The 461,373-nt window shown below is 70.2% G+C and carries 401 protein-coding genes and 5 pseudogenes (2 of these 406 cut by a window edge); 188 read left to right on the top strand and 218 right to left on the bottom strand.

The window, feature by feature from the left end; genetic code table 11:
• From ACSP50_RS17420 to ACSP50_RS17405, 4 genes are all read left to right on the top strand, one after another.
• A protein-coding gene (locus ACSP50_RS17420) for a hypothetical protein (RefSeq protein WP_014690554.1) crosses the window boundary here: on the top strand, positions 1-303 show its 3' portion. The gene continues 21 nt to the left of window position 1, outside the view; only the last 303 of its 324 coding nucleotides appear in the window; its start codon lies beyond the left edge, outside the window; it ends in the stop codon at positions 301-303.
• The gene (locus ACSP50_RS17415; RefSeq protein ID WP_014690553.1) at positions 304-1,680 is read left to right on the top strand and encodes an FAD-binding oxidoreductase; all 1,377 of its coding nucleotides are present in this window, start codon (positions 304-306) and stop codon (positions 1,678-1,680) included. It abuts the gene before it with no gap.
• A gap of 242 nt (positions 1,681-1,922) precedes the next feature.
• Positions 1,923-2,318 (top strand): hypothetical protein, encoded by a 396-nt coding sequence (locus ACSP50_RS17410; RefSeq protein ID WP_014690552.1) that lies wholly within the window; start codon positions 1,923-1,925, stop codon positions 2,316-2,318.
• Positions 2,319-2,550: 232 nt separating this feature from the next.
• The gene (locus ACSP50_RS17405) at positions 2,551-3,015 is read left to right on the top strand and encodes a DUF4262 domain-containing protein (protein WP_014690551.1); all 465 of its coding nucleotides are present in this window, start codon (positions 2,551-2,553) and stop codon (positions 3,013-3,015) included.
• A 22-nt stretch (positions 3,016-3,037) separates the two neighbouring features.
• On the opposite strand, the gene ACSP50_RS17400 is transcribed toward ACSP50_RS17405, so the two are convergent.
• Both ACSP50_RS17400 and ACSP50_RS17395 read right to left on the bottom strand, forming a co-directional pair.
• Entirely contained in the window at positions 3,038-4,000 is a 963-nt protein-coding gene (locus ACSP50_RS17400) for an NAD(P)/FAD-dependent oxidoreductase (RefSeq protein ID WP_014690550.1), read from the bottom strand.
• A 321-nt stretch (positions 4,001-4,321) separates the two neighbouring features.
• A complete protein-coding gene (locus tag ACSP50_RS17395) occupies positions 4,322-4,666 on the bottom strand; it encodes an STAS domain-containing protein (RefSeq protein WP_014690549.1) in 345 nt (114 codons plus the stop codon).
• A 131-nt stretch (positions 4,667-4,797) separates the two neighbouring features.
• Between ACSP50_RS17395 and ACSP50_RS17390 the strand changes: the two are divergent.
• Positions 4,798-5,934 (top strand): annotated as a pseudogene (locus ACSP50_RS17390) (GGDEF domain-containing protein); the annotation flags it as partial.
• Positions 5,891-6,211: a GGDEF domain-containing protein gene (locus tag ACSP50_RS45055; RefSeq protein WP_369793956.1), complete on the top strand. Its 321-nt coding sequence runs from the start codon at positions 5,891-5,893 to the stop codon at positions 6,209-6,211. The pseudogene ACSP50_RS17390 and the gene ACSP50_RS45055, both read left to right, overlap by 44 nt.
• Before the next feature lie 12 nt (positions 6,212-6,223).
• On the opposite strand, the gene ACSP50_RS17385 is transcribed toward ACSP50_RS45055, so the two are convergent.
• Complete coding sequence (locus tag ACSP50_RS17385) at positions 6,224-6,859, bottom strand: response regulator transcription factor (protein WP_043514464.1); 636 nt, start codon at positions 6,857-6,859, stop codon at positions 6,224-6,226.
• Positions 6,856-8,100, bottom strand: coding sequence for a sensor histidine kinase (locus ACSP50_RS17380; protein ID WP_014690546.1), 1,245 nt, complete (start codon positions 8,098-8,100; stop codon positions 6,856-6,858). The genes ACSP50_RS17385 and ACSP50_RS17380 overlap by 4 nt, the downstream gene beginning before the upstream one ends.
• An 84-nt stretch (positions 8,101-8,184) precedes the next feature.
• Between ACSP50_RS17380 and ACSP50_RS17375 the strand changes: the two genes are divergently transcribed.
• The 4 genes and pseudogenes from ACSP50_RS17375 to ACSP50_RS17360 all read left to right on the top strand — a co-directional run bounded on the left by ACSP50_RS17375 (position 8,185) and on the right by ACSP50_RS17360 (position 13,255).
• Positions 8,185-8,919 (top strand): ABC transporter ATP-binding protein, encoded by a 735-nt coding sequence (locus ACSP50_RS17375; RefSeq protein WP_014690545.1) that lies wholly within the window; start codon positions 8,185-8,187, stop codon positions 8,917-8,919.
• 2 nt (positions 8,920-8,921) lie between these two features.
• Positions 8,922-11,288: an ABC transporter permease gene (locus ACSP50_RS17370; RefSeq protein ID WP_014690544.1), complete on the top strand. Its 2,367-nt coding sequence runs from the start codon at positions 8,922-8,924 to the stop codon at positions 11,286-11,288.
• Between the two features lie 44 nt (positions 11,289-11,332).
• Positions 11,333-12,181 (top strand): annotated as a pseudogene (locus ACSP50_RS17365) (ADP-ribosylglycohydrolase family protein); the annotation flags it as partial.
• 480 nt (positions 12,182-12,661) lie between these two features.
• Positions 12,662-13,255 carry a dihydrofolate reductase family protein gene (locus tag ACSP50_RS17360; RefSeq protein WP_014690542.1) on the top strand — a complete coding sequence of 198 codons (594 nt, stop codon included), beginning with the start codon at positions 12,662-12,664 and terminating at the stop codon, positions 13,253-13,255.
• Here the strand turns inward: ACSP50_RS17360 and ACSP50_RS17355 are convergent.
• Positions 13,237-13,926 carry a hypothetical protein gene (locus tag ACSP50_RS17355; protein WP_052311605.1) on the bottom strand — a complete coding sequence of 230 codons (690 nt, stop codon included), beginning with the start codon at positions 13,924-13,926 and terminating at the stop codon, positions 13,237-13,239. The two genes, ACSP50_RS17360 and ACSP50_RS17355, sit on opposite strands and share 19 nt — an antisense overlap.
• A 75-nt stretch (positions 13,927-14,001) precedes the next feature.
• On the opposite strand from ACSP50_RS17355, the gene ACSP50_RS17350 reads away from it, so the two are divergent.
• A complete protein-coding gene (locus ACSP50_RS17350) occupies positions 14,002-14,613 on the top strand; it encodes a TetR/AcrR family transcriptional regulator (RefSeq protein WP_014690540.1) in 612 nt (203 codons plus the stop codon).
• A gap of 19 nt (positions 14,614-14,632) precedes the next feature.
• On the opposite strand, the gene ACSP50_RS17345 is transcribed toward ACSP50_RS17350, so the two are convergent.
• Together ACSP50_RS17345 and ACSP50_RS17340 are read right to left on the bottom strand one after the other, a co-directional pair.
• A complete protein-coding gene (locus ACSP50_RS17345) occupies positions 14,633-14,854 on the bottom strand; it encodes a hypothetical protein (RefSeq protein ID WP_014690539.1) in 222 nt (73 codons plus the stop codon).
• 30 nt (positions 14,855-14,884) lie between these two features.
• A complete protein-coding gene (locus ACSP50_RS17340; protein WP_014690538.1) occupies positions 14,885-15,892 on the bottom strand; it encodes an MFS transporter in 1,008 nt (335 codons plus the stop codon).
• A gap of 1,195 nt (positions 15,893-17,087) precedes the next feature.
• Here ACSP50_RS17340 and ACSP50_RS17335 point away from each other — a divergent pair.
• Positions 17,088-17,369: pseudogene (locus ACSP50_RS17335) on the top strand (IS21 family transposase); the annotation flags it as partial.
• Positions 17,370-17,410: 41 nt separating this feature from the next.
• Here ACSP50_RS17335 and ACSP50_RS17330 read toward each other — a convergent pair.
• The 3 genes from ACSP50_RS17330 to ACSP50_RS17320 are packed head-to-tail and all read right to left on the bottom strand — an operon-like array spanning position 17,411 to position 19,916.
• Positions 17,411-18,055, bottom strand: coding sequence for a response regulator transcription factor (locus ACSP50_RS17330; RefSeq protein ID WP_014690535.1), 645 nt, complete (start codon positions 18,053-18,055; stop codon positions 17,411-17,413).
• Positions 18,007-19,191 (bottom strand): sensor histidine kinase, encoded by a 1,185-nt coding sequence (locus tag ACSP50_RS17325; protein ID WP_172898767.1) that lies wholly within the window; start codon positions 19,189-19,191, stop codon positions 18,007-18,009. The genes ACSP50_RS17330 and ACSP50_RS17325 overlap by 49 nt, the downstream gene beginning before the upstream one ends.
• A gap of 26 nt (positions 19,192-19,217) precedes the next feature.
• A complete protein-coding gene (locus tag ACSP50_RS17320; protein ID WP_014690533.1) occupies positions 19,218-19,916 on the bottom strand; it encodes a CPBP family intramembrane glutamic endopeptidase in 699 nt (232 codons plus the stop codon).
• A 351-nt stretch (positions 19,917-20,267) separates the two neighbouring features.
• Between ACSP50_RS17320 and ACSP50_RS17315 the strand changes: the two genes are divergently transcribed.
• Both ACSP50_RS17315 and ACSP50_RS17310 read left to right on the top strand, forming a co-directional pair.
• Positions 20,268-20,624: a YciI family protein gene (locus tag ACSP50_RS17315; protein ID WP_014690532.1), complete on the top strand. Its 357-nt coding sequence runs from the start codon at positions 20,268-20,270 to the stop codon at positions 20,622-20,624.
• A gap of 92 nt (positions 20,625-20,716) precedes the next feature.
• The gene (locus ACSP50_RS17310; protein WP_014690531.1) at positions 20,717-21,937 is read left to right on the top strand and encodes an RNA polymerase sigma factor; all 1,221 of its coding nucleotides are present in this window, start codon (positions 20,717-20,719) and stop codon (positions 21,935-21,937) included.
• A 36-nt stretch (positions 21,938-21,973) separates the two neighbouring features.
• Here ACSP50_RS17310 and ACSP50_RS17305 read toward each other — a convergent pair whose 3' ends face one another.
• Positions 21,974-24,268, bottom strand: coding sequence for a bifunctional diguanylate cyclase/phosphodiesterase (locus tag ACSP50_RS17305; RefSeq protein ID WP_155123531.1), 2,295 nt, complete (start codon positions 24,266-24,268; stop codon positions 21,974-21,976).
• Between the two features lie 728 nt (positions 24,269-24,996).
• Here ACSP50_RS17305 and ACSP50_RS17295 point away from each other — a divergent pair.
• Complete coding sequence (locus ACSP50_RS17295; protein ID WP_014690529.1) at positions 24,997-27,270, top strand: bifunctional diguanylate cyclase/phosphodiesterase; 2,274 nt, start codon at positions 24,997-24,999, stop codon at positions 27,268-27,270.
• Here ACSP50_RS17295 and ACSP50_RS17290 read toward each other — a convergent pair.
• Complete coding sequence (locus tag ACSP50_RS17290) at positions 27,267-27,500, bottom strand: hypothetical protein (RefSeq protein ID WP_052311604.1); 234 nt, start codon at positions 27,498-27,500, stop codon at positions 27,267-27,269. The genes ACSP50_RS17295 and ACSP50_RS17290 overlap by 4 nt on opposite strands.
• A gap of 267 nt (positions 27,501-27,767) precedes the next feature.
• Here ACSP50_RS17290 and ACSP50_RS17285 point away from each other — a divergent pair, with 267 nt between their 5' ends.
• Positions 27,768-30,536 (top strand): RICIN domain-containing protein, encoded by a 2,769-nt coding sequence (locus ACSP50_RS17285; protein WP_197688151.1) that lies wholly within the window; start codon positions 27,768-27,770, stop codon positions 30,534-30,536.
• A gap of 183 nt (positions 30,537-30,719) precedes the next feature.
• On the opposite strand, the gene ACSP50_RS17280 is transcribed toward ACSP50_RS17285, so the two are convergent.
• Positions 30,720-35,903: an AAA family ATPase gene (locus ACSP50_RS17280; RefSeq protein WP_231956956.1), complete on the bottom strand. Its 5,184-nt coding sequence runs from the start codon at positions 35,901-35,903 to the stop codon at positions 30,720-30,722.
• Here ACSP50_RS17280 and ACSP50_RS44000 point away from each other — a divergent pair.
• Entirely contained in the window at positions 35,880-36,233 is a 354-nt protein-coding gene (locus tag ACSP50_RS44000; RefSeq protein ID WP_231956955.1) for a hypothetical protein, read from the top strand. The two genes, ACSP50_RS17280 and ACSP50_RS44000, sit on opposite strands and share 24 nt — an antisense overlap.
• 713 nt (positions 36,234-36,946) lie before the next feature.
• Here the strand turns inward: ACSP50_RS44000 and ACSP50_RS17275 are convergent.
• Both ACSP50_RS17275 and ACSP50_RS17270 read right to left on the bottom strand, forming a co-directional pair.
• Entirely contained in the window at positions 36,947-37,558 is a 612-nt protein-coding gene (locus ACSP50_RS17275) for a TetR family transcriptional regulator (RefSeq protein WP_014690526.1), read from the bottom strand.
• Positions 37,559-37,567: 9 nt separating this feature from the next.
• Positions 37,568-38,026, bottom strand: a complete 459-nt coding sequence (locus ACSP50_RS17270; protein ID WP_014690525.1) for a response regulator — start codon at positions 38,024-38,026, stop codon at positions 37,568-37,570.
• 113 nt (positions 38,027-38,139) lie between these two features.
• On the opposite strand from ACSP50_RS17270, the gene ACSP50_RS17265 reads away from it, so the two are divergent.
• From ACSP50_RS17265 to ACSP50_RS17250, 4 genes are all read left to right on the top strand, one after another.
• Entirely contained in the window at positions 38,140-40,437 is a 2,298-nt protein-coding gene (locus tag ACSP50_RS17265) for a bifunctional diguanylate cyclase/phosphodiesterase (protein ID WP_099344103.1), read from the top strand.
• Between the two features lie 200 nt (positions 40,438-40,637).
• Complete coding sequence (locus ACSP50_RS17260) at positions 40,638-41,132, top strand: nitroreductase/quinone reductase family protein (protein ID WP_014690523.1); 495 nt, start codon at positions 40,638-40,640, stop codon at positions 41,130-41,132.
• Positions 41,129-41,992 carry an NmrA family NAD(P)-binding protein gene (locus tag ACSP50_RS17255; protein ID WP_014690522.1) on the top strand — a complete coding sequence of 288 codons (864 nt, stop codon included), beginning with the start codon at positions 41,129-41,131 and terminating at the stop codon, positions 41,990-41,992. The genes ACSP50_RS17260 and ACSP50_RS17255 overlap by 4 nt, the downstream gene beginning before the upstream one ends.
• Positions 41,993-42,012: 20 nt before the next feature.
• Positions 42,013-42,561, top strand: coding sequence for a TetR/AcrR family transcriptional regulator (locus ACSP50_RS17250; protein WP_014690521.1), 549 nt, complete (start codon positions 42,013-42,015; stop codon positions 42,559-42,561).
• A 435-nt stretch (positions 42,562-42,996) separates the two neighbouring features.
• On the opposite strand, the gene ACSP50_RS17245 is transcribed toward ACSP50_RS17250, so the two are convergent.
• The 17 genes from ACSP50_RS17245 to ACSP50_RS17170 form a co-directional block, all read right to left on the bottom strand.
• Positions 42,997-43,404 carry a DUF6301 family protein gene (locus ACSP50_RS17245; protein ID WP_014690520.1) on the bottom strand — a complete coding sequence of 136 codons (408 nt, stop codon included), beginning with the start codon at positions 43,402-43,404 and terminating at the stop codon, positions 42,997-42,999.
• 162 nt (positions 43,405-43,566) lie between these two features.
• Entirely contained in the window at positions 43,567-44,013 is a 447-nt protein-coding gene (locus tag ACSP50_RS17240; RefSeq protein ID WP_014690519.1) for a hypothetical protein, read from the bottom strand.
• 25 nt (positions 44,014-44,038) lie between these two features.
• Complete coding sequence (locus ACSP50_RS43995; RefSeq protein WP_231956954.1) at positions 44,039-44,464, bottom strand: DUF6301 family protein; 426 nt, start codon at positions 44,462-44,464, stop codon at positions 44,039-44,041.
• Positions 44,461-44,946, bottom strand: coding sequence for a DUF6301 family protein (locus ACSP50_RS17230; RefSeq protein WP_014690517.1), 486 nt, complete (start codon positions 44,944-44,946; stop codon positions 44,461-44,463). The genes ACSP50_RS43995 and ACSP50_RS17230 overlap by 4 nt, the downstream gene beginning before the upstream one ends.
• Before the next feature lie 171 nt (positions 44,947-45,117).
• A complete protein-coding gene (locus tag ACSP50_RS41965) occupies positions 45,118-45,294 on the bottom strand; it encodes a hypothetical protein (protein ID WP_014690516.1) in 177 nt (58 codons plus the stop codon).
• Positions 45,295-45,741: 447 nt separating this feature from the next.
• Entirely contained in the window at positions 45,742-46,203 is a 462-nt protein-coding gene (locus ACSP50_RS17225) for a hypothetical protein (RefSeq protein ID WP_014690515.1), read from the bottom strand.
• On the bottom strand, positions 46,200-46,607 hold the full coding sequence (locus ACSP50_RS17220; RefSeq protein WP_014690514.1) for a DUF6301 family protein: 408 nt from the start codon (positions 46,605-46,607) through the stop codon (positions 46,200-46,202). Before ACSP50_RS17220 ends, ACSP50_RS17225 begins: the two co-directional genes overlap by 4 nt.
• A gap of 53 nt (positions 46,608-46,660) precedes the next feature.
• Positions 46,661-47,829 (bottom strand): IS3 family transposase gene (locus tag ACSP50_RS17215; RefSeq protein WP_085945573.1). Its coding sequence is split into 2 segments (ribosomal slippage): positions 46,661-47,542 and positions 47,545-47,829, totalling 1,167 coding nucleotides; the frame shifts between segments, so codons are not numbered across the junction.
• Positions 47,830-48,109: 280 nt separating this feature from the next.
• Complete coding sequence (locus tag ACSP50_RS17210; RefSeq protein ID WP_043511604.1) at positions 48,110-48,715, bottom strand: DUF6461 domain-containing protein; 606 nt, start codon at positions 48,713-48,715, stop codon at positions 48,110-48,112.
• Positions 48,630-48,971 carry a helix-turn-helix domain-containing protein gene (locus ACSP50_RS45050; RefSeq protein WP_080127879.1) on the bottom strand — a complete coding sequence of 114 codons (342 nt, stop codon included), beginning with the start codon at positions 48,969-48,971 and terminating at the stop codon, positions 48,630-48,632. Before ACSP50_RS45050 ends, ACSP50_RS17210 begins: the two co-directional genes overlap by 86 nt.
• A gap of 135 nt (positions 48,972-49,106) precedes the next feature.
• The gene (locus tag ACSP50_RS17200) at positions 49,107-49,568 is read right to left on the bottom strand and encodes a hypothetical protein (protein ID WP_014690510.1); all 462 of its coding nucleotides are present in this window, start codon (positions 49,566-49,568) and stop codon (positions 49,107-49,109) included.
• Positions 49,565-50,050, bottom strand: a complete 486-nt coding sequence (locus ACSP50_RS17195; RefSeq protein ID WP_014690509.1) for a DUF6301 family protein — start codon at positions 50,048-50,050, stop codon at positions 49,565-49,567. Before ACSP50_RS17195 ends, ACSP50_RS17200 begins: the two co-directional genes overlap by 4 nt.
• A 46-nt stretch (positions 50,051-50,096) precedes the next feature.
• Entirely contained in the window at positions 50,097-54,527 is a 4,431-nt protein-coding gene (locus ACSP50_RS17190; RefSeq protein ID WP_014690508.1) for a hypothetical protein, read from the bottom strand.
• Between the two features lie 22 nt (positions 54,528-54,549).
• Positions 54,550-54,897 carry a hypothetical protein gene (locus ACSP50_RS17185; RefSeq protein WP_014690507.1) on the bottom strand — a complete coding sequence of 116 codons (348 nt, stop codon included), beginning with the start codon at positions 54,895-54,897 and terminating at the stop codon, positions 54,550-54,552.
• Positions 54,898-54,966: 69 nt separating this feature from the next.
• A complete protein-coding gene (locus ACSP50_RS17180; RefSeq protein WP_014690506.1) occupies positions 54,967-56,112 on the bottom strand; it encodes an SseB family protein in 1,146 nt (381 codons plus the stop codon).
• Between the two features lie 10 nt (positions 56,113-56,122).
• Positions 56,123-57,142 carry an SMI1/KNR4 family protein gene (locus tag ACSP50_RS17175; RefSeq protein ID WP_014690505.1) on the bottom strand — a complete coding sequence of 340 codons (1,020 nt, stop codon included), beginning with the start codon at positions 57,140-57,142 and terminating at the stop codon, positions 56,123-56,125.
• 31 nt (positions 57,143-57,173) lie between these two features.
• Positions 57,174-57,587 (bottom strand): YbaB/EbfC family nucleoid-associated protein, encoded by a 414-nt coding sequence (locus ACSP50_RS17170; protein WP_014690504.1) that lies wholly within the window; start codon positions 57,585-57,587, stop codon positions 57,174-57,176.
• Between the two features lie 319 nt (positions 57,588-57,906).
• On the opposite strand from ACSP50_RS17170, the gene ACSP50_RS43990 reads away from it, so the two are divergent.
• Complete coding sequence (locus ACSP50_RS43990; RefSeq protein ID WP_080127878.1) at positions 57,907-58,011, top strand: hypothetical protein; 105 nt, start codon at positions 57,907-57,909, stop codon at positions 58,009-58,011.
• Positions 58,012-58,390: 379 nt separating this feature from the next.
• Here the strand turns inward: ACSP50_RS43990 and ACSP50_RS17160 are convergent, their stop codons facing one another.
• The 4 genes from ACSP50_RS17160 to ACSP50_RS17145 form a co-directional block, all read right to left on the bottom strand.
• Positions 58,391-59,866: an aminotransferase class I/II-fold pyridoxal phosphate-dependent enzyme gene (locus tag ACSP50_RS17160; RefSeq protein WP_085945572.1), complete on the bottom strand. Its 1,476-nt coding sequence runs from the start codon at positions 59,864-59,866 to the stop codon at positions 58,391-58,393.
• A gap of 176 nt (positions 59,867-60,042) precedes the next feature.
• A complete protein-coding gene (locus ACSP50_RS17155) occupies positions 60,043-60,705 on the bottom strand; it encodes a hemerythrin domain-containing protein (RefSeq protein WP_014690502.1) in 663 nt (220 codons plus the stop codon).
• 61 nt (positions 60,706-60,766) lie between these two features.
• Entirely contained in the window at positions 60,767-63,562 is a 2,796-nt protein-coding gene (locus tag ACSP50_RS17150) for a response regulator (protein WP_157432782.1), read from the bottom strand.
• A gap of 157 nt (positions 63,563-63,719) precedes the next feature.
• Complete coding sequence (locus tag ACSP50_RS17145; protein ID WP_172898766.1) at positions 63,720-65,852, bottom strand: ATP-binding protein; 2,133 nt, start codon at positions 65,850-65,852, stop codon at positions 63,720-63,722.
• A gap of 397 nt (positions 65,853-66,249) precedes the next feature.
• Between ACSP50_RS17145 and ACSP50_RS17140 the strand changes: the two genes are divergently transcribed.
• From ACSP50_RS17140 to ACSP50_RS43035, 5 genes are all read left to right on the top strand, one after another.
• Positions 66,250-66,693, top strand: coding sequence for an NADAR family protein (locus ACSP50_RS17140; RefSeq protein WP_014690499.1), 444 nt, complete (start codon positions 66,250-66,252; stop codon positions 66,691-66,693).
• Between the two features lie 61 nt (positions 66,694-66,754).
• Positions 66,755-67,258 (top strand): putative immunity protein, encoded by a 504-nt coding sequence (locus ACSP50_RS17135; RefSeq protein WP_231956953.1) that lies wholly within the window; start codon positions 66,755-66,757, stop codon positions 67,256-67,258.
• Positions 67,255-67,746 carry a putative immunity protein gene (locus ACSP50_RS17130; RefSeq protein ID WP_014690497.1) on the top strand — a complete coding sequence of 164 codons (492 nt, stop codon included), beginning with the start codon at positions 67,255-67,257 and terminating at the stop codon, positions 67,744-67,746. Before ACSP50_RS17135 ends, ACSP50_RS17130 begins: the two co-directional genes overlap by 4 nt.
• Before the next feature lie 69 nt (positions 67,747-67,815).
• Positions 67,816-69,600, top strand: a complete 1,785-nt coding sequence (locus ACSP50_RS17125) for a methyl-accepting chemotaxis protein (RefSeq protein ID WP_014690496.1) — start codon at positions 67,816-67,818, stop codon at positions 69,598-69,600.
• 73 nt (positions 69,601-69,673) lie between these two features.
• Positions 69,674-70,135, top strand: coding sequence for a hypothetical protein (locus tag ACSP50_RS43035; RefSeq protein ID WP_014690495.1), 462 nt, complete (start codon positions 69,674-69,676; stop codon positions 70,133-70,135).
• A 145-nt stretch (positions 70,136-70,280) separates the two neighbouring features.
• Here the strand turns inward: ACSP50_RS43035 and ACSP50_RS41950 are convergent, their stop codons facing one another.
• Positions 70,281-71,621: an RIP homotypic interaction motif-containing protein gene (locus tag ACSP50_RS41950; protein ID WP_014690494.1), complete on the bottom strand. Its 1,341-nt coding sequence runs from the start codon at positions 71,619-71,621 to the stop codon at positions 70,281-70,283.
• On the bottom strand, positions 71,611-72,444 hold the full coding sequence (locus ACSP50_RS17110) for a hypothetical protein (RefSeq protein ID WP_014690493.1): 834 nt from the start codon (positions 72,442-72,444) through the stop codon (positions 71,611-71,613). Before ACSP50_RS17110 ends, ACSP50_RS41950 begins: the two co-directional genes overlap by 11 nt.
• Before the next feature lie 113 nt (positions 72,445-72,557).
• Between ACSP50_RS17110 and ACSP50_RS17105 the strand changes: the two genes are divergently transcribed.
• Both ACSP50_RS17105 and ACSP50_RS17100 read left to right on the top strand, forming a co-directional pair.
• The gene (locus ACSP50_RS17105) at positions 72,558-72,983 is read left to right on the top strand and encodes an SRPBCC family protein (RefSeq protein WP_014690492.1); all 426 of its coding nucleotides are present in this window, start codon (positions 72,558-72,560) and stop codon (positions 72,981-72,983) included.
• A gap of 137 nt (positions 72,984-73,120) precedes the next feature.
• A complete protein-coding gene (locus tag ACSP50_RS17100; RefSeq protein ID WP_052311603.1) occupies positions 73,121-73,840 on the top strand; it encodes an ATP-binding protein in 720 nt (239 codons plus the stop codon).
• On the opposite strand, the gene ACSP50_RS17095 is transcribed toward ACSP50_RS17100, so the two are convergent.
• A complete protein-coding gene (locus tag ACSP50_RS17095) occupies positions 73,826-75,238 on the bottom strand; it encodes a methionine--tRNA ligase (protein ID WP_014690490.1) in 1,413 nt (470 codons plus the stop codon). The two genes, ACSP50_RS17100 and ACSP50_RS17095, sit on opposite strands and share 15 nt — an antisense overlap.
• A 190-nt stretch (positions 75,239-75,428) precedes the next feature.
• A complete protein-coding gene (locus tag ACSP50_RS41945) occupies positions 75,429-75,620 on the bottom strand; it encodes a hypothetical protein (RefSeq protein WP_014690489.1) in 192 nt (63 codons plus the stop codon).
• A 105-nt stretch (positions 75,621-75,725) separates the two neighbouring features.
• On the opposite strand from ACSP50_RS41945, the gene ACSP50_RS17090 reads away from it, so the two are divergent.
• Positions 75,726-76,817, top strand: coding sequence for a caspase family protein (locus tag ACSP50_RS17090; protein ID WP_014690488.1), 1,092 nt, complete (start codon positions 75,726-75,728; stop codon positions 76,815-76,817).
• A 92-nt stretch (positions 76,818-76,909) separates the two neighbouring features.
• Positions 76,910-80,227: an FxSxx-COOH system tetratricopeptide repeat protein gene (gene fxsT / locus ACSP50_RS17085; protein WP_155123527.1), complete on the top strand. Its 3,318-nt coding sequence runs from the start codon at positions 76,910-76,912 to the stop codon at positions 80,225-80,227.
• 27 nt (positions 80,228-80,254) lie between these two features.
• Here fxsT and ACSP50_RS17080 read toward each other — a convergent pair whose 3' ends face one another.
• The gene (locus ACSP50_RS17080; protein ID WP_014690486.1) at positions 80,255-83,371 is read right to left on the bottom strand and encodes an EAL domain-containing protein; all 3,117 of its coding nucleotides are present in this window, start codon (positions 83,369-83,371) and stop codon (positions 80,255-80,257) included.
• 139 nt (positions 83,372-83,510) lie between these two features.
• On the opposite strand from ACSP50_RS17080, the gene ACSP50_RS17075 reads away from it, so the two are divergent.
• Positions 83,511-84,350, top strand: coding sequence for an MEDS domain-containing protein (locus ACSP50_RS17075; protein WP_014690485.1), 840 nt, complete (start codon positions 83,511-83,513; stop codon positions 84,348-84,350).
• Positions 84,347-85,303, top strand: a complete 957-nt coding sequence (locus ACSP50_RS17070; protein ID WP_014690484.1) for an anti-sigma factor RsbA family regulatory protein — start codon at positions 84,347-84,349, stop codon at positions 85,301-85,303. The genes ACSP50_RS17075 and ACSP50_RS17070 overlap by 4 nt, the downstream gene beginning before the upstream one ends.
• Positions 85,304-85,327: 24 nt before the next feature.
• Here ACSP50_RS17070 and ACSP50_RS17065 read toward each other — a convergent pair whose 3' ends face one another.
• The 8 genes from ACSP50_RS17065 to ACSP50_RS17030 form a co-directional block, all read right to left on the bottom strand.
• The gene (locus ACSP50_RS17065; protein WP_043511591.1) at positions 85,328-93,589 is read right to left on the bottom strand and encodes a DUF11 domain-containing protein; all 8,262 of its coding nucleotides are present in this window, start codon (positions 93,587-93,589) and stop codon (positions 85,328-85,330) included.
• Between the two features lie 278 nt (positions 93,590-93,867).
• Complete coding sequence (locus ACSP50_RS17060) at positions 93,868-94,728, bottom strand: DNA processing protein DprA (protein ID WP_014690482.1); 861 nt, start codon at positions 94,726-94,728, stop codon at positions 93,868-93,870.
• Positions 94,729-94,746: 18 nt separating this feature from the next.
• The gene (locus ACSP50_RS17055) at positions 94,747-95,259 is read right to left on the bottom strand and encodes a hypothetical protein (RefSeq protein ID WP_014690481.1); all 513 of its coding nucleotides are present in this window, start codon (positions 95,257-95,259) and stop codon (positions 94,747-94,749) included.
• A gap of 83 nt (positions 95,260-95,342) precedes the next feature.
• Positions 95,343-96,293 (bottom strand): DUF4192 domain-containing protein, encoded by a 951-nt coding sequence (locus ACSP50_RS17050; RefSeq protein ID WP_014690480.1) that lies wholly within the window; start codon positions 96,291-96,293, stop codon positions 95,343-95,345.
• A 98-nt stretch (positions 96,294-96,391) separates the two neighbouring features.
• Positions 96,392-97,012 carry a GGDEF domain-containing protein gene (locus ACSP50_RS17045; protein WP_014690479.1) on the bottom strand — a complete coding sequence of 207 codons (621 nt, stop codon included), beginning with the start codon at positions 97,010-97,012 and terminating at the stop codon, positions 96,392-96,394.
• A complete protein-coding gene (locus tag ACSP50_RS17040; RefSeq protein ID WP_014690478.1) occupies positions 97,009-97,680 on the bottom strand; it encodes a hypothetical protein in 672 nt (223 codons plus the stop codon). Before ACSP50_RS17040 ends, ACSP50_RS17045 begins: the two co-directional genes overlap by 4 nt.
• Positions 97,681-97,912: 232 nt before the next feature.
• On the bottom strand, positions 97,913-99,574 hold the full coding sequence (locus tag ACSP50_RS17035) for a hypothetical protein (RefSeq protein WP_014690477.1): 1,662 nt from the start codon (positions 99,572-99,574) through the stop codon (positions 97,913-97,915).
• Positions 99,571-101,301, bottom strand: coding sequence for an Hsp70 family protein (locus ACSP50_RS17030; RefSeq protein WP_172898764.1), 1,731 nt, complete (start codon positions 101,299-101,301; stop codon positions 99,571-99,573). Before ACSP50_RS17030 ends, ACSP50_RS17035 begins: the two co-directional genes overlap by 4 nt.
• A 268-nt stretch (positions 101,302-101,569) precedes the next feature.
• Here ACSP50_RS17030 and ACSP50_RS17025 point away from each other — a divergent pair, with 268 nt between their 5' ends.
• Positions 101,570-103,924: a LysM peptidoglycan-binding domain-containing protein gene (locus tag ACSP50_RS17025; RefSeq protein WP_014690475.1), complete on the top strand. Its 2,355-nt coding sequence runs from the start codon at positions 101,570-101,572 to the stop codon at positions 103,922-103,924.
• Positions 103,925-104,806: 882 nt separating this feature from the next.
• On the top strand, positions 104,807-105,430 hold the full coding sequence (locus tag ACSP50_RS17020; protein ID WP_080127873.1) for a hypothetical protein: 624 nt from the start codon (positions 104,807-104,809) through the stop codon (positions 105,428-105,430).
• A 67-nt stretch (positions 105,431-105,497) separates the two neighbouring features.
• Here the strand turns inward: ACSP50_RS17020 and ACSP50_RS17015 are convergent, their stop codons facing one another.
• From ACSP50_RS17015 to ACSP50_RS16950, 16 genes are all read right to left on the bottom strand, one after another.
• Positions 105,498-106,517, bottom strand: coding sequence for a hypothetical protein (locus ACSP50_RS17015; RefSeq protein ID WP_014690473.1), 1,020 nt, complete (start codon positions 106,515-106,517; stop codon positions 105,498-105,500).
• Positions 106,518-106,594: 77 nt separating this feature from the next.
• Entirely contained in the window at positions 106,595-106,762 is a 168-nt protein-coding gene (locus tag ACSP50_RS41940; protein ID WP_014690472.1) for a hypothetical protein, read from the bottom strand.
• A 664-nt stretch (positions 106,763-107,426) separates the two neighbouring features.
• Positions 107,427-107,552 carry a hypothetical protein gene (locus tag ACSP50_RS44605; protein ID WP_255344733.1) on the bottom strand — a complete coding sequence of 42 codons (126 nt, stop codon included), beginning with the start codon at positions 107,550-107,552 and terminating at the stop codon, positions 107,427-107,429.
• Positions 107,543-108,016 (bottom strand): hypothetical protein, encoded by a 474-nt coding sequence (locus ACSP50_RS17010; RefSeq protein WP_014690471.1) that lies wholly within the window; start codon positions 108,014-108,016, stop codon positions 107,543-107,545. Before ACSP50_RS17010 ends, ACSP50_RS44605 begins: the two co-directional genes overlap by 10 nt.
• A complete protein-coding gene (locus ACSP50_RS17005) occupies positions 108,016-108,243 on the bottom strand; it encodes a hypothetical protein (RefSeq protein ID WP_014690470.1) in 228 nt (75 codons plus the stop codon). The genes ACSP50_RS17010 and ACSP50_RS17005 overlap by 1 nt, the downstream gene beginning before the upstream one ends.
• Before the next feature lie 206 nt (positions 108,244-108,449).
• Complete coding sequence (locus tag ACSP50_RS17000; RefSeq protein ID WP_014690469.1) at positions 108,450-109,433, bottom strand: TIGR01777 family oxidoreductase; 984 nt, start codon at positions 109,431-109,433, stop codon at positions 108,450-108,452.
• A 67-nt stretch (positions 109,434-109,500) separates the two neighbouring features.
• Complete coding sequence (locus ACSP50_RS16995; RefSeq protein WP_014690468.1) at positions 109,501-109,785, bottom strand: transposase; 285 nt, start codon at positions 109,783-109,785, stop codon at positions 109,501-109,503.
• 48 nt (positions 109,786-109,833) lie between these two features.
• A complete protein-coding gene (locus ACSP50_RS16990; protein ID WP_052311602.1) occupies positions 109,834-110,673 on the bottom strand; it encodes a replication-relaxation family protein in 840 nt (279 codons plus the stop codon).
• Between the two features lie 180 nt (positions 110,674-110,853).
• On the bottom strand, positions 110,854-113,100 hold the full coding sequence (locus ACSP50_RS16985) for a helicase HerA domain-containing protein (protein ID WP_014690466.1): 2,247 nt from the start codon (positions 113,098-113,100) through the stop codon (positions 110,854-110,856).
• Positions 113,097-114,833 carry a VirB4 family type IV secretion system protein gene (locus ACSP50_RS16980; RefSeq protein WP_014690465.1) on the bottom strand — a complete coding sequence of 579 codons (1,737 nt, stop codon included), beginning with the start codon at positions 114,831-114,833 and terminating at the stop codon, positions 113,097-113,099. The genes ACSP50_RS16985 and ACSP50_RS16980 overlap by 4 nt, the downstream gene beginning before the upstream one ends.
• Entirely contained in the window at positions 114,830-115,681 is an 852-nt protein-coding gene (locus ACSP50_RS16975) for a PrgI family protein (protein ID WP_014690464.1), read from the bottom strand. The genes ACSP50_RS16980 and ACSP50_RS16975 overlap by 4 nt, the downstream gene beginning before the upstream one ends.
• Positions 115,678-116,640, bottom strand: coding sequence for a conjugal transfer protein TrbL family protein (locus ACSP50_RS16970; protein WP_014690463.1), 963 nt, complete (start codon positions 116,638-116,640; stop codon positions 115,678-115,680). The genes ACSP50_RS16975 and ACSP50_RS16970 overlap by 4 nt, the downstream gene beginning before the upstream one ends.
• Positions 116,640-116,888 carry a pilin gene (locus tag ACSP50_RS16965; protein WP_014690462.1) on the bottom strand — a complete coding sequence of 83 codons (249 nt, stop codon included), beginning with the start codon at positions 116,886-116,888 and terminating at the stop codon, positions 116,640-116,642. The genes ACSP50_RS16970 and ACSP50_RS16965 overlap by 1 nt, the downstream gene beginning before the upstream one ends.
• A 189-nt stretch (positions 116,889-117,077) precedes the next feature.
• Positions 117,078-117,854, bottom strand: a complete 777-nt coding sequence (locus ACSP50_RS16960) for a hypothetical protein (protein ID WP_014690461.1) — start codon at positions 117,852-117,854, stop codon at positions 117,078-117,080.
• 96 nt (positions 117,855-117,950) lie between these two features.
• Positions 117,951-118,379 (bottom strand): AlpA family transcriptional regulator, encoded by a 429-nt coding sequence (locus tag ACSP50_RS45045; RefSeq protein ID WP_014690460.1) that lies wholly within the window; start codon positions 118,377-118,379, stop codon positions 117,951-117,953.
• Positions 118,380-118,382: 3 nt separating this feature from the next.
• Complete coding sequence (locus tag ACSP50_RS16950) at positions 118,383-118,658, bottom strand: hypothetical protein (RefSeq protein ID WP_014690459.1); 276 nt, start codon at positions 118,656-118,658, stop codon at positions 118,383-118,385.
• A 530-nt stretch (positions 118,659-119,188) separates the two neighbouring features.
• On the opposite strand from ACSP50_RS16950, the gene ACSP50_RS43980 reads away from it, so the two are divergent.
• The 4 genes from ACSP50_RS43980 to ACSP50_RS16930 all read left to right on the top strand — a co-directional run bounded on the left by ACSP50_RS43980 (position 119,189) and on the right by ACSP50_RS16930 (position 121,658).
• Positions 119,189-119,500: a helix-turn-helix transcriptional regulator gene (locus ACSP50_RS43980; RefSeq protein WP_231956952.1), complete on the top strand. Its 312-nt coding sequence runs from the start codon at positions 119,189-119,191 to the stop codon at positions 119,498-119,500.
• The gene (locus tag ACSP50_RS43975) at positions 119,497-119,892 is read left to right on the top strand and encodes a Scr1 family TA system antitoxin-like transcriptional regulator (RefSeq protein ID WP_014690457.1); all 396 of its coding nucleotides are present in this window, start codon (positions 119,497-119,499) and stop codon (positions 119,890-119,892) included. Before ACSP50_RS43980 ends, ACSP50_RS43975 begins: the two co-directional genes overlap by 4 nt.
• Before the next feature lie 42 nt (positions 119,893-119,934).
• Entirely contained in the window at positions 119,935-120,135 is a 201-nt protein-coding gene (locus tag ACSP50_RS16935) for a DUF397 domain-containing protein (protein WP_014690456.1), read from the top strand.
• Positions 120,136-120,314: 179 nt separating this feature from the next.
• On the top strand, positions 120,315-121,658 hold the full coding sequence (locus ACSP50_RS16930; RefSeq protein ID WP_014690455.1) for a hypothetical protein: 1,344 nt from the start codon (positions 120,315-120,317) through the stop codon (positions 121,656-121,658).
• Here ACSP50_RS16930 and ACSP50_RS16925 read toward each other — a convergent pair.
• A complete protein-coding gene (locus ACSP50_RS16925; protein ID WP_231956951.1) occupies positions 121,635-122,336 on the bottom strand; it encodes an HAD family hydrolase in 702 nt (233 codons plus the stop codon). The genes ACSP50_RS16930 and ACSP50_RS16925 overlap by 24 nt on opposite strands.
• Before the next feature lie 305 nt (positions 122,337-122,641).
• On the opposite strand from ACSP50_RS16925, the gene ACSP50_RS16920 reads away from it, so the two are divergent.
• On the top strand, positions 122,642-124,018 hold the full coding sequence (locus tag ACSP50_RS16920) for a helix-turn-helix domain-containing protein (protein ID WP_369793955.1): 1,377 nt from the start codon (positions 122,642-122,644) through the stop codon (positions 124,016-124,018).
• A 306-nt stretch (positions 124,019-124,324) separates the two neighbouring features.
• Here ACSP50_RS16920 and ACSP50_RS16915 read toward each other — a convergent pair whose 3' ends face one another.
• On the bottom strand, positions 124,325-124,957 hold the full coding sequence (locus ACSP50_RS16915; RefSeq protein ID WP_014690453.1) for an NADPH-dependent F420 reductase: 633 nt from the start codon (positions 124,955-124,957) through the stop codon (positions 124,325-124,327).
• Between the two features lie 108 nt (positions 124,958-125,065).
• Between ACSP50_RS16915 and ACSP50_RS16910 the strand changes: the two genes are divergently transcribed.
• The 4 genes from ACSP50_RS16910 to ACSP50_RS16895 all read left to right on the top strand — a co-directional run bounded on the left by ACSP50_RS16910 (position 125,066) and on the right by ACSP50_RS16895 (position 130,273).
• The gene (locus ACSP50_RS16910) at positions 125,066-125,554 is read left to right on the top strand and encodes a MarR family winged helix-turn-helix transcriptional regulator (protein ID WP_014690452.1); all 489 of its coding nucleotides are present in this window, start codon (positions 125,066-125,068) and stop codon (positions 125,552-125,554) included.
• 270 nt (positions 125,555-125,824) lie between these two features.
• The gene (locus ACSP50_RS16905; protein ID WP_014690451.1) at positions 125,825-126,823 is read left to right on the top strand and encodes an alpha/beta fold hydrolase; all 999 of its coding nucleotides are present in this window, start codon (positions 125,825-125,827) and stop codon (positions 126,821-126,823) included.
• Positions 126,810-129,779 carry a tetratricopeptide repeat protein gene (locus ACSP50_RS16900; protein ID WP_155123524.1) on the top strand — a complete coding sequence of 990 codons (2,970 nt, stop codon included), beginning with the start codon at positions 126,810-126,812 and terminating at the stop codon, positions 129,777-129,779. Before ACSP50_RS16905 ends, ACSP50_RS16900 begins: the two co-directional genes overlap by 14 nt.
• An 83-nt stretch (positions 129,780-129,862) precedes the next feature.
• Positions 129,863-130,273 carry a hypothetical protein gene (locus tag ACSP50_RS16895; RefSeq protein WP_014690449.1) on the top strand — a complete coding sequence of 137 codons (411 nt, stop codon included), beginning with the start codon at positions 129,863-129,865 and terminating at the stop codon, positions 130,271-130,273.
• 177 nt (positions 130,274-130,450) lie between these two features.
• Here the strand turns inward: ACSP50_RS16895 and ACSP50_RS16890 are convergent, their stop codons facing one another.
• Positions 130,451-131,509, bottom strand: a complete 1,059-nt coding sequence (locus ACSP50_RS16890) for an aromatic acid exporter family protein (protein WP_014690448.1) — start codon at positions 131,507-131,509, stop codon at positions 130,451-130,453.
• 569 nt (positions 131,510-132,078) lie between these two features.
• Here ACSP50_RS16890 and ACSP50_RS16885 point away from each other — a divergent pair.
• Positions 132,079-132,438: a ribonuclease domain-containing protein gene (locus tag ACSP50_RS16885; protein ID WP_231956950.1), complete on the top strand. Its 360-nt coding sequence runs from the start codon at positions 132,079-132,081 to the stop codon at positions 132,436-132,438.
• 150 nt (positions 132,439-132,588) lie between these two features.
• Here ACSP50_RS16885 and ACSP50_RS16880 read toward each other — a convergent pair whose 3' ends face one another.
• The gene (locus ACSP50_RS16880; RefSeq protein WP_014690446.1) at positions 132,589-133,653 is read right to left on the bottom strand and encodes a sodium:calcium antiporter; all 1,065 of its coding nucleotides are present in this window, start codon (positions 133,651-133,653) and stop codon (positions 132,589-132,591) included.
• Positions 133,650-134,198, bottom strand: coding sequence for a MarR family winged helix-turn-helix transcriptional regulator (locus tag ACSP50_RS16875; RefSeq protein WP_014690445.1), 549 nt, complete (start codon positions 134,196-134,198; stop codon positions 133,650-133,652). Before ACSP50_RS16875 ends, ACSP50_RS16880 begins: the two co-directional genes overlap by 4 nt.
• A 248-nt stretch (positions 134,199-134,446) precedes the next feature.
• Between ACSP50_RS16875 and ACSP50_RS16870 the strand changes: the two genes are divergently transcribed.
• Both ACSP50_RS16870 and ACSP50_RS16865 read left to right on the top strand, forming a co-directional pair.
• Entirely contained in the window at positions 134,447-134,791 is a 345-nt protein-coding gene (locus tag ACSP50_RS16870; RefSeq protein ID WP_231956949.1) for a response regulator, read from the top strand.
• On the top strand, positions 134,788-136,245 hold the full coding sequence (locus ACSP50_RS16865) for an ATPase domain-containing protein (RefSeq protein ID WP_099344099.1): 1,458 nt from the start codon (positions 134,788-134,790) through the stop codon (positions 136,243-136,245). Before ACSP50_RS16870 ends, ACSP50_RS16865 begins: the two co-directional genes overlap by 4 nt.
• 126 nt (positions 136,246-136,371) lie before the next feature.
• Here ACSP50_RS16865 and ACSP50_RS16860 read toward each other — a convergent pair whose 3' ends face one another.
• The 3 genes from ACSP50_RS16860 to ACSP50_RS16850 all read right to left on the bottom strand — a co-directional run bounded on the left by ACSP50_RS16860 (position 136,372) and on the right by ACSP50_RS16850 (position 139,543).
• Complete coding sequence (locus tag ACSP50_RS16860) at positions 136,372-137,049, bottom strand: class F sortase (protein WP_014690442.1); 678 nt, start codon at positions 137,047-137,049, stop codon at positions 136,372-136,374.
• A 2-nt stretch (positions 137,050-137,051) separates the two neighbouring features.
• Positions 137,052-137,831 (bottom strand): hypothetical protein, encoded by a 780-nt coding sequence (locus ACSP50_RS16855; RefSeq protein WP_014690441.1) that lies wholly within the window; start codon positions 137,829-137,831, stop codon positions 137,052-137,054.
• An 83-nt stretch (positions 137,832-137,914) separates the two neighbouring features.
• Positions 137,915-139,543, bottom strand: a complete 1,629-nt coding sequence (locus tag ACSP50_RS16850) for a serine/threonine-protein kinase (RefSeq protein ID WP_014690440.1) — start codon at positions 139,541-139,543, stop codon at positions 137,915-137,917.
• Positions 139,544-139,769: 226 nt separating this feature from the next.
• Here ACSP50_RS16850 and ACSP50_RS16845 point away from each other — a divergent pair, with 226 nt between their 5' ends.
• Positions 139,770-140,462 carry a hypothetical protein gene (locus ACSP50_RS16845; protein ID WP_014690439.1) on the top strand — a complete coding sequence of 231 codons (693 nt, stop codon included), beginning with the start codon at positions 139,770-139,772 and terminating at the stop codon, positions 140,460-140,462.
• 59 nt (positions 140,463-140,521) lie between these two features.
• On the opposite strand, the gene ACSP50_RS16840 is transcribed toward ACSP50_RS16845, so the two are convergent.
• Both ACSP50_RS16840 and ACSP50_RS16835 read right to left on the bottom strand, forming a co-directional pair.
• Positions 140,522-142,024, bottom strand: a complete 1,503-nt coding sequence (locus ACSP50_RS16840) for a molybdopterin-dependent oxidoreductase (protein ID WP_014690438.1) — start codon at positions 142,022-142,024, stop codon at positions 140,522-140,524.
• A complete protein-coding gene (locus ACSP50_RS16835) occupies positions 142,024-142,668 on the bottom strand; it encodes a fasciclin domain-containing protein (protein WP_014690437.1) in 645 nt (214 codons plus the stop codon). The genes ACSP50_RS16840 and ACSP50_RS16835 overlap by 1 nt, the downstream gene beginning before the upstream one ends.
• 260 nt (positions 142,669-142,928) lie before the next feature.
• Between ACSP50_RS16835 and ACSP50_RS16830 the strand changes: the two genes are divergently transcribed.
• On the top strand, positions 142,929-143,348 hold the full coding sequence (locus ACSP50_RS16830; protein ID WP_155123523.1) for a hypothetical protein: 420 nt from the start codon (positions 142,929-142,931) through the stop codon (positions 143,346-143,348).
• Positions 143,349-143,634: 286 nt separating this feature from the next.
• Here ACSP50_RS16830 and ACSP50_RS16825 read toward each other — a convergent pair whose 3' ends face one another.
• Positions 143,635-145,728 (bottom strand): ATP-binding protein, encoded by a 2,094-nt coding sequence (locus ACSP50_RS16825; protein WP_014690435.1) that lies wholly within the window; start codon positions 145,726-145,728, stop codon positions 143,635-143,637.
• 119 nt (positions 145,729-145,847) lie between these two features.
• Between ACSP50_RS16825 and ACSP50_RS16820 the strand changes: the two genes are divergently transcribed.
• Entirely contained in the window at positions 145,848-147,308 is a 1,461-nt protein-coding gene (locus ACSP50_RS16820) for an ATP-binding protein (RefSeq protein ID WP_155123522.1), read from the top strand.
• A gap of 230 nt (positions 147,309-147,538) precedes the next feature.
• On the opposite strand, the gene ACSP50_RS16815 is transcribed toward ACSP50_RS16820, so the two are convergent.
• Entirely contained in the window at positions 147,539-148,918 is a 1,380-nt protein-coding gene (locus tag ACSP50_RS16815; protein WP_043511572.1) for a M20/M25/M40 family metallo-hydrolase, read from the bottom strand.
• 332 nt (positions 148,919-149,250) lie between these two features.
• Positions 149,251-149,418, bottom strand: coding sequence for a hypothetical protein (locus ACSP50_RS16810; protein ID WP_014690431.1), 168 nt, complete (start codon positions 149,416-149,418; stop codon positions 149,251-149,253).
• 377 nt (positions 149,419-149,795) lie between these two features.
• Here ACSP50_RS16810 and ACSP50_RS16805 point away from each other — a divergent pair, with 377 nt between their 5' ends.
• On the top strand, positions 149,796-150,137 hold the full coding sequence (locus ACSP50_RS16805; protein WP_014690430.1) for a hypothetical protein: 342 nt from the start codon (positions 149,796-149,798) through the stop codon (positions 150,135-150,137).
• 80 nt (positions 150,138-150,217) lie between these two features.
• Here ACSP50_RS16805 and ACSP50_RS16800 read toward each other — a convergent pair whose 3' ends face one another.
• Complete coding sequence (locus ACSP50_RS16800) at positions 150,218-151,213, bottom strand: hypothetical protein (RefSeq protein ID WP_155123521.1); 996 nt, start codon at positions 151,211-151,213, stop codon at positions 150,218-150,220.
• A gap of 602 nt (positions 151,214-151,815) precedes the next feature.
• On the opposite strand from ACSP50_RS16800, the gene ACSP50_RS16795 reads away from it, so the two are divergent.
• A complete protein-coding gene (locus ACSP50_RS16795) occupies positions 151,816-153,732 on the top strand; it encodes a bifunctional diguanylate cyclase/phosphodiesterase (protein ID WP_172898762.1) in 1,917 nt (638 codons plus the stop codon).
• 27 nt (positions 153,733-153,759) lie between these two features.
• On the opposite strand, the gene ACSP50_RS16790 is transcribed toward ACSP50_RS16795, so the two are convergent.
• The 3 genes from ACSP50_RS16790 to ACSP50_RS16780 form a co-directional block, all read right to left on the bottom strand.
• Complete coding sequence (locus tag ACSP50_RS16790) at positions 153,760-154,296, bottom strand: YsnF/AvaK domain-containing protein (RefSeq protein WP_014690427.1); 537 nt, start codon at positions 154,294-154,296, stop codon at positions 153,760-153,762.
• A 151-nt stretch (positions 154,297-154,447) separates the two neighbouring features.
• Positions 154,448-155,221 (bottom strand): DUF2382 domain-containing protein, encoded by a 774-nt coding sequence (locus tag ACSP50_RS16785; RefSeq protein WP_014690426.1) that lies wholly within the window; start codon positions 155,219-155,221, stop codon positions 154,448-154,450.
• A gap of 191 nt (positions 155,222-155,412) precedes the next feature.
• On the bottom strand, positions 155,413-156,174 hold the full coding sequence (locus tag ACSP50_RS16780) for a TetR/AcrR family transcriptional regulator (RefSeq protein WP_014690425.1): 762 nt from the start codon (positions 156,172-156,174) through the stop codon (positions 155,413-155,415).
• A gap of 254 nt (positions 156,175-156,428) precedes the next feature.
• Here ACSP50_RS16780 and ACSP50_RS16775 point away from each other — a divergent pair, with 254 nt between their 5' ends.
• The 7 genes from ACSP50_RS16775 (at position 156,429) to ACSP50_RS16745 (ending at position 161,462) form a co-directional block, all read left to right on the top strand.
• Positions 156,429-157,478 carry a YihY/virulence factor BrkB family protein gene (locus ACSP50_RS16775; RefSeq protein WP_014690424.1) on the top strand — a complete coding sequence of 350 codons (1,050 nt, stop codon included), beginning with the start codon at positions 156,429-156,431 and terminating at the stop codon, positions 157,476-157,478.
• Between the two features lie 81 nt (positions 157,479-157,559).
• Positions 157,560-157,979 (top strand): phage holin family protein, encoded by a 420-nt coding sequence (locus ACSP50_RS16770; protein WP_014690423.1) that lies wholly within the window; start codon positions 157,560-157,562, stop codon positions 157,977-157,979.
• The gene (locus ACSP50_RS16765; protein WP_014690422.1) at positions 157,976-158,335 is read left to right on the top strand and encodes a DUF3618 domain-containing protein; all 360 of its coding nucleotides are present in this window, start codon (positions 157,976-157,978) and stop codon (positions 158,333-158,335) included. Before ACSP50_RS16770 ends, ACSP50_RS16765 begins: the two co-directional genes overlap by 4 nt.
• Positions 158,332-158,604: a DUF4235 domain-containing protein gene (locus ACSP50_RS16760; RefSeq protein WP_014690421.1), complete on the top strand. Its 273-nt coding sequence runs from the start codon at positions 158,332-158,334 to the stop codon at positions 158,602-158,604. The genes ACSP50_RS16765 and ACSP50_RS16760 overlap by 4 nt, the downstream gene beginning before the upstream one ends.
• A 52-nt stretch (positions 158,605-158,656) precedes the next feature.
• The gene (locus ACSP50_RS16755; RefSeq protein WP_014690420.1) at positions 158,657-158,977 is read left to right on the top strand and encodes a hypothetical protein; all 321 of its coding nucleotides are present in this window, start codon (positions 158,657-158,659) and stop codon (positions 158,975-158,977) included.
• A 411-nt stretch (positions 158,978-159,388) separates the two neighbouring features.
• Entirely contained in the window at positions 159,389-160,933 is a 1,545-nt protein-coding gene (locus tag ACSP50_RS44810; protein ID WP_014690419.1) for a methyl-accepting chemotaxis protein, read from the top strand.
• Positions 160,934-161,123: 190 nt separating this feature from the next.
• Positions 161,124-161,462, top strand: coding sequence for an STAS domain-containing protein (locus ACSP50_RS16745; RefSeq protein ID WP_052311599.1), 339 nt, complete (start codon positions 161,124-161,126; stop codon positions 161,460-161,462).
• Positions 161,463-161,782: 320 nt separating this feature from the next.
• Here the strand turns inward: ACSP50_RS16745 and ACSP50_RS16740 are convergent, their stop codons facing one another.
• From ACSP50_RS16740 to ACSP50_RS16730, 3 genes are all read right to left on the bottom strand, one after another.
• Positions 161,783-162,331, bottom strand: a complete 549-nt coding sequence (locus tag ACSP50_RS16740; protein WP_014690417.1) for a hypothetical protein — start codon at positions 162,329-162,331, stop codon at positions 161,783-161,785.
• The gene (locus ACSP50_RS16735; RefSeq protein ID WP_014690416.1) at positions 162,328-163,116 is read right to left on the bottom strand and encodes an SDR family oxidoreductase; all 789 of its coding nucleotides are present in this window, start codon (positions 163,114-163,116) and stop codon (positions 162,328-162,330) included. The genes ACSP50_RS16740 and ACSP50_RS16735 overlap by 4 nt, the downstream gene beginning before the upstream one ends.
• Positions 163,117-163,356: 240 nt before the next feature.
• Entirely contained in the window at positions 163,357-164,898 is a 1,542-nt protein-coding gene (locus ACSP50_RS16730) for an ATP-binding protein (RefSeq protein ID WP_014690415.1), read from the bottom strand.
• A gap of 147 nt (positions 164,899-165,045) precedes the next feature.
• On the opposite strand from ACSP50_RS16730, the gene ACSP50_RS16725 reads away from it, so the two are divergent.
• The 4 genes from ACSP50_RS16725 to ACSP50_RS16710 all read left to right on the top strand — a co-directional run bounded on the left by ACSP50_RS16725 (position 165,046) and on the right by ACSP50_RS16710 (position 168,803).
• A complete protein-coding gene (locus tag ACSP50_RS16725) occupies positions 165,046-165,474 on the top strand; it encodes a glycosyltransferase family 2 protein (protein ID WP_014690414.1) in 429 nt (142 codons plus the stop codon).
• A 65-nt stretch (positions 165,475-165,539) separates the two neighbouring features.
• Positions 165,540-167,180, top strand: coding sequence for an IS21 family transposase (istA, locus tag ACSP50_RS16720; protein ID WP_014690413.1), 1,641 nt, complete (start codon positions 165,540-165,542; stop codon positions 167,178-167,180).
• Positions 167,177-167,968, top strand: coding sequence for an IS21-like element helper ATPase IstB (istB, locus tag ACSP50_RS16715; protein WP_014690412.1), 792 nt, complete (start codon positions 167,177-167,179; stop codon positions 167,966-167,968). The genes istA and istB overlap by 4 nt, the downstream gene beginning before the upstream one ends.
• Positions 167,969-168,143: 175 nt before the next feature.
• Complete coding sequence (locus ACSP50_RS16710) at positions 168,144-168,803, top strand: glycosyltransferase family 2 protein (RefSeq protein WP_014690411.1); 660 nt, start codon at positions 168,144-168,146, stop codon at positions 168,801-168,803.
• 15 nt (positions 168,804-168,818) lie between these two features.
• On the opposite strand, the gene ACSP50_RS16705 is transcribed toward ACSP50_RS16710, so the two are convergent.
• Positions 168,819-170,714 carry a glycosyltransferase gene (locus ACSP50_RS16705; RefSeq protein ID WP_197688150.1) on the bottom strand — a complete coding sequence of 632 codons (1,896 nt, stop codon included), beginning with the start codon at positions 170,712-170,714 and terminating at the stop codon, positions 168,819-168,821.
• A 79-nt stretch (positions 170,715-170,793) separates the two neighbouring features.
• Between ACSP50_RS16705 and ACSP50_RS16700 the strand changes: the two genes are divergently transcribed.
• The 8 genes from ACSP50_RS16700 (at position 170,794) to ACSP50_RS16670 (ending at position 179,873) form a co-directional block, all read left to right on the top strand.
• Positions 170,794-171,093 (top strand): hypothetical protein, encoded by a 300-nt coding sequence (locus ACSP50_RS16700; protein ID WP_080127864.1) that lies wholly within the window; start codon positions 170,794-170,796, stop codon positions 171,091-171,093.
• Between the two features lie 52 nt (positions 171,094-171,145).
• Entirely contained in the window at positions 171,146-172,639 is a 1,494-nt protein-coding gene (locus ACSP50_RS16695; protein ID WP_052311598.1) for a GGDEF domain-containing protein, read from the top strand.
• A 363-nt stretch (positions 172,640-173,002) separates the two neighbouring features.
• Positions 173,003-174,313 (top strand): diguanylate cyclase domain-containing protein, encoded by a 1,311-nt coding sequence (locus ACSP50_RS16690; protein ID WP_014690408.1) that lies wholly within the window; start codon positions 173,003-173,005, stop codon positions 174,311-174,313.
• Positions 174,314-174,513: 200 nt separating this feature from the next.
• Positions 174,514-176,244 carry an Ig domain-containing protein gene (locus ACSP50_RS16685; RefSeq protein ID WP_014690407.1) on the top strand — a complete coding sequence of 577 codons (1,731 nt, stop codon included), beginning with the start codon at positions 174,514-174,516 and terminating at the stop codon, positions 176,242-176,244.
• On the top strand, positions 176,241-176,897 hold the full coding sequence (locus ACSP50_RS16680) for a type II secretion system protein J (RefSeq protein ID WP_014690406.1): 657 nt from the start codon (positions 176,241-176,243) through the stop codon (positions 176,895-176,897). Before ACSP50_RS16685 ends, ACSP50_RS16680 begins: the two co-directional genes overlap by 4 nt.
• A complete protein-coding gene (locus tag ACSP50_RS16675; protein ID WP_014690405.1) occupies positions 176,894-178,384 on the top strand; it encodes a ricin-type beta-trefoil lectin domain protein in 1,491 nt (496 codons plus the stop codon). Before ACSP50_RS16680 ends, ACSP50_RS16675 begins: the two co-directional genes overlap by 4 nt.
• Positions 178,385-178,475: 91 nt before the next feature.
• Positions 178,476-178,676 (top strand): hypothetical protein, encoded by a 201-nt coding sequence (locus ACSP50_RS41930; protein WP_155123520.1) that lies wholly within the window; start codon positions 178,476-178,478, stop codon positions 178,674-178,676.
• Between the two features lie 498 nt (positions 178,677-179,174).
• Positions 179,175-179,873: an LPXTG cell wall anchor domain-containing protein gene (locus tag ACSP50_RS16670; RefSeq protein ID WP_080127862.1), complete on the top strand. Its 699-nt coding sequence runs from the start codon at positions 179,175-179,177 to the stop codon at positions 179,871-179,873.
• Positions 179,874-180,177: 304 nt separating this feature from the next.
• Here the strand turns inward: ACSP50_RS16670 and ACSP50_RS16665 are convergent, their stop codons facing one another.
• From ACSP50_RS16665 to ACSP50_RS16650, 4 genes are all read right to left on the bottom strand, one after another.
• Positions 180,178-180,813, bottom strand: coding sequence for a DUF305 domain-containing protein (locus tag ACSP50_RS16665; RefSeq protein ID WP_014690403.1), 636 nt, complete (start codon positions 180,811-180,813; stop codon positions 180,178-180,180).
• A gap of 130 nt (positions 180,814-180,943) precedes the next feature.
• Complete coding sequence (locus ACSP50_RS16660) at positions 180,944-181,615, bottom strand: DUF305 domain-containing protein (protein WP_014690402.1); 672 nt, start codon at positions 181,613-181,615, stop codon at positions 180,944-180,946.
• A gap of 89 nt (positions 181,616-181,704) precedes the next feature.
• On the bottom strand, positions 181,705-182,154 hold the full coding sequence (locus tag ACSP50_RS16655) for a DUF6153 family protein (protein ID WP_155123519.1): 450 nt from the start codon (positions 182,152-182,154) through the stop codon (positions 181,705-181,707).
• Between the two features lie 287 nt (positions 182,155-182,441).
• Positions 182,442-182,663 (bottom strand): hypothetical protein, encoded by a 222-nt coding sequence (locus ACSP50_RS16650; protein WP_014690400.1) that lies wholly within the window; start codon positions 182,661-182,663, stop codon positions 182,442-182,444.
• Positions 182,664-182,681: 18 nt separating this feature from the next.
• Here ACSP50_RS16650 and ACSP50_RS16645 point away from each other — a divergent pair, with 18 nt between their 5' ends.
• The 3 genes from ACSP50_RS16645 to ACSP50_RS16635 all read left to right on the top strand — a co-directional run bounded on the left by ACSP50_RS16645 (position 182,682) and on the right by ACSP50_RS16635 (position 184,259).
• Positions 182,682-183,080 (top strand): hypothetical protein, encoded by a 399-nt coding sequence (locus ACSP50_RS16645; RefSeq protein ID WP_043511556.1) that lies wholly within the window; start codon positions 182,682-182,684, stop codon positions 183,078-183,080.
• Between the two features lie 111 nt (positions 183,081-183,191).
• A complete protein-coding gene (locus tag ACSP50_RS16640) occupies positions 183,192-183,389 on the top strand; it encodes a hypothetical protein (RefSeq protein ID WP_043511553.1) in 198 nt (65 codons plus the stop codon).
• A gap of 420 nt (positions 183,390-183,809) precedes the next feature.
• Entirely contained in the window at positions 183,810-184,259 is a 450-nt protein-coding gene (locus ACSP50_RS16635) for a PleD family two-component system response regulator (RefSeq protein ID WP_014690397.1), read from the top strand.
• 77 nt (positions 184,260-184,336) lie between these two features.
• Here the strand turns inward: ACSP50_RS16635 and ACSP50_RS16630 are convergent, their stop codons facing one another.
• Positions 184,337-185,116 (bottom strand): response regulator, encoded by a 780-nt coding sequence (locus tag ACSP50_RS16630; protein WP_014690396.1) that lies wholly within the window; start codon positions 185,114-185,116, stop codon positions 184,337-184,339.
• Between the two features lie 95 nt (positions 185,117-185,211).
• Here ACSP50_RS16630 and ACSP50_RS16625 point away from each other — a divergent pair, with 95 nt between their 5' ends.
• Positions 185,212-186,798 (top strand): GGDEF domain-containing protein, encoded by a 1,587-nt coding sequence (locus ACSP50_RS16625; protein ID WP_014690395.1) that lies wholly within the window; start codon positions 185,212-185,214, stop codon positions 186,796-186,798.
• A gap of 40 nt (positions 186,799-186,838) precedes the next feature.
• Here ACSP50_RS16625 and ACSP50_RS16620 read toward each other — a convergent pair whose 3' ends face one another.
• On the bottom strand, positions 186,839-188,866 hold the full coding sequence (locus ACSP50_RS16620) for an ATP-binding protein (protein WP_052311597.1): 2,028 nt from the start codon (positions 188,864-188,866) through the stop codon (positions 186,839-186,841).
• A gap of 399 nt (positions 188,867-189,265) precedes the next feature.
• Here ACSP50_RS16620 and ACSP50_RS16615 point away from each other — a divergent pair, with 399 nt between their 5' ends.
• Positions 189,266-189,691, top strand: a complete 426-nt coding sequence (locus ACSP50_RS16615) for a PH domain-containing protein (protein WP_043511550.1) — start codon at positions 189,266-189,268, stop codon at positions 189,689-189,691.
• A gap of 262 nt (positions 189,692-189,953) precedes the next feature.
• Positions 189,954-190,421 carry a response regulator gene (locus tag ACSP50_RS16610; protein WP_014690392.1) on the top strand — a complete coding sequence of 156 codons (468 nt, stop codon included), beginning with the start codon at positions 189,954-189,956 and terminating at the stop codon, positions 190,419-190,421.
• A 78-nt stretch (positions 190,422-190,499) separates the two neighbouring features.
• Here ACSP50_RS16610 and ACSP50_RS16605 read toward each other — a convergent pair whose 3' ends face one another.
• The 3 genes from ACSP50_RS16605 to ACSP50_RS16595 form a co-directional block, all read right to left on the bottom strand.
• Entirely contained in the window at positions 190,500-190,934 is a 435-nt protein-coding gene (locus ACSP50_RS16605) for an ATP-binding protein (protein WP_014690391.1), read from the bottom strand.
• A gap of 177 nt (positions 190,935-191,111) precedes the next feature.
• On the bottom strand, positions 191,112-195,629 hold the full coding sequence (locus ACSP50_RS16600; protein ID WP_014690390.1) for an Hsp70 family protein: 4,518 nt from the start codon (positions 195,627-195,629) through the stop codon (positions 191,112-191,114).
• Positions 195,626-196,027 (bottom strand): hypothetical protein, encoded by a 402-nt coding sequence (locus tag ACSP50_RS16595; protein WP_014690389.1) that lies wholly within the window; start codon positions 196,025-196,027, stop codon positions 195,626-195,628. The genes ACSP50_RS16600 and ACSP50_RS16595 overlap by 4 nt, the downstream gene beginning before the upstream one ends.
• 442 nt (positions 196,028-196,469) lie before the next feature.
• Here ACSP50_RS16595 and ACSP50_RS16590 point away from each other — a divergent pair, with 442 nt between their 5' ends.
• A complete protein-coding gene (locus ACSP50_RS16590; protein WP_231956948.1) occupies positions 196,470-198,413 on the top strand; it encodes an ATP-binding protein in 1,944 nt (647 codons plus the stop codon).
• A gap of 82 nt (positions 198,414-198,495) precedes the next feature.
• On the opposite strand, the gene ACSP50_RS16585 is transcribed toward ACSP50_RS16590, so the two are convergent.
• On the bottom strand, positions 198,496-198,960 hold the full coding sequence (locus ACSP50_RS16585) for a hypothetical protein (RefSeq protein ID WP_231956947.1): 465 nt from the start codon (positions 198,958-198,960) through the stop codon (positions 198,496-198,498).
• Positions 198,961-199,338: 378 nt separating this feature from the next.
• Here ACSP50_RS16585 and ACSP50_RS16580 point away from each other — a divergent pair, with 378 nt between their 5' ends.
• The 5 genes from ACSP50_RS16580 (at position 199,339) to ACSP50_RS16560 (ending at position 206,907) form a co-directional block, all read left to right on the top strand.
• Positions 199,339-199,977 (top strand): DUF4360 domain-containing protein, encoded by a 639-nt coding sequence (locus ACSP50_RS16580; RefSeq protein WP_014690386.1) that lies wholly within the window; start codon positions 199,339-199,341, stop codon positions 199,975-199,977.
• Positions 199,978-200,273: 296 nt separating this feature from the next.
• Complete coding sequence (locus ACSP50_RS16575; protein ID WP_231957035.1) at positions 200,274-202,169, top strand: amino acid transporter; 1,896 nt, start codon at positions 200,274-200,276, stop codon at positions 202,167-202,169.
• 94 nt (positions 202,170-202,263) lie between these two features.
• Positions 202,264-203,706, top strand: a complete 1,443-nt coding sequence (locus tag ACSP50_RS16570; protein ID WP_014690384.1) for a trehalose-6-phosphate synthase — start codon at positions 202,264-202,266, stop codon at positions 203,704-203,706.
• 120 nt (positions 203,707-203,826) lie between these two features.
• Positions 203,827-204,501, top strand: coding sequence for a DUF4232 domain-containing protein (locus ACSP50_RS16565; protein WP_231956946.1), 675 nt, complete (start codon positions 203,827-203,829; stop codon positions 204,499-204,501).
• A 222-nt stretch (positions 204,502-204,723) separates the two neighbouring features.
• Positions 204,724-206,907, top strand: coding sequence for a bifunctional diguanylate cyclase/phosphodiesterase (locus ACSP50_RS16560; RefSeq protein WP_014690382.1), 2,184 nt, complete (start codon positions 204,724-204,726; stop codon positions 206,905-206,907).
• Between the two features lie 64 nt (positions 206,908-206,971).
• Here ACSP50_RS16560 and ACSP50_RS16555 read toward each other — a convergent pair whose 3' ends face one another.
• Together ACSP50_RS16555 and ACSP50_RS16550 are read right to left on the bottom strand one after the other, a co-directional pair.
• Positions 206,972-207,535: a hypothetical protein gene (locus ACSP50_RS16555; protein WP_197688149.1), complete on the bottom strand. Its 564-nt coding sequence runs from the start codon at positions 207,533-207,535 to the stop codon at positions 206,972-206,974.
• A complete protein-coding gene (locus tag ACSP50_RS16550; protein WP_014690380.1) occupies positions 207,535-209,799 on the bottom strand; it encodes a glycoside hydrolase domain-containing protein in 2,265 nt (754 codons plus the stop codon). Before ACSP50_RS16550 ends, ACSP50_RS16555 begins: the two co-directional genes overlap by 1 nt.
• 131 nt (positions 209,800-209,930) lie before the next feature.
• On the opposite strand from ACSP50_RS16550, the gene ACSP50_RS16545 reads away from it, so the two are divergent.
• From ACSP50_RS16545 to ACSP50_RS16530, 4 genes are all read left to right on the top strand, one after another.
• A complete protein-coding gene (locus ACSP50_RS16545) occupies positions 209,931-210,407 on the top strand; it encodes a hypothetical protein (protein WP_080127858.1) in 477 nt (158 codons plus the stop codon).
• 187 nt (positions 210,408-210,594) lie between these two features.
• Positions 210,595-211,635 (top strand): hypothetical protein, encoded by a 1,041-nt coding sequence (locus tag ACSP50_RS16540; protein ID WP_014690378.1) that lies wholly within the window; start codon positions 210,595-210,597, stop codon positions 211,633-211,635.
• Positions 211,636-211,861: 226 nt separating this feature from the next.
• The gene (locus ACSP50_RS16535; RefSeq protein ID WP_014690377.1) at positions 211,862-217,051 is read left to right on the top strand and encodes a diguanylate cyclase; all 5,190 of its coding nucleotides are present in this window, start codon (positions 211,862-211,864) and stop codon (positions 217,049-217,051) included.
• Between the two features lie 151 nt (positions 217,052-217,202).
• On the top strand, positions 217,203-218,711 hold the full coding sequence (locus ACSP50_RS16530; protein WP_014690376.1) for a diguanylate cyclase: 1,509 nt from the start codon (positions 217,203-217,205) through the stop codon (positions 218,709-218,711).
• A gap of 108 nt (positions 218,712-218,819) precedes the next feature.
• Here ACSP50_RS16530 and ACSP50_RS16525 read toward each other — a convergent pair whose 3' ends face one another.
• From ACSP50_RS16525 to ACSP50_RS16515, 3 genes are read right to left on the bottom strand one after another with little or no spacing between them, the layout of a single operon-like run.
• Positions 218,820-220,082, bottom strand: a complete 1,263-nt coding sequence (locus tag ACSP50_RS16525) for an RNA polymerase sigma factor (protein WP_014690375.1) — start codon at positions 220,080-220,082, stop codon at positions 218,820-218,822.
• Positions 220,079-220,441, bottom strand: coding sequence for a YciI family protein (locus ACSP50_RS16520; protein ID WP_014690374.1), 363 nt, complete (start codon positions 220,439-220,441; stop codon positions 220,079-220,081). Before ACSP50_RS16520 ends, ACSP50_RS16525 begins: the two co-directional genes overlap by 4 nt.
• 28 nt (positions 220,442-220,469) lie before the next feature.
• Positions 220,470-220,844 carry a DoxX family protein gene (locus tag ACSP50_RS16515; protein ID WP_099343790.1) on the bottom strand — a complete coding sequence of 125 codons (375 nt, stop codon included), beginning with the start codon at positions 220,842-220,844 and terminating at the stop codon, positions 220,470-220,472.
• A gap of 191 nt (positions 220,845-221,035) precedes the next feature.
• On the opposite strand from ACSP50_RS16515, the gene ACSP50_RS16510 reads away from it, so the two are divergent.
• From ACSP50_RS16510 to ACSP50_RS16490, 6 genes are all read left to right on the top strand, one after another.
• Positions 221,036-221,251, top strand: coding sequence for a hypothetical protein (locus tag ACSP50_RS16510; protein WP_014690372.1), 216 nt, complete (start codon positions 221,036-221,038; stop codon positions 221,249-221,251).
• Positions 221,248-221,748, top strand: a complete 501-nt coding sequence (locus ACSP50_RS16505; protein ID WP_014690371.1) for a Clp protease N-terminal domain-containing protein — start codon at positions 221,248-221,250, stop codon at positions 221,746-221,748. Before ACSP50_RS16510 ends, ACSP50_RS16505 begins: the two co-directional genes overlap by 4 nt.
• A 125-nt stretch (positions 221,749-221,873) precedes the next feature.
• Positions 221,874-222,254 (top strand): VOC family protein, encoded by a 381-nt coding sequence (locus ACSP50_RS16500; RefSeq protein WP_014690370.1) that lies wholly within the window; start codon positions 221,874-221,876, stop codon positions 222,252-222,254.
• A gap of 122 nt (positions 222,255-222,376) precedes the next feature.
• Positions 222,377-222,616: a hypothetical protein gene (locus tag ACSP50_RS41925; protein ID WP_155123518.1), complete on the top strand. Its 240-nt coding sequence runs from the start codon at positions 222,377-222,379 to the stop codon at positions 222,614-222,616.
• Positions 222,617-222,689: 73 nt separating this feature from the next.
• Complete coding sequence (locus ACSP50_RS16495; protein ID WP_014690368.1) at positions 222,690-223,172, top strand: hypothetical protein; 483 nt, start codon at positions 222,690-222,692, stop codon at positions 223,170-223,172.
• Between the two features lie 38 nt (positions 223,173-223,210).
• Complete coding sequence (locus ACSP50_RS16490) at positions 223,211-224,545, top strand: hypothetical protein (RefSeq protein ID WP_014690367.1); 1,335 nt, start codon at positions 223,211-223,213, stop codon at positions 224,543-224,545.
• Between the two features lie 334 nt (positions 224,546-224,879).
• Here the strand turns inward: ACSP50_RS16490 and ACSP50_RS16485 are convergent, their stop codons facing one another.
• The 8 genes from ACSP50_RS16485 to ACSP50_RS16450 all read right to left on the bottom strand — a co-directional run bounded on the left by ACSP50_RS16485 (position 224,880) and on the right by ACSP50_RS16450 (position 235,452).
• Complete coding sequence (locus ACSP50_RS16485) at positions 224,880-225,539, bottom strand: hypothetical protein (protein WP_043511534.1); 660 nt, start codon at positions 225,537-225,539, stop codon at positions 224,880-224,882.
• Between the two features lie 103 nt (positions 225,540-225,642).
• Positions 225,643-227,898 (bottom strand): bifunctional diguanylate cyclase/phosphodiesterase, encoded by a 2,256-nt coding sequence (locus ACSP50_RS16480; RefSeq protein WP_014690365.1) that lies wholly within the window; start codon positions 227,896-227,898, stop codon positions 225,643-225,645.
• Positions 227,879-229,345: a diguanylate cyclase gene (locus ACSP50_RS16475; RefSeq protein ID WP_014690364.1), complete on the bottom strand. Its 1,467-nt coding sequence runs from the start codon at positions 229,343-229,345 to the stop codon at positions 227,879-227,881. Before ACSP50_RS16475 ends, ACSP50_RS16480 begins: the two co-directional genes overlap by 20 nt.
• 103 nt (positions 229,346-229,448) lie before the next feature.
• On the bottom strand, positions 229,449-230,354 hold the full coding sequence (locus ACSP50_RS16470) for a transporter substrate-binding domain-containing protein (protein ID WP_014690363.1): 906 nt from the start codon (positions 230,352-230,354) through the stop codon (positions 229,449-229,451).
• Positions 230,344-232,683, bottom strand: a complete 2,340-nt coding sequence (locus ACSP50_RS16465) for a PAS domain-containing sensor histidine kinase (RefSeq protein ID WP_014690362.1) — start codon at positions 232,681-232,683, stop codon at positions 230,344-230,346. The genes ACSP50_RS16470 and ACSP50_RS16465 overlap by 11 nt, the downstream gene beginning before the upstream one ends.
• A 79-nt stretch (positions 232,684-232,762) precedes the next feature.
• Entirely contained in the window at positions 232,763-234,325 is a 1,563-nt protein-coding gene (locus ACSP50_RS16460; protein WP_014690361.1) for a CocE/NonD family hydrolase, read from the bottom strand.
• 104 nt (positions 234,326-234,429) lie between these two features.
• The gene (locus ACSP50_RS16455) at positions 234,430-234,954 is read right to left on the bottom strand and encodes a GNAT family N-acetyltransferase (RefSeq protein WP_014690360.1); all 525 of its coding nucleotides are present in this window, start codon (positions 234,952-234,954) and stop codon (positions 234,430-234,432) included.
• A gap of 147 nt (positions 234,955-235,101) precedes the next feature.
• Positions 235,102-235,452, bottom strand: coding sequence for a hypothetical protein (locus ACSP50_RS16450; protein ID WP_080127855.1), 351 nt, complete (start codon positions 235,450-235,452; stop codon positions 235,102-235,104).
• Between the two features lie 67 nt (positions 235,453-235,519).
• On the opposite strand from ACSP50_RS16450, the gene ACSP50_RS16445 reads away from it, so the two are divergent.
• The 4 genes from ACSP50_RS16445 to ACSP50_RS16430 all read left to right on the top strand — a co-directional run bounded on the left by ACSP50_RS16445 (position 235,520) and on the right by ACSP50_RS16430 (position 238,832).
• Positions 235,520-236,365 carry an SDR family oxidoreductase gene (locus tag ACSP50_RS16445; RefSeq protein WP_043514347.1) on the top strand — a complete coding sequence of 282 codons (846 nt, stop codon included), beginning with the start codon at positions 235,520-235,522 and terminating at the stop codon, positions 236,363-236,365.
• A gap of 40 nt (positions 236,366-236,405) precedes the next feature.
• Positions 236,406-237,653, top strand: a complete 1,248-nt coding sequence (locus ACSP50_RS16440; protein WP_014690357.1) for a lactate racemase domain-containing protein — start codon at positions 236,406-236,408, stop codon at positions 237,651-237,653.
• Positions 237,650-238,480 carry an asparagine synthase-related protein gene (locus ACSP50_RS16435; protein ID WP_014690356.1) on the top strand — a complete coding sequence of 277 codons (831 nt, stop codon included), beginning with the start codon at positions 237,650-237,652 and terminating at the stop codon, positions 238,478-238,480. Before ACSP50_RS16440 ends, ACSP50_RS16435 begins: the two co-directional genes overlap by 4 nt.
• Before the next feature lie 64 nt (positions 238,481-238,544).
• A complete protein-coding gene (locus ACSP50_RS16430; RefSeq protein ID WP_014690355.1) occupies positions 238,545-238,832 on the top strand; it encodes a hypothetical protein in 288 nt (95 codons plus the stop codon).
• Between the two features lie 77 nt (positions 238,833-238,909).
• Here the strand turns inward: ACSP50_RS16430 and ACSP50_RS16425 are convergent, their stop codons facing one another.
• Positions 238,910-239,692: a DUF2785 domain-containing protein gene (locus ACSP50_RS16425; protein ID WP_014690354.1), complete on the bottom strand. Its 783-nt coding sequence runs from the start codon at positions 239,690-239,692 to the stop codon at positions 238,910-238,912.
• Positions 239,693-239,752: 60 nt separating this feature from the next.
• The gene (locus ACSP50_RS16420) at positions 239,753-240,022 is read right to left on the bottom strand and encodes a hypothetical protein (protein ID WP_014690353.1); all 270 of its coding nucleotides are present in this window, start codon (positions 240,020-240,022) and stop codon (positions 239,753-239,755) included.
• A 55-nt stretch (positions 240,023-240,077) separates the two neighbouring features.
• Between ACSP50_RS16420 and ACSP50_RS16415 the strand changes: the two genes are divergently transcribed.
• Positions 240,078-240,446, top strand: coding sequence for a BlaI/MecI/CopY family transcriptional regulator (locus tag ACSP50_RS16415; RefSeq protein ID WP_043511532.1), 369 nt, complete (start codon positions 240,078-240,080; stop codon positions 240,444-240,446).
• Positions 240,443-241,333 carry a M48 family metalloprotease gene (locus ACSP50_RS16410; RefSeq protein ID WP_014690351.1) on the top strand — a complete coding sequence of 297 codons (891 nt, stop codon included), beginning with the start codon at positions 240,443-240,445 and terminating at the stop codon, positions 241,331-241,333. Before ACSP50_RS16415 ends, ACSP50_RS16410 begins: the two co-directional genes overlap by 4 nt.
• A 16-nt stretch (positions 241,334-241,349) precedes the next feature.
• Here the strand turns inward: ACSP50_RS16410 and ACSP50_RS16405 are convergent, their stop codons facing one another.
• Both ACSP50_RS16405 and ACSP50_RS16400 read right to left on the bottom strand, forming a co-directional pair.
• Positions 241,350-242,180 carry an alkaline phosphatase family protein gene (locus ACSP50_RS16405; RefSeq protein WP_014690350.1) on the bottom strand — a complete coding sequence of 277 codons (831 nt, stop codon included), beginning with the start codon at positions 242,178-242,180 and terminating at the stop codon, positions 241,350-241,352.
• An 84-nt stretch (positions 242,181-242,264) separates the two neighbouring features.
• On the bottom strand, positions 242,265-242,999 hold the full coding sequence (locus ACSP50_RS16400; protein WP_014690349.1) for an ABC transporter permease: 735 nt from the start codon (positions 242,997-242,999) through the stop codon (positions 242,265-242,267).
• A 146-nt stretch (positions 243,000-243,145) separates the two neighbouring features.
• Here ACSP50_RS16400 and ACSP50_RS16395 point away from each other — a divergent pair, with 146 nt between their 5' ends.
• Positions 243,146-244,420, top strand: coding sequence for a hypothetical protein (locus ACSP50_RS16395; protein WP_014690348.1), 1,275 nt, complete (start codon positions 243,146-243,148; stop codon positions 244,418-244,420).
• A 155-nt stretch (positions 244,421-244,575) separates the two neighbouring features.
• Positions 244,576-246,390, top strand: a complete 1,815-nt coding sequence (locus ACSP50_RS16390; RefSeq protein WP_014690347.1) for a SpoIIE family protein phosphatase — start codon at positions 244,576-244,578, stop codon at positions 246,388-246,390.
• Positions 246,391-246,454: 64 nt separating this feature from the next.
• Here ACSP50_RS16390 and ACSP50_RS16385 read toward each other — a convergent pair whose 3' ends face one another.
• From ACSP50_RS16385 to ACSP50_RS16375, 3 genes are all read right to left on the bottom strand, one after another.
• On the bottom strand, positions 246,455-246,835 hold the full coding sequence (locus tag ACSP50_RS16385) for a response regulator (protein WP_014690346.1): 381 nt from the start codon (positions 246,833-246,835) through the stop codon (positions 246,455-246,457).
• A 117-nt stretch (positions 246,836-246,952) separates the two neighbouring features.
• Positions 246,953-248,917 carry a PAS domain-containing sensor histidine kinase gene (locus ACSP50_RS16380; RefSeq protein ID WP_014690345.1) on the bottom strand — a complete coding sequence of 655 codons (1,965 nt, stop codon included), beginning with the start codon at positions 248,915-248,917 and terminating at the stop codon, positions 246,953-246,955.
• 88 nt (positions 248,918-249,005) lie between these two features.
• Positions 249,006-251,240, bottom strand: a complete 2,235-nt coding sequence (locus ACSP50_RS16375) for a bifunctional diguanylate cyclase/phosphodiesterase (RefSeq protein WP_155123517.1) — start codon at positions 251,238-251,240, stop codon at positions 249,006-249,008.
• 225 nt (positions 251,241-251,465) lie between these two features.
• Between ACSP50_RS16375 and ACSP50_RS16370 the strand changes: the two genes are divergently transcribed.
• Together ACSP50_RS16370 and ACSP50_RS16365 are read left to right on the top strand one after the other, a co-directional pair.
• Complete coding sequence (locus ACSP50_RS16370; RefSeq protein WP_014690343.1) at positions 251,466-255,722, top strand: response regulator; 4,257 nt, start codon at positions 251,466-251,468, stop codon at positions 255,720-255,722.
• Positions 255,723-255,792: 70 nt separating this feature from the next.
• The gene (locus ACSP50_RS16365; protein ID WP_014690342.1) at positions 255,793-256,494 is read left to right on the top strand and encodes a hypothetical protein; all 702 of its coding nucleotides are present in this window, start codon (positions 255,793-255,795) and stop codon (positions 256,492-256,494) included.
• 27 nt (positions 256,495-256,521) lie between these two features.
• Here the strand turns inward: ACSP50_RS16365 and ACSP50_RS16360 are convergent, their stop codons facing one another.
• From ACSP50_RS16360 to ACSP50_RS16350, 4 genes are all read right to left on the bottom strand, one after another.
• The gene (locus ACSP50_RS16360) at positions 256,522-258,414 is read right to left on the bottom strand and encodes a sensor domain-containing diguanylate cyclase (protein WP_014690341.1); all 1,893 of its coding nucleotides are present in this window, start codon (positions 258,412-258,414) and stop codon (positions 256,522-256,524) included.
• Between the two features lie 273 nt (positions 258,415-258,687).
• Positions 258,688-259,257 (bottom strand): hypothetical protein, encoded by a 570-nt coding sequence (locus ACSP50_RS41920; protein ID WP_155123516.1) that lies wholly within the window; start codon positions 259,255-259,257, stop codon positions 258,688-258,690.
• Positions 259,236-269,828, bottom strand: coding sequence for a LamG-like jellyroll fold domain-containing protein (locus ACSP50_RS16355; RefSeq protein ID WP_052311592.1), 10,593 nt, complete (start codon positions 269,826-269,828; stop codon positions 259,236-259,238). Before ACSP50_RS16355 ends, ACSP50_RS41920 begins: the two co-directional genes overlap by 22 nt.
• A 518-nt stretch (positions 269,829-270,346) precedes the next feature.
• On the bottom strand, positions 270,347-270,859 hold the full coding sequence (locus ACSP50_RS16350; RefSeq protein ID WP_155123515.1) for a hypothetical protein: 513 nt from the start codon (positions 270,857-270,859) through the stop codon (positions 270,347-270,349).
• A gap of 203 nt (positions 270,860-271,062) precedes the next feature.
• On the opposite strand from ACSP50_RS16350, the gene ACSP50_RS16345 reads away from it, so the two are divergent.
• Positions 271,063-271,836 (top strand): trypsin-like serine protease, encoded by a 774-nt coding sequence (locus ACSP50_RS16345; protein ID WP_043511529.1) that lies wholly within the window; start codon positions 271,063-271,065, stop codon positions 271,834-271,836.
• A 47-nt stretch (positions 271,837-271,883) separates the two neighbouring features.
• On the opposite strand, the gene ACSP50_RS16340 is transcribed toward ACSP50_RS16345, so the two are convergent.
• Positions 271,884-275,462: an immunoglobulin-like domain-containing protein gene (locus ACSP50_RS16340; RefSeq protein ID WP_014690336.1), complete on the bottom strand. Its 3,579-nt coding sequence runs from the start codon at positions 275,460-275,462 to the stop codon at positions 271,884-271,886.
• 279 nt (positions 275,463-275,741) lie between these two features.
• On the opposite strand from ACSP50_RS16340, the gene ACSP50_RS16335 reads away from it, so the two are divergent.
• Positions 275,742-276,551, top strand: a complete 810-nt coding sequence (locus tag ACSP50_RS16335; RefSeq protein WP_014690335.1) for a DUF6209 family protein — start codon at positions 275,742-275,744, stop codon at positions 276,549-276,551.
• 60 nt (positions 276,552-276,611) lie between these two features.
• On the top strand, positions 276,612-276,974 hold the full coding sequence (locus ACSP50_RS16330) for a hypothetical protein (RefSeq protein WP_155123514.1): 363 nt from the start codon (positions 276,612-276,614) through the stop codon (positions 276,972-276,974).
• A 27-nt stretch (positions 276,975-277,001) separates the two neighbouring features.
• Here ACSP50_RS16330 and ACSP50_RS16325 read toward each other — a convergent pair whose 3' ends face one another.
• From ACSP50_RS16325 to ACSP50_RS43030, 11 genes and pseudogenes are all read right to left on the bottom strand, one after another.
• Positions 277,002-278,357 carry a M1 family metallopeptidase gene (locus ACSP50_RS16325; protein WP_014690333.1) on the bottom strand — a complete coding sequence of 452 codons (1,356 nt, stop codon included), beginning with the start codon at positions 278,355-278,357 and terminating at the stop codon, positions 277,002-277,004.
• Positions 278,354-282,259, bottom strand: a complete 3,906-nt coding sequence (locus tag ACSP50_RS16320; RefSeq protein WP_014690332.1) for a Pls/PosA family non-ribosomal peptide synthetase — start codon at positions 282,257-282,259, stop codon at positions 278,354-278,356. The genes ACSP50_RS16325 and ACSP50_RS16320 overlap by 4 nt, the downstream gene beginning before the upstream one ends.
• Before the next feature lie 137 nt (positions 282,260-282,396).
• A pseudogene (locus tag ACSP50_RS16315) lies at positions 282,397-282,978 on the bottom strand (transposase).
• Between the two features lie 748 nt (positions 282,979-283,726).
• The gene (locus tag ACSP50_RS16310) at positions 283,727-284,743 is read right to left on the bottom strand and encodes a hypothetical protein (protein ID WP_014690330.1); all 1,017 of its coding nucleotides are present in this window, start codon (positions 284,741-284,743) and stop codon (positions 283,727-283,729) included.
• A gap of 743 nt (positions 284,744-285,486) precedes the next feature.
• The gene (locus tag ACSP50_RS16305; protein ID WP_014690329.1) at positions 285,487-287,505 is read right to left on the bottom strand and encodes an ATP-binding protein; all 2,019 of its coding nucleotides are present in this window, start codon (positions 287,503-287,505) and stop codon (positions 285,487-285,489) included.
• A 55-nt stretch (positions 287,506-287,560) separates the two neighbouring features.
• Complete coding sequence (locus ACSP50_RS16300) at positions 287,561-288,397, bottom strand: class I SAM-dependent methyltransferase (protein ID WP_014690328.1); 837 nt, start codon at positions 288,395-288,397, stop codon at positions 287,561-287,563.
• The gene (locus tag ACSP50_RS16295; protein WP_014690327.1) at positions 288,397-288,747 is read right to left on the bottom strand and encodes a glyoxalase/bleomycin resistance/extradiol dioxygenase family protein; all 351 of its coding nucleotides are present in this window, start codon (positions 288,745-288,747) and stop codon (positions 288,397-288,399) included. The genes ACSP50_RS16300 and ACSP50_RS16295 overlap by 1 nt, the downstream gene beginning before the upstream one ends.
• A complete protein-coding gene (locus tag ACSP50_RS16290) occupies positions 288,747-288,905 on the bottom strand; it encodes a ribbon-helix-helix protein, CopG family (RefSeq protein WP_014690326.1) in 159 nt (52 codons plus the stop codon). The genes ACSP50_RS16295 and ACSP50_RS16290 overlap by 1 nt, the downstream gene beginning before the upstream one ends.
• Positions 288,906-288,930: 25 nt before the next feature.
• Positions 288,931-290,103, bottom strand: coding sequence for an MFS transporter (locus tag ACSP50_RS16285; RefSeq protein ID WP_155123513.1), 1,173 nt, complete (start codon positions 290,101-290,103; stop codon positions 288,931-288,933).
• 29 nt (positions 290,104-290,132) lie between these two features.
• Positions 290,133-290,906: an alpha/beta fold hydrolase gene (locus tag ACSP50_RS16280; protein WP_043511525.1), complete on the bottom strand. Its 774-nt coding sequence runs from the start codon at positions 290,904-290,906 to the stop codon at positions 290,133-290,135.
• A 42-nt stretch (positions 290,907-290,948) separates the two neighbouring features.
• On the bottom strand, positions 290,949-291,314 hold the full coding sequence (locus ACSP50_RS43030) for a nuclear transport factor 2 family protein (protein ID WP_014690323.1): 366 nt from the start codon (positions 291,312-291,314) through the stop codon (positions 290,949-290,951).
• Between the two features lie 97 nt (positions 291,315-291,411).
• Between ACSP50_RS43030 and ACSP50_RS16270 the strand changes: the two genes are divergently transcribed.
• Complete coding sequence (locus tag ACSP50_RS16270) at positions 291,412-292,251, top strand: AraC family transcriptional regulator (RefSeq protein ID WP_014690322.1); 840 nt, start codon at positions 291,412-291,414, stop codon at positions 292,249-292,251.
• An 11-nt stretch (positions 292,252-292,262) separates the two neighbouring features.
• Positions 292,263-292,754 (top strand): GNAT family N-acetyltransferase, encoded by a 492-nt coding sequence (locus ACSP50_RS16265; RefSeq protein WP_014690321.1) that lies wholly within the window; start codon positions 292,263-292,265, stop codon positions 292,752-292,754.
• Here the strand turns inward: ACSP50_RS16265 and ACSP50_RS41910 are convergent.
• The 3 genes from ACSP50_RS41910 to ACSP50_RS16255 form a co-directional block, all read right to left on the bottom strand.
• Positions 292,749-292,898, bottom strand: a complete 150-nt coding sequence (locus ACSP50_RS41910; protein WP_014690320.1) for a hypothetical protein — start codon at positions 292,896-292,898, stop codon at positions 292,749-292,751. The two genes, ACSP50_RS16265 and ACSP50_RS41910, sit on opposite strands and share 6 nt — an antisense overlap.
• A gap of 41 nt (positions 292,899-292,939) precedes the next feature.
• Positions 292,940-294,211: a GAF domain-containing protein gene (locus ACSP50_RS16260; RefSeq protein ID WP_014690319.1), complete on the bottom strand. Its 1,272-nt coding sequence runs from the start codon at positions 294,209-294,211 to the stop codon at positions 292,940-292,942.
• A 107-nt stretch (positions 294,212-294,318) separates the two neighbouring features.
• Positions 294,319-294,744 carry an Hsp20/alpha crystallin family protein gene (locus tag ACSP50_RS16255; protein ID WP_014690318.1) on the bottom strand — a complete coding sequence of 142 codons (426 nt, stop codon included), beginning with the start codon at positions 294,742-294,744 and terminating at the stop codon, positions 294,319-294,321.
• Between the two features lie 190 nt (positions 294,745-294,934).
• Here ACSP50_RS16255 and ACSP50_RS16250 point away from each other — a divergent pair, with 190 nt between their 5' ends.
• Positions 294,935-295,228: a hypothetical protein gene (locus tag ACSP50_RS16250; RefSeq protein WP_014690317.1), complete on the top strand. Its 294-nt coding sequence runs from the start codon at positions 294,935-294,937 to the stop codon at positions 295,226-295,228.
• 67 nt (positions 295,229-295,295) lie between these two features.
• On the opposite strand, the gene ACSP50_RS16245 is transcribed toward ACSP50_RS16250, so the two are convergent.
• The 3 genes from ACSP50_RS16245 to ACSP50_RS16235 are packed head-to-tail and all read right to left on the bottom strand — an operon-like array spanning position 295,296 to position 297,846.
• Positions 295,296-296,588, bottom strand: coding sequence for an MFS transporter (locus ACSP50_RS16245; RefSeq protein WP_014690316.1), 1,293 nt, complete (start codon positions 296,586-296,588; stop codon positions 295,296-295,298).
• Positions 296,585-297,127 (bottom strand): GNAT family N-acetyltransferase, encoded by a 543-nt coding sequence (locus ACSP50_RS16240; RefSeq protein ID WP_014690315.1) that lies wholly within the window; start codon positions 297,125-297,127, stop codon positions 296,585-296,587. The genes ACSP50_RS16245 and ACSP50_RS16240 overlap by 4 nt, the downstream gene beginning before the upstream one ends.
• Before the next feature lie 38 nt (positions 297,128-297,165).
• Positions 297,166-297,846, bottom strand: a complete 681-nt coding sequence (locus tag ACSP50_RS16235) for a hypothetical protein (protein WP_014690314.1) — start codon at positions 297,844-297,846, stop codon at positions 297,166-297,168.
• A 150-nt stretch (positions 297,847-297,996) separates the two neighbouring features.
• Between ACSP50_RS16235 and ACSP50_RS41905 the strand changes: the two genes are divergently transcribed.
• The gene (locus tag ACSP50_RS41905) at positions 297,997-298,152 is read left to right on the top strand and encodes a hypothetical protein (RefSeq protein WP_014690313.1); all 156 of its coding nucleotides are present in this window, start codon (positions 297,997-297,999) and stop codon (positions 298,150-298,152) included.
• A 64-nt stretch (positions 298,153-298,216) separates the two neighbouring features.
• On the opposite strand, the gene ACSP50_RS16230 is transcribed toward ACSP50_RS41905, so the two are convergent.
• Genes ACSP50_RS16230 through ACSP50_RS41900 form a run of 3 tightly spaced genes read right to left on the bottom strand, consistent with a single transcriptional unit; the run spans position 298,217 to position 299,585 of the window.
• On the bottom strand, positions 298,217-298,846 hold the full coding sequence (locus tag ACSP50_RS16230; protein WP_014690312.1) for a hypothetical protein: 630 nt from the start codon (positions 298,844-298,846) through the stop codon (positions 298,217-298,219).
• 3 nt (positions 298,847-298,849) lie between these two features.
• Positions 298,850-299,398 carry an RNA polymerase sigma factor gene (locus ACSP50_RS16225; protein ID WP_014690311.1) on the bottom strand — a complete coding sequence of 183 codons (549 nt, stop codon included), beginning with the start codon at positions 299,396-299,398 and terminating at the stop codon, positions 298,850-298,852.
• Between the two features lie 10 nt (positions 299,399-299,408).
• Entirely contained in the window at positions 299,409-299,585 is a 177-nt protein-coding gene (locus ACSP50_RS41900; protein ID WP_014690310.1) for a hypothetical protein, read from the bottom strand.
• 111 nt (positions 299,586-299,696) lie between these two features.
• Here ACSP50_RS41900 and ACSP50_RS16220 point away from each other — a divergent pair, with 111 nt between their 5' ends.
• The 4 genes from ACSP50_RS16220 to ACSP50_RS16205 all read left to right on the top strand — a co-directional run bounded on the left by ACSP50_RS16220 (position 299,697) and on the right by ACSP50_RS16205 (position 303,823).
• On the top strand, positions 299,697-301,004 hold the full coding sequence (locus tag ACSP50_RS16220) for a multidrug effflux MFS transporter (protein ID WP_014690309.1): 1,308 nt from the start codon (positions 299,697-299,699) through the stop codon (positions 301,002-301,004).
• A 28-nt stretch (positions 301,005-301,032) separates the two neighbouring features.
• Positions 301,033-301,371 carry a hypothetical protein gene (locus ACSP50_RS16215; RefSeq protein WP_155123512.1) on the top strand — a complete coding sequence of 113 codons (339 nt, stop codon included), beginning with the start codon at positions 301,033-301,035 and terminating at the stop codon, positions 301,369-301,371.
• Between the two features lie 306 nt (positions 301,372-301,677).
• Entirely contained in the window at positions 301,678-302,556 is an 879-nt protein-coding gene (locus ACSP50_RS16210) for an S-4TM family putative pore-forming effector (RefSeq protein WP_080127850.1), read from the top strand.
• Between the two features lie 37 nt (positions 302,557-302,593).
• The gene (locus ACSP50_RS16205; protein ID WP_014690306.1) at positions 302,594-303,823 is read left to right on the top strand and encodes a sensor histidine kinase; all 1,230 of its coding nucleotides are present in this window, start codon (positions 302,594-302,596) and stop codon (positions 303,821-303,823) included.
• Here ACSP50_RS16205 and ACSP50_RS16200 read toward each other — a convergent pair.
• On the bottom strand, positions 303,705-304,007 hold the full coding sequence (locus tag ACSP50_RS16200) for a hypothetical protein (RefSeq protein WP_014690305.1): 303 nt from the start codon (positions 304,005-304,007) through the stop codon (positions 303,705-303,707). The genes ACSP50_RS16205 and ACSP50_RS16200 overlap by 119 nt on opposite strands.
• A 489-nt stretch (positions 304,008-304,496) precedes the next feature.
• Here ACSP50_RS16200 and ACSP50_RS16195 point away from each other — a divergent pair, with 489 nt between their 5' ends.
• The 3 genes from ACSP50_RS16195 to ACSP50_RS16185 all read left to right on the top strand — a co-directional run bounded on the left by ACSP50_RS16195 (position 304,497) and on the right by ACSP50_RS16185 (position 307,973).
• Positions 304,497-305,066, top strand: a complete 570-nt coding sequence (locus ACSP50_RS16195; protein ID WP_043514314.1) for a recombinase family protein — start codon at positions 304,497-304,499, stop codon at positions 305,064-305,066.
• Entirely contained in the window at positions 305,063-306,847 is a 1,785-nt protein-coding gene (locus ACSP50_RS16190; protein ID WP_014690303.1) for a GAF domain-containing SpoIIE family protein phosphatase, read from the top strand. The genes ACSP50_RS16195 and ACSP50_RS16190 overlap by 4 nt, the downstream gene beginning before the upstream one ends.
• Positions 306,848-307,286: 439 nt before the next feature.
• Positions 307,287-307,973, top strand: a complete 687-nt coding sequence (locus ACSP50_RS16185; protein WP_231956945.1) for a DUF4386 domain-containing protein — start codon at positions 307,287-307,289, stop codon at positions 307,971-307,973.
• Positions 307,974-308,029: 56 nt separating this feature from the next.
• Here ACSP50_RS16185 and ACSP50_RS16180 read toward each other — a convergent pair whose 3' ends face one another.
• On the bottom strand, positions 308,030-308,797 hold the full coding sequence (locus tag ACSP50_RS16180; protein WP_014690301.1) for a hypothetical protein: 768 nt from the start codon (positions 308,795-308,797) through the stop codon (positions 308,030-308,032).
• A gap of 235 nt (positions 308,798-309,032) precedes the next feature.
• Between ACSP50_RS16180 and ACSP50_RS16175 the strand changes: the two genes are divergently transcribed.
• Positions 309,033-310,025, top strand: coding sequence for a hypothetical protein (locus ACSP50_RS16175; protein ID WP_014690300.1), 993 nt, complete (start codon positions 309,033-309,035; stop codon positions 310,023-310,025).
• A gap of 43 nt (positions 310,026-310,068) precedes the next feature.
• On the opposite strand, the gene ACSP50_RS16170 is transcribed toward ACSP50_RS16175, so the two are convergent.
• The gene (locus ACSP50_RS16170) at positions 310,069-310,740 is read right to left on the bottom strand and encodes a TetR family transcriptional regulator (protein ID WP_043511520.1); all 672 of its coding nucleotides are present in this window, start codon (positions 310,738-310,740) and stop codon (positions 310,069-310,071) included.
• Between the two features lie 63 nt (positions 310,741-310,803).
• On the opposite strand from ACSP50_RS16170, the gene ACSP50_RS16165 reads away from it, so the two are divergent.
• Positions 310,804-311,247 (top strand): isoprenylcysteine carboxylmethyltransferase family protein, encoded by a 444-nt coding sequence (locus tag ACSP50_RS16165; RefSeq protein ID WP_014690298.1) that lies wholly within the window; start codon positions 310,804-310,806, stop codon positions 311,245-311,247.
• On the opposite strand, the gene pepN is transcribed toward ACSP50_RS16165, so the two are convergent.
• The gene (pepN, locus tag ACSP50_RS16160; RefSeq protein ID WP_014690297.1) at positions 311,186-313,615 is read right to left on the bottom strand and encodes an aminopeptidase N; all 2,430 of its coding nucleotides are present in this window, start codon (positions 313,613-313,615) and stop codon (positions 311,186-311,188) included. The two genes, ACSP50_RS16165 and pepN, sit on opposite strands and share 62 nt — an antisense overlap.
• A 24-nt stretch (positions 313,616-313,639) precedes the next feature.
• Positions 313,640-314,314 (bottom strand): response regulator transcription factor, encoded by a 675-nt coding sequence (locus tag ACSP50_RS16155; RefSeq protein WP_014690296.1) that lies wholly within the window; start codon positions 314,312-314,314, stop codon positions 313,640-313,642.
• A 74-nt stretch (positions 314,315-314,388) separates the two neighbouring features.
• Between ACSP50_RS16155 and ACSP50_RS16150 the strand changes: the two genes are divergently transcribed.
• Positions 314,389-315,738 (top strand): cell wall metabolism sensor histidine kinase WalK, encoded by a 1,350-nt coding sequence (locus tag ACSP50_RS16150; RefSeq protein WP_014690295.1) that lies wholly within the window; start codon positions 314,389-314,391, stop codon positions 315,736-315,738.
• A 160-nt stretch (positions 315,739-315,898) separates the two neighbouring features.
• Positions 315,899-316,762 carry a chemotaxis protein CheB gene (locus ACSP50_RS16145; RefSeq protein WP_014690294.1) on the top strand — a complete coding sequence of 288 codons (864 nt, stop codon included), beginning with the start codon at positions 315,899-315,901 and terminating at the stop codon, positions 316,760-316,762.
• A 22-nt stretch (positions 316,763-316,784) separates the two neighbouring features.
• Here ACSP50_RS16145 and ACSP50_RS16140 read toward each other — a convergent pair whose 3' ends face one another.
• The 3 genes from ACSP50_RS16140 to ACSP50_RS43025 all read right to left on the bottom strand — a co-directional run bounded on the left by ACSP50_RS16140 (position 316,785) and on the right by ACSP50_RS43025 (position 319,598).
• Entirely contained in the window at positions 316,785-317,738 is a 954-nt protein-coding gene (locus ACSP50_RS16140; protein WP_014690293.1) for an AraC family transcriptional regulator, read from the bottom strand.
• 94 nt (positions 317,739-317,832) lie between these two features.
• Entirely contained in the window at positions 317,833-318,549 is a 717-nt protein-coding gene (locus ACSP50_RS16135; RefSeq protein WP_014690292.1) for a M12 family metallopeptidase, read from the bottom strand.
• Entirely contained in the window at positions 318,546-319,598 is a 1,053-nt protein-coding gene (locus tag ACSP50_RS43025) for a serine protease (RefSeq protein WP_157432781.1), read from the bottom strand. The genes ACSP50_RS16135 and ACSP50_RS43025 overlap by 4 nt, the downstream gene beginning before the upstream one ends.
• Before the next feature lie 144 nt (positions 319,599-319,742).
• On the opposite strand from ACSP50_RS43025, the gene ACSP50_RS43020 reads away from it, so the two are divergent.
• The 6 genes from ACSP50_RS43020 to ACSP50_RS16105 all read left to right on the top strand — a co-directional run bounded on the left by ACSP50_RS43020 (position 319,743) and on the right by ACSP50_RS16105 (position 329,050).
• Positions 319,743-321,209: an effector-associated domain EAD1-containing protein gene (locus ACSP50_RS43020; RefSeq protein ID WP_157432780.1), complete on the top strand. Its 1,467-nt coding sequence runs from the start codon at positions 319,743-319,745 to the stop codon at positions 321,207-321,209.
• A 185-nt stretch (positions 321,210-321,394) separates the two neighbouring features.
• Entirely contained in the window at positions 321,395-322,207 is an 813-nt protein-coding gene (locus tag ACSP50_RS16125; protein WP_014690289.1) for a MoxR family ATPase, read from the top strand.
• Positions 322,207-324,954, top strand: coding sequence for a tetratricopeptide repeat protein (locus ACSP50_RS43960; protein ID WP_014690288.1), 2,748 nt, complete (start codon positions 322,207-322,209; stop codon positions 324,952-324,954). The genes ACSP50_RS16125 and ACSP50_RS43960 overlap by 1 nt, the downstream gene beginning before the upstream one ends.
• Positions 324,955-324,959: 5 nt before the next feature.
• Positions 324,960-327,191 (top strand): CHAT domain-containing protein, encoded by a 2,232-nt coding sequence (locus ACSP50_RS16115; RefSeq protein ID WP_014690287.1) that lies wholly within the window; start codon positions 324,960-324,962, stop codon positions 327,189-327,191.
• Between the two features lie 101 nt (positions 327,192-327,292).
• On the top strand, positions 327,293-328,483 hold the full coding sequence (locus ACSP50_RS16110) for an acyltransferase (protein WP_014690286.1): 1,191 nt from the start codon (positions 327,293-327,295) through the stop codon (positions 328,481-328,483).
• A gap of 3 nt (positions 328,484-328,486) precedes the next feature.
• On the top strand, positions 328,487-329,050 hold the full coding sequence (locus ACSP50_RS16105; protein ID WP_014690285.1) for an antibiotic biosynthesis monooxygenase: 564 nt from the start codon (positions 328,487-328,489) through the stop codon (positions 329,048-329,050).
• Positions 329,051-329,293: 243 nt separating this feature from the next.
• Here ACSP50_RS16105 and ACSP50_RS16100 read toward each other — a convergent pair whose 3' ends face one another.
• Positions 329,294-330,154 (bottom strand): tetratricopeptide repeat protein, encoded by an 861-nt coding sequence (locus ACSP50_RS16100; protein WP_014690284.1) that lies wholly within the window; start codon positions 330,152-330,154, stop codon positions 329,294-329,296.
• Between the two features lie 752 nt (positions 330,155-330,906).
• Here ACSP50_RS16100 and ACSP50_RS16095 point away from each other — a divergent pair.
• The 3 genes from ACSP50_RS16095 (at position 330,907) to ACSP50_RS16085 (ending at position 334,133) form a co-directional block, all read left to right on the top strand.
• The gene (locus ACSP50_RS16095; protein WP_231956944.1) at positions 330,907-332,118 is read left to right on the top strand and encodes an SGNH/GDSL hydrolase family protein; all 1,212 of its coding nucleotides are present in this window, start codon (positions 330,907-330,909) and stop codon (positions 332,116-332,118) included.
• Between the two features lie 365 nt (positions 332,119-332,483).
• Positions 332,484-332,891 (top strand): hypothetical protein, encoded by a 408-nt coding sequence (locus ACSP50_RS16090; RefSeq protein ID WP_014690282.1) that lies wholly within the window; start codon positions 332,484-332,486, stop codon positions 332,889-332,891.
• A gap of 507 nt (positions 332,892-333,398) precedes the next feature.
• Positions 333,399-334,133, top strand: a complete 735-nt coding sequence (locus ACSP50_RS16085; RefSeq protein WP_014690281.1) for a hypothetical protein — start codon at positions 333,399-333,401, stop codon at positions 334,131-334,133.
• A gap of 191 nt (positions 334,134-334,324) precedes the next feature.
• On the opposite strand, the gene ACSP50_RS16080 is transcribed toward ACSP50_RS16085, so the two are convergent.
• The 3 genes from ACSP50_RS16080 to ACSP50_RS16070 all read right to left on the bottom strand — a co-directional run bounded on the left by ACSP50_RS16080 (position 334,325) and on the right by ACSP50_RS16070 (position 337,624).
• Positions 334,325-335,167, bottom strand: a complete 843-nt coding sequence (locus ACSP50_RS16080; RefSeq protein ID WP_014690280.1) for a hypothetical protein — start codon at positions 335,165-335,167, stop codon at positions 334,325-334,327.
• Between the two features lie 94 nt (positions 335,168-335,261).
• On the bottom strand, positions 335,262-335,891 hold the full coding sequence (locus ACSP50_RS16075) for a hypothetical protein (RefSeq protein ID WP_014690279.1): 630 nt from the start codon (positions 335,889-335,891) through the stop codon (positions 335,262-335,264).
• Positions 335,888-337,624: a phosphatidylglycerol lysyltransferase domain-containing protein gene (locus ACSP50_RS16070; RefSeq protein WP_014690278.1), complete on the bottom strand. Its 1,737-nt coding sequence runs from the start codon at positions 337,622-337,624 to the stop codon at positions 335,888-335,890. The genes ACSP50_RS16075 and ACSP50_RS16070 overlap by 4 nt, the downstream gene beginning before the upstream one ends.
• A gap of 142 nt (positions 337,625-337,766) precedes the next feature.
• On the opposite strand from ACSP50_RS16070, the gene ACSP50_RS16065 reads away from it, so the two are divergent.
• The 3 genes from ACSP50_RS16065 to ACSP50_RS16055 all read left to right on the top strand — a co-directional run bounded on the left by ACSP50_RS16065 (position 337,767) and on the right by ACSP50_RS16055 (position 341,533).
• On the top strand, positions 337,767-338,756 hold the full coding sequence (locus tag ACSP50_RS16065; protein ID WP_014690277.1) for a hypothetical protein: 990 nt from the start codon (positions 337,767-337,769) through the stop codon (positions 338,754-338,756).
• Positions 338,746-339,849 (top strand): esterase family protein, encoded by a 1,104-nt coding sequence (locus ACSP50_RS16060; RefSeq protein ID WP_014690276.1) that lies wholly within the window; start codon positions 338,746-338,748, stop codon positions 339,847-339,849. The genes ACSP50_RS16065 and ACSP50_RS16060 overlap by 11 nt, the downstream gene beginning before the upstream one ends.
• Positions 339,850-339,997: 148 nt before the next feature.
• Positions 339,998-341,533, top strand: a complete 1,536-nt coding sequence (locus tag ACSP50_RS16055) for a serine/threonine-protein kinase (RefSeq protein WP_014690275.1) — start codon at positions 339,998-340,000, stop codon at positions 341,531-341,533.
• 3 nt (positions 341,534-341,536) lie between these two features.
• Here the strand turns inward: ACSP50_RS16055 and ACSP50_RS16050 are convergent, their stop codons facing one another.
• A complete protein-coding gene (locus ACSP50_RS16050; protein ID WP_014690274.1) occupies positions 341,537-342,220 on the bottom strand; it encodes a hypothetical protein in 684 nt (227 codons plus the stop codon).
• 117 nt (positions 342,221-342,337) lie between these two features.
• On the opposite strand from ACSP50_RS16050, the gene ACSP50_RS16045 reads away from it, so the two are divergent.
• A complete protein-coding gene (locus ACSP50_RS16045) occupies positions 342,338-342,811 on the top strand; it encodes an NUDIX domain-containing protein (RefSeq protein WP_014690273.1) in 474 nt (157 codons plus the stop codon).
• A gap of 88 nt (positions 342,812-342,899) precedes the next feature.
• Positions 342,900-343,259 carry a lipid asymmetry maintenance protein MlaB gene (locus tag ACSP50_RS16040; protein WP_014690272.1) on the top strand — a complete coding sequence of 120 codons (360 nt, stop codon included), beginning with the start codon at positions 342,900-342,902 and terminating at the stop codon, positions 343,257-343,259.
• On the opposite strand, the gene ACSP50_RS16035 is transcribed toward ACSP50_RS16040, so the two are convergent.
• Positions 343,195-345,480 carry a bifunctional diguanylate cyclase/phosphodiesterase gene (locus ACSP50_RS16035; protein ID WP_014690271.1) on the bottom strand — a complete coding sequence of 762 codons (2,286 nt, stop codon included), beginning with the start codon at positions 345,478-345,480 and terminating at the stop codon, positions 343,195-343,197. The two genes, ACSP50_RS16040 and ACSP50_RS16035, sit on opposite strands and share 65 nt — an antisense overlap.
• Before the next feature lie 219 nt (positions 345,481-345,699).
• Here ACSP50_RS16035 and ACSP50_RS16030 point away from each other — a divergent pair, with 219 nt between their 5' ends.
• Positions 345,700-346,944, top strand: a complete 1,245-nt coding sequence (locus ACSP50_RS16030; protein WP_014690270.1) for a PQQ-binding-like beta-propeller repeat protein — start codon at positions 345,700-345,702, stop codon at positions 346,942-346,944.
• Positions 346,945-346,993: 49 nt separating this feature from the next.
• Here ACSP50_RS16030 and ACSP50_RS16025 read toward each other — a convergent pair whose 3' ends face one another.
• Positions 346,994-348,790: a CocE/NonD family hydrolase gene (locus tag ACSP50_RS16025; protein WP_014690269.1), complete on the bottom strand. Its 1,797-nt coding sequence runs from the start codon at positions 348,788-348,790 to the stop codon at positions 346,994-346,996.
• 387 nt (positions 348,791-349,177) lie between these two features.
• On the opposite strand from ACSP50_RS16025, the gene ACSP50_RS16020 reads away from it, so the two are divergent.
• Positions 349,178-349,552, top strand: coding sequence for a hypothetical protein (locus ACSP50_RS16020; RefSeq protein WP_014690268.1), 375 nt, complete (start codon positions 349,178-349,180; stop codon positions 349,550-349,552).
• 51 nt (positions 349,553-349,603) lie between these two features.
• Here the strand turns inward: ACSP50_RS16020 and ACSP50_RS16015 are convergent, their stop codons facing one another.
• The 6 genes from ACSP50_RS16015 to ACSP50_RS15990 form a co-directional block, all read right to left on the bottom strand.
• The gene (locus ACSP50_RS16015; RefSeq protein ID WP_014690267.1) at positions 349,604-350,533 is read right to left on the bottom strand and encodes a M20/M25/M40 family metallo-hydrolase; all 930 of its coding nucleotides are present in this window, start codon (positions 350,531-350,533) and stop codon (positions 349,604-349,606) included.
• Positions 350,534-350,885: 352 nt separating this feature from the next.
• Positions 350,886-351,476: a hypothetical protein gene (locus tag ACSP50_RS16010; protein WP_052311587.1), complete on the bottom strand. Its 591-nt coding sequence runs from the start codon at positions 351,474-351,476 to the stop codon at positions 350,886-350,888.
• A 62-nt stretch (positions 351,477-351,538) separates the two neighbouring features.
• Complete coding sequence (locus tag ACSP50_RS16005; RefSeq protein WP_014690265.1) at positions 351,539-351,751, bottom strand: hypothetical protein; 213 nt, start codon at positions 351,749-351,751, stop codon at positions 351,539-351,541.
• 133 nt (positions 351,752-351,884) lie between these two features.
• A complete protein-coding gene (locus ACSP50_RS16000; RefSeq protein WP_014690264.1) occupies positions 351,885-352,670 on the bottom strand; it encodes an SAM-dependent methyltransferase in 786 nt (261 codons plus the stop codon).
• Positions 352,671-352,750: 80 nt separating this feature from the next.
• On the bottom strand, positions 352,751-353,818 hold the full coding sequence (locus ACSP50_RS15995; RefSeq protein WP_014690263.1) for an amidohydrolase family protein: 1,068 nt from the start codon (positions 353,816-353,818) through the stop codon (positions 352,751-352,753).
• A gap of 110 nt (positions 353,819-353,928) precedes the next feature.
• Complete coding sequence (locus ACSP50_RS15990) at positions 353,929-355,002, bottom strand: TIGR00374 family protein (protein ID WP_014690262.1); 1,074 nt, start codon at positions 355,000-355,002, stop codon at positions 353,929-353,931.
• 180 nt (positions 355,003-355,182) lie between these two features.
• Here ACSP50_RS15990 and ACSP50_RS15985 point away from each other — a divergent pair, with 180 nt between their 5' ends.
• Positions 355,183-355,821, top strand: coding sequence for a DedA family protein (locus ACSP50_RS15985; RefSeq protein WP_014690261.1), 639 nt, complete (start codon positions 355,183-355,185; stop codon positions 355,819-355,821).
• On the opposite strand, the gene pdxY is transcribed toward ACSP50_RS15985, so the two are convergent.
• The 4 genes from pdxY to ACSP50_RS15970 all read right to left on the bottom strand — a co-directional run bounded on the left by pdxY (position 355,806) and on the right by ACSP50_RS15970 (position 358,850).
• Positions 355,806-356,657 carry a pyridoxal kinase PdxY gene (pdxY, locus tag ACSP50_RS15980; RefSeq protein WP_014690260.1) on the bottom strand — a complete coding sequence of 284 codons (852 nt, stop codon included), beginning with the start codon at positions 356,655-356,657 and terminating at the stop codon, positions 355,806-355,808. The two genes, ACSP50_RS15985 and pdxY, sit on opposite strands and share 16 nt — an antisense overlap.
• Positions 356,658-356,677: 20 nt before the next feature.
• The gene (locus ACSP50_RS41890) at positions 356,678-356,848 is read right to left on the bottom strand and encodes a hypothetical protein (RefSeq protein WP_014690259.1); all 171 of its coding nucleotides are present in this window, start codon (positions 356,846-356,848) and stop codon (positions 356,678-356,680) included.
• 9 nt (positions 356,849-356,857) lie between these two features.
• Positions 356,858-358,015, bottom strand: coding sequence for a Platelet-activating factor acetylhydrolase (locus ACSP50_RS15975; protein ID WP_014690258.1), 1,158 nt, complete (start codon positions 358,013-358,015; stop codon positions 356,858-356,860).
• A gap of 298 nt (positions 358,016-358,313) precedes the next feature.
• Positions 358,314-358,850 (bottom strand): hypothetical protein, encoded by a 537-nt coding sequence (locus ACSP50_RS15970; RefSeq protein ID WP_155123510.1) that lies wholly within the window; start codon positions 358,848-358,850, stop codon positions 358,314-358,316.
• 18 nt (positions 358,851-358,868) lie between these two features.
• Between ACSP50_RS15970 and ACSP50_RS15965 the strand changes: the two genes are divergently transcribed.
• Both ACSP50_RS15965 and ACSP50_RS15960 read left to right on the top strand, forming a co-directional pair.
• Positions 358,869-359,555 carry an HAD family hydrolase gene (locus ACSP50_RS15965; protein WP_014690256.1) on the top strand — a complete coding sequence of 229 codons (687 nt, stop codon included), beginning with the start codon at positions 358,869-358,871 and terminating at the stop codon, positions 359,553-359,555.
• A 256-nt stretch (positions 359,556-359,811) separates the two neighbouring features.
• Positions 359,812-361,092, top strand: a complete 1,281-nt coding sequence (locus ACSP50_RS15960; protein ID WP_014690255.1) for an EAL domain-containing protein — start codon at positions 359,812-359,814, stop codon at positions 361,090-361,092.
• A 135-nt stretch (positions 361,093-361,227) separates the two neighbouring features.
• Here ACSP50_RS15960 and ACSP50_RS15955 read toward each other — a convergent pair whose 3' ends face one another.
• Entirely contained in the window at positions 361,228-361,398 is a 171-nt protein-coding gene (locus ACSP50_RS15955) for a hypothetical protein (RefSeq protein WP_014690254.1), read from the bottom strand.
• Between the two features lie 184 nt (positions 361,399-361,582).
• Here ACSP50_RS15955 and ACSP50_RS15950 point away from each other — a divergent pair, with 184 nt between their 5' ends.
• Positions 361,583-362,545 (top strand): undecaprenyl-diphosphate phosphatase, encoded by a 963-nt coding sequence (locus ACSP50_RS15950; RefSeq protein ID WP_043511513.1) that lies wholly within the window; start codon positions 361,583-361,585, stop codon positions 362,543-362,545.
• A gap of 31 nt (positions 362,546-362,576) precedes the next feature.
• Here ACSP50_RS15950 and ACSP50_RS15945 read toward each other — a convergent pair whose 3' ends face one another.
• The 3 genes from ACSP50_RS15945 to ACSP50_RS15935 form a co-directional block, all read right to left on the bottom strand.
• Entirely contained in the window at positions 362,577-363,116 is a 540-nt protein-coding gene (locus ACSP50_RS15945; RefSeq protein ID WP_014690252.1) for a hypothetical protein, read from the bottom strand.
• A 197-nt stretch (positions 363,117-363,313) separates the two neighbouring features.
• On the bottom strand, positions 363,314-364,072 hold the full coding sequence (locus ACSP50_RS15940) for a hypothetical protein (RefSeq protein WP_014690251.1): 759 nt from the start codon (positions 364,070-364,072) through the stop codon (positions 363,314-363,316).
• Positions 364,069-364,377, bottom strand: a complete 309-nt coding sequence (locus ACSP50_RS15935) for a PadR family transcriptional regulator (protein WP_014690250.1) — start codon at positions 364,375-364,377, stop codon at positions 364,069-364,071. The genes ACSP50_RS15940 and ACSP50_RS15935 overlap by 4 nt, the downstream gene beginning before the upstream one ends.
• Positions 364,378-364,419: 42 nt before the next feature.
• On the opposite strand from ACSP50_RS15935, the gene ACSP50_RS15930 reads away from it, so the two are divergent.
• The 9 genes from ACSP50_RS15930 (at position 364,420) to ACSP50_RS15895 (ending at position 371,701) form a co-directional block, all read left to right on the top strand.
• Positions 364,420-365,295: an ABC transporter ATP-binding protein gene (locus ACSP50_RS15930; protein WP_014690249.1), complete on the top strand. Its 876-nt coding sequence runs from the start codon at positions 364,420-364,422 to the stop codon at positions 365,293-365,295.
• Positions 365,292-365,987 carry an ABC transporter permease gene (locus ACSP50_RS41885; RefSeq protein WP_014690248.1) on the top strand — a complete coding sequence of 232 codons (696 nt, stop codon included), beginning with the start codon at positions 365,292-365,294 and terminating at the stop codon, positions 365,985-365,987. The genes ACSP50_RS15930 and ACSP50_RS41885 overlap by 4 nt, the downstream gene beginning before the upstream one ends.
• Positions 365,987-366,886: a hypothetical protein gene (locus ACSP50_RS15925; RefSeq protein WP_014690247.1), complete on the top strand. Its 900-nt coding sequence runs from the start codon at positions 365,987-365,989 to the stop codon at positions 366,884-366,886. Before ACSP50_RS41885 ends, ACSP50_RS15925 begins: the two co-directional genes overlap by 1 nt.
• A 176-nt stretch (positions 366,887-367,062) precedes the next feature.
• Positions 367,063-367,428, top strand: coding sequence for a BlaI/MecI/CopY family transcriptional regulator (locus ACSP50_RS15920; protein WP_231956943.1), 366 nt, complete (start codon positions 367,063-367,065; stop codon positions 367,426-367,428).
• Positions 367,429-367,540: 112 nt separating this feature from the next.
• A complete protein-coding gene (locus ACSP50_RS15915) occupies positions 367,541-367,942 on the top strand; it encodes a TIGR03618 family F420-dependent PPOX class oxidoreductase (protein ID WP_014690245.1) in 402 nt (133 codons plus the stop codon).
• Between the two features lie 260 nt (positions 367,943-368,202).
• The gene (locus ACSP50_RS15910; RefSeq protein ID WP_043511506.1) at positions 368,203-368,721 is read left to right on the top strand and encodes a hypothetical protein; all 519 of its coding nucleotides are present in this window, start codon (positions 368,203-368,205) and stop codon (positions 368,719-368,721) included.
• 39 nt (positions 368,722-368,760) lie between these two features.
• On the top strand, positions 368,761-369,315 hold the full coding sequence (locus tag ACSP50_RS15905; RefSeq protein ID WP_014690243.1) for a hypothetical protein: 555 nt from the start codon (positions 368,761-368,763) through the stop codon (positions 369,313-369,315).
• Positions 369,316-369,540: 225 nt separating this feature from the next.
• Positions 369,541-370,704 (top strand): MAB_1171c family putative transporter, encoded by a 1,164-nt coding sequence (locus tag ACSP50_RS15900; RefSeq protein WP_014690242.1) that lies wholly within the window; start codon positions 369,541-369,543, stop codon positions 370,702-370,704.
• Between the two features lie 7 nt (positions 370,705-370,711).
• On the top strand, positions 370,712-371,701 hold the full coding sequence (locus tag ACSP50_RS15895) for an aldo/keto reductase (RefSeq protein ID WP_014690241.1): 990 nt from the start codon (positions 370,712-370,714) through the stop codon (positions 371,699-371,701).
• Positions 371,702-371,780: 79 nt separating this feature from the next.
• On the opposite strand, the gene ACSP50_RS15890 is transcribed toward ACSP50_RS15895, so the two are convergent.
• Positions 371,781-373,190: a cell wall metabolism sensor histidine kinase WalK gene (locus ACSP50_RS15890; RefSeq protein WP_014690240.1), complete on the bottom strand. Its 1,410-nt coding sequence runs from the start codon at positions 373,188-373,190 to the stop codon at positions 371,781-371,783.
• A 45-nt stretch (positions 373,191-373,235) separates the two neighbouring features.
• Here ACSP50_RS15890 and ACSP50_RS15885 point away from each other — a divergent pair, with 45 nt between their 5' ends.
• The 4 genes and pseudogenes from ACSP50_RS15885 (at position 373,236) to ACSP50_RS15875 (ending at position 374,959) form a co-directional block, all read left to right on the top strand.
• Positions 373,236-373,919 (top strand): response regulator transcription factor, encoded by a 684-nt coding sequence (locus tag ACSP50_RS15885; RefSeq protein ID WP_014690239.1) that lies wholly within the window; start codon positions 373,236-373,238, stop codon positions 373,917-373,919.
• Between the two features lie 121 nt (positions 373,920-374,040).
• Positions 374,041-374,253, top strand: a pseudogene (locus tag ACSP50_RS45040) (polysaccharide deacetylase family protein); the annotation flags it as partial.
• 47 nt (positions 374,254-374,300) lie between these two features.
• The gene (locus ACSP50_RS43950; protein WP_014690238.1) at positions 374,301-374,495 is read left to right on the top strand and encodes a hypothetical protein; all 195 of its coding nucleotides are present in this window, start codon (positions 374,301-374,303) and stop codon (positions 374,493-374,495) included.
• Positions 374,496-374,524: 29 nt separating this feature from the next.
• On the top strand, positions 374,525-374,959 hold the full coding sequence (locus ACSP50_RS15875) for an ATP-binding protein (RefSeq protein ID WP_063714060.1): 435 nt from the start codon (positions 374,525-374,527) through the stop codon (positions 374,957-374,959).
• On the opposite strand, the gene ACSP50_RS15870 is transcribed toward ACSP50_RS15875, so the two are convergent.
• Positions 374,909-376,303 carry a phosphatase PAP2 family protein gene (locus ACSP50_RS15870; RefSeq protein WP_014690236.1) on the bottom strand — a complete coding sequence of 465 codons (1,395 nt, stop codon included), beginning with the start codon at positions 376,301-376,303 and terminating at the stop codon, positions 374,909-374,911. The genes ACSP50_RS15875 and ACSP50_RS15870 overlap by 51 nt on opposite strands.
• Before the next feature lie 178 nt (positions 376,304-376,481).
• Between ACSP50_RS15870 and lysX the strand changes: the two genes are divergently transcribed.
• The gene (gene lysX / locus ACSP50_RS15865) at positions 376,482-379,745 is read left to right on the top strand and encodes a bifunctional lysylphosphatidylglycerol synthetase/lysine--tRNA ligase LysX (RefSeq protein ID WP_014690235.1); all 3,264 of its coding nucleotides are present in this window, start codon (positions 376,482-376,484) and stop codon (positions 379,743-379,745) included.
• Positions 379,746-379,831: 86 nt separating this feature from the next.
• Here the strand turns inward: lysX and ACSP50_RS15860 are convergent, their stop codons facing one another.
• Positions 379,832-381,031 (bottom strand): FAD-dependent monooxygenase, encoded by a 1,200-nt coding sequence (locus tag ACSP50_RS15860; protein WP_014690234.1) that lies wholly within the window; start codon positions 381,029-381,031, stop codon positions 379,832-379,834.
• Between the two features lie 48 nt (positions 381,032-381,079).
• On the opposite strand from ACSP50_RS15860, the gene ACSP50_RS15855 reads away from it, so the two are divergent.
• Complete coding sequence (locus tag ACSP50_RS15855) at positions 381,080-381,403, top strand: hypothetical protein (protein ID WP_014690233.1); 324 nt, start codon at positions 381,080-381,082, stop codon at positions 381,401-381,403.
• A 155-nt stretch (positions 381,404-381,558) separates the two neighbouring features.
• Positions 381,559-382,635 (top strand): calcium/proton exchanger, encoded by a 1,077-nt coding sequence (gene cax, locus ACSP50_RS15850; RefSeq protein ID WP_043511499.1) that lies wholly within the window; start codon positions 381,559-381,561, stop codon positions 382,633-382,635.
• Here the strand turns inward: cax and ACSP50_RS15845 are convergent.
• Entirely contained in the window at positions 382,632-383,132 is a 501-nt protein-coding gene (locus ACSP50_RS15845; RefSeq protein ID WP_014690231.1) for a glyoxalase/bleomycin resistance/extradiol dioxygenase family protein, read from the bottom strand. The genes cax and ACSP50_RS15845 overlap by 4 nt on opposite strands.
• Before the next feature lie 125 nt (positions 383,133-383,257).
• Between ACSP50_RS15845 and ACSP50_RS15840 the strand changes: the two genes are divergently transcribed.
• Positions 383,258-383,962: a helix-turn-helix domain-containing protein gene (locus tag ACSP50_RS15840; RefSeq protein ID WP_043514262.1), complete on the top strand. Its 705-nt coding sequence runs from the start codon at positions 383,258-383,260 to the stop codon at positions 383,960-383,962.
• A gap of 62 nt (positions 383,963-384,024) precedes the next feature.
• Here the strand turns inward: ACSP50_RS15840 and ACSP50_RS44805 are convergent, their stop codons facing one another.
• Positions 384,025-385,470, bottom strand: a complete 1,446-nt coding sequence (locus tag ACSP50_RS44805) for a GGDEF domain-containing protein (RefSeq protein ID WP_052311584.1) — start codon at positions 385,468-385,470, stop codon at positions 384,025-384,027.
• 219 nt (positions 385,471-385,689) lie between these two features.
• Between ACSP50_RS44805 and ACSP50_RS15830 the strand changes: the two genes are divergently transcribed.
• Positions 385,690-386,889, top strand: coding sequence for a hypothetical protein (locus ACSP50_RS15830; protein WP_014690228.1), 1,200 nt, complete (start codon positions 385,690-385,692; stop codon positions 386,887-386,889).
• A 36-nt stretch (positions 386,890-386,925) separates the two neighbouring features.
• Here the strand turns inward: ACSP50_RS15830 and ACSP50_RS15825 are convergent, their stop codons facing one another.
• The 5 genes from ACSP50_RS15825 to ACSP50_RS15805 form a co-directional block, all read right to left on the bottom strand.
• A complete protein-coding gene (locus ACSP50_RS15825) occupies positions 386,926-387,129 on the bottom strand; it encodes a hypothetical protein (RefSeq protein ID WP_014690227.1) in 204 nt (67 codons plus the stop codon).
• 41 nt (positions 387,130-387,170) lie between these two features.
• Positions 387,171-388,385 (bottom strand): RNA polymerase sigma factor, encoded by a 1,215-nt coding sequence (locus ACSP50_RS15820; RefSeq protein ID WP_014690226.1) that lies wholly within the window; start codon positions 388,383-388,385, stop codon positions 387,171-387,173.
• Complete coding sequence (locus ACSP50_RS15815; RefSeq protein WP_014690225.1) at positions 388,382-388,714, bottom strand: YciI family protein; 333 nt, start codon at positions 388,712-388,714, stop codon at positions 388,382-388,384. Before ACSP50_RS15815 ends, ACSP50_RS15820 begins: the two co-directional genes overlap by 4 nt.
• 86 nt (positions 388,715-388,800) lie before the next feature.
• Positions 388,801-389,379 (bottom strand): NADPH-dependent FMN reductase, encoded by a 579-nt coding sequence (locus tag ACSP50_RS15810; protein WP_014690224.1) that lies wholly within the window; start codon positions 389,377-389,379, stop codon positions 388,801-388,803.
• A 93-nt stretch (positions 389,380-389,472) separates the two neighbouring features.
• Positions 389,473-389,994, bottom strand: a complete 522-nt coding sequence (locus ACSP50_RS15805) for a PadR family transcriptional regulator (protein WP_014690223.1) — start codon at positions 389,992-389,994, stop codon at positions 389,473-389,475.
• A gap of 56 nt (positions 389,995-390,050) precedes the next feature.
• On the opposite strand from ACSP50_RS15805, the gene ACSP50_RS15800 reads away from it, so the two are divergent.
• The 3 genes from ACSP50_RS15800 (at position 390,051) to ACSP50_RS15790 (ending at position 392,410) form a co-directional block, all read left to right on the top strand.
• Positions 390,051-390,782, top strand: a complete 732-nt coding sequence (locus ACSP50_RS15800; RefSeq protein WP_014690222.1) for a sulfite exporter TauE/SafE family protein — start codon at positions 390,051-390,053, stop codon at positions 390,780-390,782.
• A gap of 54 nt (positions 390,783-390,836) precedes the next feature.
• Positions 390,837-391,292 (top strand): GtrA family protein, encoded by a 456-nt coding sequence (locus ACSP50_RS15795; protein WP_014690221.1) that lies wholly within the window; start codon positions 390,837-390,839, stop codon positions 391,290-391,292.
• Between the two features lie 650 nt (positions 391,293-391,942).
• On the top strand, positions 391,943-392,410 hold the full coding sequence (locus ACSP50_RS15790) for a hypothetical protein (RefSeq protein ID WP_043511496.1): 468 nt from the start codon (positions 391,943-391,945) through the stop codon (positions 392,408-392,410).
• 106 nt (positions 392,411-392,516) lie between these two features.
• Here the strand turns inward: ACSP50_RS15790 and ACSP50_RS15785 are convergent, their stop codons facing one another.
• The gene (locus ACSP50_RS15785) at positions 392,517-394,478 is read right to left on the bottom strand and encodes a glycosyltransferase family 2 protein (RefSeq protein WP_014690219.1); all 1,962 of its coding nucleotides are present in this window, start codon (positions 394,476-394,478) and stop codon (positions 392,517-392,519) included.
• Between the two features lie 400 nt (positions 394,479-394,878).
• Here ACSP50_RS15785 and ACSP50_RS15780 point away from each other — a divergent pair, with 400 nt between their 5' ends.
• Positions 394,879-395,784, top strand: coding sequence for a glycoside hydrolase family 6 protein (locus tag ACSP50_RS15780; RefSeq protein ID WP_014690218.1), 906 nt, complete (start codon positions 394,879-394,881; stop codon positions 395,782-395,784).
• 56 nt (positions 395,785-395,840) lie between these two features.
• Here ACSP50_RS15780 and ACSP50_RS15775 read toward each other — a convergent pair whose 3' ends face one another.
• The 3 genes from ACSP50_RS15775 to ACSP50_RS15765 form a co-directional block, all read right to left on the bottom strand.
• On the bottom strand, positions 395,841-397,781 hold the full coding sequence (locus ACSP50_RS15775) for a galactose oxidase early set domain-containing protein (protein ID WP_099343784.1): 1,941 nt from the start codon (positions 397,779-397,781) through the stop codon (positions 395,841-395,843).
• Positions 397,782-398,227: 446 nt separating this feature from the next.
• The gene (locus tag ACSP50_RS15770) at positions 398,228-398,551 is read right to left on the bottom strand and encodes an STAS domain-containing protein (RefSeq protein ID WP_014690216.1); all 324 of its coding nucleotides are present in this window, start codon (positions 398,549-398,551) and stop codon (positions 398,228-398,230) included.
• On the bottom strand, positions 398,548-399,105 hold the full coding sequence (locus tag ACSP50_RS15765; protein ID WP_014690215.1) for an ATP-binding protein: 558 nt from the start codon (positions 399,103-399,105) through the stop codon (positions 398,548-398,550). The genes ACSP50_RS15770 and ACSP50_RS15765 overlap by 4 nt, the downstream gene beginning before the upstream one ends.
• A gap of 226 nt (positions 399,106-399,331) precedes the next feature.
• Here ACSP50_RS15765 and ACSP50_RS15760 point away from each other — a divergent pair, with 226 nt between their 5' ends.
• Positions 399,332-399,787 carry a DUF6232 family protein gene (locus tag ACSP50_RS15760; protein ID WP_014690214.1) on the top strand — a complete coding sequence of 152 codons (456 nt, stop codon included), beginning with the start codon at positions 399,332-399,334 and terminating at the stop codon, positions 399,785-399,787.
• A 15-nt stretch (positions 399,788-399,802) separates the two neighbouring features.
• On the opposite strand, the gene ACSP50_RS15755 is transcribed toward ACSP50_RS15760, so the two are convergent.
• The 4 genes from ACSP50_RS15755 to ACSP50_RS15740 form a co-directional block, all read right to left on the bottom strand.
• Positions 399,803-400,390 (bottom strand): hypothetical protein, encoded by a 588-nt coding sequence (locus tag ACSP50_RS15755; protein WP_014690213.1) that lies wholly within the window; start codon positions 400,388-400,390, stop codon positions 399,803-399,805.
• 133 nt (positions 400,391-400,523) lie between these two features.
• Entirely contained in the window at positions 400,524-402,452 is a 1,929-nt protein-coding gene (locus tag ACSP50_RS15750; RefSeq protein ID WP_014690212.1) for a LamG-like jellyroll fold domain-containing protein, read from the bottom strand.
• A gap of 7 nt (positions 402,453-402,459) precedes the next feature.
• Positions 402,460-403,068 (bottom strand): 3-oxoacid CoA-transferase subunit B, encoded by a 609-nt coding sequence (locus ACSP50_RS15745; protein ID WP_043514246.1) that lies wholly within the window; start codon positions 403,066-403,068, stop codon positions 402,460-402,462.
• Between the two features lie 20 nt (positions 403,069-403,088).
• Entirely contained in the window at positions 403,089-403,856 is a 768-nt protein-coding gene (locus tag ACSP50_RS15740) for a CoA transferase subunit A (protein ID WP_014690210.1), read from the bottom strand.
• Positions 403,857-403,939: 83 nt separating this feature from the next.
• Between ACSP50_RS15740 and ACSP50_RS15735 the strand changes: the two genes are divergently transcribed.
• Positions 403,940-404,695 (top strand): IclR family transcriptional regulator, encoded by a 756-nt coding sequence (locus tag ACSP50_RS15735; protein ID WP_231956942.1) that lies wholly within the window; start codon positions 403,940-403,942, stop codon positions 404,693-404,695.
• Positions 404,696-404,742: 47 nt separating this feature from the next.
• Here ACSP50_RS15735 and ACSP50_RS44600 read toward each other — a convergent pair whose 3' ends face one another.
• Together ACSP50_RS44600 and ACSP50_RS15730 are read right to left on the bottom strand one after the other, a co-directional pair.
• On the bottom strand, positions 404,743-404,871 hold the full coding sequence (locus tag ACSP50_RS44600) for a hypothetical protein (protein ID WP_014690208.1): 129 nt from the start codon (positions 404,869-404,871) through the stop codon (positions 404,743-404,745).
• A 28-nt stretch (positions 404,872-404,899) separates the two neighbouring features.
• Complete coding sequence (locus ACSP50_RS15730; RefSeq protein WP_014690207.1) at positions 404,900-405,679, bottom strand: dienelactone hydrolase family protein; 780 nt, start codon at positions 405,677-405,679, stop codon at positions 404,900-404,902.
• 59 nt (positions 405,680-405,738) lie between these two features.
• On the opposite strand from ACSP50_RS15730, the gene ACSP50_RS15725 reads away from it, so the two are divergent.
• From ACSP50_RS15725 to ACSP50_RS15715, 3 genes are all read left to right on the top strand, one after another.
• A complete protein-coding gene (locus ACSP50_RS15725; protein ID WP_231956941.1) occupies positions 405,739-406,923 on the top strand; it encodes an EAL domain-containing protein in 1,185 nt (394 codons plus the stop codon).
• 161 nt (positions 406,924-407,084) lie between these two features.
• Positions 407,085-407,666 carry a DUF4190 domain-containing protein gene (locus ACSP50_RS15720; protein WP_014690205.1) on the top strand — a complete coding sequence of 194 codons (582 nt, stop codon included), beginning with the start codon at positions 407,085-407,087 and terminating at the stop codon, positions 407,664-407,666.
• A 112-nt stretch (positions 407,667-407,778) separates the two neighbouring features.
• Positions 407,779-408,144: an RIP homotypic interaction motif-containing protein gene (locus ACSP50_RS15715; RefSeq protein WP_014690204.1), complete on the top strand. Its 366-nt coding sequence runs from the start codon at positions 407,779-407,781 to the stop codon at positions 408,142-408,144.
• Here ACSP50_RS15715 and ACSP50_RS15710 read toward each other — a convergent pair.
• Positions 408,117-408,872: a CPBP family intramembrane glutamic endopeptidase gene (locus tag ACSP50_RS15710; protein ID WP_014690203.1), complete on the bottom strand. Its 756-nt coding sequence runs from the start codon at positions 408,870-408,872 to the stop codon at positions 408,117-408,119. The genes ACSP50_RS15715 and ACSP50_RS15710 overlap by 28 nt on opposite strands.
• Positions 408,873-409,032: 160 nt before the next feature.
• Here ACSP50_RS15710 and ACSP50_RS15705 point away from each other — a divergent pair, with 160 nt between their 5' ends.
• The 3 genes from ACSP50_RS15705 to ACSP50_RS15695 all read left to right on the top strand — a co-directional run bounded on the left by ACSP50_RS15705 (position 409,033) and on the right by ACSP50_RS15695 (position 414,413).
• A complete protein-coding gene (locus ACSP50_RS15705) occupies positions 409,033-410,922 on the top strand; it encodes a CHAT domain-containing protein (protein ID WP_014690202.1) in 1,890 nt (629 codons plus the stop codon).
• Positions 410,919-411,431, top strand: a complete 513-nt coding sequence (locus tag ACSP50_RS15700) for a trypco2 family protein (RefSeq protein WP_014690201.1) — start codon at positions 410,919-410,921, stop codon at positions 411,429-411,431. Before ACSP50_RS15705 ends, ACSP50_RS15700 begins: the two co-directional genes overlap by 4 nt.
• Before the next feature lie 333 nt (positions 411,432-411,764).
• Positions 411,765-414,413, top strand: coding sequence for a hypothetical protein (locus ACSP50_RS15695; RefSeq protein WP_043511493.1), 2,649 nt, complete (start codon positions 411,765-411,767; stop codon positions 414,411-414,413).
• 69 nt (positions 414,414-414,482) lie between these two features.
• On the opposite strand, the gene ACSP50_RS15690 is transcribed toward ACSP50_RS15695, so the two are convergent.
• The 8 genes from ACSP50_RS15690 to ACSP50_RS15655 form a co-directional block, all read right to left on the bottom strand.
• Entirely contained in the window at positions 414,483-415,211 is a 729-nt protein-coding gene (locus tag ACSP50_RS15690; RefSeq protein ID WP_197688144.1) for a hypothetical protein, read from the bottom strand.
• A gap of 125 nt (positions 415,212-415,336) precedes the next feature.
• Positions 415,337-416,422 (bottom strand): glycosyltransferase family 4 protein, encoded by a 1,086-nt coding sequence (locus tag ACSP50_RS15685; protein ID WP_014690198.1) that lies wholly within the window; start codon positions 416,420-416,422, stop codon positions 415,337-415,339.
• A complete protein-coding gene (locus ACSP50_RS15680) occupies positions 416,422-416,706 on the bottom strand; it encodes a hypothetical protein (RefSeq protein WP_197688143.1) in 285 nt (94 codons plus the stop codon). The genes ACSP50_RS15685 and ACSP50_RS15680 overlap by 1 nt, the downstream gene beginning before the upstream one ends.
• A 50-nt stretch (positions 416,707-416,756) precedes the next feature.
• Positions 416,757-417,479 (bottom strand): hypothetical protein, encoded by a 723-nt coding sequence (locus ACSP50_RS15675; protein ID WP_014690196.1) that lies wholly within the window; start codon positions 417,477-417,479, stop codon positions 416,757-416,759.
• Between the two features lie 12 nt (positions 417,480-417,491).
• Entirely contained in the window at positions 417,492-418,712 is a 1,221-nt protein-coding gene (locus ACSP50_RS15670) for a glycosyltransferase (protein WP_014690195.1), read from the bottom strand.
• Positions 418,705-419,589, bottom strand: a complete 885-nt coding sequence (locus ACSP50_RS15665; protein WP_197688142.1) for an NAD(P)-dependent oxidoreductase — start codon at positions 419,587-419,589, stop codon at positions 418,705-418,707. The genes ACSP50_RS15670 and ACSP50_RS15665 overlap by 8 nt, the downstream gene beginning before the upstream one ends.
• A gap of 162 nt (positions 419,590-419,751) precedes the next feature.
• Positions 419,752-421,083 carry a CaiB/BaiF CoA-transferase family protein gene (locus ACSP50_RS15660; RefSeq protein ID WP_231956940.1) on the bottom strand — a complete coding sequence of 444 codons (1,332 nt, stop codon included), beginning with the start codon at positions 421,081-421,083 and terminating at the stop codon, positions 419,752-419,754.
• 434 nt (positions 421,084-421,517) lie between these two features.
• Entirely contained in the window at positions 421,518-422,651 is a 1,134-nt protein-coding gene (locus tag ACSP50_RS15655) for a serine hydrolase (protein WP_014690192.1), read from the bottom strand.
• 156 nt (positions 422,652-422,807) lie between these two features.
• Here ACSP50_RS15655 and ACSP50_RS43395 point away from each other — a divergent pair, with 156 nt between their 5' ends.
• The 7 genes from ACSP50_RS43395 (at position 422,808) to ACSP50_RS15615 (ending at position 430,465) form a co-directional block, all read left to right on the top strand.
• Positions 422,808-424,022 (top strand): sensor domain-containing protein, encoded by a 1,215-nt coding sequence (locus tag ACSP50_RS43395; protein ID WP_014690191.1) that lies wholly within the window; start codon positions 422,808-422,810, stop codon positions 424,020-424,022.
• Positions 424,010-424,681: a response regulator transcription factor gene (locus ACSP50_RS15640; protein ID WP_014690190.1), complete on the top strand. Its 672-nt coding sequence runs from the start codon at positions 424,010-424,012 to the stop codon at positions 424,679-424,681. The genes ACSP50_RS43395 and ACSP50_RS15640 overlap by 13 nt, the downstream gene beginning before the upstream one ends.
• A 289-nt stretch (positions 424,682-424,970) precedes the next feature.
• Positions 424,971-425,594, top strand: coding sequence for a hypothetical protein (locus ACSP50_RS15635; protein ID WP_043514237.1), 624 nt, complete (start codon positions 424,971-424,973; stop codon positions 425,592-425,594).
• A gap of 381 nt (positions 425,595-425,975) precedes the next feature.
• A complete protein-coding gene (locus ACSP50_RS15630; RefSeq protein ID WP_014690188.1) occupies positions 425,976-427,040 on the top strand; it encodes a VWA domain-containing protein in 1,065 nt (354 codons plus the stop codon).
• Between the two features lie 285 nt (positions 427,041-427,325).
• Positions 427,326-427,979: a TetR/AcrR family transcriptional regulator gene (locus tag ACSP50_RS15625; protein WP_014690187.1), complete on the top strand. Its 654-nt coding sequence runs from the start codon at positions 427,326-427,328 to the stop codon at positions 427,977-427,979.
• 115 nt (positions 427,980-428,094) lie between these two features.
• Positions 428,095-429,456, top strand: coding sequence for an NAD(P)/FAD-dependent oxidoreductase (locus tag ACSP50_RS15620; RefSeq protein ID WP_014690186.1), 1,362 nt, complete (start codon positions 428,095-428,097; stop codon positions 429,454-429,456).
• Between the two features lie 28 nt (positions 429,457-429,484).
• Entirely contained in the window at positions 429,485-430,465 is a 981-nt protein-coding gene (locus ACSP50_RS15615) for a sodium:calcium antiporter (RefSeq protein ID WP_014690185.1), read from the top strand.
• A 121-nt stretch (positions 430,466-430,586) separates the two neighbouring features.
• On the opposite strand, the gene ACSP50_RS15610 is transcribed toward ACSP50_RS15615, so the two are convergent.
• The 5 genes from ACSP50_RS15610 to ACSP50_RS15590 all read right to left on the bottom strand — a co-directional run bounded on the left by ACSP50_RS15610 (position 430,587) and on the right by ACSP50_RS15590 (position 435,245).
• Positions 430,587-431,510, bottom strand: a complete 924-nt coding sequence (locus ACSP50_RS15610) for a hypothetical protein (RefSeq protein WP_014690184.1) — start codon at positions 431,508-431,510, stop codon at positions 430,587-430,589.
• 176 nt (positions 431,511-431,686) lie between these two features.
• The gene (locus ACSP50_RS15605) at positions 431,687-432,475 is read right to left on the bottom strand and encodes an ABC transporter permease (RefSeq protein WP_014690183.1); all 789 of its coding nucleotides are present in this window, start codon (positions 432,473-432,475) and stop codon (positions 431,687-431,689) included.
• Between the two features lie 2 nt (positions 432,476-432,477).
• On the bottom strand, positions 432,478-433,266 hold the full coding sequence (locus ACSP50_RS15600; RefSeq protein WP_014690182.1) for an ABC-2 family transporter protein: 789 nt from the start codon (positions 433,264-433,266) through the stop codon (positions 432,478-432,480).
• A complete protein-coding gene (locus tag ACSP50_RS15595) occupies positions 433,263-434,282 on the bottom strand; it encodes an ATP-binding cassette domain-containing protein (RefSeq protein ID WP_014690181.1) in 1,020 nt (339 codons plus the stop codon). Before ACSP50_RS15595 ends, ACSP50_RS15600 begins: the two co-directional genes overlap by 4 nt.
• A gap of 114 nt (positions 434,283-434,396) precedes the next feature.
• Positions 434,397-435,245, bottom strand: coding sequence for an NAD(P)-dependent oxidoreductase (locus ACSP50_RS15590; protein ID WP_014690180.1), 849 nt, complete (start codon positions 435,243-435,245; stop codon positions 434,397-434,399).
• A 293-nt stretch (positions 435,246-435,538) separates the two neighbouring features.
• Here ACSP50_RS15590 and ACSP50_RS15585 point away from each other — a divergent pair, with 293 nt between their 5' ends.
• Positions 435,539-436,384, top strand: a complete 846-nt coding sequence (locus ACSP50_RS15585; RefSeq protein WP_014690179.1) for a cutinase family protein — start codon at positions 435,539-435,541, stop codon at positions 436,382-436,384.
• 32 nt (positions 436,385-436,416) lie between these two features.
• Here the strand turns inward: ACSP50_RS15585 and ACSP50_RS15580 are convergent, their stop codons facing one another.
• On the bottom strand, positions 436,417-437,334 hold the full coding sequence (locus ACSP50_RS15580) for a DMT family transporter (protein WP_014690178.1): 918 nt from the start codon (positions 437,332-437,334) through the stop codon (positions 436,417-436,419).
• A gap of 72 nt (positions 437,335-437,406) precedes the next feature.
• Here ACSP50_RS15580 and ACSP50_RS15575 point away from each other — a divergent pair, with 72 nt between their 5' ends.
• Positions 437,407-438,321, top strand: coding sequence for a LysR family transcriptional regulator (locus tag ACSP50_RS15575; protein WP_014690177.1), 915 nt, complete (start codon positions 437,407-437,409; stop codon positions 438,319-438,321).
• Here ACSP50_RS15575 and ACSP50_RS15570 read toward each other — a convergent pair.
• The gene (locus ACSP50_RS15570; RefSeq protein WP_014690176.1) at positions 438,242-439,117 is read right to left on the bottom strand and encodes a trypsin-like serine protease; all 876 of its coding nucleotides are present in this window, start codon (positions 439,115-439,117) and stop codon (positions 438,242-438,244) included. The two genes, ACSP50_RS15575 and ACSP50_RS15570, sit on opposite strands and share 80 nt — an antisense overlap.
• A gap of 112 nt (positions 439,118-439,229) precedes the next feature.
• Between ACSP50_RS15570 and ACSP50_RS15565 the strand changes: the two genes are divergently transcribed.
• Positions 439,230-439,889: a response regulator transcription factor gene (locus ACSP50_RS15565; protein WP_014690175.1), complete on the top strand. Its 660-nt coding sequence runs from the start codon at positions 439,230-439,232 to the stop codon at positions 439,887-439,889.
• On the top strand, positions 439,886-440,956 hold the full coding sequence (locus ACSP50_RS15560) for an ATP-binding protein (protein ID WP_014690174.1): 1,071 nt from the start codon (positions 439,886-439,888) through the stop codon (positions 440,954-440,956). The genes ACSP50_RS15565 and ACSP50_RS15560 overlap by 4 nt, the downstream gene beginning before the upstream one ends.
• Positions 440,957-440,980: 24 nt before the next feature.
• Here the strand turns inward: ACSP50_RS15560 and ACSP50_RS15555 are convergent, their stop codons facing one another.
• On the bottom strand, positions 440,981-441,700 hold the full coding sequence (locus ACSP50_RS15555; RefSeq protein ID WP_014690173.1) for an alpha/beta fold hydrolase: 720 nt from the start codon (positions 441,698-441,700) through the stop codon (positions 440,981-440,983).
• Positions 441,701-441,787: 87 nt separating this feature from the next.
• Here ACSP50_RS15555 and ACSP50_RS15550 point away from each other — a divergent pair, with 87 nt between their 5' ends.
• Both ACSP50_RS15550 and ACSP50_RS15545 read left to right on the top strand, forming a co-directional pair.
• Positions 441,788-442,195, top strand: a complete 408-nt coding sequence (locus tag ACSP50_RS15550; RefSeq protein ID WP_014690172.1) for a MarR family winged helix-turn-helix transcriptional regulator — start codon at positions 441,788-441,790, stop codon at positions 442,193-442,195.
• 626 nt (positions 442,196-442,821) lie between these two features.
• Positions 442,822-443,652 (top strand): membrane protein, encoded by an 831-nt coding sequence (locus ACSP50_RS15545; RefSeq protein WP_014690170.1) that lies wholly within the window; start codon positions 442,822-442,824, stop codon positions 443,650-443,652.
• Between the two features lie 454 nt (positions 443,653-444,106).
• On the opposite strand, the gene ACSP50_RS15535 is transcribed toward ACSP50_RS15545, so the two are convergent.
• From ACSP50_RS15535 to ACSP50_RS15515, 5 genes are all read right to left on the bottom strand, one after another.
• A complete protein-coding gene (locus tag ACSP50_RS15535) occupies positions 444,107-444,430 on the bottom strand; it encodes an STAS domain-containing protein (RefSeq protein ID WP_014690169.1) in 324 nt (107 codons plus the stop codon).
• A 585-nt stretch (positions 444,431-445,015) separates the two neighbouring features.
• Entirely contained in the window at positions 445,016-445,849 is an 834-nt protein-coding gene (locus tag ACSP50_RS15530) for a carbohydrate ABC transporter permease (protein WP_014690168.1), read from the bottom strand.
• A complete protein-coding gene (locus ACSP50_RS15525; RefSeq protein ID WP_014690167.1) occupies positions 445,846-446,751 on the bottom strand; it encodes a carbohydrate ABC transporter permease in 906 nt (301 codons plus the stop codon). Before ACSP50_RS15525 ends, ACSP50_RS15530 begins: the two co-directional genes overlap by 4 nt.
• 1 nt (position 446,752) lies before the next feature.
• Positions 446,753-448,159, bottom strand: coding sequence for an N-acetylglucosamine/diacetylchitobiose ABC transporter substrate-binding protein (ngcE, locus tag ACSP50_RS15520; protein ID WP_014690166.1), 1,407 nt, complete (start codon positions 448,157-448,159; stop codon positions 446,753-446,755).
• A gap of 23 nt (positions 448,160-448,182) precedes the next feature.
• Positions 448,183-449,415 carry a serine hydrolase gene (locus ACSP50_RS15515; protein WP_014690165.1) on the bottom strand — a complete coding sequence of 411 codons (1,233 nt, stop codon included), beginning with the start codon at positions 449,413-449,415 and terminating at the stop codon, positions 448,183-448,185.
• A 173-nt stretch (positions 449,416-449,588) separates the two neighbouring features.
• On the opposite strand from ACSP50_RS15515, the gene ACSP50_RS15510 reads away from it, so the two are divergent.
• From ACSP50_RS15510 to ACSP50_RS15500, 3 genes are all read left to right on the top strand, one after another.
• Positions 449,589-450,848 (top strand): exo-beta-N-acetylmuramidase NamZ domain-containing protein, encoded by a 1,260-nt coding sequence (locus ACSP50_RS15510; RefSeq protein ID WP_231956939.1) that lies wholly within the window; start codon positions 449,589-449,591, stop codon positions 450,846-450,848.
• A 63-nt stretch (positions 450,849-450,911) separates the two neighbouring features.
• Entirely contained in the window at positions 450,912-451,808 is an 897-nt protein-coding gene (locus tag ACSP50_RS15505; protein WP_014690163.1) for a MurR/RpiR family transcriptional regulator, read from the top strand.
• On the top strand, positions 451,808-452,713 hold the full coding sequence (locus tag ACSP50_RS15500) for an N-acetylmuramic acid 6-phosphate etherase (protein WP_014690162.1): 906 nt from the start codon (positions 451,808-451,810) through the stop codon (positions 452,711-452,713). The genes ACSP50_RS15505 and ACSP50_RS15500 overlap by 1 nt, the downstream gene beginning before the upstream one ends.
• A 386-nt stretch (positions 452,714-453,099) precedes the next feature.
• Here the strand turns inward: ACSP50_RS15500 and ACSP50_RS15495 are convergent, their stop codons facing one another.
• The 6 genes from ACSP50_RS15495 to ACSP50_RS15465 all read right to left on the bottom strand — a co-directional run bounded on the left by ACSP50_RS15495 (position 453,100) and on the right by ACSP50_RS15465 (position 460,944).
• The gene (locus tag ACSP50_RS15495; protein ID WP_014690161.1) at positions 453,100-454,209 is read right to left on the bottom strand and encodes a PqqD family protein; all 1,110 of its coding nucleotides are present in this window, start codon (positions 454,207-454,209) and stop codon (positions 453,100-453,102) included.
• A gap of 468 nt (positions 454,210-454,677) precedes the next feature.
• Positions 454,678-455,403: a nitroreductase family protein gene (locus tag ACSP50_RS15485; RefSeq protein WP_014690160.1), complete on the bottom strand. Its 726-nt coding sequence runs from the start codon at positions 455,401-455,403 to the stop codon at positions 454,678-454,680.
• On the bottom strand, positions 455,400-456,986 hold the full coding sequence (locus ACSP50_RS15480) for a nitroreductase (protein WP_014690159.1): 1,587 nt from the start codon (positions 456,984-456,986) through the stop codon (positions 455,400-455,402). Before ACSP50_RS15480 ends, ACSP50_RS15485 begins: the two co-directional genes overlap by 4 nt.
• Positions 456,983-457,612: a TOMM precursor leader peptide-binding protein gene (locus ACSP50_RS15475; RefSeq protein ID WP_014690158.1), complete on the bottom strand. Its 630-nt coding sequence runs from the start codon at positions 457,610-457,612 to the stop codon at positions 456,983-456,985. The genes ACSP50_RS15480 and ACSP50_RS15475 overlap by 4 nt, the downstream gene beginning before the upstream one ends.
• Positions 457,613-457,682: 70 nt before the next feature.
• The gene (locus ACSP50_RS15470) at positions 457,683-459,002 is read right to left on the bottom strand and encodes a YcaO-like family protein (RefSeq protein ID WP_014690157.1); all 1,320 of its coding nucleotides are present in this window, start codon (positions 459,000-459,002) and stop codon (positions 457,683-457,685) included.
• A 187-nt stretch (positions 459,003-459,189) separates the two neighbouring features.
• Positions 459,190-460,944, bottom strand: a complete 1,755-nt coding sequence (locus ACSP50_RS15465; RefSeq protein ID WP_014690156.1) for a glycosyltransferase family 39 protein — start codon at positions 460,942-460,944, stop codon at positions 459,190-459,192.
• Positions 460,945-461,190: 246 nt separating this feature from the next.
• Between ACSP50_RS15465 and ACSP50_RS15460 the strand changes: the two genes are divergently transcribed.
• Positions 461,191-461,373: the 5' portion of a hypothetical protein gene (locus ACSP50_RS15460; RefSeq protein WP_014690155.1), read on the top strand. It continues 12 nt past the right edge of the window; only the first 183 of its 195 coding nucleotides appear in the window; its start codon is at positions 461,191-461,193; the stop codon falls past the right edge of the window.

The following is a 461,373-nucleotide window of genomic DNA, read 5'->3' as shown; positions in this document are numbered from 1 at the left end:
CGGTTCCGTAAGCCGGGCGACGCCGACGGCACCGTCGCCACCTATCACCAACAGGGCGACGTGGTCTGGGCCGACTTCTCCGGCGGTGAGGTGCGCCGCGGCTCGATCACCGGCATCCGGCAGAGCGACGGAACGCTGCACCTGGGCTACACCATGGTGCTGAACAGCGGCGAGGTGATCTGCGGACGCGCGCTGAACACGCCGATCGCCACCGGCGACGGCCCGCTGCGGCTGCGCGAGAACTGGGAACGGTACGGCCCCCACGCCGCCACCGGCGTCTCGTACCTCGAAGAGGTGGGGTGAGTGCCCACCGTCAGCGCCGCCGCTTGGCGCGCCCTGGAAACCGGCGTCCGCGGTCGGGTCCTGCGTCCGGATCAGTCCGGGTTCCGGGAGTCCAGCACGCCGTTCAACACCCGGCATGCGGCCACCGTGCCGGCCGCGGTGGTCCGCGCGGCCGACGTCGCCGATCTTCGGCTGGTGCTGGCCTGGGCCCGCGACACCGCCCTGCCGGTCGTCGCCCGCGGCGGCGGCCACAGCTACGGCGGTTACTCGACCGGTAGCGGGCTCGTCATCGACCTCAGCGCGCTGGACGAGGTGACGGTGGACGCCTCCACCGGCCGCGTGACGATCCAGGGCGGCGTACGTACCGCCGGAGTGTACGCCGCTCTCGAACCGCACGGCATCGCCTTCCCGCTCGGCAACGGCGCATCGGTGGGCGTCACCGGGCTCGCGCTCGGCGGCGGCACAGCCGCGACCTCGCGCGCGTTCGGGCTCACCGCCGACACGATGGTGAGCACCACCCTGCTGACCGCCGACGGTCGGCTGCTGACCTGCGACGCCACCCAGAATGCCGACCTGTACTGGGCCTGCCGCGGGGGTGGCGGCGGGAACTTCGGCATCAACGTGTCGACCACCTTCCAGGCCGCCCAGGTCTCCGACGTCTCCACCTTCCTGCTGCTGTGGGAACGCGCCGCGGCTGAGAAGGTGCTGGAGGTCATGCAGGAGGTGCAGCGGCGTGCGCCGCGGGAGTTCTCGGCCCGGCTGGGTGTCGCCGCGACCGCCGGATCCGACCCGGTGGTGTCCGCGATCGGGTTGCACCTCGGCCCGGCGGGCGAGCTTCGCGAACTGCTCGACCCGGTCCTGGCGGTGGCCCGCCCGGTCCGGGCGGACATCGCCGACCGGACGTTCTGGCAGGCGCAGAGCTACCTGCTGCACGACACGTCGGCCGAGGCGTTCGCGGTGAAGACGTCCTTCGTCCGGGACCCGCTGCCCGCCGACGCGATCGAGGTGCTGCTTTCCGCCGTGGACCGCTGGCCGACCAGCACCAACCCGGACGGCGGCGGCGTCGCACTGTTCGCCTACGGCGGCGCCGTCAACGACGTCGCGCCGGTCGATACCGCGTACGTGCACCGCGAGGGTCTGTTCCTGCTCAGCATGGACACGTCCTGGACCGACGGGGACGATCCGGCCACGGTCGGCGCCGGCCTGCGGTGGCTCGCCGGCCTGCGCGAGGCGATGACACCGTACGTCACCGGCGGCGCCTACCAGAATTTCATCGACCCGGACCTGCCGGACTGGCGCACCGCGTACTACGGGGTCAACTACCCCCGGCTCGTGGAGATCAAGAATCAGGTCGACCCGGACCGGGTGTTCAGCTTCCCGCAGGCCATCGGCACTTGACGGGGGTTGACACCTCACCCGCCGGGAGGCGCTCGGGCAAGTCAGTGGGGTTGAACCAGGTCCAAGCGGGACGGCGCCCCCAGCTGAAGTCAGGAAGTGGATCTTCTCCCGTATTGGTGCCACAGTCGCCGGCCGGCCTGAGAGAACCCGACTGGATCAAGGAGTGTGTTCACCGCAGCACCTGCGGGACAACCACCGCGTGTGCCAGCACCCTCGTTCTCTGGTTCTCGGAAGGAACTCGCATGCGCACCCGGATTTCGATTCTCGCCGTCGCTGGAGCCACCATGGTGAGCCTGGTCGGATTCGCTGGTGCGGCAAGCGCCGCACCGGCTGCCGCGACCACCGCGAAACCGGCGAAGGCCTGCTCCACGGCCACCGCCGCGGCTCTGCAGGCGGCCGCGAAGATGCCGGCCGGCTGGAAGATCAAGAAGAGCAGCATCAACTGCTGGAACAACACCCTTGCCAAGGCCGAGTTCACCGCGCCCACCGTCGAGCAGCAGGGCGACGGCATGACGGTCTTCAAGTACCGGACCGGCACCAAGAAGTGGGTCAAGATCACCGAGGGCAGCAGCATCGACTGCGCCGACCTCGGTATCAAGAAGCACGCCGCCCACCCTTCCTGGTGCATCCCCGCCTGAACGACGGGCCCGGCCGGGCTGAACCCGCCTGAGGTGGCTCCTGATCAGACCCTCACCCACTGGGCCGCGCCCGGGCGATGCGGCACTTCACCGTCATCGTCCGGGCCGGTCCTGGTCTGCGGCGGGCTGGTCGATCCGACGGCCGGGTGTAGGCCCGGCGTTGCCGGGTATGGGTGTCTGTCCGGAAGGGCACACAGTCGGCTGCCCGGACAGAACGGGCGGAAGGCGAACCATGGCGGCTGAACTACGGGCAGACGAAATCGCCGAGATCGGCAAGGCGATCGCGCGTTCAGGTCTGTACCTTCAGTTCGTCCCCCAGCCGACAGCGCTGGAGACGTGCTGGTACACGGTCGGCTTGACCCGGTACGGGCATCCTGAGCTGATTCTGTTCGGGTTGCCGCCGGACATCTCCCGGCCCGCCCTACAGGCCGTTGCCGAGGAGATCATCGCCGGCCGGCGCGTGCTCACGGCAGGTCAGCGTGCCGGCGACATTCTCGAGGGCCACCAGGTCGAGCTCGTCGCGGTGACCGAGCCGGATCGCCACCTGCCCGTTGCCGCGCAGTTCTACGAGGCCACGGGTGCCGTCGTGGAGGCGCTGCAGATCGTCTGGCCGGATCGCCACCACCGCTGGCCGTGGCAACCCGGCACCCGCGTGGACGACATGCCGGTACTCGGCCGGCCGACCTCAGCAGGTTGACCAGGTGTCGCGGTCTGCCGCGTCAGGACAGGTGGTCGGGTTCACGCCGCGCGGCGTGGACCGCGCGTGCGGTGTCTTCTTCCACGAGGTCGGTGTTGATGTGCGCGGCGGCCGTCGCTCCCGCGGCCGCCGCGGTCCCCACCTGGGCAGCCGTGTCCGAGACGTTGCCCGCCAGCCACACGCCGGCGACCGCGCTGTGGCCGGTGGCATCCACCCGGAAGCACTCGCCGGTGCCGGACTCCTCCTCGCACGGCACCAGGCCCAACGGCCGCAGGAACCGCGCCGCCACGACCAGGCGGGGTGACACCACCAGGACGGCCCGGTCGACGACGGTGCCGTCACTCATCCGCACCCCGGCGAGCCGGTCGTCGGCCACCTCCAACGCCGACACCTTCCCCGCCTGGACCCGGACCCCGCGGGCGTTGAGCCGCTCCGCGTCCTGCGCGGTGGGTGTCGGACCGGTGTGGGTGAACAGCACGACGTCGTCGCTCCACTGCCGAAACAGCAGCGCCTCCTCGACCGCCGAGACCTCCTCGGTCGCCAGCACCCCGACGGGCATCCCGCTGATCTCCCAGCCGTGGCAGTACGGGCAGTGGATGACGTCGCGTCCCCACCGCTCCCGCAGGCCCGCGACCTCCGGCAGCTCATCCACGAGTCCCGTGGCGACGAGGACCCGACGCGCCGCAGCCCGGCGGCCGTCGGTGAGCCGGACGTCGAACCCTCCGGCGGCCGCGGTGACCGCGTCGACCTCGCCGCGGACGACCTCGCCACCGTACGCCCGGACCTCCTTGCGGCCGCGGTCGAGCAACTCGGCCGGCGCGATGCCGTCCAACCCCAACAGGCCATGCACACGGTGGGCGGCCGCGTTGCGTGGCGCCCCGGCATCGACGACCACGACCGACCGTCGTGCCCGGGCCAACGTCAGGGCACCGCTGAGCCCGGCAGCGCCGCCGCCGATCACGATGACGTCGTAGTCACTGCGCATGCGATCCCCTTGTCCGACTGTCTGCCACTCGCCACCCGGACGGTGAACGCGTGCTGTCCGCCAGGGATCCGGTGCGGAGCCGCACTTGCCGTTCCCGGTCCAGGGATGGCGGCATACCCTGCGCCTTTGGCGGGAAACGCCCGAAGTCCAGTCCGGGCGGCAACCGGTTCCCCTCAGCTCGGGAAACCGGCGGTCATGATCGTCGCGTTCCGGCGCAAGGCCTGCGCGGCTCCTGCCTGCCGGTGCGCCGAGCGGGCGTCATCGTAGGAAGCGGGCGCGGCTCGCTGCCGAGGCGGGGTGCTCGGCCTGCCGGCTGACCGGTCAGCCGGCGGCCGGGTCGGTGGCGAACAGGAAGGACAGGCCGCTGATGTCCAGGACGCGGCGGACGACGCCGCGGGCGTTGGCCAGCCGGAACCGGGTCGCGTCGTGCCGGACGGCCTCGAATCCGGCCAGCAGGGCGCCGATCGCCTCCGAGTCGAGCATCGTCACCCGGTCCAGGTCGACCAGGATCCGGGTGCCGTCCCCGGCGGCGGCGGTCAGCTCGTCGATGAGGGCGGGACGGGCGGCCAGGTCGAATTCGCCGTCGAGCCGCACCCGTACGGTGGTCACGCCGTCCGCGGCGCGGTAGGGGCGGCCGCGGACGATGGTGTAGTAGTCGTCCGTCACGATAGTTGTCTACCAGCAAATAATTGCGGCGGCATCTCGGGGTACCGCAACTGCGCAACCGTCCTGCACCCGGACGTGTCCCGGCGGGGCACCGCGGCCGTGGTGACCTGGGTGCCGTGGCCAGTCGTCTGATGCGGTTGCACGTGGTGATCGCGGTCGTCGCCGTCGGCGGGTTCCTCGCCGTGCCGGACGGCAGCACCCTGCAGCTGGTGTGGCAGGTGACGGCCGGCTGGCTGGCCGCGGTGATGATGGTCATCGGGATCCGGCGGCGCCGCGTCACCCCGGCGGCCCCGTGGTGGCTGTTCGCCATCGGGGTGGCCGGCAACGCCAGCGGCATCCTGGTCGAGTACATCCTCACCCACACCCAGGTCGACCCGGGCTTCCCGTCCTGGGCGGACGCCGCCTACCTGTCGCTGTACCCGGCCGCGGCCGCCGGTCTGCTGCTGATGATCCGCCGGCGCAATGTGCAGCGCGACTGGGCCACCGCCGTCGACGCCACCACGCTGACCACCGGCATCGGCCTGCTCGCCTGGATCTTCATGATCAAGCCGGCGGCCGAGGACCCGACGATCGGACTGCTGGGGCACATCGTCAGCGTGGCGTATCCGCTGGGTGACATCGTGCTGCTGGCCATGACCGTACGACTGCTGCTCAGCGGTAGCGGTCAGAACGTGTCCTTCCGCCTGGTGTCGGCCGCCCTGATCTGCTTCCTGGCCGGCGACGGCACCTGGGCGGTGATCAACCAGCTGGCGTGGGAGCCGGGTCCGGTCCCGCACCGCCTGCTGGCCGACGTGTTCCTCGTCGGATTCCTGCTGTTCGGCGCCGCCGCGGTGCACACCGACGCCCGCTCGCTGAGCCGCCGCGTCGCCCCGCGGCCGGCCCGGATCAGCCGGTCGTTGCTGGCCACGCTGACCGCGACCTCGCTGATCGCGCCCGTGCTGCTGATCGTTCAGACGCTGCGCCACCAGGTCAGCGACGCGCTGTCGATCGCGGTCGGCTGCATCGCGCTGTTCCTGCTGGTCGTCACCCGGATGACCCAGCTGCTGCGGCAGCTCGACGCGCAGACCGAGAAGGCCCGCGAACTCGCCGTCACCGACGAGCTGACCGGGCTGCCCAACCGGCGTGCCTGGAACACCGAACTGCCCCGCGGCATCGAACGGACCCGGCGGGCCGGCACCCCGCTCACCGTCGCCGTGGTCGACGTCGACCACTTCAAGCGCTTCAATGACGCGTACGGTCATCCGGCCGGTGACCGCCTGCTCAAGGAAGCCGCCGCCGCGTGGCAGGAGCAGCTGCGCACCGTCGACCACCTGGCCCGCTACGGGCGGCGAGGAGTTCGTGGTGATGCTGCCCGACGCCACCGCCGGGCAGGCGCACGCCATCCTGGACCGGATGCGCGCCGCCACTCCCCTGGGTCAGACCTTCTCGGCCGGCCTGGCCGAGTGGGACGGCACCGAGACCTCGGACGAGCTGACCGCCCGCGCGGACGCCGCGCTCTACGAGGCGAAGCACGCCGGCCGCAACCGGATCGCCGTCGCCGCCTGAGCGCGCCTCGCCTCAGCCCCGCAGGTAGGCCAGGACGGCCAGCACCCGGCGGTGTCCCTCGGTGGCGACCGGCAGGTCGAGTTTGGTGAAGATGCTGCCGATGTGCTTGTTCACCGCGGCGTCGGTGATGGTCAACGTCGCCCCGATGAAGGTGTTCGCGTGGCCCTGCGCCATCAGGGCCAGGACCTCCTGCTCGCGGGGGCTGAGCCGGTCGAGCGGGTCCTGCCGGCGCCGGATGAGCTGGCGGACCACGTCCGGGTCGACGACGGTCCTGCCGGCCGCCACCTGCTCCACCGCGGTCATGAAGTCGGCGACCGCGCCGATCCGGTCCTTGAGCAGGTATCCCACCCCGGCGCCGTCGCCGGAGTCGAGCAGTTTGGCGGCGTACGACTGCTCCACGTATTGACTGAGCACCAGCACCGGCAGGCCCGGACACTCCCCGCGGAGCGCCACCGCGGCGCGCAGGCCGTCGTCGGCGTGCCGCGGCGGCATCCGCACGTCGGTGATCAGCAGGTCGGGCCGGTCCGCCCGCACCGCGTCCACCAGCGCACCGGCGTCGGCGACCGCCGCGACGGTCTCGTGACCGAACCGGCCCAGGATGCCGATCAGGCCCTCGCGGAGCAGAGGCGAGTCTTCGGCGACGACTATCCGAAGGGGCACGGGATCTCCACGTGGATCAGGGTCGGCCCGCCGGGCGGGCTGGAGATCCGCATCCGGCCGTCCAGGACGCCCAGCCGGTCGGCGAGACCGGTCATGCCGGTGCCGGCGGCCGGATCGACGCCGCCGGCGCCGTTGTCGGTGATCTGCAGGGTGAGCACGTCGGCATGGTGGCGCCCGGTGATCCGCGCGGTGGTCGCGCCGCTGTGCCGGGCGATGTTGGTCATCGCCTCGGTGACCACGTAGTAGGCGGCCAGCTCGACGGCGTGCGGCAGCCGGGCGGGCAGCCGCACGTCGACGTCCACCGGGATGGTGAACCGGCTGGTGTTCTCCTCGATTGCGGCGACCAGGCCGTTGTCGGTGAGCACCTGCGGGTTGAGGCCGCGCACCAGGTCGCGCAGCTCGGCGAGAGCGGTGGTCAGCTGCTCCTGCGCCTCGCCGATCCGGCGGTGCAGCGCGGAGTCCGGCTCGGTGTCCAGCCGCAGCAGCCCGAGCTGCATGCTGAGCGACACGAGCCGCTGCTGGGCGCCGTCGTGCAGGTCGCGTTCGATGCGGACCCGTTCGGCCTCGAAGGCGCCGAGCAGCCGGGCCCGGGACCGGCGCACCTCGGTCAGCTGCTCCCCCAGTTCCCGGTCGCGGGGCGACAGGATGGTGCGGGTGAGCGCGGCGCGCGCGCCGGCCCACGACGTGACGGTGTAGGGCCACGCCGACAGCAGCAGCACACCGGCGATCGCCCACGGCCACACCGCCGGGTCCTCGACCGCGGCCTCGACGCAGATCCACGGCACGGCGAAGGCGAACGCCAGCACCACCAGGTCCAGCCAGCACAGCGCGGTGGCCGACAGGAGGGTGAAGGCCAGCTCGCGCCACGTCGCCGGCTCGGCCAGCCGGGTGCGCAGCCAGGCCCGCGGGCCCGGTGCGGCCGGCGTCTGGTGCGGGTCGCCGGTGCGGTCCGCGTCGACCAGCCGCAACCGCCGGCGTTCCAGGCGGGCCACCGGGAGGCCGGACAGGGCGGCCGCGAGCAGGAACACCGGTCCGATCAGGACGATCAGGCCGGCCACGCCGGCCGCGATCAGGGCGGCCAGGATTGCGCAGGTCAGCGCGCCGGTCAGGACACCCGAGACCAGGTAGGCGAGGGCGCGCCACGGCCAGGCGGAACGCAGGAAACCGAGCGGGCTCTGGGCCATCGCCTGCCACGCTGTCCGGTTTCGCACCCCACGACCGTAGGGCATCGCGGCGGCGCCGCGCAGTAGAGCGGACTCTACCTTCGGGACTACAGCAGCGGTCAATGTGCCGGCCCCGGCCGGCGGGATCTGATGACCGCCATGACGACCTCCCTGACCAGCGTCCGCAAGGTGTACGGACACGGCGACCGGGCCGTGACCGCCCTCGACGACGTCTCCCTGCACTTCCCCCGGGGCAGCTTCACCGCCGTGATGGGTCCCTCCGGCTCCGGCAAGTCCACCCTGCTGCACTGCGCGGCCGGGCTCGACCGGCCCACCTCCGGGCAGATCCTGATCGCGGGCCGGGACATCGGCGCGCTCGACGAGAACGACCGCACCCGGTTGCGCCGCGACCGGATCGGCTTCGTCTTCCAGGCGTTCAACCTGGTCACCTCGCTGACCGCCGCGCAGAACGTCGAGTTGCCGCTGCGGTTCGCCGGCCGGCGGCCCGGCCCCGACGCGGTGCACGCGGCGCTGGCCCGGGTCGGGCTCGCCGACCGCGCCGGGCACCGGCCGCGCCAGCTCTCCGGTGGGCAGCAGCAGCGGGTCGCCCTGGCCCGCGCGCTGATCACCGGCCCGGAGGTGCTGTTCGCCGACGAACCGACCGGCGCCCTGGACACGGTCACCTCCGGCGAGGTGCTGGCGCTGCTGCGGCAACTGGTCGACGACGAGCGGCAGACCACGATCATGGTGACCCACGATCCGGTGGCCGCCGCGTACGCCGATGTCGTGGTGTTCCTCAAAGACGGCCGGATCGCGGACCGCATGACGCCGCGCCGGGACGCTCCCGAGCTGATCGCGGCCCGCATGACCCGGCTGGAGGGCTGACCGTGCTCGCCCTCGCCAACCTCCGCGAACACCGGCGCTCGTTCGTCGCCGCCCTCCTCGCCGTGGCCCTCGGGGTCGGTCTGATCGGCGTCACGCTGCTCGTCTACGACTCGGCGCGCCCGCGGGTGCCGTCCCGCTTCGCGGCGGCCCCGGTGCTGGTCGTCCCGCATCGGGCCGCCGACGAGAGCGGTCACCTCCGGGATCTGATCCCGTGGAGCGAGGCGGACGCCGCCGCGCTCGCCCACCGGCTCCGCGACGGCGCGGTGATCGACCGGTCGTTCTACGCCCAGGCGTTCCTCGACGGGCGGCCGGTGGCCGGCGACGCGGCCCGCGACGCCGGGCACGGCTGGGCGAGCACCCGGCTGGCGCCGTACCGGCTGGTGGCCGGCGCGGCGCCGCAAACCCCCGGCGAGGTGGCGGTGGACGCATCGCTGGGCGTCCGGCCCGGTGACCGCCTCCAGGTCGACCTGGCCTCCGGGCCGCGGCGGCTGACCGTGTCCGGCACCGTCGACGGGCCGGGCTTCTACTTCACCGACGAGGCTGCCGCGCGGCTCGCCCCCGGCGTCCGGGCGATCGCCCTGCTGCGGCACGACCCGGGCACGGCCCGCAGCGCGGTCGGTGCCGCCGGCACGGTCCTCACCGGGGACGCCCGGGCCGCGCTGGAGCCGCAGTTCGTGGCGCACAAGCGCTTCCTCGGCACCCAGCTGATCACGGCGATGGCCGCCCTGGGTCTGTTCGTCACGGTGTTCGTGGTCGCCGCCACCCTGGCGCTCGCCACCACCCAGCGGCGCCGGGAGATCGGGCTGCTGCGCGCGGTCGGCGCCCGGCCGGGACAGATCCGCCGGATGATCCTCGGCGAGGCGGCCGGGATCGGCCTGGCCGGCTCGATGGCCGGCGCGGCGCTCGCGGTGGCCGCCGCGCCGCTGATGAAGGCGATCCTGACCGGCCTGGACGTGACCGCCCCCGGCTTCACCATCCGGGTGTCCACCTGGCCGCTGGCCGCCGCCACCCTGATCGGCGTCGGGGTGGCCGTGGCCGGGTCCTGGGCGGCGAGCCGGCAGGCCGCGAGCGTGACACCGTTGGCGGCGTTGCTGGACGCCCCGGCCGCAAAGCGCGCGATGACGCCGGCCCGCGGCCTGGCCGGTGCCGGCGCGCTGAGCCTGGGTGCGCTGCTCGCGGTGCTGACCGCGGTCTCCGGCGCGGACGACCGGATCAACACGGCGATCGGCGCGGCCATGTGCTTGATCGTGGCGGCGGCGCTGCTGGCCCCGGTCCTGATCGGCCCGGTCGTCCGGGTCGTCACCGCGCCGCTGGTCCGCAGACGGGCGTCGGCCGGCCCGCTGCTGATCCGTGCCGAGCTGCTCGACGCCGCCGGCCGGGCGGCCTCGACCGCGGCGCCGATCATCGCGGCGGTCGGCTTCGCGGTGCTGATCAGCGGCATGGTGCAGACGATGCGGACGGCGTACCCGGCCGGCGAGACCAGGAAGCTGGCCGGTCAGGTGCTGATCGCCCCGGACGGCACACCGGGCCTCGACGACCAGGTGGTGGCGGAGCACCCGGTCGGCAAGGCGGCGCTGCCCACCCGCGTCTTCCTGGACCGCCCGGGCCGGGGGCCGACCGTGATCGACGCTCTGGGCTCCCGGGACCCGCGCTGGGACCGGCCGGGCGAGGCGGTGCTGGGGGTGAGCACCGCCCGGATGTTCGGTGTCGCCGCCGGACGCAACGTCACCGTCCGCTTCGTCGACGGCCTGAGCGAGACCGTCCGGATCTCCCAGGTCCTCCCGGACGATCCGGCCCGCGGCGCCTTCGTGCTGTCCCGGGCGCTGGTCCGCCGGCACGACCCGGCCGCACTCACCGACACCGTCTTCATCCCGCAGGCGGACGCCCCGCGGACGGTGGCCGCCGGCGCCGCACTGCACGACGCGCAGAGCTACGCCCTCGCCGACTACGACACCGACGCCCGCCTCACCGCCGGCCTCGCGACGATGCTGATCGTGGTGGCGGTCGGCTACAGCGGCCTGGCGGTGGCCAACAGCATGGCGATGGCCGCGTACGGCCGCCGCGACGACTTCGCGGTGATGCGGTCGGCCGGCGGCACGGTCCGGCAGCTGATCGGCTTCGTGGCCGGCGAGACCGCGCTGGTCGCCGCCATCGGCATCACTCTGGGCGTGCTGGTCACGCTGCCGCCGCTGGCCGGCATGGCCTCCGGCCTGTCCCAGGTCACCGGCACGGACGTCACGATCCACCTCGACGCCGGCACGGTCACCGCGGCGATCCTCGGCTCGCTCGTGACGGCCGTCGGCGCCGCCGTCGTGGTCACCTGGCGGGTTCTGCGGCCGGATCCGGGTGGCACCGCCGGTCCGCGGTGAACGATCATCACCTGGTGGCGAATCGACAGGCGGCGGTGGCGGCGATGCGGGGGCTGGCGCTCGGTGACGCGTTCGGCGAGACCTGGCTGATGGAGCCGGCCGCAACCCTGGCGGACGCGCTGCTCGCGCGGCACGTCAAGGACGGGCCGTGGCTGTGGACCGATGACACCGCCATGGCCCTGTCACTGCTGCGGGTCCTGGACCGGTACGGCCGCGTCGACCAGGACGCGCTGGCGGTGGCGTTCGCCGAGTCGTACGCCGCGGACCCGTACCGCGCCTACGGCCCCGCCATGCACGACGTGCTGCTGGCCATCGGCCGCGGGGTGCCGTGGGCCGAGGCGACCCGGCGCAAGTTCGACGGCATGGGCTCGTGGGGCAACGGCGCGGCGATGCGGGTGGCGCCGCTCGGTGCGTGGTTCGCCGACGACCTCGACACGGTGGTGGCCGAGGCGACCCGCTCGGCGGTGGTGACCCACGCCCATCCCGAGGCGGTTGCGGGAGCGGTGGCCGTCGCGGTTGCGGCGGCATGCAGCGTACGGGGGGTGCCTCCCGCCGAGCTCATCGCGGCGGTCACCGACCGGGTGCCGGACAGCGAGGTCGCCGCCCGCCTGCGCCGCGCCGCCCGGATCGCGCCGAGCGCCGACCCCCGCCACGTCGCCGGGATGCTCGGCTGCGGTCGGGAGATCTCGGCGGTCGACACGGTCCCGTTCGCCGTCTGGTGCGCCGCCACCCATCTCGACGATCTCACCGAGGCCCTGTGGGCCACCGCCCTCCCCGGCGGCGACATCGACACCACGTGCGCCATCGTGGGCGGCATCCTCGGCGGCCGCACCGGCCTGACCGGCGTTCCCCCGGCCTGGCTGGCCGCGTGCGAGGCATTACCGCCGTTCGTCGACGAGATCGGCGACGCACACCGCGCTTCGATCGGCCGGGTACACACACCCTCTCGGATGTCCGGGCTGCCCGAACTGACCGGCGTCCGGAAGGTGTGGTTCAGCGGTTGGTACGACGGACCGGTCACCGGCATCGCGGAACACGACGGCCACGAGTACTGGTTCGTCATGGTCGTCAACGACGGCGGCGGGGCCTGGGACTTCGAACCCCGCGTCTACCTGCTGCACCGCCTGCCCGAGGAGCAGTTGGCCGAAGCCTGGCAGGCACATCGGAGCTTCACGGCGGCCGGCCTGCCCGGATGCCTGCACTCGCCGCCGTGCCCGGTCAATCCCGCCGAAGCGCCGACCCGGGAGGCGCTCTGGGAGCGCTGGCCGCCGGAGCAGGAAGACCACTACGCGGACGCGCCCGCCATCGGGTGGTTCCGGGATGCGGCAGGCTGATGGTGTAGTCGTGGGTGGAGCGGACGAGGGAGTGGGCCCGTGGCGCGCGTGATCATGCAGGCGGTCGTGTCGGTGGACGGGTTCATCGCGTATCCGGACGACTCGGTGGGGCCGCTGTTCGACTGGTACGGCAACGGGGACGTGACCGTGCACGCGAACGAGCAGTGGGCGTTCCGGGTGAGCCGGGCGTCCGCCGACCATGTGCGGCCGTTCTGGGGTGACGTGAAGTGCACGGTGATCGGCCGCCACCTGTTCGACACCACCGACGGCTGGGCGGGAGTGCCGGCCGCCGGGGACCAGGTGATCGTGGTGACCCATCGGCCGCTGCCGGCGGAGTGGCTCGCCCGGTTCCCGGACGCTCCCTTTCGTACCGCCGGATCGGTCGAGGCCGGAATCGGCCTCGCGAAGGAGGTGGCGGGTGACGGCCTGGTCTGTGTGACCGCCGGGGATGTGGGCGGGCAGGCGTTCACGGCGGGCCTGGTGGACGAGGTGGCGATGGATGTGGTGCCGGTGGTCTTCGGCGCGGGGAAGCGATTCTTCGGTGCGCACACCGGCACCGTCCTGCTCGGGGATCCGGACGCCGTGGTGCGGGGCGACCGGGTCCTGCACCTGCACTACACGGTGCGGCGCTGATCCGTCGCCAGAGTGGCGGGCTCGGGGTCGACGCGGCGCTCGGTGAACAGGGCGGCGAGCACGGCGCCGGCGACGAAGCCCTCGACGATCATCAGGCCGTGCGCGTTGTCCTGCACGAACCAGGTCGCCAGCCCGACGAGCGGCGCGGCGACCGCGAGCAGGCCGTCCTTGACCCGCCGGGTGCGCAGCGCCCGGATCGCGAGCGCGCCGGCCAGGGTGGCCGCGACCAGGTAGGTCACGCCGGAGCTGCCCGCCCAGTTGCGCGGCTCGTTGCTGACCTGCGCGTCGCCGACGAACACGTCCAGCCAGTGCGGGATCAGGGCGGCGGCCAGGAACAGTCCGGCCGCGGCGAGCCGCCCCCAGTACCACTCGGCGTAGGCGGCGATACCGGCGATCGTCAGGACGTTCCACAGATCGCCGGTGAAGCCGCCGTTCTGCATGAGCACCGAGGTCAGCGGCCGCCACCAGCCGCTGCGGGACGGGTCGCTGTCCAGCGCGGCCATGGCGCCGGGCCAGGTGGCCTGCAGGATCAGGCCGCCGATGATCAGCGCGGTGAGGGCGACGGCGACCACCGGGAAGCGCCGCCGCGGGGCGAGTCGCTGGGCGGCCTTGAACGCCAGGATCAGCACGGCCGCCGTGACCATGTTGTAGAGCACCACGTCCATCGTCATCCCCCTGGTTTTGAACGGTGTTTGAATCGACCGTAGCAGTTTCAAACACCGTTTGAAAGTGGGTATGCTCGACCCGTGAAGCTGACCAGGGAGCGCATCGTCGAGGCCGGCATGCTCACGTTCGCCGAGCACGGATACGCCGGGCTGTCGATGCGGCAGGTCGCGGAGCGGCTCGACGTGCACGCCGGGTCGCTCTACTACCACGTGCGCAACAAGGAGGCGCTGCTCGTCCTGCTCGCCGACCGGCTCGCCAGCCGGGCCTTCGAGGCCGGGGAGAAGGCGTTGGCCGAGCTGCCGGAGTCGGCGGGCTGGGCCGACCGCGTCGAGGCACAGGCGGGCGCGTTGCGCCAGACGCTGCGTGCGCACGCCGGTGGGCCGTTGCTGCTGGCAGGCAGCCCGGCCATGCTCAGCGCCCAGGCCCTCGCGCTGATGGAGCGGCTGCTGGCCACCCTGCGCGACGGCGGGGTGCCCGAGGCCGACCGCACGGTGCTGGCCGACGTGGTGCTGAGCTACGTCACCGGCTTCGTGCTGCAGGAGCAGGCGGAGCCGGAGACCGCGCCGCCCGGGGACGTCGACCATGCTGCGCTGACGGCCCGGTTCCCGCTGCTGTTCGCCGCGCCCCCGGGAAGCTCCGACGAGATGTTCCACCGCGGCATCCGCCAGATCTGCGCACGAGCCGGCAGCTGAAAGTCATACCCGAACCGCTTCACGATCTTCGACGAAGGTCATGACCGGACGCCGGCACTGTCGACCGATGCCCGGCCGGCGACTCACTGGGAAGCGCGCGAAGCACGACGACGATCGCGATCAGGAACGACACCGCGTACGCGGTCAGAGCGAGCCTCGGCCGGGCGGGTAGATCGAGGAACACCCCCAGCCAGTTGCCGAGGATCGAGGCCGCCGCGACGAAGCTGAACGACCAACTCATGATCCGTACGAACCTCTTGCCTTTGAAGGCCTACTGACGCAGCGTCACCGTCAACACCGCACGCGCGCGGGATACGACGCCGAGCGCCAGGACGAACGCCAAGCCGATCACCCAGAGGCGGTGTCTCTCGACCACACCCGCGAAAACGGCCATGGCAGACGAGACCACAGCGGCGAAGGAGTAGGTGACCAGCAACGCGGTCCTCGGCGCGAGAGTGCGGCGGAGGACCGGAGCGACATACGGTCCGATGGTCGCGCCCACACCGAAGGCAAGCAGGACCGCAGCGAGCGCGGTGCCCGCCGGCCACGGCGTGAACGAGGCCACCCACAGGTAGACGAAGACACCCGCCATGGTGGCCCCGACCTTGAGCACGAACTCCATCGCCGGTGACGTCGGACCGGTCCGCAGCAGATCGGAGAGAAATTCTCGCAGCTTCATTCGTCCGCCGACCGCGCTGCACTCACTTACGTCCTGGTCGTAGATCGCTCCGACCATCAACGTACGGGAGCTGACGAGCCGGAAGGAAAAACCGATGAAGGAGAAGAGCGCATTCGCCGCCACCAGCCATACGATCGATCGACCGGTCAGCCAACTGCCCAGTGGCATTCCGACCGCCAGCCCTACGAAACCCAGCACCGAGTAGATGTTCGTGTTGAAGGCAAGCGCCTCTTTCTCATCCAGTTGCGCTATCTGCTGACCGTACAACTCCTCTACGACATCCATAATGGCCGGAAAGACGGCCACGACCAGCAGATACCCACCCAACAAGGTCGATCTTCCGCCGGGAGACACCACGAGCAGGATGAGGGCGATGACGGATACCACGGCTTCAGCCAGATCAGATGCGACCAGGGTTCTGGCCGGGCTGTGAGGCGCGGTCAATCTGGCGATCAGCGGGGCAGCGAAACTGATGCCGGCGCTCCCGGTCGCGAGGACGGCCAGCCATGCCAACGGCAGGACGCTCTCCGCCACCGCTCCGCTCGAGCCACCATCGACGACCCGTGACCCGATGATCGACGTGGCCAGCCCGAGCGTCATCCATCGGCGCGCCCTGGCCACCGTGGCTACGGATACTGAAATCTCATACTCCTGCGAGGGGCACAAGTTCGGCCTCTCTGCCGGGCCCTGAAGGGCTCGGCAATCCGCAGGATACACAAAAACGTGGTCCAGACATCATCTAGGCTGAACGATGGAATGTCACCCTAGTTTCGTCGCCCCCCGATTGTACGACTATAGAGTAGGTCCCGAATATCAAGGTCAATGACTGCGCCATTGACGGTGACCCGCCCGACTCCCACCGATCCAGCTTCCGCCCGAGGTATTGACGATAGCTCCACGCCGAGGAACCCATATCGAAAATCTCCCATTTGCCTGATTCTCGAACGAATTTTTCATTCTCAACGGAAAGTGGCTCCTCGAAGTATTCAGTCCAAGGGCCTTGAGTGATGGTGAGCGCCTCCCCGCTGGAGCCCGCCTGTATCAGGTAGCTTCCGGACTTCTCGAAAGACACCTCCAAGGGCCCATTCGGGGCATAGAGGTCCGCGCCGTACACATAATAGGATCGCCGGATGCCGGTGAGGCGCTCACCGATAGGCAGCTCACTTGGTGAAGATGACAGGGGCACGATCCCACCGCCCATTCCCTGTTTCGGCGTGGAGCGTAGTGACGGATGCACCGTCTGCCGGGCGTCCCCACGCTACGCCGAGCGGAAAACTTGACACAACTGTGCAGAACTCGGCGGCCAAGGATCTCTAGATGCTCGGGCGGGTCTGGCAGCGCCCGTACCAGTCGCAGCAAACTGCTGCGACTGGTGATCATCCCCAGCACCGCGGCGAGCCGTGCGCTGCCCGGCCCGCGAGCGCCAGACCGATCGCCGCGAGCGTTCGCCGCAGGCCATGGCGGCCTCGTCAGCACGCCCAATGCAGAGGGCCCGTTCGAGTGGGAAACTCGAACGGGCCCTCTGGTTCATCATTTCTTCCTGCGGCGCATCAGGCGGGTGCCGGCGTTATCTCCAGCCGTTCTACGAGTTGCTCCTACCAGCATCAACCAGCTCAGCCAGTAGCAGGTTGAATGACTCCCTAGATCGGCCCACGTATTCACGGAACACGTCATCAGACGGTATCAGTCTGTCGGCCCATCCCAGGGCCGAGATTAGGGTGTTTAAATCGTGCCGGGTCAGCTTGAGGTGGAAGAACTCCTCATCGCGCGCGATTTGCATGCTGTCTCCCCTCTTCGCACCGAGTATCTGCCGGGTGAGCTCGCGCAGTGTGACCTTTGGTTTCCGCCGGTCGACGTGCCGTTGGGGTTCGGGCAGGTCGGCAGGCCACCAGTGCTGGTGACGGTCATCGGCTATTCGCGCTGGCTGACAGCGATGATGATCCCGACCCGGCAGGCCCCCGACCTGCTTGCCGGGCATTGGTGGCTGCTGACCGGCCTGGGTGCGGTCCCGAAAGCGCTGGTCTGGGACAACGAGGCGGCGGTCGGCTCGTGGCGGGCCGGCAGGCCGCAGCTGACCGCGACCGCACGTCCCGAGCCGGTCTCGGCCGGTATCGGCGCTCAGCGCTTCAGGTAGGCCAGGACCGCCAGTACCCGCCGGTTGACGTCGTCGGAGGGTACGAGATCGAGGCGGGCGAAGATGCTTGCGGTGTGCTTCGCGACGGCGCTCTCGGTGATGTGCAGACCGGCGGCGATCGCGGCGTTGGAGCGGCCCTCGGCCATCAGTTCGAGGACGTCGCGCTCGCGCGGAGTGAGGCTGCCGATCCGGCCGCGTGCCTCGCCGCGAGCCAGGAGCTTGACCACCACGTGCTGGTCGAGCACGGTGCCGCCGGCGGCGACCCGGCGGACCGCGTCGAGGAACTGCTCGGCGTTGGTGACGCGGTCCTTGAGCAGGTAGCCGATGCCACCGGCGCCGTCGGCCAGCAGTTCGTGGGCGTACAGCTGCTCGACGTACTGGGACAGCACGAGCACCGGCAGACCCGGCAGCTCGCGGCGGGCCTCGAGAGCGACCCGCAGGCCTTCGTCGGTGAAGGACGGCGGCAGGCGTACGTCAACGATGGCGACGTCGGGTTTCTCGGTCAGCAGCGCGTGCCGCAGCGAAGGGGCGTTGTCGACCGCGGCGACCACCTCGAAACCGTGCTCCCTGAGCGTACGGCTCAGTCCGTCACGGAGGAGGAAGAGGTCTTCGGCGAGGACGACGCGCACGGAATCTCCATGGTCACCTGGGTGGGGCCGCCCGGCGGGCTGGCGATGGCGAGGGTGCCGTCGAACCTATCGAGCCGGCGCCGCACGCCGCGCAGCCCGGTGCCGTTCGCCGGATCGGCGCCGCCCGCGCCGTCGTCGGTCACCGTGAGGTGCAGCGCGTCGCCGTCGTGGGTGATGCTGATCCGGACGGTACGGGCTCGGGCGTGTTTGCCGGCGTTGGCGAGTAGTTCGGCGACGGCGAAGTAGGCGGCCGACTCGACCGGTGCCGGCAGCCGACCCGGGAGCTCGGCGGCGACCTCGACGTCGAGGAAGCTGTCGAGCGCGAGGGCACGGACGGCGTCACCGAGTCCCCGGTCGGCGAGGACCGGCGGGTTGATGCCGCGGACCAGATCGCGCAGTTCGGTCAGCGCCCGGTCGGAGGTCGTGCGAGCCTCGACCAGCAGCCGGCGCGCTTGCGGCAGGTCGGTGTCGAGCAGCCGGGCGACCTGATCGAGGGTCATGCCCATGGCTACGATCCGGGCCTGAGCACCGTCGTGCAGATCACGTTCGATGCGGTGCAGCTCGGTGGCCTGCGCGTCCAGGGCCTCGGCGCGCGTGTCGGCCAGCTGCGCGATCCGCCGCGCGAGGGCGGCGTTGCGCGGTTCGGCGAGCATCCGTCGGGTCCAGCGGGCGTGCCGGTCCAGGACGACCGTCGCGCTGGTCAGGGCGATCGCGACGAAGCCGGCGCCGAGCATCAGTGCGGCCAGCATGGTCGCAACACTGTCGACCGGGATGAACGCGTACCAGTTGCCGGGGCCGAGCGAACGCCAGAGGAACGGCTGCACGAGGACGCCGAAGATCCCGTACCAGAAGAAGGCGATCGGGACGGCGAGCAGCAGGCCGCCGGTCAGCGGGTCGACCATCGCCCAGGTCAGGTCGCGCCAGAACGCCTCGGTGCCGAGGATGGCGACCGCGCGGGAGGGCAGCGGGCCGGGCCGGTCGGTCACCCCGGCCCAGCCGCGGGCGACGTCGGACACCCGGCGTAGCAGCACCGCGGCCGGCGTGACCGCCAGGAATCCGACGCCGACCGGCAGCGCCAGCACCGCGAGCATCGTCAGGGACCCGGTGAGCCACCCCACGATTGTGAACCAGCTCATGAGCTGGCATCGCCAGAGCCCCCTGATCATCGGCGAGATGCCGTCCCCACGAGCGCCGCCACCGCGGCGGACGCTCCGAAAAGGGCGATGGGCAGTACGGCGCCGGACTCCTCGTTCATGAACAGCAGCATGCCTAGATTGATCAACGTGTGGAAGCCCGCGGCCAGCAGTAGCCGGTACGACCGGGCCCGTTCCAGCGCCAGGCCCATCACCACGGACAGCGCGATCGTGGCGAGCAGGAAGAGGCCTCCGTACCAGGGGCCCTCGGCGAACACGGGGACGTGCCAGAGACCCCACAGCAGGCCGACCAGCACGGACGCGGTGAGCGGGCCGAACCGCGTACGCAACAGCGGTTGCAGCAGGCAGCGCCAGCCGATCTCCTCGCCGCACGCACCGATCAGCTGGGCGACCGCGATGAGCAGGAACGGATGCTCGGGCCGGGTGAAACCGACGCCTCCGGTGATCACGCCATGGGCCCCGACCGCGCCGGCGACGATCAGTACAGCGGTGCTCAACAGCACCGGACCTGTCCGCGCTTCGCCGGAGCCGGCGCCGTGGAGCAGTGCTCTCGTGCGGGCCGGCCACACCCCGGCCAGCACCGCGACGGCAACGGCCGGCCCGAACTGGGTCAGCTGGATGACCTCTTCGGGAATGCCGGTGAAAGGTTGCACGGCGCCGAAGACCCCGGCCGCTACCGTGGCGACGGCAAAGAAGACGGTGGCCATCGGCCATACCCGCGAACGACGAACTACCTCGGTCCGAACCACGATGCGCCTCACTTGACAGGGAAACAGGAACACCCACGACGATCCGTTTCCGTGCCGCGTGTGCCATTGCACCTGGGACCCCGACCGGGGTGTATCCAGGTACAGGTAGCTGGACGCGGTGGGCGATCACGGGCTCGGCCGACCTCCTTCAGCACGCGAAGCGGACTCCGACATGCACGGCGGCGGCAGGCGCCGGAAAAATCTTGAAGAAGATCCCGGCCCGGCTGTCGATTCGGCGGCAGAGTGTTCGTCGTCGCTGATGACGGAGCCGGACAGGCCGGCCCGCGAACCGGTGCAGGGAGCAGCTCCATGGCCAAGTACGCCATCCTCATCTACGAAGACCCGGCCTTCTACGCGAACATGTCGCCCGAGGCATGGGGCACGGTGGTCGACGCGCACAGCACGTTCGTCAAACAGGTCGCCGAGCTCGGTGGGTCCATGGCGGGCGGCGAGGCGCTCGCGCCCACGACGACGGCCACCACGATCAAGGGTGCCGGCACGGTGACGGACGGCCCGTTCGTCGAGACCAAGGAGGCCTTCGGCGGCTTCTACGTCGTCGAGGCGCGCGACCTCGACCACGCCGTCGAGATCGCCAGGCTGTGCCCGGCTCCCGGCGGCGGTGTCGAGGTCCGCCCGGTCGTGGACCCGACGACGAGCCCGTTCTGATCGCTGCCGACGACGAGCCGACCGCGTCCGCCCTGCAGGCGGACGCGGTCGCTGCCGCGCTGGCGCAGGCCCACCGATCCGAGTGGGCCTTCGTGCTGTCCGCCACGGTGCGCGTCACGGGCGACCTGGACGTGGCGGAGGAATGCGCGCAGGAGGCGTACGTCAGCGCGCTGCGCGCCTGGACCCGGGACGGCGTCCCGGAGCGGCCCGGCGCGTGGCTGACCACGGCAGCGCGGAACCAGGCGCTGGACCGGTTGCGTCGCGAGGTCACCCTCCGGCGCAAGCTCCCGCTGCTCGTGGAGCCGGCGACCGTCGATCCGCACGACCCGGCCGACCCGAACTCGCCCGACGCCGCGGTACCGGACGACCGGCTCCGGCTGGTGTTCACCTGCTGCCACCCCACCCTCGCCCCCGAGGCCCGCGTCGCCCTCACCCTGCGCCTGGTCTGCGGCGTTCCCACGCCCGACGTCGCCCGGGCCTTCCTGGTGTCCGAGCCGACGATGGCGGCCCGGATCACCCGGGCCAAGAAGAAGATCTCCGAAGCGCGGATCCCCTACCGCGTTCCGGGCCGGGCGGAGCTGCCCGAGCGCCTGGACAGCGTGCTCACCGCCGTCCACCTGCTCTTCAGCACCGGCCACACGGCCGGCGAGGGGGACGCGCTCGTCCGTGCGGAGCTCTGCGACCGGGCCCTGCACCTCGCGCGCACCCTCGCCGCGCTGCTGCCCGAGCAGGCCGAGACCCGCGGCCTGCTGGGCCTGCTGCTCCTGACCGACGCGCGCCGGGCCACCCGGACCGACGAGCAGGGCCGGCTGCTCCTGCTCGCCGACCAGGACCGGACGCGCTGGGATCAGCGCGCGATTCTGCAGGGGCTCACGGTGACGGCCGGGGCACTGGCGTCCGGACCACCGGGACGGTTCACCCTGCAGGCGGCGATCGCCGGCGTGCACGCGGTGGCGCCGTCCCTGGAGCAGACCGACTGGCCGCGCGTCGTGCACCTCTACGACCTGCTGCTGGCGGTGTGGAACACCCCGGTGGTCGCGCTCAACCGGGCCGCCGCTGTGGCGTTCGCGGACGGCCCGGCCGCCGCCCTGCCGCTGCTCGACGAGCTCTCGACCGAGCCCCGGCTCGCCGACTACCCCTACCTTCCCGCCACCCGCGCCGACCTGCTGCGCCGCCTCGGCGACGCCGCCGGCGCGGCTCAGGCGTACCGGCGCGCGATGGAGCTCACGGCGAACGCCGCGGAGCGCGCCTTCCTGGAGCAGCGCCTGGCCGAGGTCAGCCGGGCCGCCGGCGCCGAGCCCGCGCCCGGCTGAGGACGGCGGGCCCGCGATGCCGGATGTTCCCCGGTTTCAGCCGACGGCGACCGCGGCAGGGATCGGCTCTGAGCCCGCTGCGGCCGCGGCAGCCGACGCACGGGAGGTGATCCAAGCGATCAACTGGTCGGCCGGTACCGGGCGCGAGTACAGGTAGCCCTGGGCCTGGTCGCAGCCGAAACGTTGGAGTTGCTCGGCGCCGGCGAGATCTTCGACGCCTTCGGCGACCATGCGCAGGCCGAGGCTGTGGGCGAGGATGACGGTGGACGAGACCAGTGCTGCGGCGCGGTCGTCGCTGGTGGCGGGCATGATGAAGGAGCGATCCAGCTTCAGATCGTCGACCGGCAGGTCCCGCAGGTAGGCCAGGGAGCTGAACCCGGTGCCGAAGTCGTCGATGGCGATGCGCACACCGGCAGCCCGCAGCTGGGTGAGGACCGCGGCGGCGCGTTCCCGGTCGCCCATGATCGCGTCTTCGGTGATTTCCAACTGCAGCGCGGCGGGAGCCAGGTCGTACTGACGCAGCAGGTCGGTCATGCGGGCGGCCAGCTGCGCGTCCATCAGCGCCGACGGCGGAAGGTTGACCGCCACGCTCAGCGGATGGCCGGCGGCATGCCAGTGCGCGGCTTGACGCAGGGCGAGGTGCAGGACGGTCGTCGTGAGTTCGTGCATCAGGCCGGCGTCCTCGGCCAGGCCCAGGAACGCATCCGGGTATAGCAGCCCCTGGTGCGGGTGCTGCCAGCGCACCAGCGCTTCGACGCTGTGCACCTGACCGTCGTGCAGATCGATCTTGGGCTGGTAGTGCAGCACCAGCTGACCGGTGCGCAGGCCCTCGCGTAGTTCCTGCTGCAGCCGCAGCCGGTCGGCGCTGGCCTCGTCATTGTTCGGCTGCCACAGCTGGTTGCCGTACCGGCCGCTCTTGGCCCGGTACATGGCGATGTCGGCGCGGCGCAGCAGCATGGCGACGTCCCTGCCATGGTGCGGGGCCAGGGCGAGGCCGATGCTGGCGTGCGCGTGCACCGTGATGCCGTCCAGTTCGAAGCCGGCGCTCAACGCCTCGTGCACCCGGTCGGCGATGCTCAGGGCCGCGTCGGCGTCACCGGCGTCGGCGAGGACCACGAACTCGTCACCGCCCAGGCGCGCCAGCAGGTCCCCCGCCCGTATCTGGGCGGCAAGCCGCCGCGCGACCTGCTGCAACAGCTGGTCACCGACGTGGTGCCCGAGGCTGTCGTTGACTTCCTTGAACCGGTTGAGGTCGATCAGCAGCAGCGTGAAGGGGCTGCCCTGGGCCAGGCGGCGGCCGGCGTGGTCGTAGAAGGCACGCCGGTTCGCCAAGCCGGTCAGGTCGTCGCTGCGAGCCTCGCGCGTGAGCTGCGCCATACGTCGCAGCTGCCGGTAAGCCACGTGCGTACGGCCTGCCGAGGTCAGCACGGTCGCGGTCGCCAGCAGCAGGATGACGCGCGATAGGGAGGCGGTGCTGCCGGCCACCAGCACGGCCAACGCCACACCGCTGGACAGCCCGGGCACCAGCAGACTGGGCGAATACGGCTGCTCCCCGGAATCGATGCCGGCGCCGGAGCGTTCCCGGCCGCAGCGCACGGTCCAGGTGGCCAGGGTGGCCAGCCCCAGCGCCCACAGGCCGTCCATCGGAGTACCCACCGTGTAGCCGCCGGCGGCTACCCGCAGCGTGTAGCTGATGTCCGCGGCCGCGAACAGCGCCAGCCCGGCGATCAGCGGTAGCCACCGGCGCGGGAACCGGGCCCCGTGCAGGCACATCAGACCCAGCAGCACCGCCACCAGCGTCATGTCCGCGGCGGGATAGGCGGCGGCCACGATCATCTGCAACGGGCTGCCGCTGATGCCGGAGAACACCGGGGCCAGCAGGACGGCGAGGCCTGTCGCCCCGCCGAGGGCGGCGACGGCGGCGTCCCACCACACCTGGCCGCTACGCCGCGACAACGCACGACGCGCCACGGTGACCAGCGCGGCCAGGACCGCCGGATAGAACAGCAGAAATCCGGCATCACTCCAAGCGGGGGTCACCACCGTGACGTGCCGGGCAGCGGCCATGGCCAGCAGGGCGTTACCGATCGCGTAGCTGGTGCAGCCGACCGCCATGAACACCAGTTCCAGCCGCCGGCCACCTGCGGTCAGGACAGCCGCCCAGCACACCAGCGCCGGCGCGGCGATCGCGGCGATGTTGAGCCACACGTCCACCGCCACCACGAAACCCGGAGGCTGCAGAACCAGACCCACCGTGTACGCCGCGGCGATCACCCACATCACCGCACCGACCAGGCCCGTCAGCGAGGGAGACAACCGTCGTGTCGACAACCTGCATTCTCCCGCCTGCTCGCCCCACGTCCGGTCACCGATGTCTTCCCATGTATCGGTCACCGGACCGGGGATGTGACCATAACGGGGAGGCTCGCCCCTTCGACGAGGTTCTTGCTCCCTCGTCGCGGGCAGGCGGTGTTCCCGGTTGCCCGTCACGATCTGTCCTCCTGCCAGGTACTGCGGCCGGGCGTGCGGCGGGCGTAGCAGCGCTCAGGCCGGGAAATCTGATTGCTGATCACAGATCAGAGCGCGCCTTACTGCATGCATTCTTGTACCGGTCGTCGCGACCTCCTCGAACAGCTCCACGCACCCGTCCCGGTACAACCTCGCTGCGGGCGACGGCGCGGTCAGCGGCCAGCTCCGCACCGACCTCGCCGAGCCCTGATGGCCCTTCTCGATGGTTCTGCGGTCAGGAAGGAACTCGAGCCCTGGAAGGCTGTTCATCGGTAAGCAGCATTGCCGACCACCACTGACATATCGATGGATGTCAGGTGTGAGAAGCATGGGCCATACCGCGCGCCGCACCGGCTGAGGCCGCCATGGGCGCTGGCCGGAGGCCAGGTCAGCATGCCGGCGTAGGTGCCGGCGTCTGCACACGGTGCCGGACGGGCGCTCGGACGCGAAGGTGTGACGTAGCGCTGAACAGTCGGACTTAATCGCGGCGGGTTGCTTCCGATACGTCCTTGGTGAGATCGGGACGCCGCGCCAGTGGGACGGTCAGCCCGGTGCCGGCACCCGCAGCCGATGAGGTTTTCCGCGGTGGGACCGGGCTGCGACGGCGGCTGTGGTGGCTCACCATTGCCCTCGGGATCGCAGCGATCGGCGGCTACTTCCTGCTTCCCGGCGGCGGCTTCGCGCAAGCCGTGGCGTACAACGCCATGGGTCTGCTGTCCGGACTGGCGATGCTTGCGGGGGTGTGGCTGCACCGGCCGTCGCGGCGGGCGCTGTGGATCTTCTTCGCGGCCGGACAGTTGATGAACGTCGCCGGCGACGTCATCTGGAACATCTACGAGTACGGGCTGCACCAGGAACCGTTCCCGTCCGTCGCTGACATCTTCTACCTGGGCAGCTATCCCCTGTTGGGGGCAGGGCTGGTGCGACTGGTGCGCCAGCACCACGGCCGCCGGCCGCGGCACCTTCTCGACGCGGCCATCGTGGCGACCGGGACCGGGCTGGTGTTCTGGGTGTTCGTGCTGCACCCCGCGGCCGCCGCCGCGGCGAACACCCCGCTGGAACGCATGATCAACACTGCCTATCCGGCTGTTGACGTCATGCTGCTGGCCATCCTGGCCGGTCTGTTCACGCTGCCCGGTGCCCGCACCGCCAGCACGTGGTTACTCGCCGGAGCGGCCCTGGCGCTGCTGGTCGCCGACGTCGGCTACTCGGTGCTGACCGCTCATCTCAGCTTCGACGACGGCAACCCGCTCGACGCGGCATGGCTGCTGTCCTACGTGCTGTGGGGAGCCGCGGCGCTGCACCCTTCCATGTCCGCACGGCCGGCCGCCATAGCGCACGGCGTGGGGACCGGGCTCGGCCGGGGGCGCCAGGCGTTGCTCGCCGTGTGCTCCCTGCTGGCACCCGGCCTGCTGTTCGTGCCCGGCGTCGCCGCCCGCCCCGCGGACTGGATGGTGGCGGCCGCCGGCACGGTGGCATTGTTCCTGCTCGTCTCGGCACGCATGTCGGGATTCGTGAACCGGGTGCAGAAACAAGCCGGCCAGTTGGAGAAGCTGGCCCTACACGATGAGCTCACCGGCCTGGCCAACCGCCGCCGGTTCCAGGCACAACTGAGCGCGGCCCTGGGCAACGGTCCGTGCTGCATCGCCCTGCTCGACCTGACCGGCTTCAAGAAGATCAACGACCAGTTCGGTCACCGGGTGGGCGACCTGCTGCTCGCCGAGGTGGCCGGCCGGCTCACCGCGGCCGCCGACCATCCGGCCTCGGTGGCACGGATGGGCGGCGACGAGTTCACCCTGCTGCTGCCGGCCGCCTCGCGGGAGAGCGCCACCGAGGTCGCCGAGCACGTCCGCCGCCTGCTCGCGCAGCCGATCCGGGTGGCCGGACACGAGCTGCTGATCAGCGCGAACATCGGGCTCACGGAAACGGACAGCCTCGGCGACCCGGTGGAGGCGCTGCGCCGCGCGGACGTGGCCATGTACGCGGCCAAGGAACTCGGTGAGCCGTACCGCTGGTACGACCTCGGACTCGACCGGCGCGCGGGCGAGGACGCACGTGTCGGGGCCGAACTGCGTACCGCGCTGGATGCCGGCCAGCTGCGGCTGGTCTACCAGCCGATCGTCGAACTGCCCACTGGCCGGCAGATCGCCGTCGAGGCACTCGTTCGCTGGCACCACCCCGACCGCGGAGTGATCAGCCCGGCGGAGTTCATCCCCGTCGCCGAACGCAACGGGACCATCGTGGAAATGGGTGCCTGGATCCTGCGCACGGCGTGCCTGCGGATGGCCCGCTGGCATGCCGAGCACGGTCCGGCCGCGCCGCGGCATGTGAGTGTCAACGTGTCCGCTCGGCAGCTGGCCCGCCCCGGCCTGGCCGAAGTCGTGGCGTCCGCGCTGGCCGACAGCGGGCTGCCCGCCTCCTGCCTGACGGTCGAGGTCACCGAGACCGCCGTCTTCGAGACCGACCGTGCCATCCAGACGCTGCACCAACTGGACGCGATGGGGGTACGGATCGCCCTGGACGACTTCGGGACCGGGCATTCGTCGCTCGCCTTGCTGCGCACCGTGCCGGCGCACGCACTCAAGGTCGACAAGTCGTTCGTCGACGAGGTGACCGTCGGCGGCCGAACCTCGGTGATTGCGGCGGCCCTGATCCAGGTGGCCGACGCGCTCGGCATGACCGCTGTGGCCGAAGGCGTCGAAACCGCCGAGCAGGCCGCAGAACTGCACCGGCTCGGCTACCGGCTGGCACAGGGCTATCACTTCGGTCGTCCCGCCGAGCAGCCGCTGCCAGCCGAGCTGCCACTCATCGCCGAAGCCGCCTAGTGAGGTTCCTCGGTCTGCGGCTGGAATGACCGAGCCCGCGCCCGCTCCGCCGCTGCATACGCGCCATCGCGGCTCGGCACGTCATCCGAGGCCCAACCGGGCACCAGCATCAGATCGCCGGTATCACCGCCGGCCAGCTTCCACTCGTGCGCGAAGTTGTGCCGCCACCGATGCGCGTGAACAGTCGCCACACCGGCGAGCGCACCGCGGCGCCGCAGCATGATCTTCACACCGTTGGCGGCAATCGGTGTTTCGCCTCGCTCGGGCACCCGCAGCGCCGGCGGGTCCGCGGCACGGCGCCGGGCCAGTAGTTCCCGGCGCTGCCGGGCGCAGTAAGAGTCACCCGTCAAGCGCACTGGTCGCAGTCTTTACAGAGAGATATTGAAGTTTTACGATCAGGCAACGCAAGTGAACGAACATTTTCCCGCACATTCGCACGCAGGGGGTCACCCGTGGATCGTCGAACGCTCCTGACTTCCGTCGCGGCCGTAGCGGCCGTGACACCGTTCGTGGGTGGCGGTGCGGCGCGTGCGGCCGCGCCCGGCTATGTGACCAACCGGGCCCCGTTGCAGCCCGAGGCGTTCATCAAGCTCAAACCCGGCTCGACCAAGGCGGCCGGGTGGCTGGCGACCCAGCTGAATTACCAGCTGAACGGCCTCAACGGACGGATGACCGAGGTCTCGCATTTCCTTCAGTACGACAACACCGGATGGGTCCACCCGGACCTTGCCGGCTGGGAGGAGCTGCCCTACTGGCTCAAGGGATACTCCAGCCTCGGCTACGTCACGGGTGACGCGAACACGCAGAGTGTGACCGCGAAGTGGGTGAACGGCATCCTGGCGACGCAGGCCGGTGACGGCTATTTCGGCCCGACAGCGCAGCGCACGAGCCTCAACGGTGGCCCGGACTTCTGGCCGCACATGCCGATGCTGCACGCGCTGCGCACCTTTGCCGAATTCACCGGTGATTTCCGGATCGTCCCAGCGTTCACCCGATTCTTCCACTTCATGAACGCTCAGCCGGTGAGTGCCTTCAACCAGAGCTGGGGTGCCCAGCGCTGGGCGGACACGCTCGAGGTCGTCTACTGGACCTACAACCAGACAGGCGACAGCTTCCTGCTCGACCTGGCCCGCAAGATCCACGGCAACTCGGCGAACTACATCGACAACCTGCCGACGCTGCACAACGTGAACCTGGCGCAAGGCTTCCGCGAGCCGGCCGTCTACTCGGTACTCAGTGGGGACCCCTCGCACCGGGCGGCCAGCTACAACGACTACAACATGATCATGAATTCGTACGGGCAGTTCGCGGGCGGCGGGTTCGCCGGTGACGAGAACGCTCGCCCCGGCTTCGGCGACCCGCGGCAGGGGTTCGAGACGTGCGGAATCGTGGAGTTCATGGCCAGCCACGAGATCCTGACCCGGATCACCGGCGACCCGATCTGGGGTGACCGCACGGAGAACCTGGCTTTCAACTCACTGCCGGCAGCGCTCGACCCGCAGCAGACGGGCATCCACTACGTCACCAGCGCAAACAGCATCGCCCTGCTGGACCGGCCGGGTCACGCCGGCCAGTTCCAGAACGGGTTCGCGATGCAGGCGTACATGCTGGGCATCGACAACTACCGCTGCTGCCCGCACAACTACGGCATGGGCTGGCCGTACTACGTCGAGGAGATGTGGGTGGCCACCCCCGACGGCGGGCTGGCCGCGACACTGCACGGGCCCGCGACGGTGACGGCGAAGGTCGGCGACGGCACCACCGTTTCGATCAAGGCGGACACGGTCTACCCATTCGGGGAAACGATCACTTACACGGTGACGACGCCGAAGGCGCTGGCGTTCCCGGTCTACCTGCGCGTGCCCGGATGGTGCACAAGCCCGAGTCTCACGGTGAACGGCGCCGCGCAGACTGTGGCGGGCGGGCCCGCGTACGCAAAAATTGCCAGAACCTGGGCAAACGGTGACCGGATCGTCCTCAAACTACCGATGCAGGCGAAAACCCGCACCTGGACGGCGAATCATCGGTCGGTGTCGGTGGACTTCGGCGCGCTGACCTTTTCGCTGGCGATCACCGAGAGCTGGACCCGGGTGGGCGGCTCGGCGGCGTGGCCCACGAGCGAGGTGCGGCCCGGTTCGGCGTGGAACTACGGGCTCGACGGCGCCACCCAGTTCTCCGTGACGACCGGTCTAGGGAACGTCAACGACCCGTTCACCGCGGCGAACGCGCCAATCAGGATCACGACCCCGGCCCGGAGGATCACCGGCTGGAAGGCGGACGCGGACACCATCGTCACGACGCTGCAGGACAGCCCAACGCCCTCGACCGAGGCGATCGAGCAGATCACCCTCATTCCGATGGGCGCGGCCCGCCTGCGCATCACCTCGTTTCCGACGATCGGGGCCGGCACGCCGTGGCAGAGCGCCGGCGTCGCGTTCCGCATCCAGAACCAGAACAGCGGCAAGGTGCTCGGCGTCGACTCGATGTCGACCACGAACAGCGCACGGGTCGTGCAGTTCGGTGACAACGGCACAGCCGATCACCTGTGGCGTTTCCTCGACAACGGCGACGGCTGGGTGAAAATCCAGAACGTCAACTCGGGCAAGCTGCTCGCCGTCGACGTGATGTCCACCGCGGATTCCGCTCAAGTCGTGCAGTTCGACGACAACGGCACGGCCGACCACCTGTGGCAGGTGCTCGACAACGCGACCGGCTACGTCCGGATCAAGAACAAGAACTCAGGCAAGGTGCTCGGCGTATCGGGCATGTCGACGGCCGACTCGGCGAACGTGGTGCAGTTCTCGGACAATGGCACCACCGACCACAACTGGCGCCTGATCCCGGACGGCACCGTGAAGCTCCAGGTGACCCACACCAGCGACGTGCTCGCCATCAACAACATGTCCACCGCGAACGGCGCCCAGCTGCAGCAGTACCCGGCGGTCGGCTCCGCCGACCACATCTGGAGGTTCGAGGACGCTGGAGGCGGTCACTTCAAGATCCTCAGCAACATGGACGGCAAATGCGTCGACATCTCCGGCCAGTCCACGGCTGACGGCGCCAAGGCCGTGCAGTGGGATTACCTCGGCGGCACCAACCAGCAGTGGCGGCTCGTCTGGACCGCGCCCAACGTCTTCGCGCTGGTGGCCCGTCACAGCGGTAAGGTCCTCGAGGTACAGGGCCAGTCGACCGCCAACAGCGCCGACGTCGGCCAATGGCCCGACCTTGGCCTCGCCAACCAGCGCTGGCGCATCATCCCCGCCTGATTCCTCTCGAGGGGTCGGTCGTTGATCAACAGGCCAGTCCTGCTGAGAGCGTTGATCCGCCAATCCCACTGGCAGATTCGTTCTGTGATTCGGCTATGTCACCTACTGCGTCGGCGATCGCGTCTGCGCAGGTCAGCGACAAACCTTGGCGATCGAGACGTTCGGCAACCACCTGGCGTCCGGTCAAGTGGGAGTCGAAACCAGGTCCAGTAGCGTGGTGGCGGGGATCGGGAGCGTCAGTTCGAAGATCGAGCCGTGGCCGGGCGCGGGCCGGTAGTTGACGTCGCCGCCGTTGGCCCGGGCGAGTTCGCGGACGATGTAGAGCCCCAGGCCGGTGCCGGAAACCGTGCCGGCGGTCCGGTGAGCGCGGGTGAAACGCTCGAAGAGGTGTGTACGGAATTCCGGCGGGACGCCGGGGCCGTCGTCATGCACTGCGACGGTGACGCTTTGGCCGCTGTCGGAGGGCGCCGCGACGATCGCGGTGGCACCACCGCCGTACTTGGCGGCGTTGCTGATCAGGTTGGTCAGGATGTGGTCGAAGTGACCGGGTTGCATGGCGGCGACCAGATCCGGTGGACAGGTGACGGGTAGGCCGGCGGTGGCGGTGGCGCTCAATGCCGCGTCGATGTGCTCGGCCACCCGGATCGGTTGGGGCAGCGCGGTCAGCCGACCCGCGTCGATGCTGACCAGGGCCAGCACTTCATGAACGATCGACTCCAGCCGGTGGACGCTGCGTCGGATCCGCTCCAGGAGGTCGGTGACCGGCTCAGTCAGTTCGTCGTCGCTCAGGCCCAGGTCGACGTAGCCGAGAATCATCGCGAGCGGGTTGTTGATCTCATGGCCCAGCATGCCGATGAGGTCGGCCTTGAGCTGGTTGGCCGCCTCCAGCTCACGGTGGCGCTCGGCTAGCTGCCGGTGGGCCTCGTCGCGGGCGGCCTCGGCCGCCCGGCGGGCGCTGATGTCCTGGAAGATGCTGATCAGGTGACCCGGGCGACCGTCGGCGTCACGTACCGCGGACACGGTGACGTGCGTGGGCAGTTGGGTGCCGTCGGCGCGCAGTAGGGAAAGCTCGTGGCTGATCAACGACTGCCGGTCGGCGATGAGCGCGCTCAGCTGGCACCGATGCTCGTCGCGGGCCGGCACCGGGACCAGGTCGGTCAGCTTTCGGCCGGTCAGCCGCTCGGACGGCATGCCGATCATCGTCCGGAACGCCGGGTTGACCTCCTTGATCCGGTCGTCGGGGCCGTGGATGACCTGGCCGACCGCCGCGTGCTCGAACTGTGAGCGCAAGCGCTGTTCGCTGTCGGCCAGCCGGCGGTTGGTGGCGGCGAGATCGGCGGTGCGGGCGGCAACGGTGGTCTCCAGCGAGTCGTGAACGATGGCGCTGTCCAGCGAGACTGCTAGGTGCCCGGCGATGAGCCGCACGGTTTCCAGGCGGTCGGTGGAGAAGACCGCGGGCTGCTGGCGGTTCTCCAGCACCAGGACGGCGTGCGCGACGTTGTGGCTTGGTACCGGAACCACCAGCAGCGAGCAGATGTCCAGGCCAGCGAGGTACGGGTCGCGGGCGAAGCGGTCGTCCCGGCAGGCGTCCGGGACCAGCAGCGGCTCGTGGGTGCGCAACACGTAACGGATGGCGGACAGTGGGAGCCTGTGGTCCGTGTGGATGTCCGGCGGGGTCGCGGCTTGCGGGTCTCTGACCTGGGTTGCCCCGGTGATGGCGTCCGCGCCGGCACCGGTGATGGTCGAGGCGTACCACTGGCCGGTCTCCGGATTCTCCAGTACGAGATGCGCGTCGGTCGCACCGGTGATGGCGCTGAGCACCTCGCCGACCCTCGCTTGCAGGCCGGCCACGGTGCTCTGCGAGCCGAGGGCCTGTGCGGCGCGCAGGACCGCCATGAGGTCGATCCCCGGGAATTCGGCGATGCCTGGGCCGCTGCCGGTGCCCGGCGCGGGAGTGGCCCGCAGGAACGGGTGGGCCGCCTCCATCGCGGTGACCTTGCCGTCGGCGCCCCAGGCCCGGTAGGCGTCGCGGGCTTCGAAGAGTAGCTGTCTGCCGATGTGACGCAAGCCCTGGGCGAGGTGGAACAGACCGGCCCGCTCGGCCAGCAGCGCGCGGTGCCAGGGCCGCCCGGAGACTTCGCTGAGTCCGGCGTCGAATTCGCGGGTCGCGGTGGCGGCGTCGTCGTACGCCCAGGCCCGCTCGGCGTCAATCAGGTGCCGCAGCGGCCGGAAGTTGCGGGGGCAGTCGTCGGCACGCCGGGCCAGCCAGTTTCGGACGCTGTCGAGTTCGGCGGTGAGCGCCGGGTCGTGCTGCCCGGCGCGGATCCGGGCGGTGAGGCTGAGCGCGCGGGTCAGCCGGGCCAGCATGGAGACGTAGTAGCCGCGCATCGGCAAGACGTCGGCCATCGCCGCGGCGGAGTGCTCGTCGAGCGCCGCGGAGTCGTCGAACAGCAGGGCGGTGAGGGCGCGATTGGCGTGGTACGTCGCTCGTGGCGTGCCGAGCGAGCCGATCGCCGATCGGTATCCCGCCTCGTCGAAGTCGGCGTCGGCGAACGATCCGGGGCCCGCGGTCCGGCCCTGTAGGGCGCGAATCAGCTGCTGGTAGCCGGTGAGGATGAAGGTCGGCAGGCGGCCGCCGGTCCGCTCGGCGAAGGTCAGGTACGGGGTCAGCTCGTCCTCGGCGGCTTGTAGGGTTTCACTGCCGTCCAGCAGCGCCGCCACCAGCCGGTTCGCTAGCATGCTGGCGACCTGCACTTCGCCGGCGGCCACCAGTTCGTCGCCGGCCTGGCGGGCCACATCGAGGATGTCCTCGAGCGGCTGGAACCAGTGTGCTGCCTCGCAGAGCAGAATGTAGCGGGCGATGGCGGTCTCCACCTGGTAGCCGTGCCGCTGCCCGACCTCGACGATGTGCTGGGTCAGCCGGTACCCGGTGCGGTAGTCGTCGCGCAGGCCGATGGTCACACAGGTCACGGCGCTCAACGACCCGACCAGCGAGGCGCATACGCCGTACTGTTCCCACAACTCGTGCGCCTTGAGGATGAGCCAGTCGTACAGCATCGGGGAATCGCTCTGCCGAGTCGGGGAAAGCAACCGGTTGATCAGCCGACCGGCCGCCACGATCCGCGGATCGGTCGTCTCCACTTCGGCGTCGGCTCGCGGACCGGCGCCGAGCTGAGCGGACCATCGGTACAGCCGTTCCAGACCCGCATCGATCGAACAGCTCAGGTCACCGGGCGGGACGATCTCCAGCCGGCGCAACACGGCCAGGCCCAGCTCGATGGCCTCCGTGATGCTGCCCCGCTGAGTGAGACTGTTGATCTGATTGACCGCGGCGCGGGCCAGGGTCAGCAGATCCGGAGAGCGGCCCACCAGGTCGTGGTAGACGTCATCGGCGTCGCTCAGGCGGCCGAGACAGTACAGCGCGGCATGCCGGTCCACGGCGATGACGTCGCGCAAGCACTGGTCGCCCTGCCGGTTGGCGGTGAGCGACTCGGCGCAGCCGAACAGTTGCTCGGCGGCCGTGAAGTTGGTCAGCCCGGCGCAATGCCGCCCGGCCTCGTGCAGCAACCGCGCGGCCACCGCCCGCTCCCGCGGTGTGGTGATCCGGTCCGTCGCGGCGAGATACTGCTCGGCTGCCTCGCGTCGGCAGTCCTCCCGGCCCGCCAACTGCCGGGCCATGTCAAGCTGCAGGTCGGCACGCTCGGCGGCCGACATGCCGTCCCGGGCCGCCTGCATGATGAGGTCATGCCGGAAGCGGACCGTCCCGGCCGGGTCCATGGTGATCATCCGGTCCGCGGTGGCCGCCGCGAGGTGCCGCGCCAGTGTGCTCTCCGGCATCTGGAGGGCGGCTCCCAACAGCGTTGGGCGAGCGTTGCCGCCAAGGCAGGCCAGCGCGCCCAGCACCCGGCGGGTGGGCTCGGGTTGCTGGCCGATACGTGTCGCGAGAAGGTCGGGGACCTGGTACCGCGCGATGAACCCGCGGACCTCGGCCGGATCCCAGCGCCATCCGGTCGCCCCGAGCGTGAGTAGGCCCTCGGCGCGCAGGGCGTTGAGCATCTCCACCGTGGCGTACGGGTTGCCCCTGGTGCCCGCGCTGACGAGCTCGGCCAGGTCGAGGGCGGTGGCCGGCGTCATCCGCAGGACGGCGCCGACGAGGTCGGCGAGACTGTGCGGCGCGAGCCCGCCTAACCGCAACGTTGGGGATGTCAGACCCTGCGCGGCCCAGCGTGTCATCAGGGGGGTCAGGGGGTGACCGGCGTCCATCTGCTGATCGCGGTAGGTGCCCACGACGAGCAGCCCGGGGATCGGTCCGGCCGAGATGATGGCGTCCAGGACCCGCATCTGGGAGCTGCTGGCCCACTGCAGATCGTCGATCGCCAGCACTATCGGGCGCCGTCCGGCGACCACCCGCAGCAGCCCGATGATCCCGGCGCTGATCCGGCTCGAGGCGGTGCCCGGATCGTAGGAGAATGTCTCCGCCGGTGGCCCGAGCAACGGGGCCAGCTCGGGCACGGCCGTGACGACGGTCGCGGTGTTCGGGCCCAGCGTCGCGGTCAGCAGTTTTCGGTCGGCGGCCATCGCGGGCTCCGGTTCGGCCAGCAGGAGGCCGGCGACGGCGGCCAGGGCGCGGCCGATACCGCCGGTGCCGGTGCCGGCCCGGAACTGGTCGTACTTGCCGGCGGCGAACCAGCCGCCCCGGGCTGTCACCCTCGGCCGCAGCCCCGCCACCAGGCTGGTCTTACCGACCCCGGGCGGCCCGGCGACCAGTACAGCGGGGCCGCCGCCGGACAGCACTCGCTCCAGCGCCGTGTCCAGCCGGCGCATATCGTCGTCCCGGCCGACCAGCTGTGCCGGGCCGGACAGCACCGCCGGGAAGTCACGTTCGCCCAGCAGCCATCCGGTGTCCGGGTCGGCGGTCAAACGCCGCAAGTCGTGGCCGAGGGCCTCCGCGCTCTGATACCGACGGTCCGGGTTCTTCTCCAGCAGCCGCATGATGATCGCGCCGAGCTGCCGGGGAATCCGCGGATCACGGTCGCCGGGGAAGGCCGGTGTCCGAGTCAGGATGTCGCGCACCGATTCGAGCGGCTCGTCGCCGGGAAACGGCGGGATACCCGTGGCCAGGGCATACAGGGTGGCGCCGAAGCTGTACAGGTCGCTGCGCCGGTCGACCGGCAGGCGCAGCCGGCCGGTCTGCTCCGGGGGCAGGAAACCCAGGGTGCCGAGCGGTTCTTCGGGCGGCGGCACACCGGCTGCTCCGTCGTCGAGCAGGACGGCCAGATCGAAATCAACCAAGACGGGACGGCCCAGGTCCGGGATCACCAGGTTGGCCGGGGTGATGTCGCGGTGCAGCACACCGGCCTGATGCACAGCGGCGACGGTGTCAGCGAGCTGGCACGCGACCTCGACCAGGCGGTGCACCGGCAGCTGGACACCGGGCGCGGCGGGAACGCCGTCAACCTGCAGCATGAGGACCTGTCGTCCCTGCCGGGCCGCCAGCTTCGGAACCCCGGCAACACCGTCGAGGTGACACAGCACGCGGCGCTCGTGCTCGATTCGCCGAACCGCCCCCGGCCCCGAGGCGCGCTTACAGATCAGCGGGTCGGTGCCATCGGCCGCGCTCTGGAGCAAGACGTGCGTCCGGTCGCTGCTGTACAGCAGCTCCTCTGCCATAATCGGATGATCTCACCCATGGGATGATCATTAACATTATTGAGGGCTTTCATCCTGCGTAGCGACTCACTTCGACGTGGTGCATGTGGAATGGCCCGCACGATGACAGCCGCGCGACGCGGGCAGTAACGCAGCTAGTGCCTCGTCTTTGAACGTTGGCCGTGTAATCCGTCGGTCTGAAGCTGCTCAGGGCAGGCTGTCCCTCTCGCTGTTTGTGGGAAGTGATGCCGGGTGGGCCGACGCCCGGAAGTGTTCGTGCAGGCGCTGTCGATGGCTGAGGACCAGCGGCTGCAGAAGATCGAGCGGACCCCGAAGAATCCGGTCAATGACAAAGACCGCTCTGCGGGAACCCGGTCAACGCATCACGCGGCGGGACCTGCCCACTGCGACGAAATGACCTCCCCACGTCGTCCCGTGCTCGCGGCTCTCGGCAGATCCGCGCACCGTCGCCTTCACCTCCTGCGCGATTTTGGTTACACGCCTTTTTCCCTGCGTGCAACTTCGGCGCAGGCGGTAATTCTGCGTGTCCCGGTACCGATGGTGTGAGCGGAAGCAGAATTGTCGGAGGGGATGTGAACGATGATGAACAATATATTTTCTCATTTGATCGGGCTGGCACCCCACGCCGAGTTGGCACCACGATGAAGATGACGGTTGCCAGCGATGGCGACGTTGGTCGTTGCCATCGCCGCGGCTTACGGGGGCTGCCACCATCTATCGGTCGGCGTGACCGCGGGTGGTCAGTGTTCGCAGCCGGGGTCGGCCGGCGGTAGGTCGGCGTCGTTACCCAGGACGGCGAGTAAACGGTAGATGCAGGAGATCACCTCGGCGAGCTGCTCGGGCGGGGTATCCGGATCCCAGTGCTCCATCGCGAGCCGGGAAACAGTGCCCACAAGCGCAGCCAGCAACTGCGGATACACCGCCTCCGGAGGCAGCCCGGTGCAAGTGCAGGCCCAGCGGACCACCTCGGCGTCGAAGATCTCGATCGCGGTGACCCAGCGTTGGCGCAGCGCCGGGTTAGCCCGCACCAGCCGCATCCGGCTGGCGAAGTCGGCCGGATCGGCCATCAGGAATTGGATGTGTACCGCGCACAGGCTGTTGAGCAGCGGTTCATCCGCCGGCCGTGCGGCCAGCAGAGCGGCGAGCGTGTCGAGCCGGGACGGGTCCGGATCGACCAGCGCCGCCTCCTTGGAGTCGAAGTAGTTGAAGAAGGTCCGCCGCGACACCAGCACCTCGGTGGCGATGTCTTCAACGCAGACCTGGTCGAAGCCTCGTTCGGAGAACAGTCTGCGGGCTGCATCCTGCAGCGAGCGGCGGGTTTGCCGCTTGTTGTGCTCTCGGCGCCCGGTCACCCCGGCGGCCTAACTGCGTCGGCTGGCCGCGCGGGCCAGCGTTCTTCCGACTGCGGCGAGTAGTTCCACGGCGGTGAACGGCTTCTGCAGGAGGCCGGTCCCCGCGCGGAGGTCGTACCGACGGCGTGGCTCGTCGTCGCGGTAACCGGACGTGTACACCATTTGGAGGTCGAGATGACGGGCACGCCATTGATCGGCGATCGGCGGGTCGGATCGGGAACGCAGCATGATGTCGCTGAGAAGAATCGCGGAGCCGGCCCTGTCAACGTCCCCTGCGGCGCTCCCGTCGAGCGGAGCGGTGTGGTACCTATTGTCGTATTGGATCCGAACCACCGGCTCCCGGATCCGCGCGGTGGCGGCGAATGCCGGGCCGATCTCCAACATGCCGACCACCGGCAGGCGCCCCGGAACGCACGCCGCGGGAATGCCGTCGAGAGCGACGACCGCCAGTTGCCGGGAATTGGTCATCCCAGGCCTTTCGATGAGGCCGGAGTACTGCGGTTGTTCGATAACGGCCAGACTAGACCTTGCTCCACCATGCCGGTCCCGCTTCCGGGGAAGCCGATGCGATGGGGCTCGCGATGACGCGTGAGATTCGTGATCGGGCCGGTGCCGGACTGGTGGCGGTGGCGGTTCTCGGGGTGCTCACAGCGGCGGCTTCGCTGCCGTGGGGCGCCCGCGGGTGGCTCGCCGGCAGCATCGGCGGCGCGGTGGTGGCGGTCGCCGCGACCGTCTCCTGTCTGCGCCTGCGAACGGTGCCGGGAATACCGTCCTCTGTACGACGTTTCTGGCAGCTGTGGGCGGCGTCGGCCGCCCTGTTGTTCGCCGCTACCCTAGGCGCCGCAGTGGGCATCGTCCGCGGAGACGCCGGCATGCAGGTGTACGAGGCCGTTCCTGCGCTGCTCAGCGTGGTTGTCGCGGTCCTGGCGTTCCGATACACCCGGCTGGGTCGCCGCACCGCGGTCGACCGGATCCGGCTGATCCTGGACGGGGCGGCGATCGCCGTTGCCGGCGCCCTATTGTTCGGCCACGTGGTCATCGGCCTGGCACCGCCGGACACTCCGCTGCTGAGCCGCTGGACGGTGGGTGCCGTCGGGGTGGGTTGCCTGCTCGCGCTGGTCGTGTTCGGCCGGGCGGCGGCCAGCCCAGGTGGCCGGGTCGATCCGGGTGCGCTCGGCATCCTGGCCGGCGCCCCGCTGATCGCCCTGGTCACGGCCGTGTCGTATCTAAGTGGCAGCGAAACCTCGCTGATGCTGCTGTCGATGCTGGGATATCCGCTGGTGGCGCTTGCGATCGGCGGAGCTGCGCACCGTCAGGCCGTGGTCCTGGCCCGGGCCGGTGCCGGCCGCGCCGGCCGCCGGCCGCGGGGCTCACTCCTGAGCCCGGTCCCGTTCCTGGCGGTGGCCGGCACGGTCTTCCTGGTCGTCGCCGTCTCGTCGCGCGACCTCGACCCGCGGGGACGCGCGGTGCTGACCGGCGTCGTGCTGATTGCCGCGCTCGTGCTCGCCCGGCAGTTGCTCAATTTGCGCGAGAACGGCGAGGCGCTACGCGACATCCGTCGGCAGCAGGCCGAACTGGAGCAGATGGCGGTCAACGACCCGCTGACCGGCCTGGTGAATCGCAGCGGATTCAACCTCGCCTTGGCTCGCCGGCTCCGCGACCGGCAGCCGGTGACAGCCCTGGTGATGGACGTTGACGACTTCACGAGAGTGAACGACACACTCGGGCCCGCGGCCGGTGACGTGCTGCTGGGCCAGATCGCCGAGCGACTGCGGAAGGCGTGCGCTGCCGGAGAGATCGCAGCCCGGCTCGCCGGCGACGAGTTTGCGGTGCTGCTGCCCTCCGCCGACCGGTCCGCCGCTGACCTGGCAGCCGCCCGGTTCCAGGAGCTCGTACGCCGCCCGGTTAGCCTCGGTGGCCAGCATCTTCTGCTGCACGCGAGTATCGGCGTGGCCATCGCGGTGCCCGGGGAGACGGCCGACGAGGTGCTGCGTAACGCCGGCATCGCAATGTCCGCCGCCAAGGATGTCGGGCAGGCCTCCTACGTGCGGTTCGAGCCGGGCATGCGGCACAACCTCACCAATCACGCGCGGATCGCCGGCGAGCTACACGACGCCATCTACCGCGGTGAGCTGCGACTGCTGTATCAGCCGGTGTTCGATCTGGAGACCGGGCGCCTACACGGCGCCGAGGCGCTGGTCCGCTGGCAGCATCCGGCTCGCGGGTTCATCTCACCGGGCGAGTTCGTCCCGGTGGCCGAGCGTTCCGGGTTGATCGTCCCGCTCGGCGCATGGGTACTGCGCGAGTCGTGCGAGCAACTGGCCCGTTGGCGGCGCCGATACGGTGACGCCGCGATCACCGCCATCAACGTCAACGTGGCTGTGCGGCAACTGCGCGAGACCACCTTCGTCGCGGAGGTCGCCGCCATCCTCGCCGCCACCGGCCTGGAGCCGAACAACCTCGTCCTGGAGGTCACCGAGTCGTCGGTGGCCGATGGCTGGCGGGTACGGGAGACGTTGCAGTCCCTGCATGACATGGGCATCCGGCTGGCCCTGGACGACTTCGGCACCGGCCACTCATCGCTCAGCCTGCTACGCGCCTTCCCGGTGGACGTGCTGAAACTGGACAAGTCGTTCGTCGACGGCATCGCCGACGGCGCAGACCGTGGCCGTCTCGCGGTCGCCGCGGCGGTCGCCCAACTCGCCGAACACCTGCAGCTGAAAGCAGTCGCCGAGGGCATCGAGACGCAGGCCCAACAGGACCGTCTGCGAGACATCGGCTACCGCTACGGTCAGGGATTCCACCTGGCCCGGCCTCTGCCGGCCGACGAGTGCGCAGCGATAATGGCCGGTGAAACGGTGCCTGCCGCGCGGCAATAGACATCACGCGGCAGGCTGAGGTGACCATCAGTGCGATTCATTGTGGGCAGCCGACAGCGTGGTCAAGGACTATGACGCTGTTCGCAACGGGCTCACCCCGCCCTGGAACAGCGCACGGGCAAGGCAGAAGTCGGCAGGCTTAAAACGATCGGCAACAGTCGACGAACTTTCGCTACGCAACCGTAGCGTAAGCTGGTCTCATGAACGCCCTGCCCCGACCGGCGGTCGAACGCGTCCAGCCGCCGAAAGCCCCCTATCGGATGGTCAACCGTGCGATGCGGTGGCTGCTCAGCTCGCCGGGCCGCGCTCGGCGGATCGGGCAACATCTGCTTCTTCTCCACGTCACGGGGCGCCGGACCGGGCGGCGATTCACTCTGCCGGTGGCCTATCGTGACGCCGGCGACGGGCGGCTCCTCGTGTTGACCAACTCGATCTGGCGCGTCAACCTGCGCGATCGCGGCGACGTGTCGGTCACCCTGTTCGGGTCATTGCACCCGGCGAAGGCGCAGCTCGTCGAGGATCCGGACCTCGTCGCCGCGGTGTACCGCGAGCTGATCGAGGCGGTCGGCCACGACAGGGCAGGCCGCCGCATGGGAATCCGGATCAACGTGGACCGCACGCCTACTCTCGCCGAATTGGCCGAGGCGGCACGTCGCGACGGCTTGGCCGTCATCTACCTCGACGTCGCCCGATGACCCCGCCGATCCTGGTCACCGGCGCCACCGGCAACGTCGGCGGCGCCGCCGCGCGCTCGCTGCTCGCAGCCGGATTGCCGGTGCGAGTCGCGGGCACCGACCTGCGCCGACTCCAGGCCCGCTTCCCCGACGTCGAGTCCGCTCGCCTGGACCTCCATCAGCCGGACACTTTCCCGGCGGCGGTCAGCGGCACCAGCGGGCTCATCCTCGTCCGGCCGCCGGCTATCGCCCGCGTCACCCCGACCCTGAACGCGCTCGTGGACACCGTCGCCCGGCACGCACCCGGCCACGTGGTGTTCGTCTCGGTCACCGGTGCCGACACCAACCGCGTGGTGCCCCACCACCGTGTCGAAAAGCATCTGCGCGCCACACCGTTGCCGTACACGATCCTGCGACCCGGCTTCTTCGCCCAGAACCTGGCCGACGCCTACCGCGCCGACATCCGCGACCACGATCGGATCTACCTGCCCGCCGCCCAGGGCCGCGTGGCCTTCGTCGACACGCGAGACATCGGCGACGTCGCCGCAACGATCTTCGCCGACACCACCGCTCACGAATCCGCGGCCTACACGCTGACCGGCTCCGAAGCGCTCACCTTCCACGCGGTCGCCGGCCTGCTCACCGAAGCCCTGGGCCGGCCGGTCAGCTACCAGCCCGCCAGCGTCGGCGGATACCTACGACACCTGCGCCGGCAGCGGCTCCCGCTCCCCCAATGCCTGGTCCAGACCGTCCTGCACACCGGCCTGCGACACGGGCAGGCCGAACAGGTCGATCCCACCCTTGCCAGGCTGCTGCAACGCGCACCCCGCAGCATGGCACAGTACGTTCGTGACCATCGCGAGGTGTGGAAGCAGCGTTGAGCCGGTCAACTGATCCTCGTGTGCTGCGCAGCCGCGCCACCGTGCTGACCAGCGCGCTGGCCCTGCTCGCCGAACGAGGCATCGCCGGCACCACCATCGAAGCGATCGCCGAGCACTCCGGGGTCGCCAAAACCACCATCTACCGCCAGTGGGACAGCCAGGCCGCTCTCATCCTGGACGCTTTCGACAGCGTCCTGGCCCTACCGGAGGACCCTGCCACCGGAGATCTGCGCAGCGATCTCCTGCAGCTGCTCACCGGCTTCGCCGACGCACTGCGCACCAGCCCGGCAACCGGCCTGATGTTCGCGCTCATCGACGCCGCGGAGCGCGATCCCGCCTTCGCCGCCCTGCACCGGAGACAGGCCGAGACCCGGCATCGACTCATCCTGGACGTCATCACCCGCGGCATCGAGAAGGGCGAACTTCCCGCCGACGCCGATCCCGACGAACTACTGGACCTTCTCGCCGGTCCCGTCTTCCACCGTCGCGCGGTATCGGGAGGAAGACTCGATGCCGCGTTCGCCGAACGGGTAGTGGACTGCGTCATCGCCGCTTATCGGACCACCTGAGCTGACGTGGCTCGGCCCGTGGCTCGGCCCGTCAAAAGGGACGAGCCAAGCCACGTCGGCGCCCCGGTCGTCACGGACGTATGCCGACTGCGGTCAAGTGTGCTCCAGGCCGTAGGCGGCGGGGCGGCGCATGACTTCGCCGGGCCAGCGCATCAGCCGTGAGTCGCCGCGGCCGCCGGTTACGGCTCGTGGGGTGCGGCGGGAGGGCCGGGTGGCGCCGGTGGCCCAGGGCTGGTGGCGTTGCGGCTGATCCGTTTGAGGGAGGCCAGCCAGTCGGCGCAGGCACCTTCGGTGCCGCCGCAGGCGGGCGGTTGGTCTTTGCGGGCCGGGATGCCGAGCTTCGGCATCGGCACGCCGGCGCCGCCCGCGACCTTGAAGGCCTGGTACCGATGCTACGCGCCAGAGCATCACGAAACACCGGCCAATCTAGGACGGTCACTCCCACTCGCCACCCGTCAGCTCGCTCGGGGTCAGTTGCAGGCTGACGGAATCAGATCTCGTCAGCAGTCCGAACATCGTCGCCGGCCGCTGCCACCACAGCTGCGGCTCCTCGCCGTACAACGTGCGATCCGGACGCCCGAACGCGCCGGTCAGAGTCGCTGCCGCGGCCGCGAAGACATCCTGCAGGAACGCGTCGGCCTCGGCGCCTCGTCCGGCCACCCGCTCGGTGAGGTTGAGCAGGATCTGCTGCACCAGGGTCTGCTCGTCCAAGCCGACGAAGCCGCTGCTGGGACCCAGCCCCCAACCGGAGTCGATCAACGCGCCCAGGTCCGGGTATTCCGGGTCGAAGTCAGACATCGACCAGCTGAGGCTGTCCATGACGTCGGTCAGGGGTGATGTCATCAGCCATGGCTCGGTCGTCAGCAGTGTCCGTGCCGCGTGTAGCACCCCGGCCTCATCGAGGGCTCGCCAGTCAGCCACTGTGGCCTGCCAGGCCGGGCTCCGTAGCGGCAGATCCCGCTCTCGTCGATGGCCAAGCCGTGCGCCGGCTTGGCGTAGACGCCGTCAGTCCCACAGGTCGGAGCATGACGGGATTCCCAGGTGAGGCATTGGTAGATTCGAGCCACTCGGGCTGACGAATGCCTTGTAGGCGAGCGAAGCCGGCGACGGGATCTCGAAAACCTCCCGCAGCGCGACCACCGACATGTCGGCGACCCGGCGATACTCGGCAGACGGCGCCGGCCACGACAGGTTCAGACCATGGTTGCGGCTCGGATCGAACGAGGGCGCCGGCCAGCCGATACGTTCCAGGGCGGCGGTCTGCTCCTCAGTGAGGTTGGGCCGGTCCAGCGGATCCCAGCCGCTGGCCACTTCAGCGAGGCTTCGGCTGAACATGAACTGCACGAAGCACTCGGTGCGCTCCTGATCGCCGACCAAGAGCGCGCCGCCGTCCGGCAGGGTGGCGATGCTGCCGGCCAGCCCGTCGCGAAACGCCGTCCAGCTCACTTCCACGGCCCGGTCATCAACTCGTTGGGGGTCAGCTGGATGCCCACCGCGTCGCCCTAGTGATCAGACCGAATGCGGTGTTCTGTCGGCGCCACCACAGCTGCGGCTCCTCGCCGGGCAGTGGGTCGGTCGGCCGGCCGAACTTACCGGTCAGAGCGGCGGCTGCCGCCGTGAAGGCGTCCTGCTTGAACGCCTCGATCGCCGACTCGTCCCCGGCGGCCTGCGGCAGCCAGCCGAGCTTCTCCAACGCGGCCGCCTCCTGCTCGGTGAGGTTCGGCCGGTCCTGCGGGTCCATGCCGCTAGCCACCTCGGCGACCACATGGTCGTAGTCGAGCATGAACTGCACAAAGCACTCCGTACGCTCCTCGTCGCCGACGATCAGCGCACCGCTGTTGGGCAGGGACGCGATGCTACGCACTAGGCCGTCCCGGAACGTCTGCCAGTCGAGACCGGTCACGACCACTCACCCACCATCCGTTCGGCGGGGGTCAGTTGCAGGCTGACGCCGTCGTGTTCGGTGATCAGACCGAACCACGTCGTGTCCTGTTGCCACCACAGCTGTGGTTCTTCGCCGGGCCGGGGTCGGTCCGGTTTCCCGAAAGCACTGGTCAGTGCGGAGGCTGCGATGGCGAAGGCGTCCAGCTTGTATTCGTCGGCTGCCATGCCGCCCCCGGCCACTTCCTCGGTCACGCTCACCAGGATGGATGTCACCTTGCTGCTGGCGTCAGTCTTGAAGAAGGCGCTTCTGGAACCGAAGCCGTATCCGGTGTCCAGGAACGCGCTCCTGTTCGACCGTTCGGGGTCGAAACGGGTCACCGTCCAGCCGGCCTTGGCCGCCACCTCCTGGACCGAAGCGGATAGCAGTAGCGGTTCCAACGACAGCAGCGTCTGTGCCACCCGCAACACCGTGGCTTCGTCAACCTCCCGCCACTGAACCATTCCTGCCTCCGTCATGCCGCCTGAGCTACCCTACCGACTCGTTGACCGTGCCCGGGGAGCGTCGATGTTGCCAGAGGCGAAGGCATTGCCCGGGTCGACGCCGTCGAACATGAACCGGTATACCTTGGCGTCCGGGACACCGCTCGCCTCCGCATGGCCTTGGCTGACCAGCTAGCACTCGACCTTGATGACACCGGTGCGGATCTGCTCGGCGATCACCGGATTCTCCCGGAGAAACGTCTGGAACTTCGGGTCGAGTCGCATGGTCAGCTCCAGGTAGGGTGCGCTGCCCTGCTGTAGGCGGTCGCGGCCGCCGGTGCCGGCGATGCCACCCTTGGCCTCGACCACGACCAGCGTGGGCAGTCCCCGACGGTCGTGACCCAGGCCCCAGATGTCAAGTTCGCCAGGCTTCGGGTCGACGTGGACGTCACAGGTCAGGTGCTTGGGTGGATGTGGAGTGCGTCGCAGGCGAACTCCCGTCCGGCGATCATGCCGATCCGGTTCGAAGCCAGCGTGCGCAGGTAGTAAGTCTCGGACCACGTCGTGGCTGACTGCTCCAGCGCTTCAATGTGCGGCCACAACTCAGGGTGGTGGTCAGCCGCCTTCTCCAGGCGCCTGCTTGTCTTGTCGAGGTTGTCGGCGTTCGTGTCTTTCGTGGTGACAGGCTCCAGCGTCTCCTCAGGCAGCCGGGAATGGCGGCATCGGCTCCGTTGATACGGACGGTGCAGGACTAGCGTTCCCGGGGCCGGCGTCGACCAAGCGGTAGGTGAACCGCTATGTGCGATGCCGACCGGCTCATTGTGTCCCTGGCGGTTGGTCTTTGCGGGCGGGGATGCCGAGCTTCGGCATCGGCACGCCGGCGCCGCCCGCGACCTTGAAGGCCTTGTACCGAAGGTTGGCGGGCGACGGGATCTCGAAGACGTCGCGGAGGGCGGCCACCGACATGTCGGCCACCCGGCGGCACTCGGCTGAACGGGTCGGCCAGGCCAGCTTCACTCCATGGTTGACCACAGTATTGTCCGGGGGCAGCCAGCCAATCTGTTCCACTGTCGCCGTCTCCTCCTCGGTGAGGAAAGGACGGTCCCACCGATCCAGGCCACTGGCCACCTCGGCGGTGACGGTGTTCCGGTCGAGCAGGAACTGGACGTAGCACACCGTCCGTTCTGCGTCGCTGACTATCAACGCAGCACCGTTGGGCAGGGTCGCGATGCTACGCGCCAGAGCATCGCGAAACGCCGGCCAGTCCAGGTCGGTCACTCCCACTCACCGTCCATCAGCTCGTTCGGCGACAACTGCAGGCTGACTGTATCGGTCCTGGTGAGTAGCCCGAACATCGTGGGGGGGCGCTGCCACCACAGATGCGGCTGCTCGCCGTATATGGTGCGGGTCGGACGCCCGAACTCGCCCGTCAGGGCTGCCGCCGCGTCGGCGAAGACATCCTGCAAGAACGCATCAACCTCCCAGCGATCCTCGGCCACCCGCTCGGTGAGGTTGAGCAAGATGTGCTGCACCCGGCTCTGTTTGTCAAGATCGACGAAGCCGCTTCTCGGGCCCAATCCCCGGCTGTCGTCGATGAACGCGCCTAGGGTCGGACGATCCGGATTGAAACTCGACACCGTCCAGCCGAACCTGGCCGCCATGTCCGTGAGGGAGGTTGTCATCAGCCACGGCTCGGCAGACAAGGGTCTGCTGCACCGATAGGTGACAGTTCTAGTCACGCGGCCTGACTGGCCGGTGGGGTCATGATGGTCTCGTACTCGATAGGGGTCAACCGGGACAGGGATCGTTGGCGTCGCCGGCGGTGGTAGGTCCGTTCGATCCAGGTCACGATCGCGATCCGCAGCTGCTCGCGGGTGGCCCAGGTCCGCCGGTTGAGGACGTTGTTCTGCAGCAGGCCGAAGAACGATTCCATGGCGGCGTTGTCGCCGGCGGCGCCGACGCGGCCCATCGAGCCGACCATCTGATGCCGGGCCAGCGCGCGTTGCAGCTTCCGGGAGCGAAATTGCGACCCGCGGTCGGTGTGCAATACACAGCCGGCCAGGTCACCGCGTCGAGCGGCGGCGTTGTCCAGCGCGGCCACGGCCAGGCGCGACTTCATCCGCGCGTCGATCGAGTAGCCGACGATCCGGTTGGACCACACGTCTTTGATCGCGCACAGGTAGAGCTTGCCTTCACCGGTGCGGTGTTCGGTGATGTCGGCCAGCCACAACCGGTTCGGGCCGTCCGCGGTGAAGTCGCGTCTCACGAGGTCGTCATGCACCGGCGGACCCACCTTGCGGCTTTTGCCACGGCGGCGTTTCTTGCCGAACGCGCTCCACCAGCCGTTACCAGAGCAGATCCGCCACGCCGTCCGATCGGCCATCGGTTGCCCGGCGGCGCGGGCCTCGTCGGCCAGGAATCGGTAGCCGAACTCTGGGTCGTCGCGGTGGGCGTCGATGAGCGCGTTCGCCCGGTACGCCTGCGTGAGCACGGTCGGCGTGACTGGACGGGCCAGCCACCGGTAGTAGGGCTGTCGAGCGATGTTCAGCACCCGGCACGTCACCGCCACGGGGATCCCGTCGGCGGCCAGCTCGCTCACGAGCGGGTAGAGCCTTTTCCCGGCAGATTCGCCTGCGACAAGTACGCCGCAGCCCGGCGCAGCACCTCGTTCTCCTGCTCCAGCAACTTGTTCCGGCGTCGCAGTTCCCGCAGCTCCGACGACTCGCTGCGGGTCACACCCGGCTTCGCGCCGTCCTCGACGTCGGCCTGTCGCAGCCACTTGAACAACGTCATTGGGTGGACCCCGAAGTCCTTCGCGATCTGCTCGACCGTCACACCGTCGTCGCGGTTACGGGCAACCCGCACGACATCGTCCCGGAATTCACGAGGGTAGGGCTTGGGCACAGCAACATCCTTCCAGCTCGCCGTCACGGCAAGCCATCTCAGATATCACCTATCGGTGCAGCAGACCCCAACAGCCTCTGCGCCGTCTGCAGTATCCCGGCTTCGTCGAGTGCCTGCCAGTCAGCCACTGTCCCGTACCTCCGTTGTCGTCGCCGGTCTGCACCTTAGCGCCTGATCAGGACGTCGCTGGTGGGTCGATATCGCGAGGGCAGAAGGCGTTTTCAGGGTTATCCGGATCGCCATAGATAAACCGGGCATACTTTGGCGTGCGGCACTTGGATCAAACCTCGTTGTCGGCGTCGAGCCAGCTCATATCGACAGACTGCTCGGCACTCAGCAGCGGACCCTCCACAATCCCGGCTTCCAGCACGATGCCGAACACCTCACTGACCAACCTCAACATCGCGGTCAGAGCATCCAGCTCATCGTCTGGCCGATCGGGATCAAGGCCGACTGTTCGCATGGCGTCCAGGAGCCGGTCAGGATCACTACCACTGCGCGATTGCGGCATCAACGGATCGAGCGAGCACACCATCTGGCCACCCACGGCATACCGAAAGACCGACACGGCACTGCCCGTGCGAAGCACCTGAACAACCCGCGAGCCACGCGACAGCGCTACAACGACGTCCTCCTGGCTACCGCTTCTGCCGAACAACTCGAAAGCAAAGCGCCAGCCGCCCACCTCACCGACGCGGATCACTGGCAACTCATACCCGAACTCTTCACCGCATTCATCCAGGGAAAGAACCTCGGCCTCACCTGGGTCAGCGCCGAACGCCCGCAGCACCCCACCCTCGTCACCGCCTTCCACAAAAGTCAGGCTCAAACCCAGCGACGAGTACCTGTTGCTCCAAATCCATCGATCGTCGAACGAGGCACGCATACCGACCAATATAGAAACATGCTCCACTGGCCGTTTCGCTTCCAGCACCCGTCCGGGCTGGTTGCCATGTCGGACCGCAAGACCGGCTGGACATCACACCTAGCCCCTCGATGCCTTCGGCATTGAACCGGTAGATCCATGAACGCACCGTTCGCGCGTGACATCCGACCTGCCCGGCGATCTGCGGCTCCGCCGACAGCAGAGTCCGCGCCGCCCCTACTATCGCCGCCTCGTCGAGGGCTCGCCATTGCGCCATTCGCCGGCGCCCCCAGATTCATTGCTATACGTCGATGCTTTTCGGTCGAAGAACGCCTGGGCAGTGTCCATGGCGCCACTACGCTGGAGACGCTTTCCGCCCGTATATCGGCCCCGTCAAGGACCGTCGCGGGGCTCAGGAACGCCAGTCGGGCCGGTACGGGACTCCGAGGCGGGGCATTTGCAAGGGCTCGCCTGTTGCGCTGACAACGAACGCTTTGTAGACCAGCGAGTCCGGTGAAGGGATCCCGAAGACGACGCGCAGGGCGGTCACGGACATGTCAGCGATCCGCCGGTACTCCGCCGAAGGCGCCGGCCAGGCGATCTTCACCCCGTGGTTGCAATGCTCCTGCAGCTCCGGGGGCGGCAACCAGCCGAGCTTCTCCAACGCGGCCGCCTCCTGCTCGGTGAGGTTCGGCCGGTCCCACGGGTCCATGCCGCTGGCCACCTCGGCGACGACATGGTCGTAGTCGAGCATGAACTGCACGAAGCACTCCGTACGCTCCTCGTCGCCGACGATCAGCGCACCACTGTTGGGCAGAGACGCGATGCTGCGCGCCAGGTCGTCCCGAAAGGTCTCCCAATCAAGGGCGGTCATTCCCACTTACCCACCATTCGTTCGGCAGGAGTCAGTTGCAAGCCTACGGCGTCGCGTTTGGTGACCAAGCCGAGCCACGTCGTGTCCCGCTGCCACCACAGCCGCGGTCGCTCACCCGGCTGGGGGCGGTCCGGCTGGCCGAGGGCACTGGTCAGTGCAGACGCCGCGAGCGCGAACGCGTCCAGCTTGTACTCGTCGGCCGCCGAGCCGCCGCCCGTCACATCTTCGGTAACGTTCGCTGAGATCGATGTGACCTTGGCGTCGGCGTCGGTGTTGAAGAAGGCGCTGCTGGAGCCCAGACCACACCCGGTGTCAAGGGATGCGCCTCCACTCGGCCACTCGGGGTCGAAACGGGTCACCACCCAGCCCGCTTTGGCCGCCACCTGCTGGATCGAAGCGGTCAACAGCAATGGCTCTAGTGACAGCAGCGTTTGCGTCAACCGCAACACCGTCGCTTCGTCGACTTCTTGCCACTGGACCATTTACCTACCTCCGTCATTTGCCGCCGGAACTACCCTAACGGCCCTTTCAGCGGCGGGGAGCTTCGATGTTGCCAGGGTCGAAGATGTTGCCAGGGTCGACGCCGTCGAACATGAACCGGGATACTTTGGCGTCGGGTACGACACCGTTTGCCTCCTCATGACCTTGGCTGACCAGGTAGTACTCCACCTTGATGACACCGGTGCGAAGCTGGCCGGCGATCGCCGGGTTGTCCCGGAGGAACGCCTGGAACTTCGGGTCTAGTCGCATGATCAGTTCCAGGTAGGGTCCGCTGCCTTGCTGCAGACGGAGGCGACCGCCGGTACCGGCGCCGCCGCCTTTAGCCTCGACCACGACCAGCGTCGGCCGTCCGTGTTCATCCCGACCCAGGCCCCAGATGTCGAGTTCGCCGGCCTTCGGGTCGGCCTGGACGTCGCCGGTCAGGTGCTCGGGGCGGATGCGGAAGGTGTCGCAGGCGAACTCCCGTCCGGCGATCATGCCAATCCGGTTCGAAGCCAGCGTGCGCCTGTAGTAGGTCTTGGACCACGTCGTGGCTGACTGCTCCAGTGCGTCGATGTGCGGCCGCAACTCCGGATGCTCGGGGGCCACCTTTTCCTTCAGATACTGGATGGTTTCCTCAAGATTGTCGGCGTTAACGTCTTTTGTGGTGACCGGCTCCAGCAACTCCGCAGGCACCCGGGAATGTGACCGAACCGCGTCGAGGATCGCGTTCACCGAGTCTAGTTTCATCGTGCGGTCCGCACTGGCGGTGTTGAGTTCAACGGTCAGCTCCCGATAGACGGCGCTGTCCTTGACGATCAGGTCGGCATTTGCCGCGTCGTGGGGGTGGTCCGGCAGCCGTTGTTTGCTGTTGACGACGTCCCATCCTTGCGGCTTGCGGAACGGGTCGTTGGAAGCAAACCCGGGCCGTCCGTCGTGTCCGTAGTTCTGCAGCTTTCCGTTCTCGGCGCGGAAGGTGTCCACCGGGTCGCCCTCGACGTGCAGCCGAATCTTCTGCAGCGTCTGCTGGTGAGCCTCCATCTGCAGAATCTTTCCGTCCTGCAAAGTCCTCGGCCGGATCTCGATGCCAAGTCGCTGCGCAAGGTCGTCAGGGATGGCCCGCAGATCATCCTCGGCGAATCTTCGCCTCTCTGGTGCTGCCGGGAGATCCTCCGGTGCGCCTTGGAGCAGGTCACTAAGCCGTCCGGCCGCAGCGTCGTTGAAGTGGTGTGCCGACGGGTTGTCAAGCATCTCGGTGACAGCTCCCCGGCGCGCAACGGCACCCAGTTCGTCGCCACGTAACCCGAGGTGGTCGACGAGTTCGCCGAGCCGGTCGCGCGCGCCTGCTTCTCCGTTTAGCGAGCGTTCGTGCCAGTCGAGCATTTCGGCGATCCGGCCGTGGTCATCCGGGCTCAATTTGCGCGCGCCGGTGTCCTTGGGAATGAGCATCTTCTTGGGCGACATCGTCTCGCCAGCCATCTGCAGGCGCTCCGCTTGCAGGATTTCGGCGAGTTCATGGCTGGTCACGGTGGAGATGTGCTCGGGTCTGGCTCCAGAGTTGGCCCGCACCTGCCAGATGTTGTCTCCACCGCGCGTGGAGGTGCCGACGTCCTTGCGATCCATCGACTCAGCCCCGAAGTTGAGCTTGATTTCGTGGCCCTCACCAGTACGGATGACGTCGGGGGCACCGTCCTCGGGGCGGCTGAACTGGACGTTCTTGAACAGCCGGTCGAGGACCTCCGGTACCGCTTCGCGCATTTCCCGGCTCACCGACACGGTGTCCGCCGGTCGGCCGAAGCCGTGATACTCGCCGCCGATGACGTGCTCGGAGTGGATGGGATCCAGCTGCGGGAGCCGGCGTGGCAGCTCGGGCAGCATGCCACGCAGTTTGTCGATGTGCAGCAGCCGGCCGGTCAGGCTGGGCGGACGGGAGGTGCGCAGTTCGCCGAGCCGGGCGGCGATGTCGTCGGGCGAGGCCGGGCGCCGGACCGGCTGGCCGTCCTTGAACGCGGGGTCGGTGAAATGCTGTTCCACCATCTGCTTGAACCGCTGGCCGGTGCCGTCCAGCCGGTCGGCTGGGGTGCCCAGGACCCGTTGCACCGTCTCCGGCCGTAGCCGCGCGGTGCCGTCCTGCTCCGGCTTGAACCGGCGGAACAGCGCACGGTCCATCGCCGCTTGGTCAGCGGCCCGGTTCTCCGACCAGCGCTGAATTCGCTGCGCGTAGTCCTGCCAGCGCCTGCCGTCCGGCTCCGACGCCCGCCGACGGGGATCATCGTGGCCGTAGTCTCGCCGCGACGACCGGTTTCCCTGATCACGGGCCTCGTTGCGAGGCGGGGTGCGGCCCGGATCATCGTCACGCGTCGGCCGTTCCGGACGGCCGCCTTCCGTGTTCGTGCCGGTGATGTCCCCGCGCGGATCCTGGGCCCGAGACGACGAGGCCGGCTCGCCCCCTTGCCGTTCCGGTCCAGTCGATGACCGTGTCGGGCTTTCTGACCGGGGACTGGTCGTCGTATCGCCGGGTGAGATGTCAGCGGGCCGATGAGCGGGCAGGTCGGTTCGGCCGAGTTCCCCGGTACGCGGCACCGCCATTTCCGGTGCGCCCGGCAGTGCCGGCTCGCCACTGGAGAATGCGGTCTCTGGGACTGCGGATCGGGCCGCGGCTGGTTCGGGAATGCGGGGGCCGCCGATCTCGGCGTGCCGCCCATACGCCGGCACCCCGGCATCGGCTGGCCTGCCGTCACCGGTGCCCTCGGACCGCGCTCCATGGACGGCCGGCGCGTCACGTCCGGCCCCCGCCGTTCCTTCAAGGCTGTCGCCGTGCACCTCTCGGGTGTGACCGTTGGCCGCATCACCCGGCCGCTGCACCTCCCGGCCCGGGTCAGCTCCGCCGTCAGAGCCATCCGCTGCGCGCTCCGGTACGGCCCGATCCGAACCTGCAGACATGTCGCCGCGGCCGGTGTCGCTGTCGTTGGCCGCCTCGGGGAACCGGTCCGGGTGGCCGGTCTCCTGGCGGCCTCCCCCATCGGGTTCGACCACGCGCTGGTCGCCGCGATCCGCCGTGCCGCTCTGGCCGCCAGAAGTCTGCTCTGGCTTGCCACTCGCCTGCGGAGACTCGTCCCGCGCCGTGTCACCGGAGCCGGACCGCTGCTCACCGGTGCCTGCTTCGGCCCGCTGCGGACCGCCGCCCGCCTCCGCCTGCTTCCCGCCGCCGGTCGACTCGCTGCGCTGGCCCGGCTCGGTGCCCGCACGATCGCCTGATTCGCCGCGCGACTGCTGGTCGGCGCCCGGACTGCTGGTGGAGCGTTCTAACCCGGTACCGGCCGACGTCTGCTCGCTGCCTCCGGCGCCGTGATCGGCTGCGGGCCGTGTTCCGGCCTGGACGCCGGTGTCGCCGGCCGACCCCACGCCCGGCTCGGCGCCCGGCGTGCCGATTTCGCCGAACGCGTTGTTCTCGCCGAGGCGTAGCCGCAGGTCGGCGCCGGCGTCTCGGATTCCGCCGCGCATCCCTTTGGCCCCGAGCACCCCGCCGAACAGACCGGCGGTCGCGACGCCGTCGAGGGGGTTGAAGCTGTCCCGGTCGACGTACAGGCCGTGTTCCTTGGCCCAGTCGGTGCCACCGAGCGCGTCGAACAGGTCGTCGCGGTACAGGCGCAGGTAGTTGTCGCCGAGCTGGCCGAGGGCCATCGCGCCGGCCTCGGTGAGCGGGTTGTGGCCGCCCATCGCGAGGGGGCCGCCGAGGAACCCGGCGAAGAACGAGTCGGTGACCTCACCGGCGAACTCGTACCCGTCGAAATGCGACAGCGGGTCATGGCCCTCAGCCTGCTGGATGCCCATGATCCCGAGCTTGGTGCCGGCAGTGAACGCCGCGAACTGCAGCCCACGCCAGGCACCGGCTTTCAAAGCGGCGGTCAGGGCGCCCTTGAAGCCCTGCTTGATGAGTTTGTCGACGAGTTCCTTGAGCGCGGTTTTGATCGCTTGGCGGCAGGTGGCGATCGCGAGGCCCTCACCGATGGCCGACAATCCCACCGTCTCGATGATCGTCATGATCACCTCGAAGGTGGCCATCGCCAGCATGGCCAGGTTGACGACGTCCATCATCTTCGCGGCCTCGACGCTGAGCGCCGCACCGGACACCATCTGCTGCATCTGCCCGAACGCATCGGCGTCCGCGTTCACCTGCTCCAGATACTTCTGCAGCCGCTCGTGCGTCTTGGTGGCCGCGCCGTCGCCCAGCCAGGTGCGGGTCAGGTCACCCAGCAGCGCCTGCACCTCGTGCGAGTGCTGGCGGTGCAGGTCCGCGGCCCGGCCGTAGGCGTCGGCCAGGTCGTACAACTCAAGCTCCCGGCCCTCGGGAATGTCGACCAGCATCTCCAGGACCGGGCCCAGGATCGGCACCCACTGCTCACACTCGCGGAAGAAATCCAGGAACTCGTCCAGGACCGTGTCGATGACCGACCCGACGCCGTTACCGCCCGCCATCAGAACCCGCCGATCGGCCGGATCACACCGCGCCCGCGATGTCGGCGCCGCCGGCCAGATCCGCCGACTCGACGGTCTGCATCGCGGTCACCACCGTGCCACCCAACTCATCGAGCAGGTCACCCGCGGCGAGCAGCCGATCCTGCATGGCCAGCGCGAGCGAGCCGGCGCCTTCCACCGGCTTGTGGTACTGCTCAGCGAACGCCTTACCCGCCTGATCATTGCCCCACGGCTGACCCTGGTCGAGGCCTTGGATGTCACCGAGGATCTGCCGCGCCTGCTCCTTGAAATCCTGCGCCTGCGCCCGCAACCGGGCACCGATCTGCGCGACCGCTTCCGTGCCCTCCGGCAACTCCAGATACGAACTCATCGACGCAAACCCTCCCCCAGCCCGGTTCTCATTGTGACCGTCCCCCGCCACCAACGCCCAGGACACCTGTCACAACGTCTCACCCCGCAACACACTCATGATCGACGGCCGCCACCACGACAACTCCGCGTCATAGGTCGCCACCACCAGCTCATGCCCCGCCACCAGCCGCACCAACTGCGCCCCATACGGCAGCACCAGCCCGACGACCTGACGCGTGGCAGCACCACCGGCGTCGTCCTCGTGCCAACGCACCAGATAGCCGTCAAGGATCCCGGCGGCACCCGCCGGTGCCACCGACCCGGTCACCAGGCCGCCACCCGCGGCCAGCCATTCCAACGCCCGACTCGAATCAACCAGAGCCTGGACCCGGCGCATCCGCGGCCCAGCCACCGGGACATCCACGGCACCCTTGTGCGTGGGTACGGTCCGGCGCAGCACCAGCTCCTGCGCCCAGCGCCACAGATCCGGTACCTGGGCCCCGGTGAACTCCGCGACCATCGGCGACCCCGGGTTGACCACCATCCGATAGGCGGCGCCGGGCCAGGCACGCACCACCGACAGCAGCGGCACCTCGACAACCGCGGGCCTGTCCGCCGGATCCGGTAACCGCTGCCGTGAGGTGAACACCGCGATGGTGGCCGCACCGTCAACCCGCTCCACCAGCCACGGAAAGCCCGGCTTCCCGAGATCATCCGCACCGGCCGGACCGGCCAGCGGCAGCAACACGTCCGCGGTGACCAGCAGATCGAGATAGACCTCGGCATCACCGGCGCGCTGCGCGGCACGCATCGCCCGCTCCCGCTCACCACCCGGCGCGAACGGAGGCTCGGCAGCCACCTCCTCGCCCAGCAGACGCACCTGCTCCGCGTCCAGGTAGGCGCCGATCGGGGTGTGCGGGCTGACGGCGAGTCCCCACGCCGGGTTCGGCCACGACCCGACCAGCTCGGCGAACGTCGTGCGCCGCCAGCCGACGCCCACCGCCGGAATCGCCTCCTGCAAGGCTTCCACCGAGGTGTAGACCAGCAGAAACGTCCGGCCACCCCGCTCACGGGTCAGCAGCCGCTGCCCGCTCGCACCGTCATCGGGGAAGCCCGGCAAAAACAGGTCAGCATGCAGCAGTACGTCGGCGAAACTGTCCGCGTCGTCATCCGCCCACGCTCGCGCCAGCCGCCGCTCAGCACTGTTCGCCGCTGCCCACGCTGCCCCGCCCACACCCCGCAACCTACAACATCAGATCATCGACAGATATCGAACGCTGCTGCGGGACGGCCTGCCACTCGGCACGCATCCGTTCAGGAAGCGCCGCACCGGCAAGCTCCGGCCGCACCTCACGGACCAGCCCGCCGACCACCAGATCCTCGACCACCTCCAGCAGCACCGCAGCCGGCCGCCGCAACCCCGCCCAGAACTCGTCGAAGTCCCCGGCGCAGCGCCGCAACAACCGCCCGCAGATCTCCGCTGGCCCCAGACTGTCGTCATCACGCGGATCGTCGTCGTCTAAGAACCACACACTGCCCGCATCCGGACCAGCCACCCGTATCGCGAGGATCCCGCCCTGCACAAACCCGACCGGCAGGACTTCGCCCGTGAACCGGTCCCCCAGCCACCGCGGCGCATACCCCAGATCCTGCAGCATGTCGTCGCGGCCCAAACCGAACAGCGGCTGATCGACCACCATCCCCGCGACCGCCGACACTGCCGGCTCGGCCGGGCCCACACCATTACCCGCCGCCAGAAAACGCCGATACGCCGGCGGCAGGCCGTACCCGAGCAACGCCTCCACCTCGGCCACGATCGGTTCAGGAACCGGCTCGACCACCACGCGCCCCACCGGCGCCATGCCGGTCCGCACGCCGAACCCCGGCCGGCCCACAGGCAGGGTGCGGGCGCCACCACCATGCCGGAACGCGCCGTGCAACTCGACCGGCACCAACGCGACCCGACGCGCCTGATCATCGAACGTCGGCATCCTGGCCCAGCACCAGCCGGCAGGTGTCGGCGTCGCCCCGGGGGAATCTGACTGCGCATCCGGCCAAAACGGGTCGGCACCCCGCATCACCCGATTCGCCGCCAACACGTCGAAGACCAGCTGCTCATCACCGGTCAACTCGGCTATCGGCGCCGGCAACTCGACCACCGCACGCGCATACAACACCCAATCCGGAAACCCGGCGGCATCGATCAGCACACCCTGCCGATAGCGCACCCGAAGCCCAGCCGGACCCGGATGCACCACCGTCATCGCCCGCCCAGCACCCGGCATCACCGGTCGGTCACGATTCCCGGTCGGCATCCATGATCCGCTTCAGGTCGCCGTCATGCGCCCGCATCAACTCCCGCACCCCGGGTGGACGCTGCCCGCGCGGCCCCAAAAGGTCGTCGGCCTTCGGCAGCCGCGCATCCACCAACTCCCGCGTCTGCTCCACCGCCTGCTCCACCGCGGCCCGCGCCGTCGCCAGAATCGTCGCCGCCAACGCACCCGCATTCGGCCGCCGATACACCCGCGGATCAATCCGCAAATCCACCAACTGGCCCCGCGGACCCACCACCACCGTCACCAGCCCATCCGGCGACGTCGCAGACCCGGTGACGCTCAACACCCGCCGCTGCGTCTCCGCCGCATCCCCTAACGAACGCCGCAACTCCTGAGCCAAGCTCAGAAAAGCCGACGGATCCGTCGCACCCATGCCACCACCTCCCCGGACATATCAGTACCACTAACAGACCAGGCCGATGCGCTTGTAGGCAGTCTCGTCGATCCGGTTGAGGTGCTGGCCGACGCAGGCTACCGGCGGCCGGCCAGACGATGCTCATCATCGGATTGGTGAAGCCTGTGACGCACTCGTCCCTTCGCAGCTTTCGACATCGGCCCGGATGCGTGGCAGTGACCCTCTGAACCCGAGTTCAGCGGCGTTGGTAACCCAGCGAATGACCTGGGGATGACTGCTTCCGGGGGCACACTGCCCTTGGCATGGTCAGCAACGGGGTCTGCCGCCCGGGCTGACCATGGACGCACTGACGGGCGTCATCAAAGGCACGCCGACCACGGCGGGCACCTACGCGGTTAAAGCGACCGCGAAAGACGCCCGATCAAGATCCGCAGCTCATTGACCTAAGACAGAGCCGTTCGTGGCACAGTCCCCCCCTATCCCAGGGGCGTGAAGTGCACCGGCTCCGCCCGCGAAGACGGAGCCGGTCCGGGGATACCGGCGGCACAGGTCGGCCGAAACCATTCCGGGGGCAGACGGTTCGGTCGACGATCGGGCCCGCCACCTTCGCGGCTCATCGACACCGGAAGGGGCAGTGCCGGGAATGGCAAAACGGGCGATCACCGAGCTGGCGAATGGTGGCAAGGCCCGATTCCGTGCGGCACAACGACAATCTTACGCTACGGGGCCGTAGCGAAAGCTATCGGGTTGCGTCGGTCAGCGCCGACAGCTGGTGCTCGGCGTCGCAAGCCCCGAAAGCCTGAGTCCGGTCGCCAGGGGAATCACGTGATGGCGACCCGGATGGTGTCCAGGTTCGGGTCTGCAGAGTCGGGCAGGACCATGCCGGCTGCCAGGCCGGACCGCAGATAGTCCAGGATCTCGGCATTGATCCGTTCACCGGGTAGCAGCGCGGGAATGCCGGGCGGGTATGGGGTGATCTGCTCGGCGCAGACCCGGCCGGTCGCCTGCGCGACCGGGACCGTCTCGGCGGGGCCGAAGAAAGCGTCCCGGGGCAGCATCACCGGGTCCACCTCGAACGCGGCGGGCGGCGGCAGGTGCACCGGCTTGGCTGCCGGCAGGGCCGGGGCGGCGGCGACCAAACGCCGCAGGGCTTCGATGAGCCGGTCAGCGGTGGTCTCGTCATCGGCCATCGAGAGGGTGGCCAGAATGCGCCGATGGTCGGACAGGCCCATGTCGATCCGGCAGTTCTCGCGGAGCCAGTCGGCTGCCTGGTAACCGCTGATCCCGAGGTCGGTCAGATCGATTACCACCTGCAGCGGGTCAAGGTCATGGCTGGCCTCGACACTGATCAGTTCTTCGCGTACGACGTGCAGGCCGGCGATTCGTCCGATGCGGTCCCGGACACTTTCGGCGACCCTGATGGCGGCGGACAGCAGGTCATGGCCGTGCTCGACCATCTGGCGGCGCCAGCCGTCGAGACCGGCATAGACGATGGCGTTCGGGCTCGTCGTCATCAGCAGGTCGGCGCATGCCGAGAGGTGCTTGGCGTCGACCAGGTCGCCCCGGCTGTGCAGCACCGACCCCTGCTCGAAGCCGGCACCCATCTTGTGCACGCTGACCACGCAGATGTCGGCGCCGGCACCCAGAGCCCAGGTGGGCAGGTCGTCATGGAAGGGAAGATGCGCGCCCCACGCCTCGTCGACGATCAGCGGCTTACCGCGGCGATGGCAGACCTCGGCCAGGCCGGCGATGTCCGCACAGGTTCCGTACGGGGTGGGGCTGACGATCAGCGCGCCGGCGGCGGTCGGATGCCGATTCCAGGCCTCTTCCAACTGTTGCGGCGACGGCGGATGCGCCAGGTGCAGATTCTCGTCGTACCGCACATCGACCCAGCGCGGCTCGACCCCGGAGAAGATCAAACCGGCCACGACGGACTTGTGAGCATCCCGGCCGATCAGCAGCTGCCCCCGGCCCCCGGCGACAGCCAGCATCGCCGCTTTGACGGACAGGGAGCTTCCCGCGGTGGAGAAGAACGACTGGTCGGCGCCGACCGCGTCGGCCATCAGCTTCTCCGCCTCGGCGAGGTACTGGTGCGACGAGGAACGGTCGTCGAGACCAGCGGACGCGAGCACATCTGCCTGATAAGTCGATGCCCCCAGGATCTGCCGGGCTCGCGGGTCGGCGCCGCGCCCCTGACGATGTCCGGGCGGGGTGAATCCGTACCTGTCCTCGCGGTGATAGTCGACCAGCGCCTCCAGCAGCGGGGCACAGGCGTGATCCAAGATCCGGTCCTTCATGCCGCACATGTACCACCGGGCGAGGGTCCCAAACGACTCGAGCCGGCCTGTCACCCGCCCGGATACCACCAAGGTCGTAGGATGACGGCCATCGCAGCGAGGTGGAGCGATGCGGCACGCTCGTCGCGGGCACATCGCCGGTTGATCCGCGGCGTGGCAGCGCCCCGCCGGCGATATCACCGGCCGCTGGGCACGGCTCCGTGAATCCGCGTCACGTAACGCCGATAGGCCGGCAGGCCGAAACGGGAGAAGACGAAGCGCACCGGAGCGGGCATCTGCGCCAGAATGCCGGCCCGTTCCGCTGGTGTGGCGTCCTGCAGCATCAGGCCGAGGAAGACGAAGCCCTGACGCATCGGCATGCTGCGCCGCCCCCGGTTGCTCAACTGCCGCCACTGCGCCACGGTGATGTGCTCCGCGACCAGGGGCAGCAGGTTCGCCTCCTCGTCGTCCAGATGCTCGACCAGCACGGCGTGCAGGGCTTCCAGAGCCTGGGCGAGCTCCTCCCGCAGCACGACATCCGCGCCGGCCCCCCAGCGCGGCGCCAGCCGGTCGACCTCGGCCAGCCAGCCGGCCGCCGCCTCGTGCTGATGCTCCATCCGCTCGGTCACCTCGGTGCTGACACCGGCCAACCAGGGCCACAGCAGCGCGTCCTCGTCGCTGTGATGATGGTGCAACGCCGTGGTCAGAAACCGGCAATGCGCGGCCAGTTCCGCGGAACGGTCACCGTCGCCGTCGGCCACACCGCGGACCAGATCCGGCAGCAGACCGACCTCGCGCCGGAACACTCGATGCACGATCACCATCTCGTTGGTGTCCGGCCGTTCCCCGATGCGCCCCACGGCGTTTCCTTCCTCATCACGATGAACCGGCGAAAAGCTCGCCAGATCCGACGCCGCCACCTCAGACGGTCGCGGGAACGCCGTCGAGCTCGTCGGCGATGCCCCGCACGATCGGCTGCAGCAGAGCGAACTCGGCGCGCAGCGCGTCCGCGGTCGCCGTCGGCTCGGGGAGCTCGTCGCCGCTGCGGGCGGCGTGTTCCACGTCGGCGAGCAGGCCGGCCAGGGTGGTGGCGCCGAGATTGGCGGCGGAGCCCTTCATGGCGTGCGCCTGGTCGCGCACCGGTCCCGGCTGGCCGGCGGCCAGCAGGTCGCGCAGCGTGCTGATCCCCTCGGGCGTCTTGGTGAGATACGACGTCATCAACCGGCTGAGCAGCCGACTCTCGTCCGGGCCGGGGTCACCGCCGGTAATGGCGAGCAGCCGGGCGCGGACCTCCCGTTCCCGGGCGTCGCCCGCGGCAGCCTGCTCGGCTGCGCCCTGGGTGGGTTCGGCGCAGCCGAGCGCGGCGGCCAGGTCGGCCAGCCGGACCGGTTTGGCCAGGAAGTCGTCCATCCCGGCGGCCTGGCACGCCGCCCGGTCCTCCTGCAGCGCGTTGGCGGTCATCGCGATGATCCGCGGTTGCCTCGTGGCGGGGATCTCGGACCGGATGCGCCGGGTGGCGTCCAAGCCGTCGAGCACCGGCATCTGCATGTCCATCAGCACGACGTCGTAGTCGGCGCGCTGCATCGCCTGCACCGCTTCCAGGCCGTCGGCGACCGCGTCGACCCGATGCCCGAGCTTGGCGAGCATGGTCTGCGCAACCTTCTGGTTGATCTGGTTGTCCTCGGCCAGCAGGATCCGCAGCGCGCTCACCGGCTTGACGGCCGGCTGCGGCGTGGGCGCCGGCGGGATGGCGCCGTCGGGCTGCGGACTGAGCAGCTGCATCAGCGTGGTCTGCAGCGTCGCGGGCCGCACGGGCTTGGACATGACCGCGGCGAACACGTCGCGCTGGCCCGGCTCCGGTCGCCACGTGACGCTGCTGAGCAGCACAAGCGGCATACCGCGGCCGGCGGCGTGCGAGTGCAGCAGGCCGGCCAGCTCCAGACCGTCGACGTCCGGCATGTGCATGTCCAACAAGGCGACGTCGAATCGTGCGCCGGCGTCCAGGGCGGCAAGCGCCGCGTCCGCGCCGTCGACGGCGGCACACGTCATCCCCCAGCCGGCGAGTTGAGCCTGCAGCACGGCGCGGTTCGTCGCGTTGTCGTCGACCACCAGCACACTGCGGCCGACCGTCGAGGAGACCGTCGTGGCGGCCGGGTCCGGGCAGGCGCGCACCACCGCGGTCGTGGTGAAGGTCGAACCGACGCCGGGGGTGCTGGCGACGGTGATGTCGCCACCCATCGCCTGGGCGAGCCGCCTGCTGATCGCCAGGCCCAGCCCGGTCCCGCCGTACAGCCGGGTGGTCGAGTCGTCCACCTGGCTGAACGAGCGGAACAGCCGGTGCAGACGGTCGGCGGGAATGCCGATGCCGGTGTCGCGCACCGCGAGACACAGCCGCACCGCACCGTCCGGGCCGGGCTCGTCCTGCGCGCCGACGGTGACGACGACCTCGCCGGCGGCAGTGAACTTGACGGCATTGGACAGCAGGTTGACCAGGATCTGCCGGAGCCGGGTGACGTCGCCGCGCAGTAGCCGCGGGCAGGCCGGATCCACCTGGGCGACCAGCTCCAGGCCCTTGGCCGCGGCCGGAAGGGTGACCAGGGCCAGGGCGCTGTCGATGCAGTCGCGCAGCTCGAAGACGGCGTCCTCGAGCTCCAGCTGCCCCGATTCGATCTTGGAGAAGTCCAGGATGTCGTTGATGATGACCAACAGCGCCTCACCGCTGTCGCGCACGGTGCTGACGTACTCGCGCTGCTCGGTGGTGAGCCTGGTGTCCAGCAGCAGGCCGGTCATGCCGATGACGGCGTTCATCGGGGTCCGGATCTCATGACTCATTGTGGCCAGGAACGCCGACTTCGACTTGGCCGCCTGCACCGCCTCGTCGCGGGCAGCCAGCACGGTCTCGGTGGCGATGGTGACCGCCTGGGCCATCTCGGCCAGCTCCGCCGTCCCCTTGATCTGACGCTGCGGGCCCTGCTTTCCGGCGATGACCGAACGGGCCGCGGCCGTCACCTCGGCGATGCTCCGGTTGACCCGGCGGGTCGCCCACCCGGTGCCGAGCCCGACCAGCAAGGCGGCGGTCAGCGACCCCCACAGGATCACATGGCGGGTCTGCGCGCCGGCGGTGCCGCTGACCTGCAACTGGTGGTCGAGCAGCTGCTGTTCGTGCTCCCGCATCGCCTCGATGGCGGCGTCAATACTGATCATGTCGTCAGCGCCGCGGTTGGTCTCCACCACTGTCTGCGCCGCAGCGAACCCCCGGGTGCGGCGCAGCTCGATGGTGTCGGCCAGCTCGTCGAGCTTGTCGCGCAGCGGGGCCGACACCGAGCTCAGCAACCGCGCCTGGATCGCGTCGCCCGCGGTGAGCTGCCCGAGGGTCCGCACGGTGCCGGGGATGGCGGCGACCGCCGCGGAATACGGATCCAGATACTGCTCGTTGCCGGTGATCACGAAGCCGCGTTGGCCGCGTTCCGCGTCATCGACCTGCTTCTGCAGCATCGCCAACTGACCGAGGACGCAGTGCGCCTGCTCGACCGGCACCCGGTCGCCGAGCAGCGTGCCGATCCGCACGAACGCACTGCCGCCCACGATCACCATTGTCGCGACCGCGCACAGGTAACTGGCGGTCAGCATCCGCGCGATCGTCCAGTGGCGCAGTCTGCTCGCCGTCGTGGGGCCGGGTGCGGGCCGGCCGGTCGAAGCGGGGCGAGAAGCGGTCACGACGGATCACATCGTCCGCCGCCGCACCGAACTGACCTGAACAACCGAACTGCCACTCGGTGGCGGCGCCGCATCGCTCAGGATTCGTCGGTGGTGCGGCGTGATCGTGTTCCGGCCTGTCTCGACGACACCCACGTGGCGTGGACCGCCCGGGCCGCTACGTCGTCCGGTATCCGTTGAGGGTTCCGCTACCGGGCACGGCGTTTCCGGGCTTCCCGGCGCCGCTGTGGTGCTGGGGCAGTCGGAGGGTGATGCGGGTGCCGGGGCGGTGGTGAGGGTCGTAGGTGATGGTGCCGCCGTGGGCGTGGACCAGGGCGCGTACCAGAGCGAGACCCAGGCCGGTGCCGGGGATGTAGCTGTGGCGGGTGTTGCCGGCACGGTGGAAGCGGGTGAACAGCTGTTGATGGTCTTCGGCGGGGATGCCGATGCCGGGGTCGACGACGGCGAGTTCGACGACGCCGGTGTCGTGCTCGTGGGCGCTGATCCGGATGTCACCGCCGTCGGGGCTGTATTTGATGGCGTTGGACAGCAGGTGATCGATGATCTGCCGGAGGCGGTGCGGGTCGGCTTCGACGAGCAGCGTGGGGGGCATGTCGGTGTGGATGCGTCGTTGGGCGTCGACGGGCACGGCGGTGACCGCGGCGTTGACGATCTCGGTCAGGTGGGTGGGACGCAGTTGCAAAGAGGTGTTCCCGGCTTCCAGACCGGCGAGGTCCAGCAGTTCGTCGATGATCGACTGCAGAGTGCTGGTGTTGCGGGTGATGGCGGCGACCACGGCGCCCAGCTCCGGTTCGATGAGCTCGTCGGCGAGCAGGGTGCTGTAGCTGATGATCGAGGTGAGCGGTGTGCGCATCTCGTGACCCACCAGGGTGAGGAAATCGTCCTTGGCGTGGACCAGCTGCGCCTGCAGCTCGGCATTGCGGCGGTGGATGAGGAATTGACCCAGCTGTGCGGTGACGCTGGTGAGCAGGCCAGCCAAGAGCACTCTGTCGCACTCGGCGGTGGAGCTCAGCGACACCAGGACGCCGAGGATGGTGTCGGCGTCGCGGATCGGGACGGCGAGGCTGGCGCGCAGGCCCTGGTCGGCGGCGGCGCGGGCGATGGTCTGCGCGGCATGGCGGGCGATGAGGTGGGAGTCGACCAGGTCGGACAGCGGCAGTGGCTGGTCGGTGCGGCCCAGCCGGCGGGTCTCGGCGTCGCCGCGACCGATCATGTCGGGCAGCAGACCGCCCACCTCGACACCGGGGGCACTCCAGCAGGCGGCCACGCGCAGCACGTCGGCCACCTCGTCGATCAGCAGCAACGCGAGGTACTGCCAGTGCAGCGCCTCGCCGACGGCTCGCAGGATCGGTGGTGCGGCCTCGGCGATGGTGTCGCAGCGGTTGAGGATCCCGGCGACGCGCAATTCGCAGTCACGGAAGCGTTCCCGGCGACGGCGATCGGTCACGTCCTGGACGGTGGCCACCGCCCCGAGCAGGTGACCGGCGGCGTCGTGGATGGCTTCGGCGTTGGTGAGAATGTGCCGGTCGGGCATGTCCGGCGCCTGCATCACCGCCCGGACGTCGCGGACACTGCCCTCGCGCAGTGCGCGGACCGTGGCGAGTTCGTCGGTCGCGTACGGTGTGCCGTCGAGGTGGCGCAACTGGGTGTAGGCGCCGGCCATGGCTTCGGCGGGGGTCAGGTCTTCCGGCAGGCCGTAGAACTGGCGCAGAGTGCGATTGAACAGCACCGGGCGGCGGTCGGTGTCGACGGCGAACACCCCGACCTGCAGGCTGTCCAGCAACGCGGTGATGAAGCCGGCTTGCACCTCGGCGTGGACCGTGGCACTGACCGCAGCAGCGGGGGCGTCGGCGGCTGAGCCGCTCTGATCAAGATCGGTGAGGGCGGCCATCGCGATGACCGGATCCGCGCCGACCGGGACGGGCCCGAGCATCGCGGTGATCTCCACCAGCGTGGACAGGTCGGTCTCGCTCCAGTCGTGCGGACCGTCGTCCAGGACGGAGAGGGCGCCGACCTGCCGGTCCTGGCCGTCGCGTAGCGGGACACCCGCGAACGCGCGGATGCCGTGACCGGTGAAGGCCGGATGCTCGGCGAACTGCGGGTCGGCGGTCATGTCGGGTACCGCCAGCGGCCCGTCCGCAGCGACCACGTTCGCGCATACCAGGTGTTCGCCGGTGCGTCGTCGCGCTGCCGGGGATGCCGGTAGACCGAACATGCCGAGGAACTCCTCCTGCTCGGCGCCGACCAGGCTGAGGACGGCCATGGGTGCCCTGAGCAAGCGTGCTGCCATGCGGGCCAGCGCATCGAGCGGGACCGGCATCATCGGCAGGGCCCGGTGGGCGCCGGCAACCGCCTGCAATCGCGATGGAGACTTCAGCACTGCGTCGTTGCGGTCCGTCACAACACTCACCAGCTCTGAGCGACAGGGCCGGGAGCGTTTCCCGACCGTCAGATGAGACTACGATCCGGCAACCAGCAGAATTATGGCAAAATCACAGTTTTCGCCTTCCCGAATGCTGCGGCGATCGGGGTGGCCCCGCAGCGGCCGCCAGCGGCGGCATTGCTGCCCAGGCTCCGACGCCGAGACGTGTCGGACCTGAGACTGCCGCGGTGGAAGGCGAAATCTTGTTGCGGGAGCTGGGGAATGTTGGGACGGTGCCGGTCCCCGCAATACCCGTGAGGATTCCGTGACGATCTTTTTCTATGGCGCCGAAGAGGTGCCCTATGGGTGCTTCTCCAACTTCTCCGGTCACGGTTTCGACCTTGACGGGTCGTGGTGGCCGACCTCGGAGCACTACTTCCAGGCGCAGAAGTTCAAGGGGAGCCGGCACGCGGAGCTCGTCCGGCGCGCCCGCACCCCGATGCGGGCGGCGGAGCTGGGCCGGGACCGGGCGAAACCGCTGCGCAGGGACTGGGAGCGGGTCAAGGACGACGTGATGCGCCGCGCGGTGGCGGCCAAGTTCCGCGTGCACGCCGATATCCGGGACATTCTGCTGGCGACCGGCGACGAGGAGATCGTCGAGGACACCACCACCGATCACTACTGGGGTCGGGGCACGACCGGGAACGGCCGGAACATGCTCGGGCTGATTCTGATGCGCACCCGGAGCCGGTTGCGCGCCGAGGCATGACGGCGGTACCGGCCCTGGCGTAAAAGCTTCAACCGGATGTTCAGCGGTACGATTCATGGGCATGGCACCGATCGATCTGACCATGGACGAGCTGCGCGAGGTGGCACGGTACGCCGTGCGGCACGCCGAAGTCGTACTGCCAATTTTTGAGCGAACCGTGCCCGGGGATCACCGTCCGCGGGCGGCGGTCGATGCGGCGTGGGTGTTCGTCAACGGCGAGCGGCGTACGAGACTGCAGCGTGTCGCTGCCCTGGACGCCCATCGGGCGGCGAGGCAGGCACCCACCGAGCCCGCGCGGCTGGCGGCGCGGGCGGCCGGGGACGCGGCGGCGGCCGCCTATCTGCATCCGATCGCCCAGGCGTCGCAGGTGGGTCACATACTGCAGGCTGCCGCGCTGGCCGCCCGGCTCGGCGAGATTGAATCCGGGGCCGATCCGCGCGACCTGCTGGAACGGTCGCGGCAGTGGGCGACGCCGGTCGTCGTCGACGTGCTGAACCGGTATCCGCGGATCGAGGGCGCCGGATTGATGGGTGACCTCGACGCGTTGTTGCGGTACGACGCATGATTCTGCCGAAGGTTCGCGATCCGCGGTTCGTGACCATCCGCCGGGGCGGCACGCTGACCGATGCGGACCATCATCTGCTCGCGCTGTGGGCGGCCACCTGCGCCGAGCATGTGCTGCCCCTGTTCGAGGCGGAGCGGCCGGACGATCCGCGGCCGCGGCAGGCGATCGAGCATGCCCGGGCCTGGACGCGCGGTGAGGTGAGGATGATGCGGGCGCGAGAGGCGGGCGGGCATGCGATGGGCGCGGCGCGGGATCTGCGCGGGGCGGCCCGGTTCGCCGCGTACGCCGCGGGTCAGGCCGCCGTGGTCGCGCATGTCGCCGCGCACGAGCTGGGCGCCGCCGCGTATGCGATCAAGGCGGCCCGGGCGGCCGGGGATCTCGGTGAGTGCCGATGGCAGCGGGCCCGACTGCCGGCGGCGATCCGCGAGCTGGTCCTGGATGATCAGCGGTTGCGCAACGACATCTGCTGGTCGGTGTTCACCGAGTGAGGGGCCGTCCGACCGCGGCGGAGACTTCGCCATGCCGAATTCCTCAATACGGAGTGTGATCGTGCCGACATGCTCAGCATGATCTTCCGCCCGGCTGCGGTGCTCCTGTCCCGACTGCGCTACGCGCAGAAGATACTGCTGGTCGCCGTCGTCCTGCTGCTCCCGCTGGGTTTCGTGACGTGGGGGTACGTGGACATCCAGCGCGGGCAGGTCCGTTTCAGCAGCACCGAGCGCGACGGCGTCGCCTACCTGCGTCCGCTGCTCGACCTCACCGTGCACGCCGGGGACGCGACGCCCGAGCGCATCGCGGCGGTCGACGCGGTGGATGCCCGCTATGGTGCGGCTTTCGAGAGCACCCAGCTGTGGACGACGGCGAAGGCGGCGCTCGGCTCGGGTCAGGCGACCGACGCGTTGCTGGCCTTGATCAACCGGGTGTCCGACAAATCGAACCTGACGCTCGACCCCGACCTCGACTCGTACTACGTGATGGATGCGCTGGTCTTCCGGCTGCCGCTGCTGTTGAGCAGCGTGCACCAGGCGGGCATCGCGTCAGCCGCGGGTGACAAGATCGCCCTGGCCGTCGCGAACGGTGCGCTCGACACCACGAAGGCGGCGTTCGCGAACGACATGACCACGGCGTATGCGAACACCGGCTCCGCAGGGCTGCGCGCGGCCAGGGACGTGACGGACGCCGTCCTGGCCGATCCCGGTACGGACAGCATCGCCGCCGCCGACGCGCGGCTGATTCCGGCGCTCGACCAGCTACTGGTCGCGCGGATCGGCGGGTTCCAGGCGAAGGCCTTCAAGGTCGAGGCCGCGGCGGCGCTGGCGGTGCTGCTCGTCGCGTATCTGCTCGCCGGGTTCTACCGGTCCGCGACAGTGCCGATGCGACGCATGGTCACCGCGTTGGGTGCCCTGGCCGACGGCGACCTGACCGCCCGGGTGCAGGTCGACACCCGCGACGAGGTCGGGCACATGGCCCAGGCCTACAACGAGGCGCTGGACCGGGTCCGGCCGGCGATCGAGGCGCTGCGCGACGAGGCCGCCGACCTCTCCGGTTCGGCCACCGAACTGACCCGGGTGAGCGACCGGCTGCGGGACACCGCCGCGCAGACCGCGGCCCACGCCGGGCGGGTCAGCGATGCAGCGGGCCAGGTCACCGGCAATGTCGGCGACCTGGCCACGGGTACCGACGAGATGACCGCCGCGATCCGGGAGATCGCCGTCGGTGCCACCGAGGCCGCCGGGGTCGCCGGGGACGCGGTGCGGGCGGCCCAGGGCGGCAACGAGGCCGTGGCCCGGCTGGGCCGCAGCTCGGCCGAGATCGGTGAGGTTCTCCAGGTGATCACCGCCATCGCCGAACAGATCAACCTGCTGGCGCTGAACGCGACCATCGAAGCCGCCAGGGCGGGAGAGGCCGGTCGCGGATTCGCCGTCGTCGCCGGCGAAGTGAAGGAGCTGTCCCAGGAGACGGCCCGGGCCACCGGCGACATCGCCGCGCGGGTCGAGGCGATCCAGAGCGACACGGCGCAGGCGGTCGCCGCGATCAGCGACATCGGCGAGGTCATCGGGCGGATCAGCGAGATCCAGGCGACCATCGCCGCCGCCGTCGAGGAGCAGACGGCGACGACCGCGGAGATGGGCCGCGGCGTCGGTCAGGCCGCAGCGGGTGCGGACGGGATCGCTGACGGTCTGACGGCGGTGGCCACCAGCGCCGAAGAGACCACAGCGAACGCCACCGTCACCGCCGAAACGGCCAACCGGCTGTCGGCGACGGCGGCCAACCTGCGCGACATCGTCGACCGCTTCACCACCAGCGAGGCACTGACCGCCGGCCGCCGCGATGCCGGATGACCCATTCTCCCCACCTGTCACCGCTGCCGGTGACCGCGGCGAAGCATGCCCGGGGTGGTCCTAACCTGAGGTCATGTCGTATGTCGCCACCCGCGACGGCCGCCGCGATCGCAGTGCCGTCCGCCGGGCTCCCGCCGTCCCCGACCGGATCGACGACCTCCACGGCCACAGCGTCGGCGTCCTCGAAGTCCCGCATCACATGGCCTGCGGTCACGCCAGCCGTCGCCGGTACGATCTGGAGGATCCGGCCCAGCTGCGGCACGCCTACGAGCAGGTGCTGTGCGAGGCCGCCGGCTGCGGCGAGGTCGAAGACCTGATCAACCCGGCCATGCTCCGTCGGGTGTGGCGTGACCTGCACCTGCCGTCCCGGGTCCGGGACGCCTGGGAGACCCGGCATCCCAGCCTGCGCCGCACGATCAACCGCAGCCCGTCCGCCGCCACCGCGGAGCCCCGGCCCGCCGGCGGCGGCTTCGCCCGCCGCGGCCGCACCCAGCCCGTCCGGACCAGGACGGCGCGTTCCGTGCCGGGCTCGTGAGACGTCGCGGCTAGATCGTCAACGACGACACGGTCTACGAGTTCACCCTGCGGGTCCAGCCGTCCGGCGGTGCCGGACGCCGCTGAACTCCTCTGATGCGGTGTCCACGCCATCCACTTCAGAAGCCGGCCTCCCCTTCAGCCACCTATTGTCTCGACGCCCGTCGAAGCGGCACTATCTCGCCTTCAGCCTGGGCAGTTCGCTCGACTCTGTCTTTCCGCAGAGTGGGGAAGTCCAGGGCCGTCACACGGGCGTCACGGACGGATGAAATGCCGCCGTCTGCGTCAGCAACCATCTGGTTGATTCGCTCCACCCGCAGGAGTTCTCCACCGCCAGGCCCGTAGAGGATCGCGGGCTCCGGAAGGGCCTCCTGCGGCATGAGGTCCCGCACCGCGCGAGTTCCGCGGCGGAGCACGGCAAGGTCGCGGTCGCCCCCGACGATCAGATCCGCCAGCGTACGTGTCACTCGAGGAAAGTCGGTCAGCAGAGCCGACACCTCGCGCGTGGCCGGTGCGAGATAGGTGTCTTCGTCGTCTCCGGCCCCCGGAGCGCCTGCCGAGAAGGCGAGTAGCGCCGCCAGCAGCCGGTGCAGCGCCACGTCCTCGACCGGCGCCGGCAAGAAGACCGGTGACACCCTTACCGGCGCCTGCGCGGCATCAGCGAGCAACGACGCCACCTTCGCACGGGCGACTTCGTCGTTGGGAGACTGCTGCAGTTGCCCGATACCGTCCTGGACCGCCTCGACCCCGAAGATTCCGTTCAGATCGCCGGGCCCGACGCCGCGATCGATGTGGAACATGCTGACCAGGATCTTGACTTCAGTACGGAAATTGTTGACCTGAAGATTGTGGTCGCCTACCTGGACACCTCGGGCGCCGTGCAGGGTCACGCCAGTGGGGCCCGAAAGAGCGCTCGCCGGGGGCGTCGGACCATCCTGACCCCACCTGACTTCATCCATCCACGTCGACCGCCGAACCCGCGGTCCCCCGGGCGATCGAGGTACCTGGAGCTGGCCGCCTGCCAGTTCGCGACATGCCCGAGCCAACGGATCTTGAGCGACCTGCCCCAGTGTGGCGGTCATGAAATGCACCCGGCCTGAGTTGTTCTGCCCAGCCTTCGGTGACAGGTCGACAGTCAAGAGAAGCTCTGGCCGAAGGGCCCCGCAGGACACTTTCAACCGCAGATCAGCAACCGCTTCCGGACCCAGCAGCGGCAGCCGTACCGGCTCTGCAAGCGCACCGATCTGCAATCCGAGCAGTAGTCGGCGCCAGTCCGGAGCAGGGACGTCGGCATACCGGAGCAGCTCGATGGCCACCTGCAAACCGTTGGCCGGCTCCGACATGAACCACTCAAGGACAGGACTCGCCTCTTTTTCGCTGTCGAGTTCCACCGAGCGGGTGACCACGAGTCGACCATCATCGCGCCACTGCCGCAGCCACCAGACCCGCACGCCGATCCGGAGGAGATCACCGCTCTCAGGCGTCATAACTCTCCTCGATCACCACGACCTCAGCCGGACGCGACGCCCGCAGCGCCTCGAACAACTGGTGTGCCAGCAAGAGGGCATCGCGATGGCCCTGCTCCGCTCGGTCCACCCGCTCCCGCAGCTTGGCCATGTCGGCTTCGAGATCCGCTACCCGTAGGTCCGCGGATTCCGCCGCCGCACTTACCTGCGCCAGCCGTGCCCGCACCTGCCGCTCGATGGAAATCAGCGACGAGGACGTCGTCCGAGGGCTGGTCTCCCCGGCCTTCCGGATCCGGGTCGACTCAGCTCTGAGGTTTCCTGCCCGACGCCGTGTCCACCACATGCCGATCGCCAATGCGAGCGATGTGATCAGGGCCAGTGCGCAACCTGATCTGAGCGCGCCGATCGACGGGCCTCCGGTGACGGGCGTGGTCACGATCGTGACCGGTCCAGCCACCGGGGCCGAGGGCGCCGTGCCCAGCTTCAGCAAGCCGGCCACCGCATCGGCGTCGTTTCGGTCGATCTTCAGCGCGGCGCGGAAGGCCGCCGCCGCTCGTGTCCTGTCATGGCGTCGGACAGCGGCGCGCCCTGTGGCATCGGATCCGGCGGCCTGCTTCCGCCGGCCAGCCACCCGCTCGATCCCGTCACCGGCGCAGTCGCCCTCGTCCGACTTCCGCGCTTCCCCATAGACGTACTCCGCCGCGGTGAGTCGGCCGTCCGTGACCAGGCCGGCGGCAGCCGTGCACAGCGGGGTGGAGAGGGAGCAAGCGGTCAACGGCGTTACCACGAGCAGGACCACGAGCGACGGAAGTGGCCATGACCACCGGCGCAGCGTCTGCCCCACCCGGACCTCCGCCACGATGCGACCGGAACCTGGTCCCAGTATGTCCGTCCGCGCCGGTCACGCAACGACCTTCGTGGGGCCCGGCGCGTCGGCGGAGAAAGTACAGTCGCCGCATGCGCTACGAGGAAACGTCGCTGATCGATGCGCCGGTCGAGGTGGTGTGGCGGCTGACCGTGGAGATCGACGGGTGGCCGGAGTTCCTGCCGACCGTGCAGCGTGTCGAACGCCTCGACGCCGGTGAGGTGCGGGTCGGCACCCGGGCCCGGGTGAAGCAGCCCGGGCAGCTCAGTGCGATCTGGACGGTGACCCGGCTGGAGGCGGGCCGGGAGTTCACCTGGGAGACCCGCCGAACGGGGCTGCGCCTGACCGGCCGGCACCTGCTGGAGCCGGCCGGCGCGGGCACCCGGATGACGCTGGTCCTGGAGGTCGACGGCGCCGCGGCGCGGGCGGCGACAGCGGTGCTCGGGGGCATGATGCGGACGACGCTGCGGCGGGAGTCGGCCGGTTTCGCCCGCCGGGCGACCGCGCCCCGCGACTGAACGGAAGGTATCAGGACGGCCGCACCGCGCTCGGTACAGCGTGGGAAAACTCATCTTGCGGGCCGGCCGCACCATCGGATCCGGCGTCACACAATCCTCCGTACCACCGGCACACAACGGACATCGTGGGAATGGCAATGCTGGACACCGAATGTGAAACTGAGCGCGAGACCGAATTGCGCACCCTGATGGTCACCGCCTCGCATGACCTGCGGAGCCCGCTGACCAGCGTCGCGGCGCACGTCGACACGATCCGGACGGATTACGCGTCGGCGCTGGGCGAGGACTTCGCCCGGGATCTGGCCGCCATCGAGCGCGGTCTGCACCGGATGACCCGGCTGACCCAGGATCTGCTCGACTACGCCCGGGCCGAATACGCCCTCGACGCGACCCCGGTACCCCTGGGCGCGGTGCTCGCCGACGTCGTCGCCGACCACCCCACCGCCGCGGTCACCGTGGCCACGACGCTGCCGGAGGTGCTGGCCGACGCCGGCCTGCTCCGGCACGTGTTCGACAACCTGGTGGGCAACGCCGTCAAATACGCCCGGGCCGGGCAGTCGCCGCGGATCGTGGTCAGCGCCACCCCGATGGCGGACGGCACCGTGCTCATCGAGGTCGCCGACCACGGCATCGGCATCCCGGCCGCCGAGCGGTCCTGCGTCTTCGACGCCTTCCACCGCTGCGCCAACCGCGGCGACCGCCCCGGCACCGGCCTGGGCCTGGCCATCTGCAAGCGGATCGTCGAACGCCACGGCGGGCGGATCGGCGTCACCACCGGCCCGGGCGGGGGCAGTCGCTTCTGGTTCACCCTGCCCGCGGCCGCAGCCGAGCGCCCGGACCGTCTACCCCAGGCGTAGGAAGGCCGGGCGGGGAGCGCCCACCCGCGGGCCGGCGCCCAGCTGGGCGCTGAGCCGGGCGGCGCCGCCGGGAACGAACGGTGACAACTCGCGGGCCAGGGTCCGGCAGGTCGCCACCAGGGCGGCGAGCACCTCGTCGAGCCGGTCGCCGTCGAGTTCCCAGGGGCGTTCGGCTTCGATGAGCCGGTTGGCGTCCGCGACGCCGGCCGCGATCGCGTCGGTGGCGGCCCGGAAGTCGAAGGCCGCCAGCGCGCGGTCGACGGCGTCCGGCAGATCGCGCGGCGGCTGGGTCCCGCAAGCAACGATGCCGGCACGGAGCCGGTGGACGAGGGTCAGCGTCCGGTTGACCAGGTTGCCCAGACCGTTGGCGAGATCCTGGTGATAACGGGTGACCAGTCGCGGCTCGGTGAAGTCGGTGTCGCCGACCCTCGCCACGTCCCGCAGCAGCCACCACCGCACCGCGTCGACCCCGTAGCGGGCGACCAGATCGTCGGGGCTGACGGCGGTCCCGGTGCTCTTCGAGATCTTCGCCCCGTCGACGGTCAGGTAGTCGTGCACGAAGATCGCGGTCGGCAGCGGCCGCCCGGCCGACAACAGCAACGCCAGCCAGTAGACGGCGAGGAAGCGGACGATGCCCTTGCCGATCACATGCACCCGCTCCGATGATGCGACCCACCATTCCCGGTAGGCGCTGCCGTCCAGCGCGGTGAGGTAGCCGGCCAGCGCGTCCCACCACACGTAGACGACCTGGGTGGGATCGCCGGGCACCGGAATCCCCCAGCCGGCGGCCCGGGCCGCCGGCCGGGAGACGCTGATGTCGGCCAGCCCCGCGCGCACGAACGACAGCACCTCGGCGCGCCGGGTCGCCGGCTCGATCCGCACCCGGCCGGACTCCAGCGCGTCCAGCACCGCGCCGGCATAACGGGACAGGCGGAAGAACCAGTTCGTCTCGCGAACGACTTCGGGCGCGGCACGGTGCTCCGGGCACGAGTCCTGGCTCAGGAACTGCTCGCAGCCCGGGCAGTAGAGACCCTCGTACGCCCGCTGATAGAAGTCACCCCGGGCGGCGGACTGCCGCCACAACCGTTCGACGCCGGGTGCGTGCCGCGGGTCGCTGCCGGTCCGGATGAAGTCGTCGACGGACAGGTCGAGGACCTCGGCGAGGTTCGCGAACCGGGCCGCGTTGCCCGCCACGAAATCGGTCACCGGCACACCGGCCGCGGCGGCCGCGGACACGTTCTTCAGCGCGTTCTCGTCGGTGCCGGTCAGGAACCGCACCGGCGCACCGCGCAGGCGCCGGTGACGGGCGAGCACGTCGGCCTGCACCAGTTCGAGAGCGTGGCCCAGATGGGGTGCGGCGTTGACGTACGGGATGGCGGTGGTGACGTAGAGACTCACGGGGCGTCCGATCCGGGGCGGACCGGCCCGGCCAGCCCCTGAAGCGAGGGGCTGGTGGTGGCGGAATCAGCGCACGCCGGCAGGCCCCGTGGCGGGGCTCGTCATCCGGCGGGTGTGCTGTCGCATGTGGTCCATCATGGCGCGGCGAGCCGGGTCGTCAACCGGATAAGCGGTGGGGCGAGGCGGCGGGTCACTCCTCGGTGATCGCGCTCTGCCAGCCCTGCCGGACCCCGGTCGGCCGGTCCAGGAGGGCGACCAGCTCGCTGATCGAGGCGGCCAGGTCGGCGTCGCCGGCGTCGATCAGGTCGATGAGCCGCCGGCCGGGCACGTCGGCCGTCGCGCGCGGCTCGGTGGGGGAAGTGTCGTCACCAGTCGCTGCCATGCTCGTCTCCTCATGCCGCGGTGCCGGTGACACCCAATTGACTCAGATTACGTCGACCATCATCATTCCTTTAAGTCCGCTGAGTGCACGAAAGGCGCCCGCTGCATGCCGGTCAGTCTGCGCGCGGTGGTGGTCGCGGTGGAGGAGTACGACGCCGGTGACCCGTGGGCGCTGGACGGGCCGGCGATGGACGCGGTGCGGGTGGTGACCTGGCTGCGGCGCAGCGGGGTGCCGGACGAGGGGATCACGCTGCTGGTGTCGGCCCTGCCGCACAACCGGGCCGCGGTCGAGGCGCTGGGCCTGCCGGTGCGGCGGCCGACGCGGGCGGTCCTGTACGACCTGTTCACCCGGGAGATCGCGGGTGACGGCGCGGCGGAGCTGTTCGTCCACTGGGGTGGGCACGGGGCGCTTGACGACGTACACCATCATCGTCTTTTCTGCGCTGACGCGACGACCGCGGACAAGCGGAATGTCGATTTCGACGCGCTGCGCCGTTTTCTGGCCGGGGTGGACGTCCGCGGGTTGCGACGGCAGGTGTTCCTGGTCGACGCGTGTCAGGTGCTGGCGTCGGAGCGCGGGTATGTGAACCGGTTGCCGGTCGACGGCTGGCCGGAGAGTCCGCGGCGGTCCGACCGGGAGCAGTTCTCGCTGTTCGCGGCCGGGGTCGGTGAGGTCGCCGACAGTCTGACCGTGCCGCGGGCCGGGTTGTTCACCGCCGAGGTGCTCGCCGATCTGACCGGTGCGGGACTGCCCGCGACCGGGTTGGACGTGGCGGCGCTCGCCGAGCGGATCGACCGGCGGTTCACCGAGTTGCGGCTGGCCGGGCGGGCCCGCCAGACCCCGGTGTACGTCTGGTTGAAGACGCCGGTCCGGGAGGGCAACGTGTACGCCACGCCGCGCACCGATCGCCGGATGCCGATCGCCGCGCTGCGCGACATCGTCGCGGTCATGCTGGCGGCCGAGGAGGTGGCGAGCACACCGCGGCGGGAACGCATGATCATGACCATGCCGGACGAGATCCGGTCGGCGGTGGCGTACTCCTCGACGCCGCGCGAACACGTGATCGACTGGGTGCGCACGTGCGAGCGGTTCCGGACCGGACGGGCGGCCCTGGAGGGAGTCCTCGATCTGTCGATGAGCGATCGGGCGGCGTTCCAGCGGATCGTCGACGCCTTCGACCGGCACTGGAGCCCCTGAGCACGACCCCAAGACATTGACCATCGTACGTTTCGTCGCGAACCGTGGCCGACTTCCGGGACTGCGTCCGGCGGTGCGCCTCGATAGCATCGATGGATAGGGGAATTGCCGAGGGGTTGGGGCAGTCGTTGCACCCTGAGCACAATGGAGCACTGGACAACCGCACCGGCGTCCGCCAGCCGACGGTGGCCGATCGCCGCCGGCTGAAGAAGGCCCTGCTCAAGATCGACCGGATCACCGACCCGGGGGTGCGCGCCAGCATCCTGCGCGAGCTGCGCACCGACCTGGTGGATGTCGACCCGGCCCGGTCCAGCACCGCCGGCATGGACATCTGGGAGATCTTCAGCGAGTGCGCCCGGCGCGGCGCCGCCGAGACCTTCGCCGACGCGGTCGCGCTCGTCGTCGACGACTCCCCCGAGTGGGACACCTTCGTCGGCGTGATGCGGGAGATCTACGCGCCGCCCTCGCTGAGTGAGACGGAGCGGCAGGCGATCGCCCGGGTGATGGTGGAGTTGCCGCACGACGTGCTGGCCGCCGCGGTACGCCGCGCCGAGCTCACCGACCTGGTCGACCTGGGCGGCCCCGGCGAGGTCGAGGCCGCCGAGGTGCTGGCCGTGCTGCACGCGTACGAGCAGGGTTCCGGCGCCCTGATGGAGCGGACCTGGCGCCTGCTGGAGACCGTCGCGCACGCCTCCGATCCGGACCGCGACCGGGATCTGCACCGGCTGATCACCCATGCCGCGACCCGGCTCGGCATGACGGAACGACTGCTGGCGATCTGTACGAGCGTCTCGTCCGTATCACCTGCCGAGGCCGGCGATCCCCCGGACCTATCGGGCGAAACGGACGATAATCTACCGCTGTTGTACCAAGACGACACCGGAGCCGAGGACATGCTGAGCCAGATCACCGCGCCGCCGGTTGCGGTTCCCGCCGTGATGCGGGGTCTGCCGCCCCGCAACGCGTATTTCTCCGGCCGGACCGACCTGCTCCACCGGATCCGCGACACGCTGCAGAGCACCAGCGAGGCGGCCGTTCTGCCGCACGCGCTGCAGGGGCTCGGCGGGGTCGGCAAGACCCAGGTCGCGCTGGAGTACGCGTACCGCTTCAGCAGTCTCTACAAGCTGGTGTTCTGGATCCCGGCCGACGACGAGCAGGCGATCCGCCGGTCGATGGTGTCGCTCGGCAAGGCGCTCGACATGCCGGAGACCGCCGACGTCCAGTACATGATCGACAATACGCTCGACGCGATCCGGGTGGGTGCCCAGTATTCGTCGTGGCTGCTGGTGTTCGACAACGCGACCGACGTCAAGACGGTGCGCAAGTACATCCCCAGCGGCGACAAAGGGCACGTGCTGATCACCTCCCGCAACGCCGAGTGGCGCGGCGTCTCGAACTTCATCGAGGTGGACGTCTTCACCCCCGAGGAGAGCCTGGCCTTCCTCCGGCAGCGCTGGGAGCACCTCGACCCCGAGCAGGCCCGACTGCTCACCGAGCGCCTCGGGCACCTGCCGCTGGCGCTGAACCAGGCCGCCGCGTTCCACGCCGAGACCGGCATCCACCTCGCGGAGTACCTGGCAAACTATGACGATCTGGTGGAAACCGTCACCGGCACGGTCCCCGCCGACTATCCTCGCCCCGTGGCTGCCACCTGGCAGATGAACTTCGACCAGCTGCGGAAGGAGAACCCGGCCGCCGCGCAGCTGCTGCAGCTGTGCTGTTTCCTGAGCTCCGAGCCGATCTCCATCCCGATGCTGCGCTCCGGCCGCGGCGCCGCCCTGCGCCCGGAACTCAAGAAGGCGCTGCAGAACGAGCTGTCCTTCCGCCGCGCGGTCCAGGCGCTCGGCAAGTACGCGCTGGCCCAGATCGACCCGTCCCGCGACTTCATGACCGTGCACAGCCTGGTCCGGGCGGTGCTGCGCGACTCCCTCGGCGACGACGACCGCGCCGCCGTGCAGAAGGCCGCGCACGAGGTGCTCGCCTTCGCCAACCCCGGGGACCCGGACAACGGCGAGACCTGGAGCCGGCACCGGCAGATCACCCCGCATGTGGTGCCGTCCGGCCTGGTATTCTCCGACGACCCGCACGTGCGGCAGGTCCTGGTCGACCAGATCCGGTTCTACTTCAGCACCGGCGACTACGCCCAGAGCCGGCGCATCGCCGAGCACGCCCTGGAGAACTGGCGCAGCCGGCTCGGCCCCGACGACGTGATGACCCTGCGCGTCCGCTTCCACCTCGGCAACGCTCTGCGGCTGCTCGGCGACTACCGGCACGCCCGCGAGGAGACCCTGGAGGCGCACAGCATTCTGGAGCGGACGCTGGGCGCCGGGCACGAATACACCCTGGCCGTCGCCAACAGCCTCGGCGTCGACCTGCGCTTCCTCGGCGAGTACCAGAACGCGCTGGCCAGCGACCTGAAAACGCTGGCCGACCACCGGGCGGCGCCCGACGTCGACGAGTTCAGCGCGCTGCGGGCCGCCAACAACGTGGCGATCAACTACCGGCTGCTCGGCCGCTTCACCGAGGCCCTGGAGATCGACGAGGCCAACGTCCGGCAGCGCCGGCAGGTCGACGTCACCAGCTCGGACCCGGAAACCCTGGACTCGATCAACGAGCTCACCCGTGACCTGATCGCGCTGGGCCGCTACACCGAGGCCAAGGAGCGCCTCACCGAGCGTCTCCCCCAGTTCGAGAACAACCTCGGCGTCAACCACCGCGTCGTCTTGAACGCGCGGCGCCACCTGGCGATCCTGCACCGCAAAACCGGTCACCTCGCCGAGGCCTACGCCCACGCGGTCGTCGCCGAGGAGGCGCTGCGGGGTCTGCTCGGCCCCCGGCACGACGCCACCCTGGCGGCCGCGGTCACCCTGGTCAACACCATGCGGGTGCAGGGCGACGTGATGGCGGCGCGGCGCCGGGGCGAGGAGACGCTGACCGCGTACCAGGAGACGTTCGTCCCGCACAATCCGCAGACGCTGCTGTGCGCGGTGGACCTGGCGATCGTCTACCGGGCGCTGGGCATGCGCGCCGAGGCGTACGAGTCCGACGCCGCGAACCTGGTTCGGCTGCGCGACCGGCTCGGTGAGAACCATCCGCACACGCTGATCTGCGCGGCCAACCACACCAACAACCTGGCCGCCGCCGGGGAGAAGCTGGCCGCCCTCGAACTGTCCCGCGAGACGTACGACCGGTCGCTGGCCGTGCGGGCCGCCGACCACCCGAACACGCTGGCCGTCGCCGCGAACCTGGCCGTCGACCTGGACAGCGACGGCCGGCACGACGAGGCCGCCGCGCTGCGCGGCGCCACCATCGAGCGGATGCGCGAGGTGCTCGGCCCGGAGCACCCGGAGACCATCAACGTCGAACGGGGCCGCCGGACCGAGACCGACATCGAGGTCTTCACGCTCTGACCGCTTTCCGTGCGCGATCAGGTGGTGTCAGATCCTCGCCCCCTCGACCGGTGCGGGCGTCATGCCGGCGACAGCCTGCCCCAACTGATCTTGAGGTACCGGCCGCGACCAGGTGTAGCCCTGGCCTCGCTGGCAGCCGAGCAGGCGCAGAGCCTCGGCCTGTTCGCGGGTCTCGACGCCTTCGGCCACGGTGCGCAATCCGGTTGCGGCGGCGAGCTTGATGACGACTTCGCTGAGGGCGATGCCGTCGCCCGGTCCGTTGATGGGGTCGACGAAGCTCTTGTCGATCTTCAGGATGGTGGCGGGTAGCTGCTGCACGTAGCTCAGCGAGCTGTAGCCGGTGCCGAAGTCGTCCAGGGCCAGTTGCACGTCCCGGCGGCGGACGGCGTGCAGGACCTCCAGCACGGCCTCGGTCTCTCCGATCAGCGCCGTCTCGGTGATCTCCAGAGTCAGGCGGCGTGCGTCCAGGCCACTGTCGGCCAGGGCGGCGTCGAGGTCGGCAAGGAATTCCGGATGGACCAGCTGGCGAGCGGAAACGTTGACGCTTATGGATGCATTCGCCATCGCCGGGACGAGTTCCGGCCACGCCGCCGCGTCGTGGCAGGCGCGGCGCAGAACCCATCGGCCCAGTCCGATGATCAGCCCGGTGTCTTCGGCCAGGGCGATGAAGCGATCCGGTGGGACCATGCCGTGACCGGGCCGCTGCCAGCGGACGAGAGCTTCGGCACCGACGACGCAGCCCGTGGGCAGGTCGACGATCGGCTGGTAGTGCAGCCGCAACTGGTCGCCGAGAATCGCCTCGGCAAGGGCGGTTTCGTCACCGAGGCGTTGTTCCGCGCGGTCGGCCATGCCGGCGTCGAACACCTGGATCTGGTTCTTGCCCCGCCGCTTCGCGTGCCGCAGAGCCGCATCGGCATCGCGGAGCAGCCGTGCCGGGTTGTGGCTGCCGCCGGCATGCGCGGTGCTGATCGGGCACAGGCCGATGCTGGCGCGTAGCTGCAGGCGGTGCCCGGCGATCTGTACCGGTTCCGCCAGCCGGGTGAGGAGGCGCTGGGCGACGGCGGCGAACATGTCGGCCGGACCGCCCGGGTCATCGGTGAGGTGACGGGTGAGGATCACGAATTCGTCCGCGCTGAGCCGGGCCACCAGGTCGCCGGTGCGGACGGCGGTCCGGAGCCGGTCGGCGACCTGCCGCAGCAATTCGTCGCCGACGGCGTACCCGAGGGAGTCGTTGATGGTGCGGAACCGGTCGAGATTGAGCAGCAGTACCGCATACCGGGTGCCGGCCGTGGTCGCGGTTTCGCGCTGCGCCGCACCGATGCGCTCCAGCAGGAGCCGTCTGCTGGCCAGGTCGGTAAGCGGATCGTGGGAGGCCTGCCAGGCCAGGTGAGCACGGGTGCGCTGGCGCTCCACCACGCGGCCGACAGCCATCCCCACCTGTTCGAGCGCGGTGATGATCTCGGTATCCGGCGCAGGGCTGCTGTGCGGCAGGTAGAAGGCCAGGGTGCCGGTGACCTCGCCACCGGCGAGCACGGGGACGGCGACGGCAGCGCCGATCCCGCACGCGTGCACCGCCGGGCCCATCGGCTGCAACTCGCGCGGGGCGGTCGCCACCTGCACCGTCGAGGAGAACGGCAGGTCTTCGCGGGTGGGTGCCGCGTGCTGGGCGGCCAGGACGTGCAGCGGGCACCGCCCTGCCGGTCCCGGCTGCGGTGCGCTGGTCGCCGGGTGCGGCTCGCCACCGGCACCCAGGTGCTCGCCGACATGCCAGATGGCGCGGCTGTCGTCGGCGGTCCATGCGTGACCGGCACGCCAGCCCAGCCGGGTGCACACCTCCCGCACGATGGCGGCCGCGGCGTCGGCGAACACGTCGGTGCTGTTGGCGGTCACGGCAGCGTGCCGGGTCAGCGCGGTGGCTACTTCGGTACGGCGCTGGGCGGTGATGTCGCGCAGGACGGCGGTGAAACGCGGCCGGCCGTCCTGCGTCCAGCTCGACAGGGACAGTTCGGTGAGCAGTTCGTGGCCGGCGGCGTGCACGACGGGCACTTCGACGGTGGTACCGACCAGTCGCGTCGGTTGGCCGCTGGCGGCCCGGGCCACGCCGGCGTTGTGCGCCGCGCGGGCGTGGGCGGGGATGATGCGGTCCAGCGGCTGGCCGAGCATGTCGGCGGCCGAGTGACCGAGCAGGTTCTGCGCGCCGAGGTTCCAGGCCAGCACCCGGCCGTGTCCGTCGATGGTGATGATGCCGTCGACCGCCGAGTGCAGTTCCAGCAGCCGGGCTTCGGCGGCACGGCGCTCGGTCAGCGATTCGACACTGTTGAGCAGCTGCCATGGGCCGTCGCGATCCGGCTGGATCAGCGAGCTGGACACCAGCGCCGAGATCAGCGAGCCGTCACGGTGCCGGTAGCGCTTCTCCCGGAGCGCCGCGCGGCGCAGACCGGCCACCAGCTCGGTGATCGCCTGCACATCGGTGTCGATGTCGGTGTCGTCGGTGAATTCGCGGAAGCTGCGTCCGACGAGGTCGTCGACGGAGTAGCCGAGCAGGTCGGCGAAGGCGCGGTTGACCCGCAGGAACCTGCCGCCGTCGTCGACGAGGGTCATACCGGTGGTCAGGTGGTCGAAGGCGGTCTGGAACTGGCTGTTCGCGGCTTGCTGTGCCTGTTGTACGGCGACCAGCTCGATGCCGGCCCGTTGCGCCTGCAGCAGCCGTCGGGTGACCATCGCCAGCGACTCCAACGCTGCCATCTGCGACGCCGACGGTGTGCGCGGCTGCGTGTCCAGCACACACACCGTGCCCACCGGGACGTGATCGGCGGACAGGATCGGCACCCCGGCATAGGCACGGATATGCGGTTTTCCGGTCACCCACGGGTGGTCGGCGAACCGAACATCGGCATGCGTGTCGGGGACCAGCAGCGCGGCCGATCTCTGCACCACCTCGGCGCAGAACGACGAACCGCGGTCGACGCTGACGCCGTCGAAACCCACCGAACCGACGAACCGCTGGTCACGCTCGCCCATCAGGCTGACCGCGGCCATCGGCATCTGACAGAGTTGAGCCGCCAGCACCGCGACCGCTTGAAGATCCGCATCGACACCATCGGCCTCGTGACGGACCGGCCACCGCTTCTGTTCGTCGAGCACCGTATCTCCCGCTCATCATCAGGCCCGTGCGCGCCGGATCAACCAGCCACATCGGCCGCTGTCACGTTCTGCTGAGAGCAGCTCCGCAATCGCAACCCTGCCGACAGCGGAGGCGGCCGGACGAGCGTAGAGTCGACCGATGCGGCTGGCGGGAATCATCGACACACCGGAGAAGGCGGGTGTGCACGACCATGTCGGCTGGGTCTTCGACAAGCCGGCCGACTTTCAGGTACGTGCCGGCCGGTTCCTGTCCGCCGGACTCGCCCGCCGGCAGCGGGTCGTCTACGTCGCGGGAACCGACGGCGACGGCCCGGCCGAGATGCCCGGCTGGGACGAGGCCCTCGCCAGTGGTCAGGCCGAGCTGACCTCGGTGAGGACCGTGTACAGCGCCGGCGAACCGGTCGATCCGGAGCGGCAGGTGGCCGCATTCGTCGGAGCCGCCGAACGAGCCCTGCAGGACGGGTGGAGCGGGCTCCGGGTCGCGGCCGACGTGACGTCACTGGTGCTGACCGAGCAACAGCGGGCGGCGTGGACCCGTTACGAGCTGCTCATCGACGCGCACATGGCCCACCACCCGATGACCGGCATGTGCGGCTTCCACCGCACCGCGCTGGAACCCTCCGGCCTGGCCGCGGCGACCTGCATCCATCCCGCGCTGAGCGAGGACACCAGCGCATTCCGCCTCTACGCCGGCGGCCACCCCGACGCGCACATCGTGGTGGCCGGTGAGATCGATCCCGAGAACCGACTTCTGTTCGCCACGACGCTGCGGCACGCCCGGCCGGAGCCGCTCGACGGTCGCCTGCTGGTGGACGCCTCGCCGCTGACTTTCGTGGATTACCGCGGCCTCGTCGAGCTCGCGAACTATGTCGCCGACCGGGGTGCCACCGCCGTACTGTATGCCGACGAGGCCTCGATCGCCGCCATGATCACTCGGGTGGTCCCGCTGAAAGGGTTGCAAGTGCTGGTGCGCCCATGAGAACCGGTGCCGCCGCCGGCCACCGCGGCTACTTCCACGAAACTGCTTTCTACGACAGCGACGAAGCGTTCCTGTCGACGATCGTGCCCTTCTTCACCGCAGGACTCGAAGCAGGCGAACCCGTCGTCGCCGCATTCGCCGCCACCAACCAGAACCTGATTCACGACGTGTTCGGCGATGACAGCGGCATCCGATACCTCGGCGGTGAGGCCCAGTACCTTCGACCGGCCAGCGCCATCCGTACCTACCGCGAGCTGTTCGGCCGATACGCCGCAGCCGGAGTGCAGCAGATCCGCGTCGCCGGCGACGTGCCCCACCCGGGCGTGGGTGTCCCTTGGGACTCGTGGCGACGCTACGAGGCTGCTGTCAACCACGCCTACGACGAGTTCCCGGTCTGGGGCGTCTGCCCGTACGACACCCGTACGGCGCCTGACCACGTCATCGCCGAGGTCCGCCGCACCCACCCGCACATCGCCCACGCCGGTGGCCACGCCGCCAACCCCGCGTTCGAAGACCCGGTGGGACTTCTTCTCGCCCACCGGAGCGACCACTGGTGCGACCCGTTGGAGCAGCAACCGCCGCACCTGGAGCTGCTCGATCCGGGGAGCGGGCCGGCCCGCGGCTCGGTGGCCGCGCTCGCCGGCGACCTGCTCACCGCCGAGGATCACGCCGGCCTGCTGGTTGCCGTGAGCGAAGCTGTCACCAACGCCGAAAAACACGGCCGGGCCCCTGTCGTGCTTCGGGCCTGGGCGGGACCACGCCGGGTCGTCGTCACCGTCACCGACAGCGGCGACGGGCCGACTGACCCCTTCGCGGGTCTGCTGGCCAAGCGTGATGCGCCGAGCGGCGGCCTCGGGCTCTGGATCAGCCACCAGGTGTGCGGCTACGTCGGATTGCAGTCGGCACCCGGTGCCTTCACCATCCGGCTCCTGGCCGGGGATCTGCCCGCATAGCGCGCCGCGCCACCATCCGATGCCTCATCGGCGGCGAAGACGACGCCGGCTGAGCAGGATCAGGGCCACCCCACCCGCCACGAGGATCCATCCCCCGATCAGCAGCGGCATGTAGTCGCCTCCGGTGACCGGCGAGTGCGGCCGGGGCAGCGGGGAGGGTGCGGCGGGCGTGCCGGGTTCACCGGGTGACCGGGTCGGCGCCGCGGTGTGCGTGGGCGTGGCCGGGTGCGTCGGCGTGGCCGTAGGCGTCGGCGAGTGGCTGGGTGAGGCGTGTCCTGAGGGGCTGTTCGACGGGGAGATCGACGGGGACGGCGATGCCGACGGAGCCGCCGGAGTGATCGAGCCGGGCGCTTCGGCCTGCACACCGGACGGTTTGGTCGGGGTGCTCGCGTCGGCCCGGACCAGGAAGCTCGTCCCCCCGGCGATGTCCTGCTCGGACAGGTGGTAGGGCGCGGAGGTGCAGGTCATCTTCTCGCCCGGGGCCAGGGTGGTGCTGGGGCAGGTCACGGTGACCGGCAGGCCGGTGAGCACCACGCCGGTGAGGGTCACGTTGCCGTTGTTGGCGACCTCGACGGTCGAGGTGATGTCGTCGGTGGTGCGGGGTTTGCCGTCGCCGTCCGCGTCGTTCCAATGCAGCTGCTGGCTGGCGGTGACCGACGGTGCCGCGGGTTCGACCGGCGTGTTCGCCGCGCCCGGCGGTGACTGCACGGTCGTCGTGGCGGGGTCGGCGCCGCTGGCGACCGCCGTGTTGGTGATGATCCGGCCGGTGTCGATGTCCTGCTGGGTGACCTGGTAGACGGCGTCGGCGACGCAGGACATCGACTGGCCGACCGCCAGCGTGGTGGACGGGCAGGTGGCCTTGCCGACCAGGCCGTCGTGGACGCTGACATGGGTCATCGTGACGTTGCCGGTGTTGAAGACCTTGTAGTGGTAGCGGATGTTGTCGCCGGCCGCGGGGGCGGCGGAGAGCACGACGTCCGCCGCGGAGATCTCGCCGGCCCTCGTCTTCGGTTCGATGACCGCGCTCACCCCGACCAGCAACTGCCCCTGCGCCGGGGCGACCGGCACCGATCCCGACTGCTGGTCGTAGACGGTGTCGGACGGCGCCCCCGGCCGGCGGCCACGGACCTCGGCCTGATCGGCCAGCGCGACACCGGCGTCGACGTCGGCCTGGGTCACCTGATACGGCGCCAGGGCGGCGCAGGTCCGCACCGCGCCGACGGCGAGCGGGCCGGTCGGGCACGTGATCCGGCCGGCCCGGGAGTCGGTGAGGCTGATGCCGGTGACCGCGACGTCACCGTCGTTGGTCACCGTGTAGCGGTAGGTGACCGTGTCCCCGGCGACCGCGCCGAGCTGGTGCGCGGCCGGTGCCACGGTGGCGCTGACGGCGAGGGCCAGCGAGTCGGCGGCGGCGGCCATAAGCTCGGTGGTGGTGACCGGGCCGAAGGACAGGACCGGCACGGTACCGGTGGCCCGGCCGGTGGCGGTGACGCTGGAGGTGATCGGCGTGCCGGCCTCCACGTCCGGTTGGGTGACCGGGTAGGTGGCGCCGCCGGTGCAGTTGGTGGTGGCGCCCGGGGCCAGGGTGGTCGCGGCGCAGGCGGCCGAGCCGCTGCGGGTGTCGGTGACCGCGATGCCGGTCATCGTCACGTTGCCGATGTTGCGGACCGTGTACCGGTAGGCGATGGTGTCGCCGAGCATGAGCTGGTCGTGGTGGCCGGCCGGGGTGACCGCGGTGCTGGCGGTGATGCCCAGCGCGGGGCCGGAGGCGACCACCGGGAAGGAGGCCGACGGCGAGGTGAGGGTGGTCGCGGAGGCCGCGCCGGGGCTGCGGCCGGCGACCGTGACGGTGGTGGCGACCGGTGCGTTCGTGTCGACGTCGGCGGTGGTGACGGTGTACGGGGTGGTGCTCAGGCAGGTCATCGACGCGTTCGGCGCCAGGCTGGTGGCCGGGCAGGTCGCGGCCCCGGACCGCGGGTCGGTGACGGACAGGTCGCTGATCGTCTGGTTGCCGCTGTTGGTGAGCACGGTGCGGAACGTGACGGTGTCGCCGGTGTCGGCGGCGGTCACGTGGCCGGCCGGGCTGATCACGGCGGTGACGGCGGCGGTGAGCGCGGTGGTGGCCGGGGCCACGTTGATGGTGGCGATGGCCGGGCCGAAGGAGTACGGTGCCGGGAATCCGACCTGCCGGCCGTGGATGTGGGCGTCGGAGACGATCGGCAGCCCGGCGTCGAGGTCGGACTGGGTGACCGGGCGGGTGGCGGTGGAGCAGACCACGGTGGCGGTCACCGCCAGTGGCGCGCCGGGGCAGGTGACCGTGCCGAACAGGGTGTCGGTGACGGCCAGGGTGTCCATCGTGACGTTGCCGGTGTTGGTGACGGTGTACGCGTACGTGATGCTGTCGCCGGCCGCGGCGGCGCTCTGGTGGGCCGCATTGGAGACGGTGGCGGTGCTGGCGATGGTCAGCGTCGGCGCGGCGGCGGCCACCGGTGCGGTGACGGCCGGCGCCGCGAAGGTCAGGTCGGTGGGAGTGCCGCCGCGCCGGGCGATGGCGCCGCCGGTGTCCGAGATCGGCGCTCCGGTGTCGACGTCGGTCTGGGTGATGGTGTACGTGCCACCGGTGCACGTGGTGCCGGCGCCGACGGAGAGCGTCGTGACCAGGCAGGACGCCGCCCCACCGGTGGAGCCGCTGACGCGCAGCGTGTCCATCGTGACGTTGCCGATGTTGCGGACCGCGTAGCTGAACGTCACCGTGGAACCGGCATTGACGCCGCCGGCGTTCCCGGTCGTGGTGATCTGCAGCAGCGGGTTCGCCGGCGCGATCGGCACGCTCGCCGGGAACGGCCCGTACGGCTGTGGTGCGAGATCGCTCGGGCCCTGGCCCTGCACGGTGGCCGTGGACGCCACCGATCCACCGGTGTCGACGTCGGTCTGGGTGACGGTGTACGGCGTGACACTGGTGCAGGTCATCGAGGCGGCCACGGCGAGCGTGGTGCCGGGGCAGGTGACCGCGCCGATCAGCGAGTCGGTGACGCCGACCGCGGTCATCGGCACGTTGCCGTTGTTGGTGACCAGGTAGCTGTAGTCGATGGTGTTGCCGGTCGCGGCGGCGAACCGGTTGGCGGGCGGGGTCACCGCGGGCGTGGTCGTGACGGTCAGCGACGCGGCCGCCTGAGCCAGCGCGACCGTGTCCGAGCCGGTCGCGTAGGTGCCGGCCCCGGCCGCGGTGGGCGCCCGGGCGGTCAGGGTGGCGCTGTCGGCGATCGGGGTGCCGGTGTTGATGTCGTTCTGGTCGACGGTGTACGACCCGGTGCTGGTGCAGGTCATCGACGCCCCGACGGCCAGGGTCGTCGCGGGGCAGCTGCCGGCGCCGCCCCGGGTGTCGGCGATCGCGATGGTGTCCATCGTGACGTTGCCGGTGTTGCTCAGGTCGTACCGGTAGGCGATGGTGTCGTTGACCTGCGCCTGATTCTGCCGGCTCGGTGGGGTGACCAGGGCGGTCACCGCCATGCTCAGCGACGGGACGGACGGTGCGACGTTGATCGTGGCGGTGAACGGCCCGAACGCCGGGGTGCCGCCGCCGGGGGCGCCGGCGGCGACGGTGGTGCTGACGGTGATCGGCAGGCCGGCGTCGATCCGGGCCTGGGTCACCGTGTACGGCGCGGCGCCGGTGCAGGTCATCGAGGCGCCGACGAGCAGCGTCGAGCCGGGGCAGGTGACCGTGCCGGCGAGCGGGTCGGTCAGCGCGATGCCGGTCATCGTCACGTTGCCGTCGTTGACGACGGTGTAGGTGAAGGCGATGGTGTCGCCGACCCGGACGGCGCTCTGGTGGGCGGCCGGGTTGACCGCGGTGGCGACCGTGACCGCCAGCGACGGCGCGGCGGCCGCGACGGTCACCGAGGTGCTGGCCGGCCCGAAGGTGGTGCCGGACACCGCGCCCGGGGCCCGCCCGGTGACCGAGGCGGTGGCCACGATCGGATTGCCGGCGTCGACGTCGGCCTGCGTGACCGTGTAGGTGCCGCCGATCGTGCAGGTGACCGAGGCGCCCGCGGTGAGCGGAGTGGCCGGGCAGGTGGCGGCGCCCAGCCGGGTGTCGGTGACCGCGATGGCGGACATGGTGACGTTGCCGTTGTTGCTGACCGTGTAGCTGTAGCCGATGGTGTCGCCCGCCCGGGCGGCGTTCTGCCGGGCCAGCGGGCTGACCGTGGCGTTGACCGCGACGGCGAGCATCGGGGCGGCCACGGCGACCGGCACCGCGGTGCTGAACGGCCCGTAGGCCGACGCGGCGGCGCCGGGCGCGCGACCGGAGACGGTGGCGCTGTCGCTGATCGGCGCGCCGGCGTCGACATCGGCCTGGGTCACCGCGTACGAGCCGGTGCTGGTGCACGTCACGGTGGCGTTGACGGCCAGCGGGCCGCCGGGACAGGTGCCGATGCCGGTGCGGGTGTCGGTCACGCCGATGCCGGTCATGGTCACGTTGCCGGTGTTGGTCACGGCGTACGAGTAGCTGATGGTGTCGTTCTTCGCCGCGGCGCTCTGCCGGGCCGGCGGGGTCACGGCCGCGGTCACCACCGCGGACAGCGCGGGTGCGGCCGGGACGACCGCCACGCTGGTGGAGAACGGCCCGAAGGTCCGATCGCTCGCCGCGTTGGCGAGCCGGCCGGTCAGGGTCGCGGCGTCGGCCACCGGTCCGCCGGCGTCGATGTCCGCCTGGGTGACCGTGTACGGCGTGCCACCGGTGCAGGTCATCGAGGCGTTCACGGCGAGGGTGGCGCTCGGGCAGGTGACCGCCCCGCCCAGGGTGTCGGTCGCGGCCACCCGGGTCAGCGCCGCGTTGCCGTCGTTGGTGAGCAGATAGGTGTAGGTGACCGTGTCGCCGACCCGGGCCGCGCCGGTGTGCCCGGACGGGCTGACCGCCGCGGTGACCGTGGCCCGCATCGAGGCGGTGCCGGTGGCCAGGGTGACGGTCGCCGCGGCCGGCCCGAAGGTCGCCGCCGCCGCCCCGCCCGGCGGCGTGGCGGTCACCGTCGCGTTGTTGTAGACCGGCTGCTGGGCGTCGAAGTCGGCCTGGGTGATCACGTACGGGGTGGTGCTGGTGCAGACCATCGACGCGCCGGCGGCCAGCGACGTGCCGGGGCAGGTGGCCGTGCCGGTGAGCGCGTCCGCGGCGCTGATCTGGCTCATCGTCACGTTGCCGTCGTTGACCACGGTGAACCGGTAGGTCACCGTGTCGCCGGCGAGCGCCGCGTTCTGCCGGCCGGCCGGCGCGACGGTGGCCGCCGCGGTGATCCGCAGCGACGAGTTGGCTGGGTCGATCACCACGGTGGCCTGGGCGGTGTTGTTGCCGGCGGCCGGGTCGGTGCTGTCGGCCGACAGCAGCCGGACGGTGTTGGCGGGGCTGCCGGCGACCAGGGCCGTACCGGTGAGCGTGAGCGTCAGCGTCGCACCGGCCGCCACCACCGGCACCGACCACCGGCCGGTGCCCGGGTCGTACGTGCCGGCGGCGGCGGACCCGGCGCTGATCAGCAGGCCGGTCTGCGGCTGGACCTGGATCACCACGGTGGTGGCGTCGGACGGGCCGGTGTTACGCGCGGTCACGGTGAACTGGACCGGGTCGCTGGCCGTCACGTGCGGGGTGCCGGTGGTCTCGGACATGCCGAGGTCGGCGATGCGGGCGACCGGGATCGTGGTGGTCACGCTGTCGTTGGACGAGTCCGGGTCGGGTGAGGTCGCCGACACCGTCGCGGTCCGGGCGAAGTTGGCGCCGCTGAACCCGGCCGGCAGCAGGCTGTCGAAGGTGATGGTCCAGGTGGCGCCGGTCGCCATCTGCGGCTGGGAGCAGACGAACAGGCCGCCGTCCGGGGTGATGCCGTTCAGGTCAGTGGTGCCCTGGAAGGTGCAGGCGCCCGCCGCCGTGGACGCGGCCGGGACCGGCTGCCCGGCCGGGATCGGCTGCTGCACCAGGACACCCTCGGCGCGGGTCTGGCCCTGGTTGGTCACCGTCACCACGTTGCGGACATGCTCGCCGGCGACCGCGTTCGATCCAGACCGGTCCGGATCGGTGATCGTCTGGGCCACACTCAGGTCGCTGCGCAGCAGCACGGTGAAGTTGGTGGTGAGCTTGTCGTTGGCCGGGTTGTTGTCGGTGGTCGTGGAGATGACCGTGACGGTCGCCGTGCCGGGGCCGGCCTGCGCGTCGGGCGCGAGCACGACGGTGCCGGACAGCGGGATCGTGGCGCCGTTGGGCAGGTGCGGGATGGTGCAGGCGTTCGGCGTGCAGTAGGCGGCGAACGGCCCGGTGGTCGGCCGGATGATCGAAACGCCGGGCGGCAGCACCGGGACGAACGTGACGTTGTCCGCCATCGACGGCCCGTAGTTGTGCACCATCAGGGTGTAGGTCGTCGTGTCCCCGGCGTACGCGGTGGTGGCGCCCAGGCTGAGCGTGATGCCGATGTCGGCCTGCTGGGCCCCGGCGCCGGTCACGGTGACGATGTTGTTGCTGATGTCCGGGTCGGGCGTGCTCGAGTTGAGCGAGACGGCGTTGTTCACCGTCGTGCCGCTCAGCGTCATCGTGATGGTGACCGTGACACTGGCGCCGGACGCCAGGCTGGCCAGCGTGCACTCGATGGTGCCGGTCGACGTCGACGCGCAGGAGCCGCCGGGCACCACCGCCGAGGCGTTGGTCGAGCCGCTCGGGATCGGGTCGGACAGCACGATGCTCCGGGCCGTCGACGGGCCCTGGTTGGTGATCACCGCCGAGTAGGTGATGGTGGATCCGGCGATCGGCACCGCCGGCGCGTAGGTCAGGGTCACCCCCAGGTTGGCGCTCGCCGTCGACAACTTGCTGACCGATGCGGAGTTGTCCGCCTGATTGGTTTCGTACGTCGCACTGGTCACCGCGGCGGCCAGCGTGTACGTGGTGGCCGGGGTCTCCCCCGGCGGCACGTTGCCGGTGATCGTCATCGTCCGGGTGGCGCCCGAGGCCACGCTCACGTAGTCACACTCGGCCCGGGTGCCGCTGACCGTGCAGGTGCCGCCGGGCGACGCCGCGGTCACTCCGGTCAGTCCGGCGGGCACCGTGCCGATCAGCTGCACCGAGGTCGCGGCGCTCGGCCCGGCGTTGCTCGCCGTCACGGTGTAGGCGACCGCCTGCCCGGCGACCACCGCCGCGCTGGCCAGGGCCGCGGTGACCGACAGGTCGGCGGCCGGGTTGACGGCGATGCTCGCGGTGTCCGACGTCGAGGTGGTGGCGCTGCCGGACAGCGTTTCGGTGTACGCCGCGGTCGTGTCGTTGTCGAGCGTCGTCCCGGCCAGCGCCGAGGTCACCAGGACCTGGTACGAGACCGTCTGGCTGTCCCCCGGCGCGAGCGTGCCGCCGGTCGAGCTGTTCGCGCCGGACCCGACCCGGACGTTGACCGTCCGCGAACCGGCGTTGTACTCACCGACGTCGTCACCGGACGCGTCCGTCGGTTTGACGGTCGTCGACCCGCTGATCGATCTCAGCGAGCCCGGCACGTACGTCGTACCGACGGGCAGTACGTCGCTGACCGACGCCAGCCGGGCCGGGTTGCCGCCGTTGTTGCGGGTCGTCACCGTGTAGGTGAGGGTGTCCCCCACGTTCGCGCTGGTCGAGCCGTTCGCGTTGGCGACCGTGGTGGTCGTGCCCAGGCAGGCCGCCGAGCCGAACGAGATGGCGTCGAGGAAGTTGCCGACACTCGGGCTCGTGCTGGCCGAGGACACCGACCGGAAGGCGAACCGGGTGGAGGTCTGTCCGGCCGGAACCGTGTAGACCCCCGAGTAGGTGCCCCAGGCGGTGTTCGGGTCGGAGATGTTCGAGCCCTGCTGCACGAGCGTGCCGGACGGCGCCCCGATGACGACCGCCATGGTGTCGGTGCCGGTCCGGCCGCGGTGGCTCAGCTGCCAGCGCAGCGTTTGTCCCGGAGTGGTCGGCAGGTCCTGGTAGAGCGTCGACACCATGTTGGCGTTCAGCTCGGCGTGCTGACTGCCGGACGCCGACACGACCCCGCCGTACCCCCGCCACAGCTCAATCTGCCGGTCCGAGGCGGTCGTCAGCCAGCCCGGGATCAGTGACTGCGACATGATCGAGACTGAGCCGCTGGAGATGACCGGCTGCTCGAAGTCACCGTTGGTCAGGACCACCGCGGCCGGGCAGACCGTCTGCGCGGCGAGCGCCGGTCGCACGGTGGGCGGGAGTACCACGGACACTGCGGTGGCGGTCACGACGGCGGCGAGGATCGCAGCGAGCCGGCCGAGTGGATGACGCACGGGTCGGTGCCCCTCTTCGATGGGGATCGCGAGGCGAGCCACGGTTTCGGCCCGCCATCCCCGCACAGTAGGGGAATACGCGGACAAAAAGGTCTGATTGGAAACGGTCAGACCTTGCCAAAGGGCTGACGCGGGAGCGTGCCGCCGCCGCTGCCCACCGCCGGTCATGCCATGGTGCCTAGGCCAGCCGCAGGCGTACCAAGTCGTTTTTTATAGGGATTTTTTGCCCGTGAAGCGAAGAGAACGGGCGGCCATCCGGAGATGGCCGCCCGCAGAAATCAGGTCAGATCGGTGAGGATGTCGGCAACGCTGCCGACCGGCCGGGCCCGGCTGTCGGTGCGCAGCACGTCGAGGCCGCCGCCGGAGTGGACGGAGGTGACCGGCCCGGGAACGATGAGGCCGTGACGGCCCAGATGCAGTGCGCGCCGGACGGCGTGCAGGGCTGCGCTCCGTGGTGGGGCTTCGACGAGCACGGTCGCAGTGCTCAGGTCGGCCAGTAGGCGTTTGACGTAGAGCACGCGGTCGCGGACGGGCTCGGCGCCCGGCGGGTACGGGCTCAGGAGCAGCCCGGTGTCGCCGACGAGTTCGAGCAGCTGCCGGTTGCCGGTGGGGTGAAGGTGGTCGAGGCCGCCGGGCAGGACGGCGATGGGCGGACGGCTGGTGCGCAGGGCCCCGAGCATGGCGCTGGTGGCGATGCCGTATCCGCCGTCGGTGACGATGGTCCAGTCGCGTTCGGCGAGGCCGCCGGCCAGGTCGGTGGCGACGTGGCTGCCGTAGGCGGTGCAGGCGCGGGACCCGACGATGGTGATGGCTTCGGCGGCGTACGGCGGTTCTCCGGTGCCGTGGCTCCATAGGCACAGCGGGCCGTCGGGGTCGAATCCGCAGGGCCAGGTGGAATCACTGGGCGTGATGATGTGGCTGTCCTGGGCGGTGTGCCGGGCCTGGGCCCAGAGCTGGTGGTCGGGCTGGCCGCGCAGTTCACGGCGCAGCATGGCAGGGATCAGCGGCTCGTCGAGGAGGGCGGCGACGACCTCGTCGGGGCCGTCGGCGATGACCCGGCGGGTCAGCGGCGGGTTGCCGGGTTCGAAGAGCCAGCCGAGCGTGATGTACGCGGTGCGGATCTCGTCGTACGGGTTCATCGAGGGGTGTCCTTTCGGTCAGTGCCGCGCGCTCAGCGGGGTGAGCGGGTCGGTGTCCGGGATGGGGCCGAACAGGTCGGTGAGCAGGGTGCGGGCGGCGGGTGCGCGGCGGCGCCGGCCGGGGAGTTTCTTGCCGTACTTCCACTGCCGTTCCCAGCTGCCGTCGCTGCTGAGGGTCAGGGCGGTGGGCACGAGCAGGTGGCAGCGCAGCAGCGTGGCGGCGACGGCCAGGTCATAGGGGAAGCGTTTGGTGTCGCAGTAGCCGGCGATCCACTGCGGCCGGTCCCCGCCGTTCTGCGGCCGGCGCAGGGTGAAGGTGTCGGCGGCGTGACCGGCGACGCGGTCGCCGTTGAAGGTGAGGTCGCCGGTCGCGTCGAGGATCGGCCGGTTGTCACCGAGAGGCCCGGCCAGGTCGATGCCGGCGCGGCGGACGGCATCGACGATCCGCACGGTGTCGTTGACCAGCTGCGGCCAGGCGGCCTGGTAGGCGGGATCGTTGAGGAGCAGGGACCAGTAGTGGAGGTAGCCCATGAGAGGTGTCCCTTCGCGAAGAGGGGAGATCCCGGGCTGGCGTGCCCGGGATCTCCTGGTGATCAGGACGGGCAGGCCGTGGGTCAGTGCTGGGGTTTGTGCAGAACTTCGCGCAGCGCCTGTGGGCTGATGCCGGCCTGGAGGGCCCGTTCGAGCAGGTGGGCGAAGTCGTCGTCGGGGTCGGCTGCGCGGGCGCGCCCGGCGGCGATGGCGGCGGTGGTGCCGTCGCCGCCCTGCAGGGCGGCCAGGGCGAGGAAGGTGGCCGGGGTGCAGGCGAGCGTGCCGGTGCCGGCCCGACGGGTCAGATCGCGCCAGGCGTGCACGTCCTCGTCGCTGCCGTGCACCAGATGGACGGCGTAGTTGCGCAGCTCAGCGAAGGCGAGCAGCACCAGCAGTTGAGCGGCATCGTCGTCGCTGAGCGGGCCGGCGAGCGCCTGTTGCGTGAGCTGGTCGATCAGCCGCATCGCCCGTCGGTGGTCGATCGGCAGGACCGTGCTCTGCAGGATGCGGGCGACGGCGGCGCGCATCCGCTGTCGTGGTTCTCCGGTGATCGGGTCGAGGCGGGCTTCGAGGGTTTCCCGGTCCGGAGCGAGTTCGACACCGGCGAAGGTGGCTTCGGCGGCGATGATCGTGGTCTGCGGGTCGAACGCGACGCCGTTGCGCTCGCAGTCCGGGTCGCCGCAGCCGACATGCCAGAGCCGGCCGTCGTCGACGCGCATCGCGTCGAGCACCGTCACGCCGATGCTGGTGAACAGGTCGATGGCCTGTTGCAGCGGGTCGCGCATCGACTGGTGGGTGCCGTAACCGACGAGGACGACCTGGGTGAAGCCGTTGTTGTACACCACGGTGGCCAGGCGGCCGGCGGCCGCCCGGGGGTCGGGCATGCCGTCCAGTGCTTGTGCGCCGGCGAAGGCGACCGTGCCGTCGGCGACGGCGAGCACGGTGAGGCAGTTGACCGGCTGATAGCCGAGCAGGTAGGCGACGATCGTCGCGGCATCGGCCGAGCTGGTGATCCGGATTTCCGGTCGTTGCATGGTCGGGGTTCTCCTTGGCTGAGGCCAGGGAACCTGCGCACCACGGAGCCCGGACGTCCGCCGGGGATGGTGCTCGGGTCCCCCGGCGAGGGATCAGGTCAGTACTGGTGGTGGTCGGTGTTGTCCGGGCAGCGGTCGGTGACGATTCCGCCGCCCTGGTGTTTGGCGGCGTACATCAGCCGGTCGGCGTGAGTCAGGGCGCGCCGGTGATCCCCGCCGGGAACCCGGCAGATGCCGGCCGAGAACCGGACCGGGACGGGGTGACCGGACAGTACGACCGGGGTGGCCAACACGGCCGTCAGCTGCCGCCGCACGGTGTCGACCGGTCGGCGGCTGATCAGGACGAACTCGTCGCCGCCGAGCCGAGCGACCACATCGCCTCGCTCGGCGGCCTGCTGCAGCCGGACGGCGAGGGCGGCCAGCAGGGCGTCACCACCGGCGTGACCAAACCGGCGGTTGACCCCGTGCAGGTCATCGCCGTCGATCAGCGCCACGGTCACCTCGCCGCGGGCCCGGTCGAGGTGCCGTTCGGCGACCCGCCGCACCGAGATCCCAGTGACCGGGTCCCGCAGGGCCTGCGCCACCTCGCTGCACAGCCGGATCAGCAGCACACCGAGCACGGCCGCGTGCAGCGGCATGATCACCGGCAGCAGCGGCCCGCTGAGGATCAACAGCAGGTCGGCCAGCACGACCAGACAGACGGTCCGCACGGCGTTCATCCGCGCTCCCGGGGCTCCGTGACCGCGGCGACCAGGACGTCCCGGCGGCCCAGCAGGTTCAGGCATCGGTTGGCCTGCTCCAGGTAGGTCAGCCGGGCATCGAGCCGGTCGTCGGGTTGGGCCAGCAGTAGGCCGTCCGGGTCGAGCAGTGCCCGGCCGGGCACCGCGGACAGCCAGCCCAGGTGGGTGTAGGTTTCGGCGCCCAGTTGCAGCGCCTCCAGATGGCTGGTCGGCAGATCGAACGGCCGGTACGGCATCGCGTTGTAGACGCGCATCGCCGCGATCCGGGGCTGGGACAGATAGTCGGTCCTGGCCCGGGCGAACTCGTACCGGTGCGGAGCGGCCCGGTGCCGGTCCAGGAACATCCAGTACGGTTTCGCGGTCGGTGTGCCGGCGACCGTCTGCCGCCAGGCCTGCCAACGGAACCAGTGCAGTCGGTGCACGCCTTCACGCATCGCGTCGAGCTGGAGCCGGGCGACCGGTCCTCCGGCGGCGGCGCCGCGCAGCGGGAGCAGCAGCGAGCCGCGCCGCCAGCGGGTGACGGCCGGGAAGTGCCGGAGCAGACCGGCGGCGGTCAGCCCGGCGCGGGCCAGGCGGAGTTCTGCCTGTACGGCGTAGTCGGAGGGTGGGGTGTCTGCCGGTAGGCAGACGAGGGTGGTCCAGGGCATGGTGATCCTCCAAGGATCAGAGCAGGGAGATGGGTGCGCACGACGGCGCGATCCGGCACTGCCGGATGGGGTGCGGTTCGCGGCGCCGACGTGCGGTGCGAGCCGACCGACCTGCTGAGCAGGTGGTGGGCGGTGGCTACCGCGGTCGTGGGCGGCGAAGCCCGCGAAGTGGTGCTGAAGGGATCACAGAAGTGATGCCGCCGACCGTAACCGCCCTACCCAACAGCCCGGGTCACGCCGGTCGCTGATGCGGTCGCGGCTTACGCCGCAGCGCGGTGTCGGGTTCGTCGGCCAGCTGCGCGGCCCGCGCCCGGATGTCGTCGTTGCACGGGTCGACCGTGATCGCGGCCCGCAGCAGCTGCAGCGCTTCGGCCGGTGCCGCCGCCTCGGCCAGGTCGACGTAGCCGGTCAGGATCCGCCGGCGCAGGGTTTCGCGGGCCGGGACCAGCCACGGCCAGTCGCAGCCGGCCGCCAGCTCCCCCGCATACGCGTCGATGAGCGCCCGCTGCGCCTGCCGCCGCTCGGCCGCGGTGACCGCACGATCCACCCGGCCCGCCGCATCCCGCACGACGTGCAGGTCGACCTCGACCGCGGCGGTCAGTCGGTATCGGCTGCGCTCGTGCCGGATCAGTTCGACCTCCGTACCGTGGCGAAGGTCTTTGCGAAGTTCGCTGATCGTGATGTACAGCCGGTTGGTAATGCTCGCCGGGCGCAGCCCGGGCCAGATCGCGGCGATCAGCTCGTGACCGGTCGCACCGTCCGGGTGCAGCCCGAGATAGGCGAGAACCTGCAGGCCGGCGGTGCGCCGCACCGGCACCGGACGCCCGCCGACACTCAGCGCGCAGCCACCCAACAGCCGCAGTGCGGCGACCGCCTGCTGCGGTGCGCCGGCTGTCGGCGGTTGCTGCGGGTGGGCTGCGGCGAGCAGGTCGAGTAGGTCGGTGGCGGCGCGGGCGTTGAGCACGCACAGCCGCCGCGTTCCGGTAACCGTCCCGTCGAGGTCGACCTCCCACCGCGTCGCCGCCGCACCCCGGCCGGCGCTCACCCAGGTGCCGGTCGAGGTGAGCGGGTGCAGGGTCAGTGTCACCTCGTCGCTGTCAGTCGTGTCCGGGTCGTCGACGACGCGCAGCCCGGCCGGGACCGGCCCCGCCCGGTACGGGTCGTCCAGTAGTTCCCCGAGGTCCGCCCAGGTGATGCTCACCTTGCGCCCGCTGAGCAGCAGACTGATCAGCAGCCCGCGCAGCGCGTCGCGGGCCCCAGGCCCGGTCAGGGCGATCCCACCGGCTGGCAGCCGATCAACCAGCGCAGCGGCCGCCGTGGACTCGCCGGACAGTGCGGCCAACGCGTTCACGGTGGCCGGCAGCGGCCGCAGCTCCTCGCTGCCGGACGCGCCCGGCCGGTAGTCGCGGCGCCGCCGCAGCCAGAGGGCCGCCGCGGTGCTCGCCACTGCCTGACCGACCGCGATCGGGACCCACCCGGCCCCGTCCGGCAGCTCCACACCGCGGGCAACGGTCGTGTCTCCAACGGTGGTCGCGGCCGCTGCCGGGGTGGCCGGTGCGGTCACCGCGACGATCGCGGGCCCGCCCAGGACCACCGCACCGGCCATCGACCCGGCGGTCAGCTGCGACGGAGTCGGCATCCGCAGGTGCATGCGGGCCCGCCGGATACCGCGGCGCAGCACCGCGGTGCTCACCAGCAGCCACACCAGCAGGGCCGGAATGGCGCCGACGGCCAGCACGAACCGGGTCCCCGGCGGGCCGTCGGTGGTCAGGTCAGCCAGGCTCGGCAGCTGCTGCGGATGGTCTACGAACCACAGTGCGACCAGCGCGGGTGGTCCGGCGACCACCGCGAGCGCGACCAGCAGGACGCCGAGGCCACGTACGGCGCGGATCACCGCAGCAGCGCCCAGAGCCGCTGCGCCCACCAACCGGTGACGGCCAGCGAGACCGCGACCCCGAGGACGTTGTTGAGCCGGAAGTCGGCGATGAAGAACCCGAACACGCCGAGCGTCACCGCGGCGATCGTGCGCAGCACCGCGATCTGCAGCAGCAACATGGCGATGCCCACGCCGATCAGCGCGACTCCCACCCGGGTACCGATCAGGAACCACAGGTGCAGCCACGGCAGGTGTCGGCTGGTGACCGTGTAGGAGAACAGCAGGTCTCCACCGCCCATCAGCAGCACCGGCAGCATCGGGAAGTCCCCGGCCGGCGGGCCCGGCCGTTTCCGGTTGCGCAGGGCGATGGCGACCACGATCAGCCCGATCGGCAGGATCGGCAGCAGCGCCCAGCGCAGCGGCAGGGTGAACGGCAGGATGAAGTAGAGGCCGCCGGCCACCGCGTACAGCGCGGCGACCGCGGCGGCGATCGCCACCGCGGTGATCTGCCCCGCCGCCCGCTGCCCGGGCGCGTCCCACCGGCCCTTGAGCCGCTGATCCCGGCTCAGCGCCAGGCCGATCCACGGGCTGGCGGCCACACACACGACCAGGGTCAGCACGCAGGCGATGGCGAGCTCACCCCAGTTCGCCCACACCCACCACGGCGGGGTCCGCAGCACCCGAGAGCCGCTGAAATCGGCCGAGAACACGAAATGCGCAAACAGGATCAACGACAGGATTCCTGGTACGAGCAGTCCCAGCGTGCTGCGCAGCGTCGGCGGCGGCACCTCACCGGCCGTCTCCTCGAACGCGGCGCCGGTCGCTTCGGCCGCGCCGAGCACCGCCGTCGCACCCGGCATCGGCACCACCTGCACGGGCACCCCGAGCCGTTGCTCGACCGCCGGGCGCAGGGCGGGCATGGCCGCGACGGCGCCGACGGCGTAGACGGCTGCCAGGTCGGCCGGGCTGATCTCGGCCGCGCCGACGGCGGCCGCGGCCAGGTCCGCGGCCCGACTGAGGACGGGCTGTGCGGCCGCCTCCACGGTGGCGGCGTTCACGATGACCGCCGGGTCGGGCGGGGGCAGCGGCACGGTCACGGCCGGCTGGAACGAAACGGCCTCCTTGCCGGTACGCATACTGGCCAGCACCGCCCACGATGGCGTCCCGTTGGTGGCGCCGGTGGCCGGCACGAGCAGCGTGTCGGCCAACACCTTGTCGACGGCCTGTCCGCCGGCATCGGCGTCGTACAGCGTGGACAGCACCTCGAAGCCGCCCGGCCCGCGCCGCAGCACGCTGGCCTCCATCGTCGCCCCGACGTCACAGACCAGCACAAACGTGCCAACAGGCAGCTGGACGCCGGCCAACAGTTGGTGGTTGGCGACCGCGATCGGCGTTTCGACCAGCGTCGGCATTCCCAGGCCGGCCCGCCGGGCGGCCTGCCGCAGCCAGGTCCGCCGCCGCGGTCCCCACCCGGCCGGCACACACATCCGCACGTCCACCGGGACGGTTCCGCACAGTCGGGCAGCCTCGTCCGCGACCAGTCGCAGCGTCGCCGCCACCAGATCTGCCACCTCGATGTCGTGGCCGTGCCGTTGCACGGTGCCGGTCCCCTCGGCCAGCGGCGCACCGACGAATCCGTCCGGGTCGGTGACGGCGAGGCGCCACGCGGTGTTGCCCGTGCTGATCTGCCCGCTCGCATCGACGTGCGCGACGCTGCTCGGCTCCGGACCCCCGTCGATCGTCACGGGCTGCCAAGGCTGATCCGGACCGGCGATCACCGCACGAGTGCAGGCGGTGCCGTAATCGATCGCCAGACGCGGCGCTCCGAACTGCATGGATCACATACAAACAGATCACCGCCAATGCGTCAGCACCAATTCGCGTCTGATCAGGCTTCGTAAGGGCGGCGAAAGGTTGTGTATGGACCTTGTCAGGTGCGCACAGCGCCGAACGCGCCCGGCACGCACCTAGCGTCGCTGACAACGCTTCACCTCGACGACGCCGGAGGTCTTCGTGCGCATCGGCCTGATTCTGTCCGTCGTGCTGGCCGGATTCCCGGTCGGGCTCGTCGCCCTGGCCGGCTCACCCCTGCCCAGCCGGCTGCCGACCGGCGTGGATCTGCAAGCGTGGGCCGCCAACCCGTTCGCCGCACCATTCCTACCCGGACTGCTGGCCGCCATCGCCTGGTTCAGCTGGGCATTCGCTGCGGTGCTGTCACTCAAAATCGCGGCACGGTCAGCGCACCGGCTCAGCCGGCTTGCCCAGTACCTGCCCGGGCCGCTGCAGGGCCTGGCCGCCACCCTGCTCGGGGCCGCCGCCGTCACGGCGACCTACGCACCGGCGGCGGCCGCTCCCCCGGCGACCGCGACGGCCACCGGGCCGACCCTGCTCACCGGAACCATCACCGACCGGGCGCCCACCGCCGGTCACGCGGACCCGACGTGCACCGTGCACCGCGGCGACACGCTCTCCAAAATCGCCAAACAGCGGCTGGGTGACCCGGACCGCTGGCCGACCATCTTCAAACTCAACCGCGGCAAACGCTTCCCGACCGTCGGCGGCCGTCTGACCAATCCGGACGTCATCTTCCCCGGCTGGAAACTGAAAATGCCGGCCAATGCCACCCCGCCGGCCTCCGACACCTGCACCGGTCCCGCGGCGGCACCGACACACAGACCATCCCCGAAACCCAGCCGGCCGGCTGACTCCGGCAACACCGTCACCACACCGGTACCGGCAACTGCAGCGCCACAAGCGGCGCCGCAGACGAACAACCAGACCGGGCCCGCGGTCACGCTCGGCATCGCCGGTCTCACGATCGCGGCCGGTTGCGCGTACGCCGCAGGCCTACTGTGGCGGCGCAAACGTCGCGCCGCGCATCCAGGCGACCCGACCCGACCGGCCAGCGTCACCCTGCTGCCGACCACCACGCCCGCCGGCCGGCCCCCGACCGCCGCGGCGTCCGGCGCAGCTACCCCAGCGGCCAGCCACCAGCCGATCACCGTGCGGCCGCCGGACAACCCGGCCACCGCCCTGATCGGGCCGGGCGCCCACGACGCGGCCCGCGCCGCCCTGGTCGCCGTCATCACCGGCAGCATCGCCGACACCACCGCACTGACCACCGCGGCCACCCGCGACGCCCTGCTGCCCGACACACCGCTTCGGGGCGGCGTCACCGTCGTCGAGGACTTCGCGGCCGCGCTCGCCGCCCTGGACGAGGAGATCATCCGCCGTAGCCGGCTCGCCGATGATCTCGATGACGGCGCCCCGCCGAAACCCACCATGCTGGTACTCACCGACGTCCCGGACAACGCCTGGCACGGCCGGCTCGCCACCGCGGCACGTGAAGGAGAACGGCTCGGCATCGACATCACCCTGCTCGGCGAGTGGCCGTCCGGCACCACCCTGACCGTCACCGCGGACGGCGCCACCGAAGCCGGTGAACTCGCCGTCCTCAACGCCGGTGCCGCCGCCACGCTGCTGACCGCAGCCGAGAAGACCACCCCCAAACCGGCCACCGTTGTTCCGATGACCGTCGAACCGGCCACCGTGGAACCCGTCGCCGCGCCAGCGGAGCATCCGACCACCGGCCGGGTGGCCATCCGCATCCTGGGCCGACCGGCCATCCTCGGACCCGACGGCAACCCGGTCCGCGGCCTGCGCTCCAAAAGCCTGGAACTCTGCGTCTACCTGGTCCTCAACCGCGACGGCGCCGCCATCGACGACATCATGGAAGGGATCTGGCCGGACGTCACCGTCGCCCGTGCCACCGACCGCCTCTCCACCTGCGTCGCCAACCTGCGCAACATCATCCGCTCCGGCGTCCGCGGCGGCCTCCCGCCCCATGACGGCAACCGCCTGGAGCCGGTCATCAACACCGGCGGCCGCTACCACCTCAACCCCGACCTGGTCGACGTCGACTGGTGGCAGATCCTGGACGCCCACACGGCCGCGGCCACCGCAACCGACGACAGCACCCGGCTGGATCACCTGCGGGAAGCGGTCACGGTGGCCGGCGGGCGTGCCCCGGCGGCGGACACCGCCTACGAATGGATCGACACCGACCGGGAGCAGGCCCGGCGGCTGCTGATCCGACTGCACCTGCAGACCGCACGTCTGGTCGCCGACGACAACCCGCAGGCCGCGCGCACCCTCTACGAAACCGCCTGCGACTACGACCCGATGTCCGAAGAACTCGCCCGCCACGCCATGCAGGCCGCGGCCCGGCTACATGACGCCGACGGCATCCGGCATCGCCGAGAGCAGCTCCACCAGGCGCTCGCCGAAGCCGGGATCGACGCCGACACCGCAACCGACCGCCACGCCGCCGAGCTGCTGAACGGCCTCACCTTCTCCCACCAGCGGTAGACGCGGCAGGAAAGCTGCCCTTGACGGCTCGCTGCGAGCAGCCGCGTGTGTCGGATCACCCTATGTGCGTTCGACCAGTTCTTTGCCTCGCCGCCGCTTGCGACTGAACAACGCTCTGGCCACGCCCCCTTGTACTCCTGCCGGGCCTGAGGCACTCGTACCGTGACCAGTAACCACGCCGTTGGGGTGATACTGCGCCTGCTCGTCGACGCCGGTCTCGTAGGTGATCGACTCGACGATCAGGAGCGTAGGATCTTCCATCCCTCATGCACGCTTCGTCAAAGCCTGTGTTGTGCCCACTTGGTGCACGCCGAGCCGTACTTCGCTTAGCGGTCACCATCGGGGTCGAACACCAGGTCGGCGAGCCAGTGTCGTTCTCCGTCTCCGGATTCGACATTCTGTGCATGTACTTCTTGTTAGGCCACGTCTCGCCCCAGTCTCGGGCGCCGAGCCCGAGCGTCAGCTTCAGCATCTTCTCGGCACCGATCGACAGGAGCGACAACACCACGGCGGCCTGCCCGAAGTCGTGCCGCATCGGAAGTCGAGGGTGCCCAGATGCGCGATCTGGTCGCGTTTCAACGACCGCTGATGCTCGTAGTGGAACTGCTCAGCACACCCAAGACCCAGGCGACGAAGCCATCCACCAGGTTAAGTAGCTCTGTGGATTTGTAAGACTACCCTGGGCTCATGGACCGACTTCAGCCGCGACACCAGATCGCAATCGATGCGGCCGTTGGCGGAGCACTGGCTGCGATCGGCGCCGCTGCCGGTGGCCCCCTTGGAGCAGGCCTGGCCCAAGCGGCAACACCAGCGGTATCAGCCGTAATGAGCCAAATAATTACCACCCTCGCCGATAGCAGCGCAAGCCGCACAAACCGGACCATGACCAGCGCCGCACGAACCGCCGGAGTCGACGAGCACACCCTCGCCGAGCAGATGCTTCTATACAGATCTAAAGCGGTCCTTTTGGGCAGAGCCCTTGATGGTGCGGCGCGTAGCATCGCCGAAGAGAAGATCGAGTGGTTCGCCAACTGCATCGCAAACGGATACCTGGCTGCAGACGATGCCGCCGTAGACCGTGAATCCTTCTACGTCAGTGCCTTCGCCGAGCTGGAGGCCCCACATATCCGAGTTTTGCTCTTCATCGCCGAGTGGGAGCGAGTCGGCGACCACGCCGCTCCCCCGACTACTGATGAGCTGTCAGATGCCTTCTCGCGGCAGCTGTGTCCGGTGATCAGACCCGTTCTCACCACGCTGGAGCGGGCAGGGCTGGTGGTGAAGCGACGCGCCCATTCGAGCGACGAGAAGATGGCGTCGCAGCGCGAGACCGGCGTTCCCCACATCTGGGAGATAACCACCTTCGCTACTCACCTCCTGCGGCGGATAGGACATACGCCACCGGACCGAGTCCGGCCCTCCCAGGATGATCTTCTAGAGGCAGCCAATGCAGGCCAGCCAGTGCCGACGACGTCAGCGACCGATGTCAGCGGTGCCACGAATCTCTAACCAGGCAGCTCACAGTGCGGGAAAGGTAATGGGCTGGCGTGCGACCGGAGCAGCCGGGACGCGGCTCTCAACCGCGCAGGTCGAGGCCGAAAAGCTCGATAAGCCTTCGCTGGCCTTCCTCAGTGAGCCCGACGCCCAACTCGGGCGGCAACAGTTCGCGTACGGCCGACGGAGCTGACTCGTCCACTGGCTCGGTGGTGATCCACCCTTGCAATACCGCCTCGTGGATGAACTCAGTAAGGTCGGCAGGCGGGGCAGAGGCGGGCGCAATGATCGACTTGCCGCCGCGGACGTCCGCCGCGTCGGCGAACACGACCCGGCGGAGGTCCCCGTAGTGCGACCGCTGCGGCATTCCGGCGGGCAGGATCGGGGCGAGCGCCTCAAACACGCGCTGAACGGCCCCAGCGGACCACTCGTCGTAGGAGCTCGTTGCCCGCAGCAGCACGCCGCCCCTGGCCAGCGGCACAACCCGGTCGAAGGCGGCAACGGCAACGTGCGGGGCAAGCTCGGCCGGGCAGACCGTGGCCCATTCGTAGCCGCGCAGCACGCTGCGGGCGGCGCGGGCCGACTCCTGCACGGAACGACTCAGTGCGATGTCTAACGCGGTGCGATGTAGATGTCCCGTACGTCCGACTGTTACCTCGCCGTAAGCCGGCTCAGCCGACACTGCGACATCCCGCAGGACATCGTACGCCGCCTCGACCACCTCGTTGAGCCGGCTGGTGTCCGCGCCCAGCGTCGCCGAGACGTGCAGCACTGCCTGCCCGTCACCGTCGAACCACTCCACGGTGACGCGCAGCGCCGATAGCACGCCGACGCCCGTCGGCTCGATGCGTTCGAGCCGACCGACCGGCATCACCGGCGTCGGGTCCGCATCGACGTAAGGCTCCGGAGGCACCGGCCCGAGGAGCGGGGTGAGGCTTTGATCGGCGATCGCACGCCAGCGGCGCCAGGCCGGCTCCACCCGGTCACGCCCGGCCACGCGGTCCAGGTAGAGCCGGGCGAACACGACGGGCGGCTCGGGCTGGTTGCTCTCGATCCAGAACGGGACGATGGCATCCTCGTAACACTCGTCCGGCTCCGTCATCACAGACCCCTCGGTGCTACCCCGTCGAGGCGCCGGAGAAATACCCGCATGACTGCTTCGGCGCCGTGGTCGACAGGCTATCCCATGTCTGGCTCGGCCCCGCGCGATGGGCTGTCGCTCGCTTCCTGAGCGAGCAGCCAATCCGCGAACTTCGCGGCCTCGATGAGGCATCCGTAGGCGAACGGATGCTCGTCCGCGGCCTGTTCCCGCTCAGCATTCACCAGCCGGCCGGACCACGCATCCATGACCGGAACGGGGGTAATCCGGCACCCTGCGAACGCTGCGGGTTTCGATTCCTGTTCGGCCCTCTGTTCCGCCCGGGTTCGATGGAGACAACACTGAACGTGTCCGGGACCTCGATGATCCTGGCCAAGGCCGCAAGGCCAGGAATTGGTCTTCCGCGAAGGTTTCCTCGCTGGTAAGCACACGCCCGATCAAGTTCTCGTCGTATGGCAGGTGCGCCGCTTGCACCCATGCCGCTGCCGCTGTCGTTGCGGCTTCCGGCGCCACAGCGGGAGCGCCGTACGCGGCTGCCCTTTCCGGGTTCAGCACGCCGGACCACCGCGCACCTGCCGGCGCGGCCGCTTCCACAACGGCGCAGTCGCTGTCCAGGATGTACGCCCCGACAACCGGCGCCTGAGTTTGAGCGGCCACGGCCGCCACCGCGCGCACAAGATCCGGTTCCGCACCGAAAACTTGGCGGACCAGCCAGCCGTGGTGGTCGTCAGCGAGACCGCCCGAATGCAGCGGTTCCACGTGGTGAAGGCCTGCGCCGCGCGCAACGCTTCGGCGCCACCGAGCCTGTCGGCCAATTCTTGGGGGCAAATCGTCAGCCACGAATACCCGCGCAGAACCTGCCTGCTGTTGGGCACGGTGTCTTCCGGCAGCCGGGGCGGGACGAGCGAGCGCTCAAGCGCAGTTTCCTCCGAGCAGATCGTCGTAGTCGCACTGCCCGAACGCCGGGTTCGCCTGGTCGGCCACCGACTTGACGAACGTGAGAAGCGAGCGCTGGAACTCCGGTCGTGCTAGATGCAAGGTGAGCTACTGATCAGATAGGCGTCTACCCGGCCGTTGTCGCGGTGGATGACTTCGATGCTGATGCGGAACTCGTCGGGGTACTCGACGCCGAACCGGGCGAGTTTCGGATCGTCGCGCTCGTCGCGCAGGATCTTGTACCCCTTGCCGGTCCAGTAGCCGGCCAGGGTGGGGACGGCCTGCTGTACCGGCCAGCCCTTTGGATACTCGATGGCGTACTGGTTTTCGACGAAGGTGCGGTCGCCGTTGTCCTCGCATCGCAGCTTGGGCTCGTTGAGCGTCACCTTCAAACTCGCACCGGACGGCAGCTGCTGCAGGGCTTCCTGCGCCCGGTCGGCGACCCGCTGCTCGGCTTCGTGTTGGGTGACGTTGGATTGGGATGGCACGGAGGAATCACATCCGACGGTCAGGGCCGCCACGGTCAGCGCGGCGGCGAGGATCCGGGCGAGGCGGCTTGCGCGCATCAGTGCACTCTGTCTGGTTGGCCCGTCACGATGAAAGTGATCGAGCTGCGGGCCGGGTTGAGGTTGTCCCCATACTGCGAGTGCGCCGCGACCGGGTTCAGCGATCCATCCGAGCTAGTGAAGACGCGGCCGCCGAAGCCGGGATTAGCAGGGTTCTCCCCAAAACGCATGTTGTCCTCGATGCCGGTCAGGCAGATGACGTCGTTGCCGGCGGTTGCCGCCCACACGTCCTGGGCCGCCTTCGAACCAGCCCCCGTCGGCCAGGCATGAGCCAGATCGCGGGTACCTCGGATCAGCTCCTCCGCCGCAACCTTTGAGACTTGGCGGTGGCTGCTTGCTGTCCACGGACAAACCGCACCGGCCCAGCAGCTCAGAACGGATCTCCTGCTGGAGTACTAGTCGGGTGTCTATTTTGTGCTCGCGTTAGGAGCAGTTAGGGCAAGGTGGCGTTTCGGAGTTCTTTGGCCTGGCTGACGAGATCGACGGCGGCGGAATCCCAGGTGGGATGGGTGAATGTGAATCCGTTGTCGAGTAGGCGACCGGGTACTACGCGTCGGCTTTTAAGCAGCAGCTCAGTGTCCGTGCGCAACGCGAACGCACCGATTTCCGCCATCTGCCGGGTGGCCGGCAGACCGAATCGGCGCCCCCAGGCGCGGCGGAGCGATCGCATGAGGTCCCGCTGCGTGACCGGGTGAGGACTGGCCAGGTTGACCGGGCCGTCCAACTCCTGGTGGTCGATGAGGAACAGTACGGCACGAATGAAGTCGTCGCCGTGGATCCACGACACATACTGCCCGCCGCCATCGACGGGACCGCCCAGCCCCAGCCGGGTCAGCCGGGACAAGTAGTCGAAAATCCCGCCGCGGTCGGGAGTCATGACCATCGCCGTGCGCAGCGCCACCCGCCGGGTGGAAACAGTGTCGGCCGCCGCTTGCTCCCGCTCCCACCGGCGCGCGATCCGGACACTGTATTCCCAGTACAGGGGCACGTCGGGTTCTTCTCCGCCGATGATGCCGTTGGCCTCATCGTGGGGCAGGTCGTCGGGTCGGCTGCGGGCGTCGGCGTAGATGGTGGCGGTGCTGGCCTGTAGCCAGACCCTCGGAGCCTGAGCCGCCCGGGCGATGGCCTCACCGACGACCCGGGTGGACTCGATCCGAGAATTCATCATCTGGCGCAGGTTGGCGTCGTTGTAGCGGCAGCTCACCGTCCGGCCCGCCAGGTTGACGACCGCGTCGGCCCCTTCCACCTCGCGCGCCCACTCGCCCAGGGTTCGGCCGTCCCAGACTACGTGCCGGACCCCCTTCTCAAGCGTCTGCGGCCGACGGCTCAGAACGGTGACCTGGTCGCCGCGGGCCGCCAATGCCCGCCGTAGTACGCCGCCGACCTGACCGGTCCCGCCCGGAATGATGACCTTCATGATAGAGCTCCTTACAGTGCTCTTGAGCAGTCGCTTAAATCCAGCTTAGATCAGCTTGAGCGATCGCTCAACACCGAGGAAATGTCTGATTAACGCATTTTGCGTGTTCTGCGATTGGGGGTCGCCAGATTGAGGTGTGTTCGTCCGTGAGCCGGCAGGCGAGATTGTCGATCATGGCGAAGGTGATCAGGGGTTCGGAGCTGCCGGGCAGGGTCTCGTAGACGCGGGCGAGGCCGCAGTGGCGCCTGAGCCAGCCGAGGCTGCGCTCGACGGCCCAGCGTCGTTTGACGACGCTGAAGTCTTTGACCTGTGAGTCTTTGGTGACGATCTCGCGGGGTTGACCGGCTCGCATCTGCAATCCTGCGGCCCGGGTACTTCGAGCCGCAGGACGTCGTCACCGTCAAGGCAGCAGCGGCACGCCGGTCAGCAGGGCCAGCGGATGGTGATCCGGGGCGGCGGGACCAGGGCTCAGCGGCCCGAGGGGTCCGTGGCCTCCGGGGATTTCCGTCAGCGCTACCCGGCGCCCTACCGATCCGGCCAGCCACCACACCGGCTCGGCCGGGTTCTGTCCGGCCCCGAGCACGCAGGTGGCCACGGTGACTCCGGTGACCATGAGTTTGGCGTGCAGGTGTTCTTCGCGGGCGCGGCTCGGGAGGGCGAACAGCACCGGATACCCGGGTCCCCCGTCGGCCTGCAGGCGCCGGTAGGCGCCCAGTTTGTCGACGAGCCGGGTCAGGGATTCGGTGCCGCGGTCGAGTTCGAGGAAGAAGCCGGTCTCCCCTGCCGGGTCCCGCCACACGCCGTGCCCGTCGGGGTGCACCCGCCGGCCGAACGCGGCCGCCGTCGTCCGTTCGGACCACCAGCGGACCAGGTCGGCTTCGCCGGGCCGGCGGCGGGCCTCGGCGAGCAGGTCGACGAAGAACTGGTTGGCTTCGAGCAAATGATCCAGATACGGGCTGGCATACGCCCGGTCCTGCCGGTCGCGCAGCGCCCGGGCGGTTGGCGGGTTGTCGCCGCGGGCGAGCGCCACATACCGCGCGGACAGCGGTCCGGGTACCCAGCAGGCGGGGTTGGGTGCGCCGGGTCGGTTGCGGATGAAGCGGTCGACGAAGCGGAGCCGGCGCAGGGCGTGCAGCCGGTGCCGGCAGGTGGTGGGGTGGTCGAACAGGATGGTGGCGAGCTGGTCGGTGGTCAGGGTGCTGTGCTCGTCGAGCAGGTTCGCGATGGTGTAGTCGCGCACGCGTAGGCGGTGGGAGATGGAAAGTAGGCTGCTTCCCCGTTCGGGAGTTTCCCCTTCAGGAAACTGTCGGGGCGGCATGGCGGCGTTCATGGTGCCTCCCAGCTGCGGTGTTGGGTGGTGCCGGGCCGGCCGTACGGGGCCGGGACCCGGCCGGGGCCCGGGCCGGCCCGCGGTCCGGGTTCAGGCCAGCGCCTCCCGCAGCTTCTGGGCGGTGCCCAGCGGCGGTCGCGGGGCGGGGCTGCGCAGGGTGAAGGCCGGGGTTTCCCGGCCGTCGACGACGAGCCGGCAGGCGGCGGTGTAGGCGTCGAGGTGGGCCAGGTCGTGCTCGTCGAGTTCGGGCAGGGTGTGTTTGGCCAGTTGGGCGGCGTCTTCGGGGGCGCAGGAGAAGAACACTTTGTTGCGGGCGTTGGCGGAGATCGCCAGCTGGGTTTCGCGGGGCATCTGCGCCAGGTTCTGGTGGGCGAGGGTCAGGCCGAGTCCGTAGCCCCGGGCTTCGGCGAGCATGTCGCCGATCGAGCCGGGCAGGTTGAGAAAATTGTGGGCTTCGTCGATGTAGACGGCGGCGTCGCGGCGCTTTTCTTGGGGGATTTTGGCGCGGGCGGTTGCCGCCTGCCAGGCGCTGGCCAGAACGAAGGAGCCCATGACACGCGCGGTTTCCTCACCGATCTGACCTTTCGGGAGGCGGGCGAGCAGGATGCCGCCGTCGAGGATGCGGCGCATGTCGAAGCTGGAGCGCGGCGATCCGAAGGTGGTGCGCACGAAGTCGCGCAGCAGCAGGGACCGCAGCCGGGCCAGGACGGGGGCGATGACGGTGGAGCGCAGCTGGGCGGGGCTGGTCTCGTACCAGCTCCAGTAGCCGCCGAGCCCGGCCGGATCGTTGAGATCCTGGGTGAATTTGCGGCGGAATTCGCGTTCGTTGAGTAGTTCGGGGACCTGGGTGAGGGTGGCGCCGGGTTTGCGGAGCAGGGTCAGGCAGGCCACGCGCAGGGTGTCGTCGATGCGCGGCCCCCAGTGTTTGGCGAAGATCCGACCGAAGATGCTGACCACGTTGTCGACGACCAGGTCGTGGTCATCGCCTTCGAGCGGGTTCAGCGTCGGTCCGCCGGGCTGGTCGGGGTCGAGGAGCACCAGGCGGCGCGCGCAGGTCAGCGGGATCCGGTCGAGCAGATCGGTGACCAGGTCGCCCTTGGGGTCGATGACGACGGTGCCGCGGCCGGCGTGAATGTCGTCGAGGATCAGGTTGAGCAGCAGGGTGCTCTTGCCGGAGCCGGTCGACCCGAGCACGTGCAGATGATGCCTGGCGTCAGCGGCGCGTAGCGCGACGGCGTGCCCGCCGACTTCGGCGCGGCCGAGGCTTTTGGTGGCGCGCCCGCCGGTGGCGATGCCGACCGGTGCCGGCATCGCTTTGGCTCGGGCGCGATCGAGTCCGGGTACGGCGATGTCGCGGGGCAGTCCGGCCAGCATGGCCAGCTCGACGGGGGTGAGCACGAACCCGTGCCGGAGCCGGCGCCCGGTGACCAGGGTGACGGCTTGGCGTAGCCGGCGGGCACGCATCCGGTTGCGGCCGGTGAACGGTCCGAACGCGGTCGCGACGGCTCGGGCGAGGACCCGCATGCGGGCCGGGTCGTCACGGGTCGAGGTGACCGCGTAGCGTACCGCCACTTCCCAGTGCGGGCCGGCCAGTTGGTCAAGGGCGGCGCGGGCGTCACGCTCCCGTTGGGGATCAGCGGACACGGCAGGCCGCCCGACCGGACGGGGCTGCCCACCGGCGACGAGATCGAGGGCCGCGAGCGCCCAGCCGGCCGGGTCCAGCAGGCTGCGCGCGGCCGGGGCGCCCCGCAGTGCCCGTACGCCGGCAATCAGCCTGCGCCGGGACCGCCCGGCGGCGGGCCGAGCCAGGACCTGCACGCAGGCTTGCTCGCCGGTGCGCAGCCCGGCGGCCGCGCTGATCAGGGTGCGCAGTGGGTCGTCGCGGTGGTCGGTGCGCAGCGGATACCAGCCGGGCAGCACCGGTGCCAGCGAAGCTCCGGCGGCCGCCGCCGGCTGCGGCGGCAGGGGCGGTTCGGCGTCGCCGACCCGGCAGGCGGCACCCGGCCAGGCGCCGCGGACGGCGGCCAGTACCGGTTCGACGGCGACCGCGCGCGGCAGCCATACGGCGATGCGTAGCCGGCGGCCGTCCCACCGGTATTCGTAGGCCGTCCACAGCCGGCCAAGACGCAGCCGTTGCCGCCAGCCGGTCTGCAGGACAGCGGCGAGGGTGGCCCAGAAGACCACCGCACCGGCCGCATCGACCTGGGGTGGTGGGCTGATCAGCACCTGCCGGCCGCCGGTCGCGGTGCGGCGGCCGCGGTGTTCACCCCACACCAGCAGGACAGCACCCGACACGACGGTGAGCAGGGCGGACAGCCCAACAACAATGGCGATCACGGTTGGCCTTCTTCGAGGTCGAGGTCGCCGGTGCACAGCCGGTGTTCGGCGGGTGAGGCGACGACGTGGAAGCCGACACGGTGGGTGCCGGACAGCAGCAGCGCTTCACCGCGGCGGGCGGTCAGCAGGGTGCGGGCCTCGCCGGCACTGAGTGCGAACGCGTCGGTGACCAGGTCGATGGCTTGTGGGGCCTGGCGCAGCAGTACCTGGGTGGCGGCGTTGGCGATGACGATCTGCCCGAGGTCGCTGCCCAGCACGTCGAGGACGTCCTGGGAGCAGACGAGCAGTCCGGCGCGACGTTTGCGGGCCTGTTTGGCCAGCCGGGCCAGGAAGCGGGCGCCTTCGCCCTCGCGCATCAGCGTCCACGCCTCGTCGACCACGACAAGGCGTCGCGGCGCCCGGGTCGGGTCGGTAACCGGGTTGTCGACGTCGCGCCAGATCGCGTCCAGCGCGAGGAGCATCCCGGCGGGGCGCAGTTCGTCGGCCAGGGCCCGGGTCGACCAGCACACCAGCTGGCCGGTGGGCACGGTGGTGGTCGGTCCGTCGAACAGGTCCCGGAAGGAGCCGTGAGTCCACGGCATGAGCCGGGCCGCCAGGTTCTCCCCGGCCGTGGTGTTCTGGTTGAGCAGCGCCCCGGCCACGTCGCGCAGCAGCGGCGCCGGCCGCCGCCAGGTGGTCGGGTCGCTGGTGATGCCGGCTTTGTCGTAGGCGTCGACGACGGCCCGGTCCAGGGCGGCCCGCTCGGCCGGCGGTGGTTGTTCGCCGAGCAGTACGGCGATCAGGGTGTGCAGGAACAGGGCGCGCCGGGTGCGGGCCTGGTCGCGTCGATCATCGGCGGGGATGTCGAGCGGGTTGAGGCGCACGCCGCCGGTGCCGAGGACGATCGGGGCGCCGCCGACGGCTTCGGTCAGGCGCAGGTATTCGTTCTCCGGGTCGATGACGGCGACGTGCACGCCGTCGGCCAGCGACCGCAGCACCTCGAGTTTGACGAAGTACGACTTGCCGCTGCCGCTGCGGGCCAGCACCACCCCGTTGGCGTTCTGTTCTGACCAGCGGTCCCACCAGACGACGCCGTGCGAGGCCCGGTTAAGCCCGTACAGGATGCCGCCGGCGGGTCCCGGCCGGCCCGGCAGTGGGGCCGGCAGGTCCGCGCCCGCGAGGGGGAAAGCGGCGGCCAGCGCCCCGGTGTCCATAATCCGCCGGGCGTGCAGGGTGTCGGTGGCCAGCGGCAGTCCGCTCTGCCAGCCTTCCAGCTGCCGCCACGTCGCCGGTTGGGTGTCCAGCAGCACGGAGGCGGCGGTGGCCCGCACGTGCGCGACCGCTTCCCGTAGTTCCTGCGGGCTGGGTGCGGTCACGCACAGGTACAGGCCGACCCGGAACAGTTTGGACTCGCCACGGGCGACCCGCTCGGCCAGGTCGGCGGCGTCGTCGGCGGCCGCGTCGGTCAGCGGGTCACTGACCCGGCCGCGGCCGGCGTCGTGCAGCCGGCTCGATTCCAGCCGGGCCCGCTGCCGGCGCAGCCGGGATGCGGCCGCCGGCGCCGACAGTGGATCGACGTACAGAACCACGTCGAGGCGGCCGGGCCAGGACAGCAGCGGGTCGAGCCAGGCCGGGCCGACCTCGGCCGGGTAGCCGGTGACGATCAGCGTCGCCGTGTATCCGTCGGCGACCTGCACGTGGTCGGGATGGGCGTGCGTGACGGCCGGCCCGGGCACCTGCATGTCGCGGTTCATGCCGCACCGCCGCGGGTGATCGGCTGCTGCGGCAGGGCCCGCGACCAGCCGGTGTCGGCCGGCGTGTACGGGTCCGCCGCGCAGGTCAGCACCGCCAGCGCGGCGCCACCGTCGAGGACCGCGGTGCTCGCCCCGAGGGTGGCCAGCACACTGGCGGTGTGTTCGGCGTGCCGCAGCGCCTGCCCCGGTTGGGCGGCCGGGTGCGCGACCGTGACCGTGCGCCACAGCGGGTCCCGCTGCTCGGCCAGCCGGCCCAGGAATTGCGCGTAGTCACGGGCGACCGCGGCCAGCCCCGGCTGGGTGATGGTCGCCGCGGTGTCCAGGACGCGCTGCGCCTGCCGGGACAGGTCGACCCGGCGGGTCGACACGACGATCTGCACCGGCGTGGACAGGCTGTTGAGCCACCGTCCGTAGCCGTCGATCAGCGCGGTCTGCTCGTCGGCGGTGCGCAGGGCGATGTTGACGGTGGTGCAGCCGACCAGCGTCACCGACTGCGACCCGGTGTCGATCACCCCGTCGTCACCGACACTCGCCGCGACGGGTGTGGCGACCTGCCGGCGCGGCCGGCGACGGAACCGCAGCGCGGCCCACAGCCAACCGTCGAGCGGCAGACCGTCACGCCGGCCCAGTGCCAGCGCGAGCACCGCCCCGGCCGGCGGAACCAGCACACCCACCACCACCGGCGCCGGCAGCAGCCGGGCCAGGACCGTGAACAGGCCGTAGCCGAGCACGGCCGCCACCGCCAGGATCGCCAGCTGCCGGGCAGTGAGCCCGTACGCAATCTTGTCGGGGGTGTCGATGTCGGCCGGAATCCGCGCCCGCAGCGGCGCGCCGACGTCCTCGCTCATCGCCGCCCCCGGCCGTGGCCGCCGCCGAACGGCGGCATCGTCCGGGTCTTCCCCATCCGCACCCGGGCCAGGCCGGTGATCTGCTGCAGCACCGCGAACCGCAGCACGCCGGGAATCCGGCTCGGCGCGGACCGCAGCACGAATTTGCCGATCAGCCCGGGAATCCGCAGCGTGCCCCACAGCAGACACACCACGACCAGCAGGTTCATCGCCGCGCCCGGCTTACCGGTCAGGCCCAGTGCCGGGATGACCGTCTGCGGCGCCAGCATCACCTGCAGGGTGGTGTGCAGGGCGACCGCCTGCAGGACCACGGTCGCCGGAGCGGCGAGCATCGCCCGCCACCACAGCTTCGCGACCGGTTCGGTCTGCACCGTCGCGTGCATCGCCAGGGCGATCGGCGCGGTGCCGGCCAGCAGGATCAGCAGCCCTGCCCGGCTGACCCACTGCACCACCAGCATCAGCGCCAGCACCGCCACGCCCGCGCCGATGATCAGGATCAGGAAGTCCTCCGGGCTGCTGCCGGTCATGCCGTTGGTCGCCTCGAAAACCGCGGCCTGCAGCTGCGGAACCGGGGACGCGCCCCGCCCGCCGGCCAGCGCCGTGGTCAGCGCGTTCGCCGTGTCCACCACCGCCGTACAGATCGGCCGCGCGCTGTTGGCCGCGACCAGCCCGACGACCAGCCGCGGAATCATCTCCCCGAGGCCGGACTGCTGCTGCAGCCACTCCCGGTTCATCACCAGCACGCCGACCCAGACGAAGGCCAGCACGTAGCAGGTGTCGACGACGCCGAGCGACGTGGTCATCAGCGTGTCCACCTGCGGAAGGGCGGTGACGTCCGGCACCACCAGCACGGTCGTCGACAGCAGCCGCCATGTCAGGGCCAGGCCGGCCAGCACCAGGGCCGACAGCGCGCCCAGCAGCGGCCCGAGAACACCGGAGAGCGCCCACCCGACCGACATCAGGACGCCCCGATCAGGCCCTTGAGCACGGTCAGGAACACCGGCGCCAGTACCGCGACCGCGTATCCGATCAGTGCACACCGGAACGCCGTCTTGGCCCGCTCCACCTCGCCGGTGTCCCCGTTGGCCAGCATGTACCGGATCCCGGCGAGAGTCAGAAACAGAGTGGCGACCGCCGCCGCGATCCCGATCACCCAGATCCGGATGTTGGCGATGATCTGCGGCAGCTCGTACACCGCGAGAACCATGAGGCACCGTCCTTAGCGAGGAAGCGGCACCGATCGATGCCGCACCTCACCAAGGGCCGCTGTCCGGCAGCGTCGAGCACCGGACAACAACCCGTCAGCGCCCCACAACCGCCGACGACCTTCAAACCCCTATTGCTGTGTACGGTGGCTGTCGGCCGACAGCCGCGCCTCGTCGGCCGACAGCCGCCCTCAGGCCGCGGCCTTGGTCGTCAGGGTCGGCCGCCCGTCGCCTGATCGCCGGGGGCGCAGCGCGATATGGGCCAGCTCTCCGTCCCGGATCGCCTCCCGCAGCCGCTGCTCCGCCTGCGCCCGCCACGCCGACGCCAGCCGCGCGGGAAGCCCCAGCCGCTCCCCCGCGACACTGAGCGTCTCCCCCTCCAGCCGGGTCGCCGCGATCAGATGCGCCTCGTCCGCGTCGACCACCCCCGCGGCCACGGCCCGCGCCAGGACGAAGTCCGGGTGATCCGCCGGCCGCGCCGGAACCGCCGGGCCCGGCACACCAGCCATCCCGAACGACCGTTCCCCCGGCACATGACGCGCCCGCCGCGCCGCCCGGACCCCGGCGTCGATCAGACGACCACAGATCCGCGGCGCTTCCACGTCCACCCGGCGGAGCGCCGCCACGAAGCCGGCCAGCAGCTCCGCGTCCAGGTCCTCACTGTCGCCGGATCGGCCGGCGCACAGTGCGCCCGCCGCGCGGCGCAGCCCCGGCATGGCCACACCCACCGCGCCGACCACCCAGCCCGGCCCGTCCGCCCTGGCCCGCAGGACCAGCTCCCGCCACACGGCATCGCGCTGCAGCGGCCCGGTCCGGGAACTCAGCAGCAGGCCTCGCAGCCGATCCAGCGGCACCACCCCGGCCACCGTGCCGCTATCCAGCACCAGCGGGGTCGGCGGCGCCACCAGCAGTACAAACGCCCGCTGCGCCACCGCCAGCGGCGACCCGCTCCAGCTTCGACCACCCATGACAACCTCGCAAACAAGATCCGGCCCCGGCCACCTGCCAAGGCTCGGATCTCATCCGCGCACACCGATCCGACACCGCCGACTGTTGCCGGACACTCAACGGTGGTGTTGGTTCAGAAGCCGATGTGTCGGGGTGATGCCGTTCGCGTCGAGAAACACCCGCATCCACTGCGCCAACACGGCGATCAGGTCATCGTCGAGGAACACCTCAGCGCGTTCGGCCAACTGGTCCGCTGTCCGCTCCGCCAACAGCCGGGCGAAATCTTCGACAGTCTCCTCTTTCATGGGCGGCTCCGGCAGTTTGCCGGCATGCCATTCCCGGATCCACTCCTCCACCTGGTGCGCCCACCAGACCCGTCCCATCTTGAGTTCCTGAAAAGGGGCCGGGAAGTCATCGCGGTCGGCCAACTGTTGGATCCGCTGTCGGGAGAGACCGAGCCGGATCGCGATCTCCCGGGCGCCGACCAGGCGCAACGAATCGCTGAGTTCGCGAGCCGAAGCTTGATGCACCACTGCGCGCTGCATGGCCTATCCCTCGTGCCTGATCAGCTCGTAGTGGCCATGCGCGTTGTGGCGCACCGCGACCTCCTGCCGGCCCGGTCCCGACGCACCGAGCACCGCGGCGACGAACCGGCGCAGCGCCACCGGAATCTCCTCTGGATGTGGGCGCAGGAAGATGATGCCGCGACGCTCGTCCAGACTCAGCCCGCAGATGTCCAGCGGGATCCCGTCGAGCTTGATCTGCACCTCGGTGTCCAAGCCAATCGCGGTCAACGCCGCGATCAGCCCGCTCTGCGTAATCATGAGTGTCCTTTCGTGGGGACGGACAGATTGACCGGCAAGGTGAACCCCGTCGGTGGACACGGCCGGGCAGCGCTTGACCGGCTCGGCTCTGCGCTCCGGGAGGGGAGGAGGCGCGGCCCGCCGACCCGTACGGCGCCGACCAGTTCGGGGCGAGTCGCACCGGGCCGGCGGACCGGTAGTCGCAGGGTGCGCGAGAAGATCACCACCGCGTTCTCGCGCAGCCGACACGGGCCGAGGCAGCCGCAAGCCACGCAGCGGCCCGTCGCACTCGAGGTCACATGCTCGTCCAGAATCGCCTGCGCCTGACGCAGCTGCCTCCGCGCCGCAACCGCGTAGTACGTGGTCTTCCCGGTCATTGCTCGCCTCCCGTCCGCGCCAGAAGCGCGCCAAACTCGCCCGGCTCGCGGACATCCGCCGCCACCCGGTGGATCTGGAAACCACCATGGACGGCTGCCCGACGTCGGTGAAGGCACTCAGCCCGGGAGGGATGGGGAGGCACCAGGAGGGGATGGATCCCGGCGTCCTCCCGGATGCGACGTCTATCGACCGGCAGATTCAACGCGGTTCGCTGCGCAGAGCTTGTCCGCAAATCTTTACTGTTGAATGTGCTGCGCTGGGCGGAGGCGTATTTGACCCGTACTCATGTCCGGCGGCTACGCCCGGCAGCAGAGTTGACGCGACTACGCCGCCTTCGCGAACTCTCGTTTGATCAACTTGCCCGCGCCGCGGGGCTGCCGCGGACCACCGTCTCCCGGCTCGAAAAAGCGCGGAAGAGGCCGGACGCCGACGACGTCATGCGCCTCCTCCAAGCATCGACGGCGATCAGTGGCTCCAGCTCATGACGATCGCCCGGGAAGCCGGCGAGCGCGGCTGGTCGGAGTCCTGGGCCAACAAGATGGGAAGCCGGCAGGCTCTCTACGCCAATCTGGAAGCCGGCGCCGCCACGATCCGCGAGTACCAGATGACTTTCCTGCCAAGCCTGCTGCAAACCCCGGCGTTCAGCGAGCAGCGCGCCCAGCTCGACACCGCCGACTGGTCGTCACGGTTCAGCCCGGCCCGCGCGGTCGAAGCACGCGAGCGACGCCAGCGCATGCTGCGCCGTCTCGATGGACCGCGGTACGAGGTCGTCATCGACCAGCTGGCCATCCGGCGGCCGGCCGCCACCACCGACGTTCTTCAGGCCAAGTCGTGCACATCGCGGACCTGGCGACCCGGGACGAGAAGATCACCGTGAAGGTGCTGCCGATCGACCGCGCAAACCGACAGGAGTAGCAGCGTGACTGACCCAAGCTTCACCCAGTGGCGGACATCATCGCGCAGCAGCGGCGGTGCGAACTGCGTGGAAGTCTCCCCCGCCGACAACGCCCCACTCATCGCGGTCCGGGACACCAAGAACCGCAGCGGCGGCATGCTGGTCTTCACTGGGAGGACATGGGCGGACTTCATCGCCGTTGTGCGAGCGGGCGAGTTCGACTGACCGTGTGAACCAGCCAGGTTCGACCGGGCACGTCGAGCAACATGTGGTCGTCCGGAAGACGTCAATCACGCCTGGACGGTTGATGTCGACCTCTCACGGTGCCATCCTGTCGTCACGGAGGCGCTGAACAGTTCAGCTGACGCGCCGTCCACGACATCTTTGACCTCGCGGAGGCCGTCGTGCCGAGTGCCGACCCCGAGCCCAACCTGCTCCTCATCCAGGCTCGCGAACGGCGAGAGTCGCCCACCCAGCCCGGCGAGCCCATGTCCCGGGCCGAGCTGGCCACCGAAGTCAGCAGAATCTTGTTCCCCGACCCGCGCCAGCGGATCGCCAGCCCCTTCAACGCCAACTACGTCGGCAAACTTGAAAGCGGTACCATCGGCCGGCCGAACCGCCCCGACTACCGGGCGGCACTTCGCAGAGTGCTTCGAGCCTCATCGGACGAAGAACTCGGCTTCGCCAACCGCAAAACGTGGATACCTGCCCGGCAAGCCAGCGTCGAGGACCCGGTTCCCGCCTCTGCAATCGCAGCGGAAAGCAGCATGTTCGGAGCCTTCGAATCGATCGAAAATCCGTCAGGGATCATCATTGGTAAATCGGGAGACTGGAACAGCTTCTCCTTGGTCACCAGCATGCTGGCACAACAACGGCAAAGCGTCGAGCCGATTGCCCTATTGAGACTGGTAGAGGCTCATCGCGAGTGCCTTTCAACACTTTTCCGCAATGCCGGGACAGACCCTGTACGGAAGACTATCGGCCACATGCTCGGCGAAGCATCGATAGTTGCTAGCCGCCTCTGGAGCGCTCACGGAAACCGCAACATGGCATTGGCTCATTGCGCTTACGCCAAACAACTCGCGGAGCGGATAGACGATGTCGCGCTCGGGGCCACGGCACGGATATTTGGCAGCAATCTTCATTCTGAGGCCTCCACCCTAATTGGCCCCGACGGCGATGTCATGGTGGGCCTGCGGCTACTTGAGGAGGCCGCCACCGTTTCCGAACGGTTGACGCCGGCCGCACGCGCTCGGATCGCTGCGGAGCAGGCCCAGACGTATGCATCACTCAGGCTGCACCGACCAGCCGAGGAAGCCCTCGATCGCGCCCACGAAGCCGCCGGAGACATCACCAGTGAAGACCGCGTCGGGTTGTACAGTGACTGGAACCGCAGTCGAGTAGAGGTCTACGACGGCACCTGCCGCCTACTGCTCGGTGACCCGGAGAAAGCGGTTGCCATTCTCGAGCCCGCCATCCATGAACTGGCGACAGATTCGCAGAATACCAACGTAGTCATGGCAGCACAGGTCGACCTAGCCAGTTCCTATGCCGAACTCGGCGAGCCCGAAATGAGCTGCAAACTTCTCGGCGAAACCTATGGACGGCTCCGCGAAGTCGGTAACCTTCGCGGCATAATGCGTGCACGACGGTCGCGAGACCGACTGGCCCACTGGGAAGGCAAGCAAGTTGTCCAAGAACTCGACGTCCGCATGAAGTCATGCCTAGCTGGCCGAGCCGCCGGATAGGACAGATTCCACGGTGGCGACAATAGTGGAAGGTTCAAGATCCTCCACTATTGCATCCGGCCCATACTCTGCAAGTTCCTCACGAGTCGAACGATGCGCAACGACAATCACTTTGAAACCGGCGTGCCGCGCACAGGCGATATCGTTGGGAGCATCGCCGATGATAACCGTCCGAGCCGGCACGAGTTGCCTTCCGAAGGCGTTTGCGAATCGCCGAGCCACCACGGCAGGCAAATTGAAGCGATCTCTACTATCCGAGCCGAAGGCGCCGATATCGAGGTCCAAGTAGGCATCTAGGCCCAATTCACCGAGCTTCACCTCGGTAGCCGGCCGAATGTTGCCGGTCAACACCGTCTGAGTAAATCCGGCTCTGTTCAATTCACCGATGCTGCCGACGGCACCCGGGTACGGTGGCTGATCCGATCGAAGCTCATCGCGACCTTCGTTCATCACCGACATCAGGCTGGTTGAAAAGTCCGCGATCCCTGCTTCAGCTAGCGCAGGAGTGACGCCCGACGCGATAGCAGTGTCGATGGCGATCGACTCGTCCGTATACCCGTGAACCTTCTTCGCCGGGAACCGGACCTCTGCCTCCGCGAGGCCGTAGGCTCGAGCGATCGCTCGCCGAAGCCAGCGGAGGTCCGCCGGAATGAGAGTTCCGTCGATGTCCCAAACCACTAGCCCAGGTTCTTTAGGAGCCACAGTGGCATTGTTTCACACTACGGGACGCACGATCCGTCCGCTCGGACACCACCACTGAGCGTCGAAGGCGGACAAGGGCGACAACCTCAGGCGACCCTAGAATCCTGGCACCAATCGGTTACACGCTGCACGATCAACCTCCGGCTTCGGCGTTCTTGAGCATGGCGCCAAGCTGTCGGTAGGCGTCGTTGTTCTGGACGATCAGCTCGGCATGTGCCATGCCGTGGGGATTCGGGTGATTAGCGTGCAAGCCGCTGACCGGCTCGGAGCTGGTGTAGCTCCTGCTGCAGGATTTCCCGGGTCCCCGACGGGCTGGTCGCCGCGACACTGATGCGCGCCAGCGACCCCCATCCCCATGGACCGCCAACCCTGCCGTCCAGCAGGCAGCGCAAGCCAGCGACTACGCCACGATCCTGCGACTGTCTCGTGTCGCGGCCGGTCCCACACTGGAACAGCTCAGCAAGGCATCCGGCTATTCGATATCAACTCTGTCCCGCCTGGAAAGCGGCCGTCGCCGGATCCGGGACGTCGCCGAGGTCTGGGCACTGGCTCACCTGTACGACGTACCGGTGCAGTTGTTCGGCCTGGCACCTGCCCCAACCGACGATGACGGGTCTACCCTGACCAAGACCGCCGACGGAGGGGGCGACACTGTGCACCGACGTAACTTTCTCGCCGGCGCAGCCGCCGTCGGCGCCGCCGCGCTGCCAGTGCTGCCACCTTCGGCGTCGGCAGCAGCCGGCGACACCATTCAGGACATGCTGTTCGGACGATTGGCCGCCGAACCGCTCCCCGCCCAGCAATTAGCTGCACAAATTGCGGCAGCCCGCGCTGACTTTCGTGCCGCCCGATACACCCGGCTCGCCCGCCGCTTGCCGAGGCTGCTCGCACAGGCAGCCGCCAGCCGTTCCGCAGCCGGCACCGGCGCAGAGGCCGCAGCCGCGCAACGGCTTGCCGAGGCCTACGGCATCGCCACCCAGCTATTGATCAAGCTGCATGACGACAGCATGGCCTGCGCCACCGCCGATCGGGCCGTCCAAGCCGCCGCCGGAAACTGCCCACTGATCATGGCTGATAGTCAGCGACTGGCCGCCACCGTCCTGCGCCGGGCCGGGCACCGCGACAGCGCCCAGCAACTGGTTCTCTCGGCCGCACGCCAACTGTACGACGTCGGGGAATCAGGGCCTGCCGCCCAAGCGATGTACGGACAGCTGCTCGCGGTCGCCGCCTACACCGCGGCCATGCGCGATGACCGTGACGCGGCTTGGGCGCTGCTAGAACAGGCCCAAGAGCCAGCAAACGCGGCCGGGGCCACAGCTCGCTTCAACGGCAACGAAATCGCGGTCTACCGGATCAGCATCGCTCGGACCCTCGGCGACTACGGTGCCGCCGTCGACTACGCCCGCAAAGTCAATCTCAAGGCCATTGTCGCCCCCGAGCGCCGGGCAAGGTACTGGGAAGACACCGCGCTCGCCTCGCAAGGCCGAAGGCGGCCCGGTGCCGCATTCGAAGCGCTGCTGGCCGCCGAACACGACGTACCCGAAGAGGTGCGATACCGGCCGTGGGCGCAAAACCTCACCCGGGAACTGCTGTCATCTCCGGCAGCCTACGGTCTGACCGGGGTGCGGGAATACGCCGCCAGAATCGGCGTCGTTTGACAATCAGATCCAAGTTCTTCCCGCGCCTGGTGGAGGCCAGAAAAACCGAGTCGATCTGTTCGCACATGACCTCGGGACTGAAGCCACCTCGGAATGCCGCTGGGCCTGCCCCGTCCTGACTGACCGCAAATATGCAGAGGATTGACCGGGTGGCGCACGAGGGCCTGCGGCGCCGGCCGCTGCGGCGACGCACGCTCATCCCTCACGTCGAGTAATCAGTCGGCGCGGGGCTGCCGCCCGGATCGCGATCACATCGGTGCGTCCGGGCGGCTCGTTGACTCGCGCTGGTCCCTGGCGGTGTGCTGGTCAGCCGCGGGCCAGGTGCAGGCCGATGTTCGCGCCCAGCCCCTGGCCGTAGGCGAGCTGGATGAGCAGTTCGACGGTCGGCTCCAGATAGCGGGCGTTGGTCAGCGGGCCGGCGTCGATCGCGTCGAAGCCGAGCTGATTGCCGAGGCCGATCACGGTGTTCTTGGCGTCCGCGTCGTCACCGGCGACGGGCAGCAGCTGCGCCGAGCCGCCCAGGGTCGGGGTGCCCAGGGTCGCGGCGAAGACGGTGTTGAAGGCCTTGACGACGCGGGACTGAGGCAGCCGGGCGGCGATCTGCTCACCGGCGGAGGTGGTGTGGCCGACGGTGAGGGACATGAAGTCGGCGGCGAGCGGGTTCGTCGCGTCGATCACGACCTTGCCGGCGAGCGCGGCGCGGACCTCGTCGGTGAACAGGTCGCCGACCGCGGAGTACGGCACGGCGATCACGGCCAGATCGGCCGCCGCGGCGGCGTCGGCGGCGGTGGCGGTGTCCGCGCCGGAGGCCGCCGCGGCGGCGGCCAGCCGCGACGATCCGGGATCGCTGGCGGCGAGCGTGACGTGGTGGCCCAGCGCGGTGAGGCGGGCGGCGAGGGCGGATCCGACGTTGCCGGCGCCGAGCACTGCGAACTTCATGGTGGTCTCCTTGCGTGGTGCGTGATCCCGGAAGCCGGGCCGTTCGAATTCGAACTACCGCGAACGCTACACGTCGTTCGAATTCGAATCAACTGCTATCGTGATCACATGACGCAGCGATGGCTCGACGAGATCGAGATGCAGGCCTGGGTGGCCTTCCTGGACACCAGCAACCTGCTGCAACGACGTATCGACCAGCAGCTGCGTGAGGACGGCGGGCTCACCCAGCCGCAGTACGAGCTGCTCACCCGTCTCGCCGAGGCACCGCAGCAACGCATGCGGATGGCGGAACTCGCCCTCGCCCTGGTCACCTCCCGCAGTGGGCTCACCTACCAGGTCAGCCAGCTACAGAAGGCCGGACTGGTCCGCCGCGAAGCCTGCGCCGGGGATGACCGCGGCGTCTACGCGGTCCTCACCGAGCAGGGCAGCCAGGCATTGCATCGGGCCGCCCCCGGCCACCTGCGCGTGGTCCGCGAGAATCTGATCGACCTGCTCGACCGCGACCAACTGGTCACCCTCGCCGACACCCTCAGCCGCGCACGCGCCCATCTCCGCATGACCGAGGACGACGAACCCCGCCGCAACGGCTCGAGCTGAACCAGGACTCGCTTCGCCAGACGCGCTCGCCTCGGCTCCGGACGCTGAGGAGCGGTCAACCAGTAGAAGATCTGGGTCTACGGCGGTCTGCGCATTCGCGACGGGCACGCGGTCACGGTGTGCGCCGACCAGCATGCCGCTCACCGCGTGCAGTCGCACAGCCGGTACGGCCAAGCCGACTTGGCGGCGCCTACGGTAACCCCCCGGCGCGGGAACCTGTCCCGCGCGGGTGGCGTGCAGCAAACGCTCGATGATCTGGTTGGAAGGCACATGGTTCACCGCGTCTCCGGCGAGACCTTCCAACGGGTCGTCGACTCTGCACTCGACGACGAACACGGGGTGTTCGTCCACGGCCTGTCCGACAAGGTCCCCACCTCCCTCGTGCTTTTTGCTCATGGCCTCAACGGACATCGCTACAAGACCTGGGAGAACTTCCCGGAATTTCTACTGCAGGCGCGCACCGATCTGGACGTCGGATTGTACGGGTACACCAGTGGGATCAAACGCTATGCACGACGCGACATGGTTGATCTGGGTGCACAGGCACAGCATTTCGCCAGTCAGCTGAGAATGCTCGAATATCACCGCATCGTCCTGGTCGGCCACAGCATGGGTGGCCTGTTGTGCATGGGCGCGGTGCGGGAGCTGCTCGAGGACCGCCTCACCGGTGACGACCCGCAGCCGGCCATCGACCGCATCAGCGGCCTCTTCCTGCTGGCCACGCCGCTGGCCGGATCGCTGCGGGTGCGATGGCCGTTGAGCTGGACCGTCGACGGAAAGGTGCTGCGCGCGCACTCCGACTATGTGGGCGGCCTGCACCGAACATTCGCCGACCGGGTCGAAATGAACGGCCGCCCGCCAAGCGACCACCACAAGATCTGGTTACCGACGTTCAGCGCTTCCGCCACCCTGGACCGATTGGTCGACAAAATGAGCTCCCGCCTCGGTGTGCCTGCATCACAGTGCACATACGTGCGAGGCAGCCACACGTCGATTGTCAAGCCGCGATCACCGGGGAGTGACATCTTCACGTGGTTCTGCAGCAAACTTGACCGCTGCCTTGTGGATCCGGAGGGTGGTCCCCCACCATTGGGACTTAGGGTACCCACACAACGTGAGGGTGGTCAGGTTCCCGGCGGCACCGCTCCCAAAATCCATATCAACATCACCCCGGATCAGATGCCCGAGGTCGTCCGCACCATCGCAGCCTTGCGCCTCGAAGAGGAGACGTCCATCGACATCAACATCCTGCCCCGTGAAGGTGATTGACATGATGGTGCCCCCACTGCCGCCCCCGCCATCCTCCTGGATCGATCCACGACGCCGGATGGTCGATTTCCGAAAACGACGAGAATTCCTGGACCTGGTGACCTGGTGCACCGAGGAGCCGGGCATCGAGCCGCGGGTGCGACTTCTCGCCGGCCCAGCGGGAACCGGCAAGACCCGCACAGCACTGGAGCTCCAGCAGGAGCTGCAGCCCCATGGCTGGATCGTGCATCTGCTGGAGGAACCGTACGAGGCGATCGAGGTCGTCGGCCAGTCCATCGGCCAGTGCACCAAGCCTTGCCTGATCATCGTCGACAATGCGGACCGCTCACCCAGCAGCATCCGCCGGGTGATGGAGGCGCTCTCCGAGCAGGGGGACACGCCTCTGCGGATACTGCTGATCGCACGCAGCGCAGCCGTCTGGTGGGAACACCTGACCGTGCGCGGACCCGGGGCGGAACTGCTGGATCCCCACCCGATCTGGTTCAGGCACCTGACCGCCGAGTATGCGACGGAAATGGCCCGGGCCGCTTTCAGCGCCGTCACTGCCGGATTGGGCCGGGAGGTCGCCGTCGAGCGGGCACCGACGCCCGTCGCGCTCGACCGGTCGACATCGATGCTTCACGCCCAGACCAGCGGAGTGGTAGCAGCCCTGGGGCCCACTCGCACGCCCGGCCCCGCAGAACTCCTGCGCCTAGCGGATCCGATCGATGCGCTCCTCACGCTGGAACGGCGGCATCTGACCAAGAGCGCTGCTGTACGTCATGTCACCTTGCCCGACGATCCTGCAGCCGTCGACCTGCTCCTTCTCGTCGCCTGGCTCACACCGCGCCGCGACACCGATCTGGCCGTCACGCTGCCGTACCGCATCGAGAACAGCCTTCTCCACGTAGACGGTCTCGCCCGGCTACTCGCCGAGCTGTACCCCGACGCGGGGCCGAGATCGCACGACTTCGAGCCCTCCCTGCTGCGGGAACGTCTTCTCGAAGACCTGCTGCTCACCTCCCCCCACCCGCACACCCTGCAGTGGATCATGCAAACTCTCGCGCGTGACCGCCGGCACGCCTCGGCACGGGCGGTCACCCTGCTGAGCAGTCTGCTGCTGCACCAGGAGACGGCGCCGCCAGCCCGGTTCATCGCCGACATGGGCGAACTGATCCGCGCCGATCCCGACCGGGTGGTAGCAGCCGCCGTGGAGGTCGCCGTCGCGAACCCCAAGACCTCGCGGATACGCGAGCACATCACGCTGCTGCTGCGTTCCTGCCCGGTGCACAGCTTGCTAGCGTTGGACAGCACCATCGACAGCTTGGCCCGCACCCACCCGCCGGCCGCGATGACCGTCGTACAGCAGCTCACGAACGCCTGGGAGACCACGGGCATCGGAAGCGAACCCTCCGATCGGCCGAGAGCCGTGCGGCTGTTGAACCGCATCGGCATCGGGCTCTCTGAGGCGGGACAGGTCGCGGACGCCCTGGCCTCAGCACGCATGGCCGCAACGCTGGTGACCGACATGCAGATGACCAACGAACAAGATCATCTCCTGGTCGCCGACACCTTCAAGTTGCTCAGCTATCGCCTGTCGGAGATGCTGCTCGGCAAGGAAGCCTTGGCCGCCAGCGAGCGCGCCTTGGCGACGTTCGACCCGCTACAGGACGAGGCGCTGGAATACGCCCATCTCGTGAAGCGGGTGGAGATCGAGCGCTCACACGGCATGCGTCTGCTCAACCTCGGCCGTCACGAAGACGCCCTGCAATGGTGCCAAGCCGCCGTGCGCCGGGCCGAGGGCATCACCGGTCGGCATCCGATCGATCGATCGCGGCACGAGCTGGCAGCAGCGATGACAGATCTGTCCGTGGCCCTGTCGGAGAACGGAGCGTACGCCGATGGCTATCTGATGGCGCTACAGGCGGTATCGATTCGCCGGACGCTGACCACCCGGAATCCCAACGCCTTCCTCCCCGACCATGCGATCGCGTTGAGCAACCTGGGGCTGAGACTGTCGGAGATGGGCAACCTGAGGCAGGCGCTGGCCACCACGGAGGAAGCCGTGTCGGCGTGGCGACGCCTGGCGACCCTGCAACCGGAAACGTTCGAGCCGGAACTAGCCGCCGCCCTCAACAGTTTGAGTCTGCGGCTGGCGGAAAACGGTGACGAGACCGGTGCCGAGGACGCCGCCCGTGAGGCCGAACGCATCTGGCGCCGGGTGGCGCACAACGCTCCGACCTACCGTCCCTACCTGGCGGTGTCGCTGTCCACGCTGGCCGCCCGCCAACGCGCTCAAGGGGATTCCGGTGGGGCGTACACCACGCTGGAAGAAGCGATCCAGATCTGGCGCTCCGCCGGTGACAAGCAAGCCCCACGTTTCACTCGCCGACTCGCAGCCGCGCTGCAGAACGCCAGCATCTACCTTTCCGAATCGGGCGATCCGGAGAAGGCGTTCGCATCCGCACGCGAATCGGTGCGCATCTGGGAGAGCGCGGCGAACCAGTCCCGCGTCCACCGAGCGGGCCTGGCGTCAGCCATGGTGACGTACAGCATGCGCGCCGCCGAACTCGGGCACCAGGAGGAAGCGGTCGACACGATCACCCGTGCAGTGCGCATCTGGTCGGTGCTCGCCGATCGCATCCCCGCGCATCGCGGTGACTACGCCACCGCGCTGCACAACTTGGCCATTCAGATGGCCCAGGTGGGACGTACCGACGACGCCATTTCCGCGGCCGAGGAGGCAGTCGAGATCTTCCAGCAATTGGCCGGGCAGTATGCAGAGGTGTACAACCTCAAACTGTCCTCGGCGCGGGTGCTCTGCGGTGCACTGCTGGCCACCGTGGACCCTGATCGCGCGGAACAGGAGATCTCCGAAGCCCATCACCTGGTGGAGGGCATCAGTGCCAGACGGGCCCGGCAGAATCCGCGCAAGCTGCAATCGATCAGGCAGGTGGTACAGCAGTTGGCCGGGTAGCCGCTACCACCGCATCCGCGCCGCTGAAGGAGACGGTCCTGAACGACTTTTATACCACCTTCGCCCAGGTCTTCCCTGTTCTCATGCTGGCCATCGTCTGGGAGTCGTCGTTTCTGGACAGGCTGCGCCGGCAACAGCGACTGACCCGGCGCGAGGATCCGCACACCGGTGTACGGTTCTGGACCAAACCTCGCGTCCGTCTCTGGACCATCACCGTCGTATCGACCGCAGTGCTCGAACTCGGACTCATCGCCCTGGTGCTGGCGAATGTGGTACCGGACGCCCTGGCCGCCCGCGTCGTGGTGTTGGTGGGCCTGGCCGTCGTGCTGGCGACGATCCTGACCCGTGCCGTTGTCGACATCATGGGGGCAACCCGACACGCTGCACCGGCTCTCTCCGTGCAGCGCGATACCGCTGGACACGGCCAGGGCATGACGTCCGCGAAAGACGAATCAAGCCGTCGCCGAGATCGCGCTGAGAGGACGTCTGATTAACGCATTCTGGTTGCTATATGGCTTTAGCCGTATCGCCAGGTTGGGGAGATTTCGGCGGTGAGGCGTTCGGCGACGTTGGCGATCACCGCGAGGGTGATCATGCTGGCGGAGTTCTCCGGGCGGCTTCGTAGTCGCGACCGGCATCGAGCCACGTGCCCGACGCGCAAGAGTGTCAGATCAGGGCGCGGTGAGTCCGACGGCCTCGTCGACGCGATCGAGGATCTCGTCGTCGTGGCCGACCCCGCGCAGCAGGTCGATCGCGGTGGCCCGGATCTGGCCGATGATCATGGTCAGCGGCAGGGCCGGCTCGGACTCCAGGAGTTTGGCGGCGATCCGTACCGCCTCCAGCGCGGTGTGATCCGCACGGCTGGCGTGCTGCTGCGGATCGTCGGTGCCGGTCAGGTCGGTGGCCAGGGCCTCCCCCGCGGCCCGGATGGCGGCGGCCAGTGCCCCGAACGCCCGGCTGAGCTCGGTTGGCGCCGGGACGTCCAGCCGGATCAGCGTGACGGCGTTGCGCGCCAGAACCCAGATGTTGTCCACGACGCGGTCCAGTTCCGCGGCGGTCGCCTCCACCTGTCCTACCTGGTGCACATACCGGCGCCGGCCCACCCGCAGCTTCACCGCCTCCGCCGCGGCCAGCACCTCGATCCCCAACCGCTCCACTCTGGTGCGGGCCGCCCGGGCCCGACGCAAGGCGTCGTCCGCGGCGGCACGGTCGCCCTCGCGCAGCGCCGCATCGACGGTTTCGAGGAGATCGGCCAGGCCGGTGAAGGTCTGCTGGGCCTCGCGCACCAACGGAGCGAGGGGATTGCGAGCGACGGCCAGTTGGCTGACCGCCAGGGCGAGCGTGCCACCGATCAGCGCGTCGAGGCAGCGCCACTGCATCACGTCGATGCGGGGTTCGGCCACCGCGACCAGGTAGATCGCCGAGATGGCCGCCTGCATGATCAGGGTGGTGCTGGCCCCCAGGGCGATCATCGGACCGACCGTCAGCAGGAGAACGACGGCGATCGTGGCCGTTCCCGGCCCGAGGACCTGGACACTCAGATCGGCGACCAGCACTCCGGCGGCGACGCCGAGCACGATCTCGATGCTTTGGCGCAGCCGGCGCCCGCGGGCCTCGGCGAGCACGACCAGTGCGGCCGACGGCGCGAAGACCGGCGTGGGATGGCCGACGAGATGCCCGGCGACGAACCAGGCCAGCGTGGCGGCCAGGACCGCCTCGCCCGCCGGCACCGCTGCTTGCCTGAGCCGCTTCGTTGCCGAGCGGCTTCGCCGGTGGATCGCGGTGCGGAGAGAGTGGATCGCTGACAGAACTATCCTCCTGGAGAGCTGCTTACCCGGCATCGGTACGAAGTCACGCAGGTACCCGGGCGCAGCACATCTGTAACGAAACAAATCCGACAGGGCCGTTACCGCTTCCCCCGTCCGTGGTGGGAAGCCAGCCTGCTGACCAGCCCGGATCCACTGGCAGTCGGTGCGCTTCGGGAAGTGGTCCCCGAAGGGTGGTTCGCGCTCGTGCAGCATCGCTTCGGCTTGGATCATCGGGACGCGTGCAGGGCCCAGCCGGCCGCGATGATCCGTCTGGCCTGTGGGCGGGCACATGCGGCTGGCCGAAGGCCGCTGCGCTACCGGGACGTCGAGGGCTGGACTGGCGGTTGTCGCCGGCGAGACGCTTCGTGGTCGCCGATGTGCCCAACGATCAGAGGAGCCCGACCGCAACCCGACCATGGAGGAGGATGATCGTGGCCGCAGCCTCTCGTCATTCCCGTCGCACTCGACTGGCCCTTGTCCCCCTTGCCGCATTGGCAGCCGCGACAGCAGCGGCGACGCTGGCCCCTACCCCCGCGGCCGCGGCCGTCAAGAACTCCTGCACGATCAGCGGCTGCACGGCCGCCGAAAACGCCTACGAGGGCTGGTCGGAGCTTGGCTGGCCGATCAGTCGGGGCTGGTACTCATGGTCAAGCGGAAAGTGCAGCTACGCCGGCGGGGAGTACTACAACAACAACGGGCAGTTGCCGTACGGTGACACCTTCTGGGAATACGACGTCTACCCGCGCAACTGCGGGGCGCACCGCGACGCGTACCGGATCGTGGTCGACGGCGACACCGGGCAGGCCTGGTACTCCCCCGACCACTACAGCGACTTCCACGAATTCCGGTAGCAGCCCGCGGCCGTCGGCAACCGGAGATTGTTACGACATCCAGTTGCCGACGGCCGGCTTCCCACCATCGATGCGCGAAGCCCTTGGTCGGTCGACGCCGATTTGAACAGGCCTTCAGCTTCCGGGGCGCGTGGGCGGCTCGCCGGCGTATCAGCCGGTGATGAACGCCAGCCCGGCGATGCCGAGGGCGTACAGGATCAGGACGGTGAGGGAGTCGGCGCCCATGCGCAGTCGTTGGCGCTGGGGCCGGAAGACCAGGCCGACCATGTACACGACGGTGAGCAGGCCGCCGAGGGCGGTCAGGTAGATGTCGCTGTGATGGGCGCGCGGCAGTACGGCCTGGCCGGACAGCACGGTGGCGAGCAGGAACAGCACGGGCAGGAACGCGTTGCCGCCGAAGATGTCACTGATGGCGAGCTGGTAGTCGCCCATCCGGGTCGAGGTGAGCCCGGTGGACACCTCGGGCAGAGCGGTGGCGGCGGCCAGGACGGTGGCGCCGAACAGGACGCCGGACATGCCGAGGCGGCCGAACAGTTCTTCGCCGCTGCGTTCGATGAACACACCGGCAACCAGGGTGATCGCCGCCGCGATGCCGAAAACCGTCGCGGCGCGGCCGGTACTGACGCCCTTGGCGCTGGCCTGGTTCTCCTTGGTGGTTTTGGAGTGGCCTTGAGGGCCTTCCTGGGTGTCGGGTGCGTCGCCGCCCTCGTGCCAGGGCAGCCCCTTGCCTGCGCGGCGCAGCAACAGCAGTCCGAATCCCCACAGGACGGCGATGAGGACGGCACCGGGGGTGAGCCGGAACGCGATCAACGAGGGCGGCAACTGGGTGGACATGACCACGACCAGCAGCAGCGCCACCACCAGGGCGCCTTCCAGCAGCAGGGTCAGGGAGGCGGCGAGGTAGGTCAGCGGTTTGCGGGGCCGGACGCCGGCGGCGTCCAGGATGACCAGCACGACGGTCTGCAGGGCGATGCCGCCGAGGATGTTGCCGACGGCGACGTCGAGTTGGTGCGAGAGGGCGGCGCTGGCGGTGATCGCGAGTTCCGGCAGGTTGGTCGCGATCGCGAGGAGGATGACTCCGCCGAGTGCGGTGCCCAGGTGCAGGCGTTCGGACAGTACGTCGGTGGCGTTGGACAGTTTGATCCCGGAGACCCAGATCGCCGCGGCGCAGGCCACGAAGATCAGCAGGAGCAGCCAGGAGTTGAGTGAGTTCACTTCACGGTTCCTCGGGTGGGTGGGACAGGGGCTGCGGGGCTCGGTCGGTCGGGGGCGGTGTCGGTGCCCCAGCCCAGTGACCAGTTCTGGTCCGGGACTTCGCCGGCCGCTGCGGCGAACCCGAGCAGCGCTGCGACCAGGTCTTTGCGGTTTCGCAGGGGCATGTTCTGCAGGATGGCGCTGATCTGGGCGCGGCGGGCCGCGGTGACCTGCCGGACCAGTTCCTGGCCGGCCTCGGTCAGCGACACGCACACGGCGCGGCGGTCTTGCGGTGAGGGCTTGCGCCGGATCAGACCGTGGCGTTGCAGCCGGTCGCATTGCCGGGTCGCGGTGGAACTGTTCACCCCCAGCAGGGCGGCCAGGTCGGCCATGCGCTGCGGGCCGTGCGCGGCGAGCAACACCAGGGCGCGGTGCTGCGGCAGCGTGACCTCCCCGTCACCGGCGTTCAAGGACCGCACCGCCACCCCGACCAGGGCTCGGCTGGCGGTCAGGAACGCCTCGACCAGGTCGGCGTCCACCTCATCCGATCGCGAGCGTCCCTCCACAGAAAGCTCATGCCCTGTGCATACATGTCGTATGCACGGTTACTGCAGCAATATTCAACCGCCACCTCGATAAAGCCAGCGGCGCCACAGCAACGCTGCGCGTAGGTGAGCCCGACTCAGATCCTGAGGGTTGTCGGCGAATCCACCGAAACTGCGGGTTTTCCGGTGTATCAGCCGATACGTTCTCCGCAGGGACGGTGCTTCACCGCCACCTCGCCGAGCGGACAGGTTCGATGGGTAAGGTCCTCGTGGTCGACGACGAGCCGGATCTACGGTTTCTGCATCGACGGATCCTGAGCCGGGCCGGCCACGAGGTGACCGAGGCGGGTGACGGTGCGTCCGCGCTGGAGGCCGTTCGGACATCCCCACCCGATCTGGTGGTCACCGACATGATGATGCCGGTGATGGGCGGGGTCGAGTTCATTCGTCGCTTGCGGGCTGATCCGGCGACGGCGACGATCCCCGTCCTGGCAGTCAGCGGCGACTGGCAGCTGGCAACCGAAGCCGACGCCGCACTGGCCAAACCATGCCACAGCCAGGACCTGCTCGCAGCAGCCGAGGACCTGCTACGGAAAGGATGTGGTGGGAGGTGACGCGCCTGTCGACCGGACAAGCGGACCTGGACCTGGTGCTCGGTGGCGGCTTCGAACGCGGATCGATGGTCGTCCTGTCCGGGCCACCGGGAGCGGGCAAGACCATCCTGGCGCAGCAGATCTGCTTCGCCGCCGCCAACGCCGATCACAAGGCCGTCTACTACACGACGTGGTCGGAACCGCACTCCAAACTCGTCGAGCATCTGCGCGAGTTCACGTTCTTCGCCCCGGAACGGCTGGGTCCGCAGGTGGAGTACGTGCATCTGGGGAACCTGCTGCGCGACAGCGCCGGCAACGACCTCAGCCCCATGATCGACGAGGTGATCCGCAAAGCCTTCGACGACCGGCCCGCGGTGGTGGCCATCGACAGCACCAAGATGCTGCGCGACTTCGTCTCCGAACACGACATGCGGATGTCGCTCTACGACCTGGGCAGCAAGGTCGCACACAGCGGAGCAGTGCTATTGCTGCTGGGCGAGTACACCTCCGAGGAGGAACAGACCGGCGCCGAGTTCACCCTGGCCGACGCGATCATGCAACTGTCCTATCGCCCCCGCGAACCGGTCGACCGGCGCGGGCTACGGGTGGTCAAGATGCGCGGCACCGGCCATCTGCAAGGCACCCACACCGTGCACATCACCCGTGACGGACTGCGGGTGTATCCGAGGATCGAGTCGATGCTGCCCGAGGAGGTCGCACCGCAGCAGGAACGGATATCGACCGGGATCAGCGGCCTCGACGCACTCCTGGGCGGCGGAGTACCGCGTGGTGACGCCACTCTGGTGTTCGGACCTTCGGGTGTCGGCAAGACGATCGGCTCGTTGCACTTCGTCGCCGACGGACTGGCCCGCGACGAACGGTGCCTCTACATCAGCTTCCAGGACACTGCTGAAGAATTGATCGGCATCGCCGACCGGCTCGGGTGGGACTTCACCGCTGCGCGTGAGGCAGGAAAGCTGACGATCTCGCACGTACCGGTCGGCAACCTCGACCTGGACGGACTCTCCTCGGTCGCCCGTCACCAGCTGGCCGAGGCCGGCACCACCCGGATCGTGATCGACAGCCTGGCCGAGATGGCCTTCACCGCGCGCGAGGCCGAACGGTTCCCCGCGTACCTTCGCAGCCTCCTCGGCCTCATCCGCACCGCCGGAGCCTCGCTCTGGGTCACCAGTGAAACCCGAACCATCGGCCCCATGGAGGAACCCCTGGCCGGCCTCATGTTCCTGTTCCACAACGTGATCCAGATCCGCTACATCGAGCTCTGCTCCGAGATCGGCCGCGCGGTCAACATCCTCAAGATGCGCAACAGCGGCCATGACAGCGCTCTCCACACCTACCACGTCACCGACACCGGGGCCGCCGTCGGCGACAAGATCGAAAACGTCACCGGTCTGCTCGGCTGGAGCGCCCTGCGCCACTGCCCGCCCACGTCGCCCAGGGACGACGGGAACTGAGATGCAGTGGATCCCCGGCGACTGCCCACGCAGGGTCAGGCAGGCTTTGCCGACCTCGGCGTGATCGTCACCGCCGCCGCGTTCCACCTCCGCTACGACGCGGTGCGCCACCTCGGCGCCGACCGGCTATCCGGCCGGATGAGCCATGGTGAGGTCGGCGTAGACGACGATGTTGTCCTCGTAGTGCCCGGCGGTGCTGTCGAAGTCGCCGCCGCAGGTGATCAGGCGCAGGCCGGCGCGGTTGATCGCGCCGTACACCGCATCGGTAGGAAATTCGGCTTTGGCGTAACGCTCGACCTTGACAACGGCGAACATCGCCACGCTGCCGTCTTCGCGGTCGACGTCGATGGAGTCGCCGGGCTTGAGGTCGGTAAGCCGGTGGAAAGTGCCGGGCTGTTTCCGGTAGTCGACGTGACCGGCGAGCACGGCCGGGCCGAGTGAGCCCGGGGTGGGCGCCCCGGTGTACCAGCCGACGGTTCTGGCGTCGGTGGGCACCTGCATGGTGCCGTCGGCCTGCCGACCGAGGCCGGTCAGCGGCACGTCGACGTCGAGGGCGGGGATGACCACCCGGGTCGGTTTCGACGTGCTCATCAGCGGACCGCTGGTCAGCTCACCATTGCCGGCAGCCGGGAGCGCGGTCTCGGGAGCTGACGCGGCGGCGGCGAGGGGAATCCGGCGCGGTTGGTCCTGACCGCCTTTGACCAGAGCCGTAACGCCGGTGAGGCTGAGGACCAGGACAGCCGCTGAGAGTGCGTAGCGCCCCCAGCGGTTCCCGGCCGGCTTCGGGGTTCCGGTGTCCGTCATGATCAGCTCAGGCGGCGGCGGGCGACGAGGGCGCCGGCGGCGCCGAACAGGGCGATGCCGCCGAGCGCGTACAGCGGGATGGAGTCATGGCGGGTGCTGCCGTCACCGGTGGCGACGCCGCCGACCGGAACCGAGCCGACCGCCGCGCCGGAGACCATGCCGCACACGGCGGGGTCGGTCGCCTCTTCCGGGATGCCGCTGAGACCGGCCGACTTGGCGAGCGTGGATTCACCGAGGCCGTCCATGTCGTACTTGCCGTTCCTGTTCGCGTCGATCCCGTGCTCGACGACGTGGAGGTCTTTGAGGTGTTCGATCGTGCCCGCAGGCAGGTCAGCGGCCGGGATCGTGCGGTCGTAGGACAGGTTGCCCTTGGCGTCGGCGACCGGCATCCGATCGACGGCCAGGCCGCTCTTGGGGCTGGTGTCCCCCTTGGTGGTCAGCGAGATGAAGATGTTGCCGTAGTCCGGCATGCCCTCCTCGGTGCTGACATAGCCGTTGCCGTCGGAGTCGGCGGACATGTCCGGGCAGTGGAAGTCCATGCCCTCGGTGGAGCCGTGCAGGTGCTGCGCGTGCGGCGAGTTCGGGACCAGACCGATCGACCGGATGCTGATCTTCAGGTCGCCGTCGGCCATGGCGGTCAGGATGGCGGTGCCGGAGGCGCCGGAGTGGTTCAGGGGATCGAGCTTGACGTGGACGCTCTCATCGGCGAAAGCGGCGCTCGGGACGGCGAGGAGGACCACTGCCGCTGCGGGCACAGCGAGCAGGGCGCGGGGAAGTTTCACAAGGGCTCCTTGCCGAGGGGAACGTGCACATTCAGTCACGATCGATTCGGAGCCGAGAATCGCTCGGATGGGTCTGGTGAAGATCAGTGGCGTGGGCCGGGGATCGTCCAGGTGACTGCCGGTCGCGCCGAGTCGCGGAAGCCGTCAGTGAGGGTGCGCAGGATGGATCGGTCAAGATCCCAGTCGGCGTCCCGGGTGGTCCAGGTCAGCGCGTACGAACGGTCGTCGCCGGCGGCCAGCAGCATCCGATAGGTGTGCAGGCGCGGACCGGTCGCCGGCTGCCAGGAATACTCCCAGTCGGCGCCTCCCCCAGTGATCAGAAGCGGTCCCATGCTGACTCTGCGATACCCGGGCGGGGCTTTGCGCTCCGCGTCTTGCCATCGTTGCAGCGGTCGGCCGTTGAGCGGGCCGGCGGACTGCACGGTGAACGACCGGTCACCATCGGCATCCCTGAAGCACACGTCACCGCCGGCGGCACCGCGATGCCAGCCGCGCGGCACCGCGAGAGCGAAGCCATCGGCGTCGACGTGCCAGAGCCAACCGTCCGGCAGCGAGACCGGCGCGTCCTCGCCGGAACCCGTCACCGGAGACGACTGCGCTGTGGAGCAGGCGTCCATCGGGCTGGCGACGGCGGCTGCCGCGGGCGGGGTCCCGGTGCCACCGCCGTAGATCCGGACCGCCACGGCGGCCACCAGAATCACGGCGGCCGTGGCGATGCCGGCGACGAGCAGACCCCGCCAGCGGGCCGGCGCCGGCTTCGCCACAGGTTCCGCGATCAGGGCGGCGACTGCCGGCGCGGCGGCCGCGCGGAATCGGACGTCGCTGTCGGCCGGGCGGCGCGGTGCCGGCACGGCGTGGACACCGACGGCCCGGCGGGTCAGGTCCCGCAAAGCCGGGCGGGCGTCGCCTGCGGTCAGCCGTCGCTTCGGATCGGCGGTGAGCAGGCCGGCGATGACGGTGTGCAGGGGCCCCGGGTGCTGCGGCGGATCAGGAGGTTGGTGGAGCAGGGCCGCCAGCGACTCGGCGACCTGCGGCCGGGCGTACGGCGCTCGGCCCTCCACCGCCATGTACAGGGTGGCGCCCAGCGACCACAGGTCCGCCTCCCGGCTGGAGACACCGTCGCGTAGCCGTTCCGGGGCGATGTAGTGCGGCGAGCCCAGCAGCGGCTCGGCCCGACCGGCCGGGACGGCGACGATGGTGGCCAGGCCGAAGTCGGTGAGCACGACGCGGCCGTCCTCGGCGATCAGCACGTTGTGCGGTTTGACGTCGAGATGCAGCACGCCGGCGCGGTGCGCGGCGTCCAGCGCGTCCAACAGGGTCGCCCCGATCCGCGCCGCGTGCCGGTGGGTCAGCGGGCCGTCGCGGGTCACGATGTCGTGCAGTGAGCGGGACGGCACGTATTCCATGACGATCCAGGACCGGCCGGCCGCGCGGACCACGTCGAAGACCCGAATGACGTTGGGATGATCGAGACGGGCAGCGGCCCGTGCCTCGCGGACGGTGTTGCGCAGGATCTCGGTCCGATCCATGTACGGCAGGGCGGCCGGCGCCAAGACCTCCTTGACCGCAACCTCTCGGTCCAGCAGGTCGTCGTGGGCCCGCCACACCCGTCCCATTCCCCCCGACCCGGCCAGGGCGAGAAGGCGGTACCGGTCGGCCACCACCAGGTCGCCGGCCTGCTGCCCGGCAGCGCCGTCCTCTTCCGGTCCCACGCCGTCACCATCTCCCTGCACACGCATCCGATACGCAGGGATTCGGCGCCGACCGGTCGAGGGATTGGTCGCGAGCTCACACTCCGGCTTCTTTCCGCCTGACGATGCGGTATCTCACCCAGTCGGATGATATGTACCTTTCACGGCGATCTGCGGGCTTAACGGCTTCGAACCCCTGCGACAGAGCCACCACTGAGGATGGCTCGTGCATCGAGGGGGATTCCTCATGTTCGACATCAATCGTCGCCGATCCGGGCGGGCTGGACGGGCACGGCGCTGGGCTGTTCCCGTCGCCGCTGCCGCGGTGATCCTGGCTGCCGGAGGCGGTCTCGTCGCCAAGGCCGCCAGCGCCGCCGAGGCCGGCGGGCGCGGGCCGGACGAGTTCGGCATGACCATGGGCAGCCACGCCGGCCACTCGTCGGGCTTCACCTACCACCACGGCTTCTACTGCGACACCCACATCGCCGCGGCCTCGACCACCGGCTGCGAGGCCGGCGTCGCGGCCGAGGTGGCGCCGGCCAGGCACTTCGATCCGCTGTTCATCACGGTGCCGCTGGGCTTCACCGTCAAGGGGCTGGACTGCCCGGACAAGCTCACCTGTGTCGATCACCCGATGAGCCTGGACATGACCCGGCTGGCGCCGGCGCTCGATCCGGTCTACAAGGCGACTCCGGAGAAGCTGATGCCGGCGTTGAGAGACTTCACCACGCCGGGCCATGACCACTTCATCGGCACCAGGAACGGCGGCAAGGCCGAGTGGTGGGACGTCCGCGTGGTCGGCGTGACCGACCCCGCCACCTACCGCGCCATCCGGAAGCACCAGAGCTGGACCTACCTCGACGGCCAGATCAAGGCGAAGAACAAGCACTTGGTCGGCCCGATCCCGACCAACATGTTCCTGTTCTTCGCCGCCCACTGACCGTTGCCCCACCGTGCGCCGGGGCTTCAGCCCCGGCGCACCACCGGTCAGGAATCAGATCAGCTCACGGTGACGCTGATGGTGTGCCAGCCGGTCGCGCCGTCCGGAAACGGCGTAGCCCGATCCTGCGGTTGCACCGCGCCCTTGCTGTCGGTGGCGCGCACCGCGAGCGAGTGCGGTCCCGGGGTCGCCTTCCAGGTGAACCGCCACTGCACCCACGTGTCGATCGAGGCGGTCGGGAGCAGTTCGGCGGGCTGCCAGGGGCCTCCGTCGACGCTGACCTCGACGGCGGCGATACCGCGGCGCTGCGCCCAGGCGACGCCGGCCACGGTGACCGGCCCGGCCGTCATCCGCGCGAACGGCTTCGGCTTGTCGATCCGCGACGCCGTCTTCACGGTGCCCTGCACGCCCCAGCCGCGTTTGACCCAGTACGCGTCGAACCGATCGAAAGTGGTCAGCTCGATCTCGGTCACCCACTTGCAGGCGCCCGCGTAGCCGTACAGCCCGGGGGTAAGCATCCGTACCGGGAAGCCGTGTTCGAGCGGCAGCGGTTCCCCGTTCATGCCGACGGCGAGCATGGTGTCGCGCCCGTCCAGGGCCGTGGCCACCGGTGTGCCGATCGTCATCCCCTCGTCGGAGCGGGCCACGATCTGGTCCGCGCCGCTCTGCACGCCGGCTTCGCGCAGCAGGGCCGCAAGCGGCACGCCGAGCCACCGGGCGGTCCCGATGTAGGGCCCGCCGACCTCGTTGGACACGCAGTTGAGGGTGATGTCGCGCTCGATCAGCGGCCGTCGCAGCAACTCGGCGAAGGACATCTCGATCTCCCGGTCGACCATCCCGTGGATCCGCAGCGACCACGTCGACGGGTCGATGCGCGGCACGGTCAGTGCGGTGTCGACGCGGTAGAACGCGGTGTTCCCCGTCGTGAAGTCGCGGCCGATCCCACCCGGCAGCGGCTTCGCCGGGTCGGCCGCGGCGGGAAGCCGAAGGGCCTCCCGGGACTGCCCGGCCGCATTCTGCCGCTGACCGGAAACGGCCAGAGCGGAGCCCTCCACGACGCTGGCACCCGCCGCAAGCAGCGACAGGCGAAGAACCAACCGACGATCGACACCATTTTCCCGTACGCCGGTGTCCACCGGCCGTGGCTTGCGCAGGAGCCACCACAGCAGCACGCCGGCCACCGCCGCCCCGACGACCGCCGGGACCGCGTCCGGCAGGGTCGCTGTCGGCCGGGACAGTGCCGCGGCCGCCCCGACCGCGCCGAGCAGAGCGGTGCCGACCGGGATCGCGGCCCGCCACCTCGTCGCCGCGATGCCGGTGGCCAGCGCCAGGCCGGCCAGGACGACGCCGATCACGGCAAGCAGCACCGGCTTGTCGTTGGTGCCCAGTTCCCGTACGGCGAATTCTTTCCATGGCGTGGGCGTCGCGTCGATGACCGCTCCACCGACCGCGACCAACGGCCCGGCCCCGGGCCGGGTCGCGGCCGCCAGAAGTTCCGCGACCGCGACCCCGGAGCCCGCCGCGACGATCCCGCTGATCGCGCCGAGCAGGGTGCGCCGCATCAGCTCTTCGGCATCAGGACGGAGTCGACGATGTAGACGTTGGCGTTGGCCGTCTGCACGTTGCCGCAGATCACCGACGCCTTACCGGTGCCGACGGTGAAGCTCTCGCCGCTGCCCGCGACGGTCAGGTCCTGTCCCTGCAGCGTCTTGTGGGGGCCGGCGAGGTCGGCCGGGGTGAGCTTGCCGCTCACGACGTGGTAGGTGAGGATGCTGGTCAGCGTCTTCTTGTCGGCGAGGACCTTGTCCAGGGTCGCCTTCGGAATCTTGGCGAAGGCGTCGTTGGTCGGCGCGAAGACGGTGATGCCGTCGGCCGAGTTCAGCGAGTCCACCAGGCCGGCTTTCTTCACCGCGGCGACCAGGGTCGACAGCAGCGGGTTGCCGGAGGCCGCGGTGGCCACCGGCACCTTGCCCATCGCCTCGAAGCTGCCCGCGTTCGCCGGGTCGGTCGGCACCGCCGCGCAGCCCGGACCGAAGTTAACCATGCTGGTCCCCATGCTCGGGGCCACGCTGGTCGGCGCGGTGGTCGCCATCGGCGCCGCCGCTGCGGTGTCTCCGCTGCTGTCATCGGAGTTACTGCCGCACGCGGCCAGGGAGATCGCGAAGACCGTCGTGGCGGCCAGGGCAGTGAACTTCGTTGCGCGCATGATGCGTTCCTCTCATTTCGGGACCTACACCCCTGATTCGGAGCGAACCGCGCGCCGGATTGGTGGAATCTCAAATTGTTTTCACGCCGGCCACCTGCAGCGTCGGCGCGGGCGCGATATGCCCCAATGGGGCGACACGTAGCGACACTGCGCAGCGCTCCACCCGTCTGCCTCGTTGGACAAAACGGACAAATCGCCCTTACAGCGAAAGCAGGCTAAAGATGAAGAAATCTCTTCGCGTAGCTACCACGCTGGGCGCCATGGCGCTCGGTCTGGGCGTCACCGCTTCTCCCGCGTTGGCTGGTAAGCCGGGCACGCCCGACCACGCCCCTTGCCGCCAAAGCGCCATGAACGGCTACGGCACCAAGCATCACCACAAGCACCCGACCACCAACGGTGGCGCAGCCGCCGCGAACAACAACACCGGCTACGGCGCGGGCAGCAAGCACCACCACAAGCACCCGACCACCAACGGCGGCGCAGCCGCCGCGAACAACAACACCGGCTACGGCACCGGCAGCAAGCACCACACGACGGGCAGTGGCGCAGCCGCCGCGAACAACAACACCGGCTACGGCACCGGCAGCAAGCACCACCACAAGCACCCGGCCACCAACGGCGGCGCAGCCGCCGCGAACAACAGCACCGGCGGTTACACCGGCGGGCACGCGGCCGGCTAGCACCCGCAGTACGGCCCCGCCAGCGAGCCGTTGTCGCAAGAACCGGACGAACGTCCTCGGGAACCACCGCTTGATCAAACCGAACCTCGTTCGGCTGCGCTCAAGCGGTGTTTCACGGGCCAGTGCAAACGCTCCGATGCCATGTACCGTCCCCGGCGCCAGATTGGGCCCGGCGCCGGGGCAGGAGCAGCTGCGAAGCACACCTCAATGTCGGATGCCCCTGGCGCTGCGCTCTTAACTACCGCTGCCGAAGCCCCGCACCGTCTGTTGAGACTCTGTACGGGCGTCAGGCGGTAAGAGAGTCGTTCGGTGCCGGTTGGTGGGTAGGTAGCCGGATGGTGAAGGTGGTGGCGGCTTCGTCGGGTTCGCTGACGGCGATGGTGCCACCGTGTTCTTCAACGATGGTGCGGGCGATGGTGAGGCCGAGGCCGGTGCCGGGCACACCACCGTTGCGGGCGCTCTCGCCGCGAAAGAACGTATCGAACAGCCGGCCACGTTCCTCGACGGTCAGCGGCCTGCCGGTGTTCGACACCGATACCGCGATGGCGCGCGGGTCAGCACGCAGGTTGATGCCTATGGCGCTGCCCCGGGGTGCCCAGGTCAGCGCGTTGGACAACAACTCGTCAACCACTTGACGCAGCCGGGCGGGATCACCGTGCAGCGGCGCCTGCGGCGGGGTGTTGACCTCGATCGTGATCTGAGCGCCGGTGCGGGCATCGTCGGCCGCTTCGTGCACGATGGTGGCCAGGTCCATGGGTTGCCGGTGCAGGTCGACATGCCCGGAACGCATACCGGCCACGTCGAGCAGTTTCGTCACGATGGCGCGCAGGCTCGCGGTATTGCGCTGCATGACCTTCAGCATGGACTGCCGCTCGTCGACGGACAGGTCCGGTTCGTCGATCATCACGTCGGTATATGCCTGCAGGCTCGTCAACGGGGTGCGTAGTTCATGGCCGACCAGGGCGATGTACTCGTCGCGGCTGCGATCCAGCTCCTCGGTCAGGCGTTCGGCGCGGCGTCGGGAGAGGAATTCTCCGATGTGCGCCCCGATACCGGTCATCATGGCGGTACGGGTATCGTCCGGGGTCTCGGGGACGTCGCTGTAGCAGACCAACACGCCGAGGATGACGGATCCGCTGGGGATGGGGATGGCCAGGGCGGCGCGCAACGGCCCCCAGTCAGTGGCCTGCTGGGCGGCGTCGGGGTCGGTGGGCAGGTTCGCCGCCCAGATCGGGTCCGACGTCTGCCACGCGCGGCCCGGTACACCCTGGCCGTATGACAATGGGTCCGGCAATCGGCAGGGCAGGTCGTAGCCGGGTTCGGCCCAACAGGTGGTGCGGTACAGCACCCGGGCGACATCGTCGACGGTCCAGAATTCCACCGCCGCCCACCCGGCCATCCGGCTGATGAGCTGCACCATCTCGGCGAAGATTTCATCCGGCGGGGCGGGCTTGGAGGTCAGCCGGGAGAGCTCCAGCTCGCACTCCTTGAAGCGGGCGGCGCGGCGGTGCAGCGTAATCTCGTGCAACGCCACTACCGCCGCTAGCCGCGGATGACCGGCGACCGGGCGGCCGTTGGCCCGGAAGTACCGGCGTGGCGCTTCGGGGACTCGCACTACGATCTCCGCGTCACGTACCCGTTCCCCGCGCAGGGCGCGCATCAGCGGAATGTCATCACCGCTCATCCGATGTCCGTCGGGGTGAAACACGTGTTGGTACTCGGCCCACCGCTGGACCGGCACCTGATCCAGCAGGGCGCCGAAAAGCTGGCGGGCCGCTTCGTTGCGTAGCACAGTTCGGCCTTCAGCGTCGCAGCCGACCACGGCGGTGTCCAAGCTGTCGAGCAGGGCGTGCAGGCTTTCGTTCTGTTCCTCCAGTTCCCGCCGGGCGAAGACTTCCGTGGCCATCTGCTCGGTACGGATCCGCAGTTGCTCGGTGAGCTCCGCCAGCGCGGCCGGATCGTTGTGACGAGCCTGCATGAACGCGGTGACGTCCTCGGTACGGTGAATGATCCAGCGCAGTTCGCCGTCCGGACCGAACACCGGCGCGTTGGCGGGCGCCCAGTAGCGGGTGTCGAAACCACCCCACGGGCGAGGGATGTCGTACCTCTGGATCGCCATGACGTCGGTGGTGCACTGACTCAGGACCCGCTGCAACGACGCGCCCCACATCGTCACGCCGCTTGCCGCCGCGTCCTCGGGATTGTCGGGAAACGCCTCGAACACCGGCCGGCCGACCAGCTCGGTACGGCTGCGCATGGTGGCCGTCAGGTACGCCTGATTCGCCTCGACGATCATCAAGTCGGTGTCCAGCACCAGCAACGGTGTGGGTACGGCCCGGAACAGCGCCTCCCAGCTCACTTCGTTCACCGGCTCAGCCACGTCGCCCCCTCCCGCAGCCCTCTAGGACAGAGTACGCAAAACGGGCGACAGGTGTCGACGTATACCGACCTTGCTCACCGCCTCCGACCGCAATCCGCACCGGAGTTGCCATACGTCGCGTGATCGATTCTGGCCAAAGCGGTGATCCCGCCCCCACCCTCACCACACTCGGCAAGATCGGCTGCGGCCCTGCCCGGGGCTACCACCTCGCCCAGCAGGCTGTCACAGCGGCACAAGGGCTGAACACGGATGTCTTTGAAAACCCGTTTTCGGGGGATGCAGATCAGCGTCACTTGTCCACTGGCCCAGGCGCGATGATGACTGGGGATGTTGCTGACCTGGCGGGAGGCCGCGTCATGATTCCGGTACGGGCGATAGCCGACCAAGCACAGACCGCGGCGTTGGCGCGTTACCACCTCTTCGACGGTCCGCCGGAGCCCGACTTACAGACGGTTGTGGAGTTGGCTGCCCAGCTGTGCCAGGTCCCGATCTCGGTGCTGTTCGTCATCGACGCCGACAGTCAGCACCAGGTCGCCGCCGTCGGCATCGACACGGAAGTGTGCCGGCGCGAAGACTCCATGTGCTCGGTCGCGATGGCCGCTCCTGACCCGATGTTCATCGAAGATGCACGCACCGACCCGCGCTTCGTAGCCAACCCCTTCGTAACTGGCAGATTTCAGCGGTTTCGCTTCTACGGCTCCACCCAGCTCCGCCCCCCGGAGGGGTTTGTGCTGGGCACCCTCTGCGTGTTCGATGAAGTCCCCCGCGTGCTCGATGAACAGCAACGACAAGGCCTGGACCGGCTCGCTCGGATGGCCATCGATGTGCTCGAACTACGCAGACACGGGTTTCTCGTCGCGGACCTGCTCCGCCGGCAACAACAAATCCAAGCCGCGCTGGAGGGCACCAACGAAACGCTGCGGCACTTCGCTGCCCAACTTGCACATGACCTGCGCAACCCGTTGACCGGTATCAGTGCCTACGCCGCCGAACTGCACCTCATGCCTACCGTCAACGCCGACGCCGACGCCTCCTTGTGCACCGACCGCATCTCCGCCGCCGCGCTGCGGATGGGCACTCTCATCGACGACGTGCTCGCCCACGCCACGACCGACCACGCCCGCCACGCCGTCGAGGTGAACCTCACCGAGATCACCAACGAGGTGCTCGATGACCTTGCCGTACAGATCAGCGAAGCGAACGCCGACGTAACCGTGAACGACCTTCCCACCGTGATCGGCGACCGCACCCAATGGCACATCCTGCTGCAGAACCTCGTCAGCAACGCCGTCAAATACCGCCACGCCGAGCGGGCCTGCCACATCGCCATCACCGCCGCCGACGACCCTGCCGGGTATCGCGTCTGCGTCACTGACAACGGCATCGGTATCCCCGCCAGTCAACGTGAACAGGCCGCTCAACCCTTCACCCGTCTCAGCCCCGGCCACAGCACCGGTCACGGGATCGGTTTGTCGACCTGCGCCCGTATCGTGCACACCCACGGCGGCAGGCTCGACATCAGCGACACCCCCGGCGGCGGCACCACCGTCTGTATCACCATGCCCACAGACAACCGTTGACTGTCCGAGATGTTGGCCGGGCCCTCGCAGCCGGTAGGGGTGTGGCCGGACATAACCCGAAACAGCTCGGGATGGCCACGGCCCACTTCCAGCCGGAACTCGTACAGCCCGGTCTCCTGGTCTCGGCCGATCGCATCGGTATCGGACATGATCCGCACCTCGGCTCTCGGTAAGGGCCTCCGGGTGGGCTGCGGTCGCCGCGTTAGAGCGGGCTACGGCGGGGTACAGGGTCAAGCTGATGGCAGTCGGTCCCAGAACGCTGCCAGGGTAGCCGCGCCGGAGAGCAGCACATCGATCGAGACGCGCTCGTTGCTGTCGTGCCAGCGATCCTCCGGTAGCCCGGTGCCGAAGTACACCACCGGCGCACCGACGCTCTGCGTGAGCCATACCGCCGGACCGCCACCGGCGTTGCCCATCCGGCCCGCCGGACGCCCGAATCCCTCCTGCATGGCCTCCGCCAGCGCGGCCACCGCCGGCAGATCGTCCGGTGTGCGGTAGGGATCCTGTGCGGTCTCCGGGGACACGGTCAGCCGATGGTCGAACCGCTCGCTCACAGTATCGGCGACCCACCGTCGCAACTGCTCGGCGATCTCGGCACCGGTCTGGTCACAGACGTACCGGATGCTCAGATCAGCGGTGGCCAGCGACGGCACCGCCGCCCGCGACGGCCCGATCGGATCACCACTGATCATGCTGGTCACCTCGATCGCCGGCCGCGTCCACAGACGTTCCAGCACCGTGTACCCGGCCTCACCACCCACGCTGCGCGTCAGGGACCGCTTCAGCCAGTCGGCGTCGCTGTACGGCAACGCGGCCAGCTCGTCGCGAAACCGCTGCGACGGCTCCACCACACTGTCGTAGAAGCCGGGCACCGTGATCCGGCCCTTGTCGTCGTGCAGTTGGGCGAGCAGCCGGCTCATCTCCAGGACCGGGTTGGGCGCCGGCCCGGACACCGCTCCGCTATGCACGTCCTGCAACGGCCCCATGATCTCGAGCTTCGCCAGCATCGTGCCGCGCATGCTCACGCACACGGCCGGATGATCCGACCGCCACAGCAGCGTGTCGGAGAAGACGATCAGATCGGCGCCGACCCGGTCGCCGTTATCCTGCAGAAGCTGCCTCAGATGCGCTGACCCGGTCTCCTCCTCACCCTCCACCAACAGCTTCAGATTCACGGCGGGATGGTCGCGGCCGGTCGCGGCCAGGTGGGCACGGACACCCCACAGGTGCGCAAGAGCCTGGCCCTTGGCGTCCGACGCGCCACGCCCGTAGAGGTACCCGTCACGGACCTTCGGGTCGAACGGCGCGGTCTCGTCCCACTCCTCGTCCTTCGCGGCACGTACGTCATGGTGGCTGTAGATCAGAACCGTGGGAGCGCCCGGCTCCGCGCACCACTGCGCGTACACCGCCGGACCGCCCTCGGTGTCCCACACCTCCACCGACGGAAAACCCGTCTCACGCAACGCCGCCGCCAGCCAATTCGCCGACCGCTGCAAATCCACCGCATGCTCCGGAACCCCGGCGACCGACGGAATCCGCACCCACTCCGCCAGTTCGGCAACCACGGCGTCCCGATGCTGCGCCAGAAAACCCCGCACATTCGTGCTCACTGGGTGATGCCCCCATCTGCCCGCCCGGGCCACTGCGCCTACCGGCCACGATTCGCCTGCCGTCCATGCCGGACTACCCCCGAACAGAGCCCCTATGCACAACGGGGACGCTCATCAGAACCCCGCCTGGCCGGGCCGCCGTCCGGCACATCACCTGGCCAAGCAGTCCTACCGCCGACAACCTGAGACAACCACCGCCAATTTCCGCACCCCGCCAACAAGCGCGAGCTCGCCACCGCTGCCAGCCGCTCCACCGAAGGCACCCGGCAGGTAGCCGACGCGGTCACCGCACTCGCGCGGATCGCCACCCACCTGAGCGACCTGACGAGCGTTTACGACGCAGTGGAGGTCACCCGCATCGGCGCCTCCTCGTACGCATCGCCGGCTACCCGCCCGTACGCCCGCCCAGCCAGCGTGCCGGCGCGGATGCGGGCGACCAGGTGCGGTGCGTCGACCGCCCGCCAGCGTTGCTGTGCGGCCTCGATCAGCTTGAACGCCATTGCCCAAACACACCGGCCATCTGGGCCAGCGCCGCAGCCGGGCTGGTCGCCGTCGCCATTCAGCGCTCGATCATGAGCCGGCACCGTCCTGGCACCTGACCGGTGCCTTCCCGGTGGTGAGGCACAGCCTCGATTACCAACAAAGTACCTAACAGACCGGAATGAATCCAAGCAGGAGCGGGCTTTCAGCGGCAACGGATTACACCCGCAGCGAGTCGCAGCCCGCAAAGGGATAAAACACACCGCAGGATGGGTAGTGGGATGTCCGAGTAGCACAGGCACGGCGGCGGTGGTCGCGAGCGCCGTGATGATCCGACCGCGCGTCAGCGGGGGCCGGCAAGGTCACCCCGACTGACCACGAGAACTGGAGCAGGCTGATGAAGGTATTCAAGCTGGCCGTCGGATTCGCCGCCGGGTACGTCCTCGGCACCCGCGCGGGCCGCGAGAAGTTCGAACAGATCGCCGCGGCGACCCGCAAGGCGAGCAACCACCCAGCGGTGATTCAGGCGCAGGACAAGGCGAAGGCGATGCTGGCCACCGGCCGAGATTCCATCATGGCGAAGCTCCCGCACGACGACACGGCCACGGCGAGCACGCCGTCGACGACCTACCCGACGCAGACGACCGCGACCACCGCTGCTGTCGGCACGCCGAGCCGGCCACGCCCCTCGAAGGCGGCCCACACCCCGTCGCCCGTCGGCGGTGACCCGCTGCCGTAGTTCGCGTGTTCGTGACGGGGTGGGCGCCGATCGGCGCCCACCCCGCATGGTCGGCATCGTGATGACGAACCGGCATGGGGTCAACCCGATTGCCGCCAGCTGAATGGCTCGGTATCGGCGGTGGCGAGGGGCGGCTCATCGTCGCTGACCACGAGACTCGATGTGACGACGAACGGCCCCTTCGCCGTTCCCGGCATAGGCAGCCAGAAGGTGAAGCTCGCGGTGTCATGGTCGCTGGTGGCCTTGAGTGCCGGCTCGAGCAATCTGTTGCTCCAGCCGACGGACAGCTTTTCCTGTGGGTTCCGGCTGGACATGGACCAATACAGGCGCACGATGACGCCGCGTAGGCTGTAGAGGCTGATGGTCGCGCGGACCTCCACGCCGATCTCGTCTTCTTGTGTGGCGGACCGGTTCGGGGTGCGGGCGGGTTTCTGTTTCCTCACGCGCGTTTGGCCTGAACGATGCAGGGGTTCAACCGCGTCGAGTTGTCGCCGGTATGCCTCCCGCGCTGACAGCCGTTCAGGACCCTTCTCCCCCGGCCGCGCGGGTACCCATTCCACGCCTCCGGGCGGCACGGTCGGTTGCGCCGGGGACGTCCGCGTCGGGCCGGGGAAAGTGCTTGCGCGGTCGTCCGGCCTGGGGCTCGGCGACCGGGTCGCCTCGCCGGGGACGGTACTCGTGTCATCGACGCGTCCGGGGTCCGAAGACGGCGACGGCGATGTCGTGGCGGCATCCGGAGATTCGGTGAACGCCGCCTCCATCATCAACGCGGCGGGCAACTGCCGCAGACCGAAGGCTCCGGCGTGCGGGAGCACGATGAGAGGACGGTAGTCGCGTTTCAGCATTTCCCTGGTGACCTGCAGGTGCAACTCCGCAGCGTGTTCCTTGGCATCGGGAAAGACGACGGCCACGACGGCGGCGACGGCGCCGACGAGAGCACCCGCGCCGAGCACTGCGGCATACGCCCTTTTCGGCCAGCGCCAGCGGTCCGGTGCGGGAGAGGGCGTCGACAACTTCGGCACCGCGGCTCGACCTCGGGCCGGCGCAAAGGTGGTCTCGGAGTCAGAGGTGGTCATCGCAGTTGGCCCGTCAGCTGGCAAGCTACCGAATTAGGATGAAAGCATAATAAATCTCACATCATGGCAGGTCTGACGATCGGCTGAATCCGACCAGCTCACGCAAGAGGCGGACCAGAGCCGACACGTCACTCAGGAAGGGCGCCTCTTCATCCATCTGATACGCAACTGGCCATCTCCGTGGGTCCGGACACCGTTTCAACGGCTGTTTCGACACCGCATGATCAGCGGTAGATCGCGTATCCGTGAGTTTCGGCACCACTGTTGTGACAGCTAAATCTCCCGGTGGGCCGCCGAGAACGCGCTCGTCGATGACCCGGCACACGCGGCTCACCTACTGCGGGCTCTGCGTCCGGCAGGTGCGGACGACCAGGCGCGGCACCTGGCCGGCCGCGTCGTCGCCAGAGTCCAGGCGCAGCTCGAACGGGTCGCCCGATCTGGACCCCGAGGTCACCTTACCCAGGCATGCGGTGCGGATGGCAGGTCGTCGGCACCAGGCGGAGCAATCGGCTGATGGCGCTACGCCGGGTAGGGGATGCTGGAGGCATCTGCGGTTCGGAGTGCGCACGGGTCCGAGCCATGTCGTCCTGAAGCCGGAGGCTGTGGCGGTGCGCCTGTCTCGTCGTCGCGCCGATGCTTTGTTGGAGCGTCGCCTCGAGGATCACATGGTCACGGACCACCTTCTGGTTCTCGTGTTCACGGTGATGATCTTGGTGGCTGCCACATCGATGGCACTTCATCCGGACGCCGGCCGGTTGAACCGCCTCATCGAATCTGTGGCTCTGGGGGCCAGGACGCTGGCCGTGATCTGGCTTGTCGCGACCCGAGGCCGGGCACGGCATCCGTGGACCATAGCGACGCTGCTGCTCGTGGACATCACTCTGCTCGCGGCCGTGTTCGCGACGATCCCGATTCCGTACGCCCGGGAGCCGTTCGTCCTGCACTCTGTGATGCGGTTGCCGCTGGTCTGTGCCGCTCTGCGACGGCGGCAGATGATGGTGGTGCTGCCCGCTCTGCTGGCCGGGCCAAGCGTCATTCTGGGCTGGCAGATGTTCACGCTGGGCCGGAACGGCATCACCATGCCGCTGCTGTGGCTGGTGACGGTCGGGGTGACCGGCTACTGCATGCGGCGGCTGGCTCAGCACCTCGCCACCGCGCGAGCCGAGGCGCTGGAGCTGGCCGCACGCCGGCAGCACGATGCCCTGCATGACTCGCTGACAGGTCTGCCCAATCGCTTCCTCTACGCTGACCAGCTGGCCGAAGCAGTCACTGCCGCGGCTCCGGACGGCCCGGACGTGGCGGTGGTGCTCATCGACCTGGACCGCTTCAAGATGGTCAATGACAGTCATGGTCACCAGTTCGGTGACGAAGTGCTCGTCGCCGTCAGCCGGCGGCTGCGTCACAGCCTGCGCTCCGGGGACACCCTGGCCCGCCTGGGCGGGGACGAGTTCGCCGTAATCCTCCGGGACATCCACGAGCCGGCCGATGCCTTGGCCGCCGCCGCCCACCTGGGTGCCGCGCTCCGGGACCCGCTGCACCCCGGCGGCGCCGGCGCGTCCCCCGGGACCGGGCCGGGGATGTACGTCACGGCCAGCATGGGCATCGCTTTCGCCCGCCGGCACAGAGACGACCTCGGAGCGGTGCTGCGCGAGGCCGACATCGCCATGTACCAGGCCAAGGCGCGGGGTCAAGCGTCGGTGGAAATCTTCGACGAGACGATGGGCCGGGTCGCTCATCGTCGCCTGGACCTGGAGAACCAGCTGCGCCACGACGTCGAAACCGGCTCGGACACCCTGTCGGTGGCGTTTCAGCCGATCGTGGAACCAGCCGGCGGGCGCATCGTGGGTATGGAGGCTTTGGCGAGATGGAGTTCTCCCCGGTACGGGGCGGTACCCCCGGACGAGTTCATCGCCATCGCGGAAGAGTGTGACATCATCCACGACCTGGGGCGCCGGGTACTGCGCACCGCCCTCGACCACACCCTTTGGTGGTGCACACTGCAGCCCACTCTGGAGATCTCGGTCAACGTCTCGCCCGTACAGCTGCACCGCCCCGAGTTCGCGGACGAGGTGCGGGCGCTGCTGCGACAGACCCGCGTACCGGCGGAGCAAGTGTGCCTGGAGATCACCGAAGGGGTGCTGCTCGACCCCTACGGAGCGAGCGACGCGAACCTGCGTGCCCTGCACGAAGCCGGTCTCAAACTGGCTGTCGACGACTTCGGCAGCGGCTACTCGTCGCTGGCCCAGTTACGCCGATTCCCGGTCGACAAGCTGAAGGCGGACAGGTCCTTCATCGACGACGCCCCGCTCCTGCAAGCCGTCGCCGACCTGGCCCTCGCCTTGAACGCCCAGGCCCTCGCCGAAGGTGTTGAAACGCCCGAGCAGCGCCGGCGCCTCGTCGAACTCGGTTATGCGCAGGCTCAAGGCTACTTCTTCGCCCGTCCACAACCGCCGGCCGCCGTCACCGAACTGCTGCGCTCCCAGCAGAACCAGCAGCAAGGTTCGTCTGGCCGTACCTGACGACACTTCGACCCGGTCCCGTCAGGCTCATTGCAGGGTGGTGGGCGGCTCGCCGGGCAGATCGACGTCGATTTTCTCCTTGCGGACCTGTCCGGAGACGATGTGTTCGTCGGTGTGGACGATCTTCGTCAGGCGTACGCGTTGCACCGGCACGATCTCGGTGGTGATCACGGGGCGTTCCTCGTGCAGGGTGACTTCGAAGATCAGTCCGCCGTCGGGGCCGGTGAAGACCTCGTCGGGTCCGAACACGTCGGGGTCCGCCACTACCCGCTGATCGGGCGCGGCGATGGCTTCCTGTTCCAGGCGGAGTTCTTCGCGGCGGATCTGCACGGTGATCTGCACGTCTTCGGTGACCACGTATTTGCGGAGCCGCGCCCGTCCGGTCTCGTAGACCTGGGTGCTGGGGACGAGCCGTTCCTCGGACCGGGTCATGGCGTCGTCGGTGTTCTGCAGCGCGGCGATCAAGTCAGCGCGCGGCATGCCGGTGGGTGCGGTGACGCCGGCGGTGGCAGCACGCTGCCGCAACTCGACGTCGGTCAGCGCCTCTGGATCGGTGTTGTTCATCGTGCCTCCGTCAGGGTCGAAGCGTCACCGAGGCCGGTGAGCGGAGTCGGTTGCATGCGGTCTGCGGCCCGTGAGCCTTCGGGTATGTCCATGGATGTGGTCGTGCCCGGCGCCGACCCATCCGGCGCCGGGCACGACCAGGACATCGTGATCAGAGGCGGTTGGTGCCGTCGGGACCGTCGTACTCGATCTGCTCCTTGCGAACCTCGCCGGAGACGGTTTCTTCGTCGCGGACGGTTTCCTTGCTCAGGCGTACCCGCTCGACCGGCACCGTCTCGGTATTGGTGACGGGTCGCTCCGCGTGCAGGGTGACCTCGTGCTCGGCTTCGGTGATGGCCGGCCCGTCGTAGGCGTCACCGATGTTCGCGTCGGTGATCGGCTCGCGCTCGAGGCGGGCCTCCTCGTGGGTGACGGGGACGGTGACCTGCTGCTGCTCGGTGACCACGTACTTGCGCAGCCGGGCCTTGCCGGCCTGCTCGGTGCGGGTGTCGGTGACCAGCCGCTCCTCGGAGCGCGTCATCGCGTCGTCGCCGGCATGGTCGGTGGTGGCACGGCGCCGGGCGCCGCTCTGGTAGGTGTCGTCGTTCTGGTATCCGTCGCCGTAGCCGCCGGTGCTCGGCAGGCCGTAGAAGGAGTACAGCTCGTTCTCCTCGGCGTGCGAGATGGGCCCGTCGGCGTCGATGCGGGGAGCGTCCTTGACCTGGGCCTTGGTGTAGGCGACGACGACCCGGTCGTCGGCGAAGGTGGCGTCGCGCAGCGGGACGAAGGTCTGCTTGGTGCCGAACAGGCCGGTCTTGACGGTGACCCACTCCGGGTCGCCGCTGCGGCCGTCGAGGTAGACCTGGCCGACGGAGCCGATCTTGTCGCCGGTGGTGTCGTACACGTCGGTGTCGTCGAGTCGAGCGATGTCGTTCTGGGTGATCACGACAGGTCCTTCCGGGGGGAATCAGGATCGAGGTCACGATCGCAGTGCGCAGTCGTCGATTCCGGACCCGTGCAAGTTGCTGTTTTCACGGGTATCGGATGACTACTCGGATCGCTTGATGACTCAAAGATGCCCAGCGGTTTAGGACATAAACGGGATACGCCCGGTCGGCTTTCAGCCGGATGGGGTCTTCACATGTTCTCGGTCAGTCGTGGTGGCCGGCGGCGACGCGGCAACAGCAGCGCCACACGGTCGAGGAGGGCTTCGAGGGCCTCTTCGAAGTCTTCCGCGGCGGCGTCGACGGACAGGTGCGGCTGCAGGCGCTGCACCATGGGGTACTCGCTCAGGTCCTCGATCGGTGACACGTCGGGTTCCTCGACCGGTCCGGTCTCCACGCCCCTGGCCGACACCTCGAGCAGCAGGTAGCCGAGGAGGAAGCTGCTGAACGCCCGGTAGACCGCGGCGGCGTTCTCGTCGGAGAAGCCGGCCTCGGTCATCACCTCGAGCAGCGACTCGATCCACCGCAGACTGCGCAGCGGAGGCCGGACCCATGGTGCGGCGGCCGGCCGGGTGGCGACCAGAGGGAAGACCTCGGGGTGGGCGAGCGCGATGCGCCGCAGCCCGTGGGCCAGGCGTTGCAGGTAGTCGACCCAGCCGCCCTGGGCCTGCAGGTGCACGTCGGGGTCGCCGTACAACTCGTCGACGACGGTTTCGACCACCCCGTCCAGCAGCGCCTCACGCCCGGGCACGTACCGGTACAGGGCCATGGCTTCCACACCGAGGTAGGCGCCGAGGCGTTGCATGGTCAGCCTGCGCAGGCCGTTCTCGTCGATGAACTGCACTGCCGCGCTCAGGATGCGGTGCTGGTCCAACCCGCTGCGTCCGGTTACGGGATGGCCTGCGGCGATGGCAGGGTCGCCAGCGGTCGGCGGCGTGTCCGGATCCCGTGTCATCGCGCCTCCCCAGCTGGTGCGCCCGCTTCGCATACCGCGCAAGCCTCTCATAGACGAAACCCGGTCGCCGACAGGGACGGGTCGGGCACCCGGGCGCTGAGGTGACGAATGACCGATTGCCGAGTTGCGAATCAGATTCACTTTGTCGTTTACGGCATAAACGACGACCGGTGCACGAATCGCCGGGATGCGGTTGAAAAGCCGGGCGGTGGGGATTGGAGCCATCGCAGATTCGCCTATGCAGGAGGCATGACATGAGCGCTGACCACCATCGCGACCGTCGCGACGCGGTCGCGACCACCCGGACCGGCGACGACAAGCCGTACGACTTGTCCGCGCCCCCACCGGACGCCGGCCCGGACAGCCCTGTCGAGTTGCGGGGCAAGGGGCTGGTCGGCGCGCTCAAGCGCACCGGCAAGCAGTTCTCGCAGGACAACCTGTCGGACTGGGCCGCCGCCCTGACGTACTACGGCGTGCTGTCGATCTTTCCTGGCCTGCTGGTGATCGTGTCGCTGTTGGGCATGCTCAACAGCAACGGCCAGAAGACGGTCCAGGACGCGGTGCACCAGCTGGCGCCGAACCCGCAACTGCAGGACATGGTCAACACGGTCCTGACCCAGGTGCAGGATCCCGGCAAGGCCGGCCTCGCCGCGATCATCGGCGTCCTGGTGGCATTCTGGTCGGCCTCCGGCTACACGGCGGCGTTCATGCGCGCGTCCAACGCCGTCTACGACGTCCCGGAGGGCCGGCCGATCTGGAAGACCCTGCCGATCCGGGTCGGTGTCACCGCCGTGGTCGGGATCATGCTCGTCGTCTCCGCGGCCATCGTCATCTTCACCGGCGACCTCGCCCGGATCGTCGGCGACAAGATCGGCCTCGGGTCCGCCGCGGTGGCGACGTGGAACATCGCGAAGTGGCCGGTCCTGCTGGTCCTGATCAGCCTGATGTTCGCGATCCTGTACTGGGCGTCGCCGAACGCCAAGACCGGCTCATTCCGGTGGGTCAGTCCCGGCGGCCTGTTCGCCGTACTGCTGTGGATCCTCGCCTCCGTCGCGTTCGCCCTCTACCTGGCGAACTTCGCGAACTACAACAAGACCTACGGCACCCTCGGCGGGGTGATCGCGTTCTTGGTCTGGATGTGGATCAGCAACATCGCGATCCTGCTGGGCGCGGAACTCGACGCCGAGCTGCAGCGCGGTCGGGCCATCGCCGCCGGCCACGACCCGGCCGACGAGCCGTTCCTGGAGCTGCGCGACGACCGGAAGATCAAACCGGGCAGTGAGCAGGGCCTGAGCACCAACTGACACGGCACGACCACCTCGATCCCAAGAACGCCGGCCTCCGGGTCGCGCAACCGCCGACTCGGCGATGAAGGAGTGAAAAACGTGTCCGAACGAATAGCACAGGGATCAGCAGCGTCGACCGGTGATCTGGTCAGTCAGGCAGCTGCGCAGATCTCGACGCTCGTCCGCGACGAGCTCGCGCTGGCAAAGCTGGAACTGACCGAGAAGGGCAAGCGGGCCGGGATCGGCGGCGGCCTGTTCGGCGGTGCCGCGGTGCTCGGACTGTACGGGCTCGGTCTGCTGGTGGCTCTCGCGGTGGTGCTGCTCGACCTGGTGTGGCCGCTGTGGCTGGCTCTGCTGGTGGTGCTGGTCGTTGTGCTGGCCGCCGCCGGTATCGCTGCCCTGCTGGGCAGAAACAAGCTGAAGGACGCCGTGCCGCCGGTGCCGAGCGACGCGGTGGCCAGCGCTCAAGCCGATGTGCGCGCGGTGAAGAACGCCGTACAGGAAGGAAAATCTCGATGAGCCAGTCCCCCACACCGACCGACCCGCAGGAGCTACGCGCGGAAATCGAACGGACCCGCGCCGAGCTCGGGCAGACGGTGGAGCAGCTCGCGGCCAAGGCGGATGTGAAGACCCGCGCCAAGCAGGCGGTCGCGGACGCGGCTGGGCAAGCGCAACACAAGCTCGCCGGCGCCAAGGACCAGGCCGTACAGGCGGCCGGCCTGGTGAAGGGCAAGGCGTTGACCGCCAAGCAGCAGCTGGCCGATTCCGACCTGCCCGCACCGATGCGCCGACCGGTGCCGCTGGCCGCCATCGTGGCAGCCGCGGCCGCCCTGATCATCACGGTAGTCGTCGTCGTCCGCCGGAGGAGCTCATGAGCAGCAAGACACTGAAGATCGCGTACAAGCCGGTCGGATTGCTGCTCGGCGCCGGTGCCGGGGCTGTCTCCGGGCTGATCTTCAAGCAGGTGTGGAAGCTCATCGCGCATGACGATGACGCACCTGACGCCACCGACCAGGACCGCGGCTGGACCGAGGTCCTGGTCGCCGCCGCGATCCAGGGAGCCATCTTCGCCGTCGTCAAGGCCGCCGTCGACCGCGCCGGCGCCACCGGCGTACAGAAGGCCACCGGACAGTGGCCGGACTGAGCACTCGCCAGGCAGCGACACCCGTCAACCATCGATAGGAGCTGGACAGATCGTGAAGGTGTTCAAGTTCGCGACCGGGATGGCACTCGGCTATGTCCTCGGCAGCCGTGCCGGCCGCGAGAAGTATGAACAGATCGTCGCCGCCGCCCGCAAAGCCCGAACCCACCCCACCGTCACACAGGCGCAGCAAAAGGCCAAGGACCTGCTCCACGCGGCGAGCGTCGAGTCAGCCGCCGGCACCGATGCACAGCCGACGCAGGTCACCTCGCCGGCCAAGCTCACCGCCTCGGCGACTCCGGCGGCGCGTCCCACCCGCCGCAAGCCCACCAAGATCTCGGCCGTCTCCACTACGGGGACGGATCCGCTAGCGTGACCGCAGTGACGAACTCGGGTCTGGCTACGGCTGGGCCCGAGTCCGGCGTTCCAACATCACAAGGTCGCCTGGCGGATCAATTCATGGCCGACGAGGTTGAGGCAGTCGTCCTCGGTGCGGCTGAGCCGTCGACGTCGGTCAGCGGCCGGACCTCGGCTACCTCCACACCTCACACATCGGCCAAGCTCAGCCATGGCTTCAGTCTTCCGGCACCGGAACATCCGGGACCGGAAGTACTCAAACCAATGCGAGCTGTTCCAGCAGCTTCCCATTCGTCCGGCGGCAATCAGCACTGCGTCGGCAACCGATTGGCACTCAGCGTTGGGTGGTGACAGGCCGAAGGGAAAACGACGCGGCCGGGGTATCGCTCCGGTTGCGCACAATGCGCGGGCGTCAGGGAAGGAGCTTCGGATGCCTTGGTTCGGTCGTCGTCGACAGCAGACACCGGAGGCACGCCCGGTCCCCCGCGATGTCGAAGCGCTGGAACGGGTCATCGAGGCGCTCGCGGGCGGCGCGGCGTCCGTGCAAGACGGCCGGGCCAAGATCACTAGCACCCTCGTTCAGGTACTCGGTCTGGATTATGGGGCGCTCTGGAGCTGTAACGAGCGCGGCGACTACACGCTCACCTTCGAAACCGGGTCCCTCGGCCCGGCCCTGCGCGGGGCCATCGGCGGGACAGACACCCTCACCTCGGCGGACGGCCTGATCGGCGCAGCCGTCACCGGCCGGCAAGCGATCACCCTGAGCGAGACGCCACAGGCCGGCAGCTCCTGCCTGCGCTGGCAGGCCGCCCACCGGGCCGGCATGGTCGAAGCTGCCAGCATCCCGATCGTGCACGACGGCACGGTCGCCGGGGTCCTCGAGTTCTACGGCCGGCAGCCGCTGCCCGCGTTCGCCAGCGACAAATGGGCCGCGATCACCCGCATCGCCGTACTCACCGGCCTGCACGCCGCGGCGGCTTCCGAGCTCAAAGAGACCCTCAGCGACCGGGCCGCGGTCACGAACGTCGTCGCCGAAGTCGGCGAAGCACTCGACCAGCAGTCCGCCATCCGGATCGCGCTCGACCGGGTCCGCACCGCATTCGGATGGGCATACGGCTCCTACTGGGCGCTCGACGAAGCCGACCAGGTACTGCGCTTCACCTGCGAGTCCGGTTCGGCGGGCGATGAGTTCCGCAAGGTCACCCTGGCGGCGTCGTTCGCCGAAGGTGTCGGTCTGTCGGGACGGGCATGGCGGGCCAAGGATCTGGTATTCGTTCACGACTTGGCCGAGATGACCGACTGTGTCCGGGCGCCCGCGGCGCAGCGGGCGGGTGTGCGCTCGGGAGTGTGTTTCCCGATCATGGATGGTCGGACCGTCATCGGAACGATGGACTTCTTCACCACCGAGAGCATCGAACTCAGCGACTCCCGGGCCGCCGCGCTGCGCAATGTGCAACAGTTGGTGTCCCAGCGGATGTCGGCGCTGCGCCGGGTGGAAAACGACGCCGCGAAGGCACGCCAACTGCTCGATACGGTCTCCGAGCTGCGCGCCGCCTCCGAGGACGCCAGCCGCGTCGCCGCTCTGGCCGCGAGCGGATCCCAGGCGATGACGACAGAAGTGCAGGCACTCTCCCACGCTTCCGCGGCGGTCGGTGACGTCATCAAAATCATCTCCTCGATCGCCGAGCAGACGAACCTCCTCGCGCTCAACGCGACAATCGAGGCCGCACGCGCCGGCGAAGTCGGCAAGGGCTTCGCCGTCGTCGCCAGCGAGGTCAAAGACCTCGCCCGGGAGACAGCCGAAGCCACACAGAAAGTCACCGAGCAGATCGCCGGCATCCAGAACTCCAGCCGCGCAGTCGCCGAGGGCATCCATACCTCCAGCGACACCATCGGGCAGCTCGACATCGTGCAAGCCCGGATGAACCAGGTGCTGCAACGGCAGGCCGACATGGCGTCCGCCTTCCGGTCGTGATCGCCGGTCCGGCAGGGCAGGCAGATGCACCTGCCAGCGACGCGTACACCTTCGCGGGTCCCGTCCACCTGCGGCGCCACCACACCTGTCACCATCTCAGCCGTACGCAACATCAGCCTGAAGAAGACGGGCTACACACCCGCACCCACGGTGTTCCCATAATCCGTCAAAGGCCCCAGAAAGAAGTTCAATGAGCAGCATGCCGCCGCGCCACCCAGTGACGATCACCATGGGTGGCATCGACGATGGGACCGTGCACCTCACCGTGGCCGGTGAGATCGATCTGGCCACCGCCGATGTTGTCTACGACGCGATCGCCGCGGCTGCGGACACTCCGGCAGCACAGCACGTGGAAATCAATCTTCGACACGTTGAATTCTGCGACTCGACTGGTATCGGAGCCCTCATGAGGGCCAGACACTTCGCGCTCGAGCACGCCGTCACCCTGCACGTAGTGGAACCCAGCGGCTTCGTTCGCCGCGTACTGGAACTAGCCGGGGTCCTGGAGATACTCACCGAACCGAAATAGCGTTGTCCCCATCGCGTCGACCTGGCGACATAGGGAATTCGTCTTTTCGTCGGCGGCAACCTCCAGGACGCAGGCACCACGGTTGAAGCCGGACCACACCCGCGAGCAGTCGCAGTCGTCCCAGCGACGAATTCGCATTGGCCTGGCTATCCACGTCAACGATTGGGCAGGCGACAACAAACGCGTAGCGACCCAGCTGCTGCCGCCGGATTCCCCGTCCCGGGCGTGTCGCCAGCCCGTGAGATCCTCACGCACGGTGACGGGCACGCCAGGCGAGACGCGCCTTGTCGGCGGCGGATCCGGATACCTAGCAGGCGGTCTTATCGGTCGCGCCCTCCTTTCCTCGATGACGGGCCCGGCGTACGGGTCGCGTGCAGGCGTTGCTGCGCGAGGGCGAGCCAGTCCGGCGTGCCGTAGGCGGCGACAAGGTCCCGTCGGCCGGGTCGCCCTGGTTCGACGGCGTGGGGTATGCCGATAGCGGCCAGGTAGTCATGGTCCACCACGACAAATTGGCGGCGGTACGGCAACAGCACCAGCTTGTCGGTATCCGCGAGGAACACCTGCGCCTGTGAATAGCTGGGAAACCAGTGGCTGAGCAGTCCGGTGCACCGCGGCGCATGCCAGAACGTGCCCAGGTCATCGCCGATCTGCGCGTCGCCGCCGAGTACCCGCCGGGCGTGGTCCCAGCCGGCGAAGCCGACGTTCTTGGCGACCAGAGTCAGACAGTGCCGTAAACGCCAGCCGGGCGCCGGTGACGGGCCCCGTCCCCCGTCGGCCGGCAAGTGGCCGAGAAGGCCGAAGTCTCCCCGGCGGGCGGCGTTGAGGCAGAGGCGCGCGCGGATCTTGAGTTCGGCGACCAGAACGTTCATGCCGGTGTCCCGAAGTCGGCGAACGGCGTGCCGGCGCTGACCACAGCACGGTGGCGCGCCTCGGTCCAGCCCATGGTCTCCGGATGGGTGAACCAGTAGAACGGTGCACCGCTGTCGAGGCCGTGGAGAACTCGGCGGGCAAACGCGTCGGCCGGCTCAGCATCGCGCATCGCGGTTCTCATGAAGCTCTCGAACGCGTTGGGCTCGGTAGGTGCGGCATGGGCAACCTCGGCGTAGCGGTTCACGTCGGTGATGCCGGTACGTACGAGACCGGGGCACAGTGCGTGAACACCGACACCATCGCTGAGTGCCTCGTAGTAGAGGCCTTCCAGCGCGCTGAGCAAGGCAGCCTTGGTCGCACGGTACGGACCCGCGCCCGGGTAGCTCTGCAAGGCCGCCGCTGACACGGTGACTACCGCCTTGCCGCGGCCGGCGACCAGCTGTGGCCACCACAGGCGAAGGGAACGGATGACGCTGAGCACGTTGACGTCCCAGGCCCATTGCCACGCCTGCTCCGGTGAGGACAGCACATCGCCGGAGACGCCGACGCCCGCGTTCGCGAACAGGTAGTGCACCGGTCGCGTCGACAGCGACTCTGCCAGCCTCTGCATAGCGGCCCCGTCGCGGACGTCGAACTCGTACGCCTGGACGCGCTCGTCGAGGCGGCTGGTGTCGCGGTCGATGGCCACTACCTCGAGGCCACGGGCGAGCAGGGCCTGCGTGAGGGCGTAGCCGATGCCGGAACCGGCGCCGGTGACCACGGCGAGGGGCGACAGAGAAGACATGACAACTCCAATGCGTTTCTGTGGCCACCCGCGTTGGCCGGAAACGACTCATTGGATCGCCAAGGAGACGATGAGTTACGTCATGAGGGTGAGAGCCTCTTGCGCGGGCAGGCACCCCTCAGCACCTGAGGCGATCACTGTAGCCGACGTCCCCCACCGCGGTCGATCGGCTTCCGACGAACGCGTTTGCCAGCCCCTCGACGCACGGCTCCCGGCAGAAGCGCGCGTCGCCGCTGTGAGTCAGTGAGGGAGGCGGACGTGCACGCTCGTACCCCTGGCCTGGGGGGCGTTGGTGGTGACGGTGATGGTGCCGTCGTGGCGTTCGGTGATCAGTCGTGCGATGGTCAGGCCGAGTCCGGCGCCGGGTATCGCGAGTTCGGTGGCTAGAGCTCCTCGAAAGAAGCGCTCGAATACGTGGGGCTGTTCATAGGCGGGTATACCGAATCCGGTGTCGGAGACGGTGAGCTCGTCAGCCTGGCTGGTGCTGGTCAGCGTGACGGTGACGGTGCCGCCGGCAGGGGTGTAGGCGATCGCGTTGTCGAGTAGGGCGAGGATCAGCTGGCGCATCCGGTGGTAGTCGGCGTGCTGCGGGGTGTGTGGTGGCACGTGGCAGGTGATCGTGATGTTCCTTTTCGCGGCGCGCTCGGTGACGTGGTCGACGGCGGCGGTGACGACGGTGCTGAGGTCGATGTCGCTCATCTGTAGTGGGCTGCGGCCGGCGTCGAGCGCGGAGAGGTCCAGCAGTGCGGTGATCAGCCGCCGGAGACGTTCGCTCCCACGCCGGGCTGCCTCGATCATCGGTACCAGGTCCGCTGGTGCTGTGTCGTGGACGCTGTCGTGCAGCAGATCCAGATACGAGTCGATGATCGCCACAGGGGTGCGCAGTTCATGGCCGACGAGGTTGAGGTAGTCGTCCTTGGTGCGGCTGAGCATTTGTTGCAGCCGTTCAGCGTGGCGGGCGGCGGTGATGTCGTGGAACACCGCGACCGCCCCGAGCTGCTGATCGCCGTAGGTGATGGGATGACCGTTGACCCGGAACAGGTGGCGTTGCCCCTGAACCTGGAGGAAGTTCTCGGCGCCACGCACCGTTTCACCACGCAAGGCACGCAGCAGCGACGTGCGGTCCGGGCTCAGCGGTGTGCCGGTGGTGTCGGTAGCCGGCAGGCGGGCAACCCATTCTTCGGCTGTGCCGTCGACATCGGTCAGCTCGAGGCGCTCCCGCAGGGACCGGTTGACCAGCACGAGGCGACCGTCCGCGTCGCAGGCGGCCACACCGGTGTCAAGGCTGTCGAGCAGGGTGTCCAGGAAGACTCTCTGGCGCAGTTCACTTTCGCGGGCGAGGTGCTCTGCCACCAGCGCGGTGCACGCCTGCGCGCCCTCGTCAGCTCCGGCCAGCTGCTCGGGGAGCCAGTCTCGCGCAAGTTCGTCGGCTACAGCGCACACCCCGACGATATGTCCGTCCGGGTCGCGTACCGGGAATCCGGCGTAGCAGCGAAGGCGCGTGGAGCGCACCGGCGCGTCCAGCGGAACACGGATGTCGGTGTGGATGTCGTTGATCGTGACCGGGAAGCCGGTGTGCAGGACGAGGCCGGCAAGGGTGGAGGTCACCGGCACGGGCTTCCGGTTGTCGAAGCCGGCCGGAATCGCCTGTCCGCCGATGAGGCGTAGATTCTGCCCATCGGTGATGTGGATCATCGCGCACCGTGCTTGGGCGGCGCGAGCGGTGACCGCGGCCATCCGGTCGGCGGCGGTCTGTGTCATCTGCCCGCGGGTCAGTTCCAACGCGGCCGCCGCGCCGGTACCAGGGGCTACTGCCGTGCTGGTCCCACGGTTCGGCTCCCACCGTAGTCCCACACCTCATCATGGCCTACTGGGCCGCGACGGCGCGGCGGTTCGGCAATGTGAGGCCACGTCTACCCGGACCTGGAGGTGATCGTCGTCGACGACGGCTCCAGCGACGACACCGCCGCCATCGTCGAGCGGCTCGGGCTTGCGCGCGTCCGGGTCATCCGGCAGCCCAACGCGGTAAAGCCCGCCGCGCTCAACACCGGCATCCGGCACTCCCGGGGACAGATCCTGGTGCTGGTCGACGGCGACACGGTGTTCGCGCCGGACGCGGTAGGCCGGCTCATCCAGCCGCTCACCGTTCCTGGCGTCGGCGCGGTGTCCGGCAACACCAAGGTGGCGAACCGGACCGGGCTGCTCGGCCGCTGGCAGCACCTGGAGTACGTGATCGGTTTCAATCTCGATCGCCGGATGTTCGATGGCTATGACGGTTGTATTTGGCTCCACCAGGGCGGCTTGAACTGGCCCCACCCGCGGGGGACTTTCCCGCACGGATGGGCGACGACGGCTTGAAGTGGCCCCACCTGCGGTGTTGCGCTTGAAGTCCTGAGTGTGCTCGCCGTCTGCGGGAGCCGCCGATGCCGTTGACCAAGGACGAACTGTTCCGCCGGATCCGTTCCGATGCGGTGCTCGAGGAGCTGTCGATTCGGGCGCTTGCGCGTAAGCACGGTGTGCATCGCCGTCTGGTCCGCGAAGCGCTGACTTCTGCGGAGCCGACGCCGCGCCGGCAACCGGTTCGCCGTTCGCCGCGGCTTGACCCGGTGAAGAAGACGATCGACGAGTGGCTGCGGGCGGATCTGGAAGCACCGCGAAAGCAGCGGCACACGGCTCGCCGGATCAAGGACCGGCTCGCGGAAGAGGCGGACACTGACGTCCCGTATTCGACGGTGCGTGACTATGTGTCGATGCGCCGCCGGCAGATCGCGGCGGAGGCGGGTGCTCCGATGGACGGGTTCATCATCCGGCACAACCGGCCCGGCGCCGACGCGGAAGTCGACTTCGGTGAGGTCGTGGTCTGCCTGGCCGGGACAATGACTCGCTGTCACCTGTTCGCGTTCCGGTTGGCCTACTCCGGTCTGGCAGTGCACCGCGTGACGGTGTCCTGCGGACAAGAAGCGTTCCTGGAAGGTCACGAATACGCCTTCGAGTTGATCGGCGGGATCCCGGTCGGTCAGATCCGTTACGACAACCTGAGTTCGGCAGTACGCCGCGTGGTCTTCCGCAGCCGATCGAGGGTCGAAAATCCGAGGTGGGAGGCTTTCCGGGAGCACTACGGATTTACGGCCTTCTACTGCATTCCCGGGCTGGAGGGCGCCCATGAGAAGGGCGGGGTCGAGGGCCAGGTTGGCTACTACCGCCGCAACCGGCTGACCCCGGTTCCCGTCGTTGCCACGTTGGAGGATCTGAACCAGCGGCTGGCGGCTGCTGATCTGACCGACCGGGAACGCAAGATCCGACTCCGGTCGAGAACTGTCGGTGAGGACTTCGCCGCCGAGGCTGCGCTGCTGGGCCGACTACCGACCGAGAAGTTCGGGGCGTCACTCACGCTGCGGCCTCGAGTCGATCGCGAGGCGACGGTGACGGTCCGGATGAACGACTATTCGGTCCCGGCCCGCTTCATCGGCCGCAAGCTGCAAGTCTTGCTCGGCACCACCGAGGTCGTCGTCTCCGACGGCCGGACCGAGGTCGCCCGGCATCCCCGCCTGCCCGGACGCGGCGGACAGCACCTGCTGCTGGATCACTATCTGGAGATTTTGCTGCGCAAACCCGGAGCCTTGGCCCGGTCGGAAGCTCTCGATCAAGCCCGCCGGGAAGGCACCTTCACCGCCGAGCACGAAGCGTTCTGGACAGCGGCGAAGGCCGCGACCGGCGAGGACGCCGCCGGCACCCGCGAGCTGATCCAGGTCCTGTTGCTGCACCGGCACATGCGTGGTCAGGACGTGGCCGCCGGCATCCGGGCTGCGTTGTCGGTCGGCACCGCGACCGCTGATGTCGTGGCGGTCGAGGCCCGCAAGGCCGCCCAGAACGCCGGACGATCACCCACGATCACAGCCGGCCCGCCGCCGGCACCACCACCCCCCTTGCCGCCACCGGCGCCGCCGCCGGTCACGGAACGGACCTTGCAGCGGGTCGCTCGATTGCCCGCCGACCACCGGCCGCCGCCGGACCTGAATCGCTGGGACCAGCTGTTACACCACCGGAGAAAGGAATCATCGTGAGCCGTATTCCGCGAGCTATCACCGAGAACGCCGCTGACGCGGCGATCGAGACCTCCTGCCGGGTCCTGCACCTGCCGACCGTCCGCAGCCAGTTCTCCGAGCTGATCACCCGCGCCGAACGCGACCAGCTCAGCTACCGCGGCATGCTCGCCGAGCTGCTGATGGCCGAGTGCGAAGAACGCGACCGGCGTCGTTCCCAGCGCAGGTTGCAGGCCGCGGGGTTCCCCCGCCAGAAGTGGCTCAGCGACTTCGATTACACCGCGAACCCGAACATCAACGCCGCTTTGATCAACAACCTCGCCAACTGCGACTGGGTCCGCGCCGGCCAGCCACTCTGCTTGATCGGCGACTCCGGCACCGGCAAATCACACCTGCTCATCGGCCTGGGATCAGCCGCGGCGATGGCCGGCTTCCGCGTCCGCTACACCCTGGCCGCGAAGCTGGTCAACGAACTGGTCGAGGCCGCCGACGACCGGCAACTCACCAAGACCATCGCCCGTTACGGCCGCGTCGACCTGCTCTGCATCGACGAACTGGGCTATCTCGAACTTGATCGCCGAGGCGCGGAAATGCTGTTCCAGGTCCTGACCGAACGCGAAGAGAAGAACAGCGTCGCGATCGCGTCGAACGAGTCCTTCTCCGGCTGGACCCGCACCTTCACCGACCCGCGGCTCTGCGCCGCGATCGTCGACCGGCTGACCTTCAACGGCACGATCGTCGAGACCGGCACCGACTCCTACAGGCTCTCCCGAACCGCCGCGAAACAGCCCGCCACCAGCGGATCCTGACCGGCACGCTGTCGGGCGGACCCGAAAGACTGAATTCGGCCCACAGGTGGGGCCACTTCAAGCCGCCCTGGTGGAGCCACTTCAAACCGTCACGCTCGCCGCGGGTGGGGCCAGTTCAAGCCGCCCTGGTGGAGCCAGATACAACCGTCATAGCCAGTTCGAGATCGCCCGGTGTATGCCGACCGTGCCCGGAGCGATCGGCGCGTTCCGTCGCGCCGCGATCCAGGACGCCGGCGGCGTCTCCGCGCAAACCTTGGCCGAGGACACCGATTTCACCATGTCAATCCTGCGGGCAGGGTGGGACGTCGTCTACGAGCCCGCCGCAATCGCCTGGACCGAGGCGCCGGCCAACTTCCGGCAGCTGTGGCGGCAGCGTTACCGCTGGTGTTACGGCACCATGCAGGCGATGTGGAAGCACCGGGACACGGTGCGGCAGCGCGGCCCGGCCGGCCGGCTCGGCCGGCGCGGCATCGGGTACCTGTTGCCGTTCCAGGTGCTGCTGCCGATCACCGCACCCATGATCGACGTGTACGGGGTGTACGGCCTGATCTTCCTGTCACCGCTCACGGTGGCCGCGGTGTGGTCGGCGTTCATGGCCGCCCAGATGGCTACGGCGGCGATCGCACTACGCATGGACGGCGAATCGTACCGCCCGTTGTGGACCCTGCCGTTGCAACAGATCGTCTACCGCCAGCTGATGTATCTGGTGGTCATCCAGTCGACGGTGATGGCGCTGATCGGCAGCCGATTGCGGTGGCATCGGATGGTCCGGATCGGCGCCGCCCAGCAGCATGCCACCGGAGTGCGCGCCAGCGCCGCGGCGAAGAGTTCTTGACCCGGTGTCACCCGCTCAGATCAGCCGGTCGGCCGGCACGTAGCCGTGCTGGACGGCGAGGTCGCCGAGGCGCGTTCCGCGGCCGGCGCCGGCCTGTAGTGCGAGAAGCTCTTCCAGTTCCTGGCGGCTCAGGAGCCCCTGCCGAACCAGCTGCTCGCCGATACGGCGGCGGCCGGTAATCGTGGCGGCAGCGCCGCGGAAGCGACGACCAACACCGTTGAGGGCGACCAGAGTAAGCGGAGCCAGACAGGTGAGCAGGCTGATCCCGGCCCACAGGTAGAGCGACCACCAGTCGTGGTGCAGCAGCAGCCCGGCGCTCATGCATGCGGCGGCGACCGCGGCCCAGCCCAGGTGCGGCCGGAAGGTGCGCCAGGTGTCGCCGGTGGCGGCCTTGCCCTTCGCGGTCACCACATACGCCAGAGGCCGGCCGGCGAGTTGGGCGGCGGCCGCGGCCACGTACACCGGTGCGGTCATCAGCTCCAGAGCCATGCCGGTCAAACCCCAGGAGCGGCGTTCGTGCTCAACCAGGTTGTAGCGCTGGGTGATCCGGAAGAAGCCCAGGCCGACGGCGAGGTTCGCGACGAACAGCACGCCCCAGACCAGAGCGGGCAGCCGGGTCACCGACACGCCGCCGACCAGGTAGATCGCGCTGAGCGCCAGGCCGATCACCCAGGACGCGGCAGTGGTCGGGTAATGCGACTGCAGGGCGAAGAACGCCAGCCGCTGGGCCCGGCGCGGCAGTCGGCGCAGCAGCGCCGGGGAGTGCCGGCGAGCGATCTCCCAGATGCCGTACGCCCAGCGTTTCTGCTGGCTGAAGAAGTCCGAGTAGGTTGCCGGGCCTTCGCCGACGGCCAGAATGTCCGGGGTGTAGACGCCGCGCCAGTGGTTGCCGGTGCCCTGGTTGACCGCCGAGTACACCACCATCGAGGTCAGGTGGTCCTCGATGATGCAGTCCTGGTAGCCGCCGATCTGCGCGAACGCGGCCGGCCGGTACAGATGGTTGGTGCCAATCAGCAGCGGCGCACCGTGCCCGTTGCCGCCGCGCTGCATGATGCCGTGAAAGACGTAGGCCAGCTCGGCGGCACCGCGGGCCACAAACGAATCGCCGAGGTTCGCATACACCTGCGGGGCAACCACAAACGCGGTGTCGGGGTCGCGGAAGTAGCCGAGGGTACGTTCCAGGAAGTTCGGGTACGGCACGTGGTCCGGGTCCATCTGCGCGACGACGTCGTAGTCCGCCTCGTGCATCGACCGCCACGCGTTGTGGTTGCCATGCTTGGTCTTGCGCCGGAACGGCCCACTGTCCTGGTTCCATTCCGGGTGGCCCTTGCGGCTGAAGTGCCGCACGCCGATCTCGGCGCACAGCCGTGCGACTTCGGGGTCGTCGCCCTCGTCGAGCAGCCACACGTCCAGCGGCCCGTCGTGCCGGATCCGCAGCATCGCCCGCAGCGTGGCCATGACCAGGTCGACCGGCTCCTTCCCTGGCACGATCGTGGTCAGCACCGCCACGCGCAGCCCAGGTTTCGCCTTGACCGGCACCGGATCGACCGCCCGCGCCGCGAAGTAGGCGAGAACCCAGGTGCGCAGGGCCACGATCAGCTGAAGCACAATCATCAGCCCCAGCCCCGCCGCCATCACCACCTGACCAACCGCCGTCACCGAAGCGAACCGGGGCAGGTTGCCAGGCAGCACCAGATAGACAACCAGGGCGACAGCCAGCACGATGTGCAAGGCCGCGACGCCCATCAAGGTCCGATGCGCACCTGGGCTGAGCACCCGGCGGTAGAGCACGGCATCGCCGGCGGCCTCCATACGCCCGGCGACCTCAGTAGCGTCGCGGCCGTAGAGCTGCCCGGTAGCACGGCGCTCAACGCCATCGGGACGACTGCCGGGAAGGGCTTGCTTGGTCACGGCCCGACTATCGGCTCAGCGCAGCAGAACTGAAGCAAAACGCCTCCGTCCATCATACGCCGCATCGGCCAATCGCCGTATGGACGAGCACCGCGGCCAGGCGGTGCTGGCCCACCGGTGGGCGCCGATCACCGGCGAGCTGCCGGTGACGGTCAGCATCGGGGTCACCGCCGCGGTGCCCAGCGGCACCGTCCAAGGCGCTGCATGCCGGTCACGAGCCGTGCCAGCAGGCGATCGTGTGCACGCCAAGCTGAGCCAGCCGTCCGGCCACCAGGCAGCCTTTCGCGGTGGGGAAACAGCAGCGGCGAAAACCTTCACCTTGCCAGGGTCATTGCCGATCACCTACGCCCACATGAGGAATCGGATGGGCGATGCGTAAATTTCACACCGGTCCGGGCATCGTGGCCGGGCGTTGGCGTGGTGTCGCGGGTATGACCGCGATCTGGGTGGCCTTCCTGGGTGCGACCCTCGCCAGCTCGCCGGGAGACCTGGTGAGGTACGTCCTCGACGACGGGGTCTACCCGCTGGGCGTCGTCGTTGCCGCGGTGATGTCACTGTTCGCCCTACGCCGGGGGCCGCGCGAACGCCGCCAATGGTGGGCGTTGACGCTCGCCGGCAACGTCGCGTGGGCGACGGCGGACGGATACTGGTGCTGGAACGACGCCTGGCAGCACCCGGTCGACGGGGTGTCGATCGGGGACGCGTTGCTGATCCTGTCGTACCTGCTGCAGCTGATCGCGATCGGAGGGGCGTTCGCCGGCAGCGGCGGCTTGCGTCAGTGGCGTGGCCAGCTCGACGGCGCGCTGGTGGCGACCGCGGTCGGACTCGCCGGTTGGCAGCTGATGGTGAGCCCGCGGCTGCACACCGGGCTGACCGCCAACTCGGTCGTGCTGGCCGTCTACCCGTTGCTGGACGTGGCGTTCTTCATGGTGTTCGTCTCGGTCGGCCTGTCCGGCCGGCGCCGGCTCCCGCTGCCCGTGCTGCTCGTCGTGATCGGCAACCTCTGGTCGGTGCTGGGCGACCTCGCCGTCGCGGTGGCGGGCCTGCGCAACCTGACTCTCGACGACGGCCTGGTCAAAGCCGTGTACCTCCCGATGATCCTGCTGATGATCCTCGGTGCGACCATCGACGCCCGCCGGTCCACCGCCGAGCAGGCAGTGGAGCGCTCGCTCGCCTACGACCCGGGCAACGTGCCCGTGCTGGTCGCCGTGGCCGGCGTCCTGCTGTGGGCGGGCCGGGATGCGCTCGCCGGTCGGATCGGGGCGGCCGCGCTGATCGCCTCCGCCACCATGATCATCGGCTTGACGGTCCGCAGCCATCTGACCCTGCGCGACCACCGGCGGGTCGCTCGCGAACTCGACGCCGCCCTCGCCGAACAGCGGCGACTGGCCATCACCGACGGCCTGACCGGAATCTACAACCGCCGGTTCGGCGAGGAGCTGCTGCAACTGGAGTCCGAACGGGCCGTTCGCGAGGCCGGATCCGTGTCCATCGTGCTGGTGGACCTCGACCATTTCAAGTCGGTGAACGACACCTACGGCCACGAAGCCGGCGACGCGGTGCTCATCCAGAGCACGGTCCGGTTCAACGCCGTCCTGCGCTCGACGGACGTGCTGATCAGGTGGGGCGGTGAGGAGTTCCTCGCCGTCCTCCCGGGGATGGACGGGCACGAGGCGGCCGAGGTCGGCGAGCGACTCCGCAGGGTGCTCAGCGACCGTCCGCTGCAGTTGCCCTCCGGACAGCGGATCGGCGCCACCGCCTCCTTCGGCATCGCCTCCGTCACCACGGCCACCTTCCCGCCGGAGGCCGTGCTGCAAGCCGCCGACGAAGCCCTGTACGCGGCCAAGACCGCCGGTCGCAACCGGGTCGTCCGGGCCGGCGCCGCGGCCGGACAGCCCGACCTCAGCGCATGTCCGGCCGCTTGAGGTTCGGTGCCGACCGCGTGCTTCCCGGTATTGGATGTAGGAGTGAAGAATCGTGGCATCGGCGGCTCAGTGCAGCCGCAGTGCAGTGCCACAGCGCCGCCTCAAGTCTCGGTCCGGACCGGACAATGGTCCGGTTTTCATCGGTTGTCCGGCCCGAGCCCGACCTCGGCGGGTATGTGCGATGTCGGCGGATGGGAGACCGATCGGTGCATCTCTCAGCTGAAGGTCGCAGTTGCCGATCACGTTGCCTGAGGGTCGCACGCGTGAGGCCGGCGTTTCGTCCGCGCGTCTGCCGAGCCGTACCGACTTTCTCGTGGTGGCCGTGGAGATGACGGCTCTCGCCGCAGACAGGGGAAGGGACCTATGAAGTCGTTCCTGATGCGCACCACCCTGACGAAGGCGCACCAGATCAGCTTGGCGATCATCGTTGGCCTGCTGGTGGTGCCGACTGTCGTGTCCGGCTGGCAACTGTGGTCGGCCACGAAGAAGATCGACTATGTGGCGCAGGTCGGCGTCCCCGGAGCGCACCTCATCGGCAGTATCGACGGGCTGATGAACAAATACCGCAAGGAGCAGTGGCAATACCTGGCGCTTCACCCCGGCGATCCGCAGCTGGCGGAGTGCACGGACTCGATGACCGACGAGAAAGCTGAGATGCTGGGGCTGTTCGCCGCCTACCGCCAGCTGCCTCTGCAACAGCGAGGTCGTGAGGAACTGGCCACCTTCCAAGCGGACTGGCGCGACTACGTGGATGTCACCGCCAACGAATTGACACTGGCGGACAGCGGTCAATACCAGGCGGCCATCGACACCTTCAATACCGGTCACGGTCAAGCAAAATGGGACAGCTTGAAGAAGGACCTCGCGGCATGGCGCGCCAACGATGTTGCCGTGGCCTCCGCCTACCGCGCCACGGCCAGACAATGGGCGCGGTGGAGTGTGGCGGCGATCGTGGTTCTGCTGACGGCGGCGCTGTTACTCACCATAAAGGTGAGCCGTCTGTTGAAGACGCGGCTCACGCGGGGTCTGCGCCGGCTCAGCGCGGCCGCGGGCGGTATCGCGGCCGGCGAGGTCGACCAGCAGATCGAGGTCGACGCGGACGATGAGATCGCCGAGGTGGCCCGGGCCTTCGCCGACATGGTCACCTACCTACGCGGGGTGGTGAACACGATGCAGGACCAGGCGCAGCAGCTGGCGACCATGGCGCATCACGATGCCCTGACCGGCCTGCCGAACCGGCGCGCATGGGATCTTGCCATCGCCGACGGCCTGAAGGCGGCACATCGCTCGGGCGCGCAACTCTGTGTAGCGGTGATAGACATCGACCACTTCAAGTCGTACAACGACACCCACGGTCATCCTGCCGGCGACGCGCTACTGAGAACAGCGGCGAAGGCGTGGCGGGCCGTGCTGCACCCATCGCACCTGCTCGCCCGCTATGGCGGCGAAGAGTTCACGATCATGACCAGCAATGCCACGGTCGACCAGGTCGTTGCGATCGTCGCGAGGCTGCGTACGGCGACACCGTCCGGTCAGACGTTCTCGGCGGGGATCGCGGTGTGGGACGGCTCAGAAACCGGGGAACAGTTGGTACGTCGTGCCGACGATGCCCTGTATCGCGCCAAGCACGCCGGCCGGGACCAGGCGCAGGTTGCCGAGCTGGCGACGCGGTGATGACGGCCACCACCTGGGGAGATCGGGAAGTGCCCCGAGCCCAATGACGATATGCATCAGCCTGCCGGACGACCCTGTCGCCGGCTGAAACCGAACGGAAACTAAACCTAAGATCGACTAGCGCCCGGCCGACGTACGCGGGTGTGTCTGATCCGCAGGTAGCACCCAGCGATTCTGGCTTCACCCTGATCGAGGTCTTGGTGTCGCTGGCAGTGATCAGCACGCTGGCAGCGGCCTTGTCGCCGTTTCTGGTGCGTTCGATGGCGGTGGTCAAGGAGCAGCGTGAGCGCGAGGTCGCGGTGCAACTCGCTGATGACGCCATGGAACGGGTGTCGGCGCTGACCGGCGCCGCCGCGCTCACCGGCCGTGGATACGCCGCCGCCAGAACGCAGTGGGACGCGGCGACCTCGTCCAGCACCCCTGCCTCGTACGCCGCAGCCGTCGGTCCCTACCTGCAGTCGATGAGCCTGGGCAATCCCTTGGACGTGAGCGACCCCGCCAAGGCGCCTTGGCTGGCCTGGGATCTGGACCTGCCGGTCTCGGCGACCGCGGGGGCGTCGGCGGGGCTGCCCACCGCCGTGATCAACGCTCCAGTGAACGGCTTGAGCTTCCAGGAGAACTACTACCTGGGCATGTGCCGTCAACAGTTCGGCACCGGAGGAAGCTGCGACAATCCCGATACGCCTGACCCGGACATCACCCGCGCCGACGTGCCCCTGCTGCGCGTGGTCATCGCGGTGACCTGGACGAACCACTCGTGTGCCGGCGGCATCTGCACCTACGTCACATCCGGACTGGTGAGTGACGTCCAGGATCCCACGTACAACCTCAACCGGCCGGCGCCGACAGCGAACGACCCCGGCCCGCAGGTCAGTTACGCCAAGCTGGCGATAACCGGGCTGCAGCTCAGCGCCACGGGTGGTCAGCTGCCGCTGGCCTGGTCGTTCACCGGCCTGCCACCCGGCCTGACCGGCTCCGCCACCGGCCTGGTCACCGGTACGCCCACCGACCCGGGAACCGGCAAGACGTACCCGGTGACCGCGACCGTGACCGACCAGTTGGGCCGGTCCAGCAGCGTGACGTTCTCCTGGACGATCGTGCCGGCACCGGTGGTGGCCAACCCCGGCAACCAGTCGACGCAGACGGGCACCGCGACGTCACTGACCATGGCGGCGACCGGCGGGGCGAACCCGATCACCTGGTCGGCCACCGGCCTGCCCGCCGGGCTCAGCATCAATGCCGGCACCGGGATCATCTCGGGGACGCCGACGGCGACCAGCCGCCTCGACGCCACGGTCACCGTGACAGCGACCGACAAAATGGGCCGGTCGACCTCGGTGAGCTTCACGTGGACCGTGACCGCGCTGGCTCTGGCGCCCATCGCGACACGCACCGACAGCATCCGTGACTCGGTCAACTTCACCGTACCGCGACCGACGGGCGGAACCGGCCCGTACACGTACCGGATGGTCAACTACCCCGGCGACTACTCCGGCGAGATCTCGATCAACCCGTCCACCGGCGTGATCTCCGGCAAGGTGTGGTACGCCAACCGCTTCTTCACCACCGTCTACGTCAAGGACGCCACCGGCACCGAGGTGTCCACCACCTTCCTGTGGAATGTGCTGCCGAGCCAGCCCAACGACCTGTACATCACCGTCCCGAATCCCAGCAACCCCGATCAGACGAGCAAGGTGGGGCAGCCGCTGGAACTCGATGCGTACGCGCCGAGCGGCAGCAACAGCGGCTACGACTGGGTCACCTACACCACCGGGCTGCCGCCGGGACTCTCGATCGCCACGAAGAACTACTACTACGGTGCCATCACCGGCACGCCGACCACGCCGGGCGTCTACCGGGTGACCCTGGTCTGCCAGGACGCGAACTACAAGAGGGCCGTCGTGATGTTCGACTGGACGGTGACGCCATGATCCGCCGCCAGATCTGCAGCCGGATGGGCGACGACAGCGGCACCTCGCTGATTGAGGTGATGGTCGCCATGGGTGTGATGAGCGTCGTCATGGCGATCTTCACCGGCGGCGTGATCCAGTTCTACCGCTCGGCGGACGCGGCGGAAGAGACCGGGATCACCCAGACACAGCTACGGCTCGCGTTCCAAACCCTCGATCGTGAAGTGCGCTACGCCAACGGGATCAGCTTGCCCGCCACCGCCGCGATCAATGGCGCCTGGTACGTGGAGTTCTCCGGCATCGACCCGGCCGGCGCCCAGGTCTGCCGGCAACTCCGACTGGACGCCGGCGGGGTACTGCAGGAGCTGACCTGGACGCCGGGCTCGCCGCCGGCCGCCGGAACCCGCGGCCGGACCCTCGCCTCCGGCCTGATGTCGCCCGGCGGCAGCGTGCCGGCGCCGTTCGACCGGCAGGCGGCCGGCTCGACACCGTACGCGTCGGCGTCCACCTCAGCGACGGGCACTGCCTTCTCCCCCGACTTGCAGCGCCTGCGGGTGCGGCTGACCACCCGGGCCGGGTCGACCACCTCCGTCACCGACGTGACGTTCACGGCCCTCAACACCTCGCGTGACACCGCAGATCCCAACATCTGTCTCGAAGGACGCCCCTCATGATCCAGCTCCGAGGCGACGACCGCGGGTCGATGCCGCTGGCCATGCTGCTCAGCATCGTCGGTGTCACACTCAGCACGCTGGTCGGCACGGTGGCGGTCAGCCAGATCACCGAGGCCCGCACCAGCTCGGATCGCGCTCAGGCGCTCATCGCCGCCCAGGCCGGCATCACCGTGGCGACGGGCCAGTTCCGGGCGGCCACCGACAGCACGGGAACCGGGGATCCGGCCCGTCTGCCCGCCGGACCGCTGGCCGGCAACGTCGGACCGAACGGCGGCGGGCGCTACCAGGTGACCATCGCCTACCGCGACCTGGACGGCAACCCGCTCACCGTGCCGCTCAACGCCCAGCCCGCGACGGCAGTGGTCGTCTCCACCGGCATCCAGGCCGCCACCGGGGCCTTCCAGCAGGGCACCAACGGAACCCGGACGCTGCAGGCCACATACGCTTTCCGACTCTCGAACCAGAACATCCCGGGCGGCCAGATCCACGTCCGGAGTTCCGCCGCCGATCTGTGCCTGGACGCCGGCTCCGCGCAGCCCGTGGCCGGCACCCCGGTACAGATGCGAAGCTGCTCCGGCGTCCCGGCCCCGCAGATCTGGGCGTACAACAGCGACCTCACGATCTCGCTGGTCTCCTCCCGCACCGGCATCAACCCGCTCGGCATGTGTCTGGACGCAGGATCACCGCATACCGCCGGTGCACAGGTGAAGATGCAGAAGTGCACCGCTACCAGCCCACCGCCACCTCAACAGCAGTGGAGCACGAACGACTCGGCCAACATCATGGGCACCAGCAACGGATCAACGTTGGACAACTACTGCTTCAACGTGCAGAGTCCGGATTTCGCCGGCAGCTTCGTCGTGCTGTCCAACACCAAGTGCAACGGCAACTACGACAACGTACAGACATTCCAGCCCGATCCCGCCGTCGGCGCCGGCGCGGCCGGACCGGCCACCAGGCAGCTGGTCAACTATCGGCAATTCGGGCGCTGCCTGGACGTGACCAATCAGAACGTCGCCTCGACCTATCTGATCGCGTGGCCATGCAAACAGGCGCCGAACCCCGCGAACATCAGCTGGAACCAGAAATGGACCCTGCCGCCCGCCGTCAACGGCGCACACACGGCCACCGGTCGCATCTACACCACCCTCAACGGCACCGAATACTGCCTCCGCAGCCCCGGCGTCACCAGCGGCGCATATCCCACCATGACGACGTGTACGAGCACGTCCTCCACCGCCGATCAGACCTGGACCGTCTACGGCAACACCGGCAGCTACACGGCGAGCTATCAGATCGTCGACAACGCCGGCCTCTGTCTGGCCCCGGCAGACCCTACGGCGTACCCGACCGAGGTGTTGCCGTACACCGGGCCAACAGTGAGCCGCATCGTCCTTCGCACCTGCGACGGCTCCGCCTGGCAGAAGTGGAACGCCCCACCAGACGTGTCCAAACCCTCACCACTCAAACAAATCACCGAGCGTTAGCATCGGTCTCCGTGCCGCACTTCATCGGAGTCGGCTCAAATCATCGCCAAGAGACTTGCCGAAGATTTCCTGACGTCGACCGCTGAGTACGGTGGACCTCCTCGGCGGCGATGATCAAAGCGGCGCCGAGAGAGCCCTTGAACCGTGCCAAAAACGCAAAGGCCTCGGCGGACAGCCGCATCGAAACATAAACCTCAATCTGCCCTTCCGGCTGGCAGAGATGGCTGTTTCATGCAATGCAGCGGGGATCATCGCTCGCATGTGGAAGATCACCGACTACGCCGTTTCCTGACTGCCAGTGGACTCCACAACCGGCGCGGGCAGTGGCGAGCGGGAAAGTGATCGACGTGCACACCCATGGGCCTCACTTGACGTCCCAGTTACCGCTGACTGCCTGGGTGCTCATGGCACGGGATTTGGACTGTTCGTCGTCAACTCCGGCGAGCGAATCCTGCCGCGGCACCGGTGATTGCGGCCCGGAATCGCCGCGGCAGGGAACTCGCATAGTTGCCGGTTGCATGCTCGACGAGACTGATGGTGGCGGCAACGACGGATACGTCAGTCGATTCTCCCAGGGGTGACTGGGGCGCCTCGACGGGTTAACGTCCAGCAGTATCTGCGCATCCTTTCCGGACATGTCCGATTGGCAGTCTCAGATGTTTACGCCGAAAGAGTGTGACAAGCCGCTCACGCAGCGACACATTCGGCCGCTTATTTGAATTTGGCCCGTTCGGTTGATCCGCACCGATGCAACGGATGTTGATGATGTGGCGTTCCTGGTCTCCCCTCCATGAAGGCCATAACTATGCAGCTGAACCACATTGTTCGCGGCGCGGCAAGCATCGCCCTCGGTGTCTCTGTCGCGCTGGCTCTGACCGCGCCCGCGTGGGCCGGCCGCTCGAAGGACCCGGCCGGCGCCAACGGCACAGTGAAGATCGACGCAGTTCCGTTCGATCCTAAGATCAGTAATAATCCGCACGTAACGTGCGAGTTCCGCGTGAAGTTCTTCAACTTCGACACCAACGAGCATGGCAACATCGTCTTCACCGCGCAGCCGCCGAGCGGCAAGGGTACCGAGCTGCTGCGTCAGAACAATGTGTTGCTCAGCGACGACGCGGCAAAGGGCGGCGCGCCGGATCCCGACGAGATCTACACGTACTCCGCCGGCGACCTGAAACTGGACGGGTTGAAGCTGCAGCCCAAGCAGGGCTACCACATCAAGCTCACGGTTGAGCGGATCGGCGCACCGGGCGCCGGCAAGCACAAGGTGTTCTGGCTCCAGCCGTGCGCCAGCCAGAATGGCGGTGGATCGAGCTCGACGCCGGCCTCGGCACCGTCCTCTTCGTCGTCGAATCCGGTACCTGCCGGCAACGAGAGCGCGCTGCCCATCACCGGCTCCGCGGCCAGCACGGTCGCGGCTGTCGGCCTGGTCCTGATCGGCAGCGGCGCGGCGCTCACCATACGGCGCCGGCGCAAGTTCACCGCCTGATCAGGCCTGATACGTCGGCGGGCTCTCTGCAGACTGCAGAGAGCCCGCCGCGATGAACGTGTGGTCCCCGCAACACGCCGGCCAGGATCTACGACGACCGTCAACGCCCAGGCACAGATGCCGGCATCCGCGTGATGACAAAGAGGCCCGGCACAAAGGGCAAGCCTTACCTTTACGGCGCTGTCGGTCAAAACGGTTTGACTGTTCCGGTCTCACCCCCGTAAATCCACAAGAAGACGATCGGCAGGAGGCTGGCTGGCCACCTCACGCAGCTGTCAGCGTTTCGGCGTGCACCGGCCGACGGCTACAGGCTGGCGCGGATCTGCTTCATCGCGGTGATCTGCGCCTGCTGGTCGGTAATGATCTTCTGGGCCAGGGTCCTGGCGTCGGTGTTGACGCCTTGCGCGAGTTCCTGCTCGGCCATCGTGACGGCACCCTGATGGTGTTTGACCATGACCCCGAGGAACTGCTTGTCCCACGGGGCGCCTTTGGCGTTCATCAGTGCCGTCATGTCGAGTTCGTCGATGCCGGCCATGTCACCGTGCTCCATGCCCTCCCCCGCGTCGCTGCCGGCGCTGGGCATGGGCTTGCCCCAGGCGCGCAGCCACCGGTTCATGGTGTCGATCTCGGGTTGCTGAGCGGCTTTGATCGCCGTGGCGAGCTGCGTGACGCGGGGATCACCGGCGTGGCCGGCGGCCAGGGCGGCCATGGTGATGGCCGACCGGTGGTGCGGGATCATCTGCTGCACGAAGGTGATGTCGGCGGCGTTGAACGCCGCGGTCGACGCCCCGGTCGTGGCCGGGCTGCTTTCCGGGGCGCCGGCCGGGCCGGCGGTGGTGGTGTCGCTGCATGCGGACAGCAGGGCAGCGGCGCAGGCGGCGGCGCCGGCGAGCAGGGCTCGGCGCCAGCGGTTCGAGGGCGGCACTGAAGTGGACGTCATGGTGTTGTGGAACAACCTTCCCAGCGAAGCGCGGACAGACAGCAAGAGCGTTCGTGTTGGCCGCCGGCGAGGCCCGGTGCTGCGCATGCCGCACAGCACCGGGCGTCAGACCGTGACCCGTTCGGCGTGATCAGCCTTTGCTGAGCAGGCCCTTCATAGTGGTGATCTCCGCCTGCTGCGCGGCGATGATCTTCTCGGCGAGGGCTTTGGCGCCAGCGTTGGAACCCTGCGCGACTTCCTGCTCGGCCATGCTGACGGCACCTTCGTGGTGGCTGATCATCATGGTGAGGAACTGCTTGTCAAACGCGGCACCCTTGGCCTTGCCCAGCGCGCCCATATCGGCCGGCGACATAGCGCCGGGCATCGCGCCGTGGTCCATGCCGGGCATGGCCGAAGCGTCCATCCCCGGCATGCCGGACGAGCTCATCGGCATCGGGTGGCCCCACGCGCTCAGCCACTGCGTCATGGTGTCGATCTCGGGCTGCTGAGCGGCTTTGATCTTTGCGGCTAGATCTTTGACCTCGCTGCTGGCGGCACGGCCGTCGGCCAGTGCGGCCATCTCCACCGCCTGCTGGTGGTGCGGGATCATCATGCTCGCGAACATGACGTCGGCGTCGTTGAACGTCGCCGTCGCCGCCGCGGAAGCGGTCGTGGTCGTCGGCATGCCGCCGTGATTCATGCCGGAATCCGACGAGGTGTCGTTCCCGCCGCAGGCCGAGAGCACGAGCGTGGCGGTCACGGCGGCGCCGGCCAGCAGGCCCCGGCGCCAGGTGGGGGAAGACAGCATGGAGGTACGCAACATCGCGGTATTGACCTTTCGAACAGACAACAGGTGCAGGCGCAAGCGCCCCACGGCCCGGCACAGGGTGCCGTGGCTGCGGGGTGGGGCTCCTAAATGCGCAGCACCGCTGCCGAAGCGAGGGTCAATCCGGTACCGGTGGGTGGCGGCGCCCGGCTGGCACGCCGCTGCGACGCGCCGAGGCCTCCCGGAAAGAGGCCGGGGCGGGCGACGGCCAGCAGCATCATCGCCAGCAGGATGACCACGGCGAGACCGCCCAGCACGGCCAGGCACACACTCCACGCGCCGTGGCCGTGATCGTGGTCGCCGGGGCAATGATCATCCGGGCATTCCCCGGACATGGCGGCGGCCACGAACGCCACCACCGGCACGCTCACCACCGCAGACATCGCGGTCATCGACACCGGGCCACGATCCTGGACACGGACGCCGGCATGGCCCAGGGTGTGCATCACCGCCAAGCCGAACACGGTGCACAACAACAGCACCGTCCGGGCTCCACGCCCGATCCCTGCCGCGGTTGCGCCGATCACGGCGCCCACGATAGCGCGCACTCCGGTGCCCGTCAGGGGCGACGCGGATCAGAAGCCGGCGGCCTGTCGGCGGCGGTGACCCCATGGGTCAGGCCGGGCGGGGTCCACCAGCGTGATCCGGCACCGCGGCGTAGCCGTGTGGCCGCAAACCAACTGGCAATATCTGGTTACCGCGAGCGGCACCGCTCACGCGGGCCGGCTATCGGGTCGCGGGCGCGGTCGGGAACCGAACCACAAAGTCGCAGCGCAGCAAGTCCGATCGGCGCGGACACGGGATCGCTGACGGCCGGCACCTTTCAATCCAGGTCACTGTACTCCTGCAGGAGCGCAGTGATCTCCTGAGCGGCCGCGTTCAGTTCGGCCAGGTGCTCGGGGGTGAACTGGTGAGGTTCGGTGCGCAGGATGCAGTGCGCGCCGATGATCTGGCTGCGGACGGTGAGGGGCGCGGTGGCAGGCCGATGACCCTCACCCGCCGGTTCACCGATGCACTCGGAGCCGCCCGGCCCCGTGTCGGCCACCGCCGTATGGCAGCTGGCGTGCTGCTCGCAACCGCCATCCTGCAGGCGGTCAGTCCTTTGTTCGTGGGTTTCGACCAGGGCGAGGCCAACGATCCTGTCCTTGTGCCACCCGGCCCGTTCTTCGGGATCTGGGGAGTCGTCATCGCAGGATCTGTCGCCCACGCGGTGTGGGGACTGGCCGACCGGCGGTCCGCCGTGGATCCGTACCGTTCGGTGCAGCTGCCGCTGTCCCTGGTGCACGTACTGGTCGCCGCCTGGCTCCTGGCGGCCGAGCACGCGCCTTGGGCGACTCTGCCGATCTTCGCCATCATGGTGGCCGTCCTCGTCGCCTGTCTGCGCGCCGTGCTAGCGAGTTCCGAGATACCGCGGGCCACCCGCTGGCTGCTCGGCGGGACCGTGGGAATCTACGCCGGGTAAAGCAGCGCCGCCGTCTAGATCAACGCGGTCACCCTCCTTCCCCCGGGTCTGGTCAACGCCACGACACTCGGAACTCTGTTGCAGGCCAGCGCCATCGCCGCGGCAGCCGCAATGAGTTGCATCATCATCGGATTCATCGGCGGATGGCCGCCGTACGTTGCTGCCGCGGCCTGGGCCCTCACCGGAGTGACCCTCAGCGGAGTCCGGTTCCACACACCGGCCATCTGGGCCACGGCCGCAGTCGGGCTGCTTGCCGTCGCCCTCACCACCCAGCGCTCGATCAAGAGCGGGCACCGTCCCGGTACCTGACCGACGCCTGTCCCGTGAGCCGCTGCGGGCGTCGGCGACCGTCACCGCCCCTACGGTCATGTCGATCGACAACTGCACCGAGCTTGCAACCGCAGGCGGCTACGTGCCGGATCGGGCGCGCCGATGAAGCCGAGCAGGAAGCGATTGCGTGCACGATCGGAGGTCCTCATGCCGCCACCACCCGTCCGTACAGTGCGTCAGGCTGGCCGTCCCATGAGACCTGGACGTAGGTCGGCGACAACCGGCGGTAGCTGGTTGGCGACTCCGTCCAGGGCGCCGAGCAGCGCGTGATCGCCGGTGAGCAGTCTGGGCTCCGCGCCGGCCGGCCGCGAGTCGATCAGCTTCCGCCCGGCCACAGGCTCGATATCACCGTCTGAGACGCCTGGTTCACGATCAGGATCTAATTCCGGGAGACCTTTGATGGATCAGCCCTTGGTCGTCGTCGCCGAAGACGACCGCGACGTTCGTGACTTACTCACCTTCTTCTTGGAGAAAGCCGGATACCGCACCATCGGCGCCCATGACGGCGCTACCGCCGCGCGGCTGCTGACGACTACGCGACCTGCAGCGCTTATCACCGACGTTCACATGCCGGACATGAACGGGATGGATCTGTGCCGGCTGGCCCGGCGCACCTTCGCCACGCAGGACATCCCCATCATCATGTTCTCGGCCAACACTCACCAGCACGACATGCAGGCCGGCATAACCGCCGGAGCCGACAGCTACCTACCCAAGCCGCTGTCTCCGAGCGCAGTCGTTTCTCGGCTGGACGAGCTGCTGTCGGCCGGGGGTTTACGCCGGCGTGACGACGTCCCGGCGCACACCCGCGCCGCCGTCGGAGGCGTTTTCACTCTGGCCGGAAGCTAGCCACTTGTGGAGGCGCCGGCGCGCGGAGCATCGATCATCCGTTCCTGACCGCCCCGTCGCGTATCAGCGCTCGGCGGTCAACGAGAGCCGTGTGCTTTGCGCCGAGGCTGTGGTGCTCTGCGCCGAGGCGTAGCAATTTTGCGTCGAGGCCACCGCATACCCTGGTCCGGCGCGCGGTCCTGTGCGGATGCGCCATGCGGGTGGCATTTTTCGTTCTGACTACCGGTCGGCTTCGACGTGGCGCATTGACAATCTTCGTTGACCACTTCGGCAATGCCGGCTGCCACGTGGCGGATGGTGTTCACGAGCAGATCGGAGCTGTACGGCTTGGTCAGGAACGGAGCACGGGTGTCGAGTCGGTAGCTGCGGGTCGCCAGGTCTGCAGGTATGCCCGAGAGGTAAACCGTCCGTATGCGCGGCCGTAGGACGGTGATCAAGTTGGTCAGCTCGCCGCCAGACGCGCCGGGAAGGTGAACGTCGGTCAGGAGGACGTGGATCGGGCCGGTGTGGGCTCCGCAGGCGGCCACGGCTTCGGCTGCGTTCGCGGCGCATATCACCTGCATGCCGTGTGACGTGAGCTGCGCCGCGGTGATCTCCCGATTGTCGGGGTCGTCTTCCACCAGCAGCACGACCAGGCGCGATGCAGGCGCGGTCTTGGCCCTGCGACGGCGAAGCGTTTTGCCCACGGGTTGAGCCGATTCTGATAGTCCGGTCAAAGGCTGCGACGAACGTTTACGGTGCTCAAGCGTAATCCCGGCATCCGCGTCATGGGCCTGATTGCTGTCGCCCTGCGCCGAGGAGGAATAGGTCCTACCGAAGTCGCGGCCGCCAGCTTGAGCTTTGACGGCCAGACGCATGCTGCCGCGCGGGGCTCCGCGGTCAGAGCGCTAAAGAAGATCTACTCGTTGCCGATTCGCCAGGAGGTGACGCGCGCCTGAGCCAAGGAGGAGGCATGGCCCCGACCCCGGCGTTGCCGGTTCCCATCACGCACATCGGGCCGCTGCGGCACCTGGCAGTACATCCCCACCGGCTCTACTCACTTGGCCGGTTCGACGAGGCGCTCACGGTCGTCGAAAAGAACAGGTGGATCGCCGAGGCGCTGGGTGACTCGGATACGGCACGCAGCGTCCTGCAGACCCGGCTGTACGTGTTGACTGAACTGGGCCGTCTCGCCGAGGCGGAAACCCTTGGCTGGCACCTACTGGATCACGCCGCCTCCCGGGTGGCTCAGGCAAAGGCCAGCGCCGATCTCGCCGACGTGCTCGTACGAATGGGCCGCCTCGAGGAGGGATTGCACCTGCTCGCCGCGGCCCTGAACATCCTGGAGGGGTGTCCGCGGGACTGGCGCTATTTTGCCGCGATGTCCTCCGTCGTGGAAGCGGCTCGCTGGGCGGATCTGTACGAACTGTCCGACGCGGCAGCCGTCGCGGACCCACGGTGGCTTTCCGCCGATCCCATCCTGGACGGCCAGCGCGCCGAGATGCTTCTGGAATGGGCTCTGCGGCTGGAGCACGTAGGTTGCCAGGATGAGGCGACCGCCCGCTATCAGTCGGTGATCGCGTTGACCCGGCCGTGGGTCGACCCCGGGACCACGACCGGCCCTGATGCGGATCGCGCCTTGGTCTCCGCTGTGCTGGCATGTGCGCTGGCCAAGACCGGCGCGATCGCTGAAGCCATCGAGTTGGCGGAAGCGGTGATCCCTGTTCTGCGTTCTGAGGGACGCTTGTTCGATGCTCGACTGGCGCATCTGGCCTACGGCGTTGCCCTTCGCAACCGCGGTGAGTACGAGGCCGCCACCCGAGAGCTGATCGCCGCTGAGCAGTCGTGTGCTGGTTCTGGTACCAGTGCTGGTGCGCCGCGGCATCGACTGATTTTCCAATTCGAGTTGGCCCTGGTCGACTTGGAGGCCGAGCCCGGCTCGGCGAGCGGACGCCTGCTCTCCGCCCTGCGGGGGCATGCCGAGCAACTCTGGCGGCTGCGGATGGACCGGGTCGCGATGCTGCGCCAGGCCCGCCATCGGCTGCGGCTTGAGGCCGCTCACGCCTCGGCGGACGCCGCCGCGCAGACCGATCCGCTGACCGGCCTGGCGAATCGGCGCGGGTTCGACCGACGACTCGCGACGGTGGACACCGATCCACAGGCGGCAACTGACCCCCTGTGCCTGCTACTGGTCGACCTGGACAACTTCAAGCAGATCAATGACGGCTTCTCGCACGCGATCGGCGACGCTGTCCTACAGGAGATCGGGCATGTTCTGCGAAGCCAGAGCCGGGCGTGTGATCTGCCTGCCCGATTCGGTGGGGACGAGTTCGGGGTGATCTTCGCAGCCGACCCGGAGACGAGTGTCCGGATCGGGGCGCGGATGTGCACGGCGATCAGGAACCACGACTGGCAGCGGATAGCCCCGGGTCTCCGGGTGACCGTGAGCATGGGTCTGGCACCGTTGCAGCCCGGCATGAGCAGCAAGGAGCTGTTCGCTGCCGCCGACGATCGCCTTTATCAGGCTAAACGAGGTGGCCGGGACCGGCTTGCATCCTAGCCCTTGGGGCACTCTCCACCGATGGGCGTGACCGTTGGTCTCATCGTGCGCTGCCTGCCGCAACGGGGATGCGGACGCTGATCCGGGTACCGCTGCCGGAACGGTCGGCAGGAGGGGAAACCGCGATCGTGCCATGGTGGCGCTCGATGATCGTCCGGCACAGGGCGAGACCCAGACCCGTGCCGGCGATGCCGTGGGTACGGGCGCGGCTGGAGCGGTGGAAACGGTGAAAGACCAGTTCCCGTTCGTCGTCGGGGATGCCGATGCCGGTGTCGGTGACGTCCAGTTCGGCGACGCCGTCATTGTCGACCAGGACGACGTCGACGGGGCCGCCGTGCACGCTGTATTTGACCGCGTTGTCGATCAGTTTGCCCACCATTTGCCGCAGCCGTGCCTCGTCGCCGGCAACGGTGAGTCGCGGCGGGATGCGGGCCCGGATGTCGGCGCCGGCCGCCTGTGCCCCGGGCCGGGCGGCGCTGACACGTTCGCCGACCAGCGCGGCGAGGTCGACGGGTGCGATATGCAGTTGCGTATGGCCGGAATCCAGGCCGGCCAGGTCGAGAAGCTCCCCGACAAGGGCAAGCAGGTGACTGTTGTTGCGATCGATGACCTCGACCAGATCCCGCACCTCTCCGAATGCGGTGGTGTCGTCGGTGTCGCGCAGCAGTTCGGTGTTCGCGCTGATCGAAGTCAGCGGTGTGCGTAATTCGTGGCCGACCAGGGCGATGTATTCGTCCTTCGACTGGATCAGCTCCCGGCGAAGCTCGTCGGCGCGGCACCGTTGCAGAAAAGCGCCGACCTGGGCGGCGATCCCGGCGACCAGGGTGACGCAGGTGCTGTCCTTGGTCTCGGCGGTGGGGGCGAACACCGTCAGGGCGCCGAGGGCCTGATCCGCCCCGCGTACCGGCACCGCCAGCGCTGCCCGTAGCCGGGAGCCGGTGACGATGTCGGCAGTCATCGGGGCTGCGCCGGCGGCGAGGTCGGGCACCCAGACCGGCTGCTGCTCATGCCATGCGGTTCCGGCCAGGCCGGAACCGCGGCCGAGGCTGGCCGGCACGTGCACGGCCGGACGCTGCGGATCGGTCCAGGTGGCGATCGGATGCAACATGTCGCTCAACTCGTCGGCGAGCCACAGCTCCGCGTGCGCCCAGTCGAGCGCGGTACCGACGGCCTGCACTACCGCTGCGGCCGCGTCGGCGGGATCGGTGGAGGCGATGAACGCGCGATGCACCGCGAGTTCCGCGTCGCGGAACCGGCCGGTGCGGTACTGAGCGGAGATGTCCTGGGAGACCGCGACCGCACCCAGCACGCTGCCATCAGGCCCGGCAATGCGCTGAGCGTTGGTGCGGAACACCAGCCGTTGATCATCGCGACCGACCACCAGATGCTCGACGTCGCGGACATGTTCACCGGCCAGAGCCCGTAACAGCGGCATCTCCTCGGCGGTGAAGCGACGCCCGTCGGGGTGCAGCACCCGCAACCGGCGCGCCCACTGCCTCGGCGACAGTGCCGGATCCGCGTCATCGTCCAATGCGTACCGCAGCGCCTGGTTGAACCGAATCAGCCGGCCAGCCGGATCACATGCCACCACCCCGGTGTCCAGGCTGTCCAGCAGGGCCTCCAAGAATGCTCGCTGCTGTTCAGCGTCCTGATGCGCCACCGCCAGCTCCCCGGCGCCCAGCAGGGCCGCCACCTCACTGGCAGCAATCGCGGCGAGATCGCCCACCAGGGTCAGTTCCCGGTACTCCCAACGGCGTGGCCGGCTGTCGGCGACGCAGAACGCGCCCAGTACCGCACCGCCCGGAGCCCGTAACGGATAACCGGCATAGGCGACCATCCCCAGCTCAGTGATCGCCTTACTGTCACACAGACCCACGTCAGCGCGGGCATCCATCACCACGAGCGGGGCCTCGGTGGCGACCACGTACCGGCAGAACGAATATGTCAGCGGCGTCTGCCGCTCGGTGGCCCACGGCTCCGGCAGACCCACGGCGCTGGCGAACCACTGCCGATCCTGGTCCACCAGCGTGACCAGCGACATCGGCGCCTCCAGCATCCGGCTGGCCATCGCAGTAAGTCGATCCAGCCCCGAAAACGACCGATCACCGATCAGACCGGTAGCCCGCAGGACCGCCAACCGGCGAGGGTCCGCCACCCCGGTCGGGACCGCGCCACCCGTGGGAACCACGCCACCCCTCCGCCAACTGTCAGACCATGATCAGTAACAGCGTGCGCCGCACATGCCCCCACCGCGCCGCCATCCCGCACCCAGGTCACTCATTCGTGAACAGCGACGTGGTGTCCGCAACATGCAAACTGCCGGCCGCGACCACCGTGACAGCCGCCTGATTCCGTTCCGGCCCGGACCAGGAAGCATCATGATCCACTTGGCAAGTATCACCTGCATAATGCCAATGTCCAGACACCCGTGGTGGTGCCGGTTGCAGCCGGCAGCCACGATGATGCCGTGCTCGACGTCAACCGGCTGGGACCGGTCCTGCCCCGGGTCCGCATCTCTCAGGACGGGCTCCTGCTGCGCCCGTGGTTTCGACGCGCGCTGCTGGTGCCCTGGGCGAGGATCAAAGGCGTACGGATCACGCCCGCGGATCGATGGTCGGGCAAGAATGCTGTTCCCGGAGGCCACGGCTACTACATGGTTCAGATCAAGCTGGCCGGCGACTGGCGGCGGGTCGGTCAGGCTCTTCGGGTACGACACTCCCTCCTGCCGCTGGTGGTCCGCGAGCGGCTCTTCGGCGAGAGAGGCTCGTGGTCCTCGCAAGAGGTGATCTTGTTCAGCGGCTACGAGACGATCCGGATATTGTGGGAGAATGCGGGCGGTGAGTCCGGGGACGAGGATGACAACTGGCCGCGGATCAAGCCTGCTGAAGGGTAGCTCCGCCTGATGCGACGACGTGTCCGGTCATGGCACCCCTCTGTGAGCAGCGCGCAAGTTTTTGACCAGGCCAGCGAGCCAGCTTCCGACCTCGACCAACCTTGCTGGGCAGCACAGTCAGAGCCTGAAAGTCACCAGCATGACCAGAATCGGCCGCGGCTTTTTTCGATTCCGGCCCGCTTTTAGGTGCCGTAGAGCAACGATAGGCCTTATGGCATCTTGCGTAAGACCAACTGCCGCCTGAGCGTCTGATGGCCCGGACATGGCAACGATCCTGATCGCCGACGATGAGCCCGATATCCGCGACGTCCTGACCCTGGTCTTGAACCGGGCGGGACATCGGGTGCTCGCCGTCGGGGACGGACTCACGGCGCTGCGGGTCGCCGAGCGCGAGCTTCCCGATCTCATCCTGGCGGACATGAGCATGCCAGGACTCAACGGCGCCGAGCTGTGTCACGCGATACGCCGGCACCGCCTGCTGAGCACGGTCCCGATGGCCATCCTCAGCAGCACGCTGCACTTCGACGACCCGCGGCTCGCCGGCATCGACGCCTGCTCAGTCCTGTTCGAGCCCATGACCAACAAGGATCTCGTCAAAGCGGTCGAGCATCTGCTGGCGGATGGACCGCATCGCCACAGCTCCGAAGCGGGGTCCCTCGAGGAGCGTCCTCCGCAATACCGGGTACCCCGCCTAGGCAGATCCGATCCCTCTCATGTCCGCCAGACGTGAATCCCGGGCGACACCTGACTACTCACTCCCTCGGACACCTGCCACCGGACAGCAGAGCCGACGGCGTTCGAGGATGGGTCAATGCGTCCGCAGCGTCAAGGATGCCCAGACGTGTTTGACACGGTCTGCGGCGTACCAGCCGACTGCCACGGCCAGACGCTGGACGACCTGCAGCCCCAAGCCTCCGCGCGCCGGCGCCCGATGCCGGTCGACGGCCGGGACACTGTTCTCGTCGTGATCGACCACGTCGACGATGACCTGGCCATCGGAGCGGAACAGCATCACGATCGTCGGAGGCTGACCGTGCCGCAGCGCGTTGCTCGTCAACTCCGTCACCACGATGACCAACCGCTCAGCCACGTCATCCGCGTCCGCCGGCGTCGCGATCCGGCCGGCCCTCACCAACTGTTGCAACTCGCGGCGCAGATCCTGCAGCTGCGGCGGACGCTCGACATCCCAACGGGCGATTACCTCATCGACAGCAGGAGGACGCCCCGTGATCCACCCGTTCATGCCACAGCTATTGCCCCCTACGGTCAAGATTACGCAAGCACGCCAAGAGATGCCCCGCAAAACCAACCGCAGCAATCCAGCAGATGACCGGGTCATCCGGTGTCCTCAAGGGCGGGATGCGCTGGCACGGCACGACATATCCGTCCGGCCATGGAGCGCTGGCGCATCCCGCCCTGATCAGGCCGGACCGGGGAACGACTCCAGGCTCTCCACCTGCACCGCCGAGGTGCCGGAGCGGAGGCCGACAAGCTCGCCGAGGTCGTTGAATAGCGGGCCGTCCGTGACCGGCCCCGGGATCTCGATCGCGAGCGTCCGGGGGCCGCTCCCGCAGGTCGGCCCGAACCGGTTGACGAAGCCGGGAACGGCGGTGAACGGAGCGGAACCGGGACCGCCGACGGCCCACACCCGGTCGCCGACGCGAAGCAACTTCGGGTGGCCCAGCCGGATCGGGCCGATCGGGGCCGCGGCCTTGAGCCGGATCGCCGCCGGACCGCCGCCGGTGGAGGTCAGGAGCCCGGCCGGTACGAGCGGACCCGGTCCCGCACCGCCCACGATCTCGACGTCGGCCGGTGTCGTGTGCTCGGTGAGCCCTCCGGGGACGAGGACGAGGTCGTTGCGGACGAGTACGCCGCAGCAACCGGTGCGGTCCGGATGCCGGGCGACGTCGACCCGCACGAGCGTGTCCCGCAGCGGGTCCAGGAATCGTTCCGGCCGGTCCGGGTCGGGCAGCACGAGACCGAGACCGGCGGCGTTCGCGACCAGGACCCGGCGGTACGCCTCCGCATCTCCGGTCTCGGCCAGGCACCTCAGGTGGCGGGTGATGTCCGCGGCGTCGGTCAGCGGCACACCGTGGGTGCGCAGCGAGTCGAGTGCCCGGACGAATTCCCGGGTGTCGTGCAGATCGCGGAAGCGTCGCAGCGGATCGGGGTCGGCCATGGTCAGCTGGGCCAGCGTGGCGTTCCACCGGGCTATGCGAGCCAGTAGCGGATCCAGCCGCGCCAGATGCCGCTGGACGGCGTGCAGCAGGTGCTGTCCGGTGGCCAGGTCGCCGGCGGGGTCCTCGGCGGCAGCCGGACGGTCCAGGTACTGCTGGGCGTTGGTCAGCAGATCGCGCAGCGGCACCCGGACCAGGTCGAGGTCGATGCTGGTCTGGTTCGCGTCCCGGAACACCTCGATGAGGATCTGCTGCGTACCGGCGTCGGCACGAGCCGAGGGCCGGTGTGCCGCCTTGCGTTCGCAGAACCGTTGCCAGGCCGCGTCGACGTCGCGCGCCACGACGGTCGCCACAAGCGTCCGCAGCTCCCGGCGAAGCCGGTCCCCGGCATGACGGAGCTCCTGTTGAACGGCGAGCTCGTGGTGGCGGCGGGACAGCGCGTCGACCTCGCTGGGCGCCAGCAGGGTGCTGTCAATGATCTTGATGCTCGCGACGATGCCGGTCTGGATCTCCCGGGCCGTCACCTTCAGGACACCGCTCTCATCGATGCTGAAGGTGACCTCGATCTTCGGCACCCCCCGGGGTGCCGGCGGCAGGCCTTCGAGGCAGAACGTACCGATCAGGGAGCCGCTGTCGACCGCGCCGTTGAAAACCTGGATCCGGACGCCCGTCGCCCGGTCGCGGTGAGTCGTGTACATCGCGGACCGGGTCACCGGAATCGGGCAGTTGCCTTCGATGATGCGGGAGTACCCCACCACGCCGTTCTCGTCGGCGGCCTGAATCCCCAGCGACAACGAGGTCACGTCGTGGATCAATCGTTGTCGGAGCTTGCCGTCGATGACAGCGGACTGCAGGGCCGCCCCGCACGCGACAGCGGTGCGGGGGTCCTGGATCCCGGTCGCGCTCAGCCCGAACACCTTCTCGACCAGTTCGCGCACCAGTGGCGAACGCATCGGACCGCCAACCAGCACCAGATGGTGCGGCGACCTCGGCAACTCGTCCCGGAATCGGGTGCAGAGGCGATGCAGTCTGCCCAGCGGGGCGGTCAGCACAGAGGCCAGGTCGGTTCGCGACAGGGTCAGCGTGACGTTCCGCTCGTCGGCGAAGCCGACCAGCACGTATTCGGCCTCCGAGACAGAGGACAGCGTGATCTTCAAATGCTCGGCCGCGACCTCGAGTCGTTGCCGGGCCGGCCCGCTCGCCGGTGCCTGGATACCTTGACGGCCGAGCCGGGCGACGAGTTCCTCGACGATGGCGTGGTCGAAGTCGATGCTGCCGAACCGGGTGTCCCCTTGGACCTGCCGCACCCGGTGCACCCCGTCGGAGACCTCGACATAACTCGCGTCCAGCGTCCCGGCGCCGAGGTCGATCACGACCACGGCGCCGTTCAGATGGTGCTGCAAGGAGGCCACGACGCAGGCCGCGGTGGGCTCACGGAGCAGGAGAACCGGCTCGACATCGGCGATCGAGCAGGCCGCCCGGGTCGCCGCGGTCTGGTTGTTGGTGAAATAGGCCGGCACGGTGACCAGCACTCGCGGTCGCGACAGCCGCATGTCGTGTTCCCGTGCTGCCCGGGCGAGCAGCTCATCGGGTACGACCCCGAACTCCGCCCGGGCGCTGGCGGCGACCAGGTCGGCGACCCGATCGGCCAGGAAGCGTTCGACCACCGTACGACCGTGTGCGATCAGCCGGGCCGCCACCTCCTCCGGCCGGTACTCCCGGTCGGCGATGGAAAATCTCCGGCTGGTGCCCATCGCGCGCTTGGCCGCGGCGATGTGACCGACCAGTCGGGTGGTGAGCAGGCGCTCGCCGGCGAGCCCGACCAGTTCGTCACCGTGCACGTCCAGGCTCAGGGTCGAGGCGAACAGATGCTCACCGGTTTCCGTCGGGCAGAGCACGGCGCGGCCGGTCGCGGTGTCAAACACGGCCACCGCGCAAGTGCTGGTGCCAAGGTCGAGTCCCCAGATGCCGGCGAAACGACGGTCGATCTCCTCCCTGGCCTTCGCGACCCAGCCGGGGGCGAGCCGTTCGAACGCCTCGCGCTTGCCTGCCTCCAGATCGTCGAGTGCGGCGTCGATGTCCTGCTGCAAGGCGGCCGGCACCATCGGATCGGCGCGCAGCAACCGCAATTCCTCCCGCGCCGGTCGGCTGCCGGCCGCCAGCGACCGCAGGCAGAGCGCGACCAGTTCCGGATAGTCGCCGGCGCCGCGCAGGCAGGCGACGGTACGGGGGTCCTCGATGACCCCGTCGGTGTGCAGCAGGTGCAGGCAGGCCATCGCGGCACCGAACTCCCGGGCCTGCATGTAGAGATCGATCGCGGCGTCGAGATCAGCCGTCTCCTGGAGGATCTGGGCCGCTCCCAGAGCGTCGCCCGCGGCTCGGCGGGTCTCGGCCCTGTCCCGCAGCGCCTCGACGCTCGTGTCATTCTGGTGTATCCGTTCCGCGCGGCCGAACTGCCCGCAGGCGCGATAGAGCCGGGCCGCCCGAAGCGACTCCTGAGCCGCTTCGGCCTGTTGGGCCGCCATCACGAGATCACCGGCGGCTTCCTCGAATCGGCTCCACGCGGCGTGGGCGACCGGGGTCGTGGCGCCGAAGTGGAACCGGCCGGCGTGAAGGATCTCGTCGCGCTGTTCCGCCACCGCCGCCTGGCACCGTGCCACGACGTCGGTCGCGCCCGCGCGTTCGAGCACATCCGCGGAGTGAGCCGCCAGATCCAGCCGGTCCAGCACGGCCCGGACCCGGTTCATGGCACCGACGAAGTCACCCCGGTCGGCGAGGTCGTGGACATCGTTCTGGCACCGCGCCGCCAGCCGGATCAGCCGGTCGGTCAGATGCAACGGGCAGGTGTCGAACGCGATGCCGTAGCGGCCCCGCCACTCGTGGCACTCGCTCACCCGATCGGTCCGGCCGGCTTCCTGATAGGACAGCAGGGCCTCGTTGAAGAGCCGGTCCGCCACCAGCAGATCGCCTCGACGCACCAGCAGGTTGCGGACCTCGACGCTCCAGCGCTGGTGGCGCGCCGCGGCCAGACCGGCGTCCACGTCGATCACCGACGAGGAGCGGGCACACACGTCCACCGCGGCGCGCAGCCGGGACACGCTGCCGTCGGCCAGACGCACGGCATCGGCGCCCCGGCCGACGAAGCAGCGCACCTCGAAGAGGTCCGGCATCTGCGACTCCGGCAGCTCACCGAAGAACGCCTGCCACACCCGGTCGTCGCGCTCCAGCGGCGTGCGGTCGAGCCACGCGCGAAGCACCCGGGTCGCCGTGTCCCGGTCCAGCAGCTGCAGCTGCGACCAGCGCCGCAGCTGCCCGATGACCTCGTTCACGTCGGCCGACCGGCCGAGCACGGCGGACATCCGGTCCCGGGCGTGATGCTGCAGGCCGGGCAGGCCCAGCGTGGTCGCCAGTTCCAGCACCGCGGCGAACGCGTACTGGTCGCCGTCGGCTACATGAGCGGCCAACCAGCATGCGTCCCCGGTACGAAATGCCTCGTGATAGCGGTCCGCGGGAATCCTGGCGTTGTACCGTCTGACCAGGCCCACGGCCTCCCGCGGGTTGGCCCGCAGCGCCAGTCGGAGCGCACGGCGGTAGCGACGGATCACCGGCCGTCCCAGGGGCGGGCTGTCGAACCCGGCTTCCACCGCGGCGAGCGCCCGGGCGAGACGTTTTCCGCTGCCCCCGAACATCCAGTCCTGCAGACCCATCCGGCAGATCCGGTCGGTCAGCCGCAGCCGCGGATCCGTGTACGACCGGGTCACCGGGACGGAGAGGAGGGTCCGAAGTTGTTGGTCTGGTGCGCCTCGCCGTGATTCTGCATGACGACGAATGCATGATCACCGATCGTCACGCCCGACTGCGGGGGCCGCAGGGTGTCGACGAGTTCCTGGAGTTCCGGCCGGCTCTCCGGTCGCTCCGCGAGGAGGTCCGCCAACCGCATCGCCCAGGTCTTTTCCTCGGCGGCGGCTGACTCCTCGCCCGGTGACGAACCGAGGACCTCGTGGGTCCGCACGAGCTGATGCTCGATCACCGCCCGCCGGCTCTGGTTGCCCCGGCTCAGCACCCCGGCGACCTGTCTGCTCACCGTGCCCCACGCTTCGGTGGTCGCCGCTTGCACCAATGCGGCAGCTCCCGCCATGGCCAGAATGTCAAGCTCCACCCGGTGGCCCTTCGACAGGTCCTGGATCAGGACGCTCGAAACCTCCGGACAACTATGACCAGACCGGGGTCGGATCGGACAGCCCCGGACAGGGTCGTATGAACGGCCAGGGTCGCCCGATCCGAGCGCCCACCGGACCACCCCTCTCGCCACTGAGCCGAGGTGGGCTCGAGAAGAGCCCACCGAGCATCCGACAGGTCCGATCGATTTCGATGTAGTTCCATCCCATGCCTACCGACCGGCGCGCAAGACCGATGACGTGCCCTCTCCACCCCTGTCGGGTCAGGCTCATTCCGATTCAACGGCGGGCTGACCATCGCATGTGGTGGCGGAAATACCGCCCAGGTTTTGTCTGACCACCAAAACAGCACACTACTCGACCGGCGCGGGGACAATCGCCATCAAATAGGGGTGTCGGAGTCACCGTTCCCAGAAACGGACGATGGGGCAGCAACAGGGCATTGCTACGGCTCCAGCGAAGAAGCGGAAGGCAGGTATGCAGCAGATGAGCTGGCTGTCGAAGCGTCGGTATGAAAGGCGCTTACTGGTTACGGCGATCACCATCGTGGTGCTGGTGGCCGTCGTTGTATTGGGCTACTCCGTATCCTACCGGCAGGAAGCCATGGCCGGTCAGGCACAGCGGGCGCAGCGGCTGGCTCAATCCGCACAGCAGGTGAAATTCCGGGCGGCCGATTTCAACGGCTGGCAGACGGCATACGCATTGGACATCATCCGCGGCGAGCCGGAAGCCACGGCCGATACCTCACCCAGCCGTGCGAAATTCCTCGACGCGGCCCAGAAGTTCGACAAAGATCTGGGAGCCCTGGAACTGTTGTCCACGTCGTCTCCGGCGGCACCGACCGTCGATGCCGTCAGGAGGGCGTTCGAGCAATTCATGACCGTGGACCGGAAGGTCGTGGAGCTGTACCGCACCGGCAAGCCGGCGGACCGCAGGGCCGCCTCCGAACTCGTCCTCGGCCAAGAGATCAAACTCTACGGGCAGATCGCCGGCGGTTGTGATGCCACCGCCGCGCTGTCGGTCTCGGCGGAGGAAACCAGTCTCGGCCGGCTCGACGCGGTGGGAGCCGCCACCCGGCGCTACATCCTCATCCTGAGCATCGTCGCCGCCGCCCTGACGGTGCTCGGTGCCATCCTCGCCGAAGCGCGACAACGAGCAATCGAGCAGCGAGCCAAAGAGGCTCAGCGGATGGCGAGCCTGGGGCACCTGGCTGGTGGCATCACCCACGACTTCAACAACGTCCTGGCCATCATCCTCAATTACACGGACTTCGTCGCCGAGAACGCTTCGCCCGAGACGCTGCATGACCTCGGCCAGATTCGCAAGGCTGCAAAACGGGCGGCCGGGCTCACCGCGCAACTGCTCGGCTTCATCCGGCACGAGGCCATCCAGCCGCAGATTCTCGACATCAACGCCGCGATCGACGAAGCGCAGGCCATGCTCGCCCGCACTCTCGGCGAACACATCGAGCTGGTGGTGATGCGCTCCCCCGAGCCCGTCAAGATCTGTGCGGACGCCGGCCAGATCCAACAGATTCTGGTCAACCTCGCCGTCAACGCCCGTGACGCGATGCCCGACGGTGGCACCTTGGTGATCGCGGCCGGCGCCGTGGACCTCGAGGAGAACCAGGCGAACGTCCACCCACCGGTGGCGGCCGGACGTTACCTCCAGCTTTCCGTCACCGATACCGGCACCGGGATGCCTCCGGAAACCATAGCCCGCATCTTCGAACCGTTCTTCACCACCAAACCGAAAGGGCACGGCACCGGACTCGGCCTGGCCACCGTCCTGGACATCGTCACCACCGCCGGCGGCAGCATCGACGTCTGCTCCAAGTTCGGCCTCGGCACGACCTTCAGGCTGTACTTCCCCAGCGTCGACGTGCCGTACGGCCTCGCTTCGGCACGTCGCACCGATGCGGCACCGCCACGTGGACACGGCGAGAGCATCCTGGTCGTCGAGGATGAACCGGCGCTCGCCGCGAGCGTTGCTCGTATTCTCACCCACGGCGGATATCAGGTCCGGTCCGCCGTCAGTGGCCCCGATGCCCTGGCTGCCTACGCTTGCGGCGGCTGCGACCTGCTGATCGCCGACGTGGTCATGCCCGACATGTCAGGCTCGCGCCTGGCCGAGATCCTGCGTCGCACCGACCCCCGCCTGCCCGTGCTCTACATCTCCGGGTACATCGACGGCAACCTCGGCCCCAACCGTCTGTGCAAAACCGACGCTACGGTGATCGAGAAGCCCTTCACTGCGGACCACCTCCTCACCGCGGTCGGCGACGCGCTTTCACGGGCACCGGAAAGCAGCGGCATGGCAGGCGAATCTCCACAGCCGGCCGACAACTACCCGCATACGTCGGCTTGACCTCACCGACAGCCGCACCACGCTTCTGCTCGGGTGTTCGCGGGCCACGCCGGAACAGGCGTGACCCGCGAACGGCGTGAGATCAGCTGACCGATCGGGCGCCGGAATTCACCGGGAACACCGCCACCTTCGCGGAGCCGTCCCGGTGGTGGCCGTCCCAGCCGCCGTGATCGCGGTGCCAGCCACCACGGTCCCAGTCACCGCCGTGCCAGCTGTCGTACCAGCCGTGGTACCAGTTGTCGTCGTCCCAGTCGCCGTTCCAGTCGTCGGTGGCGACCTCCAGGACCCAGGCGCCGCGGTTGAACCCGGACCACACCCGCGAGCAGTCGTAGTCATCCCAGCGACCGTGGTACTCGCCGAGCCGGCCGACCCGCTCACACCCGAACCGGGTCCGGAAATATCCCACGACGTCGCTGTCGTCCCAGTGGCCGACGGCCTGGACCGACCCGCCGTGCACGGCCGGCTGGGCCGTGGCGTCGACGGCCTGTGCGGGCCCCGCACCGATCACCAGAGCGGCACCCAGCCCCAGGCCGCCCACAGCGAGCACACGAGTAATGCTCTTCATTTTCGCCTCCGATGGCTACATCAGTTCTTTCAGCGGCTTGACACCGCGAACCGATCGGATCACAGGCCGGTAATCCGGGCGAGAATTCGGATGCCCTTACGCCATTCGGATGACGTAAAGAAATGATCCGACAATATGAACCGCATCTGCGGAATAAACCGTTTCGACTATGCCGCCGCTGGCCGAATGGCCATCCTGAAGGTCAACCGAACGGCCAGGATCGCCCCATTCGTCACCCGCACGAGATCAACTTCAGCAGCGCCGGCCTGGCGGAATAAAGCCACAGAACGTACATTTCGGACGAGTGAGCGGTATCCGCACTCTGCTTCTACGCAACCCCATCGGGAAGGAACGACCAGCATGCTGAAGGTCTTGGCCACCGGAGCCACCCTGCTCGCCTCACTGGCCGGCACCGGCACGGCCGCGCACGCCGCGCCGTCCACGATCGTCCCGGGCGAGGACATGGCCATCACCGTGGCCGCCGCCAACGGCAGCGGCTGCCCGGAGCGCAGCGCGAAGGTCACCGTGTCGCCGGACAACAAGGCATTCACCGTCACCTACAGCAAGTTCACGGCCCAGACCGGCCCCGACGCGGGGCCCACCGACTTTCGTAGGAACTGTCAACTCGCCTTGAACGTGCACGTCCCACAGGGTTACACCTTCGCCATCGCCGGTGCCGACTACCGCGGTTATGCCCACCTCGAGCGCGGCGCCACCGGCTCGGAAAGCGCGAACTACTACTTCCAGGGTGAGCCGCAGTCCACCCGCATCCGGCACGACTTCTCCGGTCCGGCCGACACCGACTGGCAGCGCACCGACACCGTGGGCATCGGGTCGCTGTCGTTCCTGCCCTGCGGCGAGGACCGCTACCTCAACGTCAACACCGAGCTGCGGGTCAACCGCGGCTGGTCCAGCCGTACCGCCACCAGCTTCCTGACCATGGACTCCACCGACGGGCGCATCGACACCGTCTACCACGTCGCCTGGAAGAAGTGCTGACCGCATAGGAGCCGCCGGCCCGGGATGCCTGCATCGCCCGGGCCGGCGACGGAGCACCGCGAGCGTTCTTCTCATGCGCCGCAACAGAACACGCCTGGTGCAGTGCCGACGACCGATGACCGCCGTCCGGATGCTGCCCATGGCGTTGCTGTGGTGATGTCGTAGCGTGGCGTCTCGTGGCGAAAAGGACAGGCGCACAGGGACCCGGGCAACGCCAGTCCCGGGAGCTGGCGGTACCGGCAGTGGTGGACACTCCCGGTGCCCGAGTGCAGCCGGCGGGCGGGCTGGCGCAGTGGATGCTCAAGCATCGCGTGCAGCCGGTGGGCCCGGCCGCGGGTGAGGCGCACGCTGAGCAGCACGCCTGGTGGAAGGTGATGTGCCTGACCGGCGTCGACTACTTCTCCAGCCTCGCCTACGTGCCGGGCATCGCCGCGGTGGCGGCCGGCGCAACCTCGCCATTGGCGACCCTGCTGATCGTCGCGCTGACCCTGTTCGGGATGCTGCCGATGTACCGGCGGGTCGCCAAGGAGAGCCCACACGGCGCCGGGTCGGTGCACATGCTGGAGGAACTGCTGCCGTTCTGGCGCGGCAAGCTGTTCGTTCTGGTCCTGCTCGGCTTCGTCGCCACGAGTTGGCTCATCACGATCACCCTGTCCGCGGCCGACGCCAGTCTGCACCTGCTGGAGAACCCGCACTCCCCCGCCGTACTGCACGGGCACGGCGTCGCGGTGACTGTCGTGCTGCTGCTGATTCTGGGCGGGGTGTTCCTGCTCGGCTTCAGCGAGGCGGTCAGCGTCGCCATCCCCCTGGTCGCGGTATTCCTCGGCCTCAACGCCGTCATCATCGGCGCCGGCCTGATCGACATCGTCACCAACGCGTCGGCCTGGTCGGCGTGGACGTCGGCGCTCACCTCCGGCGGCGGCGGATTCACCGCCCTGGCCGGCCCGGCTCTGCTGGCCTTCCCGTTGCTGGTGCTCGGGCTGTCCGGTTTCGAGACGGGGGTGAGCATGATGCCACTGATCGCCGCCGACGGCGCCGATCCCGAACAGCGGCTAACCTCGCGGATCGGTAACAGCCGCAAGCTGCTCACCGCCGCCGCGCTGATCATGAGCGTCTACCTGATGGCCAGCAGCTTCGTCACCACCGTGCTCATCCCGGCCAGCGAATTCGGCGACGGGGGAAACGCCAAGGGCCGCGCTCTGGCGTGGCTGGCCCACGAACGCCTGGGCGAGGCGTTCGGCACCGTCTACGACATCAGCACCGTGCTGATCCTGTGGTTCGCCGGCGCCTCCGCGATGGCCGGGCTGGTCAACATCGTGCCCCGCTACCTGCCCGGCTATGGCATGGCTCCGGAATGGGGCCGTGCCGTGCGGCCCGTGGTCATCGTCTACACCGTGATCAGCATCGCGATCACCATCGCGTTCAAAGCCGACGTCGACGCTCAGGCCGGCGCCTACGCCACCGGCATCCTGGCCATGATGGTGTCCGGCGCGTTCGCCGTCACCGTCTCGACCATCCGCCACCGCAAGCGTCCGGCAGCGGTCGGCTTCGCGCTGCTCACCGGTGTGCTGACCTACGCGTTGGTCGCGAACATCATCGACAAACCCGACGGTATCGCCATCTCCGCGATGTTCATCGCCGGCATCATCACCATCTCGTTGATCTCCCGGGTCGCCCGGACCACCGAGCTGCGCGCCGACCGCATCGAGTTCGACGACACCGCCCGCCGATTCATCACCGACACCATCGACCACGACGGGCAGATCAACCTGATCGCCAACCGCCGGCAGGCCGGGAACGCCGCCGAGTACCGGGCCAAGGAACGCGAACAACGCGGCAACAACCCCGTGCCCGGCAGCGCCGACGTCATCTTCCTGGAGATCGACGTCATCGACCCGTCGGACTTCAGCGAGACCCTCGCCGTGCACGGCGTGCAGGTCGGCCCGCACCGGGTGCTCCGGGCGCAGGCTCCGGCCGGGCCGAACGCCATCGCGGCGATCCTGCTCGCCCTGCGCGACGTCACCGGGGTACGCCCGCACTGCTACTTCGCCTGGGCCGAGGGCAGCCCGCTGGTGCACATGATCCGCTACTTCCTGCTCGGCCGCGGCGATACCGCCCCGGTCGTCCGCGAGATCATCCGGGAGAACGAACCCGACCCGGCCCGCCGACCCGGCATCCACGTCGGCGCATGACCCGTTCGGCGACGCTGAGGATGCCCAGCCGAGTCGAGGGCTCGGCAACAAGCCGGAAATGTTTCGTTTCACGGCCCGGAGGTATTCCGCAGGCGTGAGTAAAGACGCAGGTGTCGCCGTTGACGGGCACGGGTTCGTAGTGGTCGCCAACCGGCTGCCGGTCGACGAGGTGACCGACACCGACGGGCAGCGCCGATGGGAACGCAGTCCCGGAGGGCTGGTCAGCGCCCTGCAGCCGGTGGTGCGCCAGCAGGGTGGTGCCTGGGTGGGCTGGACCGGCAGCGCCGGGACCGAGACCGAACCCTTCGACGTCGACGGCATGTACCTGCGGCCGGTGTCGCTGAGCGCCGACGACGTCGACCGCTACTACGAGGGCCAGTCCAACGCCACCATCTGGCCGCTGTTCCACGATCTGGTCGAACAACCGACTCACCGCCGGGAATGGCGACAGGCGTACGAGGCGGTGAACCGTCGCTTCGCCCAGGCCGCCGCGGACGTGGCCGCACCGAACGCGACCGTGTGGGTTCACGACTACCAGCTGCTCCTGGTGCCGGCGATGCTGCGCGAACTGCGCCCCGATGTGCGGATCGGCTTCTTCCTGCACATCCCCTTTCCCCCGGTCGAACTGTTCATGCAGCTGCCACGCCGTCGTGAGCTGCTGCGTGGGCTGCTCGGCGCCGATCTGGTCGGCTTCCAGGGCGCCCTCGCGGCGCAGAACTTCCTGCGGCTGACTCGGCAGCTGCTGGGACTGGATCCCGAGGACGACCGCGTCGAGGTCGACGGACGTACCGTCGTCGCCCGGGCTTTCCCGATCTCCATCGACGTCGCCGAGGTCGACCAACTCGCTGCCGACCCCGCGGTGCAGCAGCGGGCTCAGGAGCTCCGAGCGGAACTCGGCGGTCAACGGCGACTGCTGCTCGGCGTTGACCGTCTCGACTACACCAAAGGCATCGAACAGCGCCTCGAGGCGTACCACGATCTGCTCGACGACGGCGAGATCTCCAACGACGACGTGGTACTGGTGCAGGTCGCCACCCCCAGCAGGCAACGCATCACCCAATACCAGCAGCTGCGCGAAAGGGTGGAGCGCGAGGTCGGGCGCACCAACGGCGAATACGGCCACATCGGCCGCGTGCCGGTGCACTATCTGTTCCAGTCCTATGACCGCGCTGAACTCGTCGCCCTGTACCTCGCCGCCGACGTCATGCTGGTCACCCCGTTACGCGATGGCATGAACCTCGTCGCCAAGGAATACGTCGCCGCCCGCCGGGACGAGCAGGGAGCACTCGTTCTCAGCGAGTTCACCGGAGCGGCCGAGGAACTCGGCGACGCGTTCCTGACCAACGCCCACGACACCGACGACGTCAAACGCGCCATCCTCGCCGCTCTCCACGCTGACCCCGAGGACTTGCGCACCCGGATGCGCCGGATGCGCGAGCAGGTGCGCGCCTACGACATCGACTACTGGGCCCGGGACTTCCTTGGTACCCTCGCACCGTCTGAGGCTCCTCAGCTCGCAACAGCGCCATCGGTGTAGCCGGCGCTCTCGGCTTCCGAATGACCGTACCGAAGACTTTTCGCCCCTGAGGCAACAGATCGGGTGACGACCGACGTCTCAATAGACGTCAACACCGATCAACAGATGGGCAAAAACAGCATGCGTGAGAACGACAACCGGCAGCAGTCATCCGGACTGAACGAGATCAGAACTCCGGAATCGTCCGCGGTCGGGGAGCTCTCCCGTACGCCGAAGCGGCGTCGTCGCGCTGTGCAGATGGCCGGCGGCGTCGCCGTCGGGGCCGGTCTGCTCGTCGGTCTGGTGGGCATGCCGGCGGCCTTCGCGTCCGCGGGATCCAAGCCGCCGCACGTCAACCCGACCAGCGATCCCGGCGATCCGGTCGCCCCGAACTGTACGAGCGCCAAGCTGAAGATCACTATGGATCCGGCCGAGGGCGCCACCGGTCACAGCATGGCACGGGTGCACTTCCGTAACAACGGAACCACCTGCTGGTTCAGGGGCTACCCCAGCGTCGTCGCGTACACCGCGTCCGGCGCCAAGGTGCCCGTCGCGCAGACCCCGCGGGGCTTCGCCGGCGGCCAGGCACCGGGTTCCGACGAGATCTCGCCGCTCCTGCTGGAGAAGGGCGACGTCGTGTCGGCCGTGGTGGAGGCGCTCAACGCCGGCAAGGACGGCCGGGCCTGCACACCGGTGACCAAGCTGAAGGTCAGCCCGCCGCACCAGAGCCGGTCGGCCACCGTCGCCTGGAGCGGCGGGTGCGCCGACTTCCAGGTGCACCCGGCCTTCCGGGGCACCACCGGCCAGGAGAGCTGAGCGACAACCACCGGATCCGGCAGCGGCCTGGGGGTTCTCCCGGCCGCTGCCGGCCGTCCGCTGGTCGATCACCGACCTGGCCGCCACCGTCCGCTCCGCACTCGGGTATCACGTGCCGAGGCCGCGCTGCGGCCTCGCCGACTGGGCGGGCAGTGTCACAGCACACGCTCAATTCGGCCCGCCGGATACCGATCTTTTGACGTGCGACTGTGGTGGACCTGGATGACGACCGGCGCCGTGTTCTGCGTCGCCCTTGCCGTTCTTCCTGCCGACTCGGCGCCGAGCCGGCTCATCTATTACATCATCGGCGCCGCCACGGTGACGGCGATCCTGACCGCGGTCCGCCGGTACCGTCCGGCCGACGCCCGCTCGTGGTACGTCCTGACAGCCGGCATCGGTGCCTTCGTCGCCGGCGACGTGCTGTTCGAGGCGATGGTCGCGGTGACCGGGAAACATCTGCACCTCTGGTACAACGACGGCCTCTACCTGCTGGGCTATCCCGTCCTCTGGGCCGGTCTGCTGCTCGTCGCACGCCATCGCGGGCCTCGTGATCGCGCCGGCGTGATCGACGCCGCGATCATCGCGACCGCGGTCGGTCTGGTGTACTGGGTCTTCCTGGTCGAACCGACGCTAGGCGACCGTAGCACCCCGCTCGTGGAACGTCTGGTGAGCGGCGCCTATCCGACGTGCGACGTGCTCATGCTCGCCGTGGTGGTCCGCATGCTGAGCCGGCCGGGTGGGCGCACCCCGAGCGTGGTCCTCCTCGCCACGGGCAGCATGATCATGTTCCTCGGTGAGGTCTTCTGGACGTTCTCGTTGAGCACCAACGCCCACATCGGCACCGTGGTCAACGCCGGATTCGTTTTCAGCTATGTGTGCTGGGCCGGCGCGGCCCTACACCCCACGATGCCGGCGGTCGCGACCGGCGGGCTCGGCCCGGTCCGGTTCGGGTGGGGCCGTCTGGCCACCATCACCGCCGCGACGCTGCTGGTGCCGGCGGTGCTGTTCGCCCAGGGCCTCCGGCAGGAACCGGTCGACTGGATCGCCATCGGAGTGGACTCGGTGGTGCTCTTCCTGCTTGTCCTGACCCGCCTGTCCGGCTTCGTGCAGCAGGTACAGCGACAGTCCGCCCGCCTCGAAAAACTCGCCTTGCACGACGACCTGACCGGCCTGATCAACCGCCGAGGTTTCGAGCAACGGCTCGTCACGGCGGTTGCCGCCGGCTCCGTCCAGGTCTGCCTGCTCGACCTGGACGGGTTCAAGAGCATCAACGACCGGCTCGGTCACGTGGTGGGCGACCGCCTGCTGAGCCTGGTCGCCGAGCGGCTGGCAACCGCGCTGCCCGACGCTGACGCGGTCGCCCGGATGGGCGGCGACGAGTTCGCGGTCCTTGTACCCGGCGCGGGTACCACCGAAGGCGACGCGATCGTCGCACGGCTGACCGGGGCGTTGCGCGAACCGGTGCACGTCGACGGCCACGAACTGCTGGTCAGCGGAAGCATCGGCATCGCCGACGCGCAGGACACCACCGATCCGGTGGAGGTGCTGCGCCGCGCCGACCTGGCGATGTACGCGGCGAAGGCAGCCGGGGTTCGCGCCCGGCGATACACGCCGGACCTCGACCGGCGGGCGGGCGAGGAAGCCCGGATCGGCGCCGAGCTGCGGGTCGCCCTGGACGAGGGCCAGTTCCACCTGCTTTACCAGCCGATCGTCGATCTGCCGGACGGCGAACTACGCTACGTCGAGGCGCTGATCCGCTGGGATCATCCGGAGCGGGGAACGGTGAGCCCGGCCGTCTTCATTCCGGTCGCCGAGCGCAACGGTCTGATCGTGGAATTGGGCGAGTGGATCCTCCGCACCTCCTGCCGACAGTTCATGCTGTGGCGGCGCGAGCAGGCTGCGGGCGCGCCGGAGAAGATCAGCGTCAACGTGTCCGCCCGTCAACTGGCCGAGCCGAACTTCGCCGGATTGGTCGCCGACATCCTCCTGCAGGCCGGAATGCCGGCGCATCACCTGCTCGTCGAGGTCACCGAGACCGCGGTGTTCGAAGGCGGGGTCGCCGTGACCACCCTCGAGGAGCTGCACGATCTCGGCGTCCACATCGCGCTGGACGACTTCGGCACCGGGCATTCCTCCCTGACCCTGCTGCACACCGTCCCGGTCGACGTACTGAAGGTCGACAAGTCGTTCGTCGACCACGTGACCATGGCCGGTAGGCACGCGGTGATCGCCACCGCGCTCATCCAGGTGGCCAACGGTTTGGGACTGATCGCCGTGGCGGAGGGCGTCGAGACCGCGGAGCAGGCGGCCGAACTGCATCGGCTGGGCTATCGACTGGCCCAGGGATACCATTTCGGCCGTCCGTCCGTGGAGCCGCTCCGCGGCGCGGCAGCAGCCGCCCGGTAAGGGACGTCGGACTTTCGGAGGGCCGAGAAGTCCGCTCCCTCGTGGCGGCAAGGGGCGCCGAGCGTTACCGGATCATGCTGCGACGCAGCGACTGCGCCCGCCGCACCCGGTCCGTGGTGAACGGCAGGGCGGTGCCCGCCCCCACCCGGCGGCTCGGTGATGCGGCATCGGTGTCCAGGCGCTTCGCCAGCACCCGCAGGCGGTGGTCGGTGGGCGCCACGGCGATCGCGAAGCGTCCTTCGCGCGGCGTACGCTCGTCGCCGCCCCAGCGGAGCAGACCGTCGCACTGCGCGACGATGTCATGAACAACGATCAGCTGGTACGGCAGGAAGCCGTCCCGTGCGCCCGCCGGATACCACCCCGGCCGGATGTCGAGGACGGTGCCCGAAGCGTCGGTGACGAGATCACCCGAGCGCAGCGCGTCGATCTCGTAGTGGAAGCGGCGAGCAGCGTAGAGCAGGATCGTCGCGGCCGGACCGGGCAGCAACGCCACCGCGAGGTCGGTGCCCTGCACGGCGTACGTACGCAGAGTGGGTTTGGCAGCGGCCTCGGCCGCGGCCGGGGGCAGCCCGGGAACGGTCAGCATGGCTCCCGCTCCCGCCGACGCCAGCAGGGTACGTCGCCGCATCAGGACACCTTTCCTCGACGGATGTGGATCTGCTCCTTCTCGGCCAGCGCGACCAGCCGGTCGGCGAAGCCCCTGCAGAACTGCCGCAGCTGGTCGTCCACGGTCACCGGGGTGGTGCTCAGGCCGCGCAGCAGCGCCGTGCGGTATGCCGTCACCACGTCGTCGCCGGTGCCGGTGAGCAGGCTCTGTGCCGCGGTCGCGGCGGCGTTCGGGTCGCTGCCGAACCGGCCGCGGTAGAACCGGCTGAACCGGATACCGCGATCGGCTCCGCGCAGGTGGGCGCCGAGCGTGGTGCCCGCGCGCAGGGCCGCGGCGGCCAGGTACGCGTCCACGTCCGCGACCAGCCCGGCGAGGTCGAGCGCCGCCGGCTTCTCGCTGGTGGCAAGGTACGCCGCGCAGTAGTCGCGGGCCGCGGTGGCCGGAGCCGTGAACCGCCATCCGCCGTAGAAGGCGATCAGGTCACCGCCCCAACCTCCGGCGTCGCCCCGTCCGCGCAGATCGGCGAGCGCCGCCGCACCCCACCGGCTGACGTCCACGTCCACCCCGGCGACCGGGTCGCGGTAGGTGCGCACGCGCGCCAGCCCGGTGCTGTCGACGTAGCTGACGAATGCGGCGTTCGTGCCGCCGGCCAGCTTCCGGGTCTGCCAGTTGTCGTAGCGGCCGGCGCGCAGGTATTCCAGGACCCGCTCGCCCGGATCGCCGGTGCCGAACGCGACCGCGAGCTCGTGCAGCCGGTCGATCCAGTCGAGGTAGGCGGACAGGTCGGTCGCGGCGGAGCCGAAAGCGCCCTCCCCCGGGTCGGCGCCGGCCCGCTGCACGCACTTGTCGATCTCCAGGGTGCCGACGTCCATCGTGGAGATCTGGTCGAAGGCCCAGTTGGCGGGCAGTGGGTAGGTCACGTTCCCGGTCCAGCCCGAGGTGATCCCGCTGACGAAGCTCCAGCGCGGGAACGCCTCGGCCGCGAGCCGGCTGCACACGTTCCGGGCGCCGTAGACGCCGTGCGAGTACCGGCCACCGCGCTGCCGCAACCCGGCGTCGACCCCGAGGAAGTACGGGATCACCCGCTGCGTGACCTCGGTGTCGGTCGCGTCGTAGTCGACGGCGAAGTAGACGACCGCCCCCGCGGCGATGCCGTGCCCGACCGCCACGTCGTGCGCGGTGAGCGCGTCCGCGTAACCCTGCCCCCAGCCGAAGTAGGAGGCCGAGTCCGCGTACGTCTGGAAGATCGGGAACAGGCGCAGGTTGTTGGCGGCCAGGGTGGCCAGCTCACCGGGCTTGATCTTCTTGTCGAAGCCGCTGCCCTCGACGTTGGTCAGATAGCGGCCGATCGTGCGGTACCCGGCCGCCGCCAGGGCCTGGGCGCGGGCCGGGGTCACCTCGTCGACGGTGTCCGCCGCCGTGCCCGGGCGGGCCTGATCACCGATGCTGATCAGCAACGACGCCCAGGTCGCGAAGTCACCCTCGCCGCTCACGGGGAGCCCGCAGAACTGCTGCACCGCGCGGGCGGCAGCGGCCAGCGACTCGTCGAAGTCGCCGGTGAACACCGGGGTGGCCGGGTAGTGCGTGAGCGCGGCCGAGAACAACCGCACCCACGGGCCGGAGGAACCCGCCTTGATCAGGCCGTTCTTCTTGACCCCGGCCTGGGTCAGCGGGCCGAAGTTGCCGTTGGCCTGCGCGTCGGTCAGGCCGCCCTCGTACTGCACGGCGAAGATCAGCGCGGTCAGGAACTCGCGGGAGCGGCGGCCGTCGCAGGCCAGCACGGTGAACGCCGACCGGTTCAGGTAGCGCCCGTTCAGCCACTGCTGGGCGGCGCGCAGTGGCGCGGAGGCGCCGGACTCCAGCACGTAGCTGTCGGTGAACAGCAGGGCCTTGCACACCTTCGGGGCGACCGCCCCGTCGGCCCGCGCCGTGAGGCCGGCGTCGGTCATCAGGGCCGTGACGGCGGCGGTCACGGCCGTGCCGTAGATGCCGTCGAGGCGGAAGGCGGCATAGCCCTTGCAGACCAGGCCACCCTGGACGATCTTGACCAGGTTGCGATTCGTCTCGGCGGGTCCGATCGGGCCGTGCGCGGTCAGCGCCGCCAGCGTCGCCGGGCCGAAGTTGTCCGAGAGGGCCGTGATCCCCAGCTCGTGCTGCAGTCCCCGGGTGAGCGCGGCCATCGTCTGGCGTCCGGCGCTGCCGTCCTCGGTGACCACCACATATCCGGAGACCCCGGCGTACGTGGCGTTGACCCACTGCTGCACTGCCAGTACGGCGGCGTCCATCAGCACCTCTGATTCGTCGTCGTCACTGCATGGCCGGACGACACGATACAGGCCGCTGCAAAGCGGGCCATTACGCCTGCTCACGGCCGGGGCGCAAGCCTGCCGGCGGCGTAACCCACACCGACGGACGCATGACCGGAGATGATAGCGGCATGGCCGGGAGCGGTAAGCTGGCGAAGCTTCCCCTGATCTTGCTGCCGGGCGTCGCCTGGGTGCTGGACCGGCTCTTCGGCAACTATTCATGGAAATTTCTGGACAGCTATCAGCGATGGTCGGCAGCCGAGGAAAAGGGAGGTCCTCCGCGGACAGAGGAAGGACATTCCGATTTCCTTGTCGTTCGGCTGCTGGCGGCGATCTGCTTCATTGTCGCCATCGGCCTGATGCTGGGCGCCTTATTGATAAACCCGGCAGATACGGCATTCAAGAAAATATCGCTTTTCTTGTGCATTTTTAGCAGCGCCTGGGCGATGATGACGTCATTTGTCGAATCGCTCACCCACCACGGTGCGCGATTGCTGCTCGTCACTCATCACCGGATCACCTCCACAATATGGCTCTTGTTACTGGCGACAGCCGCGATCATCTGTTACCTCGCCTTGGTGTCTTGATGGTGAGCTCTGCCGCCACCGTCGGCGGCGACAGCCGGGGCTATGAGGCCGGCAAGAAGATCAATAAGCGTTTCCCCCTGACTTCGCCTCAACCAACGGTGGTCCCGGGATGGTCTGCGGGACGAGGTGAGGCGGCAGGGGTCGCGCGGCCGGGGACGTTTGCGCTGCATATCTAGGCTGCCAAGCCATGATCGAGAAGGTGCGTACGGCGGTACTGGCCGTTGTCGCGTTCGGTGGTGCCGGGCTCTGGGCGTACGGCATGGCGGTGTTGCAGCCGTTGTGTGAACCTGGCTCGCCGTGGTGGGACGACAAGACAGACCTGTCGTATGGGGCGCGGGATGTGCGCTGGGGAGCCGCCCTCGCTTGCTGCCTGGCGCTTGTCGTGCTCGCTCGTGGTGCTCGGTCGGCGGTTGCGGTCGCCGGGGTCGGCGTCGTCGTCTGGGCCGGTGTCGACCTTGTGCTCGATCGGGCCGACGTGGGCGGCTCGGCGCTGCTGCCCCTGCTGTCGGTTGCCGGAGCTGTGGTTGCAGCGGCGGCTGTGGGCTGCCGGCGGGCCGGTCGGGCCATGGTGTCGCCGGATCGGCACGTTTTCGGAGTGGTCGCGGCGATCGCCATCCCGGTCGGGCTGGCGGTCAGTTTCGTGACGTCTGGCCGCAATGCCGAGCCGGAGCTGGTGTGGGCCGTGCTCCCCGTGGTCGCCTTGCACGCTGGTGTGGGATTGGTGGTCGCGCTGGAGACGGCGACACCATTCACCCGAGCGCGCGCCATGGCGGTCACCGTGGCCGCAGTGATCTGGGTCGTGGCGCTGGCCATTCGTGCGGTGACGACGGAGAACATGTTGGCGTGGCTGTGGGTGGAAGCGGCGGTGTCAGGCCTGCTGCTCACCGGGATCTGGTGGCTGGGCAGGTCGCAGGCAACCCCGTGGGAAAGGACGGGCATGACTTTCGCCGGTGGACTCATGACGCCGGCCCTCTTCTTTGGTCTGCTCTTCGCGACCTCGGTGTTCGACCTGCTGTCGCCGCTGACCAGGTGGGCCGGAAGTGTGCCAGGTATTGATGGGGACGTGTCCTGGACGACTGCCGGACTGTTGACGGGGCTCTCGCTGGCTTTCGGGGCGCTCACGACCAGGTCGGACGGTTCCCGGCGAACGGCACCGCCGGCTTCGACAGCAACCGGGCCGCACCACGCCCGGGCCGGCACTCGGGCCACCGCGCCGACCAGAACCTGAAGGCGCACGGTCCGGCCGGTCGTTGTCCCCGCGATGACCGCCGGCGACGGACCGAAGCCACCTGGCCGCCCAGTGACCGGCACGACCTGCGGACAGCGACTACCGAGTGGCAACCGGAGCACTCCGGCGCAACTCCGCCCGCCCGCTGGAATGGACGGATGACCGGTACCCGGCTTCCTTCCCCTGCTCACCGGGTTCGCCCGTCCCTATCGATGTGGCGTCAGCGATGAGCGCGGCAGTCGACGCCGGCCCGCAGACCCATCGCCCGTCGGTGGCCGGGCTGGAGATGCTCGAGGAGCTGGGTCGTGGCACCCACGCCTCGGTCTACCGGGTGCAGCGTGACGGCCGTGAGTACGCGCTCAAGATGGTGCACGCCGACGTCCTGGACCGCGCTGGTGCCACCGCGGCTTTCCGGCGCGAGGCCGCGCTGCTGGCCTGCGTCGATCATCCCTCGGTGGGCCGGGTGTACGACGTCGGCGAGACCGACGGGACGCCCTTCCTGATCATGGAACTCGTGCAGGGGATGTCACTGGCGGCGCTGCGGGACCAGCGCCCGGTCTCCGTGGTCGAGGCGGTGGCCATCACCGCTGAGCTGGCGGCCGCGCTCGCCGCCGCCCATCGGGTCGGTATCGTGCACCGCGACGTCACGCCGCGGAACATCATCGTGCTCCCCGACGGGCGGCCGAAACTCGTCGACTTCGGGCTGGCCGCCCGGCAGGACCACAGTGTCGGCCACTCCGCCGCCGGTACGTTCGCCTACGCCGCACCGGAACAGACCGGGATGCTGGCCCGCCCGGTCGACGGCCGCGCCGACCTCTACGCCCTCGGTGTCGTGCTTTTCGAATGTCTCACCGGGCGCGCACCGTTCGCCTCGACCGACGTCGCCGAGCTGGTGCGGATGCACGCCGTGGAACCCGCACCCGCGGTGCGTGATCTGAATCCCGAGGTGCCGGTCGCCCTGGCCGCCGTGGTGGCCCGGCTGCTCGCCAAGGACCCCGACGACCGGTATGCCGACGGCGACGACGTCGCGGCCGTGCTGCGCGGCCTGGTCGACAACTCGGCGGAGGAACGGCGAGTCGAGGGCACCGGGGGCCGGCTGGTGGGCCGCGAGACCGAACTCGCCGAACTGACGCGCCACTGGGCCGGGGCCGGTACGGGCCGCGCGGGAGCGGTGCGACTGGCCGGTGTGCCCGGCGCGGGCAAGACCCGGCTCGCCGGCGAACTGGCGCGGCGTGCCCGAGCCGCCGGCCACCCCGTGCTGACCCTGCTCTGCGCGCCCGGCGCACCGGCGATGGCGCCGCTGCGGGCCGCGCTCGAACGCTACCTGGACCAGGTCGACAGGCTTCCGGCGGCCGCGGCCGAGGAAGCGCGGCAGCGCCTTCGCACCATGGCCGGGGACGGCGCCGCCGTACTTCAATTGCTGTCGCCCGCGCTGCGGCACATCCTGCGGGCGCCGCAACTGGCCGACGAGGACCGTCAGGACCAGTTGGTCACGGCGACCGTGGCGTTTCTGAACCGGATCGGTCACGCCGCGAAGGGCCTGCTCGTACACGTCGACGATGTCCAGTGGGCGGACGACGCCACCAGCCGGGTGCTCACCGCTCTGAGCGCTTCGTCGGCGCCGGTGCTGATCGTGAGCACCGAACGCACCGGTGAGGCCGCCTGGGCGCCCGAGGTGCCGATCATCGAGGTGCCGCCGATGGACGAGGCCGAGATGGCCGCCCTCATGGCGCACCATCTCGGCAACGCCGCCGTGCCGTCGTCGCTGGTTGAGCAGATCCTGGCGCGCAGTGAGGGAAACCCGTTCGCCGCGCTGCAGTACCTCAACGCCATGCTGGACGCCGGGGTGCTGCTCCCGCAGTGGGGCTCGTGGCGGCTCGACCAGTACGGCCTGGACCGGCTGGACCTGCCCACCGACGTCCTCGATCTCGTGGTGGCCCGTACCAGGGCGCTGCCCGAGACGAACCGGCGGCTGCTCGTGGCGGCGGCCGCGGTGGGCGCTCCGTTCACCGCCGCGCTGCTGGCCGAAGTCTGTGACACCGGCCTGCCGGCGGCGCTGGAGGCGGTGCAGGACGGGGTGGCCCGCGGCATCCTCGAGCCGGCGGGCGGGGGGCGGCACGCCTTCCTGCACCAGCGGTTGCGTGAGGCGCTGCTCAGCGACGTCGACGCCGCCGGGCGACGAGTCCTGCACAGGCTCATCGCCGAGCACCTCGACGCCGCTGACACCGGGGATTCGCGGGACCGGTACCGGATCGCCCGCCACTACACCGCGGCAGGCCCGGAGGCGGATCCGCTGCGTACGCTGGCTGCCTGCCGGGCCGCCGCGGATGCCGCACTGACCAACCACGCCGCGGCTCAGGCACTGGAGTTCCTCGATCTGGCCGAGCAGGCCGCCACGGACGCCGGCGTGCCGCTCGACGGGCTGTTCCACCGCCAGCGCGGCGTGGCCAGCCTCCGCGCCGGGCACCTGGCCGCCGCCGAGCGTGAACTCGCCGCCGCTCTGGAGCATGAATCCGACCCGTTGCGCCGGGCCGATCTACTCGCCAAGATCGCGCACGCCCAGCACAGTGACTTCGCCGCCACCGAGGCGCTGCGGACGGTCCGGGCCGGTTTGCGCGAACTCGGGCAGCCCGTGCCGTCCAGCGTGCTGCTCCAGGTGATCACCGGTCTGGCCTACCTGCTGGTGGGATGGTCCACTGGCCGGCGACGGCACCGGTACTCCGGGCGTGACGAAGCAGCCCGGCAGCGGGATCGCGTCGTGTCGGATCTGTGCGACGCGGGGGCGATGGCGGCTGCGGTCGGCATGCACATGATGCTGATCCCCCTCTTCCACTTCCGCGCCCTGCCGGCCGTCCACCGTCTCGGCCCGGGCCCCGAATACGCCCGCGTGCAGGCCGCCCTCGCCATGATCGCGGATGCCGTGCGCCTGTCCCGGCTCGCCGAGCGCTGCTACGCGCGCGCCGACCGGGCGGCCCGCGCCGTCGGTGACCCCCGGCTGACCACCCGGGTGCCGTGGAGCCGCGCCACCGGAACGGACGCGGTGGCCGGTTTCGGGCCGGCCACCGGCTCGGCGATCCGCGAGATGCTGCGCGAACACGGCACGTGGCTGCCGCCCGGCGAATATCTGTCCGGTGTCGGCGCGCTGGCCGGCACGCTGCTGCTGCGCGGTTACACCCGCGAGGCGCAGGCCTGGTACGACCGGGGCCGGGACCGCCTCGCCAAGGACCTCGTGCTGCCGGGCAACCCGATCGCCGCGGTGGGTGTGCAGGTCGCCGCGATGTCCGGCAACCGGGCCGAGGCCCAGGCACGCCTGGGCGGGATGCTGGCCGCCGCCGGGGGTCGCGGGGACGACCAGGGCCGGCGAATGAACATCATGATGGCGCGGGCCTGCATGGCCGCCGAGTTCCCGGACACGCAGGACATCGACGCGCTCACCGCGGAGGTGCGCCGGTGGCGCATCACGCCCCGGCGGGTCTGGCCGCAGCAGCGCAACTTCTGGCTCTACCTGGCCTGGGCCGAACTGGCCCGGTGCCGCAGCGCCGAACCGCAGGAGCGGGCGGCCCGGCTCCGGCTCGCCCGTGACGCCGTAGCCGCGTTCGGGCGCGCCGCCGACAACGACGTGCTGCGCGCCTTCCACCACGCCGTGCTCGCCGACTACCTCGAGCTGACCGGCGCGGCGGAAAAGGCGCTGACCCAGCTGAGTCACGCCGACCGGCTGGGCTGCGGGATGGATCTGCCGCTGCTGGCTCACCTCGTCGCGGTGGGCCGGTGCCGGGCGCTGCGGGCACTCGACCGCCGAGCGGACGCGGACCGGCAAGCCGAACTGGCCGTCGCGATCGCCGTCGACCACGGGTGGGAGCACCGCGCCAGGGCCGGGCACGCGCTCCTGGAGCGGTCAGGCTCCCATCGCACCACGGTCAGCCGCCGGCAGCCGGCCGACGTCACCGGTGAGCTGTTGCGCCGCCGGCTGCACGCGGTGCAGGAACTCAGCGCCGCGGCGGCCACCGTGCTGGATCCCGGCGAGCTCGCCCGCGTCGCGCTCGACGAGACGATGCGAACCTTCGCCGCGGAGCGGGCGATCCTGTTCCTCGCCGGCGACGCCGGCGGACCGCTGACGCCGTATCTGGGGCGCGGGGCCGGCGGTACCGATCTCGTCGAGGTCACCGGTTACGCGGCCAGCCTGGTGTGCCAGGTCCATCACACCGGCTCCGCCGTCGTCCTGACCGGCACCGATGACGGCACCGCCGTGCGTTCGCAGAGTGTGGTGGCCAACGGCCTGCGCAGCGTGATGATCGCGCCGTTGGTGTCACGCGGTGACGTCATGGGTGCTGTGTACCTGGACACCCGGCTGGCCCAAGGCGCGTTCAGCGAGGACGACGCCGACCTGCTCAACGTGATCACCCAGCAGATCTCCGCCTCGCTGGTAACCGCCCGTGCCGCGCAGTTGGAGGTGAACGTGCGCACGGCCGAACGCCAGCGGGCCGTCGCCGACATGATGCGGGCGGCGGTCAGCGATCTGGCCGGCACCCTGGTGCCCGACGAGGCGCTCGCCCGGCTGCTGACCACCTTCGTCCGGGTCACCGGCGCGGACGCGGGGATCCTGATCCCGCTGACCGGGTCGGCCGCGGCCGTGGCAGGTGCGGTCGATGCCACGCTGCTGCCCGGCTTCGCCGCGCTCGACGCGGTACGCCGCGGCGCCGCGGACGGCCTGTGGGCAGAAATCGACGCGGTGACACCGGGTGCCCAGGCCTGGGTGGCGGCGCCCCTGGCCGGCCGGGACGGACGGATCGCGGTGGCCGTGCTCACCGCTCGTGAGCCGGGCCGGTTCGACGACAGCCACGTCAGCGTCGTGGCGGCGCTGGCCGAGCAGGGGATGGTGGCGTACGAGAACGCCCAGCTGTTCACCGAGGTCCGCCGGCTGGCCACCACGGACGCGCTGACCGGGATCCACAACCGCCGGCACTTCTTCGAAGGCGCCTCCGAACGGTGCGCGCAAGCCCGTCGTACCGGCACTCCGCTGAGCGCGTTGATGATCGACATCGACCACTTCAAGCGGATCAACGATGACAGCGGTCACGGAGCGGGCGACGACGTCATCCAAGCCGTCGCGGGCCGCCTGCGTGACGTCCTGGGTGGCCAGGGGCTGCTGGGTCGTTACGGCGGCGAGGAGTTCGCCTGCGCGTTGCCCGGCCGTTCACTCGCCGACACCGCGCACCTCGCCGAGGCGATGCGCGCCGCCGTCGCCGGCGAGCCCGTGGTCACGCGCAGCGGGCCGATCCCGGTGACGGTGAGCATCGGCCTCGCCGAACTCGGTGAGGGGACGCCGAACCTCGACGACGTGCTGGGCTCCGCGGACGCGGCGCTGTACGAAGCCAAGCGCGGCGGGCGCAACCGGGTGGCACACCACATGGGCTGATGGCGGGCGATGGTGGTGGGTGCGGCCGCCGATGCCGCGACGACGGGTCGGACGAACTCGTCCGGCCCGCGACCGGCGAATCCGCCCGGCCGGGTACGAGCGCTGAGCTGATACCTCCCCGCCCGCACCCGTATGCCGGAATGCTGATCCCATGACCCAGATCAAGCGACCGCGCACCGGGGTCACCTTCCTGGCGGAGTGTGGTTGGTACCTGTCCACCGGTACAGCGCTGGTCGCGGGATACTTCCTGCTGGCCCTCGTGCCGGGCTCCGGTCTCCTGCGGCTGGTGGCATACGCGACCGTCGTGCTGTCCGTACCCGTGGCCGTGACCATCGGCGTGCGTCGGCACGGATGTCACCGACCGCTGCGCTGGTATCTGGCGGCCGCGGGACAGGGCACGTACGGAATCGGCGATGTGATCTTCTACCTGCACCGTTTCGTCGTCGATGTCGACACGGACCTGGCTTCCAGCCTGTGTTACCTGCTCTCCTACCCGTTGATGGCGGCGGGTCTGCTGGGGTTCATCCGACGCCGTGCGGCCGGGCGGGATGTCGCGAGTCTCATCGACACGGCGATCGTGGGGTTGGGCGCGGGGCTGGTGATGTGGGTGTACCTGCTCGCGCCGGGGCTCGCCGATGCCACCCGTTCGTCGGCCGTGAAGACCACCGTCCTGGCCTCCGCGGTGATGGACCTGGTGCTGGGCATCCTCGCGATCCGGTTGGCCCTCGGCGACATCCGCGTCGTACCCGCGTACCGGCTGCTGCTGCTCTGGATCGGTGGCCTGGTCACCGCGGATCTGACCTACGGCTATCTGCAGCTGACCGGCGGCTACCGGGCCGGGGATGTCCTGGACCTGCTGTGGTTGGCCTCGGCCCTGGCCCTGGGCGCCGCCGCACTGCACCCGAGCATGCGGTCGCTGGACCGGTCCCCGGCCGCACCGGAACAGCCGATCAGCACCGGCCGGTTGGCTGCGCTCGCGTTGACATGTCTCACCGCGCCGGCCCTGCTGTATCTGGAATACCTCCAGCGCGCGCCGCTGCACGTACCGCTGATCGCCGCGGCCAGCGCCGGGCTGTTCCTGCTCGCTCTCGCCCGGATGAAGGTCATCGCCGACGGGCAGCGTCGCGCGGCCATCACCGACCCCCTGACCGGCCTGCGTACGCGGCGCTTCCTGCGCGAGGCGATGCACCGCCACGCCGGCCCCGACACCTGGCTGCTCCTGCTCGATCTGGACCATTTCAAAGAGATCAACGACCGGTATGGGCACACCGCCGGCGACGACGTGCTTCGCGAGGTGTCGCAGCGGCTGCTGGCGGCACGGCGCCGCGGTGACGTCGTCGCCCGGTACGGCGGCGAGGAGTTCGCGATCCTGCTGCCGAAGACGACGGTCGTCGAGATCGCAGCGATGGCCGAGCAGATCCGGCAGAGCGTGGCCGGCGCCCCGATCGCAACGACCGGGCACTCGCTCCGGGTCACCGCCTCGATCGGCGGGGCGACGTGGGATGACGGGCACAGCCTCGACGAGTTGATCGCCGAGGCCGACCACGCGCTGTACGCCGCGAAGCGGGCCGGTCGCAACCGGGTCATGATCGCCCCGAATCCCGCACCCCGGCCACCGACCACCCCGGCCGAAGCACTGAAGGACCGGCCGGCGGCGTGACCGGTCGCCTCCCGAACCCCGGCCCGATGTGTCGTGGCGGATCGCCTCGGCGCGGGGAGGACGTCCGGATGAGCGCGACCTTGATGCCGGTCCCCTGTCCGCCACCGGTCAACCGATCCGGTTCGGGGACCCGGTGCCCGCTGAGGCTGCATCGGCGCGACGGATGAGCAGGGCTCGCTCACGGTCATTGCGGGCCAGCGATGCCGCCCGGCGGAATTCCGCCGCGGCTTCGTCAGGGCGGCCGAGCTTCTCCAGCAGGTCGCCGCGGACCGAGGGTAGGAGGTGATAGTCGGCCATCGCGGGAATCTCCGCGACCTGGTCGACGAGTTGCAGGCCGATCTCGGGGCCGTAGGCCATGCCGAGCGCGACGGCCCGGTTGAGCTCGACCACTGCCGAGCCCGTGACGCGGGCCAGCCGCTCGTACAGCGCAGCGATGCTCGGCCAGTCGGTCGACGGGACCGATGCCGCGCGGGCGTGCTCAGCCGCGATCGCGGCCTGAAGGAAGTAGGGGCCGTCACCGCCCAGGGCCCGCGCGGCTTCGAGGGCCGTACTGCCGCGTTCGATGGCGGCGCGGTCCCATGCGGATCGGTCCTGATCGTTGAGCAGTACGACCTCGCCCGCCGCGTTCTGCCGGGCCGCCAGGCGGGAGGACTGCAACTCGACGAGGGCGAGCAGACCGTGCACCTCGGGCTCTCGGGGCAACACGGAAGCCAGCACGGCGGCCACCCGGACGGCCTCGCGGCACAGGGCGGGCCGCGTCCATTCCACGCCGGCGGTCACGGCGTACCCCTCGTTGAAGAGCAGGTAGATCGCCGACATCACCGAGCCGAGCCGGCCGGCTCGCTCCATCGCATCCGGCTCTTCGAGCGCGGCGCCGGCCGCGGCGAGGGTCCGCTTGGCCCGGGAGATGCGGGTGGCGACCGTCGCCTCGGAGGTGAGGTAGGCGCGGGCGATCTCTCGCGTGGTGAGCCCGGCGACCATCCGGAGGGTCAGCACCGTGCGGGTGTCAGCGGTGAGCGACGGATGGCAGCAGATGAACATCAGCCGGAGTACGTCGTCCTCAAGATGGTCGACGGTGAACTTCTGTTCGTACCCCTCGACCACGCCCACGGCCACCTCCGCGTACGCCCGGACCTGGCGCTCACCGGCGCGGAACTGGTCGATCGCGCGTCGTTTGGCCGTGGTCATCAGCCAGGCGGCGGGATTGTCCGGGACGCCCGTCCGCGGCCACTGCGCGAGCGCCTGGGCGAGCGCCTCCTGAGCCAGGTCTTCCGCGCGGCCGACGTCGCGGGTGATCCGCAGCAGCGCGCCGAGCAGGCGCGACGACTCCTGTCGCCACACCTGCTCGACGGTGCCCGCAGGATCGGTCACCCAGCCATCTCCATGATGGCGCGGACCTCGACCCACCCCTCCCAGCCGGGCCAGGTGGTGCGGTGGGCGTCGAGGAACGCCTCAGCCTTGCGGGCAGCCTCGGCCACGTCGGGCAGCTCGTAGACCGAGTACCCGCCGACGAGCTCGGTGGCCTCGACGAACGGGCCGTCGGTGGTGGCGATCACGGACCCGGCGAGGGTGACGACCGCGCCGGCCTGAATCGGCATCAGCCCGCCCACCTCGATCAGGGTGCCGGCCGCCGACTCCTGGGCGCCGAGCGCGCCGATCGCCGCGAACAGCTCCGCGGGCGGCTGGCCGCTCGGGCGGGTGGTCTCATGGACGAGCAGCATGAACTTCACGGTGGATCTCCTTGTGGGTCGAGTGCTATCAGAACAGACGCCGAGCCCGCTCGTCACAGGGCCACAGGCCGGCCCAGACGAGCACCCCGGTGACGATCGCGAATGCGGTGTTGAAGGCGGGCTGGCCCATGACGAGGTTCACGGCCGTCGCACCACCGAGGTAGCCGGTCAGCAGGATCGCGCCGAGGACGCGGGTGCGCGGCACGTGGAAGGCGACCAGGCACACCGCCAGCACCGTGCCGCAGACGACCGGGAACCAACCGGGGGCGCCGATCCTGCTGTTGAAGTCCACGACATGCTTCTCGCGGACCAGATGGGTGATCGAGTCGAAGGCCAGGAACAGGGTGACGAGCCCGGTGACGATCCAGCCCGCGATGCGGGTGGAGCCGCCACGACTGGTCATTTCCGACGCGATGGTCGCCGTCTCAGGGTCAATGAGTGCCGTCATGCCCCTACGTCGCCGGGCCTGCCGTCATCTCGACATCACACCTCAACTTTTTTCCGAGGGCGGGTGAGAGCACGCCCTGTCCGGCACCTGACCTCGATCATCAACTTTTGTTGACGGCGATCTCGCTATCAACTAAAGTTGATGACATGGTCGAGCTCCCTTCACCCGAGGATCCGGACGCCGCACTGGCCGCCGTCGTGGCGCTGCGACGGCTCGCCAACCAGTTGGAGCGCTCCGCGGTCGAGCACGCGCTGCGACAAGGGTGGACGTGGGCCCACATCGGCCAGGCACTCGGCATCAGCGCCCAGGCCGCCCACAAGAAGCTCGCCCCGAAGATCGCACAGGAGAGAGACGCCACGTGAAGCTTCCCCGCCCCATCCAGGACATGCGCACGATCAAGAAGCTGCTCACCGCCGCGGAGTCCGAGGCGCGGCGCGCCGGTGACGAACTGCCCGGCCCGGAGCACCTCCTGCTGGCCGCGTTCGACCTGCCCGACGACACGGCCCGGCGAGCGTTCGAGCGGGCCGGCGCCGACCCGGCCGGGTTCCGGGCGGCGATCGACGACACGCACCAGCGGGCGATGCACGACGTCGGCGTGCAGGTCGCCGGACCGGACCGGCCGCTTCCCGAGGCCGCCCCGGCCACCGGGCCCTATCGGCTGACCGCGCCCGGCCAGGAGGTCTTCCAGGCCGCGGTGCGGCTGGCGAAGGCCGGCTCAGGGTCACCTCTGCGCGGTGCGCATGTCGTCGCCGCGATCGGCGGACAGCAACGCGGCACCGTGGCCCGGGCGCTGCGCACGCTCGGCGTCGAACGCGCCGCGCTGACCGCCGCCGCCGACCAGGTCCTCACCGAGCGGTGAGTTCGCCCCCACCGCCGTCGACCGCCCGGGGCATGCCCTGTCTGCGGCTGCCCATGAGTGCGCAGCGCGTGCCGGCGAACGGTATAGCCTGAGTGCCGCCCTCGACCGCTGCCTCCGGAGGAGCAATGCTCGGTTCCGCCGCGCCCATCGCCTTCCTTCCCTCGACCGACCTCGAACGGTCGCGGCGCTTCTTCGCCGACACGCTCGGTCTTGTGGTTGCAGAGGTGACGCCGTTCGCCTGCGTCGTCCGGGTCGGGACAACGATGCTGCGGGTCACCAAGACTGATCAGCTGCAACCGCAGCCGTTCACCGTGTTCGGCTGGGAGGTTGCGGATATCGACGCGGTGGTGGCCGGCCTGAGTGGCGCGGGCATCACGTTCGTCCGTTATGACGGTCTGGAGCAGGACGGTGCCGGCGTATGGACGACGCCCGGAGGCGACCGCATCGCCTGGTTTCGGGATCCGGATGGCAACACCCTGTCCCTGACGCAGTTCCTCCCTCACTGATCAGTCCGGACGAGGCTCGGCATACCAAGGTGCCGCCTCGCTGCCGGGCAGTCAGCGCGAGCCGGTTGTGCGTTCAGACCCGGGTGCTCTTGCTGCGGGACGGTGTGCTCTCATTGAGCCTCATGAGTGAGGCACGCGCAGTCGAGGATCTTTGCGAGGAGTTGCGCCGACGGGCCGGCACGGCCAGCCGCGTGGATCTCTGGGTTCCCGAGGAACTGACGATCGGCAACGCGCCTGAGCCGAAGAACCCGACCGGTCTCGGCATGGCGCTCATCGTCGACACCGCGCTGTCGCTGGGTCTCATGCCGGACGGATTCACTCAGGGTGCCGGCGGGCGAACCTACCACTACAAGTCCGAGTAACGCGGTTAGATGACGCTGGCAGCGGTGCATAGACCGCGAGAGTCCAGCCATAGCAACGCACTAGTCTCGACCCGTGGACGACAGCCTCCTTCGCCGGCTGCGGGCCGAACAGGCTCGGGCACTTCTCTACGACACCGAGCCCCATCACGCGGTGATGCTGGCCTGCGACCTGCTGGCGGCCGGCGTCGACGGCGACGCCGTGGTGGCGCTCGCGGCGCAGTCAGCTCGAACGCTGTCGACGCATGACGCTAACCAGCACCTGGCGGCGGTCACCGCCGAACTAGGCCTCGCAGAACCGGACCTGGCGACCGCGGTGGAGCTGATCGCAGCCGACACCTGCGAGCGCATCCTCGACCGCAGCATCGCCGCCGGAGTGGGAACCCACCGTCTATACGTGGTGGGCCATGAGCGCAGCCCACTGTCCGACCTGCTCCCGGCGGTCGCCGCACTGGCCGAGCGCCTGGAGGACGAACTCGGTGGACGCGCCGACAACGACCTGCAAGCCCGACTCGACGCGCTGGCCCGGACCGTCCTGAACCGCCTGTTGCCCGCGTGAGCATCGCATCTGAAGGGGCCGGGGACGGGGACGGGGTGATGGAACGTTTGGCCGCCGCTGTTCGGGCCGGCGATATCCAGCGGTTGACCGTGCTGCTGCGGGAGCTGTCCGACATTGACCTGGGTGGCGAGCTCGGCAGCGCCCTGTTCCGGGAGGCGGCCGTCGCCGGGCGGGCCGAGGTGGTCGAGGAACTGCTGTTGGCCGGCGTGGACCCGAACCGGGCATGGCCGGGCAGGGTCGAGCCGGTGAGCTGGTTCGCCGAGCGTGGGGCCTGGAACATGCTGGTCACGGTGTTGATGCACAACCATGGGCACTCGTCGTGGCCGACAGTCCCCGAGTCCTCGTTGCGAGCGGCACTCGCTCTGGCCCGCACCTGGCTTACGGTCGACCCGGAACAGGAGCTGCGCCGGCGTCTCGGCGCCCTGGACGACCCCGCGACCGTGGTGGAGCGCGAGCGGGTACCCGCGTGGCGCGACGGCGACGACGGCCCGTCGGCGGTACGGATCCGCGTGCACACCGCCGACGGCCGCGAGGACCGGGTGTGGGTGGCGCATCGCGCGGTCGTCACGCTGCTGGAGGACGCATTGGGCATCGTCACGTCGAACGATGAGATCGCCGCGCGTGCCGTGCACACCGCGCACCCCTACTCGTGGGACAACGCGCAGGCTCACACCACGATCAGGGAGCGCGCGGAACGCGATGCCGCGGTGTTCGACTGGCTCGCCGCCCGATTGACCCATCCCACCGTCGAACACCGGCGGTTCGCGGCCGAGGTCGTGCAGGGGCTGTGTCGGCGCGAGCGGCCGTTCGACGACGCGCAGGCCGCGGACATCATCGCCGCCCGGATCCGTGACGAGCGGGACCCGGTCGTGCTCGACAACCTGATCGGCGCCTTCGCCGAGTTCGCCTTCCACGCCCGGCCCGGTACCGACCTGCGTCAGATCCTGCCGCACGCTCGGCACCGCGATCCGCTGGTCCGCACCCGGGTGGCCATGGAGCTGGTCCTCGTCACCGGTTCGCGGCGTGACGAGACGCTGCCCGCCCCGGCGAGTTCTCCACCTGCCGCGCACATCAGGACGTTGATCGAACTCGCGGCGGACCCGGACCCCCACACCCGTGCGACGGCACTGGGCGTCCTCGCCGGTTCCTACCTCGACACCACACAGGTCCGCACCGTCTTCATCGACCATTTGAGCGACCCGCACGCACCCGCCCGCGTCCCGGCTGCCGCCGGCCTCTCACTACGCGACGACGTACGCGGGCAAGATGCCCTGCATCTCCTGCGCACCGACCCGGTCACCGCGGACGTAGCGTGCGGGTGGCTCGCCGATCTCGACCGCATCCTGGCCCGGCGTCCGGCGCCGCAGCACTGACCGGAGCCGGCGAACGCGCGACCATCGGCTATTCGGTGATGCTTTCCCGAACGGCACGGCGACAGCGTCAGCGCCTTCTCGGCGGTGGATCAGAGGTCGTCCAGGAGGGAGAGCACCCGGTCAGGACCGTCACTCGCGGTCCGGTGGTGAGCGAGCGCGTGGGCTGCACCGGCGGAGCTCGGTCTTCCAGATGCGGCGTCGCGCAGGTTGTGGGGAGGGTTGGCGCGCGACCACGACCACCTGATCCCATCGCTGTACGGCGATGTAGCAGCCGACTTCTGAGCAGCCGCACGTCAGCGTGAGGGGCCCGCGGGTCGGAGGCTGTTCGGCGGCGTCAGAGGGCGTGGGCGGGCCGGCGGTGACGCGTCCAGAAGATCACCAGCGGGATGGCCGTCGCCAGGACCGGGGCGATAACGGGTGCCCATGCTTCGTACCGGCTGTACTGGACCACGATGGTGAACAAAAGGTACAACATCAGGGCCTGGGTGACGTAGCCCGCGGTGTGCGGTTTGGACCGGCCAGCGGGGGCTCTGCGAAGCTGTACGGCATAGATGCCTGACAGCACGAGCGCGCCTGTCATGATCCACAGACCGAGCCCGGAGTAGAGGTATCCCGGTCCGACGTAGGTGCCCGCTACCGACACTAAGCGGCCCTGGGACAGTCCGACCGTCACCCGGGCACCCTCGCGCACCTTGTCTACCTCGATCCAATTCGCAGCTTCGGGTGTTGTCCGCTCCGTGCCGTTGTCCAGGCGCAGCGTGATCTGCTGACCTGTCCCGTGCGTGCTGCCGTCGAAGACGTCGTAGTAGTGCGCGCTCAGTACGGTCGCGTCGTGCGTCTCCAGGCGCCCGGCGTCGAAGTCGGCGTGGCATGTGACCCGTACGTAGACGGGGTAGGTGACGAGTAGCAGCAGGCCGAGACACAAACCCGCCGAGTATTTCAGAACGGTCCGGTAGAAACTCTTGTCCTCGTCCTGACCATCCACAGTGTCCACGAACCCACCGTATGTGCATGGGTGTGCACGCGCCACAGCTGCCTCCGGCACCTGCAGGGGCCGTAGTCCGGGATGATCAGCGTCCCGTCCCTCAGACGACCGGTCAGGCCGCCGCCGCTATCCGGCGGGCGGGGAGTTCCGCGGCCGGTTTACCGAAGTGGTAGCCCTGCGCCAGCCGGTAGCCCAGCCGGTACAGTTCCGCGGCCTGTTCCGCGGTCTCGACGCCTTCGGCCACGGCGCTGAGCCCCAGGCCGTCGCTGACCCTGATCAGCGCCTCGGCGATCACCGCGTGCCGCCCCGCCATGGTCACGTTGTCGACGAAGGACTTGTCGACCTTGAGGACGTCCACCGGGACGGTCTGCAGCAGGCCCAGCGACGAGTGCCCGGTGCCGAAGTCGTCCAGCGCGATTCCCACGCCCAGCGTGTGCAGGTCCTCGATGGCCTGGACGGCGACACCGCCGCCGAACACGGCGGTCTCGGTGACCTCGACGATCAGGCAGCCGGCGGGCATTCCCGTCTCGGCCAGTACGGAGGCGACCATCGCGGCGAGCCCCGGCTCGGCGAGCTGCCGGGCGGAGACGTTCACGCTGATCCGCTGCGGGGCGGTGGCCGGCTGCTCGGCGTGCCACCGGGCGAAGTCGGCGCACGCGGTCCGCATGATCCATTCGCCGAGCTCGACGATCAGCCCGTTCTCCTCGGTGACCGGGACGAACGCGGCGGGACTGACGAAGCCGCGGTCCGGGTGCTGCCAGCGGACCAGCGCCTCCACGTAGCGCAGGTCGCCGGAGGGCAGCGCCACGATCGGCTGGTAGACCAGGCGGAACTGGCCGGCGTCCAGGGCGGCGCGCAGTTCGGCGCCGAGGCGGGCCTTCTCGTCGGCGTGTTCGTCGAGTCCCGCCGCGTACCGGCGCCACCGGCCGCCACCGGACTTCGCCGCGTACATCGCGACGTCGGCCCGGCGCAGCACCTCCATCGCGTCGCCGGCACCGGCCCCGTCGGCGACGCCGACGCTCGCGACCACCAGCAGCTTCTGCCCGGCCACCGCGAACGGCTCGCGCAGCGCGACGGAGATCCGGTCGGCTTCGGCGTCGGCCTGCTCGGCCGTCGCGTCGGCGAGCAGGACGGCGAACTCGTCGCCGCCCATCCTCGCCACCAGATCGACCTCGCCCAGCCCGTGGCGCAGGCGGTCGGCGACGGCGAGCAGCAGCGCGTCGCCGGCCGCGTGCCCGAGCCGGTCGTTGATCTCCTTGAAGCGGTTGAGGTCCAGGAGGCAGACCTGCGGGGAGCCGGCCGCGAGGGCCTCGCCCAGACGTCGGCCGAATCGGCGGCGGTTGGCCAGCCCGGTGAGGTCGTCGCGCATGGCCAGCCGTTCGAGGAGCGAAGACTGGGTCTGGATCTGCCGGACGAAGCCGGTCATCCGGGCGGTCACCAGGAGCAGGACCAGGACGGCGCCGAGCCCGATGGCCGCCCATCTGATCTCGTCGTGACGCAGGCCCTGGATCATCAGCACGGCGGGTACGAGCAGGGCGCAGCCGATCAGCATGGTGGAGCGGCCCCACCCGAAGCGGACGCTGGTGGCCGGGCGTGCCGCGGCGCCGGCGTCCGCCATCGACGGGTGCAGCGCGGCACCGGCCCAGCAGACGTAGCTGCCCAGGAACACGGCGGTGATGACCGAGGCCGGACGTCCGGTCAGCGTCGGCGCGAGACTCCAGGCGAGGTCACCGGCGAAGTTCAGCACCGAGCCGGCCGCGAGCAGCGCCACGCTGGTGGTGCGGGCTCCGGTGCGGGTGAGCAGCCGGGTCGCCACCGCACACATGATCACGTCACAGCCGGGGTAGGCGACCGTGAGGACCCGCTCGGACAGCGGCGTGCCGTGTCCGCCCAGCGCCGGGTCGATCAGGAACACCCAGTAGACCAGCGCGACACCGGTGGCCATCACCGCGGCGTCGGTCATGCCGGGCAGGTCCCGCCGGGCCGGTACGCCGGCGGCGAGGAGCAGACCGGACCAGAGCAGGGGGTACGCGACGAGGTAGCACGCGTCGTTCCAGTACGGGTACGGGTGCTCGCCGTGGAGCAGGCCACCGACCTCGAAGGCCACGTCACCGGCCACGAACGCGATGACGCCGGCGGCGAACACGTACCAGGCGTACGGCCGGGCCGGCCGGTACCGGCGCACCGCGGCGAGGATGGCCACGAACGCGGCCAGGCCGATCCCGTTGTACAGCACGGACGCGAGCAGTCCCCCGGCCGGCAGCAGCGGGAAGCCCAGGCAGATCAGCGTCCCCGCGGTCATCCACGTCCAGGTCAGCCGGGTCCGGCGGTCGGTGAGCGTCGGCATGTCAGGCAGCGGCCACGACATCGTCGCTCACCACCCGGTCACGGCCGGCGGCCTTGGCCCGGTACAGCGCCTGGTCGGCGCGGCCGAGGAGCTCGTCGCCGCTCTCCACGCCGTCCCAGGTCGCCACGCCGGCCGAGAACGTGCAGCCCATCGGCGTGACCGGGCGCAGCCGGTCGAGCAGGTCGAGGGCCTCGGCTGCGGTGGTGCCGGGCAGCAGGGCCACGAACTCCTCGCCGCCGTAGCGGGCCAGCACGTCCGTCGAACGCAGGTTCGTCGACCAGGCCGCGGTCGCCTCGGTGAGCAGTCGGTCGCCCGTCTGGTGGCCGTGCGTGTCGTTGAAGACCTTGAAGTGGTCGAGGTCGAGCACGGCGAGGGTGAGCGGGGCGCGGTGCCGGGCGGCGTGTTGCAGCGCCGCGGGCAGTGCGGCGTTCCAGGCGCGGCGGTTGGGCAGGTTGGTGAGCGGGTCCAGCTGGGCCGCCTCGCGCAGCAGATCGGCGTGTTCGGCGAGGATGGCCGACTGTGCCTGGACCTGCCGGACGAGCATCGTCATCCGGGCGATGACGAGCAGGAACATGACCACCGAACCGGTCACGATCGCGTACGCGTCGAGGACCCGGCCGGCACCGCGGTACGCCTGCCAGGCCAGCAGCGCCGGCGCGATCAGCGTGGCCGCGGTGAGCAGCATCAGGCGGTGCAGGGTCATCGGTCGGACCCGCTGTGGGCCGGCCGGCCGGCCGATCTCCACCATGCCCGGGTGCAACGCGGCGGCGCCGAAGGCGATGTAGCCGGTCAGGTACGTGCAGTCGATCAGTCGGCCGCCGAGCGTGCCCGGGTCGTAGGAGGTCTGATTGGCGAACGCCCAGAAGTAGTCGCCGACGAGGAAGACCACCATGTTCGTCGCGACCAGGAAGAACGCGATGTTGCGCGCCCCGTCGGCGGTCAGCAGCCAGGCGACCATGGCGACCAGCAGCAGATCGAGAGCCGGGTACGAGATCGCCATCAGCCGGCCGGCCAGGCCGAGCGACGCCTCCGCGGCCGCCGGCTTCATCAGGAAAACCCAGCTCAGCAGCGCGAACGCACTTGTGATGATCATCGAGTCGACGAGCGTGGCCCAGTCCCGGCCGGCGCCTCGCCGGCGCAGCAGGACCAGCACCCCGGTCACCTGGAGCGCGTAGCCCAGCAGGTACGGGACGTCGTACGGGTGGAAGACCCCACCGCTGCCGGAGGCGACGAAGTAGATGATGTCGCCCACGACGTTGGCCAGCTGCCCGGCCATGAGCAGCCACCAGGCGGCCGCTCCCGCGGGCCGGTTGCGCCGGATGCCGACCACGATGGCCACGGCACCGGCCACCGCCACGCCGTCCCACCCCAGGACCCCGTACACGTTGTCGGGCAGCCACAGATACAGCGCGACGAAAAGCATGCCGCCGATCAGGAAACCCATCCACGCGCGAGGACGCTTCATCATCTGTGCCGCCTCCTCCCGTACTAATGTCTGACGCTTCCCCATGTCAGTCGGCGCGGCCGCAGCGGACCTGAGGCAATCGGCCGCCGGCGGGGCCCGATCCGCCTCAGGACACGCATCCCGGCTCGGTACCGTCGGCGATCTCCTGATTCTCGAATCCCCAGGCGCGCAGGATCCGGGCGATGGTGCCGGAGCTGCGCAGCTTCGCGGCCGCGGCGGTGTAGGCGTCGAGCAGGTCGGGGGCGCCGGGATGAAAGGCCATGGCGCCGAGTTCGAGGCGGGGTGTGCCGTCGACGATCGGCGTGAAGCTGGGCGTGATGTCGAGCGCGCCGGGTGCGGTGGTGGCCACGAGCCGGCGCACGGACAGGCTGGTCAGGGCGAAGGCGTCGATGTCGCCGGCGATCACCGCGGTGGTGAGCTGGTCGGAGCCGGTGAACGGGATGATCCGTTCCTCCGGTACGCCGGCCGCGGTGGCGTATTCGGTCTCGACCGCACCGGCCAGAACCCCGAGCCTGGTGCCGGGGCGCGCGGCGATGCCGGCGTAGTCGGCCAGGTGCAGCGGGTTTCCACCGCGGACGGCGAGCGCCTGGGGCAGCCGGAAGTCGGGACGGGCGAACGCCACCCGTGCGCAGCGAGCTGTGGTGATGGACATGCCGGCGGCGACGATGTCGGCGTTGCCGGACAGTACGGCGTCGATGAGACTGGTGAAATCCATCACCAGCGGTTCGATCCGGGGGACGCCCATCGCGGCGAGAACCTCCCTGGCGATCTGCGGCATGGCGCCGGTGAGTTCGCCGCCGGCGTCCACGAAGCCGAACGGCTCCTCACCGGCGACGGCCAGGCGCGCCACTCGCGTCCGGCGCAGTTTGGCCAGCGTGTCGCGGGGGGTGGACTTCTCGGGGTGCGGGCAGCCGGTCAGCAGCGCAGCGGACACGACCGCTGTGGTGGCGAGGATCCGACGTCGGGTCATCGGTGCCGGCGGCGCGGCGTCGGGGTGCGGCTCACGGGGCATCGGCGAGTGCCTCCGCGACGGTGCGGGTCAGGTCGGCGGCGGGGAACGGTTTGGCCAGCAGGGTGGTGTGGGCGGGAACCTGCCCCTGGTCGGTGAGCTCGCCGTCGGAGTATCCCGACATGAAGACGGTGGGCAGGTCGGGGTCGACCTTGGCGATGGTGCGGGCCAGTTCGGGGCCGCTCATGCCGGGCAGCATGACATCGGTGAGCAGGATGGAGATCGTGGCCCGTTGTTCGGTGTAGCGTTTCTCGGCCTCCTCGGCGGTGCCGCACGCCAGTACGCGGTAGCCGTGGCGCTGCAGGATGCGCTGGGCCAGTTGCCGGACCTGCGGGTCGTCCTCGACCAGCAGGACGGTCTGGTTCTCGGCTGCCGGTGGCGCTGTGGCGGCCGCCGGCTCGGCGGCGGGATCGGACGGCGGGGCGTCGTGACGATGGAGGGCGATCGTGAAGGTCGTTCCCTGCCCGGGCCGGCTCTCGACGGCGAGGTGACCGCCGGCACCGTCGACGATGGCGTGCACGGTGGCCAGCCCGAGACCGGTGCCGCCGTGGTCGCGTTTGGTGGAGAAGAACGGGTCGAAGACCCGGGCGAGGGTCTCGTCGTCCATCCCGGCGCCGGTGTCGGCGACACTGATCCGTACGGTGTCGCCGGCGTCGACGGTGACCGTGATCCGGCCGCCGGCCGGGGTGGCATCGCGGGCGTTGGTGACCAGATTGACCAGTATCTGCTCGAGCGCGGTGGGCTCGATTGCGGCGAACGGGCGCCCGGCGTCGTCGGGCGGCAGCCCGACTTCGAGATGGCGGTCCGGACCGATGATGCGCCGCAGCAGTCCGGTCATCGACGCGACTCCGGCGGCGACGTCGGTGACGGTACTGGTGCCGTCGTGTTGCTGACGGCTGATGGCGAGGATCTGATCCACCAGGGCAGCGGCCCGGCCGGTCGCTTTCCGGCATTCGGTGAGCGCGTCACGGTCCTCCGCGGCCAGGTCGTTGCCGCCGGTGAGCACCAGGTCGAGGTAGCCGCCGATCGGGGTGAGCAGGTTGTTGAAGTCGTGCGCGATGCGGGCGGCGAGCCGGCCCAGCGCCTCCATGCGGTGCACCTGCGCCAACTGTTCCTGCAGTTCGTGCCGCGGGGTCTCGTCGGAGAGCAGCAGCAGCCGTCCTCGGCCGCGGAAGGTGTCGGTGCAGTAGGCGATCACCCAGCGCGGTCCCGCACCGGTCTCGATGGTCATCGGCTCACCGTCGAGATCCTCGGTGACGCTCAGCGACTCCGGCTCGCCGTCGGCCCGGTGCACGGTCAGGTGCAGCGGGCTGCCGAGAACCGCACCCGGTCGGTGGCCGAGCAGGCGGGCGGCAGCGCCGTTCTCGTACTCGACGGTGCCCTGGGGGTCGACCTCCAGGATCGGTATCGGCGACGTGTCGATCAGGCGGTTGCGGCGCTCCTCGCTCTCGGACAGGCGCTCGGCCAGATTCACGGCGCGGCGCCGCGACCGAGCCTGGCCGAGCACGGTGGCCAGCAGCACCAGGCACAACAGGGCGGCCGCGGACTGCAGCACCAGCCGGTAGGTCCGCTCCCCCGCGACGGTTACCGTGCCCGTGGGGGTGTAGCCGATCTGCCAGCGCCGGCCGTAGGCGGCCACCTCGTCGGTGCGCGCCGAGGGCCGGCCGTCGTCCACCGACACGGCCAGCAGCGTGGGAGTGTGGGACACATCGGTGATGCGCACGTTGCCGCTGATCTCCGCGCGGCCGTACAGGCCGTCGAGGAAGCGCTGGACGTCCAGGTGCAGGCCCACGTACCGGTCGGCACCGGCGGCGCGGATCGCCAGGACGGTGCCGGCCATGGCGCCGGAGGCGGGTATCGGGGCGCTCAGCGCCGGGCGCCTGGCCTGCGTCGCGATGCCGAACGTCGCCGCTGCCTGCGGCACCGTGCTCAGGTCGGTGCCGATCGGGTAGCCGCGGGCCGGCTGTGGCTGCGCCGTCCGGACGACAGCTGCCCCACCGGCATCCCGGTCGATGGCGAGGATCGCCAGCGCACCCGGATACCGGTGCGGCAGGTCGAAGCCGCCGGAGACGGCGGCCAGGGCGGAATCGTCCCCCTTTCCCGTCGAGAGAGCGGCATCCGCGGCAGCCAGCACGTCCGCATAGCGAGCCAACTCGTTCTCGACGGCACGAACATCCGTGGCCAGGGCGGCAGCCGTGGCGATGGTCTCGTCGTGGCGCGCGACCGCACCCGACCAGAGCCACGCTCCGGCCATCAGGGCCAATGCGGCCGTGACGCCGATCCACGGCAGCGCCCGCTGTCCCCGGCGTAGCGCTGCCAGTCGACGTGCCATCGCCACATCACCTCTGTCACGGGTATAACCCGTCCGGCCGGCGCATGAGGCGGTAACCCACGAGTAGGGTCCGGGAACTTCAGGCCGACGGTACGTCCAGCCATGAGCCGCCGTGGAAGGTGATGGTGGACCCCGCCGTGTTCGCGTCGAAGTAGAGCGGGTCCTTGGTGTCCACGACCAGGGCTAGCCGGTGACCGGCCGGCAGGTTGTACGCGGTGACCTGCAGCGGCAGATCCAGGACCGTGGGTGACCCGTGCCAGGTGACCGGCGCGTGCGAGAACAGTCGGCTGACGCCGAGGGCGTTCACGTCGTACAGGTAGGCGATGACCGTGCCGGCCGGCCGCGACGAGGTCAGCGACACGTGCAGGTGCGGCACGCCGCGGACCCGCCAGCCGCCGGCCGGCGCGGCGCCGGACAGCCAGACTCCGGCATCGCGGCGCGACACGAACGGCAGTGACGTGGTCGGCAGGATGCCGGTCAGGCCCTCCAGGCCGTTGGTCAGCAGCGCCACTCCCCCGTCGGCGACGGTGTCCGTGCCGGCCTGGATCTGCCGGTCCCAGGTCGACGACGGCACCGCGGTGCCCAGATCGCCGGTGGGGATCAGCCCGTGCGGCGCGCCCAGCAGCAGGCGATCGGTGTGCGGGGACACAGCGGCCACGTCGCGGTACGACTCGACCGCCGTCGAGTCGTGCGGACGCAGCACCACGCCGGGTTCGGCGCCGATGCCGGTGTCGACGCCGGCCAGGTATTCGTCGAGCCAGCGCCGCACGCTGGTCCACACGTGGTTCGGGATGCCGGCCAGCCCGGACAGCTCCACCGTGGCGTGGTCACCCGGCGCCAGTTCCAGACGCTTCGGCGTGCTCAGCGCGGTGTAGAAGTCGAGCATCTGCCCGGCCGGGAAGATGCTGTCGCCGTAGCTGTGCGCGAGGAGCACGGCCGGATGGTTCCGGTTGATCGCGTCGATCGAGTACCGGGCGGATCGACCCCGCGCCCAGCGCTCCCGGGCGTCGGCGTTCCGGTCGGCCCAGTAGTCGTCGAGGATCTGGTTCATCTCCGGCGACGGGTGCCCGACCAGGCGTGCCGCGGCCTGCAGGAACCATGCCGCCTGCGGCCGGCGGGTGTCGCCGCCGGCCATCGAGGCGGCCAGATCGGCCCAGCCGCTGAGCGAGGCCACCGCGTGGATCCGCGGATCGTGGGCCGCGGCGAGCAGGCTGATCCCACCGCCGTAGGAGACGCCGACGATGCCGATCCGGCCCGGGTCGGCCGCGGTGTGCGCGAGCAGCCAGTCGACCGCGCTCGAGGCGTCCGCGACATCCCGCGGCCCGGCCACGTCGATCGTCCCGCCGGAGAGCCAGAACCCGCGAGCGGTGTACGACAGCACCACGTACCCGGCTTCGGCGAGCCCGCGGGCCTGCGCCAGATACTCCAGGTCGTTGAATCCCCAGCTGGACACCAGCACGACCGCCGGGTGGGCACCCGGCGCGGACGGGGCGATCACGTTGGACTTCAGCACCACACCGTCGGCGGCGGTGATGTCGTTCCAGCGGAACCCGGTGGTCGCCGCCGGCCGGGCCGTGGCCGGGGCGGACATCACCAGGACGGACATCATGAGCAACGACAGGACGATCGCGAGACGACGCATAGACCAGATCCTTTACCGTCGGGTTACCGGACAGTAACAGGAACGCTGGTCGATTTGTACCGCCTATTTCACCGGCGAATCTCCGGCCGCGGGCCGGATCGGGGTCAGCACGGTTCGACCGGTGGCTCACTGTCGGTGACGAGGTCGAGCTGGGTGATGGCGACATCGTGCCAGTCGCCGTTCTTCCAACCGATGTTCCGGTGTACGCCGACCAGCTGGAAGCCGAGCGCCGCGTGCAGGCCCATGCTCGCCTCGTTGGGCAGGGTCGTCTTCGCCACCGCCACCCGGTAGCCGCGATCGATCAACCGCGGCAGCAGTGACCGGTACAGGGCGCGGCCGGCGCCCGTGCGGCGGCGGCCGACGGCCAGGTAGACGCTGACCTCGCACGACCAGCGGTAGGCCGGGCGGGCGGCGAACGGACCGGCGTACGCGTAGCCGATGATCTCGCCGTCGTCCTCGGCGACGAGCCAGGCGTGCGACCGGACGGCGGCCGCGATGCGCCGGGCCATCTCGGCGTCCGACGGCGGGTCGGACTCGAAGGTGATGGCGGTGTCCAGTACGTACGGGCGGTAGACGGCCGCGCAGGCAGCGGCATCAGCCTCGCCGGCGGAGCGGATTGTCAGCGGCATGCCACGAGTCTGCTACCCGTCCGCCCGTTCCCCGTCCACGAAGAAGGGCTCGGCTGCCGCCAGGCGCGGTACCGGCACGCCCCAGCGGCGCGCTTCGGCGAGCCATGGCTTCCGCCGGCTCGAGGTGCCCCGCTGCCTCCTACAGGATTACGCCCGCTGGTCGCCTCTTTCTCGCTTGTCGAGGACTTCTGCTCGCTGCTCGATCTCCGCTTGCCGGTCGTTGAGGGTTCTTTCCCGCCGCGTCAGCGCCTCATCGCGGCGGGAAACGGCTTTGGCACGCCGGTCCAGGGCGCCGTCACGCCGGTCGAGTGCGTCGTCACGCCGGTCGAGGGCGTCGTCCCGTCGATCGAGGATCCGGCCGCGGTGCTTCTGGGCGTCGGTGGTGGGGCTGGTGGCCTCTTGCTGGCGGCGCAGGTCGGCTTGGCGCTCATCGCTGAGTGTGCGCAGCCTTTCCAACGATGCCGCCATTTCGCCGGCGAGGCGAGCGTCTTGGGACATGCTTCAACTGTGCACCTCGCCGGTTGCGCCGGGTGGCGATAACACCATCGCAGGTAATGTGACCGCGATGCGCATCCTTGTCACCGGGGGAACCGGGAATGTGGGCAGGCTGGTCGTCGAACACCTTCTCCAGGCCGGAGCAGAGGTCCGGGTGCTCAGCCGTGGCGGTCACGCGCCCGGTGCGGCCGCAACGGTCCGGGGGGATCTGGCGCAGCCGGACAGCCTGCGAGCGGCATTGCAGGACATCGATCGCCTCTATCTGTTCCCGTACGCCGGGACCGCACCCGCCGTGGTCCGGCTCGCCGAACAGGCCGGCGTCGAGCGGGTGGTCACCCTGTCGTCCGGGGCGGTGACCACCGGCTACGACACGAATTTCCACCTGCCCGTCGAGCAGGCGGTGGAAGCCTCCGGCATGCGGTGGACCCACGTCCGCCCGGCCGAATTCATGCTCAACAACCTGTGGCTGTGGGGGCCGTCCATCCGGGCGGAGAGAACCGTCCGCGAGCCCTTCCCGGATCGTGCCGGGTGCCCGGTCCACGAACGGGACATCGCCGAGGTGGCCGCGGCGGCACTGGTGGAGGACGGTCATCACGGCCGGGCGTACACACTCTATGGTCCGGAAACGCTGACCCGCCGGGACCAGGTGGCGGCCATCGGTCAGGCGCTCGGCGAACCTGTCCGGCTGCAAGCCGTGACGCCGGCCCATGCCCGCGACATGTATCTGGCCCAGGGCGGTTTCGCGGCCGCGTCCGCCGATTTTCTCACCGGCTTCCAGAGCTATTCCGGAGGAGAGCCGGAGGCCGCCCCGGTACCGGTCGAACCGCACCCCATGCCGACCGCGGCGGACGTCACCGGCCGTCCCGCCCGGACCTTCGCCACCTGGGCTGTCGACCACGCCGCCGATTTCCGGTGACCGGTTGCCGCCGGGCGGGCATCGAGGGCAGGCTGCGGTCATGACTGACCTGATCGGTGGCGCCGGGCAGGTGCTCGACCCGGCCGCCGTCCGCGCCTCCGTGCTGGCCCGGCTGGCGGCCGAGGATCTCGGCGGCAAACGGGTGTGCCTGGTGGTGCCGGACGCGACCCGCAGCTGCCCGCTGCCGCTGCTGCTGGACGCGGTGCACGAGGCGCTGCACGGGCGGGCCGCCGCGGTGACCGTGCTGATCGCCCTGGGCACGCACGCGCCGATGACCGACGAGCAGCTGCGCCAGCACCTCGGCGGGCCCTACCCGGGCTTCGAGGTGCGCAATCACGAGTGGTGGCGGCCGGCGGCGCTGGTGTCGCTGGGCCTGATCGGCGAGGAACGGGTGGCGCAGCTGTCCGAGGGCCGGATGCGGCGCGCCGTCGAGGTCACCCTGAACCGGGCGGTGGCCGAGCACGACGTGTGCCTGGTGATCGGGCCGGTCTTCCCGCACGAGGTGGTCGGCTTCTCCGGCGGCAACAAGTACTTCTTCCCGGGCGTCGCCGGGCAGGAGATCATCGACTTCTCGCACTGGCTCGGCGCGCTGATCACCAGCGCCGAGATCATCGGTACGCGCGGGATCACCCCGGTGCGGGCGCTGATCGACGAGGCGGCCGCGATGATCCCGTCCCGCCGGCTGGCGCTGTGCCTGGTCGTGCAGTCGGGCACCGGCGCCCTGCACGCGGCGGCGTTCGGCACCCCGGAGCAGGCGTGGGCGGCGTGCGCGGACGTCTCCGCGCGGACCCACGTGCAGTATCGGGATGCGCCGGTGCGCCGGGTGGTGTCGGTCATCCCGGGCAAGTACGACGACATGTGGACCGGGGCGAAGGGCTTCTACAAGGTGGAGCCGATCGTCGCGGACGGCGGCGAGGTGATCATCTACGCGCCGCACATCACCCGGATCTCCGCGATGCATCCGGAGATCGAGGAGATCGGCTACCACTGCCGGGACTACTTCGTGAGACAGTGGGACCGGTTCTCCGCGCAGCACTGGGGCGTGCTGGCCCACTCGACGCATCTGCACGGCGCCGGGACGTGGGATCCGGTGGACGGGGAGCGGCCGCGGGTGCGCGTCACCCTGGCCACCGGCATCCCCGAGCAGGTGGTGCGCGGGGCGAACCTCGGCTATCGGGACCCGGCGACGATCGACCTGGAAGCCTTGGCCGCGGATCCGGACACCCTGGTCGTCCCCCAGGCCGGCGAGGTCCTGTTCCGCCTGAACGCCGCGGGGACCGCACGATGAGCCGGCGGGGTGCCGACGAGGTGGTGACCGAGCTCGCCAAGATGCTGACCGGCGTCGGCCGGCTCGCGGTCGCGTTCTCCGGCGGCGTCGACTCCGCCCTGCTGCTCGCCCTCGCCGCCCGGGCGCTCGGCCCCGGCCGGGTGCTCGCCGTGCTCGGCGTCTCGGCGAGCCTGCCCGCGGCCGAACGCGCCGCCGCGCACGAGGTGGCCCGGCACATCGGCGCGCCGGTCGTCGAGGTGCTCACCCGCGAGGGCGAGCGGCCCGCCTACCGCGCGAACGGGCCGGACCGCTGCTACCACTGCAAGGACGAGCTGTTCACCCGGATCGACGACGAGGTCCTCGCCGCGCACCGGGTGGACGCCGTGGCGTACGGCGAGAACGCCGACGACGCCCGGCGCCCGGACCGGCCCGGGTCCCGGGCCGCGACCGAGCATCGGGTGCTGCGACCGCTCGCCGACCTCGGGCTGAGCAAGGCGGACGTACGCCGTCTCGCCCGCGAGTGCGGGCTGCCGGTCGCCGCCAAGCCGGCCGCGCCCTGCCTCGCCTCGCGCATCCCGCACTTCGTCGAGGTCACCCCGCACCGGCTCGCGCAGGTGGAACGGGCCGAGGCGGCGCTGCGTGACCTCGGGTTCGCCGACCTGCGGGTGCGTCACCACGATGACGTGGCCCGGATCGAACTGCTCCCGGAGGACCTGCCACGCGCGGTCAGCTCCCCGATCCGGGAGGCGGTGCACGCGGCGGTCCTGGCGGCCGGGTTCCGGTTCGCCGCCTTCGACGCGGCCGGCATCCAGTCCGGCGCCTTCACCCTGCCCCTGGTCGGGCGCTGAGCGATCGAGCTGGACAGATCCCTCTACTGTGATGGCGTCGCATCGGGCCTCGGGGAGGGCAGCCGTGGAGTTCAGTCAGGTGTTCTGGTACGTCTTCATGGTCCTGCTGTTCTTCGGCGGCAGCATCGGCGGGGTCGTCCAGCACCTTCAGTCCCGCCGGCACCGGTTCAAGCTGGAGATGGCCAGGGAGCACACCAACCTGGTGCAGGCGCAGGCGAAGCTGGCGGAGGAACAGAACCGCAAGACCGCGCTGGAGGTGCGGCAGGCGGAGCTGGAGATCGAACGCTACGACCGGCGCGTCCCCGGCAGCCCGCCGATCCCGTCGCTGGGTGTCACCGGCGAGGAGCGGTAGCCGTCAGGTGTACCGGCGGGCTCCAGCCGCCGGACCCGGTGGCGCGGACCGCAGGGCGACCCGGTCACCCACCGCCACTAGGGTGACGATCTGTCCACCGGGTAGGCATCGAAGGCGGCGTGCAGCCGGACCGCTGTCGCGTCGGTGATCGCGGTCCGGTGCGGCAATGCATGCCGGTCCGCCATGACGTAGAGCGCCCGCAGGACCGCGAGGGTGTTGGCGACCGGAATCGGCAGCGGCCCGGGGCCACCGCCGTCGAACAGCTCGTCCACCCGGATCAGCCAGCGGACCGCCCCCTCCTCGGTCAACTCCGGCCGCCCCAGTATCCGCACCAGTGCCCGCGCCGTCCTGTCCTCTTCCATCTGGGCATACCGGTACGCGGTCGGGGTCACCGTCCGCCGGCCGATGAGATCGAGCAGTGCGGCCAGCGCCGCCGCATCGAGCCGCGGTGAGGTGCCCAAGGCTCCGGCGAGGTCGGCCCCGTGCGCGATCGCGTGCAGCCAGCCGAGCCGCTCGTCCCAGCCGCGAAGGTCATCCTCGGTCAGCCACCAGTCGCCGAACGCCGCCCGCCAGCGATGCACTGCCGCGCGGTCCAGGACTCCCGTTTCCCGGTCCCGATCGACGATGGCAGCCAGGACGAGCGGCGCGAAGGCGCGGGCCTGGATCTCCGGGTGAACGAGGCGGCCGGCCAGCATGTCGCCGAGTGCGGTGAGACGGGTGTCCAGCGCTCCGCCACGGATCCAGCGGACCAGCGTCGAGTACGCCTGGTCGTCTCGCACCCGCGGGTCGGGAGCGGCGAGCATGTCGAGCAGGCCGGCAAGTGCCTCGTCGAGATCGGCCGGAATCGGGGTGTCGCTCATCGCAGCAGGCTATCCACGGCGATCGCCGCCAACGGACGCACTCATCGGGGGAGGCGCTGCCTAAGGCGTACAAATGCCGATCACCGCCGCAGGGACGACGTAGCCGATCAGGAAAACCGTCGGGGAGATCATCACCGCGGCCATCGCCGAACGCCAGGCGGGATGGGCGAGCGCCAGGGTGTGCGCCCGGTGGCTGACGAAGGCGTCGAAGGAGAGCAGCGGGGCGAGTCTGCCGGCCACGGCGGGGGTCAGCAGGACGAACGCGGCGGCCGAGCCGGCGAGGACGGGCCGCGCGGGACCGGGGCGGGTGCGGCGGACGTCGTCGATCACGCCATCGAGCTTATCCCTACATTATGTAGGTGGTGATTCCCGATAGTCTCGGGGTGTGACGAAGGACAGGCGGCGCCCCGGTGCGCTGGAAGCGGCCGTCATGGCGTCGCTGTGGGCGGCCGACGCGCCGATGACGCCGGCCCAGGTGCAGCAGCGGGTCGGCGACGATCTGGCGTACAACACCGTGCAGACCATCCTGATCCGGCTGCACGAGAAGGATCAGGTGCAGCGGCGCCGCGCCGGCCGCGGGCACGTGTACTGGCCGGTGCGCGACGCGGCGGCCGCGGCGGTGGCCCAGATGCGCGCCGCGCTGCCGGACGGCACCGACCGGCACGCCGTGCTCCGGCAGTTCGCCGCCTCCCTCGACGCGGCCGACGCGGCGATCCTGCGTGACCTGTTCACCGACGCCGAGCGCCCGGCATGACCGTCGCCATCTACCTGCCGCTGCTGCTGGCCCTGCCACTGGCGTCGATCGCGCCGCGGGTCGCCGGCCGGGGCACGCCCGGCCCGGCCGCGCGCCTCCTCGCCGCCACCGCCGCGGTCGCCGCCGTCTCGTCCACCTGGTCGCTGACCATGCTGGCGCTCACCATGCTCGACGACGTACCGCCGCTGTCCGTCCGGGACGACTCCCCCGGCCTGGAGCTTCCCGAGCCGGTGCCCGGGCCGGTCGCTCTGCTCGCCGGGGTCCTCCTGCTGGGCGCCGGGGTCCGGCTGCTCGTCGACGTCCGCCGGCGCTGGACGACGCATCGCCGGTTGCGGGCCGTCGGCGAGGTCCAGGACGGCCTGGTCATCGCCGACTGGGCGAAACCGATGGCGGTCGCCGTGCCCGGCGCCGCCGGCCGGCCCGGGCATCTGCTGGTCACCACCGGGATCCTGCGGCTGCTCGACGCCGACGAGCGGCGGGTGTTGTTCGCCCACGAGCAGGCCCACCTCGAGCATCGTCACCACCGGCTCGTCGCCGTGGCCGCCGCGGCCGCCGCGCTGAACCCGCTGCTCATCCCGGTCCGGGACGCGGTCGCCTACCTGGTCGAACGCTGGGCCGACGAGGAGGCCGCCGCGCACGTCGGCGACCGCCGGCTGACCGCCAAGGCGGTGGCCCGGGCCGCCCTCGCCGGCTCCGGCCCGGAGCCGGGGACGGCGCTGGGCATCGACGGCGGGGCGGTGGTCCGCCGGGTCCGCGCCCTCGGCCAGGCGACCCCCGCCACGCTGCGCCGCCGCCTGATCGCCCCGGCCCTGCTCGCCGCCGGTTTCCTCGCGGTGGCCGCGGTCGCCACCGAGGCGTTCGTTGATCTGGCCCAGGCCTGGGTCTGAACACCCGGAACAGGATCTAGACCCAGGGCAGGCCGGTACGCGCGGCGGCCGCGCCCAGGTACGGCAGACCGTACATCTTCTCCAGGCTGTGCAGCAGGTCGTAGTGGTCGAGCCGGACGGTGTACTGGCCCGCCGGCACCCCCACCCCGATGACGATGGCCGGAATGTGGTCGGCGTCGGTCCGGTCGTCCTCGTCGAAGGTGAGCACGAACCAGCTGTTGTGCGTCCGGGCCCAGGTCACGTACTTGGCGAGGTGTTCGCGCAGCCACGCGTCGCCGGTCGCCCGGGAGCAGTCGTGCATGTCGTCGCACACGTCGGGGATCACGAACGAGACGGTCGGCAGCTTCCGGTAGTGCGACGGGAAGGCGGAGTACGGCCGGCTGACCGACGACGGCACGTTGCTGAAGTTCGCCCACGGGGTGTGCCGCCGGAAGTAGCGGGCCGACCCGCAGCCGCGCCAGCCCGTGCGGGGCAGGCCCTCGGCGTATCCGGCGAAGCTGTCGCCGGCGTCGATCAGCTGACGCGCCAGGTTGGGCCGGGCTCCCAGGTCGTACGGGCACTTGTCATCGGTGACGCCCTGGGTCGACCCGGAGAACAGCGCCAGATAGTTCGGCTGGCTGGGATGTGTCTCGGCGTAGAAGTCACGCAGGTTCGCCGCGTGCCCGGCCAGGGCGGTGATCCACGGGGTCTGGGCGGGTCCGACGATGGCGTCGTACCGCTTGTTCTCCAGGACGACGATGACCACATGGTCCGGCTTCGGCGTCGCGGCCACGGCCGGAACCGGGTTGATCAGCGCCGCCGTCACGGCCGCCAGTGTCGCCTGCCCGAGCTTTCGCGTGATGTCCACTCCTACATGCTGTAGGTTACAGGGTGATCGTCCCCTCGACACTCCGGGAGTCCGGTGGAGATCACCCCCGTGGCGGCCGGCTCCTCAGACCAGGTTGTTCGCCACCAGCTCGACGGTCAGGGCGGCGGCGACCGCCTCGGCCGCCAACAGCCCGACCAGGACCAGCAGCTGGGTGGCGCCGGCCTGGACCGCCGAGCCCCCGCCGAGCAGCACCCCGACGAACGCGCCCGGCAACGTCACCAGCCCGACCGTCCGGGTCTGGTCCAGGGCCGGCACCAGCGCCTGGCCGGCGGTGGGCCGGCACACCTCCAGGGCGGCGTCGCGCGGCAGGAAACCCAGGGCCAGGGCCGCCTCGTACTCGCCGCGCCGGTCGCGCAGTTCGTCCCGGGCGCGCCGGCCGGACAGCGACGTGGCGGTCATCGCCCCACCGATCAGGATCCCGGCGATCGGCAGGACCGCGATCTCGGTCGGCGGCACCGTGCCCGCGGCGACGACCACGATCCCGGCGAGCCCGGCGCCGGCCACGATCGGGACGATCGCCGGCCATCCGCGCCGCAGGGTGCTGATCCGCCGCGCCGAGGTGGCCGCCGCGACCAGCACCATCAGCAGCAGGAACACCGCGGTGGACCACCACGCCCGCAGCACCGCGGTGATCAGCACGGACACCAGCGCCAGCTGGGCGACCGCGCGCAGTGAGGCGGTCACCACCGCCCGGGACACCCCGAGCCGGCCGACCGCGGCCGCCGTCGTGGCGATGAGCAGCAGCGCGGTGAGCACCACGGCCAGGGCGGGGCGGGCGGAGATCGTTGCCTGGTTCATCCCGGCACTGTCGCAGATCCCGCTTCCCTACCAGATCGCAAGCCCGGAATGGGGGACATCTGCCGAGAAAGTCGCCGGTCATCTTCAGGAGGGTTTCAGCGCCCGCATCGCATGGTGTCGGCTGACACCTTCCCACAGGAGACACGATGAGCTACTCCTCCAGCGGTCTGGCCACGCGCACCGACAGGGCGTGGCTGACCAAGGTCCCGGCGATCACCGCCACCTTCTGGGTGATCAAGATCCTGTCGACCACGGTCGGTGAGACGTTCTCCGACTACCTGGCCGTCAACGTCGGACTCGGCCCGCTGGTCACCGACGCGATCATGATGACCGTGCTGGCGATCGCACTGGTCCGGCAATTCCGTACCGCCAAGTACACGCCCTGGATCTACTGGGCCTGCGTGGTGCTGGTCAGCATCGTCGGCACCCAGATCACCGACTTCTTCACCGACACCCTCGGCGTCAGCCTGTACGTGAGCACGGCGGTGTTCGCGGTGATCCTGGCGATCGTCTTCATCACCTGGCACCGGCAGGAACACACCCTGGCGATCACCTCGATCGACACCCCGCGCCGGGAGGCGTTCTACTGGGGCGCGATCCTGACCACGTTCGCGCTCGGCACCGCCGCCGGCGACCTGTCCACCGAGGCGCTCAGCCTCGGCTTCCGCAACGGCGTGCTGATCTTCGGCGCGCTGATCCTGATCACCTGGGCGGCCTCCCGGTTCGGCGCGAGCCTGGTGGCGACGTTCTGGATCGCGTATGTGCTCACCCGCCCGCTGGGCGCGTCGCTCGGCGACCTGCTCACCCAGTCGAAGGACTTCGGTGGCCTGGATCTCGGCGCCAGCGCCACCAGCCTGCTGTTCTTCGGCGTCATCCTGATCCTGGTGATCCGCGAGCAGTTGCTGGCCAACCGGCACGGGGTCGCCGAGAAGGGCGACGGGCCGCTCGGTGGCCGCCGCGCCGACTACGCCTGGGCCGGCGCCGCAGCCGTGGCGATCGCGGTCGCCGGCGTCGGGCTGAGCAGCCTGCACACCGGCAGCACCGACACGACGGCGACCACCACCACGACGGACGTCGGCGGCACCGCCACCGGCGGCGGCCGGCCGGCGCAGGTGAAGGTGATCCACCCGACGACCAAGCTCGGCAACCTCACCAGGTTCGCGACGATCACCGCCGCGGTCAAGGCCAAAGTCGACAAGAACGACCTGGCCGGCGGCAAGGCCAAGGTCAAGGACCTGGAAGTGGCGTGGGACGAGGCCGAGGCCGGTCTCAAGCCCCGCGACCCCGGCAAGTGGAGCCGGCTCGACGGCGAGATCGACGACGTCCTCACCGCCCTGCGCGCCGGCAACCCCAGCCAGGCCGACTGCACCGCCGCCCTGAAGACCCTGATCACCACCCTGAACCAGTTCGACGGCGTCTGACCCGCCCGGCGCCGGGTTCGGCCAGACGGCCGGCGCTGCCGGCCGTCGGGTACGCTGCTGGCGTAGCCGCCATCTCGACCGTGACGCCGGCGTTCCGGCACTGCACGGGACGCTGAAGCGAGCCGGCGTGTACCCGGTCTGGGGGTGCCTCTGACGTGATCGAATCGTTCGAGGCGTCCTGGCAGACGGTGGGCGACACCGGCCTCCGGGCGAGCGCCGAGCCGGCCTTCGACCGGATCGCCGGTCTGGCCCGGGTTCTGCTCAGCGTCCCCGTGGCGGTCGTGGCCCTGTTCGACGCCCAGGGGCAGTTCTTCCCCGGCGCCGCGGGGCTGGCCGAACCCTGGGCCACTCTGCGGCAGGCACCGCTGAGCCACACCCTGTACGAGCCGGCAGACCTGCGGCAAGGACCCGTCGTCGTCGCCGACGCCCGCACCGACCCACGATGCGCCCACCGCCCGGCGATCAGCTCGTTACGGGCCGGCAGTTACGTGGCAATGCCGCTGACCGACAACGCCGGCACCGTTCTGGGAGCGTTGTGCGTCATCGGCGACCGGCCTCGCGCCTGGTCCGCAACGGACCTGTCGCAGCTGTCCGACCTCGCCCTGACCTGCTCGGACAGCCTGCAATCGCGAATCGCTCTCGGGCGGGCCGAAAGCCGCAGCGCCGCCGCGACGGCGACCAGCCGCCAGGCCCGGGCGGTCTCCGCACGCGGCGAACTCCTGCTCAAGGCCAGCGTCCTGCTGGCGCAGGCGCGTACCGTCGCCGACACCGTGGACGCGGTCGCCCAGCTCACCTCACCGGTGTTCGACCCCGACCTGATCGGCATGGTCCTGCTCGACGACGAGCACCGCCTGCGGGTCTTCGGCGCCGACGGGCTCCCCGGCGACGTCGCCTCCCGCTGGGTCAGCTTCCCCACCTCGGCGCCGCTGCCGGCCGCCACGGCGTTTCGCACCGGACAGCTGCTGTCCCTGCCCGACCCGGCCGCCATCACCGCCGAGTTCCCGCAGCTCGCCGACGAATTCTTCGGACTGGGCTGGAAAGCCATCGCCTGTCAGCCCCTCCCCGGCGTGCACGGCACCCTCGGCGTCCTCACCCTGTCCTGGACGCACCCGCAACACCTCGACGCCGAGCAGCGCAGCATCATCGTCACCGTGGCCGGATACCTCGGGCAGGCCCTGCAACGCATCGCCCACCTGGACGCGCAGTACACCGCCGCCCGAACCCTGCAGAGGGCCCTGCTCACGCGACTGCCGCACACCGCGACGCTGCGGCTGGCCGCCCGCTACCTACCCGCCCACCACGGTGATCTGGTCGGCGGAGACTGGTACGACACGGTCCCGCTCGCCGACGACCGGCTCGCCCTGGTCATCGGCGACGTATCCGGGCACAACCTGACCGCCGCCGCGGCCATGAGCGAACTGCGCAGCATGGCCCGGGCCCTGCTCATCGACCGGCCCGACACTCCCTCGGGGGTCCTGCACCGCCTCGATCACGCCAATCAGGCCCTCGGCGCCGACATCATCGCCACCGCGGTCATCGCCTACCTCGATCCGCAACCGGACGGCAGCCACCGCCTGCAATGGTCGAACGCCGGACACCCCGCGCCCACCCTGATCACCGCCGGCAACCGGGTCACCGGGCTGCCCGGCGCCGACCCGCTGCTCGGCGCCCGCCACCGTCGCCCCCGGAGCACCCACCATCACGTGCTCCCGCCCGGCGCCACCCTCCTGCTGCACACCGACGGGCTGATCGAGACGCGTGACGCCAGCCTCGACGAGGGCATCTCCCAGCTGCATCGACTACTTTCCCACCATCGCGACCCCGTGACGTTCGCCGATGTACTCGCCGCCCACGCCAACGCGCGCATCCGTGAGGACGACGTCGCCTTCCTCCTGGCCACCGCCGTGCCGGTAGCCGCCCGACACACGCTCACGGCACCCGCCGAAGGCGACTGCGCCGACGGCAGCTGAGAGCCGGACAGCCATCACGGTGGTCCGGGTCCCGGACTTCGCCAGGAAATCGTTGTCACGCGCATCAGGCCGGTCGCGGTCGACGGTGGATCAGGACCTCTCGCACAGCGTCGCGCAACTCGGCCGGCTGGAACGGTTTGTGCACGACCCGGTCGCCCTCTCGAAGCGTTGCGGCGGCCTGCTCCGGAGTGACCGAGCCACTGGCCATCACGACCGGGATGTCCTCGGTATCCGGGGTGGTGAGTAGTTCCGCGCGTGCCTGCAGGCCGGTCATCCCCGGCATCTCGTTGTCGGTCACGACCGCGTCCGGATGCTGGGCGCGAACCTCGGTGACAAGCTCCTGACCGTTGCTGCACAGGTCCACCGTGTGGCCGGCACGGGTCAGCACCCTCTCCACCACCCGGCGGATGCCGGCGTCGTCGTCGGCCGCGACAATATGACTCACCGGGGACCTACCTTCTGCCGTGTTCCAGTACCGGAAGGGCTCCCAGGAGCCCCACCGAGGGGTATGTCAGGTTTCGCCACAGGCTTTTCGCCGGCGCCTTCGGCGCGCGGGCGTCGATCACCTCTGGCTGGAGCTCGTCGTCCGTACCGCTGCCAGCTTGTGGAGCAGGTCAGCGGCGGTGAAGGGCTTCTCGAGAAAGGCGATGTCCTCGTCGAGGATGTGGGTGGTGCCGAGCAGGCCGTTGCTGTACCCCGACATGTAGAGGACGGGGAGGTCCGGCTGACGCTCGTGCAGCGACTCGGCCAGACGGCGCCCGGAGATACCGGGCATGATCACATCAGTCAGCAAGGCGTCGCAGCCGTGTTGTTCGTACAGGTCCAGTGCTTCGCCGGCATCGGCGGCAACGAGCACGCGGTATTCGGCTTCACTGAGGATGCGGGCGACCATCCGGGCGAGAGCCGGCTCGTCCTCGACGACGAGAACGGTGCTGCCGCCGCCGAGTGGTGGCGCCGTACTGTGCACCGGCGCGGCAGCAGCGGCGGCGGACTCTGCCGTCACCAACGGGAGGTAGATCCGGAAGGTCGTACCGAGGTTCAGCTCCGAGTAGACGTTGATGCTGCCTCCGGCTTCGGTCACGATGCCGTAGACGGTGGCCAGCCCCAATCCGGTGCCGCGGCCCTGCGGCTTGGTGGTGTAGAACGGCTCGAAGATGCGCTTGGCCGTTTCGGGCGACATGCCCTCGCCCGTGTCGCTGACCAACAGGCGGGCGTACGTGCCGGCGGGCAGGGGCGGTTGCATGTCGACCTCCTCGCCGTCCAGCGTCACGGCGTCGGCCTCCAGAACCAGGGTGCCGCCCTCGGGCATCGCGTCCCGGGCATTGATCGCCAGGTTCAACAGCACCTGCTGCAGCTGACCCGGATCGGTGTGCACCATCAGGGGCCGCGTCGAGGGCACCGCGACCAGGTCGATGTGCTCGCCGATGGTGCGCTCCAACATCATCTGGACTTCGGTGACCGCCATGTTGAGGTCCACGTCCTCCGGCTGGACGGCCTGCGCGCGGGTGAAGGTCAGCAACTGCCGGGTCAGATTGGTCGCCCGCTCCACCGCCCTGCGTACCTGCGTGAGGTCCGCTTGCACACCCGGCCGGTCGCTCGTATCCGCCGCCACGAACTCGGTGTAGTTGGCGATGATCGCCAGAATGTTGTTGAAGTCATGAGCGACACCACCGGCCAGCTTGCCGAGGCTCTCCATGCGCTGCGCCTGGTTGCTGCGCTCCTCCATCGCACGCCGGTGTTCGGCGGCCTCCTTGGCCGCGGTGATGTCGCGGGCGATGGCGGAGGCGCCGATGACCGTGCCCGCCTGATCGTGGATCGGGGTGATCGTCAGCGCGACGTCGACGGCGGTCCCGTCCCTGCGCAGCCGTCGGGTCTCGTACGCCATGCCGCGCTCGCCCTGCCTGATCCGGTCGAGGACGTCCACCTGCTCGCCGCCGCCGGTCGCGTCGGCCAGCACCGCGACGGGCTGGCCGAGGGCTTCCTCCGCCGGGTATCCGAACAGGCGTTCCGCGCCGCCGTTCCACGCCGTGATGATCCCTTCCGGGGTGAGCCCGACGACCGCGTCGTCGGTGTGCTCGACCACGGTCGCCAGGGCGGCCCGCTGCGCCTCGGCGACATCGCGGGCGGCGCGTTCCCGCGCGTCAGCCTCGTCCAGTCGGCGCTGACCCCACGGATCCACGTACAGGCCACCCTTACCGAGCAGAACGCCATAGTTGCGGCGCAGCGTCCAGTAGTAGACGCCCACGCCGGCGGTGAGCAGGTCCCACACGGCCGAGGTCCAGGACCACCCGGCGGCGTCCATCTGCATGCGGTGAGCGGCCGGGACCTGCATGACAGTGCGATACGCCATCGCGGCATGCAGGCCATGGCCCACCGCGCAACTGAAGAAGATCAACGCGGTGGCGGTCGCCAGCCGGTTGGTGCGCAGTTGCCCAGCGTGAGCAACCGGACCCACGATCGCCACCATGATCGCCGCATAGGCCACCATGATCACCAGATTGCCCATCAGAAAGAACTGGTCCTGCATGCCCCTCAGTTCGGGCAACCGACTCGCAACCTGAGCGGGCCGGCCGTGTGAGCAGGCTCATCGGCTGTCCGGGCCGGTCCGGCGGGGGTCACCGACGTGCGGCGGCACGTGAGCCGGGCTGCGGCCGCTCGGAGCCGGACGGCTGCTCACCGAACAGGTGCTCACCGCACTCGGTGGCGGTCAGCGGCTTGGCGAAATGGTAACCCTGCGCGAATTCGCAGCCGCTGTTCAGCAGGACCTCCCGCTGACGGGCGTCCTCGACTCCCTCGGCGACCGTCGCGAGGCCCATCGTGTGGGCCAGATGAACGATGCCTTCGGCCAGGGCCGCGCTGGCGGGAGCGGTGGCGATGTCATCGACGAACGACTTATCGATCTTGAGAATGTCGATGGGGAACCGGCGCAGGTAGGCCAGGGAGGAGTAGCCGGTGCCGAAGTCGTCCACGGCCAGGCGTACGCCGAGCTCCTTGAACCTGCGCAACTGCGCCAGCGTCGCGGGTGCGTCCGCCACCAGTACGGACTCGGTCAGTTCCAGGACGAGCCGATTGCTTTCCAGGCCGGTTTCGCGCAACACCTGGACGACGTCGTCGGCCAGCGACGACTGTTCGAGCTGCCGTCCGGACAGGTTCACCGCGACGTACAACGGCGCGTGCGGGCGGCGCCGGTTCCACTGCGCGGTCTGCCGGCACGCCTGGCGCAGCACCCACCTGCCGATGGCAGTGATCGCACCGTTCTGTTCGGCAAGCGAGATGAAGTCGAGCGGAGACACCATGCCGCGCTGCGGATGACGCCAGCGCACCAGCGCCTCACATCCGGCGATCCGCGCATCGCGCAGGTCGACGATCGGCTGGAAGTGCACCTCCAACTCGCCGCGTTCCACCGCGTACCGCAGGTCCGCCTCGATCCTGGTGCGGACGCGCAGGGCCGCCTGCATCGCCGGCTGGAAGATCTCGTAGGTGCCCATGCTGCGCTGCTTGGCGGCGATCAGCGCCAGGTCGGCCCCCTGCAACAGGGTCTCGGCGGAATCGGCACCGGGGCCGCTGAACGCGATCCCGACATGACATCCCACGGTGACCTCACCGTCGCTGCCGTCGGTGAACGGCCTGGCCATGGCCGCCATCACCCGACGAGCGAACGCGCTCGCCTGCGCGACGTGCTCCGCACCGTGCAGGAGCACCGCGAACTCGTCGCCACCACAGCGCGCGACGGTGTCGGTCCCCCGCACGAGATCACGCAGACGCGCGGCGGCACCGATGAGGATCGCGTCCCCCATGGCGTGGCCCACGGCGTCGTTCACGGCTCGGAACCGGTGCAGGTCGATCAGCAGCACCGCGATGCGGCCACCGCCGCGATGGGCATGGGCAAGGCTGTGCGCCAGCCGGTTGAGCAACAGCGCCCGGCTCGCCAATCCGGTCAACGGATCGCGGAAGGCATGCTGGAGCCCGTCCACGGCGCGCGCCGACTGGATCGCCACCCCGATGTGCCCGGCGAAGGCGGTCAGGATGTTCTGGTCAGCGGGGCCGTAGCTCCGTTCCGGTTTCCGGGAGGCCACGAACAGGCTTCCCAACACTCTTGCGTCATGGATGACGGGCGCTGCCATCGCGGTGTGCACCCCGGCCTCCACGCCTTCGCGCAGCGCGTGTGCGGAGTCGGCGTACCGGTCGAACACCACCAGTTCACCGCGGAGGACCGCCTGCCCCGTGACGCCGCCGGCTGCCACCGGGGTGGACCAGAGACGGTGCAGCACGTCGTCCGGGAATCCGTACGCGGCGACCAGGTGAAGCCGTTCCGGGTCGTCGCCGTCACGCAGGGCCAGCGCGACGATGTCGTCACCCAGCAGGGCCTGCGTCTGCGCGGTCACCGTACGGAAGATTTCGTCCAAGGGTGCCTGGCGGGCAATGGCCCGCTGCACCACCGACAGCCGCTCCAGCAGCCGGGCCGCCTGCCCCTCGGCATCGGCCGCACCCGCCGGTGGGGAATCGTTGTCGTGGCGGCGCCGGCCGGACAGGCACACGCCCAACGCGGCGGCGACCGCCTCGGCCACCGCGATCTCGTCGGAGCCCAGACCCCGGCCGGTCAGCACCAGCGTCATCTCGCCGGTCCACGCTGTGGCATCCGGCGCGACCCTTGCCACCGGTACCACCACGCCGTCGTCGGCGGTGCCGCCGCCGGATGCGACCCGCAGAACCCGGTCGGGCTCGTCCGAGCCGACCATCGCCACGACGCGGCCCCGCTCGACGACCGCCACCGCGTCCGCCGGCACAGCCTGGGCCACACCCTCCACGACGACCCGCATCAGATCCGAGAAGTTCCCGGTCCGCGCCATGGTCAGGATGGTTCGGGCCAGCCAACGCGCCACGCCGGCGCCCGTCCGCTCCTCGAGCGGCTCGAGGGGCGCGGGATCCGGCCGCGGAAGGTTCACACCACCCATGTCTCCCGGGTCGGCACAGCCGCGCCGAAGCTGAGCGGTCCCGGGAAACATTCAGTCTCCGGTCCCGGGGTGCCGGTTTCCGCTCAACCGCTGGGTCGGCGGGTCGATGGGCAGGGCATCATGGTGACGGGTGAGCAGGCAACCTCCGGTCCGCGTCCGGCTGTACCGGCCTGGTCGGTGTACGCATTCGCGCAGGCGACCGGGTCGGGGATCTTCTTCGGCCTGCCAGACGGTCTGCCGCGCGCGACGTTACTGGTGGTGCTCAACGCGGTGACGGTGCTGGCGGTGGCGACGACCGCCCGCCGCTGCGCCGAAGGCCGCCGGGGTTGGTCACTGCTGGCCACGGCTCAGCTGCTCAGCACCCTGGGATGGGTGTGCTGGTACCTGTACCCGATGGCCGCGGCGGTGACCGTGCCCTCACCGTCGCTGGGTGACGTGTTCTTCATCGGCTCCTACGCCCTGTCCGCGGTGGGCGTCGGGATGCTGGCGCGCCGGCATGCCGACCGTCGCACGGTGCTGGACGCGGCGATCGTCACCACCTCACTGGGGGTGTTGCTGTGGGTGGTGTTCATCGCCGGCCACGCGGTGACTCCGGGGCTGAGCCTGCCCCAACGCCTGACCGCCGTCGCGTATCCGGTGCTCGATCTGCTGCTGCTGGCGGCCGCCCTGCCGCTGGCGTTGAACGTCCGACGGTCGCCGCGCACCCTGCTGCTGCTCGGTTGGGTGGCGTTGCAGCTGTGCGGCGACATGGTGTTCAACGTGCAGGTGCTGCACGGCACGTTCCGCTTCGGCGGGGCGACGTTCGGCTGGTGGCTGCTGTCGTACGCGGTGCTCAGCGCCGCGGCGCGGTATCAGTCGTCGCCCGCGACCGGGGCGGCGTCGAGGTGGGTGCGCCCCGTGCTGCTCACCATCGCGGTGTTGCCGCTGCCGGTACTGCTGCTGATGCGGGCGTTGCAGGCCTCCGGGCAGGACGTGGTGGTCATCGCCGGCGGGTCGTTGGCGGTGACGATGCTCGTGGTGCTGCGGCTGCTGACCACCGGCCGGCAGAGCCCGCCCTCGGCCGCGGTGCGGGCACACCTGCGCCGGGCGGTGACCCGGCTGTGCGCGGGATTCGTGGTGTTGGCGCTGCTGCCGCTCGCCGGCCTGGCATATCTGTCGGTACGCGAGGCCACCGACACCGTCCGGACCGAGGTGGACCGGCGGCTGACCACCAGCGCCGATGCCAGCGTCGCCTATGTCGAGCAGAAGCTTGCCGGGCTACGGGCCCTGGTGGCCTCCTACGCCGAACGGCGACTGCTCGCGGCCGCACTCGCCGACAACGCCACCGCCGACCCCGCCGCGCTGCAGCATCACCTCACCGGGCTGGAGTCCCGCGACCCGGCGTTCGTCGGGGCCTGGGTGCTCGACGCCGCCGGCAGGATGCTGGCTTTCGATCCCCCCACGCCGAGCGTCATCGGCCTCAACTTCGCCCACCGCGACTACTTCCAGGGCGCGCTGCGGACCCGTGCGCCCTACGTCTCCGAGGCGTTCGCGACCGCGACACCCGGCAATCCGCGAGTCGTCGCGGTCAGCGCGCCGATCCTGCACGACGGTCAGCTTGTCGGCGTGATCACCCTGGGATACCGGCTGGCGGCGCTGGCCGCATTCACCGACCAGCTCGCCGGCGCGCAACAGGTGCGGTTGAAACTCGCCGACCGCCGCGGCACCCTGCTCGCCGGACCCGGCAGCGAGCAGCCCACGCTCACGTCGGCCACCGGCGACCCGCAGATCCGCGCCGCACTCGCCGGCGGCAGCGGCACCGCCCGGCACATGTCGGACGGGGTGGAGACCCTGTCGGCCTACCGCACCGTCGCCAGCGTCGGCTGGGCGGTGAAAGCGGAGATCCCCGCGGCGCAGGCGTTCGCCGGCGCCACCCGGTTCACCGGCCGGGTCGGGGCCGTGACGACGCTGCTCGCGCAGGTGCTGCTGCTCGGCCTCGTGCTGGCGGTGCGCAGCGAACGTGCCCGCCACGCCGCCCAGGCCCACGCGGGCCGGCGCGAAGCTCAGGTCACCGACATCCTGCAGGCCGCCGGCGACGCGTTCGTCTCCATCGACACCGCGGGCAACGTGACGCGCTGGAACACCCAGGCCGAGATCATTTTCGGCTGGCCCGCGGATCAGGCAGTCGGTCGCCCCCTCACCGAGCTGATCATGCCGGATGACCAGCGACACGCTCATCTGGCCGGCGTGCAGCGCGTCGCCGAGGGTGGGCAACCGCACCTGCTCGGGCAACGCGTCGAGGTGCAGGCCCGCCGCCGCGACGGCGAACTGTTCCCGGCGGAGTTGCACGTCTGGGCATCCGGCGACGCCGACGACACGACGTTCAGCGCGTTCATCCGCGACATCACCGACCGTAAACTCGCCGAGGCCGAGGTCGCCGCCGCCCGGGACGAGGCGCTTGCCGCCTCCCGGATGAAATCGGAATTCGTGGCGAACATGAGCCACGAGATCCGCACCCCGATGAACGGCGTCATCGGCCTCACCAGCCTGCTGCTGGACACCGACCTCGACGCCCGCCAGCGCGACTACCTCACCACGGTGCAGAACTCCGCCGACGCGCTGCTCAACGTCATCAACGACATCCTCGACTTCTCCAAGATCGAGGCCGGCAAGCTCGACATCGACCCGGTCGACTTCGACCCGCGCGCCGTGGTCGAGGACGTGGTCAGTCTGCTCGCCGCGACCGCTCAGGCCAAGGGTCTGGAGATCGCCGCGGTGATCACCCCGGCCATCCCGCCCGCGCTGAACGGCGATGCTCACCGGATCCGGCAGATTCTGACGAACCTGGTCTCCAACGCGGTGAAGTTCACCGCGCACGGCGAGGTCGTCGTCACCGTCGAGATCGGCGAACCCAGGGACGGCGTCCGCGAGGTCACCTTCGCCGTCACCGACACCGGTATCGGCATCCCCGCCGACCGGCAGGCGCACCTCTTCGAAGCGTTCACCCAGGCCGATGCCTCCACCACCCGCCGATACGGCGGCACCGGGCTCGGACTGACCATCAGCCGTCAGCTCGTCGGGCTGATGGGCGGCAGCATCGGCCTGGACAGCGAACCCGGCCGCGGCAGCCGCTTCCACTTCACCCTGCCCCTGCCCGGTGCGGGCGCGCCGCTCCCGGGCTCGCACCCCGACCCGGAACTCACGGATGTCCGCGTGCTGGTCGTCGACGACAACTCGACCAACCGCACCGTCGTCACCGGACTGCTCACCGGCTGGAGCATGGACGCCCACGCCGTGGCGGACGCCGGTGCGGCACTCACGGCGCTCCGGGAAGCCGCCGACGCCGGCACCCCGTACGCCGTCGCGCTGCTGGACATGCACATGCCCGGCCTCGACGGCATCGACCTGGCCCGCATCATCCACGGCGATCCCCTCCTGCAGGGCACCAGCCTCGCGATGCTCACGTCCACCAACCAGGCCGGCGAAGCACAGGCCGCCCGCGACGCCGGCGTGCTGGCCTACCTCACCAAACCGGTGCGGGCGATCCAGCTTCGCACCACCCTGCTACAACTCCTGGGCCGCACGCCCGCCTCCCCCGCACCGGAGCAGACGAGCATCGCGGAGCGACCCGGTTCGACCGCGCACGTCCTGATCGCCGAGGACAACGAGGTCAACCAGGAGGTCACCCGGGAGATGCTCGCCGCTCTCGGCTACACCTGCGACATCGCCGCCGACGGCGAGCAGGCCGTGCGGATGCTGCAGACGCGCCACTACGACGCCGTCCTCATGGACTGTCAGATGCCCGTGCTCGACGGCTATCAGGCCACCGAAGTCATCCGCCGGCTCCCCGCGCCCCGCAACGCCGTACCCGTCATCGCCTTGACCGCCTCCGTCCTCGCCTCCGACCAGCAGCGCTGCCGCAGCGCCGGCATGGACGATGTGCTCACCAAGCCATTGCGCAAGCACGACCTGCAGGCCTATCTGACCCGCTTCCTGCCGAATCCCGCCTCGCCCACGACTGCCACCACCACCATCGCCGAGCAACCGCACGACATCAGCGACCTGCTCGACCCCGCCGCCGTCGAAGAACTCCGCGAGATGGGCCCGGGCTTCATCGACCGGATCCTGCCCAACTATCTGCGCAACGCCCCCGCCGCCGCCGCACAGATCGCCGCCGCGGCGGCCCGTCAGGACATGACCGAACTCGCCCGCCTGGCACACAAATTGCGCGGCAGCAGCGGCACCCTCGCCGGCCACCGCCTCGCCGCCACCTGCACCGACCTGGAGAACGCCGCCACCAGCGGCGACGTCGTCGCCGCCGCCACCCTCGCCGCGCTCGTCCACCAACAGACCCACGCCACCTGCGACGCCCTGCACACCACCCTGACCCTCCACTGAGCAGGGTGTCGTGGCGGGCCGCCGTCCGCGGGGGATTTACCCGGGCGGCCCGGTTGGCGATGATGCAGGGATGTCCTCAGCAGCCGTGCCGCCCGGTACACCCCAGCCCGCCCCCGTCGCGCCCGCGGAACTCATCGGCCGGTTGCGCCCGTTCGTGCTGGCCCGAGCGGTGGTGCCCGCCGGTGCCGCCGCCGTCGGCGAGATGCTGCCCGGTCTCGTCGCCACGCTCGGCGTCGACATGGGTGGCCAGGTCAACTTCGTCCCGACCGCAACCGTCGAGGCCCTGGGCGGCCTGCGGGCAGCATGGAAGGCCGCGGTCACCAATCTGACCCGGCTGCCGGCGATGAGCGTGGGCAGCCTCGAAGCCACCGCCGGGCACCCGGACAGCGTGATCTACGAACTGCACAGCACCGATCCCTTCGGCGCTTCGCGGGTCTGTCACCTGGACGGCCTGCTGGCTACCGCCAAGGTCGCCGGCAGCCGGCATGGACTGCTGGTCGCCCTGCCGACGTGGTACACCGTGCTCCTTCACGTGCTGACCGGTCCCGGCGTACTCGCGGCCTTGAACGTGATGGGTAAGGCGGCGTCCGCCGAGCATGCCGCCGCCTCCGGCCCGAAGGCGGTGAGCCCGGACGTGTTCTTCGTCAACAGTGCGGGCAAAGCCGAGACGGTGGTCTACAGCGACAGCATGGACGGCCTGGTGGTCAACACGAACGGCCTCATCAAGGAGTCGTTGTTCGGCCCGGGCGGCCTGCTGCCGCAGGGTCGATAGCCCCGGCCGACCCCGGCGTCGACCGGGTCAGGGGACCCGGGTGAGGCGCTTACGCTCGTACATCCGGGCGTCGGCGCGGTGCAGCAGGGCCTCCGGGTCGGTGGTCGGGCCGGCGGCGCATCCCACGCTCGCCCTGGCCCGGATCGCCCGGCCGTCCACCTGCGCCGGCTGGGCGAGCAGTTCCTGCAGCCGGTCCGCGATCCGGTCGGCCGCCTCGATGCCGGCGCCGGGGAGCAGGATCGCGAACTCGTCGCCGCCGAGACGGGCCGGCAGGGCGTCGGGTCCGGCGCAGCGGCGGAGCACGTCGGCCACATGCAGCAGCACGGCGTCGCCGGCCGCATGACCGTACGTGTCGTTGATGGGTTTGAATCCGTCGAGATCGATGAGCAGCACGGCGGCCTCGGCGGGGCGCAGCTCGCGCATCCGTTCGGCGAGCAGCCGCCGGTTGGCGAGCCCGGTGAGCGCGTCGTGGGTGGCCTGGTGCCGCAGTTGCTCGCGGGCCGCCCGTTCCTCGGTGACATCGCGCGCGTTGCTGACCACGCCGCCGATGCCGCTCTCGTGCAGCTGGTTGACGGCCACCACCTCGATCCACCGGTACGAGCCGTCGGCGTGCCGGAACCGGGCGTGATAGCTGATCTGCGCGCCGGGCGCGCCGAACAGGACGTCCGTGCGGCTGCTGAGCTGCACCTGATCGTCGTCGTGGATGAGGGTGGTGAGCCGGATTCCCATGAGGTCCTCCGGTTGGTAGCCGAGTACCTGGGCGACCACCGGCGTCACGTACGTGATCCTGCCCTCGGCGTCACAGATCGAGGTGATGTCCGAGGAGTGCCGCAGCAGCGCCTCGAGCCGGTTGTGCTGCTGCCCGAGCTGCTTGACGGTGTCGTCGAGGCGGTCCAGCAACCGGGCGTTCTCGCTGAACGCGACTGTCTGCCGCGCCACGACCAGCACGAAGTTCACCAGGAGCCCGGCCACCGCGCCCCACGTCTGTGCGGTCGTCCCGTTCAGCAGCGAGACGATCAGAACCGCGAAGACGAGGATGGTCGCGGCGTACGGAAGAATGCTGAATCGCCGTCGCGGGCGCGCCGGCGCCGCCGCCGGGCGTGGCCCGTGCGCCTGTCGGCGTTCCTGGAGTCGCGCCGACAGCGCCGCGAGAACGCACGGCAGCACCAGCGTGAGGCCCTGCACGGTCAGCATCTGTCCCTGGACGCCGAACGGGACGATCATGTTCGCGACACCCTGGACCGTCGCGGCGGCGACGATGGCGGCCGCGGCCGCACCCTGGACCGGGCTGCGGCCTGACAGGCCCAGCCGCAGGGTGACGAAGACACCCACCATGAGCACGATGAAGCCGGACATGGCGGTGGTGAACGCGGAGAAGCCGGCCGCGGTGATGCCTGACCCGATCAGCAGGGCGGAGAACACCACGGTGGCGGCGCTCAGCACGGTCGCCGCGTCCAGGTGGAAGCGCAACCGGACGGTCCTCGACCTGGTTCCGATCGGGTAGGTCAGGGTCACCACGACGATGAGCAGAGCGCCGACGAGTGCGGCCCCGGCCTGCGTGGGCACGGCGTCCAAGGTTCGCGCCGGGCCGCCGACCAGAGTGACCAGGGCCTGGCTGAGGTCGCCCGCCGCCCACAGGCCGCCACCGATGGCCATCGACCGCCAGAAGCGGCGCGGTGCTCCGTCCACGCCTCGCGCCACCCGGCGCGACAGCAGGAGGATCGCCAGGTCGAGTGGGGGCAGCGACATCCAGGTGACGAGCACCCGGGTACGGTCGTCGGCACCGCCGAGCAGGAACCAGCATGTCGCGGCCAGGCCGCACAGGCCCAGACCGACGATGACCGGATCGCGCCACCAGCGCCGCACGCGTGCCGTCTCCGTTCCCGGCTCCCGGGGCAGGCGGCCGATCGAGTCGCTCATCGGCCGTCCCGGCGTCCAGTTGAGCGAAATCAGGTCAGCCCCGCGGCAGCGAGCCGGCGCGGACGCGGCCACACAAATGCCGACCCGGCAAAGGTGAGGAGTGACCGATCTCGAGTTCACCGGAACCTCTGAGGGCGCGCTGGAAACGAGCCGCTCGTCCTCACGGCAGCCACTGGCATCGGTCAACGCTGGGTCGGTCCTTTCCCGCGATCACCTCACGATGATCTGCCAGACCGGTCGCCGCAACGCGCGGCCGGTCCGGCAGATACGGCGCTACACCTCCGGAACACCCAGGACGCCAACGGCATTCAAGCCGAAGAAACGCGATTCAGGGGATTCTTTCCACCACGCCACCGCGCAACTTCCCGCCAAGAACTGCGGAGCCGGTCGACTGCCCGCTTGGGTTCGCACCTTCGTACGCATGACCTTCTTGGCTGCTTTCATCACCGCCGACCCGAATTCTTTTGATTCTCTCGATTCATCGCTCGATGACCACGAAAGCGAACCTGAAACCAAGACATCGGCATCGTTCACCCCCCGCTCGACTCGCGCTCGGTCGAGAGCAGCGACATATCGCGTACTCGGCCCAGCAAAGAGACCATCCGCTTGCCGCACGCTCGGCAAGACAGGAAACGTTCGTTCATCCCACAGCAGAACCCTTCGAGCCTTCGCCTCTGCAATGGAGCCTACAAGGGGGGGCTCGGGAGTAGGCCACTTAAAACCATCGACAAGCAGCAGGCCAGGGATGATGCCCCGGAGCGAGGAAATAAGAATCTCCTCATCTCCGGGCATCATGATCAGATACAAGCGTTTGATCAAAGCTATCCCTTCGGGATCATCCACACCTGATGACCGCCCGACTGTTGATGGAACCGCCACATGTTATCAACCTCGCGCATTGTGGGAGTCTTGCCATCGGCCAATGTGTCGACTGTATTGATGTGGAAGAGGGCACCCGTCTCGTCATGCTGGAAGGTTAGGTCGGTCTTCGACGAGCCACGCACACCACCAGATGGACCTGGCACATAGTACTCCGGCATGTCGTCGCCGGTTACTGCGTCACGGCCACCGTTCTTGTGAGACCAGCCAGGATTCGCCGCAAGAAAATCGTCTCGCACATTATCAAGTTGTTCCTTTACTGCGGGACTACCCCGGGACCCATAAGGATTCGGCGGGAAAACTTCTTTTCCACCTGTCGCGCATTGGCAGCTGGATGAATGCTTCCGACCGTTGGTTGCTCCCGACCCACCGCAGTTGTGTACTAGGACTGGCTCTATGCCGGCGAGCACATAATACGTGTGGATGTCGTTGACCGTGAGGTCGTCCATCCATTTGAGGCCGGTCCAAACCTTGATCGCGGCAACGGTCTGGGTGGTCTCGCTGTCAGCGTTGCGGAGCTTGTCGCCCGCCTTCAGGTCTTTGGCTTCGACCCAGTCGTTCTTAGACGCGTCCCAGAACGGATGGTTGGCCGTCGTCTTGACCCTTGAAATTTTTCCGGTCTTGCCGTCCTTGACCGTAACCTCGGCCAGATCTTTGTCCTGGTGATGATGGAGGACGCTGACCGGTTTCGCCTCGGTGTCGCCGGTCTTCGGGTCGGTGGACAAGACCTGGTCGCCGAGCTGAACCTTGGCGATTTCCTTGTGGGAGCCGTCGGCCATGACGACCTGGGTGGACGGGTCGAAACTGTGACACCGTGAGGTGCCGCCGGTGACCGCGCCGATCACGGCGCCGGTCGCGGTCGCCTGGGCGGTTTGGGACCAGTTGACGTGGCCGGTGGTGGCGAATTGTTCGGCGGCGTCGGAGATACCGCCGCCGATGCCGCCGCCGAGCGCGCCGGAGGCCATCTTGCCGAGCAGGCCGGCGCCGAGCTTGCACGCGGCCAGACCGGCGAGCTTGCCGCCGATCGCGCCGCCCAGGCCGCCGGTGGCCGCACCGAGGACGCCGGTGAAGGCGGCGCTGGCCAGGGATGAGCCCAGGTCGGAGAGGCTGTGGATGTCCCCGGAGGCCGCATCCTTGATGATGCTGATCGCGATGCCGGCGACGATGCCGCCGACCGGGCCGAGGGCGACGGATGCCGCGATGGTGGCGGCCATCGCGACGGCCGCGATGATCTGCTTCTTGTGCTCCTTGACGTACTTGACCGTTTTGTGGGCGACGTCCTTGACGACCTTGACAGCCTTCTTCGCCGCCCGGACCACCCGTTCCTTGAGGGCGTGGCCCTTGCGCTGCGCATCGCGATAGCTCTTGGCCGCCTGACGGCGCTGATCGCGGGCCTTCTGCGAGGCGTGTTTGCGACCCTGCTCGGCGCGCTTGGCCAGCTTGTTCAAGCCGACCCGTTTGGCGACCTTGGCGACCTTGTCCAGCGTGTACGCCTTGGCGCTGTAGTAGTACGAGGACGCGGAGTGGTAGGTGTACGAAACGTAGCTGGCGCCCATCGAATAGGTTTGCGACGCGTACGAGCTGACCGTGTGCACCGCGTTCATCGTGTGGGAGCCGACCGACTTGAGCGCGCCCATGATGGAGAAGTGACCGGTCGGGTCGGTGACCGTCAGGGGGTTGGCGCTGGCGTACTGGTAGCGGTTGGCGTCGATCGAGTCCGGTACCGGGTTGTTCGAGGCGGTGTCACGGTTGTCGAACTGACCGGTGCCGGTGTTGAACCAGCGGGCCGCCATGTTGACGCGGTTCGTACTGGCCTCGGTGTACTCGGACTGGTAACCGAGCTGACCCACCATCCCCGAACTGGACTTGACGGCGCCGAGCGGGTCGTAGGTGGTCGAACCGGTCAGGGCGGTGGCGGTGGCGGTGAACTGGCCGACCACGTCGTCGTGCAGGTCGGTCCAGACCAGGCGGGCGTTGCTGCCCGCGGCGGCGCCGACCAGGCCCGCGCTCGGATCCCGCACGTACTTCGTGCCGGAGTCGTCGGCGGCCAGGTCGTTGCCGGTACCGCTGTAGGCGAAGCCGGCCTGCAGTGCCCGGCCCAGGGCGTCGTATCCGTAGGTCTCCGTGCTGCCCGCACCGTACGACTGGGTGATCGTCTGGTCGAAGGCGTCCGAGGTGGTGGTGGCGGACGCGGATGATCCGACCACCGACCTCAGGGTGCCGCGAGCGGTGTAGCCGTAGGAGACTCCCGCCGAGTCGGCGACCAGGCGGTTGCGGGCGTCGTAGGTGTAGGTGGTGGAGCCGTTGCCGGTGCGGTTGCCGGACGCGTCGTATGTGTAGCCGATCTTGGTGGTGCCGTTGTTCCACGAGGTCAGGCGATCGGCCAGGTCGTACTCGTAGGTGTTGCTGACCGTCGTACCACCGAAATTGGTGGTGGTTTTCGAGGTTTCGTTGCTGTTGGCGTCCCAGCCGTAGCCGATCTTCGCGATCGACGTGCCGCCTGAGGTTTTCAGCTCGTCGCCGGTGAGGCGGTGCAGGCCGTCGTAGGTGAACGACCGGTAGTTGCCGGTGCCGCCGTAGGTGATCTGCTTGACCGCCGACGTCTGGTCGTAGGTGTAGGTCAGGTCCGTGCCCGCCGTGGCGTTCTTCAGGGAGAACAGACGGTCGGCGTTGTCGTAGACGTAGTTGGTGGTGCCGGCGGCGTCGGTGCGCGAGGCCATCAGGCCGTCGTCGGTGTAGGCGAACGACGAGTTCCCGGACGGGCCCGTGATGGCGGTGGGCAGGTTCCGGTCGTCGTAGGTGACCGTGTTGTCGTCGGTCGGCGACGAGAACGTGGTGATCCGCCCGGCCAGGTCGTAGCCGAACTTGCGGGTGGCCGTGGTGGCTTCGGCGCCGGTGCCGGCTTGGGCGGTCAGCCCGCCCATGGCGTCGTAGGTGTATGTCTGCTCGACCCCGCCCGGCGAGGTCTGCTTGACCGCATTACCGGCCTCGTCGTACGTGGTGGTGTACGACCGGTCGGGGAGGGCGACGTACTGGCTGGTGACCGGTTCGATCTGGGATTCGGGCAGGTTCCAGGAGTTGTACGTGGTCCAGAACGCGTTCCCGCGCCCGTCGGTGTACCGGGTGCGGTTACCGAGCAGGTCGTAGCCGAACGTGGTGTCGATCGCCGCGCCGGCCGAGATCGGCTGGTGCTCGGACAGGACCATGCCGGTCGAGTCGTAGGTGAACGACGTGGTCGTGCCCCGCCCGTCGGTCGAGGTGAGTACGTTGCCGGCCGCGTCATAGGTTCGTGAGCTGCCGGTCAGCACGGCGGTGCTGGTCTTGGTGGCGTACGCGGCGGTCGCGGTGGTGCGGCCGAGCAGATCGTAGGTGGAGGTCTGGTAGGCGCCGTCGGGCTGCTCGACGCTGGTGACCCGGCCGAGACCGTCGTACGACGAGGTGGTGATCTGCCCCGCGCCGTCCTTGACGGTGCGCTGATCGCCGGCGTTGTTGTAGGTGTAGCTTTCGCTCACCCCGGCCGGCGTCTTCATCGACTCCAGCAGCCCTGCGGTGCCATAGGTGTAGTTGGTGGTGTACGACTTGCCGGTCTGGCGCACCGCCTGCGTCGAGGTCAGCTTCCGGCCGAGATAGTCGTAGGTCATCGCCGTGGTCGCTCCGGTCGGACCGGTGGCGGTCAGCGGTTCACCGTCCTCGTCGTAGGTGACCTTGGTTTCGCCGCCGTTGGGCGCGACCGTCTTGGCCAGGCGGCCGAGCTGGTCGTAGGTGTAGGCGGTGATGTTGCCGCGCTCGTCGGTCGACGTCTTCGTCTGCCCGAGCGTGTCGTACTCGACCTTGGAAACCGGGTTGATCGTCACCCCGCCCGGCGTGGTGTACGGGGCGCCGTGCGTCTCGTAGGCGCGGCCTGCCCGGTCGTACACCGTCGTGGTCTTGTTGCCGTTGGCGTCGACCGACTCGGTCTGGTCGCCGAAGGTGTCGTAACCGGCGTAGTTGACCGGCCGGGCGGTGACCTTGCCGGTGAAGGTTTCCGCGTCGACCGTCGGCGCGGTGGTCACGGCCGGGCGCTCGGCCTCGTCGTAGGCGACGTCGGTGACATTGCCGAGCGCGTCGGTGGCCCGGACGGTGAGACCGCCCTCGTCGAGAGTGCTGCTGCTGCGCGACACCGTGCCGGCCGGGTTGAGACCGGCGGCGATCTGCGCGGCGGTGAGCACACTCTGGTAGGCCTGCACGTCGGAGATCGACCCGTTGAAGCTGGTGCCACTGCCGGGCAGGCCGATCCGGATACCGGTGGCCGCCTGGTTCAACGGCCCACTCGCGGTGAGGGTGGTCTCAGCAGTGCCGTTGACGTACAGGATCGCGGTCCTGTTCTGCGGGTCGACCGTGACGGCCAGCTGCGTCCACGCGCCCACCGTGGGTGATTTGGTGCCGTCGCCGCTGGTGGTAGCGATGCTGCCATCGGTGTTCTGCGCGCCGAGTGTCAGGTGCCACCGGTCGGTGGAGGCCTGGTAGCCGAGCGCGAGCGGGGCGGTGCCGAGTTTGCCGGGCAGGGTGAGCACCGAGCCGTTGGCGGTTTTGCCGGCCAGCTTCACCATCGCCGACACCGTGTACGGCCTGGTGGTGTCGACCGGGGCATCGTCGCCGGTGATCGTGGAGGTGGTGCCGTCGAACGACGCCACCGCACCGCGCGTGGTGTCGTTCACCCACGCGACCTTGGTGGCGGTCAGACGGTTGTTGCCGGAGCTGTCGGCGATCGCGGTACCGCTGGTCTGGTTCAGCCTCCAGCGGGCCGCCGGGGTCAGGTCGGGGTCGCCGTTGTAGGCGGTCTGCGCCGTCATCCGGCCTTCGGCGTCGTACTTGAAATCGGTCGCCTTGAGCACACTGCCGGTACCGACCTGCTGGGTGGTGCGGACCACGTTGTCGTTCGCGTCGAGAACGTTGGTGGTGACCCGGTTGACCCCGTCCGGGTCGACCGTGACCGTGGTCTGCCGGCCCGCCGGGTCATAGGTGAACTTCGTCTTGGTGACGAGGTTGTTGGTCCACTGCGTGACGAGGTTGTTGTCGGCGTCGTACTCGTTCTTCTCCTGAAGGTACGAGTTCGTCCCGTCGGTGACGGTGACCGTCGAGGTCAGGCCGTTGTCGGTGTACGTGTACGCCGTCTTGCGGCCCATCGCGTCGGTGCGGCTGGCGAGCCGGCCGGCCGGGTCGTACTTGTTCGCCTCGGTGGTGAGGTCCTTGGCGACCGACGGGTTGTTCGGATCGCCGGTCCAGCCCTTCATCGTCTCGGACAGCACGTTGCCCTCGGCGTCGACGTCGAACGCGGTCACCCCGCCGTCCGAGTCGGTTTCGGTCACCACCTGGCCGTACGCGTTGTAGGTGAAACTCGTCGACTTGCCGACCGCATCGGTCTGCGACTGCTTCTGCCCGTGCTCGTTGAACGCGACCGTCTGGGTCCGGGCGACGTCGCCACCGGTGCTGTCCGCGATCGTCTGCGACGTCATGTTGCCGTCGTCGTCGTACACGTTCGTGGTGACCGCGGTGTGCACCGCACCGGTGACCCGGTTAGTGATCTTGGGATCGGTCTCGGTCAGCACCCGACCCTGCTGGTCGTAGGTGAACGACGAGGTGCGCCCGTTCGGGAACGTGCTGGTCGTGACCGTCTCGGTGAGCTTGCGGCCGAGATTGTCGTAGGTGTAGGTACTCACCTCGCCGGCCGGCGACGTCGTCTTCACCACGTCACCCGCGGTGTTGTACCCGATCGTCTGCACGCCGCCCGAGGCGTTGACGATCCGGGCCGGCAGGCCCGCCGGGCTGGTGCTGCCGTCGGTGAACTGGGTGGTGATCCTGCGCCCGAGCGGGTCGGTCGAGCCGAGCGGGTTGCCCTTCGCGTCGTAGTCGTAGGTGGTGCGGTACGCCGTGTCCTGCGGTGTCGCCGAACGGCCGTCACTACTGCTGATCATCACGTCGTTGCGCGGATCCACCGGATTCGACGCGTTCAGGTAGTAGCCGAAGTAGGTGCTGAAGCAGAGGTTGTTCTTCTGGTCCTGGCAGGTGATCTGCTGGATCGTGTTGCCCCGGGCGTCCTGCACCGCCTGCGTCCGAGCGCCGTTCGGGTCGTAGACCAGGCTCTCGAAACCCCCGGTGTCGTACCCGTACTTGGTGACATTGCCCAGCGCATCGGTCTCGGATATCTGCCGGTTGTTGACCAGGTCGTACGCGTAGGCGATGGTCTTGCCGCCGGGATCGGTCACCGTGACGTTCTTGACCGGCATGGTGATCGCCTTGACCGTGGTGTCCACGGTCGTCACCGCGACCGGCACGGTCTGCTTGCTCGCCTGGAACTGCGCGGCGACCTGGTCGGCAGTCAACTCGCTCGGGAAGAACGCCGCCTCGGCCAGCTTGCCCGCATAGTACGACGTGGTGTTCGCCGTCAGGCCGGACCAGCCGGAGCCGGTGGCGCCGGCGCCCAGGTACGCGTAGGGCTGGCCACCCGCGGTGAGCGCAGCGGTACCGGTGCTCGAACCGGCTTTGACGCCGTCGACGTAGAGGGTCTGCGTGGTGCCCGAGGAGGTCAGCACGGCGCTGTGCCAGGTGCCGTCGTTCACCGCGGCGGCCGAGGCCAGCGACAGCGTCCACTTCTGCGCGTCGCTGCCGTCGCAGGTGTAGAGCTGCACCTGGGTGCCGCTGGTCGTGGTGGGCGAGTACAGACACTTGCCCGAGTTCGGGTTGCGCAGGCCGCCGTTGTAGGGCTGCCACACCTGGGCCACCGAGGAGTTGCAGGTGTAGAGCTGGATCAGGGTGCCGTTGGCGGTGCCACTGCTCTTGGCGTCCAAACATTTGCCGAGCACCTGCACGGACCCGTTGGCGGCCAGCGTCATGTTCTGCGACGCACTGTTGTTGCAGTCGTAGAACTGGATCTTGGTGCCGTCGACGTTGCTGCCGTTGGCCACGTCCAGGCACTTGCCGGCGAACGCTGAGCGCAGCGGCCCGGTCGGGGTGGTCGACGGGGACAGGGCGCGCAGCTTGCCGTCCGCGCTGATCCACAGGGTCGGCAGACCCAGGGCAGTCGTGTCACCGAGTGCGCCGGCCTGGGAGGCCAGCAGCACCTTGCCGGTGGCGGTGGTGTTGAACCAGAGACCGACCGAGGACGCGCCGGACGGCGCCACCGTGCCGGGAAGCGCCACGCTGGAGGTGGTGCCGTCGAAGGTGGCGGCGGTGGAATTGCTGAACGGACCGCTCTGGCCGAGGGTGACCGCGTTGTAGGTGGCGTTGTCACCGGCCACCTCGTTCACCGCGTCGGTGGTACCCGCGTTCGTCTCGCCGAGGCGCCAGTAGTTGGTCGGCTTGCCGCCGAGCACCGACGCGGCGTACACGTCACCACTGCCGGTGATGGACGGCGCGCCCATCGTCCAGACGCCGCCGTTCTCGTCGGTCACCGACGTGACCTGACCGGTCACATTGCTGACCGCGACCTGAGCCTGGACCCGGCCGCCGGGCGAGGTGATCGACTGGATGATCGCGCTGGGTGTCGCGGCGACCTGATAGATCGCGGAAACGTCGGTGGCGGTCAGCGCCTTGGTGAAGAACGCGACCTCGGCGATGGAACCGGTGAAGTAGGTCGCCGGGGCGGCGGTGACTCCCGTGTTCGCGTGATCCGGCCAGCCGCCGCCGAGGTAGCCGGCGCCGACGTATTCGTAGGCCGAACCGGTTGCCTGGTACATGGCGATGGTGCCGGTCAGACTCGCCTGGGCGACGTTGTCCAGGTACAGGGTCTGGGTGTTGCCGGCACCGGAGAGCACGACGTGGTGCCAGTTGCCGTCGGTCACCGCCGACTTCGACTTCATCGGGGTGGTCAAGCCCTGGTAGAACTCGCCGCGCAGATAGCCGTTCTTGTCGACGTACAAGGAAGGCGTGTAGTTGCTGATGGTGGTACCCGCGGTCAGTGCGGCGGCGCTGTAGCTGAACAGCACGCCGCCGGGGGTGGTCGTCTTGAACCACATGCTGACCGTCTGGTAGGAGCCGTCGGCAACCAGCTTGCCGGGCAACTGCACGGAGGACGACGAGCCGTTGAAGGTCGCGGTGGTGGCGCCGGACGCGCCCAGTGCCGGTGCGGCACCCAGCGTCACGTTCCGGTAGGTGCCGTTGTCCATGGCGGCGTTCGTCAGCACGCTGCTGACCGCGGAAGAGCCGGAAGCCTCGTTGAGCCGCCAGTACGAGTACGGGTTCAGGTTCAGCACCGCATTGGCGTACTGGTTGTTCGCGTTGCCCCAGGCGTAGACGGTGCAGGCCGTCGTGGTGCCGGGCGGGCAGACCGTGGTCAGCTGGTCGTTCGTCCCGTACGTGTAGGCCCAGGTGTAACCGGACGACCCGGTCGCCGGCGCGTCCGTGACGACCGTGGCGACGTGGTTGCCCGCGTTCCAGGTGATCGTCAGCTTGCGGCCGGAGGCGTTGGTCATCGTGCTGACGTGACCGGCGGCGTCGTAGTCGAACGACAGCGTACGCCCGTTCGCGTCGATGATCTTGGTGACCTTGAAGATGCCGGTACCCGCGGCCCGTCCGAAGACGTACTGGGTGGCGTCCTTGTCGGTCAGCGTGTATCCGGTGACCGTGCTGCCCGAGGTCTGCGCGGTGAAGATCGCATAGCGGCCGGACGGCGCGGTGAACGTGCCGTCGCTGTTGCGGCCGAAGGCCACCTCGGAGCCGTTCGGATAGGTCACGACGACCGTCTGCACCGCACCCGCGATGTCGGTGCGCTCGGTCGCCTTGAGGTCCAGGATGCTGGCCCAGCCCAGACCGAAAGCTCCGGATCGCCTGGTGTCCACGCTGTTGTAGCTGCGCGAGATCTCCAGCGCCGGGCCGACACCGGCGACCTGCGCGTCACTGGCCGATGTCGTGTAGTTGCCGTTGTTGGGATCGAAACCGGCGCCCGGGTTCTGCGCCAGATCCGAGGTCAGCCGTGGCTGCGGCACCGGCGTGGAGAACACGTACCCGCCGGTCTCGGCCGAGGTACCGACCGTGTCACCGACCTTGACGGTGTAGTAGTACGTGTTGTTCCACGCCAGCTTCCCGGCCGGCACCTGCCAGCCGGAGGACGTCTGGGCAGCCGACGTGACCACCACTTTGCCGGTGCCGTCGTAGACCGTGTACGTGTAGGTCAGGCCCTTGTTCGGGTAACCGTCCGGGTCGTGGGCCCGGGTGACCAGCTGCGGCGTCAGCGTCTCCACCGCGGTGTTGTCCGCGGGGTACCGGGTGTCCACCTGCGGCACCACGTTGGGGGTGTAGGTCAGGCTCAGCTGGGGCTCGTAAGCGGCGGAGGCATAGTTCGTCGAGGTGAACCGCTTCCACCCGAGCTTGTCGGTCTCCGAGGCCAGCAGTGCCAGGCCGTAGTTGGAGGTACCGGACGTCCACCCGTTGAACGTCGCCACGTTCAGCGGCACGGTCACCCACTTGCCGACACTGCGGTTGGCGGCAGTGTTGGTGCAGGCCACGCCGGGATCGGTCACCGTCAGCGAGCCGATCGGGCTGGCGCCGATCGGCGCCCCCGGCAACGACGCCGTCTTCAGCGTGTCCACACCCCAGTCCGCGGTGGCCGCGTAGACCGAGAACGCGCGGTTGTAGTCACACGAGTACTGCCAGGTCAGGTACAGCTTCAGGCTGGCCGAGGTGACCCGCTGACCGGTGGCCGGCGTGGCCGCACCGGTGAAGTGGATGAACGAGCGGGCCTTGACGGTGCCGTCGTAGGTGCCGACCGGCAGGTTGTCGCCGTCCTGGTCGGCCGCGGTGGTGCTCGAGTCGTTGTCGACGTAGACGTCGCTGGTGTCACCGGTCGTGACCGTCGGGTCCACCCGGACCGGGTAGACCCGGGCCGGATCGTTGAGCCAGGCCCGATCGGCGACAACCTTCAGCGCCGGTTTGCCGCCGATGGTGATCAGCGACATGGTCACCGCGGAGGAGTGGGCCATGTCGCCGGTCTGCGGATCGAACTTGGAGTCCTTCATCGAACCGTGCGGGAACGAGGCCAGCACCTTGCCGGCGGCATCGACCAGGTCGACCGAGCCGTCGGCGGTCATCCGCGGCGTCAACCCGGTCAGCCGCAGCGGGAACACCCACTGGTTGCCGGCCGCCGGGGATGCCAGAACCAGGGTCTCCTTGACGCCGTCAGCGATGGCCTGCAGCTGCAGGTTGGTGTTCGGCAGCACCGAGGGATACGTCGCCACGGCGCCGGCCACGGCCGGGGCGACCGCCGCGGCGCCGCTCAGGTCGTAGCCGACCGAGGCGCCCGACGGCAACGTCATCGACACCATCGGTGCGACCGGCGCGGTGGTCGCCGTGGTCGCGGACCGGGTCAGCGCCGCGGGCGAGCTCACCTGCGAAGCACCGAGCGACACCTTCAGCGAGTTGGCCTTCATCGACCACCGCGAGCCCGACGGCACCAGGGTCGCGTCGATCGGCTGCCAACTGCCGTCCTCGGCGCGATAGTTGGTGTGCCCGGCCGTGAGCTGCTGGGTCACCGAGCCGTCCGCGTTCGCGAACTGGCTCATGCTCGCCTTGGACCTGTCCGCCTGCCGCTTGCTCGTGCCCGCGTCGAAGCCGCGCCGTGCACGAGTAGTGATCGCACCCGACGAACCCTCGTGAGGCTGGAAGCCGTCAAGACCACCCCGGGCCCTGGTCTGCTTCCGGCCTGCCCGACCATGCGCGGAGGTCGCGGAAGCCGACACATAGCCGCCATGCCCCGCGTCCCCATGCTGCTGCATCGGCAGACCCGTCACCGCCGCCCATACCCGCGGCAACGTGAACAGGTCGACCAGCCAGCTCAACGGGAAGCTGCCCCCGGGCTGCACGACCTCCGCCGGAACGGCTACGGAAAGTCCGAAGACCAGAGCAGTGAGCACGGCGCAACGCCGCCACCAAGACATCGCGATGAACTCCCCCGTGCGTGATGCTGTCGGCGAGGGAGTCTTCCTGGGAAGATCATCTCAAACAACAGTGAGTTGGCTGAGATTCCGATAAACGTTTGGCCTGCTCCGGCGAGCCGTTCGGCATTTTTCGGCGAAATCGGCTAGCGGTTCAAAACGCCACCCACGACCTCATCGATCTTCGCGGCTGCCACGACGGTGACATTCGAGCCTGCCTTCACCCCGCCGATCACCAGGAATCGCTGACCGGAGTGCTGCGCCGCGGCCGCACGCACGGCCTGGTCCGGGATCCCGGGCTCGGCGACGATCACCGAACACCGGCCGAGAACGAGCGTGCCCACGAATGACTCAGCATTGGCCACGGACTGCTCACCGGTCACGGCGAGGTAGCGGACCTGACCGTGCGTGCGCGCCGACGCCGACTGCATCGCCGCCCAGATCGGGGCCGCGTCCTTACCGGCCACCCCCTGCTGATCGGTAAGCAGGCAAGCGGTCGCGTCGCGGTACTCCCGGGGACGCGGCTCCTGCGGGTCACCGGGCAGTAGCGCCCAGGTGACCCCGGCCGCGGCCAGCGCGGCCGCAGCACCGCCGCCCGCGATGGCGATCCGGCGCGGGGTCCACGCCCACCTGCCGGTACGTTGAAATCCACGCTTCACGGTGCGACACATTAGCGCCGGCCTGCCGTCCCGTCAGCAGCTCCAGCAGGTTCGTGACCTGCGACTATGCGGCGGATCAGCGGGTACGTCGTGGCGCGGTGAGCCTGCCGGCGACCCACCGCCGCGGGCGGTCGGCCGGGTTTCTGACGGCCGACGGGGACCGAGGGGCTGTGCGCATCGGCGAATGTCGATAGCCTGGCGCGATGCGCATCTCATTCTGGAGTGCAGCGGTGGCCGCCGGCACGGTCGCCATGACGGTGCTCGCCGGCGCCGCTCCCGCCCACGCGATCGCGAACGGGGAGGAGGTCCCCGACGGTCAGTACGGGTTCTCCGTCAAGCTGACCATGACGGGCATCCCGACCGCCGACGGTGGGCGCCGCAACAGTGGGTGTTCGGGAGCCCTGGTCTCGGCTCGGTGGATCATCACGGCCGGGCACTGTTTCCGGGACGCGAACGGGGTCCGGGTGGAGCACCCGGTGGCCGACCTGACCACGGCGGCCGTGGGCCGTACCGACACCACCGACACCAGCCGCGGGCACCTGCTGAAGGTGGTCGCCGTCCGGCAGTCACCGACCGCCGACGTGTCGCTCGCCATGCTGGAGGAGCCGGTCCGCGACGTCCGCCCGATCCGGCTCGCCGGCAAGCCGCCGGCGGTCGGCACGATCGTGCGGCTCACCGGGTACGGCTCGCTGACCAGCAGCAACCCGGTGCCGGTGAACCGGCTGCGGACCGGGCAGCTGCAGGTGGCGCAGCTCAGCGACACGGTGACCGGGTTCCGCGGTTACGCACCGCAGGCCGACACCACGCCGTGCCCGTACGACTCGGGCGGGCCCTACTTCACCGAGAGCAAAGGGATCCCGAAATTGGTGGCGGTGGTCAGCAACGGGCCCAGCTGCCCGCACACCGCGATCGAGAACGGCGCCCGCACCGACAACATCACCGCCTGGATCAGGAAGGTAATCCACTCCGGCAGATAGGGCTCGTCGGCCGCGGCACCCCCGGGCGGGGCGCCGCGGCCGATCGGTCAGCGGATCACCGTGATCCGGGTCGCCGCGCTGGTCGAGCCGGTCACCGACGCTGAGCCGAGGTACTGCGCGGTGATCCGGTAGGTGCCCTTCGCGCCCAGCGGGCCCAGGGCGAGCACCGCCCTGCCGGCACGGTCGAGGCGCACCGTGCGGACCAGGGTGGACGTGCCGTTGGTCGCGATCACCAGCACCGTCCCGGACGGTGTGACGCCGGCCGCGCCGGTCACCGTCACGGTGAGCTGCGCCTTGCGGCCGGTGTGGACCGTGCCGGACTTGGCGGACAATGCGGTCTTCGAGGCCGCCGCGACCACCTTCAGGGTCAGGTTCGCCGACGAGCCGGCGTAGCGGGCGTCGCCGTCGTAGACGACCCGCAACGACCGGGTGCCGACCGCGATGGTCTTCGCCAGCCGGACGGTGGCTCCACCCCCGGCCAGGGTGCCGGAGCCGACCGAGGTCCCGCCGAGCAGCACCCGGACGGTACCCGAGGGGCGCTCCGCCAGCTTGCCGGTGACCGTCACCCGCACCACCGGCACACTGCCGTAGGTCACCTTCGTCGCGTCCAGGGTCGCCCGGGTCGTGCTCGGGGCGAGCACCACGCGTACGGCCGGCACCACGGCCTGGTTGATCACCTCGACGTTCCCGGCGACGTCGGTGGCCCGGTAGAGCACCGTCAACCGGGTCTGCCCGGCGCGCACCGGCACGGTGTACGGCTGCCAGGTGCGGCCGCCGTCCACCGAATACGCCAGCCCGCTGACGCCGGAGTCGTTGTCGGCCGCCCGCAGTGTCACGGTCCGGCTCTGCGCGTCGACCGTGGCCTGCGACACCGGGGGCGCCGTGTCGATGCGCACGGTCACCGATCCGGTTCCGGAGCTGTTGCCAGCGGCGTCGATGGCGGTGTATTCGACCAGGTAGCTGCCGTCCGCACCGAGGGTCAGCGGTGGTGCCTGGTCGGTCCACTGGCCGGCCGGGTCGCCGGAGCGGGTGACCCGGACCTTCGGGACCACCGCACCGTCGACCGCGTCGGTGGCGGTCACCGTGACCGTCGCCGGGCCGGTGAACCATCCGCTGGCCGGTACGGCCGGGGTGACGGTGGCGCTGACCACCGGCGCCTGCACGTCGGGGACGGTCACCACCACGCCGGCCTTGACGTTCTGGCTCTCGGCGACGGTGCCGGCGACGGTGAACGTGCCCGGCTGGGCGTACGCCGCCGGCGGCACGGCGTCCCAGGTGACCGCGACGCTGGACGAGGAACCGTCCGCGAACCGGGCGGTGACCCGGGCCGGGAGAGCCGGGGCGACGCCGGCCGGCGTGACGAGCGGAATCGGGTCCACCGCGGTGACCAGCAGGTTCGGCTGGTAGGCGGTGAGCAGCCGGTCGTACTCGGCCTGGGTGACCGGCAGGACGGTGCCGTGCCGCGGGCTGGCCGGCAGCGAGTACGACGCGACCTTCGTCCACTTGCCGGACGCCAGGTCCGTGGTGGTGAACGGCACGTACCCCTGGCCGCCGAACTCGTCGATGAACAGGTACCACCGCTGCTCGGTGTTCGATTTGAACACCAGCGGCCCCTCGCCCGCGCTGATGCTGCCGGAGCCGATGCACTCGCTGACGAAGTCGTAGTTCGTGCTCAGGATCGAGGCGGACTTCTCCTCGATCAGGAATTTGGCGCACGGCGTGCTCGAGGTGTTGTTGCGCTCGTCCTTGGTGAACCGGTAGTACTCGCCGTCGTTCTCGATCATCGTCGAGTCGATCACCGAGTAGCCCGGGTCCTTCCAGACCTTCGGTTCGCTGAAGGTGTAGAAGTCGCGGGTCGTCGCGTACATCATCCGGTTGTAGGTGTTGCCGGCGTGCGCGGTGTCCGCGGCGTCGTAGAGCTTCGAAGCCCAGAAGACGACGTACTCCCCCAGGGTCTTGTCGTAGAAGGCCTCCGGCGCCCAGGTGTTGCCGGCGGTGTCCGGCGAGACCTTGACCAGGCGCTGGTCGGTCCAGTGGACCAGGTCGGTGGACTCCCACACCATGATCGATCTACTGCCGGTACGCTGCGACGCGTCCCAGTCGCCGTTGCCGTAGATCTTCAGGTCGGTGGCGATCTGGTAGAACTTGTCGCCCTCGGGCGAGCGGATGATGAACGGGTCGCGCAGACCCTTCGTGCCCAGCGTCGAGGTCAGCACCGGCTTGCCGTCGTTGACCTCGCGGTAGGACAGCGGGTCGTTCGCCCTACTCACCGCGAAGTGCAGCTGCTCGCCGGTCGCGGTGCCCTCGCCGGTGAAGTAGCTGAACAGGTACCCGGTCCGGGCCTGGGCCGCGGGCAGCTCGGGCACGGTCGCGGTCAGCGTCCGGGTGGCCGAGGCCGCGCCGGAGTGGACCGTCGCGGTCAGAGCCACGGTGGTGGCGCCCTGACCGGCCTGCGGCCGGTGCACGACACCGGTGTCGTCGATCACCCCGGGCCGGTCCGACGACCAGGTGACCGTGGTGCCGTACGCCCCGGTGGCCGGCAGCGTCAGGTTGCCCCGGACGTCACCGAGGTTGCGCACGGTGAGGGCGGTGGCGGCCTCCCGTACCGCGTCCTCGGCGCTGAGCTGCGGTGGCACGGTGACCGGGAAGGATCTGGTGGCGGTCAGCGAACCGCGGGTGAGGGTGGCGGTGAGCGTCGCGCTGCCGGCCGCCTGCCCGGACGGCGGCCGGATCACCACGCCGGCCGCGGTGATCACCGAGGCGTCGCTGGTGGCCCAGGTCAGCCTCGTCCCCCGGGGTGCGGTCGCCGGGAGGCTCAGGTCCGCGGTGAGGGCGGAGGTGTCGCCGAGGGTGAGCGTGGCCCGGTCGGCTGCCAGCTCGGCGGAGACCACCGGCTCGGCGAGGCTCTGCAGCTCCGGGTCGCCGAGGGCCCGGTCGTACACCCGGAAGTCCTTGATCCTGCCCTTGAGCAGCCGGTCGCCGGTGTAGTTCGACCTGCCGAGGTAGTTCGCGCTGGTCGTGCCGGCGCCGATGTCGCCCGGCTTGATGGTGACGGAGGTGTTCGTGGCGATCGGCGTGCCGTCCTCGAACAGCGTCCCGGTGGTGCCGGTCTGGGTGTACGCGAGGTGTTTCCACGTGCCGCGGGCGAGCGGCTGCGGCGCGGGCGCCTGGGTGCTCTGCTCCTTGGTCCAGTTCGCCGTGGAGATCGCGGTACGCAGGTTGTTGCCGGTCGTGAACAGGTATCCGTTGCCGTACCCGGTGGAGGTGTCGGTGTTGCCGAATCCGTAGAGGAAGTACGGGGTCGGCTGGTCCGCGTCGACCAGGACGTCGAACGACACCGAGATTGCGGTGAGCCCCGACATGATGTCGTTCGGGACCTTCACGTAGGTGCTGGACCCGTCGAAGGTCAGGCCCTGGCCGCCGGTCCAGGACGCCGTGCCGGCGACCGTCCCGTTGTGCGCGTGGCCGGAGGAGTCGGTGGCCACCGACCCGGCCGTCTCGTCGAGTTTGTACCAGAGCACGAGACCGTCGGTGATCGCGGCCTGATCGGCCCGGGCCGGCGTGGGGACCACCAGCATGGCCATCAGCAGGGCCAGCACGCTGGCGATTTTGAAGGGTTGTTGCATGTTCGATCCTCCGGGGGGCGGCCGGAGCGGCTGGTGCGGACGGCGCCGGCCCCGGCGGTGTGGAGGAAGTGTGAGCGCTAACAAGCCAGGCGTCAAGATCCGTCGATGCCACCCGGATGGGACACAGTGGCCACCGTCTCATCACTGTGGAAGGCGCTGGTCAGCGCGCCGCCGGTAAAGACCGCGAAATGACGTTCACTTGCAAGAAATGGAAGGACTTGCATAGCACCCCGTGGGCTCCACTATGGTCGGCCGGACGTCCACAGGAAGGTCCATGCCATGTCACGCATCCTGCGCAGAGTTCTGCTCCTGGCCGCGGCACCCGTCGCCGCCCTCGGATTCCTCGCCGCACCGGCCGCCGCCAGCCCCTCCCCCGCCCCGGTGCTGCACTTCAACGCCGACGGCAGCACCGCGGTCGACGGGGTCATCGAGTCCGGCCACCCGGTCACCGTCGACTTCGACCCGGCACGCCTGCCCCGGTGCCGCGGCACCGACGAGTACGGCGACTCCTGGGGCATCTCCGTCCAGTACCGCATCGACGGCGGCGACCTGCGGGTCTACCCGGTCACCCAGCGGGTGACGGCCGACGGCAAGGACACCACGGTCCGCAGCCTGGGCACCCTGCAACTGCGCCCGGACACCCACCAGCTGCAGATGTGGTTCGTCGCCGAGGACCGCACCGGCTGCCACGAGGAGGACACCGCCGGCGGCGCGAACTACCGGTTCGACATCAACCAGCCGCCGGTGCTGGCCCGCGCCGCCTACAACGCCGACTGGTCGGAGACCGTGACCGGGCCGCTGCGCCGGGGCGGCGCCCTGGTGCTCAACTACGATCCGGCCCGGCTCCCGCAGTGCCGGGCCACCTACCGCGGCTACCCCGCGTGGGAGATCGACGTCTACTACCGCTTCGACGGAGGCCCGGTGCAGTCCACCCCGGTGAACCAGGCCGCCGAGGCGATCCCGGTCCGCATCGACATCCCGGCGAACGCCCGGAAGATCGAGACGTGGTTCAAGAACTCCGACCCGTACACGCAGTGCTCGGCGTACGACTCGGACTACGGCAGGAACTACACCTTCCCGATCGGCTGATGGCGGGCACGGGCCGGGCAGCGCGCGACTGCCTGGCCCGTGCCCTCTACGGTGAGCGGCATGACCGAGGATCCATCATCATCACGACGCGAGCGACTCGGCCGGGTGGCCACGACGGTCGCTCTGCTGTCGGTGCCGCTGATGTCGCTGCTGTGCTGCGTTCCGGGCTTCGCCGCGCTCGGCGGGATGGACTCCAGCTGCGGCACCGGCTTCGATCACGACTGCCTGAATCTCTCCCGGCCGGTCTTCACCGTCTGGCCCTGGGTGACCGGCGGCATCGCCGCGGTCGCCCTCGTGACCCGGCTCGCGATCCCCCGCCGGGCCGAGGGACTTCGCCTGGTGGCGGGAGCCTTCATCGTGGTGCCACCCCTGGTGAACGCGGTGGCGGCGTTCGCCGCGGTGCACCGGCCCGGCGTGATCTGAGTCGTCGCGCCCGGGCCCGGCTCAGCGTCAGGAGAGGGCGCGGACCACCGGCCCGTCGGGGTGGCGAGGCAGCGGCGGCAGCTCCGGCCGGTCGAGCCAGGCGGTGAACAGATCGTCCAGACTCCGGGCGCTGAACCGCGCCGCATGCCGGCGGAACTGTTCGGTCGTCACCGTCCGGTGCTGGTTCTCCGCCACCCAGGAGCGCAGCAGCGCGAAGAACGCCGTGTCCCCCAGCCGCACCCGCAGCGCGTGCACCGCCAGCGCGCCCCGCTTGTAGACCAGCGGGTCGAACATCCGGGCCACGCCCGGGTCGGCCACCGCCAGATCAGCCGGCTGCGCCGCCGCCCAGGCGTGCCACTGTGCCGCGTGCGAGGCCGCCGAAGGCCCGCCGGAAGCGCCGGACCACAACCATTCGGCGTACGTCGCGAAGCCCTCGTTGAGCCAGATGTGCCGCCAGTCGGCGACGGTCAGGCTGTTGCCGAACCACTGGTGCGCCAGCTCGTGCACCACCAGGCGCTCATGGGTGCGCTGCCCGTCCAGGTGGTTGCGGCCGAACACGGCCATGCCCTGCGCCTCGATCGGGTCGTCCAGGTCGTCGTCGGCGACCACCACGACGTACTCCCGGAAGGGGTACGGTCCGAACAACCGTTCCAGAGCTTCCATGATCTCGCCGTGCCGGCCGAAGTCGTGCCGCAACGCCTCGCGCAGCCGGGGCGGGATCGCGGCGCGCTGCGGCACCCGCGCGTCGGCGAGGTCGACCACGTCGTAACGCCCGACCTGGACGCTCATCAGGTACGTCGCGGTCGGCTCGGTCCGCTCGTACACCCAGGTGGTGGTGCCCGCGCCGCGGCGGCGGGCGACCAGGTCGCCGGTGACCAGCACGGTGTACGGCGTCGCCGTGGTCAGCGTGACCAGGAACGTGGCCTTGTCGTCCGGGCGGTCGTTGCACGGGAACCAGGACGGCGCGCCGATCGGCTGGCTGGCCACCAGCGCCCCGTCGGTCAGCTCGTCCCAGCCGATGTCACCCCAGCGGCCGGCGATCGGCACCGGCTTGCCGGAGTAACGGATCTCGATCCGGAAGACGGCGCCGTGCCCGACCGCCTGCTCCGGCCGGATCCGCAGCTTGTCCGGCCGGTGGGCGAACTTCGCCGGCCGCCCGTCGACCCGCACGTCCTGCACCCGGAGATGCCCGAGGTCCAGGGTGAACCGGGACAGCGGCTGGACCGCCCGCGCGGTGATCACCGCCTTCCCGGCGATCCGGTTGGACGTGACCCGGTAGTCCAGGTCGAGGTCGTAGTGCAGCACCCGGTATCCGCCGTTGCCGTGGCCGGGCAGATACGGGTCCGTCGAATACTCCGCGCCCGGCTGTGCCGCCGGGGTCATGGCCGGCGGGAAGCCGGCGCCGGCCAGGTGCCGATCGGGTTGCCGAGCCAGCGGCTGTCGGCGGGCACCGCGTCGCCGCGGGTGACCAGCGATCCGGGGCCAACCGTGGTGCGGGCGCCGATGCTCGCGCCGGGCAGCACGATCCCGTTGGGACCGAGCGTGGCGCCCGCGCTCAGAGTGACCTCGTCCATGGCCATGATCCGATCATGGAACAGGTGGGTCTGCACCACGCACCCCCGGTTGACGGTTGCTCCGGCACCGAGGTGTACCAGGTCGTACTCGGGGAGCCAGTACGTCTCCAGCCACACACCGCGACCGATCCGAGCACCCAGCGTGCGCATCCACGCGGTCAGCAGCGGGGTGCCGGTGGCGAACCGGAACAGCCACGGCGCGGCGAGCACCTCGACGAACGTGTCGGCCAGCTCGTTGCGCCACACGAACGACGTCCACAGCGCCCGCTCGGTCACCCGCAGCCGGCCGACCAGCAGCCACTTCGCCGCGGTCGCGGTCAACGCCGCGACGATCACCGCGCCGAACATGACCGGCCCGGCGGCCAGCGCGGCCGCCCAGCCGCCCCCGGCCCGCCAGATCAGCGCCAGCGCGGCGATCACCAGCACGGCGAGGGCGCCGGCGCACATCACCGGGACGATCCGGCACAGTTCGATCGCGGCCCGGGCCAGCTTCAGCCGCAGCGGCGGGGCGAAGGTGCGGCTGGCGTCGGCCGCCTCGACGGTCCGGCGCAGCGGCATGGGCGGGGCGCCCAGCCACGACGAACCCTTCTTCGCCTTGTGCGGCGCCGACGACAGCACCCCGACCAGGCCGCGCTTGGGCACCGACCGGCCGGGCGCCGCCATCCCCGAGTTGCCCAGGAACGCCTGCTTGCCGATCCGGGCCGGCGCCACCCGCAGCCAGCCGTGGCTGAGCTCGTAGGTGGCCACCATGGTGTCGTCGGCCAGGAACGCCCCGTCGTTCACCGTGGTCATCGCCGGCAGGGCGAGGACCGTGGAGACTTCGACGTTGCGGCCGACCTTGGCGCCGAGCAGGCGCAGCCACACCGGGGTGAACAGGCTGGCGTACATCGGGAACAGCGCCACCCGGGCCATCCCCATCAGCCGCTCGGTGGTCCACACCTGCCACGCCACCCGGCCCTGCACGCGGTGGAAGCCCTCCCGCATCCCGAGGCTGAGGATGCGCACCGCGGCGAGCACGATCATCGCGTACGTCAGCAGATAGGCGACCGCGGCCACCGGGATCACGAGCAGCGCACCCGCCAGCGCGGGACGGCCGGACACCCCCCAGCCGAGCAGCGCGAATGCCGGCAGCAGCGCCAGCACCGGCACCAGACCCAGCAGCTGCGCGGTCACGCTGTAGGCCACCACCCAGAACTTGGAGCCCAGCGGCGAACGCTCCGGCCGCTGCTCCGGCCAGCCCTCCGCATCCTTGGCGGCGGCCGGCGCGGCCGGGGAACCGGCCCAGCGCTGCCCCGACGGCACCGCGCCCAGGACCGTCGACCCCGCCGCGATCCTCGCGTTCTTGCCGACCCGGGCACCCGGCATCAGCGTGCTGCGCGACCCCACCCGCGCCCCGGCGCCGACCCGCACCATGCCCACCCGGACGACGTCACCGTCGACCCAGTAGCCGGACAGGTCCGCCTCCGGCTCGATCGCCGCGCCCCGGCCGACCTTCAGCAGGCCGGTCACCGGCGGCGCCGAGTGCAGGTCGACGTCCCGGCCGATCCGCGCCCCGAGCGCCCGGGCGTACGTGATCATCCAGCCCGCGCCGGTCACCCCGTTCGCCCCGGTCAGCTCGGCCAGCCGCTCGGCGGCCCACAGCCGCACGTGCACGCTGCCGCCCCGCGGATAGTTGCCCGGTCCGACACCGCGCAGCAGCATCCGCGCGCCGGCCGCCGCCACCGCGATCCGCCCGGCCGGGCTGAACAGCACCAGCCAGCCCGCCACGATCCACGACCAGGACACCTGCGGCGTCCACGACGCCGCCACGACCTTTCCCAGCGCGGCGAGCACGGTCACCCAGCGCAGCCCGACCAGCGCCAGCATCGGCAGCATCAGCAGGAACTGCGCCAGCCCGGCCCGCCGCGGCGTCGGTCGCACCTCCCGGCGCACCGCCACCTGCCCACCGGCCGCGCCCAGCTTCACGGCCATCTCCGACAGCCGCGGATTCTGGTAGACGTCGGCCACCGACGCCTGCGGCCGGGTCTGCCGGATCCACGCCACCAACTGCGCCGCGTTCAGACTGCTGCCGCCACTGCTGAAGAAGTCGGCCGCGGCATCCGCCGGGCGCACCCCGAGGATCTGCTCCCAGCCGTCCGCCAGCCACTGCTCGGCCTCGGTCAGCTCGGCGTCCACGTCACCGGCGGTCGCGAGGGGCCACGGCAGCGCCGCCCGGTCCACCTTGCCCGACGTCCGCGTCGGAAGATCATCGACCACGGCCAGCAGCGGTACGAGCGCGGCCGGCAACTGCTCCCGAACCCGCTGCGTGGCCGCGGCCAGGTCGAAGCCGCCGTCCTCCCGGACCACCAGATAACCCACCAGCAGCTGATTGCCGGCGGCCGTCCGCTTCACCGCGGCGGCCGCACCGGCCACCCCGGGCAGCGCCTGCAGCGCCGCGTCCACCTCACCCAGCTCGATCCGCCGGCCACCGAGCTTGACCTGCTCGTCACCGCGGCCCAGGAACAGCAGCCCGGCCGGCTCCGCGCGGACGATGTCACCGCTGCGGTAGGCCCGCTCCCAGCCCAGCGACGGCAGCGCCGCGAACTTCTCCGCGTCCTTGCCGGCGTCCAGGTAGCGCGCCAGGCCGACACCGCCGATCACCAGCTCGCCGGTCTCCCCCATGGTCACCGGCTCGCCCGCCGGGTCGACCACGGCCAGCTCCCAGCCGGCCAGCGGCAGCCCGATCCGCACCGGCCCGTCACCGGTCATCCGCGCGGCACACGCCACCACGGTCGCCTCGGTCGGGCCGTACGTGTTCCACACCTCGCGCCCCTCGACCGCGAGCCGTTCGGCCAGCTCCGGCGGGCACGCCTCACCACCGAAGATCAGCAACCGGACGTCCTCGAGCGCCTCCACCGGCCACAGCGCCGCCAGGGTCGGCACCGTCGACACCACGGTGATCCGCTGCTCGGCCAGCCACGGACCCAGGTCGACACCGCTGCGCACCAGCGACCGCGCGGCCGGCACCAGGCAGGCGCCGTGCCGCCAGGCCAGCCACATCTCCTCACACGACGCGTCGAACGCCACCGACAGCCCGGCCAGCACCCGGTCCCCGGGGCCCATCGGCTCGGCACCCTCGTCGGCGAGGAACAGCTGCGCCTCCGCGTCGACGAAGGCGGCCGCGGACCCGTGGGTGACCGCCACCCCCTTCGGGGTGCCGGTCGAACCGGAGGTGAAGATGATCCAGGCGTCATCGCCGGGCCCCGGCCGTCCCGCGCTTCCACCGGGAGTACGCCGGGTGGACACGCTCAGCCCGTCCCCGAGCACCGCGCTCACATCCGCCTCGGCGAAGACCAGCTCGGCCCGCTCCTCCGGGTCGTCCGCGTCCACCGGGACGTAGGCCGCACCGACCGCGAGCACCCCGAGGATCGCCAGGTAGAGCTCCGCCGTGCCGGACGAGATCCGGATGCCGACCCGGTCACCGACCCCGATCCCGTGCCCGCTCAGCGTCACCCGCAACGCCTCGACCGCGTCGGCCAGCTCCCGGTAGGTCAGCACCCCGGCCCCGGTGTCGATCGCCGCCGCCCTCGGGTGCGCTGTCACCGTCGCGTCGAGGATGTCGAGCAGCGTCCGCCGCAGCGGTGCCGAGTCGGACCGGAACAGCGCCGGCGCCTCGTCGGGAACGGCGGCCTCGGGAAGCTCGATCAGTCGCAGGTCACTGGTCACGGTCACCGGGCGGGGCTCCATTCTGCCGCATGTTCAGCACCGGCATGGCGCACAGGTCTGAGCCGCCCGGGGCAGCCATCCAAGTTACGGCGCCGCAACGGAAGATGACCGCCCCATCACAGAAACCGTGGGCACTGACACACTCAAGAGCGACCAAAACGCCATCTTGGCGGCGAGTACGCCGCCTTGCGGGTCCAGTTGATCAGTTGGCGCCAGCAGATCAGAATGCAGGCGAGGCTGACGAGGCGGTCGTGGATGTCGAGTCGGCGTTCCCACCGCACTGCGAGTCGGCGGAACTGGTGCAGCAGGGCGAAAGTCTACTCAACGACGTAGCGCAGCTTGCCCAGGGCTGGTGCTTCGAGTCGGGTTTACCGCGGTTGACCGGCGACGGGCCTGTCCCGGCGCCCCTTTTTCGCGTCGATGTGACTGCCGTCCATCGCTGCTCTCGACCAGTCGATCCGGTTCGCCGCGTTCGACTTGGCCAGCAGTGGCTGATGCACCCGGTCGAACACGCCGGCTTCGGTCCAACGCTGTAGCCGGCGCCAACAGGTCATCCCGGAACCGAAGCCGAGCTCCTGCGGCAAATCCTCCCAGCCGATGCCGGTATGCAGCACAAACGAAATGCCATGCAGACACATCCGGTCCGGGGCAGGCCGCGGTCCCGGAGCCTTCGCCGGCCACGGCGGCAGTACCGGCTCGATCAGCTCCCACAACTGGTCATCTATGACCCGCGTTGCTCACGACGACCGAACGAGACTGACGGCGTCAGTTCGATTGGAGAATCTGGTGACGAAGGAGATTCAAGTTCGCTCAGCCGTACATTGACCTCTTCAATTCCGAGACTCTACGTCGTCACCCATCGAAACCATGACCTGGGCGCTCACCACGCCCCACCGCGGGTACCTTCTGGAAGACGCACGGGTTCAACGTCGATCCAAAGGCCGCATGCCCGCACATGGACGATTGACAGCATCGTGGGGCTGGCGGGCCGTCACCATCTATCCGCGCCGGCACGTTGCTGACTACATGCGGCCTGCCCTCGCCCAGACCCGGACCGGGGATCCCCTTGCACGAGCCACCGTCGGAAGCTGCGGATCGCCGCTACCGCGGCCGCCGCCACCCTGCCGATGCCCGGCGCCGCCATGGCGACCAAGGGACACAAGCCGAAACCAGCCCCGCCGGCGGTGCGCGACAGCGACCACCACGGCATACCCGACGACCGGTAGGGGCGTCGGGATCACCTCAGTCCCCGTTGGCATGACGGCGTTCAGCATGCTGGAGTAGTTACCACGCCCTCGCTGACCAGGAATCGGGCGCGCTTTCGATCATGGCGCCGATCGAGCATCGCAAAGGTCAGTTGTGCTCGTCGCCGAGGAGTTCGCTGATCGGGGGATGCGATCCTTCGACGACGTGGATTAGCGGGTAGTACCACGGCTGGGTGCGGCTTACGTCCGGGTCCTGCCAAATCGACTTTCAGCCGTAGATATCCTCGGCTGCGCGCTGCGACCACGGTTCAGTCGGACGGTGTCGGCGGTTGGTTGCTGTGCGGGGCCATACGCAGAGGGTGAGGATGGCCAGGATCGGTAGTAGCGACAGGATGGCCAGCGGCTCGGCTCCGAAGAGTACGAAGCCTCCCCAATACACCGACGGGCCGGCGCCCTGGCGATGGGTGGCGGCCGTCAGGGAGCCGGTCGAGGTCGGGATGTTGGCTAAGCAGGCCGGGGCCAGCATGACCAGCGTGGTTAAGCAGAGTATCGAGTAGGCGGTCTGCCTACCCCGGTCGTAGCGTCGCATGCGCTGCGAGGTGGAAAACCCGAGCAGCGCGCCGAGCAGCATGCCGGCCACGCCTCCGGCGATGGTGTCGCGCAGTTGACCAGGTGGTTCGGCCCACATCAGGATGAAACTCAGGGCTGGCTCCTGGTCCGGGATGATCTGTACCGCGGCGAGGTATCCCGCACGGGTGCCCGACACCTCGGTCTTCGACGGAGTGTCCGACCAGTGCCGGTCGACGGTGGTGCGCACGTCGTGCCAGCCCTGTGCGCGCATCTGGTCTTCGACGGCGGCGGCGATCTGCTCAGAGCCTGCGTTCGGGGGCATGATGCCGTCGACCTGGGCCGTGCCGACCCGTACCCCCGTGCCGCCGTGCAGGCTGTGGTTGCTGTACGGATTCCAGAAGGTCGGCCGCTCGTAGTATTCGACTTTGTGGCCGAAGGCACCTGGCAGGACCGTGACCGCCATCCCGGCCGCCGTGGCCTTGTCGGGCGCCAGCGGGTCGACGGTGCGCCAGGCCAGCCAGGAGCCGAGGGCGATACCGCTGAGCCCGCCGAGCACGGCGGCGATTGCCGCGACGAGGACGGCCCGCAACCTGAATCCGGCAACCCGCCGGCCCGAGCTGTACGGGATCGGCACGGCGGTCGGCCAGAGCTGGTCGACCGCGGCGACAGGTGGTGCCCCGGAGTTGACCGGGACCGCTTTCATGTCATCGCGCATGCGGCACCCCTTCGGTGAATCACGGCTCGGTTGAGCCATACAACCGCGCTACCAGGCAAGACGCGGCCGACGATACCTACCCTGCGCACCCCACCCAGCGGTCGATGGCGTGTCACGGCGTATCTGCTCAACTCGGACCGCGAGCCGATGGCCATAGCGATGCAGGAGCCGGCTCACGCTGGCCAGGCGACAAGCACCTGCGCGGTTCGTACAAGCGAACTAATTCATGACGGTGCATGTGAGGCGTAGGCGTAGGTTGCGTGGCCAGGCGGCTAACTAGAGGAAGTGAGGTGGCGTTGGTGTTCATCCGCCGGTGACGCGGTCAGTCGATATCCGGGTGGCGACTGGGCGTCGACGATGCGGGTTCTCGTCCAAGCATCGGTGGAGCGATGATCTGGTGCAGCGCAACTGCGCACCCGCCCGACCAGGTCGATTACCGCCGCGGTGTGAGTGTCCTGGTGGGTGTCGACCCCGCCGGAGACCTCGATCGGGGCGCCATCAGGTGTAATGGAGGGCATCGTCGTCCTGTCGTTCGTGACTGGGGCAGGGCGGCACGCACCAGCCGGGCAACGCGGACAAGACAGAGATGGGGCCTCTGGCCAGGCTCCTATGAAGTCATAACGCCACGTCCAGTGAGTGCACGAGCACCTTCCGGCCAGGGCCGACGAATCCCGTTGAGGACCCGAAGTCAGTCAGGCGATGGGTCAAACCCTGGCCGGAGGTGCTCACCAACATCATCTCTGTCAGGCGGGCAGGCGCACCGCGAAGACGGTCAGGGGTTCCGCCGGGTCGCTCACGACGATGCTGCCGCCGTGCTGTTCCACCACGGCGCGCGCCAAGGTGAGGCCCAACCCGGAGCCGGGTATGCCGCTGTGCCGGACGGCGTCGCCGCGGAAGAACAGGTCGAACACGCGGTCTCGCTCGTCCGCGGGAATCGGCTCGCCGGTGTTGGACACACTGAGCACGGCGGCGTGTGCGTCGGCGCGCAGGGTCACCGCGATCGCAGAGTGCTCCGCCGCCCAGATCAGTGCGTTGTTCAGCAGTTCGTCGACGACCTGGCGCAGCCGGTCCCGATCGCCCTGGATCAGCGTCGTGGCGGGAGTGTCGACCTCGATGGTCACGTCCCGGTGTGCGCGCTCGCGCGCCGCCTCCACCGCCTGGCGCACGACCGCGGCCAGGTCCATCGTCCGGCGGTGGACCTCGAGGTGGCCGGACCGGAGGCCGGCCACGTCCAGCAGCTTATCGACGATGACCGTGAGGATGCCGACGTTGCGGTGCACCACCCGCACCATGTCGCGATGGTCTTCGACGAGGTCCGGCTCGTCGAGCAACAGCTCGGTGTAGGCCTGGATCTTGGTCAGCGGCGTACGCACCTCGTGACCGACCAGCGAGGCATACTCGTTCCTGATGCGGTCCAGTTCGGCGGCGAGGCCGGCGGCCCGGCGGCGTTCGAGGAATCCACCCAGCTGCGCGCCGATCCCGGTGAGGATCGCGGTGCGGGTGTCGTCGGGCACCTCGGGCGTGTCGCTGGAACAGACCAGCACACCCAGCACATCGGCGCCGCTGGACACCGGAATGGCCAGCGCGGCGCGCAGCGGTGTCCGGTCGTCGCCGAGCTCGGTCGCCCAGAGCGGCTGGTTGCTCCGCCAGGCCCGGGCCGGGAGCCCGCCGTCGGGCGGCAGCGGTTCGCCGTCCGTGCAGGACCAGCCGTGACCGTCGGCCGCCCAGCAGGCGGCGCGGCGAAGGACCTGCCCGATCTCGTCGACGATCCAGAGCTCCGTCGCCGCCCAGCCGATCATCGAACCGATGACCTGCACCGCGTCGGCAAGCACCTCGTCGGCAGGCTCCGCGCTCGCGAGGACCGTCGAGGTCCGCAGCTCGCATTCCTTCAACCGGGCGGCGCGCCGCAGTGCTGTCACGTCGTTCATCGCCACCACGGCGAGGACGTCGGCACGGCCCTCGATCGGGCGGGCATGCACCAGGAAGGTCCGCGCCGGGGCGTCCGGCGTGCGCATGACGACCTCGGCGTCGCGGACGTGTTCCCCGCGCAGCGCGCTGACCAGCGGGTTGCCCGCCTCCGTCAGCGGACGCCCGGCCGGGTCGTGCAGGTGCAGCCGCTGCGGCCACTGCTCGGCGGGGGCATCGTCGAGCCGGCCGCCGGCGAGCGCACGCGCCGCGTCGTTGCACAGCACCGGCCGTCCGACGCTGTCGCAGCCGAACACCGCGGTGGTCAGGCTGTCGGCGAGCACCTGCATGGTCTCCTGCTGCTGTTGCTGCAACTGCCGCCGGGCCAGGATCTCGGCCTCCGCCTGCCCGATGCGCCGGGACAACTCCTCGGTGAGCCGGCCCAGCTCACCGCCGGCGGTCTGGGAAACCATCAGCGCGGTGACGTCCTCCGGCCGTTGCACGATGTACTGCAGCTCACCGTGGGCGTTGACCAGCGGGGCGTGCAGCGGCGCCCAGTACCGGGTGGCGAAGCCGCCGCCCGGCTGCGGGACGTCGTAATTCTGGATCGGCATCACGTCGGGGGCGCGGTCGCGCAGCACCCGCTGCAGCGAGGCGTTGATCGCCTGGACGCCGTCGGCCTCCGGGTCATCGGGATTGTCGGGGAAAGCCGCGAAGATGTGCCGTCCGACGATGTCCTCGCGCCGGGTGAGGGTGGCCGCGAGATAGGCGTCGCTCGCCTCGACGATCACCAGGCCGGGATCGAGGACCAGCAGCGGCGTCGGGGCGCGCCGGAACAGCAGCCGGTAGTCGATCACGCTTCACCATAGTAAAGATGAGCAGGCTAAATCCGATACTTCCCGGACCGCTGTCCTACCCTGAGCGGGCCACCAGGAAGTCCTCTCCGCTGGAGGGCCGGAGGCCGTCCGGACGACCGGCGAAATACCGCTCAGCGAGGTCGGCGGCGGACACGTGCCGAACCTCGCCGAACCCCATACGGCTCGCGATGTCGAGCATCTCAGCCGGTGTGTAGAAACTGACGAAGGGCGTGCGCGAGGCCCGTGCGCCCGCCGTGCTCGCCCGCAGGCCGGGCCGGTCAGCCTCGTCCACCAGGTCGACCGGCAGCAGGAACGTCATGGCGAAAACCGACCCCGCCGCCAGCCCGGCCACCTGCCGCAGGGTGGTCGCCGTAGCCTCCCTCGTGAGATACATCGAGACCCCGGTGGAGACCACCACCGCCGGCCTGCCGACGTCGAAACCGGCCGCGACCAGCGGCTTCAGCCAGTCCGCACCCACCTCGAAGTCGACCGGGACGAGGCGCAGCCACTCGGGCACGCCGTAGCCCGCCTCCTGCAGACGGCGTCGTTTCCACTCCTGAGGCCCCGGCCGGTCGATCTCGAAGATCCGCAGCCGCCCGCCCAGCTCCGGACGACGCTGGGCCAGGGTGTCCAGCCCCGCCCCGAGGATCACATACTGGCTGACGCCACGATCGGCCTGCTGGACGACGAGATCCTCGACGAACCGCGCCCGCGCCACCATCCCGGCCCGGAACGTGCGGGTGAATTCCGGGTCCATGTCCGGCCGGGCACGCCAGTCGTCGCCCGCAGCGGCCAGTGCCCGCCCGACCGTGTCCGCCAGAACGTGCGGCGGCGCGTCGAGCTCCACGTGCAGCGCCCGCCACAGCGCGGTGCGCACCGCGGTGCCGTCCATCAGGGCTTCCCGCTGGCGGGTGCCTGCAGATTCCACAGCCGCCCGTCCGGATCGCGGACGATCATCTCCCGGGTCCCGTAGTGGGTGTCGCTGAACGGGCTGACCACCTCGACGACCGGATCGAGGGCGAGCGCATCCCCGTCCGGCACGCGCAGCACGATCCGGGTGGTCGGCTCGCGGTCCTGGGGCACCTCGGCGATGAACACGTACGCCCCGTCGCCGTTGCGCAGTTGCCCGGAGTTGTGGTCGGTGGAGAATTCCAGCTCGTAGCCCAGAGACTGGAAGAACTTGGCCGCCCGGCCCCAGTTGTGCGTCTCCAGGAACACGGCCTCGATGCCTTCGGTCGCCATCAGATCTCCTTTTCGTGCGGCTTGTCCAGGTAGGCGCGCAGGGCGTCGGCGACCAGCGCCGACAGCGACGAGCCGGACTCGACGGCCCGGAGTTTGACCTGCTTGATCAGCTCGACCGGCAGGTACACGTTGAACTGTTTGACGTCCGTCTCACCCACGACCCGATGCTAGCATGCTAGCAAGCTAGCGACGCCGGGGCGAGAGTCGTGTCATGGCGGCCAGCGTGACGGCCACCGCGGCGAGAACACCGGCAACCGGCGCGCGCTGCACCCCCAACGCCAGCCCGCACCACACCCCGACGAACGTGCCCGCCGCCGCGAGAGAGTGACTCCAGCCCACCATCTGCGCGAGAAGATGGCCCCGATACCGGGCCTGGCGTGCGGTCGCCTGGAGCACCGCGGCGCCCTGGACGGCCGCCGCGAAACACACCGTGAGCACCAGCATCCCTGCGAACCGAAGGCCACCGCCCAGGCCACCAGTCAGCGCGAGCCCGCAGACGGCCCCGAGTGCCGCGATCCGCGCGACGAGCAGTACGCGCAGCGGTACACCCCGGGCGAGGTACGGGCCCACCGTGGCGCCGACACCGCTGGCGACGAGCAGGGCGGTGAGCGCCGCACTGGGACGCGGCATCGCCTGGGCCGCCCACTGCGCGAGATAGCCGGCGACAATGCTGGCCGAGCAGGCCAGCAGCCCGGAGACCACCGGGCTGCCGGGTCCCACTGCTCTGACGATGTCGCTCAGCGATGCACGCACCGACCTGCTCTCCGGTGCGGCCTCAGGCGGGTTCACCGCGATCGCCGCGAGGGTACGCACCGAACGGCGGCGCAGCAGAAGTCCCGCCAGCGAGCAGCACAGGTTGACGCCGAGCGCGGCCGGCAGCGCCGCGGCCGCGAGCAGGCTGCCCAGCGGCCTGGCCATCAGCGACCCGGAGACTCCGAGCATCGCGTACACCGTGATGTTGAAGCGCACCGCCGCTCCGTGGCTGATCCGCGCGATCTCCCCGGTGAACAGCTCCTCGGCGACGTCGACGAACAACGGAACAACCGAGACGATCAGCACGTACGCGACGAAGACGACCGCCGGCCGGAGCGGTGTCGTCCAGATCAGTGCGAGCGCGAGGGCGCACGCCACCACATCGAACGCCTCGCACGCCACCAGCACCCGCCCCGGGTCCCGGTCGCGCAGCAGCCGGGCGACGACCGGGCTGCTCATGTCCTCGATCGTCTCGATGCTCTGGATCACCGGAAGCCAGACGATCGGCAGCACCCCGGCCGCCACGGCCCCGGGAATCACGCCGGCGACCACGAACGTCCCGGACAGCGACGCCAGCAGACCCGCGGCCATCCAGCGTCGCACCCGGCGGAACGTGTCGGGCGGCTCGGGGCTCAACCCAGGAAGTCGAGCAGGGCGCCGGCGACCATCCGTGGCGCGGTGTGCGTCGCGAAGTGCGACTGGCCGGCCAGCGTCACCCGGGTGACGTCCGGCAGGGTGGCCGCCAGCGCCTCCATCGTCTCCGGCATCGGCGCCCAGGTGTCGCTGCCCTGCAGCAGCAGCACCGGCACACCGGTCCCGCCCCACCGCCCGACGTCGAGGGTGTCGTCGACCATCGCCTCCAGGTCGTGCAGGCAGCCGACCATCTCGGCCGGATCCGGCGGCGCGGCCCCGGCCAGCGCGGCGAGGATCGGCGCGGGCACCCGGGACACCTGCTCGGCGAACAGCACCGCCGCGGCCGCGGGGTCGCCGTCGCGCAGCAGCTTGCGATAGAGGTCCAGGGTGGCGGCCAGCCCCGCCCCGGCCGCGAACAGCGGCGGCTCGAACAACGCCAGCGACCGGACGCCCATCGCGTCCCCGGCCGCCGCGTGCAGCCCGACCGTCGCGCCGTAGGACGCGCCGACCACGTGCGCCGACCCGCCGGCCGCGGCGATCACGGCCCGCAGATCGGCGACATCATCGGCGTACGTCTTCGGGCCGCCGGCGCGGTCACTCGGCGCGTACCCGCGACGCGCGTAGACCCACACCGCGAACCGGTCGCTCAGCAGCGGGTGGACCGGATCCCACGAATCCAGCCCACCCGCCGAACCGTGCACCAGGACGACCGGTTCGCCGCGCCCGATCCGCCGCGCGACCAGCCGGGTGCCATCCTCCACTGTGATCTCCACCCGCCGAGTCTGGCAGCCGGGGCCCCGGCCATCTCCGCATTTTCAGGCGGCGGTGCCGATCGGGTTGAGAATGGCGAGCCGCCACTCACCGTCGTGGCCGCGGCGCACCACGTTCGTCGTCGTGCCGGCCGCCTGCGCCCGCCCGTCCGGGGTGTCCACCTCCAGCGTCCAGTCGATCAGCATCAGGGCGACGTCGCCGCTGCTGAAGATGTGCCGCACGGTGTTCACCAGGTGCGGGCGGGCGGACAGCAGCCCGGCCAGGTCGGCGCGGATCTTCGCCGGGTCGGTGAGCACCTCGCCCTGCACCGTCCGGCTCACCGCCTCCGGCGACAGCAGGCCGAGCAGGCCCTCCAGGTCGCCGTCGTTGACCTTCTGCTGGAACGTGCCGGACATGTCGAAAGGGGTCATGTCGCTGTCTCTCCTCGTACGCTCGGAACGCTTCCTTCCGGCTCGAACGCTACGGTTGCGGCGGCTCGGTGCCTGTGGCGAAAGGTGACACCGGCTTGTGACTATCGGACATGACATCTGGCAGGTTGCGTACGATCCGCCCGCCGGGACGGAGACCTTGCCGATCGAGGTCCTCTCCTTCGCGGCCCTGCGCCGCATGGACCGCGCTCACCGGCGCACCCGGGTGCAGCGGCCGGCATTCCACATCCTGGCCATCGTCGAGTCGGGCGAGGGCCGGCACCGGGCCGACTTCGTCGACCACCCGCTGCGTCCCGGGACGATCGTGTGGATCCGGCCCGGGACGGTCCACCGCTGGACGGACGTCGAAGCCGTCGACGGTCCGCTGATCCTCTTCACTGCGGGCGCGGTCCCGGAGGACCCGGCCACCGCCGTCTGCTGGCAGACGACCGGCGCCGACGGAGACCTCGCCCGCCTCGCAGCCGCCCACCTGACCGCCGAGCACAACGCCCGACCAGCCTCGGCGGCGATCCTGAAGCTGCTGCTCAGCGCCCTGCTGGCCCGGGTCACCCGGACCGCTCCCCCGGCGCCGGGAGAGCCCGGAGACGTCTTCCACCGCTTCCGGGCGGCGGTCGAGGCGCATTTCCCCACCCACCATCAGGTCGCCTGGTACGCCCGTCATCTGGGCTACTCTCCGCGCACCCTGACCCGGGCCACGAGCGAGGCGACCGGGGTCGGCGCGAAACGGTTCCTCGACGAGCGGATCACCCTGGAGGCGAAACGGCTGCTCGCCCACACCGACCTGACCGTCGTCCGGTGCGCCCACCGGCTGGGCTTCGCCGACCAGGCGAACTTCACCACGTTCTTCCAGCGTCAGACCGGTGTCGCCCCCACCTTCTGGCGACTGACCGAATCGGCCGGTGGGGCGCCCGCCGGTTAGCATCGGCTCCCATGCGGACAGCCACCTGTGTCGAGGCGGATCTCGCCTCGCTGGAGCGTCATCTGCCCACCGGTCGCAACAATGCCCAGGCGTACCACTTCCAGCGGCAGCAGACCGGCGAGATCGACTACCTGATCGCCTGGCTCGATGACGTCCCGGTCGGGCAGGCAGTGATCACCTGGGCCGGTTTCCTCGACGAGCGCGTCCGCGCCGCCGTTCGCGGCTGCCCCGAGATCGGCTGGCTGGGGGTCGCGCCGGCCCGGCGTGGCAGGGGCGTGGGGATCGCCCTGCTGCAGTCCGCGGAGAGCCGCATCGCCGCCCGCGGATTACGGATGTCCGGCGTGGGCGTGGCAACGGACAACCCCCGTGCGGCTCGCCTGTACGAGCGGCTGGGATACCGGGACACGTCGATGAGCAGCGAGTCGCGCTACACCTGGTACGACGACGCGGACATCGGCCATGACATCGTCGAGACCACTAACTTCCTCGTCAAGGACCTATGAGCGATCGCCGGCGCGGAACCGGCGCCACAACCGGTCCGGCAGTTCGCGGTCACGGTCGGAGATTCCCAGCAGGCTGAGGATGTCGAACGCCGCGAGGTCGGCGTCGCGTGCGGCCAGCGCGGCGTGGACGTCGGTGTGCGACACGCCCCGGAAGGCGTTGACGCGAAGGAACAGTCCCCCGGAGGTCAGCGGTTCACGTAAGTCGCGAGGCCGCCGAGTTCCTCGCTGGCGATGAACACCGACCGGACGTTGATGATCGCTTCTTCGACGTGGACCGGACACCCCCAGGCGGAGTCTCCCCACGAGTCCGCGATCTTGATTTCGGCCGGCTCGGTGCAGCCGGACGCGCCGCCGAGCTGGCAGTTCTCCGGGTGCGGTGCGGCCCCCTGGGCCGCCGCGGCGGAGCGCATCCGGGCGGCGAGGTCGGCTGCCGCCGCGGCCCGCTCCTCGGCTTCGGCGCGCAGTTCGCGCTCGGCGCGTACCACCTTGGCAAGCGCGTCGTGCGCGGCCCTGGCCCGCGCCTCCGCCTCCGCCTTGGCCTGTTCGATGTGGTGCCGTTCGATGGCGAGCGCCGCCGTGCCGGCGAAGATGCGGTTCAGGGCAAGATCGGTCTCTTGCGGTACGCGGGGTGTCCGGTGGTACATCGCGAAGGTGCCCAGCAGGCTGCCGTCGCGGGCCAGGATGGGTGTCGACCAGCAGGCGGCGAGTCCGGCGCGACCGGCCAGGTCGCGGAAGTCGGCCCAGAACGGGTCGGTGCCGATGTCCGTGACGATCACCGGTTCCCGCCGGTGCGCGGCGGTCCCGCAGGAGCCGACGCCCTCACCGGTCGCGATCCCGTCGATCGCCTCGTTGTAGAAGGCGGGCAGGCCGGGCGCCGCCCCGTGCCGCAGATGACGTCCGTCCGCGTCAGCGAGCAGCACGCTGACCAGCACTTCCTGGGGGGTCAGGCGTTCGATGGTGCGGGCCATCCCGTCGAGCACCTCGGCCAGGGGCGCCTGCAGGGCGATCTGCTCCAGCAGCGCCCGGTGTTCGGCGGTCAGCCGCTGCGCCTGCTTGACCTGGGTGGTCTCCACGCCGATCACGTGCACCCCGGCGACCCGGCCGGCGGCGTCGCGGCGCGGCTCGTACGTGAAGTCGAAGAAGGCCTCCCGCTCCTGGGCCCCGCGGCCGAGCACCACCCGGACATCCCGCCCGGTGTACCGTTCACCGCTGCGGTAGACCTCGGCGAGCAGCTCGATGAACCCCTGGTCGGCGAGCTCCGGAAGAAGGTCGACGAGCGGATCACCGGTACGCGGGGGCGCCATCCCGATCGCGGCGAAGAAGGCGGGGTCGGCCGCCTCCACCCGGTGCTCCGGCCCGCCCAGCGAGGCGAACACGGCGATCGACTGGCCGAACAGCGCCCGCAGATCCCCGTCCACACCCGGGGTGGCCGACTGCTCGTTTGAAACCGCCGTCATGGTGCCGCCCCTCCTCGCCCGCCCGCGAACCGCACCAACCTACCGAAGTCGCGCCGCAGCGGCAGCGCGACCCGCGCCTGGCGGGCCGCGCTGCCGGAAACTCGCGGTCAGCCCTCGATCTGCCGGGGCCCGCTGCCACCGGTGCCGATGGTGATTCTGCGAGGCTTGGCCTTCGCGGAGATCGGGATGCGCAGCGTCAGCACCCCGTTGTCGTAGGTTGCGTCGAGATGCTCGGTGTCCAGGGTGTCGCCGAGGAACAGCTGCCGGCTGAACACCCCCATCGGCCGCTCACTGATCACCGTCTCGACGCCGTCCCGGCTCTGCCGCTGCCGCCGTGCCTGGACCTGCAACACGTTGCGTTCCACGGTGAGGTCGATCGAGTCGGGGTCGACGCCGGGTAGATCGAAGTACACGTAGAAGGTGTCGCCGTCGCGCTCGGCGTCGGCGTGCATGACCGCGGGCCGGCTGCTGGTGCCGGTGAGCTGCTCGAAAACGCGGTCGAGGTCACGGAACGGGTCTGTACGCAGAAGCATGGTCCTCCTCCTCCGCCATTCCAAACTTGAGCCCCCGAGGCTCAACTCAGGTCCAGGTTTACTACCCCCGGGCGCCCTCGTCAAGCCCCTCTGAGCTGGGATTATGCAACAGGCTTGACAGCGCGGGACTCCCGTTTTATCGGTTAAGAGCGGGGTTTTCTCCCCACGACCGTTCCGGAGGTGATCATCGATGTGGTCGTTGCCGCCGACCGTCGACCGGTGGATGCTGCACGTCGCCGCCAGCCCGCACGAGGTCGACGAGGTTCTCGCCGACCTGTGCCTGCACCAGCGCAGCCGCGCCGTCACCGACCCCGACTTCCCGGCCTGCCTGATCGGTCCGAAGAACCTGGGCGAACCCCCGGCCTGGATGCGGTTCGCCCGCACCGAACTCGACCGGCTCGGCTACCGCACCCGCTGGTGCGACGTCGGCTGCGTCCACCACCCGCTCCCGCAGCGCATCGCCTCCCTGGTCACGCTCGGCTGATCGGTCGGATCAGCGTGGCGGGGCGGCTGCCGCAGCGCGGTGCGCCGCACCAGCCGCCGGTCGGGACCTACACCGGATTCGCCGGGGCCGCACACGATTCCTTCACGCGCGCCGCTTGCAGCGTGAAGATCGCGCAGATGGCGATGAGGACGAGCGCGCCCGCGACCGGGGCCAGGCCGGCGGCGAACGCGACGACGGCACAGCCGTACACGGCCAGGTTGGCGACGACGACCACCTGGTTCGCCCACGCCCAGAGGGGCACCGGATCGACCCCGGCCGATCGCTCCAGGATGCCCCGCAACACACCGTTGATCAGGCCGTACGTCAGTCCGGCGCCGAAGAATCCGGCGAACGCGCCCGGGGTGCCACCGAAGACCCACGCCACGATCGCCAGCAGGTAGCCGCCGGCCAGCCACGGCAGCAGCCGTTCCCGTCCGGTGACGAGGCGGCGCAGCGCCAGCGTCGCGAACCCCCCGGCGCCGTAGCAGGACAGCGCGTACCCGAACATCCGCGAGTCGAAGTGGTGCACGAGCGTGAACACCGGCAGTTCGACCGCGTTGACGGCGGCGCCGGCCAGGCTCAGCCAGGTCCAGGCGGACGCGCCGCCGAGTCCGGTCGGACGGGCCAGCAGTCTGCGCAGCGTGAACAGCGCCGGCTGAGCCGGCGCGGCAACGGCCGACCCGCCGGCGGCCGCAACGGTGGCGGACGGAACGGTGGCACACGGAACGGCCGCGACCGGAGCGGTGGCGGCACCATCGGCCGCGGACGCAGCGGCGGCGGACGAAGCAGCGGCGGCCGGAGCGGTGGCGCCCCGAGCGGCCGCGGCCGGGCCGGTGGCGAGGATGGCCAGCCCGAGCAGGAAGCTGATCGCATCGATGATCACCAGCCAGCGTAGCCCCAGGGTGACGGCGACGACCCCGCCGACGGCCGGTGACAGCGCGAGGGTCACCGACCCGGCCGCCCCGATCGCGATGAAGGCCGCCGTCCGCTCACCGGCCGGCACCCACTCCCCGACCAGCGCCATGAACAGCGGATTCGCGATGCCGCGCAGCAGCGCCGACAGGGCGAAGAAGATCAGGGTGTACGTCAACGGCGTGCCCACGGCGAGCGACAGGCTGAGCGCCGCGAGCACCACCTGGCTCAGGTTGTAGACGGCCCGCCGCCGCCGTGCCGGGATGCGTTCCACCACCGCCCGCACGAACAGCAGGCTCGGCAGGCTCTGCGCGGCGAACGCCGCGGCGGTCGCGGCCGATCCGTAGTGCGACTGGACCAGCTGGGCGAGCCCGGTGAAGGTCAGCCAGTTGCCGGTCTGCGACACGAACGACGCGGCCACCAGCCGTCGCGTCCCGGGCGAGGTCACCGCTGGACGGCGTACGTGTATCGCGGCGCGGGCGCCGGGTCGGTGCGCAGCCGGGCGTGCAGTTCGACGTCGTACCGCTCACCGTCGTACGCCAGTTTGGCTCTTTCCCGCCCTTCCACCAGAAATCCGGCGCCGCGGGCGACGCCGCACGAGCCCGGGTTGTCGACCCGGTGCCCCAGCTCCAGGCGGAACAGGCCGAGCTCGGCGAAGGCCCATTCGGCCAGCGCCGCGGTGGCCGCCGTGCCGAACCCGTGCCCGCGGTCGGCGCGGGTCGTCCAGTAGGACACCCAGCCGACCGAGTGCCGCCGGTCCACGGCGCTGACCGCGACGTGCCCGACGATCCGGCCGGCATACGCGACAGCGAACGGATGGGCCCCGCCGGCGTTGCGCCAGTGGGTGATCCACCGCCGGGCCGCGGCCGGGTCGGTGATCGGTTCGCCGGCCTGGGTCGCCATGTCGGGGGTGGCGAACGCGGCCAGCACCGCCGGTGCGTCGTCGTCGCGCCACGGCCGCAGCAGCAGTTGGTCGATTCCGGACACGACCAGATGATCCCCTTCGGAGGGGCCAGATCGCAACCTCAGTGCCAGCCGCAGTCGCCGCAGTTCGAGCTCCCGCTCCCGGAGGCCGGGTGGCGGAACGACTGGACCGCGAGGTAACCGAGCAGACCGCACAGGGCCAGCACGACGAGGCCGACGACGATCGCGGTGGCCATGACGCGACGGTGGGCGTCCCGCCCCTGTCCGGTGTCGGTGCGCTGTTCGGGCCGGACCCGCAGCTCGCCGGAGGCCAGGCCGGTGGCCACCCGTTCCACGCCGTCGGTGTCGAACATCAGGGTGCCGGGCGCACCGGTGCCGTACAGCCCGGTGGCCGGGCCGGTCTGGCGGAACCAGCGGTCGACGCCGTGTGCGGCGGCGACCCGGCCCACTTCGGTGTCCCGGATCGTCGGCCAGCGGCGGCGCACCTCGTCCTCGGGCATCCAGCGCCGCGGCGGTCCGGCCGGCGGCTCGTAGCCGCGGGGCACCGGCTCGGCGACCGGTTCGGGTGCCAGCGCCGACCGCAGTGCCCAGCCGAAGTCCGGGTTCTGCCGCAGGCACTCGTCGAGGGCCGCGATCAGCGCCGACCGCCCCTGGTCGTCGCCGGCGTCGTCGAGCAGATGCTCCCGGCCGGTGTCGGCCAGTTCCTGCCGGACCAGGCGCCGCACCGACTCCTGCCCCGGCAGCGCATCGACGATGGCCGCGACCTCAACGCTGTCCCCCATCCCTCCATCCGAGCACACGGCCGCCACCACGCCCGTTGCCCGCCGGCGGGACGTCGAGATCGACGAGGAAACCCCGGGTCTGCCACTGTTCGGCGGGCAGCCGGTCGTACGCCAGCCGGAAGTATTCCTCCGGGCTGAGAATGCGCCTCGATGAGCTGCGCCCACATCTGCCCGTCGGTGTCGGCCACCATGCTGGCGTGGGCCGCGACCCCCCGCAGCCCGATTCCGGCGGGCACCTCGGCCGGCTCGAACCAGCGCAGCCGCACCGCCGTCTCCTCCCCCAGCGACCAGCCGGAATGGGGATGAGCGGCGTCGAGGAGAACCGGCCAGAGCATCGTGGCATCATGTCATCCGCCCCGGCCGGCCCACGTCATGGATTCATCGCCCGGATCGGCACCCCGACGTCGTCGAGGGCGCCCTCCAGCCGGAGCCGCTCCAGCTCCCGGTCGACGCCCTGCAGCGTCTGCAGGTGCTCCTCGATGCCGAGGCACCGGCAGGCCAGTTCGAGGCGGGCGTCGTAGGCGCGCAGCACCGCCGCCAGCACCGCGTCCGATCGGCGGATGTGGTCGGAGCGTCGCATCCGGTCCAGCCGGCGCAGGTCGAAGGCGACCTGTTCGAGCGGAACGGCGGGCAGGGCGGCCACCGCGCCGCTGCCGGAGCGGTCCACGACCCGCAGGCGCCGCTTCGGCGGATGTCCGCCGCGCGGTGGGGCGATCCGGCCCGGTTTCCGGGCCAGCGGCGACCCGCCACGGGACCGGGCCGGCCGGTGCGGCCGGTGCGGGACCGCCGTCGACCGGGTGCACCAGGCGATCACCATGGTCAGGAACCGGCGCCAATCCCAGCGCCGGCGTCCGGTGATCCGGGCCAGTCGCCGGTCGACGGTGTCGTCGCTCAGCCGCCGTTCGATCAGCCGGTCGAGGTCGCCGACCCACCGGTCGGCCAGCCGTTGCTCGATCGCGCTCCGCTCGTCGGCGGATTCGCCGTCCCAGGAGAACCGCATCATTCACCTCCTCGGCCGGTCACCGGCGATTCGAGGATCACGGCGACCGCCCGGCGTGCGGCCCGCAGGTTGCTGCGGACGGTCTGCGGGTCCTTGCCGATCAGCCGCGCGATCTCCGCCGGGGGGGTAGCCGTCCAGCCGGTATGCCAGCACTTCGCGCTGGGCCGGCGGCAGTTTCTTGAGCACCGCGAGCACCCCCTCGGCCTCCTCGTGCAGCGCGCTGTCCGCAAGGTCGCTGTCGGCGGTGCGTTGTCCCCGCATGGCCAGCAGCGCGAGCCGGCGACGACGGTCGCGCCGCCGGATGCCGATCAGCGCGTGGACCGCGGCCTGTCGTACCCAGGCATCGGGGTTGTCGATCTTCGACCAGCACCGGTAGGCCGAGCTCATGGCGTCCTCGACCGCATCCTCCGCGTCCTGCAGCGTGGCATCCTCCTTGATCATCAGAAAGCGCACCAGCTCCGGGAAACGGCCCCGGAAGAACAGTTCGAATTCCAGGATCTCCCCGTACGCGGGCAGCCCCCGCAGCGCGGTGAGCCGTTGCCAGAGCGTCACGACGTCGTCCTCACCGGCGGGGAAAGGCCTGGACGGCGGCCAGTCCGAGGGTGACCACCGCCGCGATCACCGTGACCGGCACCGACTGGGTGAACACGTAGACGCCCGCCACGCTGCTCGGCGCGATGCTGCACAGGGCTACGGCAGGACTGACGGTGCGGTCTCTCGCACGTTGACGGGATTCCACGGGCTGCCACCTTCCGGATCGTCGAACCGCGGGTGTGTGCTGACGTCCGTACAGGGTCAGCGTGGGCGCGCGGCGTGCAAGATCGCCACCGACGGGTGACCGGGCGGTGTGATGGCGGCGACTGCGCGGTGGCCCGGCGTACACCAGAATCGGGTGGTGAATCGACCCGCCGAGAGCCTTTCGCCAGGGCAGTTGCTGCCGCTGGGGCGCCGTTTCCGGATCGTGCTCGTGCTGGGTTTCCTGACCGCGCTCGGGCCGCTGACCATCGACATGTACCTTCCGTCGCTGCCGACGATCACCGATGACCTGCACGCCACCGCGGCGGCGGTGCAGCTGACGCTGACCGGGACGCTGGTCGGGCTGGCGTTCGGGCAGTTGCTGATCGGGCCGCTGGCCGACGCGGTGGGGCGGCGGGTGCCGCTGCTCAGTGGCATCGCCGTGCACGTGCTGGCGTCGATCTGCTGTGTCGTCGCGCCGAACCTCGCGGTGCTGGGGTCGCTGCGGGTGCTGCAGGGTCTGGGCGCCGCGGCGGCGACCGTGGTGGCGATGGCGATGGTGCGGGACCTGTTCGACGGGCTGGCCGCGGCCCGGCTGTTCTCCCGGCTGATGCTGGTGGTCGGGGTGGCGCCGATCCTCGCGCCGACCGTGGGCGGGCTGGTGCTGACCTGGGCCTCGTGGCGCGGCGTGTTCGTGGTGCTGACCGCGATCGGGCTGGCGATCATGGCGGCGGCCGCGGTGGTGCTGCCGGAGACGCTGCCCCGGCAGCGGCGGCGCAACGGCGGGTTGCTGGGCACGGCGCGCGACTACGGGCGGTTGTTCACCGACCGGGTGTATGTCGGGCTGATCCTGGTCGCCGGCCTGGCGATGGCCGCGCTGTTCGCCTACGTCAGCGGGTCGTCGTACGTTTTCCAGGACGAGTACGGGATGAGCGAGCAGCAGTTCGCGCTGATCTTCGCCGGCGGCGCGGTCGGGTTGATCGGGGCGACCCAGGCGAATGTGCGGCTACTGCGCCGGTGGACGCCGCAGCGGATCCTGAGCGGGTCGCTGCTGGCCGGGCTGGGGTTCGCGGTCGTGCTGCTGATCCTGGCCGGCACCGGAGCCGGCGGCCTGGCCGGGATTCTGGTCCCGCTGTGGCTGGTGCTGGTCATGGTGGGTTTGGCGATGCCGAACGCGCCGGCACTGGCGCTGTCCCGGCACGGTGAGGCGGCCGGCACCGCGGCGGCGCTGCTCGGTGCCGTCCAGTTCGGGGTGGGTGCGCTGGCCGCGCCGCTGGTCGGGGTGCTCGGGGTGGGCGCGGTGGCGATGGCCGTGGTGGTGTTCGCCGGCATGCTGGCCGCGACCCTGGTGTGCCTGCTGGTGGTCCGCCCGCACCGGCTGCCGGTGGAGGATGCCGAGCCGGCGATCGCGGTCGTGCACTGAGCGGGCCGGTTCGGGGTATGGGGCGGGTGTGTCGACGACAACGTGGGTGAGGGCGGCCGCGGCCGCGCGGGTGGCGTGGGGCGTGGCGCTGGTGGCGGCGCCGCACCGGATTCCCCGGTACGGCGCCGCGCCGGCCGTGGCGGTGCTGCGGGTGCTGGGTGCGCGTCAGATCGTGCAGGGTGCGGTGACGCTGGCCCGGCCCACGCCGCTGGTGACCGGGTGCGGGGCGCTGGTCGACGCACTGCACGCCGGCACCGATCTGGCCGCGGCGGCCGGGTCGGCCCGCTGGCGGCCGGTGGCGCTGCCCGACGCGGTGGTCGCCCTGGGCTTCGCCGCGGCGGGCTGGTGGCTCCGCGACGCGGCCTGATCCCGGCCGGTGACCGCTCTTCGGAACCGACGGGCGCCAAATGGCTACTTAGGGTAGTTGCAAAGCCGCCGTGAGTAACTGGCCGTCCGGTAAGTCGGGCGTGCCGGAATGCGCCTTCACCGCACTGTGACCTGGGGGTATAGACGGCGATCGGTCAATTTCGTCATAATGGCGGGTAATCGCCCAATCGTGGCTCCGTGCCCGATGTCACTGTGCGAGGCGGTGACGGCCATGACTGACCGCAAACCATCCGTGCGACAGCGCCCGATCGACCCGGCGCTGTGCCATCTCCTCCGGGCCATAGCCGTGTCACATGCCCGCGTCCGGCGCCTGGTCGCCCTGCGCATCGTGATCTCCGCGGTGCTCGCCGGGGCCGGCCTGGTGACCGTCTTCGCCGGCGCGTCCACCGGGAAGCCGCTGAGCGTCACCCTCTCCGTCGTCGGCGTGCTGTGGGCCCTGGCGTACTCCCTGGGCCTGGCCTCCTGGGCGGACCGGGAACTGCACCGGGCCGCGCTGCTGCAGGAGTCGTTCGAGGTCCGCTTCTTCCAGCTGCCGTGGAACTGCATGCTGGCCGGCGAGGAGATCCCCGCCGAGGACGTCCGGCACCTGAGCAGCCGCTACCGGGGCGACCCGCCCCGCGACACGTACGAGATGCCGAACCTGCCCCGCCCCTTCGACGTGCTCGTCCGCCAGCAGCAGAACCTGTCCTGGGGCAGCCGGGTCCGGCACCGCTACGCCCAGGTGGTGATGTTCGCGATGAGCGGCTGGGCGGCGCTCGGCCTGTTCACCGCCATCGCCCGCAACTCGACCATCACCGACCTGTTCGTCCAGTGGTGCGTGCCGTCGCTCGGCATGTTCCTGCTCGGCTGGGACACCTTCCGCGAACAGCGCCGGGTCGCCGAGGACCGCAAACGGGTGTGCGGCAACTCCCGGGGGCGCTGCCTGCAACTGGCCCCGGCCGGCCTGGACCCGGTGGTCAACCAGGACCTGTGCCGGATGGCCCGGCAGGTCCAGGACCAGCTCTACCTGTCCCGCAGCCGGGCGCCGCGGGTGCCGCGCTGGTTCTTCCAGCGGTATTACACTCAGGACAGTTCCGACTTCACCGCCGGGCTGGCCGAGGCCCGCAACTCCCTGCTCACGGCCGGCCTGCACAACCGTCCACCCCGGTCGCCGCAGCGGCCCTGACCGCGGCCGTGACCACGCCGCCCGGCCGGAGTGATCATTGCCAGTCGCCGAGGACCAGCCGGACCCGGGCTCGTCGCGGGTGCTGCGCGCCCTGCTCAACGGCACGTTCGTGCCCGCGATGGCGCCGAGGCTGGCGACCGCGCTGGTCACCGTGGTCGTCGCCGGCTTCGTCATTCTCTCGCTGGCCGGCATCGCGGTGCGCGCCGACGGCCCCGGGCCGATCGTCGCGGCGCTGGCCTGCGCAACCCCGATCATCGCGCTGCAACTGGGCTACTTCGGCCGGCTCCCCGCCAGGCCCACCGGTCGGGCCGGTCATCTCGCCCTCGCCGTGCAGGCCGGTTTCGTCTGCCTGCCGTTCCTGCGCTTCGGCGTCGCCTGGCTCAGCTTCGCCGGGCTGCTCGCGGCCGGTGTGCTGTTCACCCTCGCGCCGAAGGCGGCCGTGCCGCTGTTCGTCCTGATCGTGGCGGGCGCGGGCGCCGTCGAGGTCTGGTGCGCCGACGCGACGACGGATCTACCCTTCGCCGTCTCCTACGCCGTCGTCTCCACCACCCTCACCGGCCTGATCGTCTACGGGCTGACCCGGCTGGCCCGCCTGCTGGCCGACCTGCACGCCGCACGGCAGGACCTGGTGCGGATGGCGACGGCCGAGGAGCGGCTGCGCCTCGCCCGGGACGTGCACGACCTGCTCGGCCTCAGCCTGTCGGCGATCACCCTGAAGAGTGAACTCACCTACCGGCTGATGGACGCGCATCCGGACCGGGCACGCCGGGAACTGGCCGAGGTGCTGACGCTGTCCCGCAGGGCGCTGTCCGAGGTGCGCACGATCGTCGACCCCGGGCGGGAAATTTCGCTGGCCGACGAGTGCCGCACCGCGCACCGCCTGCTCACCGCGGCCGGCATCCGGGTGCGGGTGGTCGAACAGGGCCGGCCGCCCACCGGCCGGGTCGGCACCGTGCTGGCCACGGTGCTGCGCGAGGGCGTCACGAACGTGCTGCGGCACACTGGTCATGGAGGCGAAGGACGAGCCGACGGCGCTGGAGATCGCCAAGGCCGTTCCGGCCAAGGGGGTCGGCGGCGTGGAGGTCCGGCCGATCTTCACACCGCCGGCGGCCTGACGACGGCGGGCCGCCCGGCCGGCGCGGCCCGGGTCAGCCGGCGGCCATCCGGATCAGGGCGTTGCCGCCGAGCAGCAGCACGTCGGCGGTGGCGACCAGGGCCATGCTGCGCCGCATCCAGCGGGCCGCCGCCTCGTGATCGTCGCTGGTGATGCCGCGCCCCGCGAACAGCAGCGCGGCACCGACCAGCGCGATGCCGGGGACGAGCAGCAGGCCGACGGTGCGCGGGGTGGCGCCCTGCACCACCAGCAGCGTGACCATCACGGTCGGCAGGACGCCGAACAGGAGCACGGCGACACCGCCGGACCACCGTAGTGCCCGCACCGGATCCGTCATTTCCGTTCACCCTTCCCCTCGGCCGCGGGCATGCCGAGGCCCACGACCGGACCGCCGATCACGCGCCAGTATCTCCGGCCGTTGCGGATCGCCGCCCGGTAGGGTCCGGCAATGACCTCGTGGGGCGGCGGCGTGGCTGGGTCGTGATCGTGGGGTGCACGGCGTTCGCCGTTCTGCACCTCTACTGGGCGATGGCCGGCAGTCTGGGCCTGACCTGCCGTTCTTCGACGAACGGGCCTGTCCGCATCCGTTGGCCACCCTCCTGCAACGGACGCCGCTCACCGGGGCTGGGCTCAAGATGGCTTCAGACGGGCTCTTCCTAGATGCCGACGTCTGAAGCTGACGGGGCGTGCGCCGGAACCGTCATCACCGTTGATGGCGGCCTGGGAAGCGTTGTCAGACTTTTGGGCAGCATTTCATGAGTCGGGGCATCGCCCCAGGGTCGATGTTGCGTTAGGGTTCCTTTTCGTTACGCTGCGCGGCGTGACTATGTCGTCGGTCGTCGGTTACGCCCGCTGTACTGCTGAGTCCGGGGACCGGGAGAATCAGATTCGTGTCCTGCGGAGGCTGGGTGTGCCCGCCTCGCGGATTTTGCTGGACGAGCCGTTGACCGGCGCGCGGCCGCGTCCGGGCCTGCAGCAGGCATTGCACATGGTTCAGGCCGGGGACACCCTGGTCACTCCGGGTTTGGCGCGGCTGGCCCGGTCGTTGTCGGATGCCTGGTCGATCATCGAGCACCTCGCGCAGCGTCGTGCCTGCCTTTCCTTGGCCGGGCATCTGCATGATCCGGCGGATGGGTCGTTGCTGCGCGATCTGGCGCTGTTCGTGCAGTTCGAGGCGGAGTTGAAGGGGTTGCAGACCCGGGAGGGCATGGTGCTGGCCCGGCGGGAGGGCCGGGTGGCCGGGCGTGAGCCGAAACTGTCGACCGAGCAGCGGGCCGAGCTGCTGCGGTTGCATGCGTCGGGCCTGCATCAGGTTACGCAGTTGGCCAGGATGTTCGGTGTCTCGCGTCCCACGGTGTACCGGTTGGTGCAGCGTGCTGCTGAGCTGTCCGCGTGACCGCGCCCCCGGGCCGGCGCGTTGACGAGCCGGGGCGGCTGACGTCGGTCTGGCGTACCGGCTTGGACGCGGCGGCCGATCCGCTGTTCGACTGGTTCGCCGACATGGTCCGTAGCGTTGTCGGTGTCCCGGTGGCGCTGGTGTCACTGGTCGGCGACGACCGTCAGTTCTTCCCCGGGGCGCGGGGGCTGGGCCAGCCGTGGCAGGAACGGCGGCAGACCCCGTTGAGTCATTCGTTCTGTCAGCACGTCGTGGCCACGGCCGAGCCGCTGATCGTCACCGACGCCCGCAGCGACGCCCGCGTGCGCGGCAACCTCGCGGTGGACGAACTGGGGGTGATCGCGTACGCCGGCATGCCGTTGACCGACGAGGACGGGCATGTGCTCGGCTCGTTGTGCGCCATCGACCATCAGCCTCGCCGTTGGACCGCTCAGGAACTTGCGCGGCTGGCCGAGCTGGCCGCCGGCTGTTCCCGGGCGTTGCGGGCGCGCATCGCCTCGGATCAGGCGCAGGTGCAGCAGCAGGCGGGCATGGAGCGGGAACGGCGTGCCCAGGCGGCGGTCGAACGCAGCCAGCTGCTGCTGCGCGCCAGTGCCGCGCTGGGTGCGGCCACCACGTTCGATGAGGTGGTCGACACGGTGCGGACTCTGGTGATCGGCAATCTGGACCCGGTGTACGTGGGCGTCTCCACGCTGGCCCCGGACGGGTTCGTGCATCTGGCGTCCGGTCGGCAGCTACCGGAGCGGTTCGCCCGCCAATGGAAGCTGTACGGCGCCGACCAGAAGACGCCGTCCGGGTTGGCGGCCCGCACCGGCCGGCTGGTGTCGTTTCCCGACCTGGCCGCGATCGCCGAACAGACCCCGGACTCGCTGGCGACCTTCCACGCGCTGGGCTGGCAGTCGGCGGCCAGTGTGCCGCTACCCGGCGAGCACGGCCCGGCGGGCGCGCTGACCATCGTCTGGAAACAGCCGCACATGTTGACCGACGGCGAGCAGGTGGTGTTGACCGCGCTGGCCGGGTTCGTCGCGCAGGCGCTGCACCGCGCCGCCGCCTACGAAGACCAGCGCACCGCCGCCACCACCATGCAACAAGCCCTGCTCAGCACTCTGCCCGAGGTCAGCCACGTCCGTATGGCCGCCCAGTACGTGCCCGCGCAGCAGAATGATCTGGTCGGTGGCGACTGGTACGACGTGATCGACATCGATGAGCAGCGCCTGGCCCTGGTGATCGGCGACGTTGCCGGCCACGGCATCACCGCGGCCGCCACCATGAGCCAGTACCGCACCATGCTGCGCACTCTGCTCGTCGATCACAACGACCACGCTTCTGCGCTGCTGCAACGCCTGGAACGCACCACCAGGGCCCTCGGTCTCACCGCCACGGCCACCGCCATGGTCGCCTATCTGACCCACGACCAGGCCGGCGGCCACACCCTGACCTGGAGCAACGCCGGTCACATACCACCCACGCTGGTCCTGCCCGACGGCCGGATCAGTCTGCTCGCCCGCGGTGGGCCTCTGCTCGGCGGCCTGCGCAACATCACCCGGCGCACCCACACCCGGCATCTGCCACCCGGATGCCTGCTGCTGTTGCACACCGACGGGCTGATCGAGACCCGGACTCGCCCGATCGACGACGGCATCGCCCGCCTGCACCAACTGCTCGCCGTTCACGGTGGCGCCCCGCTGTGCGAGCTGGCCGACATCCTGATGAACGACACCAACCCCGTCGACCGCGAAGACGACGCCTCACTACTGCTCATCCGCACCGCTCCGGCGTGACCTGCCGCGCCCCGGCGAACGCTCAGCGTAGATGCCCATCAGCGTCGGATAGCGGGAAGGTTGCCGGTCTCAGCGAGAATCCTCGGCCGACTGCAGACGTCAGCTCACCGAGGCGGGTGGCGAGGACACACCGATGTGGCGACTGAGCTGCACTTGCCATGGGGCTCCGTCGACCGGATCAACGTGCGATGTAAAAAATATTTGACTTCAGATGCGGCTGTTCCGTACGGTCGTCATGTCAAATATTTTTTACATTAGGGGTCGTATGGGCACTGAGGCGTCGCATCCGGACGACGACGAATCAGTCCCGTTGACTGGCCAGCCCAGGTCTTCGACCTGCCCCTCGACGCGGTCTTCCTGTACCAGACGCCACTCGACCGACGCCCGGCACCGCTACCCCTCACCGTCCTGGAGCACCGTCATGACCACTACGAAACGCATGGCCCGGATCACCGGGCTGGCCTACCTCGGCCTCGCCCTCTCCGGCATGCTCGGATTCCTGCTGATCCGCGACCGGCTGTACATTCCCGACGACGCGGCCGCAACCGCCGCAAGCCTCATCACACACGAACGGCTCGCCCGCCTCGGCATCGTCGCGGACCTCGCCATGGTGCTCGCCCAGGCCGCCACAGCAGTGTGCTTCTGGAAGCTGTTCCGACCGGTCCAGCCCGTCGCCGCCGGCTCGATCGCCGGCTTCGGGCTGGTGAACTGCGTGACGATCCTGGTCGCCGTGATGTTCTCGACCACCGCACTCGACGTGGCTCTCCACAACGACGCGACATCAGCACACCAGGCGCTGCTGCTCTACCACCTCAACACGGCAGCGTTCAGCCTGTCAGGCCTCTTCTTCGGACTGTGGCTGATACCGATGGGATGGCTGGTGATCCGGTCGGGCTACATGCCACGCCCACTCGGATGGCTCCTCATCGGCGGCGGCCTCGGATACCCGATCAGCGTCATCACATCATCGCTCGCCCCCGCCCACTCCAGCGTCGTCTCCGCGCTCACCATGCCCGCCACGGCGGGCGAGTTGTGGATGGTGGGCTACCTCCTCATCAAGGGGGTGTCGGACGCGGCACCGATAACCGCCGCGCCAACAGCCGGCCCTCAGGCAGCGCTGCCCTGACCCACCACCCGACACAACCGGTACGACCCTATTTCCGACGCCTGGCGACCGGCTGCTCAGTCACTCGTCGGCGGGTACATGTGTCCCGTCCGATGCATGGCGATAGTGGACGCGACGACGAGCACGGCGGACGCTACGACGGTTACACCGGCCGTAGTCGCCGATCGGCCTCGCAGCCAGGCGATCGCGGCAATGCTCGCACCCCACGGCAGCAAGCACGTCAGTGAAGTCTCCCAGCCCGCTGAGACGAAGTCTGGAACGGTCATGATTGTCGCGGCCAGCGATGGCAGCGTCACCACCGCCGCCCCGACCGCCAGGTATCCGGGACGCTTCGGTGCCAGTCCTGAGCGGCCGCGGGCCGGTTCCTGCCACGCCGCTGCAGCGGCCAAGACGGCCGCGGCGGCGGCAGCGGCCATGACGACGGCGGCCAGCGTGACGACCGTGGGCAGGTTCTCCTGATCCAGGCCGTCCACGCGTGCCGTCGCGGCGAGGTCGAACCAGCTGCGGACCGAGACCAGGCCATAGCCAGCCACCTGAGCTGCCACGATGACCGCGGCGACGGCTGCCGGGCGAGCCCATCGCCAGCTGGCTGTCATCACCAGGCCCGCAACGATCAGCGCCAGCAACAGTGGCCACATCACCAGCGGGTAGTTCCATTGGTGCCGGGCTCCGGTCGAGGTCACCCATTCGCCCGGCACCGCTGCCGCAAGCGCGACTGTCGCGGCGAGCACCACGGTGCCTATCCCGCAGACCGCCATCTTCACCGGCCGCGGCTCCCGCGGCCCGGATGCCGCCCGGTCGAGCCTTTTCACGATGATGCTCATGCGGAATCAACGCAACGCCGGACAACGGGAAACTGTTGCCTCGGCCGGCTGTCATCTACCTGATCGGGCAACGCGGTGGCGTCGCCTTGCTGGCGGCGGGCTCGGCTACCGGTGGCCTACCGCACGCTGACCCCAGGTGTCGGCTTCCCCGCGGATCGTCCGCCGGGCGCATCCAGCGGATCGAGGCGCCGGCAGCGGTGGCCGGGACCCGGCGAAAGTGCCAGACTGCCGAGCCATGACGCTTCTCGACGTACTGATCGAGGGCCTGACGGCGGTCGGCATCGACGAGAAGAGCAGCCCGGGCCCTTCGACGCCGGTCGCCCTGATCGCCGCGCGCGGGATCGTGCTCCGCGAACTGGAGGACCGCCTCCCGGCGGACGGCGACGGACCGTTCACGGTCACGCGCAGCCTCGGACCGGTACGGTCGTACCGCGCCGAGGTGGACCTGCTCCGGCGGCGCGGCGGGTTCTCGCTGGCCGACGCGGCCTGCGCACTGCTCGCGGTCGGCGCCCTCACCGACGACGACGTCGCAGCGCTTCTGCCGCATCTGCCGGCGTCCTGCGGCATCGGCCGCCAGCGGGTGCTCAATCGGCTCGCCGACGACGACCTCGGTGCGGCCCGGGCGGCTGCCGACCGGATCCGGGGCGACACCGGCTGGAAGGGCCACCGGGACATCGCCGCCGTGCTGGCCGACCGGGGCGACGCCGCCGAGTTTCTCGCCGGGTGGAAGAGCTACCGGGCGGCGACGGACCGGCACGGCATGGGTGAGCTCAAACGCCGTCTGGTCGAGGGCGTCGCGCGCACCGCGGGCTGGGCGGCGGCGCTCGAACTCGTCGGCGACAAGCGGTTCGGGCCGGCGCTCGCGGTGCACGCGTTCACCGCGTTCGGCGCCGACGTCGACGGCCTGCGCCGGGTCCTGGGCCGCACCGGCGTGCTGGCGGAGCTGGACCAGCTCGCGGTGCTCAGCTCGGCGGTGCTGCGGGCCAGCGGTACCGACCCGGTACGCAACCACCCGTACCTCGACGAACTGGTCGACCGGATCATCGCTGTCGACCCGTCCGCCGACCGCGCCACCATGCGCACCCGCGACCGGCTGCTGTTCTCGCTGTGGCCGGCGATGGGTGAGACGGCGACCCTCGACCGGGTCCGCAGGGCGGTCCGGACACCGCAATACCGGCGGGAACTGACCCGGCTTCCCCGCGACCTGACCGCTTCGCTCCGGCACTGACCGGACACGCCGCCGCGTCAGGCCGGCGCGTCAGGCCGGCGCGTCAGGCCGGCGCGTCAGGCCGACGGTTCAGCGCCAGCGGGTCGAGCAGCGCCCCGGCCACCGTGTCGACGTACCAGCGCCGGAAGTCCTCGACCGGCCAGCCCCGCCGGCGGACCAGCCAGTCGTAGTTGTGCACGTCCATCGCGAGCCACAGCACGTCGGCGGCGGTCTCGGGGGTGTGCCCGGGCCGCAGTTCGCCGGTGGCGGCCAGGGCGGTGGCGAACATCAGCATGCCGGCACGCCGGTCGGCGAGGTGTTTGCGCCAGATCGTGGCGGCGTCCGGGTCGGCGGTGGCGGCGGCGGCCAGGGCGAGCATCACCTGGGCCTGGCGGGCGTGGACGTCGGTGAGGTGCCGGGCGTAGCGCTCCAGTCGCGCCCGGGCGCCGGGCAGTGCGCGGATCTCGGCGACGAACGGCCGGTCGGGCAGCGCCACCGGTTCGTCGTCGCCGGCGACGGTGACGTCGACCAGGGCGGACAGCAGCGCCGGTTTGCTGCGGAAGGTCTTGTACAGCGTCTGCACCGCGACGCCGGCCTCGGCGGCGACCGCGGTCAGCGGGGTGGCCGCGTATCCGGGGTCGACGAACAGCCGGGCGGCCGCCGCGAGGATCGCCGCTCGGGTCTGCCGGGCCTGCTCCTGACGGTGATCCGACGCGTATCGCCGCTTGACAGCCACCGCCTCACTGTAGTGCTCTATTCGATAGAGCTTGACTCTACTCAAAAGAAGAGAGGGTACGCCGTGATCCTCGTTCCTCCCCCGCTGTACTACGCGGCCGGCCTGGCCGCGGGCATGGCGATCGACCATGTCGTCACGCTGCCGATCGGGGCCCGGCCGGCCACCGCGATCGCCGGAGCGCTGATCACCGCGGCCGGCGCCGTGCTGGCCGCGGCCGGCGTCGTGGCCGTGATCCGGCACCGCACCACGATCGTGCCGCACCACGCCGCCCGTACGCTGATCACCGCCGGGCCGTACCGGCTGTCGCGCAATCCGATGTACACCGGGCTGGCCGTCGTCTATCCCGGCCTCACCCTGCTGCTCGGATCCTGGTGGCCGCTGGCGCTCTGGCCGCTGGCGGTCCTCGCGGTGCGATGGCTGGTGATCCGCTACGAGGAGGACGATCTCACCGGACTGTTCGGCGAGAAGTACCTCGACTACCGGTCCCGGGTACGTCGTTGGCTGTGACCGCCGCGCGGTCGTCGAGTTCGTCGTTCCAGGCCCGGCGCAGCACCGTCGGCACGTCGCCGGACAGGGCCTCCCGGATGAGTCCCAGCTCCGCATCGGTCAGCGGGATCGCCGGGAACGCCCGGCCGACCGCCGTCGCGAACGCCGGCCCGCGCCCGGCCAGCGCCGGGGCCGCCGCGACGTAGCGGGCGACGTACGGTGTGACCAGCTCCCGCCGCGGCGACGTCCACAGGCCCGCGGCGAGCGCCAGGAAACGACGTACCGAAATGTCCGGATCCTGGGTCATCGCCGCCCAGGCGTCCGCTTTCGCCGCGGCGTCCGGCCGGGCGGCGAGGGCGGTCAGCGCCCCCAGCTCGCCGGCCGCGGTGCCGTCGTGCCGCCGCTCCCGCTCGATCTGCGTCGCGTCCCACACGCCGAGCTCGGCCAGCCGGGTAACGACCGTCCAGCGCAGGTCGGGGTCGAGTGCCAGACCGCGGTCGGTGCTGCCCGTGGTCAGCCAGCGCCGCAGCATGCCGGGGTCGGCGGCGGACCAGGCCAGCCCGCGGGTCAGCGCCACCTCCCGCTGCGGGTCGAGGTCACCGGCCGGGGTGCACGCGGCGGCGATCACGTCGAGGGCGCCCGGCTGGTCGCGGCGGCGCAGGAGCTGCCGGGTGTGGTCCAGAGCGGCGGAGATCAGGGTGGCCGACGGCTCGTGCGGCAGGTGCCGGGCCAGCAGGTCCAGGTGGGCGGCGGGGGTGGCGCCGTCGAGCAGGGCGGCCCACAGTACCGCCCGGGCGAGCGGGTCGGGCAGGCCGGTGAGGCCTCGGGTGATCACGGCGTACGACAGCTCGTCGAAGTCGACCTTGGCAAAGGTCTCGCCGTGAGCGTTGGGCACGACGGCCAGACCGGCGAAGTCGGGCAGCGCCAGCGGGGTGTCGGCGAGGTCGACGAGGCGGGCGCCGGCCGGCTGCAGCGACGACGTGTACGCGGTGACCGTGAACCGGTGCGGCCGCACCCCGTCGCGGGTCAGCACCGGCACGTCGCCGTCCCGGGTCACCCGGATCGTGTCGTGGCCGGAGCGCCGCAGCCACCCGTCGGCCCAGGCGCGCACGTCGCGTGGAGAGGCGGCGTCGAGGGCGGTCAGCAGGTCGTCGAGGGTGGCGTTGCCGAACCGGTGGGCGCTCAGGTGCGCGTTGACGCCGGCCAGGAAGGCGTCCCGGCCGAGCCAGGTGACCAGTTGCCGGAGGACGGCGTTGCCCTTGCCGTACGAGATCTGATCGAAGATGGTCCCGCCGGTGGCGGCGTCCGGCACCTGCTCGGCGCGCGGCGCCACCGGGTGGGTGGAGCGGCGCCGGTCGGCGAGGTAGGCGCCCGGCTTGAACGCCGACTCGAAGGCCACCCGCGCACCCGGATGCCCGGCGACGTTCTCGGCCACCTCGAAACCCATGTAGTCGGCGAACGACTCGTTGAGCCAGGCGTCCTCCCACCAGACCGGGGAGACCAGGTTCGCGAACCACATGTGGGACATCTCGTGCGCGATCACCATCGCCTGCCGGCGCCGGTCGTCGTCGGTGACCCGCTGGCGGGGCAGCAGGTACTCGTTCACCGTGACGCAGCCCGGATTCTCCATCGCGCCCCAGTTCAGCTCGGGCACGAACACCTGGTCGTAGGAGTCGAACGGGAACGGCTCCACGAAGATCTCGGCGAAGTGGTCGAAGCACGCCTCGGTGATCCGGCGCAGCTCGGCGACGTCCCGGTCGAGCTGCGCGGCGAGCGAGCGGCGCACGTGCCAGCCCATCGGCACCCCGCGATGCTCCCAGCGGACCGAGTGCAACGGCCCGGCCACCACGACGAACTGGTCGCACGGGATCGGCGGGGTGGTCGCGAACCGCCACCGCCCCTGCGCGGAGGCGACCGGCAGCCCGTTCGACAGCACCGTCCACGCCGGGTCGGCGGTCACCGCCACCGTGATCGGCGCCTTGAGATCGAGCTGGTCGAAGCAGGCGAACAGCCGCTGCGTCACGTCCAACCCCAGGTAGCCGCCGAGATACCGCTCGCCGTCGGCCGGATCGGTGAACGCGTGCAGCCCCGCGCCGTCGCTGACGTAGCGCAGCCGGGCGTCCACGACCACCTCGTGGGTCCCCGGGGAAAGATCTTCAAGCCGGATCCGATTGCCGTCGTACGCGGTGAGCAGCGCCGCCCCGTCCAGCGTCACCGTGGGCGCCACGGCCCCGTGCAGCTCCAGGAAGGTCGAACCGCCGGTGGTCCGGAACCGCACCGTCACCCGGCTGCCGAAGTCGTCCGGCGAGGTCAGGTCCAGCGCCAGGTCGTAGGAGACATCGGCGAGCATGGCGGCCCGGGCGCGGGCCTCCCCCAGGGTCAGCGACATCCGCCCACCCTACGACGGCGACGCTCACGCCTCCGGATCGAGCAGGTAGCCGGCACCGCGGATGGTACGGATGCTGTCCCGACCGAACGGGCGGTCGACCTTGTCGCGCAGATAGCGGACGTAGACGTCGACCACGTTGGAGCCACCGTCGTACGCGAAATCCCAGACGTGCTCGATGAGATGGGTGCGGCTCAGCGTCTCCCCCGCCCGCCGCATCAGCTCGTGCAGCAGGGCGAACTCCTTCGCCGACAGCGGGATCCGGTTCTCGCCGCGGCGCACCGTCCGCCCGGCCGGATCCAGCTCCAGGTCGCCGACGCGCAGCACGGCCGGACGCTGGGCCGGCTCGCGGCGCAGCAGGGCGCGGACCCGGGCCATCAGCTCGTCCAGCGCGAACGGCTTGGTCAGATAGTCGTCGGCGCCCGCGTCGAGACCCCGGACCTTGTCCCCGGTGCCGTCCCGGGCGGTCAGCATCAGCACCGGCACCCAGCGGTCCCGGGCCCGGATCTGCCGGCACACCTCGATCCCGTCCGGCTCCGGGATCATCACGTCCAGGACCGCCGCGTCGAAGTCGGTCTCGGTGATCGCCCACACCGCGTCGGTCCCGGTGGCGACGGCGTCGACGGCGTAGCCGGCCCGCTCGAACGCCCGTTGGAGCATGGCGGCCATCGCCGGGTCGTCCTCGGCGATCAAGATCCGCATCGGTCCAGCATATGGCGTCGCATCAACCGGCCCAACGAGCCGTGTGCGAGGATCGTGACGACCGGGGAGGTGCCGTGGTGCGATTCGTGCCCTCATCGCTGCGCACCCGCCTCGCCCTGGTGTTCGGCATCGGCACGTCCCTGGTGCTGCTGATCGCCCTCTCCCTGCTCTACGTCGTCCTGGACCGTCAGCTCGACGGCGCCGTCGACGCCGACCTGGCCGGCCGGGGCGACGACCTGATCGCCGGCATCCGCTCCGGTGACCTGACCACGGTCAGCGGCGACCCGATGGCCCAGCTGTACGCCCCGGACGGCACCCTGATCGCCTCCGGCGCCGCCCTGTCCGGCCAGGTGCTGCTGCTCCCCGACCAGGTCCGCAGCGCCCGCAACCACACCGTGAAGAGCGTCGCCCTGCTCGACCTGCGCCCCGACGAGCCGGCCCTGCGGGTCCGGCTGATGGCCCGCCCCACCGGCCGCGACGGCGACATCCTCGCCGTCGCCCAGCCCCTGGCCACCGTCGAGAGCGCCGGCAACCGGCAGCTGATCGTCCTGGCCGTCGCCACCCCGGTGCTGATCGGCGCGCTCGCCGTCCTCGGCTGGCTGCTCGTCCGCGCCGCCCTGCGCCCGGTCGACCTGCTCACCCGGGAAGCCGCCGCGATCTCCACCTTCGACACCGACCGCCGGCTGCCGGTGATCACCGGCGACGACGAGATCGGCCGGCTCGCCGCCACCCTGGGCGGCATGCTGTCCCGGCTGTCCGTCGCCTTCACCCGCGAGCGCGCCTTCGTCGACGACGCCAGCCACGAGCTGCGCACCCCGATCGCGGTGCTGCGCGGCGAACTCGACCTGGCCCTGGCCGCCGTCGACGACCCGGCCGAGGTCCGCCGCTCCCTGCTCGCCGCCCAGAACCAGGTCGCCCGCCTCACCCGCCTGGCCGAGGACATGCTGCTGCTCGCCCGCGAACGCGCCGGCGCCCTCGCCGTGCACCGCGAACCGGTCGACCTGACCGACCTGGCCCACACCGAGCAGCGCGCCCTGGCCACGGTGTCCGGCCTGCGCATCGAGGTCCGCGGCGACCCGGTCATCGTCGACGCCGACCCGGGCCGCGTCCGCCAGATCCTCGCCAACCTGGCCGCCAACAGCGGCGCCGCGGGCGCCACGACGGCCCAGGTCACCATCGTGGCCGAGGAGGCCGGCGCCCGGATCCAATGGGCCGACGACGGCCCGGGCTTCCCCCACGAGTTGCTCGACCGCGCCTTCGAACGCTTCGTCCGCGGCGACCGCTCCCGCACCTCGGCGACCGGCGCCGGCCTGGGGTTGTCGATCGTGCGGGCGGTGACGATCGCGCACGGCGGCACCGCCGAGGTCCGCAACGGCCCCCCGCTGGGCGGTGCGGTGGTCACCGTCCACCTCCCGACGAAGTGACCGCCCCTGCCCCGGTCGGCACTTCGCATTTCGGCAGAGACTTCGCTTCCGGTGCTGTCGCCGCGGCGGTACCGGGCGGCAGCCTGGACTTGGGCCCGGCCGCCGTCGACGTCGGCCGACGTGGTGGGCCGCGACGGTGGCGAGGAATGGACTCGGTGTGATGCGGGGCCGCGACGTTGTAGTGATCGGCGCCTCCGCAGGCGGCGTCGAGGCGCTGGGTGAGCTTGTGCGGGGCCTGCCCGCCGGATTGCCGGTCGGCGTGCTCATCGTGGTGCACACCCCGGCCGACTCGGCGCGCAGGCTGCCCGACGTCCTGTCCCGGTACGGGCCGCTGCCCGCCGCCTACGCCGTCTGCGGGCAGCGGCTGACCCCCGGCCTGCTGACCGTCGCACCGCCCGGGCAGCACCTCGTCCTGACCGCCGGACAGGTCCTGCGTCTGCACCGCGGCCCGCTGGTGCACCGCACCCGCCCTGCGATCGACACGCTGCTGCACAGCGCGGCCCGCGTCTGTGGTGGCCGGACGATCGCCGTCATCCTGTCCGGGCTGCTCCGCGACGGCGCCGACGGTGCGGCCGCGGTCGCCGCCGCCGGCGGATCCGTCCTCGTGCAGGACCCGCTGGACGCCCGCCGCCCCGGCATGCCCACCGCCGCGCTCCACCGGGTTCCGGACGCGGCGGTCTGGCCGGCCGCGAAGCTGGGCCGGGCCATCACCGATCTGCTCGATGCAGCCCGCCCGACACCGACCGGTGCCGTGCTCGCACCGCCGGCGCCGCCGGAGCACGGTGATCCGAGCGGCATCGATGCGGCCCTGTGGACCGCCGTGTCGCAGCTGCAAGCGCACGCCGCCGCGCAGCAGGGGTTCCTGCGGCAGCTCGACCGGACCGGCCCGCTCGCCCTCGTGGTGCGCAAACGCGCCGCCCGCACACTGCACGCCGCGCAGGTGATCACCGACCACGTCATCCCGGTCTTCGAGCCGGAAGCCGGGAGGTGTGAAGCCCCCGGCAGTGCGCCGACCTCCCCCTGATCCGGGCGGCCGGAAGCCGGAGTCAGGACCGCAGGGTCTGGTGGGGGTGCCGGCCGTGGGCGGCGCGGTAGTCGGCGGCGAAACGGCTGGGCCGCGCCCACCCCCAGCGGGCGGCGATGGCGGTGACGGTGTCGACGGCCGGATCGGCGGCGAGCAGGTCGGCGTGGGCGCGATCCAGCCGCACCCGCCGCAGGTACCGCAGGGGTGTGGTGCCCAGATGGCGCCGGAAAGCCAGTTGCAGGGCTCGGGTGGTGACGAACGCGGCCCGGGCGATGTCGACCACGCTGAGGTCGAGGTCGGGGTGGGACTCGATGAACGCGACCGCCCGGCGGACCGTGGCGGGGTGCACGTCGTGGCGGTCCTCGATGGTCGGCTCGAGCATCGCGTTCGACGCGAACGTGTCGAGGGTCACCGACGCCAGCAACCGCGCCGCCTGCAGCGCGACCAGGGGCGACGCATCCGGCCCGGGGGTTCCGGTCGGATCGTCGTCGGTCAGGTGGTGGAGGAACGCGACCGTACGCATGAACCGGGCGGCTGCCCGTGGACTCACGGCGCCATGGCCTTCGAGCCGGACCGGCCCGGCAACCCCGGGCGCGGTGCAGGCCACGTCGGACAGGGTCGCGGGATCGAAGATCACGAAATCGCTGTCGAGATGGTCGAGGGTGGCGGTGAACGGCTCGTCGGCCTCCACCCCGAGGAAGACGTCGCCCGGCCCCCACGTGCGTCGCCGCCCGCGGCTGACATAGGTGGCCGACCCACTGCGGACATGCCCGATGACCAGTGCCCCGATGGGCTCACCGGCCATGTCCACACTCATGCCGTACGCGGCGTGCCCCAGCGTGACCGGGCCGGCGGTGTTCTGTTCGACCATGAAATGCTTGTTGTCGCCGCGGGTCCGCAGCCGGACGGTCAGGTACTGGGCGCGGAGCAGCTGCTCGATGTCTTCATGTCCGGTGGCGGACAGGACCCGCTTCATCGTCGCGCCTCCCCGGGTCTGGCGCATGGGTGCCGCGCCGAAGACGGGGCGCGGCACACGCATCCGGTTCGCATGCCCATCAGCGTCGCTCACCCTACCGGTCGGCAGGGGGGTACATGGCGGCGATGAATTGCTTGTCGCCGTCCGACAGGTCGGTGTTCCAGCCGATCTCATAGCCGCCGAGGGTCAGCGACCGGGGCACCGCGTATTGCATGATCGATTCAGGATCATGGTCGGTGAAGGAAATCGTCCCGTCGTTCGCGTACCGGTGCAGCACGTTCGCCTCCGTCTTGGCCGCACTCCAGCCGTGCACGCCGAGGTAGTACTTGTAGACGGCCGGAACGTCCCACGGAATGTCCGCCGCCGGGCTCGCCTGCTCGTGAACGCAGCCGATGGCATGGCCGAACTCATGCAGCACCACAGCTCGCAACTCCTGCGGATCATCGTCGGCGCTGAGGCCGCCCAACTGAATGGTGGGCTTTGCGGACGGCACGGCGAGAGCCTCGGTACCGACGAATGACCAGTAGCCCGATCCGGTGAACGTCACGCGCAACTCGGCGCCGGCCCGGTCGGCGAAGGTGAAGCGCAGATTGGCGTGCTCAAGCCAGGCGCGCGCGATCTCTTCGACCCGCGCCCTGGTCCGCGCGTCGCCGTCCATGAACCGGACAACCAGTTCCTGCCCGGTCTGCCAACGTCGGCTGTCGGCGAAGGCGAGCTCTTTGCCGCTGACCGCGTCAGCCGCCGGTGCGGCACGGAAGGCCACGAGATCGCGCGGTGAGTACTCGGTGAGGCACAGATGGTCGATCGTCATCGTTCACTCCTGGACTCACGGTTGTCGTGGAGGACCCGCTCCAATTGCTGGAGGATCGGCGCGATCAGCAGGCCCTGGTTCCGCCATACGGTCATCACCTCGCCGTCGATCTCCACCGGCTGCTCGACATCGCACAGATGGATCGCGACGACGTTCGCGCCCTCGTCGCAGACCGGGGAACCGGACGAACCCGGCACGGTGTCAACGACGTACTGCAGGTGCTCGTCACTCACGGAGGTAACGGCCTGGTGCTCGAACGCGAGGCGTTTCAGGCCACCTCGCGGGTGCTGAATGATGACCAGCGGATTTCCGGGGAGTACGGGGAACCGGCTACCCACTGTCAAAGGAACCCGGCCGGTCGGCCGCTCCACCCGCAGCACCGCCCAGTCGGCCTCCGCGTCGCCGGCAACCGGGGCGGTCTCGGCCCGCAGCACTAGCTGTGACCCGCGCGGGGTTTCGTCGTAGTCGAAGTTGACGGTGATCGCCGTCGCCGGTCCCAGACCGTCATGACAGAGGTTGTGGTAGGCGGTGAGCAGCAGGCGATCATCGATCAGGAAACCCGTGCCGGAAGCCTCCTCCGTTCCGAATGAGACGGTGAGCAACGCGACACTGCCGACCCGTTCAGCAAGCTCGGAAGCCAGCTCGGTGCGGACAAAACGGGCGCGGCCCCGCAGCAGACGCTGCCGCTGGATCGCGGCCAGCTCGGTGGTCGCGATCCGCCACCGCGGTACGGATCCGCCGTCCGGCGACCCGCCTGGCCCGGCATCCAACAACTTCCGGAATTGGTCATGGTAGGCGGCGACCGCCGGGTCTTGAGCGGCGTGTTCGACGAAACCGCGGCAGATCCCCTGGCGAATCAGGGCTTCGATCAACTCGAAGCAGGTCGAGGCGAGATCTCCGCCCCGGGGAAAAATACCGTGCGCCAGTCCGGCCAGTTTGGCCAGACGCCTCAGCTGTCTCCGCCGGTCGTAGGCGGCCAACAGAAGGTCACGCAACTGCAGAAGCTCGGGCTTGCGCCAGTCCGGCGTGGTGTCGTCGAGTGGGTTCATCCGCCACCACTTCTCGGGTGGATCGCGTGGCTTGCTCGGGGCGGCCATCGTAACCTTGTCGTGCCGCACCATCCGGACGCAATCCCGGAAGGAGACAACCGATCTCGTGAGCGCGACCGATCCTCCTGAACCGCTGTCTCCGTGGTGAGCGCGAGCTGGGACGGGCAGAGACGGCAGCGGCTCCTCGAGCTTCTCCTGGGCGGTTATGAAACCAAGAGACCGTTGCGGCACCTCGCCAAGCAGGCCGGGCTGAAGAACGGACTCTTTCCGGACGGCGGCGATCTCCGGTCCGTCTGTCATGACCTGATCGAGCGACTCGCGAACGCGAAGATCCTGGACGACTTCGTACGCTGTGCGGCAAATGACGTCCGGCTCAGCGGCTCGCGGGAAGCCCTGCTCGATCTGCTCTTCCCTGAGGTGCCCGAGCAGAAGCCACCCGATCGGGTGCTCACCGACAACGAACGCGCCCGCTTGACCGATCTGATCGATCAGTGGGACAAGGCGTCCCGCCTGCCCGACGAGTCCGACGTGGCGGTTCTGGTCTGGACCGCGCTGGGGCACATCGGCCGGGTCGAGCTGCGCGCGTGTCGCAGCGTACCGATGATGATCTCGCTGCTGGATCAGCGCATGCACGCCCTGGGAGCCATGCCGGCGATCCTGCTGTTCCTGGAGCATCTGCTCGCCCATCCCGACATCGCCGTTAGTGAGGAACGCCCCATCCTGCGGCGACTGATCGACGACGTGGCACAGCGGACGCGGGTGGCGCCGGAGAACCGGGGGCCGACAGCTGCGGCCGGTGAGATCCTCGGCCAGGTCATGGTCTATCTCGAACTGCTCGACGAGGATGGTCACCTCCGGCCGGAGGCACTGGTCTACCGGCAGACCGGCAAATCGTATTTCGTCTATCAGTGTGTCGATGCTTTCCCGGATTGGCAGGAGGCCGCCGAACAGGCGATCACCGAGATCGCGCCGCTGCTGCGCCGGTTCGACCCGGGCCAGATCCGGTTCGAGATCGTCGTGCCGTGGCGGCTGCTCGGGGAGCCGATGGACGAATGCCTGTTCGCCGGCGCGGAACTCGGTTCCCAGTTCGAGGTGACCATCAGGCTGGGCGAGCGCCGGATCTTCGCGCTGTACGAGCGTAGGTGGGAGCGTCGTAGCCGGCTCCTGCACGACCGCGGGGACACCCCGGCTGAACATCTTGTGCGGGTGGTGACGCCGGACGCCCGGCCGGGCACGGTGCTGCGGCCCGGACGGCCCACCGACGAATCGGTCGCGGTCATGATCTTCTCGGCTGTCCACCATCCGCCTCGCACGCTGCCCACGCGACACGTCCTGCTGGATGCGTTCCGGGAAGGTGTTCCCGTGTTCCTGTGGTTTCGCGGCGACCAAGATCCCAGCCAGCTCCACGATCTCGTCAAGTCCATGTTGAGCGGCGCGGAACTGAATGGGATACCGGCGGCGGTGCGCGCAAGGCGGCATCCGTCGGAACCGGACGACAGCGACGGGGCTGCCGCAGGACAGCCCATCTCCGTGATCTACGACGACTTCGGAACCCGCCCCCGACGGGGCGGATCGCTGCAACCCGCCCGAGCACGCGGAGGCACGCAATGACCACCACACCCCTCTGGATCTATCGGGGCGACGGCAACCCACACGCCTGGGATGTCCCCCCATCGCCGCCTTGGCGCGAGTTCGCGGGCCAGCCGATGGATCGACCCCCGTCGCCGGACGCACCCGGTTCCCGGCGACGTCGGCACCTGGCTTCCACCTATCGTGCTGAACCGGGCGAGGCACTCATGGTGAACACCGCCATTCACCTGCGCCGTCCGCTGCTGGTCACCGGGACACCCGGGTGCGGCAAATCCACGCTCGCCCTGAGCGTCGCCTACGAGCTGGGACTCGGCGAGCTGCTCTACTGGCCGATCACCAGCCGGACCACGGTCCAGGACGGTTTGTATCGCTATGACGCGGTAGGCCGGCTGCACGCCGCCGGCCTGCGAGAACGCACCCGAGGTCGGGGTGGTGCCGGGACGCAGATCGGCAAATATCTGAGTCTCGGCCCGCTGGGAACCGCCCTGCTCCCCGCCGACCGGCCGCGGGTCCTGCTGATCGACGAGTTCGACAAGGGTGACATCGATCTGGCCAACGATCTGCTGACGGTGTTCGAGGAGGGCCGCTTCACCGTCCCCGAACTGCAGCGCCTCCCGAACCGGACCGTCACGGTCCAGGACGACGACGGCTTGCCGGTGGAGATCGAACGCGGTGCGGTGGAGTGCGCACAGTTCCCCATCGTCGTGATCACCAGTAACGGGGAACGCGAATTCCCGCCGGCCTTCCTACGCCGGTGCATTCCCCTGCGGATCGCGCCGCCGTCGCCCGACAAGCTGCGGCGCATCGTGCAGGCGCACCTCGGCCGTGAGGTGCTCGCCGACCCGCTGGTGCGGGAACTGGTCACCGACTTCGCCGAGATCCTGGAGAAGCAGGACGGAACGTACGCCACCGATCAACTGCTTAACCTGTTGAGCCTGCGCACCGGCGTCAGCAAGACCGACGACGACTGGTCCGCCCTCACCCGGAATCTGCTCGGCCGACTCGACGACCAGCCGTGATGTCTGTCCATGACGAGCTCGACGTCCACCATCTGCTGGACGTCCTCTGGATGGCACGGCTGGTACGTGCCGACGAGACCGGCATCGCCGGCCCGGTGGGTGAGACGGCCGACGCAAGCGCACACACGGCGACGGACGCCCGCCCGAAGGGCCCCGGCTCGCCCGTCGAGGCGCTCTCCGGCGTGGCCGCCGCGGACGCCCTGCATCAACCGGTCACCGCGGCCAGGCTGGGGTCCGGCTCGGCTGCCGGCGGTCGGGCCACCGCGGAACATGCTCATCGAGCGGGAAGAGCCGGGCAACACGGTGACGCGACGCCAGTGACCAGCCGAGCACTACGTCCGCTGCGCCGGCGGGTCCCCCGCCGGGACCGCATCGCCCTGGACGAGGAACGGACTCTGCGCGTCTCTGCAGACCTCGGTCGCCCGGTCGTGATCACCCGACCGCACACCGAACGGTGGCTGGACCTCGCTCTGGTCATCGACGCCTCGCCGACCATGGGCATCTGGCAGGAGAAGGTGGCCGGGCTCCGGACCGCGGTTCGCCGCTCCGGCGTGTTCCGCGACGTGCGGGTGCTACGCCTGGTCACCGACGACGTGGGAGACCTGGCCCTGCTCACCACCGGCGGGCAACGTCACCAGCCCAGTGAACTGCTGGACCGCACCGGGCGTCGATTGATCGCCCTGGTCACCGACGGGGTCGATGATCGCTGGCACACCATCGAGGCGGCTGCGATGCTGGCACGGTGGTCGGCGCACAATCCGGTCCTGACCCTTCAGGTTCTTCCGCCGGCGCTCTGGCACCGCACGGCGCTCCCGCCGCTACCTCTGCGCCCCCGGCAGGTACGTCCCGGCATCTGGCAGTCCACGTCGCCATATCCGGCGGAATACGAGACCTCGAACTGGATACCGGTAGCCGCCGTCGACGACTCGTCGATACATCGGTGGGCATCGACGGTAGTCTCGTCCCGGCCGCCCACACTCGAGCTGCCCGCGATACCGGTCGGCTTCCTGCCGCTGGCCGATCCCGCCGGCCCCGCGATGGCCGACGATCCGGTCGAACTCGTGGCGCTCTTCCACAGCGACTCTTCGCCGACCGCCTTCGCGCTCGCGGGGTACCTGGCATCGGCGCCGATCACACTGCCCGTCGCCCGGGCCATTCAGGAAGACTTGCTGCCGGCCTCCGATACCGGCCATCTGGCCGAGGTCCTCTTCTCCGGCCTCGTCGAGCGGATCTCACCGCCCAGGCCCGAAGAGGATCCCGACGCCGTGGTTTACGACTTCCTCCCGGGCGTCCGGCATGAGCTCTTGCGCACCCGCCGGCGCGACGAGACCTTCCGTGTCCTGCGTCTACTCGGCCGTCGCTCCGCATCGGTCGCCGGCCGGCTCGGCACCGTGGACCTGTTCTCACTCGCCGAGAACCCAAGCGGCTATCTCCGCGACCACCCGGACAGCCGGCTGGCAGCGACCGTCGCGGTCACCGTGCTCGGCGGCTTCGGTGGCGTGTACGCGGACAACGCCACACGGCTCCAGCTCATGCTCGAAGAGACCGCCGCGCCGGCGCCGGCTCTGACGAACCCGCCCGCGCTTCTCCTCAAACCCGCACCCGACGCGACAGCGGGCACACAATGGGCCGCTCCCCTGGAATTGTTCGGCAGCGGCCCCGTCGTCGCCACGGCCAGCCAATGGGCGGAGGTGCACCGGTTGGCCCTCGCCGGCCGCAAGGCAACGATCGCCCGCGACGTCGGCCATCGATTGGCGACGGTATGGTTGCGTGTTTCCCGGCTCGCGGACGTCGCGGCCCTCTCCCGGGCCACCCTGACGTTGGGGCCCGACGCGAACGCGCTCTACGACCTGGGCCGGGCCGAATCCGGCATGGGCCGGTACCGAGACGCCCTGGCGAGCTATGAGCTGGCCCTTCACCTGTACCGGGATGCCGGCGCCCGCGGCGACGAGGCGGCCGCCCTGAACAACATCGCCTTCCTGTACAACAATCTGGGTGATGCGGCACAAGCCCTCGCCTACAGTGAACGGGCACTGTCCATCCAGCGCGAGGTCGGCAACCGCGCCGGCGAGGCGGCCGCGCTGAACAACATCGGCTCTGTCCTCTACACCCTCGGCGACCGACGACAGGCGCTCGACCGCTTCCAGCAAGCCCTGGTCATCCGCCTCGAGGTCGGCGACCGTGGGGGCGAGGCCACCACCCGCAGCAACATCGGCAACGTTCTTCTCGCCCTCGGTGACCGGCAACAGGCCCTCGCCCATCACCAACAAGCCCTCCCCATCCAGCGGGAGATCGGCGACCGTGCCGGCGAAGCCACCACGCTTCACAACCTGGGCTCCCTTTATGACGACCTGGGCGACCGCGGCCAGGCCCTCACCTACTACCGGCAGGCCCTGAGCCTCTGTCAGGAGATCGGGGACCGCGCCGGCGAAGCCGGCACCCTCAGCAACCTCGGCAACCTCTACTACGCCCTCGACGACCGGCAACAAGCCCTCGCCTGCCATCAACGAGCGCTGGCCATCCGACAGGAACTCGGCGACCGGGATGCCGAGGCGACGTCGCGATTCAACCTGGCCGTTCTGTTGTCGCAAACGGAACAGATCGACGATGCAGCCGCTCACCTACGGGAATCCATCAGACTGGCCGAGGAGACGGGTCATCCGTCGCTGGAGCGGATCCGCTCGTTCCTCGACGAATTGCAGCCATCCGGCGGGAAACGTCCGAAGGGCGGTGGGCAGAGCCGGTGAGCAGGATGACCTCATACCAGTTGGAGATCTTCGAACAGATTCCGGGTTCGTACGAGCTCAGACTGGTCGCCCCTGACGGAGCGGTGAAAACCCGCAGCGTCCCTCGGGCGGTTGTCGACGACCTCGTCGAAACAGTGGACCGCTACTACACCGAGCATGCGATCGCCCCCCGCGTATTCGGATCGACACAGCTGCAGGACATCGGCACAAGATTGGCGGGGTTCATCGACGGTGACAACGGTTGGCTGACGCCGTTACTGAGCCCCCCTGGCACCACCGTACGCATCGTCGCCGGGCAACGCCTCCGGCATCTGCCCTGGGAGCTGCTTTTCGACAACGGCTCGTTCCCTGCCGTCGATGACCGTGCCGCACTGCTGACGGTCCGGACACGCGGCACCCGCCAGGTCCATACGGATTCTCCCCTGCCCAGCAACCGTCCGCTACGCGTGCTGTTCATGGCCACTTCGCCCGAGGGGGTGGAACCGGTCCTGAATTACGAGGCGGAAGAGGCTGCCATCCTGGCCGCAACCGCGCGCACAGGCACCGCACTGGTCGTCGAAGAAAGCGGCACTCTGGAGGGTCTGCGCTTTCTCTTCCGGGATTACGGCGCCGGATACTTCGATGTCCTGCATCTCAGCGGACATGCGACGGTCGGCGCCGACGGCGAGCCGGTCCTCCTACTGGAAAACGAGTTCGGCGGGCTGCATCTGGCCACCGCGGACCAGCTGGTCCAGGCCATGGCCGGGCATTGGCCGCGTCTGGTCTTCGTCAGCGCCTGCCTCTCCGCCAGCGCCTCCACGGACGACGCACCGCTCTCCCTCGGGGAGCGGCTCGTCGACGCTGGCGCTCCCGCAGTACTGGGTTGGGCGCTGCCGGTCGGGGACAGTGCTGCGATCGAGTTCGCGGCCGAACTGTACCGGAACCTGGCTGACGGGCAGCCCATCGACGCGGCGGTCGTGGCGGCCCGGCGGCACCTGCACCGGCAGAAGAGTCCCGCCTGGCACCTCCTGCGGGTCTATGCCGACGACACACCGCTCGACGCGATGGTGACACCGTTGCACACCACGGGCCGTGCACAGCTTCGTATCCGACATGCTGATCAGCAGTTTCTCGATCCGCGCACCATGGTGTCCAGGGTTGCCGCTCGCAACCGGTTCGTCGGCCGTCGTCGAGTCATTCAACGGTGCCTACGAACCCTCAGACGGCCCGACAGCCAGGCTCTCGTCCTGCACGGGATGGGCGGGCTCGGTAAGAGCAGCCTCGCCTCCCGCCTGCTGGAACGGATGCCGACACACCAGCACGCGGTCTGGTACGGCCGAGTCGACATGAGCAAGTTCCGGGAGCTCACCGACAAGGTCGCTTTCCCGACGCTGACGAAACACATCGAGGCGATGACGTTGCTGAGCCAGGATGTCGTTCCCCTGTCCGTTCGCCTGCGCTACCTGCTGGATGCGAACGGCCCCCTCGGAGACCTGCCATGCCTCTTCGTCTTCGACGACTTCGAGGACGGCAATCTCGAGCAACAGGACAACGGTCCGGTGCTGTCCGCGGCGATGGCGGAAATCCTGCCTGCCCTGCTCGGCGCCATCCGTGACACCGGCAGCACCAGCCGGGTCATCATCACCAGCCGCTACCGATTCCCCGCACCGACCGGAAGCGGATTGACGGTGGAGTCACTCGAGAGTCTCACCGACGTCGAGCAGGTGAAAAAGCTCGCCAACCTGCCCAACTTACGCCCCGGCTCACCTCTCGACCAGCGCATTCGCGTCCGCGCGATTCAAGCCGCAGCCGGCAACCCCCGCCTGCTGGATTGGCTCGACCTGATCGTGGCCGACGCCACTACCGAGCCGGACGAGCTCCTCACCGCGATCGAGGCGACGGCGGACCGATTCCGCGAGGAGATCCTCGCCGAGAAGCTCCTCGGCTCTCAGCCACCCGAGCTGCGGAGAATGCTCGCCAAGGTCAACGTCGTCGAACTGCCGGTACCAGCGTCGACGGTGACAGCGATGCACGACCACCCGTCCGCTGACCGTCACATCGAACGGGCCGTCCAACTCGGGTTGCTGGAAGAAGGCGTCGACCACGACACCCGCCGCCCCCGGTACCACGTCTCCAACGTGCTGCGCCCACTGATCCGCCCGCTGCTCACCGACGACGAATACGTCGAAGCCTGCGCTGCGGCGGCTCAGTCGCTCTACCACCTCTGGGTCGTCGAGCCGACCAACCGCGAGTACTGACCATGGAGCCAGTGAGCTGAGTCACCTGTAGCGATGGAGCCCTGGCTGGACATGTACAGGCCGGACGCGGATCACACCGCCCGGACCACCAGGAGCAGCCGATGACGACCGCCACTCTCGACCGAACGGCCGTGCGAGGTGACTCCGCCCCCGGGCCGAAAGGCCGGCCTCGGCTGTACGTGCTGGACGCGATGCGGCTGGTGTGCGCGCTGGCCGTGGCCGGCTACCACTTCGGGGACTCCTGGTGGGCGGACGGCACGCATCGACCCGCGTACTTCCTGCCGCACGCGGCGCCGGTACTGATCTACGGCTTCCTGGGCGTCGAGGTGTTCTTCCTGATCAGCGGGTTCGTCATCCTGATGAGCGGCTGGGGACGCACGGTCCGGGCGTTCGCGGCCTCCCGCGCCGCCCGGCTCTACCCGGCGCTCTGGGCGGGCGTACTGATCACCGCCCTGGTCAGCACGCTCCTGCCGATCGAGGGCGGGCTGCCACTCGGGCCGCTGCCGGCCGGCCGGGACGTGCTGGTCAACCTGACGATGCTGGCGGAGCCGTTGAACCGGCCGCTGGTCGACACCGTGTACTGGACGCTCTGGTGCGAGTTCCGGTTCTACCTGATCGTCGCCTGCATGCTCGCCGCCGGGCTCACCGCGAAGCGGGTGCGGCTGCTCGGCGCCGGGTGGCTGACCGCCGCGATGCTCATGCCGGCCTTCCCCGGGGCGGTGCTCAACCAGGTCGTGATGGCCGACTTCGCGCCCTACTTCGTCGCCGGAATGACCATGTTCCTGCTGCGCCGCGACCGTCGCGACTGGTGGGCCTGGCTGCTGCTGGCCGTCTGCTGGCTGGTCAGCCTGCACCACGTGCAGCTGCGGGTGGCGGACCTGCGTCCCGGCTTCGACGTCGCGGCCTGGCCGGCGCCGGTGCTGCTCACCATGGCGTACGGTGTCCTGCTCGTCATCGCCCTCGGCGGCACGGACCGGATCACCTGGCGATGGCTGGGCACGGCCGGCGCGCTCACCTACCCGTTCTACCTGGTGCATCAGCGCGTCGGCTACAGCCTCATCCGTACCGCCCGCACCGCGACCGGGCTGCCCGTACCGACACTGATCGTGGGAGCCGTCCTGGTCCTGCTCACCACGGCATGGCTCATCCACCGCCTGACCGAGCGGCCGCTCGCACCGTACGTCCGCGCTCTCCTGGCGGGTCCGCGCAGCCTGCCGGGCCCGGGGAGAGTGGGGCACGACACTGATCCGCGGGATGACACACGCCGGAAATCCGGGCTTACCACAATGTGAGACATGAAGTCGCCGCCGCAGCTAGCCGTCACCGTCGCCATCACCCGACGGATCGACCCGTCCCGGGATGCGGAGATGGCCGCGTGGGTGCGGGCCGGCGCCTCGCTGGCCGAGACCTTCCCGGGGTTCCTCGGCACCGGTTGGGTCCGCCCCGAGCCGCGCTCCCCGGAGTGGCACATGCTCTACCGCTTCGCCGACGCCGGCTCGCTCAGCGACTGGGAGGAGTCGCCGCAGCGGCAGTGGTGGCTCTCCTCGGCCGAGGGTTTCGTCGAGCACACCCGGGTGGAGAAGCGCACCGGGATCGAAGGCTGGTTCGACCCGCCCCGGGAGTCCCCGATCGACCCACCGGCGCCGGCCGCTCCGGCCCGGTGGAAGCAGGCGACCACCATCTGGCTGGGCTTCTTCCCGGTCAGCCTGCTCTCCGGCTGGTTGCTGGCCCCGCACCTGATCACCCTGAACCTGGTGCTGCGCACGCTGATCAGCACGCTGGTGCTGACCCCGATCATGACCTACCTCGTGCTCCCCCGGATCACCAGAATCCTGCAGCCCTGGCTGCGTCGCGGCTAGCCGGTCACGGCGGCGGCGGGAGGTCTCACTGCCACCGCGCCCGGCGGCTCCCCGGCTCCGTCGGTCGGTTCGAGGTCCTGGCACAGCAGGTACGGAGCTCCGCCGCGTTCGCGTGCGGTTCCAGTGGGCGGCAGGTGTGGTGGCGAAACCGACGGCGCCGGCTGTAGCGCCGCGCCGGGGACGGGAGACGGGCGGTGGTCGAGAAAGTGATCGGTCGCCGGGCTTCCCGGGCAGAACCGCGGCTCAGCCCTCGAGCAGGTCTCGCAACGCCGCCGCGGCCAGCGTATCTCCGCCCTCCGCGGCCTGACGGAAGTGCCATTCGGCACCGACCAGGTCGCCCCGGCGTTCGAGCAGGTTCGCGAGGTTGTGGTGGGCGTGCGTATCACCGAGCTCCGCGCCGGCACGGTAGGCCGCTTCGGCGGCGTCGTCGTCGCCGAGGACATCGGCGTAGACGTTGCCCAGCGGGACCATGCTCTCGGTTTCGCCCAGCTCCATGCCCCGCAGAAGCACGAGGCGCCCCTCCTCCACCCGGCCGGTGTTCACCAGCAGGGCGCCGAGGTCGGCGCGGGCCGAGGGGTAAAGCTCGGCCGCGGCGCGCAGGGCCGGCTCGAGGGAGGGGTCGAGGCTCTGGTCCCACCGCCAGCAGGCCAGTACCGCCGCGGCGAATGTGTTCCCGGCTGCCTCGGCGCGTTCCATCGCGACGAAGGCCGCGGCACGCTCACCCTGCTCCCGCAGGGAAAAGGCCAGCGCAACCGCGCCGCCGCTGTCGCCGGCCCGCTCGGCCTGTTCGTACGCGCGCATCGCGCCGGCCAGGTCGCCGAGACCGTCCAGCACCACGCCGAGGTTCAGCCACGCATCGGTCTCACCACCAGAGAGGGCGAGCTCGTAGGCGTCGACCGCCTCATGAAGGCGCCCCTGATCTCTCAGGGTGTTGCCGAGGTTGAACGCGCCGGCGGGTTCGCCGAGCTCCGACGCTCGGCGGAAGCAGTACTCGGCGCCGGCGGCATCGCCGCTGTCCGCGAGGTCGCACCCGATGTCGAGCAGATCGTCGACATCGGCGGTCGCGTGCGCCCTACGCAGCAGCTCAGCTGAGGTCGTCTCCACGATCTCGATGGTGCCTCACGGGGCAGCCACCGGCTTGCCCGGTCTCGGCAGATCACCTCGGGAGACTCGCACCGACCGACCGGCGGGTCCGGGACCGCTCTGACCGGCCGCAGCAGGCTGTCGCGACCGTCCGGACTCCGACCCTGGTGGCGAGCCGGACACCTTTCACGACCCGCCACCCGAAGGACAAGAAGAGGGGCTGGGCGTCCGTTTGGCGGGAAGTGGATTGACGAGCGTGACGTGTCGACACAGAATCAGGTTCGTGAGAGCGCTCTCCGGCCTGGCCACACCACCTGCAGTCTCACGGAGAGCTCTTCTGCTCCGCCGTAAGGAGACCCGCATATGCGGATAGATCCAGCCGCGGCCGAAGGTCCGCCGCCTCGCATCGGCCGGGCCACGCGGACCGCCGGATCCTGGCAGCCGTCAGCGGCGCGGTCATCCTGTCGATTCTGAGGGGATACCTGGCCCGGTGCCGGCCGCGCCGAGCAACCCGGCGGCGACCACCCCGAGGTGGGCATCGCGGCGATTCCGCTCGAGAGCGGCCCGGCGGGCAGCACGGCGCTGCGGCGAGGCCCGGCTGACGTTGCAGGACCGGGTTCCGAGGTTCAGTTCACCCGGGCAGCGTGTCCTGCCCACCACGGTGACTCCATCTGGGGAAACCGATCAACCCGGATGTCTCCTCGGTGATATTGGAGGTCAACATGTTGCACGGTGCGCGTTCGCCCGGCGGTAGGCGGCTTCTCTATGCCGTTGTGACGCTTGCGGTGGCAGGTGCTGTCGCTGGAGTTTCGTCGGTCGCCGACGCCGCAGTGGTGACGGGTCTCCACTATGTGGCCATCGGCAGTTCCTTCGCGGCGGGGCCGGGCATCTCGCCGGTGCAGTCCAGCACCGGGGCCGCAGCCTGCGCTCGGTCGAGCAACAACTATGCCAGCGTGGTGGCCCGCGACCTGGGAGCTGACCTCACCGACGTCTCCTGTAGTGGCGCAACCACGGCGAACGTGCTGACCACAAGCCAGAACGGCCTGCCGCCGCAGATTCAAGCGGTGACGAGCGCCACCGACGTCGTCACGATCACCGTCGGCGGGAACGACGTCGACTACCTCGGCAGCATGGGGGCGTACACCTGCCAGAACGATGGCGGCTCCACCTGCGCGAGCGTGGACCGTGCGGCGATCGACAAGGCGTTCGCTGATGAGCCCGCACGCCTGCAGAACGTCGTGAACGCGGTACACAGCGCCGCGCCCCAGGCACAGGTTTACCTGGTCAACTACTTCACGATCCTGCCGGACTCCGGCACCTGCTCCGGCGTGCCGCTCACCGCCGACCAGGTGGCGTACGAACGCAGTATCGCCACCCGCCTCGCGGCAGCCACCGCCACCGCCGCGTCAGCCGCGGGAGCGACGCTCGTCGACGTGGCCGCAGCCAGCCACGGGCACGACGCCTGCGCAGCCGATCCCTGGGTCGAGAACGGCCACCCGCCGACCGGACGCACCCAGTACCACCCGAATGCCACCGGAATGAGGAACGCCGCCCAGGTCATCGAAGCGGCGTTGGCCGCCCGCGGTCAGGTTCGCGCCGCCGAGTTCCGCTCCGGTATCGCGGGTAAATGCGTGGACGTCGCGGGCGCGGGAACTGCCGACGGCACCCCGGTTCAGCTGTACACATGCAACGGGACCGTGGCACAGCGGTGGACGTTCACCCCGGGCGCCGGCGGCAGCCTGCGCGTCCTGGGCAAGTGCCTGGACATCAGCAACGGCGGCACCGCCAACTCCACCAGAGTTCAGTTGTGGACGTGCAACGGAACCGGCGCCCAGCGCTGGACCCTCGGTGCCGGCTCGTCATTGGTGAACCCGCAGTCGGGCCGCTGTCTCGATGATCCCGGCGGCTCGACATCCGACGGAAACCAGCTGCAGATCTTTGATTGCAATGCCACCGTCGCGCAACAGTGGACTCCGACGACCTGATTTCCTGGTCCCTCCGTCATCTCTGCGGCTACCGGTTGTTCGTTGAATCCGCGGCCGTATATGCCTTGTCCGTGCTGCCGGTTTCCGGGGCCGGTCAGCCTTGCCCGACCTCGGACGGGTGGCGGGAGCTCGTTGGATCGTGGAGGAAGTCATAGGCCAATCGGTCGGCATTTTCTCAGCTCACCGGCTCCTGAATGACATCGCGACAGCCCTGGGCCCATTGATGCCCGACCGAATTACCGATAAGGAATGTGAGCCTCGTCCCTCTGTCACACGGGCGTCATTTCTGCCGTCTACGTTGAAATGGAAGCTCCGATGCCCATCGGCAGCGCCCACCGTTTTCACCTCCCTGAAGGACGGTTTGCATGTTCCGCATCATCGCCGCATCAGCTGCAACCACCGCCGCTGTCGCCCTGTGGGCCGCTCCCGCTCAGGCCGACGCCCCTCTGATCGAGACCGGCGTGACCGCCGTCTGCAATGCTGCGACCGGCAACTGGGACCTCACCTGGACGCTGACGAACAACCTCAACAGCCCGGCGCTGACCATCACGCAGATCTCCACCCCGGCCCCGGGCGTCGGAACCCTGCCGTCCGTGCCGGGGAACGGCACGGCGCAGGCGCATCAGACCGTTGACGGGGCAGCGTCGAGTGCCCAACTGGACTACGTCGCCGTCTGGACCCAGGTGTGGCCCTCGGTCAGCCGGTACAGCTCCACGACCTGGACCGCTCCTACCGCGAACGGCGACGTCACGATTTGCACCAAGACGGCCTGACGAGACACCGGGACGGCGGTGCGCGGGCGACCGGAGGCCTCCGCACCGCCGTCCCGTACGGCATACCCACACCGGCACATCGCCCCACCGTGGCAGAACCGATGCGGTGGTCTGCTTCATGAGCGCGACGGGCTGCCGCTCACGTGGAGGCGAAGTGCCAACGATCGAAAAGCGACCATGAAGACGCTTGGACGTCAAGTGCCGCGATACCACCACAGAGGTCAACCGGACACGATCGAGAAACCAATCGGAAGCCCGAAGACGCGTCAAGCTTCCTGATCGACCTTCCGGGCAGCGGATAGCTGCGGCGATCATGATTGACCGCCCGCTTTCGTCACCAAGACTCAAACGCCCGGCTAGAGGATCAGATCGATCGCCCGCTGATTCATACCGACGAGGACGCAACGCGACGAGCTGGCCTCTACGTGCGAGGATGCCTACTGACCGAAGCCAGGTCAACGCGGTGTTCGCACGGTTCTGTGTCGCGGAGGCTGAAGGGAGCCGGACATGCTGGAAGCGCTGGGCCTTGTCGTCGATTTCCTGACGCGGGCCATCCCTGCGGCGGCCGGACGGCGGCGGAAGAAGAAATTGGACGATGTCGGCTCTGAACTTTTCCTCATCTATTTTCGACTGAACGAAGTCATTGTCACGGCGGAACGCATTCTCGGCGTGTTGGAGAACTACGTTCGCCGGATGAGTCAGAATGACGGCCGCAGTCACCTGCTCGAGGATCTCACCGGAAAGAGCTGGCAGACCGGTCTCCTCATGCGACAACGCACAAACCTGCAAGAGGTGGCCGAGCTGATTTTCCGAGACAGGAGCGGTCTCATGCTTATCGATGCTCCGTCGTACAATGCACTGACACCACTGCTGGACCGAAAAATGGGATTGATCCGGGTCCTCATCCGCGCAATGGACGGAAACAGGCTGCCGGTGGCGCCGTCCGCGGAGGACATCCATTGTGTAGTATCCCTTTATGCTCTCGGAGGACAGCACCTTGATCTTGACTCGGAAGAGATGAGAAGGGTCCAGGACAGAATATTCGCCGAAGCGCTTTCCTTCGACGATGTCATGGATGAGAGCACCTACCGGGCGGTTCAGCGCTACCTCGACGCCGAGAATCCGCGAGAGCAACTCAAACGGATCAAGGGATCCGTCAGTAACATGAGACGGTCTCTCCTTAAACATTTTACCGTTGAAGACATGTTGCTACGCGCCGGAGACGAGCGTTTCTCAAATTGATAGACAGGGCTATGATGCATCGTCCGACAAGGCACCAGCGGGAAAGGTTGGCAGCCGCGGTCGGCGACCCGGTGCCGGTCCTCTCTCCGGCGTAGGTCAGGGTGAGCGGGGTGACGGCCCGCTCCCTTCTGGTGGCCGGATTCTGGCCGCCTCAATCACTTCATCAGCCTTGATGCCTCATACCGGTTGACTCATGGCATATCCGCGCATCGGGTGGTGGTGAGTTCGCCCCGCTTCTGGCCGTCGGCGGATTGCGCCTCCGCTCGGACGCAGGCGTCAGTGACCGAAAGCATGTTGGAGAAGCCGATGGTCCCGCCGTTGAGTCGTAATGGATATGAGGCGTGGCCTGAGATGCACTCGCCACGTTGCGCGACAGCCATCCGGCCCCACAGCAACGCGGCGGGCCGGCCCGCCGCGGATACCGGGAAGTCATCCTGACGTCCCACCGTCAGGACGACCCGATCAGTGCGCCCTGCGAAGTGGGACGGTGGTTGCGTCCAGCGCGCCCTGATCCAGCCCGCTCTGCAGCCGCGGGAGTACCAGAGTTCGGCCATGCCCTGGTCGGGGTCGCCGATCGGCGCGGAGGCCAGCTTGACCAGGCCCGCGGTGACGCAGCGAGACACCTCCGGGTCGTCGGTTGCGCATCCCTGGTCCTGCTCGACACAGGTCGGCGTGCTCAGCAGCGGCGTGGCGGCGCACGAGCTGATGGCTGGAGTGCCCGGGTCGGTATCGGTGTGTCCGTCGAACACCCAGGTGCCGTCGCTCAGCCGCACCCATCGGGCTGTGGTGCTCTCGATCCAGTGCGGATCGGGGTTGTCAGACGTGGCGCCCGACAGGACGCGGGTCGTTCCGGCTTCGCCGGCGCCCCGGCAGTTGATGTCCAGCTGAGTGCCGTTGGCCAGGAAGGTCGTCGTCGGGCTGGCGAAACGCGGCTCGGTGTGAGCGTAGGTGCCGGGCTTGTCCGGCGCGACGACCTGGTAGATGTCATACGGGCGGTCCCAGGCGGCGGCAGGTTCTGCCGTGCAGAGCGGCACCGTGGACGCGCTGAGTGACCGTCACCTGAAGGCGTCGGCGAGGGCAGAATGTGGGCGTGCCCCGACGCGATCGTGGCGGCGCTCAACCCTGAGGTCAGGGTCGCGGATCTGCACCCCGACCCCGCGACGATCGGCTGTCCGGCGGGAAGTCCTTGACGGCCGCGGCCTGCCCGCGGTCGCGCCGCAGGTGGGCCTGCTCCCGCAGCAGATACTGCAGGCGGGACATGCCGCGCCGGCCCGGTTCGTCGAGTTTCAGCGCTACGGTCTCGGCCTGCAGCCGGGCCGCGCGGCGGGCCAGCCGGTGCAGGCGGCGGGCCACGAGCCGGTCGACGTGCAGCGCGATCCAGCCGCACACCACGGCGAGCGGCAACTCCACCAGGGCCGCCGACAGCACCGCGGACAGCATTTCGGCGCGGCTGGACAGGGTCAGGTCGAACCACGCGTCGACCACCAGCAAGGTCGCCGTGGCCATCGCGACCAGGCCGACCCGCTGCTGGCCGCGCCACGCCGTGTACGCGGTGGTGAGCAGGCCGAGCACGAGCATCACGTCGAAGCCGACCCAGGCGGTCCGGTAGTAGCCGGTGTCCATCCGCTGCGGCAGGGTGACCGACAGATAGATGGTCCACGGGATGGTGGCCGCCCCCAGCAGGGCGAAGACCGGTGCCACCCAGCCCGGCGCGGGCCGGCGGGGCAGACCGCGGGTACCGGGGTCAGTGTTGCTCATCGGTCGAGCATGCCACCACCGACGGTGATGCGCTCGCGGGGAGCGGGCGTGGCGACAGTGGTCTCGAACGTCGGCAGGAACGCCTCGGCGGTCAGCGCGGCCACCGCGATCCGGGGCAGGTCCCGGGCGACCGGGAAGCACAGGTAGCGGGGCTGCCAGGTGGGCAGGTACTTGGCGTTGGCCCGGTACAGCGATTCGATCTGCCAGACCCGGGACACCGCGCGCAGCAGCCGGTGCCACATCCGCAGGACCGGGCCGGCGCCGAGCTGTTCGGCGCGGGCGAAGACGCTGCGCAGCACGGCGAAGTTCAGCGACACCCGGCGGACGCCGAGGCCGGGGCCGGCTTCGATGGCGGTGACCACCATCAGTTCGGTGAGTCCGTTCGGCGCGGTCCGGTCGCCGCGCATCAGGTCGAGGGACAGCCCGTCGGCGCCCCAGGGCACGAACTGCAGCACGCCGCGCAGCCGGCCGTCCCCGTCGCGGGCCAGCACGAGCAGGCAGTCGCCGTCGGCCGGGTCGCCGAGCCGGGACAGCGCCATCGAGAAGCCGCGTTCCACGTTGCCGTCGCGGAACCATTCGGCGGCCCGGATCACCGCGTCGAGGTCGTCGGGCGCCAGGTCCCGCTGGCGGACCGCGGTGCACGTGTACCCGGCGCGGCTCATCCGGTTGACCGCCTGGCGCACCGCCCGCATCGGGCGTCCGTCCAGCGAGAACGCGTCGACCTCGACGATCGCCTCATCGCCCAGTTCGATCACGTCCAGACCGGCTTTGCGGTACGCCGTGCCGCCGGCCCGCCCGCACCCGAGGACCGCCGGCGTCCAGCCGTGCACCTCGCAGTCGGCCAGCCAGGCGCTGATCGCTTCCGGCCAGGCGGCGGCCACCCCGATCGGGTCGCCGGAGGCCAGGCTGACGCCGCGGACCACCCGGTAGGCGACGCTTGCTTTCCCGGACGGCGCCCAGATCAGCGCCTTGTCGGCGCGCAGCGCGAAGTATCCCAGCGAGTCGTTGCCGCCGTACCGGGCCAGCAGGTCCCGCAGCCGGGCGTCGTCGTCGCCGGTGCGGACCGGTCGCCGCTCGCCGGGCTGCAGGAACAGCACGACCGCGGCGAGCACCGCGAGCAGCCCGAACGTGCCGGTGGTCAGGCACACCGTCTCGGCCGCCCAGGGCCGCACGAAGTGCACCGGCCCGGACACCCCGATCAGCCCGAGTGCGGACTGCTGGGCCCACGCCTGCACGCCGGGCGTGCCGACCAGGTGGTCGGCGCGGATCGCGATCTCGATCAGGCCGAGCACGAAACCGGCGCCGGCGAATCCGGCGAGCGCGGTCAGCGCGCGCCACCGGCTGCGCGGCCCGGGCACGGTCTTGAAATTGCCGCGTACGGCGATCAGCAGCACCAGCAGGGCAGCCGACACCGCGGCAGCGTCGAAGTCGAGCCCCTTGAGGATGTGCAGCGCGATCCCGGCGCACGCCACGACCACGGCGAGCTGCCAGGCGCGGCGTTTGCCCCGCCGCAGCCCGGCGCCCAGATAGATGAGCAGGGCGCCGGCGGCCGCGGTGGCGGCGCGCGCCGACAGTATTCCGGCGACCGGCACGAATTCGGCGAGGGCCATGATCCGCCCGTGGCCGGCCGGCAGCAGGGCCGCCGCGACGTTGAACCCGCCGGCGACCTGGACCAGTCGGGCGACGGCGGCACGGGACAGGGGCGGCCGGGATTTCCAGGGGCTTGCGGACATCGTGTTTCCTTCGGTGTCACGGGGCGAGCCGAACCTAGGAGCCCCTTGATGAGAGGACGGTGAGAACCCGAAAGGGGTCTCTCATAGGGCTCTCATGAACCGGGCGGCACGCTGACCGCACCCCCCGACGAGATGAGAACGTATGTCCCTGACCGGTGTGCCACTGCTCTGCCTGGTGGCCTTCGGTGCGGTCGCGGCGATGGCCGGCAGCGTCGTGGTCTGGCGGCGCGGCTGGCGGCCGCGGGTGCCGCTGCGCGCCCTCAGCGTGCTGCTCACCGAAACCCTGGCGCTGTTGACGGTAGGTCTGGCGGTCAACCGTTCGGAGGAATTCTATCCGTCCTGGGCAGCTCTTTTCCCCGCTGCCGAGCAGGAGCCGGCCACGGTCGCGGCCCGGCCCGGCGACCTGGACGCGTGGTTGCGCGCGCAGGGCTCGGCCGATTCCGGGCAGGAGATCAGCGTCCCGTGGAAGCCGCGCGGCTGGACCGGCTGGCATCTGTCCGCCGCCCCGACCGTGGTCGTCCCGGCCGGCTACCTGCAACATCCGACGAACCACTATTCGGCGGTCGTGGTGACCGGCACGGGGTGGACCGTCACGCCCGGCGTCGCGGAGCAGACCGTCGTGGTGTTCGTGCCGACCACCGCGGCGACCGGGCCCGGTGTGCTGACCGCGTCGCTGCCCGCGCTGTTGAGCCACGACCTGCGGGTGACCGCGCGCCGGTGGGCGCTGGTCGCCCCGGCCGCCGGCGCCGCCCTCGTCGAGCAGGCGGCCGGCACCGCCCCGGACCGCTACCCGGCGATCGCGCTGGTGCGGGCGAAGGTCGCGCCGGTGCTCAAGGCGTTCACCCGGCTGCTGGTCGCCGGGCACGGCGTGGCCGCGCCCGTGCATCCGTCCACCCCGCCGGTGCCGCCCGGCATCCGGCTGACCACGGTCGACGGTTTCCCGGCCGGGATCGCCTGGGCGATCCGGCAGACCCCGCCGCCGCTGGACACCGCCATCCCGGCGCCCACCTGGGTGCCGAGCCAGCCGCCGGTCCCGCGCCGGTCCCCGGGGGCGGCGCCGAAGCCGAAAACCCCGGCCGGACCGCCGCAGGTCTCGCCCGGCCCGACGACAGGAGTGAACAGTGGCTCCTGACAGCCTCGGCGCTGAACTCGTCGCCCTCGCCGCCGCGGTGCTCACCGCCGTACTGCTGAGCCCGCTCTGGAATGTGGCCGGCGGTCGCTGGCGGTTACCGGTCCGGGGTGCCGCGCTGACCGCCTGCCTGCTGACCGCGACCGCGGCCGGCCTGATCTGGGTCAATCACGAGGTCGACGTGTACCCGACCTGGGGCAGCCTGGTCAGTTCGGACCCGGCGGAGGCGGCCGCGGCCACCGGGCCGCATCCCGCTTCCACGAAGACGGGCGCCACCACCGGCCAGATGCTCACCACCACGGTCGCCGGCAAGGCCAGCGGCCTCACCATGCCGGTGTACGTCTATCTGCCGCCCGGGTACGGTCAGCAGCCCGATGTCCACTATCCGGTGATCGAGGCGCTGCACGGCTATCCGGGTTCGCCGGTGCAGTGGGTGCACCGGATGAACGTGGGCAAGATCCTGGACCGGGAGATCACGGCCGGGCGGATGTCGCCCACGGTCGTGCTGTTCCCGTACCAGACGCCGTCGCCGACCATCGACACCGAATGCGCCAACCTGGACGGCGGACCGCAGGCCGAGACGTTCCTGACGGTCGACCTGCCGGCCGAGGTCCGCGCCGACTACCACGTGCGCGCCGACCCCGCCGGGTGGGGCCTGATCGGCTATTCGGCCGGCGGCTACTGCGCGACCAACCTGCTGCTGCGCCACCCGGACCGGTACGCCGCCGGGGCCAGCCTGTCCGGTGACGCCACCCCCGGCATCCACATCGGCAAGGGCGCCGAGAACACCGTGTACAACGACCTGTGGCGGCTCACGCACCTGCCCATCCCGGCCGTCGCCCTGTACCTGGCCTGCGCCACCACCGACAGGATCCCGGTCCGCGACATGCACGACCTGGCCCGCGCCGCCCACGCCCCGCTGTCGGTCACCACCGCCTACGTCGGCGGGGGTGGCGGCCACAACGTCGGCACCTGGGAGGCCATGGAAGCTCCGGCGTTCGACTGGTTGTCGACCTCACTGGGCCGTCCGGTCGTACCCCCGCCGTCGGGCGAACCGCAACCCTCCCCGGTCGGCAGCCCGGCGGGCGGACGGTGACCACCGCGCCGGCAGCCGACGACGTCTGCCGGCGCGGCGAAATCCCTGGCCCCGCTGGACGGGGCCGGGCGGCCGGACCGGCAACCGGGCCGTGATGATCAGGATGGGTAGACTCCCGGGGCGCGAAAGCGGAGGGGGAGAGATCCGGATGAGCATGCCGCTGCGCCCGGGAGATCCGGTCCGGCTCGGTCGGTACGAGCTGGTCGGGCGGCTCGGTGAGGGCGGCATGGGCACGGTCTACCTGGGCCGCGACAGCGACGGTGGGCGTCCTGTCGCGATCAAGATGGTGCGGTCGGAGTTCGCGCACGACACGGAGTTCCGCGGACGCTTCCGCAGTGAGGTGAACCGGGCCCGGCAGGTGCCGTCGTTCTCGACCGCCGAGGTGCTGGACGCCGATCCCGATCATGAGCCGCCGTACCTGGTGGTGGAGTACGTCGACGGGCCGAGCCTGGCGGTCGAGGTGCGCGAGCGGGGGCCGCTGTCCGGGGCCGCGCTGCAGGGTGTCGCCGTCGGGATCGCCACGGCGCTGACCGCGATCCACGGGGCCGAGGTGATCCACCGGGATCTGAAGCCGGGCAACGTGCTGTTGGCCCGCGGCGGCATCAAGGTGATCGACTTCGGGATCGCGCGGGCGTTCGAGGCCACCAGCCGGCACACCCGCACCGATCAGATGCTCGGCACGGTGTCGTACATGGCGCCGGAACGCTTCGATCCGGCCGATGCACGGCCGGTCACCCCGGCCGCCGACATCTTCGCCTGGGGCACCGTGGTGGCGTTCGCGGCGACCGGCCGGAGCCCGTTCGCCGCCGATTCGGCCGCCGGGACGGCGATGCGCATCCTCACCAGCGAGCCGGATCTGACCGGGGTGCCGGAGTCGCTGCGCGCCGCGGTGGAATGGACGCTGGCGAAGGACCCGCAGGCTCGGCCGACCGCCCGGGAACTGCTGGATCTGCTGCTGGGCGGCGAGGCGCCCCGTCCGGTGCCGGAGATCGCGCCGGTCCCGGTCAAGGCCCGGCGCGGGCGTACGGTCGCCGGGGTCGCCACCGTGCTCGCCGTGCTCGCCGCGGCCGGCGCCGGGCTGACGATCCGCAACCGGCTGCAGGACGGCTCGGCGGGCACCGGCGCCTCGTCCGCCGGCAGTTCCAGCTCCCCCGCCACCGCCGCCGCGTCGAACCGCCCGGCGCCGAAACCGTCGGCCCGGTCGCTGTCACCGCTGGAGAAACTGCAGGCCATCCGGAACGGCAGACACAAGACGCTGATCCACTCCGTCCAGCTCGACCGGGATCTGGCGATGGAGTCGCACGACACCGAGATCCAGGCCGGCGACGGCACCGGGCACAAGTCGGAGTTCGCGCTGATCCCGGCCGGCGTCGACGTCCTGATCCAGTCACTGGCCGCGTCGACGCCCGGGCGTCCGGTGTGTCTCGGGGTCCGGATCACCGCGGAGTCGGCGAAGCTGACCCCGTCCGAGTGCTTCACCGGGCCGGGCACCCAGTTCGAGCTGATCCCCGCCGAGAAGAAGGAGGACCAGGGCCGGCCGGCGTACTACATCTACAACGACTCCAGCGGTTACCTGCTGTGGGACGGCAAGGCCTTCTACGTGCAGGAGGTCGGCGACGGCGACCCGATCTACACGTTCAGCTTCGTCGACCGCGGCCCGCTGCCCAGCCCGTCGGCCACCTGACCCTCAGCCGAGCAGGGTGTATTCCGGTTTGCCGCGCGCCGGTGGCCGCATCCGGAACGCCATGACGATGCCGCTGACGAACAACATCGGGACGAGCATCCAGAGCCGGATGTCGTCTTCCCGGCCGTCCTCGGCCAGCACCACGACGAGCAGAACCGTCGCGGACAGCAGGCCGATCGCCCAGCCGGCGTAGAACCGGCGGGAGTGCGGGCGGGGCATCGGCTCGTCGGTGACGGTCACGCCGGGGTTGCGCACGGTCCACTGCGCCGCGACCTCGGCCGGGACCTTCGGAATGCGCAGATCACCGGAGGGCAGCCGGCGGGGCCGCTGCGCCGGCAGCCCCGCGGTCACCCGCTGCCATCCGACGATCGTGCCCAGGTACACCGCGAGGCCGGCCAGCGAGACGGCGAGCGGCAGGTCGTGCCGGTGGAGCGAGATCCAGTAGATGATCAGGGTACCGAACAGGGCCGGCGGACCCCACGGCGCGAGCCGGCGGTGCCGCATCGTGGTCGCGGCGGTGCGCGGATCGAGGGGCAGGCGCTGGGACGGATCGCGCCGGAAGGTGTTCTGGCCGATCGGCACCGGCGCCCAGACCGGGTCGGGCGTGGCGTCGGTGACGGCCAGCGACGGGATGTCCAGGCCCGCCACCAGGTCGGCCGGAATGACGAGGTCGGTTCGCGGGGTCATCGCCGGTAGCCGTTCACCGCGCGAGCCAGTTGATCATCATGCCGGCAGCGTAGGCCGCCCGGAGGGGGAACGGAATCCGGCATCCGGGCCGGACCGGGCCGTGGCTATGGTGCGCCGATGGGCATTTCTCCATATCTGGCCCGGCTGCGGGCGATGATCGGCCACGAACTCATCCAGTTGCCGTCGGTGTCGGTCCTGGTCGTCGACGATCGGGACCGGATCCTGCTGGTGCGCCATGCCGGGGACGCCGACGGCTGGGCGGTTCCCGGCGGCGCGGTCGACATCGGCGAGTCGCCGGCCGCCGCGGCGGTGCGGGAGATCCGCGAGGAGACCGGCATCGTGATCGGCCCACCGCGACTGCTCGAGGTGCTCGGCGGTGACGACTTCGAGGTGCGCTATCCCAACGGGGACCGGGTCGCCTACGTCACCGCGGTCTACCGGGCCGAGGTCGCCGCCGGGACGCCGGTCCCGGATCGGGAGGAGATCAGCGAGGTGGGCTGGTTCGCCGTGCGGGAGCTCGATGGCGTGGACCTCAACCGGTTCGCCCGGGCGCTGTTGCTGGCCACCGGCCATCTCCGGCGGCGGCCCTGACCGTGGTTCCCTTTCGAGGGAGACAGGTTGCGTCGAAATCTGCGTCGTTTCTATGGTGGTGGTTCAGCGCCTTGAGGAGCGTGGTCACATGCCTACCGCCACCAGGGAACGCGTCTTCCCACTGATCGGTCCCACTCGCCCGCTGCGCGTCACCCGCCGCCTCCACCGGGACGGGCTGCGCAGGCTCGAAGCGGACCTGGCCGAACGCCTCCGGCACGCCACGGGCGGCGTCGTGACCGTCGACCTGGCGCCGGCCCGGTCGATCGGTCCGGCGGCGATCGCCGCGTTCCTGGAATGGACCTACCGTGCCCGGCAGCGGGGCGTACGGCTGGAGCTGGTCCGCTGCCGGCCGGCGGTCGCCGCGGCGCTGGAGCGGTGCGGCCTCACCCGCGACCTCCCTGCGACACCGCGAGCAGGACGGCCTGCCGCTCCAGCAGCCACGGGGTGAGCCGGTCCGGGGCCTGCGGCCGGCTCAGGTGGTAGCCCTGCACCAGGTCGCAGTCCCAGCGCCGCAGCCGCTCGAGGACCGCCTCGTTCTCGACGCCCTCGGCGACCAGGCGCATGCCGAGGTTGTGGGCGAGCTCGACGGTGCTCTTCACGATCGCCGCGCTGCGCGGGTCGGTGTCGCAGTGCCCGACGAACGCACGGTCGAGCTTCAGGTCGTCGACCGGCAGCGCGTGCAGGTAGGCCAGGCTGGAGTAGCCGGTGCCGTAGTCGTCGACGGCCAGCCGGATGCCCATCGCGCGCAGCTGGTCGAGCGTCTCGGTGGCACGGGCGGCGTCGCGCATCAGGACCTCTTCGGTCACTTCCAGATGCAGGGCGGCCGGCGGTACGCCGTATCGGGCCAGCGCCGCGGCGACGTGCCCGGGCAGGCCGGGGTCGTGCAGGTTGGAGGCGGACAGGTTGACCGCCACGGTCAGGTCGAGGCCGGCGGCCCGCCAGTCCCGGCACTGCTGCAGCGCCATCTCGAGGACCTGGGTGGTGAGCCGGCCGATCAGCCCGGCGTTCTCGGCGAGGGCCAGGAAGCCGTCGGGGTAGACCAGGCCGCGGGTCGGGTGGTCCCAGCGCACGAGCGCCTCGACCCCGGACACCGCGCCGGACACCAGGTCCAGCTGCGGCTGGTAGTGCAGCACGAGTTCGCCGTTGTCCAGGCCGGTGCGCAGCTCTTCGAGGGTGGTCAGCCGGCGCCGGCCGGTGTCGTCGTCGGCCGCGCCGCTGGCGATCGCCAGGCCGCTGTGGTCGCTCTTGGCGGTGTACATGGCGGTGTCGGCGTGCCGCAGCAGGGTGGTGCGGTCGGTGCCGTGGTCGGGGAAGACGGCGAGCCCGATGCTGGCGTCGATGTGCAGCGTGACCTGTTCCAGCTCGAACGGGTGGCGCAGCGCGGTGAGCAGTCCGGTCGCGACCTGCAGCGCCCGATCCATGTCGGCGGCCGGCAGCAGCAGGCCGAACTCGTCGCCGCCGAGGCGGGCGAGCATGCCGTCCCCGCCGAACGCCTCGCCGAGCCGGGCGGCGACCAGCAGCAGCAGCTGATCGCCGAGGTGGTGCCCGAAGCTGTCGTTGATCTCCTTGAACCGGTCCAGGTCGATGATCGCGACCGCCATCGGCCGCTGCGGGTCCCGCTGGTGCAGGTCGCGGTCCAGGGTCTCCTGGAACAGCCGCCGGTTGGGCAACTCGGTCAGGTCGTCGGTGCGGGCCTGCCGGCGGGCGTCGGCCAGCGATGCCACGGCGTGCACGGTCAGCACCATCCGCGCCACCGCCGCCATGATCGCGATGGCGGCGAACGCGCTGCTGGCGTGCGGCAACACGTACTCGTGCCAGCTGCCGTACAGCAGGAGTCCCATCGAGGCACAGGCCAGCACCGCCGGCAGCACCACGCCCACGGTCGCCCGGGCCGGCGCCCGGCGCTCCGGTCGCTCCGGGTACTGCCAGGCGGCCAGCGCCACCCCGGCCAGCGCGACCGCCCACAGGGCGTCCTCCCAGCTGCCCGGGACGAACGAGCCGTGCGTGGTGTCGAACGCGTGCAGCCCGTTCGCGGCGGTGTTCGTGCCCATTCCGGCGAGCAGCAGCAGCCACACCCGTTCGGTGCGCCAGCCGCTGAGCGCCCACACGCCGAGCAGCAGGCCGGAGAGTGCGATGTCGGCGATCGGGTAGGCGAGGCTGACCATGACCGAGGTGGCCGGCCCGGTGAGACCGGTGAACCCGGTTAGGAACAGCACCGAGGCGAACGCCGCCGCGCAGGCCGCGGCGATCAGCCCGTCCAGCAGGGTGGACATGCTGATCCGGGACCGCTGCACCCACAGCAGCCGTAGGACGGCCGCGTAGGCGAACGGATAGTAGGCCAGCCACATCGCGTCGGAGAACGACGGGAACGGCGGCGGGTCCTGCCAGACGAACACCGCCACCCAGCAGACCGTACCCACGGCGTAGCAGCCGAGCCCGGCGGCCATCAGCGACCAGGCACCGCGATCGCGACGCACCAGCATCGCCCGGGCCGCCACCAGCGCCACCGCCACCAGGTAGAATGCGTCCTGCCGGAGCTCGTACAGCCAAGTGAACCGATTCATCCAGTCCCGGGCGGCCGGTACGATCGCGGCGAACTGCGCGAGCAGGAAGACAGCACCCACCGCGAACCCGGCCCTCAGCCAGATCCGCCCGCGCGCCGGCACCATACCCACAGTCGCACCATCGGTTGATCCCCGGCACACGTGAGTGGTCCCGCGTAAATCTTTCCGAAACCACGCCCGTTCAAGAACGTGAAAAAGGCTCGCACGGGGCGGTCGGACTCCTTGTGATCAGCGCCACATCGGCTTAGCATCCACTTGCGTCAATGAGAACCCTTCCGGGTTTGCCACCCCGCCTTTTCTGCCTGCTCACCGGGAGAAGCATCCATGGGCACACTGTCCCGGCGCCTGCTCGGTGCCGCCGCGACGGCCACCCTGGCCGCCAGCACCATCATCCCCTCCTCCGCCGCCGCCACCGCCGCCGAGCCGCTGCGGGAGGTGATGTTCGTCGGCAACAACTGGGAGGGCACCGCGGACGTCATCAAACCCAGCGGCGACTTCGCCCGGATCGGGCGGATCAACGTCGTACCGGACAAGACGCAACGCCTTGCCGAGATCTATCTGAACCCGATCAGGCTGGCCTTCTACCTGGGCATCCAGCAGGGGCCGGGCGAGGGCCACGACCAGTTGGTCGACGACATGTACTCGACGCCGGACGGCACCGCGCTGGTCGCCTCCCGGCCCAGCTTCGCCGACGTCGTCTCGATCGACCTGACCACCGGGAAGATCAGATGGCGGTTCCCGGTCTCCGGGTTCCGCGCCGACCACATGGCCGTCTCCCCCGACGGCACCAAGGTGGCGGTGTCCGCGTCGACCGCCAACACCGTGCACGTGCTGGACATCAACACCGGCGCGCAGCTCGGCTCGTTCAGCACCGGCGACAAACCGCACGAGAACGTGTTCACCAACGGCGGCCGCTACCTCTGGAACATGTCCATCGGCAACGTCGACACCAGCCTGGACGCGCCGGGCTGGGACTGGACCAAGGGCGACCGGCACATCACCGTCGTCGACACCGGCACGTGGCAGATCGTCAAGACCATCGACATGCGCTCCCGGCTGAACGCCTTCGGTCGCAGCGACCTGTCCAACGCGATCCGTCCGGCGGTCTTCAGCCCGGACTTCGCCAAGCTCTACTTCCAGGTCTCGTTCTTCAACGGCTTCATCGAGTACGACGTGGCCACCGACAAGATCACCCGGGTGAAGACACTGCCGAAGAATCCGGCCACCAGCGACGACCGCACCACGTTCGTCAACGACTCGCGGCACCACGGCCTCTCGATGAGTCCGGACGGCAGCAAACTGTGCGTGGCCGGGACGATGGACGACTACGCCACCGTGGTCGACCGCGCCACCCTGCATGAGGGCACCCTGGTGCCGGCGGCCAAGCCGTACTGGGCGACGGTCAGCGGCGACGGCCGGGACTGCGTCATCTCGGAGAGCGGGGCGGACGCGGTCACCGCGATCGACTTCGCCACCGGTCAGAAGGTGGTCTCGGTGCCGGTCGGCGACCACCCGCAGCGGGTCCGCCTCGCCCACATCCCGGCCTCCTGGACCGGCGTCACCGGCTGACCCGTGGCGGACGCCCACCGGCTGAAGCACCGGCGGGCGTCCGCCGCCGTCAGTGCCGGCCGCGGAGCGCGAGCGGGAAGCTGCCCGCGCCGACCCCGGTCAGCGTCCGGGTGTACTGCCGCAGGTAGGTGTCGAGGAACGGCGACCGGTCGCCCTGGGTGGGCACGTCCCGCGCCGGGTCCTGCAGCGCCAGGCTGAGCCGCGCCCGGCTGACCTGGATGGTGTTGCCGCTCGGGGTGTCCAGCCAGGTGCCGCTGCCGATCGTGCCGACCTGCACGCCGAGCTGGTGGCCGGATTCCAGGGTCCAGTCGGTCGCCTTGAGGTCGACGCCGACCCGGCCGGCCTTCGCGATCAGTGCCACGTTCTCGTCGAACATCACCGCGGATCCGCCGGGAGCGACGTCCCAGAGCCGCACCTGGACGTTGCCGGGCGCGCTGGCGGTGAGGGCGATCCGCGGGGTGCCGGTGATCCGCAGCCGGGTGGTGACCGGCGTCGACCAGGTGAGGTAGCTGTGCGTGTCACCGGCCGCCGGCAGCGGCGCGAGCCCCCGCGCGGTGGCCGGTGCGGGGTCGGCGGCGTGCTCCATGTCCCACTGCCGGGCGCCGGGAACACCGGTCGCGGCCAGGGCGGAGGGCAGGCCGTCGTCGACGTACTGCCCGTCGGTCAGCTTCGCCGAGGTCACCGAGGTGGGGATGGGCCAGGCCGGCTGGGCACGCCACACGCCGGTGCTGTCCTCGATCGCGAACGCCGGGTCGTGCACGGCCGGGAGGACGCCCTTGAGGTAGCGGTCGTAGAACCGCATGACCTCGTCGAAGAATCCGGCCCGGCCCTGCAGAAGCTGACCCTGGTCGTCGGTCTGATTGCCGCGTACGTGTTCCCACTGCCCGAGCCACCCGCGTTCCACGCCGTGGTGGTTGCCGAGGTACTCCTGGATGTCCTCCGGCTTGGTGTTGTTCTCGATGAAGCCCTGAGTGACGAACAGCGGGGTGCCGGTGCCCTTCGCGCGCGCCGCCAGGTTGCGCGCCCGCCAGTAGGACGAGTCCGGGTCCGGGTTGTCGTTGTTCTTCAGGTTGTCGCTGAGGCATTCCGGGTGGCTGGACTCGTACGCGGCGTTCGCCCTGTAGTGGTCGCTGTCGTCGGGCAGCGGCGCGAGCGTGGCGATGCCGTTGTACGCCGCCGGGGTACCGGTCACGTTGGGCCGGGGCACGCCGTTGCTGAACAGGTAGTTGTACATGTTCCAGACCGGCTCCTGGGCGACCACCGCCTTCAGGGCCGGCAGCCGCAGATCGTTGCCGACCAGGCCGGTGACCGCGTCGTACGACTTGCCGTACATCCCGACCCGGCCGGTCGACCACGGCTGGCCGGCCGCCCAGCGGATCGCCGCCTTGACGTCGGCCTGCTCCCCCGGGCCCACCCAGTCGAGGCAGCCGGTGCTGCCGCCGAAGCCGCGCAGGTCGACCATCACGTAGCTGTAGCCGCGGGCGAACAGGTCGGTGCCGCTGGTGAAGTCGGCGAACCGGCTGGACGGCCCGCTCTGCGTCCACCCTTCGGGCCCGGTCTGGCCGGTGTGCGAGAAGTACGGCCCGACGGCGACGATCACCGGGGTCCTCGCCCCGGCCGGCAGGTTCGCCGGGCGCAGCACATCGGCGTGCAGTTCGACGCCACTGTGGTCGGCGGACGGGAAGTACACCTCGGTCCACACGGCACCCTCCGGTACGCGCGGATTCTGCTCGTGGGTGATGCCGCCCGGCGCCGCGGCGGCGGCCGTCGCCGGGCCGCCGACGGCGAGAGCCGCCACCGTGATCAGCGCACCGGCGGCGGCTGTCGCCCGTCTGCGGATGCTCATCAAACCTCCAGGAAATTGACCAGTGTCTCTGGAAGCCTTGACGTTATCGGTCGCGCGTCCATTCGTCACGAGGATCGTCGGCGCCGGGCAGAGCGCGGCGGCCTCGTGCCCGTCGGCGGTCCGGGCGGCATCCGGCCCGGCGGTGGGCAGCACCGCCGCGCTGTCCTGCACCTCTGCGCGCCACCTCCGAGAAGGGGCCGCTTCCGGTCGACGCCCGCGTCCCCTTCACGACAAGTGATTCAAATTATCCCCGTCGATGATGAGAACACCGTGAGAACACACACGTCAGGGATTACCTGATAGTGCCGCGGGTGTCGGCGCGTCGTCGGAGAGGGACGTCCTACGGTCGCTTCGTCCGGAAATACCGGAATTGAGAAAGGTGAACTCATGCGTAACCTGATGCGCGGAATCGTGCTGTCCGGTCTGGCCGCGACGGCCGGGCTCGCCATCGGCGCCGGCCCGGCCCTGGCCACCGCCGGCACGCCCGTGACCTGCCAGAAGACAGCCACGCACCACTGCACGACACACACCACCGGCATGCCCGGCAAGACCCACGCCAAGGGCCACCACGGCCACGTGACCGGCATGCACGGCAAGACCCACCACGGCCACGCGGCGAGCATGCACGGCAAGACCCACCACGGTCACGCCGCGAGCATGCACGGCAAGACCCACCACAGCACCGCGGTCAAGCCGGCCGCCCCGGTGACCAAGCCGGTCGCCCCGCCGGCCAAGCCGGCCGGCAACGCGCCCAAGAAGTAGACAGCGCGAACCGGGGGCCGCAACCCCACCGGGGGCGGCCCCCGTCTGCGGTCAGGCGGTGCCGGCGAGCGACCAGACCGCGGACGCGATCGCGTTGGCGGCCAGCCCCATGCTGGTCTGGCTCACATCGGTCAGGTTGTCGCAGGACCGGTGGTAACACGCGCCCAGCGCATTGAGGCTGCGCACCGAGCTCACCCCGGTGACCTTCACCCCGGCCCGCTTGAAGGCGGCGTGATCGGAGCGGTCGTCGGTGTTCAGCGACGGGTTGACGGTGATCCCCTGCGCGCTGAAATAGGTCTGGAACGGCGCGTTCAGTCCGTTCGACTGACCCTCGACGTACAGGCTCCAGCCGACCGCCCGGCCGTTCTCCGGCTTGTTGCCGACCATGTCGAAGTTGAGGTACGCGTCGATCTTCTTCGCCTCGCCGCCGGCCAGGTGCGACACGTAGTAGCCGGAACCGACGTCGCCCTGCTCCTCGGCGCCCCAGAAACCGAACCGGATCCGCTTCTGCGGCTTCAGCTTGGCCTGCGATATCGCGGCCGCGTTGGCCAGCAGTGCCGCGACGCCCGAGCCGTCGTCGTTGATCCCGGGACCCGCCGACACCGAGTCGGAGTGCGCGCCCGCCATCACCACGTGGGTGGCGTCGCCGTACGGCCACTCGGCCACCACGTTGGCCGCGGCCCTCCCGCCGGTGGTGAAGTTCTGCACCGTGGTCTGCCAGCCCAACGCGTCCAGCTGCTGCTTGATGTAGGTGACCGTCGACGTGAAGCCGGTGCTGCCGATCACCCGGGTGTTGTTGCTGGCCTGCGCGAAGCTCATCAGCTTCTGCAGATGCACCATCGTGGCGTCGGCGCTGATCACCGGCGGCGCGACGGCGACCGCGGCGGCCGGCGTGGCATCGGCGTGGGCCGTACCGGTGACCGCCAGCGCGACGCTGAGCGCGGCGGCCACCCCGGCGTAGGCATAGTTGCGAACCCGCATCATTCCTCCATGGAGGGGCCGCAGCGAGGGGGATGTCGACGGCCACCTTGGCATCGAACTGTACGGATCCGGCGCCGCGATCGGTGCATACCAATCTCACCATCACATCGGGTTCCGGAACCGGCGCCGACTCTCCCGCGGAGGCGCCGGCCGCTGGCCGGCCGTGGAGGGACCCGGTGAACGCGGCGGCGCCGATGCGACAATGTGCTCCACTGCGCGATCGACGGCCCGTTCGCCTGCGGAATCGGTCCACCACAGAATGGGATCCCCAGTTCCGCATGGGGATTCGACGGTTTCGTCACGCCGACGGGGCCGCCACCCGACCAGCGAAGCCGCCGGCCTTTCCGCACCTCTACGCGGCGTCCGGCACAAGGCCGTGATGGGCCACCCGAGTAGTGGATTCCGTGCAGCCCGCCGACACGAGAGTCGTGTCCGCGCCGGCGTGGACATGCAGGTCGGAACCACCGAACCGGATCAACAGGCCCTGCATGACCCAGCCCGCCACCGCATCCATCGGCAGCTCGCCGGTGAGGTCGGTCCCGCCGGGAAAGTACGGGTCTTCGGTCACCGCCCAGCCGGTCAGGATCCGACCCTCGACGGCAGCCAGCGCGGGCGGTACGGAGGAACGCCACTCGTGCGGCCGGCCGGTGATGACGGGCGGGGTCGTCAGGTCGACGGTGTTCCACGTGATCGACAGGTCGTCCCAGCCCTGCCAGGCGATTTCCAGCCGGTCGCCCCGATCGAACCGGAGGACCACCGGACCGGCCGGCTGCCACCGGTCCATGGCCGGATCCCAGGTGACCGCGCCGGCCCGCAGACGCTGTCCCCGCAGCGCCAGCAGGCGGGACCGCTGACGGCACAGTTGCTCGGGCGCCGGCATGAAGCCGGACCGCCACCCGGACATGGCCTCATCCCAGCGGGCTTTCCCGGCGGCGTTCTGCACAGCGTGGATCGTACGGATCGGCGCGCCGGGCTGACCGCCGGCCGCGGCGTGACCCGACGGGGCTACCGCGATCGCGGTAGCTCCGCGCCGGAGTGGACCTGCGGGCGCACCTTGCCGAGCACCGCGGCCCCGGCCGCCGGCAGCAGTGGGCGGTCACCGTGGCGGACCACCGCGGCCAGCGCCGGCAACGCCAGCATCAGCCCGAAGACCGTGTCGGCCGCCAGCGGATGATGGCCGGCGGCGTGCCGGACCCGGCGCGTCACCGAGAACCACATGCCGACGACCGTATGCGCCGATCCTGTGTGCACTCCAGGCTCGTCGGTCAACCGGTCCGGCGACCGTGGGATGTCTGCCGCGAACCGCCCGCCGCCGAGGAAGTACGCGGGGCAGCAGGTGCCGTCGGGTCGATCAGCGTTTCCGGCCGACACCGCCGTAGAGGGCGACCTGGGCGTCGGTGAGTGTGGTCTGCTCGTCAGGCCGCCAGCGGAGGATCGGGACCACGCCGGGCGGGACGGTCTCGAGCTTGGCGAAGAAGCGGGCCAGTTCGTCGAGTGAACGTTGCCGGCTGTGCACGCCCTGGCGGCGCATCACCTCGGCGAACCGGGCCCAGGCTTCGGGATCGTGGTCGCCGGTCATGTGGGAGATCACCAGGTGGCTGCCGGTGGGCAGCGCGTCCATGAGCTGGGCGACCGTCGTGTAAGGGTCCTGCTCGTCGTCGAAGAAGTGCAGGACGGCGTAGAGCAGCAGGGCGACCGGCTCGCCGAGGTCGAGATGGTCACGCGCCGCGGACAGGATCCGGTCCGTGTCGGCGAAGTCGGCGTCGACGTACGCCGTGTGTCCCTGCGGCCCGCTGGTCAGCAGGGCTCGGGCGTGGGTGAGCACGAGGGGGTCGTTGTCGACGTAGACGATCCGCGCGGTGGGGTCGATCGCCTGGGCCACCTCGTGAACGTTGGGCGAGGTGGGTAGTCCGGTGCCGATGTCGAGGAACTGCCGGATGCCGGCTTCGCCGGCCAGGAAGCGCACCGTGCGTTGCACGAACGCCCGGTTCTGCAGGGGCGCGGTGGCCACGTTGGGGTTGACTTTGAGTCCCTCGGCCGCGGCCGCGCGATCGGCCGCGAAGTTGTCCTTGCCGCCCAGCAGGAAGTCGTAGACGCGAGCGGGGTGCGGGCGCCCGACGTCGAGGGGATCGGTCATAGGCGAAGAGTAGTCCGCCATTGTCCGCTATGGATTGCCGGCTGTCCGTCGATCGTGGCGGCTCCGCGGCCCGGACCCGGCTACGGGACAGGCACCCAGGGTCGCGTGGGGACCCGCTTGCCGCGGACGATCACCGCGAGCGGCTTGTCGAGCCGGCCCAGATCGGCCCGCGGATCCCCGTCGAACACCACGGCATCCGCCGGCGCCCCGTCCACCAGACCGGGCAGACCCAGGAACGAGCGGGCCGTCCAGGAGGCGGCGGCGATCGCCCGGTGCGGCGACACCCCGGCCGCGACCAGCGCACGGATCTCCCGGACGATCCCGCCGTGCGGTCGCGTGTCGGTGCCGGCCAGCACGGTGACCCCGGCTTCGACCGCCGCGGCGGTGAGCCCGGCGTGGGCGCCGGCCCCCGGCACGTACCAGCTGCGGGCCGCGCGCTCGGGGTCGGCGAGAATCTGGGTCAGCGACCCGGTGATCGCGGCCAGCGTCGGGGTGAGCGCGATGCCCCGCTCGGCCATCAGCGGCAGCAGGTCCGGGTCGAGGCCCATGCCGTGCTCGATCGAATCCACCCCGGCCTCGACCGCGACCACCCCGCCCGCCGCCTGCTGGGTGTGCACCGCGAGCCGCCCACCCACCGCGTGCACCCGGGCCACCGCCTCGCGCAGCACGCCGACCGGCAGGACCGGGTCGGCCGGCTTCCAGTCGATCACCAGCTTGGCCCAGCCGGTGCGGGCGGCCTGCGCGGCCGCGACGGCCGGCAGGTCGGCATGATCGGGGCGGCGGCCCCAGCCGTCCATGAACTGGCCCTGCTGGGCGATCCACGGTCCGGCATGCTGGGCGCGCGGGCTGTCGTCCGCCGCCCCGAACCAGTCCGGCGGATCCCCGGCCAGCCCGGGCGCCCGGATCAGCGTGACCCCGGCGTCCAGGTGGGCCCGCAGATCCCGCCGCAGGATGTCGTCGTCGAGCGGCCGCCCGGGCTCCTCGGCGCCGGGATGGGTGTGCGCATCGACCAGTCCGGGCAGCACCCACCCCTCGGCCACCGACTCGGCACCCCGCACCGGATCCGTGGTCCACCGGTCCCCGTCGGCATAGAGATCGATCGGCTCCCCGTCAGGAAGCCCGAAACCCCGGACCCGCAGCACTGCCATGGACGGTCATCCTGCCGCACCCGTCCCAACGGGCCCCGCGCCACCCCTGCGCGAGCAGCGGTGTCAGGCTCCCGCGGTGAAGTGCGCCGAAGCCCACGACCGCCTCGCCGTCACCGGCGCTCACCGGGACGAGCAGTCCCGGTGGCATGAAGAATCGCTCCCCCGTGCAGGTCGGCAGGCGTCGGTGGCTCGACCGCCGGTGACGGCGGCGTGCGCAGGACCGCCCAGCAGGCCGCGCCCAGCGGCAACTGCAGCCAGCAGGAGAGCAGGCGGTAAAGCAGCACCGCGGCGGTGGCCGGCGCGGCCGCCGCGCCGCCCGCGGTGGTGACGGCCAGGATCAGCGCCGCCTCGATCACCCCGATGCCGCCGGGTGTCGCCGGGATCTGCCGGGCCAGCTGCGCCCCCAGATAGGCGGTCCCGAGCACCGCGATCGGCACCCGCAGGTTCAGCGCGTGCAGGCACGCGATCAGGCACACCAGGTCCGCGAGCCAGTTCAGCACCGCGAGGGCCAGGATCGCCAGCCATTGCGGTACGCGGACAGCGGCGCTCGCCACCAGCGTCTCGTGCACGCCGCGCCGCACCCGCGCCAGAGCCGTGGCCGGCTCGCCGGCCGGCGGCGGGTGGCGTCGCAGCGTGCGCACGCCGAGCGCCAGCCCGGTCACCGCCGCCACCATGATCGCGATCACCCGGGGGTCGCCGGCCTGCACCAGCGCATCACCGGCGTAGAGCACGGCCAGCCCGGTGACCGAGGCCGCGCCGCAGAGCGCGGTGACCGTGGCCGCGATCGGGCGGCTGGCGCCGCGCGCCCGGAACTGCCGGAAACCGTAGGCCGCGGCGACCGCGGACCCACCGGGCAGCGAGGTCGCCATCGCCGAGCGCACCAGGGTGACCGCCACCGAGGTGCGGGCCGCGATCGGCACGCCGAAGGCGCCCAGCAGCCGCCGCTCCTCCTCGGCGAACGCGACGGTGGAGATCACCTGCAGCAGCACGGCGGCGGTCAGCCAGCCCGCCCTGGTCTGTCGCAGCGCGGTCCAGGTGGCGGCCACCCCGGGCAGGTGCCCCTGCAGCTCGTGGACGGCGAGGCAGCCGGCCAGGGCCAGGACGGGGAGTTTCCACCAGCCGCCACGGCGGTTCGCGGGGGCCGTCCGGGGCGGCTGGTCGCGTACAGAATCGGTGGTTGTCATTGATCCTCTGCGGTGCGGATCGTCGCGGCGGGACGTCTTCGAGGATCGGCGGCGAGGGTAAGGGAAGTGCTCGGGGGCGGCTAAGAGGCGGCTAAGAATTCCGGCTCCTACATGCCGTAGGTTTACCGGGACCGAGGCGGGGTAGGTCAGGCCGGAACTCGACGGAGGGAACCACATCCGATGACCGCAGCGCTGGGCCCTTCGTTTCTCGCGCCGGAATGGCTGATCTCGACATTCGGACTGGTCGGGATCCTCGCCATCGTGTTCGCCGAGTCAGGACTGCTGATCGGCTTCTTCCTGCCCGGTGACTCGCTGCTGTTCACCGCGGGTCTGCTGATCGCCGGCGGCACCTATCTGCACCAGCCGCTGTGGCTGATGTGCCTGCTGGTGTCGGTCGCGGCGGTCGCCGGCGACCAGTTCGGCTATCTGTTCGGGCGGCGTTTCGGGCCGGCCCTGTTCCGCCGGCCCGATTCACGGCTGTTCAAGCAGGAGAATCTCGGCCGGGCGCGGGACTTCTTCGCCAAGTACGGCGCCCGGTCGATCATTCTGGCCCGGTTCGTGCCGATCGTCCGGACCTTCACCCCGATCGTGGCCGGCGCCAGCCACATGCCTTACCGCACGTTCCTGAGCTACAACGTGATCGGCGGCACCGCGTGGGGCTGCGGTGTCACGATTCTCGGCTATTTCCTCGGCCAGATCGCCTTCGTGAAGTCGAACATCGAATTCATCCTGGTCGGCATCGTGGCCCTGTCGGTCGTCCCGATCGGCATCGAACTGCTGCGCGGCCGGCGCCGCGCCCGGGCTCAGCGCACCCGCTGAGCGCGGAACTGCAGGCGCGGCGCGGCATAGAACTCCTGCGCCTGGATCAGCTGCAGTTCGCGCTCCCCCGACTCGAACGTCGTCTTCAAAAGATCGAAGACGCTGGACACGGTACGTTCGAGAGCCGTCGCCGCCTCGCCCGTGGCCACGTAGTGCGCGGTGAACAGGGCGGCCGTCACGTCCCCGGAGCCGTTCGCCTTGAACGGCAGGTGCGGCGTGCTCACCAGCCATGCTCCGGCGTCGGCGACGACCAGCATCTCGATCGTCCCCGGCTCCCGGTCCGGCCGCTCCACGCTGGTGACCAGCACGGTCGACGGACCCATGGCCCGGGCCAGGTCGGCCGAGGCCAGGGTCGAGTCGATGTCGGCCGGCTCGGTGCCGGTCAGGAAGCCCAGCTCGAACTGGTTCGGCGTGATGATGTCGGCGACCGGCACCACCCGGTCGCGCAGCAGCACCGGGATCTCCGGCGCGACGAAGCAGCCGGACTTGGCGTTGCCCATCACCGGGTCACACGCGTACACCGCGTTCGGGTTCGCCGCCTTGACCCGGCGCACCGCGTCGATGATCACGTCGGCGATCCCGGCGCCGCCCTGATACCCGGACAGCACCGCGTCGATCTGCGGGAACACCCCGCGCTCCGCGACCCCGAGAATGATCTCGGCGACGTCGGCGGGCGGCAGCAGCGGCCCGCGCCACGCCCCGTACCCGGTGTGGTTGGAGAAGTTGACGGTCGGGATCGGAACGACCTCGACACCGATGCGCTGCAGCGGGAACACGGCCGCGGAGTTGCCGACGTGACCGTGCGCGACCACCGACTGGATGGACAGAACTTTCATGACCGCCAGCCTAAAGTCCGTCAGACGGCGACGGCTCGCGGGCGGTTGCGGACCGCCGCCCAGGCCATGAATCCGGCCAGCACCGCCAGCACCACGGTGATCAGCAGCGAGGTGAGGATCGCGGCCCCGGCCGGGTAGCCGAGGCCGAGACCCTGCGGCCCCCAGCCGAGTGAGGTGGTGCCGCGCGGCATGCCCCGGCCCTAAGGCAGGAACCTGACCTCGGGGAACGCCCGGCTCGGCCCGTCCAGCAGCCGGCTGTGCCGCCCGCGCAGATGCTGGTCGAAGAAGGCCAGCGGATACGCCTGCTGGATCCGCACCGCCCGGCCCGGATCCAGGGTGCCGATCTCCCCCTGCAGCATCTCGTCGCTCAACCCCACGATCGGGGCCACCTGGGCGTACAGGGTCTGATAATCGGTGTACGACGGATGCGCCGCCCCGTCCGCCCGGATGGTGAGCCGCCACCCGCGCAGATGCGACCAGAACGCGGCCACCGCCGGATGGTCCGCCCGGTTGAAGAAGGCGCTCATCAGCAGCACCGGCCGATCCAGATCGGTCGACGGCATCGGATCGGACTCCATCGGCCCGTCCAGGATCAGCCCGGCCCGCACCCGCCGGTCGGCGGCCATCAGCAGCGCGGTCGCGGTGCCACCCTTGGAGTGCCCGTACATGCCGATCCGCCGCACGTCGATCGCCCGGCCCAGCCCGTCCGGCAGCGGGCGGCCGTCCACATCCGGATTCCCGCCGCGCGCGACCACCTCGAGCTGATCGATGACGAACCCGGCGTCCCGGGCGAAGTCCAGCGGCAGCATCAGCGGATCCTCCACCGGTTCCAGGACGCGGCCATCCGGGAACTCGGTGTACGCGTCGAAGGTGTGATCGACGGTCGCCACCACGAAACCGTGGCTCACCAGCTCCTGCGCGATGATCGTCGTCTCCGAGCGGTGATCGTGGGCGCCATGCGAATACACCACGACCGGAAAACCCTGCGGTGTACGCCGTACCGGAGCACCCAGTCGTCCCGACGTGAACGGCGCGAGCACCGCGTCCCGGTCGAAATCGGCCGACGCGAGCAGCAGCCGCATCGGCTCGGCGTCCAGCCACGTCTCCACCGGCCCGGGCCGGCTGCCCTCGGCCGGATACCAGATGTTGGCCATCAGCTCGCGCGGCCGCCCCTGATGGGTCCGCGACCGGTCCACGAGATGCAGCCGCGTCGTCCCCACCGGCAGCGGCCCGGTCGGCCGCGGCAACCGCAGCCGCGGCGGCCCGGAACTCACCGCCGCGTTCGCCACACCCCCGAACGGCACGCTGATCCCTGCCGCCAGCGTCGCCCCGAGCAGCCCTCGCCGCGAAATACCCACGATCCCTCCCCATCTGCGTCCACTTCCGACGCCGACAACGCTAGGGATCGACCGGCCCGCCCACATCCTCCCGACGATGACAGTCGATGGACGCGGTCCGACTACGGCATACATCGAAAGAAGTAGCGCCCCTCGCCGCGCGCGAGGCCGCCGCGGCCGCCCCGGCCCGGCCCGCGGACACCTCCGCACCGCCCCGGCCGCCGACCTCGCCCGAGCCGTCCGCACCCACCGCGAAACCGGCCCCGCCCCCACGGCCTGCACCGCGCTGCGTCAGGCCGCCCGCCGCGGACCGGCAGGCTCAGCCACGGTGGTCGGCCATCCCTGCGTTCTGCGTCAGCGTTTCGTCGGGCCACGGATCCGGCAGCGGCCCCGCCGAGGGCGAGGGCCCGTAAGGCGTGTGACCCGCTCGGAAATGCCGGAGATGGTTGACCGACGAGATCAGGATGCGCTCGAAGAGTGCGGGTTCCTCATGGAGTCGTCCGCTGTACCGGTCCGGGTGCTGCTCCACCTTGAGGTCGGTGAAGACCGCCGACTCGCCGGAGCCCCGGACGCGGACCTGCGCCTCATAGACCTGGAAGCCGGTCCACGACCGCCACATCCGCACCGTGTCCGCGTCGTCGAGATGCGCCATCCAGCGGATTTCCATGTCAAAGTAGCCGAGCCCGTCGCGGAGCAATCCGATGGTGTCCGCGTCCAGGATGAGGCCCGGCCGATGACCGGTCAGGTGGAGAGCCAGCGCGGGACGAACCCTGGCCGCACTCGGCGCGGTGAACAACGGACGGATGTCCTCAGGCGGCATGACCGCATTCTCACCTACGCTTGCGGCGAGCACCAACCGTGCCAGGATTCACCTGTGCCGGCTGCCGTGCTGTTCGACCTCGACGACACGTTGATCGACGAGACGACCGCGTCCCGCGATGCCGTGCTCGCTTGGGCCGCGGAGCTGGAGCTCACCGGGCCGGGAGCCGACCAGCGGTGGGCGCGGATCTCGGCCCGGCACTACTCCCGCTACCAGCGACGGGAGCTCTCCTTCGCGCAGCAGCGGCGAGAACGGGTCCGTGACTTCCTCGGCACCGCCCTCACCGACACCGCAGCGGATCGGCTCTTCGCCACCTACCTGCGGCACTACGAAGCCGCCTGGACCGTTTTCGACGACGCGGTGCCCACGCTCCGCCGAGCACGGGAGTCCGGCCTGCGGGTCGCCGTGCTGACCAACGGTGAACATAGCCAGCAGCACCACAAGCTCGAACGCCTTTCCCTGCTGTCCGAGATCGACCTGCTGGTGGCCTCCTCCACCCTGCCCGCCGGCAAGCCGGACCCCGGCGCATTCCGCCATACGGTCAACCACTTGGGGGTCGAGCCCGTCGACGTCGTGATGGTCGGCGACTCCCTGGAGAAGGACGTCTTCGGAGCCCGAGCGGCGGGCCTGTCCGCGATCCTGCTGGACCGGGACGGGACCCGGGCCGGGTCCGGGGTCCCCCGCGTACGGTCCCTCAACGACCTCGTCTTCACCCCTGACAGGAAGATGACGCCCACGTGAGCTACAGCTTGATCCAGTAGTGCCGCACCGGACCGTGCCCGTTGTCGCCGACGTCCCGAGGATGCCGCCGTGGCGCTCGATCGTCTTCGCCGAGGCGATGGTGTCCACGGCGCACACGATCGGAAGTCGCTCCAGCCCGAGCTCTCGCGCCAGGTTGAGCAGCCCGCAGCGGGGCGGTCGCGCGGTCTCGGCCTCAGGTCCTGTGCGCGGGTGCCGATCGGGACACTGGAAACCCCTCGCCGAACGGAGCTGCGACGTGGCCGTACAGCGGTCGAATGCGATGCCGGCACGGCGACTGGGCACGGGGTCGCTGATCGAGCGGATCGTGGCGGAGCGCGCCATCTATCCGGTCTTCCAGCCGATCGTCGATCTCGGCTCGCACGCGGTCGTCGGGGTCGAGGCGTTGGCGCGTGGTCCGGCGGGCTCTGCCCTGGAGACTCCCGACGCGCTGTTCGCCGCCGCGATCGAGGCCGGTTTGCTGACCGAGTTGGACCAGTTGTGCTACGCCCGCGCGCTGGAGACGGTCCGGGACGCCGGGCCACCGGTGCCGCCACTGGTGTTCGTCAATGCCGAGCCCGCCGGATTGAGCCAGCCGATGTCTCCGGACCTCGCCGCTGTGGTCCGGAGCAGCCTGCCTTTTCGGATCGTGCTGGAGTTCACCGAACGCGCGCTGACGAGCCGACCGGCTGCGGTCCTGCGCCTCGCCGACCTCGTCCATTCCCTCGGTAATGCCGTCGCGTTGGACGACGTGGGTGCCGACCCTGCCTCGCTGGCGTTTCTGCCGCTCGTCGAGCCGGATGTCGTCAAGCTCGACATGCATCTGATCCGCGATCCGTATTCACCGAAAACCCAGGCGACGGCCGCCGCTGTCGTGGGATACGCCGACCGCAGCGGAGCGACGGTACTGGCTGAGGGCATCGAGACACCGGACGACGAGGTGAACGCCGCGGCTCTGGGCGCGCGATGGGGGCAGGGGTGGTTGTTCGGTCGGCCCGGGCCGTTGGAGATGATGCTGGGCCGCGAGTACGCGCAGTCGCCGGCCGTGTCCCGATTCGTGCCAGGCGTTGAACCGGTGCACGGGGAGACGCCGTTCGCCATAGCCGCTCACCGACAGCCGGTGCGCGTGGCCGGGCCGGACATGGCCGACGCCCTGATCGACCACGTCCTGGCATCCATCGGGGATCGCGGTCGGCAGAGCATCGTGATGTGCGCCATCAATGGGCCGGGACAGCCGTCGCGATGGCTTCCGAGACTCGTCGCCGCGGCCGATCACTTCACCTACCTGGGTCTGCTCAGCGGCTCAGCGTTGCCCTCCGTCGCTGATGTGCAGGTCCAACGGATCGAAGAGAGTGACCCGCTTCGCGAAGAGACCGTGATATCGGTACTCACGGAGGACGTTTCGATGGCGCTGTGCCTGAAATCGATCGGATCAGAATCGGCCGGCGATCGCGATTCCGTTCAATTCGTCTACCCGCAGAGCAGGCACATCGTGCATCCCATCCTGCGTAACATGATGCGCCGCTTCGGCACCTGGTGAAGAGCGGTGACGGTCGCGACGCTCAGAGAAAGACCGAGGCCGGCATCACGCGCTGCCGATCCCTCGTCACCGGGACCGGTCCACGCCGAAGGGGGTGGCACCGCGAGCGACGCGGCACCACCCCCCTCTCCCCCGTCAGCGGGCCGGGATCAGGCGTGTCGCCTGGGGGGACGGCGGGGTGCCGGAGCCGCGCCGGCCGCGTCGGACCCGGGCCGCGGTGGCCAGGCGCTCGCGGTCGGCTTCGGCGATCAGGGTGCGGCGGTGGTCGTCGGCGAGGGTGAGTGAGATGGCGGGGTGGATCAGCATGACCGGCTCCTTCGTGGTGGTGATGAGTCGATCCTCGGATTTCGCGAGGGCTGCCACATCGGGAGCGGATGCGTATCTTCGCTGGTCACCGTGGTTTAGAGGGGGCTCGCGGCGGGACTAGGTATACGTACGCGGCAAGGGTCTTCAGGGTTTTCTCATGATGGATCCGGCACAATGCCTGGTCATGGCTGTCGCGTCACTTACCTACGCCGAGGCTGTGGTCATCGGACTGCTGCAGGGCGTCACCGAGCTCTTCCCGGTCTCCAGTCTCGGGCACAGCGTGCTGATCCCGGCGCTGATCGGCGGGCGGTGGGCGCAGGACCTGAGTCTCGGCGCCGACCAGTCGCCCTACCTGGCGTTCCTGGTGGCGGTGCACGTGGCGACGGCCGCGGCGCTGGTGTGGTTCTTCCGGGCCGACTGGGTGCGGATCGTGCGCGGGCTGTTCACCTCGGTGCGCGACCGGCGGATCGAGAACCCGGATCAGCGGCTGGCCTGGCTGCTGATCGCGGCGACCATTCCGGTGGGGCTGGCCGGGCTGGTCCTGGAGCACACCGTGCGGACCGCGCTGGGCAAGCCGCTGCCGGCCTCGATCTTCCTGCTCGTCAACGGGCTGCTGCTGGCCGGGGTGGAGCGGATCCGGCGGCGGACGCCGGAGCCCCGCGTGCCACTCGCCGTCGGCAGCGACGGGGTCTATGTGGGGTCGACCGCCCAGCAGCACGGCGGGGTCTCGGCGCACGGCGGCGACGTCGAGTCCGATCACCGGCTCGCCGGGCTGGGCTGGAAGCAGGCGATCCTGATCGGGGCGGCGCAGATCCTGGCGCTGCTGCCGGGGATCAGCCGGTCCGGCGTGACGATCGGGGCCGGCCTGCTGCGCGGGCTGTCCCACGAGGACGCGGCACGCTTCGCGTTCCTGCTGGCAACGCCGGTGATCGCGGCGGCCGGGGTGCTGAAGCTGCCGGAACTGGCCGGGCCGGCCGGGCACGGGATCGCCGGGCCGGTCCTGGCCGGCAGCCTGGTGGCGGGGGTCGCGGCGTACGTCTCGCTTCGGTTCTTGACCAGGTATTTCGAGACCCGGACGCTGAACCCGTTCGCCATCTACTGCGTGGTCGCCGGCCTGGGCGGCCTGATCTGGTTCGGCGTGCAGTAGTCGCCACCTCCCGCGCGGGGCCGAACCCGCTTCACGGCCCCGGCGGGTGGGGTTCGTGCGCGAGGAGGTAGTCGCGCAGCAGGGCGTGCCGGAATTCGTAGCCCCGACCGACCGCCCGCAGGATCCCGCGGGAACCCGCATCCTCCAGGAAGGCCAGCAGCGCGACCGGGGTGCCGACGGACCGGTGCAACTGCAGGAACGTCAGCCGGGTCGGCCAGGTCGCCCCGGAGATCAGGCAGGCGGCGCCACCGGCCAGGCCGCCGAAGGCGAGCGACGTGCCGAGCAGCGCCGCGCCGGCGGGCGCGGTCATGCTCGAGCCGGTGAAGTAGTGGTCGTACAGGACCAGCCCACCGAGGGCCGCCACGTAGGCACCGACGACCACACTGACCACGCGGGCATAGTGGCGGTCCCGGCGCCACACCAGAAGGGGATCCGCCGACATCTCCTCGTCGGTCTCCGGCTGGCCGGCGCCCAGTATCCAGAGGGCGAGGAAGATCGGCAGGACGAACGGGACCACGCAGAAGCCGACCAGCAGACCGAACGCGTACGGCGCGGTCGCCCGTGAGAACAACGACCGCAGCGGCCGCCGTCGTCAGCATCAGGCCGCCGGCCGCCAAGCCCGGGCGCCCTACCCGTGTCGCCATTGCCGGCACTCCCTCATCCGCGCCGGTCTCACCGTTCCGTCGACGGGAGACCGCGAAGGCGCGCCGGTCGATGTATCACCAACGGAAAGATCCCATCAAACCCCGGGGGCGCGGGCGCCGCGGCTCAGGCGACGTCGCACAGGTCGCGCAGGGTGAGCAGAGCGGGGACGGTCAGCAGGAGCATCGTCACCCCGAGGACGGCCGTGGTGAGCGGGCGCGCCGAGTGCGGGGCGGCGGCCAGGACGGTGGCGGACCCGGCGGCCAGGGCCGCGGTGAGGGTCCACAGGCCGTAGCTGAGGCGGGGCGCGGTGGTGGTGGCCTCGCCCAGGTCGGCGATCAGGCGGCAGGTCTGCACCACCCCGGCCAGCAGGGTGGCCCACCAGACGCCGAGCGCCAGGTGGCGGACGGCCGGGGGCACGGCGAGGCCGGCCGTGTTGGCCACGCAGACGATGGCCAGACCGGCGAGGGTGGGCACGGCGAGGCGCCGCACGACGTACGCCAGCAATTGCCGCAGGGCCGCGGCCGTGCGCCGCGGGAACGGCGCGGCCAGCAGCAGCGCCGCGCTGATCAGCAGGTCGCTGAGCAGCAGCGGCCGGGCGTGCGCCAGCGACCTGGGCAGCAGCGAGTCCTCCTCGGCGAGGAGGTGGCCGAGCAGCCAGGCGACCCCGGCCAGCAGGAACACGGTGACCGTGGCCCGGCTGCGGCGCTGCAGCGGGGAACCGGCCGGCCACAGCACCGGGTGCAGCCACATGGCGGCGGCGCCGGCCAGCAGGTTCGGCACGGTGCGCCAGCCGCCGGCGCGGACCTCGTCCTCCAGGCCGCTCCCCCAGCGGTCGCGCATCGGGCGCGGATAGCAGCGGACCAGACCGCGGGCCCCGATCATGCCGGCCGGATGCCGAGCCGGCGCAGGCCGGAGTCGGCGACCCGGGCCATCGCGCGCAGCTCCCGCTCGATCGCCGCGCGGCCCTGCGCGGTGAGCCGGACCGGCTGCCGGCGCCCCCGGCCGGGCAGCGACTCGATCAACCCTTTGGCTTCGAGCCTGGTCAGCGCGCCGTAGAGGCTGCCGGGACCGAGCCGGTCGCCGATCAGCTCCTCGATCGCGACGTTGATCGCATAGCCGTGCAGCGGGCCGTCGAGCAGCGCGCTCATCACCAAGATCTGTGAGTCCCGGGCTTCCACGAACCACATCTTACTACTTGTCACGTAGTACGCGTTGCGTACTATAGCGCCGTGACCGACATTCCCTTCCGTGCCGAGAACGTCACGAAACGGTTCCGCCGCACCACCGCCGTCGACGCGGTGACCTGGGCGCCGCGCGCCGGCCGGGTCACCGCGCTGGTCGGGCTGAACGGGGCCGGCAAGTCCACCCTGCTGCGGATGCTGGCCGGGCTGATCCGGCCCACCTCGGGCACGGTGACCCGGCACCGGCCGCTGTCCGCGATGATCGAGGCGCCGGCCCTGCACGCCGGCCTGAGCGCCCGCCGCAACCTGGAGATGCACCGGATCCTCACCGGGGCCGGCCGCGCCCGGCTGGCCGAGGTCGCCGAGCTCGCCCAGGTCACCGAGGTGCTCGACCGGCGGGCCGGGGCGCTGTCCCAGGGGTATCGGCAGCGGCTGGCGATCGCCGTGGCCCTGCTGGGCGCGCCGGCCGCGCTGCTGCTCGACGAGCCGGCCAACGCGCTCGACCCGGAGGCCGTCGTCCACCTGCGACACCTGGTGCGGACGGTGGCCGCGCAGGGCACCGCGGTCGTCGTCTCCAGCCACCAGCTGCGCGAACTCGACGGGGTCGCGGACGCGCTCACCCTGCTGCATCGGGGGCGGATCCGCTACGACGGGCCGTTCGGCGACTTCGTCGGTCCGGCCCGGCTGCGGGTCCGGGCCAGCGACCGCGACCGGCTGACCCGCGCGCTGCACGACGACGGTCTCACCGCGCAGCCCGGTGGCGACCACCTGTGGATCACCCCCGGCCGGCCCGGGCCCGACCGGACCGCTTCGCGGGTCTTCGCGGCCGCCGCGCGGGCCGGCGTCACGCTCGTCGAGCTGAGCCATGTCGCCCCGACGCTCGAGGAGGCCTTCCACCAGACGATTGCGGAGGTACGTCGATGATCAGCTCCTACCGCGCCGAAACGCTGCGGGCGCTCAGCCGGTCCAGCGCCGCGTTCCTGGCGCTGTGCACGGCACTGACCTGGTTCTCGATGGTGAACGCCGGCCCGCAACACCAGACCCCGCTGTGGGGCTTCCGCCAGGTCGCCATCTTCACGGCGACCCTGGTGCTGGGCCGCGCCGCCGTGGTCGCCGCCGGCGATTTCGGCTCCGGCACGATCCGCCCGTGGCTGATCTCGGCACGGACCCGGCCCGGCACGTTCCTCGGCAAACTCGCCGCGTCGGCCACCTTCGGGCTGGTCACCGCCCTGGTCACCGGCCTCGCCGGGGAAGCCGTGAGCGGCCTGCTCGGCCCGGTGCCGGCCCCGGCCGCGATGGCACTCGCGGTGGCCCAGCTCGGGTTCGCGTGCGTGGCGCTCGCCGTCTTCGGGCACGCCGCCGGCATGCTGACCCGGTCGGTGCCGGTGGCGCTGACCGTGGCGATCGGCTGGATCCTGCCGGCCGAGGCGGTGCTGCAGGGACACTCGGCGACCGTCGACCGGTGGCTGCCCGGCAACGTGCTGCAGGACTTCACGCTCGGCGGGGTCGCGGCCGGCAGCACCTGGGCCGGCGCGGCCGTGCACGCGACGCTGCCGTTCCTGGCCCTGGACGCGATCGCGCTCGCGCTGTTCCTGCGGCGGGACGTGAACGACTGATGCGGCGGGCGCCGATCGTGGCCGCGCTCGGGGCGGCCGCCGGGAGCGAGACGCTGAGCGTGCTGTCGACGCAGATTCGCGACGTACGGGCGAGCAGCCCCTGGCAGAGCGACCCGTACAACACGGTGCTGTCGGTGACGGTGTTCGCCGTGCCGGTCCTGGCCGTGCTGATCGCCGGACGGCTGGCCGCGTGGCAGGCGGCGGGCGGCGGAAGGCGCGGACGGGAACACCATCGGGCGCCGGGCGACGACGACCGCGAACGGCAGCTGCGGCGGGCGGCCGCCGCCCTGCTCGGGCTGGCCGGCGCCACCGCGGTCATCGAATGGATCGCGGTCGCTCTCCGGCCACACCCCTGGCGCGGCTGGACCGGCCCGCTGATCGGCGGCCTCACCGTCGCGACGCTCGCGCTCGCGCTCGCCACCGGTCTGCTGCTGCGCCGCCGCCTGCCCCGGCGCGCGCCGGGAATCTGGGCCTCGGACTGGCTGTCGGATCTGGCCGGACCGCCGATCCCGCGGCCGCTGACCGGATGGATCCGGCGGCACGCCACCGCGGTGTTCGCCGGGCTGAGCGTGCTGGCCGCGGCCGGGGTGGTCGGGTCGCTGGCCGTCGGCGAGGCATGGACCGACCCGCTGCTGATCGGCTGGGCATTCGTGCTGGAGGCAAGCGCGTGGTTCGCCCTGGCCGTACTCGGCAATCGGATCTGTGTCTTCGTCCTGCGCCCGCCGCACCGGACGGACGCCGCGGCGATCGGCTTCAGCCTGGGGATGCTGGTGGCGACCGCGTTCCACGGTCCGATCAGCACGGTCCCGGCGCTGGTCGCGGTCACCGCCGGCGCGGGACTGGTGGGTGCCGTGCTGGCTTCGGTCCACCGGCCGCGGATCGCCCGCGTCCCGGGATGACGGGCGTCCCGGCCGCCCCGGCATGGGAAGCCCGGCAGGTCAGGACCGCGCCGGGGCCGGTGACGACGATGGCGACCGGACGGCCCGGGGCGCCGGTGTCGAGGGTCGGGATCACGGTCGCGGCGGGCGGCTGGCACGTACCGCCCATCGGGATCCTGAATCGATATTCTCTCGTCGTGACGAACGACAGGCGGCGGCCCGGCGCCCTGGAAGCGGCCGTGATGGCCACGCTGTGGGCGGCCGACGCGCCGATGACCGCCGCCCAGGTGCAGCTGCTCGTCGGCGACGACCTGGCGTACAACACCGTCCAGACGATCCTGATCCGGCTGCACGGCAAAGGGCGGCTGCGGCGCCGGCGGGCCGGTCGCGGACACGAATACTGGCCGGTGGAGGACGCCGCGACAGCGGCGGCCGGGCGGATGCGGGCCGCGCTGCCGCCCGGATCGGGACGCCACGCCGTGCTGCGGCAGTTCGCCGCCACCCTCGACCCGGCGGACGCCGCCCTGCTGCGCGCGCTGCTGGCCGACAGTGACGGCGACTGAACCCGCGGCCGGTGTCCTGCGTCCGCTGGTGCCGACCGGAGGCCCGGCGGCTTGACCGTCGAACAGCAGGCGGCCGCCGTCGCCGACCCGTGGTCCGGCGTACGTTGGACCGATGATCACCCTGCCTGAGGGGCTGCTCGCCCTCCTGCGCCGCCCGAGCCCGTGCTTCATCGCCACCGTCGACCCGGACGGGTCGCCCCAGCTCACCGAGACATGGGTCGACACCGACGGTGAGCACATCCTGATCAATACGGTGGAGGGCTTCCGGAAGGTACGCAACATCGAGCGGGACCCGCGCGTCTCGGTCATCGTGACGGATCCGGACGACGTGACCGACTACTACTCGGTGAAGGGACACGTCATCGACGTGACCACGAAAAACGGCGCCGAGCACATCGACGAGCTGGCGCACCGGTATCTGGGCCGGCCGTACCCGTGGTTCGGAGGCCGCGACCAGGTGCGCCTCATCCTGACCATCGCCGCCGACCGGATCGTCCACGCGCCGCGCGGCTGAGCCCGCGCCACCGTCGGTACCGCCGTGCCGGAGGTGAGCCTGCGCCGGGCCCGCACCTCACCAGCAGTGATGTCGACGGACGAGGGCCCGTCGACATCACCCCCCGTTGCTCGAATACAAAACGTGCGTTGACCGACGCGGCATATCCGCTCAACGGGCGTTAAGTTACGCCCCAGGAACACGACTGTCCACAGGAGAACCGCGGCGAGGCTCGACCCGATCTGATATGGGACACTCGGCACAACGTCGACGGCGGAGGGATGATGACCGAAGTCATGGGTGCCGCGCCCGAGCCCACCGGCCTTTCCAGCCTCGCGGCGCGCCTCGACCACCTGTTCGACACGATCCGCCCGACCGCTGCCGAGCTCGGGGAGCATGACCAGCCGGGCCGGCGATACACCAACCGGGAGATCGCGGACAGGGTCAACGCAGTGGCGGGGACGATGCCCGGCGCGGTCACCATCAGCGCCGCGTACATCGGGGAGCTTCGGCGCGGTGTGGCCACCGACCCCCGAACCTCGCACGTGCAGGCGCTCGCCCGGGCGTTCGGTGTCGATCCGGGGTACTTCGTGGACGACGAGGCGGCCAGACGGGTCCAGGAGCAGATCGGCCTGCTCAACGAGCTTCGTCGGATGGACGTCCGGCAGGTGGCCTTGCGCCGCGTCCTGCAGGACAGTGGCCTGTCCACGGCGAGCGCGCTCCTGGTCGAACAGATGGTGGCCCGTCTGCACGAGGTCGAGTCCGATGCCACCGATCGGTCACGTCACCACCGCGACTGATCCCGTCCGTAGGATCGCCGACCGCCGGGAAGGAGGGCCATGAGCAGCAGTCAGGACGATGACCGGGAATTGCGTCGCCGCTGTCAAGCTGTCGTCGACGCCCTCGAGATCCCCTACCCGTTCGACATGGCCCTGCTCTGTCAGCGCATCGGTGGCCACCGCGGACGCCCGATCCATCTGATCGCGATGCCGATGCCGCCCGGCGGGCCGTCCGGCGTGTGGATCTCCGCGCGCGACTACGACGCCATCTTCTACGAGGCGGACACCGGCCGACCCCACCAGGATCACATCATCGGCCATGAGCTCGGACATCTGCTCTGCGGCCACGAGCGTGGCGTCGGGGACGACCTCGCGCGGATGCTGCTGCCCGACCTCGATCCGGCGCTCGTGCGGCGGGTGTTGCAGCGCACCGGCTACAGCGCGATCGATGAGCGTGAGGCGGAGATGGTGGCGTCGCTGCTGTTGCGAGCGGCGCAACGCCTCGGCACGCCGCCGCCCGCGGTCGCCCCGGATGCCGCCCCAGGCGGCGCGGCCGAGGTGGTGGCCCGGCTGCAGCGGTCGCTGGGCCGTCCCGTCGGCGACCTCGACGGCTGACGGCGCGGACATGGATTTCGGCGCGCGCCGCGTCGCTGTCGGGCCGCAAGGCCCCATGCTCCGGCGACCGATCGCCCGGGCCTGAGGGTTCCTGGCATGAGGGCCGGCGTCCACGGGGGAAGACGCCGGCCCACGGTTTGCCATCATAGCGGCAATGGTCGATGCTTCCAGCGTCGACCGTTCCACCGGGGGCGCCGCTGCCCGTCGCTGTACCGGAGATGACTGATGACGGCTCAGAGCCTCAAAGCTGTGCTGTTTCCCCTGTCGGCCGCCATCTGCCTGCTGGCGTTGACCTACAAGGCAGTGGACGCCAGGCGACGTCCGCGCGACCCGGCACTGATCGCCCTGCTGATCGCGTTCACCGGCAAGGGAGTCTCGTTCACGCTGTCCACGCCGGCGGTGTCGGCGACGGTGGACGCGGCAACGGGCGTACCGAACCTGGGCGCGCTCGGCATCCATCTCTGCGGCGGCGTGCTCTCCAGCGCCGCCTTCCTCGCCGCCCTGGTCCACTGGGTGTATCCGCGAGAGCGGGTGGCTCGTGCGGTCCGGGCCCGGGTGGTGGTGGCGGCGGTCATCGGGATCGTCATGGTGGCGCTGTGGTGGAGCGCCTCACGCGGCGGGCGGCGGTCGGCGCACTTCCTCCTGGACAATGCCGGCGAGCCCGCGGTCATCGCCTACCTGCTTCTGTACGTGACCGCTTTCGGTACCGCGATGACCGAGATCGTCCGGTTGTGCCGGCGGTACGGTCCACCGTCCGGCTCGAGCTGGCTTCGCCGGGGTCTCGCCCTGACCGCCCTCGGCGCCTCGGCATGCATCGTGTACTGCCTCAACCGCGCGTTCGTCATCGTGGCGGTGCAGCTCGGGTGGCACCCGTTGAACTGGGAGATACTCACCCCGATCGCCAACACGGTGGGTATCGCCGGGATCGCCGGCGGCCTGACCATGCCGTCCTGGGGCCCTCGGCTGGCCGCGGCCGTGCGCTGGTGCCGGCATTACCGCGATCAATGGCAGCTGTATCCGCTCTGGCGGGACGTGTGTGCGGCCGTCCCCGCCGTCGCCCTCCTGCCGCCCACCTCCCCGCTGCGCGACCGGCTGCATCCGGTCGACGTCGAGTTCCGGCTCTATCGACGCGTGGTGGAGATCCGCGACGGTCTCCTCGCCCTGCGCGCGGATCCCGGCCTGGGGACCGGCGACCGGGAAGCTCTCCGGATCCTGGACACGTCCCTGAACGACAGCGAGAACTACGCTGACGAGCTGGCGTGGTTGCGGCGCCGGGCCGCGGAGTACCGGCGGCGCACGGGCCCGTCACCGGACCGCGCCGACACCGACTGTCGCACCGACCCCCCGGCGACCGCCGGCGGTGCACCGAAGACCACCACCTGGAGGTAACGCTTCCATGAAGTACCGAACCGTGGGTGCCGCAGGCCCCACCGTGTCCGCCATCGGGCTCGGGTGCATGGGCATGTCGATCTCCTACGGCCCGCCGGACGAGGCGGAGTCGATCCGGACCCTGGACCGCGCCGCCGAGCTCGGCGTCACCCTGTACGACACCGCCGACGTCTACGGCCTCGGGGTGAACGAGGAACTGCTCGGCCGGTGGCTGGCCCGGCGGCGGCCCGAGGTGCTGGTGTCGACCAAGTTCGGCCTGCGCCGCGGGGCAGACGGACGCGTTTCCGAGGTGGACACCAGCCCCGCGTACGTGCCCGTGGCGTGCGACGCGTCGCTGCGACGGTTGGGCAGGCAGCACATCGATCTGTACTACGCGCACCGTCGCAGTCCCGAGGTTCCCATCGAGGACACGGTCGGGGCCATGGCCGGCCTGGTGGCCGCCGGCAAGGTTCGCTACCTGGGGCTGTCCGAGGTGAACCCGACCACGCTGCGCCGCGCCCACGCCGTACACCCGATCGCCGCCGTCCAGCTGGAATACTCGCTGTTCACCCGGGACGTGGTGGCCGGCGAGATGGCCGCCACCTGCCGTGAACTCGGTATCGCCGTGGTGGCCTACTGCCCGCTGGGCCGGGGCATGCTGACCGGACGGATCACCTCGCGCGATCAGCTTTCGGAAGCCGACGCCCGACTCCGGTGGCCGCGCTTCGACGCCGACAACCTGGTCCGCAACCTCACGCTGGTGACCGCGGTGGCTGAGGTCGCGCAGGAGATCGGCTGCACGCCCGCCCAGGCGGCACTGGCATGGCTGCTCGGTCAGGGCGAGAACGTCATCCCGATCCCGGGCACCAAGCGGGTCCGCTACCTCGAGGAGAACGTTGCGGCGGTGACGGTCGACCTCACGCCCACCCAGCTCGATCGTCTCCGCTCTGCGGTCCCGGCCGACGCGGTGGCCGGCACCAGATATCCCGCACAAGCCCTGGCCCGGCTCGGCCACTGACGGCGGACGCACGGCTGGCGAAGCGGCTGATGTCACCGATGTCGTCGTTGCGTTTTCCACACGCTGCCGTCCGAAAGGGCTACGCGGTGGGGAGGCGGATGCGCATGGCGGCGCCTTCCGGGAGGTCGTCGACGGTCAGGGTGCCCTGGTGTGTGGTGATGATGTCGCGGGCGATGGCCAGGCCGAGGCCGGAGCCGCCGCCGCCGCGGGAGCGGCTGTCGTCCAGGCGGACGAAGCGGTGGAAGATGCGCTCGCGGTCGGCGGGCGGGATCGGGGGGCCGTCGTTGCCGACCACGATCTCGCCCTGGCCGCCGGTCGCGGTGAGGCTGATGGTGACGCGTTCGCGGGCGTGCCGGACGGTGTTGTCGACCAGGTTGCGGACGACCCGGGTGAGCTGATCGGGGTCGCCGGTGACCCGGACCGGGCTGACGGCGCCCTCGATGCGCAGGTGGGGGTGTTCGACGGCGACCCGGTCGCGTTCGGCGAAGATCAGGTCGTCCAGGTCGACGTCCTGGCGGCGTGGAGAGCGCTGGTCGTCGACCCGGGCCAGCAGCAGCAGGTCGTCGACCAGGCGGGACATGCGGGCGCTCTCGGCCCGGATCCGCTGCACGTGGGGCGCGGTGGAGGCGTCGGCGGCCAGCAGGTCGGCGTTGGCGCGGATGGTGGTGAGCGGGCTGCGCAGTTCGTGGCTGGCGTCGGCGACGAATCGGCGCTGCGCGGCCGCGGACGCCTCGATCCGGTCCAGCATGGTGTTCATCGTGGTGGCCAGTGCCGCGATCTCGTCGTCGGCGGCGGGCAGCGGCAGCCGGGCATGCAGATTGGTGGCGGTGATCGTGGCGGCCTGCCGGCGCATCGCTTCGACCGGTTGCAGGGTGCGGCCGACGAAGTGGAAGGTGGCGACGCCGACCACGACGGCCAGCATGGGCAGGCCGAGCAGCAGCGCGGTGACGATCGCGGCGGTGCTGTCCGAGACGACGTCCAACGACTCGGCGACCAGTACGGTGTGCTGCCCGTCGGCGGTGGCGACGCCGGTGGCCTCGATCAGCCAGGGTTCGCCTTCGCCGATCGGCAGGTAGGTGGTTTCCCGCGCGTGCTGCCCGGCCGGTGGGCGCAGCTCGGACATGGGCGGCAGTTCGGCGATGGCGGCGGAGGCGTCGACGACCGTGCCGCCGGCGGTGAGCACCTGGACCAGGCCTCGGCCGGCGCGGGACGAGTGCAGCGTCACCTGCAGGGCGGCCGCGTCCCGCGGGGTCAGGGCCGCGGTGACCTCGGCGGTCCGGTCGGAGGCCGCCGAGTCGACATTGTCGAGCAGGATGCCGCGGGCGACGACCAGCAGGATGCCGCCGGCCAGCACCGAGGCGAACGCGACGACGATCCCGGCGGCCAGCGCGGAGCGCATCCGCACGCCGAGCCGCCGCCGCAGCCAGGACGGCATCAACCGGCGCCGCAGCGAGGACGGCCCCCGCCGGCGCCGTAGCGAGGACAGCATGAACGTCACGTTATTCCGGCCCTTCCGGCGACGTACGGTGATCGCATGCGGGTTCTGGTGGTGGAGGACGAGGTCACGATGGCGGAGACGATCCGCGACGGGATCACCCGGGAGGGTTTCACGGTCGACCTGGTGCACGACGGGACCGAGGGCTTGTGGACGGCCACCGAGCAGCCGTACGGGGCGTACGACGTGATCGTCCTGGACATCATGCTGCCCGGGCTCAGCGGCTACGAGGTGTGCCGCCGGCTGCGGGCGGCCGGGGTGTGGACGCCGATCCTGATGCTGACCGCCAAGGACGGAGAGTACGACCACGCCGACGCGCTCGACCTCGGGGCCGACGACTACCTGGTCAAACCGTTCTCCTTCGTGGTGCTGATCGCGCATCTGCGGGCGCTGGTCCGGCGCGGCGCCCCGGAACGCCCGGCCGTGCTGCGCGCCGGTGATCTGACCCTGGATCCGGCGGAGCGGCGGGTGCTGCGCGGCGACACCCCGATCCCGGTCACCCCGCGGGAGTTCGCGCTGCTGGAGTTCCTGATGCGGCACCGCGGTCAGGCGATGACCAAGACCGCGATCATCGAGAACGTGTGGGACGCCCACTTCGACGGCGACCCGAACATCGTCGAGGTGTACATCGGATATCTGCGGAAGAAGATCGACCACCCGTTCGGCCGGGCCGCCATCGAGACGGTCCGGGGCGCCGGGTATCGGCTCGCCGACGAGGGTTGAGCGGGACATCGGTCGTACGCTAAGCGGCTGTTCCTGAGAGCGGGTTGAAGACCGCGGTGTTCAGCGATTCCTCAGCGCCCGCGGGTCACCGTCAGCGGCATGGACATCGAGCACGGCCCCTGTGTACGCCGTGAAGACCGCCGCCGCGGCCTTGCTCACCGCCGAGGCCGCCGCCCACGCCGCGCCCGCCGTCGCCGCGATCGGCCCGGTCCGCCGCCGCCTGTTCCCGGCCCGCTCCGGTCTCGGCGACCCCGGCCACGTGGCGCTCACCTTCAACGACGGCCCGCACCCGGTCGCCACGCCGCGGTTGGTGCGGATCCTGCAAGCCAACCGGGTGCGGGCCACCTTCTTCCTGCTCGGCGCGATGACCGAGGAGTATCCGTGTACCGCGCGGTGCGCCGCGGGCTGGGCGGCGGCGGCGGCGGCGGGACGATCCTGCTGCACGACAGCGACCACAGCGCCGCCCCGGACAGTTTCGCGTCGACGCTGGGCGCGCTGCCGGCGATCCTCACCCACTGCCGGGCGCGCGGCTTCACCGTCGGGCCGTTGCGGGAACATGCCGTCCGGGCGGAATGACCTTGACGCGAGCGGGCATCATCAACGGCATGACAGGGTGGATCATGTGGCGTCCTCCCGCCGCCGACGAGGAGATCGCCCGCTGGGCGGTGAACCACCCGCCGCAGCTGCGTGACCTGCGCGGCGACCTGCGCCGGCTGGTCACGGCGGGCCGGCTCCCGACGGTCGCGGACGCCGACGACCTCGCCGACCGGCTGGTCATCGTCGCCACCGAACTGGCCGGCAACGCGCTGCGGCACGGCCGCCCGCCGACCGCCGTGGTGCTGTTCCGTTCCGACGGGCGCCTGATCATCGAGGTGTCCGACCATGATGCGGACGCCGTGCCGGCGGTCGACCCGCAGCGGCCCCCGGCGGCCGGCGGGATGGGCCTGCGGATGGTGGAGCGGCTCGCCGAGCGGGTCGGCTGGTATCCGTCAGCGCCCGGCAAACACGTCTGGGCCGCGGTCCGGCTCAGCGGCGCCTGACCGGAGCGTGTCGGGCCGGGGTTCCGGAATCAGGCTGCCCGCCGCGGGTCCGGCAGCCCAGGAGCGGGTGGTCCGTCTGTAGCGGTGGATCACGGAAACCATCAGCAGGATGACGACCGGCCCGAAGATCCACGGTTGTTCGGCCATGCGCAGCGGCAGGAAACGGTAGGCGAGCAGCAGCGTGGCGAACACCGCCACGCCGTGCCCGACCGTCAGGATTCCCCATCGGTCCCAGCCGCGCGCCTGGGAGCGCAGCGCCGCCTCGACGGTGAGGGTGAAGACCACGCCGGCGACGATGTCCGCGCCGTAGTGGTAGCCGAACCCGAGGGTGGCGCCGAGGGTGGCGATCAGCCAGAAGGTCCCGGCGAATCGCAGCGCCCGGGGGCCGCGACGGGAATGGAGGAAGATCGCGGTGGCCCATGCGGTGTGCAGGCTGGGCATGCAGTTGCGGGGCGTGATCTCGTCGAACGGCATGTGCCGCGGGGCGCCGATCGCGGGCACGATGTCCGGCCAGAGGTGGGCCGTCGCCCACTGCCCGCCGGCGGCGCCGTACGCGAAGACCGGCCCGACCACCGGGAACAGCATGTAGATGCCGGGCCCGAGGAGCCCGATGACGAGGAACGTGCGCACCAGATGGTGGCGCGGGAACGCACCCTCGGCGGCCACGTTGCGCAACTGGTGGAACGCGACGACCACGGCGGCCACCGCGAGCTGGATGTAGACGTAGGAGAGCAGGTGCGTGCCGACCGGGCCGGTGGCCCGGACGATCCGGCCCACCACCCACGACGGGTTGCCGAGTGCGTGGTCGGCGGTCGCCACGTACCGGTCGAGGACCATGGGCCGGGTCTTCGACGTGATGAGCAGCCAGGTGTCGCCGGTCTTGCGGCCGGCCACCAGCAGCAGGGCCAGCCCGACACCTTTGAGCCGCAGGACGCGGTCCCGGCCGGTGTGCCGCGTCAGGGCGATGACCGCGTGGGCCGCGATCACCCACAGCGCGCCGTTGCCGAAGGCGGGTTTCGCGCCGGCGATCCAGCGGACCAGCAGGAAGACGGCGTCGATGCCGACGGCCGCGGCGACCGAGACGAGTCTCTCCCGGCGGGTGAGCACGACCAGGGTCAGGGCCAGACTGGCGTACAGCAGGAAGCCCGACTTGGGGGCGAACAGGAACTCTTTCACCTGGTTGGTGACCGGCCCCGGCAGGCCGCAACGGCGGGCGGCGATTTCCAGCGCGGCCAGAAACCCCAGGCCCACGATGCCCGTGACGGCCCACAGCACCACGCGGGGCCGGCGCCACGCGGGGAACGCTTCCCGATCACCTGTCCGGGAAATGTCCCGCACTGCCATAGTTTTCACGGTTTACCGGCTGCCATTTTCCCGTTGTTGGGTACCTTGTCGTCGAGATTTCCCCGGGAGCCGCCTGCGGTCCCGGGCCATCGCCACGAGGTCGGTCATCCTAGCGGAGTCCGGCACGGGCGACGGGCCCACTGAGCGGCGACCGGCCCGACTGACTAACGTCAACGCCGTGGTGAGCGTCGAGGGCCTGAGCGCCCGGCAGGAAAAGTTCGCGATCTGGCCCGGCCGGATCGTCACCCTGGCCGGCATCTGGGTGCTGCTCAGCTTCCCGCTGCGGATGTTCTCCTGGACCTGGACCGTCGACTACGCGTTCAGCCTGCTCAACGTCCCGGCCGAGCCGAACCTGTTCATCGCCGCCGCGCTGCTGCTGCTGGGCAGCGCGCTGCGCCGCCGGCTGCGGGCCGCGTTCATCCTGCTGCTGATCTACCAGATCTGCGCCACCGTGCTGGACACGATCACCGCGCTGGTCGGCCTCGCCTACTGGGATCAGCCCGAGCAGGCCGACCTGGACCTGTCCCGCACCGAGATCGTGCTGACCGCCGTGGCCGTGCCGATCGGCCTGGTGGTGACGGTGCTGGTCTGGCGGGCCCGGCGCGCCTTCCCGGCCCGGCTGGCGCACGCCTCCCGGCGCACCGCGCTGATCCTGCTGGTCGCCGGCCTCGCCGCCGCCTGGAGTCTGGCCTTCAGCCTGACCTGGTTGTTCCCCGACTCGCTGCACGGCATGGGCGAGCGGGTGATCTGGGCCAACCGCTCGGCGCTCGGCCTCAGCGCCGCCGGCGACAACGCCGGCCTGCACGGGCATCACGGGCACCACTGGGTGTCGGTGGCCGCGTCGACGGTGTCCGCGCTGGTGCTGCTCGGCACGGTCGCCGTCTTCCTGCGCTCGGCCCGCTCCCAGCAGTATCTGACCGCGGAAGCCGAGCTCCAGCTGCGCCGGCTGATCCTGGAGAGCGGGGATCGGGACTCGCTGGGCTACTTCGCCACCCGCCGGGACAAATCAGTGATCTTCTCCCCGGACGGGCGGGCCGCGGTCACCTACCGGGTGGTCGCCGCGGTCAGCCTGGCCAGCGCCGACCCGATCGGGCACGTCGGCTCGTGGCCGGCCGCGATCGGGGCGTGGCGGGCCGAGGCGCACCGGCACGGCTGGTTCACGGCGGCGCTCTCGGCGAGCGAGGCGGGGGCCAACGCGTACGTCGAGTCGGGTTTGAAGGCGTTGAGCATCGGCGACGAGGCGATCCTCGAGGTGAGCGGCTTCGACCTGCAGAGCCGGGCGATGCGCCCGGTGCGGCGGGCGGTCACCCGGGTGCGCGCCGCCGGCTACACCGGGCAGGTCCGCCGCCAGGCGGCGATCGGCGCCGACGAGCTCGCCGAGCTGGACCGGCTGGCCGCGGCGTGGCGCGGCGACGGCTCCGAGCGCGGCTTCTCGATGGCGCTCGGCCGGTTCGGCGACCCGGCGGACGGCCGCTGCGTGGTGGTCACCGCCCACGACCCACAGGGCCGGGTCCGCGGGGTGCTCACGTTCGCGCCGTGGGGGGTGCGCGGCCTGTCGCTCGACCTGATGCGCGCCGACCGGCAGGCCGAGAACGGGCTCACCGAGTTCATGGTGGCGGTCCTCGTCGAAGCGTGCCCGGACCTGGGCGTACGCCGGATCTCGCTGAACTTCGCCATGTTCCGCTCGGTGTTCAGCTCGGCCGACATGGTCGGCGCCGGTCCGGTCACCCGGCTGTCGGACGCGGTGCTGTCGGTCGCTTCCCGGTTCTGGCAGCTGGAGTCGCTGTACCGGGCCAACGCCAAATACCTGCCGAACTGGCTGCCCCGGTTCCTCTGCTTCGACTCGTCGCTCACCCTGAGCCGGGCGGTGCTCGCCGCCGGCATTGCCGAGGGGTTCCTGCCCTCGCTCTCCCCCGCCGCCACGGCCCTGGACGCCGACCCGGCCTTCCTGCAGCAGATCCGCGACCAGGAGGACCAGTTGCTGCGCCCGGCCGTCCCGCTGCGCCGGCTCAGCCAGCAGCAGCGCGCCCGCCTGGACAAGCGGGCCCGCCTGGCCGAGGCGTACCCGGTCACGGTCCCGCGCACCGTGACGCTCGCCGAGGCCCGCACGCTGCCGGCCGGCACCGGGGTGTCGGTGACCGGCCGGGTCCGCGCCCTGCGTGACCTCGGCGGCGTGCTCTTCGCCGTGCTGCAGGAGGGTGACGCCACGCTGCAGGCGATGCTCACCGCCGACCGCACCCCGGACCAGGAGCGCCTGCGGTGGCGGCGGACCGTCGACCTCGGCGACCACGTCAGCGTCACCGGCGCGATCGGCAGCTCCCGCAGCGGCGAACTCTCCGTCCTGGCCGACACGTGGGTGATGGCCGCGAAATGCCTGCGCCCGCTGCCCGACGTGCACGCCGGCTTCACCGACCCGGAGGCCCGGCTCGGCCAGCGATACCTCGACCTGCTGGTCAACCCGGACGCGATGCAGGTGCTGCGGCACCGCAGCGCCGCGGTCCGGGCGTTGCGCCAGGCTTTCGCCGTACGCGGTTTCACCGAGGTGGAGACGCCGATGCTGCAGGCCGTGCACGGCGGCGCGTCGGCCCGTCCGTTCCGGACCCACATCAACGCGTACGACATGGAACTCTATCTGCGGATCGCCCCCGAGCTGTACCTCAAACGCCTGTGCGTGGCCGGCATGGAGAAGGTCTTCGAGCTCAACCGCAACTTCCGCAACGAGGGCGCGGACGCCACGCACAACCCGGAGTTCACGTCGTTGGAGGCCTATCAGGCGTATGCGGACTACCACACGATGCGGCACCTGACCCGCGAGCTGATCCTCGAAGTCGCCACCGCCGTGCACGGCCGGCCGGTGGCCCTGCGCCCGGAGGGCCCGGTCGACCTGGGTGAGCCGTGGCCGGTGCTGACCGTCCACGAGGCGGTCAGCAAGGCGGCCGGCGCCAGCCTGACCGCCGACACGCCGGTCGACGAGGTACGCCAGGTGTGCGCCCGGCACGGCGTCCACGCGAAAGCCGACGCGACGGCGGGTGAGCTGGTCGTCGAGCTCTACGATGCGCTCGTCGAGAAGCAGACGACGTACCCGACCTTCTACACCGACTTCCCGCTGGAGACCTCACCGCTGACCCGCACCCACCGCGGGGATCCGCGGCTGGCCGAACGCTGGGATCTGGTGGCCTTCGGCATGGAGCTGGGCACGGCGTACTCCGAGCTGGTCGACCCGATCGACCAGCGGGACCGGCTCACCGCCCAGTCCCTGAAGGCGGCGGCCGGCGACCCGGAGGCGATGCAGATCGACGAGTCGTTCCTGACCGCCCTGGAGTACGCGATGCCCCCGACCGGCGGCCTCGGGCTGGGCGTCGACCGGCTGGTCATGCTCCTCACCGGCACCGCCATCCGGGCCACCCTCGCCTTCCCGTTCCATCGCCAGGCCCGGCCGTGACCGCCCGGCCGTGACCGCCCGGCCGTGACCGCCCGGCCGTGACCGCCCGGCCGTGACCGCCCGGCCGTGACCGGCCGCGCCGGGGATCAGGAGCGCCGCGCGACGTCCGGCGTCTCCGCGTAGTCGGGCAGGTCGATGCCGTTGATGGCGCGGGCGGCCAGGTCGGCGAACCAGTCGCCGGTGAAGTCCGGGAGTGCGGTGGTGTCCGGGCCGGGAAGGTCGCGGCTGCGCGCATTCAGCCGGCCGATCTCCTGGTTGGCCTCGACGAACGGCCGCATCCGGGTCTCGTAGCGGGCGAACCCGGTGGCCGGGTCCCAGCCGGCCGCGGCCAGCTCACCGGCCAGCACGTAGGCGCCGACCAGGGCCAGCCCGGTGCCCTGCCCGGACATCGGCGAGGAGCTGAACGCCGCGTCGCCGAGCAGCCCGACCCGGCCGTGGGACCAGCTGTCCATCACCACCTGGGCGACCTGGTCGAGGTAGAAGTCCGGAGTGTCGTCCAGATGCGCGAGCATTGCCGGGGTGTGCCAGCCCAGGCCGGTCATCCGCTCGCGCAGCAGGCTCTTCTGGGCGGCGACGTCCCGGTGGTCGACCGCGAAGTCGGCGGCCGGGAAGGAGAACAGCGCCATCGCCCGGGTGGCGTCCTGGATGGGGCGCAGCAGGGCCGAGCGCCCGGACTCCCGGTCCTGATACTCCAGCAGCCAGCGGTCCAGGCCGAACTCGTTGGGCACACTGTAGAAGGCCAGCACGTGCCCGAGGTGGCGCAGGAACCGCTGGTGCGGCCCGAAAACCGTCGCGCGCAGCGACGAGTGCAGCCCGTCGGCGCCGACGACCAGGTCGAAACGCCGCCGGTCACCGCCCGCGAAGACCACGTCGACGCCGTCGGCGTCCTGGGTGAGCTCGGCGATCCGGTCACCGAAGACGTAGTCGACGCCGTCGCGGGTGTCGTCGTAGAGCACCCGGGACAGGTCTCCGCGCAGGATCTCGATGTCCGCGATGAACCCGTCGCCGCCGTCGTCGTCGGCGCGGAAGGTCGCCAGCACCTGCCCGTCCGCGTCCACGGTGTGCGCGCCGGCGGTGTCGGTGCACGCCGCGCGCACCGCCGCGGCCAGCCCCATCCGCGCGATGACGTCCCGGGCCACCCCGCGCGCGTCCACCGCCTGCCCGCCGGGCCGCAGCCCGGGGGCCCGCTCCACGACGGTCACCTCGGCTCCCCGCCGGTGCAGCCAGTGGGCCAGGGCCGGCCCCGCGATGCTCGCCCCCGTCACCAGCACTCTGGCGCCGCTCATCGTTGCCCTCCTGTTTTGGCTCTGTTCCGGTGGGGAATGTCCGCTGCCATGCAGCCATCTGAACAGTACGCAACCGTGCCGCCCACCGAGACCGCGCCGATCGCCCGGGCCGCCACCGGCATGCTGGTGGTCGACGCCGCCGGGGACGAGGTCGGCAAGGTGAGCGCGGTGCAGCCGCCGGGCACGCCGGTCCGGCCGGACACGGTGGCCGGGGTCGCCGAGGCGCTGATGGGCTCCGGGTATCTGCGGATCGACGGGACCGGGGCACTGTCCAACGACACGTACGCGGGCGGCGACCAGATCGTCGCCCTCGAGGACGGGGTGGTGCGGCTGCGGGTGGGGCGCGACGGGCTGCACCGGGCCGCGAGCTGACCGGAGTCGATGTCCTGCCGTTGCGGGAGGATGTCGGTGGTGGACCGGGACAGCCACGCGGTCCACGCGACGGTCCGGACGGCGCCCTCACCACGTTCAGCGAAAGCACAGGGCCCTCCCAGCGGGAGGGACCCGGTTCTGCGATCATTTCCGGCATGACGGGACGCGTACTCAGCAAATCGGACCTTGTGGTGCTGGGCGCCGGCGTGGTCGCCGTCGCCGCCGCCGGGGTTCTGCACTACAGCGGTGCCACGGCGGTACTGGCGTTCGTGGTCGCCGGCGTCGCCGTGGCGCTGCTCGCCTCGCTGGTCGGGCGCAGTGTGGAGCAGCTCGGCGACCGGTTCGGGCCGGGCGCGACCGGGGTGCTGCAAAGCGCGCTGGGCAACCTGCCGGAGCTGTTCATCGGCTTCTTCGCCCTGCAGGCCGGGCTGCTCGCGGTGGTCCAGGCGGCGATCATCGGGTCGATCCTGTCGAACATCCTGCTGGTGCTCGGCCTGGCGTTCGTGGTCGGCGGGGTCAAGCACGGGACGCAGCGGTTCGACTCGGACCGGGCCCGCACCTCGACCGTGCTGATGGTGCTGGCCACCGCCGCCCTGGTGATGCCCAGCCTGGCGCAGTACGTGCACGCGCCGGCCGCCGGGCACGAGAAGGCACTGTCGCTGGTCGTCTCGGTCGTGCTGCTGGGCGTGTTCCTGCTCTCGCTGCCGTCGGCGCTCAAGCGCAGCCCGGTGGCCGAGCCGTCCGCGCCGCAACCGGCCGAGCACGCGGGCCCGCACTGGCCGCTGTGGCTGGCGCTGACCATGCTCACCGGGTCGAGCGTCGCCGCCGCGCTGGTCTCCGACTGGTTCGTCGCCGCGCTGGAACCGGCGATCACCTCGCTGGGTGTCTCGCAGGCGTTCGCCGGCCTGGTCATCGTGGCGATCGCCGGCAACGCGATCGAGAACGTGATCGGCATCCAGCTGGCCTACCGCAACCAGGCCGACTTCGCGATGGCCGTGATCATCCAGAGCCCGCTGCAGGTGGCGTTGGTGCTGGCCCCGGCACTGGTGCTGCTGAGCCTGTTCACCGCGACGACGCTGACCCTGGTCTTCGCCCCGCTGCTGGTGATGGCGGTCGCGGTGGCCGTGCTCGCGACCGCCTTCATCGTCTTCGACGGGGAGTCGAACTGGCTGGAAGGCGCCACCCTGATCGCCCTCTACGCGATCATCGCGACCACCTTCTGGTGGGGCTAGGAGCCCTGCTTGGCCGCCCACTCGGCGACCCGGCGGGCGCTCTCCTGCTCGGACAGGTCCTCGACCCTCGTCATGATCGACCAGCGGACGCCGTACGGGTCGCGAATGCTGGCGAACCGGTCGCCGGAGACGAACGTGGCCGGCGCCTCCCGGATGGTCGCCCCGGCCGCCTCGGCCCGGGCGACCACGGCGTCCACGTCCGGGCAGTACCGCCCGATCGAGTAACAGTCCCGGTCCCCCTCGGGCGGCGGGATCAGGCCGTAGTCCGGTGACGGCTCGCCGAGTTGCAGCAGGCCGTCACCGAAGTCGAGCACGGCGTGCGCCACCGTCCCGCCGAACTCGGTCACGTCGACCACCCGCGCTCCGAAGATCTTGACGTAGAAGTCGATCGCGCCGCGGGCGTCCGGGATGACCAGGAACGGGGTCAGGCCGGTCGCGCCGTGCGGAGTGCCGTTCGTCGTGTACTGCCCGTCGGCGGCAGAGTGTGTCTCGGTCATGGTCCAGAATCGTAGGAATGACCGGCGGCGACCCGCTTGAAGATTCGCGACAGGATCCGCACCCGCGGGGTGTCCTCTACCCGGCGCGGCTGCCGACCTTCACCCGGCTGCCCGCGCCCGGACCGGTGGCGCACCTGGTGCGCTGGTTCTGGATCCCGGAGTGGCGGATCCAGCCGGGACGCTCGTCCCGCCAGCAGCTGATCGCCTTCCCGGCCTGCAACCTGGTGGTCGAGAAGGACCGGGTCGGCCTGTCCGGGCCGACCACGCGCGCCTCACACCGGGATCTGATCGGCACCGGCTGGGCGGTCGGGGCACTGCTGCGGCCGGCCGCGGTGCCGCACCTGGTCGCCGACCCGGCGGCGCTGCGGGACACGTACCGGATGATCGATCTTCCCGATCTGCACGAGGGGGTGTCCCGCGCGATGGCCGGCGACGGGCCGGAGCGGCACCGGGACGCGGTCGACGCCTTCACCGCCTGGCTGGCCGCCCGCATCCCACCGCCGGACGCGGAGGCGCTGCTGGCCAACACGATGGCCGGCCTCATCGACGCCGACCCGGCGATCCGCACGGTCCAGGACGCGACGGCCCGGCTGAACATCTCGGCCCGCTCACTGCAGCGACTCGCGGCCCGGTACGTCGGGCTGCCCCCGCTCGCGATGATCCGCCGGCGACGGCTGCAGGAGGCGGCCGAGCGGCTGCGGGCCGAGCCGGGCACGAACCTGGCGGCGGTCGCCGCCGACCTGGGCTACAGCGACCACGCACATCTGGCCAACGAGTTCCGGTCGGTGCTCGGCCTGACCCTCAGCGACTACCGCCAGGACTTCTCGTGACCGCATTGTCGCGAGCGAGGTCCACGGCGGGCACCGCACCCGCACCGGGCACGCCGGAGCGGTCAGCCGTGGTGTACCCGGCCTCGCCCCGCGTTCTTGGCGGCGTACATCGCGGTGTCGGCACGACGCAGCTGCGCGTTCGGGTTGTCACCCCGGGCGGCGGTGATGACGCCGATGCTGGCGCCGATGTACACCGCGCGTCCGGAGATCTCGAACGGCTGCGCCAGGTCCTCGACGATGCGCTGCGCGATGGTCCCGGCGGTGGCGTCGTCGGTCCAGGGCAGGATGATCGCGAACTCGTCGCCGCCGAGGCGGGCGACCACGTCGGCGGCGCGGACCACGCCGCGGAGGCGGTCGGCGACCCCGAGCAGGATGCTGTCGCCGGCGTCGTGGCCCAGCTTGTCGTTGACCGGTTTGAACCCGTCGAGGTCGATGTAGAGCAGCGCGGTGGGGCCGACCTCGCCGGTCAGCGACTGCTGCCAGCAGGTGTGGAAACGCCGGCGGTTGGCCAGGCCGGTCAGCTGGTCGGTGGTGGCCTGCACCTCGGTCGATCGCAGGCTTTCGGCCAGCAGGACCACCAGGCCGTGCAGACGCGCGATGACCAGCAGGAACAGGACCACACAGCCGGACACGATGACCGGGATGTCGATCTCGCCGCCGCGGAACCACTCGATGATCAGTGCCGCCGGCGCCATGAGGCTGGCCAGGGCCAGCGCGATCAGCCGTCCCACCCCGATGGTGCCCTCCGCCGTGGGCGGCGACAGCCGTGACATGTCGGCCATCGTCGGGTGCAGGGCGGCCGCGCCGGCGAAGGCGTACATCAGCATCCACGCCCCGTCGATCGGGTCCCCGGCGTGGTAGCCGATGGTGAGCTCCATCAGCCCGTAGACGACGTCGCCGACGAGCATGGCGGCGCCGGCCGCCACGAAGAGCCGGAACGCCGGCTGCCGGTCCCCGCGGCCGGTGGTCAGCCGCAGCAACACGGCCAGAAGCAGCAGATCAGCGGACGGATAGGCGAGCGAGACGACCCGGCCCAGGACGTCGAGATCGGTGGCGTGAACGTAGGGTTCCATCAGGAACACCCACGACAGCATGGCCGCACCGGTCGACAGCACCAGCGCATCCAGCAGGCCGGGCCGGTCCCGACCCGGTCGGCGGGCCCGGACGAGACCGAGCAGGCCCACCGTGAGCATCGGGTAGGAGCCCAGGTAGAAGACATCCGCGACGGACGGGAAGACGTCGCGGCCCAGGACCGAACTCTGCACCCAGTAGATGACGTCACCGGCGGCGAAGAAGAGCCAACCGGCCGCCATCACGTACCACGGCCAGCGCGTCGCCGGCCGGTGACGTGCCACGCCGACCGCGGTGGCGACCACCGCCGAGACACCCAGTAGCCCGGTCAGGACCGTTTTGACCGACTCCCACGGCACCAGGAAGCACGCCGCCATCACCACTACGCAGAACGCGAGATATACCGACCATGCCTGACGGCCGAACCGCAACACCATGACTCCTCGAACCGGATGACCCTGGCAGTCGCATCGGGAACAGACCTCCGGGCATGAGGTTTCGAGACGGTGACATCCCCCTCCCGCCGTCGACGGCGAGGCGCACCGGGACCGGTGACCGGGGGTAGGCCCGTCCTCGAGGTGACCTTGCAGCACGTATGATCATGAATGCGTGTATCGTGCTCGGTCGATATCGACCGAGATCATGGGGGGTCACGCATGTCCCTACGTGCACGCCTGCTGCGGGCTTCCGCGGCACTGACACTCACCGTTTCCGCGGCCCTGGTCGCCGGGAGTCCGGCGCTGGCCGCCGCGGCACCCACCACCCTGCCGGCCGGCCAGTTCACCCTGACCGCCGACTACAGCCGGTTCGATGCGCTGGACGCCGCGCTGGTCTCGAAGCTCGGCACCGCCTCGGTCTCGGCCGTGATGGCCGACGCGAACCACGACCGGCGGGGGATCACCGATGCGCTGAACCTGGCCGGGTACAGCACCGGCTTCCAGTTCGACGACACCGACGTCAACGACTGCGCGAACTTCCCGCAGGGCATCACCAGCAGCCGGGACGCCATCGGCACCGCGAACAGCGGCAACTATGACGGACACCAGCTGATCCTGGTCAGCTGGTACACCGAGGACGGTTGCGGCGGCAGCACCGCACGCAGCCGGATCACCCTGGTCGACTGGGATGCGACGTACCCGAACAGATATCGCAAGATCCTCTTGGTGGAGCCGACCGGCACGGCGGCCGCGCCCAGCTTCAAGGACGTGCTGGTGCACGCCGGCGGCGTCGCCTGGTACGGCGACTACCTCTACGTCGCCGACACCGGGCACGGCATGCGGGTGTTCAACATGAAGAAGATCCTGAAGACCGACACCGGGGGCACCGCCGACCAGATCGGACGGCAGGACGACACCACCTATTACGCCCACAATTACGCGTACGCGCTGCCCCAGCTCGGCACGATCACCGCGGCCACCACCTCCGGCACGGCACTGGCCTGGTCGACGATCTCGCTGGACCGCGCCGACCCGTCGATCGTGATGACCGAGTACACCTGCTCGTCGGGCTGCACCGCGTACCCGAACCGGGCGGCCCGCGCGATCCGCTTCCCGTTCGCCCCGGGCGCCACCACCTTCGCGGCCAGCACCACCGCGACCGAGGCGCTGAAGCTGCCCTGGTTCAAGCTGAACGGCGTCGCCTCGCACAACGACCGCTGGTGGTTCAACTCCTCCGGCGACAAGAAGTTGTACTACTGGACGCCGGCCGCCGGCCCGTCCGCGTACGCCTGGGTCAGCGGCGGCGAGAGCATCAGCTACTGGGAGGACACCACCAAAGCCGACCTGCTGTGGTCGCTGCAGGAGCCGGTCGGGCACCGCAACGTCTTCGCGGTCGAACAGGGCAGCTACGACGGCTGATCCACCCGGGGCCGGCCGGCACGCCGCCGGCCGGCCCTACTCCGAGCGGCGGACCTTGCGCATCAGCATCGCCCACACCCCGTAGCCGGCACCGACGTCGCCGGTGACCGCGCCTGCGGCCGAACCCAGAAACAGCGCCTTCGCGCAGTCCGGGCAGACCTCGCGACCGGTCACGGTCTGCTCGAACGGCTCGCGCACACTGCGCCCGCAGTCCGGGCATTCCCGCCCTGAAAGTCCCATCGCCTGATCTCCTCACCGCCGGGCGCCCGAGTGTACGGCCCTCAGGACAAGCCGGCCCGGCGCCGCTGCAGGTGGGCGGTCTCGGCACGGTTGGTCGACAGGACGATGGCCCGGTCGTACGCCGTTCTGGCCTGATCGTGCTGCCCCGACCGGCGCAGCAGCTCGGCCCGGGTCGCGTGGAACGCGTGGTAGCCGTCCAGCGGCAGGTCGTCGATCAGTGCCAGCGCCACCCGCGGCCCGTCCCGCTCGGCGACCGCGATCGCCCGGTTGAGCCGCACGACCGGCGACGGGTCGAGCCGCAGGAGCTGGTCGTAGAGGGCGACCACCTGCCCCCAGGCGGTGTCCCCGGCGTGCCGGGCATCGGTGTGCACCGCGTTGATCGCGGCCAGGATCTGGTAGCGGCCGGGCGCCTGCCCGCCGGCGAGCCGGGCCCGGACCAGCGCGTGCCCCTCGGCGATCAGCTCCCGGTCCCAGAGGGCGCGGTCCTGGTCGGTGAGGGTGACCAGGTCGCCGGTCGCGGACACCCGGGCGGGGCGCCGGGCCTCGGTGAGCAGCATCAGCGCGAGCAGCCCGACCACCTCACCGTCGTCCGGGAGCAGGGCGCGGACCAGCCGGGTCAGCCGGATCGCCTCCGCGGTCACGTCGGCGCGGACCGGCTCGCGGGCGGGATCCGACGCCAGATACCCCTCGTTGAAGATCAGGAACAGGACGGCCAGGACCCCGCCGACCCGGATCGGGAGATCTTCGCGGAACGGTACGCCGTACGGGATCCGGGCGTCCTTGATCTTGGCTTTGGCCCGGGTGATCCGGCGGCTCATGGCCGCCTCCTCGACCAGGAAGGCGCGGGCGATCTCGGGCACGGTCAGCCCGCCGACCATCCGCAGCGTCAGCGCCACCCGCGCGTCCATGGCGAGCGCCGGATGGCAGCAGGTGAACACCAGTCGCAGCCGGTCGTCGTCGACGGCGCCGAGCGGGCCGGGCGGGTCGTACGTCATCAGCGCCTCCCGATGGATCTCGTCGCGCCGCACCTCACGCCGCAGCCGGTCGATCGCCTTGCGCTGCGCGGTCGTGGTCAGCCAGGCACCCGGATTCGGCGGTACGCCGTCGGCCGGCCACCGTTGCACCGCGATCGCGAACGCCTCGGCGGCCATCTCCTCGGCCACGTCGAGATCACCGATCCGCCGCGCCAGGGTCGCGACCACCCGGGCCCACTCGGCCCGGTGCACCCGGGTGATCACCTCGTCGATCGCGGTCATGCGCCCAGGAACGGGCGCAGCTCGACCCTCCGGTTGCAGGCCTTCGACCCGGCCGCGGCCAGCCGCAACGCCTCGTCGAGGTGCGCCGCCTCGACGATCCAGAAGCCCACGATGTGCTCCTTCGACTCCAGGTACGGCCCGTCGGTGAACACCGGCTGCCCGTCCCGCGCGTCGACGACGGTCGCACTGCCCGGCGCCGCCAGTCCCCCGGCGAACACCCAGTGCCCGTCGGCCCGCATCTTCGCGTTGAAGACGTCGATCGCCGCCGCCTCCGCCTCGGTCGCCCGCGTGTCGGCGTCGTTCAGCACGGACATCAGATACTGCGTCATCGCGATGCTCCCGATCCCGGTGGCCGCCGGCGGCGGCCGCTCCACCCTGCTACGAACGGACCCGCCCCGATCCGACAGCCCCCTGATCAGAAGGTGGCGCGGACGTCGGCGCGCAGCCGGTGGACGCCGGCCTCGACCTTGACCAGCTCGTCGAGCATCGCGGTGGCGGCCTGCTCGGCGGCCGGGGCCGGGGTGAAGACGCCGTCGGTGAGGTGCTGGGCGTGGAACGGGATGTTCACGCTCTCGACCACCGGGATCATCCGCAGCGTGGTGACCACCTGCTTGAGCTGCTGCACGGCGCGGGTGCCGGCCGCGATCCCGCCGTAGGAGACGAAGCCGACCGGCGCGTACGCCCACTCCTGGGACAGGTGGTCGAGCGCGTTCTTCACCCCGGCCGGGTAGCCGTAGTTGTACTCCGGGGTGACGACCACGACCGCGTCGGCGGCCGCGACCCGGGCGCTCCAGTCCCAGGTGTGCTGGTGCACGTACTGCCGCAGGCGCGGGTGGTGCGGGTCGGCCAGCAGCGGCAGGTCGATCTCGGCCAGGTCGGCGATCTGCACGTCGAAGCCGCCGTGCTTGGCGGCCGCCTCGGCGAACCACCGGCCGATCGGCAGCCCGGCCCGGCCGGGACGGGTCGAACCGATGATGATCATGAGCTGGGGCATGGGGATGCCTTTCGAAGTCCGGAGACGATCACGACCACCCGCCCATTGTGCACCGGTTCGCGACCTTCGGCAGCGGCGTCCCCGGCGGCGGTTTCAGGCGGCGGCGTCCCGCTCGCGCGGGCGCTGCGCCAGGTGCCGGACCCACTCGATCGCCGAGGTGGCCATCACCACCGCCAGCTCGGCCCGGGCGTGCCGGACCGACAGCGCGTCCTGGCGGGGCAGGCCGGGCCGGGGTCGCTGCGCCTCCAGCACCGCCAGGCAGCGGGCGACGACCGCGTCGAAGGTGGCCCGCTCGGTGGCGGCCATCGCCAGCAGCACCCGGTCGAGCACGTCCGGCCCGGCCGCGTCCGGCGGCACGTCGAGCAGCCAGCCGAACTGCCGGCGCAGACCCGCGTCGGTCAGCGTGAACACCCGCGGCGAACGCGGTGGCAGGGCGCGGGTGCTGGGCCGCACGTACCCCGATTTCTCCTGCCGGCTCAGGGTCTGCGCAACCCGCAGCACGTCGACGGCGCGGTCGGCCCCGAAGGTCTGCTCGTGGCGCTGCTTCAGGTCGTAGGCCGAGCCGGGCCGGTCGGCCAGGAAGACGAGCAGGATGTCGCCGAGTGTCGCCGTCATGACGGGCCGCCCCTCCCGGGTCACGCCAGCTTTTACAACAGTGTAGAAGCTAACAGGTGACCATCCCGCACCTGCCGTCCCTCGCGGCGGCCTCGGCGGCCGCCTTCCTGCTCGCCTGGCTGTCCGCGGTGGCCGGCTTCGGCGGCGGGGTGCTGCTGCTGCCGGTGTTCACCGCGCTGTTCGGCCTGCGGGTGGCGGTGCCGATGCTGACCCTCACCCAGGTGTCCAGCAACGCCTTCCGGGTCCTGCTCAACCGTCGCGACCTGCACTGGCGGCTGGTCGCCTGGTTCACCGCGGGTGCCGCCCCGTGCGCGGTCGTCGGCGGCCTGCTGCTGGCCCACGCCCCGCTGGGCGCGCTGAAACGGGTGCTCGGCGTCTTCCTGATCGGCGTGGTCGTCTGGCGCCGGCTGCGCCCACACCCCGGCCGGCCGGCCGACCCGGCGTTCGCCGCGGTCGGCGCCGCCTCCGGGCTGGGTTCGGCGCTGCTCGGCTCGGTCGGCCCGCTGACCGCGCCGTTCTTCCTCGCCTACGGCCTGGCCCGGGCCGCCTACATCGGCACCGAGGCAGCCAGCGCCCTCGCCATGCACCTGTCCAAGATCGCCGGCTACGGCGCCGGCGACCTGCTGACCGGACAGGTTCTGTGGTACGGGGTGGCGCTGACCCCGGCCACCCTGGCCGGGGCATGGGCCGGGCGCCGGGTGGTCGGCCGGATCAGCGACCGGGTCTTCGTCACCCTGGTCGAGCTCGGCCTGATCGCCGCGGGGCTGCTGTTCATCCTCGGCTGGTGAACCGGCCGGACGCTGGTCGCCCTCCCCTCACCTGCGCCTGGTGCGCTGGCGGCGATGACGATCCCGCCGAGGCGCGCCGGCGACCTCCTCACCGCGTGGGTGGACCGGCTGCCACCCCGGCTGCGCCGCCACCTCCCCCGCGAGCTGGCCGGTTTCGCCATCCTCGGCTGGTTCACCTTCACCGTCGACCTGACCCTGCTCACCGTGCTGCGCCGGCACACGTCGCTGCCGCTGCCGGTCGCCGTGTCCATCGCGTACCTGACCGCTCTCACCCTGAACTTCACGCTGAACCGCACGATCACCTTCCGGTCGCACGCGCCGGCCGGCCCGCAGGTCCTGCGGTACATCGTGGTCATGGTCGGCGACTACCTGCTCACCGTCGGCGTCTCGACCGGCCTGACGATGCTGGGCGCGCCGTTCGCGGTCGCCCGCGTCGCGGCGTCCTTCCTGGTCGCGATCCTCACCTACGCCGCTTCTCGCTGGTGGGTGTTCCGCGATCGCCGCACCTAGCCTAGTAGGACAGCAGAACTTCCGTGAGGCGGCGTCTCCGCTGGCAGCGGCTTGTTGTGGCCCCGTGCTGGTGCCGACGGCGCCATCGTGACCATCGATCGATGAGGTCGCGATGGCGGCGGGTGGTGATCAGGTATGCCAGCAGACGGCGGGTCCGTCGAGATTGAGGGCGATGAGGCCGCCCTCGGGCGGTCGTCTTTTCCCGCCCTGGCGGCGGCGACGGCACGAAACGCGTGGGCGAGCATGGCCAGGGTGATGTAGGCGTCGTAGCGGCGAACCTGGTGCTCGTCGAGGCCAACTTGGCCTTCGCGGTTCGAAAGCATTCCTCGATCGCCCAGCCACTTCCCGCGACTTTGATGAGGACACGGCTGAAGTTGATCTCGCACGGGTGACCAACGGAGTTTTCTGACCGTTCGGCGGATCCTTGGGGCGGCCATTCGGTCACTGGTGGCATCGCCGAAAGGGATTACTCCGGCGCGGCCGGTTCCTATTGTGATTTCATTTTCTTACGTCATCCGAATGGCGTAAGGGCATCCGAATTCTCGCCCGGATTATCGGCCCGTGATCCGATCTGTCGGCGGCGTCATGCCGCCGAAAGAACTGATGTATCCATCGGAGGGAAAATGAAAAGAATTGCTCGTGTGCTCGCTATGAGTGGTCCGGGCCTGGGTGCCGCTCTGGTGATCGCTGCGGGGCCTGCGCAGGCTGCCACCGTCACGGCCCAGCCGGCCGTGCACAGCGCGTCGGTCCAGGCCGCGGGCCATTGGGACGACAGTGATGTCGTCGGGTACTTCCGGACCCGGTTCGGGTGTGAGCGGGTCGGCCGGCTCGGCGAGTACCACGGCCGTTGGGATGACTACGACTGCTCGCGGGTGTGGTCCGGGTTCAACCGCGGCGCCTGGGTCCTGGAGGTCGCCGCCGACGACTGGAACGGCGACTGGGACGACGACAACTGGTACCACGGCTGGTACGACAGCTATCACGGTGGGGACTTCGACGGCGGCTGGGATCACGGTGGCTGGCACCATGATGACGGCGGTTGGGACGGCCACCACCCGGACGGTTCCGGTAGCGTAGCCGTGTTCCCGCTCCACTCCCGGGCCCGATCAGTGAACTGACCTGAGGCACCGGTTGCGGGTCATGCCTGTGCTGGCGTGGCCCGCAACCGTATACACCCGGCTGCGCAGGCGAACGCGGCGCCAGCCGATTACGTCGGCATCGAGGTCATCCGTGTGAACGAGGTGCTGTTGCGGGCTGCGGAGTCTGATCGGCCGAGTCGGTGCGTTGCGACGGCACGTCTACCGCAGCTGGGGCAGGCGCCGGCAGGCGGTCTTCGTGCCGTTGTCCGGATTTTGAGCCCGCGGACAGCAATTCCTTGATGGCTGCTTTCGGGATTTCCTTGGTGATGTCCCCGGCATGGTGCGGTCCAGGGGCCGGCAGCGGTTGCCGACCGACGGGGGTGGTCGCTGCCTTCCGGGTCAGTCGCGGCCCGGCTTGCCACAGGGTGAGGGGAAGTAGGCATACAGCCAGGGAGGTGCACGGCCATAGCAGCGACGCCGGGCTCGCGTAGCCGCGTACATAGGAAACGGCTACAGCGGCGGTCAGGACGGCGAGCCAGCCAAGGTGGTTGCGGAAGGTGCGCAGGCCGTCGTTACTGGTGCTGGTTCCTTTCGGGGTGACCACGAATTTGGCCGGTCGCCGCAGCAGGGTGCTGCACAGCTGCCCGGCGTACAGGGGTGCGGCGATGACGGACATGAGCATGCCGGTCAAGCCCCACGAGTTGGGTGGCTCGTAGGGGCTGACGTTGTAGCGCCGGTTGTGGATGTACAGCCACAGTGAGAACACGGTGGCGTCGGTGTAGAGGGCGAGCCAGGTGCGGGCGACGATGGTCATGCCGGTGACACCGAGGCCGAGGAACAGCACCGAGTTCAGGATGCCCAGCAACCAGCCGATCGCCATCGACGGGTAGAACGTGGTGATCAGCATGTAGTGCAGCATCGCACCGGGCGACAGTCGCAGGAAGCGCCGCCAGAAGGTGCCGGAGAGGATCTCGAAGGTGCCGCGCGACCAGCGGCGTTGCTGGCTGAAATAGTCGCTCCAGCTTGACGGGCCCTCACCGGCCGACAGCACGTCCGGGGTGTACACCGATTTCCAGCGGTTGCCGGTGGCCCGGTTGCGACTGGTGTGGAACGCCAGACCGGTGGCCATGTCCTCGGTGATCGAGTCGGCCAGACCTCCGATGCCTCGGATCGCGGCGATCCGGATGGCGTTGTTCGTGCCGACCAGCATCGGCGTGCCGTAACGGTTGGCGGCACGCTGGATGACGCTGTGGAACGGGAACTGCTGCGACTCGGCGGCGCGGGTGACGAACTCCTCGCCGTTCTTGTAGCACTGCGGCCCGACCGCATAGGCCACGTCGGGGTCCCGGAAGTAGCCCAGGATTCGTTCGGCGAAGTTGGCCAAGGGCACGTGATCCGGGTCGACCGACAGCAGCACGTCGTACCGGTCGCCGTGGGCGTCGAGCCAAGCGTTGTAGTTGCCGTGTTTGGTCCTGGCCTTGAACGCCCCGGCCGGCTGGTTGTAACCGGTATTGCCCTTCCGGGTGAAGTGCCGCACGCCCAGCTCGGCGCAGACCGCTTTGACGGCCGGGTCATCGCCCTCGTCGAGCAGCCAGACGTCGAAGGTCCCGCGGTGCCGGATCCGGGTAGCCGCACGCAACGTGTCCGTGACGACCGCGATGGGCTCCTTGCTCGGCACGATGGTGGTCAGAAAGGCCACCCGGAGGTCGTCGTCGGGTACGACGGGGACCGGGTCGCGGGCCACGACCGAGGCCAGCGACAGCGACAGTACGTTGATCAGGCGAAGCAGCTCGACGACGGCGATCGCCGCGATCACGACGAGGTTCGCGACCCGGGCGGCCTGGGCCGCAGGGCCGATGTGAGTCGGCCCGATGTGGTCCGGCCGTAGCAGCCAGGCGAAAAAGAACACTTCGAAGCACACGTTGCAGAGCGCGATCACCGCAGCGTTAATCATGTGGCGCCGGCCGTCGACCGCTCGCTGGTTGCGATAGGCCACCCGGTACGGACGGTCGTCCGGGACGACGGTGAGCGGACCGGCGAGACGGCTGAAAGCTTCCAGCCGCGCCCAGGACGCATCGACGGCAGGCGGCTCAGGGGTTGAGGGCACCAGGATCCTTTCGCTGTCCGAGACGCCCGGCCAGGCGCATGCCTTACGGCGGTCGATGCCAGGGCGTTTCCGCGGGTGCGGGATCGGCGTTCAGCACGGCGAGCGTAGGAGCAACGGCTAGTCAGCGCATCTTCCACCGGCACGGTTTGTACGGCTTCGTCCCTTTTATTCGGTTAAAAATCACCCACTTCGGGGGGTTCCGATAGCATTTATTCCGTCTTCCACTGTTGAAAGGGCTTGCCTTCTCGTGTTGATTCCCACCCGACGCCGGCGATTCACGCTCGCCTTGATCGCTATCAGCGCGATCGCGATGGCCTTGTGTTGTGTCAAGGAATTCGCCACCGACGGACACCGGCGCGCACCGAAGCCGAGCACAGCGCGGCCTGGCGCTGCAACTTCGATGCTTCGGGAGAACAGTGCGCTGGCACAGCAGCATTTCTATGTGGATCCGCACGGGCGCGCAGCGACTCAAGCCGCCCAGTGGCAGGCCGACGGACACTCGCAGCAGGCCGCCCTGCTACGCAAGATCGCGGATCGGCCGGTAGCAGACTGGGTTACCGACGGACCGATACCCGTGGCCGAACGGGTGGGCGCACTCGTGGGTCGGGCCGAGGCCGCCGGGCAGCTGCCCGTGCTGGTGGCCTACAACATCCCCGACCGTGACTGCGGCGGTCACAGCTCCGGCGGCGCCGCCTCCGCCGCCCGTTACGGCGAGTGGATTCGCGGATTCGCCCGGGGCATCGGCAACCGACCCGCGGTGGTGATCCTCGAGCCGGACGCGATCGCGCACTCGCTGCAGGGTTGCGCCGAATCCGGCGAGCGACTCGCCGTGCTGCACGACGCGGTCACCGTCCTCAAGGGCAACAGCTCCACCAGCGTCTACCTCGACGCCGGCAACCCGGGCTGGATCACCGACACGCGTCAGCTGGCACTGGCGCTGCGGCGGGCGGGAATCGCCGAGGCGGACGGTTTCGCGCTCAACGTGGCGAACTTCTACACCACCTCCGACAACATCACCTTCGGCAACGGCCTGTCCGACGCGCTGGGCGGCCACATCCACTTCGTCGTCGACACCAGCCGCAACGGAGACGGGCCGGCGCCGAGCGACGATACCTCCCGCTGGTGCAACCCGCCGGGCCGCGCGCTGGGTGCGGCACCGACCACAGAGACCGGTCAACCCCTGGTCGACGCCTTTCTGTGGGTCAAACGTCCCGGTGAATCCGACGGCTCCTGCCGTTCCGGCGAGCCGCCTGCCGGGCAGTGGTGGCCGGAGTACGCCCTCGGCCTCGCGGCTCGCGCTTCCTGACCGGCATGAGAGCGGGCACCCCTTCCGGATCCGGCGGAGCGCCCGCTCGATGCAGGTCAATGCACGGTGATCCACCGAGCTACCGACGGAACGCCGGCTCGGTTGACCACGAACGCCATGTAAGGTCCCGGAGGCATGAGCGCGGCCTGCTCCGGCACCGTGACGCGCACGCCGGCGGCTGTCGTCGTGAAGGGCACCGCCAAGGACCGCTGGTCCGGATTCAGCATGTGCGTCGCGGCGCTGGGCCGGATCAGCCGGACACTGGCGATCTCCGCCGGCGAGCTTGTGGCGAAGTCGGCTTTCTGCCCGTAGCCGACGACGGGCGGCCCAGCAGTGATCTGGGGCCGCGGCCCGTGGAACAGGTACGGCGGCGTGTAGATCTCCAGCCGCTGCTCGAACGTTCCGGAAATGGTGTTCTTCTTGTCGGCGTACAACGGATCGGAACCGGCCGTCAGCACCCGCCCGTCGGGCAGCAACACCGCCGAGCTGTGATAGTTACGCCCGATGTGCGGGTCCGCCGCCATCGACAAGGTATTGGTGTCCGGATGGTAGATCCGCGCGACATGGTTGTCGCTCGCCCCGCGGCCGCGATAGTCGCGCGAACCGTTGGTGATCAACGTGGTGTCGTCCGGCAGGTTCACCAGGCTCGGATAGCGAGTAGGCTCCGGCAGATCCGGCCCGGGCCGGAAGTGCGGCGTCGGATCGTTGAGGTTGATGATGTCGATACGCCGGGTCGAGTGGCGAGATTCGCCGACGCCTCCGCCACCGACCACCATCACCGTCTGGTTCTGCACCGGCCCCACCCACGCCGACATGCTGGTTTCCAGCTGGTCAGGATCGCGTAGGCCGGAGACGTTGCGGAAGCTGTTGTCACTCAGGTTCCACAGGCCCGGGTCACGGCCGCGGTCGGCCGGCCCGTACCCCGAATTGGAGCCCGTGTAGAACAGCACGCCGGGCTTTGCCGTCTGCAGCAATGTCGGGTAGGTCGGGAAGTAATGATTGAGGTCCTTGCGGACCGTCCACGTCTGCGTCTTCGGGTCGAAGACCTCGTTCCGGGTCCCATCGACGACCTTGCCGCTGCCGTCCAGGCCGGACAACGCCAAGACTGAGCCGTCCGACAAGCCCGTGAGCGTCGGATACCAGCGCTTCTCGTGCATATCGGCGACCCGCTCGTACCGCTCGGTCACCGGGTTGAACTCGTAAGCCTCCTTGCGGCCCTGATAGTCCTGCTTATCCATGCTGATCCGGTCGGTCATGCCGTACACGTTGCGCGCATCGGCTCCGGTGAGCCCGTCGATGCGGTATTGACCGCGGATGCCGGTGGCATACTGGACGCCGTCACCGGCTCCGTCGACCCACACGTCGACGGAGCTCGCCGCAACGGCGACCTTCGTCTTACCGCCGGCCGCCGCCGGCGTCACCGTCTTGGTGGCGGCGGGAACCGTGAAGGCATCACCGGAGGTGTAGCGCAGCCCGTTCGCCGCCACGAACACGGTGCCCTTCGGAAAGGAACGGGCGCCGTCAGGTGACTCGTTCTTCACCGTCATCGTTCCGCCCGCATGGGTCACGTCCGGCTGCAGCACCTCGTAGCGCAGCGTGCCGCCGGCGACCAGAAGCTTGCCATTTGGCAGAAACGCATGACCCGCACAAAACAAATCGGTCGGGGTAGGTACCAGCTTCGTGTTTCCGCTGACCGGATCGAACACCAGTGTCTTGAACGTGCCCGCCTTGAATTGGGTGCGGTCGTTGCCCGAACCCGCGATCAACAGCAGCTTGCCGGACGGCAGCATCGCCGAGTGGATGGCGTTCACCCGGCTGCCCGCCGGTAGTTTCACCACCTGCCAGAAACCATGCGAGCTCTTGTACGCCGCGCTATTGATCAACTTTTCGTGCTGCCACCGCGACACCGCCGACCACACCGGCGGCACATTCACCGCTCCCACGACCGCTGCCGCCGCAACGGGCCACACCACCTTGCGGACAACGGTACGCGCCAAGAAACCAGACAAAGGAAGCCCTCCGAGTCGATGACCGACCGACGGTAGAAGGGCGCGACCATCCGGATCAATCACCCAATCAGGGGCCAGGGGGTCGGCAAAATTACATTCGCTCGAAGCTTCGTATGCCGGCCGCACTATTTGTCCGTCGCCTATTTCAGATCCGTAAAAGACTGTCGTCGTCGGCTTCGCCCGACGCCGAGGCGAGCGACGGCGCAATAGCCGTCCGGCTACGGAAAATAATCGTACGGTTGCGAAACGTTTTTGCGTAGCTACGGACAGCCTTTCCGTCACGAAGATGGCGTCCTCGGGATTTCGCCCCCGGAAGCGCCTGATCGTACGGCACTCTTTCCGCAGTCGCAGCCACCGCAGCCCACAGCCGTGACAGCTCCACCGATGAGGTACAGGCGCCAGCAGGAGTCGGGACGGTCGATGCGGCGCTGCCTTCAGCCGGGGTCGGTGGTCAGTGTGTCGAGAACACCTGCGACGGTCAGGACGCGCCGAACGTGGCCGGCGGCGTGAGTGACAGTGAACTGGCGGTTGCCGGCGGTCGCGGTATTACGAGCGACGATCAGGGTGGTGATCACCGTGGAATCGAGGAAGGTCACCGCGGACAGGTCGACACGCACCGTGATGATGCCATCAACGGCGAGTTGACCGGCGAACAGGTCGTTCAGGGTGGCGGTCGCGGCGAGGTCGAGTTCTCCACTGAGGGCGATGGTGCTGGTGGCGGTGTCGCGTTGGACGCTGTGCTGCCAGGTGGGGTTCATGCCGGTGTGCTCCCGCCGTCGCTGCCAAGAAGCGGCGGACCAGGCATGACGGCCAGCTCCGACTGCTGTCGTGCGGGCACCGTACCGGAGTCTGCGGCCGGTGTCACACCGGCCGGCATACCAGGAGTAGTCAGGCAGATGGTGATCGTGACGGTCACGCCATCGGGTCGATCGGTGATGAGCAGGGTGTCGCTGAGCTGGGTGGCCAGCCAGAGCCCGCGGCCACCGGGCACGCCGGCCGGTGGCGGGCTGACGATCGGGGGGACGCCGCCGGGGAATCCGCTGCCGTGGTCGCTGATCTCACAGGTCACGGTGTTGTCGTACCGACGCAGCAGCAGCCGACCCCGACCGCCGCCGTGCCGCACGGCGTTGGTAATCAGCTCCTGCACAGCCACGATGAAGTCGTCCAACCGTTCCCCGTGCAGCCCGGCGCCGGCTGCCGCGGTTCGAACCGTGTGGCGCAGGTCGGTCAGAGCCGCCGCGGCGAAGCGGGAGTCCAGCGTCGGCGCCGGTCTGTCGACCGGCCTGGCGAGGGCAGGGGCCGGCGTGCGCATGCCTACACGGTGCCCGGGTGGCGGTGCCGCAAAACGCCCACTCTCGTGCCGCTTGTCATCGGTACCGTGAGGTGATCGAAGCGATCACGTGGAAGTACCGCACCGACAAACCAGCCGTCCACTACCAGGCCGCACTCACCCTCGCAGGGATCCTGCTCTGGACCAAACCATGATCCGAGAGACGCTTTCTGGCGCGCCGGGTGCATGCTGTAAGCGGGTGGTGACGATGCGAATCTATTACCAGGACGCCGACATCACGGTGGCCGGCGCGGGCGTCGAGGTCAACGGCCATCTCTATCCGTTGGGCGAGATCGAGAACGCCTGGCGCCGCGGCCGCCGCTCGGTCGGCCGCCGCGGCCGGATCGCCCTCGTCGTGCTCCTCGCCGTCATCGTCTTCGAAGTCGTGGTCTGGGCGCTGACCTGGTGGCTGTGGGCGTTCCGCGGCCTGCTGGTGATCGCCGCCCTGCTGCTGATCCGGGTCGTCGCCCACCTGGCGGCCGGCTCCACCGGCCTGCAGGCCCTGGAGGACCTGCGCCGGTACGGCCGCCGCCACCAGTTGTGGATCAGCGTCGCCCGCACCCCGATCTGCGTCCTGTCCACCAACGACGCGATCCGCTACGGCCAGGTCTGCCGGGCCCTGACCCGGGCCCTCAACGACTACGACATCACGCCCAGCCGCTGACCCGGACGCCGCCGGTCAGTTCAGCAGGCGCTGCGCCCAGTAGAGCTGGCCGTCCGGGCCGGCGCTGACCAGGGCGATCAGCACGTCCGTCGGATTGCGGGACGCGGGCAGGACCACCTCGACGGTGACCGGAGCGGCGTCCACCGAGGCGACGTGGACGGCATTGCCCCGGCTCACGTAACCGCCGCCGGTCGCGACGGTGCCGGCACCGCGCAGCCACGGATAGCGGGCCTGGGCCCGGTCGAGGACCGGATCCTCGCCGAGGAACAGGTCACCGGGCCGGGCCGACGTCGCCGCGACCATGTCCGGTTTGACGTGCGCCCTCTTGTCCAGCACGACGATCCAGAAACTGTTGCCCGCCCGCGGGTGCGCCGGACGGGTCCAGGTGACCTCACCGAGGAACGTGCGGTCACCGTCCCCGGCGACGATCGCCCGGCCCGGCCCGAACGCGGCGGTGACCGCCGCGGCGTCGGCCGGGTGCAGGGTGGCCCGGGCGTTCATCGCCTTCGGCCCGAACGGCGGACGGTGATGCCACCAGCGCCAGCCGACGACCGCGGCCACGGCCACGATCAGGGCTGTGACCAGGATCGCCGCTCGTTTCACACCGGGCAGTAGATCATGTGGGCAGATCCCGCACCTACCGGCGTACCCGCGCGGCCCCACCGTGCCCGCCGGCGTAGGGCGGCCGGACGAACCACCGGCGCGGTGCTCACCACCCGCCGGACCCGGTGGGACTTCAGCGGCCCGTGGCGTACAGGGCCGACACGGCGGCCGCGTCCAGCGCGTACGGGTAGACCCGCACGTCGCTGATCGATCCGGGGAAGTAGTCGCCGTGGGCGCCGGCCCAGAGGCCGCGGCCGACCGCCAGGGAGTGGTCGGCGCGCCAGGCGCCGGTGACCGCCGCCGGGGTGCCGGCGGGTTTGCCGTCGACGTAGAGGGTCGCCGTACCGGTGGCCCGGTCGATCACCCCGGTCAGCAGCTGCCAGGTGCCCGCTCTGACCGGGCCGCCGCCGGTGCCCGCGAAGACCGGTGCGGCCGCGTCGTCGGTGGCCGGCACGGTGATCGCCCAGCGTTTCCCGGTGCCGTCGTACTGCAGGTAGAAGGCGCTCAGGGAGGCACCGTCCTGGCTGACCACGGTCCGGTTGCCGGCCGGGACGGCGGTCAGGCGCGCCCACGCCGAGATCGTGTAGCTGCCCCGGGTGTCGACGACGGCGGAGGCGGTCTCGCAGGATGCGTCCGCGCCGTCCAGGGTGGCCCCGCCGTCCGCCCAGGTGACGCCGTTGGTGCAGGTGAGAGTCTGCAGGCCGGCGCCGCCGGTGTCGGGTGCGGTGTCGCCGGCGCCGTCGGCGAGGCGCCAGCGGGCGGCCAGGGCCGGGGTGGGCGGCGGCGACCACGCCTGGGTGGGGTATCGGGAGCGGGTGCAGGCGGCCAGCGTCAGCGGGGCCGGGATCCCGGTGCCGGTGGTCAGGCAGGTGCCGGTGGACGCGTTGCGCAGCCCGCCGTCGGATTCGGCGATCCAGCGCTGGGCCGCGGCGCCGGTGCAGGTGGCCAGCTGCGCCTGGCCGGCCGCGGTCACGACGAGGCACCTACCGAAGGCGCGCAGGGTGCCGTCGGTCGCCGTGGTCCACTGTTGCGCGGTGGAGCCGTTGCACGGGTACGAGTCGACCGCCGTGCCGTCGGCGGTGCCGGAGTGCCACACGTCCAGGCAGTCGGCGGTGGCCTGCCGGCCGCGGATCGGCCCGGTCGCGGCGGTCGCCGGGGTGTCCCGTGGTGCGGACACCTCGACGTAGTCGACCTTCATCCGGGCGTACACCCCGGAGGCCGGCGGGTCGACCGGCGGGCCGGGCCAGCCGCCGCCGACGGCCACGTTGAGCAGCAGCCAGAACGGCTGGTCGAACGGCCAGGTGCAGCCGGCCGCGACGACGTCGGCCCGGAACGCGATCGAGTAGAGCAACCCGTCCACCCAGGTGGAGATGTGGTCGGGGTACCAGTCGGTGGAGAACACGTGGTAACCGCCGGTCAGGGACGCGCCGGAGGGCAGCCGGGATTCGCCGCCGACGCCGTACCAGTCGGCGGTGGTGCTGCCGTCGCCGTTGCGGATCGTGCAGGTGCCGGTGGTGCCGCGCGGCCCGATCGGCCCGCCGTGGGCGACCGTGCCGTTCTCCCCCGGCGCGCCGTCGTCCATCACGTCGATCTCGCCGTTGGCCGGCCACTGTCCGGTGTCGCCCTGCGCCCAGAACGCCGGCCACACCCCGGCGCCGGCCGGCACCTGGATCCGCGCGGTGAACCGGCCGTACCGCTGGCTGAACAGGGTGCCGGTGCGCAGCCGCGCCGACGTGTACGCGCAGGAGCCGGCGGCACAGTCGGCGCGGGCGTCGATGGTCAGGTGCCCGGCGCCGTCCAGGTAGGCGTTCGCCCGGGAGTCGGTGTAGGTCTCCCGCTCGGCCGCGTCGCCGAACTGCGGGCCGGGGCCGACGTCGTACCCCCATCGCGTCGGATCGACGACGTCGCCGGTGAAGTCGTCACGCCAGGTCGGCGCCCAGCCGGCGGCGCTGATCGGGGCGGCCGTGGTGAGGTCGGTGGCCCGCGCGGCTCCGACCGGCACCACGAGAACGGCCGCGGTCGCCAGCACAGCGACGGCCAGGCGTCGCAACGTATCGATCACGCTGAGACTATGCCAGCAGCTCCGGCTCGGTCTTGCTCCGGACCTCGTCCTCGGTGACGCCGGGGGCGAGTTCGACCAGCCGCAGTCCCTCGGGGGTGACGTCCAGGACGGCGAGGTCGGTGATGATCCGCTGGACGACGCCGCGGCCGGTGTACGGCAGCGAGCACTCCTTGACGATCTTGTAGGAGCCGTCCTTGGCGACGTGCTCCATCAGCACGATCACCCGGCGGGCGCCGTGGACCAGGTCCATCGCGCCGCCCATGCCCTTGACCATTTTGCCGGGGATCATCCAGTTGGCCAGGTCGCCGGCCGCGGACACCTGCATGGCGCCGAGGATCGCGGCGTCGATCTTGCCGCCGCGGATCATGCCGAACGAGGTGGCCGAGTCGAAGTACGACGCGCCCGCGCGCACGGTGACGGTCTCCTTGCCGGCGTTGATCAGATCCGGGTCGACGTCGTCGTCGGCCGGATAGGCGCCGACTCCGAGGATCCCGTTCTCGGAGTGCAGAACAAGTTCGACATCATCCGGTACGTAGTTGGGCACCAGGGTCGGCAGCCCGATCCCGAGATTGACGTACGACCCGTCGGTGAGCTCGGCGGCCGCCCGTGCGGCCATCTGCTCGCGGCTCCAGCCCGTCACTTCGCTCCTCCGGCCCGCACGGTGCGCTTCTCGATCCGCTTGTCGGCGGCCTGCTCGGCGGTGAGCGCGACCACCCGGTGCACATAGATGCCCGGCGTGTGAACCTCGTCCGGGTTCAGCTCGCCCGGCTCGACGAGGTGCTCGACCTCGGCGATGGTGATCTTCCCGCACATCGCGGCGAGCGGGTTGAAGTTGCGGGCCGCCCGGCGGAACACCAGGTTGCCGTGCCGGTCGCCCTTCCACGCGCGGACCAGGCCGAAGTCGGCCACGATCGCCTCCTCGAGCACGTGCTCGCGGCCGCCGAACACGCGGGTCTCCTTGGCCGGGGAGGCCACGGCGACGGCGCCGGTCGAGTCGTAGCGCCAGGGCAGTCCGCCGTCGGCGACCTGGGTGCCGGCGCCGGTCGCGGTGTAGAACGCCGGGATGCCCGAGCCGCCGGCCCGCATCCGCTCGGCGAGCGTGCCCTGTGGGGTGAGTTCGACCTCCAGCTCGCCGGACAGGTACTGCCGGGCGAACTCCTTGTTCTCCCCCACGTAGGAGGCGATGATCCGGCGGATCCGGCCCCGCGCGAGCAGCAGTCCGAGACCGAAGTCGTCCACGCCGGCGTTGTTGGAGACCACCTCGAAGTCACCGGTGCCGGTCGCCACCAGCGCGTTGATCAGCACTGACGGGATACCGCAGAGTCCGAAGCCGCCCACCGACAGCGTGGCTCCGGCCGGGATGTCGGCCACCGCCTCGGCGGCCGAGCTCATCACTTTGTGCATGTCGCGATCCTGGCTCCCGCCGCACGCCGCCGCCAACGAACCGTTCGTTGATCGAGATTCCGGGGTGGGGTAACGTCCACTCAGTGAACGCTCCCCCGGATGTGCTCGGCCGCGCCGGGGTCCTGCTGCGCGCCATCTCCAGCCACGAGCCGGAGGGCGCCACCACGGCCGAGCTGGCCCGCCTGACCGCGATCGCCCGTCCCACCGCGCACCGGCTGCTCACCGCGCTGATGACGGAGGGTTTCACCGACCGTGACCCGGGCGGCCGCTGGCGGCTGGGTCCGGAGCTGTATCTGCTGGGCACCGCCGCCGCGGCCCGCTACGACGTCACCGCGGTGGCCCAGCCCAGTGTCCGCCGGCTGGCGGTGGCCACCGGCGAAAGCGCGTTCTTCTCGGTCCGCCGCGGCGCCGAGACGGTCTGCCTGCTCCGCGAGGACGGCAGCTTCCCGATCCGCTCGCACGTGCTGCACGAGGGCATCCGATTCCCCCTCGGCGTCGCCTCGGCCGGCCTGGCCGTCCTGGCCTACCTGCCGGCCGCCGAGGTCGACCGCTACCTGTCCGACAACGATCTGGTCCCGGGTTACGGCCCGGCCCACACTCCGGACCGCGTCCGGGAGCGGATCTCCACCACCCGGCGCGAGGGGTACGCGGTGAATCCCGGCCTGATCGTCGAGGGCAGCTGGGGCATGGCCGCCGCGGTGTTCGACCGCCGCGCCCGCCCGATCGGCGCCCTCAGCCTGACCGGCGTCGAACACCGCTTCGCCGCGCAGCGCCGCCCTCAACTGGGCCGCCTGCTGCTGGAGGAGGCCCACCGCCTGTCCGCCAGCGACCGGCTCTGACCCCGGAGTTGCGCCAGGACCGGCCGCGCCACCGCGAAGACGGTTCGTCAGTCCGGTGGCTCCGGCACCTCCGGCTCCGGATCGCGCGGTGGTTCGGGCCGCTCGGATTCGGGCACGTCCTGCAGGTCGATCGGGCGCTCGACCGGCTCGGGCGGCCGCTCCTCGGGATTCGTCATGGAGATCGCATACCCGCTGCCCGGTGGCCTACACCGGCACGTGCTCCCGGAGGAAGGCGAGGATCCCGGCGGCGGCGGACGGGTAGCCGGGGTCGCCCGGGTTCAGATACTGTCCGTGGCCCTCGCCCCTGACCACGACGAACTGCTTCGGCCACGGTACCGCCCGGTAGGCCGCCCGGCCGGCCCCGATCGGCACCACCGGATCCTGATCGCCGTGCAGGAACAGGATCGGCGCGGCCGGGCCGCCGAACGCGGTGGCCGGGCGCCGGCCGGCCACGGACACCGCGGCCCGCAGCGATGCCGGATGCCCCTCGACGAACAGGCCCAGCGTGGTCGTCGCCCCGGCGGAGAACCCGACCGCGGCCACCGCGCCGGGGTCGAGGTGCGCGGCCAGCTTCCCGGTGGTCAGCTTCGCCAGCACGTACGCGGCGTCCGCGGACTGGTGCCCGATGTCACCGGCGTCGACCCGCACCCGGCCGTTGGTGTGCGGGTACGCCGGCGCGGCCACCACGTACCCCGCCTGCGCCCACTGGGTGGCGAGCGGCGTGAACTGCTCCGGCAGGCCGCCGAGACCGTGGCTGAACAGCACGATCGGATGCCGCCCGGCCGCCGTGCCGGTGCCGCGCGGGCCGCTGAGATACCAGACCGTGGTCGGCAGCGGCCGGTCCTCGCCCCGGGCGAAGCTCAACACCTCGCTGAGCACCCGCGGACCGACCGGGCCGGCGGCCCGCGCCTGCCGGCCGGCGCCACACCCGGCGAGCAGCGCCGGTACCAGCGCCAGCAGCAGGACGACCCCGATTTTTCGCACGCCGGAACCATAGACTCCTCAGTCCCGGCCGCAAGCCGCCGATGGTCCGGTTCATGCAGGTGGCCCCGACAGATGACGCAACGGCTCGGCACGATGCCCGGCCGGAGGTGGACCGGCTGCTCGACAAGGTCCGTGCCCAGCTGGGTGTCGAGGCCGCCTGGGTCTCCGCGTTCGGCGCCGGCGAGCTGACCATTCTGGCCGCGGCCGGCGCCGCCGGGGAGATGCGGCTGCCGGTCGGCGAGGACGCCGGACTGCTCGGCTCACTCTGCCTGCGGGTGCTGGCCGGAACGCTGCCGGAGATCGTCCACGACGTGCGCCGTCACCCGCTCACCCGGGACCTGGACAGCGCCACCGACCTGGCGATCGGCTCGTACGCCGGGGTGCCGTGGCGGTCCCCGGACGGCGCCGTGGCCGGCATGCTGTGCTGCGGCAGCCGGCACCCGGATCCGTCGCTCGACCAGCGGGCCGTCCGGTACCTGTCGCTGATCGCCGAGCTGATCAGCGACCATCTGAGCGGTCCGCTGGCCGAGCAGCGGCACAGTGTGGCGTCCGCCCGCCGGGCCGTGCAGGGGGTACTGGACAGCCGGGCGGTCCGGATGGTCTTCCAGCCGATCGTCCGCCTGCACGACGGCCGGGCCGTCGGGTTCGAGGCGCTCGCCCGGTTCGACCCGGGCACCTTCGCCGGGCCGGACCGGGCGTTCGCGGCCGCCTCCCTGTGCGGTCTCGGCGTACCGCTGGAACTCCTGGCCCTGCGCCAGGCGCTGCGGCGGCTCCCCGAGCTGCCGGGGGACGCCTGGCTGGCGGTGAACCTGTCGGCCGACGCGCTGCTCGACGCCGACGTGCTGGACACCCTGCTGGCGCACGGCGGCGACCGGCTCAACGTGGAGGTCACCGAGCACGCGCAGGTCAGCGACTACGACCTGCTGGGCGGCGCGCTGGACTCGCTGCGCCGGACCGGGATCCGGCTCAGCGTGGACGACGCCGGCGCCGGCTACGCCAGCCTGCAGCACATCCTGCGGCTGCGGCCGGACCTGATCAAACTGGACATCAGCCTGGTCCGCGACATCGACACCGATCCGGTGAAGACGGCGCTCGGCCGGTGCCTCAACGACTTCGCCACCGGCATCGGCGCGCGGCTGATCGCCGAGGGCATCGAGACCGCGGCCGAGCTGGCCCGCCTGCGTGAGCTGGGCGTCGCGTACGGGCAGGGGTATCACCTGGCGCGGCCGGGCGCCCTGCTCTAGACGGCCGACCGGACGCTGTCCGGTTCGTCTTTCCCGCCCGATCGGACCCGATCCGCCCGTCCGGGGTGGCGGGGCGGGGCCCCGGTAGGCAAGGATCGACCGGCGACTGTGCGGTCGGTGCCAGGCCGTACGATCAAGCGATTTCGCGAGACCGGAGCACCATGTCCTACCCTGAACCGTCCCCGTCCGACCCGACGCAGCCGTCGACGCCGCCGCCGTATCACCCGGCGCAGCCGCCGTCGCTGTACGCGCCGCCCGCGTCGTCGCCGCCCGCGGCCTACGACCCGTACGCGTCGCCGCCGCCGCCGTCGTATGACCCGTACGCACCGCCGCAGCAGCCGATCTACGACCCGACGCAGGCATATCCGGGTGCCGGTCAGCCGAGCGCGCCGCCGTTCGACCCGGGCTACCCGCCGCAGCAGCCCAGCCCGCCCTACGGCTACCAGGCGTACGCCCCGGTCGTGATGGCCGTCGGCATGCCCACCTCGGGCGCGGCCGTCGCCTCGATGGTGCTCGGGATCATCGGCATCCTGGGTTTCTGCCTGTTCGGCATCCCCTGCATCCTGGCGATCATCCTCGGTCACGTCGGCCTGAACGAGACCCGCAACGGCGCCAAGTCGGGCCGCGGCATGGCGGTCGCCGGCCTGGTCATGGGCTACCTGTTCGTCATCCCGACGGTCATCTTCATCGCCATGGGCGGCATCGGCGGCCTCAGCGCGATCATGAACCACACCTCGCCGTGACCTTTCGGCAGCCGTCCGGTTCCGGCCGGGCGGCTGCTTGCGCCCCACCCCGCCGGCCTGCTTGACGAGTAGTCACCCAGGCACTAAAAGTAGTGCGGGACGAGGGGGCGGCATGTCGGAGAACGTCAAGGTGATCTCGGAGGCCCTCGGCCTCGGTGCCACGGCCGGGCCGTCATCCGATGCGGTGCTGGAGGCGTACCGGCAATTCAAGAAGGATCTTTTTCCCTGGGTCCGCGGCGACGCCCGGGAGGCCCTGGCGGCCGACGAGACCGACCCCGGTTTCTGGGAGGTCACCCTCGGGTCGGAGCTGACCGATTCCGGCGCGGCCGAGGACGCCGTGATCCTGGCCGCCGCGCGGCGGCTGGCGGAGCTGGTGAAGGCGCCGCCCGCGGCGAAATACACGGTGACGGTCAGCGGCAGCGAGGGTGTGCAGATCGGCGACCACAACACTCAGACCAACACCTTCGGTGCCCGCTGACGGGTGACCGCCGCGGCGAAAGCGGCGGTTCCGATCAGGACGACCAGGCCGCTGTCGCCGGCGAGGTACTCGTTGACCACCGCCGGGTGGCTGGTGGTGACGGCGTACGAACCGAGCCAGGCGAACGTGGCGTTGTGCACGAAATGCGCCAGCACGGCCGGCCACAGGCTGCCGGTGCGCAGACGCAGGCGGCCGATGAGGAACGCGAAGGCGATCACGCTGCCGGTGAACAGGGCGAGCACCAGCGCCCGGTCGCCGTCGTGGTGGTAGTACGGGGTGAACAGGATGTAGGGCAGGTGCCAGAGGACCCAGACCAGGCCGCTGACCAGCAACGCGGTGCGTTCACTCAGCCAGCCGAGGCGGGGCAGCAGATATCCGCGCCAACCCGCCTCCTCGGCGAATGCCAGGACCGGGCCGGTGACGCACAGCGCGACCAGGTCGCTCGCCCACGGCCCGGACGGCACGGTGAACCGGGCCAGGCCGAGAGCCACCACGGCGCCGATCGCGAGCAGGTTCACGCCGGCGGTGGCCAGCAGCGCGAACGGCCAGACGCTCAGGCCCAGGTGGCCCAGGCCGAGGCGCCGCCAGCCGGTCCGGCTCCAGCCTTCCCTCGTGACGACCACCAGCATCAGCAGGGTGACCAGCAGCGGTGAGACGGCCAGGAGCAGGCCGTCGAACACCCTTGCGGTCGTCGCCGAGATCGAGAGCACCAGAACGATGTACGTCAACGCCGCAGCGCGATCAGTGAGTCCCCGTATCACTCGTGCAGTCTTCGGCAGTCGCCGTCGCCGGCCATCCGTCCAAAGTGGGATCCCGGAAGGGGAACGGTCGGCCGTAGGGCGGAGATCGGCACTTGCCGAGCGGTGGCCGTTCCGGAACGCTGGACCGGTGGGCACACCGTTCTATCCGGACATCCCGGTGATCGTGCGGCTGGAGATTCCGTCCCGGACCGGCACGGCGTTCGCGGTGGACGTGCGACTCGCCTGCTCGGTGGTCGATCTGGGTACGCACGTCCGCCACGGGGTGACGGACCCACGGGAGGCGCTGCGCCGGCACCTGGAACGCATCCGGTTCGACCCGGTGGCCGGCGAACCGGACATGGTGGCGGTGTTCACCCGGATCCGGGAGCATCTCGCCGCCGTTCCGCCGGTGCTGCCCGGCCTGTCGGTGACCCTCCTCGCGGTCGAACGATCGGATCCGGTCCGGTGGCAGCCGGGCGTGGTCCTCACCGGGCCCCCGCCGGTCGGGCCGCGAAGCTCCCCCGCCGAGGCGGAGATCGCCCGGCGGGAACGGGTGGAGCGGCTGCGACGGGAGGCCGCCGCACGCGCCGAGCCGCCGTCCCGGGCCCTCGTCGGCGAGGCGCCGGCCCAGGTCCGGGCCGGCGCCGAGGTCAGCCTGATCGTGCACGTGGCGCGCGCCGCGCCGGCCGGCCCACGGGTGCGCAGCGCGGCCATGCGGTCGTGGCCGATCCCGCCGGCCGGCTCGGAGGTCACCCTGGTCACGCACCCTTCGGCCGGGCTGACGCCGCTCGGACCGATCCAGCAGGCGGTGCGGGTGCCGCCGGACGCGGATTCGGACCCGGTGCGGTTCGCGTTCCGGGCCGGGGTCACCGACGTACACCGGATCGAGGTGACGGCCTGGGCCGGTGGCACCTTCCTGGCCCGGCTGGTCTTCGAGATCGCGGTCAGCGACCGCGCCGTCCACCCGGAGACGGCGACGAAGAGCGCCACCACGGCCGGCGACGTCGACGGTGTGCCCGGGGCCGTGACCATGCAGGTCCACCAGTCCGGGAACCGATACACCTTTCAGCTGCACAACAGCGAGTACGTCTTCGATCCGGTCACCGTGACCGTCGACACCGCCGTGGACGGGGTGCTCGGCCGCATCCTGGAGACGCTGCGCCGGTTCGCCCGCAGCGACGACCCGCCGCCGATCGCCCGGGAATGGCTGCGCAACGCCGGCGTCTCGCTGTGGGACAGCCTGGTGCCGGAGGCGGTCCGCGAGCAGTATCTGCGGCTGCACGGCCGGATCGGCAGTTTCGCGATCGCCACCGGCAACGACGTGATCCCCTGGGAGCTGCTCTATCCGATGACCCGGACGCATGACGCCGGGTTCCTGGTCCGGCAGTTCCCGGTGACCCGCACCCTGTTCAACACCGGTCGCTCGCGCCGGATCAACATCGGTCAGGCGCGTTTCGTCCGGGACGTCAAAGGCCCGGCGAACGCGGAAGCCGAATTCCAGGCGATCGGCCGGATCCTGTCCCCCGGCCGGGACCCGGCCCGGATCAGCGACCTGGACGACCTGCTCGCCCTGCTGTCCGGCGGCGAGGCCGGGCTGACCCATTTCGCCTGCCACGCCGGTTACCGCGACGACGGCCCGGCGATCGCGATGACCGGCGGCGATTTCTCGCCGATGATGCTGGCCACGGTCCGGGCCAAGGAGATGCTCGCGCCCACCCGGCCGCTGGTTTTCATCAACGCGTGCCGCTCGGCCGGCGCCGTCCCGTACTTCACCCGGATGATGGGCTGGGCCCAGCAGTTCCTGGGCGCCGGCGCGGGCGCGTTCGTCGGCACGCTGTGGGATGTCCGCAGCCGGACCGCGCAGACCTTCGCCGAGGCGTTCTACAGCGGCTTGAGCGAAGGTAAGCCCCTCGGCCAGGCCGCCCTGCTCGCCCGCCGCACCGTCGAAGACGACTACGACCCCACCTGGCTCGCCTACACGATCTACGGCGACGCGGACGCGCTCGCCTTCCCCGTCAGTGAAGGACGACAGCATTGAAAACCACAGACGACGGTGTACGCGTCGAAGACCTGATCGCCGCGGTGAAGAACGCCATCGACGAGGCCAACATCTCCACCACCGACCCGTCCCGTGACCTGCGGGTCAGCAAGGTCGATCTGACCCTGTCGGTGGTCGCCTCCCGCCACGGCGGCGCCGGCCTGGAGCTGAAGGTCCCGGTCATCGGCACGAAACTCGGCGCCCGCTACCAACATGGCACCTCCGGCACCCAGACCGTCCAGGTCACGCTGATCCCCCCGCCCCCGTCCGGCTTCGAAGTCCGCGGCGGCGACCTGGAGGAATCCCTGGTCGAAGCCATCACCACCATCCGCGCCGCGATCATCGCGGCCCGCACCGGCGACGACCCGTTCGTGCTGGAGTCCAGCGTCGTCACCCTGGTCTTCGCGGTCACCGACACCGGCTCCATCACCCTCCTCGGCGAGGGCGACCTCACCGACGAGCAGACGAGCACGCTCGCCCTCACCCTGGTCCCCGCCGACCACCCCTGATCCCCGCCACCCGCCGACACCCGTGCCTCACCCCGGCCCCCGCCGACCACCCCCGATCCCCGCCACCCGCCGACACCCGCGCCTCACCCCGATCCCCGCCGACCACCCCCGATCCCCGCCACCCGCCGACACCCGCGCCTCACCCCAAGCCTTGATCCACTCGCCGAGACTCATGCCTTTCGCTGGACCGCCGAGGTGTGCCTGGTGGGCAGCCGGTCGGTCAAGCCCTGCTCACCCGACCGGATCGATCCCGGTCACGGACGGGTGAGCCCGCGCTGACCTGGGAGTATCACGGAGTGGCGGTCGAGACCCGGGTCGACCATGATTCACCCCATGACGGCGACCGACCTTCCGCGCTCCGGCCCGCACGACGTCGACTGGGCGAAGCTGGACCGGGGCACCGTCGTCCGCACACTGCTCACCGACCTGACCACCGACGATCCCGCCACCCGGGCAGCGGCCCGCCGCGCCCTGTGCCGCAACGCCCCGGACGGCGAGGATGTCCGCCCCTGGGTCACCGCCGCCCTGCCAACGCTGCTGGCCCTGGTCGCCGATCCGGCCCAGCCCGAACGCGGCCCCCTCCTCCACCTGATCGCCGACCTCGCGGGCGCCGACCGTACGTGGCAGATGTCCGGCGAGACGCTGCGCGCCAAGCGGCTCCTGGCAGCCCATGCCGCCCAGTCCATCCCCACCTCCTCCGCCGCCGCCCCCGCCACTCAAGCCGGCCCCAGCGCGCCCACCACCCTCGCCGCTGACGCCGACCGAGCCGCTTCCAGCACCGCGGTGATCCCAGCGACCCAGCTCGCACTCCCCCGTCAGACCGAGCATGTCGGATCTTCCGGAAATGTCCGGAGGGTCCGACCGTCGGGAGCTGCACTCCCTTCATCTGACTCTCACCGTCGCCCTCGGACGAACTCGGCGAATCCGATTCCGGGAGCACGTCAGCCCGAGTCCGCGACAGCGGCCGAAGCTGTTTCTCCGACCGGAGCACCGCCGGCGTCCGCACTTGCGGCCACGCCCGAAGCGACCCGGGGACCTGCCGCCCGGGCCGCGACCGAGGCGACCCCGGAAGCTGCCGCCCGAGCCGCAACACAGGCGCCGCCGGGAGCCGCCGCCCGAGCCACGACCCAGGCGCCGCCGGGAGCCGCCGCCCGAGCCACGACCAAAGCGCCCCTGGGATCCGCGGCCGGCACCTCGGCCGAGACGCCGGCCGAGCCTGCGCCCGGCTTCCTCGCCGCGCTGATGGCTGACGAGGATCCGCTGGTGCGGGACGCGGCCGCCTACCTCGTGCGGGCCGTCGCGCGCCTGCTTCCCGGCCTGATCGAGCTGATCTGGGGCCGGTATGTCGAGGAGCCCGACCCGGCGGTCCGGGTCACCCTGGTGCGCAGCGGTGTGGTCGCCGGCGCGGTCGGCAGCGGGGTCGAGCCGACCAAGGTGTGGCTGGCGTGGGCCGCCGACAGCGACGCGGATCTGCGGGTCCGGATCACCGCGCTGACCGAGCTGATGGCGCTGCTGAACCCACCACCGTTCGACGTGGAGACCGCCCGGGAGACGGTGCTGGCCGCCTACAAGGCGGGCCTGAACCGGGAGCCGGCACCGCTGGACGATGCGGTCGCCCCGCTGCTGGCCGGCCGGCGGATGGCGGCGCGGCAGTGGACGCCGGGTTATCCGCAGGTGGTCAGTGTGGTGCGGACGTCGTATCGCAACGACGTACGCCCGCAATTGGATCTTTTGACCCGCATGCTGGAGTTGGATGCCGCGGACGCCCGCCAGGACGCGCTGCACGAGGCGCGGGCCCTGGTGCGGAGATTGCGCGCCCCGTATCGGCCGTTGGTGGTGCGTGCCGCCGAGCTGCTCGGCGACGACGATCCGCAGGTGCGCGCGGCCGCGCTGCGGATGCTGCACGGGGTCGGCGAGCTGGCGCGACCGGCCGCCGATGACATCTGGGCGACGCTGCCGCCGACCCGGCAGCGGATCCGTCCCGGCCAGAGCCCGTGGGTCCAGGCCGACCTGACTCTGGGGCCGGCCGTGCGCACCCTGGCCGGTCTGCGGGACGAACGTGTCCTGCCGATGCTGGAGCGTCTGCTCGACGAGCTGCCCGGGACGGTCGACCTGCACCGGTTCATCGCCGGTTACGGTGCCCGTGCCCGGGGTTTGAGTCGCACCCTGCGCCGCCTGCTGCGTGCGGTCGAGCCCAGCGCGTCCGCCCAGCGGCTGAGTTTTCTGCATCCGGAGACGGTCGAGTTGCCCCGGATCGCCCAGCGTGCACGCCCGTCGTCGATCGCCCAGCGCGCGGCCGGCCTGTTCGGTGATGACGCGCTGCGGGCCGCCCTGCTGCGCGCGCTGATCGCGGTCGCCCCGCACGAGGCCGCCGATCACCTGACCTACGACCCGATCGACCTGACCACCCTGGACCTGCTGGCCCGGGCCGGGCGTTCCGCCGCCGCCCGGATCCCCGAGATCCGACTTGCGCTGACCTGCGGCGATCCGGCGCTGGAGCTGGCGGCAGCGCAGGCGATCTGGCGGGTCGCCGGTGACGCCGAGGCGGCCGCCTCCGTTTACGACCGCTATTTCGACGACCCGGCCACGCTCCCCGAGCACGCGGTCACGGCGCTGGACGGTCTGCGTGATCTGCGGTTGCGCGTCAAGTCGCGCACCCGGCGCCTGGTGAGCCTGGCCAAGACCCGCCGCAACGGCGCCGTCGTGGTCGCCGCCGCCGACGCCCTGTGGTGGATCGCCGGCAATCAGGATGCCGCCCGGACTCTCGGCCCGGTCTGGGAGTCCCTGCCCCGGGCCCGGCCGCGCATCGCCCGCATCTGGACAGACACCGGCGACGCCCGTTACGCCGCCCGTTACGTCAAGGCCGAGCTCGCCACCACGTTGCGCCACAACGCCACCCTTTTCGGGCGGCCCACCACCGACATCAACGAGGACGAGCACCTGCTGGCGCTCTGCCGCGACCTGCTCGCGAAAGCCTCCTGACCGCACCGCCGAGCCCGGCATGCCGCCGCCGATCCACCGCCGCCCCGTCGTTCTCACCGGTCAAGCGAATCACCGGGCGTCACGCCGCCGCCATGAACTTTGGTCTACGGTTCGGTCCGAAAGTAGGTGCGCGGCGGGCGGGCGGACGCGCGCGGCCCGCGCGAACTGGTCGTCCCAGCGGCGCGCGAACGGCAGGATGCGGTGTCGATGGCGCCACGGCGCCATCTGGCGGACCGCGTTGAAACCGGCCGCGGTGAAGACGCGCGCGGCGGAGGCGAACAACGGCCACACCGGATAGTCGTCGATGTGGTCCACGTCGGCCGGCAATGGCGCGGGACGCGACGGGGCGGCCAGCAGCAGCCGCGGCTGAACGTTTTCCAGGGCGGCGCATTCACGGGCGTACGCCAGCAATTGTGTCGTCTCCTCCAGCGGACCCGCATGCGCGATCAACCATCGATCGGCAGCGATCTCGCGGGCCGGAACGGAGGGCGGGTCGGTGAGCGTCAGCGAGCCGATCGCGCCCGAGTGCCCGGCCAGGAAGGCGGCATGCCCGTCGGTCAGTTCCTCCAGCACCCACGTCTGATCAAAATAGGTCACATCCACCGGCAGCATGTCCCGGTACGCCGCCCACCGCAGCAGCCGCGCAAGATGAACCGTCCGGATCTTAGGCGGAATGACCGAAGCATCCAGTTCGCCGCGGATCCCGCCCGGGAAAGCGTCCACCACCAGCGTCTCCGGCCGCAGCTCGCGCAGCACGTCGGCGATCGGCGCACAGGCCAGCCGGTGCGGCCCGAGCACCCGCGGATCACCGCCGAACGGGGAGGAGGTCACCACCGTCGCCGGCTCGTCGTCGTGCACGGTGTGGAGGTAAGCCCGGATCCGGGTGAGATGTCCGAGCCCGCCGCCCTGCGCATAGCAGACGATCACCGGGTCGCTGCCAGCACCTTCAGGTAGCCGTCGGTCTCCCGCGCGATCCCGAAGCGCTCGCGCACCCGCCGCGCCGCCGCCTCCCCCAGCGCTCCGAGCTGCTCATCCGTCGCTTCGGCCGCGCGGTGCAGCGCCGACCGGCAGCCGTGCGGATCACCGGCCCGGAACCGGAAGCCGATCGTCTCGTCGACCAGGTCGGCGAGCCCGCCGGCATCGGAGGCGAGCAGCGGGATGCCGAGCGCGGCGGCCTCGAGGGCGACGTTCGGCAGGCCGTCGTAGAAGGACGGCAGAGCGATCACGTCGCAGGAGGCATAAACGGTCAGCAGCTGGTATCGGTCCTGGAAGGGAAGGATCGTGTGCGGGTGCCCGTCGAGGGGCATTCCGGGCTCCAGGTCGCCGGCCAGGATCAGGTGGAAGTCGTGCCGTCCGGGCGCCAGGGCATCGAGCAGCAGACGGACACCCTTCTTGTTCTTCAACTGGCCGATCAGGCCGATCGTGCGGCGCCCGTCAGTGACGTGCTCGGCGCGCCACGCGGCGGCTTTCCGACTCTCGGACGGCAGCACCTGCCATTCGTCGGCGTCAATGCCATTGGCGACCCAGGTGACCGGGACGCCGGGCGCTAGAGCGGAGACCAGCGGCGCGGTGGAACTGGCGACGACGCAGACGTGCGCGGACGATCGGAGTGCTTCCCGAACGACCGGCTGACGGCGCAGGGAGAACATTCCGGTGTCGAAGTCGTTGCCGCGCAGCAGCGTGATCAGCGGTTTCCCGCTCCACGCGGCGTAGACCGGCGCGGCCAGCAGGGGGTAGGTGCCACCGAACGCCACGACGTGCGTGTAGGCCGCCGCTTCGAGCGAGGTCCACAACATTCGCAGCGCGTGCTCGGCATCCTCCCCGAGCGGCACCGTGATCAAGCGGCCGCCCTGCTCAGGGGTGATCCGGCCGGCGCCGGCCCGACGGCTGAGGTGGACCACGTCGACGACCACCCCGGCTCGGCGCAGGCCGCGCACGATCCGGTCGCACGAGTTCGCCATCCCGCCCGGGCTGGGCGGATAGTTCTCGGTCACCCAGAGCAACCGCATCAGCTGTCCACCAGCGCGTCGTCCCCGTCGTCGAGGAAATCCTGGGTCGCACCGGCGCCGGGATCGAAGGCAGCACGGTCATACGTATCGAAGCCGGAATACCAGACAACGTCCGAATATTCCTGCGACGTACGGTATCGGTGTGCCCGCCGCCGGTAAGCGGCCGCCGCCGCGGGATGCGACACCTGGCCGCGCGCCGCCGCACATTCCGGGCACATGCCGCCCTCGGCGATGTGGTCGGCGCAGATCGGACGCCCGCACGACGGGCAGGCCGCGACCGCCATCAGCCCGCATCTCCCCAGCGTGAAGAACCCGGTGGTGACCGTGCACGGCGTCATCGGATCTCCCCCATCGGCGACGTCCAGCGGAACGGTTCGGTGGCCACGCTCAGAATCCGGTCGATCTGCTCCTGCGCGCTGCGCGGCACCGGGTCGAGCTTCGCGGCGGCCAGCACACTGCGCCGCTCGCCCTCCCGGACCAGCACGCCGATCCAGCCCGGCGGCGGCGTCACCGGCACCCGGCTGTCGGCACCCTTCGGCAGGCGCCGGCGCACCCGGATGGTTTGCACCAGTTTGCGCTTCTGCTTCGTCTTGTACTTGCCGCGCGGGTTGCGTTTGGTGATCCGCCGGCGGCGTTCCCGGTCGACGACCAGGATCTCCAGCACGCTGCCGTCCCGCAGGTCACCGCGCAGCCGCAGCCACGGATCGATCACCCAGGCCTCGGTCGCCTTCCGGATCGGCGGCCGCACGGCGAGCGGCGCCTCGGGGCCGCACTTGCCGGGCGCGTCCAACCCGCGCAGATCGGCGGTGACCGACAGTGTTCCCTCCGGCCCGAGATCCGAGCAGAGCTCCAGGATCAACGGCACCACCACGTCGAGGGTCCGCGCCGGCAGCGCCCACTTGCGGCGCCGGATCAGCCCGGCATGCTGCTGGAGGCTGGTGACGAACGCCGCCCAGCCGGCCGCCGGCAGGGTCGCGGCGACCCCGCGCTGCGCGATGAGGGCCTGGTGCAGCGGGTGGAACCCCGCGATGGCCGCCTTCTGCTCCCGCCAGAACATGATCGGACGGTATCAGTGCTGGTCTACCCGGTCATACACGGCGGCCAGCCGGGCCCGCGCATGCTTCCAGGTGAAGCCGTCCTCGACGTGCCGCCGGGCGCGCTGCCCGAGATCGCGGGCCACCGCCGGATACTCCAGCAGCACCCGGATCGCCCGCGCCAGCTCGGCCGGCCGGTCCGGTGGCACCAGCCGCCCGTACCCGCCGAGCACCTCCCGGATCACCGGCAGATCGGAGGCGACCACCGCCGTCCCGGCCGCCATCGACTCCCACACCTTGATCGGACTGCATCCCTGCTCCAGGTTCCGCGGGCCGGCGGTCAGCGGCGCCACCGACAACTCGGCATGCGTGAGCCAGGCCGCCACCTCCGCATGCGGCAACGTGTACTGCCACCGGACCCGCGCGCTCACCCCGAGCCGCTCGGCGAGCCGGACCAGCGGCCGCGCCCGGGCCGGCGACACCGACGAACAGATCACCAGCTCCAGGTCGGTCAGGTCGGCGAGCCGGGCGAACGCCCGCAGCAACACGTCGACGCCCTGCCAGGGCTGCAGGGCACCCACATAGATCAGATACCGGCCCGGGGCCGCCGCCGGTCGTGGCACATCCGGCGGCACCGGATCCGCGCCATTGGGCACCAGGTGGACGTTTTCCGGCGCCACGCCGCGCTCGATCACGGCCGCTTCGATGACGTACGACGGTACGACGACCGCCGCGGCCCGCCGCAGGCACCTCTCCTCCAGTGCGCGGACCTTGGCGAGGGTCGTGGGAGCGGCCAGCGGCCAGGCGTACGGCAGCTCGATCGACGGCAGCCCGTTGGCCTCGTAGACCAGCCGTCCGCCGGCATCGAGCGCGGGCAGTGCGCCCCACGGATCCCGCACGTGCACCAGCCGCAGCGTGCCCCGATGCGGCGCGAGCCGATCGGACACCCAGGCGGAGAACGCCTCGGCCCGGTCCAGCAGATTGGGGATCACCTCGGTGAACCGGACGATCTCCACACCGTTCTCGAACTGGTAGGCCGGCAGGCCGCCACCGCCGAGCACACAGAGCAGGCCGCCGCCGTACCGTTCGAACAACTCGCCGGCCATGTGCCGGATGTGCACCGCCGACCCCTTGGTCGAGGGAAACCGGTCGAACGCGATGTAGGCAGCCCGGTGGCCGCCACTTCGCGGCGCACCCGCTCGCGGATCGTCCGGCGTCCCGCCCTCCCGGGCCGGGCCTCGGCGGTCGTCAGGCATGGCTGTGCTCCCGTCGCCGGCTTCGGTGCCAGGCGATCTGCTCGGCGAGCCCCTCGTCCAGGGCGGTGCGGGCCCGCCAGCCGAGCAACCTTTCCGCCCGTCCGGTCGCGGCCCACGTCCGGGTCACGTCGCCGCGCGCCACCCCCGCCGGCACGGTCGGGGGTGTCGCGCCGAGCAGCACCCCGATCCGGCCGAGCGCCTCCCGGACCCCGACGGTCACCGGATGTCCCACATTCAGCACCGTCCCGGGCGGCAGCGGAACCTGCGCGGCCCGGATGGTCGCCGCGACGACATCATCGACGAAGGTGAAGGACCGGCTCTGCCCGTTGCCGTACAGCGGTGCCGGCTCCCCGTCGAGGCCCGCCTCGATGAACCGGTGGAAGGCCATGTCCGGTCGCTGCCCCGGCCCGTACACGGAGAAGTATCGGAGAACCACCGCCGGCAGCCCGTCCTCTGCCGCCTGCCGCGCCAGCCGCTCCGCCGCCGCCTTCGATCGTGCGTAGGGACTCCGCGGCGAGATCGGGTCGTCCTCCGTGCAGGGATGCTCCGCACTCCCGTAGACCGACGAACTGGACGCGAGCACGAACCGTGGCCGTGTCCTCCGGCATGCCGCCAGCAGCCGCTCGGTCGCCACGACATTGTCCCGGTGAGCGTCGGCTGCCCCGGAACCCCACGAGGACCGCACCCCCGGCCGCCCCGCGAGGTGAAAGACCACATCCGCGTCGACCAGCCCGGTGAGATCAGCCGTCGCAAGATCACAGTGGGTCAACGGAACCCCCAGTGCCGCCGCGTTCTCGGCGGCCGCTGCGGGCGCCCCGGCCCGCTCGATCGCGTCCACCGCCACGACGTCGTGCCCGTCGCCCAGCAGCGCTCGCACGAGCCGGCTTCCGATGAACCCCGCCGCTCCCGTGACCACCACCCGCACCCCGGCACTCTAGCCGACCACCTGCGGGCTGACCGGGACCTGTCACCGGTCGAGGATGCGCGGGACAGCGAGACGCCGACCGCGGCGGGCCGGGAACCGGTCGTCGACGCCATCTCAGCCGAGCCCGGTCGCAGGGTCGCCGCTGAGCCAGGCGCGAACGAGATCGCTGTGCTCCCCCAGCCGCGGCGGTGCTGCCGGAGGTCGTGTTGCGGCGTTGGCATACCGGACGGGGTGCCGGATCTGCCCGTCGACGACCGGGTCCAGGCCCAGATCGGTGGCCCGGTCGATGGCCTGGCCGATGTCGCGCACCACGCCGGCGGCGATGCCGGCCGCCGTGAGACGCCGCTCCCAGACCGCCGCGGTCTCGGCGGCGAGCGCCGCTTCGAGGGCGTCGACCAGTACCTCCCGGTGCGCCACCCGGGACGGGTTATCGACGAACCGGTAATCCTCGGCCAGTCCCGGTACCCCCAGAACGGCGCTCAGTCGGGCGAACTGGCGGTCGTTCCCGCAGGCCACCGCGATCGGCACATCGGCGCAGCGCAGAGTCTCGTACGGCGCGATCGACGGGTGCCGGTTACCCATCCGGCCGGGCGCCCGCCCGGTCGCCAGGTAGCCGGACGCCTGGTTGACCAGACCCCCGAGCAGGCTGGACAGCAGGTCGACCTGCACGTGATCGCCCGCGCCGGTCTCGCGCCGCCGGTGCAGGGCGGCCAGGATCCCGATCGTGGCATCCTTCGCGGTCAGCACGTCGACCAGCGCGACGCCGACCTTCAGCGGCTCGCCGGTGGACTCACCGGTGATGCTCATCAGCCCGCCGACCGCCTGCACGACGAAGTCGTATCCGGGCAGGTCAGCATCCGGGCCGAAGCCGGTGATCGAGCAGTAGACGACGCCCGGGTTGATCGCCGCGACCGACGCGTAGTCCAGCCCGAAACCGGTCAGCCGCAAATTCTGCACCATGACGTCGGCCCGGGCCGCCAGGGCGAGCGCGGTCGCTCGGTCGCCGGGGTCGGACAGGTCCAGCGCGATGCTGTACTTGCTGCGATTGAGCCCCTCGAAATACGCCGATGAATGCGTCCCCCACGGCGGCCCCCAACTGCGGGTGTCGTCACCACTCCCGGGCCGCTCGACCTTGATCACGGTAGCGCCCAGATCCGCGAGGGTCATCGTCGCCAACGGCCCGGCAAGAACCCGGCTGAAGTCCGCCACCACCAGTCCGGCGAGCGGCCGGGCATCCGCCGACAACCGACCCTCCGACGGCCGCCCATCCGACAGCGGCTCCTCGTTCCACATCCGGCCGCCGTCCGACGACTGACCGCCCACCGTCGGCTCGCCGCTCCATGACCGGCCGCCGTCCGACGGCTGACCGCCCACCGTCGGCTCGCCGCTCCATGCCTGGCCGCCATCCGACAGCGGCTCACTGTCCGCCGATCGATCGTCGGGCATCGGCATGCGGTCCCGTGGGTCAGGGCGACCCGAATGCGGCCCGATCATCGGCGCACCTCCCGGCGAGGAATGCCGCCCGGGCACGGACCTGCCGGTCCGCGGGTCAAATGAGGTCACCTTGGGATTCGATCACGGTTGGGCCAGGATGGCGTCGCCTGCGGCAGCATCGCTGCGGTCATCCGACTTCGCGGCAAACATGTGGATCGGCCCTGTGCCGATGACCAAAGCGATTCGGGTAGGCACCCTGACCCGGCACCGACCTGAATGTTGCCCAGTCCCGAGCCGCTCTGCTCCTCGCACTGTTCTCCCGCCGCCTCTGACATCGCTCCCTGCTGACTTGCCGCGCTCGGCTCCCTCCTGCCGTGTCCGCCTCACTCGGCACCGCTATCCAGCGTTCGCCTCGCTACCCCGCCGTCGACGGCGAGGGAGGCCGATCAGGGGCAGAACACGCTGGTGATGGCCTTGAAGTAGGCGGGACGGGCGTCCGGGGTCGGGTCCTCGCCCGGAATGTCCCGCTGGTCACGGCCCAGGTCGAAGACGTTGGCGACGAGCACGAGTTGCCGCGCGGCGCCGGGAGTCGTCATCGACAGACTGGTGAACCCCGGTCCACCGCCGTCGGTCTGCCAGACCGTCACCTGGGCGTCGCCGCAAGGGATCGTCCCTTGCTGGACCCCGAGCCCATAATTCTGTTCGAACACCGTCGTCTGCAGCTCACGCTGCTGGACGGGCTTCAACAGCCGGCCGCTGAACAGCGCGGCGTCGAAGCGCGCCAGGTCAGCGGTGGTGGAAAGCATCGCCCCGGCTGTCCACTCCCCCGACGGGTTGAAGTGCGTCACGTCGCGATAACCCATGTCGTACCCGTGCAGGTGCGGGCCGGGAATCCGGGGGTCGGTGAGCGGGAAGGACGTGTGCTTGAGGCCTAGCGGGCGGAGGATCCGCCGCTCGATTTCCTTGTCCACGGCATGGCCGGAGACCGCCTCGACGATCATGCCGGCGAGCAGGTAGTTGGTGTTCGAGTAGTCCCACTGCTGCCCGGCCGGGAACAGCGGCGGATGGGCCATGGCGGCGTCCACCACCTGCTCTGGGGTGTGCCCGCCCTTGTCGGTGCCGAAGACCGGATCGTTGCCCGGGTCGTAGATGCCACTGGTGTGGTTCAGAAGTTGGCGCACGGTGATCCGTCGGCCGTCATTGCCGTTGCCCCGGACGACACCCGGCAGCCACCGCTCGATGCTGTCGTCCAGACTCAGGCGTCCCTCGCCCTCCAACTGCAGGAGAACGGTGGCGACGAATGATTTGGTGTTGCTGAAGATCCGCCATCGGTCGCCGGGCTGGGCGGCCCGGCCGGATGCCAGGTCGGCGGTCCCGGCGGCGAGCTGCCAGGAGCGACCCTCACGTCGTACATAGGAAAGGACTGCGGGATTGCCCGCGCTGACCGCCTCATCGATCGCCTCCCGCAGGGCGGCGGGCGGAGAGGCGGGTGGCATCGCGGCATGCGCGGCGCCACCGAAAGCCAACAATCCGGTCGCCATCGTGCCTGCACAGATCGTTTGGAGTGCGGTCGTCTTCATGTTCGCTCCTTCGTCGAGGTCCGGCTTCGACTCTTCCGGTTCGACGGCGTCGATTCGACCAGGCAGTCCCCCCAATCGACCCCCGGGATATCCCGGTATCCACAACGGGGGCTCACCGGGTGTTCCGTCCCCGCCCGGTCGGCCATTCTGGACGCCATGAAGCGGTTCTCGTACGCCATGCTCGGCTTGCCGTTGGGCCTGTTCGGCCTGTTCTACGTGGCGTTCGCCATCGTTGCCGGGTCGGCCTTGTCGTTCACGGTGGTCGGGCTGCCGGTGTTGGCCGCCGGGCTGCGCGGCGCCCGGCTCCTGGGCACGCTGCACCACCGTCTAGCCCGACGGCTGCTCGGATTCGCGGGTGCCGGACCGACCACTCCGCCGACGGGCGCGGGCTTCTTCGACTGGCTCAAGACCGGCCTGACCGATCGCGCCGGCTGGCAGGCTGCGGTCTACCTGCTGATCAAAGCGCCGCTGGCCGTGCTCACCGCCGGAGTTGCCATCTTCTTCTACGGCTACGGGATCGCGGGGATGACCTATCCGCTCTGGTGGAAACTCGTGCCGATACAGGACGGCCACGCCGGGGTGCCGCTGCCCGGCAATATCTATCTCGACAACTGGGGCCGAGCCGCGCTGATCTCATCGCTCGGCGCGGGGCTGGTCTTGGCCGCTCCCCGCATGCTGCGTGCCGTATTGCTCTTCGACCGCCTGGCCATCGGCGCCCTGCTCGGCCCCGGCAAGCTCCGGGAACGGGTTCGCGAGCTGGAGGAGAGCCGCGCGTTCGCGGTCCAGGACACCGCCACGATGCTCCGGCGCATCGAGCGCGATCTGCACGACGGCGCCCAGGCCCGGCTGGTGGCCGTGGCCATGGGCCTCGGCGATGCCAAGGAACGGCTGGAACAGACCAACGCCGACCCAGCCTCGCGGAGACTGATCAGCAAGGCGCATCAGGACGCGAAGGCGGCCATCGTCGAACTGCGCAATCTGGCCCGGGGCTTCCATCCGCCCAGTCTGGACAGCGGGCTCGACGTCGCCTTGACCACACTGGCCGCGCGCAATGCCATCCCGGTGGAGCTGAGTGTCATCCTTCCCCGGCGGCCGCCGCTGGCGGTGGAGACGATCGCCTACTTCTGCGTGGCCGAGCTTCTCACCAATGTGGCCAAGCACAGTCGGGCCCGGCACGCTACAGTCGCCGTCCGCGGTGAACGGGACAGGTTGCGATTGGTGGTCAGCGACGACGGCCAGGGCGGGGCCCGCCCCAGCGGAGGCCTCGTCGGCCTCGCCGATCGCGCACGCACTGTCGACGGCACGCTCAAGGTCGACAGTCCGCCCGGCGGACCGACCATCGTGACCGTGGAGCTGCCGTGCGGATCGTGATCGCCGAGGACGCCGCCATGCTGCGGGCCGGTCTGACCGACACTCTGGTCAACCGTGGGCATGAGGTTCCGGCGGCAGTCGCCGACGGTGACGGCCTGCTGGCCGCGGTGGCGAAGCACCGACCGGACGTGGCGATCATCGACATCCGGATGCCGCCCACCCACACCGATGAGGGCCTGCGCGCCGCGATCCAGATCCGGCGTGATCACCCGGATGTCGGGGTCATGCTGTTCTCGCAGTATGTCGAGAGCAGGCACACCAACGCCCTGCTCCGCGGTGGGGCGCAGCGACTCGGTTACCTGCTCAAGGATCGCGTCGCGGACGTCAGCGAGTTCATCGATGCACTGGCCCGGGTCGCTGCCGGCGGCACCGTCCTGGATCCGGAGGTGGTCACACAATTATTCAATTCGGGGGCGAGCCGTGGGCGGCTGTCCGGTCTCACCGGCCGAGAGCGTGAGGTACTGGCCCTGATGGCCGAGGGCCGATCGAACACGGCGATCGCCGAGCAGTTGGTGCTCGCCTATGCGTCCGTCGAGAAGCACATCACCAGCATCTTCACCAAACTAGGTCTGCCAGCCTCGGCCAGCGATCACCGTCGTGTCCTCGCCGTCCTGCAGTACCTGCGCGTCGAAACCCTCACCGACCCCGCCGCCACCTGAGCCGCTCGGCCCGAGCAACGCCGGTCCGGTGATCCCCAGCGCCACGGACGGCACACCGAACGCAGGCGTGGAAGCAAGCGCGGGCGGAAGCGGCGCGGGCTCGGACACAAGCGCGGGCGGAGGCCCCGCGGGTCCGGGGCCGCGCGGGCGCGAAGGCGGCGCGGGCGCGAAGGCGGCGCGGCGCGAGGACAGGCTGCAGGGGTGGCGCGGGCGGAGTTGGCGGGGGGGTGTCGACGTTGAGGAGGTGGGCGGGGCCGAGGGCTGGAAAGAGGGTATCTACGCTGGTCGGATGGGATTTCTTGACGTGATTGGGTGGGCGGGGTCAGCGCTACTGGTGTGGTCGCTGATGCAGACCCGGCTGCTGCGCCTGCGGGCTTTGAACCTTGTGGGATGTTTGGTACTGATCGGGTTCAATGCGGCCCTCGGGGTTTGGCCGATGGTGGGGCTCAATGTGGTGCTGTCGGTGATCAACGTTTGGTATCTGGTGCGGATGCTGGCTACTCGGCACGACGAGAAGGCTTATCAGGTGGTGGAGGTTCGGCCTGATGACGGGGTTCTGACGCATACGCTGCAGCGGCATCATGACGACATTGTCCGGTTCAATCCGGATTTTGTGCCTCAGGAGCTGGGCGGGCGCGAGGCGGCAGCCTTCCTGGTACTCAACGCTGACGAGGTCGCTGGCGTGGTGGTGTTCCACGTGGCGGACAGCGGGGTTGCCCAGGTGGAGCTTGACTATGTCACCGAGCGGTATCGGGACTTCACACCAGGGGAGTTCGTCTTTCGGCGGAGCCGGTTCTTCGCAGATCGGGGCTGCCACACGGTGATCACTCCGCCGGGCATGCAGGCGCCTTACTACGGGCGGCTGGGCTTCAAGCGGGACGGCGAATCGTACGTGCTGGAGCTGGCTGGCTGAGGCCACCGCGAGTCGAGCGGCCGCCTGGAAAGCCGGGGCGGCCGCCTGATGGACGGCGTCCAGGCTGGCTCGCACGAGCACGGCAACCAGCGCAACAGCGAGCTCGGACCAACAGGGGCGGCCGGCGCAACAGCGAGCTCGGACGAGCGCGGCGGCCGACGAACGGGGCTTGAACGAGCACGGCGGCCGACGAACGGGGGCTTGGACGCGCACGGCGGCGACGAAACGGGGGCTTGGACGCGCACGGCGACGACGAAACGGGGGCTTGGGAGAGCGGGTGGGGCGGGTGGTCGGTTTGCCGGAAGAGGCAGGTGCTGGGTCGGGGCGGTAACTCCCATCGATGATGGGAATGTAACGGTTCCGGCACGGAGGGAGCCTCTGATGTCCTTCAGCTGGCCGTATGCCCTGACCGCGCTCCTCCTCGTCCCGCTGCTGCCGGCTGCGCGCTGGTGGTTCAACCGTCGTCGGAAGCGGGCCAGTCTCGTGGTCTCCGATCTGGGGCTTGTTCGGGCGGCTGTGCCCGGGCGCGGTGCCTGGCGGCGGCGGATACCGGCGGCGCTGTTGCTGTGCGGGATGCTGGCGCTGGCGCTCGGTGTGGCCCGGCCGCAGGCGACCGTTGCCGTGCCACGGGCGAACGCGTCGATCCTGCTGGCGATCGACGTGTCCGGGTCGATGTGTTCGACCGATGTGGCGCCCAACCGGCTGGCCGCGGCGATCGACGCGGCTCGGACGTTCATCGAACGCAGCGATCGGGGGACGCGGATCGGGCTGGTGGCGTTCTCCGGGACCGCCGGGCTGGTGGTGGCACCGACCACCGACCGCAAGGAACTGATCCGGGCGGTGGGGCGGTTCCGGACAGCGTTGGGGACCGCCATCGGGGAGGCCATTCTCACCGCCATCGATGCGATCGCCGAGTACAACCCGGCGGTGGCCGCGAGTGGGGTGGATCTGATCAGTGACAACAGCGGCGGGTTTCAGCCGGACACGATCGTGGTGCTGACCGACGGGTCGAACACCACCGGGGTGGATCCGCTGATCGCCGCCGGTCAAGCCGCGGCGCGGCATCTTCGGGTGTTCACCATCGGGTTCGGGACGACGACGCCCGGGCCGATGGTGTGTGATCCGGGGCAGGTCACCAGTGGGTCCTTCCGGGGCGGGCCGGATCCGGGCGGGGCAGGCGGCGGGAGCGCGTCCGGGCAGTCGCTGGAAATCGATGAGAAGTCGCTGGTGGCGGTGGCCGAGACGACCGGCGGGCGGTATTTCCGGGCGGCCGACGCCGGACAGCTCAACAGCGTCCTCACCGACCTGCCCGCCGAGATCGGGCTGCACCGGCAGAAGACCGAGATCACCATGTGGTACGTCCTGGGCGGCACCCTGCTCACCTTCACCGGGCTGACGCTGTCGCTGTGGTGGAGCCGTCCCAGCCTGAAACCCACCCGAAAGTGAGCAGGCCGAGGGCGGAACTCGAGTTTGGGGGCGCGCAGGGTAGGACGGCTGGTGGGGGCGCGAAGCTGAGCCGACCACGGGCGCTGATGGGGGCACGCGAAGCTGGCCCGACCACGGCGGCTGGTGGGGGCGCACGAAACTGAACCGACCATGGGGGCGGGGCCGCAGGTGGAACCGGAGCGGCGGCGTGCGAAGCCGGCCCGTCCATGAGGCGCGGCGGCTGATGGCAGCGGAGCGGGGGCGTGCGAAGCTAGCCCGACCAGGGTTCTTCGAGTGAGGTTTTCGATGGGGCGACTTCCGGCCGGGCACGCAGCCGCCCGGCTTCGGGCACCGAAGCGGACCGAGGCGGGGCGGCACCAGCTGATCGACGCGGTCTGTGCGGTGGTGGCCGAGCGCGGGCATGAGAACACCCGGTTCACCGATGTGGCGCAGCGGGCCGGCACGTCGATCGGCAGCCTGCAGTATGCGTTCGGCACCCGGGAGAACATGGTCGCCACCGCGCTGGACGAGCGGACCAACCGCTACCTGACCGAGATTCAGGCGGCCGGTTCCGGAATCGCCGATCCGCTGGCCCGGCTCCGCTGGCTGGGCACCCATCTCGCGGCCGGCCTGGGTGGTGACGACGCGGCCCGGCTGGAATGGCTGGTCTGGACCGAATGCTGGCGGGCCTCGCTGCGCGACGACCGGCTGAAGGCGGCTTCGACGGCGCAGTACCGGAACTGGATCGCGATGATCACCGAGGCGATCGAGGACTGCGTGACGGCCGGCGTGATCGCCGAACCGGACGACACTCATGCGATCGCCGCGGCGGCGCTCGGTATGGCTGACGGTCTGGGTGTCCAGGTGTCGTTGAGCGACCGTGACTTCGGCTGGGAGGACGCCAGCCGGATGGTCCGTTCCTGGCTCGCCCTGTCCCTGAACTGCCCCGACCTGCGCTAACCTGCCGCGGCGCAGGCTGCGAAAACCACCGGAAAGCAACCGCTCGGCAACCCGGGCTGGCGCGGATCTTGGTATCGCCATACTATACGGCCATACCAATCGAAGCGGAGCAGTCATGTACGAGCAAGCGGATGTAGTCGTCGTCGGCGCCGGGGTCACCGGCCTCACCGCCGCCACCCGGCTGGCGGCGGCCGGCTTGACGGTCACCGTCCTGGAGGCCCGTGACCGGGTCGGCGGCCGCCTGCTCGGTGCCGAGGTCGACGGTGTCCCCCTGGAGCTCGGCGGCCAGTGGATCTCCCCGGACCAGACCGCCGCCCTGGCGATGGCCGAGGAGCTGGGCCTGGACACGTTCCCGCGCTACCGCGACGGCGCCAACGTCTACCGCGATCGGGCCGGGGTCCGGCACACCTACACCGGCGCCGCGCTGCCCGTGTCGGCGGCGACCGCCCGCGCGATCGAGGCGATCAGCGACGAGGTGGAGCGCCTGGCCGCCGAGACCGACCCGGACCGCCCGTGGGCGCACCCGGACGCCGAGCGCCTGGACAGCATCTCGTTCGCCGACTGGCTCGGGATGCGCACCGACGACCAGGAGGCCCGGGACAACGTCGCGATGTTCCTGGCCTCGGCGATGCTGACCAAGGCGGCCGACGAGTTCTCCACCCTCTCGGCCCTGCACATGGCGGCCAGCGCCGGCGGTTTCAGCCACCTCACCGACGAGAATTTCGTCCTGGACCGCCGGGTCGCGGGCGGCCTGAGCCAGGTCCCGCGCCTGCTCGCCGAGCGCCTGGGCGACATCGTCCGCTTGAACTCGCCGGTCGAGCGGATCACCTGGGACGCGGACGGCGCCACGGTCGCCACGGCGGACGGCAGCGTGCGCGGCCGCCGCGTGATCCTCGCGCTGCCGCCCACCCTGATGGGCCGGATCACCTTCGAGCCGGCGCTGCCCGAGGCGCAGCGGCAGGCGCAGGCACACCAGTCGTTCGGCACGGTGCTCAAGATCCAGGTGGCGTACCCGACGCCGTTCTGGCGCGCGGCCGGCCTGTCGGGCACCGGGTTCAGCCCGTACCAGATCGTGCACGAGGTGTACGACAACACCAACGACGACCGCCCCGAGGACCGCCGTGGCGTGCTCGTCGGCTTCGTCTCGGACCGGCACGCGCGGGCGCTGCTCGACCTCTCCCCCGCGGACCGGCGAGCCGCCGTGCTGAACTCGCTGGCCTCCTACTTCGGCGACGAGGCCCGGCAGCCGGTGGCCTACTCGGAGAGCCCGTGGCTGGACGAGAAGTGGACCGGCGGGGCGTACGGCACGAGCTTCGCGATCGGCGCCTTCCACGAGTACGGCCGGCACCTGCGCGAGGAGACCGGCCCGCTGTCGTTCGGCTCGGCGGACGTCGCCGGCCTCGGCTATCTGCACGTCGACGGCGCCATCCGGGTCGGCGAGGAACTCGCCAACGCCTCCATCAAAGCCCTGAAATAGCGCCACGAAAGGGGAAAAGTAGGACGGCGTGATCCACGTCGTTCTCCTGCTCGCCTGTGCCGTCGTCATCTACCTCGCCTGCGAGTGGTTCGTCAACGCGGTCGAGTGGCTCGGCGTCCGCCTCCGGGTCGGCCCGCTGGCCGTCGGCACGATCCTGGCGGCGGCCGGCACCGCCCTGCCGGAGAGCGTGGTCACCCTGATCGCGGTCCTCTTCGGCGGTGGCCATGCCGGTGACGACATCGGCGTAGGCGCGGCGCTCGGTGGCCCACTAGTGGTCGGCACCATCGCGTACGCAATAACCGGCTTGATGCTTTTGATTGTCAAAATGCCGGACCTGGGAGGCACCGATCTGACCCGGCTGGCCCGCGACCAGACCTGGTTCCTGGCCATCTTCGTGTTCAAGATCGGTCTCGGCCTGGTCGCCTTCGCCCTCAAACCCTGGCTCGGCCTGCTGTTCTTCGTCGCCTATGCGATCTATTTCCGCAAGGAGACGGCCGACACCGGCGACGCCGGCATCGTGGACGATCTGGAGCCGCTGAAGCTGCAGCCGCGGCGGGAGAGCCCGGCCACCCTCGCGGTGATCGTCCAGAGCCTGGCGACGCTGGTCGTGATCTTCCTGGCCTCGCAGCTGTTCGTCCGGCAACTCGCCTGGGCCGGTCCGGCGATGGGCCTGTCCCCGGTGGTCGTCGCACTGCTGCTGTCGCCGATCGCCACCGAGCTGCCCGAGGTGATGAACGCGGTGATCTGGGTGCGGCAGGGAAAGACGCCGCTCGCGCTGGCGAACATCTCCGGCGCCATGATGATCCAGGCGACGGTGCCGTCCGGCATCGGCCTGCTCGGCACCGCCTGGCGCTTCGACACCCCGCTGATCCTGGCCGGCACCGCCACCATGCTGTCGGTCGTCTATCTGCTGATCCTGTTCCGCACCGGCCGGGTCACCCCGCGCCTGCTCTGCGTCGCCGTCGTCTTCTACCTGCTGTTCGCGGCGGGCCTGATCGCCGCCGGTTAGGATCGCCGGACCGGACGAACGCCGGCCCGCGCCGTCGCCGGGCTGGAGGGCAGGGCCCATCCTGACCCGGGTGAGCCGCGTCGAGCGGGCCGAGCAGACCAGAGCCACCATCGTGCACCCGTCAGCCGCCGATCGAGCGGGACAGGTTGGCGATGCTGACGACCAGGGCGTTCAGGTAGGCGTCGACGCGGCGCACGGTGGTGGCCACGACCGCCAGCCGGGCGGTGAGCAGCGGCAGCGGCACGACCTCGGATTCCAGGGACCAGCCGGCGACCCGGGCGATCAGGTCGCCGATCAGGCCGCGGACGATGTCGCGGGTGAGCAGGATCAGGTCACCGGCGGCCTTGGTGAGGGCGGTCATCGCGGTGGAGGTGGCGACCAGGCCGCGCAGGCCGACCACATTGTTCGACATGATGGCCAGGTAGCCGCGGACCTCGGGGCTGCTCCGGCCGCGGAAGTCGTGGTCGAGGCAGCGTTGCAGGTCGTCGGCGATCCGTTCCAGCTCGGTGGCCATCCGCCCCCACCGGTCGGCCTGCCGGGCCACCACGTCGGGGGCGCCGGCCAGGTCGTCGAGCATCTGCCGCAGCTCGGGCACGTGGGTGACCGCCCAGTGGAGCCCGCCCACGCGCAGCGCGCCGACCAGGTCGCCGACCGGGGCGGCGAATTCGGCGACCGGGGCGGCCTCGGCGAGCAGCGGCTCCACCCACTCCCGGGCGGCGACCGTGTCGAGCACCCCGTCGATGATCTCGGTGGCCGAGTCGTAGACCGTGATGTCCTCGTCGACCGGCATGCCGATCATCGCGCCGAAGGTCTCCGAGCCGTCCGCGACCCGGTGGAACCCCTGGACGAACAGCAGCAGGGTCTCCTCGATGTAGGCGACCAGCTCGCCGTGCCGGACCACCCGGTCGCCGAGCCCGGTGAGGATCCAGCCGCACCAGGCACCGAACGCGGCCTGGTCCTGCTCGAACTCGCCGACACCGGCGGCGATCCGCCCGAGCCGGGCCCGCAGCGCCGCGAGATGCCCGGCGTGGATACGAAACGGCATCGCCACACCAGGCACCCTAGCCGCCGCCGCGGGTCCGGGAGCCGCTCGACTCACCCGTCCGGGGACCCTGCTCCACACCCCGGGGCCACCGATGCGTCGACTTTCGGGTGGCCCACAATCCCGTACCGGGAAACGGAATCCGACCGACGCCGGGGCGGGTCGCCGTGGCGGGCCGCTCAGTTGCCGGCGCTCTCGTAACGGCGCAGCCCGCGGCGGAAGATCAGCAGTGCGGCGCCCAGGCAGTAGGCGGCGACCAGCGGGGTGAGCACCCCGACCCACGGCGCCGCGCCGGCGTCGACCAGGTAGGCGACCGGGAAGAAGCTGACGAACGCGAACGGCAACGCCACTCCGAGCACCATTTTGAGCGCCGCCGGATAGATCGACAGCGGGAACCGGGCGAGGTCGCCGATCTGGTGGACGGCGAACCCGAACAACGGGGTGGGGCTGCTCAGCCAGAAGACCGCGGCGTTGGTGGCCAGGTTGATCGACACTTTGATCACGCACGCGCCGGCCAGCAGGAGCACTGCCAGGGCGACCCGCCACCAGGTCCAGTCGACGCCGGCGTGCGCGGCGCCGACGCCGAGCATCAGACCGCCGGTGACGATGTTGCTGGCCCCGTTGACGCCGATCTCGGCGCTGCTCACCTGCAGCACCACCGGGTAGGGCCGGACCAGGAAGTAGTCCAGTTCGCCCTGGTTGACCTGCCACGCCATGCGCCACATGCCCTCGAAGAACAGCGAGCCGACGCCCTCGGCGACGGCGACCGCGCCGAACATCATCACCACCGCCCAGAAGCTCCAGCCGTTGAGCCGCGGCACCCGGGCGAACAGCGCGGACAGGAAGACGACGTTGACCACCTGGGTGAGCACGGTGGCACCGGCGAGCAACCAGAAGTCGGTCTCGTATTCGAGCATGGACCGCAGGTGGGCGCCGAGCAGCCGGCGGTAGAGCCGCAGCATTCCCATGGTCAGCCTCCGTGGACGGTGAGCTGGCGCAGGGCGGCCCGCCAGATCAGCCGGGCGCCGAACCAGAGCGCCACCACCCAGCCGAGTTGGGCGGCGACCAGGGCGAGGCCGCGGCCGACGCCGACCTGACCGACGAAGATCAACGCGGGGGTGGACACCAGCCCGGCGAACGGCGACCACTGGGCGACCGCGGCCAGCCAGCCGGGCAGGAAGGCGAGCGGGATCAGCGCCCCGGACAGCAGGTTGACCAGCGCGATCCGGGCCCACTGCACGCCGATGAAGTTCTGCGTCCAGAAACAGGCCAGCGTGCTCACATAGACGATCAGGAATTTCAGCGGTACGAGCATCAGCATGCTAGCCGCGAACAGCGCCAGCGCCGCGCCGGGCGGGGTCGGCACCCCGCCGGTGAGGGCCAGCGTCACGCCCCCCACCACCACGACGACCAGCGCTTCCAGCCACGTCCCGCCGAGCGTCTCGGCCAGCCGGGCCCGCTGGAAGTCGACGGGTTTGATGATGTCCAGCGCGACCAGCCCGCTCTGGATCCGGGCGGCGGTGCGGAAGTCCCCGAACACCGAGACCAGGGTGCCGGCGGCGAACGCGACCAGCAGGTAGGCGCGCATCTGCGGCCAGCCGAAGCCCTGCACCGCGGACCCGTCGGCGAGCACCACCCGCCACACCGCGAGCATCGCGATGAACTGCACGAAGACGGCACCGAGACCCAGGAACAGATTGTTCTTGTACGCCAGGGCGGACCGCGCCGTGGCCCGCGCGAGCGCCCGGTAGGCCCTCACCGGGCCGCCCGGTTCTCGTCGAGGACCAGCTCTCCGGAGTAGACCCGGCGGATCACGTCCTCGATCCCGGGCTCGTCCATCCGGAAGTCGACCAGGCTGGTCAGCCCGGCGACCGCGGTCACCGCCTGCCCGGCGGTCATGGCGAACCGATCGAATCGTACGGCGAACCGGGTCGGGGTCTCCTCCGCGGTGACCGCCGCGCCGGGCAGCGCCGCGGCGAGCGTGTCCAGCGGCACCGGCTGCTCGGTCTCCACGTGCAGGATCCGCTCGCGGGCGAACCGGTCCTTGACGCTCTGCAGGTCGCCGTCGAAGATGATCCGACCCTCGTCGATGATCACCAGCCGGCGGCAGAAGCCCTCGATGTCGGCCAGGTCGTGGCTGGTCAGCATCACCGTGGTGCCCTCGTCGCGCAGGGTGCGGAAGAACTCCCGGACCCGGTCCTTGACGGCCAGGTCGAGCCCGATGGTCGGCTCGTCGAGGTAGACCACCTGTGGCCCGTGGATCAGGGCGGCGGCCAGGTCGGCGCGCATCCGCTGGCCGAGGGAGAGTTTGCGGCCGACGATCGGCAGGATCCCACCGAGGTCGAGCACCTCCTCGAAGCGGGCCAGGCGGGCCCGGTACGCCGCGTCGGGCACCCCGTAGATGTCGCGCAGCACGGCCAGCGACTCGGCGACCGGCAGATCCCACCACAGCTGGGTCCGCTGGCCGAAGAGGACCCCGATCCGGTGCGCCACCGCGGTGCGGTCGCGTTGCGGGTGCAGCCCGTCGATCCGGACCTCGCCGGCGGTCGGCACCAGGATGCCGCTGAGCAGTTTCACGGTGGTCGACTTGCCGGCCCCGTTCGGCCCGACGTAGGCGACCGCCTCACCGGCCTCGATCGACAGGTCGACCCGGTCGACCGCGACCTTGTCCTGGTAGCGGCGGGTGAACAGGTGCCGCACCGAGCCGGTCAGGCCGGGACCCTTGTCGGGCCGGCGGAACACCTTGGTGAGCCCACGAGCTTCCACGATCGACATGCAGGAATCCCCCGTCCGGTCCGCCGGCGATCGCCAACACTCTATGGAACCGGTTCCGGGGCCGCAAACGAGATCCTCGGACGGCCCACGTGACGGGCACCGGGCCGCCAGGTGTCATCGGCGCCAGCCGTGCCGCGGGTCGTAGCCGAGCAGGCGGCGCGCCTTGTCGATGGAGAGCAGCGTCTGGTGCTCGCCGATCTCGCGGGTCAGCGGCAGCTCCGGGAAGTACTCGGCGGCCAGTTCCGCGGTGGGCCGGCTCATCACCGTGTCCGCGTTGGCGATGATGAAGATCTCCAGACCGGAGCGGTCGTACGACAGGGCCCGCCGCACCGCCTGCGCCCCGTCACGGGCGTCGATGTATCCCCACAGGTTCCAGATCCGCCGGCGCGGGTCCGCCTCGAAGGACGGGAAGGCGGCGTAGTCGTCCGGCTCCATCACGTTGGAGAACCGCAGCCCGATCATCGTGAGCTCGGGGTCCCACCGGCAGAACTGGGCGGCCATCTGCTCGTCGAGGTGCTTGGCCAGCGAGTACGACGTCTCCGGCCGGGCCGCGTACTCCTCGTCGACCGGCAGGTACGGCGGTGGGGTGTCGAACGGCAGGCCCAGCACGGTCTCGCTGGACGCCCACACCACCCGCTTGATCCCGGCCGCCCGGGCCGCGGCGAAGACGTTGTAGCTGGCGGTGATGTTGTTGGCGAAGGTCACCGCGTTGGTCGCCACGCCCGGCCCCGGGATGGCGGCCAGGTGCACGACCGCGTCGATCCCGGTGTAGCGGCTGTCGATCGCGGTGAGCGCCTCGGCCACCTGGCCGTAATCGGTCAGGTCGACCCGGGTGTGCGGGCACACCGGGTCCCGGGGCGGCTCCCGGTCGAGGTTGACCACCTCGAAGTCGTGGTCGAGCAGGTCCTGGACGACGGCGCGGCCGAGCTTGCCGCCGCCGCCGGTCACCGCGATACGTGGCATACCCGGACTCTAGGCGGGAACGGCAGGCATGTCTGATCATCACCGGCGGAAGATGAGCACTCAGCAGGAACCGCGAGGAGTGGTCGCGATGATCGCCCGGGCCGCGCCGGCGGCCGGATCATCGTGACCCGGCCGCCACCGGAGCGACGATCCGAGGTCGGCCGCGGCATCGGACATCATGAAGGTGATCCGCCGATATTTCCGCCGCGCGGGGTTCATCCGCCGACCGGGTCGGCCCGTATCTCCGGGCAGGTATTTGCACAACGAGTGCGAATAGACGGAGAGGAGAATCGATGTCTCCGAACAGGTTCCGGAAGCGGATCGCGCTGACCGCCGCCGTCGCCGTCGTGACCGGTGGCGCCCTGCTCATCGTGCAGAACAGCTTCGCCGCGACGATCCCGGGCGCCGGCGGGAGCACCGCCGGCCGGCCCGCCACCTCCGCGGCGGCCGGCACCGCCGCACGGCCGGGTGCCGCCACCCGCGCCCTGCCCGGCGCCGGCACCCGGGTCGCCTCGACCGGCGATCAGGCCGGGAAGTGTCCGGATGTGCACATCATCGTGACGCGGGCCTCGACCGAAGCGCCCGGCACCGGGATCATCGGATCGCTGGCGACCGCGGTGACCCGGGCCAGCCGGCAGACCGTGACCGTGGAGGCCACCGACTATCCGGCGGCACTGAACCCGTACCCGCCGAGCGTCGCCGCCGGCACCAGGGCCCTCACCGCCCAGGTCACCGCCGAGGCCGGGAACTGCCCCGGCACCAGGATCGTCCTGATGGGCTACTCGCAGGGCGCGCATGTGATCGGTGACGTGCTGGCCGGCACCGGCCGGGTCGCCGGCTTCACCCCGAACGCCGCGCTGTCGAAGAAGACCACCGACCACGTCGCCGCGGTGATCCTGATGGGTGATCCGCGGTACGTGCCGGGCAAGTCGTTCAACGCCGGGACCTCGAAGACCCGCGGCCTGTTCCCGCGCGGCGGCGACGCGCCGCTCGACGCCTTCGCGGCACGGACCCAGTCCTACTGCGACACCGGCGACACGTTCTGCGCCGGCGGCCGGAGCGTCGCGGTGCACCTGAGCTACACCCGCAGGTACAACACCGCCGCCCGGGACTTCGTCCTGAACCGGATCGGCGGCTGATCCGCGGCGGCCGCGCCATTGCTCAGGTCGGCTCAGGCGGCCACCCGGCCGTCGCGCCGGACCCGGTCCGCGGACCGGCCCGTTCCCGGGCCGGTCTGCAGGATCACCACCGAGGCCAGCACCAGGACGCCGCCTGCCACCTGCACCGGGGTGAGGCGCTCGCCCAGCGTCAGGGCGGCCAGCGCACCGGTCACCACCGGTTCGAAGGTCGACAGGATGGCGGCGGCCGACGGCCCGGTACGGCGCAGCCCGGCGAAGAAGGCGAGCATCGCCACCACCGTGGACACCACCGCGATGCAGCCCAGCCACAGCCAGCCGGCCGCCGGGAAGCCGAAGTGCACCCCGCCGGTGAGCAGCGCGCGTACCCCGAGGGTCACCGCCGCGCCGGCCATCACCAGGGCGGACAGCACGACCGGCGGCAGCCGGCGGACCACGGTGTCGGCGACCAGGATGTAGCCGGTGTAGGTGACCGCCGCGCCGAAGGCCAGCACCGCACCCACCGGCCGGAAGCCGGTTCCGCCGGCCCCGCCCAGCACCAGCAGCGTCCCGCCGGACGCCGCGGCCAGCGCCACCGCACGGCCCCGGGTCAGCCGGTCCCGGCCGAGCAGCACCGCGCCGATGGTCACCAGAACCGGATAGGTGTAGAGGATCAGCGCCAGCAGCGAGGCGTCCATCCGCTCCAACGCGGCGAAATACAGCGAGGCCTGCGCGGCGTAGCCCACCGCCCCCAGCCCCAGCGCGGTCAGCACGGCCCGGCCGCGACCCCCGCCCGGCGGCATCCGGCGCAGCGCGGGACCGGCCGCCAGCACCATGGCCAGCAGCAGCGCGGCCAGCGTGAAGCGGACCAGCAGCAGGGTGCCGGGGGTGACGCCCACGTCGTACGCCCATTTTCCGAAGATCGCCATCGCGCCGAAACACGCGGCCGAGAGAAGAACCAGCAACGGACCCATGCGCCCAGCTTCGGCGCCACGACCCATCAGGTCCAGCGATGATTTCCGGAGGTGAATCAGTAGGATTCCCGCATGGTCGCCCTGGATCTGCGCCGGCTGCGGTTCCTGCGCGAGTTCGAGGAGCGCGGCACGCTCGGCGCCGTCGCGGCAGCTCTCGGCTACAGCCCGTCGACCGTGTCCCAGCAGCTGGCGCTGCTGGAGAAGGAGGTCGGCGCCACCCTGTTCGCCCGCGCCGGGCGGGGACTGCGGCTCACCGACGCCGGGCGGCTGCTGGCCGGGCACGCGCGGGTGTTGCTCGCCGCGGCCGAGGCCGCCGAGGCCGACCTGGCGGCGCTGAGCGGCGACATCCGCGGCACGGTGCGCGCCGGCGGCCTGCAGTCCGCCGCCCGCCGGCTGCTGATCCCGGCGCTGACCCGGCTGGCCGGCCGGCATCCGCGGGTCCGGGTGGAGATCTCCGAACTGGAGCTGGAGCAGGCCCTGCCGAGCCTGCGCCTGGGCGCGGTCGACCTGGTGATCGGTGACGAGTACGACGGACATCCCCGCCCCCGCCCGGCCGGACTGCGCTTCACCGTGGTGCTCGCCGAGCCGCTGCGGCTCGTGCTGCCGGCCGCGCACCCGCTGGCCCGCGCCGGTGGGCCGGTCGCCTTCGCCGACCTGCACTCCGCGGTGTGGACGAGTTCCGCCGAGGGCACCGGGCACCACGCCATGGTGGTCGGCACCTGCCGGGCGCTGGGCGGCTACGAGCCGGATCTGCGGCACCGCTCAAACGATGCGGACGTGCAGCTGGAGCTGGTCCGGGCCGGAGCCGCGGTCGCGCTGATGCCACCGCTGGCGCTGCCGGTCGCCGACCCGGCACTGGCCGTGCGGGAGGTCGCCGGGGCCGCGCTGGGCCGCCGCCTGATGGCCGTCACACGGCAGTCCGCTGCGGCACCCGCCCTGCATGCCTTCCTCGACGCGGTCCGGGCGCAGGCGCGGTCCATCGCCTGACCCCGGTCACCACCCCCGCGACGATCAGAAGACCGAGAGCGGCGACGACGACGATCAGCGGTACGTCCGGTCCGGGCGCCGCCGTGACCGTCGCGGTGATCCAGCCGGCCAGGGTGTCGGTGCGCGCGCTGCTGTCCGGGCCCTCGTGCGGGCACGCCGGTCCCCCGCTGACCACCGCCACCAGTTCCGGCGCGCCCCCTCGGCGCTCCCGGAAGTACGGGCCGCCGGAGTCGTGCAGGCAGGCGCTGGTCGCTCGGCGCGGCGCCCGCCCGGAGATCTGCAGCAGCTGCTCGCCGACCTGGTCGATGACGAACTGACCGGTCTGCATCCGGGCCGGCACCGTCCCCTGGTCGTCGGCGAAGCCGAACCCGGTCAGCCGCACCTGCTCCCCCTCGGCGGGCGCGGTGTCGCCGACCCGCAGCGGCGTCACCCCGGTGACCTCGGCGGCCAGCCGGGCCAGGGCCACGTCGGCGCCACCGGCCTGCACGACGGCGACCACCTCGATCTCCTGACCGCCGACCGTCGCGGTGGTGCGGTCGGCCACCGTCCGGGACACGTGCCGGCCGGCCGCGTCCCGGAAGCAGTGCCCCGCGGTGATCACCCAGCGCGGGGCGATCAGCGCACCCGAGCACCAGCTGTCCCGGGTCCCGTTCTCCTCGGTCGGGATGCCGGTCATGGTGAGCCGGGTGGAGAACGCGTACCGGCCGTCTTCGGCGGTCTCGCCGTACGCGATGGCGTAGGCGGGCCGGGCCGCGCCCAGGACGATCAGCATGACGATCGCGAGTAGCTTCAGCACAGCCGTCGATGCTTCCGGGCGGGTGGTACGGGCGTCGTCAGCGACGTACTTATGCGATCTTTATCAGTGTTTTGGTGTGGTGGGCAAAAGCGGGGCAACGGGAGGACGCGGCGTGCGGGTGTTGGTCGCCGAGGACGAGCGGATTCTGGCCGACACGATCGCCGAGGGGCTGCGGCGGTTCGCGATGGCCGTCGACGTGGTCTACGACGGCGACAGCGCCGTCGAACGGCTCTCGGTGAACCGGTACGACGTCGCCGTCCTCGACCGGGACCTGCCCGGCCGCAGCGGCGACGACGTGTGCCGGCACCTGACCGCCTCCGACGCCGGCACCCGGGTGCTGATGCTGACCGCCGCGGTCGGCATCCGCGATCGGGTCGAGGGCCTGGGGTTGGGCGCCGACGACTATCTGACCAAGCCGTTCGCCTTCGCCGAACTGGTCGCCCGGCTGCAGGCGCTGTCCCGGCGCCCGTCGACCGCGCTGCCGCCGGTGCTCGAGCAGGACGGCGTCGTCCTCGACATCACCCGGCACACCGCCACCCGCGACGGGCTGCTGCTGTCGCTGACCCCGAAGGAGTTCGCCGTTCTGCACGTGCTGCTGCGCGCCGGCGGCCGCCTGGTCAGCGCCGAGGACCTGCTCGAACAGGCCTGGGACGAGAACGCCGACCCGTTCACCAACACGGTCCGGGTGACGATCATGACGTTGCGCCGCAAGCTTGGCGACCCGCCGCTGATCCACACCGTGCCGCGCGCCGGTTACCGGCTCGGCGCGTGACCACCGGCTCGCCCGCCCGGCGGATGCTGCTCGCCGGGGCGGTGCTGCTGGTCACCGCCCAGTTCGTGCCCTGGCTGGGCGCCAGATTGCTGGCCCTGGTGTGGGGTTTCGTACCGTGGACCTGCACCCCGGAGGACACGTCGTACCTCTGCGTGCAGCTCTTCCGCCACCCCAGCATTCCGCGGCTGCTCAGCGAAGCCCTGGTGCTGGCCGTGATCATCGGCGGGTGCGTGCCGCTGTTCCGCTGGTGCCTGCGCCCGCTGCGCGAGATGGTCCCGTTGATCGCCGACGTCGGCCCGCAGAATCTGGGGCACCGGCTGCGGACCGGCGACGGCGGCGGCGACCTGGCCCGGCTCGGCCGGGCGATCAACGAGATGATGGACCGGATCGCGGTCGGCTACGAGGCGCAACGCCGCTTCGCGGCAGATGCCTCCCACGAGCTGCGTACGCCGTTGGCCGTGCAACGCACGCTCATCGAGGTCAGCCTCGGCCAGCCGCTGACCGGCGAGCAGTTGTCCCTGCTCACCGCCCAGCTGCTGCAGACCAACGAGCGCAACGAGCGGCTCATCGAGGGCCTGCTCGTGCTCAGCGAGAGCGACCGCGGTCTGATGTCCCGCACCCCGCTGCGCCTCGACGAGATCGTCGCCGCGGTCGTCGACCGCGTTCCCGACGACGGTCTCACCGTCAGCACGACGCTCGCGCCCCGGATCGTGCTCGGCGAACAGGTCCTGCTCGAACGCCTGGTCACCAACCTGGTGCAGAACGCCGTCAAGTACAACCGCCCCAACGGCACCATCGACATCCGGGTCGGCGACCAGCCGGCCCTGATCATCGTCAACACCGGCGACGACATCCCGCCCGACGAGGTGTCGGCCCTGTTCGAACCGTTCCGCCGACGTGCCGCCGCCCGCATCGACCACAGCGGCGGCGCCGGGCTCGGCCTGGCCATCGCCCGCTCCATCGTGCGGGCCCACGACGGCACCATCGCCGCGTCGTCCACCGGGCGCGACGGCCTGCGGGTCGAGGTGAGCTTCCCGGTTTTCGGCCGGCCGGTGTCCCCACGGTGATGTCGGCCGGTCCGCCGCCCGTGGTCAGTCGCCGAGCAGTGCCGCGACCAGCTCCTCCGGCGTCTCCAGCTGCGGCAGGTGACCGGAGCCGGGCAGCACGGTCAGGGTGGACTGCGGGAGCGCGGCGGCGAACGCCTCGGCGTGCGCCACGTCGACGACCCGGTCGCTGGCGCCCCAGATGACGTGGACCGGCAGGTCGAGGGTCCGCAGCCGGTCGAGCAGGGTGGGGTCGTTCATCACCGGGCCGGTGTAGGCGACCAGCGCCAGGATGTCCGGGCTGGGGCCGGTGCCCCCGGCGGCCGGCGGCTTGGGGGCGCGGGACGGGTCGTGCCAGGCGTGCGCGGCCAGCTCGGCCGGGGTCATCGCGCCGACGTCGGCGACCGGGTGCCCGGCGACCTCGATCCCGATCGCGTTGATCAGGACCGCGCCGCTGACCCGGGGACTGCGCAGCAGCGCGATCTCGGCGGCCAGCCAGCCGCCGAACGAGTTGCCCACCACGGTCACGTCGGTGAGGTCCCGCTCGTCGAGCAGCGCGACGTAGGCCCGGGCCAGGTCGCCCACCGAGCGCAACCCGTCGGGCTGGACCGTGCCGGCGAAGCCGGGGTGGGTGGGCAGCAGCACCCGCGTCCCGGGTCGCGCGGCCAGCCGGCCGGCGAGCCCCGCCATGGTGGCCACCCCGCCACCGCCGTGCAGCAGCAGATACGGCTTACCGGTGCCCCGGTCGTCCAGAAGAATCTCGGTCATGGTGTCGCTCCCCTGTCTCGTATACAAGGAACCTTAGATAAGGAAGCTTATATACGCAACCTGAGTTTCCCGAGTTACCATCCACCGGTGCCCTACCGCCCCGCCGACGTCGCCCTGGCCGTCAAACGCCTCCAGCACCGCCACCACCGCGCCCTGACCGCGGCACTGGCTCCACTGGGCCTGTCCCTGCCCCAGTGGGACACCCTGCGCCACCTGCACCGGCACCCGGACGCCTCGCTGCACGACCTGGCCGTCCGCACCTTCCAGACCGACCAGTCCTTCGGCTCCCTGGCCACCCGCATGGTCGACCGCGGCCTGATCGAACGCGTGCCCGGGCCGGGCCGGGCCGTCAGACACCGCCTCACCCCGGAGGGCGAACGCCTGCGGGCCGCCGGCCAGCAGCTCGCCGACGAGGTCGTCGCGACGTCCTTCGCCGCCCTCACCCCCACCCAGCTCGACGACCTGGGCACCCTGCTCCACGCTGCACTGGGGTGACCTCCGTTTCTGCCGCCCCGGCGCGGCGGCGCCGCGTCCCTGACCCCCCGGGTCAGGACACGTTGCGTAGGGCGGTGACGGCGGGCTCCCGCAGCAGGTACGGGTAGGAGCCGGCCGTAGCCCGTCACGAGCCCACGACCGGCGCCTCGGCGATCAGGCGGGCCGTGGAGTTCACGGTGGACATGCCGGCCAACGCCTTGAGCAACCCAGCCGACACGAGCAGCGGGACCGCATCTATACATCTATAGACATCTATGTAACCACCATTTAGATTGACCCTCATGAAACGGGTCGCGGCTTCCGGTCAGGCCGAACGCACGTGCAAACTCCCCCGACTACCACTGCCGGCTGCCCTGACCGTTGCGGCGCGCTGACCCGCCTTCCCCACCGAGCGATCCCCGCCGACTCCCGGCGGCAAGGCCACGCCGTCTCCCGTCGGCGGCATCGCGGGCCCGCAATCCCACTGAAGTCACGCTTCAGGAGTAAAAGCCGCAATTCCTCTGAGATCTCATCTACCTTTGCAGAATGCAGCTCTCCGACCTGCCTGAACTCATCTGAACTGCGCGTGCATCCCCCGCGTATCTCCGGCCAGTCACGATCGCCACAACGAGCGAGCGGAGTTCACCATGTCGCAGCCCGGATCACCCGCCAACCGAGCCACCTCAGACCCGCTGACGGCGAACCCGCTGGATAACCAGACGGAGGACGGACTGCGCGATCTCATCGCCAAAGTCCCGGCCGTCACTGTCGGCTTCTGGGTTGTCAAGGTACTGGCCACCACTCTCGGCGAGACAGGCGGCGACTCGCTGTCCATGTCCATGCGCCTGGGCTACCTGGTCAGCACCATGATCTTCGCGGTGGTGTTCGTGGCCGCCGTCATCCTGCAGGTCCGGGCGACACGGTTCCATCAATGGGTGTACTGGTTCACCATCGTCGCAACCACGACCCTGGGCACCACGATCGCCGACTACGTCGACCGGTCCCTCGGACTCGGCTACCCTGGCGGCACCACCATCCTGGTCATCTGTCTGGCGTGCTCCTTTGCCCTCTGGTACAAAGCCACCGGCACCATCGCCGTGACCAGCATTCAGACCCCGCGCACCGAAGCGTTCTACTGGCTCACCATCCTGTTCTCACAAACCCTCGGCACCGCCCTGGGCGACTGGACCGCCGACACGATCGGCCTCGAATACACCGGCGGCGCCCTGCTGTTCACCGCTCTGCTGGCCATCCTCGCCGCCGCCTACCGGTGGACCCGGCTGTCGCGCACCCTGCTGTTCTGGGCCGCCTTCGTCCTCACCCGCCCGCTCGGCGCCGTCGTCGGTGACTTTCTCGACAAACCCATCGCCAAAGGCGGCCTCAACCTCGACCGCTACGCCGCCTCCGCCGCGCTGCTCATCGCGATCGTGGCAATCCTGTTCGCCCGACGCCAACACCCGGCCACACGCCCACACTGAGACAAGTCCGAGCTCTCTGCAGCACCGCCCAGCGCCTTGCGGAGAACTACCGACGAGGCGCTGTGCCCGCGGCGACCGAAGGACGCTGTCGGACGGCTCCTGGCTACCCGCAGCGCCGCGAGTCCGCCCCCGGCGGCGAGCACCTGATGCCCTGCCCGGTCGAAGATCAACGTCAGGATGTCGCGGATGTCAGGCAGCCACGTTGCGGCCCGAACAACGTCGCCCTGCGGTTGAACGGCACGATTGGTCCCGACCACGCCGTCGAGCTCCGTCAACTCCCCACCGCCGGAGTCTCAGCGCTCCGCATTCGTGACGCCGCTACGTCCCCACTGGGACCACCGACTCCACTGGCCTTAGGTCGCGATCGGCCCCGCAGATGGACCATGCGATTGTCATCGACGGGATCCGGTGGCGGGTCCGGACCGGCTTACCGTGGCGGGACGCCCCCTATGGATCAAATGATGTTGCGCAGGCGGTGTCGGGGAACACCCGCTTCGGTCAGTTCTTCGGCGATTCGTGCTGAGCTGTGGTCGAGGAACACGGCAACCTGGTGATCATCACCAAGGTGGCACGCGGCAGCGAGCGTGCCGAGGTTGATCGGGTCGAGATCGTGGACGTCAGCCAGGTCCAGAATGAGACGCAGTGGGCGGGTGCGGCGGATGGCCTGCACGAGGGTGCGGCTGAGTCCGACGGCGTCGGTGGCGTCGAGAGCGCCGTGCGGATGAATGATGAGAGTGCCGTCGGTGCTGGTGTTGACGTCGACCGTGGTGGTCGTCATCGCGTGACCTTCCGTTACCCCGGTGTTCTCCGAGGTGTCAGGATAGGGGTCCGACACCTGCCCGTCGAGTGCCAAGCGGGAAAGTTCACCTGGTCACGGCCAGGTCATTTGCGTAGCGGTGACGGCGAGGATAGCGACGTAACCGCGCAACGCGAGGCCGATGCCGGTCAGCCGGCGGTTCGGTATCCGGGCGGTGGAGACCGGCGTCCGCGAGTAAGACACCAGATCGACGACGTCTCTGAGTCACCGACCGACTTCGGGTCCTCAACAGGATTTGTCGGCCCTGGCCGGGAGGTGCTCGTGCATTTCCGGAGGGACCTCAGGGAAGCCTGGCGAGGTGTTCCGCGTCAGGATGCGGCTTCCATCGGGCAGGTGATTCGAGAAACCCCTCGGCGGTCTCGGTCCGGATGAACGGGTGTGGATCACTGTTTCAGCCAGTGATCCACACCCGGACGTCGGCCAACGCCGCCAGCCCGACCAGGACCGGGTTCCCGGCCGGCGGGCGACGAGTCAGATGCCTCACGCACGAGGTATCGGTCATCGGGCCGGCAGGCAGGCTGAGCTGATCCGGCCGCCACCTTCCGCTCAGCGGAGCTGGCCCGCGGACAGGCCGCTCTGGACCTGACGGTGGAAGATCAGGTAGGCGGCCAGGACCGGGAGCATGGCGATGGTCATGCCGGCGAACAGGCCGCTGAAGTCGCCGCGGTAACCCTCGCTGACGGCGAGCGCGGTCAGGCCCTGGGCCAGCACCCACCGGCTCTCGGCGCCCTCGCCCTGCATCAGCACGATCGGCAGCACGTACTGGTTCCATTGGAAGAGGAAGTTGAAGATGCCGACGCTGAGCAGGCCGGGGCGGGCCATCGGCAGCATGATCCGGAAGAACAGGCCGAGGTGGCCGCAGCCGTCGACCATCGCGGCCTCGGCGACGGCGCCCGGCAGGGTGCGGAAGAACGCGGTCAGGAAGAACACCGTGAACGGCAGCGAATAGGCGGCGTAGACCAGGGTGAGCCCGGGCAGCGTGCCGAGCAGGCCCAGGTCGCGGACCACGAAGAAGAGCGGCACCAGGGCGAGGAAGACCGGGAACATCATGCCGCCGGCGAACGCGTAGTAGGCGATCCGATGGCCGCGGAACCGGTAGCGGGCCAGCACGTACGCCGCCATCGCGCCGAACAGCATGGTGATGGTCAGCGCGCCGGTCACCACCACCGCGCTGTTCACGAAGTAGCGGCCGAGGTGGGCCGAGGTCCAGGCGCGGGTCCAGTTCTCCCAGCGCAGCCGGGACGGCGGGCGCCACGGGTCGGTGAGGATCTCGGTGTCGCTCTTGAACGAACTGAGCACCGCCCACAGCAGCGGCAGCGTGGTCAGCACCGCCCAGCAGATCAGGAACAGGTGCGACAGGATCGGCCGGCGCGCGCTCACAGCTCCACCGTCTCCCGGCGGGTGACCCGCAGGAACATCGCGGCCACGGTGAGGGTCAGGAAGAACATCGCCACCCCGATCGCCGACGCGTAGCCGAAGCGGCCGTCGCCGAACGCCGTCCGGTAGAGCCGCAGGCCGACCACGTCGGACGCCGATCCGGGGCCGCCGTCGGTGACGAGCTGCACGATGGCGAATCCGTCCATCGCGATGATCGCCAGATACACCCAGGCCACCTGGATGGTGTCCCAGAGCAGCGGCACGGTCAGCCGGACCAGGGTGGTGAGCCGGTTCGCGCCGTCCAGCAGCGCCGCCTCGTACAGGTCCCGCGGCACGGCCTGCATGGCGGCGCTGAACAGCACCACGTAGAAGCCGACGTTCATCCAGACGAGAACGGCGAACACGCACCAGAACGCGAACCGCGGGTCGCCGAGCCAGGGCGTGGTGAACCGTTCCAGGCCGATCGCGCGCAGTGTTCCGTTGACCAGCCCGGTGTTCGGCCCGTACATCTGTTTCCACAGCACGCCGACGATGGCCACGGACAGCACCTGCGGAAAGAAGTAGACCACCCGATAGAAACCCGAGCCGCGTACGCCGTGGATCCCGGCCCGGTCGCCCCGTCCCCCCACGCTGATCATCGAGGCGAAGAACAGTCCGAGCGTGATCGTCACCACCGGCAGCAGCACGAGCAGCAGCCCGTTGTGCCGCAGCGCGGTCCAGAAGTACGCGTCGCCGAGCAGCCGCCGGAAATTGTCCAGGCCGACGAAGTCGTACGACGGTGACAGCCCCGCCCAGTCGGTGCCGGCGATCGGGAACGCCTGCGCGTACGGCGACACCACGAAGACGCCGTACAGCAGCAGGGACGGGATCAGGAAGGCCGCGATGAACGGTCGTCTGCCGCGCATCTCAGACCCGCTGGTACTTCTTGACACCCGGATCCGCGGCGCATTCGTCGGCGGACCGCTGGATCCGGTCGCACCATTGGGCGCCGGTGCAGCGCCCGGTCAGCAGGTCGAGGGTGGCCGCGTTCACCCGTTCCCGTTCCAGCTTGCGGTAGTAGGTGGCGTAGAGCCAGGTGAACGCCGAGCCCCGGGACGCGTCGACCATCGCGGTGACCGCGGTCAGCCCGGCGCTGAGCGGCTGCCCCCCGGTGGCGCCGGCCACCGCGGTCAGGCTGCCGACCCGGGTGGTGAAGGCGGCGGCGGCCGTCCTGGACAGCATGATGCGCAGGTATTCCAGGCCGCCACGGACGTTCTTCGCCTTCGCCGGGACGATGAACGGTTCGCTGCCGGTGCCGCGGAACGCCGTGAACGGCATGCTGTCGGTAGCGGTGAAGCTGGGGGTGGGTGCCACGGTCATCGCGAAATCGGGCGGTGTCACCGACCTCATCTCGTTCTCCAGCCAGGATCCGCAGGAGACGAAGGCGGCCCGCCCCCGGCACCATTCGGTCTGCGCCTGGATGTGGTCCATGCCGGCGGCGCCCGGCTGCAGGAATCCGTCGACGGCCAGCTGGCGGTACGCCTCGGCGGCGGTCCGCACCGCCTCGTGGCGCCAGGCGCCCGGCTCCAGGTTGTCGATCGCCTTGAGCACGCCGAGGCCGCCGAGTTTGGCGGCGGCCGCCAGGATCGGCCAGCTCATGTATCGGGCATGCACCCCCGGGTAGGTCCACGGGGCGATGCCGGCCGCCTTGATCCGCCGGCACAGGGCGATCATCTCGTCCCAGGTGCGCGGATAGCTCCAGCCGCGCGCCTCGAAGAGCTTGCGCGAATACCAGATCCCGTACGCCGAATAGGCGTAGTTGAGGGTCAGGAACCTGCCGCCGTACGACCCCACCTCGACGATCCCCGGCAGCAGGGTGTCGCGCACCCGCACGGTCGGGTCGTCCAGGCTGGGCGCGTCGAGCAGGTCGGTCAGGTCGGCCAGCGCGCCCTGGCCGACCAGCGCGTTGAAGTCGATCTGGCTGCCGCCGGAGTTGTCGACCACGTCGGGCGGGTCGCCGGCGACGAACCGGGGTTGCAGCGTCTCGGCGATCTGCTGGGTCGCCGAGTGCCGGATCCGCGCCCGCGGGTACCGCTGCCGGTAGCGCGCCTCGTGCTCCCGGGCGTAGTCCTCGCCGAACCCGCCGTTGAAGATCACCACTTCGAGGGGGGCGTCCGCCGGCACGCCGAGCGGGTTGGCCGCGCTGACCGGCCGGGTCACGGTGGGGTCGCCGGGCACGTCGCCGCCGCCCAGGGCGCATCCGCCGAGGGCGCCCACGGCGGCCACCCCGGCGGCGCACCGGAGCAGGTCGCGCCTGCTCACGTCGTACTCCATGGTCGTCTCCTGACTTTTGTCGATCACGGATGGGCGGCGGCGAACGCGTCGGCCAGCGCCCGGCGGGCCGCGGTGTCGGTGCCCCACGCCCGGTCCGGATGCACCCGGTTGCTGAGCAGGATGAGGAAGGACTGACGCACCGGGTCGATCACCACGGACGTGCCGGTGAACCCGGTGTGTCCGAAAGTGACGGGTGACGTCAGGCCGCCCATGTAGGTGCGGGCGGCCAGCTCGAAGCCGAGCCCGCGGCCGCCGGGGTTCGCGGTGAGCGCCGCGCGGACCATCGCCGCGGACAGGATCCGGTGCCCGTGGTACTCGCCGCCGTCGAGCAGCGTCTGGCAGAGCACGGCGAGGTCGTCCACGGTGGCGAAGATCCCGGCGTGCCCGGCCACGCCGCCCAGCGCCCAGGCGTTCTCGTCGTGCACGACCCCCCGGACCAGACCACGATGGACGTGCGGCTGATATTCCGTCGCCGCGATCCGGTGACGCGCCGCGCGCCCCGGCCGGTAGCCGGTGTCGCGCATGCCGAGCGGCCCGGTCACCCCGTCGTGCACCACCCGGTCCAGGCGCCTGCCTGTGACCCGTTCGACCAGCACGCCGAGCGCGATCATGCCGAGGTCGGAGTAGACGTACTGCCGGCCGGGCGTGGTCCCCGGGGTGACCGGCGTGCGCAGCGCCGCGGCGAGCCGGGCCGCGGGGGTCGGCTCGGTGGCGTAGAGCGGCCGGAACGCGGGCAGCCCGGAGGTGTGGGTGAGCAGCTGCCGGACGGTGACCGCGGCCTTGCCACCGGCCGCGAACTCCGGCACGTACGCGGCGACCGGCGCGTCCAGGCCCACCCGCCCGGCCTGCACCTGCTGCAGCACCACGATCGTGGTGAACAGTTTGGTGAGCGACGCCAGGTCCCAGATGGTGTCCACCCGGGCCGGGACGCGCCGGGCGGGCGGCAGCTCGGCGATCCCGGCGGCGGTCGCGGTGTAGCGGACCGCGTCACCCACCGCGAAGCGGGCCACCACGATGCCGTGGTGCGCGGCGAGCACGGTGGCACCGGCGTACGACGGGTGCCCGGGGTGGTCGGGTGTCGGCCGCAGGTGGGCCGCCGCGACATCGCGCAGTTCGCCGATCGGAGCGGGTCGCAGACCGGCCTGTGCGGCGGTGCCCGGGCGCAGCACGTCGTGCCGGAACGCCACGTCGGCCGGGGTGACCGCGGGCAGGCCGGTGACGAGCCCGACCGCCACGCTGAGCACGAGCCTGACCATCGACGGCCTCCGTTCCCCGATCCGGAAATTTTCTTCGCGACGCGCGCGGCGACGGAAGGTTCTTGCTACCCCTCCGTCACTGGAATACCTTCAGTGATCATGCGACCGCGTACCGTCACTCTGGACGCTTCGCCCGTCGTTACCGCCACCAACCGGCGAAGTACCACCTCGGAGTGATCCCTTTGCTGAACCGACGCGGGTTCCTGGCCGGCACGGTCGCCCTGTCCACCGGCGCCGGCGCGTCCGCCCCGCCGTCCCGCGTCCCGGTGGTGACCGGATCGGATCGGCTGGCGGCGGACGGCTGGGCCCCCCTGAAAGGCCAGCGGATCGGCGTGGTGGCCAACCCGACCGCCGTCGACCGGCGGTACCGGCACGTGGTCGACCTGATGCACGCGGCCGGGATCGAGATCGGCGGGGTGTTCGGCCCGGAGCACGGGTTCCGCGGCTCGGCGCAGGCCGGCGGCGGCGAGGGCACCGGCACCGACGCGCGCACCGGACTGACCGTGTACGACGCCTACGCCGCCGACCCGCAGCGGTGGCTGGCGATGTTCCGCGCGGCCGGCGTGCGGACCGTCGTCTTCGACCTGCAGGACGTCGGGGCGCGGTTCTACACCTACATCTACACGCTGTACGACTCGATGGTCGCCGCGGCCCGGCTCGGTTTGCGCTACGTCGTGCTGGACCGTCCGAATCCGATCGGCGGACACGCGGCCGGCCCGATGATGACCGACGGCTACACCTCCGGGGTCGGCCGGCTCCGGATCGCCCAGCAGCACGGGATGACCGTGGGCGAGCTGGCCCGGTTCTACGACGGCGAGTTCGTCCCCGCCGCGGCCGGGCGGCCGGCCCGGCCGGAAGTGATCAGCTGCCGCGGGTGGACCGGCGGGCTCCGGGCCGGCGACACCGACCTGCCGTGGGTGCTGCCCAGCCCGAACATGCCCACCCCGGACACCGCGCTCGTCTATCCCGGCACCGGCATGGTCGAGGGCGTCGCCGCGCTCTCCGAGGGGCGCGGCACCACCCGGCCGTTCGAGCTGATCGGCGGCCCCGGCTTCGGCTTCCGCTGGCACGACCGGGTGGCCGCGCTGGGGTTGCCCGGCGTCGCGTTCCGCGAGGCCTACTTCACGCCCACGGTCGACAAGTTCGCCGGCCGGCTGTGCGCGGGGGTCGAGATCAAGGTCATCGACCCGCGGGCGTACGACCCGATCCGCACCGCCGTGGGCATGCTGACCGAGGCGCGCCGGGAGGCCGCCTTCGCCTGGCGGGTCGACAGTGGCGCGACGTATTGGATCGATCTGCTCACCGGGTCGTCCCGGCTGCGCACGATGATCGACGCGGGCGCGGGCGTCGACGAGGTGACCGGGGCGTGGGCCGGTGAGCTGGCCGCCTTCGACCAGCGCCGGCAGCCCTACCTGCTCTATGCGCGCCGGTGAGGCCTGCCGCCACGCCGACGGAGACAATTGACGGACAGCGCCGATCGAAGGAAACTTTTCTCCATGACCGGACGACAGGGCGGCGACACCATCGTGGTACGGGCCCGCGGCCTGCTCCCCGCGCTCTCCCCCGCCGAGCAGCGCGTCGCCCGGGTGATCGTCGAGGAGGCCGACACCGCGGCCCGGCTCACCATCACCGGCCTGGCCGAGCGGGCCGGCGCCAGCGAGACCACGGTCATCCGGTTCTGCCGGGCGATGGGCTTCAACGGATACTCCCAGCTGCGGCTCACCCTGGCCGCCGAGGCCGGCCGCGCGTCCGGGGCGGCCGGCGACGACGAGCCGGTCGGCAGCGACATCAGCCAGAGCGACGACCTCGGCCAGGTGGTCAAGAAGATCGCCTTCGCCGACGCGCGGGCCGTCGAGGAGACCGCCACCCAGCTCGACCTCGCCGTCCTGGAGCAGGTCGTCGACCTGATCGCCGGGGCCCGCCGGGTCGACATCTACGGGGTCGGCGCGAGCGCCTTCGTCGCCTTGGACCTCCAGCTCAAACTGCACCGGATCGGCCGGGTGGCCTACGCGTGGAGCGACACCCACCTGGCCCTGACCAGTGCCGCCCTGCTCGACGAGCGGGACGTCGCGGTCGGCATCTCGCACACCGGCGCCACCATCGACACCATCGACGCGTTCGCCGAGGCCGGCCGGCACGGCGCTCGCACCGTCGCGCTGACCAACTTCCCGAAATCGCCGATCACCCGGGTCGCCGACCTCGTGCTGACCACCGCGGCCCGCGAGACGACGTTCCGCTCCGGCGCGATGGCCAGCCGGCTGGCCCAGCTCACCGTCATCGACTGCGTGTTCGTCGGGGTCGCCCAGCGCACCTACCAGCAGACCAGGGCAGCTCTGGACGCCACCTACACCGCCGTCCAGCCGCGCCGGCTGGGCGCTGACCGGAGGCACTGATGAGGCACGTCGAGGAAGCGTCGCTGTCGCGCACCGAGGAGCGCAACCCGCGCAGCACCACCATGGACCGGATGTCCACGCTCGACCTGCTGTGCCTGATCAACGCGGAGGACCGCCTGGTCGCGCCGGCCGTCACCGCGGTGCTGCCCGAGCTGGCCGCCGCGGTCGAGCTCGCGGTCAGTGCGCTCACCGACGGCAACCGGGTGCACTACTTCGGCGCCGGCACCTCCGGACGCATCGCCGTGCTCGACGCCGCCGAGCTCATCCCGACCTTCGGCCTGGCCCCCGACCGGGTCGTCGCCCACCTGGCCGGCGGCCTGCCGGCACTGACCCGCCCGGCCGAGGACGCCGAGGACGACGAGTTCGCCGGCGCCGCGGCGGCCACCGCGGTCGTCGCCGGAGACGTCGGCGTCGGGGTCACCGCCAGCGGGAGTACGCCGTACGTCCGCGCCGCCCTGGCCCAGGCGCGCGCCGCGGGCGCGAAGACCGTCCTGATCTCGGCGAACCCGGCGTCGCCGATGGCCGCCGAGGTGGACGTGCACATCGCCCCGGACACCGGTCCGGAAGTGCTCACCGGGTCGACCCGGATGAAGGCCGGGACCGCGCAGAAGATGGTGCTCAACGCCTTCTCCACGGCCACCATGGTGCGGCTCGGCCGGACCTGGTCCAACCTGATGACCGACATGCTGGCCAGCAACGCCAAACTCCGCGACCGGCAGATCCGGATCCTGGCCGAGGCGACCGGGGTCTCCCCGGCCTCCTGCGAGACCGCCCTGCAGGAGGCCGACGGGGACGCCAAGGTCGCCCTGGTCGCCCTGCTCGCCGACGTCGGCATCGACAGCGCGGCCCGCGCCCTGACCACCGTGGACCGCAACGTCCACCGCGCCCTACGCCTGCTCCTCTGACCGCGCCGCGCCGGCAGACCAGCCGCAGCGGATCGTCCACCCCGCCCGCCGAGGTACGCCAAGCGCACCGGCCCGCAGCGACCACACGTCCACCCAGGTGTCACCGGCGACGGCCGGCCTGTCGCCACCCTGACCAGGCCGGCTGCCCGAGGCAGCAGCGCAATCCGCGATGCACCGGCGCAGCGCGCCCACCAGGTCGTCGCGTCACCGAACGACTCGAGTCATCCCACGATGACCGGCGCACGTGTGAGGCACCGTGTGACCCTGGACCGCCCGTCGCGCGACCGCGGAACCGTACCGGGCACCCGGCGTCACGGTGACCGGGCTGCCGGCCGTTCCGGCTCGGACGATCCGATCAGGAGCGGGCGCCGACCGGGCTCGGCGGGCTAGAAGGCGGCGGCGAGCAGGCGGTAGTAGTTGGTGCCGATCATGGTGAGGAGCAGGGCCAGATAGGCGGCGCTGACCAGGCCGTACAGCAGGTAGATGCCGCGGCGGGTGGCGGAGACGGCCTGGTGGGCGGCGGAGAGCGGCATCCGGAACAGGACGTGGCCCAGGTAGCGGAAGGCGCGGTCGCGCAGGTTCAGCTCGCCCATGGCGGCTTCCATGGCGTGGTGGCCGTCGGTGAGGGGCAGCAGCGGGTTGAGGTTGTTCAGGACGACGAACAGCTGCATGCCCAGCAGCCAGCGCAGGTCGGCGAAGCGGTCCGGCGCGGTCAGCACGAGCAGACCGGTGAGACCGGCGGCGAGCAGATCGACCAGGGGGCCGATCAGGGCGACCGCGGCGCGGCCGGTGCGGGAGCGCACCCGGTAGGCGTCGGTGCGGTCGACGTAGGTCATCGGGAGGAGCCAGAAGAACAGCTTGATCCCGGCCTCCCGGACCGGAACGCCGAGCGCCTGGCAGACGGTGGCGTGGCCCATCTCGTGGACGGCGGCCTGGACCACCAGCGCACCGACGATCAGCAGCCACGGCGGGCCGACGAAGGACGGCGGCCCGGGGGCGAGCAGCGCGAGGGCGATGGCCGCGGTGGCCGCCGCGGCGAGCAGCAGGGCGGTGCTGAGCGCGCCGCGCGGGAAGCGGGTGAGCAGCCGGGCCGGCGGGCGCAGCAGCAGGTTGAGGTGCCGGGCCGGGATCCGGACGCGCGGGGTGAGCCGGATCAGCCAGGGAAACCAGCGGCGGCGGCCGCGGCGCGGTTCGGGGGCGACGGTGAGCACGCCGGCGGCCCGCAGGTCGGTGAGGAACGACAGCAGGGCCGGGGAGCGGTCGCGGACGCCGTCCGGGCCACGGGAGCGGGTGGCCGCGTCGAGCAGCGCGACGCCGGTGCGGCTGCCGTCGAGCAGCGGGACGAGGCGGGCGCCGGTCCGGCTCAGACGCACGTAGGTGCCGGTCTCGGCGTCGAAGAGCAGCGGGTTGCCGTCGGCTCCGTCGACCAGGCTGACCTGGGGCGCGAGGCCGATCGGCGCGTCCAGCCAGGTGGCGGGGCGAAGGTCTGCGGACATCGGTGCCTCTCCGGGGGGTGCGGGCGGCCGGGAGCGCGCGACGGTGGCGCGCCCCCGGCCGTTGACTAGCCTGGGGTCAGCGACATCCGCCGCAACCACCACAGCCACCGCAGCCACCGCAGCCGTGGCAGCCACGGCATCCGTGACAGCCGTGGCAGCCGTGACAGCCGTGGCAGCCACCGCAGGGACCGCAGGGACCGCAGGGACCGCACGGTCCGCAGGGGCCGCACGGCCCGCAGCCGCCACAGCCGCCGCAGCCCAGCAGGGACGCGCTGATCACGGTGGGCAGTTGCTCGGCGGTGAGGTCGTCCTCCAGCCACAGGTCGAGATCCTCGGAGATCTCCGGCCCGGTCATTTCGGTGTGCATAACGACTCAGCTCCTTCGATGTGTCGTGTCATGCGGGTCGCCGGCCGGCGCCCTCCGCCGGCCGGCCGGGGCCCGGGCGCTGCCGCGCTCCGGACCCACGATCAAGATCCGCCGGGGTGTCCGGCGGCGAAGGCGAACAGCGCGGCGCGGCGGTAGCCGTCGGCTCCGGCGAGTTCCTTCAGTACGTGCGGCAGCAGTCCGGCGAAGACCGACCCGACCAGTCCGAGACGGATCGCGGCCAGCCACGCGGCGTGCCCGGCGGCGCCGGCCCGGGTGAGCAACAGCCGGTGCCCGTGGCTGCCGTGCCGGGCGAGCGCGGCGGCCAGGTTGCCGGTGAGCACCACCACGGCGGCCGCCCCGGCGAACTCGCGCTGCATGACGAGTTCCTCGGCGGCCGGGCCCTCGGGCAGGTCGGCGACCCGGATCAGGGAGTCGCCGGCGGGCGGATAGCGGTACAGCCCGGCGGGCACGCCGTCGACCCGCCAGACCGCGCAGTGGATCTCCAGGTCGACGCCGGCCGCCCGCTCACCGGGCCACGAGCCGGCGTCCATCGTGTCGGCCGCGGCGAGCAGGGCGCACAGATCGGCGGCGGCCATCGGCGTACGACCGAAATCCCGTGCCGCCGAGCGGTCCGCCAGCGTCGCGGTGAGGGTGGCACGCGGCGCAGCCGGCGGCGGCAGCGTGATCAGCGGCCCGTCAGCCGGCGCCGCGGCCGTCTGCGCCGGGACCTCGGGCAGCGGGCGGACGGCCGCCGCGGCGTCCAGGCGGGTGTCGGCCAGCAGGTGTTCGAGCAGCCGCTGGCGGTCGTGCTGGGTGGCCGTGGTCATGACGGGTCCTTCCGGCTCACGGCGACCACCGCGGTCACCGGCTCGGTCACGGCGTCGATCCGCAGCGCCGCGCTGATCGCCTGGTCGTCCCAGCGATCGGCGATCCGGGTGGCCAGCCCGGTCTCGGCGGCCACCGCGGACAGCTGGGCGAGCGCCGCCCCGGCGTCCAGACAGACAAGTCGATATGAAAAATCGTGATATTTTGCCGCGACGACCGGGAGGGCGCCGGTGAGCACGATCAGCGCCGCGGGACGGTCCGCCTCCAGCGCCGGGGCGATCCCGGCCGACGGCCCGGCGATCCGCGCCAGGCTGTGGTCGCCGCGCTGGTAGAAGTACCAGCCGGGGTCGAGCCCGGGCACGTCGTCGGCCCGCAGGTAGGCCTGCACCGAGCCGAGGTTCCCGCCGGTCGGCGCCCACCGGGTGACCCGCTCCCCCGCGTCCTTGAGACCGGCGGTGCGCAGCAGCAGCCCGGCCAGGTCCGCGAACGGCGCGTCCGCGAGCGGGATCCGCGGCGCGGACCGATATTCCTTGTTGTAGCGCTGCAGCGCCGCGTTGGCCGGCCGGAAGTGTGCCTGGTGGTCCTTCGGGTTGAGCCACTCGCGCGGCGGGAACGCCACCGCCTGCTCGTAGACGTGGGCCAGCGCCGGCTCGGCCGGCTCGGTGCCCGGCAGGCAGCGGGGGCAGCCGGGCCGGCGGTACGCGCCGGTGCTGGTCTGCGACCAGTCGTCCAGGTCGTACGCGGTGCAGCCGGCGGTCGACGGAGCCAGCCCGACCCGGGACAGCAGGTGGACGACCTCGGTCGCGGTCAGTGCGGCCCAGATCGCGGCCCGGGCCGGCGACGGCTCCCCGGCCGGCGCGGTCCGTCCCTCGGCGAAACACCGGAGACAGCTCGTGTGGCCGGCATCGAACATCGGTCCGATCTCGGCGGTGGACGCGCCGGCCGCGGTACGCAGCCAGCCGACCCCGGCCCGCCGGCACGCCTCGTCGATCCCGGCGAGGTTCCCGTCGTCGACCGCGACCACGAAATCGCCGTCGCCCAGACTGTCGGCCGGGTGGAACGGGTGCGCGTCGACGCCGGCCGCGGCGAGTTCCGCACGCAGCGGGCCGGTGAGCCGCTCCGGCCCGGCGATCAGCGCCCGGGTCCGGGCCAGCCGGGCCGCCGCCTCGCCGCGGCTCCGGTTCACCCGGGTGGTGTCCAGGTTGCGGCCCAGGTAGTCGACCACCTCGGCGGGGATCAGCTCGGCCTCCCCGCCCGCTGGGCCGTCCTGCAGCAGGCCGCTCACGTAGAGCATCGACACGCACGCCGCGGCGTGCTTCTCCGGCAGTTCGTCCACCGTGCGGGTGCCGTCGAGCAGGCGCAGCAGGCGCGGGATCAGCGTCATCGCGGTCCGGCCGCGCAGCACGGTCTGCCGGTTGCCGCTGCCGGCGAACGCCAAGCCGTCCTCGAGCCGGACGACGACCAGGCCGGGGATCAGGCAGGGGCGCCGGGGCACGGTGAACTGCGGGTCACTGGCGACGGCGTACGCCATGTACGCGGCCGACAACCGCCCGTCGTTCCGGGTCGCCTCTTCGGTCCCGATCATGCCAGCACTCCCCGCATCATCTCCGGCAGCCGGTCGTACGACCGGGTCTGCTCGTCACGTCCCAGACCGCACCGCGGGCAGCCGTGCACGCCGACCACCCGGCCGGTGCGCAGCTGCTGGGTCGGCACCTCGATCTGGCGGACCCGGCCGGCCTCGCCCTCCGGGTCGGTCCGTAGCCGCTGCACCACCTCGGCCGCGGCGGCCGCGGCGAACAGCGCGGTCGACGGCAGGTAGCCGGCCGGACCGGCGTCCGGGTCCAGCTCGTAGTGCCGGTCGACGGCCGCGCGGACGGTGCGGGCCGGATCGTGCTGGGCGAGCCGCAGCCGGTAACAGCCGTGGCAGGCGCCGACGCCGGGCAGCACGGCCGGGCCGATCTCCAGCACCGGGTGGTCGAGGATGACCGGCAGCCACGGGTCGCCGGTGCGGTGCGCCCGCTCGTCGAACGCCCGCTCGGTGTCCGGCACCCGGCGCCAGGCGGCGAGCAGGTGCAGGGTCGGCCCCTTGGGTGCGGCGGGCGCCGCCCGGTCCACCGGGTCGGTGATCGAGACGTCCGGGCACAGGTCGCGCAGGCGTTCGGCGACCGCGTATCCGAACGGGCCTACGGGGGAAACGCGCAGGTGGTACATGCTGACTCCTGATACGGTGACATCGGCCGAACGGCCAGCTGCTACCTCGGATGAACGGCTTACGGTGGGATCAGGCGAACGGCTGCGGCCAGGCGTTGAGCTCAGCCTCGGAGCGGGTCGGGTGACCCATCCGGGCCGGCGCCTCGTACAGCCGGGGCGTGCCGAGGAAGCGCGCACGATAGTTGAAGGACAGTGGCAGCAGCCCGGGCACCACCGCGCGGACCACCGTCATCCCGGCCCGTACCGCCTCGTCCGGCGTCAGGTCGACCAGGTACGCGTCGAGACCGCGCTCGGCCAACCGGTCCAGCACCACGCGCAGGTCGCCGCGCGCGTCGCCGGTCGACAGGTCGGGCATCTCGGAGAGCCGGCGCCGGGCCGGGCTGTCCAGCAGGAAGTCGAAGGCCTCGGCGCGCTCCGGAGCGCACATGTACGCGGCGCCGTCCGCCACCCCGGTGAAGGTGCGCACGTCGTCGCTCGGCGGCCTGGCGTCGTGCAGGGCGATCCGCACCGACACCGTCTCGCAGATCGCCTTGGCCGCCGCGACCTGCGGGTCGAGGCTGGTCGCGCAGGAGACCACGATCCGGCACGACGGGTGCTCCGGGGCCACCGAGACGCCGTACACGGTGGGAATCCCCACGTCGGTGGTCGCGTCGAACAGGTGGATCGTCGCGTTCCGCCCGGCGCACAGGTCGAGGTAGCGCTGCAGTTCCGGGCCGACCGTGTCGAGGACCAGCCGGGGCAGCTCCAGCCGCTGCAGCCAGGTCAGGCTGATCGCGTCGCGTTCGACCACCTCGCAGAGCGCGCCGCTGATCGCCCGGGCCGGGTCGGGGTGCGCGGCCGCGCCGGTGGAGATCGGGTTGGTGATCCGTTCCGCACCGTGCGCCGAGAAGTGCATGTACACCAGGGCGGCCGGCACCCAGCACAGCCGTCCGGTGCGCGTGTTCATGCCGCGCACCCAGCGGATCGGTGCGGAAGGGTCCGGGCTGACCACCGGGCAGTCCGGGGCGGCCAGCTCGGTGGCCGAGCAGCGCGGCAGGGTGTCCAGGGCAAGCGCCTCGGCACCCAGCTCGTCGGCCGTGGCCCAGCGGATCTGCCGCTCGTCGTAAAGGATGTTGGCGTATCGTTCGAGTGCTTCGGCGATCGCCACCACGGTGGCCCGCTCCGGGTCGACCCCGGTGCCGGTGCCGTCCAGGCTGCCCAGGCAGTCCGGCCCGCACGCGCTGGAGATCACGGTGGAGACGTCGCCGAGGTCCGCCGAGTGCACCCGCAGCGGCGGCTCCGAGGGTTCCACCGGCAGTGGCATGACGTGGGTGATCAGGCCGCCCAGGGGTGACACCAGATCCTTGAGGTCCATTCGCCGCTGCGCCTTTTCGGCAGCTACCGCACTCATCAGCGAGCTCTTCCCGTGTGTCGATCAACGGGCGCGCAGAATCGCCCGGCACCGGACAAACGATGTCGGCGGCGCGTCCATAACTGTGGACCCGCCGCCGCGGGGTTCGCTGAGGTTTGCGGAAACTAACGCCCGGCCAGAATGTCCTGTCCTTCGCTCGGATTAGCCCGATCGGCCGACATTTCCCTCACCGCCGGTAGATGAAGATTGAATTGCCGACGTTGTCGATCCGGGTGCTCGTCGCGAGCAGTTCATTGAAGTTCGCCCGAGCCTTTTTCGCACTGATCACGGAGGCGTCGGGCAGGCAGGCGCTCTTCAGCGTCAGGCACCGCACCGAGATCGCGATCAGCCCGTGCACCTGAGCCGGGGGCAGGACCAGCGGGTTCTGCCCGGGCACGCCGTAATAGGCGGCCCGGCCCCGGCCCTTGTAGATCAGCCAGGCCTGCTCCCCCGGATATCTGCGGGCCAGCCGGTCACCGAGCCGGGACATGTCCTGGCCCCAGTCGACATTCGAGTCGGTAAGCTGAAGATATGTCTTGGACGGGCCGCCGAAGGCCTCGTTGGAATATGTCAGATAATACGGAAAGGCGGCCAGCGAACTGATCGCGACGAACGCCGCCAGCAGACCCACGACGACCCGCGGCCACCGATTCCGGTAGACCAGCACGGCGGCCGCCACGACCGCCAAAATCACCGGGACGAAAATGGCGTACCGCACGCCCCAGTTCCGGTTGCCGGCCATCGCCGTCGCGGTCAGCACCGCGGTCGGCAGCAGCAGGTAGAGGGCGGCCGGCCGCAGCTTCGCCGAGCGCAGCATCGCGACCGAGCCGATCAGCCAGAGCGCCAGCATGCCCAGCGGTTCCTTGATCAGCAGCGCGCCCGGCAGGTAGTACCATCGCGCGCCGTTCTGGAAGTCACCGAACAGCACGCTGGAGTAGGTGCCCTTCTCCAGGCCCAGCTGCAGGCGCATCCCGTCGAGGAACGGCCGCGGCAACGGCAGGAGGTTAAACAGCTCGCCCTTGAGCCCGTGCACCGGGCCCACCGACCGGGGGGTCACCCAGTGCAGGTGCGGGTCGACGATCAGGTAGGTAACCCACACGGTGGCGATCGCGACGGCGACGACCCCGGCGGCCGCGGCGACGCCGATCAGCAGCAGCCGGAGCACCGGTGGGCGGCCCAGGTGATGGGCGCGGCCGGCAAACCACACCGAGACGACCGCCAGCCCGGCGCCGACGAGCAGACCCGGCAGGGCGGTGGCCTTGCTGGCGGTCGCGGCGCCCAGGGCGACACCGGCGAGCGGAAGGTGAAGATACGGCCGGGACCGGGCCCGCCACAACAGCCACAGGGCGGTCAGCAGGAAGCCGGCGGTCGGCAGGTCCACCCCGGCCAGCGAGCCGTAACCGATGACGTCCGGTGAGAACGCGTACAGCAGCAGCGCCAGCAGGCCGCCGGCCGGGCCGGTCAGGTCCCGGGCGAAGGCGAAGACCACCAGCCCGAACAGCAGGGTCAGGATGATCATCGGAAGCCGGGCCGCGAAGAGCAGCTCCTGCGCGTCGTTGCCGCTGTCGTACAGCAGGTGCTCGCCCAGCGCCCACTGGTCGCCGTCGAAGTGCGTGGTGCGCTTCACGTCGACGAAGGCCAGACCGGTGGCCTCCAGCAGCTTCGTCAGCGGCGGATGCTCGTAGTTGTCGGCCAGGTCGTGATCGTGCGCATACGTCACCGCGGCGCCGAGATAGGCCACCTCGTCGACCGTGGTGGACTCCTGCCGGGCGGCGGTCACCATGCCGACGGCCATCTGGGCCAGGAAGGCGACGACCGCGAGCGGGACCAGCCAGGACCGGTGGCGGGACCACAGGTCGGCCGGCCCGCGGGTGACCGCGACGGGTGCTGCCGCGGCGGTGACATCCTCCGGGGTGGAAACATCATCGACGTCCGAGGTCACTGAGGCTCAACCCTTCGCCGGTGGAGGAAACGCACTGCCAAATGACGAGCGCCATGATGGCACGAACATTCCGTGCCGGAGCGGCCCGGGTTATGTGACCCATTCAGACTAGGCCCGAATAACACGGTGGAAATAGCCTTCACACCGGGGTGTAATCGCCGTCCCATCAATTACTACTTTTTCCGGAAATTTCGGGCGCCAGTGTGTCGGGTGGCGGTGGCGGCGCCGACCGGATAGGTTGGGGGCATGATCAGGGACCTGGTGCGCCGCTCCCTGATCCTGCTGCTGGCCGCGCTGGGCGCATGCCGCCGCGTGCCGCCCTCCCCTGTGGACCTTCCGGTCGTCGCCACCGTCCCGGTGGCCGACCGCACCCGGGTGCTGAACGCGCAGACCACCGTGTCCGCCGGCGCCTCCCGCGCGCCCCCGGCT

The sequence above is a fragment of the Actinoplanes sp. SE50/110 genome (assembly GCF_900119315.1).
Taxonomy (GTDB): domain Bacteria; phylum Actinomycetota; class Actinomycetes; order Mycobacteriales; family Micromonosporaceae; genus Actinoplanes.
This window is presented reverse-complemented; position numbering and strand designations above follow the sequence as displayed.

What these genes read in the sequence shown, in the direction of transcription:
- ACSP50_RS15635 (WP_043514237.1), top strand. Translation starts at nt 424,971, where the DNA reads ATGGGATTTCTTGACGTGATTGGGTGGGCGGGGTCAGCGCTACTGGTG.
- ACSP50_RS16220 (WP_014690309.1), top strand. Translation starts at nt 299,697, where the DNA reads ATGGCGGCGACTGCGCGGTGGCCCGGCGTACACCAGAATCGGGTGGTG.
- ACSP50_RS15825 (WP_014690227.1), bottom strand. Translation starts at nt 387,129, where the DNA reads ATGGGACTTTCAGGGCGGGAATGCCCGGACTGCGGGCGCAGTGTGCGC.
- ACSP50_RS16255 (WP_014690318.1), bottom strand. Translation starts at nt 294,744, where the DNA reads ATGCTTCTGCGTACAGACCCGTTCCGTGACCTCGACCGCGTTTTCGAG.
- ACSP50_RS16175 (WP_014690300.1), top strand. Translation starts at nt 309,033, where the DNA reads ATGACGCTTCTCGACGTACTGATCGAGGGCCTGACGGCGGTCGGCATC.
- ACSP50_RS15590 (WP_014690180.1), bottom strand. Translation starts at nt 435,245, where the DNA reads ATGCCACGTATCGCGGTGACCGGCGGCGGCGGCAAGCTCGGCCGCGCC.
- ACSP50_RS16260 (WP_014690319.1), bottom strand. Translation starts at nt 294,211, where the DNA reads ATGACGGCGGTTTCAAACGAGCAGTCGGCCACCCCGGGTGTGGACGGG.
- ACSP50_RS15870 (WP_014690236.1), bottom strand. Translation starts at nt 376,303, where the DNA reads ATGGCAGTGCGGGACATTTCCCGGACAGGTGATCGGGAAGCGTTCCCC.
- ACSP50_RS16425 (WP_014690354.1), bottom strand. Translation starts at nt 239,692, where the DNA reads ATGAGCGACACCCCGATTCCGGCCGATCTCGACGAGGCACTTGCCGGC.
- ACSP50_RS16460 (WP_014690361.1), bottom strand. Translation starts at nt 234,325, where the DNA reads ATGCGTCGTCTCGCGATCGTCCTGTCGTTGCTCATGATGTCCGTCCTG.
- ACSP50_RS16310 (WP_014690330.1), bottom strand. Translation starts at nt 284,743, where the DNA reads ATGCGCGATGACATGAAAGCGGTCCCGGTCAACTCCGGGGCACCACCT.
- ACSP50_RS17405 (WP_014690551.1), top strand. Translation starts at nt 2,551, where the DNA reads ATGGCGGCTGAACTACGGGCAGACGAAATCGCCGAGATCGGCAAGGCG.
- ACSP50_RS15470 (WP_014690157.1), bottom strand. Translation starts at nt 459,002, where the DNA reads ATGAGTGCGGTAGCTGCCGAAAAGGCGCAGCGGCGAATGGACCTCAAG.
- istA (WP_014690413.1), top strand. Translation starts at nt 165,540, where the DNA reads ATGCCGTTGACCAAGGACGAACTGTTCCGCCGGATCCGTTCCGATGCG.
- ACSP50_RS16550 (WP_014690380.1), bottom strand. Translation starts at nt 209,799, where the DNA reads ATGGACGCCGCCGTACTGGCAGTGCAGCAGTGGGTCAACGCCACGTAC.
- ACSP50_RS16370 (WP_014690343.1), top strand. Translation starts at nt 251,466, where the DNA reads ATGGTGACGGGTGAGCAGGCAACCTCCGGTCCGCGTCCGGCTGTACCG.
- ACSP50_RS17175 (WP_014690505.1), bottom strand. Translation starts at nt 57,142, where the DNA reads ATGACGGTGGTGCATCCGGGTCCGGCTGGGCTTCGGGTGCGCTATCGG.
- ACSP50_RS16340 (WP_014690336.1), bottom strand. Translation starts at nt 275,462, where the DNA reads ATGCAACAACCCTTCAAAATCGCCAGCGTGCTGGCCCTGCTGATGGCC.
- ACSP50_RS15830 (WP_014690228.1), top strand. Translation starts at nt 385,690, where the DNA reads ATGTCCCTACGTGCACGCCTGCTGCGGGCTTCCGCGGCACTGACACTC.
- ACSP50_RS17000 (WP_014690469.1), bottom strand. Translation starts at nt 109,433, where the DNA reads ATGAAGGTCATCATTCCGGGCGGGACCGGTCAGGTCGGCGGCGTACTA.
- ACSP50_RS43395 (WP_014690191.1), top strand. Translation starts at nt 422,808, where the DNA reads ATGAAGCGGTTCTCGTACGCCATGCTCGGCTTGCCGTTGGGCCTGTTC.
- ACSP50_RS15630 (WP_014690188.1), top strand. Translation starts at nt 425,976, where the DNA reads ATGTCCTTCAGCTGGCCGTATGCCCTGACCGCGCTCCTCCTCGTCCCG.
- ACSP50_RS17045 (WP_014690479.1), bottom strand. Translation starts at nt 97,012, where the DNA reads ATGAACGCCGTGCGGACCGTCTGTCTGGTCGTGCTGGCCGACCTGCTG.
- ACSP50_RS16135 (WP_014690292.1), bottom strand. Translation starts at nt 318,549, where the DNA reads ATGACGATCGACCATCTGTGCCTCACCGAGTACTCACCGCGCGATCTC.
- ACSP50_RS43030 (WP_014690323.1), bottom strand. Translation starts at nt 291,314, where the DNA reads ATGACCCCTTTCGACATGTCCGGCACGTTCCAGCAGAAGGTCAACGAC.
- ACSP50_RS16045 (WP_014690273.1), top strand. Translation starts at nt 342,338, where the DNA reads ATGGGCATTTCTCCATATCTGGCCCGGCTGCGGGCGATGATCGGCCAC.
- ACSP50_RS16265 (WP_014690321.1), top strand. Translation starts at nt 292,263, where the DNA reads ATGCGGACAGCCACCTGTGTCGAGGCGGATCTCGCCTCGCTGGAGCGT.
- ACSP50_RS15580 (WP_014690178.1), bottom strand. Translation starts at nt 437,334, where the DNA reads ATGGGTCCGTTGCTGGTTCTTCTCTCGGCCGCGTGTTTCGGCGCGATG.
- ACSP50_RS15900 (WP_014690242.1), top strand. Translation starts at nt 369,541, where the DNA reads ATGACGGCTCAGAGCCTCAAAGCTGTGCTGTTTCCCCTGTCGGCCGCC.
- ACSP50_RS16910 (WP_014690452.1), top strand. Translation starts at nt 125,066, where the DNA reads ATGACGCAGCGATGGCTCGACGAGATCGAGATGCAGGCCTGGGTGGCC.
- ACSP50_RS16015 (WP_014690267.1), bottom strand. Translation starts at nt 350,533, where the DNA reads ATGCGGGTTCGCAACTATGCCTACGCCGGGGTGGCCGCCGCGCTCAGC.
- ACSP50_RS15720 (WP_014690205.1), top strand. Translation starts at nt 407,085, where the DNA reads ATGTCCTACCCTGAACCGTCCCCGTCCGACCCGACGCAGCCGTCGACG.
- ACSP50_RS16605 (WP_014690391.1), bottom strand. Translation starts at nt 190,934, where the DNA reads ATGAACGGGTGGATCACGGGGCGTCCTCCTGCTGTCGATGAGGTAATC.
- ACSP50_RS16710 (WP_014690411.1), top strand. Translation starts at nt 168,144, where the DNA reads ATGCCGACCGTGCCCGGAGCGATCGGCGCGTTCCGTCGCGCCGCGATC.
- ACSP50_RS17125 (WP_014690496.1), top strand. Translation starts at nt 67,816, where the DNA reads ATGCTCAGCATGATCTTCCGCCCGGCTGCGGTGCTCCTGTCCCGACTG.
- ACSP50_RS16545 (WP_080127858.1), top strand. Translation starts at nt 209,931, where the DNA reads ATGACCGGAGATGATAGCGGCATGGCCGGGAGCGGTAAGCTGGCGAAG.
- ACSP50_RS16580 (WP_014690386.1), top strand. Translation starts at nt 199,339, where the DNA reads ATGCTGAAGGTCTTGGCCACCGGAGCCACCCTGCTCGCCTCACTGGCC.
- ACSP50_RS16330 (WP_155123514.1), top strand. Translation starts at nt 276,612, where the DNA reads ATGACCGAGGATCCATCATCATCACGACGCGAGCGACTCGGCCGGGTG.
- ACSP50_RS16980 (WP_014690465.1), bottom strand. Translation starts at nt 114,833, where the DNA reads ATGAACCGCGACATGCAGGTGCCCGGGCCGGCCGTCACGCACGCCCAT.
- ACSP50_RS16125 (WP_014690289.1), top strand. Translation starts at nt 321,395, where the DNA reads ATGGTGAACACCGCCATTCACCTGCGCCGTCCGCTGCTGGTCACCGGG.
- ACSP50_RS15625 (WP_014690187.1), top strand. Translation starts at nt 427,326, where the DNA reads ATGGGGCGACTTCCGGCCGGGCACGCAGCCGCCCGGCTTCGGGCACCG.
- ACSP50_RS16555 (WP_197688149.1), bottom strand. Translation starts at nt 207,535, where the DNA reads ATGCGGCGACGTACCCTGCTGGCGTCGGCGGGAGCGGGAGCCATGCTG.
- ACSP50_RS15890 (WP_014690240.1), bottom strand. Translation starts at nt 373,190, where the DNA reads ATGCTGTCCTCGCTACGGCGCCGGCGGGGGCCGTCCTCGCTGCGGCGC.
- ACSP50_RS15675 (WP_014690196.1), bottom strand. Translation starts at nt 417,479, where the DNA reads ATGTTCTGGCGGGAGCAGAAGGCGGCCATCGCGGGGTTCCACCCGCTG.
- ACSP50_RS15485 (WP_014690160.1), bottom strand. Translation starts at nt 455,403, where the DNA reads ATGACCACGGCCACCCAGCACGACCGCCAGCGGCTGCTCGAACACCTG.
- ACSP50_RS16515 (WP_099343790.1), bottom strand. Translation starts at nt 220,844, where the DNA reads ATGACCAGTCGTGGCGGCTCCACCCGCATCGCGGGCTGGATCGTCACC.
- ACSP50_RS16840 (WP_014690438.1), bottom strand. Translation starts at nt 142,024, where the DNA reads ATGCGGCGCACCCTGCTCGGCGCGATCAGCGGGATCGTCGCGGCGGGC.
- ACSP50_RS41940 (WP_014690472.1), bottom strand. Translation starts at nt 106,762, where the DNA reads ATGGATGCGTGGTCCGGCCGGCTGGTGAATGCTGAGCGGGAACAGGCC.
- ACSP50_RS16380 (WP_014690345.1), bottom strand. Translation starts at nt 248,917, where the DNA reads ATGCAGGACCAGTTCTTTCTGATGGGCAATCTGGTGATCATGGTGGCC.
- ACSP50_RS44805 (WP_052311584.1), bottom strand. Translation starts at nt 385,470, where the DNA reads ATGGTGTTGCGGTTCGGCCGTCAGGCATGGTCGGTATATCTCGCGTTC.
- ACSP50_RS16560 (WP_014690382.1), top strand. Translation starts at nt 204,724, where the DNA reads ATGACGACCGGCGCCGTGTTCTGCGTCGCCCTTGCCGTTCTTCCTGCC.
- ACSP50_RS15895 (WP_014690241.1), top strand. Translation starts at nt 370,712, where the DNA reads ATGAAGTACCGAACCGTGGGTGCCGCAGGCCCCACCGTGTCCGCCATC.
- ACSP50_RS16050 (WP_014690274.1), bottom strand. Translation starts at nt 342,220, where the DNA reads ATGACCCCGCGAACCGACCTCGTCATTCCGGCCGACCTGGTGGCGGGC.
- ACSP50_RS43025 (WP_157432781.1), bottom strand. Translation starts at nt 319,598, where the DNA reads ATGAACCCACTCGACGACACCACGCCGGACTGGCGCAAGCCCGAGCTT.
- ACSP50_RS16020 (WP_014690268.1), top strand. Translation starts at nt 349,178, where the DNA reads ATGCGTAACCTGATGCGCGGAATCGTGCTGTCCGGTCTGGCCGCGACG.
- ACSP50_RS43975 (WP_014690457.1), top strand. Translation starts at nt 119,497, where the DNA reads ATGACGATCGCCCGGGAAGCCGGCGAGCGCGGCTGGTCGGAGTCCTGG.
- ACSP50_RS16535 (WP_014690377.1), top strand. Translation starts at nt 211,862, where the DNA reads ATGAGCGCGGCAGTCGACGCCGGCCCGCAGACCCATCGCCCGTCGGTG.
- ACSP50_RS16575 (WP_231957035.1), top strand. Translation starts at nt 200,274, where the DNA reads ATGCTCAAGCATCGCGTGCAGCCGGTGGGCCCGGCCGCGGGTGAGGCG.
- ACSP50_RS15845 (WP_014690231.1), bottom strand. Translation starts at nt 383,132, where the DNA reads ATGACCGAGACACACTCTGCCGCCGACGGGCAGTACACGACGAACGGC.
- ACSP50_RS17265 (WP_099344103.1), top strand. Translation starts at nt 38,140, where the DNA reads ATGACGCGTGAGATTCGTGATCGGGCCGGTGCCGGACTGGTGGCGGTG.
- ACSP50_RS16295 (WP_014690327.1), bottom strand. Translation starts at nt 288,747, where the DNA reads ATGGCGACCGAAGGCATCGAGGCCGTGTTCCTGGAGACGCACAACTGG.
- ACSP50_RS16995 (WP_014690468.1), bottom strand. Translation starts at nt 109,785, where the DNA reads ATGCGAGCCGGTCAACCCCGCGAGATCGTCACCAAAGACTCACAGGTC.
- ACSP50_RS45050 (WP_080127879.1), bottom strand. Translation starts at nt 48,971, where the DNA reads ATGGCGCAATGGCGAGCCCTCGACGAGGCGGCGATAGTAGGGGCGGCG.
- ACSP50_RS16365 (WP_014690342.1), top strand. Translation starts at nt 255,793, where the DNA reads ATGTCCTCAGCAGCCGTGCCGCCCGGTACACCCCAGCCCGCCCCCGTC.
- ACSP50_RS16695 (WP_052311598.1), top strand. Translation starts at nt 171,146, where the DNA reads ATGACCGCGATCTGGGTGGCCTTCCTGGGTGCGACCCTCGCCAGCTCG.
- ACSP50_RS17210 (WP_043511604.1), bottom strand. Translation starts at nt 48,715, where the DNA reads ATGCGTGCCTCGTTCGACGATCGATGGATTTGGAGCAACAGGTACTCG.
- ACSP50_RS17325 (WP_172898767.1), bottom strand. Translation starts at nt 19,191, where the DNA reads ATGAGCTGGTTCACAATCGTGGGGTGGCTCACCGGGTCCCTGACGATG.
- ACSP50_RS15990 (WP_014690262.1), bottom strand. Translation starts at nt 355,002, where the DNA reads ATGACAACCACCGATTCTGTACGCGACCAGCCGCCCCGGACGGCCCCC.
- ACSP50_RS16620 (WP_052311597.1), bottom strand. Translation starts at nt 188,866, where the DNA reads ATGGCCAGCCGGATGCTGGAGGCGCCGATGTCGCTGGTCACGCTGGTG.
- ACSP50_RS15525 (WP_014690167.1), bottom strand. Translation starts at nt 446,751, where the DNA reads ATGCGCGGCAGACGACCGTTCATCGCGGCCTTCCTGATCCCGTCCCTG.
- ACSP50_RS16065 (WP_014690277.1), top strand. Translation starts at nt 337,767, where the DNA reads ATGTCCCTGACCGGTGTGCCACTGCTCTGCCTGGTGGCCTTCGGTGCG.
- ACSP50_RS44810 (WP_014690419.1), top strand. Translation starts at nt 159,389, where the DNA reads ATGCCTTGGTTCGGTCGTCGTCGACAGCAGACACCGGAGGCACGCCCG.
- ACSP50_RS41925 (WP_155123518.1), top strand. Translation starts at nt 222,377, where the DNA reads ATGAGTGAGGCACGCGCAGTCGAGGATCTTTGCGAGGAGTTGCGCCGA.
- ACSP50_RS16455 (WP_014690360.1), bottom strand. Translation starts at nt 234,954, where the DNA reads ATGCCGCTGACAATCCGCTCCGCCGGCGAGGCTGATGCCGCTGCCTGC.
- ACSP50_RS44600 (WP_014690208.1), bottom strand. Translation starts at nt 404,871, where the DNA reads ATGACGAATCCCGAGGAGCGGCCGCCCGAGCCGGTCGAGCGCCCGATC.
- ACSP50_RS15905 (WP_014690243.1), top strand. Translation starts at nt 368,761, where the DNA reads ATGAGCAGCAGTCAGGACGATGACCGGGAATTGCGTCGCCGCTGTCAA.
- ACSP50_RS15780 (WP_014690218.1), top strand. Translation starts at nt 394,879, where the DNA reads ATGCTTCGGGAGAACAGTGCGCTGGCACAGCAGCATTTCTATGTGGAT.
- ACSP50_RS15480 (WP_014690159.1), bottom strand. Translation starts at nt 456,986, where the DNA reads ATGATCGGGACCGAAGAGGCGACCCGGAACGACGGGCGGTTGTCGGCC.
- ACSP50_RS17400 (WP_014690550.1), bottom strand. Translation starts at nt 4,000, where the DNA reads ATGCGCAGTGACTACGACGTCATCGTGATCGGCGGCGGCGCTGCCGGG.
- ACSP50_RS16200 (WP_014690305.1), bottom strand. Translation starts at nt 304,007, where the DNA reads ATGACGGATCCGGTGCGGGCACTACGGTGGTCCGGCGGTGTCGCCGTG.
- ACSP50_RS15715 (WP_014690204.1), top strand. Translation starts at nt 407,779, where the DNA reads ATGTCGGAGAACGTCAAGGTGATCTCGGAGGCCCTCGGCCTCGGTGCC.
- ACSP50_RS15515 (WP_014690165.1), bottom strand. Translation starts at nt 449,415, where the DNA reads ATGGTCAGGCTCGTGCTCAGCGTGGCGGTCGGGCTCGTCACCGGCCTG.
- ACSP50_RS16975 (WP_014690464.1), bottom strand. Translation starts at nt 115,681, where the DNA reads ATGAGCGAGGACGTCGGCGCGCCGCTGCGGGCGCGGATTCCGGCCGAC.
- ACSP50_RS16800 (WP_155123521.1), bottom strand. Translation starts at nt 151,213, where the DNA reads ATGACCACCTCTGACTCCGAGACCACCTTTGCGCCGGCCCGAGGTCGA.
- ACSP50_RS17060 (WP_014690482.1), bottom strand. Translation starts at nt 94,728, where the DNA reads ATGAACCCGTACGACGAGATCCGCACCGCGTACATCACGCTCGGCTGG.
- ACSP50_RS16500 (WP_014690370.1), top strand. Translation starts at nt 221,874, where the DNA reads ATGCTCGGTTCCGCCGCGCCCATCGCCTTCCTTCCCTCGACCGACCTC.
- ACSP50_RS17270 (WP_014690525.1), bottom strand. Translation starts at nt 38,026, where the DNA reads ATGACCAATTCCCGGCAACTGGCGGTCGTCGCTCTCGACGGCATTCCC.
- ACSP50_RS17040 (WP_014690478.1), bottom strand. Translation starts at nt 97,680, where the DNA reads ATGCCCTGGACCACCCTCGTCTGCCTACCGGCAGACACCCCACCCTCC.
- fxsT (WP_155123527.1), top strand. Translation starts at nt 76,910, where the DNA reads ATGGATAGGGGAATTGCCGAGGGGTTGGGGCAGTCGTTGCACCCTGAG.
- ACSP50_RS16450 (WP_080127855.1), bottom strand. Translation starts at nt 235,452, where the DNA reads ATGTCCCAAGACGCTCGCCTCGCCGGCGAAATGGCGGCATCGTTGGAA.
- ACSP50_RS16950 (WP_014690459.1), bottom strand. Translation starts at nt 118,658, where the DNA reads ATGATTACGCAGAGCGGGCTGATCGCGGCGTTGACCGCGATTGGCTTG.
- ACSP50_RS15950 (WP_043511513.1), top strand. Translation starts at nt 361,583, where the DNA reads ATGGCTGTCGCGTCACTTACCTACGCCGAGGCTGTGGTCATCGGACTG.
- cax (WP_043511499.1), top strand. Translation starts at nt 381,559, where the DNA reads ATGACGGGACGCGTACTCAGCAAATCGGACCTTGTGGTGCTGGGCGCC.
- ACSP50_RS16760 (WP_014690421.1), top strand. Translation starts at nt 158,332, where the DNA reads ATGAGCAGCAAGACACTGAAGATCGCGTACAAGCCGGTCGGATTGCTG.
- ACSP50_RS17190 (WP_014690508.1), bottom strand. Translation starts at nt 54,527, where the DNA reads ATGGCGGGCGGTAACGGCGTCGGGTCGGTCATCGACACGGTCCTGGAC.
- ACSP50_RS16860 (WP_014690442.1), bottom strand. Translation starts at nt 137,049, where the DNA reads ATGACGGACACCGGAACCCCGAAGCCGGCCGGGAACCGCTGGGGGCGC.
- ACSP50_RS16070 (WP_014690278.1), bottom strand. Translation starts at nt 337,624, where the DNA reads ATGTCCGCAAGCCCCTGGAAATCCCGGCCGCCCCTGTCCCGTGCCGCC.
- ACSP50_RS15855 (WP_014690233.1), top strand. Translation starts at nt 381,080, where the DNA reads ATGCAGCCATCTGAACAGTACGCAACCGTGCCGCCCACCGAGACCGCG.
- ACSP50_RS45055 (WP_369793956.1), top strand. Translation starts at nt 5,891, where the DNA reads ATGACGCGTACGGTCATCCGGCCGGTGACCGCCTGCTCAAGGAAGCCG.
- ACSP50_RS16845 (WP_014690439.1), top strand. Translation starts at nt 139,770, where the DNA reads ATGTTCGACATCAATCGTCGCCGATCCGGGCGGGCTGGACGGGCACGG.
- ACSP50_RS17355 (WP_052311605.1), bottom strand. Translation starts at nt 13,926, where the DNA reads ATGACGATGGACGTGGTGCTCTACAACATGGTCACGGCGGCCGTGCTG.
- ACSP50_RS16035 (WP_014690271.1), bottom strand. Translation starts at nt 345,480, where the DNA reads ATGGTGCCGGCGCGCGGGCGGATCTGGCTGAGGGCCGGGTTCGCGGTG.
- ACSP50_RS16055 (WP_014690275.1), top strand. Translation starts at nt 339,998, where the DNA reads ATGAGCATGCCGCTGCGCCCGGGAGATCCGGTCCGGCTCGGTCGGTAC.
- ACSP50_RS16445 (WP_043514347.1), top strand. Translation starts at nt 235,520, where the DNA reads ATGCGCATCCTTGTCACCGGGGGAACCGGGAATGTGGGCAGGCTGGTC.
- ACSP50_RS16690 (WP_014690408.1), top strand. Translation starts at nt 173,003, where the DNA reads ATGAAGTCGTTCCTGATGCGCACCACCCTGACGAAGGCGCACCAGATC.
- ACSP50_RS17050 (WP_014690480.1), bottom strand. Translation starts at nt 96,293, where the DNA reads ATGCAACGACCGGAAATCCGGATCACCAGCTCGGCCGATGCCGCGACG.
- ACSP50_RS15820 (WP_014690226.1), bottom strand. Translation starts at nt 388,385, where the DNA reads ATGACCGCGATCGACGAGGTGATCACCCGGGTGCACCGGGCCGAGTGG.
- ACSP50_RS15655 (WP_014690192.1), bottom strand. Translation starts at nt 422,651, where the DNA reads ATGAAGACGACCGCACTCCAAACGATCTGTGCAGGCACGATGGCGACC.
- ACSP50_RS16230 (WP_014690312.1), bottom strand. Translation starts at nt 298,846, where the DNA reads ATGCGGTTCTCCTGGGACGGCGAATCCGCCGACGAGCGGAGCGCGATC.
- ACSP50_RS16475 (WP_014690364.1), bottom strand. Translation starts at nt 229,345, where the DNA reads ATGATGAAGCGTCCTCGCGCGTGGATGGGTTTCCTGATCGGCGGCATG.
- ACSP50_RS16075 (WP_014690279.1), bottom strand. Translation starts at nt 335,891, where the DNA reads ATGAGCAACACTGACCCCGGTACCCGCGGTCTGCCCCGCCGGCCCGCG.
- ACSP50_RS15475 (WP_014690158.1), bottom strand. Translation starts at nt 457,612, where the DNA reads ATGTACCACCTGCGCGTTTCCCCCGTAGGCCCGTTCGGATACGCGGTC.
- ACSP50_RS15495 (WP_014690161.1), bottom strand. Translation starts at nt 454,209, where the DNA reads ATGTCCGCAGACCTTCGCCCCGCCACCTGGCTGGACGCGCCGATCGGC.
- ngcE (WP_014690166.1), bottom strand. Translation starts at nt 448,159, where the DNA reads ATGGAGTACGACGTGAGCAGGCGCGACCTGCTCCGGTGCGCCGCCGGG.
- ACSP50_RS15910 (WP_043511506.1), top strand. Translation starts at nt 368,203, where the DNA reads ATGATGACCGAAGTCATGGGTGCCGCGCCCGAGCCCACCGGCCTTTCC.
- ACSP50_RS16965 (WP_014690462.1), bottom strand. Translation starts at nt 116,888, where the DNA reads ATGGTTCTCGCGGTGTACGAGCTGCCGCAGATCATCGCCAACATCCGG.
- ACSP50_RS16145 (WP_014690294.1), top strand. Translation starts at nt 315,899, where the DNA reads ATGCGGGGCCGCGACGTTGTAGTGATCGGCGCCTCCGCAGGCGGCGTC.
- ACSP50_RS15795 (WP_014690221.1), top strand. Translation starts at nt 390,837, where the DNA reads ATGACGATCCCGCCGAGGCGCGCCGGCGACCTCCTCACCGCGTGGGTG.
- ACSP50_RS16030 (WP_014690270.1), top strand. Translation starts at nt 345,700, where the DNA reads ATGGGCACACTGTCCCGGCGCCTGCTCGGTGCCGCCGCGACGGCCACC.
- ACSP50_RS16530 (WP_014690376.1), top strand. Translation starts at nt 217,203, where the DNA reads ATGACCCAGATCAAGCGACCGCGCACCGGGGTCACCTTCCTGGCGGAG.
- ACSP50_RS15805 (WP_014690223.1), bottom strand. Translation starts at nt 389,994, where the DNA reads ATGACGGCGACACTCGGCGACATCCTGCTCGTCTTCCTGGCCGACCGG.
- ACSP50_RS41950 (WP_014690494.1), bottom strand. Translation starts at nt 71,621, where the DNA reads ATGACGCCTGAGAGCGGTGATCTCCTCCGGATCGGCGTGCGGGTCTGG.
- ACSP50_RS16235 (WP_014690314.1), bottom strand. Translation starts at nt 297,846, where the DNA reads ATGGGGGACAGCGTTGAGGTCGCGGCCATCGTCGATGCGCTGCCGGGG.
- ACSP50_RS17100 (WP_052311603.1), top strand. Translation starts at nt 73,121, where the DNA reads ATGCTGGACACCGAATGTGAAACTGAGCGCGAGACCGAATTGCGCACC.
- ACSP50_RS15740 (WP_014690210.1), bottom strand. Translation starts at nt 403,856, where the DNA reads ATGCACAAAGTGATGAGCTCGGCCGCCGAGGCGGTGGCCGACATCCCG.
- ACSP50_RS15505 (WP_014690163.1), top strand. Translation starts at nt 450,912, where the DNA reads ATGACCGGACGACAGGGCGGCGACACCATCGTGGTACGGGCCCGCGGC.
- ACSP50_RS16470 (WP_014690363.1), bottom strand. Translation starts at nt 230,354, where the DNA reads ATGCCCCGTGAGCCGCACCCCGACGCCGCGCCGCCGGCACCGATGACC.
- ACSP50_RS15680 (WP_197688143.1), bottom strand. Translation starts at nt 416,706, where the DNA reads ATGGCGGTCGCGGCCTGCCCGTCGTGCGGGCGTCCGATCTGCGCCGAC.
- ACSP50_RS16395 (WP_014690348.1), top strand. Translation starts at nt 243,146, where the DNA reads ATGAGCTACTCCTCCAGCGGTCTGGCCACGCGCACCGACAGGGCGTGG.
- ACSP50_RS16155 (WP_014690296.1), bottom strand. Translation starts at nt 314,314, where the DNA reads ATGCGGATCTTGATCGCCGAGGACGACCCGGCGATGGCCGCCATGCTC.
- ACSP50_RS15790 (WP_043511496.1), top strand. Translation starts at nt 391,943, where the DNA reads ATGAGTGGTCCGGGCCTGGGTGCCGCTCTGGTGATCGCTGCGGGGCCT.
- ACSP50_RS17105 (WP_014690492.1), top strand. Translation starts at nt 72,558, where the DNA reads ATGCGCTACGAGGAAACGTCGCTGATCGATGCGCCGGTCGAGGTGGTG.
- ACSP50_RS16480 (WP_014690365.1), bottom strand. Translation starts at nt 227,898, where the DNA reads ATGTCGTGGCCGCTGCCTGACATGCCGACGCTCACCGACCGCCGGACC.
- ACSP50_RS15955 (WP_014690254.1), bottom strand. Translation starts at nt 361,398, where the DNA reads ATGCTGATCCACCCCGCCATCTCACTCACCCTCGCCGACGACCACCGC.
- ACSP50_RS16895 (WP_014690449.1), top strand. Translation starts at nt 129,863, where the DNA reads ATGCTGGCCATCGTCTGGGAGTCGTCGTTTCTGGACAGGCTGCGCCGG.
- pdxY (WP_014690260.1), bottom strand. Translation starts at nt 356,657, where the DNA reads ATGAAAGTTCTGTCCATCCAGTCGGTGGTCGCGCACGGTCACGTCGGC.
- ACSP50_RS15585 (WP_014690179.1), top strand. Translation starts at nt 435,539, where the DNA reads ATGTCTCCGAACAGGTTCCGGAAGCGGATCGCGCTGACCGCCGCCGTC.
- ACSP50_RS17220 (WP_014690514.1), bottom strand. Translation starts at nt 46,607, where the DNA reads ATGACAACCTCCCTCACGGACATGGCGGCCAGGTTCGGCTGGACGGTG.
- ACSP50_RS16000 (WP_014690264.1), bottom strand. Translation starts at nt 352,670, where the DNA reads ATGACCGATCCCCTCGACGTCGGGCGCCCGCACCCCGCTCGCGTCTAC.
- ACSP50_RS16735 (WP_014690416.1), bottom strand. Translation starts at nt 163,116, where the DNA reads ATGTCTTCTCTGTCGCCCCTCGCCGTGGTCACCGGCGCCGGTTCCGGC.
- ACSP50_RS16540 (WP_014690378.1), top strand. Translation starts at nt 210,595, where the DNA reads ATGATCGAGAAGGTGCGTACGGCGGTACTGGCCGTTGTCGCGTTCGGT.
- ACSP50_RS17255 (WP_014690522.1), top strand. Translation starts at nt 41,129, where the DNA reads ATGACCCCGCCGATCCTGGTCACCGGCGCCACCGGCAACGTCGGCGGC.
- ACSP50_RS16300 (WP_014690328.1), bottom strand. Translation starts at nt 288,397, where the DNA reads ATGGACGGCACCGCGGTGCGCACCGCGCTGTGGCGGGCGCTGCACGTG.
- ACSP50_RS15770 (WP_014690216.1), bottom strand. Translation starts at nt 398,551, where the DNA reads ATGAACCCCACCTGGCAGCACAGCGTCCAACGCGACACCGCCACCAGC.
- ACSP50_RS17320 (WP_014690533.1), bottom strand. Translation starts at nt 19,916, where the DNA reads ATGGCCACCGTCTTCTTTGCCGTCGCCACGGTAGCGGCCGGGGTCTTC.
- ACSP50_RS17245 (WP_014690520.1), bottom strand. Translation starts at nt 43,404, where the DNA reads ATGACATCACCCCTGACCGACGTCATGGACAGCCTCAGCTGGTCGATG.
- ACSP50_RS16040 (WP_014690272.1), top strand. Translation starts at nt 342,900, where the DNA reads ATGCCTACCGCCACCAGGGAACGCGTCTTCCCACTGATCGGTCCCACT.
- ACSP50_RS43980 (WP_231956952.1), top strand. Translation starts at nt 119,189, where the DNA reads ATGCGACGTCTATCGACCGGCAGATTCAACGCGGTTCGCTGCGCAGAG.
- ACSP50_RS15875 (WP_063714060.1), top strand. Translation starts at nt 374,525, where the DNA reads ATGACAGGGTGGATCATGTGGCGTCCTCCCGCCGCCGACGAGGAGATC.
- ACSP50_RS15575 (WP_014690177.1), top strand. Translation starts at nt 437,407, where the DNA reads ATGGTCGCCCTGGATCTGCGCCGGCTGCGGTTCCTGCGCGAGTTCGAG.
- ACSP50_RS16590 (WP_231956948.1), top strand. Translation starts at nt 196,470, where the DNA reads ATGGGGCAGCAACAGGGCATTGCTACGGCTCCAGCGAAGAAGCGGAAG.
- ACSP50_RS17070 (WP_014690484.1), top strand. Translation starts at nt 84,347, where the DNA reads ATGAGAACCGGTGCCGCCGCCGGCCACCGCGGCTACTTCCACGAAACT.
- ACSP50_RS43960 (WP_014690288.1), top strand. Translation starts at nt 322,207, where the DNA reads ATGTCTGTCCATGACGAGCTCGACGTCCACCATCTGCTGGACGTCCTC.
- ACSP50_RS41905 (WP_014690313.1), top strand. Translation starts at nt 297,997, where the DNA reads ATGAGCTGCGCCCACATCTGCCCGTCGGTGTCGGCCACCATGCTGGCG.
- ACSP50_RS16565 (WP_231956946.1), top strand. Translation starts at nt 203,827, where the DNA reads ATGCGTGAGAACGACAACCGGCAGCAGTCATCCGGACTGAACGAGATC.
- ACSP50_RS16740 (WP_014690417.1), bottom strand. Translation starts at nt 162,331, where the DNA reads ATGAACGTTCTGGTCGCCGAACTCAAGATCCGCGCGCGCCTCTGCCTC.
- ACSP50_RS16435 (WP_014690356.1), top strand. Translation starts at nt 237,650, where the DNA reads ATGAGCCGGCGGGGTGCCGACGAGGTGGTGACCGAGCTCGCCAAGATG.
- ACSP50_RS17170 (WP_014690504.1), bottom strand. Translation starts at nt 57,587, where the DNA reads ATGGGTGCGACGGATCCGTCGGCTTTTCTGAGCTTGGCTCAGGAGTTG.
- ACSP50_RS17260 (WP_014690523.1), top strand. Translation starts at nt 40,638, where the DNA reads ATGAACGCCCTGCCCCGACCGGCGGTCGAACGCGTCCAGCCGCCGAAA.
- ACSP50_RS15555 (WP_014690173.1), bottom strand. Translation starts at nt 441,700, where the DNA reads ATGACCGAGATTCTTCTGGACGACCGGGGCACCGGTAAGCCGTATCTG.
- ACSP50_RS16905 (WP_014690451.1), top strand. Translation starts at nt 125,825, where the DNA reads ATGGTTCACCGCGTCTCCGGCGAGACCTTCCAACGGGTCGTCGACTCT.
- ACSP50_RS17075 (WP_014690485.1), top strand. Translation starts at nt 83,511, where the DNA reads ATGCGGCTGGCGGGAATCATCGACACACCGGAGAAGGCGGGTGTGCAC.
- ACSP50_RS16775 (WP_014690424.1), top strand. Translation starts at nt 156,429, where the DNA reads ATGAGCGCTGACCACCATCGCGACCGTCGCGACGCGGTCGCGACCACC.
- ACSP50_RS41885 (WP_014690248.1), top strand. Translation starts at nt 365,292, where the DNA reads ATGATCAGCTCCTACCGCGCCGAAACGCTGCGGGCGCTCAGCCGGTCC.
- ACSP50_RS15670 (WP_014690195.1), bottom strand. Translation starts at nt 418,712, where the DNA reads ATGCCTGACGACCGCCGAGGCCCGGCCCGGGAGGGCGGGACGCCGGAC.
- ACSP50_RS16335 (WP_014690335.1), top strand. Translation starts at nt 275,742, where the DNA reads ATGTCACGCATCCTGCGCAGAGTTCTGCTCCTGGCCGCGGCACCCGTC.
- ACSP50_RS16510 (WP_014690372.1), top strand. Translation starts at nt 221,036, where the DNA reads ATGGTCGAGCTCCCTTCACCCGAGGATCCGGACGCCGCACTGGCCGCC.
- ACSP50_RS16640 (WP_043511553.1), top strand. Translation starts at nt 183,192, where the DNA reads ATGAGTTGCATCATCATCGGATTCATCGGCGGATGGCCGCCGTACGTT.
- ACSP50_RS16440 (WP_014690357.1), top strand. Translation starts at nt 236,406, where the DNA reads ATGACTGACCTGATCGGTGGCGCCGGGCAGGTGCTCGACCCGGCCGCC.
- ACSP50_RS15745 (WP_043514246.1), bottom strand. Translation starts at nt 403,068, where the DNA reads ATGGCCGCACGGGCGGCCGCCGAGCTCACCGACGGGTCGTACGTCAAT.
- ACSP50_RS15760 (WP_014690214.1), top strand. Translation starts at nt 399,332, where the DNA reads ATGCGAATCTATTACCAGGACGCCGACATCACGGTGGCCGGCGCGGGC.
- ACSP50_RS17020 (WP_080127873.1), top strand. Translation starts at nt 104,807, where the DNA reads ATGACCAGCGCCGCACGAACCGCCGGAGTCGACGAGCACACCCTCGCC.
- ACSP50_RS41945 (WP_014690489.1), bottom strand. Translation starts at nt 75,620, where the DNA reads ATGGCAGCGACTGGTGACGACACTTCCCCCACCGAGCCGCGCGCGACG.
- ACSP50_RS16085 (WP_014690281.1), top strand. Translation starts at nt 333,399, where the DNA reads ATGCTGGAAGCGCTGGGCCTTGTCGTCGATTTCCTGACGCGGGCCATC.
- ACSP50_RS16250 (WP_014690317.1), top strand. Translation starts at nt 294,935, where the DNA reads ATGTGGTCGTTGCCGCCGACCGTCGACCGGTGGATGCTGCACGTCGCC.
- ACSP50_RS16745 (WP_052311599.1), top strand. Translation starts at nt 161,124, where the DNA reads ATGAGCAGCATGCCGCCGCGCCACCCAGTGACGATCACCATGGGTGGC.
- ACSP50_RS15610 (WP_014690184.1), bottom strand. Translation starts at nt 431,510, where the DNA reads ATGCCGTTTCGTATCCACGCCGGGCATCTCGCGGCGCTGCGGGCCCGG.
- ACSP50_RS16610 (WP_014690392.1), top strand. Translation starts at nt 189,954, where the DNA reads ATGGCAACGATCCTGATCGCCGACGATGAGCCCGATATCCGCGACGTC.
- ACSP50_RS16115 (WP_014690287.1), top strand. Translation starts at nt 324,960, where the DNA reads ATGACCTCATACCAGTTGGAGATCTTCGAACAGATTCCGGGTTCGTAC.
- ACSP50_RS17345 (WP_014690539.1), bottom strand. Translation starts at nt 14,854, where the DNA reads ATGAGTTGGTCGTTCAGCTTCGTCGCGGCGGCCTCGATCCTCGGCAAC.
- ACSP50_RS15925 (WP_014690247.1), top strand. Translation starts at nt 365,987, where the DNA reads ATGCGGCGGGCGCCGATCGTGGCCGCGCTCGGGGCGGCCGCCGGGAGC.
- ACSP50_RS15815 (WP_014690225.1), bottom strand. Translation starts at nt 388,714, where the DNA reads ATGACGCAGTATCTGATGTCCGTGCTGAACGACGCCGACACGCGGGCG.
- ACSP50_RS17340 (WP_014690538.1), bottom strand. Translation starts at nt 15,892, where the DNA reads ATGACGCTCGGGCTGGCCACGTCGATCATCGGGTCACGGGTCGTCGAT.
- ACSP50_RS16665 (WP_014690403.1), bottom strand. Translation starts at nt 180,813, where the DNA reads ATGACGTCCACTTCAGTGCCGCCCTCGAACCGCTGGCGCCGAGCCCTG.
- ACSP50_RS16810 (WP_014690431.1), bottom strand. Translation starts at nt 149,418, where the DNA reads ATGGCGTTCAAGCTGATCGAGGCCGCACAGCAACGCTGGCGGGCGGTC.
- ACSP50_RS15605 (WP_014690183.1), bottom strand. Translation starts at nt 432,475, where the DNA reads ATGGGAATGCTGCGGCTCTACCGCCGGCTGCTCGGCGCCCACCTGCGG.
- ACSP50_RS15595 (WP_014690181.1), bottom strand. Translation starts at nt 434,282, where the DNA reads ATGTCGATCGTGGAAGCTCGTGGGCTCACCAAGGTGTTCCGCCGGCCC.
- ACSP50_RS15985 (WP_014690261.1), top strand. Translation starts at nt 355,183, where the DNA reads ATGACCGCAGCGCTGGGCCCTTCGTTTCTCGCGCCGGAATGGCTGATC.
- ACSP50_RS16490 (WP_014690367.1), top strand. Translation starts at nt 223,211, where the DNA reads ATGGAACGTTTGGCCGCCGCTGTTCGGGCCGGCGATATCCAGCGGTTG.
- ACSP50_RS17185 (WP_014690507.1), bottom strand. Translation starts at nt 54,897, where the DNA reads ATGAGTTCGTATCTGGAGTTGCCGGAGGGCACGGAAGCGGTCGCGCAG.
- ACSP50_RS17145 (WP_172898766.1), bottom strand. Translation starts at nt 65,852, where the DNA reads ATGGCAGCACGCTTGCTCAGGGCACCCATGGCCGTCCTCAGCCTGGTC.
- ACSP50_RS16140 (WP_014690293.1), bottom strand. Translation starts at nt 317,738, where the DNA reads ATGAAGCGGGTCCTGTCCGCCACCGGACATGAAGACATCGAGCAGCTG.
- ACSP50_RS15695 (WP_043511493.1), top strand. Translation starts at nt 411,765, where the DNA reads ATGACGGCGACCGACCTTCCGCGCTCCGGCCCGCACGACGTCGACTGG.
- ACSP50_RS17230 (WP_014690517.1), bottom strand. Translation starts at nt 44,946, where the DNA reads ATGGTTCAGTGGCGGGAGGTTGACGAAGCCACGGTGTTGCGGGTGGCA.
- ACSP50_RS16325 (WP_014690333.1), bottom strand. Translation starts at nt 278,357, where the DNA reads ATGACCCCGGCGGCACAGCCGGGCGCGGAGTATTCGACGGACCCGTAT.
- ACSP50_RS16005 (WP_014690265.1), bottom strand. Translation starts at nt 351,751, where the DNA reads ATGTGGTTCTCGGTGACGCGCCGGGTCCGGCACGCCGCCGGCCATCAT.
- ACSP50_RS16635 (WP_014690397.1), top strand. Translation starts at nt 183,810, where the DNA reads ATGGATCAGCCCTTGGTCGTCGTCGCCGAAGACGACCGCGACGTTCGT.
- ACSP50_RS15915 (WP_014690245.1), top strand. Translation starts at nt 367,541, where the DNA reads ATGATCACCCTGCCTGAGGGGCTGCTCGCCCTCCTGCGCCGCCCGAGC.
- ACSP50_RS16185 (WP_231956945.1), top strand. Translation starts at nt 307,287, where the DNA reads ATGGCCCGGATCACCGGGCTGGCCTACCTCGGCCTCGCCCTCTCCGGC.
- ACSP50_RS16355 (WP_052311592.1), bottom strand. Translation starts at nt 269,828, where the DNA reads ATGAGCCAGTTCGCGAACGCGGACGGCTCGGTGACCCAGCAGCTCACG.
- ACSP50_RS43990 (WP_080127878.1), top strand. Translation starts at nt 57,907, where the DNA reads ATGGACGCACTGACGGGCGTCATCAAAGGCACGCCGACCACGGCGGGC.
- ACSP50_RS16670 (WP_080127862.1), top strand. Translation starts at nt 179,175, where the DNA reads ATGAAGGCCATAACTATGCAGCTGAACCACATTGTTCGCGGCGCGGCA.
- ACSP50_RS16675 (WP_014690405.1), top strand. Translation starts at nt 176,894, where the DNA reads ATGATCCAGCTCCGAGGCGACGACCGCGGGTCGATGCCGCTGGCCATG.
- ACSP50_RS15995 (WP_014690263.1), bottom strand. Translation starts at nt 353,818, where the DNA reads ATGGCAGTGCTGCGGGTCCGGGGTTTCGGGCTTCCTGACGGGGAGCCG.
- ACSP50_RS15765 (WP_014690215.1), bottom strand. Translation starts at nt 399,105, where the DNA reads ATGCGCACGCCGGCCCCTGCCCTCGCCAGGCCGGTCGACAGACCGGCG.
- ACSP50_RS16660 (WP_014690402.1), bottom strand. Translation starts at nt 181,615, where the DNA reads ATGTTGCGTACCTCCATGCTGTCTTCCCCCACCTGGCGCCGGGGCCTG.
- ACSP50_RS17195 (WP_014690509.1), bottom strand. Translation starts at nt 50,050, where the DNA reads ATGGTCCAGTGGCAAGAAGTCGACGAAGCGACGGTGTTGCGGTTGACG.
- ACSP50_RS17055 (WP_014690481.1), bottom strand. Translation starts at nt 95,259, where the DNA reads ATGGGCTACCTCCACTACTGGTCCCTGCTCCTCAACGATCCCGCCTAC.
- ACSP50_RS15535 (WP_014690169.1), bottom strand. Translation starts at nt 444,430, where the DNA reads ATGACGACCACCACGGTCGACGTCAACACCAGCACCGACGGCACTCTC.
- ACSP50_RS45045 (WP_014690460.1), bottom strand. Translation starts at nt 118,379, where the DNA reads ATGCAGCGCGCAGTGGTGCATCAAGCTTCGGCTCGCGAACTCAGCGAT.
- ACSP50_RS16090 (WP_014690282.1), top strand. Translation starts at nt 332,484, where the DNA reads ATGTTCCGCATCATCGCCGCATCAGCTGCAACCACCGCCGCTGTCGCC.
- ACSP50_RS17090 (WP_014690488.1), top strand. Translation starts at nt 75,726, where the DNA reads ATGCCGGTCAGTCTGCGCGCGGTGGTGGTCGCGGTGGAGGAGTACGAC.
- ACSP50_RS16680 (WP_014690406.1), top strand. Translation starts at nt 176,241, where the DNA reads ATGATCCGCCGCCAGATCTGCAGCCGGATGGGCGACGACAGCGGCACC.
- ACSP50_RS17010 (WP_014690471.1), bottom strand. Translation starts at nt 108,016, where the DNA reads ATGCGCGCAAGCCGCCTCGCCCGGATCCTCGCCGCCGCGCTGACCGTG.
- ACSP50_RS16970 (WP_014690463.1), bottom strand. Translation starts at nt 116,640, where the DNA reads ATGTCGGTCGGGTGGGCGCTCTCCGGTGTTCTCGGGCCGCTGCTGGGC.
- pepN (WP_014690297.1), bottom strand. Translation starts at nt 313,615, where the DNA reads ATGTCGCTGACCCTGGGGGAGGCCCGCGCCCGGGCCGCCATGCTCGCC.
- ACSP50_RS15685 (WP_014690198.1), bottom strand. Translation starts at nt 416,422, where the DNA reads ATGCGGTTGCTCTGGGTGACCGAGAACTATCCGCCCAGCCCGGGCGGG.
- ACSP50_RS16625 (WP_014690395.1), top strand. Translation starts at nt 185,212, where the DNA reads ATGGCCCCGACCCCGGCGTTGCCGGTTCCCATCACGCACATCGGGCCG.
- ACSP50_RS16410 (WP_014690351.1), top strand. Translation starts at nt 240,443, where the DNA reads ATGACCGTCGCCATCTACCTGCCGCTGCTGCTGGCCCTGCCACTGGCG.
- ACSP50_RS15660 (WP_231956940.1), bottom strand. Translation starts at nt 421,083, where the DNA reads ATGCCCGACGATCGATCGGCGGACAGTGAGCCGCTGTCGGATGGCGGC.
- ACSP50_RS16180 (WP_014690301.1), bottom strand. Translation starts at nt 308,797, where the DNA reads ATGAGCATCATCGTGAAAAGGCTCGACCGGGCGGCATCCGGGCCGCGG.
- ACSP50_RS16400 (WP_014690349.1), bottom strand. Translation starts at nt 242,999, where the DNA reads ATGAACCAGGCAACGATCTCCGCCCGCCCCGCCCTGGCCGTGGTGCTC.
- ACSP50_RS15545 (WP_014690170.1), top strand. Translation starts at nt 442,822, where the DNA reads ATGTCGCAGCCCGGATCACCCGCCAACCGAGCCACCTCAGACCCGCTG.
- ACSP50_RS15935 (WP_014690250.1), bottom strand. Translation starts at nt 364,377, where the DNA reads ATGTGGTTCGTGGAAGCCCGGGACTCACAGATCTTGGTGATGAGCGCG.
- ACSP50_RS16110 (WP_014690286.1), top strand. Translation starts at nt 327,293, where the DNA reads ATGACGACCGCCACTCTCGACCGAACGGCCGTGCGAGGTGACTCCGCC.
- ACSP50_RS17410 (WP_014690552.1), top strand. Translation starts at nt 1,923, where the DNA reads ATGCGCACCCGGATTTCGATTCTCGCCGTCGCTGGAGCCACCATGGTG.
- ACSP50_RS16345 (WP_043511529.1), top strand. Translation starts at nt 271,063, where the DNA reads ATGCGCATCTCATTCTGGAGTGCAGCGGTGGCCGCCGGCACGGTCGCC.
- ACSP50_RS15885 (WP_014690239.1), top strand. Translation starts at nt 373,236, where the DNA reads ATGCGGGTTCTGGTGGTGGAGGACGAGGTCACGATGGCGGAGACGATC.
- ACSP50_RS16025 (WP_014690269.1), bottom strand. Translation starts at nt 348,790, where the DNA reads ATGAGCATCCGCAGACGGGCGACAGCCGCCGCCGGTGCGCTGATCACG.
- ACSP50_RS17015 (WP_014690473.1), bottom strand. Translation starts at nt 106,517, where the DNA reads ATGACGGAGCCGGACGAGTGTTACGAGGATGCCATCGTCCCGTTCTGG.
- ACSP50_RS16700 (WP_080127864.1), top strand. Translation starts at nt 170,794, where the DNA reads ATGGACGAGCACCGCGGCCAGGCGGTGCTGGCCCACCGGTGGGCGCCG.
- ACSP50_RS17375 (WP_014690545.1), top strand. Translation starts at nt 8,185, where the DNA reads ATGACCGCCATGACGACCTCCCTGACCAGCGTCCGCAAGGTGTACGGA.
- ACSP50_RS16805 (WP_014690430.1), top strand. Translation starts at nt 149,796, where the DNA reads ATGAAGGTATTCAAGCTGGCCGTCGGATTCGCCGCCGGGTACGTCCTC.
- ACSP50_RS15500 (WP_014690162.1), top strand. Translation starts at nt 451,808, where the DNA reads ATGAGGCACGTCGAGGAAGCGTCGCTGTCGCGCACCGAGGAGCGCAAC.
- ACSP50_RS16630 (WP_014690396.1), bottom strand. Translation starts at nt 185,116, where the DNA reads ATGCGTCTGGCCGTCAAAGCTCAAGCTGGCGGCCGCGACTTCGGTAGG.
- ACSP50_RS16835 (WP_014690437.1), bottom strand. Translation starts at nt 142,668, where the DNA reads ATGCGCGCAACGAAGTTCACTGCCCTGGCCGCCACGACGGTCTTCGCG.
- ACSP50_RS16195 (WP_043514314.1), top strand. Translation starts at nt 304,497, where the DNA reads ATGTCGTCGGTCGTCGGTTACGCCCGCTGTACTGCTGAGTCCGGGGAC.
- ACSP50_RS17380 (WP_014690546.1), bottom strand. Translation starts at nt 8,100, where the DNA reads ATGCCCTACGGTCGTGGGGTGCGAAACCGGACAGCGTGGCAGGCGATG.
- ACSP50_RS15620 (WP_014690186.1), top strand. Translation starts at nt 428,095, where the DNA reads ATGTACGAGCAAGCGGATGTAGTCGTCGTCGGCGCCGGGGTCACCGGC.
- ACSP50_RS17160 (WP_085945572.1), bottom strand. Translation starts at nt 59,866, where the DNA reads ATGAAGGACCGGATCTTGGATCACGCCTGTGCCCCGCTGCTGGAGGCG.
- ACSP50_RS16105 (WP_014690285.1), top strand. Translation starts at nt 328,487, where the DNA reads ATGAAGTCGCCGCCGCAGCTAGCCGTCACCGTCGCCATCACCCGACGG.
- ACSP50_RS15810 (WP_014690224.1), bottom strand. Translation starts at nt 389,379, where the DNA reads ATGCCCCAGCTCATGATCATCATCGGTTCGACCCGTCCCGGCCGGGCC.
- ACSP50_RS15940 (WP_014690251.1), bottom strand. Translation starts at nt 364,072, where the DNA reads ATGATCGGGGCCCGCGGTCTGGTCCGCTGCTATCCGCGCCCGATGCGC.
- ACSP50_RS16765 (WP_014690422.1), top strand. Translation starts at nt 157,976, where the DNA reads ATGAGCCAGTCCCCCACACCGACCGACCCGCAGGAGCTACGCGCGGAA.
- ACSP50_RS17135 (WP_231956953.1), top strand. Translation starts at nt 66,755, where the DNA reads ATGGCACCGATCGATCTGACCATGGACGAGCTGCGCGAGGTGGCACGG.
- ACSP50_RS17130 (WP_014690497.1), top strand. Translation starts at nt 67,255, where the DNA reads ATGATTCTGCCGAAGGTTCGCGATCCGCGGTTCGTGACCATCCGCCGG.
- ACSP50_RS16830 (WP_155123523.1), top strand. Translation starts at nt 142,929, where the DNA reads ATGGCGCTCGGTCTGGGCGTCACCGCTTCTCCCGCGTTGGCTGGTAAG.
- ACSP50_RS41890 (WP_014690259.1), bottom strand. Translation starts at nt 356,848, where the DNA reads ATGCCGCGCGGCACCACCTCACTCGGCTGGGGGCCGCAGGGTCTCGGC.
- ACSP50_RS16960 (WP_014690461.1), bottom strand. Translation starts at nt 117,854, where the DNA reads ATGGGTGGTCGAAGCTGGAGCGGGTCGCCGCTGGCGGTGGCGCAGCGG.
- ACSP50_RS16915 (WP_014690453.1), bottom strand. Translation starts at nt 124,957, where the DNA reads ATGAAGTTCGCAGTGCTCGGCGCCGGCAACGTCGGATCCGCCCTCGCC.
- ACSP50_RS16375 (WP_155123517.1), bottom strand. Translation starts at nt 251,240, where the DNA reads ATGGCGCGGACCGGGAACTTCTCGGATCTGATGCGGGTCGTCGTGGAG.
- ACSP50_RS16790 (WP_014690427.1), bottom strand. Translation starts at nt 154,296, where the DNA reads ATGAACAACACCGATCCAGAGGCGCTGACCGACGTCGAGTTGCGGCAG.
- ACSP50_RS15860 (WP_014690234.1), bottom strand. Translation starts at nt 381,031, where the DNA reads ATGAGCGGCGCCAGAGTGCTGGTGACGGGGGCGAGCATCGCGGGGCCG.
- ACSP50_RS17315 (WP_014690532.1), top strand. Translation starts at nt 20,268, where the DNA reads ATGGCCAAGTACGCCATCCTCATCTACGAAGACCCGGCCTTCTACGCG.
- ACSP50_RS16465 (WP_014690362.1), bottom strand. Translation starts at nt 232,683, where the DNA reads ATGGCACGTCGACTGGCAGCGCTACGCCGGGGACAGCGGGCGCTGCCG.
- ACSP50_RS43035 (WP_014690495.1), top strand. Translation starts at nt 69,674, where the DNA reads ATGTCGTATGTCGCCACCCGCGACGGCCGCCGCGATCGCAGTGCCGTC.
- ACSP50_RS16780 (WP_014690425.1), bottom strand. Translation starts at nt 156,174, where the DNA reads ATGACACGGGATCCGGACACGCCGCCGACCGCTGGCGACCCTGCCATC.
- ACSP50_RS17200 (WP_014690510.1), bottom strand. Translation starts at nt 49,568, where the DNA reads ATGACCGCCCTTGATTGGGAGACCTTTCGGGACGACCTGGCGCGCAGC.
- ACSP50_RS16360 (WP_014690341.1), bottom strand. Translation starts at nt 258,414, where the DNA reads ATGAGCGACTCGATCGGCCGCCTGCCCCGGGAGCCGGGAACGGAGACG.